The sequence below is a fragment of the Pedobacter sp. KLB.chiD genome (genome assembly GCF_047040275.1).
Classification (GTDB): domain Bacteria; phylum Bacteroidota; class Bacteroidia; order Sphingobacteriales; family Sphingobacteriaceae; genus Pedobacter.
The window spans coordinates 57,672-519,044 of sequence record NZ_CP178207.1; the positions used below are offsets into that span (position 1 = coordinate 57,672).

Here is a 461,373-nt window from a genome sequence, read left to right on the forward strand (position 1 = left end):
GTGTTTCACAAGATTTCAAGCTTACTGATAGCGTTGCGACAGGATCATTGCCACATGGCGTCTGGACTTCGGCAGATGGTAAATTTGCATATGTCGGATTAGAAAATGATGACCAGGTACAAGTGGTTGATCTGGTAAAAATGGCCGTTGTAAAAACCATTGCTATTGGACAATGTCCGCAAGCATTGTTGTACGCCGCTAATGCCAGCCCTGCAAATGCCTCAAAAGAAAATTTAACCCCGCTTAATCTTGCAGACAAAAGTCAGGTGATTAAATTGATGAATAAGGATAATTCAATGTCATCAGGCATGCTAAACGTAAGAAGCGTAGGCTTGACTGATCTTGTCCAACAGGACTTTAAAAAACTCGAGCCAAATACTTCGTATACTTTAGCGTTAACCAACTCCTCAAATGATACGTTTAACGCAGATTATGTCATCAATTCTTTTAAGACCGATGAAAAAGGAGCTTTTAGCGGTCAATCCTCGGGGATAATTAAGAGTGTAGGAACAGGTGGCGCCGATTATAAACATGTGGTTCTTATTGATGATCTTTCAAAAAAGCTGGTGATGATCAGTAACTAATGTATTTTAAACCAAAGATATAACTGCCCATAATGCAGCACTTGAAATTACTATCCATAAAATTACGCCTTGTAACAGTGGCATTATCCCCACTGCTTTCAAGATAGTAAATGAGAGTCCGCTTCCTATCAGGAACAAGGTTAAAGTTAAGCCTGCTTTTGCTAATGCTACAAAGTAGGGCGCAAAAGGCTTAATAAAAGGTAAGTAGGTGTTGGCGATCATTGCCAGGATAAATAGCCCTATAAAATAGGGTATACTAACTTTGCTATTGTTGCTTTTGAACAGGAAAGATGTACCAAACGCTACGGGAACAATCCATAGTGCTCTGGCTAACTTAACAGTTGTGGCTATCTGTAGTGCTTGTTCACCATATTTACTGGCTGCCCCAACAACAGAACTGGTATCGTGAATAGCAATGGCACACCACATACCAAATTGTGACTGTGACAAGTTAAGCGCATGTCCGATAGCGGGGAAAAGAAATAAGGCCACCGAGTTGAGTATAAAAACAGTACCCATTGCAACGGAGATCTGTTTTTCTTCTGCGTTCATTACAGGCGACAATGCAGCAATAGCACTTCCACCACAGATCGCCGTTCCAGCTGATATCAAAAAAGATGTTTTACGTTCTATTTTAAATACTTTTCCCAGGATAAAACCAATGATAAGCACTCCGAAAATAGAAACTACGGTAAACAGTACGCCTTCTTTTCCTGCTTTCATTGCACTGAATACATTCATTCCAAATCCTAGCCCGACAACAGAAATTTTTAGCAGCAGGTTTGTGGCCTTGTGATTTAAATGCAGATAGGGATGTTCCATTAGTTGCGCCAATACTAATCCTAGCAATAAGGCTAAAGGAGGCGACATAAATGGAAAGAGGCACAGCAAAACTGCCAGGATGAAGATAATTTTACGGGTGTTTAAATTTAAGTTTAGCAGGTTACCCGCCTTTATTTTAGAAGAATTTGAATTGTCTTTGATTTGTGTCATAATTTTGATTGTCTTTATTTTCTAATTCAAAGATCCATAACTAATAAACCCCGATCAAATCATTAAAACTTATCTTCCATAACTTCATGTTATAGAAGATAAGTTTTTAGACATTATTTATTCCCAACCCCATTTTTTGAAAATGAGATGTCCTTTATCGGATTGCATAAACTTGATAAAATCCTCAGTTTCCGACTTATGCGTACCAGTGCTACCCCTCACTACAGGTGTACCTCTATAGACTGTTTGTGTAACAGGAATCCTAACCATTGAGGTGAGGTCTGGTAAACGGTTATGCCAGGAGCCAAATGTTATCCAGGCATCATATTGAGGATCATTTTTCCATGCAGCAATACCCAATGCCGAATTTGCAAATGTACCTGCTATACGCTGCTGTATGTTTGCAATCAGATCTTGTCGACCTGCCAAATCTTCCCAAAGCCCCATTTGCCCAGCCCCATTCACATCAAGAATTTTCACACCTGGTTTACAGAGATCGCCCAGATTTTTGATGTTTTTAGGATTGCCGGGCCGTACCAGGATCGCTGCCGCACGTTTATATAACTCTGTCCGAGAGTTCGCCACTATCATGTTTGGGTGGTCAGACATGAATTTTGAAAGCATGTATTCTGCTCCTCCAAAGAACAGATCTGCATGTTTCATTGCATCCGGCATCCATTCATTATCTGGCCCGGCAGTGACTTTAATTACGATATCATGCTGCTTTCCAAAAACCTTCGCACATTCATTGATCGGTCCGAGCGGCCCACCGGGACCATAGACATATAAAGTATCGTTTGGGATTTGTGCATTCCCAATGGTCACTACAGCAACGACTGACAATATGGTTAAAAATATATTTTTCATTGTGTTTATGTTTAAGGTAAATCAAAACCAAACTTTTTGTAGATGGCAGCAGCCTGCGGACTGATCAAAAAATCCATAAAATCTTTTGCAGCGGCCGGATGTGGCGCATCTTTTAACTGTCCCGCTATATATTGCGCATGGATATTCTCTTTTTCAGGAATTTCAATGAGCTCAACAGGATGGCCAATCATTTTCTGATAGTAGGCCTCAGTATACCATACTGGAGCGGCGTCACTTTCGTTGTATAGGATCCTCATTGGTGATTGGCGATGATGGATCATGGTAAGATAAGTAGTCTTATCTTTAACTTTATCTTCCATGATGGTAGATTTTAATGTTTCCCCTCCAGCTTTCACATAGGCTTCTTCAATACGTTTACCGATCCCTTCATTCTCTGGATTGGGCATACTGATCCTCAGCTCTTTATTTGCTAAATCTTTGAGTGACTTCAATGCCTTCGGATTTCCCTTTTGGACCATGATTGCCAACCTGTTTCTAGCATATAAAGTCGTTTTGCTAAACCATTCAGGGGTCATGTCTATCCGGTTCTTACCAGCTGTATAAACATCCGGCTTTAAGGTAATTCTCATGTTGCCCACCACAATGCTACCGGTTTTTATTTGTTGGGCTAAAATGCCTGGGGGAAGCGTTTCGGCAAATACCCGCTGATAATGTGGATATGACTTTTTAAAGGCTGCAATTAATTCGTCAATGCACATAAACTGGTTACCGGCAAAGAAAACCACCAGTTGGGGATCATTAATGTCTCCAAAAAGATCAGGCACATTGTCTACTCCAGGTACTGTGAACTGAACTTTACTTTCAGGTGGAGTATTCCAGGGCGGATCAAAGCGATGATCCTGGGCCTTAACATTTCCACAAAGCAATAAAAATGCAACTGTGGCTAAAAAGGTGTGATTTATATATTTCATGATTTTCTAATTATTTGGTTTAAGGATGTACAACTGCCCATCCCTGATATTGACGGATGATGATTTCACCATTGCCGCTGGGTACATAACTGATAAAATCAAATAAGGTATTTTTTTCGATTTTCCTTTCTCTGACGGTATTTTCACATTGTGCAAGAATTACTCCTCTGGATTGCAGTTCTAACAATGTTTTTTCAAAAGATCCGTTCTTCTGGTAAACAGCTACGCCATCTCCAAAGGCAATAAGTTCTGCATTGATTTTCCCTTTTAACCTGGGATCGTCGAGTGCATTTTTTAGGTTTCGAAGTGTTCCTGCAATCTTTTTCTCATCACCGTTATTGATTACATACAGTGCCTTATAATTTTTCAGGGTGGCTTTTGCCCCTGTAAAATTAGCAGGTGTAGCTTGGGCAAAAGTGGCCGAGGTTGCTGCGATCAGCAAAAATAATGTACAGATTAAGGTTATTTTTTTCATGATTTTAGATTTTGATGATTTATTTAGTTGTTAGTTTTACTTGTTTTTCGGAGGTTACAATTGGTGCAAATGGACCATACTTATGTTGATTTTCAGAAAATTTGTCGGCATATGGTCCGTATGGCGCATCAAAAGGTTTTTTTAACAAATCAGGGTAATCTTTTCCCTGATCTTTATGTGGTCTTGGCTGTGAGTTCACAAAAGCAGCGAGATCCCAGGCCTCCTCATCACTTAACTGCGCATCTCCATATCTGGCACCATATGGCATATTGTTCTTTACGAACCCCGCAAAGTTACTGAGTCTATACATCCCTGCGCCATCATTGTAGCTGTGTTTGCCCCATAATGGCGGATAAACATAAGTTAGTTTGTCTTCATCGAGTATTCCCTCACCATTTGCACCATGACAACTTTGACATTTACTGGTATATAAAATCGCTCCATGTTTGACATTCGCTGCCCTATCCAGGAATTTTAATTTTTCGGTTCCCGTTCCAAACACTTTCTCCCCTTTTTTTACACCTGTTCCAAGCCATTTCATATAAGCCAGCATTGCCTGTATCTCTTTACTAGATTCGTCTGGTACTTTGCCTGCAAGACTTCGATTGAAGCACTCTGCAATACGTGCCGATGCAGGTTCAACCTTTCCTGATCTGCCACTCATTTTAGGAAAACTGGAAATAAAACCAGCATAATTATTTCCGAACAGTTTGGTTCCACCCTCGAGGTGACAATTCTGACAATTCATACCATTTGTAATACGGGCTATGGATCCATTTGGCCCAAAATATTTGCTCGTATGTGCTATTAATTCTTTGCCATACCTGATCATCTGGCCGTACTTGGTGTCCGCCGGAATCGTATTTTCATCAGGCGCTTTCCAGGCATCAGCAGGTACAACCTGGCTTTTGACGTTAACAGCAGCTATACCGGTTTCCACATCCTGTTTGGTTTTTGCTGTCACTACATCTGGCTGCCCATTAAAAAATAAAGTGCAGATGAAAATGGTTCCACAAGCAACAAATAGAAACGCAATGATAGCCGTTGTCCTGGCTGTATATATAAGTGCTTGTCTGATTTCTTTTTCTGTTGATTCCTTATTCATAACCAATATTTTTCTGTTACAAATGTGCATTTATTCTACTCATCAGAAAAAGCATAAAAAGTTATTGATGATAACGTAAGGTTATGATGTCAGTACCCGTTGAAACAAATTGTTTGTATCTTAGGTTATCTACTAAAACCGTGTATGATAGATTTCCGTTTGCAAGTATTTTATGCTGTCGCTAAAAGGCTGAATTTTACAAAGGCCTCGGCAGAGTTATTTATCAGTCAGCCTGCTGTAACCAAACACATTAAAGAATTAGAGCAGGAGTTCAAAATGTCATTATTTGAACGCAGTGGAAACAAAAAAATCAGCCTCACCCCAGCCGGCGAATTATTGTTGCATTACGCAGAACAGATTTTTGGAACTTACCGGGAACTGGAATATGATATGAATCTACTTACTAAACAGCATAAAGGAATATTGAGGATTGGTGCCAGCAGTACTGTGGCACAATATATCATTCCACCTGTATTGGCACAGTTTCACAATAAGTTTAAGGATATACAAATTCAACTGGTTACCGGAAACACAGAAGATGTAGAGCAGCGTTTGATTGCTAAGGAAATAGATTTTGGAATCATTGAAGGCATCTCCCGGAACCCACAGATTAAATACGAACAATATCTAAAAGACGAGCTGGTGCTGGTGTGTTCTGGTCACAATTATGCCATGAAAAAGGAAATGATCAAACCGAATGAGTTGAAGGATTATGATTTATTACTTCGTGAACCTGGTTCTGGTACACTAGATGTTATTGCATATGCTTTAAAAGCACACCAGATAAAGGTGGGGGACTTAAATATAGAAATGCAGTTAGGTAGTACCGAAAGCATTAAATCCTATTTGATTCACAGCAAATGCCTGGCTTTTTTATCTATCCACTCCATATTGAAAGAGCTCAAGAATAATGAATGCCGCATCATAGATATCAAGGATATGGTTATCGAAAGGCCGTTTCATTTCATTCAGCTTCATGGTCAGCAGGACGCTCTGGCGGAACTATTTATGCGCTTCGCTAAAAGCTACAACTATAATGTATAGTGTTACCGAAATTTCGAGGCAATATCAGCCAGCTAAAGTGCTGCTGCTCTTTGTTTCTGAAGCTCCTGGAGGTGACGATAAACATTTTTACCTGGGAAATACTAATCTGTTTCGAACAATTTATCTTGCATTTAGTGAGGTATTTGGCGATTTTAAATCTGTAGAAGATTTTTTGCAGTTCTTTAAAGGCACGGGATGCTTTTTGGAACATCTAACTTGTACACCTATTGATAAATCGTCAGTTAAAATCAGAAAAAACCAGAGGCAGGGGGGAATAGAGCAATTAGCTCATAAAATCAGAACATATCAACCCCGATTAATCATGATCCTAATGAAAAGCATTGAACAAGAGGTTAAAGAATCTATTGACCTATCAGGCTTATCGTTTATCGAAGAAATTGCAGTTACCTGCTATCCTGCCGGCACTGAATCAAACAGGCTTACTTGCATCCGGGATACCAGGGTTATCATCTCCAAACTGGCATCGATATTGACATAACATGCAAATATATTGCTGTAATATACCGATACAGAACAAGATGAAAATTCAAGATCAGGAAAACACCAAACAGCATGCAGGAGACCATTTGGCTAATGAAAGAACATTTTTGGCCTGGATCAGAACCAGTATTGGTATCATGGGATTTGGCTTCGTGGTGATGAAATTCTCGCTATTTATCAAGCAGATCAGTGCCGCACTGGGGAGTAAAGTGCCCCTGCACCAAACCGGAGATTCCCGCATTATCGGGATTTTTCTAGTTGCCCTGGGAGCAATTACTATCATTTGTTCTTACTTAAGATATAATTCAACGAAAGAACAACTGAATCAGGGGGTGTATTACCATTCAACACTTTTTGTTAAAGTTTTAACCGCTTTAGTTTTCATAGCCAGTATACTTTTACTGCTCTACCTTATTAAAACAACATAGGCAGTTAAATCATCTGTACTTGATGCTTTAGAAAAGAGAGGAAGGAAAGCGGTCGATATAGCGTTGTTTTTTGATATAAATTGCTGATTGCATTGGTCAAGGATCTTATAAAAATTTCACCTCTTTATGATAATCCACAGGAACAGGATAAGTCAATATTTTATGTTCCCGTAAATATTTTGGGTACCGCAATACGCTGTGAAGAATATATACCTGAATGGCCACTGAAAAAATAGGCTGTAAAACAGGCTACCGCAAAAAACATGGTGTATTCACTACCAAAAAGTTCTATACCCATAATCGTACAGGCAAGGGGTGTATTCGTTGCACCAGCAAAAACAGCAATAAATCCAAGGGCAGCAAACAAACTAACTGGAGCATTTAATAAGGTCGAAAGTGCATTGCCTAATGTTGCGCCAATATAAAACAAAGGCGTTACCTCACCACCTTTAAATCCAGTTCCTAATGTTAAAGTTGTGTAAATGGTCTTCCATAACCAGCTCCAAGTATCTGCTCCACCAGGCTGAAAAGCAGAGGGAATTGTAACGGCTCCTTGGTATTCGCTATCCACGCCCAAACTTAAGTAATCCGGTTTCCCGATGGCGTAAGTCAAGCCTATAATAATCAGACCACCGATAACAGGAATAAGCCACTGGATCTTACATACTTTAGAAAAAAAGGCCTTGATCTCATGCACCATTACAGCAAACAGGTAGCTGGCCAGACCAAACAATGTGGATGCTAGAATAACCTTACTAAGCAGGAGTAGGTTTACCGGCAGGTATTCAGATAGAAAGTAGGCACTTTTCTCTATGAGATCGATGTGATAAGCGGTATGATGGATGCCCCAGGCAGAGACAGTAAGATCACCAAGCACGCTGGCAATTAATGCGGGAAGTAAAGCCTTGTACTCTATTCTTCCAATGGCCAGAACTTCCATTGCAAATATGGCACCGGTGAGCGGTGTTCCGAACACCGCCCCAAACCCGGCTGCAATTCCCGCGGTAAGGAGCATCTTGGTGTCTACCTCATTTAGCTTAAACCAGCGGCTAAACATTCCTGCGATGCTTCCTCCGATTTGTACCGCGGTTCCCTCTCTTCCAGCCGATCCGCCAAACAAATGGGTAATCACTGTAGTTATTAAGATTACTGGCGCCATCTGCCTGGGCACTCCACCACCCGGCCTATGGATTTCATCCATGATCAGGTTATTTCCTTTTTCTGAGGACCTACCAACCGACTGATAAATCAGGTGGATCACAATACCTGCTAAAGGTAGCAGAAAAATGAGACAGGTATGCTGAAAGCGAAAGTGAATGGCCCAGCCTAGCAGCCAAAGGAACAAGGCAACCATACTTCCTATTGCAATGGCAACAGGAAGTATAAGCAGCGTCCATCGAACCGCATATTTAAAAACCGAAAGGTGTTCAAATAAAAATTTATTATGTTTCATTGTAGGTTAGCGGCTGATTTATAATTTTTTATAAAAAGTATTGATTCCTGCAAATGATGCCCTATCACCAAGTTCTTCTTCTATCCGAAGCAACTGGTTAAATTTAGATACCCTTTCAGAGCGGCAGCCACTTCCTGTTTTGATGTGCCCCGCACCGGTAGCGACAACCAGATCCGCAATTGTCGTGTCTTCAGTTTCACCACTGCGGTGAGAAATAAAGCAATTGTAACCGTTTTTTTGGGCTAGTTCTACGGCCTTTAGCGTTTCGGAAACTGTACCGATCTGGTTCAATTTAATCAGTACGCTGTTTGCAATGCCCTGGTCGATTCCCTGCTGGATAATACTCGGGTTGGTGCAGAATATATCATCTCCAACCAATTCCACTTTGTCTCCCAAAAGGCTGGTCAGCTTTTTCCATCCCTCCCAATCGTTTTCGCCCAACCCGTCTTCCAACAGGATAATTGGGTACTCTTTTAACCATCCTTCCCAAAAGCCAATCATTTCATCTGTTGTGATCCGTTCTTTAGAACTTTTATAAAATTCATATTTTCCATTATTCCACATTTCGCTGGTCGCTGGGTCAAGACAAAGGGAAATATCCTTGCCTGGAGCAAAACCGGCAATATGTATCGCTTCCATGATGATTTGGACGGCTTCCTCATTAGAACTCAGATTTGGCGCAAACCCACCTTCGTCACCAACTCCGGTATAATAGCCTTTCGCTTTTAGCAGACTTCTCAGGGAATGAAAAACAGCTTCGCCCATACGGATACTTTCCTTAAACGAGGGGGCGTTATGAGGGGCAATCATAAATTCCTGAAAATCGATGTTGTTATCAGAATGCCTTCCCCCATTAATGACATTCATGCACGGTACGGGCATTACGTAACCTTCCCTTTCCACTAGCTGCCTATACAAGGGAATCCCTTTTGCAACGGCCGAAGCCCGGGCGAAGGCGATTGAGGCCGCAAGCATCGCATTTGCGCCGAGCCTTGATTTATTCTCGGTTCCATCCAGACCAATTATATGATCATCGAAGGCCTGCTGACCCTCAAAGGATAAGCCGGTGACTGATTTGCCGACTTCGACGTTAATCCCTTTTACTGCTTTTTCCACGCCTTTACCATTATAGCGCTCTGGATCACCATCTCTAAGCTCTACGGCTTCTTTTTCACCCGTACTTGCCCCGGATGGAGAAATACCCCTTGCTGTTGTTCCGTTAAGAGTGACTTCTACTTCTACTGTCGGATTGCCCCTGGAATCCAAAATTTCACGGGCATGAATTTTAGTTAATTTCATAGTTTTTTGTTTTATATTGATTTTTAGTATTTCGGTTGCTTACAAATAATTGAGTTTCTCAAAAGATCAAAACCAGTGTTCCCCCAATGATCAGCAGGGCACCAAAGAATACTTTCAGGGTAAGAGCTTCTTTCAGGAACACCATTGCAAGTATAATAGTTAGGGCAACACTCAACTTATCAACAGGGGCGACCTGGGACACTTTCCCGATCTGCAAAGCCTTGTAGTAGAATATCCAGGACAAGCCGGTGGCAAGGCCAGATAAAAAAAGAAATAGCAGGTTATGCTTTGACAGTTCCGTAATTCCTTTAAGTTCGCCTCTGGCCATTACGATCCCCCAGGCTACAATCAGTATTACCACCGTTCGTATGGCAGTAGCCAAATCAGAATTGACATTGGTTACGCCGACTTTTGCAAAGATGGCCGTAAGGGAAGCAAAGAAAGCTGATAATAGCGCGTAGATCCACCACATAGTTTTATGTTAATTTTCCGTTATTGAATAATTCCAAAGTAAATGAGTACAAGAACCGTTGCTCCGGCAATGATCCGGTAAATGCCGAACCAGCGGAAAGAATGCTTTTGAAGATAGGTGATGAAAGAGCGGATGGCCATCCATACATCCCACCCGCACCTGCTTTACTTAAATGAATGATCGTAGTTAGATTCGGTTCATGGGAAGGGCGTAGACGCTTAACGGTGTTTTTAATCAGTCCTGAAGCAATCTGATCTGCACTAGCAACTAGTAGCGCAATGGTAATAAGAACCTGCCAAATTTTTTTGCAGAAATTCTGGAAGAGGCAATAAATAATGAAGGCATAAAAAGGAAGCCAAAAACGCTTATCACTGGCCCAGTACATGATCGTATCCCAGAATGCATTATGGTGCTGATTTATCCACAAGAACCATTCAGTTTCAACCGGCAGGACCATTGCTAACACTGATCTCACTTTGGCAGACAGACAAAGTAAGACAAGCGCAATTAAGATAGCTGCCAGCAATAAGAGTTGAGAATTTATTTTTAATTTTTTCACCTACAATACTTTGACCGGCAGATTTTATTACCTGCTGGAATTTCTATTGTAGGCGCCATCAGCTTTTGAAAAAAGCGGTTGAATCGGAAGGACACCATTTCCGTATTGCAAATATAATACTAATAAAATGATGTGCAAAATCTTAAAGTAGGTGTTGAGAATTTAATTTATCACTATTCCTCCTTATTTGAATACGAGAACCAGTTTCTTATTCTTCTACCGTTTAAACAAGCATCATATCACGGGATTAAAGCTTTTCTTAAACAAAATGAAACCGCCTGGAAATAACCATGTTATCTATATAGGAATTTTTTTTATAACCCTAAAAAATTAAAGTTATGGGATACCATGAATGGAAAAACTGTATTGATGCATGCTTAAAGTGTGCTTCAATTTGCAATCATTGTGCAAGTTCATGCACTCAGGAAGAAGACGTGAAAATGATGGCGCGGTGTATTGAGCTTGATATGCAATGTGCAGCCATCTGCTACTCTGCCGCTCAATTGATGAGTATGGGTAGCTCTTTTGCTCAAGACATTTGCCGTATTTGCGCAGATATTTGCCAGCAATGCGGAGATGAGTGTAGTAATCATCATACCCAGCATTGTCAGGAATGTGCAGATGCTTGTAAGGCTTGTGCGGAAGAATGCAGAAGAATGACAGGAGTAGCTGCTTAAGATGCCAATCACCGTGAGCATTAATTGATTAAGGGCAGCATTCTAGTTGCCCTTTCATTTTTATAAATAGGCAAATTTATTCCATTCATTTTATTTTCATTATTCCCTCATTATTTGATATTTACCAAGGTTTGAGGTTGTTCTTGGTATGTCCTTTCTCTAGCCTTAAAAAAATGGGTTTTTTAGGATATGATTCTCATAAACTCATTCCATTATTCAAATAAGAATTTCAGTTTTTGATGATGAGTACTTGATAATTCGAATTCTATGAAAATGAAGGCTAGATGCGAGTTGAGGAATGCATTAAATAATGCATGAACTTTCAATTCCCGCTTCATCAAATTATTTCAAAAAACAAAAAATACAAATTTCATTTCAATGGCGGTGTTAAATCAATCACGTTGTTAAACCGAGGGTATGTACCTTCTAAATTAAATGCAAGCTACATGGCATTTGCGCATAATTGTAAAAAAATTTAGACCAAACGGATTTCCCCCCGTTTATCCTATAATTGAATAATATTCAAGCTGATCGATGTTCGCAATTGAAACTAATCCACATGCTTATTTGGCTAATTAGATAGCAGTTTATGGAGTTCAACACTGATGTCTAGACAATTGGTGTTTTATAAATAGTTGCGGTATATCTTAATTTTAGGGAAAATTCTAAAAAGTTCGAACCGAAAAATTCAATTTAATCTATTGTAAGTGACTTATTTTCAAGTTCTTAATGTTTAAAAAATAAGAGGCATACTTTTTAGATGCCTCATATTGCCACTTAGTAGGGTCAACCCGCGGAAGTTCGACCCTTTTTGAGCATTGTGAAGCTGTGGTTAATTTTGATAAAGTTTTGAACAACAAGATGGAGGGACAGTATAGGAAAAAGAAATTATTCGATGACAATCGAAAGTAGGGTGAGAAATATCGTAACCTAATATTTGTTGATATTTTGTAACGGTTTTGTTGCGGTTTATCCTCTCATCTTTTTAGATTAATGCAGATTTTAGCGCCTATATATTTAGGTTGTTAAATTTGAAGGGTTTGAAAGTTAAGCAGGTACCAAATTGCTCTATAATTGGAGTCGTCTTGCTGTACCTGATTATCTCTTTGGGCAATATCTTTTTTTTATCCAACCTCTCCCTTTTAGAGTCCGCCCGGGGAATAAAATCAGCTGCGCAGTACAAAGGTAGCTTTTCTCCGCTTGGAAAGGATTCAAAAATTACCAGACAATTTAAGTGTATCCTTGATGAACGCAAGAAAACCGTGCTTCCTGTTTTGGAAGCTTTTCTTATCGGCGTCATCTTATTTTTGGGGCTTTCGCTTTTAGCCTCTAACCTAAACAGGTATTTTCTTGAGATCAGATACAGGATTGCCGGATCAGTCCCAATTTATATTTCCAACCAGGTCTTTCGGATCTGAGATTTATCTCAATTTTCTTTTATTGACAGGTCCTTCAAATGATGAAGTGACGACGGCCGGTTAATCACCGTGTTTCCTGTCCAAGACGTCCGTCAAATCTTTTTCCTTAAATTTTAATTTAAAGACATGATCCGTATTAAACAGATTTTCTGTTTGTTCCCACTTTTATATATGGGGCTGGAAAGCCATGCCCAAACCTCCCCAAAGCCCATCGGGATCGTTGATCTGATCGATCACGTGACCGCTTTTTCACCTTCACTGGCCGCTGATTCAGCAACAGTTGATATACGTGCCGCCCAGTTAAGAGAGACCGCGGCGAATGCCCTTCCAAATCTGAAGCTTAATTATCAGGCAGATCTGGGCTCAAACAATAACGTGGCAGGACCTTATATGGCCTTTGGTATAGTTCCCTCCAATTCCAGAGGTGTTAGGACTGAAAGCACTACCAAGGCTACACTTACTAATCTTGGTATTGTCTCCCTTGATTGGGAGGTCTATAATTTTGGTGCCTATAAAGCTCAGAATGCAGTCGCCAAATCAGAACTTGTCGTTGAACGATCCAAGTTTGCCCAGCGCCGATACCAGACAAGGGCCATCGCTATTGATGATTACCTGAGTCTACTAAAGCTTCAGGACATGCTATCCATTCAAGCAAGCAATATCAGTCGCAATGAGCAGATCAACCGTTCGATTTTATCCCTTGCCAGAAGCGGTGTGCGTCCGGGTGTGGATACCAGTATCGCAGGGGCCGAACTCTCCAAATCAAGATTGAACTATATTGAAATGGACAATACCTACAGACAGGTTCAGCTCGACATTGCAGCAATCAGCGGGCTAAATCCGGAAAGTATTGTCGCTGACAGTACGATCCTGGATCGGCTAAAATCGCTTGAGGTAAACCTATCGGTAAAGTTGACCGACAGTTCAAGCCATCCGCTGCTTGATTTCTACAAAAGCAATTATCTAAGCAGCGTTGAGAAGGAAAACCTGGTCAAAAAAGCCTATAATCCAAAGGTAAGCCTGCAAGCTGCTGCCTGGTCAAGGGGATCAAGCATTGATGCCAATGATAATTTCAACAGTCTCTCGAATGGCTTGGAATGGCAACGGGAAAATTACCTCGTGGGCGTAGGGATCAGTTATAACTTATTTGATCTGCGCAGGCGTCAGTTGAAGCTTAGGACCCAAAAGGCCAGTAGCAATTTTTACTTAAAGGAACTACAGCAGGAAAGGTTAATGTTATCAAATGCCGCCCTTCAAGCAGGACTTGAGATCAGTACCGCGCATAAAAGACTCGATGAAATACCAAACCAGCTAAAGGCAGCGGCCGCAGGGTATCGCCAGAAGCTCTCGCTTTATAAGAACGGGCTGACCGACATCATTGAGCTCAATGCAGCCCTGACCATCCTTTACCGTGCAGAAACCGATTTTGTCAACGCAAAATATCTGTACATCCGGGCGCTTTTTCAAAAGGCTATCGCCACCAACCAAGTAGATTCACTGTTAAACACATTAAAATAATAAAGATATGTCAATGGTTACCTCGGCCCTGAAAAAGCCGATTACAACAGTGGTGATCACCGCGAGTTTACTGCTCTTTGCAGTTCTCAGTGCGCTGAAGATCCCAATAGATATTTTCCCCCAGCTTAATTCGCCGACAATATATGTTATTGAATCCTACGGAGGTATGTCTCCACAACAGATGGAGGGCTTCTTCTCCACTCGTCTACAGGATCAGTTTCTTTATGTTAATGGCGTTAAGAATATTACCGCCAAAAACATTCAGGGTTTGACGATGCTAAAGCTGAGTTTTTATGAAAGCACCAATATGGCAGAGGCTTCTGCCCAAGTTGCCTTGCAGGTTAACCGGGCCATGAAGTTCTTCCCTCCAGGCGCTTTGCCTCCGCAGGTGGTCCGCTTTGATGCCTCTTCACTGCCAGTAGGCCAGCTTGTACTCTCGGCCAAATCCCGCAGTCTGAAAGAAATCTATGATATGGCGGCAACGCGTATCAGGCCCATGTTTTCCTCTGTCGCAGGGCTTTCAGCGCCACCGCCATTCGGTGCCAATTCCCGCTCGATTACCATTAGTGTAGATCCGAGCAAATTAAGGAGTTATAATCTGACTCCGGACGAGGTGGTAGGGGCTTTATCCAAGTTCAATGTCATGTCTCCTTCGGGAAATCTAAGGTTGGACAATACCATGATGGTGACCTCTATGAACTCCCTGGTTAAAACGGTCGATGAATTCAACAACATTCCAATAGCTACAAAAAACGGCGTTTCAATATTGGTAAGGGATGTGGCAAGGGTTGCCGATGCAGCGGATGTTACCGTGGATTATGCATTGATCAACGGGAAACGGTCTGTGTATATTCCTGTGGTCAAAACAGCAGACGCCTCGACTTGGTCAGTGGTAAAGTCCTTAAAGGCCAAAATCCCCGAAATGCAGAGCCTCTTGCCGGACGATGTCCACATCTCTTATGAATTTGACCAGTCTGTTGCCGTTATCAACTCGGTAAAAAGCCTGATCACTGAAGGTGGTCTTGGTGCACTATTAACGGGCCTAATGGTGTTGCTATTCCTGCGTGATCTGCGAAGCAGTCTTATCGTGGTGATCACCATTCCGGTATCGATTTTAATTGGGGTGCTTTTACTAGGCATGTTCGGTCAGACCATAAATATCATGACCTTGAGCGGTCTGGCACTTGCAATAGGGATCCTGGTCGATCAGGCAACGGTGACGATCGAAAATATCCATCAGCACCTGGAAATGGGCAAGCCCAAACGCGAAGCCATTTACGATGCCTGTGAAGAAATCGCATTCCCGCTGCTGCTCATCCTGCTGTGTATTCTGGCCGTATTTGCACCATCTTTTATGATGAACGGTATACCAAAGGCGATGTTTTTGCCACTATCCCTTTCGATTGGCTTCACCATGGTTGTCTCTTTCATCGTGGCCCAGACCTTAGTTCCCATTCTATCCAACTGGATGATAAACGAAGAACGTTACCAGCACTATGACCATGGTAAGATCCATGCTCATGCAGGAGAGGCCCTGGACGAGAGGCAAGGAGAGCAGGTAGAAAAGCATCTGCAAAATGAAAAGGATGAACCGGAAAAAAATGATTTCTTTGAAAGGGTGAAGGTGCGGTTTATGGCAATCATCCAGCGGTGGATGCCGATGAAAAAAGGTATTGTCGGGATTTATTTAGTTCTGGTCATTTCTCTTGCAGGACTGGGATTTGTTTTTATTGGAAAGGATATGATGCCAAAGCTCAACAACGGACAGTTCCAGATACGCATCAAAGCGCCGGACGGTACCAGATTAGAGCGCACCGAGGAGAAATTTAAGCAGGTACTTTCCATTATCAATCAGACAGTAGATAACCATATCGCAGTTAGTTCGGGATACGTTGGGCTTATTCCGAGTAGTTACGGAACAAGTAACTTATATATCTTCAATACCGGTACCCATGAGGCTGTGCTTCAGGTGAACCTTGATGAAGATTATAAGGTAAATATGGATGAGCTGAAAGATGCGCTGAGAAAGAACATCGCTTATAAACTTCCTGACCTACGTATCACCTTTGAGCCGATTGACATGACCGAAAAGATTATGAGCCAAGGCGCTGCAACTCCTATTGAGATCAGAGTAGCAGGAAAAGATATGGACCAGATCGAGTCTTACGCTAATAAGGTGCTCTCTAAACTTAAAAAAATAGATTACCTCCGTGATATCCAGATTGCTCAACCCCTGCACATTCCCGTGGTTTCTATTACCCTTGATAGATTAAAGGCGGCGCAGTTTGGGCTGAACGTGGTTGATATCGCAAGGTCAGTTACTGCAAGTACCTCATCCAGCCGATTTACTGAGAAGAACCAATGGCTCGATGAAAAAACCGCCTATACCTACCAGGTACAGGTACAGGTTCCAGAGTATGTCATGAATACAATGGATGAGCTCAAAGAAATTCCTTTGGTTAAAGGGCAGAGCAGTCCGGTACTGGGCGACATCGCTACTTTCAATACCAGTTACCTTCCAGGAGAATATGACCGCTCCGGGCCAAGACGCTTTCTGACCGTGAGCGCAAACATTTATAAAAAGGATCTTGGAACGGCAACTGCTGATGTAGAAAAGGCACTAAAGTCCGTAGGCACGCCTCCTAAGGGACTAACTGCTGAAGTGAAAGGTATGTCGAGCCTGTTGACTGAAACACTATCTTCTCTTCAGGGCGGACTTGCTTTTGCGATATTGGTGATCTTCCTGCTGCTTGCGGCCAATTACCAGTCTTTCAAGCTTTCGCTGACGGTTCTTTCGACCGTTCCTGCTGTAATCCTTGGGTCGCTTACCGCATTATTGCTTACAGGTTCTACGCTTAACCTGCAGAGCTACATGGGGATGATCATGTCCACCGGGGTGTCAGTGGCCAATGCGATACTTATCGTGACCAACGCCGAAAAACTCAGGCTGGATTACAAGGATTCTACCCGGGCGGCAGTGGTGAGTGCCGGGATTCGTTTAAGGCCGATCCTGATGACCAGTTTTGCGATGATAGCCGGGATGATCCCGATGGCCTCTGGGTTGGGCGAATCCGGTGAACAGACCGCGCCGCTCGGCAGGGCTGTTATTGGTGGGCTATTCTTTTCAACCCTTGCCGCGCTCTTCATCCTTCCGCAGGTTTTCGCTTGGGTACAGAAAAAAAGCAGCTTAAAAGAACCAAACCTAATGCCTAGAAAAACAAGAATTTAAAAGATAAACAACATGAAAACCAGATTCATTCCCATCATAATAATTATAAGTACTCTGGCCGCGTGTGGCGGAAACCAGAAGCCCGTGAACATCAGTCCCGAAAAAAACGGCAAGGAAGCCAAATATGAAACCACAAAGGTCGAAGAAGAGGCCCTTTCCAGTTTTACCCGCATTCCCGGGGTGCTCAAGCCTTTCAACCAGGTGAACATTTTTCCCAAGGCCAATGGTTTTGTGAAAGCAATACTGGTCGATTTGGGTTCTAAGGTGACCAAAGGCCAGCTGCTGATGACCCTGGAAGCACCGGAACTCGAATCACAATTGCAATCGGCAAATTCCCGTTACCTGCAGGCACGGGAGACCGCATCGGCGAGCAGTGAGAAATACAGACGTCTGAAAGAAGCAGCAAAAGAGGAAGGTTCGGTATCTCCGCTAGAACTTGATAATGCGCTTTCCAGGATGAAAGGAGATAAGGCCATAGCTGAGGCTGAGCGGTCAAATGTATCCTCCGTACGTACCATGCAGGACTACTTGAAAGTATATGCGCCTTTTGACGGGGTGATCGTTGACAGGAATGTATCACCGGGAGCACTGGTGTCGGCGGGCAAATCTTCGGACCTACCCATGCTGGTATTGCAGGACCTGACCCACATGAGGCTTGAAGTTTCTATACCTGAGGATTATGTAGACAAAGTGGACCTAAGCCAGATGGTCAAGTTCCGCTTCAATGCGCTGCCGGGGGAACAGCGCCAGGCCAAGATCAGCCGGTCTGCAAATTCACTGGGCAACATGCGCCAGGAAATCGTCGAGGTTGACGTGGCCAATAAAGATAACAGGTTGAAGGCCGGCATGTATGCCGAGGTTGAAATCCCGCTTAAATCCGGTGCGACTTCGCTTCTTGTGCCTAATTCTGCTATCGTGCGTTCTACAGAACGGAAGTACGTAGTGGAAATTGCAAATGGTAAAGCCAAGCTCGTTGACATTAAGGAAGGGATGAAGGGAACAGAGATGACCGAGATTTTTGGTTCCATCAAAGCCGGGACAGAGATTATTTCGCCCGCGAACGATGAGATCAAAAGCGGTCAGACGCTATAAAACATTGCCGGGCGGATATTAGCCGCCCGGCAAATCTTTTTATTAGTCAGATAAGAAAAAAGGAAAATATGAAAGATTTAGAATTTAACCATGAGTTTGAAATCGGGGGAAAACACATTTGCATAGATGTCCCAAAGAAAAGATGCAACCAGGTCTACATCGAGGGAGAGCTGGTTGGGACGGTTTGGGAATGTAAAAAACAAGGGGTAATATCCTTTGTATCAAGAGATTTTAAGCTTGCCCCTTACCTGGAAAGCATTGCGGCCGAGTTAAACATTTTTTACAGGACCTCCCTATGAGTGCCTATGCCGGATGGACATTTCAACCTTTTCTGATCTGTTTCCTGTTATTAATGACTGTAAAGGTAAAGGCGCAAGATCAAACTGCCGTCCCCAAGATATCGGTAGGCTTTGTCATGGGCTTTCCGACCGGTAAGACGGCTAAAACTTATGTCAACGGATATGGGGCATCAACAAAGGTGGAATTCAAGGTTTCGGAGCACCTCAACCTAACCGGATCTGCGGGCTATATGACTTTCCGCTACAGGGATGAGGTAAAAAAACGTCTCGATTATTTAGGAGAGCCAACAAGCATGAATGGTGTTGTTCCAATTAAAGTCGGAGCAAAATATTACTTTGAAGGTATCTATTACGCTGCCCTTGAGCTTGGTGCAGCAAATACTCTTGGAGACCGACTCAATACCTCTTTTGCCTACGGACCGACTTTGGGTGCCAGCATTCCAATTTCGAAGCATTATAGTGCAGATCTCGGCCTTCGTTATGAGGGTTGGAAAAGCAGCGGAGGGCAGGTTTCCTTTTTTGGACTTCGTTTGGCTCTGGCAATTTCAGGAACTAAAAAATAATAGGCAAAATATTTAACCTAAAATTTAAATTATGACAGAGAAAAATATTTCACAACCATTTGAAACTTTTGACCATAATAAATCCTCAGCAAAGGGTGGAGATAACGCATATCACCCCGCAAACCAAGATAGAGAGGTTTTATTGCGTTACCTGCTGGAGCGGTTGAACCTGGAAACCGGCCATCTCAATGAGAAGCGAAAATTGAGGAAGTAGGGGCCTTTTTAGACCTTTAAAAAACATTCGTAGGAATGGCAAATCAGATTTATTATAACCAGGGGCAACCCACAATATGCATGACAAATGGAAAAGATGATATATCTTTTGGAAAATGATGAGGGTATAACCGAAGTATTACAGCTTCTTTTTAACAGTGAGGGGTACGGGGTTTCCGCGTTTTCTTCGGTAAGCTCGTTTATGGCAGGGCTAAGTGATCATGTTGCAGATCTTTTTCTGCTGGATGTTATGCTCCCCGATGGAAACGGCATTGAAGTCTGCAGTTACCTGAAGTCCTTAGAGAAAACCCGGAATGTTCCGATTATCATGATGAGTGCTCATGCGGACCGTTATGACATTAGAAGGGGCTGCGCTGCAGAGAATTTTATTAAAAAGCCTTTCGATATTCACGACCTGCTGCGTTTGGTAGCGAAACATATTTGACCGGTGATAAAGTACGGGTTCTCTCAAGTTTGGTATTCGTGCTCACAATCAGTGTTTCCATGTCAGAGATCCGCTAAGTCGTTCTTACAAGATATATCAACAAAAGCATGCTTGAAATGAAAATAACCACGGTAAGGACTTTGATGAGTGTAGAGGAATGGTAATAACTGCCTTGATTAATAAGTGTATGAGTTTTTTGATAGCGCATAAATGCCAGGATGATGGTCAGTGCGCCTACCCCGACAAGAAGTATTCCTATCCTCTGTGAGTTGCCGGTTTGGTGTACGACGGCTTTGGCCCCAAGAGCGAGAGTGATCTGCTTGATAAAAAGTGAAAACTTTACCACCACAAAACCAAAGCCCATAATTCCTATGCTAGTTCTTATCCAGGCAAGAAAAGTCCGTTCGTTGGCCAGATGGTCACCAGTGTTTGATTTAGGAATGGCTTGTTCTTCTTTTTCCATTATTGATAATATTGGTTGACGGATCACCGCATGCCTGATTAACAAAATTTTATCAATGCTGTTTGGGCGAGTACTGTTTTAATTATGTAGCTTTTCGATAAATTCCCTAGCATTTTTAAATGCGTTACTCCGCACAGCACATACGATGATAGACAATTTTGTCGAACCTTTTGAATTTTAGTGTTGCCGGCATAAGCCATTGATATTTAAACATGACAATAATTTTCGGCGTTTGCGGCCCCGGGTGAAATGGATCCGGCACAACTGATCCTAATCTTTGCATCGTATCGAAATACCAATTTGCACCTTTTAAAGATTCACTGCCGTTTTGGTTTTTACATTAGGGATGAACGATTACCCATCCTTCCGCCGAACGGATGATGATCTCTCCGTTGCCGCTTGGCACATAGCTGATGAAATCGAAGAGATCTGACTTATCGATTTTCCGCTCGCGAACGGTATTCTCGCACTGCGCAAGAATTACGCCCTTTGACTTTAGCAAATTAAGCTGCTCAAGGAACTTTCCATCCTTGCGATAAACCGCCACGCCATCCCCGAAGGCGATAAGCTCAACCTCCAGTTTTCCCTTCAATCTTGGATCCTCCAAAGCATTGTTGATGTTCCTGAGTGTTCCCGAAATATGTTTTTCCTCGGCACTGTTAAGTACATATAGCGCTTTATATGATTTCTTTTTTGCAACAGCACCCGTAAACGGTTTTTTTGTCTCCTGTGCAGATACATTGGTGGTGATGACCATCATGATGACAAGCTGGAGTAAGATCAGTAATTTTTTCATGTTTCTATTTTTTCTGTTTTATAGGTGCGTGCTGTTCAGCCATGTCAATAAAGGGACCATATTTATGCTGCTTTTCGCTAAAGTGATCTGCATATGGCCCGAAGGGATAATCTATTGGCTTTGTGTACAGGTTTTTATAGTCGTTTTTGGAATCCAGGTGCGGTCTGGGCTGCGCATTCACAAATGCAGCTACGTCCCAGGCTTCCGCATCCGTTAAGTTCGGATCTTTGTAGGTGGCGCCATAAGGCATGTTGTTTTTGACAAATCCTGCAAAATTTCCAAGCCTGAACATTCCTGCACCATCGTTATAGCTGTCCCTGCCCCAAAGGGGAGGGTACATATATCCTTTTCCATCAGGTGAGGCAACGCCTTTGCCCGTTTCTCCATGACAGCTGCTGCATTTGGAGGCATATACCATTTTCCCCTTCAGGGGATCTGCAGGCACATCCAGATATGGGATTTTTTTTACCGAATTATCCGCAATGGAATGTGCGGCATCCTGTTTTTTTCCAACCCATTTTAAATAGGCCAACATGGCGACCATTTCCCTGGAATTTCTTCCCGGAGCTTTGCCGTTCATGCTTCGCTCGAAGCACTCATTAATCCGTTCAAAGGCTTCTTCCTTTCTACCGCTTCTTGCGCTCATTTTTGGAAAACCTGCATAAAAGATGGAGAAATTATTCGCAAAGGGCCTGGTTCCTGCATCCAAGTGGCAGTTCTGACAATTCATACCATTAGTCAGCTTTCCTACGATACCCTGCGGCCCTAAATAGTATGCCGTACGGACAATCAAATCCCGGCCATACCTGATCAGATCCGCATCAGCTTTGCCCTGAAGCTGCATCGTATCAGGCGCCTTCCAATATTCGGGTTTAGCAACACGGCGCTCTAAAGGTTTTATTTGATTCTTTTGAATGGATGGATTAGGCTTATCCGCATAGAAACTTTTTGGAAGATGAAATCCGCTGAGTGCTAAAACAAGAGAAAACATGATCACAACGAATAGAAATGACGTCCATACGAGATATTTTCCAAACCGGGCAAATACCTGCAGTTTATCCTCGTTGTTTCTTTCTGTTTTCACACTTTTAAAATATTAATTCTGAAAATCCTTAATGGCCTCACCAATATCAAGCACCTTTTGCTTGCCATCAATAACGGATGCAATCAGTGAGCTTGCAGCCGCACTTCTGTATCCACCGGCGCAGTGTACTGCTACGGGTTGCTCCAGCGGAATTTCGTTTACCCTTTCCCTTAAATTTCCCAGTGGAATATTTATGCTGTTCTCAAAAATACTGTTTTCCATACGCTCTGTCTTGTTCCTCACATCCACAATGGTATATCCATTTTGGTTCTCTTTAAAATTTTGGATATCGATAATCTCATCCGGGACAGTTTCTACTGCGTTTATAAAACCGCCGGCAAGCTGCGTTTCATACCCGATGGATGCGGTCCTCGCGATAAGACTATGCAATGTAGCAAGATTTTCTGCCATAAGATAATAAGGCTCTTCAGGCTTCACAATGCTGCCCAGCCAGGTTTCAAATTTGTTTCCATCCATGATATTTACAGCGCCTTCTATATGTCCCTTCTTAAAAACATCTTCCCTTCGCGTATCGATAATTAGGGCATTTGGTTTTAAGTTTTCACCGGATTCCATGATCTGAACCGCACTTACCGAATCTTCAAACGGTGCTGCGCCTTTCTTGTTCAAGGCCACATCAAAAGGGAAGTAAAATGGAATGAATGGCTGGTTTTCATTTAATGCGCTCACAAAATCGGCCTCAGTCATTTCCTGCAGTGACCAGTTACTTCTTTTTTCAGCACCAATGGTACTGCTATTGGCCTCGCTCAACGCTTTTCCGCAGAGCGTACCTGCCCCGTGTGCCGGATACAGAATCACTTCATCTGAGAGTTTCATCAGTTTGTCCCTTAATGAATGGTACATTTGGGCGGCAAGGAAATTGCGTTCCGCCATTGAATCACCTCCGCTTTCCCTTAAATCCGGCCTTCCGCAGTCACCGATAAAAAGGGTATCTCCGGAAAATAGCGCTTTTTGTTTCCCATCGTGTTCGAGCAAAATACTGATACTATCCGGAGAGTGCCCCGGGGTGTTGATTGCCCTTAAGGTGATCTTTCCCAGGGTTATCGTCTGGTCTTCATCAAATGGGGAAAACAGGTAGGACGGCGTATTGAGTTTGCTGCAATATATTGTTGCGCCGGTCTTATGATGGATTTCAAGATGAGCACTCACAAAATCCGCATGCGGGTGCGTCTCGATAACACCAACTATTTTGGCCTGGTGTTTTTCGGCAAAATGGTAATATGCAGACGGATCCCTGGAGGGATCGATCAATATGATTTCATTCCGGCATTCGCTCAGTACCGCATAGCTGTAATGGGAGAGGTGCTTGTCTTCAAATTGTTCTATTTTCATGTGTTTTTATTTTTGATTAATGTGTTTAACGGTATGATTCCTGCCTTTGCCAGGTTTACATCAAATTTACCCTTTAGCGGTTCTTCGCACTGTAACTTTTGTCACAGCGCCCCAAAATCTTCTCAGCAGTTTCTGCCTGCACTTTCATCATATTTGATCGGAGAGAGGACATGGAGCAAAAGGGTTCTGGCATAGCGGTAGTTGAAGGTGAACAGTAGGATGACCGGCGAAATAGTGGTTGCGATGATTGCCCACTGCTCTTCTTCGCCAAAGATCATGAATGCCGGAATGCCCGCATTGACAAGTTCTGCGACAATGAAAACATAGCTCACATACATCGCTCCGATAAAGAAGCCCGGCTCTATCTCATAGTTCAGGTTGCAGCAGGCAAATTTTTTATTCATCTGATCATATTTCCAATGGAACATGGAATGGGTATATAATTTTCCCTTTCGGCACCTGGGACATCTATGGTCTATTATAGCCCTTAGTTTGCTCATCAGATTCTATTTTATTAATGAGGGAGCTTGCTTTTCATCGCTCCGTATAGATAGGTGCCCAGGAGCGCACCAAGGATGACCACCGCCATACCGGCATATCCGCTCCCAAGGTTGACGAACATGGGGCCGGGACAGGCGCCGGTGAGTGCCCAGCCCAGGCCGAAAATGGTGCCGCCTAGTAGGTATTTTATATAGGCCTTGTCCTTATCGTGGAAGACAATCGGATTTCCGGCCAGATCCTTGGCTTTGAATTTTTTGATCAGCCATACTGCAATTACGCCAAGTACAACGGCCGTACCAATAATTCCATACATATGGAAAGACTGGAAACGGAACATTTCCTGGATCCTGTACCAGGAAACAGCCTCAGACTTGGTCATGATGATTCCGAAAAGTGTTCCTGCAAGAATATATTTTATGAATTTCATTTTTTTTAGATTTAAAAGATAAAAGGCATGATGAGGAAAGTCATGATCAGGCCACCAACAAAGAAACCGATTACGGCTACTAGTGATGGTACTTGCAGATTCGAAAGCCCGGATATGGCGTGACCAGAAGTACAACCGCCTGCATAACGAGATCCAAAACCGACTAATAAACCACCGATGAGTAAAATAGCCAGCGTTTTTAAATCTTTCATTGCTTCCAGTGAAAACAGGCCGGTTGGATTTAACCCACCATCGAACTTAATGCCCAATTGATTTAAATCGGAGATTGTGGCGGATGATAATTTTACGGGAGATGGACTGCTAAGGTAATTTGTAGCAACAAATCCACCTATTACCGAGCCGATAAGGAACATGAGGTTCCAGGTCTGGTCTTTCCATTTAAAATCAAAAAATTTTACTTTCCTGCCTGCTCCGGCTATGCTGCACATCGTTCGCAGGTTTGATGAAAAGCCAAAGGACTTTCCGAAAAAAAGTAGGATGAGCATAATGAGTACGATCATGCTGCCCGAGAAATACCAAGGCCAGGGTTGTTTAATAAAATCAATCATGTTTTTTTAAATGAAATGTTAATATGGGTGTTTTTGTTGTTGTTAAAAGGTAATGCCTGTGGCGGTTTGAGCAAGTAAGTGCTGAATCATTTTAGCAAACTGCCATCCCGAAGAAATCCGGCCGGCAGCGTTGAATAGATCAATATTTCTTGAATATATTTCTTCATTTTGGCCAGGTACCGATACCTCCAACCAGGTTGAATGCTTCCACCCCAAGTTTTCTCATCTCCGATACCGCTGAGGAGGAACGCTTTCCACTTCTGCAATAGAGGAAATACCGCTTGGCCTTATCCAGCTTTGCAAGTTCTAAAGAAAAGGCAGAACCCAGGAAATCGATATATATGGCTGAAGGAAGCGCGCCTGGGGCATATTCAGGCTTTGTCCTTACATCTAAGAGGACTGCGTCACTGCTTTTTGTAAATTCGTTTTTGAAGTGGTAGCCATCGAGGTTGTACGCACCTTTTGAAAAAAAACTGCTGATCATTTGAAGTAGTTTATTCATTGTATTTATTCGTTTCTTATTGCTCTGTATTTTTTTTAAAGCTGCAGAACAGAAAATCCTGCGTGCTTTGCATTGGGGTAGTGTGCTCTTGCGGCCTGCACTCTATTTCGGTAAACCCTTCTCTAAATATCTCGCGCAGCGTTCTTTCACTGTATCTTGAAACGGGCAGGCCACTGCATTTTTCTGGTCCGGTGAGCGAAAAAGTCGCCATGACCAAGTATTCTCCGGTAAACTGACCTGCCGTGTTTGCATAACTATGGATTTCCTCTGATGAATGAAGGAAATGAAAAGTGGCCCGGTCATGCCAGACTGCATAACTTCTTTGCGGCACAAAATCCCTGATGTCTGTCTCGATCCAGTGTATCCTGCCAGACAGTTCTCCAAGCCTTGCCTTTGCCTTTTCCAATGCCCGGGAAGATATATCCACTACGGTAATATCGCTGTAGCCTTCCTGAAGCAAAAAATCCACAAGCAGACTGTCTCCCCCGCCAATATCGATTATCGGAGCAGATTTATCCAGATTGAACCCCGTTATCATCTCCATTGAAACTGTGGGGTAGACCTGCGTCCAGCTGACCTGGTCAGGACTTTTTTCTAAATACACCTTTTCCCAGTGCGATTTTTTCTCATTTTTCATATCCCTTTTATATTAAGGTACTTGGACATACAAATGCTGTAGTCGGAATACATCCGTTTTCCTGTATGGCCTTAAAACCACCAGCCACATCGATGAGGTTGTGGTACCCGCGTGAGCGCATGATGGAATTGAAAATAACAGAACGGTAACCACCTGCACAGTGAACAAAGTAGGTCTTGGTTTTATCGACGGTGCCGAGGTTTTCGTTGATATAATCCAGTGGAAGGTTGACAGCACCCTCGACATGCTCGCTTAAGTATTCCTTTGTTTTTCTGACGTCCAGAATATTTACCTCCGCTTTTTTGCCGATTTCGGCCAGCCGGGCTACACAAACCGATTTTATCTCGTCGGTTTCCTGACCAGCTTTTTTCCAGGCAACGACGCCGCCATCTAGGTAACCTACTGCACCATCAAATCCTACTCTTGATAAACGGGTGAGCACTTCTTCAATTCTACCCTCATCTGTAATAAGTAAAATAGGATGTTTAATGTCCGGGATTAAAGTTCCTACCCAGGGGGCGAAATTTCCATCGATGCCAATATTTACCGAGTTTGGGAGAAAGCCTTTTATAAAATCCTCTGGAGCTCTTGTGTCGAGAATTACCGCTCCTGTTTCATTTGCAACCCGCTCAAAAGCATCGGGGTTAAGGGCTTGCATGCCTCGTTCTATCACTTTGTTAAAACTATCATATCCATGGATGTTCATCATGACGTTTTCAGGAAAATATGCAGGAGGCGGTAAAAGACCATCAGTAACCTCTTTAATGAATTCGTCTTTGGACATGCCTGCCCTTAGCGCATAATTGGTCTTCTTTTGATTTCCCAAAAGATCGGTGGTCTCTTTGCTCATATTTTTTCCGCATGCGCTACCCGCACCATGTGCAGGATAAACCATAATATCATCGCTTAAAGGCATGATCTTATTGCGTAAAGAATCAAAGAGATAACCTGCTAGCATCTCACTTGTAAGCTCACTGACCGGTTTCTGTGCCAGATCGGGTCTTCCCACATCGCCTATAAAAAGCGTATCGCCGGAGAACAGTGCTATTTCCTTTCCTTGCTCATCGCTAACCAGGAAACAGGTGCTTTCCATGGTATGTCCTGGGGTGTGCAACACTTTAATCTTTGCCCCACCAAGTCGCAACACTTCTCCGTCTTTCGCACCGTAAAAATCAAAGTCGGGTTTTGCATTCGGCCCGTAAACGATTTCTGCGCCGCTTTCTTTAGCCAGATCAATGTGTCCGGATACAAAATCGGCATGGAAATGTGTTTCGAGCACGTATTTTATTTTTGCGTTGTTCTTCCGTGCACGTTCCATATACGGACTAACCTCTCGAAGCGGATCGATAATGGCCGCCTCTCCGTTGCTTTCTATATAATAGGCACCTTGTGCCAGACATCCGGTGTAAATTTGTTCTATAATCATGATGATTAAATTAGTATGTCAAAATTAATCCTTAACGATATGGTCGTTGGTGACTTTTGTCACACAAGGAGTTTGTTTCTGAAGGTTACTTAAATATTACCTCTTTTAGAATGATGTAGCAACCCATAACCAGTACAAACCACCCGAAACCTTTCTTCAGTTTTCCTCCATCTATTTTTTTGTTTATCATTCCACCTACCACGATACCGGCAATGGCAACGGTAGTAATTTTGGCGAGAAAGATCCAGTCGATATGGAAATGTCCAAGATCGCCGGTGAAACCGATGAGCGAATTAAGCGCTATGATGAAAAGTGAAGTACCTACGGCCTCTTTCATGGGTAAGCCCACTAAAATAACAAGTGTAGGAATAAGTAGAAAGCCACCACCAGCACCCAAAAAACCAGTAGCGAGGCCGATGGCAATGCCGTATAAAAACAGTTTACCGATGTGAAGTGGGGGTTTTTCTATTCGGGTGCTGCTTTCTGCTCTTGCACCTTTAATCATCGCTGTTGCAGCCGCTACCATCAAAACTGCAAAGAGTACCATCATGAGCATGTTTTCTGTTAACTCAAAATCGCCGATTTTTATTATTATCTTGGGTATAAGGGGGATAATGAATTTGCGGGTTAAGAATACAGTTGAGATGGATGCACTACCAAACAGCAAAGCTGTTTTAATATTCACCAGCCCACGCTTAAAATTCCCGACTGTACCTGCTAAACTTGTAGAGCCAACGATGAACAATGAATAAGAAGTAGCCAATAGCGGATTAACCCCAAATAGGTAAACCAGTACCGGCATGGTGAGGATAGAACCGCCACCGCCGATCAATCCAAGCGAAATTCCAATTAAGGCAGATGCAACGTATGCAATGATTTCCATTTCTGTTATTTTTTAACAAAAATCGAGTTATCATCTACCAATGTTGGTGACTTTTGTCACACTCATTATATTTTCAAGAAGTGATGCCTTTCGCAGTAAAAATAACTTTATTCTTTTTATGGGCTTAGGCTAAATATTCGATGTAATTACGGTACATCTTAATTTCTCCTGCCTGCTCCATTTTCTTAAGCAGCCTTGAAATTACTTCCCGGGAGGTGTTCAAATCAGATGCAATTTCACTGTGGGTAAGGTGCAGTTCTTTTGTGTTTAAATCTCCAGCTTGCTTTTTCAGGTAAAAGGCCAGCCGCTCATCCATTGCCTTAAAGGCGATATTATCGATGACAAAGAGGAGTTCTTCAAAGCGCATACGGTATGTTTCAATGACAAAGTAATACCATGTTCTGTAATCCCGCATCAGCTTATCCATCAGGGCAATCGGAATCATGAGTACCTTGGTCTGTTCAATGGCCTTTGCCATTACCTGACTGGTTTCCTGTTTGGTTGCGCATATCATGGAAAGTGCACACGCATTTCCTGGCTGGAGATAATACATAAAGAATTCCTGTCCATCTTCTCCCTCCCTGTAGAGCTTTACCATGCCTTCTACGATAAGCACCGTGGAGCGCATATTCTGCCCAGTTTGCATGAGCATATCACCTCCCTGAAAATCCCTAAGCGTCGCATTCTCGATAAGGATGGTCTTAAGGGCAGGTTCAAACTGGGGAAAAAGTCTTTCGATGTATTCCGCAATGGTCATATCTTTCATTTTAGCTGTTTTGGATTTTAAAGATAACTATACTGCAGGCCTGCGCCAAAATTCTTTAAAATATTGGAATACATTTTTTGGATATAGAATAAAGGGTATAATAAATTTACAAAGAAACTCTCTATGGTTCCCTAATTAAAACATGCAGCGCGTTTTTTCCAAAGTAAACCTAACACTTCGTCCAGGGATAAAGCTGACAAAAATCACATATTGTTTTTTATTTTTTATCCCTTGTTAATCTTTATGTTTTTTGATCGACCCGGAAAGAAATAGCCCGATCAGTGCGACTTTTTAAAGGTACCACCATAACTATGAATCGTAACAATGAGGTCATAATCAGCTTCTGAGGCGTGGCTTACTAGTCTTTGGGCATTTAATTTTATATATTGAATTAAAGTGGCTCAAACGCTTGCTGGCTTAAGACTTATTGTTATCCAAATAGGATCAGTGGGGATCTGCTTTTTAAAGGGTCCCCACTTTATGGACTACTTGGGGCAATTTCCTGATGGCGGCTAATATATTTTTTTACGTTGCGGTTTTTCAGTTTCTGCCTATGTTCCCAACCCTGACCCATCTTATTGAATACCTATTTGGAATATATATTCCGCTTCCCGTTCAGACTTTCGGTTTCTTTGTGGCCCTGGCATTTATTTCTGGTTACCTGCTGTTTTCTGCTGAGCTTAAAAGAAAGGAGGCTGCAGGACATATAGCACCTGTTGAGATTATTATACAGCCTAAGAAGGAGATTTTGTTATGGGAATGGATAACCAATGGATTTTTAGGTTTTCTTATCGGGTATAAACTGGTTTATGCTGCAGGGAACTATGCTGCTTTTGCTGCTGAACCCGGACAAATCATCCTCTCTCCAAGGGGAAGCTTACCGGGAGGGTTGCTGCTTTGCGCAATTCTTCTTTTTACCGTCTACCTTAAAAAACGCAGGCTTTCTCTGTCGGACCATAGGCCGGTTCATATTTTAAGGCACCCTTACCAGATTATGCCTGAGCTGATCACCTGGGCTGCCCTGTTCCAGGCCATTATCAAGATCGACAGAAATTCACTGGCCAGCTTAGAGTTAAATCAACCGGTTAAGATTACCCTGCCGGATCTGCCAGGTAAAACGTTATATGGGAAAGTAGATTTTATTGAACCTACCCTTCAGCAAGGTGACAAAACGGTTAGCGCAAGGGTTTATCTGGACAATATGGAACATCAGCTGAAGGTAAACAGTCTAATCAATGCCTCAATAGAGACGGGAAAATCCAAAGGGCTTTGGATACCGAGGTCTGCTCTGCAGGATCTTGGGCAGACAAAAATAATCTGGCTAAAAAAAGGCAGCTTATACTATGCACATAGTGTAAATATTGGGACTTTCAAAGGGAACGAAATACAGATAACAAGAGGCCTTTCCGCAACCGATACCCTGGCAGTAGATGCAGGGTATTTAACAGACAGTGAGAGTTTCATCAAAACAAAGGGTCATGAATAACATAAAAAGAATTAACCTGAAAAGGATCTGTGCCTTACTGATTATTGTGCTTTCAGTAAGTATATTTAACAGCTGCAAACAAAAAGCAGAGCCGGCGGCAAAAGCAAAAAGCAAATTTTACTATACCTGTTCCATGCATCCACAGATACATGAAGACCATCCCGGCAACTGTCCGATCTGTGGCATGAAACTGATCAAGGTCGAACTTACTGGATCAGGAAATTCTGCCACGGAAAAAATAACATTGACAGCAAGCCAGATTCAGTTGGCAGGCATAACAGTTGATACGGTAAGGGAAGAAAATACAGGGGGCGAAAAACTTCTGACCGGAACAGTTGCCACGGACGAAAGTAAGGCGGAAGAGATCAGTGCAAGAGTGGCCGGACGCATACAGCGTTTATTTGTTAGGTCCGTTGGAGAAAAAATAACAATAGGTCAGGCAGTGTATTCCATTTATAGCGAAGACCTGTTATCAGCCGAAAAAGAATACCTTTTGGCCAGGCAGCAGCAGAAGGTATTAAATAATCCTGACGTCGATTATGAGGCCATGATCAAGACAGTAGAGCACAAGTTATTGTTATGGGGCCTGAACTCCGCCCAGATCAGAAATCTTTCTTCTTTGTCCAAAACTTCGGCCACTGTTACCATATACAGCAAGGTTAACGGAACGGTAAGCGATATCGCCATCCACGAAGGTGATTACGTAACTGAGGGGATGGCTATATTAAAAACGCAAGGGTTGAACAGTCTATGGATAGAGGCGCAGTTATATGCCGGCGAAAGCGGAAACTATAAGGAAAATGACATGGTGAACGTTTCTTTTCCGGACCTGAACGGACAGGTTATTAAAGGTAAGGTCGGATTTTTAAATCCTGAACTATCAGATGACTCGAAGGTTGCGCTAATCAGGATTGTGGTTCCAAATACGCAGGGGCTGATCAGGCCGGGGATGTTGGCATACGTTTCTATTGATAATGGAAGACAGAATGCTGTTGCTGTGCCCACTTCTTCAATACTCGCAGGAGGTAAAGGCAATAAGGTATGGATCAAAAATAGTGATGGAAGTTTTTCTGGAAGAAAGGTCAGTACCGGAGCAGGGAACGGGGGGTATGTGCAGGTAGTGTCCGGCATTTCACCAGGTGAAATGGTGGTCACCAGTGGAGCCTACCTGTTGGAGAGTGAATCGATATTTAAAAATGGAGGGTAAGGTTATGATTTGGTGCGTCATATCCTTATGGATAAATACCCATGGGAAGTAAAATTTGGCATAGTATGTAACTTGATTGCGGTAAATACTGTCTGGAATTTGGTGAAAAGCAAATTCAGCATTTGACAGCTCGGAGTCGGCGAAACAAAATTACTTTTCGAGGGGCCAGAAAATATTGAAACAAGTTCAATGTCAGAAATTTGAGATGATTTTCTAATATAATTATATAAAAGATATGGAAAATTATATAAATTTAATTTCGCATCTTTATATAGATTTGTAGTCTGATGAAAACCAAAGCCATCTTTCTTTTAGTGATTTTTCTGCTCAACACTGTTGTTGGCTTTGCCTGTGCAGTTGGAATGGAAAGAGATAATCATGGAGAAAGTGATGTACATGTTTCCTCTAAAAAGAATAATCACAAACATGATCATCAGCATAAAGGGGCACATGTGCATAAACACAGCGCTTCAAATGGACCGAATCTTTCAAAAGAAGAACCCTGTTGCAAGACTCTGGTCAACGACCTTGTGGTTCAGGGGAAGCTTGTTCCCCAAAGCGTTAAAAACCAGGTTATCCTACCTGTTCTATTGCTTCCAGATTATCATTACAATTTTTTAATTCCTTCTGTCAAACTGGTTCTCAAAAAGAGTGTTTACGCCGGACAGCGGGAGCGGCCACCCAATAGGGACATCCGGATTTCCATCAATAGCTTTCAGATATAAGATTTCACCAAGAATTACCAATAGAGCCCGTGTTACATTGACATGGTGCCTGGCTTTCGCGCGGACAAAACTCCTGCGGAAATAGCGTAAACATTTAATCTTAAAATCATGAAAAAAATATTTCTTCTGGTTGTCCTATTGGCAATCGTTTTCACTGGCCGCGTCCTTGCGCAAAATAGCCAGACACAGTCACTTTTAACTTCTTATTACGATATCAAAAATGCATTGATAAATGCAGATGCGACAGTCGCCGCCTCAAAAGCCACTGAGTTTTCCAGAGCGCTGGGCAGCATGGACATGAAGTCAATGCCAGAAGCCGATATGAATATATTTATAGGTTTACAGGATAAGCTTGCCTTTGATGCCAAGCACATATCGGAGAGTAAGGATATTGCCCATCAGAGAGAATATTTCGCAACTTTTTCTGCCAATCTTTTTAAACTGGCAAAAGCCGTTAAACTCACCAAAGCGCCTGTTTATTATGCCTACTGTCCAATGAAAAAGAGCTATTGGCTTTCTGATAACGCTGGCATCAAAAACCCTTATTTCGGTAAGCAGATGCTGACCTGTGGTGCAGTAAAAGAGACTATCAAATAATTCATATTGTTATTGAACGGACATTTAGCATTGAGATGTTTTGGTCCGTTCAATATAGCTGTGCAAATATTCTACATACAGCTCGAAATAATTTATTCAAAATATATCAATAACAATGAAAACATTAATATATAGCCTTCTGGGCCCACTATTTTTCCTTGCCGCCTGTACAAATGGCAAAAATGAAAAGCAAGATTCTGCTGTAGCGGATTCCACGACCAAAAATGTTTCTAGGGAAACCAATAAGGTAAAAAAAAACCAAACGGCTGCGCTTTTATCCGGCTATCTGAAACTGAAAAATGCCCTTACCACGGACGATGATAAACAAGCTGCTGCCGCAGGCAGTGAAATGGTCGCAGGGTTCGCCAGTTTTGATGAAAAATCATTGACCTCGGAGCAGGCCAGGGCATATAGCGATATTCGGGATGATGCCAAGGAGCACGCAGAGCATATCGGTTCCAATGCAGGCAATATTGCCCATCAACGTGAGCATTTCGATATGCTGAGCAAAGACATGTACGATATGATCAAGCTCCTTGGCACTGACAAGCCCCTGTATGTTGACCGTTGTCCCATGTACAACAACAACAAGGGTGCGATTTGGGTGAGTGAGGTAAAGGAGATCAAAAACCCTTACCTTGGAAAAACGATGCCGACCTGTGGTACTGTTAAGGAAGAACTGAAATAGCACAAAAATGACGGGCATAAAGAAAATCTTTCTTGGGCTATTAGTTATCTTCCTGCTTATGCAGATCTTACAGCCTGCACGCAATAAAAGCGCGCAGGTTATGCCTCAGGATATATCCACACTTGTTCCTGTGCCTGATGATGTACAGGGTATACTTAAAAAATCATGTTATGACTGTCATAGCAACAACACAGAATATCCATGGTATGCCTATGTTCAGCCGCTTCACTGGTACCTTAACAGTCACATACGATCGGGAAAAGAGGAGCTAAACTTTAATGAATTCGCCGGCTATACCTTGCGAAGGCGTCAGAACAAACTTCGGGCCATAGAAAATAGCTTAAAAGATGGTACAATGCCGCTTTCTTCTTATATCATGATCCACAGAAATGCAATATTAGATCCGAGGGAAAAGTCGATACTCATAAAGTGGGTACAGGATTCAAGGGATAGTTTGACCAGAAAGAATCTCACTGCTCTTTAAATTAACAAAGAAATGAAAAATATATTAACAGTCTTTTTATTGATACTCTATTCTGTGGTTTCCGCCCAGGATATGAAGGGAATGAAAACGGACAAGAACGGCAGTGCTGGTCAGTCCAGGGTGATCTATACCTGTGTGATGCACCCGGAAATACAATCGGAAAAACCCGGGAACTGTCCAAAGTGCGGAATGAAGCTTATCCTGCAGAAAGGTAAAGCGGATAAGGCAAAGACAGCTGATCTACTCAATAAGAAACAGGAAGCAAAAAAGGGGGCTATGGAAGTCATGAAAATGCCGGCAGAAAAATTGGAAAGTAAGCCGAAACCAGAATCAGTAACCTATACCTGCCCAATGCACCCCGAGATCCATGATTCCAAACCTGGCAACTGTCCCAAATGTGGGATGAAGCTTGTTAAGGAAAAGCCCAAGGCTAACCCTGAGAAGAATGGGGAAATAAAGGAAAGTTCCAAAAAGAGTGAGGATATGGGTGATATGGCGGGCATGGCAATGGATGATAACGGTTCTGACATGGAAAATATCAAAACTGCAAAGGCTAATTTGGGCCCGATTAGAACCGTTTCGAATAAATTTCCGCCACGCACCGTGCGTTATGATCTTTACATAGCCGATACAACGGTAACTTATGGAAAAAAATCAAAGCGGGCAATTGCGGTAAACGGACAGATTCCTATGCCGACACTGACCTTTACGCAAGGCGATACCGCACTGATCTACGTGCATAATAATCTTGACGAGGAAACCGCACTGCACTGGCACGGACTTTTTCTTCCGAACAAGATGGACGGTGTTCCTTTTCTGACCCAAATGCCGATCAAACCGCACGCTACTTACATCTATAAGTTCCCCATCGTCCAGCATGGAACGCACTGGTACCACAGCCATAGCGGCCTTCAGGAACAGATAGGTATGTATGGGGCATTTATCATGAACAAACGTACGGAGTGGGATATTCCAACCCTTCCAGTAGTCATTAGCGAATGGACAGATATGAAGCCCGAGGAGGTTCATAGAAGCCTGAAAAATGCCAACGACTGGTTTGCAATCAAAAAAGGGACTACCCAGAGTTATGCAGAAGCGATCAGGACCGGACATTTTAAAACAAAGGTAGCCAATGAATGGAAGCGCATGAATGCCATGGATGTGAGCGATGTGTATTATGAAGCCTTTCTCATCAATGGGAAAAATCAGAACGAACAGCCGCAGTTCAAGGCTGGGGACAAGGTAAGATTGCGTATTGCAAATGGGGGTGCCTCAGATTATTTCTGGCTTAAATATGCAGGGGGCAAGATTACCGTTGTGGCGACTGATGGAAATGATGTGGAGCCTGTAGAGGTCGACAGGCTGATTATAGCGGTTTCCGAAACCTATGATGTAGTGGTCACGATTCCGGAAAATAAGAGCTATGAATTTTTGGTCACTCCTGAAGACCGTACGGGATCAGCATCGCTATGGCTGGGCAAGGGAGAAAAGGTGCATGCAGAGAAAATGCCCAAACTGAAATATTTTGCCGGAATGAAGATGATGAACGATATGATGGATATGAGCGGCAATATGGTACAGATGGAAGGCATGAAGATGCAGAACCAGCTTATGGATATGAATACGGTGATGTACCCGGAGGTAACCGGTGAAGAAAATCCGAAAACAGAGAAAAAAATGAAAGGGATGCCGGGTATGCAGATGTCTGTTGACAAGACCATGGCAGGGATGAATATGGAGGCAGAAACCGCCGATATCGTTACTCTGAACTATAATATGCTTCGAGATCCAAAGAAAACAACCCTGCCGAAAGGCCCATGGAAGGAACTCAAGTTTGACCTTACGGGAAATATGAACCGTTACGTCTGGACGCTGGATAACAAAACTGTTTCTGAAAGCGATAAGATACTGATAAAAAAGGGCGAAAATGTTAGGATAATCCTTTACAACAACAGTATGATGCGCCATCCTATGCACCTTCACGGCCATGACTTCAGGGTAATTAACCGGCAGGGAGAATATGCCCCAATGAAGAACATTATCGACATCATGCCCATGGAGCGGGATACCCTTGAATTTGCAGCAACAGAGCCAGGAGGCGACTGGTTCTTCCACTGCCATATTCTCTACCATATGATGAGCGGTATGGGAAGGGTATTCAGTTATGAGAATTCTCCGCCTAATCCCGAAATTCCGGACCCCAAGCTGGCACAGCGAAAACTTTTCAGTGATGACAGGGCATTTCATCCAATGGCACGGGTTGGGATTGAAACAAACGGAAGTGATGGTGAGTTTATGCTCGCCAATACCCGTTACCGCTTTACCACTGAATGGCGGATTGGGTTTGACAAGGAAATGGGCTATGAAAGTGAAAGTCATTTTGGAAGATATATCGGGCGAAACCAATGGCTATTGCCCTATGTCGGATGGGATTTTAGAAAAAGAACGGTTGATCCCTTGGACAAGAATGTTTTCGGGCAATCACTTTCGCCGGGAAACAATCTTTTCGGGCAGGGAAATACCAAAAATTTCAGGCAGGTATTTCATTTGGGAGTTCAATATACCCTACCGCTGTTGATCGTTGCAGATGCTTCCCTCGATCACAAGGGGAATGTCAGGTTTCAGCTGATGAGGGAAGATATCCCTGTTTCCAAAAGACTGCGCTTCCAGTTTATGGTCAATACCGATAAGGAATATATGGCCGGATTCAGGTACATCGTTACGAAGTACTTTGGGCTTTCAACACATTACGACAGTGATATGGGCTATGGCGCCGGATTGACATTAAGCTACTAACAAATCAAAAACATGGAACACACCTATAAAATAACCGGAATGAGCTGTCAGGGCTGTCGGAGCAAAGTTGAAAATGTGCTGAATGCGATTGATGGCGTTTCTGCACAGGTAACCCTTGAACCTGCTGAAGCCGTCATAACTATGCAAGAACATATCCCCATAGAAAAGCTGCAGGAGGCTCTTTTTGCCGCCGGACATTACGGTATTGAAATGGCAGTTCAGAGAAAACATGTTCTAAATTCGTCAGAACATCATAATCAGGATCATTCAGCCAATGAGCAAAGTCCCGCGGCTCAAAATGATGATAAAAATGAAGAGGGAGGCCTGTTTTATTGTCCTATGCACTGTGAAAGTCAGAAGACTTATGATAAGCCAGGTCATTGCCCTGTATGCGGGATGGACCTGGTAAAACAGCCTGCCAAGAAACAGGCATCTCAATTTACCTGCCCCATGCATCCCGAGATTATCAGGGACAAACCAGGATCATGTCCGCTCTGCGGCATGGACCTGGTACCTACAGGTACAAACCTTGAAGAAGAAGATAAAACTTATGAAACCCTGCTCAAAAAATTCCAGATAGCAGCAGTTTTTACCATACCCATTTTTGTTATAGCCATGACTGAAATGATTCCAAATAATCCTTTGTTTGATCTATTGGAACTTAAATACTGGAATTGGGTTCAGTTTTTTCTTTCTATTCCGGTGGTCTTTTATGCAACCTGGATGTTCTTTCAGCGGGCATGGCAATCTATAATAACCTGGAAACTGAACATGTTTACACTGATTGGGATTGGTGCCGGGGTTGCCTGGGGCTTCAGTATTGTTGCCCTTCTATTCCCCGGAGTTTTTCCTGATCAGTTTAAAACACATCATGGCACCGTTTTCGTTTATTTTGAGGCGGCAACCGTGATTCTTACGCTGGTACTGCTCGGTCAGCTTTTGGAAGCCCGGGCGCATGGCAAAACCAACAGCGCCATTAAGGAGCTGTTGAAGCTGGCCCCTAATTCAGCAACAAAAGTGGTTGGGGACAAGGAAATATCAGTATCTATTGATGATATTCAGAAAGGAGATCTGCTGAGGGTCAAGCCTGGTGACAAAATTGCGGTGGATGGTAGTATTAAGACCGGGGAAGCTATAATTGATGAATCAATGATCACAGGAGAACCCGTTCCTGTTGAGAAAAAAATAGGCGACAAGGTAAGTTCAGGCACCATCAACGGCAATAAGACTTTTGTGATGCTTGCCGAAAAAGTGGGCTCAGAAACACTGCTGTCACAGATCATCGAAATGGTCAATTCCGCCAGCCGCTCAAAAGCGCCCATCCAAAAGATGGCGGATAAAATCTCAGGTTATTTCGTGCCTGTTGTGGTATTGATTTCCATCGCAACGTTCGTGGTGTGGGCAGTATACGGCCCCGATCCAGCCTACGTTTATGCTTTTGTAAATGCAATCGCGGTATTGATTATTGCATGTCCATGTGCGCTGGGCCTGGCTACCCCAATGTCCGTAATGGTGGGAGTAGGGAAGGGCGCCCAGTCTGGGATACTGATCAAGAATGCGGAATCCCTTGAGAAAATGAATGCGATTGATGTAGTGGTCATCGACAAGACGGGTACGGTTACAGAAGGTAAACCTTCGGTAGAAAAGGTGGTCAGTGTAAATCCAGATTTTTCTCAGAAGAATATACTCGAAAAAATTGTGGCTTTGAACAGCAGCAGCGAACATCCATTGGCTCAGGCAACTTTGCGTTATGGGGAGGAAAACGAAATATCCGTTAAGGCTATATCTGACTTTGAGGCCGTTACCGGGAAGGGAGTAACAGGCAGTCTGAATGGGGAAAGACTGGCTTTGGGGAACCAAAAACTGATGGAGCATGTTAAAGCGGTGATTGATCCAAGTCTGGCCGAGCAGGTTAGTGCCGCTCAAAGGCAGGGTAAAACAGTTTCTTATTTGGCGGTTGAAAATCAGGCAGTGGGGTTTGTCGTGATTTCGGATAAGATCAAGCCTTCCAGCGCAGCTGCGATCCTAAAGCTCCAGCAGGAAGGCATCAAGGTGATTATGTTTACCGGAGACAATGAGGATACAGCAAGGGCAGTAAGCGCAACTTTAAATCTGGATGGTTTCAAGGCTCAGATGTTACCGGAAGATAAGCTGAATGAAATAAAAAAACTACAGGCCGAAGGCAAAAAGGTAGCCATGGCAGGTGACGGCATCAATGATGCCCCTGCACTTTCCCAGGCTGATATCGGGATTGCGATGGGCACGGGAACAGACGTGGCCATCCAGAGCGCCGCGATCACATTGGTGAAGGGAGATTTAAACGGGATCGCAAAAGCAAGGTTGTTGAGCCATAAAGTAATGGGAAATATCAAAGGAAACCTGTTTTTTGCCCTGGGATACAATATATTGGGCATTCCGATAGCGGCAGGTATTTTATATCCGTTTTTTGGGATTTTACTCTCTCCAATGATCGCTGCACTCGCGATGAGCTTTAGCTCGGTTTCGGTTATATTAAATTCCCTGAGATTGAGAAATGCCAAAATCGACTGATATTTTTAATTAAGAAATAAGGTAGATGCTGTTACCGATGGACGTTATTGAAGTATCTAATAGATCGCAGGCTTTGGTTTTTTCAAGCGGATGAAAACGTAAAATGCAGCTTTTTGATTTTCTGGTCACCACAAATAAAAATCAAATTTATTTTGGGTTATTGATTTTATATCGTAATATTGCGATATAAAATTATGGGACTTACAAGATCAGAAATATTCTCCGACGAGCAGAACCAGCTTTCCACATTGCTGAAAGCCATTGCGCATCCTGCCCGCATTGCCATCCTGCAAAGGATCCTTATATCCAACACCTGTATCTGCGGGGATCTGGTAGAGGAACTGGGCTTAGCCCAGGCAACCATTTCGCAACACCTTAAAGAACTTAAAACAGCCGGGATCATTCAGGGAACGATCGAAGGCGTGAGTGTCTGCTATTGTATCAACCCTAAAACCTGGAAATTATTGGAAGAACAGTTGGGTACATTCTTTGGCTCGTACAAAGGCGAAACCAGCTGCTGCTAACCTTTTTTTATTTATATCAATCGTTAAATTGCAATATTATGAACAATGCAGAATTGACCAACTGGCAAACATTTAAAGCCACATTAGAACAACATCCAGATTTGACCTTACAGTTCCAGTATGCGGAAGGTAAGTGGGTAGATGCTTCATACCATATTACCGAAATCAAACAGGCACCGATTGTATCTGTGGATTGCGGAGGAAAAATGAATACCTGGACAGAAATTATCGTACAGCTTTGGGAGCCATCCGTACAGGACAGCGAAAGGGCCATGCAGGTTAGCAAAGCGTTGTCAATTGTAAGTCTGGTAGAAAAATCATTACCGCTCAATCCCCTGGGAACTGTTAAGATAGAGTTTGGAAACTCACAGTTTGATACCAGACAGATGTATCCCGGCGAATTTTTGATCGATGGCGATAACCTGATCGTTAACCTGATCCCTGATTTTACGCAGTGTAAAGCAATCGGACGTGGGGGAAGTTGTGGAACAACAGAAACAGGTGAAGAATGCTGTGCACCAGCGGTGAAAGAAGAAAAACCAAAATTACAGATGGTAAACCTTGCTGGGGCGGGACAGACCTGTGAACCCGGTTCGGGCTGCTGCTAATCAGCGTATGGAAATTATAGAATTACTCCCCTTGCACTGGGAAGAGGTTAGAATTATTTATCTACAAGGTATCGCCACTAAGCAGGCTACCTTTCAGACCGACGCTCCGGCATGGGAAGAATGGGACAAAGGCCATTTGGCCGGTCTCCGCTATGTCGCTATCATTGATGGCAACGTGGCAGGCTGGGCAGCTTTAACCCCTGTTTCAGGCAGATGTGTCTATGCAGGGGTAACAGAAGTTAGCGTCTATATACAAGAAGGCTATCGTAGTAAAGGGATAGGTAGGGCGCTATTGCAAAAGCTGGTCACCGAAAGTGAGGCCAGTAACATCTGGACGCTGCAATCAGGCATCTTTCCGGAAAATACGGCAAGTATCGCCCTGCACGAAAAGCTCGGTTTTAGAAAAATTGGTTATCGCGAAAAGATCGGCAAGATGGACGGGGTATGGCGGGATACAGTGCTGATGGAACGAAGAAGTAAAATAACAGGAAAAGAATAAAAACATGAAAAAAATATTAGTACTCTGCACAGGAAACAGCTGTAGAAGCCAGCTGGCAGAAGGTTGTCTGAGGTATTTTGCCGGAGACAATGCAGAGATCTACAGCGCAGGGATTGAAACACATGGCGTAAATCCGAAAGCTATCGCAGTGATGGCTGAAGATCATATCGATATTTCGGGACATAGCTCGAACCATGTGGATGAATATGCCGGAATTGATTTTGATGCAGTGATCACCGTTTGCGATAATGCCAATGAAGCCTGTCCTTTCTTTCCGGGCAAGGTAGACCGCTTCCACCAGAATTTCCCTGACCCTGCAAAGGCGACAGGAACCCCCGAAGAAGTGATGGACGAATTCAGAAGGGTACGTGAGCTGATCAAAGCCTATTCAGCAGATTTTGTAAACCAGTACATAAACAGATAAACCATGAGTGCAAACAATTGTGCCCCCGTTGCAGAACGAAAAAAGCTAGGATTCCTTGACCGTTACCTGACCCTATGGATCTTTATCGCGATGGCGATCGGGGTTGGCATCGGCTATTTTATCCCCTCATCTTCCGGTTTTATCAATTCCTTTTCCAGTGGTACAACCAACATCCCGCTGGCCATCGGCCTGATCCTGATGATGTACCCGCCACTTGCCAAGGTAAAATACGAAAATATGGGTGAAGTATTTAAGGATACCAAAGTGTTGAGCGTTTCCCTGGTGCTGAACTGGGTGATCGGCCCTTTGTTGATGTTCTTTCTGGCCATTACTTTTTTAAGGGATTACCCCGAATATATGGTTGGGCTGATACTGATCGGGCTTGCGAGGTGTATCGCCATGGTGGTGGTATGGAACGAACTGGCAGAAGGTAACCGCGAATATGCCGCTGGCCTGATCGCATTGAACAGCATTTTCCAGGTATTGTTATACAGCGTGTTTGCCTATATATTCATTACCGTACTGCCACCTTTCTTTGGCCTAAAAAGCCTTGAGGTAAATATAACCATCGGTGAGATCGCAAAAAGCGTAGGCATTTATTTAGGATTGCCATTTGCAATGGGTGTTATCAGCAGATATGCACTAATCAAACTCAAAGGCGAAAACTGGTTCCAGAACAAGTTTATACCATTTATATCTCCTATAACCCTGATCGCTTTGCTGTTTACCATTGTCATTATGTTCAGCCTGAAAGGTAAGCTGATCGTACAGATACCAATGGACGTGGTCCGTATTGCCATACCGCTGGTGATCTATTTCTCTATCATGTTCATCGTCAGCTTTTTTGCAGGCAGGTATTTTGGGGCAGATTATTCTAGAAGTACTTCCATTGCTTTTACAGCTACTGGGAACAATTTTGAACTGGCGATTGCTGTGGCCATCGGTGTATTTGGCATCAACTCCGGACAGGCCTTTGCAGGGGTAATCGGACCTTTGGTGGAAGTTCCTGCATTGATAGCCCTGGTGAACCTGGCCTTCTGGTTCAGGAAAAAATATTATGCCACAACAGAGGCTACTAACTAACAAACAATTCTAAACACCTTTTCAGATATGAAAATTGCATTATTTTCTGACGTCCATGCCAATTTCCCCGCTTTTGAAGCCATGCTGCAAGATATGGACAGCCAAAAGCCCGATGCCGTATATTGTCTGGGGGATCTTGTAGGCTACCATATCTATCCCAATGAAGTCATTGATGAAATCCGCAGACGAGGGATTGCAACCTTAAAAGGCAACCATGACGAAAAAGTTGAAAATATCATTACCACTCCTGAAAGTTTAAATGAACCGGGCAAAAAATATGCTTATCACCTGATTCGTGAGGATAACAGGGAATATCTGACAACGCTTCCAGCACATATCAGGTTAGAATATAAACTGAACGGTGAAAAACTAAACCTTGTTTTTGCGCACGGCAGTACCAGGAGCATAGATGAATATATCCTGATAGACACAGATGCAGACTATGTTTTGGAAATGCTTAAAGAAGCTGAGGCAGATCTGCTTTTCGTCGGGCACTCCCATAAACCGTATCACCGAATCTTAGAGACACGAGCTGGACGGTTCAAACATGTGATCAACCTGGGGTCCGTCGGAAAGCCTAAAGACGGTGACCCAAAGGGTTGTTACGTTATAGTTCACTTAAATGAAGGCAGTTCCACAACCGATAAAAATAATATTGAAATTGAATTCAGACGTGTTGAATACGATGTTGAAGCATCTGCTAAAGCTATAATAGAAAGTCCATTGCCCGATGAGTTTGCTGATGCCTTGAGGCTTGCAAAATAATCTCAATCAATTGGACAATCAAATTCGAGGGTACCATGCTCTTATTCTTTATATACATGCTTTGCAACCGGTAATATCAGATAATAACGGCGCGGGTATCAGTAAATTTTATACTTTTACACCGTGAAATTCATTGCCCTGGTTTTATCTCTCATCGTATTTACGCTAACCGCGGTACCATGCTGTGCTTTAGCGCGAGAAGATAGCCATGTACTGAAAACCGATAAATCGGAAAAACATGCTTGCAGTGAACATAATGATAATTGCTGCAAAGGCTGTTCACCGTTTTATGTCTGCGGTACCTGTATCGGCTTTACCATCACTACACGTACAATGATCGTTTTTGCGGTCCAGCTTTTACCTGTTCAGCACAATACGGCTTATATTCCACTTGAACTCCAGGCTATTTCTATTTCCATCTGGCAGCCGCCCAAACTTTCGTAGTTTATTTTCCTATCGTCCTAAACGGACATATTTATCGAAATCATTATTTTAAGATCATTATGAAAAGAACGATTGTGGTTTTGGCTATACTGTTGTTTACAGTTACCGCCTTTGCCCAAAATACATATAAAGCCGTCATCAAAGACGCAAAGACAAACCAGGTACTTCCAGGAGCTACATTAAAAGTGATTGGGACGAACATTGGCACTAAATCAGATAGTGCAGGTATTGCAAGTATCGGTGGCATAGCTTCAGGTAAACAGATCATTCAGTTTAGTTATATAGGCTACCAGACCAAAACCGATACGCTGACCTTTCCCCTTGCTGAAACTAACCTTTTGACTGTTTTACTTACTGCAGCTGAAGAAAACCAGGAACTGGAGGATGTAGTAATCTCAGCTACAAGGAGCAGCCGTACCATAGATAATATTCCTACACGGGTCGAGGTTATCGCGGGGGAAGAACTGGATGAAAAGGGAAATATGAAACCTGGCGACATCCGCATGATGCTGGCAGAAAGTACGGGCATCCAGACCCAGCAGACTTCTGCGACCAGCGGAAACTCCAGTATCCGCATACAGGGACTGGACGGAAAATATACCCAGATCATTAGGGACGGTTTTCCGTTATACTCTGGTTTCTCGGGTGGATTGGGCCTGCTTCAGATTGCCCCATTGGATCTGCAGCAGGTAGAGGTGATCAAAGGTTCATCCTCCACCCTTTACGGTGGTGGAGCAATTGCTGGACTGGTAAACCTGGTTTCTAAAAAACCGACGGAAGCGCGTCAGCTTAATTTTCTTTTGAACGGTACTTCTGCTTTAGGGTTGGATGCCAGTGGTTTTTATGGGCAGAAATTTGATAAAATAGGTATCACGGTTTACGGTGCATATAACAAAGGGACGGCCTATGATCCTTCTGATATTGGCTTAACGGCTATCCCCAAGTTTGACCGTTTCACCCTGAACCCCAAATTATATTTTTATTTCAATGATGCGACTACGCTTTCGGCAGGAATCAACGCTACAACTGAAAAACGGATTGGCGGCGACCTGGAATACGTGAAGGGAAATGGCAGTGCTGCCCATTCTTATTTCGAACAGAATAAAACCGGGCGTTACAGTTCTCAGGTTGAGTTGGATCATAAACTGAGTGAAAAGGAAAAGCTGGTTATCCGCAATTCGGTGAGCTATTATGACCGGAGTATCGGATTGCCAAACTACCTGTTTTCAGGCGTTCAGGTATCTACTTATAGCGAGGCCAATTATAGCCGTAATGGCGAAAAAGCTGACTGGGTGTTGGGGATGAACTTTTTGACCGACAATTTTAATGAAGACCGCAACAGTAGCAATGCAGTAAGAAGTTACAATTATAACACGGTCGGGGCATTTGCGCAGAACACCTGGAACCTATCTGAAAAAATTAGTCTTGAATCAGGAGTAAGGGGAGATTACCACAATGAATATGGATTTTTCTTCTTACCAAGAATTTCCGGATTGTGGAAGATCAATGAACATTTTTCTACCCGCTTGGGCGGTGGTTTAGGTTATAAGGCGCCAACTGTATTTACCGAAGATGCCGAGCGGATCCAGTTCAGAAATGTAGCGCCTTTAGATGTGGCAAATACAAAAGCGGAACGCTCATATGGCGCCAACTATGATGTTAACTATCGCACCTCCTTGTTTGACGGAGCGGTTGGATTCAGCATCAACCAGATGTTTTTTTATACCCGTATCAATAACCCGATATTGTTGATGGCCTCTAGTGGTGGCAATCTCACCTATGTACAGCCGAAAGGCAATTTGGATACAAGGGGAATGGAAACTAATGCCAAAGTAACCTATGGTGATTTTAAACTTTTCATAGGTTATACATTGGCGGATGTAAACCAGCATACAGCAAGTGCCAGCACGGGTTATCCGCTGGTTTCAAAACACAGGTTAAATAATGTACTGATGTATGAGATTGAAGATAAGTGGAAGATCGGTGCCGAGGCGTACTATTTCAGCAAACAGTTGCTAAATGATGGTGCCACTGGTAAAAGCTATTGGACCGCCGGTCTGATGGCAGAAAAGCTTTGGGAACGGTTTTCAATTTTTGTGAATTTTGAGAATTTAACGGACACCAGGCAGACCAGCTTTGATTCGATATATACAGGAAGCATTACAAGTCCTGTTTTCAGGGACATCTATGCTCCTGTCGATGGGTTTGTGATAAACGGAGGGATAAAATTCAAACTTTAAACCTGGGGTAATTGACCTTTCTGTGTAGTTAATTCACATTTTAGCCGGGCCAGGGATTTGATATTTAAAAAATCCCTGGCCGGCTGATTTGAAACTTTCATCGCGGTTAAAAGCCATGTTCCATCAGAAGAGTCTATGTTGGCCGATAAGGTCAGTTCTGAAAGGTTGAAGGTTACCCCCTGTACTTGTCTCATCAATAAATGAAAACTTCCTTTCCTTTTTACCCAGATTATATGAAGTTTTTTGGTTTGGGCAAAGGAGGTTTCCGGTTGATTGTTCAAGTGGTGGAACTTTTGAATGATGGGTGAAAACCTGTAGGCTATAATTATTTAATTACAAAGTATTAAATTTTTTCAAACCAGGACTAAAAAAAATTGTTCTTAAATAAATTTATATATTTGGTAAAATTTTGAAAGTGAAAATATCCAGTTTGTTTCTCTGCTTCATTATCGTAATACTCAGCTGCATTCCATGCGCTGATGTATTGGCTATGGGCAAGTTGCATGGTGGACCTTTAACTGAAAAAAGCATAACAACACATTCTACAGAAAAAGAACGCAGTGATTTCTGTTCACCGTTCTGCGTTTGCTCGTGCTGTAACACCACTTCTGAAGTTATTTCTTCAACATCTCTTGTGGTAATCTCAAAACCAATAAGCTCAGAATATAATGAAGCTTACATGGGTGAGGTTATCTCTTTACCATTATCTGTTTGGCAGCCGCCTAAATTAAGTTAAAAATCGATCTTCATTTCGATGCTATGTTTTTGCCCGTAATCCATACGAGGCTACGCTGTGCATTGATCTGGCTTTTTTATTTTTTACTTAATTAAACAAATAATGCTGAAAAAAATTATTCAGTTTTCAATAGCGAACAAGCTTGTAATAGCCCTGTTCACTTTGGGGCTGATCGCATGGGGCGTATATTCCCTGAGACAACTTCCCATTGATGCCGTTCCCGATATCACCAATAATCAGGTTCAGGTCATAACCCTTAGCCCATCCCTTGCTACCCAGGAGGTAGAAAGGCTTATTTCCTATCCTGTAGAACAGACCATGTCCACCATACCTGAAATAGAGCAGGTACGCTCCATTTCAAGGTTCGGACTATCGGTTGTAACCATCGTATTCCATGATGATGTTGACATCTACTGGGCGCGGCAACAGGTAAACGAAAAGCTTGCCGAGGCCAAGAATAACATCCCATCAGGACTTGGTAATCCGGAAATATCCCCCATATCAACAGGTCTTGGGGAGATATACCAGTATGTAATCCATGCAAAGCCCGGATTCGAAAAGAAATTCAATGCACGCGAGCTGCGCAGCATCCAGGACTGGATCGTAAGGAGACAGCTCCTTGGTACGCCGGGCATTGCAGAGGTCAACAGTTTCGGTGGCCTTTTAAAGCAGTATGAGATTGCGCTTGATCCCGATAAACTGCGGAGCCTGAACCTGAGCATCAGCGATGTTTTCGCTGCCCTGGAACAGAATAACCAGAACACGGGGGGCGCCTATATAGACAAAAAGCCCAATGCCTATTTTATCAGGAGTGAAGGCCTAGTCGGCAATCTTGATGATATCAATAAGATCGTTGTCAAAAACAATGCGAACGGAATCCCGGTGCTTATCCACGATATCGCCACCGTACAGATTGGTAGTTCAATCCGTTATGGTGCTCTTACACGTGCAACAAAGGATGGAGAAGGTGAGGCTGTTGGCGGTATAGTAATGATGCTGAAAGGCGCAAATGCCAATAACGTGGTAAAACAGGTGAAGGCTAAGATAGACAGAATCAGTAAAACTCTACCGAAGGGGGTAACCATTGAGCCGTTCTTAGATAGAAGTGCGCTTGTTGATCGTGCCATGGGCACAGTAGCCAAAAACCTGATCGAGGGCGCCCTGATTGTTATTTTTGTCCTGGTTCTCTTTCTTGGGAATTTTAGGGCCGGGCTGGTTGTTGCCTCAGTGATTCCGCTAGCTATGCTTTTTGCGATTTCCCTGATGAACCTTTTTGGTGTATCGGGAAACCTGATGAGTCTTGGCGCGATAGATTTCGGACTTATCGTCGACGGGGCGGTAATTATTGTGGAAGCCACAATGCACATCCTCTCTGGGAATAAGCTTGGCCGCGCCTACTCGCAGGCCGAAATGGATGAGCAGGTTGAAAAATCTGCCGTCCGCATGATGAGTGCCGCTGCATTTGGACAGATCATCATTCTGATCGTTTATCTTCCCATCCTTGCCCTTGTAGGTATTGAAGGCAAGATGTTCGGTCCTATGGCACAAACCGTTTCCTTTGCCATATTGGGAGCCTTTATTTTGTCCCTTACCTATGTTCCTATGGTTTCCTCGCTGTTCTTAAGCAAAAAAGTTGCGCACAAAAAGAATTTTTCAGATCGGATGATGGATTTTTTCCAGCGCCGTTACACTCCAATGATCAAGGCTGCACTTAATAAAAGAATAATTGTTGTGACATCATCGGTTGTTCTTCTGGGCATCAGTATTTTTATCTTTACCCGGATGGGGGGAGAATTCATTCCCACCTTGGAGGAAGGTGATTTTGCGGTAGAAACCAGGCTACTTACCGGCAGTTCCCTTTCCCAGACTATTGATAAGGTAAATCAGGCTTCAAAAATCCTTGTGGAAAAGTTTCCTGAGGTGAAAGAAGTAATTGGTAAGGTTGGTGCTGCCGAGATTCCTACCGATCCCATGCCAATGGAAGCATGTGATCTGACCATCATACTCAAAGATAAAAAAGACTGGACCACTACCCATGATAGGGAAGAACTGGCCGAGTTGATGAGTAATGCACTTGAAGAAGTTCCCGGAGTTAGTTTTGGTTTTTCACAACCAATCCAATTACGCTCAAATGAACTTATCTCGGGAGTTAGACAGGATATTGGGATCAAAGTTTTCGGAGATGACCTCGAATCCCTCACTAGTATCTCCCAAAAGATCGGGAAAATTGTTTCGGGTGTAGAGGGCGCAAAAGATCTCTATCTGGAACAGGCAACCGGTCTGCCACAGATTGTGGTAAAGATCAACCGTGACCGGATTGCACAATATGGATTGAGCATAGGGACGGTTAACCAGGCACTCAACACTGCATTTGCAGGACAGTCTGCGGGGCTGGTATATGAGGGAGAGCAGCGTTACGATATTATTGTGCGCCTGTCCCAACAGAACCGCCAGGGTATTGATGATGTTAAAAATGTCTATGTGACTGCCCCGAACGGCAATCAGGTTCCACTTGACCAACTTGCTGACATAGAGTTTAAGATAGGTCCTAATCAGATTCAACGTGAGGATACCAAACGGCGCATCATAGTGGGGCTAAATGTCCGTGGGCGTGATATCCAGAGTGTGGTAACAGAGATCGAGCAGAAAATAAACGAACAGATCAAAATGCCCGCAGGATATTACATTACCTATGGAGGGCAGTTCGAAAACTTAAAAGAGGCGACACAAAGGCTCTCTATTGCTGTTCCGGTTGCACTTTTACTGATATTGCTATTGCTGTATTTCTCATTTGGATCTGTAAAACAGTCGATACTGATTTTTTCTGCTATTCCGATGGCCGCAATCGGCGGAATATTTGCGTTAATCTTAAGGGGAATGCCTTTCAGCATTTCCGCCGGTGTTGGATTTATTGCATTATTCGGGGTAGCCGTGCTCAACGGAATCGTACTGATTACCGAATTCAACAGATTGAAAAAAATGGATAAATATAGTATTAGGGACATTGTCCTCAAGGGAACTGCTATCCGTCTGAGACCTGTCCTGATGACCGCAACTGTAGCCTCTCTTGGGTTCCTTCCAATGGCAATATCCAGTGCAGCAGGCGCTGAGGTGCAGAAACCACTAGCAACCGTAGTAATCGGGGGACTGATTACTTCCACCATATTAACCTTAATCGTACTTCCAGTGCTATATACTTATTTTGAAGGTTGGAAAAGCAAAAAAACTGCCCTTCCAACAACTGTAGTTTCCCTAGCGGTGTTTTTTGGACTTTTCATTTTATCGGGACAGACCCAGGCGCAGACCGTTCCCGCCAAGGGTATGAGCCTTGAGCAGGCTTTGAGCACAGCATTGAGTAATAACCAGGCTGTGAAATCCTCCACCCTGCAGATTGGCAGGCAACAGGCGCTAAGGGGATCCTCAACAGATCTTGGAAAGACCAGCTTTGAGGTGCAGTACGGACAGATGAATACCATCAAACGCGACAATAACTTTTCGGCTTCTCAGAACATACCCTATCCGGGGCTGTTCAAAAGTCAGCGCAACTTGTATGATGCGCAGATCAGGGGAGCGGAAATCGGCCTTCAGGTAACACAGAGAGAACTTTCCTATCAGGTGAAAAGCGTTTACGCCCAGTTGGGCTATTTCATTGCCCTTCAAAAGCTTTACAAAAGCCAGGACAGTGTTTACAGTAACTTTCTGAAGGCCGCCTCATTGAGGTACCAGGCAGGAGAGACCAATCTACTTGAAAAAACTACTGCTGAAACTCAGTATAATGAGGTTCGCAACCAGATGAGCAAGAATGAAGCTGATATCCTTGCCTATACCGCCGAACTTAAGCGCTTGCTGAATACCAGGGAACAGATCAGTATCATGAACGCGGAATTTGGCCAGGTAGTCTGGAATGTTAGCCAGGCTGATACCGTTACATCAGAAAATCCAATTCTTGCGCTGCAGGCCCAGCAGATAGATATTGCCGACAAGACGGTAAGGCTCGAGCGCTCACGCTCCGGCCCCGATTTCAGTATCGGCTATTTCAACCAGTCCATTATCGGAGCACAGAATGTTGGCGGTCAGGATCTTTATTTTAATGGAGGCAAACGTTTTCAGGGGGTTTCTGCAGGGATCTCCATACCGCTTTTCTTTAAGCCTTTCTCCTCAAGGATAAAAGCGGCAAAGATAGATAAGCAGGTAGCCGAAAGCGATTTTATCCTTTCCCAGACAGATCTTCGTGGAAGGTATGAGCAGGCCTTCCAGGACCTTCAGAAAAATTCCAGAAGTATCGCCTATTATAAGAACAGTGCCCTGCCGAATGCCAACCTGATCCTAAAGCAGTCCCAGATTGCATTTCAGGCAGGGGAGATCGGCTATGTAGAATATCTGCAGGCCCTGCGTACCTACTCTGATATCCGCTTCAGCTATCTGGAGGCCATCAACCAATACAATCAATCAGTATACACATTACAGTACCTAAAAGGTCAATAACAATATAAAAATGAAAAAAATATTTAAAGCCCTCAGCCGATTATCTTACATAGGGGCACTGGCAGTAGTGCTTTCTTCTTGCGGCAGCAAGGAAAAAGATGGCGCTGGAACAGAAGCCTCTGGAGACAGCACGGCCACCGAGGAAAGCAACTCAGTAGAGCTCAGCCAGTCACAGTTCAAGTCTGTAGGGATAGAGCTGGGAAGTCCCGAGCTCCGTGCACTCAGCGGTATGCTGAAAGTAAACGGCTTTATTGACGTGCCACCACAGAACCTGGTGAGCATTACCACTCAGATGGGTGGTATTGTAAAATCCACCCCGCTGTTACAGGGGACAAAGGTGAGCAAAGGTCAGGTTATTGCCATACTCCAGAATCAGGAATATGTGCAGATGCAACAGGATTACTTGGAGAGCAAAAGCCAGCTTGAACTTTCGGATTCTGAATACAAAAGACAACAAACCCTTGCCCAGCAGAACGTTAATGCTCAAAAAACACTCCAACAGGCCAAAGCAGCTTATCTGGGAAATCTTGCAAGGGAAAATGCATTAAAGCAACGTCTTCAACTGATCAATATCAATCCATCCTCGTTAAACGCCGGCAATATCCGTAGTCAGATAAATATTTACTCGCCGATCAATGGTTATGTAACCAAGGTTAACGTAAATACTGGCAAATTCGTGGCCCCCAATGATGCAATGTTCGAAATCGTAAACAGTTCGAATCTCCACGTTGAGCTCAACGTTTTCGAAAAAGATGCACAGAAGGTAAAAAAAGGACAGAAGGTGCTTTTTTCACTCACCAATGATTCAACCCAGCGTACTGCTGTCGTACAGCTGGTAGGCGGTGAGATCAATGCCGATAAGACCGTGACCGTTCATGCTATTGCCCAGGGAAGCGCCGGGTTTATCCCCGGTACCTACCTTAAGGCTTTCATCGAAACAGGTGCCGTGCAGGTAATGGCTTTGCCTTCTGCAGCGGTTGTAGACTTTGAGGGCAAAAAATACATTTTCGTCCAGAACTCGGCGGACAAAAAGGCAAAGGAACCAGCAAAAAACGAATCCGGAAACAAAGAGGGCGCCACTGAGGCCGGCCATCATTTTGAAATGGTAGAGGTTACAACGGGTATATCCGACGGCGGTTATATAGAGGTAACCATGCCTTCGGGACGGGATTTTACAGGCAAGGTTGTACTTAAAGGTACATATGATCTGCTGTCAAAAATGAAGAACAGCGAAGAAGAGTAAAGTCCCCACAAAGGATTTTTAGTACACACATTGAATAAAGGTGCCTCGTTAGGGAGGCATCTTTTTAAAAAAAGTGAACTCACACGGGCAGAGAATACAGATAAAGCGGTTGCCCTGAATATTCAACAAAAATCAATTTACCCCGATATGGAAAACAAGAAGAAAAAATCCGACACCAAATCATCTGCCAAAAAGCCTGTAGTCCGGAAGGAAGGCTCAGATTCCAAAGAAACAAAAGCGAAGCCGGTAAAGGAAGAAATCAAAACTTCTTCACAGCCTATTTCTGAAAAACCATCCAAGAAGGGAAAAGAAGCTGAAAAGGAGAAAGAGGCTCATCTTGACCATGCTGAAGAGGAAGGTCATGATCATGAACATGGCGGGATTTTCGGGAAGAACACGGAAATGATCTTCGCCTTTATCTGTGGCGCGGCGCTGGGGATAGGATTTGGAATTTCTTTCATAGACGGTGTTCCCGAATGGGCAAGCCTTGCACTCTACATAACAGCCTATTTCTTTGGCGGTTTCTTTACGGCCAAGGAAGCAGTTGAAACTATACTGAAAGGTGGCTTTGAGATCGATTTTCTGATGCTGGTCGCCGCAATCGGCGCAGCAATCCTGGGTTCCTGGGCCGAAGGCGCATTATTGCTCTTCCTGTTCAGTCTGGGACATGCGATGGAACACTATGCGATGGGCAAGGCAAGAAAATCTATAGCGGCCCTTACCAGTCTGGCTCCCCCGACAGCCCTGGTTGTCCGGGATGGCAAGGAATCTGAGGTGCGCATCGAAGATCTTCAGCTTGGAGATGTCATTATCATCAAGCCCAACAGCAAGATTCCGGCAGACGGAGTGGTTGTAAAGGGTGAGGGCAGTGTCAACCAGGCTCCTATTACGGGTGAGAGTGTGCCAGTGGACAAATCACCCGTACCGGACGCATCAAAGGACTATTCTGCCGAAAAAACCATCAAGCCCCAGTTCCGTGTATTTGCCGGAACAATCAACGGAGCCTCGGTTCTGGAGGTTAAGGTAATCAGGGAAGCCAAGGATTCTACCATCTCACGCCTGATCAAAATGGTAAATGAGGCGGAAAAACAAAAATCCCCAACGCAGCTATTTACCGACAGGTTCGAAAAGTATTTCGTTCCGGTTGTACTGGTTCTGGTGACCGCACTATGTTTTGCATTCCTGGTTATTGATGAGCCGTTTAGCAAAAGTTTTTACCGCGCGATGTCCGTACTGGTTGCTGCAAGCCCGTGCGCTTTGGCGATTTCTACCCCAAGCGCAGTACTTAGCGGTATTGCAAGGGCTGCACGTGGCGGAGTCCTTATAAAGGGAGGGCGGCCACTGGAAGATCTGGGCGAACTCAACGCAATCGCGTTCGACAAGACCGGAACACTTACCGAAGGCAAGCCCCAGCTCACAAACGTGATTCCACTGAATGACATATCAGAAGAGGAACTAATGGGTATTGCTGTTGCAGTTGAAAAACTCAGCGATCACCCGCTGGCCGAGGCAATTGTAAAAGGCGCACTCGAAAAAATGAAGAAAAAATCCGTTCCGGAGGCACATAACGTCAAGGGCATTACCGGGAGAGGTGTTCAGGCGGAGGTCAACGGTAAAAAAGTATTCATTGGAAACAAGGCCCTTTTTGAAAAGGATGGAATACCCGAAGATATTCTCAAACAGGTTGAAGAGCTGGAAAAGGGCGGACATACTTCGATGCTTGTCAGGGTCGATAACGATTTCATCGGCATTCTTTCCCTTATGGATGTTCCCCGTGAAGAGGCAAAACATGTGCTTAAAGAACTAGAAGAGCTGGGGATCAAAAAAATGATTATGCTCACCGGGGACAACCAACAGGTTGCAGAAGCGGTAGCTAAACAGATCGGTGTAACCGAGGCATGGGGCAACCTTATGCCGGAAGACAAAGTCAAGGCAGTACAGAAACTCGCCAAATCAGAAAAAATGGTTGCGATGGTGGGAGACGGCGTGAATGATGCCCCGGCCATGGCCAAGAGTACCGTAGGTATCGCTATGGGCGCTGCGGGATCTGATGTTGCTTTGGAAACAGCAGATATTGCCCTGATGGGCGATAAGCTGGAAAGCCTTCCCTTTGCCATCGGGCTTAGCCGTAAAGCCAGGGGCATCATCAAACAGAACCTCTGGATATCTCTCGGTGTTGTCGGAGCGCTTATTCCGCTGACCATTCTTGGAATCGCATCTATTGGCCCGGCTGTGATCGCCCATGAAGGCTCTACGCTGGTTGTAGTATTCAATGCGCTGCGCTTACTTGCTTACGACAACGGACATAATAAAAAAGCACCGAAAAAGAGGAAAAAATAAGACATGTTCAAAAAGGTTAAAAAATTCTTGAAGGCCCTGGGGCCGGGCATCGTTACCGGTGCGAGTGACGATGACCCATCAGGTATTGCCACCTATTCACAGGCCGGCGCAAAATATGGGCTTGCTACGCTCTGGACAGTGATCATTACGTTCCCCCTGATGACAGCAATCCAGGAGATCTGCGCCCGCATCGGGCTGATCACGACTGTCGGGCTGACCACAACGCTTAAGAAACACTATCCAAAATGGGTACTGTACCTGATGATTATATTCAGTGTGCCGGCTATTGTCCTGAACATTGGTGCCGATATCGCTGGTATGGGCGCTGTGGCGCACCTCATATTTCCTGCCGTTCATGCCATTGTTTTTAGTGTACTATTCACCGGAATATTGCTGTTCTTTATCATTTATCTGCCTTATTCTACATTCGTCTCGGTGCTGAAATATCTTTGTTTGACCCTGATGCTTTATATTGTTGTTCCTTTTTTTACAAGGCCCGACTGGACAGCGGTGATGAAGGCTACCTTTATCCCAACCATCAAATGGAACAAGGAATTTATAGGTATGCTGGTTGCAATTCTTGGTACGACGATATCGCCCTACCTTTTCTTCTGGCAGACCGCAATGGAGGCCGAAGATGTAAAATCCCTAAAGCGGCAAATGATGGTCAATAAAAGGCTTGTCAGTATAAATGGGGGAAAACTCACCGGCAAAGACCACAAAAAGAAAGAAAACAGACTTCTTGGACTGCTCATCAGCAAAATGTCGCTGGACGTAAATCTGGGTATGCTGCTTTCCAATATGATTATGTTCTTTACGATCCTGGCTACCGGCACAGCTTTGTATAATCAGGGAATCCATCAGATAGATACTGTTGAGCAGGCTGCCAAGGCACTTGAGCCTGTTGCAGGAAAGGCATCATACCTACTTTTTGCACTCGGGGTAATAGGAACAGGATTTCTCGCTATTCCCGTACTAAGCGGAAGCCTGTCCTACATCATATCCGAGACATTCGGTTGGAAGGGAAATTTGGACAGAAAATTCAATCAGGCAAAGCCTTTTTATGCTGTGATTATTATTTCGGTTATCCTAGGTCTATTGATGAACTATATCGGGATCAGCCCCGTAGACGCTCTGCTATATACCGCTATACTTTACGGGGTGACCTCCCCTGTGATCATTGCAATACTGTTGCATATTTCAAACAACCGCAAGGTTATGGGAGAGTATACCAATGGCAGGGTTTCCAATATTCTTGGCCTGTTAACTTTTCTCCTGATGGCCGTTTCGGCAATATTCCTGATCTATCTACAGTTTACCTCATAAAATATAGGCAGCCAAAACACCCCATAAAAAATCATGAGAGATAAGATTCCATTTCCGGTTTTAATTACGACCCTAGTATTTTTAGGTCTTATGGGCAGGTTTATGGTTGCTGAGTCGCATATTTCAAGCTATTTTGAAAGAGCCGATAAAAGTCTTCTTCTCTTTGCCAATCAGAATCATTCCGGTTTTTGGGACGCTGTAATGAAGGAGTCGGCCAGCTTTTGGTTCTGGATACCCTTCTACTGTTTTCTCTTATTAAGGCTGGTTACCTATGACCCTGTCAGATTTTCAAGGATGGCCATTTTTATCATTGTTTATCTGATGGTTTCTCTGGGAGGCCTGTTGAGTTTCAATGCATTTTTTGGTCATTTACGTCCGCTATATGACCATGAGTTCCGAAGTTCTCTTAGAATCGGTGTCGGCGGTGCTGGCGCCGTTTATGGCTGTCTTCCGGTCTGCTCGGCTGCGGCAGGTCTTGCATTTCTGCTTGCACTGTTTTTTGGCAGGCGATATGTAAGTCTAAATGTTCTAACAGGTCTATGGGCCTTGCTTTACATTTACAGCAGAGCCTATAACAGCTGGAACTACCCCCGGGAAATCCTTATCGGCACAGGTCTTAGCCTTACCCTTGGGTACCTTTCCTTTCGTGCCTATAGATTTTATTTAAGAAAGAATTATGCAGGTTAAACAACTTATTTCCTTAAACATACTGCTGTTTGCGGCGGTTCCGGTCATCTTACTTATAATCGGTGGCATGATCGTAACCTGGAAAAAGCCCACGGCTGCTGTGCAGAGTACGATCCTACACTTTGCTGCAGGGGTAGTTTTTTCAGTCGTGGCAGTCGAGCTTTTGCCAGATATGATCAGGATCCATGATACAACCGCAATAATTATAGGTTTTACCCTGGGTATTTCTGCCATGCTTTTGATCAAATGGTATACCGCCAGACTTGAGCTCAAAATGGGCGGAACAAACGACGGCAGGCTTTTGCCTTGGGGAATGCTTATCGCGGTAGGCATTGACCTGCTGCTGGACGGCCTTCTTCTAGGGATAGGTTTTGCGGCGGGATCAAAAGAAGGAACCCTGCTTGCACTGGCCCTTGCGATGGAATGCCTTTCGCTGGGACTCGCAGTAGGTACCAGGCTAACCAAGCTTGGAAGTTCAAAAAGGAGGCTGATCAAAGTGCTCTTGCTATTTGGCCTGGTTTTTCTATTGGGAACAGGGGGAGGTTTTTTCATGCTGCATTTTACAGGAGAAAAAATGCTAGAACTTGTACTCTCATTTGGTAGCGCAGCCTTACTGTTTTTAGTTACCGAGGAACTTCTTGTCGAAGCCCATGAAGAAAAGGATTCTCCATTTTTTACCGCGGCTTTTTTCTTAGGATTTCTTGTGTTTATGATTCTGGGACTCATTATTTAATCTAAAACAATGCACATTATCACTAAAATCAGCCAGCTCGATGCGCACCATAAACTTTATTTCTCACTGGGTGTTGCTCTTGCCGTCCTTGGTATTTGCTATGTTATGGAACTGCAAACCTCGGTCAGGTGGATGGTGGCGTGGCTAACCTATGCAACCACCAGCATAGCACTTGCGTGGATAACCATTAACTCCTCGCATCCCAGTCAGATAAAACACGATGCCCATGCGCAGGATTCAAGCAGGACGCTCATTTTTCTTTTTGCCATCACCGCTGCATTTGCCAGTCTTTTTTCCATTATTATCCTTTTGCGCGAGAATTCGGAAAAGACCGATCAAAGCCTTTTTATGACCATCGTGATTCCGTTGCTCTGCGTGGTTAGCTCATGGTGGCTGGTTCATACCGTCTTTACCATGCGGTATGCACATTTCTATTATTGTGACATTGAGCATGAGAAGAAAGGAAAAATAGAAAAGCCCGGAGGACTGATCTTTCCGGGAGAGGAAGATCCGGATTATATGGATTTTGTCTATTTCGCTTTCGTTATAGGAATGACTTTTCAGGTATCTGACGTAGAAATCTCCTCCAAACGGATCCGAAGGCTTGCATGGATGCACGGTGTGCTTTCATTTGCTTTTAATACCGTAATAGTTGCCCTGACAATCAATGTGCTCTCGGGAATGATCCAAAAATAATCTAACATAAAACTAAAAACCTATGGACTGGACAACAGAACATTTTCCACTTGAGATGAAGGACCTTGACCCAAGGGTGAGGGAAAAAGCGATCGAGATCTCGAACGAACTTAGAATTACCAGAGAGGTAAGCGAACTCAATATTGTAGAGGTTGCAATCAACAGGGCCCAGCAATGGTTTATTAACCTGGAGGGGTAATGGCAGAGCAGAGATTATCCCCCGGTCACACAAAATATAATGCAAACCGCGGAAAGGTATCCACAAGGCTCCTCACCGATCTTAAAACATTGAATAAAATGCAGACAAAGAAAAAAAACAACGCCCGGCCCACTGCTGCCAGGGCAGGTGGGCCAACCACAAAAAAGAAGAAGGCAAAGGGGCCACAGAAGTCGGTCTTCCTGATGGTATTTTATTGGATACTGGCGCTGCTCCTGGCACTCGCCATTTATTTTAAAGCCAAACATTTCTATAATTCACATTGGAACAAGGATACCAAGGAAAAAAGCAACGATTCTGATATCAATACCCCCGGATCTAAAAAATAAACCATGAAACAGATTTTTATGAAAAGCCGATATAGTGTACTATATTCCTTTATCTTTTTCTTCATCTGTGTCTCGACCATACTGAGAATCAGTTTTACTGCGATTTCGCTCGGAAAGGCGGGGCTGGGATTTGGAGAAATTCTCACGGCTTTTGCTAAAGGATTTGTCTTCGATCTTGGGGTGGCCACATATTTCAGTGTATTTTATGCACTTTATCTGCTCATCCTTCCCCAAAAATGGAACAGAACTGGATTTAATAAGGTTTTTACCCATATCCTTCTTTTTCTAATGGTCTTGATTTCGGTATTTTCTTTTTTCGCAGAATTTACTTTTTGGCGGGAATTTGAGAGCCGTTTTAACTTTATAGCAGTAGACTATCTCGTTTATACTTATGAGGTTGTGCACAACATCAACGAATCCTATCCGCTCCCTCTTTTAATCTCCGGCGTTGTCATCATCTCCCTTTTATGGAACTATCTTATGAAGGGGGCATTCAAAAAGAGCTTTGAATCTGCTACACCTTTTGCCCATCGCTCGGTAAACACAGCTCTGGTAATTTTAACAGCAATATTTTATACTCTCCAGGTAAATAATTCTTGGGGGGATAAAAGCGGTAACCGATATGCAGGCGAAATTTCCAAGGCCGGCATATATTCCTTCATCGCAGCTTTCCGAGCTAATGAGCTTAGCTACGATCAGTTTTATCCGATGATCGCAAATGAACTTGCTTTTAGTACCGTAAGAAAAGAACTCTCTTCTCCCTCTAGTAGGTTTATCCTCAATGGACCTTCGGTACGTAGATCGGTTCTAGCCGGTAATGGACAGGGGGAACCCAATGTCATTATGGTAGTCATGGAGAGTTTCAGCGCCGATTATATGGGCACTTTTGGCAATACGCAAAAACTGACACCCGTTCTGGATTCGCTGGCCAAAGCGAGCATCCTTTTTGAGCGCATGTATGCAACAGGCACCCGTACCGTGCGAGGGATGGAGGCGCTTTCCCTCGCCGTTCCGCCAACACCGGGGAATAGTATTGTAAGGCGGGGTAATAATGCAAACCTGAGTACAATAGGCAGTATTTTTTCCAACCGGGGGTATTCCACAGGCTTTTTTTATGGCGGGGACGGTTACTTTGACAATATGAACCAATTCTTCGGAAGCAATGGCTATGACATAACAGATAGGGGAAGGAAACTTACAATGGGCGATGCCTATCTGGGAAAACGGACCATACTGACCGATAGCGAAGTGAGCTTTGAAAATGCCTGGGGCGTTTCGGACGGGGATCTTTTCGCTGCGGTAATCCGTGATGCGGATAAAAGGCACTCCTTAAAGAAGCCTTTCTACGATTTTGTCATGACCACTTCCAACCATCGGCCCTTTACCTATCCCAAGGGAAAAATAGATATTCCACCAGGCACAGGAAGAGAGGGCGCGGTAAAATATACCGATTATGCCATTGGGGAATTTTTAAGAAATGCCCGGAAAAAACCGTGGTTCAGCAATACCGTGTTTATATTCATTGCCGATCACTGTGCGGAAAGCGCAGGAAAGAATGAGATTGATATCTCCCGTTACCATATCCCGGCGATGATCTATAATCTAAAGGGGCAGTCCCCTTTCAAAGTCCCTGCGCTATGTTCGCAGATAGATCTCTATCCGACCTTGTTCGGCCTGTTGAAATGGGATTTTCAGAGCAATAACTATGGAATGGATGTACGCTCAGCTGGTTACCGCCCAAGGATATTACTTGGGACCTATCAAAAGCTAGGTTATCTCCGTAGCGACACCCTTGTGGTACTCAGTCCAAGGAAAGCCCCGCAGAGCTATCTTTATGATTTCAAAACCAATACACAGACCTCAGCGAAATCTTCTGAAACACTTGGAAGGGAAGCCATTTCTTATTATCAGAGTGCCTATTATCTCTTTAGGACAGGCGGATTAAAAAAATAAGAATATTATGAATTATTATCAGTTATTATTGATCTGTGTGCTAGCGGGGTATGTGATCCTGCTAACAGGTAAATACTTTTTTAAGCGCAGGCGCAAAAACATCTTCAGCATGCTTATCGGAGATGTTCAAGCTTATGTAAGCTATCTTTTTGATGAGCACTGGCAGACTGACCTGGCATACCACGATCTGGATCATACCAGACTTGTGGTCAAAAGGACCCGGGAAATCGCTTCCAATTTTCGCCTGGATGACCTTCAGGAATTTATACTTTTCTCTGCCGCATGGTTTCATGACACCGGGCAGCTAACTGGGCCTCCTGCCGGCCATGAGCAGAGAAGCGTGAAGCTTATGGAGGAGTTTCTTAGTGAAAAGGGGGTTGACCAAGAGATCATTTCAGCTATTGGCCACTGTATCTTTTCCACCTCCATTCCGCATAGCCCTAAGAATATCCTTGAAGAAATTATCTGTGATGCGGATACCTATAACCTGGGCAATGAGGAATTTCTCATCACCGATGCAAAGGTTGCGAGCGAAATGCACAAAAGGGGAAATGAAGACCTAAGCAACTGGGATAAAAAAACACTTGCATTTCTATCTGCACACCGTTTTTTTACCCCTTATTGCAAGTCTAAGCTCTCTCAGGGAAAGCAAAATAATATCGATTTGGTGAGGGAACGCATAAAAAATAAATCAGACTAAAAAGAAGAAATGGATATGCAAAATGAATGCAATATACTTCTTAGGCTCTTATCGCATTTATCCTAGGAGGCATCATAGGGGGCTGACCGGGAAAGGTGTGGAAGAAATGCTGAAATAACTACTTATGCTGCGGTGTGGGTGCCGCCCTCTTTACCGCAATCGGTGAACATATGGGGGATACCTCCTCCTCATAATGGAATAGCAAACATTCTCGTTGGGACTGGTTTTCTCTGCGCAGGGATTGACCAATGCCGCCGCGATCTGGCGCACTGCAGGAATCGGCGTAGCCGCCAAGTTCAAATGTTTGTGATCGCCGTAGTCGCTGCCTGTGGAATTTATTTTCTGCTAAGCCACCACAAAAAAAATAGTATGTAAAATGGAAAAACAAAATGAAAAATGATAACGATCCCCATCTAATGGATGGCTAAACAGAAAAAAATGAAAATATTTAGCAACTTTTTATTAATGATAACTCTCCTGGTTCCCATATTATCCCTTGCCCAGGTTTCAGCCGATAGCCTAAAATCAGATACCGGTATGTCTGCAGAATACAAGAGTGAACACCGAAGTCAATTTAAGATCAGAATGTCCCCTTTTGCCGCGATTGCCTCCTCAGCGGGTATTGCTTACGGATTTGTAAAACTTGGCAACCATGGGCTGAGTGATCTGGACATCGCTGCACGTCACGAATTTGCCCTTGAACATCCTCACCGTAAATTCCGTGTGGATGACTATCTCCAATTTGCCCCCGGAGCGCTGGTTCTGGGTCTTAGTGCTGCAGGTCTGAAGGGACGAAACCGGACAATTGACCAGGCGGGGATTTACCTGTTGAGCAATATCATTCTTACCGTATCCTGTCAATCCCTGAAAAGGATTACCAAAGTACCAAGGCCAGATGGCTCGAGCAATGCCTTTCCCTCCGGACATACCGCGGAAGCGTTTGCTTCCGCTGAGTTTCTAAGCCAGGAATACGGAGCCAGGTCTTTGGCCTATCCCATCTCGGGTTATGCTGCCGCAGTTGCAACAGCCTATTACCGCATGTACAATAACAAACATTGGCTGAGTGATGTTGTTGCAGGGGCAGGTATAGGGTTCCTTTCAACGCGTGCATCATATTGGTTATATCCGAAAATAAAGAAACTCTTGAGCGCAAACGAAAATGGACGTTCTGTTTTGCTGCCCAGCTATGGTCATAATGCTGTTGGGGCAGCAATGATCTGTTACTTTTAAGTTTGGTGATAAATGCTGTTTGCTGTGGCCTCTCAGATATACATCGGGAAATCCTCTTTGGATTCCATCTAAAATAAGTGACAGAATTAAAAATAGGTTGATATACCGAACTGCACCGCTCCGGTTCTGGCAGGCGGGTTTCCAAGGATATCCTTCTGCCACTGTTTTCGGTAGGAAAACCTCAGCACGGTTTGTTGCCTTGGCCTGAAACTGATGCCGGGCATTACGCTGAAAAGCTCATCACCAATATTCCCGCCGGTCTCCCTAAACTTCCCTACATTCCAGTCCACATACTCTACCCTGCAGGCTAAACTTACAACAGAATGCTGCCAGCCCAGAATCGTTTTTTTGATCACAGGTTGGACAATATCTATATATCCCCCCATCTGACGGCTCCCGAACTGCTGGGAATAGGTGTCGGGAACATCGACTTTGATCCATGCCCACTCCGCGGTGATGAAGGTCTTAAGTTTGGGAAGTGTGGTGTTAAAGTCTATAGCAAAAACATTTAGCCTACGTTTGTCATCAATCACGATCCCGTCAGACTGCCATTTATTGTAAACACCTCCCATATAGGATAGGCCGAGTTCGCCTATATTGTTCTTTCGTACTGCAACCTTTCCCGTTAGAAGCGGCTGCCCGCTTGCAATTTCTTCAAACCTTTCCGGATTCCTTTTTGAGGCAGCCAGGGAGGTCCTGTTTTCAGGGTTTGCAATAATGGAATCGTCAAAGCTGCTTGTGGCATATAACTCGTAGCCCAGCATCCAGTCACCACTATAGTTCTTGCCATAAATCCCGAATCCTGCACTGCTCCAGGTTGCAGGCAGCATCTGTGTCATGGCGATCGGACGGTCGGTGAATTCCCATTTAGGACCGTCATGGTTCTGGTTGAATGCACCAATGGGATTTAATATCATTCCACCCCTTAAATTAAGCAAGGGGTGCAGTTCCAGATCCAGCGCAGCAAATTCAACCGCTATTTCTTTTTCAGCAGGTTCAAATTCAATCTCGGAAAGAAACTTGATGCGCTTGGAAATGGTTGAGGCTACAAATAGCGTCATCCTTCGGAACTGAAACTGCTGTCCTTCAGAGACGCCGTCGGTACCCTGATACTGCCAGTTGGCTTCCATATACCCGCCCACCGACACCGGAAGTTTTCCCACGGCAATAAAAGGCCGTTCATAAACTGCATCCATGTTGAGTGAGTTTTTTGCGGTATCACTGGGTTTGGCCCTTAAAAGTTTCGGGTCGATCTGGGCAAAAGCCATCTGACCGATACCAATAGATATGATTAGCGTAAAGAGTTTTTTCATACGGCCTTCAGTGAAATTTTGATCCTAGTTTTTTCTATGGTGATGGGGAAGGTTCTTAAGTTTGCTTCTGCCGGGCCATTGGTCATTCTGCCCTTATTGTCAAACTCGCTTCCGTGCGCCGGACATTGAAGCCTGTCTCCGAAAGCCTGGAGCTCAGTTCCCTGGTGTGTACACTGCATCCACAGTGCAGAATAATTCAGTTCGTCATGCCTATAGATACAGATGGGATATCGGAGCAGGTCATTGCTGACTACAATGTATCTTTTGAACTGGACATTTTTTCCCTGTCTGAGCTCAAAGTCCTTCATTTCTACTACAAGGTTATCCCCTGCAATCTCGCCCGTTGCCGGCACCAGGCTGCTGCATCCACTGATCAACGTGGTGATCCCAAGGCCTCCAAGGCAGGCCATTCCACAGCCTTTTATAAAATCTTTTCTTTTCATTTCTATAGTGATTCTAAAAATCTGAGCATCGCATTTTTTTCTGCCCCTGACAGCTGGTTGAACCTGTTGCGGCTTGCAGATGCCTCTCCTCCATGAAGGGTTACCGCCTCTTCGATGCTTTTTGCCCTTCCATCATGCAGCAGATGATAAGATCCCCCCTGTGAATTCATCGAAAGTCCCAGTCCCCATAGGGGCGGGGTCCTCCATTCGAAGGTCTTAGCCGATCCTTCCGTATAACCATCGTCCAGCCCAGGTCCCATATCATGGAGCAACAGGTCGGTATAGGGATGGAATTCTTTGTTGGACAGAGCGGCTACTGGAGAAAAACCTGTTTTTAGGGTAGGCTTGTGACAGCCTGAACAGTTAATCTTTTCGAACAGTTTCCTGCCAGTTTCAACTTCCGCATTCCCCGCATCGCGCTGCATGGGTGCTTTTAGCGTCTGTAGATAAAACACCACGTTATTCACTGTAAGTGTGGGGATTTCAGGGTCAATCACCATCCGCGTATAGGCATCCACAGGATCAAAGCTTGAAGTGATCCCGATATCCTGGTTGTAGGCATTCACAGTCTGGTGGAGCAGGTTATATGCTGCCGCCTTTTTTCCAAAACGATGGATATATTTTCCCTTCAGTACAATAGCATTGTTAATCGCCTGAACATATGTGGGAAGTATTGCGTAATTCGGGATACCAGAAATGCCGTCATTATCCAGATCCTGGGGGTCAGCCATAGCTAGTATATCTGCATCAGCTACCAGTTCGAGAAAGCCAAGGCCGGTATTGGCAGGCGGTGTAAATTTTGAAAAGCTGGCGCCTGCTGGGATTTGCTCAGGTTTGTACCCGGGAATAGCCCTGTTCTGCAGTTGTGGGCCTCCCTGGTCCAAAAATTTATTGCCTGTCTCATCGGTCTGCCCGAAACGGACCAGCGTAGTAAAGGGATGGCCTTTGCCGTCTCCAGCATGGCAGCTTCCGCAGCTGGTTGCAACAAAGCCAGGACCAAGGCCATTCGCAGGAGTAAATATCTCATTGTTAAAGGCCGCATCTCCCAAAGCGAACCGTCTTAGCTGTTCATAGCTGAGTCCCTCTACCGGCCCATCAAGAATTTCGTCCTCTTTTGGAGAAGAAGGGATTATCTTCTCACAGGCCACCATGAGAATAATCAGCCCAAAAAGTGAAAACAGGACAATGGGTGTTTTTTTCGACATGCTTATCTGATTTTTTTGTAAATCTAATAATAAAAATAGAAAAGGCTAAAAATAAATTTAGATTTATCTAAATTTATTTTTTGATTGATTTTAATGGGTGTCGAAATTATAATGCACGGCTCCCAAAAATTAGCTGCTTTTTTAACAAGAGCACGGACTGCAGTATTATAAACCGAAATAGTAATCATCTGTCGCTTTCAAATCAGGAACTTGACCGGATAGGATATTTTGTTGGCGGATGCTACGGTCTATCCTTCGTAAGCAGATGTAATAAGGGCAGGCAATTCAAACAGGTGCAGGAAGTTATTGCTTCGGTAGAAGCCGTTGTAACAAAATTTTATGATGGTGGAAACGCAGCGGCTGGTACGCGGGTACGTAAGACAATGCAGGACCTCAAGGTTTTAGCTCAGGAAATCAGGGCTGAAGTTACAGAGAAAAAGAACAGCGCAAAATAAACACGGGACTGTTTTGGGAAATAAGGCCACTGGTATGAATCAGTGGCTTTTTACGTTTATAGGGTTCGGCGTGCTCTGTTGTTTGGGCAACAGCCGGGCTATCCGCTCATACGCCTTCGGGCTTTAGGCGCTGGGCAGGTATCCGCTACTATCCCTGTTGCAAAGGAGGAATTTTAAATGATGTGTTGGATTGAGGCGAAAGGGTGTTGAACCTAGTAGTGTAATTAGTTGTGAATTAGTTTTTTGAGGTGTATTCAATTGGCCTTTGCCAAAACTGCCATTTGTTTCTTAGTGTATGCAGTTATTTATAATTTTGGTGAATTTTAATGTAAATCTAATTTAAACGAAATCAATTTATAATCTGATGAATAGTTTCTAGAACTTTTCTACTGGGGATTAGTCCGTGGAAATTCGACCCCTTCCAGCATTGTAAAGTTATAATTCTTCTTGTCGAAGCTTTAAAAAGTAGAGTTGAAGATGTAGATAGAAAAAATCACTTAGTTATGATTTTATCGCCTGTCAAAATAGGTGCTAGCTAGATAGTAATAGCTAATTTACTATCCAACAAAAACATTACTGCTTAAGAAAAGCCTGCTGATATTTAAGTGGTGTTTTATCGGTAATCTCCCTAAATTTGATTCTAATGTACGTTAATCACTTTCTTTTCGACTTTGCAAAGCGATCTATTTTATATAAGATTGCTTTGATTCTAACATATTTAGTGTTAAAAAATTCCATGAGGATTAGTTTTTTCGGAAAAACAGGTATATTAGTCTAAAACCAAATTACGCTTGAATCTCGAAACACCGAAAAAACATTACAGAATCCCGGATGAAAACCTCCGTTTTGAAAAAGTTATACCACCAAAGGGGGGGAAATCTTACAAAAGAAATGATCACGCTGATCATGCAAACTTTTTATTGCAAAGAAGCTCCGTGGTTAGAACATCTCTTGCTCAAAAGGAAGATTACCATTGGAGTAAACACTTATTTTTGAATATTAGATCGCCACAATCTACTGTTATTAAGAGTGAAAAAACTAAACTCAAAGCTTTGGGTTTTGAGATATTAAGCTTAAATAAGCTCCATAAAAATGTTTGTCTTGCAAAAATTTCGAAAGATAATTTTGACATCCTACAGGATAAGATAAAAAGATATGCAACTGATTTTGGCAACCCCGGGAAGACTAATCTAGCAATTTTAGATGATATAGAAGAGGTTGAGGCGGAGGATAAGCTATCTGGTTTAAAGAAATTACAAGATGATTTGACAGTTATTATATATCTGTATAATTCGTTAAGCCAAAAAGAAAGATTTGTTATTTTAAACCGTCTAGAGTCTGAATTTCAAAAATTATCGATAGAGACGGAAAGCCAAGTTTTTGCGAACGGCACCACTGCGTTGTCTTGCAAAGCAGATTATTCCGTTCTTGAGAATATTGCTAAATCTTATTCAACTGTAAATAAGGTTGAGCTAAACTCTTCATTTTTCATAAAGAGATCTTTACCTGCCTCCAAATTGCCAGGGATGCTGACAGTTAATCCTCCCATTTCTAATTCGATAGTCGCAATTATAGATTCAGGCATTGAATCTTCTTCTATTCCTTTTCGTAGTTTAGTTACTACTAATTTAAGGTATCTTCCGAAATCAGCAGTTGATGTTGACCAAGACCATGGAACTTTCGTAGCGAGTCGATGTCTGTATGGAGATGAAATTGATAGCTGCCTAAGCTCAAATGTACTTACGCCATATTGTAAAGTTATGGATGTGACAGTGTTTGGTAAAGATAAACTAGGAAGAAGCGTTGGCCCAGATGACTTTTCGCTTATGAACATAATTGGAGAAGTAGTTAAAAAGCATCATGCAGAAATCAAAGTTTATAATTTGTCCTTAGGTAAGCCAGAACCTATAAAAGATTTTGATTATTCGGAAGTTGCCAAGCAAATCGACTACTTATCAAAAATGTATGGGGTAATTTTTATTGTAGCATCGGGGAATATCGATGTACCATTAGGTGTATACCCCCATGATCACTTTGGTAACAATGGATCAAGGCTTGGTTCACCGGCGGAATCATTATTAGCAATTACTGTAGGGTCTATTGCCAAATATGACAACTTAAATTGTTTAGCAGTCAAAAATGAAATATCGCCATTTTCAAGGATCGGACCAGGTGCTGATGGTGGGCTAAAACCTGAAATTGTAACACATGGGGGGAATTTAGATAAGGGATACAAGGCGACTGCTCGAACCTCAAGCTATGGGATTAATAACACAGGTCATGAACTAGCAATTGACGTTGGAACCAGTTTTTCTGCACCACTTGTTTCGCAGTATGTTGTTCGTTTAATAGATGCGTTCCCTGAGGCGACTACGAATTTGATAAAGGCGTTGCTATATCATTTCGCTCAGAAACGTTCGATACCTAGTACGCTTATAAATCCTCACAATTTCTATACGGGTTTCGGTGAACCTGATATTGAACATTCTCTGATATCGGCACCAAATGCTTTTAGTTATTTTTTTGAAGGTGCAATTGATCAAACCAAATATCAGTATATCGGATTTCATATTCCTACAATTTTTAAAACTGACATTTCCACTAAACTGAAGGTTAAGGTGACAGTTGTGTTTGATCCTTCAGTAAATCCAATAAATGATTTAGAATATAGTATGGCTAGAATTAGTGCCACACTATTTAAGGCTCAAGGTACAGAGTTTAAGGAAATAAACGTAGATGCCGATCAAAAATATAATTTACCTTGGAATCCCATTCTTCAATTCGAAAAAGAATTCACTCGAGGTTTTTCATGTGGATATTGGGAACTTAGATTGCGGTTGTTCACTCGCGGTACATTAACCAATAAATATGTGCAGTATTTTGCCGTAATAATTGAAGTAATAGATTCAAATAATAAGGTTGATGTATATAAAGAAACTCTTAAGGAATTTGGTAATAAATACCAAATTGTGAGAAGCAAGGGTAATGCCGCTTAGACGATCTAGCTAGTCAGAACAAAACTAGTGCGTGATTTTATCATCTCGCCTTTCGGAAACATGAAAACAAATACATTGTAGCTGTTATCAAAGTAATGATAATCACAAGTAATATCTCCATCTCCCGATTCGATTACCAACTCACTTTTGGTCATTCTTCGATTTGATAGATAGTTCTGGACGAAGGGGACATCGTAATCAAAATTTGATTCCCATTCAATTTGACCTAGTTCTCTAGTAAATGACGGCGACTGAAAATAGTTTCTAAGTGAAAGATTTGCGGTTGAAAATGGGGATTTTGACTCTTTGTTTAATACAAGTAAGGCACATCTTTTCTTCGAGTGTTCAACATATCTCCTAATTGTCGCATGAAATGAACCACCAAATAATTTTTGCAATTGAAGGCAAGTTGCAAGTTCAAGCGGATATTCCCCAACCTTTTCATTAAATATCTGCACTTGAAATAACGCCGAAGAAGCAAAGTAATTGGCCTCAGATTCAAACATATCACTAATATCAGGATCTAAGGTTTCATCATCGTCCAAATATTTTAACATATTTCCTTGCCATCCACAAAGCTCATGTCCTGCTTCGTGCAATTTTACAAATTTTTGCTTTGAAACATGTTGATTCAAATCTAGGTAAATCACTTTTTCAGTACGATCTAAGACCCCTCTTACTTTAGCCAAACCTCTTTTGAGGGCTAGACCTTGCCTAAGGAAAAAATTGGACGGTGCTTTACTTAAATCAACAGAAGAGTCGACCCTTAATTCCGCATATTTAAGAATTTTATCAACGGGTGTAGGAAAAACCCCGAGTGATTTACTTTTATACAAAGCATCTAAAGCAATATTTTCAATGTCCGATTTTTTCTTATCACTTATCATTTTTTGTTTGATGTCGTAAAAATTTCAGGTATTCAATAATTTTGTCTCGTTCTTCGTCTGTTAAATCTCCCATAGCAGAAGAAAACGCAAAACTTCCTGTTTGAACAGTTGAATCTTTTTTCTTTTCCACTATTCCTGCAGTAACCATTAGATCATCAAAATTCATATTGAACAGCTCAGACAATCTATATAGTGTATTTGCAGAAGGCTTCTTTATTTTGTCGTTTTCTAACTGACTTAAATAGGCATTAGATATGCCTGACTGAATTTCGAGCTCTCTAAGTGAAATTTGTTTTAGCTCTCGTGCATCTTTCAGGATTTTTCCCAACGATTTGTTTACAGTTTCCATAGCAGTACAAAGTTAAGTAGACTTATTCTAATTAGCAAATGCTAATTTTAGTTATCATATGTATAGCAATATAAAAAATATCAAGCACATTATCAAGCAATTGATAAATAAATTTAATTATTATCAAGCATTGCTTGTTGTGTCAAGCAATTTTATTTATGTTTGTATCATTAAATCATATAGTTATGAAAGATACAGAAAAGGGGGCAGACCTTACAACTGCCAACAAAAGTTTATCTCTGATCATCGAAGACAAAAAATTTGAATGGAGTAAACAATACATTTCGGGCAGACAAGTAAGAGATCTTGTTAATGCCTCCGAGGAAGTTGAACTTTTCTTAGCTATTAAAAAGCCATGGGAAAACGAGTTGATCGGTGATGATGACGAAGTTGACTTGGCAAGACCGGGAATTGAAAATTTCTTTTTCAGGAATATACTTCTACTTACCATTAATGATAAGAAGTACAAGTGGTATGAACAGTATATAACTGGTAAACAGTTGAAGGATCTTGCAAAAATTCCATTAGAAGATGTGCTTTATTTGAGTATTAAAAAACCATGGGAAGATGAATTAATTGAAAATGAGGCAAATGTCGATCTTGCTAGACCTGGAATTGAGCATTTTTTTTCAAAGGAAATTGATAGGGAAGTCATAATCATCGTAAATGGTAAGCCAAAAACTTGGAACAAAAGAAAAATCTCTTTTGAGGAAGTTGTCTCACTTGCGGAAGGTAATGCCAATAGCGAGCAGAAAGCCTATACCGTTACTTATCTTAAGGGCCCAAAACAGAATCCCGAGGGTGAAATGGCTAAAGGTGATATTGTTTTTGTTACTGATAAAATGATCTTCAATGCAACACCAACTGATAAATCATAGTCCCGATCTGAAACGCCTCAGGGATGAGGGGTACGATCTAGAGGTTAAAGGTGGATACGTTTGTATCCACCATATCCCCTATGTAAATGCAGGAATGCAAGTGAAATACGGTAAGCTGATAAGTGCCCTTAGCCTTACTTCGCCTACTTCAATTTCAAAGCCTGCTGACCATACCGCATATTTTATGGGGGAAATGCCGTGCCATAAAAATGGTGTACCGTATACATCTATTGTGAATCATAGCCGAACCATCGTCTTAGTGGATGAGTATGTAGGTAATCACTATTTGTCTAGCAAGCCTGCTTGTGGTTTCTACAATGATTTTTATGATAAATTGACTAGGTACGCGGACCTAATTTCTGCACCAGCAAAATCAATTAATGAGAGCGCAACTGCAAGACCGTTTAATCCTTTTAGGGATGACATAGAAGATAGTACTTTCAATTATTTTGATACCAACGCAAGCAGGGCCAACATAGCTCAGGTGAATGCCAAGCTTATTGGACAGAAAATAGTGATTATTGGCATGGGTGGCACAGGCTCTTATATTCTTGACCAAGTTGCTAAAACCCCAGTAGCGGAGATACATATATATGATGCGGATGTTTTCTCGCAGCACAATGCCTTTCGTTCACCTGGTGCTCCATCTATAGAAGAATTGGACTTGAAAAAAAGCAAAGCAGAATATTTCGCAGAGATATACTTAAAGATGCATAAGGGTGTAACTCCTCATGTTGAATATATTACAGCGGAAAATGTTCAGCTATTAAAAGGTGCATCTTATGTTTTCATTTGCATAGATAACAACTCCGCGAGGAAATGCATTATCGATGAGCTCCTTAAGTTAAAGGTTTCTTTTATTGATGTAGGGCTTGGGGTTACCTTGGTAGATGACCAGCTAATAGGCATCGTAAGAACTACGACAGGAACTGAATTCAAAAATGATCATTTAGCCAGAAGAATTCCTGTAGAAGAAACTGAAGAGAATGAGTATGCTACAAACATTCAAATTGCAGACCTAAATGCACTTAATGCAATTCTGGCCGTGATTAAATGGAAAAAGATGAGTCAATTTTACCAAGATCTAGTGGAAGAACATCAAACAACTTATTCTGTTAACGTATCACAACTTTTAAATGGAGACACTGCAGCATATGTTTGTTGAATTTATCCCAGAGGAGGTTGAGGAAGGGATCTTATATATTACAATGGAGTATAGAACTGCTGTTCATAAATGTATCTGTGGCTGCGGGAACGAAGTAATTACACCTTTTTCTCCAACTGATTGGCATTTAAGGTTCTACGGTGATAGTGTTTCCATATTTCCATCAATAGGAAGTTGGAGCTTTCTATGTAGGTCGCATTATTGGATTACCAAAAATCGAATTGAACATGCCGGCAGTTGGGATGATAAGGAAATTCTGCAAGGAAGAAAAGTAGACAAAGAAAATAAACAGAAATTCTACAGTAATAAGCAAACAGGTACAACTGTTGAAAAGCTTGACACAAGAGTGATTGAGAAAAAGAAAAAATGGAATTTGAAAGATTTTTTTTCATTTCTCAGATTTAAGTAGAGGCTAAAAAAACGAAAGGAGGTATTTTAAAATGAGTAAGATAACAGTTAGAGTAAATAAAAGTGCCGTTACTGGCAGATTTGTGTCTAATGCACAAGTTAAACGTAGCCCAAAAACAACATATGTTCAAGCAGTTAAAAAATCAAAATAAAATGAGTAAAAATCAACATGTAGTACCTCACAACGGAAGTTGGGCGGTACGCGGTGCTGGAAATGAAAGAGTCACCAGAGTAGTTCCAACGCAATCTCAAGCACAGCAAATAGCTCGGGAGATTGCAATTAATCAAAGGTCTGAAGTAATTATACATCGACCAAACGGACAGATTAGAGACCGTAATTCGTACGGTAATGATCCTTATCCACCAAAAGGATAATCTATGGTTTTGATTATTTAAAGCCATAACAATTTATTTTGTTATGGCTTTTGTTTATAATATATAACTTTAATGTATGCAGGATCCAAATACGGAAGCGCAAAAAGGAGATATTCTTTGGAGCGACAATAATTTGAACAAGAGTGGTAGAAGAGCGCATTATATGGTATTCATCAAACCTTATGACTCGCATTATTTTGTTGGGGCAATGATAACACATTCAAAGCGATTTAATAATGTTCAATTAGAGGAAAAGCATTTTCAAAAAACAGATGCCAAAGGTTGTGCGTTCAAAGTGTATTTTGATAATAGCTTAGTTGTAGGAAATCCTCTTTTTAAAAATCTTGACTGGAAGCCATTTGAAAAAGTTGGTCAATTAACGGAGATTGGAATAGCATTTATAGAAAATGAAATTTTGAAATTTGCACCAGAATTTTATGCGGATAATTCAAGGTAATGTTAAATATTCAATAATGGCTAGCTCTATGCAGCTTCGTTGAATATTAGATGATTTTGAAATAAAATAACAGACTAATCATCAGTTCATGATTTTTGTAGGTTTTATGAGAGTGTTATAGTCCCTTAACGTTTGGTATTTGTCAAGGTATTTAAATGTTTGGGGTGGTGTAAATTTGGGATGGATGCTTTTGATGGCACTAAGCAATATCTCCGCATCCAGACGGATAACATCGCCTATCTCAATTCCTATTGCAAACTCACTACTTTTATAGTAATCGTCGAATTCAGTTTTGGAAATTCCTAAGGCACCTTTGTGGTCTGCCCACATTGCTTTAGGCGACGTTTTTAGGATTTTTTTTACCGTGGCAATGGCAGTTACTGCCTTTTTTGGCTGTGTTGTATAAATGATAACTATATCGCCTGCTTTTACCTTAGGCATTGACTTTCGCAGTTCAATCGTCTTATGACCAGAGAGGATTTCTGTGACATATTTTTCTTTAATTGAAATTAAAAGCAGTTTATTCATGATTATAATCGATCCCTTTTCCCAAGGCGTAAATTTCCATAAAGGTACTGTTTTTTATCCTTAACGGCGATTGGAAGTTGTTGTCAGACTCATTTGCCTGGAAAAGTATTTGTTTTAGCTGGGTTAAAGCAATTGGTTGATCGAAAGCTTCTGAGTCAGAAAAACGCAGGATTTTAATAGGTTTATTCGCATCATTTTTAGCTAATGGCAAAATATGCTTCTCCCAGGAATAAATTCCATATCGTTCATGCTTTTTGAAAAGCTGTTTAGCCGGGCCTACGATTACCTCGTCAAGATAAGATGAACAAACAACAGCCTTCTGTCGGGAGGAAAATTTGCTGGCACTGGAATACCATAATATCCTTGCCGGAAATTTCTCGACATCAGGCGCAATGTTCCGGTAATAAACATTTTCCTTACTCCAGATAAGTTTCGGTTCTACTCCCCAAAGCTCACCTTTTGCAGCTTTTGTATCAAAAAGTTCCCTGGCAAAATGGGGTTTAATAGGCACGATAAAACAAGGAATATCAGCTTCTTTAATTTTCAGTGGCCATAACAATTTCTCTAGTGAAAACATGTTAAGATAGTAATCAAGTGCATTTGCAGATCCTATCTTTTTTATTAATTCACTAAGTGGTGGGATTGTATTGCTAATATCAGATAGCTCATTCCCGATTTTGTCCAATGAATAAATACCCTGGCCCATGGCCCTGATCCATTTTGAATCCACTTCAAAAAAACTGAAATTAAGGAGGATCTGTTTTTCATTTGGGGTCAAATGTTCATCTGTTATAGCCAGAAACTGTTTATTTTTAGCTAGGGTTAATTTTAACAGGTCAGTAATGTTCTGCATGAAAATAGTCTGCCGAAGTCTATACTGTTTTGTTCTCAATAGCGATACCTCCAAAAATTTATCTCCATCAGTATAAGCGAAGAAAGCCACGTTTTCGTTTTTTTCTTTTATCACGGTAACGCCGCCATTTTGGTGTGCAAGTGCGTTAGTTACTCGCTGATTAAAAATGGTTTTCTTTTCGCCGGTTTGGTTACTTAAAAATACATTTTCAAGAGATTCCCTTTCAGAAGGGACAAGTTTTCCTATAGTGAAATTATTGCCTGAAAGCTTGTCCGGGTAATAATCAATAGAATTTAGGGTTAAGTCTATTTCTGACACGAAATCTATTGGACGGACAATGCTGATGCCAAATTGTTCCAGTACATCTTTGCGATGCATCAGTATACCTTCATCTAAGGTAACAAAATATGGAAAGCCAGATAGGATAGCCTCGGTAATCTGTCTCCTATCAGATTGGTCATTATCCGTTCTGCCCTTGTATATTTTTAACAGCTCGCTTTCAAATTCCGGCATTATGCTTTTATCTATATTAAGCTCCTGGAAGTGCTTTAAAAAAGCCTTGCTGCGATTACGACGCTCTGTATTTTGGTCACGGAAGATTTCGTTTGTCGTCTCGCTGGTTCTAAAGTATTCTACTTCCGAGGCCAACCAATCACTTTGAAGCGCCAGTATTTCCTGCTTGGTGCGTTCATCAAGATCCGGTTCCATCATTTTTGCTATGATGTTGAAGTCTAAAACAGCATTAACCTTGTCGGTTGTAATGGCCGAAAATAGATCTAAGGTGCCGAAACTATACCACCATGTAATTAAATGGACACTTTGGTCACTGCCCCTACTAGGTAGCTGGCCCTTTGGTGTAAAACCGTAACGTGTCCAGAATGCAATAGCGTTTTTATAATCTGTACGGCAGTTAAGGCGTATCCCCCTGGACTGATTCCGAAAATTTTCCACAAGTTTATTGATCAGAAGATCTGATATTCCCTTGCCCCGGTGTTTTCTGTCGATGCATAAATGAACAATGCTAAGGCATTGGGTTTTCTGGGTAAACCTGAACTGTAAATAACCTTCGACCTTATTCTGAGATATAGATACCAGTATCCACCTTTTTTTTATGGCCTGAATAAAAGCTCCCCTTGACATAAACCCAAGCGTTGCTCTATCAAGACCCCATAATTTGTCGATCTCGTCTAGGTGATCGAGCGTTGCAATTTTAATTTCTGAAAGCATAACTTAGATTGGCAATTGGCTAATTTAATAAAAAATGGGAAGATGCAACTTCTGTGTGCTTTGATCTTTAAAATAATACGTATTTATCATATCCGTCTGGTCCTCGCCACACAGCGGGTAAAATTTAGACTAGCTAATGAATCTTTAGCAGAAAGAGATGAGGTTTTTCAGAATGATCCGCTAAATACTCCATTTTGCTCTTATAACTTTTTTAAGATCAAAAGTTATCAGCAATTTAATTTTTAAGTAAATACTTAAAAAAAATGCTTTAATATCAGTTTCTTCTGCGAAACATCGCTTATAATTACTGATTTTTTTAGTATTTCGAAATATATTATTTTAAATCATACAACTACTAAACTTATATTCTTAAAAGGTTCAGGTTCAATAAAAGTTCCTGTTGTGATTTAATGAGCAAAAAATTATAATCTGATCCTGGCCTGAATCGGGTCAGTTTTAAAATCTAACAGGAGATCTGTTTCAACGAAACGGATAAAAAGGCCGTGAATTTCGGGCGCTCCATTCTCTGCGAGCGCATAATGTTTTGGCTATGCCAAAACACCCTTCGGGACTTATAGCTCTTCGTTCTCTTTACACCCGTTTTTCCGGACTTTCTTTTTTTCCGTTTTTTCTTTTGAAAAGATTTTTTGGAAAAGGGAAAGAAATAGGAAAATGTAAAACTTAAATTTTTGATCATGGAAATTACAGGAAGATTAACAGCAGATGCAAGGGTAAAGACTGTTAGCGGAGAAAGAAAAGTAGTGAACTTTTCGATTGCAATCAATGACAGCTACCGCAGCGGTGGGGAACAGAAAAAAGTGGTCACTTTTTTTGACTGTGCTTATTGGCTTAACACAGGTATTGCCGAATATCTCAAAAAGGGAGGATGGGTGCAGTTGTATGGCAGGGCAGGTGCAAATGCTTACATAGGGAGTAACGGAGAAGCCAAAGCATCACTAACGTTTCACACATCAGAAGTAAAACTATTAGGTAGTACTATAGGAAACACAATTGATCGAGGGGAAAATGCACGGACTGATTTTAATAAAGGAAAATCAAATGGTTCTGCTAGCAGTAGAGGGCAACAGGAGAAATCAGCAGCTAACAAAGTTGACACATTCAATGGCCTTGACGGTGACTTACCCTTTTAATCTTCGATCAAAAATCAATCACTTTTTTTAATTAAAATTTTTAATCATGGCACATAACCTAAATTACAACAGCAGAACAGGAAACCACAGTTTTTTTTCGGTAAAGGAAAAGGCATGGCATGGGTTGGGTAAAATAGTGGAATCTTATCCCACCTCTGCCGAGGCGCTGAAATTTGCAGGGCTTGATTACTCGGTGGAGAAGCGCCCATTGTTTACCGTGGATTCAAAAAATCTCATTTCCTATCAGAACTCGGATTCAGATATAAGTCTCAATGGCTTTATGCCCGAAATCTTAGTGCCGAATTTTTATTCTACAGTACGGACAGATACAGAGGAAGTCCTCGGAGTGGTGGGCAGGGATTATAAAGTAGTTCAGAATACCGAGGCATTTTCTTTCTTCGATAGCATTGTTGGGGGAGGCGAGGGTATCCTTTATGAAACCGCAGGGGCTTTGGGAAAAGGTGAGCGAATTTTTATCACCGCCAAACTGCCCTCCTATATCAAAGTGGGCAAAGATGATCTTATTGAACAATATTTATTTCTCACCACCTCTCACGATGGGTTCGGAAGCATTACAGCTGCCTTTACCCCTGTAAGAATTGTATGCAATAACACGCTTAATGCTGCCATAAAAAACTCAAGCAGTTCAATCCGAATCCGTCATTCTTCGGGTGCAAACGACCGTTTAAAACAGGCACACACGCTTATGGGTATTTCGGGCAGAATAGGTGATGAAATGGAGCAGATTTTCAACCATTGGGCAAAGGTGCGTATCACCGATACAGACCTTAAAAAACTGGTACAGGTTGCAATGGCTCCAAATAGAGAGGTTTTGGACAAACTGCAAAGGGGATTACTGGATGAAGCTTCGAGTGTTTATAAAAATATTGTGGATGACGTTTACAGCTATGCGATGAGCGCACCATCACAGCTGATCGATACCGCCAAAGGCACCCTTTTCGGGGCATATAATGCCGTGACGGGCTATTATCAGAATGCCCGAAAATTCAAGGACAGCGAGGCGAAATTTAAATCCATCATTGAGGGAACAGCAAAGCAGAGGGGACAGTCAGCCTTTGACCTTTGCCTTGACCTTGGGAAAAACGGCAATGTAGACTTTCAGTTAAATTAAATCATCGGGAGCGGTTCTTCCGCTCCCATAAAAAACACTTATCATGAGCATATTGACAGAAAAAACAGAACGAAGGGTGCTTGCGGAAATCGCACAGACTTTAAAGCATTTTGAAAATCTTACCCTTATGGGTATTTCAGCAGGGGATGCAGTACGTATCCGTCATGCAGAAAATATTATCAGGGATGTAATCGGGCAGAACGGTTACCATACTATTTCACGGAGCAGGGGCATAGCCCTGCGTAAAGACAAGGGGGGCAGATCATGAGGACTAATTTTTTTCAGGCCATACAACGCCTGCATGGTACAGGAGTATGGATATTCAACGTAAGCTTTTCAACAGAAAACGAAGTGGTGGTTTCGGTTGTGGTAAAAGATGGGGGAAATAGAGACGATAAAAACCCACTCCCGCCGATGGTCTACAGGGGAACTCCGCAGGAGATTGATGAGGGGATTTTCGATGCCCTTGTTCACCCAATTGAAGAAACAAAGAACCTCTTCGCCAACCTTACTGCCTACAATAAAGGGCTTGAGGATGCAAAGGCCAAGATTATGGTAAAACCGAAGATCGAAAAATCTGCCGATAAAAAGGGGGCAACTGAAAGTATACACGAGTCAACCGAAGATAGGCCAAAATTTGAGGACATCCTGTCGGAAATCAACAAACTCAATGCAGGCTGTAAGTATTCGGAAGCCCTCGCCCTGCTCCCTGCTGTAGAAAGTTTCCCCGAAAAAAAGGCGGAGATCGAGAAATTGAGGAAAGAATTGGAATGGAAAAGCAAACAGCTGACCTTATTGTAAACGCATAAAAATAATGTTATGATGACAGCAACGATATTGCCAAGGGTATTTGTTCTTAAAGCTAGGGAACAGGACATCCGTTTATCCGACCCCTCGGGAGCATTCAGCCCCGAGCAGGTCATGGATTTTTACTCGGGAACTTACCCGATCTTGACAACTGCAAAAATTGAAGGCCCCGAAATAACTGGTGACGAAATGCAATATAGATTTATCACCACACTCGGCACCAAGGGATAATTATGAAAAGGAGGATAAAATGTTTCAGAACTACACCACACTCCAAAGCTTACTACCTGCACCAACAGCTAGCAGGCTTTGCGCAGAACCTAGACCGCACGCCCGATCTATCGGATATAAAAAACAATCCGAAAAAGCCTGCACCCCCGAGTTTAACGGAAATGGTTTTTTAAACCACCATTTCTTACCTGTACTTAAAAGCTACCCCCATGAACTGAAAAATTGGAGGAAATTTGAAAAGGATTTTTTTCAGTCCGCTAAAAATCTGTGTGCCTTATATGGCATTGCAATAGATTACCATAATCAAAGTCCATATCCGCAAAATATAGCATTGGCATTCGCTGAACTGAACAAAAAAATAGCCTTATTGGATGATAGCCTTTTCCTTAAGATTATATCCATCGAGGAAAGCCTTGCATGTTTAACTACAGTTAAGCAGTTTGATACAGGGATGACCCTTTTTTATCTGCCAGTTGAACCGCTCAATACTCTACTGGCAAATAAAGCCCGAAAGGAAACGGCTGAACTGCTGTTATCGGTCTGCGCATATCTTTATCAGATAGGAGGAGTTCCCTATCATGAAGAAGATAGCAGCTATCTATATTATATCTACGATAATGTAACAGAGTGGAGCAGCGAACCAGAGTATTTCGAAGAATTAGGTCAACAGGAAGTCTATCTTAATGAGATTTTGCAGAGCCGTAAAAACGGGTTAAAGTTGTTGGAAAGGCTCAAAAATCCGGTGAATTTAAAAACCTTGAAAAAAAGGCAAGAGCAGTTCATTCCCAAAACCAATGCAGAAATCACACTTCACCGCATTGCCCAAAGGGTATGTACACTGATGAATGATTACCCTAACCGCTCAATAATGGACAGTATTTATGGTGATCAGTTTTGTAAGGGTAATGATGGGGAAAACATAATCATGGCCGACCAGTATATCTCCTTTATGTGGAGTAATTCTGATCATTTATACGATCAAATTATTGAATGTGTCAATGCAGAACTTAACGAGTTTGATTCTATCGATGAACCGTTAAGCGTTCAGTTTTTCGATTTGCAGCAGGATCGGCCTGTTCACGACCTTTCTTTTGAAAAGGAGTTCTTTGATCTTTTAAATGAAATATCCGATAATCTAAATGACTTTCACAATGAAAAATATAACACCACTTCTTGATCAGATTTTTATGCCTTATAAAGCGTTGCTGTTCTACTCGTCACAGGCCGAAGGCAGTCATTATGTAGAGAGTTATGATATGGACAGCTTAGGCAGACCAATAAATGCCCATCCGTTGTCAATAAAGGAGAGTAGGCAACTATCGGAATCACTTAAAAAAAGTGATAAAGAAAAACATACTGCTTTTTTACAGCCCGAGGGGCTTATTCCCCAGAACATTCTTTACTTCAGTTCCGCAGGAGACGGTTGTGCAGTTTGGTTTACTCCAAGGTGCAGTCAGCATCTACTTTTTAAAAAGGAACTTGGCATCGGTGACGGAGAAGCCATGTTGCCGCCCCTTTTGTGGAGGGCTACCAAAAATCATTTGTGGGTTTGGGCGTTGGGCAAAGAAAACAGACCTGATTTATCTGCACCGTTATACTTCGCCCCCTTTTTCAATTGTTACATAGATGGAAGGGTATGTATGGGCAATGTGGACATCAATGTGCCAAAGGACTGTAGATTGGAGCGGTTTATGGCGGAGTGGGAAAAGTATTTTTTCGGATCTGCTTTTAGCCATCTATTAGAGCAGGTTTCACCGGTAAAAGGTAACATCGTGCAGCTATGGAAAAGGCAGGTTGGCAAAGTCACAGATTTTCCTGTTTCAATACTCAAAAAAAATGGCAGAAAACTTAAAGATATCCTATCATGAATGGCATAAAAAAACGGGTACACATTGTTTACCCTTACCTCTTAAATCCTACCAATCCTATTTCAGTTAACCTGATCGGTGCAGGAGGAAGTGGCAGTCAGATGCTTACCGCCCTTGCAAGGATCAACCATGCTCTAAATATGCTTGGGCATGCAGGGCTGAATGTTTATGTATTTGACCATGATACAGTTCAGCGAGCCAATCTCGCAAGACAGCTTTTTACCGAAAATGAGATAGGATTGAATAAAGGAGTTGCACTCATCAACCGTGTTAACCGTTTTTTTGGGACGGATTGGAAGGCTATGCCCTACAGGTATAATACCAGCACGGCGAAAAAACGTTTGGCTAATATTACCGTTTCTTGCGTTGATACTATTGGGGCCAGGATTGAAATAGAAGAAAGTCTCCATTCGGGGAAAGAACACCACATTGATCGTGATTCCGCTATTTATCTGCTTGATCTTGGTAATGGCAGGGATTCGGGACAGGCTGTGCTATCCACCGTTGGAGAAATTAAGCAAGCTAAATCTTTAACTTTCGAGACAGTTGAAATGCTACCTTCTATGGTAAATGAGTATAAAGCAATGTTAGAGAATGGAGAAGAACTGGATAATCAACCAAGCTGCTCTTTAGCCGAAGCCCTTGGAAAGCAGGATCTTTTTATAAATTCTGCACTCGTGAATATGGCCGCATCTCTTCTGTGGCAGATGCTAAGGGTGGGCATCATAGAAAACAGAGGGTTTTTTCTCAGTTTGGGAGGTTTCAGATCACAGCCTATAGCGGTATAAACTCATTCCAAATCGTCCGGCGGCGGGCTACGCCCGCCCGTTTTTCGGCAGCTGTTTTTGCCCCCGCACATTTCAAGGCTAAACAGACTGCCGCGTCAAAAAAATCAGTTTACCTGTGATACACATAATAGTGACATTTGTTGGCCGTTGGTTTTTTGGATGAAATGTTTAGTTTTGGTCCTGGAATCAATTCCGAAAGATAAAACAATTAACAGTGAGGTCTTTGACCGCAAAAAAAGAAAAGTAATGGATAAATTCAAAAAAGTACAGGAAGTGATCGCTTCAGTTGAGGCTGATGTTGCGAAATTTTATGACAATGGAAATGCAGCTGCCGGTACACGGGTACGCAAAGCAATGCAGGACTTAAAGGTTTTAGCTCAGGATATCAGAGCTGAAGTAACAGAAAAGAAAAATAGCGAAAAATAAACAATAACTGTTTTGGGATAAAAACTACTGATCAGCATCAGTGGTTTTTTTGTTTAGTTAATAAAATCCTTCTTTGTGATATTTAAAATATTGCCAATTTTAGATCATAACCCAGCACGATAATTTGTGAAAATTAGAAATGCAATAGAATGTGGGAAAGCATAATATCATAAAGGATAATTGTAACCCACTTTCTTCTTGGAATATTCGTAGGCATGGTTCTTGTCAGCCATGGCAAGCTCATCATAATATTTATTCGCAGCTAACTTATATGTGTTGAACAGCTTTTTTCTTGATGCAATTTGTGTGGCACTGAACATCCAGCTTTCATCCCCACTAAACCTGAAACAAAGTTCGCTATAAATCTGTGCACGTAAGAGTTTCGCACGTGAATCAAGTATTTTTTCTTTGATTGCCAGCTCAATCATATCTTTTGCTATTGTCAGATTCTCTAAAGTTCCCTTAGTCCTTTGCGCGGGTGCAGCAAGCATCTGGTTATAACTATAATATAACAGTGATCGGTAGAGGAGGGCGGTTGTGTCTTTTGGTGATTTTTTCAGAACCTTATCAAGACTATCGGTAACAGGATTATATTTTCCTTTTGGTGGTGCCAGGATAAGCCCATCTTCGACCGTCCGCAAGGTAAAGTTAATTACCCGGGTTGCGGGCAATTGCGCACTTGCAAAAAATGGAAGCAAAAATAAAACGGTGGGTATGATATATTTTTTCATGGTGTGGTGTTTTTAAATGTATTATTGACTGATGGCGGTTCCTGATAAATCAATCTAATAGGGGAGCGATAATCCGTACATCAAATATCCCTTCAGAAGTGCTGTATTCCATTGATGCCTTACTACCATAGATCAGTTTAAGCCGCTGTCTGATATTATCCAGTCCCTTATTCATACTTTGTGACGTCTTTTTTCTATTGAGAAGATTTCTAGAAGTAATTACGATCTGGTCATTTATCAGGCCGATATCAAGATTGGCCGGATTTTCAGGGTCCTGAAAAATACCATGTTTAAAGATATTTTCTACCAGCGTGACGAGCACCAGTGGAATAAAATTCTTGGATACCAACTCCGCAGGATAAGTCACATTTATACATATATCATTTTCAAACCGGGTTTGGTGCAATATAATCAGCCTGTCTATCTGTTCCAGTTCATCCTTTAAAGGGACGGTCTGCTCACTGAACTCACAATTAATGCTGTAACGCATAATATCGGAAAGCTGCATAACCGCTTCTGCCGATTTCGGCAATTTACCATAAACGTCCTGATAGATAAAATTTAAGACATTGAACAGTAGATGGGGATTGATCTGCGCTTTAAGGTATGCGTTTTTCGCGTTTGCCAGTTCTATCTGAAGTTCGCGTTCGGAAAGAATGCTCTGGTAGTATTCCGTTTCCGTTTTCTTACGAGCCTCTATCTCTTTTAGATGTACAAGAAAGAGGTAATAAAATCCTGCTGCTCCCATAAAGATCAGCGATCTCCATAGCTGGCTGAAAATATACGGTTTACCTATGCTTATTTCGTGATAACTGTACCAAGTGGTTTCTTTCAGAAGATACGTGTCTATGCCATAGCTCGTAAATAGGTAGAAAAAATAGACGGCCCCCAAAAAAGTTGGCAGCTTCCATATCCAATTATTTCTAACCTGAAAAATCCGGGGATACAGCCATAGCGCACATAGATAGAATAAGCCTATGTTCTGTATATAATGATAGATATAACTCTTGGCATCCCCGAATATTCCAGTAGCCAACCCGATTATACCTGTCTCGGCACTGATGAAAAGTGCCCAGATCAGAAAGTGGATTTTATACCTGGATAGTAAAATCGTAAAGTGCTTCATCACGGCCATAATATAATTTGGTAAAACCTCTAATACTGCTGGTGTAATAACTTCTTTCAAGCTTTAAAACACGGCTAGTTTCATAAAAAAAAAGCTATGAAACGCACCGAAAAGCGGCTGAAGAAAAAAACAGTTTTTGTCTTTAGCTCGGCAGGGAACCGAAATTCCCATGGTACTGATCCGACTACATCAAGTATCCTCATTACTATTACTGGAGGCATCGCAGATGCAAACCGTTAATTGATCAATCTTGCTAAATCCGGCCGGTAAGCAAAGTTTTTTCTTCAAGAAATTTTATGAGACCTTTTTTATAGGTTTCGCCCATTTGAACCTGATGGCCCTGTCCAAGGTTTATCGTATTTCCAACAATTTTCTGGATCTTTCTTGCATTGATTATATGTGATCGGTGGACCCTATAAAACAGATCTTTGCTGAATATTTTTTCAACATCCTTCAATGTCAGATAAACCAGTTGTTCGGTTTTAGAAGTTACCATTGTGACATAATTTTTAGCACCTTCAAAATACAGGATATCCTGCTTTTTCAGCCGTGTCAATTTTCCTTTTTCGCCAGTTTTATAAAATTTGATGTTCTTTCCTGGGAGATTCTTAGCGGAAAGTTCGTTTTCCATCACTCCAACAACTATTTGGGTGAATTTGGCTAGTTTGATAGGTTTCAATAAATAGTGTGTAGCCCTAACTTCGAAAGCTTCAAGAGATCGGTCAAATGCACTGGTGAAAATTATCGACCTGACCTTAGGTTTTAGCTCGAGAGCCAGTTCCAGTCCAGTAAGATAGGGCATTTCAATATCTAGAAATATGATGTCGATCTCATCTTCGGCACTAATACCTGATAATGCTTCTAGAGGGTTGTTGAATGTTTTGACCAGTTCAAGATTGGGAATAGAACTGATATAAGTGGTGAGTAGCAAAATGGCATGGCGTTCATCATCAATGATGACGCATCTGATTTTGTTTTTCATAAGCGGTAGTTTGGGATGGTTTAGTATTTATTTCATTTTTCTATTTTCTTTTAGAAGTTAGTAATAAGGATAGTTCTAGAGCTTAGGTGATGACTATTTTATTGTGTTAAATTTTTTAAACTTATCTAAAATTTTATCTTCGATTTGCTGTTGAATAATATTTTGGATAATATTTGGATCTATTTGAATTGCGTATGCTAATACGTTTAGATGAAGTATTGAAAACTGTTCCGGATTAACCAATTTTGTATGGTAGGCACTATAGTTTAATCCTAAAAGTTTTGAAACTTTAGTTGGGCTATAATTTACAAGCTGGTACATAGTGGAAATTGAACCAGAAATGAACATTGACCTGATTGATATAAAATCGGGATCCATTTTATCTAATTCAATACTTTCTTTCCAAATAGTCATTCAAACGCCTTTTGTACTAAAATCATAAAACATTATATGATGATCATCTAATAAGTATGTTTCGTAAGTAAAAATTTGCTTTTCGTAAATTTTATTCCTATTTTTATAGTTAATTACTAATAGGTATTTATTAGAGTCTTGCAACTTCATATCTCAAGCCGTTGACGCAAGACAGCAGATATATACCCATAACTTTTTTAGAAATGCTATATTCGCAAATCTGAATAAGTATGGGTTCTGCTGTAATTCCGTGTCAACATAAGGCTTGAGAACTGAATGAAGTTACGGTTTGCAGAATCCATACATATTCCAATGCTGCATTTCCACCAAGACTCGTATAACCAATACGAGGATGAAAAAATACAATCACAATGCAGAACTAACTAACCATTGTTTTAAGAATGGATTGTATGGTTTTGTCCTCTATTTTCTAAAATTTTTATTAAATTTTTCAATTGTCTTATGCTACTGTCCTTTTGATAGGATGTATGCATTAAAGCCTAAAAACCCTGAGTGATCCCCCTGTGCCTACAGGAGGCAATGCTTAATTTAATATAGGTTTAGTATTGGTTCTTAGCCTCCTGTGAGCATTTAATTTTTTCCGGATTCACCGGAAAAGTTTCATTTAATCAACTAACTAACAAATCATGAAAAAAACGATATTATTTATCGCTATGGCCACGCTATGCTTATTTTTTAAAGCTAATGCTCAGCTTAAATACCGGCAAACTATTAAAAATGAAGCCTTTGTAATCGGAGATAAGGTTCCTGATCTTATGTTCGACTCAGTTTACAACCATATTTCGAAAACATTAAAATTATCGGATTATAAGGGTAAGGCTATTATTCTTGATTTCTGGGGGACATGGTGTAGTACATGCCTTAAATATACTCCCCACATGCAAGAATTTCAAAAGAAATATGGGGATAGGCTAGCCATTATCTTAGTGGATGATGCCAGAAGGGATACTGAGAAAATCCTGATGGACTTTCTGGAAAAAAGAAAAAGTGAGGGCCGGGAAATAACATTACCTATTCTTCTAAAACCAAAAAACACAAGGATATGGTTTCCTCATAATGTATTTCCTCATTATGTATGGATCGGTGCAGATCAACGAATAAAAGCAATTACTGGCCCAGACGAACTGAAGGAAGAAAACATTTCAAGATTAATCGCTGGGTTGAATCTTCATTTACCGGTAAAGGAGAGATAATATGGTAAAGATGAATTTTAGTAATTACAGACTAAGTAATAAAGCACTATGGATCATGGCATTTTTGATGACCCTGCTTTCAGTTTCCTCTGTATTTGCTCAGAATCCCCTGACTCAGGATGGACGCAACATAATAAAAGGCCAGGTGTTTCTTCCAGATGGGAAAGGCGTTAATGTCATTTTGCGCTCTGGTTCAGGCGGTACACGTACTGCAGATTCAACTGGACGTTTTATTGTTGAGTTGAGAAGATTGCCAGATACGTTAAGATTTAATGCAGTCGGATATATTACAGTTAGTAGAATAATCCGAAATCATGAAGAAAGTAAAAGATATCTCTCAGTTAAAATGGTGCCTGAAATCCGTGATCTTGGTGATGTGCAGATTAGTACAGGTTATCAACAGGTAAGACCTAATGAGGTAAATGGCAGTGTTTCTGTAATCGATGAGAAAAGGTTAAATGCAAGAACGGGAACCAATATTCTGGACAGAATTATAGGTCAGACTTCAGGTGTAATACTGAATGTTGGGAAAGCTAATGGGAACCCACAAAATACAACCGGAATATCCATCCGTGGTCTGGGCACCATCAATGGTCCTCTTGATCCTCTGATCGTGGTTGATGGATTTATATATGAGGGTAATATCAATAACATTAATCCTTTTGATGTTCAGGATATTTCCATTCTTAAAGATGCATCAGCGGCTTCTATTTGGGGTGCAAGAGCAGGAAATGGCGTTATAGTTATCACTACCAAAAAAGGTCGGTATAATCAGGATATCGTAGTTTCATTTAATGCAAACACGACAGTTAACGAAAAACCCAATTTAGGTTCGTTTAGGACGATGAGCTCGAGTGATTATATAGACGTCGAAAAAATGTTATTTGAAAAAGGGTTTTTTGACAATCGTATTAATGCTGGATATCAGGCTTTGACTCCTGTTGTAGAAATATTATTGGCTTTGAGATCTAATAAGTTAACAAATGTAGAGGCTACTAAGCAACTTGATTTATTAAAAAGCAAAGATGTTAGGGATAGCTATCTGAAATCATTTTACAGACACGCCGTAACCCAACAGTATGCATTATCAATAAAGGGGGGAGCTATTAATAATTCTTACTCACTTTCTGCAGGTCATGATCAGGCAGTTGATGAAAGCTATTCCTCCACTCAGCCAACCAACTTACGTTTTGCGCATAGTTATAAGGTTAGCTCAAAGCTTACCTTATCAACCAATATCTTACTCACAGCCGCTTCTTTCCAAAATGGAAGACCTGTTTATGGCAGCTTAAGTTCTGCAGGTAGGCAACCGACATATCTGGAATTTGAAGATGAATTGGGTAATGCTATTCCGTTGACTCAGGTTTATCGGCAAATATATACTGATACTGCTGGCGGCGGTAAATTGTTGGATTGGAAATATTATCCTGCTGATGAATATGAAAATACAATATTTAAACAGAAGCGGAGGGAAATCTATGGATCAATATCATTGAACTATAAAATTCTATCCTTCCTTTCGGCCGATCTTACATACCAGCAGCAGTTTCAGCAGGAAATCTCAACAGATGACTATTCAATAAACAGTTATTACGCAAGAAATCTTGTTAACAGTTATTCCCAATTAAACAGATCAACAGGTATCGTGAAGTATAATATTCCCAAGGGAGGTATATCACGGGTTGCACAGAATAACATTAACTCTGCGACCTACCGATTCCAATTGAATGGAATTAAAAATTTTGGTGTCCATTCTGTTAATATTATTGCCGGAGCAGAGGCGAGAAACAGTGGAACCGATGGTAATACTAATTTATTTTACGGGTATAAGGGCGATCCTTTGACATACGGGAATGTAGATTACATCAATAGTTTTCCCAATTTTATTACTGGAAGTACCAATCAGATTAGCTCAGGTGACGTACTCACGAAACTTGATTATCGTTTTATCAGTCTGTATGGAAATGCTGTATATTCTCTGAAAGGAAAATATACAGTATCTGCAAGTGTTAGAAAAGATGGCTCAAATATTTTTGGGGCAAATACCAACGATAAATGGAAACCTTTGTGGTCAGCTGGATTAGGATGGACTATTTCTGACGAGAATTTTTATAATTTAAGAGAGCTTCCCATACTAAGGCTAACATCAACATTTGGGTATAGTGGCAATGTAGACCTTTCAAGAACGGCATCACCTGTGGGGCTTTATGGGTCTAATGCGATTACTGGACTACCATACGTCAGGATTAGAACGATCAATAATCCCGATCTCAAATGGGAACAGCTTTCCCAGTTAAATATAAAAATTGATTTTGCAACCAGAAAGGATCGAATTAAAGGTTCAATTGCTTATTACATAAAAAGGGGATCTGATCTATATGGACTCACTCCATTCGATTATACGGCATGGGGCGGAGCCGCTGATGTTACCAGAAATGTGGCTGATATGAAAGGCTATGGCGTAGATGCAGAATTTCATTCCCTCAATGTTCAATCGGGAAATGTCAAATGGGGTACCGACCTATATTTTAATTACTCTGAAAATAAAACTGTTAAATATTACAGGCAGAGTGTGACAGGAATATTTGGGCTTTTGGGTACTGGACAATCTATTACACCCATTGAGGGGAAACCCTTGTATGCAATAGCAGCATATAAGTGGGCAGGACTCAATTCCAGCGGCCTGCCACAGGGTTACTTAAAGGGAGCCGTAAGTACAGATTATGCTGCAATTTCTGCGGAAGGAAATCTAAATGGCGACAATATCAGGTACATAGGCCCAGCAAGTCCAGTTTACTTTGGCTCTTTGATTAATTCGTTTAATTTCAAGAACATAACTTTATCTTTTAACCTAAGTTATAGGTTTGGGTATTTCGCCCGAAAAGAGACTATTTCCTATAATTCTCTAGTGAATTCTGGAATTGGAAATGCTGATTATGAGAAGCGCTGGCAGAAGCCGGGGGATGAATCCTTTACAAATGTTCCCGCATTTATTTATCCAATAAACGGTCTAAGTGATTCTTTTTACCAAAATTCAGAGGTCAACATAATTCGCGGTGATAATATCCGGTTGGATTATGTCAATCTTGGATATAGGTTTGATGCTGGTAAATGGAGATTTCCGTTTCGAACTTTTGATCTTTTTTTTAATGCCACATCCCTTGGGATAATCTGGAGGGCAAACAAAGATGGTATCGATCCTGATTATGCTGGGCGCATCAACCCATTTAAGGGTTACACTTTTGGGATCAAGGGAAGTTTTTAATGATAAAATTTTAAAATAAACGTTATGTACAGATTCAGCATATTATTGATACTAGTGGGCATGAACATTTTATCAGGCTGTGATAAATACCTCGAGAAAAAATCTGATGCGAAACTCATCGTTCCAAAAACTGTAGACGACCTACAGGGAATGCTTGACGATGGTGCGACTATGAACCTGATGAGAACTCCATCTTATGGAGAAAGCGAAGCAGATGATTTTTTTCTACTCCCAACAACACTTAATGGATTTAACCAGACACTTAGAGACGTATATCTTTGGAAATCTATAGACTATAGATTTGGGAATGACTGGTCGGATGCCTATCTACCAGTGTATAATTCCAATTTATGTCTTGAGATACTACCCACCATTCCTAGAGATGACCTAAACTCAAAACAGTGGGATAATATCAAAGGATCAGCACTTTTTTTTAGAAGCTATTATTTTTATTGCTTGACTACAACATTCGGTTTAGCATATAACCCGGCAACTTCAGAAAGGGATTTGGGCATTGTTTTAAGACTGTCTTCCGATTTTAATATTAAATCGGAGCGGGCTACAGTAAAAAAATGCTTAGATAAGGTTATTTCGGATGCTGAAGAATCGCTATTGTTATTGCCAAATGTAGGAGAGAATACCTTAAGGCCTTCCAGAGCAGCTGCATTCGCCCTATTGAGCAGAGTAAAGCTTTACATGGGCGATTATGCTGCCGCATTTAAATATGCTGATGAATGCCTAAAAATAAAGTCAAGTTTGATAGATTATAATTCAGATACTGATTTATTGGGGATTGATCTAAATGTCCCGTTTAAGCGGTTTAACAAGGAAACTATTTTCTACACAGAACTTAACTTCGGATTTTCAATTCATTCAACTTCAAGAGGGAAAATTGACACGCTGTTATACAACTCCTATAGTGCAGATGATCTGCGCAAAAAAGCGTTTTTTAGGCCGAATGGTCAGTATCAGCAATTCAAGGGCAGTTATGCCTCAAGTTCAACAACTTTTTTTAGTGGTTTGGCAACCGATGAGACGATCCTAAATAGAGCAGAGGCGAATGCCTACCTTGGAAATATAGAAGCAGCTTTGACAGATCTGAATTTATTAAGAAAAAAAAGATGGAAGAACTCAGTTCCTTTTATACCTACCACAGCGATAGGGAAAGTTGATGCGCTTTCTAAAGTCAGGGAAGAGCGGCGGAAGGAATTACTTATGAGGAATATTAGATGGGCTGACATCAAAAGATATAACGTGGAAGGTGCTGGGATTACACTTAAGCGGGCATTAAATGGAGTTATATATTCTCTTGAGCCAAATTCCAAGTTTTATGCTTTGCCATTGCCGACTGACATCATTGAGCAGGGATTGCAACAAAATTAGATTAGTTAATTGATAGTGGAAACAGGGCGGGACTGGATAGTCCTGCCCTAGTTTCATTTACTGCTGATTATTGGCGTAAGTCATTGACCCGTCCGAAGACCCGGTTACACGGGCAAGACTGGCTGAACTTAAACCCGCAGTCAGGTTCAAAGTGGATTTTACTGTTGGCGCAGTGTCTGGATTATTCACATAACTACGATCAATAGTGATCTCACAAGCTTTATCATTACCACTGCATTCGTCTTCTGGAGGAGTTGTGCTCCAATTGTTTTCATCCTCAACCTCACTGATAGTGTAAGTTGCTGGACCATGATAATAAAAGGTAAAAGCTTCAAATTTTGAAATTTTACCATTCGCAGCCTTAAATGCAGACTGCGTGAACAAAACTGTTAAACCTAACAGTAATGCGTAGGCTCCAAAGCCTATTTTGCGTAATGTATTCATATTTTAGCAGGTATTTTTTGCTTGAAAAAATATCCAAAAAAGTTTAGTTGACTTATGGTTCAAATTATTGTAATCGATAACAGAAAGGCTTCCAGACTGTAATCATTTCAAATTGCAAATCCTTTTCCTGGCCTCCTTTCTTTAGAATGTATAAAGTAGACTGTCACAATATTTAGCAGGAGAAAGAAAATATTAAATGCCAAATGTGTACGCCAGCCCATTGATTTTAAAACGCCACCACAGCTACATGGTGTTTTTATGTAAAATCCACTTAGTATTAATGTTATATATCCTGTAAATGCAATTAATAGAATCGTAGAAAGGTAAAGACCAATTCTTCGCGTTTGCAAGAAGGTCAATAAGGCTGCAGTTATTATCTCTATAAATGGGATTGACCACTGCAGTATACTGATCATTGTTGATGAAAAATGTTGGAGTCTCAACTGGTGCTTAAAATCTTGGTAATCTATAAGCTTAGATCCTGCGGTGTAAATCCAGAGAATTATTAACAAGCTGGTTGCGATCTTTATATATTGATCTTTCATGATTTGCTTCTTTTTGTAAAGCAAATCTCATAAGTTAAAGTTGGTAGGGCAGCTAACGATAATTAGAAAAAAGCTATCTTTTTAAATAAATAACCTAATCTGCATTAGAAAAATACCTGAAATGCACGTAATTAATTTAGCTTTTATTTTTTAACCCGCTGAGCGTATTGGCATGCATCCCAATAAATGCTGCAATATCATTGACCGGGGCCAATTGAAAAATGTCGGGATGTTTTCTTAACAGGTGCTCTAGCCTTTCCTCGCCTTTCAGATGATGTGTGTCAAATGTCTGATGAAAATGTTCCAATATTACTTCATCTAATAAGTTTGTAATTAACTGATTGAATTCAGGAAAGAGTTTAAACAAGTTCTGTGTATGACCTTTAGAAATTACCATAATTGTGGTGTCGTCCAGACCAGAGGTTTCAAGATTGAAATCATTAAAATTTTTTTCAATCAAATTCGGGACGATTGACCCTTCGAAATGAAATCTGAGCATTTTTTTTCCTGGATCTAATTTGCTTTCAAGCTCAGTCTTTAATAATCCTCGTCTCACAAATATAATTGGAAAACTATTGCGTAAATTTCCATCTAGCAGCTCGTTGTTTTTGAGTTTATGGTCTTTTAAAGCAATTCTAAGATAGGCCTTTAGGGCAGAGGAAACATGGCCATAACCTTCAAGATACTTGCAAAATGTTGTAAAATTCATACATGTAAAATTAGACAACATAAAGCCTGCCGGTCAAGTGGTAGAATTTACCACCCCCACCACCTGCCTGTTAATTCGTACTAGAACGCAATAAAATTTATTTCTACAGGCATAATTTTTTATCAAGCTGGAGCAGTTTTTAATAAGTTTAGTATTTTTCTTGAGCGATCGCAAGCATTCTTGCCAATTTTTCGGATACTCTACGGATATCTTCAGGATTATGTACGTAATACCCATTGCTAAAACTTTTTTCTGAAATTTCAGGCTTTTCAGCAGTGCTTACATGTGATATGACATACTGATGTATACGTGTCGCCTTTTGCTCTATAATAATTCCAGCCTCAACATTCAGAAAGATATAAAAGGCCAATTGCTTTACTGATAGTGATACTTTGTATGTTGAATCCAAGAGTCCTGAATTTACCAGTTCAGTATTTATAAAATCTAATTCTTTTAGAAACTCAAGCTCAGAATCAAACAATTTTAAGAGCGAATCTTTTATTGCTTCAGAGAAAGGCGAATATAGGGAAACAGCAATCTCAGGGATCTGAATTAGGGATTTACGCATGTAAACTAGTTCCCGATAGTGATCAGATATTGCTGATAGGCTATTGAGTTTTTCGATAACAACTGTGTGGCAGAATTCGTAGAAACGGGGATGGTTGAACTGTCTTGAAATAAGCCTTCCAATGATAGCTTCTTCTGAAAGCTGGGTATCATTGTTATCGTAAAGATAATCTATAAGCTCTAAATTAAATGAAATCCACTTATAAGTCGTAGTGCCTGATAGCTTAAGATAAAGAGTATCTTTAATAATTCCTTTTAGTTCCTGACTGATTTCAAGATAATTTATATAATGTATAGCAGCATCAATTTTTTGCTGATTTTCCTGCTGATACTTTTCTATAGCTGACGTTGATGGCTGAATCGAAAGATCAAATTCTAAAGGATAGTATTTCCATAGATAATTTAACAGTCCTTCAAGTGAAGTCAGCATAACTTCTAAGAGCTTGCGATGATCTTCACTTTCAATCCCTTGTTTCAAAACATCCTCAATCTGGTTTATCATTCTGCCAATGGATGTTAACTGTAGATGAATAAAATCTTGTAAACCGCATTTGCTCTCCGGTACATAGGAATGAATTTTTTGTTTTAAACTGTTTACCTCATTCAAAATATCTGATTCACTATTGTCTTCTGGTGCAAACGCTATTGATTTATTCGTTATTGAATCAATTATCTGATAGAGGTAGCTGAGTTCGATATTCATGGATGAGAGTGCATTTAGGTTATAAAAACCTAAAATTATCTGATACTTCTAATAATTGAAATTGTTTTACACCAGGGATAACGCTAGAAGTTTAGAAGGTAATTATTGCCGTGACGAACAGACTTTTCAAGCTCTACAATTAACTTTCAAGATTTCTGTTTTAGACCAAAATTAGTGGGGGGTGGTAATTTCTGCCACCTTTCTAGAACTTGACGTGGTAGACATAGTTTCTTCTTTTTGTAACAAAAATTTGGTTATAAAAATAAAGGTTTTTATCTGAAACTAACGGAACACTATATGGAAAAATTAAACGCAATCCTCGACGTCTTACTGAAAATTTATGAAATTATGCAACTTATCTATTCCAAGTCCTATGGCAACCTAAAATTGCCCGAGGATCAAATGCTAACGCGGCTTGAAGTGATGGAGTATCTTGGGATAAGTGATAGTACCTACAAGAGAAAGGTTAGAAAAGGAATTTTAAAACCTAGTAGGCTTCCCGGTGGAGATAGATTCTACAAAAGTGAACTGCAAGAGGAGTTTCTGGAAAGTAAAAGAAGGGGGAGGGTATGATCAACGATATAGCAGGTGTGGAGCTCGGCAAAATTTGAGGTAGGGCAATCCCAAAATTATTGATCCTTTAGCAATTTTGCCAACGCGTCCCTGAGTTCGGGCTCTTTATCAAATTCCCTTTTCACCAAAGCTAGCAGACCGGTAGAATAGTCTAGGTAATACGCTTCAAACTCCTGTAAGTTTTTGAAGCGGTCAGTGCAGCCACGGACGAGTAAAAATAACTTTGAGTACAGAGGTTCCTCCATTGAAACAAGTATTTTTGAGATATGATCGGTCGCCTGGATAAAATAAAGGGTCTGTCTGTAATTTAAGGTTGCCTCACCATTATAAAGCTGCTCGTTAAGTTCGTCCTGCTTATCTAGGATTTCATAGGTGGTAACGATTACAACACCTTGTTTAGATCCGGAAATAATATTGGTGTTTTGCAGAACCTTAAGGGTGATATAGCCGTATTCCCAATCATCCCTTCCTTTTTCAAAACGTAGTCTGAATGTACCCATAACATTTAATTATAGATTAAATAATTTTCCCTTCGTATTAAAGTAGAAAAGCCATATTGTTATATAGTAACCTTCAGATGCAATATAAAAAAAATATAGATCAAATGCGCGCGTTTGTTAGCATCAAGCTTTGTCTTTTTCACTTTCCATCCATGGTTTTTATTAGCCTAATTCTTCCAGAATAATCAGTTTGAATAGATCCTTGGCATCCGTGAATAGCGGATCAAAATGAATATATCTGACATTCTAAAGAGCTAATTTTATTAGCTGTCGCTAAGGTTTGAAAAATTTATAAGCTTATGATATCAATCAATTTGTGCACTTAGCACTGCGATTTAAAAAGGTCCACTTACCGAATTCTTGATGATCTATTCCCAGTTTACCTCGGCCACAATGTTAATTACAGGTTATGGCACGACGGGGAAAAAGAACTTTTAGGTCACTTTAGGTTCATTTAGCGGCCAATTTAGGCCAATTCAGGTCAAAAATTTTATCACTCTAAATTACTGGATACGTTTGGTCAATGAAACGGAATAACCCGTTTTGCCACTAACGAAATAACTAGAGAGCAAATGCCCTGCTTAGTGAGATTCGTCAGAATCGATCAAGTTGAGCATTGCTTTTATGGAAGCTGTTTTTATAGCTGCTTTCGATATTAGTTCTATCTGCCGTTGGCAGATAGATAGGTGCATAGCATCGGTTCTTTGAAATTGTGGGATGAAGCATTTTTCCGTGAGGAACGGAAAATTCTTGCGAAGTTGAGATTGTATCAATAATACGAAAGCGCAGAGGCAGGCGACGGCCAGGTCCGTATGGACTTACGTGAGTAATCCCGGTATACCGTTTTTAAAAACTTTGTTTTTTGTTTTAGTTTTTAGTTTAGGTAGGAGGGGCCATCTGGCCCCTTTTTTTGTGTCTTGATTTTAAGAATCATTCGCTGGTCCCGGAATTTGGACGCCTCAAGTATGTTTGGGCTTCAAATTCATGCAATACGGATTTATGTTAAAGTAAGACCTATCAATCTAGGAAATGATGATGTCAAATCAGATCAGCTAAAGTTGTGCGCCATCTTAGTGATCACCTAATACTGCTGGTTTGGTTTGCCATTAAAATCTTAGTTTTTTTATACCCGCAAGATGTCTTTTTGTCTGACAATAATCCTGTGGATTATTCCCACAAAAAGAATCTTGCCCCATAGCGGAGCTATTGGGGGCTGAGAAAACTCGCAACTCATTTTCTCTTTTAGATGATATCAGGATGGAAAGAAAGAACAAACAGGTTGGTCGGCCTTTTCTCAAAGACGGTAAGAGAAACAAAAGGTTGAGCGTGCGGTTTTCGGAGGAAGAATTTATCTTCATTTTATCCCTTGAAAAACTTCTTGGGCTAAAGAGGACTGATATAATCAGAAAACGAGTGCTTGAAGTTAACGTAGCCCTAATTTTTGACGGGCGTTCAGTTTTAGCCAGCATTGATCAGATAGGACTTGAACTTTCCAGAACTGGGAATAACATTAATCAGCTTGCCAGGTATGCAAATATATTAAACAAGCAGCGGGTGCTCTCCCCGGTAATTTTTACACGGTACAGTAAAGAACTTGATAAGCATTCTCTTCTTTTAAAAAATCTTAACCTGGAAATAAAAAAAATATTAAAGTTGATGGGGAGCTAAACTGATGTAAAGTTACCGGACTACTTCTATAACTCGTTAGCCTATTACCTAGTTATGCTGTTAGCAAGTTCAACAGTAGCTGTATAGCTATTTCGTCGCATACTTTGATCTCTGGTTATGACTGTAGCTCAAAAGCTTGCGATACTGCTAACAGGTTTCAACCAGAACTGGATAACTATGATGCCAGTTACAGTGATTTGTAGTAATTCTGTGATCTGGTGAGCAGGTTACCTAGTTCCTAAATTTTATGATCGTAAAGATACTTGGCTCTTCTGCTACTTTCGCCGGGGTAAGATATAACCATGAGAAGATGCGTTCCGGAAAGGGGGAACTTTTAAAGGTCAGAAATTTCGGAAGCCTAATGGGGCTGGACAAAATTGGTCCACAGGATTATATCAACTATCTCAAAGCTGTATCATCTGTTAACAAAAGGGTGAGTAAGCCCCAGTTTCATGCGGTAATCTCTGCTAAGGGCAAAACGGTTTCGAAAGAAGAACTTTTGGATACAGCAGGAAAGTGGCTTGCGGAAATGGGTTATGGACAGAATCCATATCTCATCATTTTTCACAATGATACAGAGAATAATCATGTTCACATTGTATCTACCCGAATTGATAAGTGTGGTAAAAAGATTTCCTCGGCGTTTGAGAAAATCCGTTCAGTACGAGCGCTATCCACCGTCTGCAAAAAACAAAAGTCCAATATTAAAAATTTAGAAAATTTTTTTCACTACCGATATTCTACCGTTGCCCAGATGAGGACATTACTTGAAAAAGTGGGGTTTGAAGTCCGGATAGAAAAAGATCTTTTCCAGATACTAAATTATGGGAAGAGCGTCCGTGAATTTAAGCTGGCAGATATTGAAAATAACTGTGATCAGTATTGTACTGATAAAAAAAGAGCACAACAATTAAAAGCTATTTTCAAAAAAGTACTTTCAGTGGATATACAGGGGAATTATGAAGTCTCGCAAACGGATGATCTCAGCTCAAAATTGGAGCTCCTTTCAAAAATGATGCGCAAGAGATCTGGAATTGAGCTGGAGTTTCATTCTAAAGATGCGAAGCATCCATACGGATATACCATAATTGATCATACCAACAGATCAGTAATGAAAGGATCTGAAGTAATGCCCATTAGGGAGATACTGAATGGCCTGTCTACGAATAATCAGATTCAATCTGAACCTGTCGAATATAGAATATCCTTTTCAGATCCCAGGATTGAGGTTGATTATATTCTTTCCGAGTTGGAGGGTGGAGGCTTAATAGAAGAGGCTGTAAGGGAGATTGAACTTAAAGATGATGTTGATGACGAGGCTATCCATGGTCGTAACCGTCAGCGGAAGGGCAAAGCCCGAACGAATACACGTTAAACTTAAAATATTATTTTATGCTGATTATTATTGGAAACCAAAAGGGTGGAGCGGGGAAAAGTACGCTCACTCTATTACTGGCTAACTTTCTAACGCTAGTTAAAAAGCGGAAGGTAACCGTTATCGATATGGACTACCAGCAGTCGCTGGCCCAAAAATATGAAAAGACCAAGGCTGCTGAAAACCCGGAAAACTATGAAATTATTGCGGCAGGTCTGGAACATTTTCCTTCTATGTACACAGTTCTCAGCAAAAGCAGAGAGCATATCGTAATTATCGATCTACCCGGGAAGCTTGATGATGATGGGCTGATCCCTGTATTCAGCGCCGCAGATCTGATCCTTTGTCCTTTTGCCTACGATGAGTTCAGTTTTGATTCAACTGTGTTGTTCTCCGTCGTGCTTAAGAAGATCAATCCAAGCGGACAACTGGTATTTATCCCGAATAGGATCAAGGGAAATGTAAGGTATGATACTGCCTCTGATGTAGAAACCCAGCTTTCCAAATTCGGAAAAATCACCCCGGTGATTTCTGACCGCGTAGATTTCCAACGGACGGACACGTTTCAGACACCGTTATCCCTTTACCCCGTCATTCTTCCGGTATTTGATCAGATCTATTCGGATCATATTGAAGAGACTGCATCCAAAATATAAAAAATAGCAGATATGAAAGTAGAGATAACAACAATGGCTGATGCGCTGAGAAAAACCATCAGCCCCCAGAATGTAAATCTATCAAATAAAGACCCTGTAATAAAAGCAAAAAAGCCCGATGTTGAGAAAAAAGCTACAAATAAAGAGACACTAATTATTGAGCTTATCCGGGAATTTGATTGTACCGGTAATACGCACATGTTACACCCAAGGCTAAACCGCCACACCGTGCAGTTGCTCAACCGGCTCAAGCTGGCCTCTGGTATTGATATGAACAAAGTGATAGCATTTGCGCTTCATAGACTCTTCGATCAGCATCCGGAAATTAAAAAGTTTATTAAAACATCGTTAGAAAATTTTGAACTATGACTTGGATACAATTTCTTTCCTGGCTATTATGCATCTATGCATTTTATTATTCCGGGCTTATCGCTTTCGATCTTTCGAGAAACAGGAAGCTGGCAGATACAGAGAACCGAAGTGAAACAACTGTCATAATTGATCTTCCTATTGCTGAAAAGGTATCGCTCAAGGAAATCGAAGATGAAGAAATCGATTATTTCCTAGGTGATGGAGAAATGGAAGAGCCTCCCATTGTTTTTTCTGGAGGGGTATCGATAAAGGAGCTTTTTGCCCTGGCGCGTTCCGAGTCTATCGAGTACACTTCTTCAGTATCCTTCTGATCATGAGATATATAGTTTTTTTGACCGTGGTCGTTTGCATATTGATTTTGACAAGGGCTATGGCGCAACCTGGTATTGCAGAGATGGGAGAGGCAAGGAGTTTCATCAGGGAGTCGTTTTTTTCCATGTCCGATCTATCCTACGTACTGGCTGCTCTTATTTCCATAATAGGCGCAGTACATGTTTACCATAAAATGCAGATGGGAAAGGATGTAAGTGCTGACATTCCTGCTTGGTTCTTTTCCGCACTCTTTATTATAGTAATCAATATTGTTCTGGTCCATGTTTTCGGACTCTGATCCACATTCTTGTAACCGCTAACGGCGGTTTTTTTATTTCCCAATAATTCACAATTAAAATCCAATCAAATGAGAAAGATCAAAAATCTAAGGTTCATCATTTTTCTGTACCTGTGCACAATCAATGGGTATGTTATGGCACAGAGTGGGGTTAACGGTTTGAATACTGCAACCAGCACGCTTAAGACCTATGTAGATCCGGCGACTAATATTGCCCTTGTGATCGGTGGACTGGTCGGTATTGTAGGTGGCATCCGCGTATATTCCAAGTGGAACAGCGGTGATCAGGACATTAACAAGGAGCTGATGGGTTGGGGAGGCTCCTGTCTCTTTCTAGTTCTATCCTCCCTTATCGTGAAGGCGTTTTTCGGGCTGTAACAATGGAAAGGCTTTTTCCGGTCTACAGGGGACTACAGCGGCCCTTGACCTACAAAGGTTTTAAGGGGCGTTTTATTTATTGGGGCGTAGGCATCCTATTACTCTCGTTAGTTATTGGTGCGCTAAGTATGGCACTTATCAATATGTATGTGGGGGCGGTAATTATGCTCACGCTAATCTTAGGTGGTTTTTTTTACATCGGTATCCAGCAGAAAAAGGGACTTCACAACAAAACCCGATCTATTGGGATCTATCTCCAGACCAACCATCTTTCAAAAATCAATCTTTATGGTAAGACAAAAAGAATTTAGGGTACCCTATTTAGGGATCGATATCGGTGCAGAGCTGGATATTTTATATGGACTCAACGGAGAATTTTCCGTGTTGATCGATATTACCAATCCAGTGCTCAGGTTTGGTGGAGACCCCCGGGCTTATGATAATTTTCATGAGATTTTCACCAATCTTGCCCGGGTGATCGGTGAAGGCCATGTCCTCCAGAAGCAGGATATTATTTATAGGGCCGAATATGAATATAAAGTTGCAAAAGAATATCTTCAGGACAGTTACAACCGGCACTTTGAAGGAAGGCCATATGTCAAGCTCCAAACGGTGCTCACCATTACCAGACAGGTAAAAAAAGGGGCATTGTTTGTACACGATAAAAAATCGCTTGCTGAGTTTAAGGTAACTGTTGCCAAGGTTATCGGTATGCTTGACAGTTCCGGTATGGTGCCGAGGGCAATGAGGGAAAGAGAGATCAATATGTTTATCATGAAGATCATGGCGATGCAGTTCGGGGAAGAAAGTATTTCGCTGGACAATTATAATCCTACGGATACCGAAGTAAATATCGGAACGCGTTCTTTCCGCTGTGTACCGCTGATCAATATCGACCAGGTTGATCTGCCTGCGATGCTTCCGACATTTGGAAAGCTATCGGATAAAGAAAGCTTAAAGGGATTTCCAACGGATATCCTTTCTTTTCTTTTTAAAGTGCCAAACTGCTCCAATATTCTTTATAACCAGGTCTTCGAAATCCCTTCGCAGACTACAACTGTCCGGCAGATGGAGCTTAAGCGGAAACGGCACAGCGGAATACCAGACCCTGCGAATAATCTTTGCGTAGAAGATATTTCTTTATTGCTGGACGAGGTTGCAAGGGATGGCAGGTTAATCATCAACGCACATTTTAATATTATTGTATGTGCAGAAAAAACACTGCTCAACAGGGCTTATAACTATATCGAAAGCGCGCTGTTCCGGGCCGGGATTATCCCTAGCAGGAATGCATATAACCAGCTTGAGCTGTTCAGGACGGCGCTCCCTGGCAATGCTGCTGAACTCCGGAAGTATGACTGGTTTCTAACCACTGCTGAAGCAGCGATATGTCTTTTTTTGAAGGAAAGCCTACCCAGGGACGAGAAGTCAGGATTTCTGGTCCGTTTTACTGACAGGTCTGGAATCCCGATCGCTATTGATCTTGCGGATCTGCCGATGTCTTCCGGAAGGATCACAAACCGGAATAAATTCGTTCTTGGTCCGTCTGGTACAGGTAAGTCCTTTTTCATGAATTCCCTGATGGAACAGTATCTGTTATATAATATGGATACCGTGGTCATTGATACAGGTCACTCATATTCAGGGCTGTGCCATTATGCCGGTGGCAGGTATATCACCTATAGCGATGATAGTCCAATTACGATGAATCCTTTTGCTATTAGTGAGGAAGAATATAACATCGAAAAGAAGGAATTTATCCTAGTACTGATCCTAGTCTGTTTAAAGGGGCCTGAGGGGGATGCCAGCCAGCTGGAAAGGGATGTGATTTCTGAAGTGATTACTTCCTATTATGCCAAATGGTTTTCGATGGGAGAATCTTCAGGGATCAAAAAGCTCAACTTTGATTCTTTCTATGCTTATGCAATTGAAAAGATCCCGCTGATTATGAAAGAGAATACCGTGCCTTTTGATTTTGAGGCTTTCCGGTTCATCCTGCGAAAGTTCTGCAGTGGTGGCGAATTTGGTACTATACTCAACGAGGATGCGGATAAATCCCTCCTCAAGGAGCGTTTGATTGTCTTCGAAATTGACAGCATTAAGGAAAATGCCTTACTTTTTGCAATTGTCACGCTCAATATAATGGACATTTTCATCCAGAAAATGCGTTACCGGAATTTTCAGCGGAAATCATTGGTCATCGAAGAAGCTTGGAAAGCCATTTCATCACCCCTAATGGTAGGCTTTCTGGTCTATGTAGATAAAACGGTCAGAAAATTTTGGGGGGAACTGATATTGGTTACCCAAGATCTTGCCGATGTTGTAGGTAATGCAATAGTAAAAGATACGATTGTAAGCAGTTCTGATACCGTAATTCTGCTAGACCAAGCCAAATTTCGGGACAATTATGATGAAATTGCAGCAATGCTCTCTATTTCTAAAAGTGAAAGGAACAAGATTTTTAGTGTCAATCAACTGGACAACCGTGAAGGCCGAAGCCCCTTCAAGGAAGTGTATATCAGAAGGGGCGACATTGGAGAGGTTTATGGTGTAGAGGCTTCGCTTCCCCAATACCTGACCTATACCACCGAGAAACCTGAAAAACTAGCGGTGGAAAACTATCTAGCAAGGTTCGGTTCCTATCCTGATGCGCTCGAAGCCTTTATTGGTGATTTTAAAGGTTCCGGACTTTCCCTTGGTGATTTCGTTAAACGGGTCAACTCGGGTGCGTCTGGATTATTAACAAACGCTTAAACAACTTAAAATCATGAAAGTATTTCTAATTATTTTTTGTGCTTTGTTATGCGGTAGCATAAATGCACAGACTCTTTATGTTGATCCGGTTACTTCCGCGGCCATTGCAGGCCATTCAGGCGTAATAAATAGGCAGCTCGACCGTACAAATGATAATCTGAGCCTCATTTCCAGGGGACAGCTGTTGGTAACAGGTCAATTGGTTGTAGTCAATGATATGCAGGACAGGATTTACAGGGGATTGACCGAGGTATCTACAATACTTAACAACCTAATGTCGGTAAAGGAGATTACAGATATTGGACTCGATATCGTTACCGATGTAGAGAAAGCCATGGAACTTGGAAAGTCCAATCCCATATTATTACTCTTTGCCGAGCAAAATGCGCGCGAGTTCAGAACCAGGGCAGTAAGGCTAAGTTCGGAAGTTGGTGCATTTGTGCTCAAAGGTGGCCGTGATAACCTAATGGATGCTGGTGAACGTTCCAAATTGCTAAACCATATTGCATCAGAGATGCGTATTCTTAGGGGCACCTCTTATGGAATGCACCGGGCAATGTATTGGGCAAAGATGAGGGGGATTTTTGCTTCCCTAAACCCGTGGTCTGACTGGGTCAATATGGATGTCCGGATTGCCAATAGTGTTCTGTCGACTGCTAAATACCTGAAAAGATGAGGGCGCTGATTCTATCATTAGCTTCTTTTTTCTGTATACAGATTAGCGAAGCTCAACAAAAAGCACTTAATATTCCCGCAATCCATCAGCTGGTTTCTGATTCCAAAAATGAGCATGAGCGGCAGTCAACGGCAAGGGATAGGCAGGCGGTAAACAGTATTAACGAAGAAGCTAATAGAACGCTTTTAGCGCGGTTCAAAAATAGATACCGGGAATTACAATCACATTTTAATTCCATCGGTACTGCCATTGATCTGCTTGACATCGGAACCCGTGCGGCACCCATGGTCAGTCAGATTGCAAAGGATCAGTATAGTTTATATGAACTGGCTGGAAAAACGCCTGAACTTTTACCATTCGTGCTCCAGACAGAAATTGATCTGCTCGAAAAATCGAGAAATCTGCTTTATTATTTAGCAGGGCTTACGGCCAGTCTTGGTGCAGTAAATCAAATGAAGTCATCGGACAGGAGAATCCTCTTTGACCATATAATTTCGGAACTCTCAAATTTAAGAAATCTGGCAGTCGGACTGGTCCAAACTTTTAATTATGGAAATATATTCGCTTCAATTCGTAAAGCTAATCCCTTTTCTGGTTACGTCGAAATGGATAGGGCAATTGTTAAGGATATTCTCCAAAACGCTAAATACCTCAAAAAATGAAACGAATATTTTATATAGTGCTTTTTGGCCTGAGTTCATTTAGGCTCTCAGCGCAGCGGATAGTTATCGATACACGGCATCTTGCAACAGTAAGCGAAAACGCTGTGGCCAGAAATGCCGCTGAAGTCAGCCATAATGAACTGCTGAACAAGATCAATAAATCCCTGGACAACATTAATACCAATAGTTCAAGCATTGTAATTGCACAGAGCATGATCTATTCTTCTCTTTCCAACGTAAATTCTGCATTGAAAAATGGACTGGCCTTAAGGGATATGTATTCAGTGTGTGAGGAGATCATTGGCTATGGCAGGGAAATGAGTAAGCTAGCCGTAAACGAACCTTATCTTGTACTGTTCAGTGAGCAGATCATCAAAGATGTAGGAACACGCAGTGCCAAAATGATGACAGAAGTTTCAGACTTTGTGCTCAAGGAAGATCAAAATATTCTGATGGATTACAATAGCAGGGATAATCTGCTTACGGGTATCCGAAGCGATCTACAGATTATTCGCGGCTTGGCATACGGTGCATGGAAAGCAATGTACTGGGCAAAGGTTAAGGGAGTGATGAGTATGCTCAATCCATTTCAAGGTTACATTAACCGCGACCGGCAGATTGTAGCCGATATCATCTCAAAGACCAAATATCTCAAAAAATAACACTTAGATATAATGAAGAAGTTATTGGTTTTAACATTGCTGTTGTGTGAAAACATGATAGCATATTCACAGAAACAGATCAAGGATGAAAGTATCGTTAACCAGCAGGAACGTATGGTCTTTAAGCAGTGGGATAGAAAAAAGTTTACACCCACATCTGGTTTTTTAGGGCTAAATCCTTATTACTGGCTAACCTGGGGGTTACATCCCAACTATCCCAAAACGGATCTCAGGCCATTAGGCCCATTTGGGCCACAGACCCAGCGGTTGGGAGCCGTGACCGGTATGCAAGGGATCGATAAAAAATATGAGCTTCATTCTGATACCCTTGCCCAAACTGCCCTATTACAGATTGCGGGGATGTCGGGAATCCTTTCCACAACCGATCCTCTGTGGATACTCTATTATTCCAGGCAGCTGAAAGGGGTAACTGACTTCGATCCAAAAGAACTTTTAGGTAGGGTTCCTCCAAATGCCAGAGAAAAGATCATTGCCAGCGGAAGCCTCAACTGGTATAGCAGGGAGATCGGTATCCTTGCTGAAAGACTGGAAGCGGCACGATCGACAACGCTCGAAAGGGGCGCTAGGATCTTATCTTATCACCGATTGCTCAGTGAATTCCGCAAACTATCGGCGCTCTGGACCGATAAAGTAATTGCCACTGCCCGGGAACCTGCAAAAGTTAAAGTAAGACAGGATCTTATCGGGCAAGATGTAAAGATAGAAAACTGGACACCGGAATCCGATATCAGGATTGCGCGGGAGATCCTTCAGAAAAGAAAGTACTAAATCAAAGGAAAATGAAAAAGATTTTATTGTTTGGAGTGGTCATGATGTTGGCCACTGGTTTTGCAATGGGACAAACTACCGACTACCGCAGATCCTTTGAGTTTCTGCAGGGTAACGGAGTGTATGAAGAAGGAGTGATGGTTATACTCAGAGGGCTTAAGGAATCTATATGGACACATTTCGATATGTTCATTGCCGATGCAAAAGCACTAGCGGCGATATTCATGATCATTTTTTTTGCAATCAAATCTTATGAGATGATCGCTGGAGATAAAAAACTGGAGATTATGCCCTTATTGCGGCCCTTCGGACTGGTGATGATCATACTCTGGTGGGGGGCGTTTGTCAAAATGGTCGCTTTCCCAACTGATCTGGTAGCTGCGAGAACCGAAACTATGTTCAACAGTGAGCAGGCAGAGGTAAACACGCTTAGACTCATTCGGGCCGATTATATGCAGAAGGTTGCCAATTCCCTCTATAGTTTTCAGGCTGAGACAGAAATGGCAGAAAAAGAATCCGATACTTGGATGGGGAGGGCTTGGGATTCCGTGACCAGTACGGTCAAGGAAGGGATGTCGACAGTGGTCAGTCCGGTAATAGAACTGAAAAACCGCTTAAAAATTGGTATGCAGTTGCTGCTTACCCAATTGCTTGAACTGTTAGGGATATGGATACTACGGCTGGCAACCTATGTGATCTTTATGATCCAGATTATTTATTCCACCATTCTTATTATTCTTGGACCATTTGCAGTTGCAGTAAGCATACTTCCCGCTTTTCGGGATTCTTTGAGTACCTGGATCGCTCGTTTCGTGTCTGTTAACCTTTATTTGGGAATTGCATATCTGATTATGTATCTGGTAGCGTTGCTGCAAAAATACGCTATGACCTCTGAGATCAGCAGGTATAAGGAGCTGATCGGAGAAAACGGAGATGCCGCCAATTTAGAAAAAATGGCCTGGTTTGCAGGGAATGGGATTCTATCCTTTGGTACCGTGATCTTAAGTTTTCTGATCGGTGCCATCTGTATGTTTACTGTCCCTAGTATCTCCACCTGGATTATCTCGACATCTGGTATCAGTTCAGCCGCATCAAATTTTGGCCGTGGTTCACAGACCGTTGTCGGTATTGCTAAAAAAGCCACTGGCAAATTCTTTTAAATCTAAATCCACCAACTATGATCATTAAAAATATCGAATCTAAGATCCGGCTGGCAACATTTGTATCTATAGGAAGTCTGGCCTGTGCTTTTCTGATCTGTATTTCCATTGCTTTTTTCGCTTATAAACAGATTGAAGTCGCAAGAAAGAGTATTTACATCTTTGAAAATAATGTACCAGTATTGGCCAGGCAGACTGATGAACAACTGATCAGGCCGGCAATCTATAGGGGACATGTAGAGCTTTTTCATTCACTGTTCTTTTCTCTAACACCAGATGATCGTTATATCGATTACCAGATGAAAAAGGCCATGTATCTAATTGATGAATCGGGAATGCAACAGTACCTAAACCTCAAGGAAAAAGGTTATTTCAGCTCTATACTTTCCAGTAGTTCAGTACTCACTTTACAGACTGATTCTATTTTTATAGATGTCAAAAAGAAATTTTTCCGCTACTATGGGAAGCAGCGTATTGAGCGCAGAAGCTCAATTGTTACCAGATCGCTAATTACCGAAGGGTATCTACGGGACATTCCGAAAAGCGACAATAATCTATATGGAGTGCTTATCCTTTCCTGGAAAACGCTTGAAAATAAAGATGTAGAAAATGTTCAGAAAAATCCGATCTAACAGAGACCCCGGCATAACGGTTTCTGCCGAACTCTATCAAGAATTCAGGCCATACCTGACACTAATCCGCAGAAAAACGGTGCGTTTTTTACGGGCACACCCCAGGCTGGTATTTACTCTGATGGTTGCCCTGATTATCTTTTCATTGCTGTTTTCCTTTGGCCTTTTCAGTTCTGACAATAAGTTGGATGCAAAAGCTAATAATCTCCACAGCCAGCATGGGAGTGGAAAAAATCCGCAGTCTATTGACGACGGATTGTCAAAGATCAGTAGTACGGGTGCAAAACTGAGAAAAACGGTAGAGATCAAAAAACAGGTCGATTCAGTATTGGAGAGGGCTGAGCTGAACAATATGGATACGCTTTTTTTGGAAGCTAAACTAGAGGAGCTAAAGAGGCTTCGTTAATCACAATGTTATGAAAATAAATTTTAAAAAACCACGGTATATAATCCCATTGATTTCCATCCCCTTCTTATGCCTTTTCTTTTATGTATACCAACAGAGTGCATCTAAAAAACAGTCGGGCAACCTGAAGGAGGATATGAATGGTAATCTCACTGAAATATCAGACCAGGTCCGCGAACGGGGCTTATCCGATAAATTAGAGGCTTATAAGAACAGTTACAAAGAGGCAGATGGTTATTCAGCGATTAAAACAGTTAGTGAAGAGCAATTGCCACAGGCAACGTTGGCCAGTTCATATTCTGATCGGGAAAAGCAAAAACTTGATTCAATCGAAGAATCGATCAAAAGACAAGCTTACATGCCCAGGCAACTGGAAAATAAATCATATCCTGTTTATTCTGCAGGTAGGTCAGAATATAGTGTTGGTGGCAAGCCTGAGGATCGGGCAGTAGCACAGGCATTGGCAAGTCTGGCGGAGGCCAGGAGTAGGGAGAAACCATCGCCGAATAATATATCAAAGGAAACAGATCCTATGGATCTTTTCAAAAAACAGATGGCTTATGTGGACAGCCTTCAGAAAGTGAATGATCCTGACCATATTGCCCGGCAAAAAGAGAAAATGATAGCAGTGGCCGGATCGGCTAAAGAAGAAAGAACTCTTCAGGTTTCGAAGATTTCTGCACCTACAACCGAATTCAACACGTTAACAGCTTTCGAAAACCGGCCAATGATCACTGCGATCATCGATGAGGATATAACTGGTTATTCCGGTTCACGGATAAGGCTCAGGTTACTTGACCAGGTTTATGCAGGAAAATCACTTTTACCAAAAGGTACTGATCTATATGCCAGGATCAGCGGTTTCTCTGAACAACGTGTGCAGTTAGAGATCAGTTCTGTGATCTGCTCGGGAAAGATCTTGCCGATAAAACTATTGGTTTATGATACGGATGGTTTACCTGGTCTATATGTTCCTGCATCAGCTTTCAGGGAGTTTTCCAAAGGCCTGGGCTCAAGCCCTGTTCAGGGATTTAACACCATGGGCAGTTCCCAGAATCAAAATGAATTCGTAATGAGTACAGTGGATAAACTGTTCCAGTCTACTTCATCGGCTATTGCCAATCTGGTTAGAAAAAACAGAGCCAAATTAAAATTCAATAATCAGGTATTCCTTGTCGATCCACATGATCTGCAAGAAAAAAATTAAAAAGACATGAAAAACAATATTCTAACTATTGTCCTGTTATTCTTGATGGCAGGGACGCTTTCTGCCCAATCTATGGGCAATACAATTGGAGCATCCATTGAGGTCCCAAAAATTTATATCAAACGAACATTAACGCTACATTTTCTTGCTCCGGAAAAAATAACATATGTGGATATTCCAAAGGGGCTCGTTGGTGATCTTCCTGATAAGAACCTGCTAAGAATTAAGATGCTAGATTCAACCAAGTTTAAAGATGGTTATATGGGTGTCCTAACTATCATGGGAGAAAAAAGGATCAAACAGTATGCAATCATCTTTGATGATCGGCCGGAAACGGCTTTCAGTTCTTTGATTGATATCTCCTTTGGCGAGATGAGGGCAGTTGAAGCGAAAAGTTCAATAATCTCTAGTGCCGAACTTGACAGTATTTCCAAAAAAATGTTCGAGCACAAGCCATTCGATGCGGAAGTAAGAGAAAAGAAAAATGGAATCAGGGCAATACTGAATGGCATCACCACTGTTGGACAGTACCTGCTTTTGGATATTAGCTTTGATAATGCGACGAAAATTCCATACGAGATTGATGTGTTAAGGATGCACATTGAAGACCGAAAACAGCACAAGGCAACAACTGTTCAGTCATTGGATGTTGTTCCGATATCCAGCTTTAGAGATATTCCAATCTTTGAAAAAAGCTACCGGAATATATTTGTCTTGCGCAAATTGACCTTCCCGGATCATAAAATACTTAATATTGAATTATCAGAAAAACAGATCTCGGGTCGATCTATTGCCTTTAATATCCGCTATTCCGACATTCTAAAGGCAAAGAAGATCAGCAGGTAAAAAACGGAGTATGGAAGAGTCGAAGGAAATTCAGAAACTACATGGTTTCCTGCAGTGTCTGATCTATTTTGCAATTGCGTTAGAGATAAGCGTTTTCGTATATCTGGGCGCCCCATTTTGGGGGATATTCAATATGGGTTTAGAGAAGGTGAAATCAATCATTATATACAAAGAACTGATTTACAGCAAACTTTCTGTACTGTCATTGATCTGTCTGGTCAGTATTGGTACGCTATCCAAAAAAGAGTTAGATTTTGATCCTAAAACAAAAGTTGTTTATCCTTTAACCTTGGGACTCCTTTTTTATTTTGGCAGCATATTTTTTTATGGAAGACCTAGCAGCTTAGTATTTTCATATACTACGGTAACCAACCTGACCTATATGTTTCTGTCGTTGATTGGGGCGGTAATGATCAGTGTGTCGATGGATAATATCTCAAAAATCATTAGATCGGGACTTGGTAAGGATAAATGGAATGTTGAAGCTGAAAGTTTCATGCAACAGACCAAAAAGATTGAGAATCCTTACTCGGTAAATATACCGATGCTTTTCTATTACAAAGGAAAAGTAAGAAAGGGGTGGCTAAATCTGGTGAACGTTTTTCGTGCAACGATTTTGATCGGGACACCTGGGTCAGGAAAATCCTTTTCGGTTGTAAACCCTTTTATCAGGCAGCTGATTGCCAAGTCGTTTACGGTCTGTTTATACGATTTTAAGTTTCCAGATCTAGCAAAGATCGCATATTACCACTTTTTGCAGGGAAAGAAAAAAGGCTTGTTGAAGGATTTTAGTTTTCATGTCATCAACCTGACGGATGTCGAAAAAAGCCGGAGGATAAATCCATTCCGGTGCGATTATATTACTATGTTGGCGGACGCTTCAGAGACAGCAGAAGGAACCGTGGAAGCATTAAAAAAAGGCGATAAGGCCAGCGGGAGTGACGCTTTTTTTACCCAATCAGCAATCAATTTTCTTGCATCATGCATTTATTTTATGAGCAGATATGAAAACGGAAAATATTCCAGTCTTCCACATGTGATGGCTTTTTTAAACCGTTCTTATCAAGAGATTTTTTCAGTACTTTTTACCAATCCTGAATTGGTCTCATTACTATCACCTTTTAAGTCTGCATTCGCCGCGAAGGCCTTTGATCAGCTGGAGGGACAGATCGGAACGCTAAAAATATTTATGAGCCGTATGGCTACAAAGGAAACATTTTGGGTGTTTTCCGGGAATGATTTTGATCTAAAAATTTCGAATCCGAAATCTCCGGGAATTTTAGTAATGGCTAACGATCCCAATACACAGAATATCAATTCTGCATGTTATTCGGTGGTAATCAACCGCCTTACACGGCTGATTAATTCGAAAGGCAACCTTCCTTCTGCAATTTTACTAGATGAAGGTCCCACGCTTTTTGTTCACCGGATCGAGAACCTGATTGCAACGGGTAGATCCAATAAAGTAGCCGTATTAATAGGAATGCAGGAATTGCCCCAGTTCAAACAACAGTATGGAAAAGATACCGCAACAACCATCACTTCCGTAGTTGGCAATGTGCTGTCCGGTTCGGCGAGGAACAAAGAAACGCTTGACTGGCTGGAAAGAATTTTCGGTAAATCGAAACAGATCGGAGAAAGCATTTCTATCGATAGGAGCAAAGTGTCGAAATCAATCAGCGAAAAGCTGGAAGTTTTAATCCCAGCTGGCAAAATCACTACCCTTGGCGCAGGAGAGCTTGTGGGGTTACTTGCCACGGATGCGGATGATAAATATACGGGTGAGTATGAAACCTCAGCTGTAAACTGCAAAATAAACCTGGATCTCAAAGAAATTAAAAAGGAGGAAGAAGGATATGTTGAACTGCCGGATTTTTACGATTTTGGAGGAAAGAAGGAAGAAATCCTCACACGGAATTTTTTGCGGATCAATAAAGAAATCGAATTATTGGTCGCTGGTTTTATGTAGTGTTATGTTTATCAGTGCTAATGGATACGGGGCCATTCAGGATACTGTTTCTTCTAAAAATTGTTATGCGACACTTCCGCTTAAAGTGTTTAAGCTAAATTCTGGATTTGGCTTTAGGCTTCATCCCGTTACCGGCGAAAAAAAATCATTTCATAAAGGGATTGACATCGCAGCAAAAAATGAAATTGTCTGTTCTGTTCTAGATGGACAGGTTGTTAAGGTTGGATATACCCCGATAATGGGAAACTTCGTAACAGTGAAATATGGTAACTATACAGTTTACTATGCACACCTTTCAAAATTATATTGTGTGGTAAACCAAAACCTTTATACGGGATTTCCAATCGGTTTAAGCGGATCGACTGGAAGAACAACTGGCGAACACCTGCATTTAACAGTGCAGCATAAAGGTCTGCCGATCAATCCACTTTATTTCTTAGCAGATATACTTTTTAGAAATGATAATGAGCTTGAGCAGTATCTGAATCTGTAGTTCAAAAAATTGCAGCAGTTGCTGCCCACATAATTTAACCCAAACTTTTAAATACACCCATATGCAGTATTCAAATTTGAATGTGCGCGATCTTCCTGTTGAGGATTTGCGCGAACTCGGACTATTTAAGGATGGGGAGATTAATCTTCCCAAGAACGATATCGATGCATTGCTCTCTGGCATGAGGACTAGCTTAATCAAGCTAAATAATGTCATTCACAGTGGTGTCGAAGTGCAGGAGATGAACGTAAAGCTTTCTCTTGCCAAAAATTCAGATGGAAAAGCGGAGCTTTTAGTTCACCCGGTATACAAACAATCAATTGCGCCGAAAATTATTTCATCAACGGAGGCAGATGATCTGATTACCGGACTTAAAGCAAACCTTATCAAAGAAACCGTTGAAAATGGACAGAATAAAAAACTGATGGTGGAATATGACTGGGACACAAGGGAGTTCATTGTGACTGATACTTCAAGATTACGCGTTCCCGAAATGGTGAATGGTATACCACTAACACCTTATCAAAAAGAGCGTTATGCCAATGGCCGCCAGATTGAAATGCCTGATGGGACTACCTTTCAGGCCAGTAGCGCTACTCCGGATGGAATCCGTTCCAATAGGTTGGCGCTTGTCGTCTCTCTTTTGATGGACGGTGGAATATCCTACCTTCTGCTAACAGGTCTAAAAGCCATGGTTGGCGATCGGGGACTGTTGCCGCAGAAAGATGAGCGGAATGAAAATTATCATAAGGCCCTTCAGGCAGCGGCCGCGCAGAAGTCTACGGTTAAGAACCCTGAAGAAACAACCTCAGCCATATCCAATAATAACGAGTATTCACGTGGATACGGCAGATCAGGGGTGTCGAGATAATCCTGTTCAAACAAAATAATTAAATGAATTTTAACCTTAATTTTTTCAATTATGAATGAGAATAATTTGGAGTACTTACAGAATACATTGAAGTACTTAGGCTTTGGAGATTCTCTTAATGCAGATCTAAAGGAGTCAATTGCACATGGCCCCGTGGGCTTTAAAATCCAGTCTCCCACCAAGGAGATGCCAGATCCGGCTAAAAGATATGAGCCGGAGTTTGGTGATAAGATGACATACGTACTTAGTTTTTCAAAAAGTAAGGAAACCGACATGTATTTTTTTAATAGCTATGAGGCAACACTGAAAAAAGCGGACACAAAGGATCTTATTTCGCAGACCTTTTATATCAATAAAGGGAAAGGAGTTACAGCCAAAGAAAGTTATAACCTGCTGTCGGGACGTGCTGTAAATAAAGATGTTGTTTTAAAGAGTGGCGAAAAAGCGAACCTTTGGCTTAAGTTAGATTTTACCGAACATACTCCAGAGAAGGGTTACGCAATAGATCCTTATGGTAAAAATTATGGCTTTAGTCTTAAAGAAACAGTAGAAACTTTTCACATACTTAACATGGAAAAGCTAGGATTTAAAGATCAGTTGCTCAAAAGTCTTGAACGGGGTAATCTTCATGAGGTATCCTTCATGAAAAATGGAAAGGAAGTAACTGGCTTTGTTACAGCTAATCCTAAGTTTAAAACACTTGATTTCTATGATCGTGATTTAGGGGAGATCTACAGTAAAGCTGTAGACCGCAAGGAACCGGTATTAAAAGAGGAAAAGGAAAAAGAATATGCTCTCGAAGGCGCAATAGAGCCAAAAGTCGAAGAAAAAAAGGGTCGGGGTAGGTAATCACTAATTCAGGTTTGTAATAATGCAGGGGGCTTTTAGTCCCCTGTCTTGTTGTATATGATGTTTTTTAATATCATGGTATCCTATCTGTTGAAACAAATATTTTAATGAAGTAGCTAGCTACTATAACTTAATCAGTATGGAAAGTCAATTAACTGTTGAAATGATTCTAAGACACCACGATCTTACGGTTGAAGAAGTTCTGTCACTACCATTATTCGCAAATTTTACTGTTGATGAAGCAGAAGATCTAATATTAACTGTGAAAAAATTTTCGATTATTGTATTTAATGCCCATCAAAAGTTAGAGAGTGATGATGGAAAAAGCGATTGATTATTACTATATTAAGTGATATACATTAAGGTAAAATTATTATATGTCAGATGTTTTATTTTTTGATTCTTTCGCCAAGGGAAAACAACATAAGCAAGTAACCCGGAGTAAAGAATGTGTTATTTATACCAGAGTGAGTGGTAAAGACCAGGTTGATAACCTCAGCCTAGGTACTCAGCTTAAAGCCTGTACGTCGTACGCTGAAAAGTTTGGTTTCGATATCATGGCCCAATTCGGAGGTACCTATGAGAGTGCGGAGAATGATGAAAGAAAACAATTTACAGCAATGTTATCTTTTGTTAAAAAATATAAAGGAAAAATTTCCGCCATATTAGTTTATAGTCTTGAACGTTTTTCTAGAAATGACAATTCTATTTGGTTAAGTGGTGAACTCAGGAGGTTAGGGATTGAAATTATTTCTGTAACGCAGCCAATTGACACTTCAAATGCATCTGGTCAGATGCAACAAAAATTACTTTTTCTTTTTGGGGAATTTGACAACCAGTTACGCAAGCAAAAGTGTACAGCAGGTATAAGGGAAATGCTGCTACGTGGCGATTGGCCAACCAGTCCCCCTCTTGGTTTTGATATTGATAAATCAGGAAATCGAAGAAAGATAGTGGTCAATGCAAAAGGTAGGTTATTACGTCAGGCATTTGAGTGGAAGGCCTATGAAAATGTCTCCAACGAAGTTATTCGTGACCGTTTGGCGCTGAGGGGATTAAAATTGATCCATCAGCGGATATCTGAAATTTTTAGGAATCCATTTTACTGTGGTTTAATGGTTCATAATATGCTGGAAGGTAAAGTAGTTGAGGGAAATCATGAAAAACTCGTTCCTAGAGAATTATTCTTAAAAGTTAATGGTTTGTTAGATACATTGTCACATGGATTCTCAATCAATGAGGAAAATGTAGATATACCACTTAAACGGTTTATGGTCTGTGCTGAATGTGGTAGGCCTTTAAGTGGGTATTTAGCACGTAAAAAAAATATTCATTATTATAAGTGTAAAACCAAAGCATGTTGTAATAATAAAAATGCTAATGATTTAAACAGAAGGTTCGAAAGGGTTTTGGAATTTTTTAAAATAGAAACGGCAAAAGACTATTTAGAATTAATAAAAAATCAAGTGGTGGCAACCTTTAACCAATTAACTAAACATAAGGAGACAGACCTTATACAGTTGGAGAATAGCTATAGAGAAATTAAAAGTAAAGTAGATCGTCTTGAAGAAAGGTATATTGAGGAGGAGGTTAGTAATGAACTTTATACTAAGTATCATGAAAAATATTCTCAAGAAAAATATGAAATTGAGCGTAATTTAATGACGCTATCAAATAAAAGTTCGAACCTAGTAAAATGTGTCGAATTAGCGATCGAATATGCCACTCAACTGCCTTCTAAGTGGGTTTCTGGTGATTATCATACTAAGCAACAATTGCAATCATTACTATTCCCTAAGGGTATAAGTTATGATAAGAAAAATGATAAAGTTCGAACCAAGGAAATCAATTTTGTGTTTTTGTATATAGCTTATTTTCAGCAGGTTGTCCTTAAAAAGCAAAGAGGCATACCAGAATTGGATCTGAATTATGCCTCTTTTGCCGCTTCGGTAGCGGGGAGCAGGATCGAACTGCCGACCTCAGGGTTATGAATCCTGCGCTCTAACCATCTGAGCTACCCCGCCGGGCTAATATTTACAGATAATGTAAATATTGATGTGGTTATTTTTAAGAGTTGCAAATATAGGATAAATATATATTCAATTAAAAAGAAATTTGAAAAATAGTTTAAGGCATTGGTAGTCAACAAAATTGATTAATTTTTGCAGGTTTACTTCCTCATACCATCCTTTATAAGAGCACTTTTATATAATAAGGTTGCGTTGCATAAAGGTTTTTGTGTAGCGGTCGGTTAAAAAACAGTTCTGGCGCTTAGCGATGTCGGGTATATTATGGTATGATCATGCAAAAACCGCTTCGAATATTGCTTACTCCTTGGAGTGATCAGGTTAACTGCTGAGTAGCTTTTACTGTACTCCATATTCACTGATTGTTTACCTTTTAGGTAATAAATTAGGTAACGCCAGGGTAAAGAATAGGTAAGCAAAGGGTAAGCATGGGGTTAACCTGGTGTACAGAAGAGGTAAGCAAAGGGTAAACAATGGGTAAAGGAATTCGAGGTGTCTTATACTGAAGCAAATTAACCCAATTAAAATAGCTATCCTTTGTCATAACTTTATTCGATCTTTAACAAATTTCAACAATTCCCTGCCTTTCCTAACCATATAAGGCATATAAGCGCCATATTGGTTCAATCGAAAAACACTTTCTGATAGGATAATCATCCAGGTTTTTTATGAGTTGATGGTGCTTGTGAAGATGTTATGAGGTTATAAATCAAATACTTGCTATAGTTTATCGTTAACATGGTCTGCGGGCATGAGGTAAAAAAGGTAATGGCAAAACGAACTAATGACGACTGAACCATAACCAGTGAGCAATGACAAATGAACCAACGCACCACCTCAAACCAATAAAAATTATATTGTTGCAGATATAGAATAAATTACCTTTCTTTAGCAAAAGAATATTAAAAAATTGTCCGGAAATTATCCTGGTAGTGTACTAACATGGCAGAAAAGAAAAAATTTACACTAGAGTACGAAGTTAGATCGTCACCAAGAATATTGTATAGTTTTATAAGTGAGCCAAACGGCTTGTCGCAATGGTTTGCGGATGATGTGAATTTTCGCGATCAGATATATACCTTCACCTGGGATGATGAACAGCAAAAAGCAAAGCTGATTGCCGTTAAGGAAAATAAACTGGTTAAATTTAAGTGGCTGGATGATGAACCTCAATGTTATTTTGAGATGGAAATTGTGCAGGATGAATTAACCAATGATGTAGCCCTCTCCATTACCGATTTTACCACCGATGAGCTTTTAGCAGAGAAAAAATTAATCTGGGATAACCAGATCGATTACCTGATTAGCGTTTTGGGTGCGTAATATTACCTTCGTATTGTTTACCTTTGTAAGGTGAAAAAAATACATCTTCTATTGATAAAAGCATTTGTGAAACCATTCATAGCAACATTTTTTGTTATGATGTTTATCCTGTTAATGTTTTTTCTGTTTAAATGGATTGATGATTTGATAGGAAAAGGTTTCGAATGGTATACCATTCTCGAACTGATGTATTATGCCTCGGCAGCCAATGTATCCATGGCGCTTCCACTTTCGGTATTGCTTTCTTCCATCATGACTTTTGGTACATTGGGCGAAAATTATGAGCTGGTGGCCATCAAATCAGCAGGTATTTCGCTGCAGAAAGCCATGCGCCCATTACTTGTGGTGATTTTGATGCTCACTGTTGCCTCTTTCTTTTTTGCCAACTACATGCTGCCCAAAGCTAACCTCAAATTTGGTTCGCTTTTGTATGATATCAGGAACAAAAAGCTTTCATTTTTAATCAAACCAGGAGTATTTAACAACGAAATTCCAGGGTATGCCATCCGTGTTGATTCGAAGGAGGAAGACGGTACGCTGCACAATATCATGATTTACGATCATCGTGAGAATAATGGGATTCCGAAAGTGATCCTGGCCAGGGAGGGCAAAATGAATAAAACCGCTGATGGAAAGTTTTTAGTGCTTAACCTTAAAAATGGGGTACAGTACGAGGAACAGGCGGCAAAAAACGGTATGTATAATCCAAGGCAGATTTTTACACGAAACCGTTTTAAAGAAACATCACCCCGTTTTGATATGTCGTCTTTTGATGCGAGTACCACCGATCCTAATGCATTCGGAAACAGTACCCCCATGTTAAACCTAAAAGGGATTGTGAAAAAGCGCGATTCACTGACCAAACAATTGGATACAATGAAAATGCGTACGGTCGCTAACCTCACCAGTAATTTTAAACAGTTTAATGTAACTAAAGGTTATACCAGCGTAAAAGCGGTTCCGAAAAATATTGACGACGTCATATTAAAAAGCATTCCGAACGGATCGCGTAAAATGGCCCTTGAGAATGCAACCAACACCGTTGCAAACATTATGCAGCATGTACCCAATTGGGGGCCGCGCCAAACAGATTTAACCGGCGAGATCATTTTTACCACAGTTGAGTATCAGCGCAAATTTACGCTGGCAGCATCCTGCATCCTGTTGTTTTTTATTGGTGCGCCATTAGGCGCCATTATTAGAAAAGGTGGAATGGGTTTGCCTGTAGTAGTGGCTATCTGTTTCTTTCTGGTGTATCATATTATCACCACAGTGGCCGAAAAATCAGCACGTGAAGGTAATTTGAATCCAATATTCGGCATGTGGATTGCCGTGATTGTACTATCTCCCTTAGCCGCCTTTTTAACCTATAAAGCTACTGTAGATTCGGCCTTATTCGATATAGATTATTACAAGCAGCTATTTCTGAAGCTTTTTAAAAGGAAAGAAAAATAGGTTGCTTTTCCTTTACTTACAGATGATATTTTAATCCAAAAATTGCTTAATAAGGTTGTACCTTTGTACGGGTTATCGTTTGTAGTATAAAACCATTTTAATACGCTTTATACACCATTGCCCCATAATGCTTATAAAATGCAAACAAAATTAAACACAATAGAAGAGGCCATCGCAGATATAAAAGCCGGTAAAGTAATTATTGTTGTAGATGATGAAAATAGAGAAAACGAAGGTGATTTTTTAACTGCAGCCGAAAATGCAACACCTGAGATTATTAATTTTATGGCTACTTACGGCCGTGGTTTAATTTGCGCGCCCTTAACAGAAGAACGTTGTAAAGAGTTGAACCTTAACCTCATGGTGGGTAAAAATACGGCAGCTTACGAAACTAATTTTACGGTTTCGGTAGATTTGGTTGGTCATGGCTGCACTACCGGAATTTCGGCAAGCGACCGCTCTAAAACGATGTTGGCTTTGGTTAATCCTAAAACCGACCCTGAAGAGTTGGGTAGACCAGGACATATTTTTCCGTTAATAGCCAAAGATGGTGGTGTCATCCGCCGTGCAGGGCACACCGAGGCTGCGGTAGATTTAGCACGTTTGGCCGGTATGAAACCTGCAGGTTTATTGGTTGAAATTTTAAAAGAAGATGGCGAAATGGCCAGACTTCCTGATTTATTCAAAATTGCCGAGCAGCATCAGCTAAAAATCATATCTATTGAGGATTTAATTGCCTACCGTTTAAAGATAGACAGCCTGATTAAACAGGAGGTTAGCATCGATTTGCCTACTGCTTGGGGCAATTTTAAAATGACAGCTTATACACAGTTAGATAATAATGCTACACATTTAGCTATTTCTAAGGGCGAATGGGATGTAAATGAACCTATTTTGGCACGTGTACACAGTTCTTGTGTTACGGGTGATATCTTTGGGTCGTGCCGTTGCGATTGCGGGCCACAGTTGCATAAAGCATTAGAAATGATTGAAAAAGAAGGTAAAGGTATTGTGGTGTATATGAACCAGGAGGGTAGAGGTATAGGGCTGATTAATAAGTTACGTTCTTATAACTTACAGGATGCTGGTTTTGATACTGTTGAAGCCAATATTAAACTGGGTTTTAAAGGAGATGAACGCGATTACGGTGTAGGTGCTCAAATCCTGCGATCGGAAGGGGTAACTAAAATGCGTTTAATGACCAATAACCCAACCAAAAGGGCAGGGTTAATTGGTTATGGCTTGGAAGTAGTAGAAAACATTCCGATCGAAATTGCAAGTAATGTACATAACGAACGTTATTTAGCAACCAAGAGAGATAAAATGGGCCATTCGATCATGAAAGGATAGTTACAGTTGGCAGTTGATAGTTCGCAGTCAACATTAGCAGTTACAATTGGCAGTTCACAGTTTGAATTGCACGAAGTGAAGACTTATACAAGACCGACAGTTGAGCACGACTCGATTGTTGGTCTTTTTGTTTTTAATAACGCTACCTCCGCTGATTGCCCTTACTTTGGTTAATAATGGCCTCTTTATTAATAGATTTATTCGTTTTAACAGGGGGTTGGCCTTGTCGTCTTTTCAGGTTTCGGCGGTAAGCACCAGAAATTTTTTGAATAAACTCCTTAAAGGTATCAAACTGTTGGGTATACACCAAACCGAATGAAGTTACGTTTGCCGTTGGGCTGATCCCGCTGTTTAAGAATATACTCTGTTGAGTAGGTGGTTTATTCGCTGCTTTCACAGTCAAACTTCCATCTTTTTTGATCAGGAAAAGTGCCTCAACCTCTCTACCCACATTATTCCCGTTGGAGAAATCAATCACGGTAAAATCATTCGCACTGGTTCGGTCTACAATACCTGCATTAATAATTAAACGATCATTAAAGAACTTAAACGATGCATTGGCCTCGCTTAACGAACGTACGTTCAGATCGACAAAATTTAGGTTTAATGAAGAAAGTACGTTATTAAACTGATTAAACACTAATTCGGTAGCGGTACTGGTAGCCGTTGAACTTAACTGGTTGCCAATGGACTGTCCACCGTTTCCAGGGGCAAAACTTCTCCTGATGATTAAACTGAATGCCTGCAGGTTCAGGTTATTTTGATCACTGAAATAGGTCTGAAGCTCTTCTTTAATAGAAGGTTGTGAAGGGAAATCGATATCAAGCTTGATATCTGGTTTCAACAGTAAACCTGTTAAGCCCATTTCTACCTCGGTATTTACCCTTTGGTTGGCATTACTACTGGCATCGCGGTTTGCTGCTTTGTAAAGATCATTTAAACTTGCCCTCAGCGCATATACTGCTTTTAGGTTAATCTGCGCGGCGGTGGGATTACCCGTCCACCGGATGGTTCCACCTTGCCTGATCTCGAATTTTTTGTTAATGATCTCCTGTGCGGTAAAATCAAAACTTCCGGTCTCGATAATATAATCGCCAGACATTTCAAAATCGCCAACACTATTGATGTTTAAGCTCAGCTCGGCATTACCCTTGCCACTTAAATTACCCAGGGTAGTATATATGTTTGCTGTGGTGTTGGGGTCGATAGTTAACTTAAAACTCAGGGTTAAACCCTCAAAGTTGGTTTTTTTCTTGACCACAACAGCCGAATCGCGGCTCACAAAATTAATGAAATCTTTATCCGATACGGTTTCAGAACTGTTTAAAGGCAGGTTAAACACGGTTCCCTTTTCCGTTTTTGCCTTAATATCGATCTTCATGTTATCGGTAGGCCCGGTAAATGTAAATACACCTGTGCCATATGCGCGCCCATAGTAAATGGAATTATCTTTCGCCGTGGTGTTTAAGGCCATAAAGCTGTTCGCATTTATCTTTACGTTTAGTGTAGGATTGTCAATGTTATTTAAATCTACACTACCATTTGCGGTGGCCTCGTGGTCTTCCAAATCTTTCAGTACAAAATCTTCGAGCTTAATTACACTGTTGTTTACCTCAACCTTATCGGTAATTACATAAGTGGTTTTAAGATAGTTTACCATGAGTTGTCCCCGGTCCAGGGATAGGGTTCCATTAATTTCTGGCTTGTCTAACTTTCCTTTTATGGTTAAATCAGCGGAGATATTCCCTTTCAGGTTAGATACCAGTTGCTTAACAAAAGGCTCTAATACGGTGAGCTTACTGTCGTCCATTTTTACAGCAAGGTCTATTTCCTTTTCTTTCAGGTCAAGATTTCCGGTCAGCTTAAAGTTTTCGGAATTGTCGGCTACAATACGGGTAAATACATTCAGTTTTTGGCTTTCATTACTGTACGATGAGGTATCTGTTAAGGTACCAAGATAAATATCATTAAAGTTTAAAGAGTCAACTTTTAGATCATCATTTACCTTAAGTGTTTTTAATACACCATATAAGTCGGTCTTACCGTTAACATTTCCGGCCAGTTTAACGCCGAAACCTTTGGTAAATGGATTAAGGGTTTTTAAGCTGAAATCTTTAAATCCAACACTAATCAAATCTTTGGGGTCTTCAGAAATTAATCCATCTATAGTAACCTGTTGTTTTCCATTGGTTAAATCGAAATTACTGATCTCGGTTTTACCATTGTTGAGTACGATGCGCACTTTCTCCTGGATACGCCATTCTTCATTGTTAATTTTTAGGATAGATGGCAACACGCTCAACCTTGCCGTAGTATCCTGGTTTTTGGTAAATTCTACCAATCCGTTTAAATCGAGCTGATTATCTTCATCGGTGTTAGACATTTTAACGTTGAAGGCCAAACTATCATTCCGCAGGATATTGGAAATGTTTACGTCTTTGATAAACAGACTGTCGTTAAGCTGTACCCGATCGGAAGTTACAATCAGTTGAAGTTGTTGTGTGGTGGTATTTTCATCAAGAATGATATTGTTAACGACTATACCATTGTATTTTATTTTCTTAACGAAGCCATTTAGCGTGGCGGTATTATTGCGCGAATCGAAATCTCCTGTTAAGGTAGCGCCCTCCTCCAATTCTAAGCCCGGTGCCAGTATCTGCGCCAGCGGTTCAAATTTTTTAATCTTTAAGTTAAACTGAAAAATCTGCTTATTGTATTTAATGATGTCGGCCTTTAAAGAGGGGACATAAGTTTTGGCGATAGCCTTGTAATAAGAAGCAATAGAATTTAAGTCATATTCACCTTTAATGCTGGCATCAAAAATATCCGAGCGGATATCAAGCACACGGTTAGCACCTGTTCCATTGGCCATTAACTGAACAGAATCTACACTATAAATACCTTTAGGGTTTTGCAGCCTGATCTCCTGAATTAATAATTTGCCCGATATATTGTTCAGGTTGGTACCTGCAAAATTGGTGGTAAATTTGGCATCCACCATTAAAGAATCCTTCAGCAGTTTTAATGCTTTTAAGCGAGCTTTTGAGATGGTTGCATTAAAATTAAATACCGGTAATTTAGGGTTAAGGTTTACACCTCCATCAAACACCAGTTTAACGTTGCGGTCGTTAATGCTTAGCTTGCCATCAAAATATTTTTTATCAAAAGTGCCATCAATCTTTACGTTACGGTACCGGTATTGGTTAAAATCGATGTAAGTTACATCACCATTTATTTTTTCGGTTAAATCTTTCAGTTCTGTTCCACGCCCTTTCACATATAAGGAAGAACTGATCCGGCCCAGGCTCTTTTCATCTAAGAGATTGCCGATATTGAAATCGTAAGTTTTTACGTTTCCGGTATAGGATGGAACATCCTTTTTATCGATTTTCATGTTCAGATCGGAAACAACCCGGCCCAGTTTGGTCTTAAACTCACCATAGGCAATGAAGTCGTTCTGGAAACCCGTAAAACTCCCGTTGAAATTAATGTTACCAAATTTCTTCACAATTACCGGAACAATTTTCTTTTTGCTGTTGGTAATGCCGGCCAGCACTTCATCAAGATCGGTTTTGTTTGTTCCTGCCATTTCAATGTTCAGATCCATAAAGGTTTCTTTCCATTTTGGCAATCCCTTTAAAATAAAATCGCCTTTTATGTGGGTGGCCTTTCCGGTTTTTAAAGATAGTTTTCTGGCTTTAAGGTTATTCACCAAACCCGTAATCTGACCATCAACATCCAGGTCGAGTTTCATGGTATTCATTTCAGGCGCAAAAAATGCAACATCCCTTGAGGTAATGTGGCTATCTTTAAAGATGGCCTTCATCCGCACACGATCTATATAATGGTTAAAATCTTTGAAGCTTTTAAACCGCATCTGGTAGTAGTTGGTTAAGCGGCTCTGATTGGTTTCGAGCAACAGGTTTTTCAGCTCGATGGCATTACTGTCTACCGTGGTTTGGGCGGTTAAATTTTTCAGGTAAAATCCGCTATGCTCTTTAAAAGTTAGGTTTTTGATATTGGTTTTTAGCAAGTGTTTCTTGGTATCCAATCCTTCAAAAATCCCGCTCAGTTCTTTCACGTTTACATTATCGAAGTTAACACTGCTGCCCTGGATGGTATCTTTTGCATTGTAGTTAATGTACCTGAAAGCAAATTTGTTTAAAATAAGACGGCCAAGATTGATGTCATAAGGTTTGCTTTTCTTTTTCTTTACCTTAGGTTTACCAGAATCGAAGTAGTTAATGATGAAATCGAGATTAGAAGACTTATCTTTGAAATCCTTTAGGAAAAATTGTCCATCATTAATTTGAACGGTATTGATATCGATGATCTTTTTATCAATGGATAATCGGTTAATATCGACCATAAATTGTGGCGTGCTTAATAAAGTGTCTTTTTGTAAATCCAAAACCAATAAATCTTCCAGCACGATAGATTTAAATGGTTTGATGTAAAGACTCTTGATTGATATGGTGGTATTAAGCTCTTTAGACAGGTATGCGGCAGCCCGCTGTGCAAAATAGGTTTGAACAGGTTTAAACTGTAGTGAAAAAATAAGAAGCGCAAGCAGCAAGATTATTGATGCAATTACCCAAAGGAGTATTTTAAATAGTTTTTTAATAATTTTGCAGCTTAAATATTAAATAATTTGTCTGTTATACTTGCTATCGAATCCTCTTGCGATGATACATCCGTTGCTATTTGTAACAACGGCAAAATTACTGCCAATGTTATTGCAAACCAAACAATTCATCAAAATTATGGTGGTGTTATACCTGAATTAGCTTCAAGGGTACATCAGCAAAATATTGTACCTGCTGTACAACAAGCCTTAATTAATGCGAAGGTTACAAAACAGGACATAAATGCTGTAGCTTTTACCCGAGGGCCGGGCCTTTTAGGATCGTTACTGGTTGGTGTTTCTTTTGCAAAATCTTTTGCTTTAGCTTTAAATATACCGTTAATTTCTGTTAATCATATGCATGCGCATATCCTGGCACATTTTATTGACGATCCTAAGCCAGAATTTCCTTTTATCTGTTTAACCGTTTCAGGCGGGCATACTCAAATTGTGTTGGTCAAGGATTATTTTGATATGGAAATTATTGGCGAAACATTGGATGATGCTGCCGGTGAAGCTTTTGATAAAACCGCTAAGCTACTGGCTTTGCCTTATCCTGGCGGACCGTTGATCGACAAACATGCGCAGCATGGAAATCCTTTGGCATTTAAGTTTGCCGAACCGCAAATCGCCGATCTTAATTTTAGTTTTAGTGGTTTTAAAACTTCTATTCTGTATTTTATCAGGAAACAGGAACAACAGAACCCTAATTTTATTGCTGAAAATTTAGATGATATTTGTGCATCGGTACAGCATAGTATTGTGCAGATTTTGCTAAATAAACTAAAAAAAGCAGCAAAACAGTACGGAATTAATGAAATTGCTATTGCAGGAGGTGTTTCGGCAAACTCTGGTTTACGGAATGGCCTGCAACAAACTGCCGATGAACTAGGTTGGAAGATTTATATACCTGCGTTTCAATACTGTACGGATAATGCGGGCATGATTGCCATTGCAGGATACTACAAATATCTGAAGCAGGATTTTGTAGGACAGGATGTATCTCCTATGGCACGGATGGAGTTTTAAAGGTGGTTAATTGGTCATGGGTTCCTTAGTGAATGGTTTATGGCTTATTGCATAATGCTTAGTATTATTGACCCATTCCTTAGTTATCCCTTATTGGTCATGGCGGGAAGGCTTTTTCAACCGACAGGCTGTCCGGACTGCTTGGGGAAGCAATCTTAAAACAATAGCTGTTTGCAGGATGTAAAGGACTCCGTGATGATTAATTATATGGATAAATCCTGAAATAAATTCAGGATGACGCCTGCTTTAGGCAATATAGCCTTAAAAGTAAGTAGATTAAAAACTAGATACCGGCAACTTTGAACTGAAAACTGCATACAGAAAACTGAAGTGGATGATAGCTCTTGAAATAGCTTAACAACTTAACTTCCGGCAATAAAAACTAATAAATAAAACACACATATGACTGGAGCATCATTAATATTTTGGATTATCTGCGCGGTACCTTTAATCGGGCTGTTGTATTGGTTAATCAGAAAAGATAAAAATAAACTTAAAGGAAGCTGGGGTGTAATCATCCTTGGGGCACTGGTTATTGCTGCACTTTTGGTCATCGTTTATGTAACCAAAGATTTTAGTGCCATTTTTAGTCAGAATAATTAATACGGTTAATTCTTATTTAGACCTATTCTAATTAACATCTATTTTCTATCTTTGCCGAAAATTAAAGATAGATGAAAAAAATTATACTGATTGTTACCATCCTCTTTTGTAATCTTCTTTTGCTACATGGCCAAAATGTGAAGATTGAAGGGCATATCAAAGATGGAAGAAATGAAATCCCATATGCAAGCATTTCTGTGCCGGGCCAGAAGATCCAGGCCGATAGCAAGGGTTATTATCGATTGTATGTCAAAAGCGGCTTGCCATTCAATATCCAATTGAGTGCGGTTGGATATAAATTATTTACGCAGCAGATTCCTTTGGTACAGGCCGATACGGTTATCAATTTCATACTCGAACCAATACCTAATACGTTAGATGAGGTGTTAATTTCAACTTCGAGGAAGCCGGAAAACCTCAAAAATGTCACCGCGTCGGTAAGTATTGTAAATAAGCAGAAACTGGAAAGAGAAATGGCCGTTACACCTGATTTGAGTACTATTCTGGCCAATCAGGTGCCTGGTTTTGCGCCTACTGCACAAACAGGAAATAACGTTGGACAGAATTTAAGAGGCCGGCCGATGTTGGTGATGATAGATGGTGTTTCACAGTCCTCGCCGTTAAGAAATGCAGAAGTAGATTTAAGGTCGATAGATCCATCAGTGCTTGAACGTATAGAAGTGGTAAAAGGGGCTACTGCCATTTATGGTAATGGAGCTGCAGGTGGTTTGGTGAATTACATCACCATGGTTCCGGATACAGCTGCGAGCTTTGCAGGTAAAACCCAGCTTAATTTAAACGGATCTTTGGTTAAGGTTAAAAATTCTGGAGGAGGTAGAATCAACCAGATGTTTTATGGGAAGCTGGGCAAATTTGATTATGTGTTGAGTGGCCTGTACGAGCAAACCGGTGAATATAAAGATGCAAAAGGCGATGTGGTAGGACCAAACTATAGTTTAGGGGAAACAGACACCTATAATGCTTTTGCCAAGTTTGGTTATATGCCTGCAAAAAACCAGCGCATTCAGCTTACCTATAATACATACAGCAGTTTGCAGAACAGCAATTTTACTTTAGTTAATGGTAACCTGGCAACTGGTCAAAAAGCTACAGGTGTTTTAGGGAAAGCCCTTGGTATCCCGACCGGAGTTGATTATAATCACAATTTAAACCTCTCGTATAAAATTGATAGTACCTTTCTGCATTCCAGTTTGCATGCAGATGTTTATTACGAAACCCGAAAGGATGTGTTTTATGTTTCTTTAGGCCGTTTTGATGGAGGTGATGGCCAGTCGCTTGCCAAAAATGATAAAAGGGGAGCACGTTTATTTTTGGAAACGCCGATACTAAACCTTAACGCTTTGAAAATGAAGCTGGCCTATGGCGCAGATTTGATGAAAGACAAAACGGCACAGCCACTGGTTGATGGTAGGGTATGGGTGCCTACAATGGACATGACCAATATCGCACCTTTTGCGCAGGCAGATTTTAATATTTTGAGCAAGCTCGTATTTAAAACGGGTTTGCGTTACGAAAATGTAAATATAGCCGTTGATGATTACCGGACCTTAAGAACTACAGGCGCAAACAATGCAACTATTACCCCATCTTTTGCTGTGGCCGGAGGAAATTTAAAATACAATACCTATCTTTTTAATGCAGGTTTAAGATATAATCAATTTAATGTGTTCAGTCCTTTTGTAAGTTTCTCTCAGGGGTTTTCTGTAATGGACATTGGCCTGGCTTTACGTGATGCCAAAGTCAATAGCATTGATAAGATTAATACAGATGCAGTAAAAGTTAACAATTATGAACTTGGTTTTGAAAGCAGGGTTGCTGGATTAGTATTTTCGGCATCAGGTTATATCAGTACATCTAAGCTGGGTATTGAAGTGGTTTATGATCCTGCTACAGGCCTTTTCAATACGGCCCGGAATCCTGAAAAAATTTATGGGTTTGAGCTGGCTGCCGATTACCATCTGTTCGATCAGTTAGCATTGTCGGCAAGTTACAGTTATACTGAAGGCAAGCGCGACATTGACAAAAATGGAAAGTTTAACGATGCAGTTGATATGTATCTTAATGGTCGACGTATTTCGGCGCCAAAAGTTACGGCTTCCGTTACCTATAGTCCGTTAAAGGTGTTAGATTTAACCCTAAATTATACCGGTATCAATTCGCGCAATAGATTTGAGAAAAACGGCAATGGGGTATACAATGGCAATGAAGGCGCTGTTAAAGCGTATCATTTGTTCAGCTTTGCAGGAATTTATCAGGTTAAAAAGAATACCAGACTTACTTTGGGTATCGATAACATTTTTAATCAGGATTATTTTCCGGCCAGAGCGCAATGGTTTATGCAACCTGGTTTTTATTCGAAAGGAAGAGGTACTTCGGTAAACTTTGGCATTTCGGTTAGTTATTAGCCAGATGCTAAACTAAAAAAGCGTCCCGATTTAACATCGGGACGCTTTTTTAGTTTCATACTGAAATTGATCAGGCTTATTTTTCTGCGAGATGCTCCCCAGTTACTTCAGTTTTAATCTTAGTTTCCAGTTCTTCTGCAAGTTCAGGATTATCACTCAATAATTGTTTCACAGCATCTCTACCCTGACCAAGTTTGGTATCTCCGTAGGAGAACCATGAACCTGCTTTCTTGATGATGCCAAAATCAACACCTAAGTCGATAATCTCACCATTTTTAGAGATACCTTCCCCAAACATCACATCAAATTCGGCAATACGGAAAGGCGGAGCCACTTTATTTTTAACAATTTTTACTTTAACACGGTTACCGGAAACTTCGTCAGAATCTTTGATTTGAGAAATACGGCGAATATCCAAACGTACTGATGCATAAAATTTCAAGGCATTACCACCGGTTGTAGTTTCAGGGTTGCCGAACATTACCCCAATTTTATCACGTAATTGGTTGATAAAAATACAGCAACATCCGGTTTTTGAAATTGTTCCGGTTAATTTACGTAAGGCCTGGCTCATTAAACGGGCATGTAAGCCCATTTTACTATCGCCCATTTCGCCCTCAATTTCACTTTTTGGAACCAATGCCGCAACAGAGTCGATTACAATCACATCTATAGCACCAGAACGGATTAAATTATCGGCAATTTCCAATGCCTGCTCACCATTGTCAGGTTGAGAGATCAACAGGTTATCGGTATCTACACCCAGTTTCTTCGCATAAAACTGATCGAAAGCATGCTCTGCATCGATAAAAGCAGCAATACCACCTTTTTTCTGTGCTTCGGCGATAATGTGTGTAGCTAAAGTTGTTTTACCAGAAGATTCTGGGCCATAAATTTCGATAATACGGCCTTTTGGAATACCGCCAATGCCTAAAGCAATATCTAAACTGATTGATCCGGTAGAAATAAAATCTATCGGTTCAACAGCAGTATCGCCAAGTTTCATAATGGTACCTTTACCATATGATTTTTCTAATTTATCTAAAGTGAGTTGTAGTGCTTTTAATTTATCTGGATTTGCAGTGCTCATTTCTTTTTTCATTGATTACGTAAATATAATTGATTATCGGCTAATATGCTAAAGGTTTGGTATTTTTAATACTAAAATATTTAGCTAATGTAAGGCTTTTTTAGCTAATGTCAATAGTAAATTAAAAATATTTCTAAGTTTTTAGTTTATCTCTTTCGTTTTGGGCGGTTAAACGTTCGAAATACCTGCACATGTAGGTGATTTCACAAACATCACATTTGGGGTTCCGGGCCACACAAACGTAGCGTCCGTGCAAAATAAGCCAGTGATGTGCAATATGAATGTCGTGTTCCGGAAGGTTTTTCACCAGATCCTTTTCAACTGCCAAAGGAGTTTTGCCATTGGTTAAGCCCAGGCGGTTGGCCACACGGAAAACATGGGTATCAACTGCCATTGCCGGTGCATTGTAAATTACCGATGCAATCACATTGGCTGTTTTGCGCCCAACTCCCGGCATTTTTTGAAGCTCGTTTACCTCCGATGGCACCACATCATTAAATTCGTTCAGTAGCATGTTGGCCATGCCCACCAGGTGTTTTGCCTTATTGTTGGGGTAACTGATGCTCCTGATATAATCAAAAACAATATCGGGTGTAGCTTCAGCGAGTGACTTTGCATTTGGAAAACGTTGAAAAAGAGCAGGAGTTACCATGTTCACCCTTTTGTCGGTACATTGTGCCGAGAGGATTACCGCTACTAAAAGCTGATAAGGATTATTATAATGTAACTCGGTTTCTGCATCAGGCTGCTTGGCCGAAAAATGTTCTACAAAAAGTTTGTAGCGTTCTTTTTTAAGCATGTGCAAATATAGGTTAAAGATGGAAAATGTAACTGCCAAATTGGAAGAAGAGCATATAGAACGGAAGAACCAGAAGATAAATTGTAATTTGTCGCTATGAATGATATAGGAACCTTTCAGCCCTGACCAGATTTGACGGGCAAGGTAAAAACATTGATCAGTTCAGGATTGGGAGCGCAATTTGGTGCTAAGATTAAGGTTTTTTCCTGTTTTCCGCTTTTACGCTTCGCTACCTCGTACCTCGTTGCTGCAGGGTAACGCTGCAACCAGGGCTAGGTGGGCAATACTGTATTTCATTTTTAGGGTTTGCAGGCGGTATAATCCATTGTTTCTGCAGCCGATCAGATAGATATTGGCTAGCGCGGGATATTACTAAAGGGTTGGCTGTTTTTACACTAACCTTTGTATAATAAACCCGGTAGGAGCTGGCATCCCTGCTTTTTCTGTCGGGATAAAGCGGATAACGGGACTGCGGCATCCAAAGAATTACTGAACTTCCGTTTCCAAAGCACCAAAAGAAATACTGAACTACCTGTTAGCGTAGCCGAAAGATCTTAATTTGTTTAAATATAGTTAATTGCTTAAGGTCAAACGTCCGGCATACCGTAGCGCCATAATTATGTAAACATTTCCGCTAAAAGTATAAGATTATAAAAAGTTATACCGGTAGTTTTGCTTAAAATTTAAACGCAAAATGAAAACTTTTATTAGATTATTGACCATCCATCTCCTTGCATTGATTGTGGCTGGCAGTGTTTCATCACAGGAAAAAGCAGCATCAGTTGATCCTTTACAAGCCTATTACGATATTAAAGAGGCTTTAATCAGCAGTAATGCAAGTTTGGCCGGAGCAAAGGCAACTCAATTGATTAATGCAATAAAAGCCAATGAAAAAACCGGTGCTTCGAAAGTATTGCGGGAGAAAATATTATCGGAAGCTGAGCATATTGCCGGGAGCAAAGATATCGAACATCAAAGAGATCGTTTTACTTCCTTATCAACCGATTTTTATGCCTTTGCAAAAGCGATAAAACTGAATGATAAGCCTGTTTATTATGCCTATTGTCCGATGAAAAAAAGCTATTGGCTAAGCGATAGTGAGGCGATCAGAAATCCATATTATGGTGATAAAATGTTAACTTGTGGCAAGATAGCCGAAGTGTTTAAATAAAATATGCAATAAAATGAAGTTTATTTTAGTTTGTTGCCTTGGTATTTTGCTTTATAGTTCTGCTTTTGCCCAACATCAGCATAACGAGGTAAAAGCAGCCAGCCCCGGAAAAGCTTTCCGGCAAGCAAGCACTGATGCAGCTTTAGGCAGCAGCGGGTCGCCCAGCGTGGTACGTTATGATCTGTACGTTGCCGATACAATGGTTACTTTTGGCGGAAAACCTAAGCGAGCCATTGCAGTTAACGGACAGATACCTATGCCAACGCTAACCTTTACCGAAGGAGATACTGCAGAAATACATGTGCACAATAAACTAAAAGAATCAACCTCCTTACATTGGCACGGACTATTTTTGCCTAACCGCTATGATGGCGTTCCTTACCTTACACAAATGCCCATCAAACCAAATGAAACCCATGTTTACCGTTTTCCTATTATACAGAACGGTACCCATTGGTACCATAGTCACTCGGGTTTGCAGGAGCAGATTGGCATGTATGGCGCGATGATTTTAAATAAAAGAAAAGAGCCGGTTATACCTACTGTACCTGTTGTTTTAAGTGAGTGGACCAATATGAAACCTCATGAAGTGGATAGGCGGTTGCACAATGCGAACGACTGGTTCGCCATCAAAAAAGGTACAACACAAAGTTATGCTGAAGCCATAAAAAATGGGCACTTTAAAACCAAACTCACTAACGAACTGAAACGGATGACTGCTATGGATGTGAGTGATGTGTATTATGAAGCGTTTTTAGTAAACGGAAAAAATCAGTACCAGGCGCCAAACAAACTGAAGGCAGGAGATAAGGTCAGGTTGCGCATAGCTAACGGAGGGGCATCCAGCTATTTTTGGCTTACTTATGCCGGTGGTAAAATAACAGTAGTGGCCAGTGATGGTAACGATGTGACGCCTGTAGCGGTAGACCGGATGATGATTGCTGTATCTGAAACTTATGATGTAATAGTAACCATTCCTGAAAATAAAAGTTACGAATTTTTGGTCACACCTGAAGACCGCACCGGATCGGCATCTCTGTGGCTGGGCAGCGGACAGCAGGTAGCTGCTCAGAAACTGCCCGGATTGAAATATTTCGAAGGCATGAAAATGATGAACGAAATGATGGACATGAATGGTAATATGGTGCAGATGGATGGCATGAAAATGCAGAATCAGGTAATGGACATGAATAAGGTAATGTATCCTGAACTTGATGGTAAGGGTGCAGATACCAACGTTTCTGGTGAACATAAAGACCATAATATGGGGAATGACCATGCCTCGAAAACACCCATCAAAACATTAAATTACAATATGCTGCGCGCACCCGAGAAAACGGTTCTGCCTAAAGCACCCACCCGGCAGATGGAGTTTCAGTTAACGGGCAATATGAACCGTTATGTTTGGACCTTAGACGATAAGACCATCTCGGAAGCAGATAAAATCCTCATCAGAAAAGGTGAGAACCTACGCATTATTTTATACAATAACAGTATGATGCGCCATCCGATGCACCTGCATGGGCATGATTTCAGGGTGATTAATGGTCAGGGCGATTACGCTCCTTTAAAAAATGTACTCGATATCATGCCAATGGAACGCGATACCATTGAGTTTAGGGCTTCAGAAAGTGGTGACTGGTTTTTTCACTGCCATATTTTGTACCATATGATGAGCGGTATGGGTAGAATTTTCAGCTATGAAAATTCGCCCTTGAACCCTGAAATTCCAAACCCTAAACTGGCACAGCGAAAACTTTTTGCCGATGACAGGATGTTCCATTTTATGGCCGAAAATGATTTTGCGAGCAATGGAAATGATGGGATGGCGATGTTGGCCAATACACGTTGGCGTATTGGAACCGAGTGGCGCCTGGGTTATACTAAAATGCATGGCTTTGAAACCGAAACCCATATTGGCCGGTACATCGATCGGATGCAATGGTTAATGCCTTTTGTAGGTTTCGACTGGCGGTACAGGAAAATGGAAGTTGGCGAACAGGAGAAAAATATTTTTGGTCAGAAAAATACGAAAGATAACAGAAGCATGTTTAGCTTCGGGTTGGCTTACACGCTGCCCATGTTGTTGATAGCCCAGGCGGAGGTTTACCACAATGGCAATGTGCGTTTGCAGTTAATGCGTGAAGACATACCCGTTTCCAGGCGTTTAAGGGCAAGTTTTATGGTAAACAGTGATAAAGAATTTATGGGCGGACTTAGATTTATAGCCACTAAATACATGGGAATTTCTGCACACTATGATAGCGATATGGGCTTTGGTGCAGGTTTAACGCTTAATTATTAATCTAACCATTCGTAATCTCCCGCAACAATTTATCGCATTTGGCAAAAGCGTTGTACAGATACTTATTGCGGTGTTTTTCTCCCTGGCCACTGAAAGAAACAGATTTCATAATCAGGCCCTGCATCCATAGTTTGGTTTGTTTACAATAGGCCTGGTCTTCGGTTTTAATCAATAGTCTAGTGAAAAGAAGTAGCTGGTGCTTTAATCTTTTCTGTTGCCCCCTGATTGCTTTTGATCAGCCAGAAGGCAAATAATGCACCTATTAAAGCCATAGCGGCACCCACATAAGCAGGTGAGGTATAATCGAACCCATAAACCAACGGAAGCCCGCCAAAGAAAGCACCTAATGCATTACCGATATTAAAACTCGCCTGACTGGCAGAGGCTGCCAGCATTTCGGAGCCTTTGGCACTTTGAATCATCAACATCTGGATGGGTGCTGCCAGTGAGAAAGCCACAGCACCGGTAACAAACGTCATCATCAAAGCTAAGGGCTGGCTTGCAGATACAAAGTGTACAATGGTTAAGGTAACCACCATAGTGAGCAATAAAGCTGCTGATGCTTTGGCTGGGGAAAATTTATCGGCCAGACGTCCGCCAATGTAATTGCCGAACATCATACCCAAACCCGCGAGCATTAATATATAAGTTACCGCATTTGGAGAAAAGCCTGCAACATCTGTCATTAATGGAGCAATGTAACTGTACCAGGTAAATAACCCACCCGTACCGATAGAGATCATAAAAATAATGATCCATGCTTCTCTTTTTTTGAAGAAACTTAATTCAGCTTTTAAATCTCTGTTTTTTGTTGCTTCTAAAGCAGGTAACCATAATTTTAAACTTAATAAGGTTACCAAACCCACAAATACCACCACAGCAAAAGATATACGCCAGGAGAAATTGTGACCGATAAAGGTGCCTAATGGTACGCCTACTATGTTGGCAACGGTTAAGCCCATAAACATGAGCGATACGGCCTGTGCGGCTTTCCCCTTTTCGGCTATTCTGCTGGCTACTACCGATCCTACGCCGAAAAATGCCCCATGAGGTAAGCCTGAAAGCAGTCGGGCAACAAATAAGGTATTGAATGACGGGGCAAAAGCAGAAAAGGCGTTAAAAACAGTAAACATGACCATCAATGCAATCAATATCATTTTTGGCGGATATTTACCTGCAATCATAATCAGCAAAGGGGCACCGATTACCACACCTAATGCATAAGCAGAGATTAAATGCCCGGCCTGCGGAATAGTTACTGTTAGGTCTTTAGCGATATCGGGCAATAGGCCCATCATTACAAATTCAGTGATCCCAATGCCTAAACCGCCTAAAGTAAGTGGAAGTAAGTTCTTGTTCATAGTGCCCTTAGTGTTAAAATTACACTATGCAAAGGTAGAGCTTTTTATGGTAGAGATTGTAAAAATTAGGACATTTATGAGGGGATGGATGATGGGTAAGGGAAGATATTTTTTACAAGTTCTTTTGTCAGGTCCTGAAACAAGTTCAGGATAACGAATGGCAAGGTCGATTTAAAGTTGAAAGATTCAAACCACTAACCATAGTTCAATTTCGATGGGCAGTTATTAATTGACCGTTGGCAATTCTACTAATGAACCAATGGCTAATGAAGAACTGAACTATAAAAAAGGTTACCCCACCCTGTGGAATAACCTTTTTACAAGTGAAAAATTTATAACGACCTGCTGTAAGCTAGAATCTTGTTGATGGTTTCATCTTGAGGATTTTTAGCAAGTCTATCTAACTTACCTTTTATTTGATCATAAAATAAGTCGATTTCTGCGTCCGATTCGATGTCAGTTCTAGGCTGAAACATGTTGGGTGTAGGTAAATTTACATTGTTTTTTGATGTAGAGGTTTTTGTCATAAGCAGCTAAATGTGATAAGTTTTATAAACTTAACGATAGTTCAGATGCTTTATTTCAAACCCGCAAAAAAATTATGTAACATTTTTACTACCCTTTATAGGTCATCTCTTTTGTTTTGAGCATTTTACGCAAATTACTCAATGCATAACGCATACGCCCCAAGGCTGTATTGATGCTTACATCGGTTAAATCTGCGATCTCTTTAAAGCTCAAATCGGCATAATGGCGCATCAGGAGTACTTCTTTCTGTTCATCAGGCAGTAAATGGATCAAGGCTTTCAGATCTTTATGGGTTTGATCGCGAAGCATTTTATCTTCTGCACTTTCATCATAAAAGTGTAGCATATTGAATACATCCATTCCATCAGCACTGGTGATGATCGGTGTTCTCTTTTCTCTTCTGAAATAATCGATAACCAGGTTATGTGCAATACGCATTACCCAGGGTAAAAATTTACCTTCTTCGTTATATCTTCCCGATCGCAGGGTATTGATCACCTTTATAAAAGCATCCTGGAATATATCCTCAGCCAGATATTGGTCTTTTACCAATAAGTATATAGAGGTATAAATTTTACTTTTATGTCTTCTCAGAAGCTCCTGCAATCCATTCTCGTTCCCGGCAATATATAACTTTACCAGGTCCTGATCATTATATGATTGTAAATTCATAGGTTTACCTACACTAAATCCCGTACTATTTGCTAAAAATTAATTTGTAGATGTTTAATTTCTATAGCTTGTCTCCTATGTTTTTTGAAATGTGTTAGTTTGGTTTTGAGGTTGTTAATGTTCAAAGAAAGTTATTTTTTTATCAAAAAACAAAAAATAAAATGATAAAAAATAAATTAACCGTCTGAGTACCCTATTTTTGTATCTTCTAAAAACCCTAACCACATTCTGGGGTTATATATTTTATATTCGTTACCATACATGAGCAAAAAAGAGGCCGAAAAAGATCCGCATAAAAATATTATCATAAAAGGTGCAAGAGTGCACAACCTAAAAAACATCGATGTTGCTATTCCAAAAAATAAACTTGTGGTGGTAACGGGCATGTCTGGTTCGGGTAAATCTTCGCTTGCATTTGATACTTTATATGCCGAAGGACAACGCCGATATGTAGAAAGTTTATCATCATACGCCCGCCAGTTTATGGGCCGGATGAATAAACCTGATGTTGATTACATTAAAGGTATTGCTCCAGCTATTGCCATCGAACAAAAGGTGATTACTTCCAACCCGCGTTCTACTGTTGGTACCTCAACTGAAATTTATGATTACCTGAAACTGCTTTTCTCGCGCATTGGGAAAACCATTTCGCCTGTTTCGGGCAAAGAAGTGAGAAAAGATTCGGTAAGCACTGTAGTAGATTATGTAAATGCCATGCCTGAGGATACAACGGTAACCATTTTTTGTCCCTTATATCCGCATAACAACCGCACCATCAAAGAAGAGTTGGCTATTTTATTACAGAAAGGATTTTTACGCGTTCTGATTAACGATAAAATAGAAAAGATTGAATCTATTTTAGACGACACAGATTTTAAAGATGCGGAACTTACTGATGACAAGACCGTTCAGATTCTGATCGATCGGATTGTAACCAACCAGGAAGAGGAAACGTTAAGCAGATTGGCCGATTCGGCGCAGACCGCTTTTTTTGAAGGTAAAGGCGATTGTTATGTAGAAGCCCAGGCTACAACGAAACATTTCAGCGATCGTTTTGAGCTGGATGGAATAAAATTTGAAGAACCTACGCCAAACTTTTTTTCTTTCAACAACCCTTATGGTGCCTGTAAACGTTGTGAAGGTTATGGTAATGTTATCGGCATTGATGAAGATTTGGTGATTCCTGATAAGAGCAAAAGTATTTATGATAATGCCATTGCCCCCTGGCGCGGAGAAAAAATGAACGTTTGGTTGCAAAACTTTATCAAAGCCGCACCCAAGTTCGACTTTCCTATCCATCGTCCTTACAGTGCGCTTACTGAAAAAGAACAGCAATTACTCTGGACTGGTAATAAATATTTTGCGGGTTTGGATGCTTTTTTCAAGGAATTGGAAGAGCAGACTTATAAAATCCAGTACCGGGTAATGTTATCGCGCTATCGTGGTAAAACGACCTGTCCTGATTGTAAGGGTTCCCGTTTGCGGAAAGATGCATCATACGTTAAAATTGCCGAAAAATCGATTATTGATGTAGTACTGATGCCGCTATCGAAAGCACTGGATTTCTTTAACGATCTCAAATTGAGTGTAAACGACGCTAAAATTGCCAAACGTTTGCTGGCAGAGATCAATAACCGTTTCCTGTATTTAAACAATGTTGGTTTGGGTTACCTTACCTTAAACCGTTTATCGAATACTTTGTCGGGAGGAGAATCGCAAAGAATCAACCTGGCAACATCTTTAGGCAGTAGCCTTGTGGGATCGGTTTATGTATTGGATGAGCCCAGTATCGGTTTACATCCACGCGATACCAATAAACTGATTGAAGTGTTGATTTCACTCCGCAATGTAGGCAATACCGTTTTAGTAGTGGAGCATGAAGAAGAAATGATGCGTGCTGCTGATCACATTATCGATATTGGTCCGGAAGCAGGTACCCATGGTGGTAACCTGGTTTTTAGCGGCGACTATGAGGAGATTTTAAAAGATAAGAATAGCTTAACAGGTCGTTATCTTTCTGGAATAGAGAAAATTGCTGTTCCGGCCAAACGCCGTAAATGGAAAGATCATATCCTGATTAAAGGAGCAAGGGAAAACAACCTGAAAAATATAGATGTGAAGTTTCCTTTAGGGGTATTTACCGCTGTAAGTGGTGTTTCCGGATCAGGTAAAACCAGTTTGGTCAAAAAGATTTTATATCCCGCGCTGCAAAAAGCGATCGGAAACTATGCGGGTGAACAAACTGGGGCTTACGATGGTATTTTTGGTAATTACGACCTGGTAAGTGCGGTAGAACTGGTAGATCAGAACCCAATTGGTCGTTCCAGTCGTTCAAATCCGGTTACTTATGTTAAAGCCTGGGATGACATCCGCGCACTTTTTTCGGGCTTGCCTGCTGCAAAGGCCGCTGGATTGAAACCGGCAGCGTTCTCATTTAACGTAGAGGGTGGCCGTTGCGATGTATGCCAGGGTGAGGGCGAAGTGAAGATCGAAATGCAGTTTATGGCCGATATTTACCTGCCTTGCGAGGCTTGCAATGGCAAACGGTTTAAACAGCAGGTATTAGACGTAACTTACAAGGAAAAGAATGTCTCTGAAATTTTAGACATGACCATTGATGAAGCGGTTGTTTTCTTTACGGATGAACAAAAAATCCTGAATAAATTAAATCCATTGGTTGATGTGGGATTAGGTTACGTACATCTCGGACAATCATCAAATACCTTATCTGGTGGTGAGGCACAGCGGATCAAGTTGGCTTCTTTTCTGATTAAAGGAAACAATGCCAATAAAACGGTATTTATTTTTGACGAACCAACAACTGGTCTGCATTTCCATGATATTAAAAAACTCTTGAAAGCTTTAAATACACTTATTGAGCAAGGCAATACCATTTTGGTTATCGAACACAATATGGATATGATCAAATGTGCCGATTGGGTTATCGATATCGGTCCTGAGGGAGGAGATGGTGGCGGCAATCTCGTATTTGAAGGAGTGCCTGAAGAACTGATTAAAGTAGAAAACTCGTATACCGGAAAATATTTGGCTGCGCATTTAAATTTAAATCCATAATTTCGGAAATGCTTTTTCTAACGTTTTTAATCGGCATCCTTCTCAATGCCATGGGATATATTCCTCCTGGCAACATTAATCTTACCGTAGCGCAGCTTGCCATTAATAAAGGTATGCGGCAGGTTTGGTATTTCATTTTATCCTTCTCGTGCGTAGAAGTGTTTTTTACTTTTGGGATGATGCGCTTTGCCCGGTGGGCGATGAGCGATATCAACCCCAATGAGGCCATTAGTGAAGTACGACTAAGCACTTTGGTAGATTGTTTTATGATTGTGATGTTTCTGGTAATGGGAACCATTACCTGGAAAAACAGAAAAAAAACACCAAAAACCAGTAGCAAAAAAGATGACAAGCGTAGCGGAAGCGTTTTGTATGGATTGATTTTGGGTGTGTTAAACCCGGTCCAGATTCCATTCTGGCTGTTTTTTGGTAATTATGTAATTTTACACCAATGGATTCAAACCGATTACCTTTCACTGGTCATATTTAGTTTAGGCTCGGGGGTAGGCTCCTCTCTGGCACTTTATGTGTATGCCCATTTTGCAACCTATATTCAGGAGAAATTTGCACTCAGCAGTCTGATTATCAATAAATCCATTGCCATATTTTTATATGCACTGGCCGCTTACCTGATTGTGAAACAGTTGATTGTTATTTTATAATCCAGCCGGTTTCTGCATCACTGCCAATGAGTTGATAATTACCGAAACTACCTAAAAGGTTTACAGTCTGTCCTTCTTTTAAGGTTGTTTTAAGTGCTGCTAAACTATCCGGTCGGTCATAAACTTTTTGCTGGCGTACATTTATCTTAAATTTTTTAAGGGGTTCACTTACCTGTACAAGGCTGTTGCTTTGAATAAAACCCGTGCTTCCATCTGGCAGTTCTGCCTTATAATAATTTGCTGTTGCTGCATTTGCCTCTACAATAGTGCCGGTATTAAGTGTAGCCAGAACAGTTGCTTTACTTTGTGGAGAGGACAACATTTTGGTGGCAGATATGGTTCTTAAAGTTTTATTGAACTTATTGCTCGGAGCGGTAACGGCACCGGGTGTTTTGGTTATGGGATCTATAAAAGGCAATGGGTTTACGGCCCCATTAAAGGTGTAAATTCCAAAATGTAAGTGGGGAGGTGTGGTTCGGGCGTTGCCGGTATTGCCCATAAGGCCTAAAGTATCGCCTGTTTTTACGTCCTGTCCTTCTACTGCTAGCTGTTCGTCCAAATGGGCATAGTATAGCGTATAATCTTTACCCTTCGGACGCATCCAAACCACTTTTCCACCCAGGTTATTTTCGTTTACCCGTGTTACCGTTCCTTCCGAAATGGCCAGAACAGGTGTTCTGAAATTGCCGAAAATATCTACACCTTCATGTTTTCTTGCGTTATTATCTCTGCCATCTCCCCAATAACTTTTGATGCTGTTGGTATTTTTTGATTTTATTGGGAAACCAAGAGACGGACCAGCGGTGATTTCCAATTCGTAAGCTACATTCTGCAATAGTTCTGGCTGTAACCTGATCAGATAAGGACCTGTTTCTTCGATATCAAAGCTAAGAGGATTGTTTAAGGTATCGGCTGAGGCAATAAGTTTTTGGGTTTGATCTGCATTATACCAAACATCAATATAAACCAAAGCGCCGGCCGAAGGTTTTTTGCTCAGCTTTATGTTTAATTTTTGCCCTTTGGTCGCATTGAATTTATAAGCAGTTGCCGGAACCTTATCTGCAGCAAAATAACCGTTCTCTTTATAAGGGATGTTAATATTTAGTGCTTTTTGGGTACTCATATTAGCCGCATTCAACCATGCAGATCCCATGGCCGTTTTATCCAGGCCAACATTTACTAACTTTTTCTGGTATTGCTCATGCGGACTGGCGGCCTTAAATAGATTAACGGATCCTGTTTTGCAGGAAAGTAAACCTATTGCCATAGCAACGGAAGAGCGCCAAAGTGTTGATCTGGAAATCTTCATTAAACTAAGTCTTTTTTAAGCGGTTAAAAACGGCTGCCGTCACCAGTCCACCGATTACGTACCAGGCTACTGTTAATATTTTTGTTTTATCTGTTTTAGTAACCGGAGTATCATCCAATCCAACTTTATCTGGGATGTTTATTGCGCCCAGGCCAGCGGTAAGGCCTGCAATTACACCTTTCAGATAAATATTTTTTTTATCTCCTAAACCAATGGCGCTATAATACAAACTATTGCTTATCATATCACCAGCAAGAGTGGCCAGATAAAGATTGTCGCCGCTGGGGCTATCCAGGTTGAAATGGTCCATTGATTTGGCGAGGGCCTCCCTGCCGAGCAGATCAATCCTTGGTGCGTTAGGGTCAAGTCGCCTAACACTTTCATGTAATATATTCAAGGCTGCAGCACCTGCAAAGCCAGCAAGTAACGATTTAAGTAGTTTCATAATAGAATAATCCCGGCAAGTGGTAAATTGTTTTATAGGGATCAACATTATGCCTTGCATAAAGGTTAATGATCTTTTCTGTTATAAGATTGATACACAGGGAAGGTGCTTTTAACTTAATCATAACATTAAATTTATGTTAAAGAAGTTTGATCAACCTAATTTGGACTTTGATACAAAACATATCTGATCCTTATGTCTAACAGACGGTTTTTTCTGAAAAATAGTCTTGCCGCTGCGGTTGTGGCCGGTATTTCGCCGGTTTTATCTTCATTTGCCGATGAACAGCATCCCGTTTCCGCTAAAGCCGGTAAAACCCCAAAATTGCGTTTTGCCATTGCTTCTGATGGTCACTATGGGCAGGCCGGCACAGCGTATAAACAAAACCATGAGAATATTATAAAGTGGCTGAATGAGGCGCATGATAAAAATCCGCTGGACTTTGTCATCATTAATGGCGATCTGGTTCATGACCGTCCTGATTTACTGCCAGAGGTTAAAAAAGACTATTATGATAAGCTTGCAATGCCTTTTTATGCCATTCCAGGTAACCATGATCATGCAGATGCCAAAATCTGGAAATCGGTTTTTGGTTACGAGGATAATTTTTCCTTCGAAAAAAATGGAGTGGGTTTTGTTCTGGCCAATACTTCCGATACCAAAGGCGCTTATTTATGCCCCGACAATGCTTTTTTAAAACAGGCATTGGACAAGTTTAAAAACCTGAAAACTGTTTTTGTGATATTGCATATTCCACCACATTTTTGGGTGCCTGAAAGCCCTTTTGTTGATTGTCCGGATACGATTAAGCTCCTGCATAGCTATGCAAATGTAAAAGCCGTTTTTCATGGCCACGACCATAGTTTAGATGCCGTGTTTTATACTGGTAAATTACCTCATTTTTTTGATGCACACATTGGTGGAAACTGGGGTACGGCTTATAAAGGCTACCGGATTGTAGAGGTTGATGAAAACAATAAAATCCAGACTTATCAGGTAAATGCAAGCGGATCACCATTATTAAATGAAACCAAGTTTTAACCAATAAACAATATTGATGAAAAAGATTTTTTTAATGGTTGTTTTTGTTGGTGCCATTTTAAATTGTGCCGCACAGAAAATAAGCGAAACGAAGCCCGATATTAAAACAGGAACCGATGCCGCGCAGCCCTTTCTGTTTTCGCTGAATACCTTAACGGCAGAAAATCCACGCTGGAATATCCACTATTCAGGAAGTTATGGAGAAAGGACAAACGGACAGTTTGGTTACGATGGCTTAGGGCAACAGTTCGGGGTTAAAGGATATCTAGGCAGTAGATTTACCCTTTACGCCACAGCGGCAATCGGTTTTGCCAATTCGGGAGGCGTAACATCTGCTCAACAGGCTGAAGTAATCAGAGATTTGGTAGGCGGCAAAGGCATAACCGGTTTTAGATTAGGCGCAGGTTTAGGTCTAAGCAGAGATTGGTCAGGCATTGGTGCGGCCATTAGCAGGATTACGACCTCATTCGATCAGATAAATTGGAGAGTGGCGGGCAACCTTCGTTTCGAAAAAGCTTTCGATAAAAACAGAGATAAGCTTGATTTTATCAGCAGCTTTGGATATCAACATCGTGTTTCTCCTATTTTATATGTTGGCTTTGAAACCTTAGGGCAAGATTTAGAAGGCTTTTGGGAAAAGGACGAGGCAGAAGGTGGTGCAAAGTTAATGATTGGGCCATCAATCAACCTGGAGCCGAACCATTCGAAAATGTCTTTCTCTATTTCCGGAGGACCTGTTTTTTATGCAACCCGTAGTAATGCGGTCCCATCAGAGGCTATCCGGGAAATCGGTTCTGTTGCCTCGGGCAATGGCTACACCATCAGGGCCCTGGTTAATTTTAATCTTCATCGCTAGTCTGCATTCTTCAAATTAATAAAATGAAAAAGTCATACCTGTTTATATTATTCGGTTTCCTGTTCGTCCAGAAAGGCTTTGCACAATGGCCTGGTAAAAATGAAACTACACAGCAAATTTTGTTGCCCAATGGCTGGAGGCTGAGCCCGGCAGGACATTCGCTGCAACTGGGCGATTTGCCCTTGAATATGCAAATTAGCACATCGGGTAAATACCTGGCCATAACCAACAATGGTCAGAGTAAGCAGTCGCTGCAACTTATAGATCCGAAAACAGAACAGATTTTAGACGAAAAGGTGCTGGGCAAATCGTGGTACGGAATTGCTTTTGGTAAAGATGAAAAACACCTCTATGCATCAGGCGGCAACGATAATTGGATTCTGGACTTTAACATCGTAAACAATAAACTGGGCAAGAGCGATACCATTAGCCTGGGCCCGGTTTGGCCGAAGGGTAAAATATGTCCTGCCGGCATTGTTGTCAATAGAAATAACAGTAAATTATTTACTGTTACAAAAGAAGACAGCGCCTTGTATATCATCGATCCGGTAGCGAAAAAGGTCTCAAAACGGGTTCAGCTTCCCGCTATTGCCTATAGCTGCGCGCTGGCTGCCGATGAGCGTAAACTGTATATTTCGCTTTGGGGCGGAAAAGCAGTGGCAGTTGTAGATCTGCAATCAGAAAGCATTATTCAGCAGATTCCTGTTGGCGACCATCCTAATGAGCTTTTACTTAATAAAAAAGGCAATATCCTGTATGTGGCCAATGCAAACGATAATACGGTTTCGGTTATCAATACGGTAAATAATAGGGTAATTGAAACCATTGCCACCACGCTTTATGCCACACAATTAACAGGTTCTACCACCAATGGCCTGGCCCTAAGTGTCAATGAGAAAACTTTGTACATTGCCAATGCTGACAATAATTGTTTAGCGGTGTTTGATGTAAGTAAACCTGGAGTAAGCTTGAGTCAGGGTTTTATTCCGGTAGGTTGGTATCCAACAAGTGTTAAGGTATTGGGTAATAAAATTTTGGTTACCAATGGTAAGGGAAATACCTCAATGGCGAATCCTAAAGGGCCTCAACCCGTTTCGAAAGTGGATAACAGCGATTACCATATGGGCAGTACGGCTAACAGCAGACTGCAATATATTGCCGGTTTGTTTAAAGGTACACTGTCTTTTATTGATGCGCCAAAACCCGGGCAATTAAAAGTGTATACTAAACAAGTGTATGCCAATACGCCATTTAGTGACAAAAGAGCGATTACTGCCAATGGTGAAGCCGGAAATCCGATTCCAAGAAAACAGGGAGAAAAGTCGCCAATCAAACATGTTTTTTATATTATTAAAGAAAACCGCACTTATGATCAGGTATTGGGCGACATTAAAAAAGGCAATGGCGATTCCACATTAACCCTTTTCGGTCGCAAAGTGACGCCGAATCAACATGCTTTGGCTGAGCATTTTGTATTGCTTGATAATTTTTATGTAGATGCCGAAGTGAGTGCCGATGGACATAACTGGAGCATGGCAGCTTATGCAACAGATGTGGTAGAAAAAACATGGCCAACCAGCTATGGCGCACGTGGTGGCAGTACCAGTTTTGAAGGTGGCAGGCCTGTAACCTATCCGAAAGGAGGCTTTATCTGGGATTACTGCGAGCGGGCAGGAATAAGTTACCGCAGTTATGGCGAGTTTGGTTCTTACGCTAAAGCGAATATCAAATCACTGCAGGGGCATATGTGTCCGGCTTCACCAGGTTTTGATATGGATATTAAAGACCAGGTGCGTGTAGATGCCTGGCAGCACGATTTCGATTCTTTACTGCTAGCTGGTGCGGTGCCGCAGTTTAATACTTTACGCATTTCTAACGATCATACCAGTGGCCAGAAGAAAGGAAAATATTCGCCACAGGCGGCCGTTGCTGATAATGATTTGGCAGTAGGCCGGATTATTGAGCACCTATCGCACAGTAAGATTTGGAACGAATCGGTTGTATTTATTTTGGAGGATGATGCACAAAACGGGCCAGACCATGTAGATGCGCACCGTTCTCCGGCTTATGTAATTGGCCCGTATGTGAAAAGAAATGCAGTGGTGCACACCATGTATTCGACTTCAGGCTTTTTGCGCACCATGGAACTGATTTTAGGCTTACCACCGATGAGCCAGTACGATGCAGGAGCAATGCCTTTGTATGAGTGCTTTACCGCTAAGCCAGATTTCAGGCCATATAATGTGTTACAGCCCCTTATTGATTTAGATACCCGGAACGTAGCGGTTAACGAGAGTAGCAGACGATCTGAACTGTTCAATTTTGCGAAAGAAGATTCGGCACCAGATTTAGATTTAAATGAAGTGGTATGGAAATCAGTTAAGGGCGAGCAGTCGGTAATGCCTGCGCCCAAACGAAGCGCTTTTGTGATTCTTGAAAAGAAGAAAAAAGATGATGATTAAAACTTCAATTATCATCTGATTTTAAACAAAAAAGGCAATTTCCGATCGGGAAAATTACCTTTTTTGTCTATGTTTTTTCCATTCGCTACACGCCAGACCCCCAGCGCCAAACTGATTTATAATTTCCAATCAGGCCTTTCAAAATGGCAGGTATAACCGTAAGGGTTTTTCTGTAAATAATCCTGGTGTTCTTCCTCTGCATTCCAAAAATCGGTTTCGGGTACCACTTCGGTTACAATTTTGCCTGGCCATTTTCCAGAAGCATCCAGTTCAGCAATTAAGGCATCGGCCACATTTTTTTGCTCTTCACTATTGTAAAATATAGCTGATCGGTAAGATGTACCTACATCATTTCCCTGTCTGTTGCGTGTGCTCGGATCGTGGATCTGGAAAAAATATTCCAGTAATTTGCGATAGGTTAAAACAGTCGGATCAAAGGTCACTTCAATGGCTTCAGCATGTGTGCCATGGTTCCGGTAAGTAGCATTGGGAACATCACCACCAGTGTATCCGACAACCGTAGAAACTACCCCCGGGTAATGACGGATTAGTTCTTCTACTCCCCAAAAGCAGCCGCCTGCAAGAATGGCTTTTTCAGTATTCATATATCTCTCTCTTTTTGATTACCTAAAGATACGTTGAAGATGTGTAAAAGGAAAGTAAAGATGGGTATGGATTTTCTACAGCATTCGTCCTTGAAAGAAGAGTTTTATTTCTGTCGCTGAGACACCAACCGATAGAATAAAGCGTCATCCCAAGAAATAATTTATTGTATAGAATCAATAGGAATGATAGATAGTAAAGAAGCTGATGGTCTCTAAGTATCGTCATTTCGACCGCAGTGCCCGCCTGTGCGGACAGGCCTGCCGGTACAGGCGGGGAGAAATCTTTTAAACCTACAGGGTAACGCTTCAACCCCGCCTGTAACGGGCAGGGGGGCTAAGTGGCTTTTGCAGCTTTCATATTAACGGTTGCAGGCTGCATAGCCCATTGTTCCTAAACGCGATTGAGCGGAATAGCCCGGAGCGCAGCGAGGACTATAAGCGAAAGCGGGACTACGAGCCGCCACGAACCAAAGGTCGCTCATTTCCTGGATAATCAATTTATTTCAGTAGGTGAGACCATAACCGATAGAATAAACTCTAATTACCAAAAGCGAAATCCATGAAGCTCACATTGTTTTTGCGCGAAGAACTTACGGCAATGCCGCTATTCGCTTGATCGGTAAAAGTGAAACCCTCCAGCTCGTCTGCTTTATCAGTATTGATTACAGCTAAAACAACTTCTTGACCTTTGGCTAACGATTTTTCGAGATCGATAAAGGTAATTCTCCATTTATGTCCTTCGATCTGATTTTGGATTAAAACGAGTATGTCCTTATCTGCAATCCAATGTAAGTTTTGTACCCAGGGCGAACAGGTGAATTTTTTGAAAAGCACGCCCTTTTCGCTGGTTTTATTGGCCTTCGATAAGGCTTGGGGATTGTACAATCGCACTTCATTAGCTTTATTGCCATAATCGGCAGTGGCCACATACCACTTGCCTTGGTATTTTACATATTCTGGCCGCGTACCCTGAATGCAGGCATCATCTTCAATAGTTTTAATCAGGTTGCCATCTAATTTTTTACTTTTTAAAAAACCCGGCCAATTGATGCAGCTAATTTCTGCTTTCCAGGGTGTGCCTGCTGGGTCTTGCTTAACCGAGTTGCCCACAAATGTTGGAAGTCCCTTTTGGTAGGCAATACCGGTAGGGTGTTTAATGATATTTTTGCCATCAATGGTAAACCTGTATTCCTTATGTTCGTAAATAAGCGAATCTTTCTGAAGCCTGTATTCGCGCATTACACCCACTTCTCTATCGCCATACAGAAAATAATGTCCGTTTTGCTTTGAAATTCCCTGGCAGGCACCTAGGGAGTCGATGGTGATTGTTTTCGTAATTTTCCCATCCGTTTTGCTGTATTGGGCTACAAAAAACATTATCACCAGCACTAAAATTGGGTTTAATACTTTCATAAACTTAAGGGTCTAAAGGTTCGTCGAAATCAATTTGCAAGGATGTGGTATTTAGGTAGAATTCTGATTCAGTATCGCTTAAACGTTTTCCATTTTTGTAAGGATAGTAACCCAGTTCTTTTTTGCAGCGTTCGGGCAAGATATTGGTAATGTAATAGCTCTGCGATTTTACGGTACAGGCTAACCCTGGTTTGTCTATAGGCATCCCATATCTAAACATGAGTCTGGCGCAGTTACGAAGATTAGTGGTGGTGTGGCGGGCGTGGGGTTCCATTATAATGACGCTTTCGGGTATCTCGAGTACTTGCATTAAAAACTTCTTCATCTCATAAGCTTCACTGAACTTGGTTTTATAGGGATGTACCCTTCCGCCAGATACCACAATGAATGGCGCTACACCTTTTTTATACTGTAAGGCCGCTAAACGGCAGCGGATCATTCCACCAGCGCTTAGTGCAACATCTTTTTCTTCAGGGCCAGCGCCCGGAACCAGGATTACGCTGTAGGGATATTTCTTCCAATCTGTTTTTTTGATCTGTTTATGAGCAGCGAAGTTTACACCTTTGTCCATGGGTTCATCATCGGCAGCCTCATTACGTTCATTTAGTTCTAATGCCTGAAGCGCAAATTGCATAGCGGGTTCAAAAAACAATTGATGATCGCTTTGTAGGGCTAACCAGGCATTGGTTGCCGTAAGTTCTGCATATTCTTTATCTTTTGAGCTGAAGCTGATGGAATCTATTTTCGGATAGTTGGGTTTATTACCCTCTACATATACGCCAATAGCATAATTAATGGCATTGGCATCTTGCTCCCATGCTTTCAACAGCAGGTTTTTGGGATTTTCGTTAGCATATAAAGCATAACAACCGGAAGGAATCAGGTGATTGCTTACCAGTTTTCCTAATTCGTTATTTTCATGATAGCTGTTGCTCAACTGCTGGCTGATCGCTGTAATTTCTTCAGGACTAAACTTCAAAGCACGGGCATAACAACTGATATCTGCCTTACAATTTTTTAATGCCTCGTTTATCTTTTCGCTTTTCGAACGTGAAATCTTTTCCAGCATGCTGTTTTCTTTCAGCATCTTGTTAAGCCCGGGCAATTGTTTAAAAAGTGTAAGCAGGTAATAATTTTTGTATTGTACTGCATTTCTGGTTTTGATTAATTGATAAGACTGCGAGGGGACATTTTGTGCAGTTAAGCTTTGGCATAACAGCCAAAATACCAGAAAGAGATAACAGGATTTCATCGAAAAGTTTTGGATGTAAATTTAAGCTGCAGCCATTAAACCAACATTAAGGTGATGTTATCCTTTAAATTCTGATAAACCGATTTAGGGGTGTTTTAATTTGAGTTAATATTAAGTTAAAGAAGCTACTCCTATTCGTGTAAAGAGTTAACACAGAAGACACATCGTGTTAAAGATACACCTTTACTTTTGCGGCGGTAGAACGCTCTAAAAATTGCTCATTAATTTTAAAAGGATAAGCCTATGTAAATGTTAAAATCTACGCTTCTACTTAAAAACACAAGTTTCCAATTATTTCAAAAAAACCATTACAAAGAACAAAAAGATGACATCATTTTTTTTAACCGCAAGTATAAAGCGTACTTGCAGGAAATTGCTTTTGCCCTTAGGTTTACTGGCCATCTGCAATGCTAATGCAATAGTAATAAACCATGCTGAAGCGGTTCCGACCTTACGCCATAAAAAATTTGCCACGGTTAGCGGAACGGTTACCGATCAGAATAACCAACCTCTGCCCGGTGTTAGTGTTTTTGAAAAGAAAACAAAAAAAACGACCGTTACAGATTCTAACGGTAAGTATTCCATTAATGTAGAGGAAGGGGCTGTTCTGGTATTTTCTTACATCGGTTACGATAATCAGGAGGTTGTGGTTAATGGCCGTCAAAATATTAATGTTGTTTTAAAAGAAAGCAGCAATACTTTAAATGAAGTGGTGGCTATTGGTTACCAGAAAATCAGAAAATCGGATGTGACAGGTGCGATTAGTAGCGTTAAAGCCAGCGAAATGAACTTAACTTCTCCTACGGTTGGGCAGGCATTGGTTGGTAAAGTTGCCGGTGTGCAGGTGTCGCAAACCAGTGGTGCGCCATATTCGGGTACCAAAATCAGGGTTCGGGGTATTGGGTCCATTAACGCCAGTTCAGATCCCTTATATGTAATTGACGGTTATCCGGCGGGGAACAATGTATCCATCAATCCAGAGGATATCGAGACTATCGACATTTTAAAGGATGCGGCCTCCGCAGCCATTTATGGTTCAAGGGCATCTGGCGGTGTGGTTTTAATTACAACAAAAAGGGGCCAGGATGGGAAAGGCCGTTTTGAATACGACGTTCAGGGTGGAATTTCGCAACTAGCCAAAAAAGTTAAGTTATTAGATGCCGATCAATTTATCCAATTGTTAATTGATGGACGCAACAATGCCTATAAAGATTTATGGGTAAATGCGGGCAAAACCTGGAACGATGCCATGTTTGGCGATAGTAACGCAACCCGAATTGCTAACGTTGGTAATGGAAGTAGTGTGAGCATACCTGCTGATCTTTATAATTTTAGTACACAACAGGCCATCCCTGCAACTTACAACACCGACTGGCAGGATGAACTCTACCGCAATGCAGCATTTCAACGCCATAACCTTTCTTTTTCTGGCGGTACAAAAGATGTAAAATACTTTTTAAGCGGTGGTTATCAGAACAATGATGGTATTGTAACCAACACCAACCAAAAGGTAACCAACTTTAGGGGGAATATTGATGGCAAGGTGAGCGAGCGTTTACACGTAGGTGCCAATATTTCGTATACGCAGAACGATAACCGTGAGGTACAGGAAGGACGTTATAATTTAAGCCCAATGATGTCGGCTTTGATTTACCTGCCTTATTTACCGGCAAGAGATGCCAATGGAAATCCGATCCAGTTTGGCATGGGGGCTTTATCTTCACAATATGGTATTCAAAATCCGGAAAATCCACTTGCAACCGTAGGGCAATTGAAAATTACCAGAAAGGGAGCCAGAAGTACTTATAATGCCAATGCCACTTATAAAATAGTGGATGGCTTGGATTTTAAAGCCAATTTAGGTACACAGACTTACAATGAAAAATATGATTTTTATTTGCCGACAAGTTTAAGCAACGGTAATAATCCACCTTATTCTACTGCTGCGATAACGGCGGCGAATGCTATTGCACAAACCCTTAGCCAGGTAGATCAGCTTGGTGAGTTTACGCTAAACTATAATAAAACTTTTGGTAAGCATAAAATTGATGTGCTTGGAGGATATTCTGCGCAAAAGACCTCCAGCGATTTACTGCGTGTTTCTGCCAAAGGTTTTCAGAATGATAATATTGGTGAAATTACCGATAAAGGTGCCGACGCCAGTTTCTTCACTTTGGATAATGCAGCAAAATCCACCAATACATTACTATCTTATTTTGGCCGTTTCAGTTATAATTATGCCGGCAAATACTTTTTAACCGGTTCATTCCGTCGCGATGGATCATCAAGGTTTGGTCCGTTAAATAAATATGGTAACTTCCCTTCGGTAGCGGCAGGATGGAACCTTTCGGATGAAAGTTTTTACAGGGATTTTCTTGGTGAGCAATCTACAGTGAAGCTGAGGGCAAGCTGGGGACTGAGTGGTAACAACAACATTCCAAATTACAGAACACAGCAGGAAATGAGTGCGCCAAATGGTGTTGTATTCGGTAGTGCGATAGCTACCGCCATCTGGCCTAATGCGATCCAGGATCCAAAATTAGGCTGGGAATCTACATCCCAATACAACTTTGGTACCGATATCATCTTGTTCCGCAACCGTGTATCCATTATCGCTAATTATTACCTGAGTTATTCTTACAACCTGTTGTTCAATCAGCCGGTTTCCGGAATTTCAGGTACCTCCTCTATCCTGACTAATCTGAATGATAGCAAAATCAGGAATAAAGGCTTCGATTTACAGGTGGACGGCAGAATTATCCAAAATCAGGATTTTACATTAGGCCTAAGCGGAAATATTGCAGCTAACAGGAATAAAGTTTTGAATATGGGGGGTGCAAGTAGCATCTTCACCAATGGTGCAGAGCGCTCATATATTACACATACCACTCAGGAAGGATATCCGGTAGGCATGTTTTACGGATTTAAGGTTTTAGGTCGTTTAACGGCAAATAATGTCGGGAAGGTTGCGCCTTCTGCTTCAGCAACCAATCCCGCAAAAATCGGCGATTTATATTTCCAGGACACGGATGGCAATGGCATTGTGAATGATGCAGACAAAACGATTATCGGTACACCATATCCTAAATTTACCTATGGTTTTGCCTTAAACACTACTTACAAAACATTCGATTTAAGGGTGTCATTCAACGGATCATACGGGAACCAGGTTTTAGATGGGCAAGATTATTATCTGTATAACTTTGAAGGTTCCGGAAACCAATATGTGGAGGTTGCCAACCGTTATAGAAACGAAGCTAACCCCGGCAGTGGTTTAAACTACCGTGCATCGCGTGCAGGTACGCAAAGTAACAGTACCCGTTTATCATCTTTCTACATCCAGGATGGATCTTATTTCAGGTGTACCAACATTACTATGGGTTATACTTTCCCGAAATCGCTTGCCAGTACCCTTAAAGTGAGTAATGTCCGTGTGTTTGGCAGTGTAGATAATGCATTTACCATTACTAAATACAAAGGTTATAACCCTGAGGTGGATTATAGCGGAGGTTCTAACTTAACACCTGGTGTTGATTATGGTAACTATCCGCTAGCAAGAACTTACAATCTTGGCATTAAGTTGACTTTTTAAAATTCAGAACATGAGAAAAAATATTTATATCGTTTTAGTCCTGGCCCTTGTGGTTGGTCTTGGTGCTTGTAAAAAGGATTTTCTGGACCAAAAGAATCCAAATGCAGTAGCGCCTGAAAATTATTTTAAAACAGAAAATGATGTTTTACTGGCCGTAAATGGTGCTTATCAATCGTTGAGAAGCAATAACACTATGGGTGAGAACAGTGGTTTATTTACTGATGAACGTTCTGACGATACCGGAAGAAATGATAACCAGAGTAATGCGGGTGAACCTTTTCAGTTTAACGATTTTTCCCTGTTGCCAAGTAACTCCTATCTGAAAGCGCATTGGTTAGCCCTTTACAACGCGATTACCAGAACCAATTTTATTTTATCCAACATTGATAAAGCGAATTTTACCACTCCGGCCAATAAGGTAAATTACGCTGCAGAAGCTAAATTTATCAGGGCCATTATGTATTTCGAGCTGGTACGGAAGTGGGGGGCTGTACCGTTGGTGACAACACAGTTATCAACCAATGAGGAGGTGAAGCCTTTTGTTTTCCGTGCGCCCGAAGCAGATGTTTATAATCAGATTGTAGCCGATTTAAAAGACGGATTAAACAGCACGTTACCCAACTTCCCCGCGGCAGCGAATATCGGAAGAACATCTAAAGCCGCCATTAATGCGTACCTGGGCAAAGTATATTTAACTATGGCCGCTACTTTAGATGCAAATAAAGCAGAGAACCTGGCTAATGCCAATACTTACCTAATGGCCGCTTACAATATGAGGGCATTTGGTAATTTATCCGAAATACCTTATGCCGATGTTTTTGATGTAACTAAGAAAACCAGTTGTAAGGAATTGATTTTCCAGATTTCATACAAACAAGGCGACATTACTTACAGCTCAAGTATTGCGGCCAATAATCAGGCGAAGGGAGAAACCATCAATTCGCAAAAAACTGCTACTGGTGTTGGTGGTAATGTTACGCTCGATTTGATTAATGAGTATGAAGGAAATGATCTGAGGAAAAATTTCTCAGTGAAATATGCAAATGATGCTACGGTAAAAGACTGGTTTATCACCAAATTCCGTGATGCCAGCGATTTGGCTACAAAAAACGGGTATGGGGGCAACGACTGGATTTTAATGCGCTATGCTGATGTGATATTGATGCTTGCTGAAGTGAATATGCTGCAGGGAAATAATGCGGTTGCCATTCAATATTTAGATATGGTAAGAACAAGGGCAGGTATGCCAGTTTACGCGGTTGCCAAAACTGACGCTACTTACGCCGCTAAATTTCCTACATTAAAATTGGCTATTTTACATGAGCGTAGGGTAGAACTTGCCTTTGAACACCATAGGTGGTTCGATTTAATCCGAAACTTTACGCCAACCGAATTGGTTAGCTATTTAAAGGCAAAGCCACAATCTTCATTTGGTATTGCTAACCTGAATAATGTAAGCACAAAAGACAGGTATTATCCTATTCCTTTTGATGAGGTGAAATTAGATCCGGTTAAGATGTATCAGAATCCCGGATATTAGTTAAATCCTAAGGAAGTCAAGTTTTTGAAAACTTGACTTCCTTTTTATAAGGCGTTTTTAGTTAGCAGTTGGCAATTTTCAGTTTTCAAGCAATTGAATCAGAAAATAATCACTCTTGTAGATCCTGAAACACCCGTCTGACCGACCGGGCGGAAGTTACCATTGACAGAATCTATTAGTGCGGTCGTCATCCGATAACTATCGGATCTCGCGCATGCGGAATCTTAAAGCAACATAAAAAACCTGCGAAGGTATTACGATTATTCATAAGACTTTGGTTTTATTAAGTGGCATTCATGAGCACTGCGTGGTTCCCGCTCAAGTTGGGAATGACGATATCTCCAGCCCTTTTCTCTTCAATACGATTGTTTTTCAGTTAACTCTAAACCATTAACTGAGAACGGTTAACCGCTTCTCTAAATCACATTCCTCGTAATTTTTCCTTTGATGATGTAAAGCGACAGGATATTCTTTTTGCTGATCACTGTATCGCCACTAAAATTTGGGTTTGAAGAACGAAGGATAAGTTTGGTATCATCAGCATGCTGAAAAATGAGTTTGATGGTGCGTAAACTGTTACTGTCTTCATCGGTCATCACCACGTAAGCTTCTCCCCACTGCAGGATTTCGTAATTGGTGATTTCTTTTATGGCTATAATTTCGCCTGCGGCATATTGTGGAGACATGCTATCACCATAAACTGGTAAATAGGCCGTACAATCGTTAAAAGGCAAATAGTTGACCAGGTATTCTGCGCGTTGTTCTTCCACTATGTGTTCCTTGGCATCAGATAAGCTCATATCGAAATAAGGTACTCCTTCTTTGCTTTCGCCAACGGCTGGCCTCTTTTTGAAGAATGGCTCGCCAATTCCATTTTCCAGCCAGGTTAAATTAACGTCGAATCTCATCTCTAACCGATCTTTGATAGCATTAGATACGTTGACCCTTTCTCGTAAAATATCTGATAAGGAACCTTGTTGAATATTCAATGCAGCAGCAAAATCCTTTTGAGTTTTAAAATGCAGTAATTCCATTAACCTTTTTAAGCGCTGATTTTCATTCATAGGAAATGTTAATAAGTTTTTTGAATTAATTATAGTTTAACTATATTATTTTGCTAAATTCGTTAGCTAATATAATCATTTAAAAATATACGCTATGAAAGAGCACCTGAATTTTAAAAAAGAAACGATGGCATTAATAGATGCGATTGAAAGTTTTTTTGCTACAAATGGGGTAGATTATCACTTAAATTTTTTAAAAAACTGGTTAAATCCACCCGGTAACGAGTTCGATTTTTCACCCCAAAAGCATCCTGCACAGCTGTTGGTGTTTTATGAAAAACTGGTACCGCTTTTCGATTATTCGGATTTGGTTTTTAATCATATTGAAACTGATACTGAATTTGTAGAGGCGATTTCGGCGGATGATTGTGGTGTAGAACGCGAAATGGTATTACTAGAGTATTGTCCGAAATTATTGAGCAGCGGAGAAGTCAAAAATCCGAAACTTACTTTTCTTGATATTTTCTTGTTCTTCCAGTCAGATACCTATAAAGTGATGTACAAAGAATGGTTGTTGGCCGCCTTAGAAAACAAGCTCGATCTGGATTGGGACCAATATATTTTTCCGTTTTATGAGAACACAAAAAAAATGCTGGAGGCTTGCTGGCTCATACACGAAAGGATCATCACCAGAAATAGTTTTAAAAGTATCGATCGTTATTACCATATGGCCATATTCGAAAGTACATCGCCCTTAGCCTTTGAACAGGAATTATTTAATGATCCATTTAAGGTAATAGAATTTTTCTTTAGCCTTGATAACCTTAGCGGGCATAAAGCCTATTTAAAGAACTGGTATCGGGCTGCCCTGGCTGAAGAGAAGTGTTTGAGCGATGTAGCCGATTATTTTTTCCTATATAATCAGTTTATCAAACTGCTTAATGCCGGTTTTTTGATTACGGCTAAAAACTTAACTTATCAGGGTACACCACCAAAAAACTTGTTTGCTACAGATCAGTCAAAAAATGGTGATAGTTACCAGAAAAGCCTCTGCGAGGTAAATACACTGTCTGCCGTGCATATCGAAAATCCTTATCTGTTTGTATCGTCTTTCTTTATTCCCAAAAAAATTAAGCGGTTGCGTTTAGGGCTTTTGGAATGGTTGTATGCCGCTTTCAGTACCAAAAGCAGCATTAAACTGCTAGATAAGGAATTTTTGTTTGAACAGTATGAATCCATGCTGATGATTGTGGAAGCTTTTTTTGTGATGATCACCCATCCTCCATTGGACGAAATTGATGAAAGGAACTATTATTATGCGGAGTAAGTTTTTGAATCCAGAACATGTTGCGATAAAAGACGAACGAATATGGCGTTTGTTGAAGGAGATTATGGCTGCAGTACCTGTTCAATATATTTACCTCCATCACCACTTTTTTGATGGTGAAGCTGTTCAGGAAATGTTGATTATGGTTTCGTTTAAGCACGTACGTGTTTTAAATGAATTAACACCAGTGTTAAATATGGTATTTAACGGGCAAATGGAATGGAGTTACCGGGTTTTTCATGTGCATGAGGTGGAGCAGGCACTATTGGAGGGGAGTTTATTTTTTCATTATGCCACCGCTGCAGCAAATTGTTTATTTAGTAGGTCTGGTGTTTTTCTTGATCGTGGCATGCCTGATGTGATTGCAGATCAGGTGAGCATTGCTTACCAGCAGGGAATTAACAAGGCCAATAAATTTTTAACAGGGGCGGCCTTCTATTTTAAAGGGCAAGATTTCGAATACTGCGCTTTTATGCTGCACCAGGTTTTCGATCTGATGTACAGGGCTATCGAAGTGCTGGTGATGGGGAAGGATAAAAAAACGCACCGCATCAGGGTTCATCAATTGTATATCAAGCCTTTTGTAAAACCGCTTTCAACGCTGTTTAATGATCGTGAGGAAGAGGCAGGCCTGTTGCATTTGCTCGATGAGGCCTATCTGGCCGTAAGGTATGAAAACAATTACGCAATCAGTGAATCAGCGGTAATCAGTCTGTTCGGGAAAGTAGATTTGCTATATGTGATTGCTGAACAGGTTTATCAGGGTATCATGAATAATCATTTTGATAGACAGGTTAGTAGGATAGGTATTAGGTAAGCGTTGCTGAGAAAATTAGTCGGTAAAAACTACTAGGTTTGCAGTTTGTTTTCATACCAGCTTATCCCAAAGCTTAAGTTAAGTTTATTGATTTATTTGGAAACGAGTGTTCAGCATTTCTTCGGGAACAACAGTCCCGTTATTCGCTTTATCCCGATGGAAAAATCGGGATGTACGCTACTACCGGGTTTATGCACAGCAGTTCGTTAAAAAAAACAAACGCTAAGAGGAATGCTTGCTGATTACGTACTCAGCCGATGATATTCATGCGTGCCGTGCCAGTTAGACCCGATTGGAGTGGGCACGAGCCCGATATTTCATCGGGTGAAGTAAAACGAAAAGCGGGACGATACCTGAATAATTGCACAGGAACCTGCTCTCTAAATAATTGAACAAACTCGCTTTAGCTAGTAAACGTGCATATTAGAAAGAATAAAATATAAACTGATTTTTCCACTTTTTGGCCTTAGTACTGCCTGTCGATAAATAGATTTTGAACATATCCGCCTACACCCTGGACCAGTTTAGCAGCCTGGATTGAAAAAACCATAAAAAAAGGTTTATAAAATTGCGTATTCATACCGATTATCATGATCGTATAAATATATTTGCGGATAAGATCTGGTATCAGTTTATATCTTATCGCCAAACTCAATTTTTAACCAATGAATAAATTCGAAAGCCGTTACGCCCAAAGCCCTAAAGAAGTTAAACAAATGGATACCGCAGCTTTGCGGGATAACTTTTTGATTGAAAACGTATTTGAAGCCAACCAGGTAAACCTTACCTTATCTCATTTTGACAGATATATAGTTGGTGGCGCAATGCCTGTTGATCAGAAAATCGCATTGCCAAATCCTGATGATTTAAAAGCGAATTACTTTTTGGAGCGGAGGGAGCTGGGGATAATCAATGTTGGTGGAAAAGCGATTGTGACTGCTGATGGGGAAAGATATGAACTGGATTATAAAGAAGCTTTATATATTGGAAAAGGCACGAAAGAGGTATTTTTCGAATCTGCTACCCCTGGAGAAGCTGCTAAATTATACATCAATTCTGCTCCTGCACACCATAGCTACCCTACTAAAAAGGTAAGCAAGGCAGAAGCAGAGGTTGTAGAGCTGGGTACGCCCGAAACCGCGAACCATAGAATAATTAATAAGTTATTGGTGAACAGCGTTTTGCCAACCTGCCAGTTGCAAATGGGGATGACGGAACTAAAATCGGGCAGTGTTTGGAATACCATGCCGGCACATACACACGATAGAAGGATGGAAGCCTATTTCTATTTCGAGGTTCCAGCGGGACAGAGTGTTTGCCACTTTATGGGACAGCCGCAAGAAACCCGACATATTTGGATGCAGAACGATCAGGCAGTAATTTCGCCAAACTGGTCTATCCATTCAGGAGCAGGTACAAGTAACTATACTTTTATTTGGGGTATGGCCGGCGAAAACCTGGATTATGGCGATATGGACCATTGTGCCATTACCGAACTAAAATAAACTATTATTTTATTCAATCGGGTATATCAGAGGAGCGTTACTTAAAATAGAACTTTAGAAAAAAAAATGTCTGACATATTTAATTTAGCAGGTAAAACTGCACTGGTTACTGGCTGTAAAAGAGGAATAGGCAAAGCGATGGCTTTGGCTTTGGCCGAAGCAGGTGCCGATATTATCGGTGTTTCTGCAAGTCTCGAACTTCAGGGCAGTGCTATTGAAAAAGAAATTTTAGCGCTGGGTAGAAAATTCTATGCCTACCAGTGCGATTTTGGTAAACGAGAAAATACTTTAGCTTTTGCGGCTCAGGTAAAATCAGATCATCCTGTGATCGATATTTTGGTGAATAACGCAGGGACCATCCTGCGCCAGCCCATTGCGGAGCATTCAGACGAGTATTGGGATGAGGTTATTGCTGTAAACCAATCGGCACCATTTATTTTAACGCGCGAAATTGGTAGGGCAATGATTGCAAGGGGAAGCGGAAAGGTCATTTTCACGGCATCATTACTCTCCTTTCAGGGTGGTATTACCGTGCCTGGTTATGCAGCAAGTAAAGGCGCGATCGCATCTTTAACTAAAGCTTTCGCAAATGAGTGGGCGTCAAAAGGGGTAAATGTTAATGCGATTGCGCCCGGATATATCGCAACCGATAATACCTCTGCCTTACGTGAAGATCAGGACAGGAGTACCTCGATATTATCACGTATCCCTGCAGGAAGATGGGGAACACCAGAAGATTTTAAAGGGCCAACCATTTTCCTGGCTTCAGCAGCCAGCAATTATGTGCACGGAACGATTTTGACCGTTGATGGCGGTTGGATGGGAAGGTAGGTTAGTGATGAGTTTGGAGTGATGAGTTTGGAGTTTGGAGTTGGGAGTTGAGAGTCGATCACTCCAGGTTTTCGTATTAAAGAAGTCAAGTTTTTGAAAACTTGACTTCTTTTTGTTTAGCAAACTTGATGATGTGTGTAGGACGCCAAACACCCGGCTTTACACCTGAATTAATAAAGATTATAGATTTCCTTAATATCCTTCAGGATACTTTCGAAATCGATTTTAAGGTCGATTAATTTACCGGTGTGGATATCGAAAACCCATCCGTGAACGGTTATTCCACGTTCAGTAATGGCTTCCTGCACTGCTGCGGTTTTTAACAGGTTAACGCATTGTTCCTGAACATTCAATTCTACCAGCCTGTTGTAGCGTGCGCCTTCATCCTCAATGGCATTCAATTCCTCTTTGTGGATACGGTAAACATCGCGAATATTCCTTAACCATGGATTTAAGATACCCATATCAGCAGGTTGCATAGCAGCTTTAACACCTCCACAATTGTAATGACCGCAAACTACAATATGGTTTACCTTTAAGTGGCGCACAGCATAATTTAAAACCGTCATGACGTTTAAATCTACGTTGTTTACCAGGTTGGCTACATTCCGGTGCACAAAAGCCTGCCCAGGTTGTATCCCCATCAAATCTTCTGCCGTAACACGGCTATCTGAACATCCGATATACAGAAACTCCGGACTTTGTCCTTTAGATAATTCAGTAAAGTAGTTGGGATCAATTGACAGTTTTTCTGCGATCCATTTTTCGTTGTTCTTAAAAACGTCTGCTACATTCATACTTGTGCTTTAATAGCTTTATCGGATAAATTAATTATTTTATGTTGTTATTACACAGCAATAATATTAAAAAAGATCTATTAAGGCTTGCTGGTTCTGTTTCTGTAATTTTGCATACAGGCTATAATAAAACGCGCTCGCCGATTTCTTTTTAATAGATTTATTAACAAGTTTTATCCGGAAATGTTTACTGATTTGACAGGTATTTTATGGTGCCGAAATTACAGTCGACAGCATATTGAGTTTTTGTTGTCAGGCCTGATTATGTGAGCTTTTGGGTGGGAAATCGTCATCCCGATCGGATAGCTTTCGGATGGAATGAAATCGAGAGATTTATTTTTATGGGTTTCCCGAATTCGCTGTACTCCGCTCGAAATGACGACTAATTGTAGTATGCTGATATTTTAGCTTGCAACTGCTACCGAATTTTTGTTGATATGGTTAGGCAATTCTTCCAGTGTATATAAGTTAACCAACGATTCTCTCAGTACATCTTGAGCATTATACCACACGTTTTCTTGAGTAAAATGACAAATACCATTGGTTAATTCGGTGATAATTGCGCCAATTAATGTTGCAAAATGATTTTCGAATACATCTCCGGAGTGATATTTCAGAGAAAATACTTTATTGTAGTTTTGTAATTGGGCTTCAACTGTTGCGCTTAGTTTTACAGGTTTTGCAACTTTCCTTTTTTTCTTTTTAAATAAACCAATGATTTTCTGGACAATACTCTGTTTAATGATTTTTTCTTTAAAAAGCTTTTTCTTGTACTCTTTCAAATCAAACGATTTATGAGAAACACTAAAATTTAATTTTAAGCTATTTTCATTAAATATTGCCAGGGTAGGTTTGTCCCATTTAAAAACGATTGGTAAACTTCCGTTCGGATTCCGGAATGAAAAAGAGGAATGAATATCCAGAACGTTCTCATGTTCATTTAAACGTTTTAAAATTGTTGGGATAAGATCATCTGTTAATGAATTGGTGTAGATGTTAATATAAGCGCTCATGTTATTAAGATTGGTTGAATCAATGTAATGGCGTAGGCTGTTTGCACTATGCTTTATTTCAATGATAATTAAGGATATCATTTTATTGAAGTGTAGCTATGTATGATAGCTGTACTTCAATATATCGATTAACTCGGAAATCTTAAGGTGTATTGACAGTAGTTATTTTTCATTTGTATGTGGTTTGTTGTGTGTATTATTGTCCGAAAAAGGGCCGCTTCTTAAATTTCAAGTACTTAAACGGACCGAAACGGGAAAACGTTACAATTAACTTAAAAAAAATTATCTGTGAGCAATAATTATACCACAAATGCTGTTGGCTTTTTAATTTTCCAGTAGCTTTTTCATATTGGTTAGCTGCAGGGTATTTTGAAAGTCAGGTGTAACAGAACCTCCTTTAGCTATTATTTGTTTTAAGCTTCGGTTAAAGCTCCTTACAGAAATACCCAGATAGGCGGCCATGTCTTCTTTGGAGATGGAGATATGTTCATCAGCCTGCAACTTCAGTAATTTCAAAAGTGCAGATTCTAAGGTGTATAGCTGTTGAAAGGATGCGCGTGTACTGGTTTGGATAATCCTGGTAGATAATTCCTGTAATAAGATTGTAGTAAACTCGCTATTCTTATTAATTAATGAAAGGAAAAGCTGATGAGGGATAACATAGGCCGTAACGTCACTAATTGCAGCTACACTGCACAGGCAATTGATCTTTTTTAGCGCTTCCAGTTCTCCAACCACTTCGCCCTTGCCTAAAAATTCGATAATAAAATCTTTACCATTTTCCTCAGAAATAAAACATTTGCTGATTCCATCTTTAATGATGTAAATGTTGCTGATTTTTTCGCCCTGTTCGATAAATCTATATCCTGCTTTAAAGTTTTTGAGTGTAACCACCGCATCTTTATTTTCGGTGCAAAAGCGTTCAATAAAGGATAAGAATGTAAGATTGGTGCGTAGCATATTTATTTAGTCGAGACAAATGTCCTTTTTTAAAGGAAGTTGTTGCTTTACTTTTGTGATGCTAAAATAAGCATAACCATGAAAAATCAAATTACTGTAATTGCTTTTGACGCAGATGATACCCTTTGGGTAAATGAGCCTTATTTCAGGGAAACCGAAAACCAGTTTGCAGGACTTTTAGAAGATTTTATGCCGCATCATCAGGTCCTGGCAGAACTTTATAAAACAGAAATAGCCAATCTGCCACTTTATGGTTATGGAATTAAAGGTTTTGTATTAAGTATGATCGAAACTCTTTTGAGGATAACAGGAGGTAAAATAGATCCGATTGTGATCAACAGGGCAATAGAGCTGGGGCAGGAAATGCTCCAAAAACCGGTAGAACTGCTTGATGGCGTTGAAGAAGTATTGAAAGCCTTACACGGAAAATATAAACTGGTAGTGGCTACCAAAGGCGATTTATTGGATCAGCAACGAAAATTGACCAAATCAGGACTGGACCACTATTTTCACCATATCGAAATTATGAGTGATAAACAGGAAAGAGATTATCAAAAACTGATCAAACACCTGGATTGTAAGCCTGAAGCGTTTTTAATGTTGGGAAATTCCTTAAAATCGGATGTTTTACCTGTGCTGAATATTGGCGGACATGCCGTTCACATCCCTTTCCATACTACCTGGGCGCATGAGCATATTGATCATACCATTGAACATGCAAATTTTTACCAGATGGAAAGTCTGTCTGAAGTTTTATCAAAATTAATGGAATGAAAGAAAAAATAGATATTAATACCTGGATCAGAAAAGATCATTTTAAATTTTTCAATGCCTTTCAAGAGCCCTTCTTCGGTGTAACTGTGGAATTAGATTGTACTGTTACCTACCAAGAAGCAAAAGAAAAAAACGTTTCCTTTTTCCTGCTTTATCTGCACAAATCGCTGGTAGCCGCCAATCAGGTAGAATCTTTTAAGTTTCGCATTATTGATGGTGAAGTTTGGAAATACGACACGTTAAATGCTGCGGCCACGATTAACCGCCCGAATGGAACGTTTGGGTTTGGTTATCTGGATTTTTATGAGGATTTTGAAGATTTTAGAATGGCCGCCAATCAGGAAATTAAAAAAGTACAGGCCAGCACCGGTTTAATTCCGTCCGCATCAGGCGAAAACGTGATCCATTATTCGGCATTGCCATGGCTAAATTTTACGGCTTTATCACATGCCCGGAACTACGCTTTTCAGGATAGCTGCCCTAAAATATCTTTTGGTAAGCTAAGAGATGAAAATGAAAGAAAAATAATGTCCGTATCGATACATGTAAACCATGCTTTGATGGATGGGTTTAACGTTTCCCAATTTGTAGATGGCTATCAGGTGCTGTTAAATAACAAAGAAGTAACACATATGGCTACTCTAAACCTTTAGGAAACTAAACCTAAACGATAATTAATACCCAGTTAACATTAGGCGTTTATTTGTTTATCACTTCCATGATTGTTCCTTTTTATCTTTTGGCTTTTGTAGCCATGTTCCATAATGGATACTGCTTTCAAGGCTATGATGTTTTTTGTGATGTGAGTAACAGTCACATTTGTACTTTTTCTGTTCATCAATTATCCTTTGCAATCGGTTCCTGGGGTAGTCTGTTTGATGGCGATTTTGCTTTAAAATTTAAAGATTAATAAAATTTAAATTATCATTTGTATTCGAGAAAGTATTTGCTATTTTTGCTGCCCAAGCAGGAAGCTTGTTATTCAATATGTAATTGATTTACTATTGGATATTAAAACCGGGGGATTAGCTCATTTGGCTAGAGCGCTTGCCTGGCAGGCAAGAGGTGACCGGTTCGAATCCGGTATTCTCCACCAACCGTTAAAAAACCTTTCAGGAAACTGAAAGGTTTTTTTATTTATTCTCTCTATTGTCTAAATGAAAGCAGCTGGCATCGTTTTAAATCTTGATAAGTGATATCTTAAGATTCAGCTTAATTCAACTTTTTTAGCATCATACAGGCGCCACCACCTGGTGCAAGTTTTACACGAATTGTAGTGCCGGATGTAACCTTCATTTCTTTCGAGGTATAACCTTCTTTATGTGTACGATAATCAGAATCTTTACTGTCCTGAATAACAGTTGCATGGTAGTTGCCTTTGCCTAAGAAAGATAACGGAATTTCCAGATCGCGTGGTTCTTCGTTAGTGGCCGCACCAACCAGCCATGTTCCATCGGCTGATTGCCGGGCCATCGAAATATACTCTCCGATAATGCCCCTAATGGTTTTACTTTCCCGCCATGGCATCTTTTCTGAGGCGTAAAATTTCAGTATTTCCGGATGTTTTTTGTAATTCTCAGGAATATCCGGAATTACTGTAACACCCGAAAACATGATCAATGTCCGCGCTGCTTCACCAACCAAAGTAGAGGGTACAGGTGAAGGTTCGTCAATGCGGCCAGCCTGGGTTAGGTCTGCCAATCCATTGTTCATATCTATCGGGCCTGCGAGCATGTTAACAAATACTTCTGTTACAAATGTTTTAGGGGCAACTACGCGATGCGCATCCAGTTGAGCAGGACCATACTCGCGGGTTAGCGCATTTGGCCAGGTACGCATCTGTCCATATGGATGAACAGGACCATCATGAAAATCGCATAACAAACGGTATTTGGCACACAGTTCGGTAATGAGCTTGGTCCGGATATTTTTTTCTTCCGGATCGCCAATCATAAAACCATATTTTATCCCTGCTGCACCCCAGTCACTGTATTGTTTCAAAGTTTGCTCAATCGGATACTTACGACCGCCCACATCATTGATATATAGCCAGATACCAATACCTTTTGTTTTGGCGTAGGTTATGATTTCATGCACTTGTGCCACCTTGCCACCTTTAACCGGATCAGAGCCTTCTGCAAATTCTGGCCCGTACCAATCAGCATCCAGCATCAGGTAACGCATGCTGCTTTGCGCCGCGAAATCAACCATACGTTTCCATGACGGTAGCGACATTTTATACTCGAAATTATCTACTTTGGCGCCGTTAATTCGCCAATCCCATACGGCAACTCCGGGCTTTACCCATGAAAAGTCAGTATTTTTTGCTGGCGGTGGGTTTAATAGTTCTATCAAATGTGAGTCAACCAATTCGCCTGGCGTGCGTCCATACATTATAACCCGCCAGGCAGAATTAGACTTTGAAGCAATGGTAAAGTTTTTTGAACCTTTTTTAGATTCCAGTATAAGTGGCTCACCCTCCTCTAAATCAGCTTCATGCACGGCCATATAATCATGATCACCTGCCTTTACCGTCATCACTGGCAAACGCTTTCCATCCACATCGGTTAATTTTTCCGGACCGATATTATGAAGTTCTCCGTTGTAAAACCATGCGGTGTAATCTCCTTGAAAATTAAACCGGGTCAGATCTTTTGTTCTGAGACTTCCGGAAGGCAACAGGTATTTAATCGCAAAACCATTATTATACGCACGTGCAACGATTTTATAGGCTTTTAAATCAATGGTCATTTCATTGAATTGATCTGGCACGATGGTTCGTTTTCCCCAAACAGGTTTCCAAATAGTATTCACTGATCGACGGCTTGCCCGGATAAATCGGGTTTGGTTTAAACTATCCAGGCCTAATACTGATGGTCCGATCAATGCTTTTCCGTATGCTGTAAATGCATAGGTGACTTGTTTTAAGTCTGGAAAATTAAAAGAAATGAGGAGTTTGCCATTAGGTGATTTAAGTGTTTCGGCTTTGCGGGCTATTTGTGCAAAAGCAGCGTTTACAGTAAGTGTGAGAAACACAATTGCTAAGCAATTTAACTTTATATATTTAATTTTATTCATCATGCTAATAATCATCAGGGTTAATTTATGTCTCGGCGATTTGGTAAATATACCTGCCAAAGGGTATGCGATGCCAGCCAATGTCTATTTGAATTGAATGACTAAGGATATTCCTCATATTTAGTTAGTTGTCCGGTTAATCCTAATCATTTAAAATTGATCACACGGGATGAACGCTGATACAAAACTACTTTTTGCTGAGCTTAAAATTTTGCTGTAAAAAGACTTTTTTTTGCACAAATCCGATATGTCTGAATTATTAAAAAAAGGAAAATATTTACATTTAATCAGATAATGGCAATTTATTCAATCATCACTAAAAACGCATAAGCAGTAGATTTAGGCAAGCTTTTTTCTGCTATACAAGCGCACATCATCCAAGACAAGTTTAGTATTGGAACGTTGTAATGTTATATTACCGGCATGCTATATAAATTTTGAAAAGAGAAGAATATGAAAACCCATAGCATCGTAGCTAAGGTAACTCTATTTAATCCAATCCATATTTTATATAGTTTTAATACAATGTTAACCAAAAGAATCTGAAAACGTCAGATAAATCATACGATTATCTTGGTTTTTGTTACATTATAAAAAGGCGCTAATTAGCTGTTTCAAGGCACTTTGTTGATAAATGTCAAGGATTTATTTTTGTTAGGTAAACTTTAAGAAATAATTAAGAGTAATTTTGTTTTATGAACAACGCTCTTAAAATCATAGTGTTATCATTGTTAGTGACTAGCACTAAAGCCCAAATCGTTAAGCCATTGTCTACCGACGTGTTATCGGCTACCCGTGTAAATTTCAATAAAAATTTGCTGAAACTGGATTCGTTTGATATTGATCATCTGCCTCCTTCAGTTTATTTGTTTTCCAGAGAGGGTAAGCACGAAATAAACATTGGTGGTGTTACGGTCTTAACTGATGAAAAAGAGATTATTGGTATTAAAGACATGGAGCTATCGGAAGAGTCGTTGAAAAACATCAGCGACAGGTTAAAAGTTCTTGATAAACTTCAGAAAGCGTATAGCGAAGCAGCCAATGAAGAATATAGGTCTGGCAAAAGAAATAAGAATAATATCGTTTTATATGATCGCAGATTTTTTGCAATTCTCCGCGGAATGAGAGCGACCTTGAGAGATTTTAAAAAAATGTATGTTGCAAATCAGAATGATAAAACGAAAACGATCTCAGTTGCTGCAATGAGAAATCCCAATATCGACTGGAAGTTCTACAGTCAGTTGATAGAAGCTGAACACGAAAAGATACTAGCGCTAACCAAATAAAAATTTATTTTAATTAAACCAGCCATCTGTAGCGAAAGTTGTAGATGGTTTTTTCTTTATAAGAATCACAGATTGAAATAAACGGTTAAAATATAATTAAACAAAAAAGGGTTTGCATGTAGATGTTATTTTATATACATCAAACAAAGCCAGCATTTTATTATCTGATATCAAAAATGTACCTGCCGGCAGGCATATCAAGCCGGTTGTTAACTGCTTTTCCATTTAAATAAACTTTCTTTCCAGCTATTTCCGGAATGGTTATACTGGCACTTGAATTGGCTGGAATTTTTACCTCGTATTTAACACCCTTTGTATTTCTTTTCCACGAGGATAAAATGGTGCCGTACGGACTTTCGTGGGTCGCTGTAAAATGCGTTAAGCCCTCAACAAAGTGTGGTTGTAATAAAATATTTTTAAAACCAGGTTGTTGCTCATCAATTTTTATTCCACCTATACCTTTAAAAAACCATCCGCCAATTTCGCCAAACATCATATGGTTATCAGAAATATCCCTGGTAGCCTGCATATCCCAGTTTTCATGAAGTGTTGTTGCGCCATTGGCGATCCACCATCCCCAACCCGGATAAGTATCTTGTGCAGCCAGTTTGTAGGCTGTTTCCGCCTGTCCATTATCGCTCAAGGCATTCAAAATTGCTTTTGCACCCAAAACACCAACGTCGATATGCATACCATCTGCGGCAACACGTTTGGCCAGATTTTCGGCCAACTTCAAACGATATTGATCTTCCACAATATTCCATTGCAAAGCCATGCTCAATTCTGTCTGTACACCTGAACCATAGCTAACTGTCTCTGCACTGAAATACTTGTTGTTAATGGCTTTTTTAATTTTGCTGGCCAGGGCGCTATAAACCAGATAATCATTTTGCTTATTGAATAATTTAGCGGTTTTAGCTAAAATATCAGCGTCAACATAAAAGTAAACAGAAGAGGTATATTCTAAGTTTGATGTAGATTTAACAGGGACCCAATCTCCCCGGCCAAAAGTGGTTAAACCATCTTTACTGATGCTGTTTACATAATCAACATACTGTTTGATGTGGGTATAATTATCGGCCAAGGCTTTTGTATCGCCGTAAAACCTATAAATATTCCACGGAATAATGGCAATTGTACTGGTCCAGTCGGTTCCATTAGCTGTACCGTAACCCCAGCCACCGGTAGGGATAATATCTGGCAAAACGCCATTTGCCTGTTGTTCATCGCGATGATCGCCTAACCATTTCTCGTAAACAGTTAAAGCATCAAAATTATACAAGCCGGTTTCTACCGCAAAATGTCCATCTCCGGTCCAGCCATTTTTTTCTCTTTGAGGACAATCAGTTGGGAGGCCAAATAGATTCGATAAATAAGAATTATTTGTTGCCCACCAGATTTTATCAATCAGTGGATTTGAAGAAGCTATTTTTCCGATAGCGGGTACATCGCTATGCATAAAATAGGCTACCAAACTCTTTTCTTCTAATCTGATCGGTTCATTTGATGTAACTTCTATATATTGAAACCCTTTATAATTAAACAAGGGCATAAATTCTTCTCTGCCATCTCCATTTAGTATAAAAATATCGGTTTGAAAAGGGTCGGTATTATCTTTCGGGCGATAGTAAACGTCAATATTGGATAAATCTGCCCGGCCGCTGGCAGATAAGCGTTCTGCATGTTTTATTTTAAGCACAGTTCCTTTTTTTCCTGAAACTGTTATTTTACTTACACCGGCAATGTTCCTTCCCAAATCGTACAGGTAAAGGGTATCATTAAATTTACGCATGCTTTTTGCTTTTATTTCCTCCACATTACGGATAGGGTGCATGGTTTGGGCAGCAGTATTTTTTGATGGTGCTGCCCTTAGGTTTATTTCATGCCACTTTGCATCATCAAATTCAATTTTATTCCATCCTTTTTGCTCCAATCTGGCGTCATAATGTTCTGCAGTGTAAATATTATTAGAAATGATTGGCCCAAAACTGGTTTTCCAGGTACTTCCAGAACTTATGGTCTCGGTTGTACCATCCGTATAGGTAATTCTTAAATCTAAACAAAATGCGGGTCTGGCTCTCCAGGGCGCTTTATCAAAATTCCAAACGGCCATCGCCTGGTGGTTATACCAACCATTTCCCAAAATAACGCCAATAGCGTTTTTACCTTGGCGGATGCTGGCCGTTACATCGTAGGTAACATATAGATTTCTTCTGTCGAAACGCGTGTACATGGGGTCTAAACGGTGATTGCCAACCTTTTTACCGTTCAAATAGAGCTCATATAAACCTGCTGCTGCAATATATGCCCGTGCAGATTTTATCTGCCTTGCAGATTCAAAAACATTTCTAAAATAGGGCGCCTGGCGGGTATTGATATCCTTTCCATCGCTAATCCAGTCTCCTTTCCAATTTTCAGCGCCCATCATACCCGTTTCAAAACTCGAAATTCCAGATGCAATTAACTTATTGTCCTGATCCAAAACATCGACCTTCCAGAAGTATTTGGTAAAGGGCATTAATGCCCTGCCTTTGTAGGTAACCAAACTGTTGCCTGAATTTACCTGATCCGTATCCCACTGTATGTTGATTTTATGCTTAAGCTGTAAAGAATCTGTACCAACAATAATTCGGTAAGCCTTTTGTAAGGCACCTTTACGGTCATCATCCATCATCCAAGACAATCGGGGGCTGGGGTTATCAATGCCAATCGGATTAATCAGATGTTCGCACTTTAACCTGATAATTCCAGTTGCGTTTACCGATTGAGCGCCTGAAAAAAGCAGTATGAAAAGTAAAATGTGGTTTAATAAATTGGATGTGGTTACGTACATATTGAATATTAAAAATAAAGCATAGCAGGGAAACAAAATGTTCGCTGTTTACCGGAGCCAATTATAATTACAATTAGTGATTCAACTATCCTTTATGGTTTGCTGATATTTTTTACTTACCAATATCGGTAATTATAGTTCAAACCAAGGTCTGTTTAAGGTTTTGCTCCGTGTAAAATTTTGATTATTAAGTCTGAGATGGTGCTGCTTTTATAAGTAGACCAACTAAAATTAAACCATTTATTGGCTTATTTTAACCGGTTCTTTCCCTAAGTTGTTGAAGGCTGTTTTAACATTTAGATTTGAGAATGAATGCAATTAAAATATCGTTATATCGGGGTTTATTCATTTTATTATCGGCTGCACTATTTTGTGGCACAGTGCAAGGGCAGGGCAGGACAGAGTACCTGCTTGAAAAAAACTGGAAGTTTAGCAAGGGTGATTTTCCTGAATCTAAAAATCCTGCTTTTGATGACAGCAAATGGGAGACGGTACGTATACCGCATGATTGGGCGATAAAAGGTCCATTTGATGGGAATAATGATAGCCAAAATGTGCAAATTGTACAAAATGGCGAGCAAACAGCATCATTAAAAACAGGAAGAACAGGCGGTTTGCCTTTTGTCGGCAAAGCCTGGTACCGCAATACTTTTGTTGCACCTGCTTTTGCAAAAGGTAAAAAAGCAGTGATATTAATTGATGGCGCCATGAGCTATCCCAAAGTGTTTTTAAATGGAGAGGCTGTTGGGCATTGGGCGTACGGCTACAATTCTTTTTCAATGGATGTAACCGACAAAATGAAAGTCGGCAAAAATACACTCGCCATCAGTCTTGAAAATTTACCGGAAGCCTCACGCTGGTATCCAGGCGCTGGTTTGTACCGGAATGTACATGTCATTATTACGGATGAGGTAAATATCCCGGTTTGGGGCACTTATATCACCACGCCGGTAATCAACAAAGATTTTGCACGGGTGAAGATAAGAACGCAGGTTAATTCGCTTAGTGGAAACTATACTGCTTTGAGCCTGCAAACCACCATCATAAATGCAAAAGGCGAAACGGTAGCTTCCGCAACCAAAAATTTAACTGAAAGTGATCTGAATGAGTTTGAGCAGGATTTAGTGGTTAGAAAACCTGAATTGTGGTCGCCGGAAACACCTAATTTATATTCAGCAGTAACAAAACTATATGCCGGAAACAGTTTAAAAGATGAATATACCACTACTTTTGGCATTCGCTCTATCAAATACGAAGCAGATAAAGGGTTTTCGCTAAATGGTGTTTACCGCAAGTTCAAGGGGGTTTGCAACCACCACGATCTGGGGCCGCTTGGGGCCGCCATCACTGTTGCGGCCTTGCGCAGGCAACTTGTATTGTTGAAAGATATGGGTTGCGATGCCATCAGAACCTCGCATAATATGCCAGCGCCAGAACTGGTAAAGTTATGCGATGAAATGGGATTTATGCTCATGGTCGAATCTTTTGATGAATGGAAAGCACCTAAGGTTTCAAACGGATACAGTCACCTTTTTGATGAGTGGGCTGAAAAAGATATCGTAAATATGATCCATGCGAATAGAAACAATCCTTCTGTGGTGATGTGGAGTATCGGAAACGAAGTGCCTGATCAATCGACCAAAGAAGGGGGCAAGATTCTAAAGTTTTTACAGGATATATGCCACCGTGAAGATCCAACCAGGCCGGTAACCGCGGGCATGGACCGGATCAAAGATGCGCTAGACAATAACTTTGCCTCGGTGTTGGATATCCCGGGCTTTAATTATAAGCCATTTTGGTATGGAGAAGCGTATAAACGCTTGCCACAAGGCATGATTTTAGGCTCTGAAACGGCCTCTACCGTTAGCTCCAGAGGAGTATATAAATTCCCTGTTGTACCGCAGAAAATGAAAATGTACGATGACAATCAAAGTTCATCATATGATCTGGAATATTGTAACTGGTCGCAGATTCCGGATGATGAATTTATGATGCAGGATTCATTGCAATACGTAATCGGTGAATTTGTTTGGACAGGTTTTGATTATCTGGGCGAACCTACGCCTTATGATGAAAAATGGCCTTCGCACAGTTCTTATTTTGGGATTATTGATCTGGCAGGTATCCCTAAAGATCGTTTTTACCTTTACAGGAGCAAATGGAATCCTGAAAAAACGACGCTGCATATTGTGCCACACTGGACTTTTCCCGGACGTGAAGGGCAGGTTACACCTGTGTTTGTGTATACCAATTATCCGTCAGCAGAATTGTTTATTAACAACAAAAGCCAGGGCAGGCAAAGCAAAAATAAAGCGACCAGTACCAGCAGGTACCGCTTAATGTGGAATACTGTAAAATACGAACCTGGAGAAATAAAGGTAGTTGCTTATGATGAGAATAGTAAGCCTGTTGCTGAACAAAGCGTTAAAACTGCAGGTAAACCACACCATATTGTTTTAGCGTCAGATCGTAATACTTTAACAGCAGATGGAAAGGATCTTGCCTACATTACGGCAAGTGTGGTAGATGCCAATGGTACCCTATGCCCTGATGCAGATAATAGCTTAGCTTTTAAAGTTACCGGAAACGGAACATATAAAGTTGTGGCCAATGGCGATCCGACCAGTTTGGAATTGTTTCACCTGCCAAAAATGAAGGCCTTTAAAGGTAAACTGGTGATTACCGTTCAATCAACAGAGCAAGCTGGAAAATTAAAGCTGAGTGTTTCTGGTAAAGGTTTAAAAACTGCACAGCTCCCGATTGAGACCAGATAAGAACTAAACTTAGAGATGTTGGTAAGCATACATCAACGGCTTAACGCTTAATCGGCGACCAAAAAGATTGACCATAATAATCAGCTACAAGCATTACCTTTGTAAAGTGATGAAAAAAAATAGAGGTCCTGGCTAATTGCCGGGACTTTTAGGTTAAACCCCATAAGTATTAAAAAAATTAATCATCAACTTTCTCGTACTTTGCAGCCAAAACGTTTTTAGCCATATCTTTTTTTGTCATTAAAATGAGGAGAAAAAAACGTTTTGCGAAATTTTTAGGGCACATTTAGCAAAAAATGACAGATTTTAGAAAATCATGTTATCTACCACTCTTGCAATTAGTTATGTTAAAGAGTATTGGAAACCATTGTTTTATCATCAGATTTTTTTATCGGAATACAGTAGGTCAGAGTTGCAAATCCCTGTTAGGCCAGGAAAACTTAATTTTTAAGGAATATTAAACACAGTACCAACTTCAGCATGGTTTTCGATTCCTATTTTACCACCTGAATTATTAACAATCGTATGAACAAGATATAATCCTACACCAGAACCCTCTACGCCGTTTAATTTTTGGAAAATAATAGCTTTGGCTTCGTCTGCAAGTCAGATTCTGTTTTCTGATACCTTCCAATTAATGATTGAATTCAGGTAATAATATCTAGTGCAATACCGCGTAAGGGAGAAATTTCTAACAAAGGTTAAAAATTTCTCCCCGCCTGTATGAGCAGGCCTGTCCGCAAAGGCGGGCATCGCGGTAAAAAAGACAATGCTCAGCGGCTATTTCTATATTAACGATACAGCTCGCTGTTCCTTACTGGATAAGTTTGGTATCCAGGGCAGAATATAAGGTATCGATAACTGTTGGGACAGGCAAATACATTGTTTTGTAACTAAAGGTTGTGTTTGGTTTGTAGTTTGGTAATGTTAAAGAACTTTCACCAATTGCTGAAAATACTGTTGTCCGTTTTTCGGCTGTAGTGGTATACGTAATCCATGTTCCTTTTGCGCCTGTTGATGTATCAAAAGTATCCCAATCGATCTTTGCACTGCCATTATCCAGCAGTTCGGCATTGAGAATAGGGCGGTTGAAGAGATTGCTTTCATATTTTGGCCCATATACAATCCCTGTCGCAGTTACAATTAGGGAAGCGTTACCACTGGCATCAAAAGTTTGCACGTTAAAATTCTTCACCCCTTCATCTACACTAAAAATTTTCTCAATAGCTTCAGGTCTTCCGGTTTTTGCTATGCCAAAAATCAAGGAGTCTTTTTTGTCATTCCAGGTGATTTTAATCTTTTCAATTTTAGCATCGGCTGACAGCAGGCCTTTTAGCTGAACGCGAAGTCTTCCGGGCAGTATTTTTAAAGAATCAACCTTGCCACTATAAATTGTTTCTCCATCGGCGTTATATTTTTTAAAATCATCCCATTTGGAGCAGGAAACCATAGCAAGCATTAGGATGGCTATGGTTGTGAACATTATTAATTTTCTTTTTTCCATTTTATCATATTTTTATTCCCTTTTTACATTCTGCACATGTTCTGAACATCAGGGGCCTTTGTTGTTGATTTTTATCTCGTATCACCATATACGGTCAACTCGTCAATATTCAAACCTGTACCGCCTACCCAATTCTCAAGACAACGTACACGGAGATATCTTACTTTTGGTGCCGAAAGGTCACACGGTAAATCAAAGCCTGCTTCAGCAGTTCGTGTATCGAGGTCATTTTCAACACCATAAGGCAAGCCTGATGGCTTCGTAATGGTGTAAGAACCTAAAAGAGTCCAACTTCTGTCCAATGCACCATTTGGGTTGGGATTATCTGAGCCGTAAATTTCAAAACGGCGCATGGCTTGCAGGTAGTAATACCTTGTTGGATTAACCTCGGCATAAGGACGCATCCAGATCCGGCTCAGTTTTGCCGATATGCCCAAACTAAACGTTACCGTATGTGGCCCGTTACCACCGGCTATCTGTTGTGTAAAACAGGCTTCCCACCCATATCTGCCATCCCAGGCTTTACTTACCGCTCCCCACATCGGTGGATCACCGGGAAGCCTATATTCCTGAAATTTAGATTTTTGTAGCTGTACTTCGAAGATTGGTTTAATGTCTTGATAAATCGTATCAGTTTTATTTCCCCATCTGTCCTGAACAAAAAAGCCAAAACGATGAACATTAGTGTCTAAACCCCTTACTTTAGAAAAGATACTATCTATATTGGTGAAAACACTTTTATCATAATCTGCAACAAGTTCGTTGTACATGTTTTTACCGATCACCATGATATTTACATCGCCTTTGGAGGGGTTAGATGCAGTTAGATTGTAACCGCCGAAAGCATTTTGCACTTTTAAACTTTTAAAAGTTTGCCAGATTGGTGCAATTAACGGTTTTACCTTTACGATGATGGGTGCTGATAATATGCCTGAACGGCTAACGGAATACACTTTTACTTCATGTTCATCCGTATCGGCAAAGCCCATAACCTCAAGTGAGTTGTTATAATAGGACGTTTGCGCTTCATATTGCTTGCCGGACGACAAATTATATATGGCTTTTACAATCAGCAACCTGGGATCTTTAGGTACGGTATAAGTAATTATCGCTTTTCCATTTTGGTTAACTACGCTTACATTACTCACCTGAGCAGGAGGTGTTGGGTCATTGTTGACCGGTTCGTTGGTATTTAGCTCTTCTCCTTTTTTACATGAAGCTAAAAGGATGATGGAACAAGCTATTATCGCGAGGATTTTTAGTTTACTTTTCATATAAAATATATTTACCTGTTCATTTTTTATATTACCAGCCTGGATTCTCCACCAGGTTGGTGTTCCTTCGGGTATCATAGTTACCAATCGGCCAGAAATAATCTCTCGGAGCGATAAAACGCTGACTGAAGATAAAACGTTCCTGATAATACGTTGCATCGGTTTTGCCGATTATATTCCAGCCGGTAATGTCTTTTTGAAGTTCTTCTGATGCTTCTTTCCAGCGACGCAGATCCCAGAAACGTTGTCCTTCGAACATCATCTCAATCGCGCGTTCCCTGTGAATGATGGCGCGAAGGCCTTCTTTAGTAGTATATTTTCTGGGATTATTTGAATATGCCGTCCAGGATTCCACAATACCTTTAAGTCCGGCACGTGTTCTTATCCTGTCCAGATATTGTATGGCCAGGGTTGAACCGCCATTGACTTCATTTTCGGCTTCAGCATAAAGTAAATAAAGGTCTGCCATCCTAACTTCCGGCCAGGGATATTGACGCCAGGCAACCGAATTGTTGTTGGTTGTAGATTCCCAGTTCACCAGTTTTTTGATAAAATAACCGGTTTCGCTCCAATTCCTGAAATCGTTACCGAAGCCTGCTTTGTCTCCATTTTTAGCTTTTACATAAAAGTTATCCTCATCACTGCCTCTGCTGTTACCGTCTTTCATGTACCATATGGATCCGTCAAATCCCAGATCCGCATAGAAACGTGGTTCCCTGTCGAAATTAAGACGGGCAGTTACAAAGCCATTTTTAATGTAAAAACGTTCTTTGTCTGTGGCAGTTCTCAACTGACTATATTTGCTAAAATCTAAGGTTTTGTCTTCTTCTATTGGTACTCCATTTGATGTGTAAAATAGTTTTACGATCTTGATTGGCGGTGCCCAGACACCTGCACCAGGTCCTCTGCCGTTTACGCCATTATCTTCTGTGGGAGGCATGCATAACCATTCGTTGATAAAATAAGATTGCGCATTTCCCCAGATACATTCTACACCGTATTTTTTGGTAATGGCATTGCGTATGCTCAGTTGTGTTCTCGTGGTATCACTTAGCCCCAGTCCATCATTGGTATAATTGTAAAGCCCAAAGCCATTACTGGTGGCGGCATCAATAGCTGCTTTCACCGCATCGCGTGCTATAATCCATTTCTGTGGATCATTGCTTGGATTAAATAAACTATTGCCCTCTTTGTCTCTGAAGTTTGCAAAGTCGCTGTTGCCATTAAATAACGGACTCGCGGCCATGATCAATAGTTTTGCTTTCATTGCCAATGCAATAGGCCTGGTAACCCTTCCCATTTGCGTGTTTTCATCCTGTATACGATCTGGCAGTAACTTTGCCGCCTCATCAAACCAGTTGGATATGGTACTTACGCATTCATCTATAGGTTTGCGCTTCACGTAAGCTCCGGCAAGGTCAGCATCTACAGGCACATTGGTGTTGATGAGCGGTATAGGCCCATACATGCGCAACATGTAATAATGATAAAAGGCTTTGAGGAAAAGTGCTTCCCCAATCCAACGGGAACGTTCGGCAGGCGTAATGTCTGGCACTTTGGTTTGGTCTGCCATGTTCTCCAGAAAAACATTGCAATTTCTTATTCCTCCCCATATGGGCTTTGTTGTTACATTCTGGCCTTTGTTGGCGCCTGTCCAGTCATTAAAATAAGGATCTGCCTTATTTTGTTGTCCTTCTGCAATTCTAAAAGCAGCGTGCCAATGTGCCTGGTCATCCTGAGGGTACCAGATTTCATCTGCAGCCGTCATGCCCGGATTATACCAGCCGTCGCCGTTTTTAGGCAGATAGGAATAAAGTGTAAATAAATATTTCTCTGCTTCTAATCTCAATTTAAAAGCATTATCAATAGTAGAAACGTTATCAGGTACTACATCAAGGTACTTCTTGCATGATGTAATGGCAATTATAATGCTCATGAGCATCGTAGCCCGGTAGATTATACCGATATGCCTATTTTGGTTTAATGGTTTTTTCATTTTATACATATGAAAGTGTCTTGTTGTTAAAGGTTGAATTGTGCGCCAATGCTGTAGACCGACTGAACCGGATAGCCTAGTCCGTTGCCACCCATTTCCACATCCCACATTTTAAATTTGCTGAAGACGAACAGGTTGGTTGCAGAAAAATATATTCTTGTACTTCTTAACCTCAGTGCCTTTATTTCAGGTATATTGTATCCCAGATCAACACTTTTCAAGCGTAGAAAATTACCGTTGCGCATCCACCATGTTGAAGGTCTGTTGTTGGAATAAATCCGATTGGTACTTAGCCTTGGCCAGAAAGCATACATATTCTGCTTATCTTCAGACCAATGGTTATCTGCTATAGCCTGCAGTAGATTGTTTTGGAAACCCCCGTTCATGAAAAATGGCTGCGTATTGTCAGGATTGATAAAAAATGAGGACCTGGCAGAACCCTGAAAAAAGAAACTCAGATCGAAGCGCTTGAATCCGCTGGATACCCCAAACCCATAGATGATTTCAGGCTGTAGCGGATAGCCAATAGGCACCATGTCATCGTCGTTGATAATCCCATCTTTATTCACATCCTTATATTTTATATCTCCTCCACGAAGTGTATTGTCTCCATATTGAAGCGGGGAATTGGCTACCTCTTTCTCATCTGCAAACAATCTTTCCGCTATTAGACCCCAGCTTTGCGAAAGCGAGTGGTTAACCCTTGATAAGTAAGCGATATCAGGCGTATACTGGATTTCATCACTTACTTTTAATTTACTGGTCGCATACGTAAAGTTTCCACGTACGTTTACCCAGGCACCGCTACTAAAAGACCGTTGGTAGGCCAGTGTGAAATCTACTCCCTGGGTTTCAGCTTTTCCAAAGTTGGCGAAAGGTGTGGCCTCGAAGCCGGCGGCTGATTCTACGCTGGATTTTGGTTGCAATATTTGTGAACGAAACTGTTTGTACACTTCCACGGTAAGGTTGAGATCTTTAAATGCGGTTAAATCCATGCCAATATTTAAGGATCTGCTTACCTCCCAGGTAATGTTGTTATTGGCATATCTGGAAATGGAAACACCAGGACGGCTATAAAATGGAATTCCGTCTCCGGTTCCGAATGATGCACCATAGCCGCCATCATTTAGATTAACATTAGACAGGTAGAAAAAACGGTCGCCGATGTTACCGATCTGATCATTTCCGACTAATCCGTAGGTGGCCCTGAACTTAAGCTGATCGATCACACTTCTTAACGGTTTGAAAAACTTTTCGTTAGAAATGCGGTAACCAATACCTGCGGAAGGAAAAAATCCAAACCGGTTATTCTGTGCAAAACGTTCTGAACCGTTATAACCGAAGTTAAACTCTGCCAGATACCGATCATCAAAGCCATAAGAGAAACGGCCAGAAACACCCTGGTTTCGCTGCGGTAAAGATGCAGTCAGATCATTGGCGTCGGCTGATTCATAGTTTGACATAAACGATATTAAAGAGCCACTTACCGCATGTTTTTTAAAGGTATGATTGTACGTTAGCGCGCCTTCAAGCCAAAAACGCGAATCGAGCTTTTTACCGGTCTGCTGAAAGCCAAGATACTCTGTACCCGGCGTTCCGGCAGTTACGCCGGTTCCACTGTTCAATACATTTAAACTATAATCAAGCGTTGCCGGGTCTACAATGGCTTCATAGTAAAAGGGATTGTAACTCCGGTCTGCCGAATAGAATGAAGCTCTTCTTAAATAAGCCATCGTCCGGAAATTTAACCCTGGAATGATGGCATTTAAGTTTTGCTGAAGCTCAAGCTGTGGCTGTATATTGGATGTTTTGTATACGGTATAGCCCTTCACCATCTCCGCATAAGGATTTACGTAAAGCGTTGAGGTTGGACTGCCTGCCTCTACAATACGGCCCGAGCCAAATAAGGGGTGATCGGCATAAGGTAGCTTTGATTTGGGATAAACGGCAGGGAACATTACCGGATTGGCCCAAAGTACATTGTTAAATGATAATTGACCTCCGCCAATTGGCCCGTTATAGTCATCAAATTGACCATACATACGAATATTAAATTGTGTGGTGCTGGTGAGGTTAAGGCTGATGTTGGAACGGATAGAATAGTTTGCCAGCTTGATATTGCTGTTAAAGTTATTGATAGGATCTACCTTTAAAACTCCGTTATCCTGGTTGTAAGTACCCGAGATATAATACTTATTACGCGCATTACCCCCGGTGATATTTAGGTTGTAACTTTGGTTTAGCGTTCTCTTTTTGATCATCTGGCCCATCCAGTCGTTATTTGGGTAGAGGTAAGGGTCGTCTCCAGCAATGGTATGATTAATTTTACTTTCACTATAAGTAGGTTTGGCCAATGGCGATCGGGTGAGCAATGCCTCGTTAGCTAAGCGCATATAAGTGATATTGTCTGCCAACTTGAAATTTTCTGTATTGCTCGACATGCGGTTTTCGGCGCGGAAAAAAAACTGCGTTGCACCTTCTTTACCCATTTTGGTGTTCACCAGCACAACCCCGTTTGCTCCCCTGGCGCCATATACTGCTGCCGCTGCGGCATCTTTCAGTACGGAAAAGTCTGAAATGTCATCAGGCTGCAGGCGGGCAAGATCGGTAGTGGATGATTCAACCCCATCAATTAAAATCAAAGGATCTTGTTTACCTGAACCAAATGTGGAAAGGCCACGTATAAAAAATGCAGAGTTATCTGTACCTAAACCGGGTTCACCGCTTCGCTGGAAAGAAATCATCCCAGGTATTCTACCGGCCAGGGTATTGGTAAGGTTTCCGGTTGGCCCTTTTAATTCTTTTACGTTTACTGTTGTAATTGAACTGATGGCACTTGCCTTTTTTTGCGAACCGCCAAAACCGGTTATCACGACCTGGTTCAGCGTATTTTCACTTGATTTTAGCATCACATTAACCACGGGACGACCGTTGATGGGAACTTCCTGCTTTTCGAAACCAGTATAAGTGAAAACGAGAATACCATCTGAAGGTACTTTTATGGAGTATTTTCCTTCGGCATTTGTAGAAACTGTTTTCTTGGAGTTTTTTAATTGTACGGTTACGCCAACAATTGTTGTGGTATCAGAACTGACCTTTCCGGTAACAACAATCTCGTTGTTTTGCGCAAAGCTGATGCAGGGTACAATCAGTAGAAACAGTAAAAGGATTTTGGGAATAATTTTTTTTTGTAAAGTTTGGTTATTCATATAGTTCTATTTGGAGTTAATAATTAATGATCGGAATCATTTAGGACTAAGGATATTTTACTAATGTCTTTTCGTGCATAGGCTTTTATTGTTTATAATTGGTTTATAGAATTCAAACCGATATCTCGAGATAACTGATTTGTTTGGTTAGCAATGGTTAAATTTTTAATCTGGTTCTAAGGCTGGTATGCACAAATATTTTATCTATACAGTATACCGCCTTTTGATACAACAATAGGTTATTACATTTCCTGTTGTTGATATCTGCTAATAAAAGGATTCAGTTAAGTTTGGTTGATGGATCATTTTATAAGCCCTAATCTAACACGAGATGGCGTTTGTCTAGGGAATAAATTGGTCAGATTAGCGGGGGTAAATCACCAATTTTCGCTTCTGTACCTATTTAAAGCGGTTTTTATTGCTATTGTTATGATTAACTAGATTTTCAGCACTGATTTCAGGTTTTTCTGGTATTTAAAGCTGCCCAAAGGGTATTAAATTGTCATCGCGAATACAGCTGTAATTGGATGCGGTTTAAAGCATGCTGATCCATAAACGACATCTGAATTGGATCATTTTTTAAGATGTAAGTGTTTTGTTTTTATTGTTTATGAAAACTGGAGATAGAACCGTTGCTAAACCATCTTCTGAACAGATTCGTTATTTGAAGGTAGTCTGGTTGTTAAACGGCTTTTATGGTAAGGTTGCTAACAGAAAGATTTTCTTATCATGCGAGTAGAAGTGAGGATATTTCCTGCGTACCGACAGAAAACCATATGTTTTCAGCTCTGATGAGGGAGTCTTCCATATCGTTAAAAATCTCTCTCTGCTAGTCGTTGCGCCGTTAGCGACGATTTTTGTTATCAATCTTCTTGATAGCTTTACTAATCCTAAAAGCAAAATTATTTGCGTGCAGTATTTCGATATGTTTTCATATAGTCGGAAGGATTCATTCCGAATAATGCGCTAAATTGTTTACGGAAATACTTGATGTCATTGATCCCCACTTCCCAGGCGATTTCTTTAATGGTATAGTTGGACTCAACCATAAGTTCAGCAGACTTTCTAAGGCGGATGAATCGAATGAAACCGGCTATTGATTGGCCGGAAATAGATTTTACCTTTCGATACAGGCCGGAATGGCTCATGCCAATTTCCTGCGAAAACTTTTTAATGTTAAAAGATTCATCTCCGATATTCCGCTCAATAATATTGATGCAGGTTGATAAAAACTCCCGGTATTCGGGTGAGATTTTGAAGTTTTGTTTTTTGAAAGTGATCTCGTTATAAAAATATTGCTGAAGTTTGGTCCGGTTTTCAAGCAACGTTTTAACCCTTGCCATTAACAATTCCTTTGCGAAAGGTTTGGTAATGTAATCATCCGCGCCGCATTGGGTGCCTTTTAACCGGTTTTCGGCATCAGACAACGCGGTTAATAAAATCACGGGTATATGTCCAAGTGTGGGATTATTTTTAATGGCGCTGCATAGTTCCAGCCCCGTGCCATCTTCCATCATGATGTCACTGATAATGATATCGGGCAAGTGTTTAATGGCCTGTTCAAGTCCTTCTTTTCCACTGGAAGCAGTAATAACAAGGTGATCATGCTTAAATATGCCCTGAATATATTCGCGGATATTTTCATTATCTTCTACGATCAGGATGAGATCTTGTGTGCTTAGCAGCAGATTCGGATCTGTTTTTAATATTGGTGGAGTGAGTTTGACCTTATCTTCAGTTTGATAGGTTTCCGGAAGAATATCTTCGTAAACGATAAGATTACCAAAATGGCTTTTACCTTTTTTGAAAGATAGAAAGAATGTGGTTCCGCTTCCCGTCATGCTTTCATAAGAAATCTGTGCGCCATGCTGATCCATAAATTGCTTTACGAGATATAGTCCGATACCGAATCCCGATGCAGAACTGTTTTCCTTAACCTGATAAAACCGATCGAATAATTTTTCTTTAACATTAGGATCAATACCGATCCCATTATCTTTTATGCTCAGCTCTACTGTATTTTCCGTTTCCCATAACTGCATATTTATTTCACCATAAGGCCTGGTGAATTTTATTGCGTTTGAAATCAGGTTGTAAAGGATTGCCTGTATCTTTTCCCTATCAGCATATAGCTCAATAGATGTATCGGTGCATGCAAATTTACAGGTTAAGTTTTTTAATGCGGCCTGGCCAGAAAAACTGGTATGGACCTCTTTACAGATTTCGGAAAAAGGTAGTTTAGAGATTCTTAAATCTTCACTCTCCCCTCCAACTTTTCGAAATAGCAATAACTGGTCTACCAGTTTAAGCAACCGTTTTGCATTTTGATAAACTAGATCAAGGCCTCCTTTACTGCCAGAACCTGGATGATGCTGTATATAATCTTTCAGCGGATTGATGATCAGCGTTAAGGGTGTTCGAAACTCGTGCGAAACATTGGTAAAGAAAGCAAATTTTTTCTCGTTCAGTTCTTTTTCCTTTTGTGCATTCATCTGGGCTGTTTTGATTTCATAATTCAGATTTGCCTGTCGCACCCTGTACGCATTATAGGCATATATTAACCCAGAACCAAAAAGCGCGTAGCAAAGGTAAGCCAGCCAGCTACGGTACCATGGAGGGAGTACATTTATGATTAGCAGGCGATAATCAGGGCCCCATCCGCCAATATAATTATTGCGTTTAACATGCAATATGTATTTACCATCTGTTAACCGAAGAAAAGTAATGGGAGTAGCGGCTGTGGTTTCCATCCATCCATTATTACCTCCTTCTAAATGGTACGAAAATTTAATTCTGCCTCTATCTGCAAAATCTATAGCCGAAAAAGTGAGTGATAAAACTGCATCATGATAGGGGACGGTTAATTCGTAAATCCGCTCTTGTTGGGTTTGATTTACTGATTCATCAGTTGCACTTATAAACCGGTTGTTCACATACACCGATGACAGATAAGGGGCGGGGAGGTTTATGGAGCTTGCCTGAAAATTTCCAGGGTTAAAAAGTGTAAAACCTTTGATGCTCCCAAATGCCATTTCGCCAGATTTCAGACGCAAAGCCGCACTGTAGGAAAATTGATTGCTTGAGAGGCCATTTTCACTATAATAATTGTTGAAGGTTTTATGCACCGGGTCGAACCGTGATAAACCATTAAAAGTACTCAGCCAGAGATATCCCTGATTGTCTTCTAATATGCTAAGCACCGAATTATTGCACAAACCATCAGCATCAGAAAACTGTGCCTTTATTTTTCCCTTTATCCTGTCGAAAAGGATCAAACCACCGCCTTCGGTGCCGAGCCAAAGGTTTTTATTCCGATCTTCGAATATGGCTCTAACCGGTTTACCCATTGGATAATAGACGTGTTTTTTTACCTGGGTATCTATCTTTACCAAATCATTTGAAGTACCGGCCCAGAGCTGATGGAAAGAATCTTCTTTAAATACGTTGAGATTGCAGAGGCTGGAATCAAAGAGTTCGAACCGATCATTTTGAGTATTTAATCTGTATATGCCTCCGTCAACAACTGTGGTTGCCCAAATCATATCTTTATGATCCTGGTAAATGAGCCAGATATAATTGCTTTCCTTACCTTGATTATCAATGCAACGATATCTGTTAAAGGAATGGGCCTGTTCGTTGTACCTGTTAATACCACCACCAAAAGTGCTTACCCAGGTGTTGCCTTTTCGATCTGTTAATATGCTCGTAACGATGTTGCTGCTTAAAGAATTTGATTTAGCTGGATCGTGCCTGAAATGGGTAAAGCTATTTGTTTTTGTGGAGTACAGGCTTAGACCTCCTCCATCTGTGCCAATCCAAATGTCGCCATTAACTTTTTCATCCAGATAGGATACATAATTATGCGCCAGGCTGTTTTGGGTAAGTGGGTTGTTGCAGAATATTTGAAAATGCTTTTTTGTACCGTCAATGATTACGACACCTCCATTTAATCTGGCAATCCATTTGCGGTTATCTTTATCACTGTACATGGCTGGTATGGTTTCACCACTGGTAGAAGCAGATTGATGCTGTGTGAGTTTAGCTTGATTAACGCGTAATGTTTTTAAATCCAAAATGGACATGCCACTGCCTTCAGTTCCTATCCAGAGTTTATTTCCTGGATTTAACATGAGTGACAATATGTTTCCGTTAGACAATTTCTTCCTGGAGGACACCTTTGGTATTTTGTTATCGTAGATAACCGAAAATTGATAGAGGCCCTCTCTGGTTCCGACCCATAAATGATTTTCCTTTGCCAGTATGCAGTTGGTGAGCATCATTTCAGTACTAACCAGAACCAGTTCTTTTTGTCGGACATCAAAACGATATAATCCCACTCCACTTACTGTAATCCAAATACGGTTCTCATTCCCTTCTGTTATACTGGTTATATTGGCATTGGTAAGTGGCCGGTTTTTATCGCTATTGAATATCTGATAAGGGTATTTGTCTTGTTTACCTTTGTAAAACATTCCCGTTCCGTTTGTGCCAATAAATAAATTACCCTTTGAGTCGCGGAAGATCGTGTTTACTGCAACGGTTAATTTGAAAGATTTACCCCTTCGTCGAGAGGAGTAGTACGCTGGCATAAATTTTCCACTTAGTGCATCATATATGGCCACACCTTGCCCCGTGCCCACCCAGATGTTGTTTTCAGCATCTTCGGCAATACAATAAATATAGTTATGCGGAAGAGAATAATCATCTTTAAGCCGGTTACGAAACACTTTAACAGCACTTCCATCGTAGCGGTTCAGGCCATCGTAAGTACCAAACCACATATAACCATAATGGTCCTGAAACATGCACCTTACCGAGTTATTGGAAAGTCCTTCATTTATACTAAACAGGCGCTCATCGTGTTGTTCGGCCGTTATACGTCCAGTGATAAATAACAAACAAAATAATAACGGCAGGTATTTTGGCATAATTTGTCAGTTTTTTCGAAAAATAATCTGCCTTTTGGTATTCAGTGAGATTTCATGCATATTAATATAGTTGATTTATTAAACTTAAATTCCATGAAGAATCCATGATCCTCTCCTGGCTGGACGTGTAAATTTGGTTAGCAACAATGATTAGCCTTAAGCCACACATTGTTTACTCCTAAGTTAGTTATTTTAAATTAAATGTTATGATAACGTTTAATTTTTTTAGCAATTAATTTTGAAGGGTTTATTTACCTCGATTTCAGATTATCTTTCTCCAGAAATGTATTGCGGGTATTTTAATATAAGCTTTTTAGTTAAATATTATCTCTTAACATTTAACTAAGCAATAGACAGGGGAGTGAAGCCGGGCTTAAACCGATAGGAAAGCTAATAAGCGTACGGAAAGGCCGATTATGCTAATGGCACATTACAAATATCAGCAAACCTAAGATATTAAAGGGGCATCTATTGTATTTCAATTTCTCCAAACCTGACGGTAGGGTTGAAAACCATTTATGCCATTAATTTCATTAGCAGCATATCGAAAAAGTGAGCTGATGATTTGGTTATATAAGATCATAAGGCAAAAGAAAATGAGGACAAATTATATGATAGTAGTCCTTCCGCGGGCTATCATTGACACATATCAAAATAAGATTCCTCATTGTGAGGCGGAAAGACGAAGGCTGCAGGCAACAGTCAGGCAAACTTTCTTCTGAAAATCCTTGATAGGGAGATTATTTTCAGAAATTCAGTACATGCCAACAGCTGAAAAAAAGCCTTCTCGTAGTCGATGGCTTACGGGGATGAAGATGCTATAAAAGACAGAATTCCCGGAGAAAATAGCTCATTGGGAGTATCAACCGATAAACCAAATTATCAATTAACGCTCCCGTAAGCTATCCAATCTAACTAACTAACTAACTAATAAACACCGTCTAAATCCATGGCACGTACAATTTTGACGTGTCTGAATGCATTGGTTTCTGACCATTCCGAATCATAATTCAGTCCGTAAGGCCAAAAGTGGCCCCCTCCGGCACTAATATTACTGGTAGGTGTTTCGAACGCTCTGATCGTCGCAATACCATTTGTACCAGAGTATGTTCCTCCATTGGTTAGATTATACCAACCCCCGGTTTGTCCTACGCCATAGCAATGCCCCATTTCGTGCATGGCCGTACGCACATTTTGATAACTTGTATTTTCACCGAAACGGATGTCGCCGTTTACATTTGCTTCTGCGGTAGGCACTCCGGTATTGTAACTTACGTTAAGTGTTCTTGAGTCCCAATCTGCTCCAGCATTGTAACGGGCACATGCATCATTCATGGCGTTTGTTATTCTGGTAATCACATCTGCGGGCACGCCATCGGTTGATGTCCATGCCCAGCCAACCTGTCCGTTATATTTTGTTTTCACCAAAACCCATTGCTGGTTATCGCCACCATGAGAATCATATTGGTTAATGTCGCCACCGTCTTCCAATGAAGAATCCCATAAATCCAGTGCCTTTCCGCTTGCCCTGTTTACAATACGGTAATAATTGCTCCCTAATGCTACAAACTGCCACTGTTGGTTATCGGCACCAGTATAGTCGTTGATCTGAATATTACCACCGTTTGTATTATCAGCGGCAGTTAACGCTCGGTTGCTTTCTACGCCAATTATACTATAGTATCCACCTGATAAAGCCGTCAGTTTCCATTGTTGGTTAGTCCCACCTGTTCCACCCCACTGGAATACACTTGTATTGTTTCCATTTTGGCCTCCGGGTACATCTATTACCTTACTGCTGGTTTTACTCATGATATAAAAGGTTCCATTTGCAATTGCCTGTGGGATTTCAATAGCCTGGATGGCCTGGATTTTCTTTTTCGTTATTGCCGAATTGAACGTTTCAGTTTCGTTGGGATTTACCTCGGCTACCTTCTTACAGCTGGTGGTACAAATAGCAGCTACTAAAATCGTGGCCGCGTACTTTAAGCAAAGCATTTTGTTTTTCATATTGATGTTTAGGTTTTAAATGATAGTTTACGCTACTACCAAGGTTTTATATCTCCCAAAGGCGTAAAATCTTTGATTCGAAAAATCTCTGGGTTTGTTAGCCATAAATTCCGGTTTGGTTGAGGATTAATCAGGTTCAGCCTGGTTTAAACAAATTGGAATACCCGGTTTGATTGATGCCAGGCTTTTTTGGCTTACTGCTGTTAATAGTAAACATTTGCGATTCATATCATATTTGGTTAGGTAATTACAGAATAGTATTAATAATTACTTATGTAGTTCAAATATAATATACAAAAAGCCGTAACAGGGGTTGTAAATCAATCGATTTTGGGGGGTAAATCAATCAATTTATATTTCGCTAATGAACAAACTGCAGAAAGTAGCTACATTCACATCGCGATTTGACTTGGTCTGAGTTAAAAATATGAGTTAATTTGCTTGAAAGTCGTGTTTGCATTAATGCTTAACTTAATGCGCAAAGACCAGCGATATCAACATATTTCATTGTGCTTCTTTACAGTTGAAAATTAATGTTATTTGCAAGTTTATTTATGTTCATGGTAAGCATCTATTATACAGTCGAATAGTTGTAAACATCGCTAACTAACAATGATCAATCAAGTCAATCAGATTATAATCTAAGGCTAATTTTTTAATTTCTGATCAATAGTATCCCAAATAATTTGAATTTATGAAGTTTTATACGAAATGTACGATGGTAATTGTCGCATTGGCAATTGTTTTTTTTAGCGGTTTCGCGCAGGAAATAAAATATTCCAAAAAATTTGATGGGTATCTTTTTGCCTATTTTGAAGGATCGGGCCCGGGGGATGGACAGGAGCAACTTCGGTTTGCAGCCAGTGCTGACGGGGTAAACTGGTCTGCACTTAACCAAAATAATCCGGTGATAAAATCTGATACCATTTCTAATTCTGGTGGCATCCGCGATCCGCACATCCTCAGAAAGGAAGGTGCAAGTGGATTTTTGATTACGGCAACAGATATGAATACCCATAAAAACGGCTGGGCTAAGAATACCGGAATTGTGATGTTAAAATCTTCCGATTTGGGCCACTGGACCCACAGTGCCATAGATTTGGCAAAAGAATATCCTGCAACATTTGCGAAGGTAAAGTGGGTATGGGCCCCACAAACGATTTATGACCCGATAGCCAGGAAATACCTGGTATATTTTACCATCAGGTTTGAAGATAATGAGAAGCTCGATTTTTATTGTGCCTACGCCAACCAAGATTTTACAGGTTTTGAAAAGGAGCCGACTTTAATGTTTAGCCCAAAATTTGGGGGCATTGATGGTGATATTATTTTTAAAGATGGCATATACCACTTTTTTTATAAAGGAAATACCAAGGTAGAGGGAAAGGAAGTAAAAAATGGTATACAGCAGGCCACTTCCAGATCATTAAAAGGCCCATGGGTAGAAGATTTTAAATACCTGGATGTTTACGCCGGAACAGATACTCCGGTGGAAGGATCGAGTATTTTTAAACTGAACGATTCTCCGGATTATGTACTGATGTATGATCTTTATACAAAAGGCAGATATGAATACCAAAAGAGCACCGATCTGTTTAACTTTAGCGATGCTCCATTGTCATTTACCAAAAATTTCTTTCCAAGGCATGGAAGTGTGATCGGGATAACCACCCATGAAGCCCGCCATCTGAATAGTATCTGGAAAGGTATGCCTGGTGAATTGCTTATTCCAAAACTTCCCGGCGATCAGTTTTCATTCGTTGCTGATGGAAACCCGATTATCACGCATCAATATACCGCAGATCCGGCAGCGATTGTGGACCAGGAAAAACTATGGTTATTTACAGGGCATGATGCAGGTGGGAAGCAAAAGACCTTTAAAATGGAAGATTGGTCGGTTTTCTCCACAACTGATATGAAGAACTGGACCCAATATCCGGTTCCACTTAAGCTCTCTGACTTTTCATGGGCAAAGGGTGGTGATGCTTATGCAGGCCAGGTAATTAAGCGCAATGGCAAATACTATTGGTATATCAGCACCAATGCATTGGGCATAGGTGTTGCAGTTGCCGATCAACCTGAGGGGCCGTATAAGGATGCACTTGGGAAACCTCTGCTCACCAATAAAGATTGTTATGACTCCAAAAATTATTGGGCGTGTATTGATCCGACAGTTTTTGTGGATAAAAAAGGGCAGGGATGGATATTTTGGGGGAATAGTGAGTGTTACTATGCAAAATTAAAGGAAAATATGATCGAAATTGATGGCGCGGTAAAAAGAGTCAATTTTGAAGGCTTTAACTTTACCGAAGCGCCATGGATACATGAGAAAAATGGAATCTATTATCTGTCTTATGCTACGGGTTTCCCGGAAAAAATAGCCTATGCGACGAGTAAATCCCTTGACGGTCCGTGGAAATATCAGGGTATTTTAAACGAAATTCCCGGGAATAGTGATACCAACCATCAGGCTATTGTTGAATTTAAAAACAAATGGTATTTCTTCTATCATAATGGCGCTATGCAGCCTGGTGGGGGAAGCAATAACAGATCGGTATGTATAGATGAAATTTTTTACAACAACGATAGAACGCTTAAAAGAGTAGTGATGACAAGCGAGGGTGTAGGGAAGAGATAGACAGAAAATACGGAGATCTTAATTTAGTGATGCTGGTGGCTGGAGCCCACATGGCTTTGCGAAATCATGAAGGCCGTAAAGAATCTTTTTCGGAACTATATTGTTATAAATGTAATCGTCACGATAACGTTAAGTAACATCTGCGAGCGGATGTTTAAATGATTTAAAGCGTATTGTTCGAAATGAAGATCCGTTAATGGTATTTACTTTTTTGGAAAGCAGTTCCAGAAGCATTTGGTCTTTTTAGTCCCGCCTTCGCTTCAAGTCCTCACTCGTGCCTCGCTCCGGGCTTTATGCTCCAGTCGGGTTTAGGTGGCGAGGATAGTGGCTTCTGTTTTTGTTTTATGGCAAATTGCAGAGAGATGAAGTTTTCCTGCACAGGCCTTTATATTTAAACGGGATGGGAGCGGCATACTTTTGCTGTAAAGGCCGGGGGCATAGAAGCTCAACAAAAGATATAGCGGACAGCCCGGCAGAACCCAACCGATGATGAGCTACAGCACCTTTCCCAAATAACAGGCCTCACCAATCTTATTTTAACTTGCGTTACGGATGTTTTTGATTGTATAGCAAAGCATGTTAACACGATAAAAAAGCCCCCAATTAGTGCTTAACTTTTTGGGGGCTGGCTTCTAGCTGGTAGCAATGTAGATAATTGAACTCAGGTTAAGTCGGAACCATTATTTTATGGTTAAATTGACAATAAAGGTGGCAGTTGCCTTACTGCCGGAAGCTGACGTATATACCAATGCTTGTTTCATGGTATATTTATCACCGGTATTCACACGGTTGGGATACTGACCAGCGCTCAGCTTAAAATTTTGCACATCAAACTCGCAAAACACACGTGAATTAGCCGAACTGTAGCTGATTACATAACCATTGGCATCGAACCACTGTCCGTAGCCATTAGCTGTCAGGGTAGCGTTTAGGTTGTTATTAGGTTCAATTGCATAAAATTTAATATCGGTGCCTATTTTGCTGGTAATATCTTGTTTAGGTAGTTGAAAGGCAGATGCCAGTTTAGCAACATCAATTTCGGCTGTGGCATAATCATAAGAAGTGGTGCTTCGTTTTACTTCAAGATCGTAAGTAAAGGCCACATCTTTAGGTGCCTGATTATTGTAACCAGGTAAATTGGTGTTCTGAAATTTTACTTTATATGGCCACTGTTCATCATTGGCATTATTATCATCCCAGGCATGCGGATTGTATTTTGTAGGCGCACCGGTTACCACAAACCAGAGGCGGCTGCAATTGGCTGGAACAGTAAAGCTTGCATTTCCGGAGGCACTGGTGAACATGGTGCTGTAGCTTCGGCTACCATTTGTTGATAAAGCAACAAAACCATACCTCCATCCGGCAATGCTGGCATCTACCTGGTTATAGCCCGATGCGTTTGGTAAGCCTTGAAATGCAGCTGTAACAACGGTGCCTGCAGCAGGCACCTCTAAAGGCATCACATTGTAACCCGTTGTTTGCGGGCAAAAGCTTGGAGCAGGCTGGAAAGCGCCATCGTTCATCAGGTTCATTTTATAATGATGAGCACCAATTTTGCTTGCACCCAGCGTGCGGATGTTATTAATATCCCAGGTTACAAATTTAGATGCAGCATCGTATAATTCATCGTTTAGCTGGCTCACTGAAAGTCCGTATAAACGTTGATAAACCTGAATTGGATCTTCATAGCTCTGTGACGCCTGCCATATTTTGCCAATAACATCAACGCCTCTTTTTTGTGCCCAGTACTGGTGAATCATATAATTAGCATAACGGTAATCCTCGTGGATGAGGTGTTTCTGGTAATTATCCAGGTAAGGATCAAACCAGCTGCTAAAAAGTTCATCGGGGTAAGAGGTAAAAGCCTGCCATTGTGCCGTTTGTTCCCAAAAAGCATTTCCACCTGCTCCATTGCCTCCGAAACCCCACCTGAAGCCATGAGATGTTCCTAAATCGCAGGATACCTGGTATTGAAAACTATGGCCAATCTCATGCGCGATGGTTGAGCCAACGGGCTTGCAGGTTTGCGGACTTACCCATAATGCACCTATGGTATCGTCGTACCCTGAACCAGTTGCACGCCAACCATCTTCATAATATAAAAAAATCATTAATTTATATTTGTCTAATTTTGAAGTCCCATTTCCAACAGTGACAAATTTTAATGTGTTCACATTCAGGTTATAAAATGATTCGGCCTTTGCCAGCAGGTCGTCGATATCTACACGGTATTTAGAATCTACATTTGTAGAGGAAGGATTGCTACTGCCATATCCTTTTCCCCAGAACAGTATAAAGTGATCGGATTGCTTCGAACGGGCATAACACCATTCGCTTTCGGTAGCATTCCAATCCATATTCTGCATGGATTTTGGTTTGTAAATCTGCAGCGTGGTAGCCGCCTGCGTACCGGTTTCATTTGCAGGAGCATCAGGTACTACCTTAGTTTTCTTACAGGCAGTAAAGTTTAATAAGAAAATTAAGGGAAGTGCAGCACCGATTCGCCGGTGTAGCATTAATTTTGATAAGTGGTTCATGGTTTAGGGGTTAATTGATGTATTCAGCAAATTAACGAGAACCCCAAAACTATCTCTACAGGTTTTTACCTAGATATAACTCATTTTTAACCTGATGATATTTAAATGGTCTATTCTTGTTTTTTTAGCTTGAAATTGATAAATCAGCAAAAGGGTTTCAAAATCAGTCAGTTTGCCCCTTTCCATCAAAAGCACTTCTTCTTTTTTTAAACAACTGATTTGCTATCAGTGCAGCTGATTTTTTTTTCGAATTGGAGTGTTTCTGCCCCTTCGGCATATTTATTTTAACGTTACATCAAGGTAAACTGAATGGCGACCATAGGTTTCATAAAATGGTTTAAAAGCAACATCACCAATCGTGAACCTTAACTGCTTCGGATCACCCTTAATGGTTTTACTGATATCCTGTGCATTTAAGGTAATTTTGCGCCAATCTTTTCTGGCTTCAGACTCTTGGGCCGCAAGCAATATGGGGCCGTAAAACAGGCTGGCAATATTCTGTTGATCCATAACCGGATCAAGGTGAAATGTGAATGGCATTTTTAATTCTATAGTATCTCCATCTTTCCAGTTACGGCTAATTTTCAGGTAACTGCCCGGGCTGGCCGGAAGATGCTGTACTTTGCCATTGATTTTTACAAAAAAGCCTTTAGTCGCCCATCCTGGTACACGCACATGGATGTCGAATTTTCCACTTCCATGAATCGTCAGTTTGGTGTGGTCTTCTTTCGGAAAATCTGTGGTTTGTTCTATCCTTACGTTTCGCGCTTTCCAATCCAGTGTAGATGGGATATAGAGGTTTACATAAAGTGCCCCGTTATCTTTGCCTTTAAAATAAATCGAATTTTGTAATTTGGTGCTGCTCTCTATTGCAGTTCCGTTACAGCAGGTAAAGCCTTTCATATCCGGATTGCCAAATTGCTTAACAGAACCTGGCCGAAGCGGTACATGATAAGTATTGGCAGGGCTTTTTTCGGCTACTGATGCCAGGATATGGTTGTACAGGCCGCGTTCGTAATAATCCATCAACGCTGCTTTTTGATCGAAAAGAAACAGGTCGCCGGTTAACTTTAACATATTATAAGTGGCACAGGTTTCATTTTGGCCCCCTTCAGAGAAACCATTTTCGTATAATGTTGACGGCTGGGCGGTAAAACATTCTGCATTGGCCGGATTTCTTGCCCCTGCAACGCCTCCTATGCTATACATATAATCGTTCACCATCTTGTACCAGAAATTATCTGCCACTTTGTAATACTCCGGATTTTTGGATACACGATACATCTCTATACTTCCCACCACCTGTGGGATATGTTGGTTGGCATGCAGGCCACGGAAAATGTCGACATTTTTCGCCAGGCCGTTCGAATGTGCAGTGTCGCCAAAAAATACTTTAATATTATCAAATAACTGTGCGGTTTTAAGGTAACGCTGTTCGCCGGTGATGCTATACATACGCGCCATAGATTCGTTCATGCCGCCAAACTCGCCGGCAATATAGGTGTTCCACATCTTAATAAGTGTTTCCTGGGGTAGTTGGCTCAAACGGGCATATACCCAGTCGCTCATGTTTTTTGCAATATCGAGGGCCTTTTTATTACCGGTTACTTCGTATACATCGATTAAGCCAGCCAGGATTTTATGCAACGTATAATACGGTGCCCATATCTGATTGTTCTGTCCGCCATATTTAGCCCCCTTTTCCAGCATGATAAATTGATCTGGCGGATAAGCACTGATAAAACCCTTTCCCCAGTTCCAGTAATCGGTGCGGATACCCTTATCGCTCAGGTCTGAATCAAAACCTGTTTTGCCCGGGCCATATGGAACAGCTGTAGGATCGGATACATATGGGCCATCTGGTTTTTGTGGCTTTCCTGATAACATCGATAAATCGTAGAGCGTATTCACCATGTAATCTATTTTTTTGGCAAAATTGGCCTGGAGTGCCTTATCATAGCCTGTTCCGGCATAGGCCTGTGCAATGGCAGAAAGGTAATGGCCGGTAGCGTGTCCTCTTAATTTCGTATCCTGGCTATCCCATACGCCTAAAGGTTCTGCACCCTGAGGTTGTTTTTGACCAAAAGCGTGGCGAAACATATAAAGAAAGGAATTCGGATCGGTTTTAGCCAGTGTGCTGATAAATTTATCGCGGTTTTCAATAAATTTAGTCTGGTGGCCATGTGCATCCGTTTTAAGCGAAACCTCATTGAGGTGAAAAGCCTCCAGATTTGAAACCGGTGCATCCTCGTTTTTGGAAGCAATGATGGTGACAAATGCTTTAGGTTTGAAATCTGTCCCCGGAACCCGGCCGGTTATAGTATATTTTCCAGGTTTAAGAACGGCCGTATTATCGATATCAGAAGGCCAGAGCACCCGTACTTTTGGGCCTTTTACCCCATTTTTGTAAGTTCCTGTAAGGTGACTTGGTAATCGGGGCAAATTCCCAACAGCAGTTTCTATTTTAATATCTGTAACCTGTGTGAGGTACTTGTTATACAGCTGAGCCTGGTTTTTGGTAAAGTGTGGAAGATCATCTTCGCTTTTACCCACATTCACTACGTTTTGCTGCATACCTTTCTGCGAATTGTTGTAAATCCCGGTAATCTGTTTTATGGTTAGGGGAATACGGTAGATGCGGAAATCGTGCAATAGGGCATTTAAATAGGGGGCGCCCGGTAACATCGATTTTCCGATATAGAGCTGTATTTTGTCTTTTGACTGCTGATCAAATACGGCCGTCAGTTGCTGTGAGATCGCTTTAGCTTCGGCTACGGGCCTGCCGTTAACATATGTACTCATCAACTTTGAAGGTGCATCGATTACTACCGTAAGATAAATCCATTTGTTTGTTTCGATGGGAGCAGAAATCGCGCTTTTGCTGTGATCTTCATCTGCTTTTAACTGTACCAGGAAACCTTTCTGATTTTTTGTGCCTGATGGTGCTGCAAAAAAGTGTTTAGTGGCATCTTTTCCAAAATCAAAAAACGACTGTCCAACCCCGGCAGACTGTAAGTATATCCAGCCAGATATGCTGATTGATTCTACATCAGCAAGTGCTTCCGAAGGAATGGTAATGAAAGAATGATCGTTTCCACTAAGCGATAAAACCTTTCCAAAGCGGTTATCGTTAACGAACATCGGGTTAGCACCCTGAAATTTGGCATGCAGATTATTTCTTGACCAGTCTTTTAAGTCACCATTAAAAACATACCTGGCACTCATTCCAGTTTCGCCGATGCCATCCAGTATCTGATCGCCATTTTGTGCCAGGGCCGTGTGTCCTGCCAATATTAAAATAGCAAAGTATGAAATAGCGTAACGGAGTAATTTATGAATTTTAATATTTAGAAGACTTCTCATAACAGATAAAATTAGGCAAAAAGTATAGGAAACAAAGCCTTATAAATTGCAGGTATTGGGCATATTTTAACCTTATTTAAAGGTTAAGTAAGTCAAATAACAATATCAGCTTTTCGATTTAACGCCCTCCTCACCCTGATCCGATAATGATCGGATTTATTTAAGGGGCTTCTCAATAATAAGATGCTGACCACGAAGTAGCGACAAGGCAATTGAAAATATCATATCTACTTGTAAAATAAATTCAGCATGACGAATTGGTTATCAAGAGATATTTATAAAACAGTTTGTTTGTCAATAATTATCGAGTTTAATTGATAGCGTCGTAAATTTAATCTTTTTGAATGATTGCTGTTTTTACATTAAGATAATGTTTTAAAATCTGCATTCAGAGAATGAATAGTTAAAATACTGATACTATACATTAATATACAACGGAAATTTGGTCCGTACATCTTTTATATTTACAGGCTAACCTGTGCCAGCAAGGTTTCCATATCCTTCATATAACGTTTAACCATGAAGAAAAAATATCTAAAGCCATTTATGGTATGGCTGCTTTGTTTTATCTGTCAAGCTGTATTGGCGCAATCTTCAAAGGAAGCTGCGGTACACAGAAATCCAATTATACCGGGTTATTTTGCAGATCCAACGGTAAAGAAGTTTGGAGATACCTATTACATTTATGCTACAACAGATGGTAACGGCGGTGGTTTCGGTCCTTCTCAGGTATGGACATCTAAAGACTTTGTGAATTGGACCATGCAGGATATGAACTGGCCAACCACACACTATTATTGGGCGCCGGATGTAACCCAGGGTGCCGATGGTAAATATTACCTGTATTACTGCCAGCCCGTTGAAATTTTCGGTGCCTCATCTTCTACCCCTGTTGGTCCCTGGACTTCGCTTCTGCCTAAAGGCAATCCGATTGTCTCCAATTTTATGGTGCCAAATGTAATTACGCTTGACGGACAGACTTTTAAGGATGATGATGGCCAGTATTATATGTATTGGGGCACCTGGGGGATTTACCCCAACCATGGCTGTGGTGTTGGCCTCTTAAATGCAGACATGAAATCCTTTTCCAAGCTGGCCCAGATTCCCAATACGGATGCAAAAGAGTTTTTCGAAGCCCCTTTTGTGTTTAAAAGAAAAGGAATCTATTATTTGACTTATTCATCAGGTTATTGTGAAGATGGTACATACAGGGTTCAATATGCCACAGCAACAAGCCCGATGGGTCCTTTTAAATATGGTACTAACAACCCTATTTTGTCTACAAATCAAGATGGAACGGTGCATGGGCCAGGCCACCAATCTGTATTACAGCAAGGTGATGATTTTTACCTGGTGTATCATCGTCATAATAATCCGCATAATGATGGCGGTTACCACAGACAGGTAGCTGCAGATAAAATGCAGTTTGACGATGAAGGGAATATACTGAAGATTGTGCCTACCCACAGCGGAATCGGGTATCTGGCGAAAGATGTCAACCCACATCCAAATTTAGCACGAGGTAAAAAAGCATCAGCATCTTCCAGCTATGATGAAAATTTTAAAGCGGAATTTGCCTTTGATGATGACAATGGAACTTTATGGAAAGGTAAAAGCAATGTGGGGCCTGCCTGGGTGCAGGTGGATTTGGGGAAAATATCCCTGGTTAAAAGCGTCCATACGCAGTTTGAATACGCTACCTGGTATTATCAATATAAAATCATGTATTCAGCTGACGGAAAAATCTGGAAAACATATGCCGACCGAAGCAAAAATACCCGGCATGGAAGTCCGATGATTGATTTCGGGAATGTTAAGGCGAGGTATATCCGGACAATAGTTTTACAGACGGAATATCCGGGCTTAAATAAAGCCATATGGAATATTAAGGTTTTTGATGATGCAGAATACCGACCTGTAGTGCATACCAAAATTAAAAAATGGCAACCGTTAAATGTATTTGAGCCAAAAGGTTTATTAGTAGACCTGGAATTAGATCATCTCCGAACCGGTAATGTTGTCACCAACGTTTCAAACAAAGGCAAGTTGGGTGGGTACTTTTTGGCCAGGGGGACCACTAAACCCACTATTTCAATGATCGGTGGCAAAAAAGCATTGCTTTTTACGGGGCAGGAGCACTTGGTTTCATCCGTTTCTGCACCCGAATCTCTGCTTGGAAACAGCAGTTTTAGCGTAAGTATTTGGGTTCGAAATCCGGAGATTGATAAAGAAGAAACCATTGTATCGTGGACAGGACAGGGAGGTGTTAATTTAAGTAATGCTGCTATTGGTTATGGAAGTAGTAAAACTGCCGGCGCTGTAAGTCATTTGGGATGGGCAGATTTAGGATACAAACACTTGCCAAAAGCTAATGAATGGCATTTAATCAACATTGTTTTTGATGGCACAATGGAAAGTATCTATGTGGATGGAGAATTGGACAGGACCGAAAGAAGAATGCTTTTCATCAATAACCTTAAACATTTTCTTATCGGCAGAAATGAAGATGGAAGCGCAGGATTTTCCGGTGCATTGGCTTCCTTAAAAATTTATGATATCCCGCTAAGCCATGAAGAAATTAAAGCTGCGTATAAAAAAGGACTGCCAAATCATACACTGCTACATGTTGAGGCGAAAAATCTTGATTATGGCAAGTTAGATCAGTGGACCAATAACGGAGCTGCTTTGGGGGAACTCGTAATTAGAGGTAAGGCAGAAGTAGCAGACGTAAACGGAAAGATAGCGGTGAGATTAGACAGCAGGGGACAACTGCTGATCGGAAATAAATTGGCCAAAAAATTAAAATTTTCAAAACCCTTTACCGCCATTTTTTCGCTGTATGCGCCCGCTGGTGCTAAAACAGATTTATTTTTTGGGCGTAAAACCGCAAGGATAGCAGGTACCGGAAAGTGGCAGCAGGTAATATGCACTTATAATCAAGGGAAATTTAAGGTAATGGCAGATGGTAAAATGACTGAAAATGTAAATGCCCCCAGCCCGCAAAAAGATCAGCGTATTTTAACCGGATCAGCAAACGCGACTACTCCGATAGCGATATCTTTTATTACTGTATTTAATTACGGTTTTGATGATGATAGGGGTAAGCAGGAGTTTAATTTTTGGAAACAAACACTCAATAATAATCTTATCCATGCATCTTTCGCCTCTAAACCAGCAGCAGTTACCCCAAATATGGTATATATGGCCGCAAATAAACCAGCGTTACCAGGTACCAGTTTTGAATATCTTTTTAGATACGATCAAGGTAAAAGCTCACAAAAATGGCAAACGTTTTCAGCTTATACTGATTTTTCTGTTGCACCTCAAATGCGCTATACTTATTCTGTAAAGGTGAGAGATAACTTTGGCAATGTTACGCTGAACTCCCTGCCTGTTATGGTTACAACAGATTCTACACTTTTTATCATCAGAAAACAAAATGGATCTGCCATATCAGTTCCGGCAGAAGCTGACGGGTTAAAGGGTACTTCCTGGGATGGTTTTACGGGGAATGCAGACACTGTTGCACAACAAGCTGGCGTGTTAAAACTAGTGTCGCACAATACCTTTTGGGATGGATCAATGCCTGCCGGACCTTTTGCTTACCACCAGGTGGAAGGCGATTTTGTTGCCGAGGTGATGCTATCTGATCTGTTAGGCTTTAAACAGAAAAAAGCCAATGGCGCAAACGAAGCCGGTATAATGGTTAAAGAACCTTCTAATTCGAAAAAGCTTTTACAAAATGGTGTGATGCCAGGCTGGGGTGTTGGAAACATTGTTACCAATTTAAACGCCGGGGAACGCAAACAGTTCAACAACCTGTCGGGATGGAATTTTTATCGTCATTTACAAATACAACGCCAGGGAAGTTTATTTTTTATGCGTGGCAGCCATGATGGAAAATCCTGGGTAAATCTTCCCGGCAGTCCGATAAAAAGAGATGATATGAGCAGCGCTTTAGAAATTGGTGTTTATCATGCTACCTACGGCGATATTTCCGGTTATGCGTCGTTTAGTGATTTTAAAATTATCCAAAAGAAAATAACACGATAAAAAAGCGGGTGTTTATATCATAAAACAGGCCCCTGGATCATATTAGGAGCCTTTAGTTTTTTACAAAGATTTTAACCAATCTACAACCTGTTCACGGGTTTTACCTGTTTTTTGTTGCAGTTTGCCATAAAGTTCGTCATCTTTTCCCTCTTCATACTTTAAATCGTCTTCAGTTAAATCTGCGTAAGCCTGTTTAACTTTTCCTTTCAGTTCGTTCCAGGCACCTTTTAATTCTAATTTGTCCATTTTTTTTTATTTATGATGAATATTTCTGTTAATTTTCATTTGAAAAAACATCCGGTTATATTTTATCTGTTCGGAATATCTTTAGCTGCATATATGCTATCTACTACATATCTGCTAAATCCCCTCCATGGCAGGCTTTTTTTATATTCTCTGTAATGCAGTTCGTAAAATTTACCACTGTTTCCCATCATCTGTTTCGCTATACTTTCATCAGTTACAGAAAATTCGAATTCATTGTTCTCCAGCGTACCGGTTTGTCTGGATCGAATCCCGCTTTGGATGAGTTTACCCTCATTGGTTTTAAAAATATATCCTTTTTTTACAATATAATTCAGCTCTCCGGCTTTTACTCCTTCGCCAAAAACAAAAAAGTAATGATAATAGATAAAGCCGATAAGCAGCAAAATGCCAATTACTGCTGCAATGGTCCCTATTTTTTTTCCTGTAGTCATTGCCTGGTAGATTTTATTATTTTGTTGTAAGCGTGTATAGTAAATTTAAAAAATGCTAAAGCCAATAAATTGTTCATTTAAAAAAGAAGCTGCTTTCTAATGGAAGCAGCTTCTGGATTTTTTGTTTTAATTAGCAACGTCTCTTTTTACTTTGTTCGCCGTTCTCTGTCCTGGCAAATAAATCTGAAATCCGAATGATAGGTTCAGGTTATTTTGGGTTGTTGCGCTTCCAAAACCAACCAGTCCATTGTATTTCAATAATGTTTCCAAACCAATATTTGGTGTAATGAAATAGGCAAAACCTGGCCCAACGCTTAAGTTCAATCCGTTTGTATTACCACCGCCATTGCTCACATTAACTCCGCCGATACCAACAGTAGCTTCTGCAAATAAACGGCCATGGCGTAACACTTCAACATCTTTACCGGTATAGTATCGACCCAATGCACCAACACCATAACTGGTAGTGGTACTTGAATTTTTAGCCGTTTTTAAACCGAAATTTACATAACCACCCACCGCAACATTGTCCTGTACAAACCAGGCTGCTTTTGGGGTAATGTCTACGCTGAATATTTTTGGGTCATCCAAACCAAGGTTGATGTTGGTTAAATTTCCACCAACCATTACGTTGCCTTTTTGGATCTGGGCATTTGCCGCAAAAATGGTAGATGCTGAAATGATTACTGTTGCTAGAAAATTTTTCATGATTGATAGATAGTTTATAAAAATTAATATAAGGTGAATTCTACTCGACGGTTTTCCTGACGACCTGCGGCAGTTTTATTGGATGCTATAGGTTGATCAGGACCATAACCTGTTGCCTCGATTCTGGAAGCATTTGCGCCTTGTGAAACCAGATAAGCTTTCACCGACTCAGCTCTTTCTTTAGATAAACGCAGATTTAATTCCCTTCCACCGGTGTTATCGGTATGCCCGGCTAATTTTAAGCTGAAGTTTTTCTCGATTAACAAAGCTGCAACCCGGTTTAAGGTAGCATAAGATTTGGCACGGATGGTTGATTTGCCTAAATCAAATTCAAGATTTGAAATGGCATCTCTCACAATTTTGCGGTCTGCTTCGGTTACTACAGTTGTTTCTTTAATAACGGTTTGCGTAACCGCTATCGGGCATCCTGATCCGTCTACCACGGTTGCGGCTGCAGTTCCAGGACATTTGTCAAATTTATTTGCTACGCCATCATTATCATCATCACCTAAATCTTTGGCATATTGCTCACGGTCTCTAGCAGCATTTTGCTCGGCTGTAGCTAATGCCCGTCTTAATTCTGCGCTTTCTTCAGCACTTTGTTTTCTCAGGTCTGCAACCGCGCTGTAGTTTTGTAATTGAGAATTTTCTTTGTTTCCAAGTGCAAATTCCAATCCTGCATGCGCATAAGAAAACCTGCTTTCATTGTATGCACTTTTAACAGTAGGAGAAGATTTAATGAAATTAATGTCGTAACCTAAATCAATATTGATTCCTTTGGCTACGCCAATTTTAAATCCAACGCCTGTTGGGATATACCATCCTTCTCTATCAGTAAACACATCAACGTTGGCTACTTTTGAATCTGAAGACATATATCCGGCACCCGCTTTAACGTATGGAATCAGTACCGCATTTTGGGTGTTCAGGCTGAAGTTGGCAATATTCAATACTGCCGTAAGGGAACCTGACCAGTTAATGCTGTTCACTTGTTCAATTGTGCTGGTGCTGTTTAAAGTTTTGATCTCTCCACGAAGAAAATCGGCCTGTAAGCCAAGCGCTGGTAAAATCTGCTTTTTGATAAAGGCACCATAACCAATGCTTTTAAATTCTCTGGCTTTAACACTTCCTCTACCTAAAAAAGTATTTTGGCTAAGGATACCTCCATGTGCGCCTACACTCCAGGTTCGTAAAGATTGTTTCCCAAATCTTTCGGAAGTTGTCGGTGTTTCCTGCGCAAACAGTTGAGTTGACAAACTTACCAAAGCGATCAACATGGTAGATTTTGTAAAATTTTTATTCATATTGTTTATTTTAATCGGAGGGATAACATGGGCAGGGCGCAAATGTTTCAATTCTGTTACATAAACACACTCCTAAAAGGAGTATGTTTATGGCGTCCGGATAGGAAGAGATTGTGTATCTAAGAAGTTTTGGCCGAAATAGTTTTTAAATCATCTTTAGATAATTGCTACCCGTTCTGGTATTTTATATAGCCAGATTAATTTGGCTAAAGGTCTTTCGACTAAGCTACCATTCACAGACGCTAATAGCAGGATCGTCATTCCCGCGCAGGCGGGAATCTTAATACGCACGCAAGTAGCGATCGTTGTAAGATTGCTTCCCTGGCTAAAAAAGCTCTTAGCATCAGATAGCTTTGGATGAAGATCCCTGCAACTGTGTTGGTTTAGTTCATGTGATGATCCAATAATAAATCTATTTGGCCACAATTACATTTGCCCCGCCCGGTAAAAGTTTCACTTTTAGTTGTTTTGCCTTGTTTAATTTCAGCTGTTTGATTTGAGGCGAACGGTCGTCGGCATCAGCGTATAAGGTAGCTTCGGTACCTGATAGCATGGGAAGTGAAATGTCTATCGTTTTCTCCGTCGTTTCGGCGTTTATGGCGGCGATATACCAGGTATCACCATGACGGCGTGCCAGTACACAATATTTTCCGGGATAGCCATCAAGAAAAACCGTATTATCCCATGTAGTAGGCACTTTTTTCATAAAATCGATCACATGGGGTGCAACATCGGTGAGGTTATTGGGGGTGACGCCAAAATTTTGTATAGGATTCTGGAAAAGGATAGCGGTTGCCACCTGGAAAGTTTCTGTTGTTTTCCTAATTGTCCCGCCATCATTTTTCCGGTTATGGCGTTTGTTTAAAAGCACCGGACCAAAATCCATTGCCCCTACAGCATTGCGGATAAAAGGGTGCAGGCTGGCATTGAAGGCTTCGTTATCATCTGCATGTTGTGCGAATATCAGATTCTCTGATGCCAGTACCGCCTCACTTCCGGCATAATTGGGATACATCCTTTCCCAGCCTCTGGGTATGGTGCAGCCATGAAAAATCACCGTTAAACCAAAAGCATTGGCATCAGCTAAAATATCTTCATAAAGTTTCATGGTTTCCTGTTTGTCGCCACCAAAAAAATCTACTTTAATCCCTTTTATGCCAATTTTCTGCATCCATGCCATCTCCTGTTTTCTTGCAGAAGCCGTATTCATTTTATATTTAGGAGTTTGTGGCGCATCGTTCCAAAATCCATTGGAGTTATACCATAAGGCAATGCCAACCTTTTTCGCTTTGCCGTAGGCCACCAGTTCCTCTATTTTTTTTCGCCCGATCCGGCTGTCCCACCAGTTATCGATCAGTACCAGCTCGTAGCCCATGGTTGCTGAAAGATCAATAAACTTTTTCTGATCTTCGAAATTGATGCTTTCATCTTGCCATAACAGCCAGCTCCAGGTAGACCGGCCAAAAGTGTAGTTTTTTGACGCCGGATATTGTGGTTCTACCACATCGAATGGCACAGTAGTCTCAACAATGGGTTTAAGTGTATGCCCTACGGTAATGGTACGCCAGGGGGTATTGCCTGGTAAGGATATGGTTGGATTAGCACTACCGATGCCATTATTTTCACCTTTCTCCGGAAAAGCAATTTTGTAATGGCCGTCTTTTGTCCCTTCACTCAATTTTGATCCGCAGTAGAGGGAATTTACGCCCGTTTCTGAAAGCAATACCCAGCCGTCATTCCCTAAATGGAACAGGGCCGGAAAAGTATAACCTATACCATATTTTGATGGGACGCCCATGGCCTGATCGGGATGGTATTCTTCTTCATAGCTTGGCTTGCTTTTCATCCAGCCAATCATAGGGGTAGCCTGTGGGGTTAAAAATGTAGTGGTATTTTCCGGAAATTTATATCCGCTCAGTTCTTCTTCAATAATAAAGGTTGCAGGTTCGCCGGTCTGGGGAACCCGATACCTGAAGGCAATATCATTGTTGCTCACGCGGAAGATGACTTCAAGCTGATTTTTTGTGGCATTTTCAAATTTGCAGATGAGTTCATTTGCCTGGTAGTTTACAGTACTGATCTTAATTTTGGGTTCACTGTAGCGCTCATTGATTTTTCGTAACTGCTTACCAGTTAGTTTGAGACCTGATGATAAATCCATTTGGCTACCGCGAAGTCCCAAAGGAGATCGTTCGATCATTTCTTTTCCCTGTAAGGTTACATTATAGTAAAGTTTACCCTCATTTAAATAAAGATTAACCATCAATTTCTGATCCGGACTGGTAACGTTCATGTCCTGGGCAAAAGATAAAAAGTGGCTGGCAACCATTGCCATTGCCAATAAAATGCCTTTGCAATAATTCATAGTTAACGATTTGGGAATATTCATCACAACAGAATAAGTTTGTTGGTTTAGATTGATCGGATTAGTATTTCAAAGCTGAAAATTAGGAAATATTTTTAAATGTTATGGTAACGTTTATTGTTTTTTCCTCAATCTTATTGCTTTGGCTGAATCAACATAATATATCCCAATATTAAGGCAATTATTGAAAAAGCTATTATCGGATCAAATGCCAGGAGTCCAAAATTAAAGAGGTAATTACCCTCACCTTTAAATATCAGAAACAGGTCGTGTACGCCAGCGAGTTGTATACTATTTTAACAGGTGCAACATCATTTTAGCATAACGCTCACCAAGCATACGATAGCCTTGCGCATTAAAATGTAAGTGATCTGCCGCTGCGGTACAGCCAGCTGATGAAATGATATGTGCATTAGGAATTGTTTTTGGCAAGGTTGCGATAATTTTATTCATGGATGCGCAGGTTCCGCCCTGGTCTGCGTTAACCACCTCGCCGGCGAGAAGGGGGGTAGTCAACGGATTTAAATTTAAGTCCCTGATGAGGTGCTCATAAACCGCCTTAACTTTTTTTGGCCATTCCTGGTCCCCGGTGTTAGATTCACCCTGGTGCATCAAAATTCCCTTTATTACCCCTGATTGCTGTGCGATTTTGGCCAGTTCTACTAAACGACCGTAAGGATTTCCGTCGTAGGCATTTAAGGCTGATTTCATCCAATCTGGAGCAGTAGCAGTATAGGTTTGATAAGCATCTTTATCAAATAACTCAATTTTGCAACCACCAACGGCTACATTAATCACTCCTATGCGCACCTTTTCAGGCAATGAATCCAGAAGGGTTCTGCCAAAATAATCCATTGGTGTGAAGCCGGTTTTGCATCGGCACAAAGGTGGTTTAGCCGTGTACCAGTTTCCTTTTTTCCTGCCTAATTCCGGGCAATCGACTGCCTGAAGTACCCTGAATCTATTGTTTAATGTGGTATCCTGAGGTTCAAAAGGTGCATTACCTTCCATGTTAGATTGACCAAAGCTCAGGAAAACATATAATTTAGGGTCCTGACCATAGGATTTTTCATTATTGCAGAATATTAACGCAAGTAAGACGATAACTCCTAATCTAAATCCTATCGTTTGGTTTGAATATGTTATGGCACGTTTAAGCCTGTTGGCGATTATTCTTTTCATATTGATTCGTCGTTTAACCTGAGGCTAAAGTATTAAATGCCGCAGATTAGCAGTAGCATTTTTCAACATAAACAATGCTCATATGATTAAAATTGAAACCATTATCCTAATGCCTGTTGTTAACCGGCCTAATCACGCTGGATTAAGGTTTGTATTAGCGGCGTATTAAAAAAGTAAACTGATAGGGGGATTTTAAGCCATTAATCAACATTTCTGCTATCATATTATTCAAAGTTTGCATCCAAAATTCTTCATTTAATATAGTTTTATCTTTTGCCCCTCCCATGATTTTCGAATCCATTTTATCCGAAAATTTTGGGATTGTGTTGCCTGTGGATGACGGTACTTCGATAGGTTTTTAATTTCTGTGTAAATGATGTTGAACGATCTGAACAGGGTAAAGTTTTTTATGTAACTGTATTTAACCAAAAATAAATAAAAATGAGTCTAAACATTAAGTGCCAATCTGCTATGGCCATTGCCCTAATGGTTGCTTTAGGGAGTTCTTGCCAGGAACAAAACAAGCGTTCAGCGGGAAGTGAAACTTTAAAAACGGAGAAGAAACACTATCTTTCTGAGCCTTTGGTGAAGGAAATTTTCACTGCAGATCCCTCTGCACATGTATTTAACGGTAAAATTTATATTTACCCGTCGCACGATATCGAATCAGGTGTGAAAGAAAATGACAATGGCGATCATTTTTACATGAAAGATTACCGGGTGCTGAGTATGGATAGCATTGGCGGCAAGGTTACTATTCATGAACCTGCACTGTCTGTAAGTGATATTCCATGGGCGGGCAGGCAATTATGGGCGCCGGATGCGGCCTATAAAAATGGTACTTATTATCTTTATTTTCCTGTTAAAGATAAAAATGATGTCTTCAGGATAGGAGTAGCAACATCGAAAGATCCGGCCGGACCATTTAAAGCCGCTAAAGAACCGATTGAAGGCAGTTTCAGTATCGATCCTGCGGTTTTTACCGATACCGATGGCAGCAGCTATATGTATTTTGGCGGAATCTGGGGTGGACAGCTTCAACGCTGGAAAGACGGGAAATATGATCCCAATGGCTCTAAAACCGATTCTCAAAAAGAAACTGAGCCTGCTTTAACTGCAAAAGTTGTCAAACTAAGTATGGATATGACGGCTTTTGACGGTAAAGTGAAAGATGTGGTCATTTTAGATCAGCAAGGTAAACCGCTGCTTACAAAGGATCACGATCGCAGGTTTTTTGAAGGTGCCTGGATGCATAAATACAATGGTAAGTATTATTTTACGTATTCAACAGGCGATACACATTACCTTGCATCGGCCATATCTGAGAGTCCGTGGGGACCTTTTAAATATCAGGGCACTTTCATGACACCTGTAGAGGGCTGGACTACCCATCATTCTATTGTTGAAATTAAAGGTAAATGGTATATCTTTTATCATGATACCCAGCTTTCGGGGAAAACGCATTTAAGAAATGTGAAAGTAACCGAGCTGAAACACCTTGAAGATGGCACCATTGGGCTTATAAAACCGAATAAGGGTTAACTGCCTGCGGTGCGATCAATGATTCGACCCATCCATCCGTCATTCCCGCGCAGGCGGGAATGTTCTGAAATTTCGTAGACTACATCAATTTTTGTATAAAAGATCCTGAAAAACCCGTCCGACCGGCCGGGCGAAAGTTCAGGATGACGAAGCACAAAAGCAATCTAATTCAACAGAAAAGATTGCTTTGCCGTTCCTTCGCGTAAACTAAACTCTTAAAGAAATGTGTCAATATGAAGGAAATCCTCATGCTCATAAAAATGTGAATCGCAGCTCCATAGAAGGTTGATTATGATCTCCCGTTAAAGGCATTAAGATGCCCAGTCAAGCTGAGCATGACGAATCTCACCCAATGTAATTCTCTTTAATCTTTGAAAGTTAATTCTGATACCGTCAAAACCTGCGCTCGTTTTTAACGAATGCGCAGATCTCCTGACGATTTTATCGTTTTGTGTGTAAACCCATTATCAGCAAGCCTCCTTTGGAAACCCGCTCGAGTTTATTTATTTCGAATGATAAATTTTATCATTTCCGCTGTAATCAAGCCATTTAAAGCTGGCTTTATTATCACTCGGTTGGCCAGATGAGGTAGCATACAGTGCGAAAAGCGAACCGATAAATCCACCGGCAGCCTGTGTACTTAAATACTTGCCATCAACATCTTTTTTAAGAACCTTCCATTCGCTGCCTCCCTGACGATATTTAAAGTCGTAAAGACCGCCTTTGGCCTCAATCTCCAGCTGAATATCGGCTGATGGATCAGGCAAAGGCATTTCCGTAAGTAATACCATTTGGTTTGTTGCTTTATCGCCTTTAAAAAGCTGAATAACAGCTGCCTTTTCTTTAAGGGATTTACACATGAAGTAAAAATTAAATTCACCCTGAAAAATCATTAATCCTGCTTTCTCATTTTCAGATTTTGGTGAAAAATGGAGTGCTGTACTGGCCGAACAGAACATATGTTGCTGTCTTTTTCCGAGGAAAGCCGGATTGGTCTTTTCCATGCAGGTTTCTGGCTTAAGTTTCATCGTCAGCCCATTTTTTTTATCCAGTTGATACCATGAGCTGTCGTTTTTTCTTAAAAATAATAGCGATGGATCTAAACCCTTATCAAATGTGGTGCGATACGAAAAATTGCCGCTTTGTGGAGGGATTCCTTTTTGTTTAACCTCTTTAAAATTTGCCTCATATTGATATTGTACTTCTTTGAAGTCTGGATTAATGATAGGCCATCCATCGGTCCACCTAACCGGCGCGATGAAAGTTTCCCTTCCGGTGTTGTAAAAATTTCCTTCATACGGGCGCACAGCAAGAAAAATGGCATAAGTTTTTCCATCAGGCCCTTCAATCAATTCTGCATGGCCGGTAGAGGTTATCGGGTTTGCACGGTTCGGATCTAAATCCCGTTGCGTCAGAATCGGATTTTTTTCATAAGGAACATATGGGCCGGTAGCGGAGCGACTTCTAAGGATCACCTGCGAATGGTTTACACTGGTGCCACCTTCAGCAGCGCATATGTAATACCAGCCTTCACGTTTAAAAATGTGTGGCCCTTCAATCCACACTGGTTTCTTTGTAATGTCCACGCCACCATTTACCAGCAAATGTTCGGTACCAACAACTTCGAGTGTTGCAGGATCGAATTCATAAGTGCGTATGGTGCGGTGACCGCTGTAAAGCGGCTTATTGTCTGGCGCGTCGCTATTATAAACAATATAGGCCTTATCGTCATCAAAAAATAAAGATGGATCTATTCCCCTTACCTCGCGTAGCCACACCGGATCGCTCCACGGGCCCGCAGGATTTTTAGCCGTCATCACAAAATTTCCGCCCTTGTCGATGTTAGTACAGGTCATGTAAAAGGTCCCCTTATGGTAATTGATAGAAGGTGCGAACAAACCACGTGAGGTGCCATCGCCCAAAAAAGTCATCTGCGTATTGCGTTCGATTACATTTCCGATCTGTTTCCAGTTTTTTAAATCCTTACTGTGAAAAACGGGGATGCCGGGAAAGTAAGAAAAGGTAGAATTAACCAGGTAGTAGTCAGCACCTACTTTAGTGATGCTTGGATCCGGATAAAAACCGGCAAGAATGGGATTCGTAAATTTTATCTGTGCAAATGCTTGTGAGGTAAAGCATAACAACAATAAATAAAGGATTTTTTTCATAATTGTATTTGGTTATAAAGAAATTTGCTTGGTTTGCAGCTGGCCAGGTTTTTCCAGCCTAATTTTATAATTTTCAATCCATCGCTGATAATTGCCTTGCCTTTTTTATGTCTTCATGTACCGGCAAACTTTCTACTACTTCCCAAACCAACCCATAGGATTTTAGGAGTGATTTTCGGGCCAACATTTCTGCTCCGGTCCAGATTTTCCCAAAGGCGATGTGATGTAAAGCGGTTACTACTCCTGTACAGCCTGCCTGCAGGATATGGGCGAGTGTAACAATATCATCAGGACCATACCAACGCACGGTTTGGATCATTTTCATAGCAAAACGGTATTATTTTCAAAGATTTTCTGATCGTAGATCGTCATATTTCCAATTTGCTTTTTATTTGAACAAGAATATATTGCCGCTCTTTAATGGTGTGTTTCATATTTGGTTTTTTTGCCTTTGACCTATACATATCAAGCCCGCATCACTGGTTTTTCTGCAATCGATTGCCAAAATGCTTAATCATGCCAATTTTTTGTTAGCTTAGTTGATGTTTAGGTCAATTATTTTTGAAATATTTCCGGTCAGGAACTAGTATCTATTACCGAATTTCATTAAAGATTTTTAAATAAATGATGATTTGTTCTACTCAACGGCATTTTTGAACATTTTTACACTCAAAATAATCAATGGTTCCATCAGCCTGCGACATGATGCACTTAAGTTTGTATTAATCATTAATTTCTGGCAGGTTATCAATTATTGCTGCCAATCATCGCTAACCAATTCAAATGAAACGATTAATCTCCATTTTAGCCACACTGATTTTTATTCAGACTACAGTTTTCGCACAAAAGCAGATTCCGACGGCGCCTGCTGGTTTTGATGTCAACCAGGAAACCATCCCTCATGGAAAAGTTGATACGATACAATATGCATCAAAAACTGTCGGGACAAACAGAAAAGCCACTATTTATTTCCCCCCAGGTTATCAGAAAACCAAAAAATACCCGGTTTTATATCTGCTCCACGGCATCGGCGGAGATGAAAAGGAATGGCTGAATGGCGGTAAACCTCAGGTAATTTTCGATAACCTATATGCCGCAGGAAAACTTGAACCTATGTTAGTGGTGATGCCAAATGGCAGAGCGATGATAGATGACCGCGCTACCGGAAATATCATGGCTCCTGATAAAGTTGCGGCCTTTGCAAATTTTGAAAAGGATTTGTTGCTGGATCTGATCCCATATGTAGAAAAATATTATCCTGTTTTTAAAGACAGGAACCACCGTGCCCTTGCCGGATTGTCTATGGGGGGCGGGCAATCCTTAAATTTTGGTTTGGGTAATTTAGATACCTTTGCCTGGGTTGGCGGTTTTTCTTCTGCGCCAAATACCAAAGTGCCGGCAGAATTATTGCCAGATCCGGCCAAAGCGAAAACCATGCTTAAGTTGCTTTGGATTTCCTGCGGGGATAACGATAGGTTACTTAATTTCTCTCAACGTACTCACGAATACCTGGTAGAAAAAAATGTTCCCCATATTTATTACGTTGAACCAGGTGTACATGATTTTAAAGTTTGGAAGAATGATCTCTACCTGTTTAGTCAGTTGTTGTTTAAACCGGTTGATCAGGCCGCCTTTCAAAAGTATAGTTTAAATCCTTAACGACTGAGTATTCTTTTCTATGAAAAAATTAGCGTCCCTACTGCTATTCATTACTGTAGTTTTATCAAGCCTTGCGCAGCAAAAACCAAAGTTAAAGCTATGGTATAACAGCCCGTCTGGCCAAATTTGGGAGAATGCATTACCTGTGGGTAACGGTAGGCTTGGCGCAATGGTTTATGGAAATGTGGTTAATGAAATTATTCAGTTAAACGAGCATAGCCTTTGGAGCGGCAGCCCCAACCGAAATGATAATCCTTTGGCATTAGATTCATTGGCCCGCATTAGAACGCTTATTTTTGAAGGCAAACAAAAACAGGCAGAACAGCTTGCCAATAAAGCGATCATCAGCAAAAAGTCGCAGGGACAGATTTTTCAACCCGTTGCAGATTTGCACCTTGATTTTGCTGGTCATGAAACCTATACCAACTTCTACCGCGAATTAGACATCAGTAATGCGGTAAGCACCACCACTTACCAAGTTAAAGATGTGGTTTACAGCCGGCGTGTTCTGGCCTCACTGGCTGATGGTGTGATTGCCGTTGAGCTTCGCTCGAGTAAACCAGGTGCATTAAGTTTTACAGCTTCATTATCTTCTCTGCAGCCCGGTGCGAAAATGAATACACAAGTGCCCGGGCAAATTGAAATTACCGGAACCTCTACCTCACATGAGGGCGTACCAGGGCTCGTCCGTTTTGATGGGATTGCGGCATTTCAGAATACTGGCGGCAAAATTTCCAACACGGAACGTACAATTGTTGTTGAAAATGCCAATGCGGTAACCATTTATTTAGCTATTGCCACCAATTTTATCAATTACAAAGATATCAGCGGGGATGAAAAGTTAAAGGCCAGGGAAATGTTAAACCGTGCCTTGCCGAAAAAATTTGAGAGCATTTTAAAAGCACATCAATTACAATATCATAAATATTTTAACCGGGTAGATTTATCGTTAGGGACAAGCGATTTTGAACAGGTACCTACAGATATCAGACTCAAGAATTTCAATTCGGTTAACGATCCGCAATTTGCTGCCCTGTATTTTCAATATGGACGTTATCTGCTTATTTCGAGCTCCCAGCCCGGGGGACAGCCTGCCAATCTGCAGGGCATCTGGAATAATAAATTATATCCACCCTGGGACAGTAAGTATACCATTAATATTAATGCAGAGATGAACTACTGGCCTGCCGAGAAAACCAATCTGGCCGAACTGCATGAACCTTTTTTAAAAATGGTTCAGGAACTGGGAGAAACAGGAAAGCAAACTGCCCACGATATGTACGGAGCCAGGGGATGGATGGCACATCACAATACGGACATCTGGAGAACGACCGGTGCTGTTGATGGCGCATTCTGGGGCGCCTGGACGCATGGCGGTGGCTGGGCCAGTCAGCACCTTTGGGAACACTATCTTTACAGTGGAGACCGGTCATTTCTTAAATCAGTCTATCCAACTTTAAAGGGGGCAGCGATGTTTTATGTTGATTTTCTGGTTAAAGATCCTGAAAGAGGATTTTTGGTCATTAATCCAGATATGTCTCCTGAAAATGCTCCACCGGCACATCAGGGTTCCTCGCTTGATGCCGGAACAACGATGAGTAATCAGATTATATACGATGTTTTTAGCACTGTGATCCGTGCGGGAGCGATTCTCGGTGAAGATAAAGCCCTGGTGGATACGTTGAAAAAAATGCGCAGCCAGCTCCCGCCAATGCAGGTTGGAAAATATGGCCAGTTGCAGGAATGGATCGATGATATCGACGATCCAAATGATCATCACCGGCATGTATCTCATTTATATGGCTTATTTCCATCCGCTCAGATATCGCCATATCAAATACCGGAGTTGTATGCTGCAGCTAAAAAAACACTTATCCAGCGCGGTGATGTTTCTACAGGATGGAGCATGGGATGGAAAGTGAACTGGTGGGCAAGACTGCTGGATGGAAACCACGCCTATAAACTTATTCAGAACCAGCTAACACCCGTTGGAGGCAACCAGGCGGGTGGTGGTACCTACAATAATCTTTTTGATGCGCACCCGCCTTTTCAGATTGATGGTAATTTTGGATGTACTTCCGGTATCGCGGAAATGCTGATGCAATCGGACAACGGTGCCATTCAACTATTGCCGGCACTGCCCGATGTATGGAAAGCAAATGGATATGTTAACGGTTTAAGGGCTAAGGGAGGATTTGAAATTGTTAAACTGGAATGGCTAAATGGCAGGATTACGAAATTGGTGATTAAATCGCATTTGGGCGGAAATTTACGGATCAGGGTGCCAAATGAGTTAAATTTAGCTAATCTTGAAGCCAAAAATGCCATTGGTGAGAACCAAAATCCCTTTTTCTTCATGACAAAAGTGCCAAAACCAACTATTTCTAAACTGGCACCTGCTGTAACGGTTGATTTGCCCGAAACGCAACTGTATGATATTAAAACAGCTATGGGGAAAACCTATACGCTGTTTAAAAAATAAAAGTACTCTCTTTTTAACCGCAAAGTTCGCAAAGTTTAGCGCGAAGGAAGGAAAGAAGCGGGGATGTTAATGGCATTGATAATTACAATAAACTAATCGTTATCCCGACTGAAAGACCCTGAAACGAGTTCAGGGTGACGATATCTCGGAGACGTTACGGAATGGATTTTGCTTTTCAAAGCTCGCGCTCGTTTTTAACGAGTGCAGAAGTAGCTTAACGATTTTATCGTTTTGTGTTTAAAACACATTTTATTTAACGGTCGTTTGGAAACGAGTGTGAGCTTAAATAGAGGGATTTATCCAGGAAATTTTTCAACCGCGTTGCACTGCATTTGATTGATCCCAAAAGCTAGTCATCATCTCAACTGAAAGACCCTGAAACGAGTTCAGGGTGACGATATCTCGGAGACGTTACGGAATGGATTCAAAGGCCGCGCTCGTTTTTAACGAGTGCGGAAGTAGTTTAACGATTTTATCGTTTTGTGTTTAAAACACATTTTATTTAACGGTCGTTTGGAAACGAGCGTGAGCTTAAACAGAGGGATCTATCCAGGAAATTTTTCAACCGCGTTACACTGCATTTGATTGATCCCAAAAGCTAGTCATTCATCTCAACTGAAAGACCCTGAAACGAGTTCAGGGTGACGGTTTGGACGGATTTTGTATCGCTGAGCTTTCCGGTTCGTGAATCCATCGAAATAGATTTAGCTTCGCTGAGCACTTACGTGGCTCCCGACTGCGTTGCACTCCGCTCGAAATGACGGTCTGAAGGTGTAAAATAAATCTTTAGGGACACAATTCTATATTGATCATACTCTTACTGATAATCCCGGCTTTTGGTCAGTTCCTTTAGCGATTGAAGGTCATGTACAGGGCGCTCAATTTCAAATGAAATTTCCCTTCTGCTAAACTGCTGGAAGTAAAGCAAACAGGCATCTTTCCAGATTTGGGCATCTCTGCTTTGCGTTCTGAGCTTGGATTGCACTTCTGCAAAGCGTTCATTGTCTATCGATCCCTTTAGTTTGTCCCAGTCTTTTTGAAAAGATCTCACTTTTTGAACACCATGGTCATAACGGATGCACAGTTCCGTCCATAAATCCTTACCGTTTTTTAAACGGAAAGACCATGGCACGTGGTGAAACCAGAGCAGGTACATTTCCGGACAGCTGGAGAGGTTATTAAAGGTGGAGCTTAATGGCTCATGATATTGATCAACCGCATCACTTCCGCTTCTGGTCCTGTCAAAACCTATCCCTACGGTGTCTGCCTTGTGGTAATAAACCGAGGTCCAGTCCGGACGGATTTTATCATTGGAAAACCAAGGTGCCGGCCCATAATGATGGCCTTCGGCAAAAATATGATGCAGTCCCAGTGGCATCATATAATCAACAGCGGCTTCTCTGCTCTCCAGCATCATCTCTTGAGTGGTTTTAAGAAAGTTGGCATCGGTTTTCTTTTCTTTATCATCCAGAAAAGTCTGTTTTATCCATTCTTCGGCAATTGTTTTGCTTTCAAGTTTGTTATTCCAGGCCAGGCGTCCGAAAGCATACCAGTTTGCCTGGGCAAAAGTATGTCCGGTCCAGTTTACATCGTTGCCAATATTAGCTACGCCTGCAATGGCGGTAAAATCTGTTTTGCTTAATGAGCCATCGGTGCAGGCGGCAACGGTACTGCCCTTCCCATTTTTATAAGTATCGCTGTTTAAACATTCTTCCCATAAGGCAGAGAGGAAAACCAATTGCCTGGAGCCGCCCAAATACTCCTGAGTGATCTGGAATTCAGGCATCACTGGTGTTTTCTTCATCGCGCCAAATAAGGGGCTAAAAGGTTCCCTGGGCTGAAAATCAAGCGGGCCGTTTTTTACCTGTAAAATTACATTTTTTTTAAAGGCGCCATCCAGCGGTAAAAATTCTTTATAAGCCTGTTTGGTTCTGTCTTCCGGAGATGGATTATAAACGAAGGCACGCCACATCACGATTCCATCAAAAGGGGCCAGGGCATCAGCCAACATGTTTGCGCCATCCACGTGGGTTCTTCCGTAATCCTGTGGGCCAGGTTGTCCTTCGCTGTTGGCTTTAACCAGAAATCCTCCAAAATCGGGAATGAGTTTGTAAATTTCTGTTGCTTTATCTTTCCACCATTGTTTGACCTGAGGATCCAAAGGATCAGCTTTTTTTAATTTGCCGATAAGAACAGGCGATGAAAAATTAACGGATAAATAAGTTTTTATCCCGTAAGGACGCAGGCTTTCTGCAATTGTCTTTACTTTTTCCAGATAAGCCCGGGACAGGACTTTGGCTGAGGCATTTACATTGTTTAAAACCGCGCCGTTAATCCCAATTGATGCATTTGCCCGGGCGTAGGCTTTCCATTTTTCCCGGTCCTTAACAGTAATATCCAATCCATTGGCAGTATTGCCCCAAAAGATCGAACTTCCGGCATAACCTCTTTCAATGCTGCCATCCAAATTATCCCAATGGTTTAGAATTCGCCTGGAGTAGGATGGATTTGAAATAAAATGGCGTTGCGGAAGGTTAAGGTATTGGCGCCTCAACAATTCGTAGGCACCATATAACAAACCCAGTTCTGTGCGGGCGTTGATTGCACTTTCTTCCAGCTGAAAGCCATCTCCCTTGATCGCCGGATTTTTACTTAGGTTAAGTTTGATGGCCATATTCTCCTTACCCAACCAGCCATTTCTGAGTTCAGCTATAGCCAGATTTACAGTAGCGGATTGGATTGCACTGGAAATATCAACTTTTACGGCCGAATGGTTTCGAAGCCACAGGGCGTGGCCATCGTCGGCTTTTAATATGGCGGCCTGGCTTAGCATCAGCAATGCAACAATAATCGCCCTTTTAATATATGCCTTTTTCCCTTTTATAATCATGCTACAGTCTATTTGATCCGATTCTGCTACTGTGGCCAAATCTTTTTGCTCCTATTGAGATTAATGACCGAATGTTTAACGCTGCTGAAAACGCCACCAGTCTATATCAATTCCTTTTGCCGTATCATCGCCCGATACCACAAGGTACAGATCTTGTTTCTCCTTAATGGGCTCCGCTTTTGCGGTATAGAGTTGTAAGCCAGCTGCCTGTTTGCCAGTTGAAACCAGTTTTGCAATTTGTTTCCCATCTAAACTGCCTGCGCGTACTTCCAGAATCGTACCTGGTGACAGGCCGCTTACCTGAGCGCTAAAACGCTTTGGCCCTCTTTTACCAAAGTCTACTCCTTGAATTTTGATCCAGTTGTTATTTTTCATGTCCGAAACCAGCATCCCGCCGTCAGCCGTATTTTTGGTCATGATCCCATCTTGGTCTTGCAGGGTTTCGGCCTCGTTGCGTTGATAAGGATTTACAGCACCAATTTGCGTTACACCATTTGCGGTATAAGTGATTTGAACAATCGAACCATCAGGCTGGTAATTTAACTCTTCAATAGCCAAATTCCTTTTGTAAACCGGAGGAATACCCTTTTTTATTGCTACAACCCTGTTATGATAGGCATGGTACCATTTCCCTTTAAATTCAAATATGCCGTGGTGATTATTGTTGTTATTATGGGGTGGCTGTGCGCCTATAATACCTTTGTAAACAAATCCGGTGGTTGGATTTTTACTCATCATATAATCAATCCGCATTTCAGCCTTAGGATTAGAAGAATATGAAAAATAGTATTTGCCATTTCTTTTATGCATCCATGAAGCTTCAAAAAAAGCGGGTACATGAAATGAACTTGCCCGACCGTTTACGCTGATCATATCTTCATTTAATTTAATTACCCGCATATTGTCTTCACCATTTCCCCCAAAATATAGATAGGCCTGTCCATCATCGTCTAAAAAAGCCATTGGATCAAACAACCACATGTTTTTTGCAGGCTGTACACCGGGAGTTTCATTATCAATTAACTTTTTGCCCAAAGGGTCTTTAAATGGGCCGATTGGGGAGGAAGCTGTAGCGACGCCAATCCCTGAGCCACCATTGCCAAAATACAGATAAATTTTGCCGTTTCTGGCAATAACCGAAGGCGCCCAGGTTCTGGCGGCCCAGGTTACATCACGCGGCGCCTCAAACACTACACCATGGTCGGTCCAGTTTTTCATGTCGCTACTGGAAATGCAAACGATCGATTTCATTCTGTATCCGCTATCCTTATCATCCGAGTTGTCATCATCGTTTGAGGCATAAAGATAAACCCTCCCGTTATAGACCAGTGTGGCCGGGTCTGCCAGATGCCGGTGGCCGGCAATATGATCATCAGCTTGCGCATGTTTAGTCAGGATTAAAAGAAAGACAAATAGAATACAGGGTATAAATGATATTTTAATTCGTTTTTTCATGTTGAGTTAACTTATAGACTTTTATCTATCAGGGAAATTTTTGCTTCCGTGGTGAAAGTAATGGTATTTGGTAATAAGAAAGCCGTTTTTAACTGATAATTAGGGTTGAATTGATGTTTTTCTGCTTATTAGTTAAAATTTCGTGACCTCGAAATAGGCCTTTTTCGGCTTAAGTTCCTGATCAAACAGTAATGGATAGTTTTTGCGGCCCCGGTTATCCAGCCAGCTATATTGGTCTGATAAGTTCCAGAAAGTTACACCGGTAATATGGTCTTTATGTTTACGCAGGACATCAAAGATCATTTTATATTGTTGCAACTGCTTTTCTTCCATTTCAGGGGTAAATGCTGCAACTGCCTGTTGCGCATTGTCCTTAATCAATTGTCCACCCTGGTGGCCATCATATACTGATACATCCAGCTCTGTGACCTGGATTTTAAGCCCCAGGGAAGAAAAAAGGGCTATGGATTTTTCCAATTCAGAACGGCTCGGATTATTGACGGACCAATGTCCCTGGAGTCCGACGCCATGGATCGGAACGCCTTTAGCCAGCAGGCCTTTAAGCATCCGGTAAATTTTTTCACGTTTTAGTGGCTGTTCTGTATTATAATCGTTGTAAAACAGCTGGGCATTGGGATCTGCCTGGTGGGCATACCTAAAAGCCATTTCAACAAAATCTTCGCCTGCAATCTGGTATAACGGCGATTTGCGGAAATAGGCAGAATCATCTGCGATAACCTCGTTAACTACATCCCACGCATATATATCTTTTTTATACCTGCTTACCACAGTATTAATGTGGGCTTGAATTCTTTTCAACAAAGTTTCTTTGGAGGCCACGCTTCCATCTTCATTTTTGAATAGCCAGCGGGGTGCTTGATTATGCCATACCAGGCAATGGCCGCGTAGCTTCAAGCCATTTATCCTGGCGAAAGAAGCTATAGAATCTGCAATTTTCCAGTTATAGGTATTTTCCATGGGATGTATTGGCCCCATTTTCATTGCATTTTCAGAGGTGATGCTGTTAAACTGGCTAAGAATCAGATTCCGTTTATCGCCGCTAAGGTCTCGTGGTGCAACGGCCACGCCGATAGGAAAATATTTCCGGTAGTAGTCTTTCAATCCTTTGGCGTCAAGATCCTTGTTTTTATATGCACTGAACATTGGGCCAGTGATAAGGAGCAGGACAGCCAGATAGGAGATGATGTGTGGTTTTCTCATATTCGATCAGGTAAAGCGATAAAGGGGCAAATTCGTATGTTTTTTATCCTCATGTAGCTTCTTATCGTCAATTTTCGGAAACAAATGTCGTGTAATGAATTTATGACATGCTGACCCGGTTGCTTATGTGTTTATTGATTCCTCTAATTTTTAGCCATTTGGTGCATTTTTAAACATCTGTTCTTATTGTTTTGACAAATATGACTGCTGGTATGCTTACTTAGGTCTAAATTTAACGGATTTTATCCTAAAGTGTTAATGGGACGAAACCGACTTTGCTATTCAACCAAATATATATGCGTACCAGTAAATTTTACATTATAACCGTTACCATCTCTGTTTTTGCAGTTTTTCTCCTGATCGCGCTAAAAAAATATACGGTACAACGCCGGTATTGTTCTGAACTAAATTAATTTTTTATCTTACCGTCACTAAACCAAATAGATCATGTATCCAGATAATTTTGAATCTTCCTTAGCTTTTAGCGCATTGTTCAGCTCTTGTACGCCTTTGAAGTTGAAATTTTATTAATACTGAAAAATCATTAAATTATGCTCAAAAGGTCTGCATATCTATCAATAATCTTATGGATCTATTTGCTTTTTAGCGCTGGAAAAGCTGCTGCACAGCCTAAAACGCAACAGCCTGAATTGCGCTTCACCTCCCTTACCTCGAAAAACGGATTATCTTCAAACAATGTAACCGTAATTTTTAAAGATCGGTACGGATTGATGTGGTTTGGTACAGAAGACGGATTAAATAAATTTGACGGCACCAACTTTACCACCTATAAATATCAGGCAAACGATTCTACGAGCATTCAGGCTAACGAGGTCAAGGCCATTCATGAAGACCGTAAGGGAAACCTTTGGTTTGGGACGAGTGGAGGTTCATTAGCCCTTTTTGACAGAAGAAAAAATTCTTTTATCAATTATCATGCTTCAAACAGCCCAACTGGCTTTAGTCACAGCCTGATCAGGTATATCACCAGCGATTATTTAGGTAAAATTTGGGTGGCCACCTTTACAGGACTTGATGTTTTTGATCCAGACACCAAAAAAGTTTCTAAGTTTCCTATCGCTGCCGCCCAGTTTGGCAAACTTCCGCCAACTATGATCAACATCCTGATGGAAGATAGCAAACACCGGATGTGGGTAGGAACAGAGGAGGGATTATATCTTTTTAACCGAAAAAATTCTACTTTTATCCGGATCGGGTCTGCAGCAGATAAACCCGTGCAACTGGCAGGCACTATCGTGAAGTCTTTAGCTGAAGATGGCAACGGTAATATCTGGGTTGGTACTACTTCCGGCTTAAGTATGCTTAAATCGGATGGTATGGGGTTTGAAAACTATCAGCACCTTCCCGAAGATCCCAATTCACTGAGCGATAATAATGTTCAAAGTATAGCGGTATCGCCAACCGGTCAGTTATGGCTGGGTACGGAGGATGGCCTTAATGTTTTTGATCCACGCACCAAAAAAGTTAGGGTATATCGCCCAAACCCCAGGAACCCTTATAGTTTGAGGGGAACCAGTGTAAAATGTGTGTATATTGATAAGGAGGGCATCTATTGGTTGGGTTTATACCGCGAGGGGATCAATAAGTTTGATAGCAACCTCAACCTTTTTAACCTTATACGGAGCAATGCATTCGATGTATATGGTTTAAATGCACCGGTGGTCACTTCATTTGCGTCTAAAAACAACACAGAGTTGTATGTAGCTACAGAAGGAGGCGGACTGAGTATTTTCAACCGGAATACTTCCCTGTTCCACAAAGTAAACCTCGATAAATTGGGTTTACCCCCGCGTTTAACCCTGATGTCGCTCTTTGTCAGTTCTTCCAAGAAACTCTATGTAGGTACCTTTGGCTATGGGCTGACCGTGCTGGATTCAACGCTGACCAAAGCGGCATCTTACCGGAAAACAAATACAGATGCCGGCCTTAATTCTGACGATGTATTTTGTATTACCCAGGATAAAAACGGACTGATATGGGTGGGGACCAATGGAGGTGGAATTAATGTGATGGATGCTAACCACAAAGTTGTTTTTAGATATATCAGCAAAGTGCAATCGCCCAAAGACCGTGAATTTCCGCTTAATAATTACATCCGTTTTATTAAAGAAGACCGGTTTGCAAACATATGGATAGGTTCTCATGGTTCAGGCGTAGCCATGATTAGTGCAGATAAGACAATTATTAAACATTATAACGAGGTTAACTCAGGCCTTAAGGGCGATATTGCCCAGGCTTTTCTGGAAGATTCGAAAGGACGGATTTGGGTCGGGACTGCGGGAGGTGGCTTAAATTTATTGGATCAAAAGTCGAACAAGTTTATCAATTTTACCGAACGCAACGGTTTGGCAAATGATGTGATCAATGCGATTGTAGAAGATGATAATCATAATCTCTGGTTGAGTACCAACAAAGGAATTAGCCGTTTTGACCCGAAAACGCAAAAATTTAGCAACTACGGTATATATAATGGGGTGCAGAACAATAACTTTATCAGGGGAGCAGCCTTAAAATGCAAAGACGGTGAAATATTTTTTGGTGGCGCAGAAGGGATGAATTACTTCAACCCGGCCGGATTCAGAAAAAACAAAAATGTTCCTGCTGTACTTTTTACCGAGTTAAAAATTTCCAATAATGTGATCGAGGCGAGTGAGGACGGACCGATAACCGATCATATTTCTGTGGCAAAAGAAATAGACCTGGATTATAAGCAAAATTTTTCACTGAGTTTCGTGAGTGTAAATTACACTGCTCCGGAACAAAACCGTTATAGTTATAAGCTTGAAGGTTTTAATAAAGAATGGATTGATGCGGGCACGGCTAAAACGGTTTCTTATACCAATCTCGATCCGGGAGAGTATATTTTCCATGTGCGGGCGAGCAACAATGATGGCGTTTGGAATACGACCGAATCTTCCATCAGGATAATTGTTCATCCACCATGGTGGAGAACCATCTACGCATATGCCTTTTACCTGCTTTCTATTGCCGGTACGTTGCTTTACATCCGTCACCGGGGCATCAAAAATCTGGAAAGAAAGTTTGCGCTGATGCAGGAAAAAACAAAAATTGAACAGCAGATTTTGCAGGATAAAAAAGAGGCCGAGCGTTTGCATGAGCTTGATTCACTAAAAATTAAATTTCTCACCAACCTGAGCCACGAGTTTCGTACGCCGCTGTCACTTATCTTGGGGCCGGTTGAGAAACTGCTTTCGCAACAGGGAGATGAGGCCAAAAATGCATCGCTTAAAATAGTGAAACGGAATGCCCGTCGCCTGCTCAACCTGGTAAATCAAATTCTCGATTTTCGTAAAATTGAAGAAAATGAGCTCAAAATCAATAAAACCCCGGGCGAGCTGGTTTCTTTTGTTGCTGATGTAATCGAATCTTTTAATGATTTAAGCGAACGTAAATCGATCAGTCTCACTTTTCAGACACAGTTTGATAGCTATCCAACGGAGTTTGACCATGATAAGCTCGAACGTATTTTATTCAATCTGCTTTCTAATGCCTTTAAATTTACGCCATCAGGCGGTACGATCACGGTTGACTTAAAAAGAACACCGCGGGATGGGCAGGAGGAAACTGTTCTGATTACCGTAAGCGATACCGGAATTGGCATCAGTGAGGAAGAGCAACAGAAGGTATTTGAGCGGTTTTTTCAGGCCGATACCGAGGTATCTATTCTTAACCAGGGAAGCGGGATCGGGCTTTCCATCATTAAAGAATTTGTCAAAATCCAGGGTGGTACCATCGATTTACAAAGCGAAGTTGGAAAAGGTACACGTTTTATGATTGCCCTGCCATTGCCGCTGCTAGATCATATTGAAAAGCTTAACCTTAATTTTTCGGGTACCGAAGCCCCGTTAACGGTTGGAGAAGAAGTTTCAGAAAAAAACCTGAGCGAAACTGATGCAGAAATCCACACCATTCTCCTCGTAGAAGATAATCAGGACCTCAGGGAATACCTGAGAGATAATCTGAAGGCGAATTACCGTATTGTAGAAGCGGCCGATGGTAAAGAAGGCTGGCAAAAAACACTGGCAAACCATCCTGAGCTTATTGTAAGTGATATTAGTATGCCAAATATGACAGGTATTGAGCTATGTAAAAAAATAAAAGAAGATAAAAGAACAAAACATATTCCGGTTATTCTGTTAACCGCACTTACCGCAGAGCAGGAACAGCTAACGGGGCTTGAAATTGGCGCGAATGACTACCTCACCAAGCCTTTTAATATCGATATCCTCAATATTAAGATCAAAAACCTTTTACTTCTTAACCGTACCCTTAAAAATACTTATACCAAACAGATCAAAATGGAAACGGCTGAGATTTTGGTTGAATCGCACGGTGATAAATTACTTAAGAATATTTTAAAGTACATTGAAGATAATATCAATAACTCGCAGCTATCGGTAGAAGATTTAAGCAAAAATGTAGGGATGAGCCGGGGCTCGCTCTACCACAAAGTGCTGGAATTAACAGGACTTTCGCCTGTGGAATATATCCGATCAGTAAAGCTTGATAAAGCTGCGGCATTATTAATAAAAAGCGACCTGAATATTTCCCAGATTGCCTATCTGGCAGGCTTTGCCACCCCAAACTATTTTGCCAAATCTTTTAAATCAAAATTCGGCATGCAACCTTCAGAATATTTAAACCTGTACCGTAAGCCAGATAGTGCTGCTGGCATAGAAATTAAGTAGTATTAGCATTATGCAATCGATTGCTATTAGCTGGTAAAAACGTTTTACTAAATGTAATATCCAGATAGTTTATATCATTATTTGCTTTTTTTAAGAGCTAATTATCTGTATTTCAGTTATTTATTATGAAGAAACATTTGTACCACATTTATGCACAAATATTCTAACCTCCAAATTCGTTTTTGAGCTATGTTTGGATTAACCAAATAAATCTTAAAAACTATGACTCATCAATTGATCAACTTCTATGAGGAAGGCCAAAGCAATTTTACCCCGCTAACCGGGGCAAACCCGCCGGCAATGTCAAATCAATACCAATCCAAAACTTCAGTTTGCCCATCTTCAATTCCATTGAGCGATAGGTAAAACAGATGCTGAAATGGCTAAGCAATGGCTTGCTGATAAATAGAAAATAAGGCTCTTTTTAAATTTCCTCAGGTAGCGAAGATGAAGCAAATCCCCTTTTTACAATTCATTTATCTGCAAGTATTGAGGTACAAGGGTTCAACCCGAAATCCATTAAAGCATAATTGTGCAATTGCTTTGCCTAAAATTATCGGGTAGGAAGATTCGAATGCCAATGGCATCTACTGATAAAAGCAAATAACGATACGGTAGTGAATTACGCAGACCGGAACTGCTGATGATAAAAATAAGACCTTAAAATGAAATGGGATGAAACCACCAACATAATAGCTGTTTTTAAGGATTTATATGATCAAAAGATACCATACTGTCTGCAAATCACTTAATTGAAGGGGAGAGCTAATCATTATTGAAGAAAAGAATGATGATTAAATTTCTTCTATTAAAACACACTAACCAAATAGATAATGCTAAGAGATTTACTTAAAATTCCGTTTAGGAGAATTGCTTTCTTTCGAAACGTCTTACTGGAAATGAATGTTCCAAATCCCATATCGAACAGACGTCATCAATTTTACCCAACATCCCTCAATAAATGATTTCGAAAAATGAAAAGAATTATACTATTGTATTTTGCTGGGGATAACCCGGTTTTGAAAAGGCAACTCTTTAACAGATGTTGTTTAACCATGCTAACCTTAATGCTGATGATTAAAGTCACTTTTGCACAGCAGACAAAGGTAACCGGAACAATCTCCGATAATAAGCAAACCCCGATAATAGGTGCTACAGTTACTGTTAAAGGTACCAATATCCGTACCCAAACAGATATTGACGGTCGGTTTGTGATCAACGTTCCTAACGATCAATCCATTCTGGTTATTGGTTACGTGGGTATGGTAACCAAGGAGGTATCTACAAAGGGGAAGAACAACCTTAAAATTGTGCTTTCAGAAGATCAATCGGCCCTTAACGATGTGGTGGTTATTGGTTACGGTACACAGAAAAAGGCCAGTGTGGTAGCTGCCATTGCACAAACTACGGGTAAAGTATTGGAACGTGCGGGTGGCGTATCGAGCATAGGTGCTGCATTAACGGGTAATGTACCAGGTGTGATTACCACTGCCAGTACAGGAATGCCAGGGGAGGAAGATCCTCAAATACTGATCCGTGGCCGAAGTACCTGGAACAATACCGGTCCGCTCATTTTGGTGGATGGAATTGAACGCCCGATGAACAGTGTCGATATCGGTTCAGTAGAAACGGTATCAGTTTTGAAAGATGCATCTGCAACTGCTGTATTTGGGGTAAGAGGAGCCAATGGCGTAATCCTGATTACCACCAAACGTGGACGCGAGGGGCAGGCATCTATCAGAGGTACCATCAATAATGTAATTAAATCTCCATCGCGTTTACCGGGAAAATATGATTCTTATGATGCCTTGACCATCAAGAACCAGGCTATAGAAAATGAACTTTCCCTCAAACCCGAAAGCTGGGCCGATTATCTGCCACAGGCGACGATTTATAAATACCGTTACCCGGCAAATTTAGCCGAATCAGAACGCTATCCGAATGTAAACTGGGACCAGGTATTATTTAAGGATTATGCCCTTTCGAACAATCTAAACCTTAACATTTCGGGTGGAACTTCCAAAGTAAAATATTTTGCCAATGCCGATTACCTTTATGAAGGCGATTTGTTCCGCACGTTTAAAAACGATCGCGGTTATGAGCCGGGTTACGGTTTTAACAGGTTAAATGTAAGAAGTAACCTCGATTTCCAATTGAGCAAATCCACGCTGTTTAAAGTAAATTTATCAGGTTCTCGAGGGGTGAAGAAAAGCCCGTGGGGCAATTCAAACAGCGATTATTCTTACTGGATTTCCGCTTATTCTACTGCTCCGGATGTATTTATGCCGCAATATTCGGATGGTACATGGGGTTATTATGCACCTAATGTGCAAAAAGGTTTAAACTCTGCACGGAACCTGGCCGTTAGTGGAGTAGGCTATACCACTACAAGCAGGATTACCACCGACTTTACGCTTGACCAGGACCTGGGATCGCTGATTAAGGGTTTGAACTTCAAAGGTACCATAGCGCTTGATAATTCATTTATCGAAGGAAACAGAGGTATTAATGATTTGTATAATGGTATCCAAAGCAAGTGGATTGATCCAAAAACCGGATTGACCACTTATGAGCAGGCATTTGACGGAACCAACCGCTTTGATTTTCAAAATGGGATCAACTGGACTACCAGCGGTGGTGTTGTACAGGATTGGTCTACCCAGCGCCGATTATTCTATCAGGGCCAACTCAATTACGCTGTAAAATTGGGTGCCAACCACAACATTACGGCCATGGGCCTTTTCAACCGGAATGAAGTAGCAACAGGAAGTGAGATTCCAAACTACCGTGAAGATTGGGTTTTCCGTACTACCTACAATTATGCCAACAAATACATGATCGAATATAACGGTGCATACAATGGCTCCGAAAAATTCAGTGCTAAAAATCGTTTCGCATTCTTTTCATCAGGAGGATTGGGCTGGATGCTGAGTGAGGAAAAATTTATGAAACCACTGAAATTTATCGATATGCTTAAGTTGCGTGCTTCATATGGAGCCATTGGTGATGATAATGTAAGTGGTCGCTGGCTTTACCTTACGCAGTGGGCCTATGGTGGTCAGACCAAACTCGGTGTAACTGGTGAGGGTTCTGAATTAAGCCCGTACAACTGGTATAAGATATCAGCCCTTGGCAATCCGGATGTACACTGGGAAAAAGTAAAGAAAACCAATTTTGGTGTTGATTATAGTTTCTTTAGAGGTATGGTTACCGGAAAGGCTGACTTTTTCCGCGATCGCCGTACTGACATCCTGATTCTCGGTGCTAACCGCGCCATCCCATCTTATTTCGGTGTTGATGCGCCGGTGGCTAACCTCGGTATTGTAGAAAATAAGGGTTATGAGCTTGAGCTGGCCTTTAATAAAAGATTAGGACAGAACTGGAGACTCTGGGCCAACCTGAATTATACACATGCAAAGGATAAGGTAATCGAAGCTGATGACGCACAATTGTTGCCAGAATATCAGAAAAGGGCCAACAAACAAATCAGCCAGAGTTATTCCTATGTAAGTGCAGGAAATTACAATACCTGGGATGAACTTTATGGCAGCACCATTCACGATAATAACGACGGGCAAAAATTACCGGGCAATTATTACATCATCGATTATAACGGCGATGGTATTATCGATTCAAAAGATAATATTCCTTATGGCTTTCCATCAAACCCTCAGAATACCTACAATGCTACATTTGGTGTAGATTGGAAAGGTTTTAGTTTGTTTGTTCAGCTTTATGGCGTAAACAATGTAACCCGTCAGGTGGTATTTAGCAGTTTAGCCGGCCAGAACCATCTGGTGTACAATGAGGGATCTTACTGGAGCAAAGATAACCCCAATGCTGATGTACCACTACCCAGGTGGCTGTCTACCGCCAGTGGTTATACTTCTGGTAACCGCTACATGTACGACGGATCTTATATCCGGTTAAAAAATGCCGAACTGGCCTACACTTTCGAAAAAAGTAAAAGCTTCATCAAACGTATCGGCATGGAATCGCTGCGGGTATATGTAAACGGAAACAATTTATATGTATGGACTAAAATGCCTGATGACCGGGAATCCAATTTTGCAGGAACTGGCTGGGCATCGCAAGGTGCTTATCCAACTGTAAAGCGATTTAACATTGGGGCCAACATTACTTTTTAATGCTACAATCATGAAAAAATATATCAAAACCTTAGTATGTTGTACCATTATCTGGTCGACAGTATCCCTTTCTTCGTGTGAAAAATACCTTGATAAAGCCGATGAAACCGTGATTTCGGAAAAAGAAGCTTTTAAGAATTTTAACAATTTCCAGGGCTACACTGAAGAGCTTTACAACTGTATAGTAAATTTTACCACAAACTATTGGACCAACTCCTGGAATTGGGGTGAAGATGAGATCACGTCAACCGCCGGAAACTTTCATTTCATCCATAAAATAGACGATGGGAATTTCTGGGGGTGGCAATCTGAATTTGATGGCTGGGGATCGGGATGGATGAACCGTAATAATTTTAGCACCAATAACGACCGTTTTAACAAGGATCTTTGGAAAGCGGCCTGGTATGGTATCAGTAAAGTAAATATGGGACTGGCCAATATGGATAAGATGACAGATGCCACGGATGAGGAAAGAAACCTCATTAAAGGGCAACTGCTGTTTTTCCGTGGTTGGTTTCACCACAGGCTGATGGAATATTTTGGTGGCTTACCTTACATAGATACGGTTTTACCAACAGATTCAAAACTGACGCTTCCACGTTTAAGCTATAAAGCCTGTGCAGACAAGGCTGCTGCAGATTTTAGGGCTGCTGCAGATATTTTACCGGTTAACTGGGACAATACCACAGCGGGTAAACGTACCCTGGGAAAAAACGCCTTGCGGATCAATAAAATTATGGCTTTGGGTTACCTCGGTAAAAACTACCTGTGGGCCGGAAGTCCGTTGATGAATTTCGAATCGACAGGTAGCAAGACCTATGATGCGGAATACTGTAAAAAAGCAGCAGCTGCATTTGCCGAGCTGCTTACCCTTACCGAAAGTGGTACCACACAATACGCACTGGTAGAATTTAAGAATTATTATCGTAATTTTTACACCAGCGGGCAAAACTGGGATTTACCAGGAAGCACCGAAGCCATATTCCGGGGTCCGTTTTTCAGTGCCAATAATTCCAACTGGGGAACCAGTAAGCAATATACACCGGTAGTGATTTCAGAAGGCGACCTAAAGTTTACCCCTACCGCTAATTATGTGGATTATTATGGTATGGCCAATGGCTTGCCGATCCCTGATGTGACCAGGGCCGACAGTGAATCGGGTTACAATCCGGAATATCCATGGAAAGGAAGAGACCCGAGATTTTACAATGATATCGTTTTTGACGGTGTAAAATTTGTACAAGGGGCCATGGGTGCCAGTGATGAAAAAAACAGGTATGCCAATTTATACACCAACGGAAGTTACCGTGATGTAAGTACGGGAAGCAGAACGGGTTATGTTTTGCGCAAATTTATTCCGATCACGGCTAATAAATACGATAATGGTTATTCGTATGGCAATAGCCTTCATATTTATGTTCCTTATATGCGTTTGGCCGATATATACCTGATGTATGCTGAAGCTGCGCTGATGGGATACAACTCGCCTACAGGTAAAGATCCCGGTTTTTCCAAAACAGCTGTTGATGCCATCAACGTAATCCGCACCAGGGCCGGAGTAGCTAATGTGGCAGCTAAGTTCCTGACTTCGGTAGATGGGTTTTTGGGTGAGGTAAGAAGAGAGCGTGCCGTAGAATTATCGTTTGAGGGCCACCGCTTTAACGATCTTCGCCGCTGGTTACTGTTGATCGAGAAACCTTACACCTTAAAAACATCAGTTGAGTTTGACCGTAGCGGAACTTTCAGCACTACCGATCCTACTGCCAACCGGGTGGTAAACCTAAAAGAAGTGGTTATCCTGGAGCGGAAGTTTAGTCAGAAACATTACTGGCTGCCACTCAAAAATGCTGATGTGAACATGTATGCAGATTTTAAACAAAATCCGGGCTGGTAAGGGCGTAAACTAATTCAAACGAATGAAATGAAACAGATCAAGATAATATCAGCCTTATGCCTCGCTGTTGCCTTTTTACTGCCGGCGGCAGGATCAGCGCAAACCAATAGGCAGATCAGAAAAAATAATAAATCCGTTAACACAAACGCAGAAAGCCTGGCACAAGATACCATATTTGTAATGCCGCAGGTAGATTCTGTGCAGGTAGCATTCAGGAAGGTGGCTAAACGGGACCTTTTAGGTGATGTTTCCGCAATAAATCTTTCTCAAATGCTGGAAAAAAACTATACCACCTCCAGCCTTGAAGGCCTGGATGCACTTTTGCCAGGTTTTAACGGTAACATTTGGGGAATGGGTGGCTACCTCGTATTGGTAGATGGGATTCCGAGAGACATCAATAACATTATGCCAACGGAAATTGACCAGATTACCATACTCAAAGGCGTTAATGCAGTAGCGCTATATGGCAGCCGTGCAGCCAAGGGTGTATTGTATATTACCACTAAAAGAGGAGGTAATTATCAACAAAAGGTAAATGTTAGGGCCAATGCAGGTTTGCATGTTCCTAAAAGCTATCCACAATTTTTGGGTTCTGCCGAATATATGACCTTATATAATGAAGCGCGCCGCAATGACGGATTACCAGATCTTTATACACAGCAAACCATATACAACTATGCCTCAGGAACAAATCCTTACCGCTACCCTAACGTAGATTACTATTCTTCAGATTACCTGAGAAACAGCTACGGACGAAATGATGTGACCGCAGAAATTTCAGGCGGTAACAACCGAACGCGTTATTATACCAACCTCGGTTACTGGTCAATAGGTTCGCTATTGAATTTTGGTGAAGCCGTTAAAAACAGCGGTGCCAACCGTTTTAATGTACGTGGAAATATTGATGTAAAACTGAATAAGATCATTTCCTTAAATGTAGATGCTACTGCCAGTTTTTATACCGGAAAAGGCGTAAATACCGATTATTGGGGAAGCGCAGCTACGGTTCGCCCGTACCGTTTTGCACCACTTATTCCCATCAGCATGATCGAACCCGGTGATGCGGCGTCGCTGGCACAGGCCAATAACAGCAGCAACATCATCAATGGTAGCTACCTTTTGGGTGGCAGCCAGTTGGATCAGACGAATAGCTTCGCCAGTATTTATGCAGGAGGCTATAACCGCAATGTTTCGCGTCAGTTCCAGTTTAATACCGGAATAAATTTCGACCTTAACAGCCTGATGCAGGGATTGAGCTTTAAAACCATGCTTGCCGTTGATTATTCCAGCAGTTTTAACCAATCATATAATAATACTTATTCGGTTTACGAAGCAGCCTGGAATAATTACGCAGGCTTTGACCAGATTTCGGGTTTAACAAAGTATGGCATTGATGCCAGATCGGGCGTACAGAATGTAAGCGGAAGTGCCTACCGCCAAACCATCTCATTTTCAGGGCAGTTTAATTATGCACGTACTTTTAAACAAAAGCATAATGTTACCGGATCACTGTTGGGTTATGGTTTTAACATCAGCGAATCTTCGGTTTACCATGCTACCAATAACGCCAATCTGGGTTTACAGTTGGGTTATAACTATGATCACCGCTACTATGCCGATTTCAGCGGTGCGTATGTGTATTCAGCAAAATTACCAACAGCTAACCGTGGTGCATTTTCGCCGACAATCTCTTTAGGGTGGCGCCTTAGTGAAGAAGCCTTTCTTAAAAATTCTGAAACCGTTGATCAGTTGAAGGTTACGGCTTCTGCAGGAATCCTCAATACTGACCTCGACATTAACAATTACAACCTTTACCAGGGCTACTTTACCTATAATGATGCGGCATGGTACAGCTGGCGTGATGGAGGATTGGTACATACTTTTGACCGTAGAAGAGGAGATAACCCTAATTTAAAGTTTCCGCAGAGAAGAGAGATTAATATCGGTCTGGAAGGATCGTTCTATAAAAACCTGATCAACTTTACGGCTTCTGCATTTTTCAATCAAACGCGTGGCAATGTGGTACAACCAGGTGTACTTTACCCTTCCTATCTGACTACAGGATTTCCGGTATATTCGGATATCCCTTATGTCAATTATGATAACGATCAGCGCCGAGGATTCGATTTTGGCATCAGGATGAATAAAAAAATCGGAGAGATAGATTGGACTCTGGGAGTAACCGGTACCTATTACGATACCAAAGCCACCAAACGTGCCGAATCTTACCAGTTTGATTACCTGAACCGTGCGGGAAAACCACTTGATGCACTTTGGGGACTACAAAGTATGGGCTTCTTTACCAGCACAGCTGATATAGCTGCTTCGCCTGCCCAGTCTTTTGGTCAGGTTAAACCCGGAGATTTAAAATACAAAGATCAGAATGGTGATGGCATTATTGATACCAGGGATGAAGTTTACCTGGGTAAAGGCGGATGGCTAGGCGCACCAATGACTCTGGGCGTAAACCTGACTGCGAAATGGAAAAATTTAACCCTTTTTGTTTTGGGTACCGGCCGTTATGGGGCAAAAGCGATGAAAAACAGTAATTATTTCTGGGTTGATGGCGAAGATAAATACTCCATAGCGGTTAGAGACCGCTGGACGCCTGAAACACAAGCTACAGCAACCTATCCACGGTTGACGACAGCAAGCAGCGATAATAATTTCCGCTCATCAGATTTCTGGCTATATAGTACGAACCGTTTTGATTTGTCGAAAGTGCAGTTATCTTACCAGTTTCCTGCAAACTTGTTCCGTAACGGATTCGTAAGGGAATTAGGTATTTATGCCAGCGGTATGAACCTCCTTACCATTGCGCCAGAACGAGAAATACTGGAACTTAACGTCAATACCTCACCTCAAACCCGGTTTTATAACCTTGGTGTAAAGGCTTTGTTTTAACCCTGATAACAAATAGATATGAAAAAAATACAACTTCTGATCGGTTTGGCAGTATTGCTTTTCGCTGTTGGCTGCAAGGATATGTTAAAACCTGAAATCGAGAATAATCTTGATCTGGAAAGTACTTACAATAATGCAACCTATGCCCAGGGTTTGCTCCTGAATGGTTATGCCCGTATACCCACCAATAGCTGGTCGTTTAATGATGTAGCTACCGATGATGCCGTGAGCAACGACCGCAATAATGCTTACCTGAAAATTGCTACCGGGCAATGGACGGCAATAAACAACCCACTTTCTCAGTGGACCAATTCGCGTGCTGCTATACAATACCTCAACCTGTTTTTCTCGGTAACCGACCAGGTGAAATGGGCCGTTGAACCCAATATTAACCGAATGTTTAACGACCGGATGAAAGGAGAGGGTTATGCACTACGTGCCCTGTTTAATTATTACCTTTTGCAGGCGCATGCTGGTAAGGGCAATAACGGGCAACTGCTTGGTATTCCTGTTGTATTGCAACCAGAAGGCCAGGATGCCGATTTCAATAAACCCAGAACCACATTTGATGCGGCTATGGAGCAAATTTATCGCGATCTGGATATGGCTGAACAACTATTGCCTGTTGATTTTGAGGATGTTGCCAGTGATGCGCAGGTGCCTGCTAAATATTCAGGAGTAGGAAAAGATAACTATAACCGTGCTTTTGGCTACTATTTCAGGGGGCGTGTAACGGCACGTATTGCGAAAGCCATCCGGGCGAAAGCGTCGTTGCTGGCCGCAAGTCCGGCATTTAACCCCTCAACAGTTGCCAAATGGGAAAAAGCAGCAAATGATGCGGCCGCTGTAATTAATTTGAGGGGTGGATTGGTGAACCTGACTGCGAACGACATTAAATGGTATGACCGGGATGCCGGTATAGATGGATTGGCATCGGGCGTAAACCCTTCCGAAATTTTATGGCGAACCGATGTGGGCAGTAGTAATGATCTGGAAAGAAATAACTTTCCGCCAACACTTTTTGGCAGCGGCCGGATCAATCCGACGCAAAATCTGGTGAATGCATTCCCAATGGCGAACGGCTATCCTATCGGAAATGCCAACAGTGGCTTTTCTGCATCCAGTCCTTATGATAACCGCGATCCAAGGTTGAAGTTATACATCCTGGTGAATGGGGGTACGGCAGGAACTGCTGGTAGCGCTATTAATACCACGCTTAACGGACCTACCAATGATGCATTGAATAAAGTAGAAACTTCTACCCGTACCGGATATTACATGCGTAAACTGCTTAGGCAGGATGTAAACCTTAACCCTTCATCAACCACCAACCAGAAACATTATAATCCACGCATTCGGTATACAGAAATCTATCTCTCGTATGCTGAAGCTGCGAATGAAGCCTGGGGGCCTTTAAATGGCGGTAATAATGCCTATTCAGCTTATGATGTGATCAAAGCGATCCGCCGGAGAGCAGGGGTAGGTACAACCAATAACGATCCTTACCTGGAATCAATCAAATCAGATCAGGTAAAAATGAGAGAACTGATCCGCAACGAACGTCGCCTGGAACTGTGTTTTGAAGGTTTTCGTTTCTGGGATCTGCGCAGATGGAATGCCAGCCTGAACGAGGTGGCTCAGGGCGTAAGCATTACCGGGACAACATTTACCCCGATTAATGTAGAAAACCGGGTTTATCAGCCCTTTATGATTTATGGGCCGATACCTTACAGTGAAATTTTAAAGTACAATAATCTTATCCAGAACGCAGGCTGGTAAATTCATCGATACCAGGATTAAAATTTAAAGAAAATGAAAAAGAAAATCCAATTGTTGCTGGCAGTGGCCGTGTTTTTAGGGGCATGCAAAAATCAGGAATGGGAATTTCCCGATTACGGAACCCAAACTGTGTATTTTGCATACCAAAGTCCTGTTCGTACCATTACCCTTGGCGAGGATTTATATGATACCGCTCTGGACAACCAGTACCGTTGCGAAATCATGGCTACAACGGGTGGTGTATATGAAGTTAAAAATGATGTAAGTATTGGAGTGGCGGTAGATAATACCCTGGCCAGCAATCTTACTTTTGGTGGTGCCGGAAATGTGGTAGCCATGCCCGCAAACTACTATAGCCTTCAGGGTGGTTCTATTACTATCCCGAAAGGTAAAATTACGGGTGGGGTTCAGGTACAGCTTACTGATGCTTTTTTTGCCGATCCGCTTGCGCTGAAAAATACATACGTTATTCCGCTGCGGATGACTTCGGTACAAAATGCAGATAAGATTCTGGAAGCCAAGAACTATACGCTATATGCCATCAAATACATCAATCCATGGCATGGTTATTACCTGCGCCGCGGTAAAGATGTAATCACCGGTAAAAACGGCAACACCAGTTTGAATAAAACCGTTAGCAGACACATGACCTATGTGGAAAGTGATGAGGTTAATCAGGTGGTAACTACCTCTTTAAAGTCTAATACATTTAATGCGGTATTCAAAGATAAAGACAACCGGAATATTACCTGCAAATTGCTGCTTACTTTCGATAATTCAGGTAACTGTACGGTATCTGCTGCCGATAATACATTTACGGCTACCGGAAATGGCAAATTTATCAAACGTGGAGAAAAGAACAGCTGGGGAAATACCGACAGAGATGCGCTTTACCTGAATTACAACATCGACCTTACCGACATGTCTGTAGCCACTACTGATACACTTGTGATGCGCAACCGTGGCGTAACCATGGAAACCTTTAATCCGGTTAAAAAATAAAATGTTAATCAAGATGAAAAATATTTATAAAATTGCCTTAATCATCGGTCTTCCGGTTTTATCGGTATCATGCAAAAAGCACGAAACACTTGATTTTTCTGTTGAAAAACCTGCATCAATAGCGGCACAGGAACAAATTGATGCTTACAAAGCACTGAAATCTTATTTTAACTGGTCGGCCAATCCGAATTTTAAACTGGGGGTAGCCACATCCCTATCCGAATACAATAACAAAGGGGTGTTGTATCGCCTGGCGAACAGCAATTTCAACCAGATTGTAATCGGTTATGAAATGAAGCACGGCGCCATTGTGAAAGATGATGGCAGTATGGATTTTGATAATGTGAAGAAATTACTCGAAAATGCTAAAAATTCGGGCATGGATGTTTATGGACATACCCTTTGCTGGCACGCCAACCAAAATGCCAGGTACCTTAATAGTTTAATCGCGCCAACTATCATTAAAGGAACCAACGGACCCGCACTTGAAGATAACCTGATTAGCAATGGTGATTTTGAGTCGGGAAATATTTCAGGCTGGTTTGGCTGGGGAAACAGTTCTGTCAGGGAGGTCTCCGCAAAAGGTGATGGATATGGTGGTACCGGCTATGCGCTCAATATGTCTAATCCTAAGGTTGTTAATTCCTGGGAAGCACAGACTGCCATGGATTTCACCACTCCGTTTAAAAGTGCTTCAACATATAAACTTAGCTTTTACGTTAAGGGGAGTGTTGCGGGGGCAGCCTCGGTAGCAGCACAGGAAACCAAAAGTTATGGAGCAGATGATTTTGGCTCTTTTAATATTTCAACGGATTGGAAACTTGTACAACTGGAAAAAACCATTACTGCAGGTGATCGAACCCGTCTGGTTTTTAGCTTTGGAGCTTATGCCGGTAAAATTTCTATGGATAAAATATCACTCAACCGGGTAAATCCAAATGGTGGCGATAAAATAATCGAAAAAACGGCCGATGAGAAAAAAACGCTTTTAACAAATGCACTTGACAAGTGGATTGCCGGAATGCTTGCTGTGAGCAAAGCCAATGTAAAAGCATGGGATGTGGTAAATGAGCCAATGTCTGACTGGCCAGATCCATCACAGTTGAAAACAGGCGTGGGTAAAACCAATATAGCTACCGATGAATTTTACTGGCAGGATTATTTAGGTAAAGATTATGCCGTGGCCGCCTTTAAGTTGGCGCGCCAGTACGGGAATGCCTCTGATATTCATTTTATAAATGATTATGGTTTAGAAAGCAGCCTTGATAAATGCAGGGGACTAATTGAGTATGTAAAATATATTGAGAGTAAAGGTGCCAAAGTGGATGGCATTGGTACACAAATGCACATGGGTACAGAAAATGATAAAACGAAAATCGTTGAAATGTTCAAATTGTTGGCGGCTACAGGCAAATTGATCAAGATATCGGAACTTGATCTCGGCGTTTCGAATAAAAAAACAGCTGCAGTAACACCAGAAGAATACAAAGCACAGGCAGATATGTACAAATATGTAATTGATAAGTATTTTGAGATTATTCCGCCGGCTCAACGTTATGGCATTACCATCTGGAGTCCGTTGGATAGCCCGGCCAGTTCGTTTTGGAGACCTGATGAACCCATTGGATTATGGACAGGAGGTTTCGTGCGTAAACCTGCTTATGTGGGGGTTGCAGAAGCACTCAGGGGCAAGTAAGCTTTGTTTGTAGTTATAGTTGATGTAAAAGCATTCAAGATATAGCTCTCCTCAAAGAATCGTCATTCCAAACTTGATGGGGAATGACGATGTCTTTTGAGATCTATCACTCAAAAGTTAAATCTTCATCTCGACTGGAGTGCAACGGAATGGAGAGATCTATACAAGTAAATATCAATGAAGAGAGAATTACGCCACGGCTCTCTTGGAAAAATCGTCATTCCCGCGCATGCGGAAATCTTACTCAGCGAAACTATAACAGGCTCAAAAGATCTCTCCACTCCGCGTTGCTTCGGTCGAGATGACGACCATTTTTTTTCAATAGCTTGAGGAAAGACTTATTTGAGCATACTTTTATATATTCAAATACTTCATCGAGTTCAGCCCCAAAAAAACAACTTGTTTTATATGATCCAGCCTCATCAATAAATTCAATTTACCCATTATGAAAAACCTCGTATTTTATCTTTGTACCGTGCTTTTAAATGGATTGTTTCATTTTACAGCTCATGCTCAGCCCGCTGCAAATCCCATTATTTTTGCTGATGTACCTGATCCATCGATCATTCGGGTAGGAAAAACCTATTACATGAGCAGTACAACCATGCACATGAGTCCAGGTCTTCCGATTATGAAATCTACAGATCTGGTAAACTGGAAAATGGTAACTTATGTGTATGATACCCTGGCCAATAATGATCAGTTAAATTTAAACAATGGTAAAAATGATTATGGAAGAGGATCATGGGCAAGTAGTTTACGCTATCATGAAGGACTGTTTTATGTGAGTACTTTTTTAGGTACAACCAACAAAACCTACATCTATTCTACTAAAGATATCGAAAAAGGCCCCTGGAAAAGGTATGCCTTTAGTCCTGCCCTTCATGATCATTCCCTGTTTTTTGAAAAAGGCAGGGTATTTATGGTTTACGGCGCTGGCAAAATTATGCTTGCAGAATTAAATACCGATTTATCTGGCATAAAAACAGGTACAAGCCCTCAGGTATTGATAGAAAATGCCACGCAGGTGGCTGGCGATAATCCAGGTTTGCCTGCCGAAGGTTCGCAACTTTTCAAGGTAAAAGACAAATATTATCTGTTTAACATTACCTGGCCAAGAAACAGCATGCGTACAGTCATTATTCACAAAGCTGATAACCTGATGGGACCATACACCGGGAAAATAGGGCTACAGGATAAAGGTGTTGCACAGGGCGGATTGATCAGTACCCCTGAAGGGCAGTGGTTTTCATACCTTTTTCGCGATTATGGCGCCGTTGGCCGGATTCCTTATCTCGTTCCGGTAAAATGGGAACAAGGTTGGCCGGTTCTGGGGGTAAATTCAAAAGTTCAGGATACACTTCTCCTGGCTAAAAATCAAAGCCCGATTCCCGGCATTGTCGATTCTGATGATTTTGATGGAAAAGGAGAAGAAAACGGCCTTAAAAAAGTATGGCAATGGAACCATAATCCCGATCATGCCAATTGGTCGCTCACCAAAAGAAAAGGTTTTCTAACAATCCAAACCTCCAGGATGGATACCTCGGTACTCTCGGCCAGAAATACGCTTACCCAAAGAACGGTAGGACCGGCAAGTTCAGCCGAAACCAGCATCAATCTGGAAAATATGAAGATTGGGGATTGCACCGGCATGCTATTGCTGCAGAAAAAGTACGGCTGGATTGGCGTTAAATCTTTAAAAGAAGGCTTGTTTATTGTAGTGAACACAGTAAACGATAATCAGCCCATAGAAAGCATCAAAATTCCACTGAAACAGCAAAAAATTTATTTAAGGGCGAGTTGTGATTTTACGGATCGCCATGACCTGGCTTCTTTTGCTTACAGCTTAGACGGTAAATCGTGGAATATGGTTGGCGAAAAACTAAAGATGTCGTACACCTTACCACACTTTATGGGCTACCGTTTTGGTCTTTTCAATTATGCAACGGAGCAGGTTGGCGGGCATGCAGACTTTGATTATTTCCATATCAAAGTTAATTAAACCAGGTCGTTTTAAAATATGATATTGATCTACTTCTATTAAGGCAGGCAGTTTTGAACATTAATGGCCGTATTATACTCAAATGGCAAAAAAAAGCCCGGCACGGTTAAATAGTTTTGGGCATTGATTAAGATATGAGAACAAAATTTATTTTATGCAGCCTGGTCTGGCTAGTGCTTTTGAGCTTTTCAGTCTCTGCTAAAGTTGTTTTGCCCCAATTGGTATCCAGCCACATGGTGCTCCAGCGCGAAAGTCCATTAACGATCTGGGGCTGGGCAGCGGCAAAAGAAAAAATAATCGTCAGTTTTAAGGGGAGAACCTATAAGGCTATTACCGATGATCAGGGATCATGGTCGGTGAAAATGGGTAAAATGAAAGCCGGGGGTCCTTTTAAGATGATGATTAAAGGAGAAAATACAATTACACTGGATGATATTCTGGTGGGAGAGGTATGGTTTTGTTCAGGGCAGTCAAATATGGCCCTACCAATGGAAAGGTTAAAAGAAGCCTATCCGCAAGTGATTGAAAAGGATCATTTTCCACTGATCAGGAACTTTTTTGTTCCGACCAAAGCAAATTTATCTGCAGAAGCTACCGATCTCCCCGCCGGAAAATGGGTTCCCGCTACCGGAGCAGGTATCCTAAGTTTCGGAGGAACCAGTTATTTTTTTGCGAAAACGCTCTTTCAAAGATATAACATTCCCATAGGTATTATCAATTCGAGCGTTGGGGGTACTCCTATTGAGGCCTGGATGAGCCGCGATGCATTTTTGACGAATCCCGAACAACTCAGAAAAATAGATCATTTCAGGGATTCAGCTTTTATGGCCAATGATCAGAAAAAACTTAAAGAGAAGAACTTAGCCAGGCCATCAACATTAGCCCCTATAATTGATGAGGGGCTTTCAGGTCCGGTAAAATGGACCGATCCTGATTTTGATGCCAGCGGCTGGCGGAAATTTTGGATGCCGGGCTACTGGGCAGATCAGGGAATCCGCAATATCAACGGGATTTTTTATTTCAGAAAAGAACTGCAAATCCCTGCTGAAATGAGCGGGCAGCAGGCTAAACTTTATATCGGGCGAATTATCGATGCAGATTCGGTATTCCTCAATGGCAAATTTATCGGCAATACTACCTATCAATACCCACCGCGCAGGTATGTTGTCCCGTCCGGATTGTTGAAAACTGGAAAAAATATTCTTATTGTTAAAGTGATCAGCAGCAGTGGAAAAGGCGGTTTTGTACCTGATAAAAATTATTCTTTAATCACGCCCGATAAAAAAATAGACTTACGCGGAGAATGGACTTTTGAAGTGGGTTATGCGCAACCAAAGCAAAACCAGGGTTTTCGCACCGGGACCGAAATGCCTTTAGTGGCACAGAATGAGCCGACCGGATTATTTAATACCATGGTTGCACCCGCTGTAAAATTTGCTATAAAGGGTTTTGTTTGGTACCAGGGAGAATCCAATACCGGAGATCCGAAAATTTACGCGCAATTGTTGCCAGCGCTGATAAAAGACTGGCGCAATAAATGGAAGCAAGGCGATCTGCCTTTTATTTATGCGCAGCTGCCTAATTTTATGGAAGCCAACTATCTGCCCGAAGAAAGTAATTGGGCGCAGTTTAGGCAAAGCCAGCTGCAGGCACTTTCTGTACCCAATACCGGGATGGCAGTAACCATAGATGCCGGCGAATGGAATGATATTCATCCGCTGAATAAAAAAGACGTGGGTGAACGTTTGGCGCTTTGGGCCGGGCATTTAGCTTACCACGATCAGCAGGTTACCTATTCTGGGCCTATTTATAGATCAAATCGGTTAAAAGGATCTGAATTGACCATAAATTTTGATCATAGTTCGCCTGGGCTGATGATTAAAGGATCTGATCAATTGAACGGTTTCGCCCTTGCGGGTGAGGATAGGGTGTTCTATTGGGCCCAGGCCAGGTTGCTAGGTGATACCGTTGTACTTTCGAGTCCAATGGTTTTAAAGCCAGCCTTTGTCCGTTATGCATGGGCAGATAATCCCGATCGGGCTAATTTATACAACAAAGCAGGTTTACCGGCTTCCCCTTTCGAAGCGGAAGGAAATAAATAGCGATAGCGAAGCATAACCAAAAAATTAGGAATGCTAGAGGTGTTTAACAAAGGTTTTATTTCTTATCGTCGAGGCTGTATCATAAGGTGTAAAATGTCACCTCTAATTGTCACGTCGGGCTTAGCCTTTATTGAGCTTTATGAAGTATCGAAACGCCTTTGAAATATTCAAAAGAGGTTTTCAACTATTTTATCTTAAAGCTTCCGGAAGCTAACATTGAATCTACCAAGCAACGCAAAAAATGAACTACAAAATTAGCCAATTAGCCCCGGCTGAAGCGTTACCCTGCAGCAACGAGGTACGAGGCAGCGAAGCGTAAAAGCAAAAGACGGGAACACGCTACTCTATTAGCACAAACCCTGCGCTCCAAATAAAAATTAAAATTTATCTGTTTTCTTTGCTGAAATCGGCAAGGTTAAGATTGATTTGGTGGTGGAACCGACGGTCAATTTTTCATCGGAAGGGTTAAAGGTTGGAATCTCCATAGATGACGCCATTCCTCAAACCCTCAACATAATAGCCAAGCCCAGTGCCTCAGGAGCGGATGCCAGTTGGGCGAACGCGGTAAAGGATAATGCCAGCGCTTACCTCGTCACATTCCTTCAAAACCGCTGGCAGGCACACCGTAAAAATATGGATGGTTGATCCGGAAGTGGTTTTGGAAAAATCATCTACGAAGATAAATTACCACCCAGTTAGCTCGGGCCAATAAAAATTGAGATGATCAGATAGTTGATGAACATCATCTGATCGGCTGCGAAAATTCCAATCCTATAACGATCGGACGAATATTTTTCATGGGCTATTGATTGGTTAAAATCTCCTGTTGTTCCTAATGCTTTTTATACAGTTTGCCAGATTAATCTATTTAAACAATAGCGGAGCAAGCTCACGGAGGCTGCGGCGCCAGGTCTGGAATTCGTGACCGGTATTTTCGGAAACATAAGAAACGGCATGATAACCAGCCTCTTTTAATGCTGCCACAGCATTCTTCACGCCTTCAGGACGTTCTTTGCTTCCGCAGCTGATGAAAATTAATTTCGGTTTTGGCTTACCATTCAGTTCAGCAGGGTTAAACGTTCCGCCACTCAGTAGTGCATAATAACCAAAAAGCCCTGGTTTATTAAGTGTAATGGCATGTGTCTCCATACCACCCATCGATAGTCCTGCCATAGCACGGCCATTTGAGGTTTTGATCGTTAAAAAGTTATTGTCTATGTACGGAATCAGCTCTTCAGTTAACAAGGTTTGAAAACCATCAATCTTAAAGTCTTTCATACGTCCCCATTTGGTTTCATTGGTCATTCCATACGTCATCACAATGATAAAGGGCTTAATTTTTCCTGCTGCAATGAGGTTGTCCATAATCAGGTTTGCCCGGCCCTGATTAGTCCAGGCCGTTTCATCTTCGCCCCATCCATGTTGTAAGTACAATACCGGAAAACGTTGTTTGTCTTTTCCATAACCTGGGGGAGTGTAAACAAATGCCCTGCGAGATGAACGGGTACTCTCTGAAGGAAAAAGTATTTGCTGCACATTTCCATGGGCTACATTTTTATTGGCGTAAAAATCTTCGTCCCTGGCCGGGATTTCAATCCCGCTTTCCCAGCGTGAGGAGCCAAAATAGTTCATCGCGCCCGGATCATTAAATACGCCACCATCAATGGTCAGATGATAATAGTGGAAACCTTCATCCATTTCGCCGGCAGTGGTACCTATAAAAAATCCGTCGGCCGTTTTACTGAGTTTGGTTCCGCCCTGTCCACCCAAACCAAGGCTTACCCTGATGCTGTCTGCCTGTGGTGCCTTAATGCGGAATCGGGCGTAGCCTTGCGAATTAACCTGTGGAAATTCCTGGACGGGTTGATTGGTTACAGCTGGTTTAAAGTCTTCTTTAATGTTCTCCGGCTTGTTTTGTGCCTGGCACATGCCATAACTGAGGCCCGTGCTTAGTGCAATGATCATAAATTTGAGTTTCATCATATTTGGTTAATTAAGTTGTTTAGTACGCCCTAACCTCCAGATGAAGCGTTAAGCAGATTGCTTAAAGATAATTGATGCATGCATTTTGGATTGCGCAGATTGTTTAGTTTTATAGCAGAAATGTTTAACAATCTTACAATTTGGCGGTGTCGTCATGCTCAGCTTGACTGGGGCATCTTAATGACTTGGTAGGGACTTACTTATTTGCCATTCAATCTTGTTAAGGTTCCCGTTTTCACGGGAATGACGACCTTTCAAAATATTATTCTGCCAAAAATCTCCAAAATCATTTCTGATACAGGGTTGACGACTTCTTTAAGGAGCAGATACTCTTCCATTATGTCAAGTGTCTGAATTGCTTAACCAACAAAAAAGCGGCCCATAACAGACCGCCTGAATCAAAATATGAGCCTTTTTTTTATTTGCTGATTAAGGCTATTGCAATGTCAGTGTTTAAGCTGGTTTTGGTATTCGCGGCAACAAATTTGTCCATCGTAAGCTTTTGTCCCTGGCCCATTACCAGCATGTGGTCTTTAGTTGAGCCGCTTAAGGTTAAATCAGCCTGATCTTCAATCACGGTATATAATCCTTCAGTTTGTGAATTCAGTTCTAACGATGCATTTCCGCTTAGAAATACCTGCAGGTATTGCGTATTGATTTTACCCTGTGTTTTCACTTTAGCATGATCCATGGCATGGATACGATAAAGATCATTTACATAAATGGTCAGTTTTGCACTGCTATTATCCAGAGCGGTAATTTCTAAACCATCTCCGCTTTGCATCACCTTAACTTCCCCGCTGTTTTCATCTGTATAGCTAATGCCTGTACGTTTTCCCTGTATAATGGTCAGTTCTACGTTCCCGCTAACTTTAATACGTTTAAAGTTCAATGGTTTTGAAGCGTGAACTGGTTTAATGGTTTCAGTTGCATGAACTGATACTACTGCTGAAGTTGATAATACCAATGCTAAAGATGATGCGAATAATGTTTTAAGTAAAGTTTTCATATGCTTTAAGTTTTAATTTTTTATAATGTTTTTATTGATTGTTCTGATAATAAGACGTGCAGACACGGCAAACGTTTCAGCGTAAACCACAGCATTATACCAGCCTGGGAAGCTAATCGACCAACGCCCAAAATTTGAAGACAAAAAGCGGGTTGTCGCTGTGTATTTTCAGAGGTTTGATGATGGGAATTGTGATTTAACACAGTTTTTCGTATATTTGTGGTCTGGTATTTGTACCATAAAAACTTTCTCTGGGGCCGTTCTTGGATTTGACGGGGTGGCGAAAGTTATGTTAGCATGCAGTGCGTTGTTCGGAGAGCACTTAAAGTGAACGATCAAATTTTAGTTGGCGAAAATACTTACGCCTTAGCTGCCTAGTTTAGAACTAGCTTAGCTTTTGTCCCTCTAACTGCTGCATTGTTGGGTTAGAACCTGGGGCATCGAAACAACAAAGCTGGCTTTAAGGAGATACGACTTAAAGTGAGACAAAGTATCTAAGGATATAAATAAGGTCGGTTTTCAGCCCGTTTATTTCCCGAAAATCAACTGAAAAATAAGCATGTAGAAGGTATAATTTATCTCACAACTGGACAAGGGTTCGACTCCCTTCGGCTCCACTTCAATCATTATCAAAAATTACTGAAAAAGGCCTGCAAATCATTGATTGCAGGCCTTTGTTGTATCTGATCGATTTTGCTCAACAAATAACTGATGTACCAGTAATTCGAGAGATGAGTAGACTAAAATTCTAACCCGCCGGTTTTTGTTTTATACCATGATATGGGTTACGTTGCCAACTTGGTTCTGGCACAATAATAGCTTTGTGAATCAGATAAGAAACCAGATACTTTATTTTGGCAATATTGATTATTATTTTAACCTGTTCGTGTTTTAAACCGGAGGCGGCCGGTAACAATGGAAATTTGCTCTCGCCAGGCAAAAGAGGAAAGGCTTTATAAGCCCTGATCACATGAAAAATATTATTTGGCAACAAAAAAATGCTATAATTGTTATTAGGAGAAATATGAGTAAAGTATTTACAATTACAGAAGGGCTGGAGAATTTAGGCGCGCTGCGAACGGGCGGACAGGGATCGGTATATAAAGGGAAACGCATCGGTGCAATTTACTCTGCGGTGAAATTAATACCTACCCCGATATATACCGAGGACCGCACAGATAAAAACTACCGCAATTTTGAAAATGAAGTTGCAAAGTTGCTTAAGGTAAATGAAAATCCTAGTCCGAATGTTGTAAAAATGCTCAGTTTCGGCATAACCGAAAGCGGATCCTTTCCGTTTATCGAAATGGAATACATCGAGGGGCCTGATCTTTGCGAGCTGCTTCAACCTCCTCATCAAAAGATATTTACGCTAAGCGAAGTCATAAAAGTTGCTCAACACCTCGCTGCTGCCCTTGAGCATTGCCATAAACTTGGCGTAAAACATGGCGATGTTAAGAGCAATAACGTTAAATATAATTTGCACACAGCGAACTATGTACTGCTCGATTTTGGACTTGCTATTATGAGTGAGGAGCAGCGTAGAAGTAGCATCCGGCATGCAGGCGCGGTGGAGTTTATGGCGCCCGAACAAAATGAAGGCAAAATGCTTCCACAAACTGATATTTACAGTTATGGCATTATCTTATACGAATTACTCGGTGGCCAGGTTCCTTTTCCCCTAAGTGGAAATAGCGATACAGCACGTAATTCGGTAATGATCAGTCATATGGAAAGTGAAATACCTGACGTGATTGCCCAACGCAAGGCAAACTTACCCCAAAGCTGGACCGAGGAACAGAAGACCCGGGAAATGCAGGTTCCGGATTGGCTCCTCAAACTGATCGAAAAATGCCTGCAGAAAGATCCTATGCTTAGGTACAGCGATGGCATGGCCTTGCATGAAGCGGTACTCAACGGAAGTTTATCAGGCAATGCACTTCCCATAGACCATGAAGCTATCAATTTGCTCAAAAAGGAAAACGAAGCACTCCGTAAACAGGTATTGGCACTGGAAAGTAGCGCCCTGGTTCCCGAAAAAAACGGTATACTATTACCTTATTTTGCTTTCATCCTGATGATCATCTCAATTATTGGATTGATCGCTTTTCTGGGATATTCCCGGTTTGGAAGCAAATCAGCGACACAGCAAACTGTTCAAACCATAGATTCGATCCCATCGGTAGTTGATACCGCAGCGCAAGAGAGAAAGAGATTGGCAAACCAGCGTAAACTGGCTGAAGCTGCAGCAACAAAGCGGATGGTAGATAGTGCAATCAACGCGGAGATCAAAAAAGCCAGAGATAAAGCCGCCGATAGTATAGAAAACCTTGACCCCGATACTTCATCTAGTCCTATAGAATTTTAATTTTTAAGAACAATTGGCCCCTAACATATGGAAACAAAATCAAATTTCTGGCAGCGTATCGGTATTCAGGATTGGTTTCTAACCGATGAAAACAAGAACAGCGGCCAAAAATCCCCGCAACTTACTCCGGAAACCATTTACAGTTTTATTGTGGATAAGTTCAAGGAGTCCATCAGGGAATTATCTTTTGCAGACCGCATTGTTTTTTATCATGAATTCATCATCACCTTTAACGCCGAAGATTACCGGGAATTTATAGATAACAAACAGGGGATTTTGGGCTTAATTGTACAGGAAACTGTTAAAAAATTCTATGAGATTTTAAGAGAACACCAGCAATCAGGAAAGAATGTTGAACCATCTGGCTCAAAATGGGTATTTCGGTTGGTGTCACATCCTGATTATGCAAGGGGCGATAAGGGTTTTATCGGAAAACTGTTGCCAGACAATCATCAGAAATCGGAAAATCTCCGGGTCACTTTTATTCCCCGGCAAACTGGTATTGCGCAAACATTCGATATCAATAATGATATTTTAAAAGGTTTTACCTATTACAGCGAAGGCTACATGGAAATCCCATATGATGCGCAATTGGAATATACCGAGGGCAACACTGTCCCTTCCGGGGACCAGGCCGTTATCGGCCGACTGGAAGCCATTGTACCCGATAAACAGTTTTCGGGCAAAAAAATCGAGTTCCTGATCAAAACTGAAGATACTATCGTTTCGGGAAATGATGATGGACGTCAAGATTCCAATATTTTCAAGATTTCCTCAGAATGGGTTAATTCACCACATTTACATATCCGCTACAATAAAACAGATGGTAATTTCTACTTAGCTTCTTTTGGCGAACTTACCACTTTGAACGAGGTTTTGGTGCAACGCAGCGAAATTAATTCACCACATTGGGTTTCCTTGCCGCTTAACTCCAGGATGTTACTTAACGGTATAATTGGTGTAAACCTCTTTAAATCCTAGCTTATGTCGCAACTGCTATCAATTTTATTGTTATCACTGGTCGTTGCGCTGATGATCGTTCACTTCAAAGACATTAAAAATTCCCGTAATAAAAATGGATAAACACTTTTTTGGCCTCACAGACACGGGCAAATCCAGAGACAATAACGAGGACAGCTTTATTGTTAAGCCCCTTACCAGCGATCAGTTGATTTTGGCAGCTGTAATAGACGGCGTGGGTGGCTATCATGGCGGAGAGGTAGCAGCCGCTATTGCAACCGAACAGATTTCGATGCAATTTTCAGGTCGTCCGGGCGATCCAATCTCCCAGATGATCAGCGCATTCAGGAATGCAAATGAGGTGATTGTTGCCAAAAAGCAAACCGAAACAACCCTTTCTGAAATGGCCTGTGTGGCCACTATAGTAGTTGCGGATATTGAACACAATCAATTTTATTACGCGCACGTTGGCGATACCAGATTATACCTGTTAAGGGATGGATCCTTGATCAAAATTTCTAAAGACCATTCATTTGTAGGCTTTCTGGAAGATTCGGGAAGATTGGATGAGACGGCCGCCATGCAGCACCCAAAACGCAATGAAATTAATAAGGCGATCGGTTTCAGTGAGCAGATTGCTACCGATGAGCATTATATTGAAACCGGTCAATCTCCTTTCCTGCCGGGCGATCTCCTCTTATTATGCAGTGATGGACTGACTGATATGGTAAACAGGCAGGATATGACCACCCTGCTTTTACAGGGAGATACACTGGCAAAAAAAGCAGGCAATCTCATCGCTCTTGCCAATGAAAATGGCGGCCGCGACAATATCACCGTTGTGTTGCTGCAGAACAATAAAACGCCTCAGCAGGCAAAGCCCACCAGGCCAGACCATACACAACAGGCCCAAACGGGAGCAGGAGCGGAAAGAAATGAAGCCCTACGGCCTCTTGAAAATCCGGAAACATCAACTCTTGCAGCACCTAAAAGAAATTATTGGTTTACTGCGCTGCTTATTTTATGTCTCATTCTTCTTGGTACTACCGTATTTTTGTACCTGCAGCGCCAACAGTCAGCCACTCCTGTTTCAACAGTAAATCAGTCGCCAAAACAAAAAGTAAGAAACAGCCAGGAGAAGTTGCTACAGGATGCGTTTGACCATGCCCCGGGAGACACGCTGGTATTATCCGATTCGGTTTTTAAAAGTCCGGTTCTGATCAGCGATACGTTACGCCTGCGGAAAGACACGCTCTATGTTATCGCAAATGGCATTGTGCTGCAAGCAGATAGTGGATACAAAGGTGCGGCCATAACGATGCTGCCTCAATCGAAGCTCATGAAGCTAGACAGTCTGCAGTTTAAAGGCTTCGCTACCGCTATCACCATTTCAGACCAGGCCCTGTTACTCAAAAATGTCACTTTTACCAATTGTTTGCTTCCCATACAAAACAGCATCCACTTCCCTGACCGGACACTGGTAAATGCAGCACTAATGAAGGTTAGTACACCAAAAGGTAACACCATTAAAACCGCACACTCAAAAAATGGAGCAGAATAAAGGAGCAGATAAAGTAAGCCGGGTTCAGGAACGGATTTTTATATTAGCAACTGCAGCCGTTCTGGCACTCTTCTTCTATCAGTTATACACAATCATTCAGCCTAGGTTTGCAGAAGTTGAGCCGCGTTTAAAAGCTGGTACGATGGTGAACCTGAATGCCGAAAAACCTGCTGAACATATCGGGAATTTACTTAAAAAAGGCTACTATTTTGAAGACCAGCGCGATATTGATCTGATAGAAAAAATCATTGCTTTTGCGACGCCAAATGCAGAGAAATTAGACAATATTGGCGAGGTGAACAAACGCAGGTACTTTTTACCCGCAGATGAAGCCTATGCAAAAGGAGGCAAATCATTTAAAGCAAGGGTGCTGGCATCACGGGCATTGCTCGGTTATACGGGTGATGATTCACTTAAATTCGACCAGGAGCAAAGTAAACCCCGCCCTTACCCTTCCGAGGTAAATCTCGGCATGGGGGAGTATGGTATCAGTGGGAAAATCGTAGCAAATAAAGTAGCTGTAAAAGGAGTTTTGGTCCGTTTGGAAATGATTTTGCCGCAGGACAGTATTTACAATGACGAGCCGACAGCATCCATCAAAAATATAACTGAAAAAGCAAATGGCATTACAAAGGTTTATACTTTGGATACAGCTGGCAAACGGAAATTACAACAGCTCACCGCCTACGCCCGCACCGGTACTGCAGGAGAATTCACTTTTGCCAACTTGCCTGGCAACCATGCATTCAAGGTATTACCTTTAAAACCGGGCTTTCAGTTTGGTGCCTCAAAGGGCGTACAAGACCTTGATGAAAATACCGCCTTCACATTTGAACAGCGTCCACATACGATAAAGCTTTTTTCTACCAGGGACTTCAATATCCTGAAAAAGGAAAAATCGCTGATCATCAGAACACCTGAAGAATTCAACATGTGGTTTATGATCATTTGCGGAAGCCTGATTGGTGGATTCTTACTTGTCCACTTAATCCTTTCATGGAAATTCAGTACTGCCGATCAGGTCATATTACCGGTAGTGATGATGCTTACGGGCATCTCATTCCTGATGTTACTGAGTTTGCAGGATCCGCTGCGCGACCGTTTTTTAGCTAAAGATTCGCTCTTGTACCTGCTTATGGGTTTTGGGGGAATCTTATTGATGCTGTGCATCAAACTGCGTCGTTTCAATACCGATACCTGGATTTATCGCCTGCTTTTATTTAAGCACATCAGGTCAGCTGCAAACGGCTGGCCATGGGCCCTGGCCGCCATTGGATTGCTGGCACTCACGATCTTATTCGGAACCGGGCCAGAAGGAAGTGGTGTAAAGGTAAACCTGTTCGGCTTTCAGCCCAGTGAAGTGGTAAAGTATCTGATCATCTTTTTTCTTGCAGGATTTTTCGCCATAAACGAGAAACTGATCAGTGAATATATGAGCTGGAAAAAAAGATGGTCATTCTTCTCCTTTGCCTTATTGGCGATACTGTTAACCCTTATGTTATTTTTGATATTGGGAGATCTGGGGCCGGCGATGGTGGTCTGTTTCACTTTTATTATACTTTTTTCATTCTCCCGGGGCGATTTTATGTTCATGGCAGGCGCTATCCTATTATACGTTCTGGCTTCATGGGTTTTTGAAAACATATGGATATCCACCGGGGTAACCTTGCTTTTGGTTGGTGTGCTGATGTTTTTCGGGCGAAGGCAGCTTAGTGAGTCTGCCATCATGGTGCTGGTAATTATGTCGGCTTTTTTAACCATTGACCAGATTCCGTATTTGGACCGTGTTTTCCCGGGGCCGGTACAGCGCCTGGGAGACCGGAAAGCAATTTGGCAGGATGCCTGGAACAATGATGTTTATGGCGGCGACCAGGTGGCCAATGGTTTGTGGGCCATGTCTACCGGCGGCGCAACCGGCCAGGGTGTGGGTCAGGGTTTTGCCAAAACCATCCCTGAAGCACATACTGATATGATCTTACCTTCAATAGGTGAAGAATTTGGATTAACCGGTATGTTGTGCATCTTCCTGCTGTTTCTGTTGTACCTGCACCGATCTGTTATTATCGGGCGGCGGACAGGCTCTCCGTTTCTATTTTATTTAAGTGCGGGTATTGGCGTATCCACCTTTGTACAGTTTCTGCTCATAGCAGGTGGTTCTACCGGAGCGTTACCGTTATCAGGGGTATCCCTGCCTTTTCAAAGTTATGGGGGATCATCACTTGTACTCAATTTTTTAGCTGCCGGATTTTTATTATCAGTATCTGCTGTCAGGGGCAGCGAAGTTCAGATGCAATACATCGCTAAAACGCAAGACAAAAACCTGGTGCCGGCCTTAATCGCTGCCTGTTTAGGCATCCTGCTATTGGGCGCTAATGTAGCAGGCTATGTGCTCAACAACCGGAAATGGGTTGTACAGCCGGCCTTGGTTGCAGACCGTAGCGGCGCGAGAATGTTCAGCTACAATCCTCGTATCGCAATATTGATGAGCCGTTTAAAAGCCGGAACCATACACGACCGCAAGGGTGTTTTAATGGCAACCAGCAATGTCGACAGTGTGAGGGCGCAACACTTTAAGCTCATCGGTGCAGGTATCCCAAATTATAATCTCGACTCTGCAGTACATCAGCGATTAGACCGGTATTATCCTTTCGAAGAACAATTGTTTTTTTGGACGGGTGATGCAAATTCAGGTGTATTTAACGGAAGTGTTAACGGCTATTTTGCAGAGTATGAACATGCGGCCGAACTCCGCGGTTTTAAATTACCCGTAAAAAGCTTTACCGTACTTGCGAAGAGATACAGCGAAAACCGTTTCCTGGCGCGGGGAGTAAAGGAAATGACGGTTGTGAAAAAAGATTATGCTGCACTTTCTCCATTACTTCTGGCCGGAATCAGTAGCAAAGAGGTGGAAGAATTTAAAAATAAAAATCGCGATATACAGTTAACCATGGATGCCGGCCTGCAGACCAGGATCCAAAAGTCAATTGCCCGGGACACTTCGCTTTCGGATAACCGGGTTTCTGTGGTGATCATGGAAGCAAGTTCTGGTGATGTCCTCACTTCAGCAGTATATCCACTGCCACCCATACATGATTGGGAACGGTTAACCATGACCAATGCAGAACAGAACCAGCTTTCGGGGTGGACAACGACCGCTGATCTTGGCTTTACCAATTTTACACAGCCAGGCTCAACTGCTAAGCTGATTACCGCCATGGCATCCTTCAATAAACTGGGCATGGCCGCTGCCGAAAAAAAATACCAGGTGGCCTCCTGGGAGCGTATCCGAACAAAAGGTATTGAGCCGGACGAAACGGGATGGATTGATCTGGAACGGGCAGTGGTCAAATCCAACAACGTCTATTTCATCAAACTGGCAAACCAGGAGCAGTTGCAGGAAAACATGGGCGAGCTGTACTTAAAAACAGGCATGTTTCTGCATGGAGCCGGAGGTTATTATTACAACAAACCTGGCGAAAACGCAGCACAGGAAGAAAAATGGAAAAAGCTTTGGCGGAGGACCGAGTTTAATACCAAACCGAAGTATGATCCAAACAATATCCGTAAAACCAGGGCAAAGGGAATTTCCGGAATGGCCTGGGGGCAGGGCGCACTTATTGCAACCCCGGCGGCGATGGCGAGAATGGCTGCGGGGATTGCAAATAACGGAAACATGATCGCAAACAGGTTTGTTCTTAAAGTAAACGGTCAGCCACAGGCGATAAAAACTGGTACGAAATTGGTAAACAATCCGGCATACGCCAGGCTGATGCAGGAGTATATGATCAAACAGAGCAGTCCAAAAGTGCAAACGCTTGGACTGGCCGTAGCCGGTAAAACAGGTACGCCAGAGCGGATCTGGAAGAAAAAACAGATTAATGATGGCTGGTATGTATTTTTTGCACCAACCGCAACCGGCAATGGCCACATTGTAGTCTGTATACGCATTGAAGCTACCAAAGGATCATCAGACGCTGTACGGTTGGCCGGCAGGCATGTAATCCCATTTTTAAAAGAGGGCGGTTATATCAAAAGCATTTTACCTTCGGTGAAGGATAATAACAGGGCACCTGTGACAGCACTTAACTGAAGCGCTGAGCATTTTAACACAAACTATAAATCCATGGATTGTGGAGCTTCACCCGATTGGGAACAGCGCAGGTGTTAAACCGGATATTTTTATAACACATTAGCAAAACACTAATAAATAGACAAATGAAAATGATATTCGACCTCTTCAAAAGCTCAAGTGGGGAACATCCCGATGATGTGAAGGGAATCAGGCACGCCTTATTACAGTTTGTAAAGCAGGAGTTACAAAAAGCGGAAGGCGGAGAAGGCGCAAATATCAAAGGTCTGGGGATCTTCATCCACTGCAGCCCTGCAGAGCGCCATGTGTATGATGCTGCCGTATTCAGCGAGGATCCCGATCAATTAAAAAATGAAATACAACGGATCAGTGATGATTATTCCCTGGATCTGCCCTCAGGCTGGTCACTCACAGTGGCTTTCGATGAAGCTTTTCCAGACGATGCGGTAGAAATGCAGCAGCTGCCGGTTGCCTTGTTAGTCAAAACCAAAATCCATTTTGTTAAGCAACAGGCTAAAGCCTATCTGAAAGCACTTAGCGGTAAAACTTTACAGCCAAGCTATGAAATAACTTCCACGGGTGGAAAATACAATATCGGCAGAGATGAAAAGGCACAGTCTGATGAAGGTTATTTTCGCACCAACCATATTGCATTTCCATCGGAAAGTGATGATGAACGAAATAAGTACATCAGCAGACAGCATGCGCATATCGAATGGGATACTAACCTCGCCAAATTTCTAATCTTTGCAGATGAAGGTGGAATACCACCCCGAAATAAGGTAAAACTGCGTTCAGCACTTACCGAAAAGACCGTAAAGCTCCACGCAACTCAGATTGGGCAGGAATTAGCAGAGGGAGATCAGATTATCTTAGGCGAATCAGTTGTATTGGAGTTTAGTTTTAACCCATAGCACCATGAGTAAAATTTTTACAATCGCAGAAGGGCTGCAAAACCTTGGCGCATTAAAAACCGGTGGGCAGGGATCTGTTTACAAAGGGATGCGCATGGGACCGGTTTATTCGGCCATCAAACTTATTCCTACGCCAATTTATGTGGAAGATGAAAGCGATAAAAACTACCGGAATTTTATCAATGAAGTGAATAAGCTGCAACAGGTAAACACCCATCCCAGCCCGAACGTGGTTAAGATGCTCAGTTCAGGGATTACCGATAGCGGAGCTTTTCCTTACATAGAAATGGAATACATCGAAGGTCCCGAACTTAGCGAACTGCTATTGCCTCCGCATCAAAAAGTTTTCTCCGTTAAAGAACTGTTGAAAGTAGCTGAACAACTGGCTGCGGCACTAGCTCACTGTCATCAGTTTGGGGTCAAACATGGTGATGTTAAAAGCAATAATGTGAAGTACAATACGCAGACCGCCAATTACGTGTTGCTGGATTTTGGTCTGGCCATTATGAGTGAAGAGCAGCGCAGAACAAGCATTCGTCATGCAGGGGCAGTAGAATTTATGGCGCCGGAACAGCATGAAGGAAAAATGCTGGTACAAACGGATATCTATAGTTACGGTATCATCCTGTACGAACTTCTGGCCGGGCAGGTGCCTTTTCCACTCGAAGGGGGAGGCGATACCGCCCGCAATACCGTTATGGTATCACATCTGGAAAAGGAAATCCCCGATCCCATGTTATTGCGCAAAAGAAATCTGGAAAATAACTTTCAGGACGATATCCTGAATTCCGAAATGCAGGTACCTCAGTGGTTGATTGAGCTGATCGGGCGATGCCTGCAAAAAAATCCAGCTGACCGGTATGCCAATGGAATGGAACTGCAGAAGGCAGTTACTGCGGGCCTATTGTCAGCGCCACAAGGCATTGCGCGTACAGAAAACACCGTGCCCAATGAAACCCTGCGTTATGCCGCCCTGTATGGTGAGATACAGCAAAAGAACGAAAAGCTTGAAAAAGAAGTGGCCACCTTAAAACCCCTGGCCCTGAAGGCCGGAATAAAATACAATAGTTTAACCGGCCAGTATCATCAGGAAAATTACATTCATGCACCAAGGAAGGCTTTTTTAGGCTACGCTGCCGCATGTACCGTAGTTGTTGCCTTTATAGTTTACAGCTTAACCAAGACAGAAAACAACAATATGGTAAGCCCGCCGGCAACCCCATATCGGTCACCATTTGAAATCGCAAATCAACAATACCGGCAAGCCTTGCAAACAGCGAGAGAAGACAGCATCAGAAATGCCAAAAGACGATGGGCACAGCAAGTAAAAGCATCAGAAAAAGCCAAAAAACAGAATGGTAAAAAGAGAAAGAAATTTCTGGGGATATTCTGATCAGGCCACTTCCATCATATCTGCCGAATTTTAATACTTAATGTGGCATTTTTTGTTTTAAGGAAGGATGAATATGATGTTAAGTTTCATTGATTAATTCCTTTGATATGATCATAAATTGCTGATTTCCCGTAGTAATAGATTCTAACTATTTCCTTATAGAATTAAATGATTGTGATTAGTTGTTTCTATTCTCTAATTTTAATCATTGGATAATTTTTAACAACAGATCAGATTTCACTAACAAAACATTATACATAATGGAAAAAGAATCGAACGATATCAGCAAATGCCCGTTCCATAACGGCAGCATGAAGAGCAATGTAGCAGGTGGTGGCACCAGAAATGTCGATTGGTGGCCAAAACAATTAAAGTTGAGTATTTTACGTCAGCATTCCGGTTTATCTAACCCAATGGATGACGGATTTAATTATGCTGAGGCTTTTAAAAGTTTAGATCTGGCTGCAGTAAAAGCAGACCTTCATGCACTGATGACCGATTCGCAGGATTGGTGGCCGGCAGATTTCGGTCATTATGGAGGTTTGTTTATCCGTATGGCCTGGCACAGTGCCGGAACCTATAGGGTAGGCGATGGCCGCGGTGGTGCTGGTGCCGGGTTACAGCGTTTTGCGCCGCTAAACAGCTGGCCGGATAATGTGAGCCTTGATAAAGCGCGTAGGCTGCTTTGGCCGATTAAACAAAAATACGGTCGCAAAATTTCCTGGGCAGATTTAATGATCCTGACCGGTAATGTCGCCTTAGAATCGATGGGTTTTAAAACCTTTGGCTTCGCCGGTGGACGCGAAGATGTTTGGGAAGCGGATGAATCGGTTTACTGGGGTTCCGAAACCACCTGGTTAGGTGGCGATCTTCGCTATGCACACGGCTCTGATGGAGCAGGGAAGGCACATGGCGTGTTGGTGAGTGATGATGATGCCGATGGCGACGTACATACCCGTAATTTAGAAAAACCACTTGCGGCTGTGCAGATGGGTTTGATATATGTAAATCCTGAGGGACCGGATGGAAATCCAGACCCCATTCTTGCCGCTAAAGATATCCGCGATACCTTCGGTCGCATGGCGATGGATGATGAAGAAACAGTGGCCTTAATTGCCGGTGGACATACTTTTGGTAAAACCCATGGGGCTGCTTCTGCAGATCATGTAGGCAAAGAGCCTGAAGCTGCTGATATTGAAAGTCAGGGTTTTGGATGGAACAACAGTTATGGTTCCGGTAAAGGTGCTGATACCATTACGAGCGGATTGGAAGTAACCTGGACCAAAACACCTACGCAATGGAGCAACAATTTTTTCGAAAACCTTTTTGCATTTGAATGGGAGTTAACAAAAAGTCCGGCTGGTGCACACCAGTGGAAAGCAGTAAATGCAGATGCCATTATTCCTGATGCCTTCGATGCCTCAAAAAAACACCTGCCAACCATGCTAACCACCGATCTCGCTTTACGGTTCGACCCGGCATATGAAAAAATCTCCAGACGTTTCTTAGAAAACCCTGATCAGTTTGCGGATGCATTTGCAAAGGCCTGGTTTAAATTAACCCACCGCGATATGGGCCCGGTATCACGTTACCTGGGGCCTGAAGTACCACAGGAAGAGTTGTTATGGCAAGATCCGATACCTGCTGTTGACCACACATTAATCAATGAAAACGATGTGGCTGCATTAAAAGCAAAGGTGTTGGCTGCTGGATTGAGTGTTTCAGAACTGGTTTCTACGGCATGGGCTTCAGCCTCTACCTTCCGTGGTTCTGATAAACGCGGCGGGGCCAATGGCGCACGGATCCGTTTGGCACCGCAAAAAGACTGGGCGGTTAACAATCCACCACAGTTGCAAAAAGTATTGAGTGTATTAGAAAAGATTCAAAATGGATTTAATGCAGCGCAGTTTGATGGCAAAAAAGTTTCATTAGCTGATTTAATTGTATTGGCAGGTACCGCTGCAGTAGAAAAAGCTGCCGCTGATGCCGGACATTCCGTTACAGTACCATTCACCCCCGGCCGGATGGATGCTTCGCAAGCACAAACCGACATCGAATCATTTGGTTATTTAGAGCCAGTTGCTGATGGTTTCCGTAACTACCGTAAAGCTAAATCTCCTGTTCCTACAGAAGAATTCCTGATTGATAAAGCCCAGTTGCTTACTTTAACCGCACCTGAATTGACAGTTTTGATAGGCGGTCTGCGTGCACTGGATACTAACTTCGATGGTTCTAAAAATGGCGTCCTGACTACAAAACCAGGTCAGCTGACCAACGATTTTTTTGTCAATTTATTAGATATGGAAACCGCATGGAAAGCCATTGCAGAGGATAAGGAACTCTATATCGGAAGCAGCCGCTCCACTGGCCAGCCAAAATGGACGGCTACCCGGGCCGATCTGGTATTTGGTTCGAATTCAGAATTAAGAGCCATTGCAGAGGTGTATGCAAGCGCTGATGCACAAGGTAAATTTGTAAAAGACTTTGTGGCCACCTGGAATAAAGTAATGAACTTAGATCGTTTTGATTTGAAGTAATCCTTAAGAACTAATTAGATAAGAGGCTGTTTAAGGCCAGTTTTTATGGATTTTGTTAAGTCAAGCTCAGCTTATGCTGGGCTTGACTATTTATAGAAAGGCCTTGTAAGATATTTAAAACAGGTTCTTTACGGAGTTACAGACAAGTTACGGTTTAAACGACTCCAATAGGAAATCGTCATTGCGAGGAACGAAGCAATCTTAATGCGCATGCTGGTAGCGATCATTGTAAGATTGCTTCGTCGGCTGAAAAGGCCTTCTCGCAATGACGACGCTATAGCGGATTTTTACTTTAAATTGTTCTGTCACTCACATTGTCTGAATAGCATTTATTCATGCTCATCAATTGAATAATAAAAAATATTAAAATATTTTTTATTTCTTAAAACAATTCCCAAACTCATTTGTCTTATAGTCTCATTAGTTTGTTTGGTTTAGTTTTATTCTGTGGATGCAAATAAAACAAAATAATTGGCCTCATAGAAATATGAGGCTTTCTATTTTATATACCATGCTGATTCAGACACTAGTCTGGCGACGGTAGTGCTAATTAAGGCCACTTAAAAGATACCTGGCACTTCCGCTTTAAACCAGAGTTTTTATAAAATTTTCATAATACACCTAAATATTTTGACTATGAATTTTTTAGGTTGAATCTGTTTTTGATTCGGTTTAATTATTATTCAAAAATTTCAGCGCCTGTAAAGGTAATCATACTACATTTTTATTAATACGGTATTGTCATCCTAGACATCAAAATAAAATTCTTGATTTTGTAATAAAATATTTATTATTGACTACATAAAACGATTTATTAATAACCGATATTAAGTAAAAGCTTAGAAATATTCGCCACTTGAGTGCCGGATATGTCTGTTTGGTTTTGTTGTGTGTAGGTTTAATCTATCCTAATAGAAGATCCCATTACACCATTATTTAACTCAAAAGCTACTGATTAGAAAGATTTGATAAAGCGTTTTAGCTGCTGTCAGCAGAATTATATAACTAACCATTTACTAAACCTAAACCTATGAAAATCAATCTACTCAAGATTTCAGGGCTTTCTGTGCTTTTTTTGCTCAATAGTCCTGCTTTTTCGATGAATCCGGCTATGGAAAGCCTGGGGGAGTTTTCCGGCCTGAAAATGCCTCTGGTGCATGACCATAACCGAAAAGTAATTACCGGAACCGTATTGGACGAAAAAAACATGCCTATTCCCGGAGTTGGCATCAAAAACATTTCTTCGGGTAAAACTGCTGTAACTGATGATACTGGTAAGTTCAGCATTGAAGCCAACCCAAACGAGGTACTTCGTTTTTCTTATGTAGGCTATCAAAATAAAGATGTTACAGTTAGCGGTGAAGCCAATATTAGTGTTAAAATGATACCTGCCGAAGCCAACAGGTTAGACGAGGTGGTCGTGATTGGTTATGGTTCGGTGAAAAAAACAGACCTGACGGGATCTGTTGGTGTGGTTAAAGCCAGTGAACTTCAGGAACGCCCGTCCTCATCGCTAAACCAGGCATTAGCAGGCCGTATCTCTGGCGTTCAGGTAAACACCAACTCAGGCAGGCCCGGTGGACAAACCAATATCAAAATTCGCGGATTCAGTTCCATTAACACAAGTAACAATCCACTTTATGTAGTAGATGGTGTAGCTTTGCCGGTAGGGTCGCAAACGCAGAATAGTAATGCCATCGATTACATTAATCCGAGCGATATTGCTTCAGTAGAGGTGCTAAAAGATGCTTCTTCAACAGCGATATACGGGGCAAGGGGTGCAAATGGGGTCATTTTAATCACCACTAAAAAGGGAACAGCAAATGCGCAACGCATTACCTATGATGCAGATTTTGGTATCAACACGCTGGCGGCTCACCATGTTAAGATGCTGGATGCTTTTGAGTATGTGAAAGTACAGGACCTGGCTTATGAAAATATTAAAGTTTACGATCCGGTAGGTTGGGCAGCGGGAAGTTATGCATCCACACCTGTTCCTAAAGCTGCCAGAATTGCCTTACCTCAGTTTTTTGATGGCAATGGAGATCCACTATATAATACCGATTGGTTGAAAGAATCTATTCAGCATAAACTTTCTCAAAATCACCAGCTGGGTTTTACCGGGGGGAACGAAAACAGCACTTACGGTGTTTTTGCAGGTTATCGCGATGACCAGGGACTTTTATTAAACTCTTATTTAAAACGTTATTCGGGCCGGTTTAATTTTGACAGCAAAATTAAAGCCTGGTTAAAAGTAGGCGGTAATCTGAGCTATAATAACCAAAATGAAAACATTGTTGATCAGGGAACGGGCGGCTTAAATTCAGTGCGGATGATTACAGAAGCATTTCCTTTTCTTCCGATAAAACTTGCAGATGGCAAATGGGGCGATAACAAACTGATTCCATGGGCAGAAGGAGGCTCTAATCCGGTGCACATCTTAACCGATCAAAAATATGGTATGGTTACCCAAACTGCTTTAGGGAGTATTTATTCAACCATTAGTTTCAGCAAAGATTTAGAGTTCCGTACCCAGTTAGGTGCCAATATTGTGAGCCGTAACATCAACGAATACAATGCCAAACAATTGTACGGTATCTCTGACGGGCAGAATGGAACGGCGAATGTAACCAACGATCGGGAAACCTTTTGGTCATTGGAAAACTATTTAACCTATAACAAACGTTTTGCCGAATCGCATGCCATTAATGCATTGTTAGGGATCTCGTGGCAGGCCACCAACTTCTTTAGTAATACCAGCCATGCCGAAAATTTTGTAACCGATTTTTACGGAAACAATAATATGGGGTCTGGAAGTAAATCGATTACAGTTGGTTCCAGCCGGAACAGATCGGCTTTTAACTCTTATTTCGGAAGATTAAACTATGCCTTTAAAGATAAATACCTGGTTACTTTCACCGGTAGGGTAGATGGGTCATCCAAATTCGGTGATAACCATAAGTTCGCCTTTTTCCCTTCCGCAGCATTGGCCTGGAAAGCCTCAGATGAAGATTTTCTTAAAGGAAACAAAACCATCTCTAACTTAAAACTGAGAACCAGTTATGGTTTAAGTGGTAACTCAGAACTTCCTGCCTATCAGTCGCTGGCTACGTTGGTTAATAACGCCGCAATTATTAACGATAGCAGGGTAACCGGTATTGGTATCGGCAGGTTGGCTAATCCAGATCTGGTTTGGGAAAAAACAGCACAGGTAGATGCCGGTTTGGAATTAGGCTTGTTCAACAATCGGATTAATTTAGAAGCCGATCTTTACTACAGAAAAACAACCGATATGTTATTGGATGCCCCTGTTCCGCGTACCACGGGATACTCGGTAATCAGAAAAAATATTGGGTCAATGCAGAACAAAGGGTTAGATTTAGGCATTAATACGGTAAACGTACAAACAGACAATTTTACCTGGAAAACCAGCTTTAACATTTCCCTTAACCGTAACAAGGTACTTTCTTTAGCTACTCCTGATGATATTTTTGGTGTGGGTAACCCTAATTTCACCAATCAAACCGGTATTATCAGAGTAGGTGAGCCGGTAGGGTCATTCTGGGGGCTTGTACGTTTGGGAACCTGGAGCGAGGCGGAAAGAGATGAAGCCGCTAAATATGTAAGTTACCGCGGCGGTAAGACCCTCCTTCCGGGCGATATCAAATACCTGGATGTAAACGGAGACCATGCCATTACAGATGCAGACCGTCAGATTATTGGGAATGGAACACCAAAAGGCTGGGGATCGCTGGGTAATTCCTTTCGCTATAAGAATTTGGAACTGATTGTAGAATTGCAATACTCTTATGGTAATGATGTCTTAAATATGACCCATCACTCAGGTGAAGACAGACAGGTACAGGCCAATAGTTTTGCCAGCGTATTAAATGCCTGGACGCCTCAAAATCAAAATACACCCATTGCCGCAATCAGGGATCAGGCTGCCGGATATGTGACCAATGTGGATACCCATTGGTTAGAGGATGGTTCTTTCATCCGTGGAAAAAACCTTCTATTGGGCTATACTTTTGATAAAACGCTTGTCGAAAAGTTACGCTTGAGCAGACTTCGTGTGTATGCGTCAGTTCAGAATTTCTTCCTGGCAACCAGGTACACCGGAAATGATCCTGAGGTAACTACTTATGGAAATGCATTTGCACAAGGTCAAACATTTTTCGATTATCCAAAGCCAACCACTTTCATGGTAGGTTTAAACATTGGATTATAAACATTAACTAAAGAAAGGATATCAACATGAAAATAAACATAAAAAATATCGCTGTTTTATTGTTGCTAAGCGGCACTATAATCGGAAATTCGGGATGTAAGAAGTTTTTAGATGAAACCGATCCCACCAATCTTTCACCCGATAATTTTTATACTTTACCAGAACATGCAGAAGCAGGTATTGCTGCTGTTTATGCAGAGCTTCGGTTTATTGGAAACGGCGCCGGTATCTATTCCAGCAACTGGCAGATGCTTGATGCGCCAACAGGAATACAGTCTACCGAAACCGCGCAGAATTCCGATCTGAACAATTTGTATTCACTAATTTATGATGGTACAAACCTGCACGTTAACCAAAACTGGAACGGGTTTTATAAGGTAATTGCACAAGCCAACCTGGTGTTGGATAAAGTTCCGGGTATTAACCCGATGGACAACGCACAGAAAAAAAGAATTTTAGGAGAGGCGGCTTTCGTCAGGGCCTGGGCCTATTTCTATCTGGTGCGCTTATGGGGCGACGTGCCTTTAATTACCAAACCGATTACCAGCCCTAACGATCCCAATTTTTCTCCTTCACGTACGCCACAGGAACAGGTTTACAAATTGATTGTTGATGATCTGGTTGCTGCAGAAGCAGCTGGTTTGCCATTTATGGATGCAAGTGGGCGTGTTTCAACAGCCGCAATTAAATCTGAACTGGCTAAAGTATATCTAACCATGGCCGGGCAACCCCTTAACAAGGGAACAGCTTATTATAAACTAGCTGCAGATAAAGCCAAAGAGGTAATTGACTATTCGACAGCGAATCCATCATCACTTGGTTTGTTCTCCAATTACGGAGCGCTGCATGATGCAAAAAATGACAATAAGGTAGAGCATTTGTTCGGAATCCAGTACAACGATGCTGCCGGATCCGGTAATCCCTTACAGTCATCTTATTTACCTTTACACCAGCCATTGGTTTCTAAAATTGATGGTATTGGAACTGCTATTCCAACTACAAATTTTTACGGTTCGTATGAGCCGGGAGATTTAAGAGCTAAAAACAGAGACGGTTATTTCTTTACTGATTATTATACAGATGGATTTAAGATGCCCCTGGTTAACCGGGGTAAACCTTATATTTTTAAACACTTCGACCTGATCGCCAATGGTACACTAGGTGTAGAAGGTACCAGCAGAAGCGATCTGAATATTCCACAGATTCGTTATGCCGAAACCTTATTAATTTATGCAGAAGCACAAAACAGGGCAGACGGTACTCCGAATGTTGCTGCCTATGCAGCGTTAAATGCCGTACGCAAAAGAGCACAATTGGCTGATCTTGCAGGCCTGAGCCAAACGCAGTTCGAAGAGGCGGTTTGGAGAGAGCGCTGGCACGAGCTATGTTACGAAGGCATTATATGGTTTGATATGGTTCGCTTGCGTAAAGTATACAATGAAACCACCAATGGGTTTGACAATTTTGTTGGCCATATCAATAAAAATGTAAACCAACCTTTGCAAACCAAACATTTGCTGTTTCCGATTCCCACTCCAGAAATCAAAAATAACCCTAATCTGACTCCTAACCCAGGTTATTAGAGAGCAGTGTTTAATAATTCATGCTAATGGTTGGTGTTTCACCAACCATCAATAAATTTTAGCAAAAACGGGTATCCGTACATCGGGCACCCGTTTTTTATTAGAAGGGTAGACTATTCACCAGGTCGTGGTCGTGATATTCACATATGACTAGTAAGTTGCTTTATGGCAGTTTATAAATTGAGTTTAAAAAAATAAAAGGCCTTAAATGCCTTTTTTAATTTATTAGGCTTATTTTTGCAGCAAATTAAAGAACCATACAGGAGATTATGAATCTCTGTGCACCTCGACAATCATTACAGAACTAATATTTTATCAATGACAAACGACAAAAAAGAAATATTCGAAAGCGTAGCGCAACGTTTAAAAATTGAAGGTTTTAATGTAGTAAACCGTGATGAAACCCGCCCCTGGGGTGGTTTCTTTGTAATAGATGAAGCGCAGGCACAACAATTTGCCGATACTTATTTTGATGGATTAAATGTTGAAGACCTTAAAATTGGTGGTAAATTAAGTCCGAAAATTCTAATCGTTGCCCCAAATACCCGTCTATCTTGGCAATATCACCACCGCAGGGCGGAAATCTGGCAGGTGGTTACCGGTACGGTTGGCATTAAAACCAGCCAGACTGATGAAGAGGGTGAAGTGAAAAAATACGCACCAAAAGACCAGATCAAATTACAACAGGGCGAACGCCACCGTTTAATCGGTTTAGAAGATTGGGGAGTAGTTGCTGAGATCTGGCAACATACCGATGCTTCAAACCCATCAGACGAAAGCGATATCGTACGCGTACAAGACGATTTCGGTAGATAATAAAATAATAAAAACAGCATCCTGTTCTATATTTGGAACGGGATACTGTTTCTCTAAACGTTTAGGCCAGTATAGTTTTTATGCAGAATGAAAACTAAAGATCTCGAAGCTACGTTTATAAAGTATACACACCATACATGATCATCTTCATTTTTTTTCTTTGTCATTGGTTTTTATCCCTGTTTAGCCAAACCTTTTTCCTTCACCGTTACTCATCGCACAAGATGTTCAAAATGGAGGTTTTTTGGGAAAGGTTTTTTTATTTGATACTACTGATCTCCCAAGGTTCATCATTTTTAAACCCAAGGGCTTATGCCATCTTGCATAGGATGCACCATGCCTACAGCGATACCGAAAAAGATCCGCATTCTCCACATTTTTTTAAGGATGTTTTCGGGATGATGATTGCAACGAAAAACATGTACATGAATTATCTGAAATTTAAAATACAGCCTGAACCGGCTTTCCGTGGGAATTATCCTGAATGGCCTCTAATTGACCGGATTGGTGATTCGTGGATATGGAGAATAAGCTGTGGTTTATTTTATATTGGCTTTTATGTTGCTTTTGCCAATTACTGGTGGATGTACTTATTATTGCCGGTCCACTTTTTAATGGGTCCGTTACACGGGGCTATAGTAAACTGGTGTGGACATAAATATGGTTATGCTAACCACGATAATGATGACCATAGCAAAAACTCTTTACCATGGGATTTTTTGTTGATGGGCGAGCTTTTTCAGAACAACCACCACAAAAAACCCAATAGCCCGAATTTTGCAACCAAATGGTGGGAGTTTGATCCAACCTATCCGGTAATGAAGGTATTGCACTGGATGAAAATCATTAAAATCAGAAAGGTTTAAAGGCCTCCATGGTCCGTGTCTCACAGACCATTACAAATTTTCCATCATTCAAGATCTCCCATGGTCTGTTTCCCCACAGACCACTGAACTTCCCTTCCTTCCAACATTCTCTGTTAACTAAACCTGACAGCAGCAAAATCCCTTCTTGTTGGCAGAAGCCTAACCCTACTCGGTCATGCTGAGATATAAAGCATCTGCAACCGACAAAGCGTACACCTGCGGAGCAGTATAGGCATAAATGGCAGGACTATGTCAACCGAAACGAACAGAATCTTGTTTTCCACAAAGCTCATCAATATTTAGTTACTAAATCACTTAAATACATGGCGTTTTGTAGCCCCATGCGCCAGGTTTTTTACAATCAAATCTCTTTTGCCTATCTTAACGTATATATTCCAGTCTGTTTTAAAAAATAAAATCACCTGATGATCAACACCCTCAAAATTGTTTTCTCAGCATTGCTGATTTTTATGTGTTATAAAGTAATCAGCACGTCGTTAGAAAGTAACCTGTTCGAGCAATGGAATTTCCTGGGCAGCATTCCCTGGATGCGCGCTACGCTATGGGATTTTTATGCTAACATCTTCATCATCACCCTGTGGATGTTCTATAAAGAAAAAAGCATTATTCTTAAAATCTCTATTACGGTTTTGTTCGTATGTTTAGGTAGCATAGCAACCTTGGCCTATGTTTTGGTGCATTTATTTAAACTAAAAGATGGCGAAGGTGTTAAAGAATTACTTTTAAGGCATGAGGTGTAGGGTTTGAAGTGTAAAGGTCTTATAAGGAGTTTATTATAGCAAAGCTGATTTGGCTTTTAGGCCTTAAACCTTTTACCTTAAACCTTATGCCGCTCCAAACAGGACATCTACTAATCATCGCACTTATTTCGCTTATTGTATGTTGCTTTACTATGGCCATAGTTTGGCTTTGGGCAAAGAAAATCAAAAACGCAGGCGTGGTTGATGTTTTTTGGGCGCTGAATTTCCCTGTAATTACCATTATCATATTTTTTTTGGCTGATGGTTACGATCCCCGAAAAATTTTAATCTGTGGTATGTTTTTACTGGCCGAGTTGCGCTTAGGTATCCATCTTTGGCAGCGTGTTATTGGTCATTTAGATGAAGAAGAAGGTAGATATGAGCAGTTGCGTAAAGAATGGGGTGATAAGGCTGAGCGCAATTTCTTTGTATTTTTTCAGTTTCAAGCCATTTCTAATGTGATTTTGGCCATCCCATTTTTTATCATTACGGCCAATCAATCGCAAGGCATCTCGTTTTTAGAATATGCAGGCGCACTGGTTTGGGTAATTGCTTTTTTTGGAGAAATGATTGCCGACAGACAGCTTGCGGCTTTTAAAAAGGATCCTCTTAATAAAGGCAAGGTATGCGATACCGGGCTTTGGTATTACAGCCGGCACCCAAACTATTTTTTCGAGTGGTTAACCTGGATGGGTTATTTCATTTTTGCGCTGGCCTCTCCATGGGGAATTTTGGCCATTATTAGCCCCGTGCTGATGTTATATTTACTGACCAGGGTTACCGGTGTTCCGAACAATGAAGAGCAGAATCTCAGAAGCAAACCCTTGGCGTATAAAAGATACCAGGAAACAACAAGTGCCTTTTTCCCGTGGTGGAAAAAGGACGGGAGAAGTAAAATGTGATGGCGTTGAAGGGAACGCAACCTTGTAAATCCATCGACCTTTTCATATCGTACATTAACCTAAACTTTACATCATATTTCTATTATACGTAAACCTTCAACTTTACAAACTTTAACCTTCCAACCTCAAAATGTGGTACGATAAACTTCTAGAAAACGATAAACTTCCGGATACCGCCTTGCGTATCGGCATCAGAAAACTATGCAAACAGCGCCTGGATGACGAAACGCTGGGCAATGAAGAGCTGCAGCAGGAAAAATTTATGGACCTGGTTGCCGAGCTAAAGCAATCGCCCATTGCCGTACATACAGCCGACGCCAATGAACAGCATTACGAACTGCCGACCGAATTTTTTCAATACTGTTTAGGCAAAAATTTAAAATACAGCAGCGGTTACTGGAAACCTGGCGTTAAGGATATTGATACTTCGGAAGATGATATGCTGGCTTTAACCTGTAAACGAGCCGATTTACAGAACAGACAAAATGTATTGGAGCTGGGCTGTGGCTGGGGGTCGCTTTCGCTGTATATGGCAGCTAAATATCCGGAAAGCACTTTTACCGTGGTGTCTAACTCGGCTACCCAAAAAATCTTTATCGATGAAACCGCAAAGCAACGCGGAATCCAGAATCTGACGGTTTTAACTGCTGATATGAATACCTTTACCATCGCCGATACATTTGATCGGGTAGTGTCGGTAGAGATGTTTGAACACATGCGCAACTATAAATTTTTGCTCAACAAGGTGGCCTCTTTTATGAAACCTGATGGGAAGTTATTCGTACACATATTTACGCATAAAACCCTGGCGTACAAATTTGAAGTGATTGATGAAACCGACTGGATGAGCAAATACTTCTTTACCGGAGGGATTATGCCATCTAACCACTTGTTTTTCTACTTTAACGACGACCTTAAAATTGATAAACATTGGGTGGTAAACGGGACGAACTATGGCAAAACATCTGAAGCCTGGCTAAGCAATATGGATAAGCATAAAAAGGAAATCATGCCTATTTTAGCATCTACTTATGGTGAAGACCAGGCAGTGAAATGGTGGGTATACTGGAGGTTGTTTTATATGTCGTGTGCAGAACTTTTTAATTACAATAAAGGAAACGAATGGATGGTATGCCACTATTTGTTTGAAAAGAATAAATAATGTAAGAAGTAAGGATGTAAGATGGATAATGGAGGTAGCGATATGCCCGTCATCTGTCTTACATCATCCATTTTCCATATCACATATTACATTTTCCCTCATGAAAACACTCGCCATTATTGGCTCAGGAATAGCAGGCATGGGTTGCGCCCATAAACTGCAGCATCAATATGATATTACGCTTTTTGAAGAAGCAGATTATATCGGTGGACATACCAATACGATAACGCTCGAGGAGGATGGTAATCCCATTTATCTGGATAGTGGTTTTATGGTTTTTAACTATCAAACTTATCCAAATCTGACAGCAATGTTTGCGGAGATTGATGCACCGGTAATGAAGACCGATATGTCTTTCAGTGTGCAGTTTTTGCCCAAAAAGTTAGAATATAGTGGTTCGAGCTTGAACCATCTTTTTGCCCAGCGGAAAAATCTGTTTAATATTTCCTATATAAAAATGTTGATGCAGATTAACCGTTTCAACAAACAAAGTATAGAGATTTTGGACAAACCCGAATACGAGGACTATTCGATCGGCCAATTCTTCAAAGCGTTCGGCTACAGTGACGATATGCTTTGGCAATACCTCATCCCGATGAGCGCTGCCGTATGGAGTGCGCCGATGGAACAGATTCTGGATTTTCCGGCAATTACCTTGATCCGTTTTTTTAAAAATCACGGCTTTTTAGGTTTAAATACCCAACATCAGTGGTATACACTGCAAAATGGCAGTCAGGCTTACCGTGAAAAACTGATTGCTCCTTTTCGTGACAGCATTAAGATCAATACTAAAATTGTTTCAGTAAAACGGCTGGATAACGGTAAAGTTGAAGTAGAAAACCAATACGGTGAGAAATTCGAATTCGACAAAGTAATTATGGCCAGCCATGCCGACCAGACTTTTGGGATCGTAAAAGACAAAACAGCACTCGAATCCGAACTGCTTTCCAAATTTAAATACCAGTTAAATAAAGCTGTTGTGCATACCGATGAAAAGCAGATGCCCGAAACCAAACTGGCCTGGAGCAGCTGGAATTACCGCGTAGAAAAGCAGGGTGATAAATTACTGCCGAGTACTATTTATTGGATGAACAGTTTACAGGGCGTTTCTAAAAAACAGAATTACTTTGTTTCCATTAATCCCACTGAAACCTTAAATCCAGATAAGATTATTAAAGAAATTGATTACCATCATCCATTGTTTGATGTTCCGGCTATGCAGGCGCAGGCACATTTGCACAAGCTAAACGAAACCGGACCGATATACTATTGCGGAAGTTATTTCAAATATGGTTTTCATGAGGATGCGTATACAAGTGCGTTGGATTTGTGCTCCATGATGGAAAATGGAAGAGGTAAGGGGGATGACGTATCTTAATGGGAATTGGAAGAGGTGAGATTGATGATGCGGGTTGATGTAATATGGAAGATGTGAAATGGGCTATCTCATGACTATTTGCTTGATCCCACTATCCACCTTATATTTTTACATCTTACATTTTTTTATTAGCTTTAGGTAAATCATCCTTAGAAGTTTTACTATTTAAACTTTTTAAGATGAACGAAAAAACAACCCACTTATTAGAGAGAACATTTCGTTTCGGCGTTGATGTTTTAAAGTTTTTAGGCACGTTACCTTACAATTTTGTCTATAAGGTACCTATGTTACAGTTAAGTAGATGTTCAACCTCGATTGGTGCAAATTACGAAGAAGCACAAGGAGCTGTAAGTAGAAGAGACTTTAGTCACAAAATAGGAATTTCATATAGAGAAGCTAGAGAAAGTGTATATTGGTTACGCACCCTTAATGAACTATATCAAGATAAAAAATATCAGGCAGATTTCGAGCGACTTAAAGCTGAAGCTGTAGAATTGAAAAAGATATTTACCTCGATCAAAATCTCTTCCAATAAGTAATTCGTAAGCAATAAACGAATTGAGGTTACTCCATCACATTTAGCATTGAACATGAATATTCCATCATCCATTTCACATCTTACATCAAGCATTTACACCGCAAAAGTCATGCACCATCGCCTGGCACCCAAAACACATGCTTTTTGGTACAGGGTGTATATGTTCTACATTGATCTTGATGAGTTGGATCAGCTGGACAAAAAGCTGCGCTGGTTCAGCAGGAATAAATTTAACCTTTTTTCATTTCGCGATGCCGAACACCTGCAATTGCCAAAAGAAAATCCCGATCAAACCAAAAACACACGTCAGCATATAGAAGATTATTTAAAAGAGAATGGAGTTGAGGGTAGCAGGCTTAAAATAAAACTGCTTACCAACCTCAATGTGCTAGGTTACAATTTTAATCCTGTTTCCTTTTATTATTGTTTTGATGAGCAGGAAAATCCGGTGTGTTGTGTGGCCGAAATCAGCAATACTTACCGCGAAATGAAACTGTTTTTCTTTGGAAAGGATGAATTGCACGGAGATACCTTTAAAAAAATCACTACCAAATATTTTTATGTTTCGCCATTTATAGATCACGATGATGCATTCGATTTTAAATTAAAAGTACCTGCTGATACACTGAATATTAAAATTGATGATATTGATAAGCAGGGCAAGCACTTTTTTATCAGTACTTTAATGGGAACAAAGAAGCCGTTAAACAATGCAGCTTTACTGCGGTATTTTTTTTCTATGCCTTTAATCCCGTTACAGATCATGGGCATGATCCACTGGGAGGCCTTTAAACTCTGGATAAAAAAAATACCCTTTCATCCAAAAGCTGAAAACCCTGAGCTGCAACGCAACGTATATAAACCTTACAAACCACAAATTAAATAGATCAGACACTATGAATACGCTTACCGCTGTCAGAACATCAAAGGGGTTTTTTGAAAGAGCAGTACTGAATGCACTTTCTAAAATGACATTAGGCAAACTGGAACTCTCCTTGCCAAATGGCGAAATACTGGTATTTGGAAATGGTGATCATCAGATCGAAGCACATATACAGGTAAATCATCCCGATTTCTTTAAATCTATTGCACTTTATGGAGATATCGGTTTCGGCGAAGGCTATACTTCTGGCCTTTGGGATACCACAAATATTACCAACGTGATTAAGTGGGTCATCCTGAATATTGAAAACGCACCCTCGGTAACCGGGAGTAAGGTAAATTCCATCACCCTGAATATTTTCAAATGGGTGAACAAAATCTATCACGTGCGCAGGGCAAATACTGTGGCCGGATCACAGAAAAACATTGCGGAGCACTACGATTTGAACAATGATTTTTTTGCTACTTTTTTGGATAAAACCATGACTTATTCCAGTGGTTACTTTAATCCGGATGATTTGAGTTTAGAAGAATCGCAATATGCCAAATACGATCGCCTGGCCAGACAGTTAAAAATCAAGTCGACCGATCATGTATTGGAAATTGGAAGTGGCTGGGGAGGTAATGCCATTTTTTTAGCTAAAAATTATGGCTGTAAAGTTACTTCGGTTACCATTTCTAAAGAACAGCAAAAATTGGCGATGGAGCGTGTGCATGCTGAAAAACTTGCCGATAAAGTTTCGATTATTATCCAGGATTACCGCAAAATTGAGGGTGCTTTTGATAAAATCGTATCCATTGAAATGCTAGAGGCCGTGGGGCATCAATATCTGGAAACCTATTTCGAAAAATGCCAGCAGTTGTTAAAACCCAATGGAATTTTAGCCTTTCAGGTAATTACTTCTCCAGATTGCAGATACGACAAATTAAGAAACGGTGTAGATTGGATTCAGAAGCATATTTTTCCAGGCTCGCTTTTACCTTCGGTAGCTGCCATAAACAAAGCAATAAATGAAACCGGCGAATTAACCCTGGTCGATTTAAAAGATATGGGTTTGGATTACGCCCGTACACTTCACTTATGGTTTATGGCATTCAATAAAAATCTCCATCAAGTAAAAGCCTTAGGTTTTGATGAACCTTTTATCCGCAAGTGGAATTATTACCTGAATTATTGTGAAGCCGCTTTCGCCATGCGGAATATTAATGTAATGCAAATGGTTTATTCAAGACCGAACAATATTTCGAGGTAAAGATAATGTGAAAGGGAAGATGTAAGAGGAGAAAGTAAAATGGAGCATCTGAAGTCCCATCTTCCATTATACATTTTACTTCTTCCATGTTTTTTACCGGTAAAAGTGTAGTGTTTGCCGACTCATCCATAGAGTTGGTGTAAAAAGTATAGCGTATCATTGTAACAAAATGCAATTTGCGCAGACTAATAACAAAAGACTAACTTTTAACATGAAAAAACTTTTACTATTAAACTTTTTCCTTGCCATATTTTTTACCGCACATGCCCAGTTTCCCAGTGGTGGATTTGGTGGGGCGACCAAAAAATCGACCGTAACCGGAAGAATTACTGCTACTATACTTGATTCATTAACTAAAAAACCAATTGATTATGCTACGGTTTCTCTAATTAATGTAAAAGACAATAAATCAGTAAATGGTGGCGTAACCGACGAAAAAGGAAAACTAACTTTACAAAATGTTTCACCTGATTCCTATAAACTGATGATCGGTTTTATGGGCTATAAAACAAAATCTGTTCTGGTTACCACCACGCCATCGAAACCCGACAATAATATAGGTACAATTTATATTGCATCAAGTGAAAATACTTTGGCCGATGTTCAGGTTCAGGGTACTAAAGCAGTTATAGAAAATAAAATCGACAGGATGGTTTACAATGCGGAGGCTGACGGAACAAATGCCGGTGGTGATGCAACAGATGTAATGCGTAAAGTACCGATGTTATCAGTTGATGTTGATGGAAATGTTCAGCTCCGCGGTGGTGCAGTGCGCGTTTTAATTAACGGTAAACCTTCTGGAACAATGGCTAGCAGTGTTTCTGATGCCTTAAAAATGATTCCTGCTGAACAGATTAAAAGTGTAGAGGTAATTACCAGTCCATCTGCTAAATACGATGCCGAAGGTTCAGGAGGTATCATTAACATCATCACTAAAAAATCGAATGCGCAAGGGGTAAGTGGTACCGTAAATGCTTCTGCAGGAACACGCCAAAATAACGGTGCATTTAATCTAACGGCTAAAACCGGCCGATTGAGTATTAATACCAGCTTGGGTACAAATTTAGCTTATGCACAAAAATCGAGGGTACAGTTTGAAAACAATACCCGGATTGATAGTTTGGGAAATATAAAATATAATACGATTTCGCAGGATGGTTATTCAAAATGGAGCCGCAATGGTTATAATGGTAGTGTTGGTGTAGATTATGATTTTAATGCATACAACAACTTAAGCTCTAACCTAAAATACAACAGCTTTTCTAACGGAGGTCCGGGAAGCGCAGACTATATCCTTAATGGCGTGCCATTGGTTAATAAAAGCGATATGGATATGGGTTTCAGTAATTTAGACTGGAACGTGGATTATAAGCATACCACCCAAAAAGAAGGTGAAGAGTTTACCATTTCAGGTCAGTTATCAACAGGTAGAAACACTACGGATTTTGAGAATGAGATCGTTGGTTCTGCATTTAAACCGATTAGTAACAGCAATACGGGTAAAAACAAAGAGTATACGGCACAAACTGATTATACCTATCCTTTTACCAAATCCACTATTCTGGAAGTAGGTGTAAAAGGTATTTTTAGAGATATCAGCAGTGAATTCAGCAACAATAGTGCAGGCGATTTTAATTACGACCAAAATGTAGCGTCTGCATATGGGGTAATCAGTTTTAAATTAAGTAAAAAGTTAAATTTTAAAGGTGGTTTAAGGTCTGAATATACCGGCATTAGTTTTAACACCCAAAGCGCCGGAATACAGAAAAACGATTATTTCAACCTGTTTCCAAGTGCCATTATTTCGCAAACACTTAAAGGTAATGCAACTTTGAAATTGAGTTATAACCGCAGGGTGCAAAGACCAAGTTTATCTTATTTAAATCCATTCCGTAACGAAAGTGACCAATTTAATGTTAGAGAGGGGCAACCTGGTTTAAGTCCTGAGTTAAGTGATAACCTGGAGTTGGGATACTCTACCTTTATTAAAGGTTCGGTAATTAATGCATCGGTATTTTACCGTCGTACAGGTGGCGTAATTGAGAGCTCGCTTCAACCTTTCAAAGAAAATGGTATTGATAAAACCTTAACTACTTATATCAATGTGGGCGTAGCCCAAACATATGGTGCTAATGTTTTTGCCTCGTACAACCCGAAACCAAAATGGACTTTAATGACCAATCTTGGGGTAAACACCTATGAAGTGAGCAATAAGGTTACAGGTGTAAGTACAGGAACATTCTTAAATTATAACATATTTGCCCGTTCAGCATATGGATTTGGTAAAGGTTACAATTTTGAATTATTTGGTGTGGTAAACTCGCCCAGAAGAACTTATCAGGGTAAAACAGATGCAATGGTATTTTACGGTGCATCGTTTAAAAAAGATATCCTGAATAAAAAAGGATCAATCGGTATCAATACCTTGAATCCATTTACAAGAGATTTACACATTAAAACAGTTAACAACTCTGTTACTGCCAACGGCAATAAAATAAGCACCTTGTATCAGAGCACTAATATTTACTATCCACTACGTTCTTTTGGCATCAACTTTAGTTATTCTTTCGGTAAACTTAAATTCACAGAGAAGAAAAAAATCAAAAACGACGATATCAAGCAAGATCAGCAACAAGGTGGAATGGGCGGTGGCGTTCAGCAGTAAAAAAACAATCAGATGTATATTAAGAGTCTTTCCGTTAACTCGGAAAGACTTTTTTGTTTTTAAAAGAAAACCAACCCAATAGCGCTATTGGCATATGCCTTAAACAGTCTTAGGTAACTCAAGTGATGAAGAAAGCTAATGCGGTGTTTAATTATGCCATAAAAATTTGAACACCTAATCCACCTGAGCGCACCTCATTTATCTTTGAATTCCATCAGTTTAGTGGAGCGATTGCTAAAATTGTTCCTTTAGTGCGATATTGTCAATTTTTAAGATGCTATTTAAGTGTTTTTTAACGTATTCGTAATTTTCGTCCGAGTTTTTGCGGTTTTTTGGGTGTGCAGTCTGCTTGTTAGTGCGGGATATCTCAATTTGTAATGTAAAAAATACTTTAAATTGGATGTTACTGTGTGTTTTATGCGTTTTTATGTCGTTAAAAACTTATCTTGCAATTAACAAACCAATCATTATCCTTAATCATCCAGATATGAGAAAAATCTTTACCTCACTTCTTTTTCTATGCATTTTACTCACCGGCCTTACCACTTTGGCCCAGGTAAAAACCATCACAGGCAAAATAATTTCTTCTGATGATGGTGGTCCGTTACCCGGAGTAAGTATAAAAATCAAAGGCACTTCAACGGGTGCCTCAACAGATAGTAATGGCAATTTCACTATTCAGGCCCCATCGCCCGGTGCGGTTCTTGTGATCAGCCTTATTGGTTATAAAACGCAGGAAATTAATGTTGGCAGTAAAACTACTATTAATGCGGTTTTAGCTTCAGACGCTCAGGAATTACAGGAAGTAACCATTTCAACAGCTCTGGGTATCACCCGGCAGGCTAAATCTTTAGGTTATGCCGCACAAACGGTTAACGATAAAGACCTTAATTTTAATCACCAGCCAAATTTGATCAATGCTTTACAGGGTAAAGTGGCAGGAGCAACAATCTCGAGTACAGGTGGTGGCCCTGGTCAGGGAGCAAACATTAAAATCAGGGGAGTTAACTCCATCGATCCGAACATTTCAGGCGATCCTTTATATGTAATTGATGGAGTGCAGATTGATAACACCACCTCAACGTTGGGTGCCAACCCGGGAGGAACAGCCTATGGTGCAAGAGGTGTAAGCAACAGGGCTTCGGATGTGAATCCTGAAGATATTGAAACCATCAATATTTTAAAAGGTGGGGCAGCAACCGCATTATATGGTTTAAGGGGAGCTAATGGTGTTGTTGTAATTACCACAAAAAAAGGCAAGGCCGGCGGATTTAATATTAACCTCAACAGTACTTATGGTTTTGATAATGTATTGATCAGCCCTGATGTTCAGACAGAATATACACAGGGTGTCAGAGGTGTTTATACTAATCCGCCTGCCGGTATCGGACCGGCGTGGGGACCAACTATTGCCGAGGCAAAATTGATTGATCCGACACATCCCGACCAGCTATTCAATAATTATAAACAGGCATTTGGAACAGGGCAACAAATTAAAAATTCGGTTTCGGTTGCAGGTGGAAGCGAGGCCGTTAAATTCTTTTCGTCAGTTTCTCAACTTTACCAGAAAGGTATGATGCCCAATACTGATTATAAAAACTTTTCTGCAAGGTTGAATACGGATTTTACCATCAGCCCTAAACTTAAAGCTTCGGTAAATATGAATTTTAACAATTCTGGCGGTTATACCTATAGTGCCGACAGATTTGGTGAAGGTTTGGCCTATTGGTCGCCACGCTATGATGTAGCTAATGCTGAAAATCCTGATGGGACACAGGTTTACCTTGGAACTAACAACCCGATATGGGGAACTGCAAACAATAAATTGAAAGGTGATGTAAACCGTTTCATTGGTGGAGCGAGTGTAGTATATGAACCTGTTAAATGGTTAAATTTTGCATATCGTTTTGGCGTAGATACTTATAATGATAACAGGGTAAGGACAGCCCGGGGGCCTATGTTTACCGGTGAAAATGTTTACGATAACGAATTTGGATTTTATGGCGAATACAATACGAAATTCAGGACTTTGAACAGTACATTGGTAGCAACATTAAGCACGAAAATAGCTGAGGGCCTAAATGGTACGTTAAGGGTTGGACAAGAAGTGTACGATAAGCGGGTTAAGGATGTAGGCGTGCTGGGAAGTCAATTGAGTATTTATAATTTCTTCAATTTGGGGAATGCAAAAGTGTTAACGCCATCTCAAACTATAACAGAGAAAAGATTGGTTGGTTATTTCGGAGAGGCCACTTTCGACTATAATAATTATCTTTTCTTAACCCTTACCGGTAGAAATGATATCACTTCAACTTTACCAAAAGATAACAGATCTTTCTTTTATCCGTCAGCAAGTCTGAGTTATGTATTTTCGGATCATTTTAAACTTCCGACAGCAATTAGCCAGGCTAAATTAAGATTGTCTTATGCTCAGATCGGAAAAGATGCGTTAGAATACGCAACTTCCTCCGGTTTTACCAATTATGTCAATCTGCCAACAGGTACAACCGGCCTAACCATTTCTCCAAATCTTGGAAACACTACGCTGCGGCCTGAATTTACAAACTCTTTCGAGGCTGGTTTAGAAATGTCGTTCCTTAAAAGTCGTTTAGGATTCGACTTTACTTATTATTATTCCTTAAGTAAAGACCAGATTGTACGTGCACAGGTTTCTTCTGCTACAGGTTATGTTTCATCTTTTATTAATGCAGGCGATATTCGAAACAGAGGAGTAGAACTTGTAATTAATGGAAAACCAATTGTTAATCAACAGTTTAGATGGGATGTGAACCTCAACCTTTCGGCTAATCGGAATAAAGTATTAACAATGCCAAATGGTATAAAAGAACTGGTTTACGGTGCTGCCAGGGGATATGGAAATGCAGGGGTAACGATGAAGTTAATCGAAGGTCAGCCCTATGGAAATATTTACGGAAGTTATTTTACCAGATATTCTCCTGAAGCACAGGATCCGGTATTCTTAGATAAAAATCTTCCTCTATTGATTGGGGCGAACGGCTTTCCGGTAATTTCTGGTGGACAACAGCGCTTATTGGGTAACTCACAGCCCGATTATGTTATCGGTTTAGGTAACACCTTCAGGTATAAACAATTCAGTTTAAATGTACTTTTTGATGCCCGCTTAGGTTTTGAAAAATATAATTGGCTCGAAGATTTTTATGCCGCTTTCGGATTACCTGACTATACTGCAGATAGAAGATCGTATAAGGTATTTGATGGTGTGTTGGCCAATGGAACACCAAATACTAAACCCGTATGGTTAGGCCAAAATACGGTGGACGGTGTAGATTATGGAGAAGGTTATTACCGGGTATACTATAGAAACGTTTCTGAGCCATTTGTTTCCGATGCTTCGTGGGTGCGTTTACGTTCTGCAAGTTTAAGTTATGCACTTCCGGCAAAATGGCTTCCCGCTAAAACAATAAAATCGGCAAGTTTATCCGTAACAGGAAATAACCTTTGGTTATGGACAAAATACTATGGTGTAGATCCAGAATCCAGTTCTTTTGATTCAGGAAGTAATAATGATGGTTCTGCAGGTTTTACTTATCCAAGTGCAAGAACTATTCTTTTCTCTATTAATGTTGGTTTTTAAAAAGGAAATAAGATGCAAAAAAATATAAAATACACATTATTTTCAGCTTTAATAGCAATACTAGGTTTGCAAAGCTGTAAAGACAGCTATTTTGATAAATTGGCTGCTAACCCTAACCAAGTCACCGTACCAACACTACCGTCTTTATTGGCTACCTCAACTGCAAAGGCAGGCATCAATAATTATAATGTTGCCAGCGTAATCGTACCTTATGTACAGTACACTGCAAACCCCGCAGCAAGTGGAGCAGGTGATACCTATCAATCTATTGATTTCAGCTCCACCTGGGATGCACTTTATTTTGCCATGGCCGATGCCAATGAAATGAAAAAACTGGCTATATCGCAAGGATCGAGTGAATACAAGGGAGTTGCAGATATACTTATTGCCTATAACCTGATCATGGTTAACGACCTATGGGGTAATGCTCCCTTTTCCCAAGCTTTTGACGTAACTAACTTTACACCTAAATATGACAGTGGACAAGAGGTTTACAATCAAAGCATGGCTCTTGTAGATGAAGCTATTGTAGAACTTTCAAAAACAAATTCAACAGTTAAATTAACCCCTGCAAACGACCTCATTTATGGCGCAGCTGCCGCAAACGAACGTGCCAACTGGTTAAAATTTGCATATGCACTTAAAGCGAGGCTGTTAAATAAAGTAAGTAAAACATCAGCTTATAACCCAACAGCCGTACTTAATGCCGTAAGTAACTCTTTTACTTCAAATGCCGATGATGCAGCAATGGGAAGTTTTGTGATCAGAAATTTTTGGGCAAGCGTAGCCATTGCAAATGCATCACAATCGTTAGGTGGATGGCTTTCTGAACAGTTGATAGATCATCTTAACGGAACCACGTATGGTTTATTTGATCCCAGAATTGCTAAAATAACCGATAAAACCATTAACAACGTTTATATAGGTACCGTAAACGGTGCAGGTAACCGGGGTACAGCCGGAAATACGACTAAAGACGAATGTTATATCTCTGTCAACTCTCCATGGACAAGCGCAACATCTCCGATATTTATTGCAACCTATGCTGAATTGAAGTTTATTGAGGCGGAGGCCGCATTAACCATTAATAGAACAAGGGCTTATGCCGCTTATTTAGCTGCAATTAGTGCTAATATGGACAAATTTCAGGTAGCTGCTGCTGATAAAGCAATTTACCTGGCCGATCCGCGCGTAGCAGTTGGCGAAGCTGCATTAACCAAAGATTTGATCTTCAAAGAAAAGTATGTTGCAACTTATCTGAATCCGGAAGCTTGGAACGATGCCCGCAGATATGATTATAAATACAAAGATTTTACGCTCCCGGTGAATGCTGTGCTACCGGATTTTATACGCCGTTTAGATTATCCACAGGGCGAAAGAAGTAAAAACGGTGCAAATGTGCCTGCTGATGTTCCAAGAACGACTAAACTCTGGTGGGATCAGTAATTTAGAGCATATGGTCTCTGGCGGATAACACCTGTCCCCTTTTTCGCCAACAGCTTAACCCTTGAAATGCGTTTGGCAGAAAGCAGTTGATCTGACTTCTGCCAAACGTTATTCGCAATGCGCTAAATGCCAAATCCTTTACGAAATGAAGAAACTATCGCTTATCCTGTTCGTTCTACTTTCTGCCTCCGATATATTCGCGCAGTCTTTCACTTTAAAATCTGTTTTATCGTATCCTTTTCCAACTCAATTGGTAGCTGCGCCTTTAGGTGCTAAAATTGCCTAGGCAGCAAACGAAAAGGGGAAAAGAAATATTTACGTGGCACAGGCACCAGGTTATAACGCGGTAAAAATCACCGGTTATACCGAGGATGATGGGCAGGAACTAACCAGCTTATCTGTTTCTGCTGATGGTAAATGGATTGTATTTGTGCGTGGTGGAGATCATGGAGGGCGAGATGGCGGGCCGGTTAACGCAAGTTCATCGCCAATTGCACCAAAAGTCCAGGTATTTAGCGTTCCGTTTGAGGGAGGTAAAGTAATAACTTTGGGTGAAGGCGATCATCCGGTAATTTCGCCCACTGGCAACCAGGTTATTTTCGCAAAAAATGGTCAGGTAATGATCAGTCCTGTTGACGGAACATCATCGGCTAAAAACCTGTTTTATGCCAAAGGAATAAACGGATCCTATAGGTGGTCGCCGGATGGGAAGAAGATTGCTTTTATTTCAAACCGGAACGATCATTCCTTTTTAGGGATTTACACGGACCAGCAAAGCCCAATAAAATGGTTATTGCCTTCGTTTTCTAAAGATAATACACCGGTATGGTCGCCAGATGGAAACGATATTGCGTTTATCAGAACGCCCGGTGCCGGGGGTGAAACCGACTCTATTCTAACTAAAAAACATCAGCCCTGGGCCATATGGAGGGTAAATGTTAATACAGGTGCAGGAAAAATGATCTGGAAGGCACCTGAAACTTTGCGCGGTTCTTTTCCTTCAATAGATGGTGGCGCAAACCTGTTATGGGCCGATGGGAAAATTGTTTTTACCTCCTATGAGGACGGCTGGCCTCATCTATATGCCATCAACCCGGACGGATCAAAACGTTTGTTGCTCACGCCCGGTAATTTTGCCGTGGAGAATATTAAATTAAGTGCCGATAAAAAAACATTGGTTTTTGCTGCCAACAAGCGCAAAGATGTTGATGATACGGACAGAAGGCATATTTATAAAGTTTCGGTCAATCAGGCCAATATGCAGCCCTTAACTTTTGGCAAAGGCATAGAAGCCTATCCTGTTATTGCTGCCGATAACCAAACCATTTTTTGCCTGAGTTCTACTGCCGAAAGGCCGCTGTTACCTGCGCTGATCAAGATAGGAAAAGCACTGGAGCTTATTGGAGAATCACTCATTCCAAATGATTTTCCGCTGAAAGATATGGTGGTTCCTAAACAGGTGAGCTTTAAAGCTGCCGATGGCAATATTGTTTATGGCCAGTTGTTTTCTCCAAAAAAAGTGGTTAAAAATCAGCCGGCAATTGTTTATGTGCACGGCGGGCCGCAAAGGCAGATGTTTTTAGGCTGGAACCCGATGGATTATTATTCGATAGATTATGCCTTAAATCAATATCTCGTGAATCTGGGTTTTACTGTGCTGTCTGTAAACTACCGTTTAGGCATCGGATATGGTTATGATTTTCATAAACCCTTAAATGCAGGAGCGCAGGGTGCATCAGAATATCAGGATATTAAAGCTGCTGGCGAATGGCTCGCCGCACAGCCTGATATCAACAAGGATAAAATCGGGATTTATGGCGGTTCATATGGCGGATACCTCACCGCGCTTGCCCTTGGTAAAGATTCTAAATTGTTTGCCGCTGGTGTAGATATTCATGGTGTAAATAACCGGTTTACGACTTCAGATCAGGAAGGAAGAAAGCCTGCTCCTGATGCCGCACTTGCAGCAAAGATAGCCGAACAATCATCACCGGTAAGCTATGTAAGTACCTGGACTTCGCCCACATTGATTATCCATGCTGATGATGACCGGAATGTTGCTTTTAGCCAAAGTGTTGATCTCGTTAAACGTTTTGAAGATAAAAAGTTCGATTTTGAATTTTTGGCCATCCCGGATGATACCCACCACTGGATGAAATTTTCAAATGGTTTAAAGGTAAGCGAAGCAACGGCTGATTTTCTTAAAAGGAAGTTAATGGGTAAACAGTAGGCTTTTGTATCCGCCCGAGTCTAACGGAGGTTTTGTCAATCCTTGTTTGAATGGGAATCGTATGCAATAAGCTTTCTCTAGGTAAGGGAATTACGCATTGCTTTTAGGCGACCTTATCAGTAAAAATGTAATCTATTTTCCCTTGTTAATCCGCTTTAAAATCATCAGACTTAACGGATTAAAAGAATAGCCGCTAATATTATTCTGCAACATCACGACCGATTGATCGTAGAATAAAGGTACCACTGGAGCATAATCCATAACAATCTGATCCATTTTGCGGTACAGCTCAAAGCGCTTTTCATTATCGCTTTCGTAATAGCTTTTTTCAAAAAGCTGGTCAAATTCCTTGTTGTAAAAAGCGGTATAATTTGGACCGTAAGGGACTTTGTTTTTTGAGTAGAACATGGAAAGAAAATTCTCCCCATCACCATAATCGGCCAGCCAGGAGCCACGGAAAAAATTGACGCTATTTTTCGACATCAGGTCTCTGAGGCTGGCACTTGGACTTACATCGATTTTAGTTTTAATCCCTATTGCAGTAAGTTCTCCCTGAATAAATTCGATCAGATCTTTATAGGTTGTGGTGGTATTTAGGGTTACTTCACCCATCCCTTTCCCTTCCGGAAAACCCGCCTCTGTTAAAAGTCTGGCTGCGAGTTTTGGATTGTAGGCATATCCCCGAACCGCCAGGCTATCGAAACCAGGCATACCTTTAGGGATAAAGCCTGATGTTGCTGCAATACCAATCCCATTTCTCAAGTATTTAATCAAACGGTCACGGTCTATGGCATAATTAATCGCCTGTCTGATCTTTTTAAAGCGTAACGGCGATTTCTTTACAATCGCAAGATTGGTATCAACCAAAATACCAACATATTCCGTACACAAATAAGGACTTTTGGTCAACGTAAATTTTCCTTTGTATTTTGAGGTCATCTTTCCGCTTTTCGTCAGGATATCATCGCGGTAACTGCCATCTACATTATAGTAAAAATCAAGGTCCTTTTTCAGGAAACTCATAAATCCGCTTTGTTTATCGGTAATGAAACTGGCTTTTACGGCATCAAGATAGGGCAGTGTCACGCCATTGGCATCTTTTTCAAAATAATGTTCGTTTTTTAGCAGCACCAGTATTTCGCCTTCCTTCCAGTACTTAAACCTGAAAGGTCCGGTACCCACCGGGTGGCTCCTGAAATCTTTGCCATAATGTTCTACCACTTCTCTGGGTACAACAGAGCAGTATTGTGTAGTGAGCAAGCTCATAAAGGGTGGAAAAGGGCGCACCAGTTTAACCTGGAAGGTAGAATCGTTCAGTGCAATAAAATTGTTTTTGTCCTTTACCTTATCACTAAAAATCCACCCGCCGGAAGAGGCCACTTTGGGGTCGATCAACCGGTAAAAACTGTATACAAAATCGCTTGCAACTACTTTTCGTCCTTTTCCGCTTTTAAAAATCGGATCATCGTGAAAATAAACATCATTGCGAAGATTAAAGGTATAGGTTAGTGCATCTTCCGAAACCTGCCAGCTTTTGGCAATGCAGGGAAGGGTTGCCAAAGATGAATCGATCTGTACCAGTCCGTTGAAAATTTGGTTAGTCATCCAGATCGCGTTCTGGTTGCGGGCAAAAGCGGGATCAATAGAGGTTAAACCCTGATCGAGGTTGATATTGAATACTTTTTTGTCTTTGTGATCATTATTTTCCTTACAGGAAAAGAGTAACATGATACAAAAAATCCAAAATATATAGTTAAATGAGCCTCGCATGCGATCAGGAATGTTATTTTTGCACAAATTAATAAATTTAATGCAGATGTCTTTTTTAAACGATTTATTTATTGGCCTTGACGAAGCTAAACAGGAAGAATTACAGGAGCGTTTAGATCTGGTGGAGCACAAGATTAAATTTATGGATAAAATGCCTGTAGCCTGTTTAGATACTGGTAATTATCCGGTTTACCAGTTATCAGAAGAAATTGCCTTAGCAGGAGGGATGTTCGAAGCAGATATTTTAAGCGCTGTTTTCATTATCTATTACCAGCCGGGCAAAACGCTTACCGATTTGATGCGGGAAGTACCTTCGGTATTGGATGCGAACTGGCCTGCCGTAAAAAACAACCGCATTATTCTGTTAAATGATGACGTAGAACGGGAACGGACGGCCGAAAATGCTGTTTCTCTTATTGAAGATATTGCTGAAATGTTGCATCCAGGTTCATTTATCTTCGGCCATGAAGGCGATAAGTGGATCAGGTTTGGCGCTTAAGCTGATGTAAAATGGATGATGGAAGATTGATAATGGGCACCACCATTCGCGCCCAAATCTTTCAACTTTCCAAATTTCGATGCTTGTGCTAACTTAAAAATGATTCTAATTGAATTTTAGCGGATGGATTTTTAACCTTCCAACTTTTAAACCTTTCAACTCGCTAACTAAAGCTTCGTAATTCCCATCAGATGGTAACTCTGACAGCACCAGAAAAAATTACAACCCTCTAACCTACAACCTTCCTGCCTTCAAAACTCCCTAATCTGATATTCCTCTATCTTCCGGTAAAGTGTGGTTAAACCGATGCCCAATAATCTGGAAGTTTCCGTTTTGTTGCCTTTGGTATGGATAAGTACTTTTTGAATATGCTGTTTTTCGATTTGTTGCAGGTTATAATCATTTTCTATTGGTGTAAATTCAAAGAATTCAGGCGGGAGGGCTGTGGCGCTCAATTGATCACCATCTGATAAAATAACCAAACGCTCGATGACATTTTTTAACTCACGGATGTTTCCTTTCCAGCTATGGCCGTTCAATAGGGATAAGATTTTATTATCCATTTTTGGCGCAGACCGATTTACCTTATTGGCAAATTCTTTCAGATAAAATGCTGCCAGTGCCGGGATATCGGCTTTGCGCTCTCGGAGCGGAGGCAAGGTGATGGTAAAAACAGAAAGGCGATAATATAGATCCGATCGGAATTTTCCTGATAAGGCATCAGCTCTTAAATCTTTATTGGTGGCCGCTAAAATCCGAACGTTAACCTGTTGTGTTTGCGTATCACCTACTTTGATAAAAGTCTGGCTTTCCAGAACCCGTAATAATTTGGCCTGCAAATCCAGGTTCATTTCTCCTATTTCATCCAGTAATAACGTACCGCCGTTGGCTTCTTCCAACAGCCCTTTCTTATCCTTATTGGCACCTGTAAAAGCTCCGGCTTTATATCCGAATAATTCGCTTTCCAATAAATCCGGACTAAAGCCGCTACAGTTTAAAGCAACAAAGGGTTTTGCCGCCCGAAGACTTTCATAGTGAATAGACTGTGCAAAAACTTCTTTTCCTGTTCCGGTTTCACCCAGCAATAAAACGGTAGTATCGGTTTTACTTACTTTTTTTGCCAGATCAATAGCTTCCTTTAGTGTTTTAGATTGACCGATAATGGTATCGAAGCTATGTTTCCTGGTAATTTTGCTTTCGAGATCAGAAACCCTGCGTTGCAGATTAGATTTATCCATCGCTTTGTATAAAAGTGGAATAATCTTCTCATTATCGTCGCCTTTTACAAGATAATCAAATGCCCCGTTTTTAATAGCCAAAACACCATCAGCAATGGTGCCATAAGCCGTTAGGTTAATGATTTCTACATAGGATTTTATAGCCTTGATATCTTTAACCAGTGCAACACCATTTACATCGGGAAGTTTCACATCGCTGATAACAATGCTGACATCATTGTTTTTCAAAAGTTTGAGTCCTTCTTTACCTGTATTGGCCTGGAGAGTTTTAAAGCCCTCCAATTCTATAATTCTGGAAAGTAAACTGCAGATTTTCTTTTCATCATCAATGATGAGGACCATCCCATTCATAGGTTAAATTTATGCTGCAATATTAACAATAAAAATAACGAAAGATGATGAGGTGATAAAATAAGCTACTCTGGTTTTCATGTTCTCTGTGCTTTTCTGGCAAAAAGAAAATAGTTAGTGGAAATATAGGTTAAGAGGTTTTGGACTTCAAAGCTTTGGACCAGGGCTTCCGGCTCTGGACTAATTTGTACCTTTTTCGTTTCGGAGGCATTAAAATAAAAGCTTTTTGAGCATATTTGAATTTTGCAAAACAAATAGTATGTTCAAAAGATTAACTGCCATATTCACCCTATGCTTACCGGTAATGTGCTGTGTGGCGCAACAAGTTCGACCGGCAAAATCGGCAGAGATTTACAGGGAACTCAAAACCTTGAAACACCTGCCTAAGGTTTTATATCTAGCGGCTCATCCTGATGATGAAAATACAGGTTTATTATCATGGTTAATTAACGATCAAAATGTAGAAACTGCTTATTTATCGCTAACGAGAGGAGATGGTGGACAAAATCTTCTGGGGACTGAACAAGGTGCGGCATTAGGACTGATCAGAACGCACGAACTCTTGGAAGCCCGCAGATTGGATGGCGCGCAACAATTTTTTACCAGGGCTATTGATTTCGGTTTCTCTAAAAATACCAATGACACTTTTAAGCAGTGGGATGCCGATAGCATTACCGCTGATGTGGTTTGGGTAATCAGAAAATTCAGGCCTGATGTGATTATCTGCCGTTTCCCACCAACTGCCGCCGCTGGTCATGGGCAGCATGCCGCCTCTGCAGTTGTTGCCGAGAAAGCATTTAAAGCTGCTGCCGATAAAAACATGTTTCCTGAACAGCTGAAATATGTGAACATTTGGCAGCCAAAAAGATTGTTATGGAATACCTTTAGGTTCGGTAATGTTAATACCATAGCTGAAAATCAGTTAAAGGTTACCGTTGGTCAATATGATGCGCAATTAGGTATGGGTTATGGAGAGTTGGCCGGGTTGAGCAGAAGTTTACATAAAAGCCAGGGGGCAGGAACACAGTCTGTTGCTGGTGTACGTTCGGAGTATTTCGTTAACGTTTTGGGCGATCCAGCCAGGAGAACGCTTTTTGATGGCATAAGCATGAACTGGTCTGATAAAGGCATAGGCGATATTGATGAACTCATTGACATTGTACTATTATCTTTTAATTACAACCAGCCTGATAAAAGCCTGCACGGGCTGTTGATGCTAAGAAGAAAAATTGCAGAATTGCAGGATGTAGCCTTAAGAAAAGATAAACTGGCGGCTATTGATAACATTATTTTAAGCAGTGCAGGTTTTATGGGTGAGGTGGTGACCAACCAACCCGAAGCACTTGCCGGCAATAGTTATAATTTCCGTTTAAACTTAATCTCGAGATCGGCTACACCAGTAAAAATAGAAAGTATAAACTGGTTAAACCAGACTGATCATTTAAACAGAACGCTGGCCAACGATTCGCTGATTACCATTGAACGTAAAATCCAGATTCCGGCAGATGCTGCACCTACTGAACCTTATTGGTTAGCTAAGCCTGCAAAAAATGCGGCAACATTTAGCGTGGCAAATGATACACTGATCGGACTTCCGGAAATGCAATCGCCCATTAATGTGTCGTTAACACTGAAAATAGAATCTGAAAAATTCGCGGTCAGTTTGCCCTTATCCTATAAAAAGTTGGATCCGGTTAAAGGTGATGTGGTAGAATCGCTGAGAATTATCCCCACATTGGATTTAAGTTTTAGCGAACCTGTTTATTTCGCTAAAGAAAAAGAAGCCTTAAACGTCAGCCTGCGCTTAAAGGCCAATAAGAATATTAATTATGGTAAAATTACCTTTAAAATTGGTAACCAGGTGCTGAAAACCTTCCAGGGCATTAACCTGCCCGAGAATACGGTTAATACCATGAATTTCATTATCCCAATTGAAGATTTGGCTAAAATTAAAACCAGTCAGAATAAATTGGAAGCCGTTTTTTCATCAGAAACAAATGAGTATTCAAAAGGGCAGGTATTAATTCAATATCCGCATTTGCCAACCCTTCAATATTTTGTTCCGGCCACTACCTGGTTAATTAAGGGAGACATCAAAGTATTGGCGAAAAAAATTGGCTATATTGAAGGGGCAGGAGACCTCATTCCGGAGTTTTTAAGGCAGGCCGGTTTACAGGTTGACGTGCTGACGGAGGCAGATATCCTGAACCCGGCAAAACTGGCAGGCTACGATGCCGTGGTAACGGGTGTAAGGGTAATCAATACCGAAAAGAGAATTAAAAACTGGCAAACCGCTTTACGCAGTTATGTAGAAAACGGCGGAACTATTGTGATGCAGTACAATACTACACAGGATATGGCACTTCAGGATTTTGGTATTTATCCGTTTAGCATTAGTGGTAAAAGGGTAACCGAGGAAAATGCAGAGGTTAAATTTTTAAAACCGGAACATAAATTGTTAAACTATCCAAATAAAATCACTGCTGAAGATTTTAAAGGCTGGGTGCAAGAAAGGGGCGCTTACTTCCCCGATCAATGGGATTCCAGATACGAAACGCTTTTTGAAATGCACGATACGGGCGAGGAGCCACTTCAGGGTTCAACCCTGTATGCTAAATACGGCAAAGGGAATTTCATTTATACGCCTTTAGCATTTTTCAGGCAGTTGCCAGCAGGTAATGTTGGCGCAGCCAGGCTGTTCTTTAACTTTTTATCAGCCGGAAAGTGATGAAACTGTAAATAGTGGCAAGGAAAATTGGTTTCTTTTCTTTAAATTTGATTTATGGATACCATTAGAATTAACATATTAAATCCCAAAGCAACAAAACTATTGAAAGATTTGGCAGCTTTAAATCTTATTGCTATTCAAGATGTTTCCAAAAATGGATTTGCAGAAGTGTTAAAAAAACTACGTTCTAAATCGAAAACCGTCCCAACATTTGAAGAGATAACAAATGAAGTGGAGTTGGTTAGATCTAAGCGTTATGCCAAGGTCGAAAAGTAGGATAATCCTCGACACAAATATTCGGATTAGTTTTCTGATCACCAAAGACTTTTCTAAACTTGATGAGATCATTTTTTCCAAAAGAAGTATTATAATTTTCAGTCAAGAACTGCTAGAAGAATTTCTTGAGGTTGTTAAGCGGCCAAAATTCAGGCGTTAATTTGCTCAAAAAGATATAGAAGAACTGTTAGAAACGATAGAAGAATATGGGGAATTTATCCCTGTAATTTCTAAAGTTGATCTTTAGAGATGCCAAGGATAATTTTTTACTTTCGCTATGTGTTGATGGGAATGCAGATTTTTTATTAACAGGGGATCAGGATTTATTATCACTAGAAAAGATCGGGACAACAAATATTAAAACAATAGCATCATTTTTTGAAGATGGAATTGCTAAAGCGAAATAATCGTTTGTAATCCTGATATCTAAAAATGTAATCTCTGAAAATGAAAAACCAACTTAAAAACTGGAATACCTGGTATGTATTACTCGCTTTGGCGCTGGTATTTCAGCTTGTGTTTTATTATTTGTTTACTAAATTCTGGGCATGAGTAATATCGATTGGGCCGTACTGATATTTACTTTGCTCGCTGTGGTAACCTATGGTGTTTTTATTGGCCGCGGGCAAAAAAGCAATGCTTCCTATTTAAAGGCCGATAATAAAATGCCCTGGTACATTGTGTTACTGGGTATCATGGCCACACAGGCCAGTGCCATTACTTTTTTGTCAGCGCCCGGTCAGGCTTATACCGATGGTATGCGCTTTGTGCAGTATTATTTCGGTCTGCCGTTGGCCATGATTGTCATCTGCATTACTTTCATCCCCATTTTTCAACGGTTAAATGTATATACGGCCTACGAATATTTAGAAAATCGTTTTGATAAAAAAACAAGGGTTTTAACCTCATTGCTTTTTCTGTTTTCGCGTGGATTATCAACCGGAATCAGTATTTATGCGCCCAGTATTATCCTTTCCAGTGTTTTAAACTGGAATATTTATTTAACCAATATCCTTACCGGTGGTATTTTATTAATTTACACTTACCTGGGTGGTGCGAAGGCAATTGCGCATACACAGAAATTGCAGTTTTTGATTATTCTGGGTACGATGGCCTTCGCCGGATATCTTCTGGTGCAGCATATGCCTGATGGGATGGGGTTTAAAGATGCGCTTTATCTGGCAGGAAAATCGGGTAAATTAAATGTGATTACCACGAGTTTCGATTGGAAAGATAAATATAATATCTGGAGCGGTTTAATCGGTGGGTTTTTCCTGGCGCTTTCTTACTTCGGCACAGATCAGAGCCAGGTTGGAAGATATATTACTGCAAAAGATAGTACCAACGCTAAAATGGGATTATTATTAAACGGTTTGGTTAAAATCCCGATGCAGTTTGCGATCCTTTTAATAGGCGCGTTATTATTTGCTTTTTTTTCTCTAAAACCGGCCCCGATTTACTTCAATGAGCGGTCCTATCAGCATTTAAAAGACGCACAGCCTTTGCAGGCCGCAGCTTTCGAAAAAGAACATCAAGCACTAGCACATAAATTTAACCAGCAATCGAAGAACATCCTGAAAGAAAGGGAAAGGCAATCGCCCACGCTAAATGCTTCTCTGGAGGATTTTAAATCGACCCAGAAAGAGGTAAAGGAGCTGCACAGCAGGGTAGAACAGGCCATCAATAAATCAAATTATAATGCAGAGAAAACCGATACCAATTATATTTTTCTATATTTTGTAAAAAATACCCTTCCGGTGGGAATGATTGGTCTGCTTTTCGCCGTCATATTTCTGGCCAGTTGGGGGTCTATTTCAGCGGCATTAAATTCGCTGGCAGCATGTTCCTTAAAAGATATCCACCTCATTTTTGGTAAAAAAGAAGTAGATGACAAGACGGAATTAAAATACAGCCGTTTGCATACTTTGGCCTGGGGCATCTTTTCAATTGCAGTGGCCATGTTTGCTACACAAATGGGTTCGCTAATCGAAGCCGTTAATGTGTTGGGTTCACTTTTTTATGGGCCGATTTTAGGTATCTTTCTGGTCGCTTTTTATTTAAAAAAGATAAGAGGCCCCTTGGTTTTTATCGCCGCAATCCTTGCCGAAATTGTGGTGATTGCTATCTATGAGTTCGATATTGTTTCCTTTTTGTGGCTTAATGTAGTTGGTGCTTCCGCTGTGGTTGTTTTTGCAGTTATAGGCTTATTGTTCCAAAAACCGAAGATAATTTCCAACTGTCTGTAGCGTTCCGCGCGGTGCTACAGATTATAGAATTTACAGCCGTCTCTATGGATAAAATCTGGTAAGATACTGTCCACAATCGTCATTCCCATATCAATTTATTCAAGGTTATTGTTTTATCGCGCCAAAGCCATAAATTCGTAAAATTAAAAACAACAAAAACAGATAAATAAATACTATGAAAACGTTGATTAAATCAATCACATTGCTGTTTACGGCAATTACCATTTCTGTAAGTGCAATGGCACAAGATGCGCAACCTAAACCGAGCCCGGCAGCAACTGCAACAGGGAAAGTTAAAGGTGCAACCATTACGATCAACTACAGTAGTCCGGCAGTAAAAGGACGCAAAATCTGGGGTGGTTTAGAAGCCTTCGATAAAGTATGGCGCGCTGGAGCAAATGAGGCTACTACTTTCGAAACCGATAAAGATATCCTGGTAGAAGGTAAACCTTTGGCAGCAGGAAAATACAGCTTCTTTTTAATCCCTAGAGAAAGCGGAACCTGGACAGCTATTTTTAATAAAGAACCAAAACAATGGGGCGCTTACAAATACGAGGAATCGAAAGATGCTTTGCGTGTTGATGTTAAAACCAAAGCATTAAAAGCCACACAAGAGCGTTTGGTTTATAAAATTACCAAAAGCGGTTTTGCTTTAGAATGGGATAAAATTTCTGTTCCAGTGACTATTAAATAATGAGGTTAAATTCTTTAGAGCCGTCCCGGTTTAATATCTGGGCGGCTTTTTTTATGCCCTTTTTTTTGAAATTGCTGTGTAATAATTCTTGCCAGCTTTAGTAACCCGCTTATTTTATTCGTTGGTGTCTCAGCGAACGGGATAGAACCGGGAAATGAGCAGACAGTAGTTCTTAGCGGTGTGCGGTCCCGCTATTCATTTCAAGTCCTCGCTGCACTCCGGGCTTTACATTTCTATCGGGTTTAGGAACAAAGGTTTGTACCCTGAAACCCAACAAATGGAACCTTCATTCTATCGGCTGGTGTTTCAACGAATGAGATAGGACTGGGAAATGAGCGGGTAGTGGTTCTTAGCGGTGTGCAGCCCCGCTACTCATTTCAAGTCCTCGCTGCGCTCCGGGCTTTACATTTCTATCGGGTTTAGGAACAAAGGTTTGTGCCTTGAAACCCAACAAATGGAACCTTCATTCTATCGGTTGGTGTCTCAGCGAACGGGATAGAACCGGGAAATGAGCAGACAGTAGTTCTTAGCGGTGTGCGGTCCCGCTATTCATTTCAAGTCCTCGCTGCGCTCCGGGCTTTATATTCCTATCGGGTTTAGGAACAAAGGTTTGTGCCCTGAAACCTAACAAATGGAACCTTCATTCTATCTGTTGGTGTCTCAGCGAACGGGATAGAACCGGGAAATGAGCAGACAGTGGTTCTTAGCGGTGTGCGGTCCCGCTATTCATTTCAAGTCCTCGCTGCGCTCCGGGCTTTACATTTCTATCGGGTTTACGAACGAAGGTTTGTACCTATTGCAACGTAAGGAATGAAATGCTGTTATAGCCATGTAAAGAACCTAAAACATAATATCTACTTCATATTAAAACATTATTTTAGGGCGATTTAAAAATAAACACAAATAATGAAGCTTTCCTTTAAACTACTGGCCTTAATACCGCTTCTTTCGTTAAACGTTTTAGCACAACAAAAAGCACAACTTTTTTCCGTAAAAACTGCAAAACCTGTTGATCAGGTGAATGTTTTTCTAGGGTCTTCTGCCGATCACGGACAGATGTCGCCAGCCGCCTCCGCACCTTTTAGTATGTTGAGTATAGGCCCACAAACTTACCCTAAAACACATACCGGTTACGAATACCTGGCTAAGAAATTTGAAGGTTTTACCCACAACCGTTTCGAAGGCGTGGGTTGTCAGGGTTCGGGTGGTAATATTTTTATCAAACCCTTTTTAGGTAGTGATCCGGCAATGTCTGAACTGATCAAAGTTTCTGAGAACGCAAATCCGGGTTTTTATGAAGTGGGTTTTGAAAATAAAATTAAAGCCAGTTTTACCGTACTGGGTAAAGCGGGTAAACATGCCTATCAATTTCCGAAAGGGCCTAAAGGTTTTTATCTCGACCTGAGTTATGCTTTTAACGGTGCTTTCGTAGCCGAATCGCATGAGGTTAAAGGGAATACCTTAAGCGGATGGATTAGCTCGAAAACAACTTGCGGAGCAGGTAAATACAAGTTGTTTTACTATATGGAGATCGGTGATAACGTATCGTGGAAAGTAATCGATGAACATAAAATGATTGCCATGCTTAAAGAAGAGTCGACTTCGGTGGGAATCAATATCGCCCTTTCTGCCGTAGGTGTAGAGGCGGCAAAAGCTTCAATCAATAAAAATCCGTTCGATACTGTAAAAGAACAAAGTAAAGCCGATTGGAATACCAATCTCTCTAAAATCGCTGTAAATGGCGATCCGGAAAGTGCAAAGCTTTTCTATTCGCTTTTATACCGTACCATGCAATCGCCATATGTGATATCTGAGGCTGATGGAACATACCGCAATACAAAGGGTGAAATTCAGAAAGATAAGGAAATCCGCTACAACGGCTGGGCCATTTGGGACAATTACCGCACACAGTTGCCTTTGCTGTCGTTAATTGAACAGGATAGGTATGCCGGGATGATAAGTTCAATTGCCGACTTGTATCATTCGGGTAAAAAAGATTATGCCGGACAAAATGAGCCATCTAATACCGTTCGGTCTGAACATGCTATTGTAGTTTTGCTTGATGCTTACCGGAAAGGATATCCGGTTGACTTCAGCAAAATATCCGATTCACTGGTGAAGGAGGTAAATGGCCTGGATTATAAATCGCCAGATAAAGCTCTAGAATCAAGTTATGATAATTGGGCGCTGGCAGAGATTTTTAAAATTTTAAAGAATAAAGAAAAATCAGATTTTTATCTTAACAAGGCACTAGAATACAAAAAATATTGGAATAAGGATTTCAAAGATATGACCAAAAATGATGTAGACCGGATGCAGGCGCGTGGTTTATACCAGGGTACGATCTGGCAATACAGGTGGTTTGTACCTTATGATGTTAAAGGATTGATTGAACTGGATGGAGGAGAGGAATCTTATCTGGCAAAACTGGATGAATTTTTTGCACGTGATTTGTACAACCATGCCAATGAACCCGATTTACAGGTTCCTTTGATGTACAATGTCACCAGGTCGGGTTATAAATCGCAATACTGGATGCACCAACTGGCGGCTGATACCGTTATTCAGAATTACTTTAATGATAATAGCCGTGGAATTGGAAGTTACATCGGTAAAATCTACAGAAACCAGCCAAAAGCTTATCTACGTACCATGGACGACGACGCCGGAGCGATGAGTGCCTGGTATGTGTTTGCAGCGAGCGGTTTTTCTCCTGCCTGTGTAGGCTGGCCGGTGTATTATTTAAATGTGCCTTTATTTCCTTTACTCACTTACAACCTGCCAAAAGGAAAAACATTTACGATCGAAACAGAAAATTTTGGCGCAAAAAACAAATATATCAAAGCCGTTTTCCTTAATGGAAAGCCTTTCAAAAAGAACTATATCACGCAGGAAGATATTAATACCGGAGGGCGGTTAAAAATTGTGGCGTCAGCCGTTCCGGTTAAAATTTCAGATACCGAAAACTGGATTTCGGACCTCAAAAAATAATTTCAGAAATTAACAAAAAGTGGCAAACTAAATTCCTTTATTGCTGTTGTTGTAGTATAAATTCAAGATCATGGCACCTTTAAAATTAAGCGAAGAACAGCATGCTACGTTAAGCAATAGAAACACATTAGAACAAGTTAACGAACAACCTTTAGAACTTCATCCGGAAGCTTATAAAGTAAAAGGCCCCTCTCCGGATAAAATGAAGTCGGTATCATCCACTTTGAGAAATTATGCGCATGGCCTTTACGGATTGTTGTAAAACGTTTCCAATAAAATCTTCCTAACAGAGATATAGAGCAGCAGACTACAAACAGTCGGCTGCTTTTTTATTAGATTTATAGAGGAAGCTATCGTCATCCTGAATTTATTTCAGGATCTTTTGTGAAAAATTTGATAGCCATTTATCCCCCATTTTTAATTCCAAATTTCTGATTAAATTGATGAAACAAAGCGCAGGAATATTGCTCTTCAGAAAAAAAGACGGGCAACTGGAATTTTTTCTGGTTCATCCCGGTGGACCATTCTTTGCTAAAAAAGATCTTGGCTTTTGGACGGTACCCAAAGGAGAATTAAATGAAGGTGAGGAGGCTTTAAATGCAGCCATCCGCGAATTTAAAGAAGAAACCGGTCAAAGCTTAGCTGGCGATTTCATCGAATTAACACCGGTTTTGCAAAAGGGTGGTAAAAAAGTATTGTGCTGGGCATTTGAAGGAGATCTTGACCCCTCAATAATCGTTAGTAACACCTTCGAAATAGAATGGCCGCCAAGATCAGGTAAAAAACAAAGTTTTGCTGAAATAGACAAAGCAGGTTGGTTCGGTTATAGCGAAGCCATTGCGCATATCAATGAAAAGCAGATTGCTTTGCTTGATGAATTAAAATCAAAGTTAAGCCATTAATTCAAAGTGTAAAATATCCTTTTCTGCACCATTAATAATGATCGAGATCTGATGATCGCCCGGATGAAATTTACGTGTGGTAATCAGCACAAATTTTTGTTTTCTGATGATGTTTATTGAGGTACCTGCGGGATAGATCCTTTCTGAAATTTTGTATACCTTTTTAGTATTCTGCCCGTTTTGCTTTTTATAGTAAATAGCATATTCCATTCTCACTTTTTGTTCAGAATCGTTGCTGTTAAAAATGGAAAACGAAAATTGCAGGCTTTCGCCAATTTTGATCAGAGGTGTTAGGATTTTGAAGTCTTTTAATAAAATCCCTTCATCATTTAAACCGTAATGTTTAAGGATGTCAGCATGGCCTTGTTTTAATAATGTACGGCTGCCATGTTTAATAATAGCCTCCGTTTCGGCACCTAAACCCGACCAGTTTTTAGCCATATTTAAAACCACATGGGGATGATCTTTTGCAATATCGTTTAAGCTATTGGCAACACTCCGCCTTACATACGCTGAAGGATCTGTCTTAAGGTTTTCCAGTATCGGTAAAATGGATGTCGGGTCTTTTTTGAGGAAAGGAATAGCCATGGCCCAGGGTAATCGCGGGCGACTGCCTTCGCTGGCAAGCCTTCTTACTTTATGGCTTTCGTGCAGCGACCATTTTTGCATGCTTAAAATCATTTCATTTCCGTATTTTAAGATAAAAGGACGAACGGCAAATTCACAACTCACAAATTGTGTTACAAATTCGAGTGCTTCAACAGAATTTTCGAAATCATCAATACCATAGGTTTCAATATAATCAGGTAAAAACATATAAGCCAGTCCATCCTCTCCAATCCCCTTTACCCTTAAGTGTTCAATTATTTTTTTGATGATCGTAATCGTTTGAGGATAACTTTCAGGTAAAAAATCATGTAATACCTTCGAGGTATGTTTCATTCGCTCTTTTAGTTCCTTAGATTCGAATTCGGGTGTAAAAATATTTTTAATAAATAAACTTTTATCAAAGCCTGGTATAGCAATTATCAGTACATCGCTTAATTTATTGTAAAAAGCAGGAGAATATAAATCTTTAAGCAGGCTGGCCATGGTTCAATAATTTTAGATATGGAAATTTTAATATCCGGCTAATTTACTAAAAACGTTAGTATTTCCTGAATAATTGTTCAACAGGATTTCCTGTTATCCCCAGTCTGATTAAATAGCTAGTGGAAGAGAATTTTAATGCCGTAACGAGATCCGCTTTAATATTTCTGTTCTCCGGGCGATGATCGATCAGCGTTTGTGGATCCACTTAGATAAAAGTCATCATATTTAGGTATGTTTAAGAATATCAGCTTTTTCTTTGGCAAATTTGTTTATCATAAAAAAATAGCAAAATGAATACAATAAAAATAGGTTGGATTGGCTTGGGTAACATGGGAATCCCGATGGCCGGACAGTTGATAAAAGCAGGTTATGCTGTAGTAGTTTACAACAGAAGCAAGGGTAGAGAGGCTGCATTAACAGAAATTGGTGCAATAGTAGCTGAAAACCCTAAAGAGTTGATGAACCGCACAGATGTAGTGTTGCTGATGGTATCTGACGATACTGCAATCGATCAGGTTTTTAATGAGAAAGATGGTCTCTTTGATGCTGATATTTCAAATAAAGTGATTATCAACATGAGCACGGTTTCGCCTGCCATTTCAAAAAAGATGGGTGCATTGTGCAAGGAAAAAGGCGGACAATATTTAGACGCGCCTGTTTCAGGAAGTGTAAAGCAGGCCGAAACCGGTCAGCTGGTGATTATGGTTGGTGGTAATGAAACTACATTTGAACAGGTAAAGCCAATCCTCGAAAAAATCGGTAAAATGGCTGTATACTTAGGTGATACAGGAGCTGGGAATGTTTCAAAATTAGCCATCAACTCGCTATTGGCTTTATACACACAGGGCTTAGCCGAAACAGTACTGTTTGCTCATCAACAGGGAATTAAAACTGAGGATCTGCTTCATTTACTCAATAATGGCGCGATAGCGAATGTTTTCACCAAAATCAAGGGCGATGCCATTATCGCCGATAACTACAAGCCTGCTTTTGCCCTTAAACATATCGTGAAAGATTTAAATCTGGCAAAGGCAATCGGGCTTGATTCACCCCTGGCCAAAACCGCATTGAATACTTTTGAGGCAGCAACCGCCAAATACGGAGAGGAAGATTTGATTGCCGTAATTAAACATATTAAAGCGTAAAGAGATCCTTTTAATGCTAAGGGGATAACCATAGGGGGCATGCTTCCTATGGTTGTTGTATCTGAATAATTTAATTTACATATTTATTATATATAAAAATGGAAATGCTATATTTTCAAACCTAAAAATGTGCGTCCCATTATGAATGCCCATTAGAATTAATTAATGTAATCCTCTTGAAATCAGTTTCTTGTATTGATTTATTAAAAATAAATAACCTAATACTTGCATCGTACGAAATTTGTCGTACCTTTAGGGTATGAAAAGTAATCAAACTGAAAATCATCTGCCCGAACCAACCAAAGCTGAACTGGAAATTCTCCAGGTGTTATGGGAATTCGGGCCATCAACCGTTCGGTTTGTAAATGATAAGCTGAACGAGATCAGAGAAGTTAATTATACATCTACTTTAAAACAGATGCAGATTTTAGCTGAAAAAGGAATTTTAAAACGTGATGAAAGCCAAATGAAACACATTTATATTCCGGTAGAAGCTGAAGAAAAAACCAAAGATCAGTTGCTAGATCGTTTCGTAAACACCTTATATAAGGGCTCCGCATCGAAATTGATGATGCAGCTTTTAGGGAACGAAAAAACATCAAAAAAGGAAATTGAAGAGATTAAGCGGCTATTGGATAGCATGGACTAATTAACCAGAACAGAAGATACAGAACCACCCTCATGGAATTTAAATTAACCGATCTTTTGCCCGAAAACTGGCTTCATGCCTTAGGTGCTACCTTATTTCACTCTTTGTGGCTTGGTGTAATTTTAGCTTTGCTGGCTGGTTTGGTCATGTTTACCTCCCGTAAGGCAAGCGCTACATGGCGTTATAACTTGCTTACCTTATGTTTAGGTTTATTTATTGTGGCCATAGGTTTTACTTTTTATCAGGAGCTTCGGCAATCGGATCACCATACACAATCACAGGTAACTCATCAAACAGGGATTAATTTGCCAAAGGCAATTGCAGATCAAAAAGCAGTTACAAATGTACAACATGATATGTACGCCGGACTTAATCGCATCCTATCGTTGTGGAATGCTTATGCCTATCAGATCGTGTTGGTTTGGTTCCTGATCATCTGCGGAAAAAGTATCCAGTTAATGGTGGGGCTAAACGGGGTGTATCACCTGCGTCATGATAAAACTTACGCTGCGGGTAAAAAGTGGGATGAAAAATTGAACGAACTTGCACAAAAACTGGGTTTAACGCAACAGGTTAAGCTAATGCAATCGGGTATTGCGCAGGTACCTTTGGTAGTGGGGCATTTTAAACCTTTAATCCTCATTCCGCTGGGTTTGCTCAATGGTTTATCCGATGCCGAAGTTGAAGCCATTCTGTCTCATGAACTGGCCCACATTAAACGGAAAGATTACCTGGTAAATATATTGCAGAGTTTCATTGAAATTGTATTCTTCTTTAACCCGGCGGTACTTTGGGTATCGCAATTAATCAAAACAGAACGAGAGCATTGCTGCGATGATTTGGCCATCGCCTGTGTAAACGATCGCAAAAACTACGTTCAGGCCCTCATTGTATGTCAGGAGTTTAAGCAGCGTGCACCTGCTTATGCCATGGCGATGAGCGGGACTAAAGGTAGCCTGCTGCACAGAGCAAGCAGGATGTTATTCAATACCAATTCAACTTTAAACAAAATGGAAAAAACGATATTAACCATCGCCCTAGTATCGGTGGTGTTTTGCAGTGCTGCATTTAAAAGTGTTGGCCATTCAAAAACAATTACCAGAAAAGAAACACTTACTACAATTGTAACCTTGCAGGATACAACTAAGAAAAAAGCTAAGTCCGCAGAAGGAAAATCTGCAGACCAGATGGAAAAAGAGATCAATGCAAAGGTAGACAGCGAGCTGAAAAGGATCAATGAAAGACAACAGCTGCCGGAAACAAAAGAAGATAGAAAGGCCAGGCTTACTGATGAAGAAACCAGGCAAGCGGATGAAAAGACATGGGAGCATGATGTACAGCAGGCCCTGGAAGATGCTAAGCAAACCGTTATTGATGCTAGAGTAGCCGAAAATGATAGGAAACAAGCCATTGCGGATGCTAAACAAGCTGCTGAAGACGCAAAAGTATATCGGGGATTAGCAAGGGAAGATAAATCAATAGGTTATGCAATATCTACAAGGGTACCTCGCCCGCCAAAAGCACCAAAAGCCCCTCATGCTGCATATGCTGTACCAACAGTTCCAGCTGCATCTGATGTTCCTGCTATGCCTCCGGCACCATCTGTTTATGGGAAAAGTGGGAATACCAGAACCAGTTCTCAGCGTACGGTTACTTCGAAAACGGTAACCAATGGCGATGGCCATGATTATACCAATGCAATCAACCAGGAGTTGCTAAAGGATGGCATTATCAGCAATACCAATAAACTTTCTTACAAACTCAATAAAGATGAGCTGATTGTAAATGGGGTGAAACAAAATACCGAAGTTCAGCAAAAGTATAAAAAGCGGTTTTTGAAGAATGATAGGCACTCGCTAATGTATAATTTCCTGATAGAAAACAACAAAAACTAAGTTCTAAAAGCGCTAATCCAATTTACATCATGAAATTTAAGATCATGGCTTTTTTAAGCCTATGGATGAATATTGCCTTTACTTTTGCCCAGATCCAAAGCCTTCAGCCAAAAATTTACGGTCGAGTATTGGATGCCGAGGGAAAGAATATTGAATTTGCTACAGTTGCCCTCCTTAAAGATTCAGTGCTTTTTAAAACTACCTTTACCGAGAAAGATGGACTATTCAGTTTTGATCAGCTTGGATATGGAAAATATCTGATTAAAATATCGGTAGTCGGATCGCCTATATACCAAACCGATACATTGGTACTAACTGCAGACCATAGCATTATTGCCTTACCAGATATTAAAATCAAAACCGGGGCAACCGATTTAAAAGAGGTGACTATTTCAGGACAAAAAGCTTTTGTAGAACGGAAAATAGACCGTACTGTTGTGAATGTGGATGCATTGATTTCGAATGCGGGCAGCACTGCGTTAGATGTGCTGAGCAAATCGCCCGGCGTAAATGTAGATCAGAACGGAGTTATTTCTTTAAAAGGTAAAAACGGGGTAACTATTTTTATTGATGATAAACCAACTTATTTATCGGGTTCTGATCTGGAGAATTATTTGCGTTCCTTGCCTTCTTCTGCTCTTGATCAGATTGAACTGATGACCAATCCACCGGCCAAGTACGACGCTGCCGGCAATGGAGGCGTAATTAACATCAAAACCAGGAAAACTAAAAGCGCAGGCTTTAACGGAGGGATTAATCTGAGTTTAAACCAGGGCGAGCTAAGCCGTTCGAACAACAGTTTCAACTTTAATTACCGAAAAGATAAGGTTAATGTTTTTGGAAACCTGAGTTATAACCTCAATAACAGTTTTACCGATCTTGATCTGAACCGGAAATATAAAAATGCTGATGGTAGTGCCAAATCCTACTTTAATCAGAATTCTTATTTCCGCAGGCACGGTAATACTTTAAACCTGAAAACCGGGCTTGATTATTATGCGTCAGAGCAAACTACATGGGGTGTGGTACTTACAGGCATGAACAGGATTTCCAAACAGGTAAATAACAATACCAGTAATCTTTCTAATGCCTCCATGCAGTTAGATTCGGTCATCAGGGCCGAAAATATTGATCAGATCAAATACCAAAATGCAGGTGTCAATTTAAATTACAGGCATAAATTTAAGCAGGCAGGTCGGGAATTAACCTTTGATGCGGATTACCTGCTTTATCGGGATCAAACCGATCAGACCTATTATAACTTCAGTTACCTGCCCGGCGGAGCTTTAAAATACCAGGATATTTTAACGGGTAACCTGCCATCGGATATTGATATTTATACTGCCAAAATGGATTATTCGCATCCTTTAAAAAACAAGTGGAAGCTGGATGCGGGCGTTAAAACCGCCTATACCAAAACAGATAATATTGCTGAGTATGCTAATACCGCAAATGGAAAAACGAGTGCAGATGATGAAAAGAGCAATCACTTTTTGTATAAGGAGAATATTAATGCGGTTTACCTGAACATGAGCAGGGAAGGAAAGCGGTTTTCGCTTCAGGCAGGTTTGAGGTATGAAAATACAGTTTCTAACGGGCATCAGTTGGGCAATCCGATCAAACCTGATTCTACTTTTAAAAGAACCTATAACAGTTTGTTTCCAACGCTTTATTTTTCTTACAAGCTTGATACGGTAGGAAATAACGAACTCGGACTGAATTACGGGAGAAGGATCGATCGTCCGTATTATCAGGACCTTAATCCGTTCTTTTCACCATTGGATAAGTTTACCTATTATGTGGGTAATCCGTTCTTAAAACCTTCTTTTACCCAAAGTATCGAACTTTCTCATACTTATAAAGGTAAGATTACCACGGCGTTGAGTTATAGCTGGGTGAGGGACGAAGTGAATGAAACCATCGAGATTTTAAATGGTACCTACTACAGCAGACCAGCAAATGTGGGCAAAACAAGGATAGCTAATATTTCAGTAAATGCAGAAATCGACCTTGCTAAATGGCTCAAACTGAATGCATATGTCGAGTACGCAAAAATAGTTTCAAAAACAGCTTTTTACACGGGCTTTCTGGTAACCAACGGGAGTTATTTAAGGGCAAACCCGAATTTGCAATTTAAAATCAGTCCGACGTGGAATGCGGAAATGAACATGAATTATCAGAGTAAACTTTCCAATGTGCAGTTTTTACTGGGCGCTGTGCATGAGTTTGGTGCAGCAGTGCAGAAAAAACTTTCAGCAAAAAGTACCCTGAAATTAACTGCAAACGACATTTTCAGAACCCGCATATACAATGGGATAATTAATAACCTTGCGGCTACCGAAGCGGGTTGGAGAAACAGACAAGATTCCAGAAATTTTGTTTTAAGTTTTAGCTATCGTTTTGGAAAGACCTTTTCTTCGCCAGCCAAACATGAATCTTCTGGTGCCGATGCTGAAAAGAACAGGGTGAAGAATTAAGGTTATAGATAGTTGAGATTTTCGTGCTTTTTCCGGCGGAAATCTGCGAGGCCGGTAGCAGGGTGCAGATCGCATGGAGCATAAACGATATCCATGGATTGATTCCTGGAAACTATGAGGGGAACTCCCCTCCTGATTTAGGAGGGGCGGGGGTGGTTAACAAATGAAATTTATTTTTACCCTTCGCTCAGTCTTCCCTCGGCTACCGATGAAAAATCGGTACAGGTCCGCCGCCGCCGATAGGCTCTTACCTTTTTTCAGTGTCTGTATATGTTTTTATCGGTCTTCAAGCTTGCTTCGCAGGTTTCTTGATAAAAAGGTAACAAAACCTGAGCGCAGCGAAAGCATGCCTGCCTATGAAAAAACAACTAAGAAGGCATAAATCAAGGCTTGCACCGTTTTTTATGAGGTAATGTTGTTTTTATCGGTATAAAAGATTGCTGCGCAATTCCTTGTAAAAAGCTACGGAAATCTTTATTGCGGCAGCATCGAGGCTCTTACCCTGGCTTTGTCCCACCGCGTCCGCTTTGATCCTGCCTTGGGCTGTGGGCTATGAAGCGGGAGTGCAAAGATTTCCGTGCTTTTTCCGGCGGAAATCTGCGAGGCCGGGTAGCAGGGTGCAGATAGCGTGGAGCATAAACGATATCCATGGATTGATTCTTGGAAACTATGAGGGGAACTCCCCTCCTGATTTAGGAGGGGCGGGGGTGGTTAACAAATGAAATTTATTTTTGCCCTTCGCTCAGTCTTCCCTCGGCTACCGATGAAAAATCGGTACAGGTCCACCGCCGCCGAAGGGCTCTTTCTTTTGGCTTGGCCCAAAAGAAACAAAAACCCAAGGCTAGCAGCCCTCCTTGTAAAAACCTACGGAAATCTTTATTGCGGCAGCATCGAGGCTCTTAGCCCTTGCCTTATTCCTCCGCGCCCGCTTTGATCCTGCCTTGGGCTGTGGGCTATGAAGCGGGAGTGCAAAGATTTCCGTGCTTTTTCTGGCGGAAATCTGCGAGGCCGGATAGCGTGGTGCAGATCGCATGGAGCATAAACGATATCCATGGATTGATTCTTGGAAACTATGAGGGGAACTCCCCCCTGATTTAGGAGGGGCGGGGGTGGTTAATAAATGAAATTTATTTTTGCCCTTCGCTCAGTCTTGCCTCGGCTACCGATGAAAAATCGGTACAGGTCCACCGCCGCCGATAGGCTCTTACCTTTTTTCAGTGTCTGTATATGTTTTTATCGGTCTTCAAGCTTGCTTCGCAGGTTTCTTGATAAAAAGGTAACAAAACCTGAGCGCAGTGAAAGCATGCCTGCCTATGAAAAAACAACTAAGAAGGCATAAATCAAGGCTAGCACCGTTTTTTATGGGCTAATGTTGTTTTTATCTGTATAAAAGATTGCTGCGCAATTCCTTGTAAAAAGCTACGGAAATCTTGATAGCGGCAGCATCGAGGCTCTTAGCCCTTGCCTTATTCCACCGCTCCCGCTTTGATCCTGCCTTGGGCTGTGAGGTAATGAGGGGGAGTGCAAAGATTTCCATGCTTTTTCCGGCGGAAATCTGCAAGGCCGGTAGCAGGGTGCAGATAGCGTGGAGCATAAACGATATCCATGGATTGATTCCTGGAAACTATGAGGGGAACTCCCCTCCTGATTTAGGAGGGGCGGGGGTGGTTAGTAAATGATATTTTCGGGCTTCCGTTATTATTCTCTGTCATCCTGAGGTACGAAGGATCTTTTGATTGAAAGATTTGCTTCGCATAGCCTAGGGGTTCTTCACTGCGTTCAGAATGACAATGAAACTTTTTCACTTCAGGGGAAAGCTGCCATCGGGAATAGATATGCTTAAAAGTAAGGGAAAGCACAGTTTAAAGATTTCTCCATTCCACTGCGTTACAGTCGAAATGACGACCGATTCTTAATAGGAAAATCTGCGAGGAAGCGGGAGCGGGGCTGTTTTAACCTAAACGCTTCTGCAAGTGCTTTTCAAAAAAAAATGATCTTTATCTTAACTGAAACACTATATCAGATAAATCTATGGCCTGTTGAAGAGTTGTCAACTTAATAGCGCTATGGTTATTAAAAGTTGACAACGCTCTTCCCTACAAAATTTGGTTCAAAACCAGCACCCCAGCAAGCCCCAAAACCGAAACCAAACTTTCCATCATGGTCCAGGTGCTAAAAGTTTCTTTAAGGCTGAGGTTAAAATATTCCTTAAACATCCAGAAACCGGTGTCGTTTACATGAGAAAACATTAAACTTCCTGCACCAACGGATAATACCATTAGCTCTGGCGGTGCGCCGGGGCCAATTAGAGTAAGTACCATACCTGAAGCCGTTAGTGCGGCCACCGTTGCCGAACCCAGGGTTACCCTGAGCGATGCGGTAATGAGCCAGGCGAGCAGTAAGGGCGATAAATTCAGGTGGCCGGTAAGTTGTTTTACCGTTTCGCCCATACCGCTATCAATCAAGATCTGTTTAAAGGCGCCACCTGCTGCAATAATCAGGATAATCATGGCGATACTTTTAACGCCTTCAGTACAGGATTCCATCGCTTTTGTAATGGAGGTTTTTTGAAGAGCCAGCGCAATAATAACCGAAATTAACAAGGCAGCAGTAGGATCAGCTAAGAATATAAACAGCGGTTTGCCTGTATAATCTATCTTGATACTGCTCCCTATGGTTCCGGCGATGATTAAAAATACCGGCAACAATGCGGTAACAAAACTCCTTGCAGCAGAGGGAAGATTTTCTTCTTCACTAAGATTAAAGTTGTGCAGTGCGACCGATTGATTTTGTTTGAGGATCAATCGTGGAAAATAGATTCCGGCGATAATTGCAATAGGAACGCTCAAAATTAACCCATAAATTAATGTTTTACCAATATCGGCATGGAAAATTCCGGCTAAAGCAACAGGCCCCGGGTGAGGGGGTAAAAACCCATGTGTTACCGAAAGGGCAGTGGCCATTGGGATGCCGACGTATAATTTTGATAACCCGGTTGTGGCTGAAATGGCAAAAACCAGAGGAATTAAAACCACAAAACCAGCATTGTAAAATAATGGAATGCCCACTAAAAGGCCCGTCAACAGCACGGCCCACTGGATGTTTTTTTTACCGAAAGCCCGGATTAAAATGAAAACGAGTTTTTTTGCTGATCCGCTGTCTTCAATTAATTTGCCCATCATGGCGCCAAGCGCCAAAACCATAACCATGCTGCCCAGCGTACTACCAATTCCATTGCTAATGGACGTCATCATCTTTGTGGCGGGCATCCCCAGCAAAAGACCTGTGATAATGGCCACCGCAATCAACGCAATCATAGGGTTAATCTTTTTCAAGATTAACACAAAAAGCGATAAAATACCGAAAAGCAGGATCAATAATGACATTTGGCTAGAAATATGAGGTAAATGTGATTAAATATAGGTTTTTAACCTCAACTATTTTTTAATCGTAATGGTTCTTCCGGTAACGAGGTTAAATTCGTAAATCCGGTATAGGCCATCGTCTTTTACTGCTATGCTTTCTACCAGGCCGGTTTTACTGAACGTATCGGTAACCATATCTCCTATTTTTACCTCCTGAAGAATATCGTTGGGCGTATCGCTGTTTAATCTGATCATAAAAGTAAAAGTATCGATTATTAATAAGAACTCTATTGTAGTTTAAATGGATTTTAAAAGCGGATAACTTTTGGCGTTTCTAAAAAGGCATCGTCACCCTGAATTTATTTCAGGGTCTTCTGATGATAAGGAAACAGTAGCTATGTTTATGTTAAATTAATTTAGAGATGCTACTTTGACTGCGAGAGAGATGCTGAAATAAATTCAGCATGACGACTTTTAAAAAAATAACTCCTGAAAACTTTTAATTGAACACGCTTACCCTTCCGTTCTCAAAATCTTTAACGGTGGTTGGTTTAAAATACTTCTTGTACTTAACACGCCCGTAACCACTACAAGCAACACAATTGAACCAAACAATAGTAAAGTTGGCACCAACGGAGGTATGAAGGCTGCATCAAAAGTAAATTTAGCCAATGCCCAGCTTCCACTGATGGCTAAAATTAATCCGGCACCTGCGGCAAATGCGCCTAAAAAGAAATACTCGATGGCGTTGATCGCAAAAATCTGTTTTCTGCTGGCACCCATGGTACGCAGTAAAATGCTCTCTTTTATCCGCTGGTTTTTACTGGTTAATACCGAAGAAATAAGCACAATCCAGCCGGTAACCATACTAAAACCTGCCATAAACTGGATGACGAAACCTATCTTACTTAATAATTCGTCTAATAATTTTAACACCAGGTCTAAATCAATCACCGAAACATTCGGGAATTTTTGTACCACTTCGCCCTGAAAACGTGCGGAAACTTCACCAGATGGTACCCTGGTCATCAACACATGAAACTGAGGTGCCTCTTCGAGTACCCCGGCAGGGAAAACTACTCTGAAATTGGTTTGCATCCTGCTCCAGTTTACTTCCCTTAAACTTCCAACAACCGTCGGGATCATCATACCCTGAACATTAAAAAGAATTTTATCGTTCAGCCCGACATGAATCTGTTGGGCATAACGCTGATCCAATGAAATATAGACGGTTTCGTTGGGTTTTATTTTTCCGATCCATTCCCCTGCTGTAATTTTTTCTGCTGCGGTTAAAGTATCCTGGTAAGTAGCCCTGATTTCGTTGCGGTAAGCTCTCCTGTTGTTGGTATCAGCACTGGCTTTCTTCCCGTTAATCTCTTCAATGCGCATGGTAATTACCGGCACTTGGTTCATTAAAGGCAGTTTGAAAGCTCTGGTTAAACTGTCTAATCCTTCTTTTTGCGCATTTTGGATATCAAACATCACCATATTGGGCTGGTTGTTGCCAGCTGAAAGTGTAACACGGCTCATTAATATGCCCTGAACAAAAAATAGGGTGCAGATAAATGCGGTTGATAAGCCTATGGAAACCGTAAGCATTAAGGTTTGGTTATTTGGGCGGTAAAGGTTAGCAAATCCCTGTCGCCATAAATAACTGGATGAGTTTGGCAAGAGTTTACGAACCAGGAACATCAATAACTGAGACAGGATAATGAGCAGCACAAAAGCAATGGCGATACTCAAGCTAAAGGCCAGGGTTTGTACCCAGGTTTTCATTTGCAAATGGGTAAAGCCGATAATAAAGGCGGCCATCAATACATACACCAGCCAGGTTAAAGGATCCCTTTTACCTCCGGTTTTTTCGAAAGAGATCCGGATGGCGTTTAATGGCGAAATTTTTCTAACGGATAAAAGGGAGGGAAGGGCGAAGAGGACCGAGATGATCAACCCTAATAAAATTCCCTGACCAACAGCCGGCCACGAAACCTGCATGGTAATTTCGACCGGTAGAAAATCTTTTAACACCAACGGAAGCAGGAACTGTATGCCTGTGCCTAAAGCTGCACCTAAAACAGCAGCAATTAAACCAATAAAAAAGACCTGTATCAGGTAGATCAAAAAAGCATGACGGGATTTTAATCCCAAACACCTCAGCGTGGCAATGGCACTTAATTTTTCCTGGATATACACGTGGATGGCACTACCCACGCCAACACAGCCCAGTAACAATGCGATGAAACCGGATAAAGCCAGAAAACGGTTCACATCTTTAAAAGATCTTCCGGTTTGTTCTTTTCTCGATTCTACTGTATCGGCATCAAAGCCTTCCTGTTCCAGTTTACTATCGTTCTTTTTCACCCACTCATCTATTCCGGATGGATCATTGTACCTGAAATAAAATTTATTGTTGATCCGGCTTCCTGTTTTAATCAGGTTGGTTTTATCGAGCAGTTGTAACGGGATATAAACCGTGGGGGCAATGCTGGCCCCAATCCCGGTTTGTCCGGGTGCTTTGGTTAACGTACCCAATATATTAAAATTGAGGTCACCTATTTTCACCGAATCGCCAACTTTTGCGTTGAACTGCATCATCAGGGTTTGATCCACCAGGGCATTTCTTCCGGTTTGAAAGTTTTTTGCAGCGGCCAGCGGAATGGTTTCTATCTCTCCGAAGTATGGATAATTTCCCTCCAGCGCCTTCATTTGTACCAAGCGGCTGCCACCTCCCTTTTGGAAATAGATCATCGAAGCAAAAGTTTTCTCCTGCGATCGTTCATCGCCAAGTGTATCGAGCATTTTTTGCATGGCTTTGCTTACACCCTTGCGGCTATCCAACACCAGATCGGCACCCGTAAGTTCTTTTGCCTGTGCATCAATATCTTTTTGCAGGTTATCTTTAAACGAATAAACGGCAACAAGAGCCGCAATGCCCAAAATGATCGATGAGATAAAGAGCAGCAAACGGGTACGGTTTTTTCGGCTGTCGCGCCAGGCCATTTTAAACAGCCAGGAAAACGGAACAGATTGTTTTGGAAGGCTATTGGACATAAGCAGGATTTTCGTCTGAAATGATGATGCCGCCTTTAATTTTAATATTCCTTTCCGTTCTGGCCGCCAGTTCAAGGTCGTGGGTTACAATGATCAGGGTAGTTCCTGCATCTTTATTTAAATCAAAAAGCAATTTGATTACCTTTTCGCTGGTTTCGGCATCAAGGTTTCCTGTAGGTTCATCCGCAAAGAGTATGGCCGGTTGGTTCGAAAAAGCCCTTGCTAAAGAGATGCGCTGTTGTTCTCCACCCGATAATTGAATGGGATAGTGGTGCGATCGGTCGGCCAGACCAACTTTATCCAATAGTTCTAAGGCATGTTTACGGATGTTTTTGGCACCTCTTAGTTCTAAAGGTACCATTACATTTTCCAATGCAGTTAAGGTAGGTAGCAGCTGGAAATTCTGAAAAATAAAACCTACATATTGGTTTCTCACCGCAGCGCGCTCATCTTCATTCAGTTTTTCAAGCGCAATTCCGTTAAGTTCAACTGTTCCGCTGCTCGCCCGGTCTAAACCGGCGCATAAACCGAGTAAGGTGGTTTTTCCGCTTCCCGAAGGCCCTGTAATGGCTACCGTTGAGCGGGCAGTTATAGCGAAATTAATGTTATCCAGAACGGGGAGTTCCCGTCCGGCACTTTGGTAAATTTTGCTTACATTTCGGATGTTTAATATGCTTTCCAATAGCTGAATTTTTAGGGTTTGCGTATAGATGAAGCCAAACATAACAGGGCATTTCCTGTTAAGATAATGGTTTGATAATTAGATACAGATTAATTAGATATGTTACGAAAACGATTAATGGGGCTATTTGTTTTGAGCCTGATCCTCTTTAGCTGCGGAAACCGGCAAAGTAAAAATGATAATGATAAAACTTTAGATTCAACTGACCAAAAGAAGACTGCTGTAGTAACCGAACGAAAAAATATCCTTTTTTTTGGTACCAGTTTAACTGCAGGTTACGGACTAGACCCGACAGAAGCTTACCCGGCATTGATCCAAAACCGGATTGATTCTTTGAAAATGCCTTATAACGTAATAAACGGTGGTTTGAGTGGAGAAACTTCTGCCGGAGGTAAATCGCGTATTGACTGGCTGCTCAAACAGCGTGTAGATATTTTTGTACTCGAACTGGGGGCTAACGACGGGCTCAGAGGATTGCCAGTTGCACAGACGGTTAAAAATCTGCAGGCAATTATTGATCGCGTAAAAGCTAAATATCCAGATGCTAAAATGGTATTGGCAGGCATGCAGGTTCCACCGAATATGGGCGCAAAATATGCTGCCGATTTTAAAAACATGTTTCCTGAACTGGCAAAGAAAAACAACATGGCCCTGATTCCTTTTTTATTGGATAAAGTTGGCGGTGTTCCAAAATTAAACCAGGCCGATGGCATTCACCCTACAGCAGAAGGGGATAAGATTTTAGCAGAGAATGTTTGGGTGGTATTGAAGGATTTATTGTAGTTTTTATCCCGGAAGGACACCAGGGTTAGGCATTATGTTTAAAAATAAGGTTCCGTGGTTTCCATGTCTCCCTGGCCAAAAATATTTAACCACAGACGGAGAAAAGAGAAAGCACGGAGGTTATTTTATCGGTGTGGCGATATCATTTTATTTTTTAACCACCTCATGTATTGGTTATGAGTAAAAGTTAAATCTGGTTATAGTGAATCCTCAAGTGTTCCTAAAAAAGCAATAATCTGTTTAATCTCGGTTTTCGTTAAATTTCGCTTATCACCAGACAGCGTTTGGTTATCAACCTTAATACCCATACCAGCTCCTCCACCCCTGTTGTAAAAATCGATTACCTCTTCCAGGGTTTTATAAACACCGTTGTGCATATATGGGCCGGTTTTGGTAATGTTTCTTACGGTTGAAGTTTTAAAAGCGTGTTTATATTGTGGATAAGTGTAAAGTGCATACCGCCCCAAATCGGGATCTATTTTTGGCTTTAGGGTATCTGTTGTAGCCGGTACGCCTAAAACTTCTGCCTCACTCTTCATAAATAAGGGTGCCTGCGTACCGTTAAACAGGGGGGCAAAATGACAGCTTCCACATTTGGCTTTTCCCATAAAAAGATTAAATCCGGCTTTCTCTTGCTGATTTAACTGTTTTTTATCTCCCTGCATATAGCGGTCAAACCGGGAGTTGAACGGGTTTAATGAGCGGATGTAGGAAGCCAGCGCATGTTGAATTTTCCATGGATCTGCTTTTGTGCTTTTGTCTGGATAGGCCTTTCGGAAAAGGGCAGCATAATTTTTTGATGAGTTGATGCGCATCGCCGCTTCTTTGAGCGATCCGTTCATTTCCTGTTTGTGATGGACTACATCAAGTGCCTGGTCTTCTAAGGTGCCTGCCTTTAAATCATAAAAAAACCCACGTTGTAAACCTGCATAGGCTAGGGTTGGGGTATTTCTTAATAATACTTCCCCTTTTGCTATTCCTGCTGCTTTGGTTAAACCATCAGTAAACGCGAGTGACTGTTGATGACAGCTGGCACAGCTTCTTTTATTTCCGTTAGAAAGTACGGCATCATTAAACAGTACTTTTCCAAGCGCAATTTTATCGTCATTGATAAATAAAGTGCTGTTGCCTACAAATTTGTTTACATCAAAGGCATTTACCTGGAACATGCTTGTTGCATCATCACGAAGCGCAGAGCCGCTGGCGGCGACAGGTATTTTCTTTCCTAAACGAAGTTGGTTGATGTGTTTACTGATCGGATCAAGATATGATGTGATAAAGGTTAAGCGATCGAAATGATTAAAATTGTTGTGGCTATTCAGGTAACTGATTGCTGAAGCTATCAATTTAGCTGATCCATTATTTTTATACCGGGCAAGTACGTTAGCTATTCCCTTTAGTGCCGAAGCTGCTTCGGGGATCGACTGTAAAGCATTTGGGGTATCAAAGCCCGTAATGCCTAAACTGGTGATCCTGAAAATTTCTAACCGGATGGCATCAAATAATTGCGCATCGGTAATCTGGTACTGTTCATTAAAGCGTTTAACCCGTTGCAGGTTGAGCTGCATTTTTTTTACCTCATTCTCTAATTCCTTTCGGTTTTCTATAGTTGGATTTTGGTAGATAATTTCTTCCATCACCTGAAAACCTGTAGGATTTTCAATCAGATTTTCGCCCAGTTCGATTTCATCAATTGGTGCACCATTAAGCAAAACAGAAGTTGAAGGGAAAAAATATTCGATATAATACTCTAACTGTTTATATTTTATTCTCGCCTGTAGAAAAGATTGTTTAATGGCTTTTTCATCCTTTTTTTGAATGGCCTGAAATAAATTTTTGTCAATAATCTCTTGAAGTTCACTAAGCTCCCGGTCAAAATCTGCTTTCACCAGTTCTGCATTTGATTTGTTGTTCATTTTGCAGAAAATGGATAGCAGGGTAGTAAGGGTGATGAGTACAATGAAAAAAACAATTTTTTTAAGGCTAAACATACTCGGATAGGGGGTGAAATAAAATATAAAAATCCCTTCCGGCATTTGCCAAAAGGGATAAAAAGGTAAAACAGCTTACTTCGAAACGCCGCGAACAATTACCACTTGTCCGCCTTCGCTATTATTTGCCAGTCTGGTGGTACCACCATCGGCATTTTTGTATTTATCACTCGTCCACGTGTGTGGGTGTAAATTAACTATAAATGTTTCCGGGATGCCGGTTAGTGCAGAGATGTCGTACATGGCCCCATATTCCCAGCTGCTTAACTGTACATTATTTGATGGGTTATATTTAGCGTTAAAGGTTGCATCTGTTCGGCGGTGGTTCATTTGCAACATCGGTTTTAACGATTTTGAAGCTATTGCAAATTGCCATATCGTTCCGTCGTGGTCGTTGTTTTTGTAAAATGAATCTCCGTCTTCCTGGATGTAAACATAGTTTTCGGTTACACAAAGGTTATCCGGGTTTACAATGCTTTTTCCAGGATTGTCATTTCCGTCAACAGCAACTTCCAGTTTGCCTTTTAATGGGTTACCCGCATCCAATACCAGTTTGTATACGCGGCCCCACATGGTTTTTCCGCTTACTGGTGTAATTTTATCGCCCTGGCTTACTCCAGTTGCCGTAAAATATACCTCACGTCCGTTTGCAGCGCTGCCTTTTCTGTAATCGATATCCTCTACACGGGCTAACATTAACGCTTTTTTATCAATCGTTTGTTGCTGTAACTGTGCACCAGTACTGCTTTTTACATTATCAAGTTCCACAAATTCCACATCGTAGCTTTGTCCTTTTTCCATATTGGTTTCTATCGGGTCGTTATTGCTGCGTTTCATTACATACAACTTCCCGTTTTCCAGATCACCTTGTGTATTGGATACATACATGGCCAATTGTCCGTCACCCTCATCTTCACCGATCATAATTACGGTTTTGCCTGCAAATGCCCCTTTAGGGAGAGGCACAGCATTTTCAGCACTCCATCTGCCCAATGCGCTAACTGTTCTTTGTTTGTTCTTTTTATCAGCTGCACCAAGCGGGTCGATGGCGTGGATCATCGATTCTGCACCGCTTTCTCCGGCTGTTAAAAAAACGGGCTTAGAAAAGCCATGTTCTTCCGGAGTTACCATGGTAGCAGAACATAAACGGGTCATACCGCCATCCGAATCAACAATGTATTCTCCTTTTAACGGTTTAAAGTTTTTATCCAGATATACACGTGATACCGATTGAAGAATTTCATGATTGTTAATCATAATAAAACCTTCGCCTGCAGGGTTTTTGATTATTCCTGCTCCATCAGGTTGCGCACCAAAAATAAAATTCGGCGATTCAGGCAGTACATCATCCGAGCTGATTAAAGTCGTAATGTTCAGGTTTTCGAAACCGGGCATTGCTTTTACCAAAGCGGGGTTTACTGAATAATCTTTTAGTGTTGCCGGTGTAGTGATTTCTGGGTTTTCTGCCTCATTATTCTTTTTGCAGGCACTGATTACAACTGCCGAAGTAACGAATGCAGCAATAGCAAGGGTTAAAGCTTTTTGCTTTACTAAAGTTTTGTTCATCATTTTGTTTTCCGTTTCGGCAAAATTAAACGGGCTATGTTTCCAGAAATTAAAGTATGTGTTAAGCTAAAATGCATCGCTTAATTTAGAATGGTTCTGTGTAGGGCCTGGCTATTCGGGTTTTACAGCACTTTTTTAACCGACGACCTTAAGTAAAAGCCAGAAATTTTATGCTTATATCTGTTAAACCACCTGATTTTAAGCACTTTTGTTTATATTGATATTTTTTATCTTCAGCCAAAACTATGTCTTTCAACTACATTTTGGCTGCTGATAATTTTTCTATTACTCCAGAATAAAAAGAAAAGCTGTAATTTCTTCGACGAATTCCCCTGGCTAAGCCCGCATAAATCGGGTTTTCTTTCTGCATTTGAATGTTTCCGGAGCCAATGGGCATCCAAAATAGCACAGATATGGCCAGTATCGAAAGGGAATACCATGGATGATCGCCCATCAGGTTATGCATGCTGTTGTGATAAATCAACATGGGAAACGGAATTGCAAAAAAACAACATGTCAAGTATCCAGAAGATCGATAATCCTTTGCTCATATTTGTGGGTTAGCCAGATCAATATAGGTAATGGTGTTTAATGGGGCTTAACCGGTCATATGCTGTGGTGGATGATTTTTTTAATCTCAGTTAAAATTTCTGTTTCAAAAGTTGCCTGGCGGATCTGGCTTTTGCGGTTGCTGCCAAAGGTATGGCTAATGGCAAAGCTTTTGCCAAACTTATTCTGTTTATGTGATAAGGCATAATACAATAGCCCATCTTCCTGTATATGAAGGATATATACATCTTCAAATGCCATTATTTTTCGGGTAAATAACCCAGGGATCTTTTTATAGACATAGCCAGTGTATGGATCAAAAATGTAAGTGACATTAAAATGGAAGATAAAATCGTAAAGTGCTGTTAGTGCAGATACAAAACCAATTGCCATAATGCCCCAGTGTGTATCGCGGTAGAGATGAAGCATGGGTGTTACCACAAATATTCCTGCGGCAAGTAATGTAAAACATAAAATCTTGCCTTTGTAATCTCGTTCAGGCTGAAAACTTAGACGTCCACTTTCTGTTTTTAAATTATAACCTGTCATACCTTGGTTTTGCGTTTTTAATATTGCGGCAAGCCCATTATCGTACTTATTTCATCACTAAGTCTTTGCAAGGGTTTAGCGGTAAATAACGTTTGCGCCAATAAAATATGCCGGGTTTTATTATCCTTTCTCATGACCATAAGGGCCTGAACAAGTATGGTGATAAAATAGCTCTTTTGTTTTGCGATGAGAAAATGGTCAAAATCATCAAAGCTGTAGTTTACCGGTTTACTGAAGAAAAAACGCTTACGCTGTATTTCCCGGTTTAGGCTATCGAAAATAATAATACCTGTTGTGCGCAGGATGCACAATAGGCCCACAATAGCCAAAATAGCAACATATAAAAATGTCGCTTTGCTCGTACTGTATATCAATATGGCTACTATGGACGCAACACAGCCAAATGTAAGGCTATATAGAAGTCCCTTTTGTGCTTTTAGATAATAAGTATTTCCTTCTTGTTCCAAGTATTTAAATGATTCCATTTTTATGATTATGGAGATTATAATATGTACTTCATTTTGATAATATCTGTTTCAGGTATAACTTCAGGTTAATCCCGGGCTACCGCAAAAAGGATGCGGTGATGGTAAACCATCACCATAAGCATCACATGTTGATGTTGAGGCGCATAAGCTTCTTTATTAATATTTACCAACAAATGAAGATTTGTCTTCGAACCATTTACCAATAAATGGTACAGGTTTTAACGCACCATTTGCTGCATTGATGATTCCAATGATCCAAAGAATGATGAATGCGTAACCTACAAATCCCAGGAAGGATAAACCAGGTGCTATCCCGGCAATAATGCTAAAGGCTACATTGAAAATAATGCTTACGATGGCAAGACCTAACGACTGTCTTAAGTGATATTTAAGCAAAGTGTCAGCTTTATCTTTTCCGGCAAAATAAGCAACTAACCAACCAATAAGGGTGATGTAAGAAACGATTGAAAGGGTTTTGTTGTCCATGATTTCTGTTTTTAAGGTTGAAAATTATTTAGATCAAATTTGGCATTAACCATCATCATCTAAAAAAAACTGGTGGCTACAGAGCATCTACAACGTTTTTGTAAAGCGTCTACAATACATCTACAGTTTAATGTAATTGTTTGTATGTCAGATTTTTATGTTGTCTTATGTTTTTATCGTTTTGTCTACAATAATCACCTAACTCCAATCTTTATGCTAATTTTACCCTATGAAACATCAACATTTTAAAAGGATATTTCTCTTAATTGGCATTTGCATCAGTTATTTTGTAACCAATGCGCAAACTTTATTGGAGAGTATTTCACTTAACAGGTTGAGCGATAAAGATAAACCGGCATTGTTAACACAGCTTGCTGAAAGAAATAGAATTAACGGCGATTATAAAGGAGCGATTCAAAAGGCTCAGCAAAGCGCAGCATTAGCTTTAAAATTTAAAAATTTAACGGAGGCTACGAAAGCCTATACCATACAGTCGAGCATATATGCTACAACCAAAGAGTTTGTTTTATCAAAAAAAGCGGGCGACAGTGCATTTTTGATTGCACAACAATCACGGCAGCCTGTTGCAATGGCCTATGCTTATTATGCACAGGCTTTATTTTATAATGCAATAGACAATTCAGAGCAGATTACGAAATATTGCGGGCTTGCGTTAAAGCTGTTGGAAAAAGTAGCTGACCCTTACCTTAGTGCTAAAATATATTACCTGCTCTACATGGTTAATACCCATTGGGACGATGTTAAAAATGTAAATAAATACGCACGTGCTGCTACCGAAAATGCACTAAAAACCACCGATTATAACCTGCTGAGCAATTGTTATATTGCTTTATCTGTTGCCGCTGATTATAATTACGCCAGTAATAAAAATGAAGCGTTACGTGATAGTATCATTTACTATTTAAATAAAGCTCAAAGCCTCTACCAGCAATACCCTAAATACGTTGCCCGCAAAACTTATGGCATTGCCTGTGTCAATAGCGCTGATTATTACCTGCGCTACTTTTCTGATACCGATCAGGCTGCAAAAGCCAATGCCATTCGCTATGCAGAAATGGCTAATGAAGTCATGAAAGGGGCGATTAATGGTGAAGAAATCAGGGCAAGCAGTTTGGGGATTTTGAGTGAATATGCCAGGAGAGATAAAAATTTTGTAATGACTGAAGCTTATCTGCAAGAAGCCTATAGCGTATTAAAAACTCAAAAAGTTCCATACTATTACACTTTAATCAATGTTTCAACCGCTTTGGCTACTTTTTATGAGCAACAGGGTGAATACAAAAAAGCGTTAGAATTGCAGAAACGGGTAACCGAATACAATAGTAAATATTTTGATGAGAAACGGACTTTAAATGCCCAGAAACTCGAGGTACAGTATGAGGCTGAAAAGAAAAGTAATGAGGTTAAACTATTAAAGCAGCGCGAAAAATACGCCAGGCAGCAAAAGTACCTCTACATTGGTATTGCCATTGCCTCTATACTGGGCCTTATATTTATGTTTCGCTCTTACCACTTCAGGTTAAGGTACTCTTTACAGCGTGAAAGGCAATTGCATTTAGAAAAACAGGATGCCGAACTACAAATGAAGTTTGAAAAAGAGGAACAGGCGAGGTTGAAGGCGGAGCAGCTTTTGTTGGAAAGCCAGCAGCAACAATTACAGAAAGAAATGATGGCCAGTCAATTGCAGCTTGAGCATAAAAAGGAAATGCTGTTTCAACTTAAGGAAAAACTTATTGATAACCAGCGGCTGAATATCAAAAAAATCTGGAATGAAGAATTGCTGTTGGATAATGATTTTGAAGAAGCTAAATTTCAGATCCAGGAGGTACACCCGGAGTTTTTTTCACTGATAAATCAACGGGCACAACAAAAACTCACCCCACTCGATTTAAAACTTTGTGCCTACCTTCATCTAAAAATGGATACCAAAAAAATTGCCCGGTTGATGAATATCGAAGCCAAAAGTGTACGAATGAGTTGTTATCGGATAAAGCAGAAGTTGGGTTTGGGTAGGGATGAAGACCTAAAACTGTTTTTACAGGATATTGGATAGTGTGCTTCTTTTTATCAATTAAGGTGGTTAACCGAATTAAACCGTCTTTTTACCTCTGAAAGCTTATTTTCTTTTTGATTGATGAGCTTACGCATTTCCAGTTTTTGGTTCAATAACTCCCTTTGGTTAGTGGTAACACGATCACGCACCTGTATTGTACTGTTTTTATCCTGGCTTAGCTGCTGTAGGGCAATTTCCCGGCGATCTGACATTTCCAATTGTTTTAGGGCGTCATAATAGCTGATTGCGGCTTTCTTCAGGTCATTTCCGTATTCTACATCTTTTATTTCCAGCGCATTTATCTCGTTAATTACCTTATTAAAAGCCTGTTCCTTATCATCAATCGCCTGTAGGGCACATTTAAAATCGCAATCAATAATGCATTTAAGCTTTCTTTCGTTGGGTCCGTTTTTACCCACCATGATATTAAATACAGTTCTTTCTGAGTTTGCAAGGACTGTATTTAGCTGAACTGCCTTTTTCGATTGGCAAGCAATTAAACAAAAGATCAGCAGCGTAAAAAAGATATTTCTCTGTACCATAAAACTTAAAATAATTTAGCGCTTAAAGAATATAGATATTACTTAAGTCAATCCTAATGGAATGTTAATTCCGGTTTAAATCGGTAATTAATAATGGATTATCTTTTTTTAGGTTTTCGAGCAGTTCTTCAACGGCTCCTGTAGAGGGATTTTTTTTCAATTCTTCTACTTCAGTATTGGTAATTCCTACTAACTGCAGAAAGCTTATTTCGCCGTGAGGAGTGTCAATTTTTCCCAGTTCAGGATCCAATGCCAAAACAAAACCTGTGATCTGGGTATCAGTATTTAGCCTTACAGGCCCATTAGCCGGGATAAAATGGTTTTCCTCAAACCATTTACCACTTGAAAATACATACCTGGCTAAATTATTCATCACCTGTATGGCCCAGATGGGATCTTTTTCATCATCTTTAAATGGGGCTAAGCGAAAGGTGAATTCAAACCCCCACTTGCTAAATTCCCCACCTGCTTTTTCTTCATTGTAATAAAGTTCGCTCATGCCATAGCTGATGAGGTGTTGGTGAAAGCTTTGGTGGTTGCTATCATAAATACTGACACCATCTATCGGATCGGTTCCGCCTGCAACATAATGGATTCCGCAAAGCGGTGGATAATGCCGGGCTTCGGTAGTACCATAAATTTTTTTCAGTTGGTCATCTATCGCCTGCCATCCGGGGCTATCATCTGATGTAAACTGCTGCTTATATCGTTCAGAGGTCATGATAATTTTGGTTAAGTTTAAAATGTTTCCAAAGATTTTACCGTTTTAATCTCGTATGGGTTGTTGGCGTAAGTTTAGGTAATGAAATTGAATTTCCTTTCAAATATGCTGCCGATTAATGGAACAGGCTTTTCCAAACCATTATTTGCAGTAACCATACCCAGTAGCATCAATATAAATGGAATTAATAAAATGAGATAAAAAATGAAGCCTAATGATGGAATGATGGCCAGGATAATACCACTTAAGATACTGAATAGGATAGTGGTAATGATAATACCAAGTGACTGCCCCAAATGGTAATTGGCCAATGCACTTTTATCTTTCGATTTTTTAAATTCCAGGTAGGAAACAATCCAGCCGATGAGCGTGATATAGGCAACCAGTGCAATTGTTTTCTGTTTCATGAGATTAAAATTTGGTGAACTAAACAATACAAAATTATGGTTGCCTTTATGTCCAACCAAGAAAAAGGGAGCTACACTCCGACTACGAATTTTTTAAATGCCGTCTACAAGGAGACTACAAAAGCCTTTAAAACGGCTAAATTTCAATTATTTATTGTAATTCTATTTTTGTAAAGTGTTTGTTTTTTATTTTTGATGATGCAGCTACCACTGAAAAAAATATCAGGTATTTTAATTTGTCTTTTACTTTTTCTAAAAAATGCCGAAGCGCAAAAGATCTATATCGACTCGTTAAATCGTTTGCTGGCACAGAGCAGCATGTCGAAGGAAGAAAAGGCGAATGTATACTGCAGACTGGCCAAGGCTAATTTTGAAAAAAATCTTCCGCTTTCTTTTCAACAAGCCAATGAGGCCCTTAAAATTGCAGAAGGATTAAGGGATGGAAAAAGTAAAGCAATGACCTATGCTACACTCGTACATTTATATGTATGGAAAAAAGACCTTAAAAGCGCTTATGCCAGTTTAGATAGCGCCAGGCATTATGCACAAAAAACAAAAGACCCTATTGCATTAGGCTTTGTATGGTTTAGAAGTGGCTGGTTAGACCTCGTGAACGATGAAAATGATAAATCGTCGGCCAAGCTGCTTAAAGCCCTCGATTTTTTTAAAGGCCAGCATGCTGATGATTACGAAAGTACCATTTACCACTATATGGCCAGTTTTTATGGTTATGGCAATGATCCATCAAAACAGCAGAAATATGCCAGATTATGCTATGCGAGTGCGATAAAAAGTAAACAGGTTGACGTGTTAAACAATGCTTATTTTACTATTGGACAAAGTTATTTTGACCGCTATAAGCAAGATACGCTAAAACGCAACCTGCTTGATTCGGCTTTGTTTACCTATAAAAAATCACTTCGGCTTTCAAAAGAACAGGAAGGCCGCATGCTCACTTACAGCAATACGGCAGCTGCCGCGTTAAATACCGCCAATGCCTATTTTCAATATTTTCCAGCCTCATATCGCGATAGCGCCGAAAAATATGTTGATATTGCAATGGAAATAGCTGCAAAAACAAATTTACTGGAGGTTTTACTAAACTGTTATGGATTAAGGAGCGAATATGCATTACGCGATGGAAATTACGATGAGGCAGAAAGGCTACTCCTTGCCGGATTGAATAAAATTTCAGGTGCGGTCGTAAAAATGCCACTCACGCAGGCCAGAATATACCAGGGACTGGCAAATATTGCCGAGAAAAAAGGTAATCAGCAGGCCGCTTTAAACTATTTTAAGCAATATTTCGATTATTATAAAAAAGCTTTTGATGAAGAAAAAATAAATAGCACCGCCAGGATAGAAGCACAGTATCAATCAGCAAAAAAAGAGCAGGAGATTGCCTATTTACAACAGCAAGCCAGGTATACCAAAAAACTAAATGTGGTTTATGTTATTTCAGGATTAACGGGAATTGCCGCATTGCTTTTATTGCTGATGTCTTACAATTATAAGCTTAAAGCATCGATCAGAAAACAAGAACTGATTGATCAGGAAAAAAAGGCCGTCGAATTAAGGGCACAGTTAAAAGAGGCAGAAGCGATACAGCTTCAAACCGAGCAGGTATTGCTCAAAGAGCGTCAGGAGCGCCTGGAAAAAGAAGTATTGGCTGGGAATTTACAGATCGAAGAAAAGAATGAATTGCTGGAGCTTATACCCGAAAAGTTAAATCCTGAAAGTCACCTTTCGGTTGATGAACAGATCAAACGAATTGTGAACCAGCAGAAAAAGATGGATAAAGTATTTGAAGAACATAAGATAGATTTTTTTGAAACCAATCCTGCTTTTTTTGAACGGCTGCAAGGGAAAGCCAACCACGCACTTACCCGGCTCGATTTAAAATACTGCTCTTATATGCTGATGGGCTTGACCAATAAAGAGGTTTCAGCTCGCTTAGGTATCGAACCTAAAAGTGTGCGTATGAGCCGTTACCGGATTAAACAAAAATTGGGTCTGGGCAAAGATGAAGATTTAAATTTGTTTCTGCAGCAGTTAAAGTAATTGCAGTTATCTTCATTAAATGAAATTCATCTTAGATCTGACTTGATTATAAAAACAAATTGTTGCAGATGATTACATCTTTTGTTGTTTGAAAACAACTGCACTTATTATTATTTGACAATAGGAGGTCATTACTTTGATAGGGTGATACTGTAAACTATAGCCTGTATAGTTTTACATTCGGAAACAGTCAATAACCTAAACAAAATATAAGAATTTACCTAAATTAAGATATGCAGAATAGGCTATTCGATATTCTTGAAACTGGGTGCTGATGAAGAGATTCTTACATTTTTGTGTTCCTGTGGAGAGGAGAACTTATAAAACAAAAGCCAATAAGTGACGGCCATAATCAACATACCTAAGAGCGCACTGATTACATCATTCCTTTTCATACCACCTTTGTAACAAAAACAATGCCGACCAAAAGAATCCTGTGTAAAAAAATCATTTTTTATAGTCGTAAAGGGCATTTTATCAGTATCATGGTATTGTTTCCCTCCTTAGTTAACGCCATACCAATTGTAAATAAGGGTGATTATACGGTATTTTAATCTACAGAAATTTAGTTACTTAGAGCAGTACATGTCCTATTCTTTAGCGGGCATAATTAACCATCTACAAACATAAATTGCTCTAAAAATGATTACACTTAAACTGGAAGAAAGATTAGATGAAGTATGGAAACACTGTCAGCGCGGATTGGTTTATCCCTCGCCATTTGCCATTTTTACTACATTCTGGACTAAAACACGCGTTAATCGTCAGCAATTAGCTGATCTGATGGCTTTCCTGAGGAAAGAAATCAATACCCATCCCAGTCTTAAAGACCGCAACACTTCTGTAATACTTGGTGTTTCCTTTAAAAACTGGGCTGCTATCTGCAATAATGATAACTTGCCTCTACCTAAAGGTATGCGACTTAATTTCCCAACAGCGTCTGATCCTTATACTTCTGATGTTTTTGATGCATCAAAAGGTGTGTTTGATGATACCGCAGGCGACCTTTGGTTACACCTAAAGAGCGATAGCAAAACCGCCTGCGAATTGCTGTTGGATCTGATCATAAATTCGCTTAAAGCGGTAACTCAACATTATTTCGCGCAGGATGCGGCTTCGAAATCAAACAGTAAGGATGGCAACAGAGGCAAAGTGCTGGGCTGTCGTTTCTCCGAAAACCTCAACAATCCTTCCGATCCGATTACCATTGCCAAACATACCCTCATCGGCGGCGAAGATATGGATCATTTTGGTGGTTCATTTGTATTGGCACAACGTTTTGTGATTAACTGGAACCAGATTAATATGATGACTGAAGATCAGATTGAAGACCTGATTGGACGTAAAACAGATGATACGATTATCCCCGACCGCGATTCGAGAAGTCACATTAAATCGGCCAGGTTACAGGATGAGTATGGCAATACCACACCAATATTGCGTTTAGGTTTACCGTTTGGCCGTGCAAAACAATCATCCATTGGTTTCAGGGCGCCCAAATCGGTTACTGTTTCTGATGAAGAAGGCATTTATTTTGCCGGTTTTGCCAAAGAAGCTTCTATTCTCGAAAACATTATGAGCAACCAAGTTGGTGGCGATAAGGGTTTTATGAACGACCGTTTGTTTAACCATCTTAAATCTGATCTGGGTGGCTTTTTCTATATTCCGAGCATCGAAGATCTGGAGCTGGAGAAACATCCGGATTACAGTAATAATTTTACTTATGTTGACAAGGGTGATTGGTCGAGATTTCCGGGCGTAGATTGGTCGCGTTTAGACCGCCATTACCAGGTTGCTTCCGAAAACGGACTGATGTATTACAACCATCAGAATTACCTTTTTACCATGGCCACCGGTATCAACAGGCGCAACGTATATTTTAAGGTACCCAGCAACCGGATACTGAGCTTAATGGAAAATATCTTTTCGTTATGGCAGGATAACTGGTACTTTAACCGTAAACAGGAAGAGATTAAAGAAGATCTACAATACTATATTAACGCTTACCAAGGGAGCGACAAACCTGCTGATATCATGAAAGAATCGGTCATGGTCAGAAAAGGCTGGGCGGTGCGCATGAGTCTGCAATTGTTCAGCTCTCCAGAATATGGTTTCCGTGGGCGTAAAATCCGTTTTCCTGACGGCAGTTTGCACGCCTATTCGTCATTTATCGAAGCTAAGGGCGAATGTGTATATGGATCTGACACTTATCGGATTTCACCGGAGGAAATTATCGTGGGTGCCATGCCGAACCTATCGCTTGGTGAAGGCCGTTATGTAATGAAATACCTTTCTGAAACCGAACGTATGGATGGTTTTTTAAGCAATTTAAGCGAAGCTTCGGGCGTTGGCCACGTCATCCCGAATTACGAAAAAGCCATACAGAAAGGTTTGAAGCAGATGAAAGATGAGGTATTGGCTTACGAGCAAAAGGCCGCTACCAAAGAACTCCGGGATTTTTACCGTTCTTCTTATCTTTCTTTGCAAGGAATTACCGAATACATTCTCAACTACGAAAAATTAGCGAGTGAAACTGCCGAAAAAATGGCAGAAGGACAGGCTTGGGAAAAAGCCAATCTGCTGGCCATTGCTGCGCGTATGAAAAAATTATCTGCCGATAAGCCCGAAACTTTTGTGGAAGCGGTACAGTTTATATTCACATTGCATTCGTGCCTGCACTTAAATGGTGAACCAACCGCCATTGGTCGCATGGATCAGCTATTAGATCCTTTTTATAAAAAAGGCGATGTTACAGAAGATGAAGCCCAGGAAATTATCGATGCTTTTTATATCAAACTCGATGAAAAAGTACAACAGAACAGGATTTTTATGGAAGATCATCAGCCTTTTGGTAACCTGGCCATGGGTGGAGCCTCGGGGCCATACCCTCAAGGTGCATCATTAGGGCAATGGATTCAGCAGATTACTGTTGGTGGAACTGTGGCCGATGGAACAGCAGATTTTGCGCAATCAAAACCGGCTTATAACGATGTCACAAAACTTTTTATCCGCGCTTCAGGCAGGCTGCCTTTAAATGCGCCATGTTTATCGTTGCGTACCCGTAAAGATATCCCTAAAGATGTTTTGGAAGAAGCGGCGCATGCCATCCTTTCGGGTGGTGCGCATCCAATCCTGCTTAACGACGAAAAAATTATCGAAGGATTGTACCGCAGTGGTGATGGCGTAGGTGGAAGCCTTGCTGAAGACAATAAGAAATGGAATTCGACCGTAACCTTGCAATCTGCACAAAATTATGCCTGCGACGGCTGTTATGAACCGCAGTTTCCGGGAGAGAATTGGTTCTCCTTAGGTGGCTTTTCTACCTTACAGCCATTAGAGTGTGCTTTAAATCAGGGCAGAACTTATTCTTCAGCCGGACAATCTTATCTTTTCGGGCAAAATGTTTCGCTTAATTCGAAACCGGCTGATCAGATTAAAAGTTTCGACGAACTGGTTAAAATCTATTTCCAGCATTTCGAACTGTTAAACCGCAAAGCTTTTAACGGACAGCTGATGGGCTTTGGCGCCAATACCAAATTCTGTCCCTCACCAATATTAAACGTATTAATGGACGATTGTTTAGGTCGTGGTCTCGATTTTTACAGCGGTGGTACCAAATACAATATTTACGGGCCGTGTTATATTTCCCTAAGTTCGGCCATCAACTCATTGTATGCTATTAAAACCATGGTTTTTGACGATAAAAATGCCGTAACCACATTGCCGGAACTATTGGAATGTTTATGCTGTGACTGGGGATATAAAATGACCGAACCTTTTATTAGCACTTTAGCGGGCGAATCGAGAATTGCCAGTCGTTCCGATCGCTTTAAACGTTTAAGGGATATTGCCTTGAGTTTGCCACGTTACGGCCGCGGTCATCACGAAATCGATACCTTTGGAAATACCATTATAGAGGGCATCGCAAGGATTTCGGTTGAAACCTTTACCAAACCGCTACCACAGATGTACAGTGCTTTACAAAACCTCGCCACACGTTACGGTACTGAAGAATTTCCTTTCGGAATCCAGATTCAGCCGGGTGTAGGTACTTTTGAAAACCATGTAGAGATGGGTGCCTGGAACGGTGCCAGTGCCGATGGACGCCGGTTGGGTACCGCTGTAGCATCAGATTTGAGTTCAGCACCAAGTCCGATGGATTTACCGATCGACCACCAATATGCGGGTTTCGAAACCTCGCTTGCCGGTTTTGAAGGTAAAGGTACCGATATGATGACCGATGGTGCGCCAACAGATTATAATATCAATGAGAATTATCCTGCCGAAAAAATTGTAGCGGTTATGCAACAATTTGCAGAAGGTCATTCATCAAATATATTGACCATTACCGTAGCCAGCGCAGATACCTATACCCAGGCCGTAAGTTCACCCGAACAGTTCGATCTGTTGCGCGTGCGTACCGGAGGGTGGTCTAACTTCTTTACCTCGGTGTTTCCCCTTACGCAGGATCAGCACCGCAGAAGGCCAGTTTCTACGCCTGTAGTTGCAGCGCCCGCCGTAGCCGAAAAGAACGTTGGAGATATCAGTAAATGCCCGTTCCATCAGCAAATGGCTGTTAAATAGATTTATCCTTATCGGTTGAGGTTAATCGCGAAGATGCCGTAGAGAGATCAATTTAAGCAGATCTCTCTACGTTAATTTGTTTAAGAAGATCACGTTATGAACAAGCTATCTGATCATCTTCCCCCAGCAAACCTAAAATTTTTAAGATTTATTGAAAAGTCTATTAGCATTAAAGTATAAGAATAATTTGCTTTCGGTATGATCGCTAGTTTTTACTCACATCATATTGGCAAGATTTACATTTTTGCTTTAGCTCCAGAATATTAAAAAGCTTTAATTACGGTCAACAGCGTCAATAATTCGACTTAAGCGTTCCGATACAGTGGTATCTCCTTCAATTTTGATAACCGGGCAGTTTATACCTGCCAGCCAGCTTTCGTGGATACCGATATTGCGGCCTGTAAAAGTGCGGTCATCATATTTTGATGCCCAATCTATAAACTCCAGAAACAATTTGTGCCGCAGAGGATCATCGTAAATGTTATTTCCGTATCGTTCTGCTTCCCTTTTTATCAGGCGTTCCATCCTGATTTCTTTTGGTAGGTAAAGGAAAACTGCAAGGTCGAACATTTGTTTCCACTCCTCTCCCCAGCTTACCAGCGATCCACCTACAATATAACTTTCTATTTGGCTTAATTCCTCCTTAAGCATCTGGTTCCGTAATATCGGATCTCTTTTTACGGTATATGGCACCGAAGATTTTTCCCAGAAGAAATGATCAGTATCAAAATAAGGGATATTTAATCTGGCAGACAAAGCTTCTCCCAGTGTTGTAGTACCTGCACAGGATGCCCCAAGGATATGGATTTTCATGATGCAAAGATATCGCAAAATGTTTCATTGAAATTAAAATTGATAGCCGATAAATTTTTTATCTATCTATAGTCTAAATGTCTTTACCTATCTGGCGCAAGGTGTATGCTCAGCCCGGACATTTCCTGGTTTGCGCTTTCGTTAAGTTTATTGATTGTTCAGTATTGGACAAAATTAAAATGCCTAAAGTTCTTTTCATTAGGGAAATAACGATGCAATTGTAGATTCCGTTATAAATTTCTTTTTATTGAAACCGGTCTGCAGGAAGCATACCCTTACTGCATTTCGTTGAAAATCATTTAAATAGCTGATGCTGCTCACATTTTTAACATGATTTTTTTTCAAAATTTATGCTTAATAAACAGCGCATTGTATGAAAAAGATCCTGGTACCTGTTGATTTCTCTCCAACAGCAGAGAATGCAGCAAATTATGCAATTGATTTGGCCTTCCATATTGGGGCAAGGTTAGAACTATTTCATGTTTTTCAATTTCCTGTGGTACCACCCTTAGCAGCATCGATGGTGTGGCCTTCTGGAGAATACAATCAGATGGAAGACGACGCTAAAAAAGCATTGGAGAAATTGCTTTATAGGATCGAAAAGAAATACGAAGCTGCCTACAAAGATTACAGCATTAAACCACAAGTATATTCGAAACTGGTTTATGGCGAAGTAGATGATGAGGTTTGTAAGTATTTTACTGAAGGTAAGATGAATCTCGTTGTAATCGGCTTGAACAATGCAAGTAAGCTCTCCAAAATTTTGGTCGGTAGTAATGCCAGAAAAATGATTGAGCGCGAAATACCGCTTTTGCTCATACCTGGTGGTTATCAATTTAAGAAACCCAAAAAAATTGCCTTCGCTACCGATTTCAGTCATACCGATATCCCCGTTTTATGTACGCTTGCCGAATTTGCAAAACCTTTTAATGCTGATATACTCATCATGCATACCGCGCATCCAGCATCAGAGCCGGCAGGTTACAAACAGAAAACCGAAAATTTTTTAAATCGGGTAGCTGATAGGGTCAACTATAAAAATATCTACCACAGGCATGTAAACAGCCATAGGGTTAAAGATGGCTTAGACTGGATCGTAGAAAATGGTCAGATCGATATGCTGGTGATGGTACATCGGAAACAAGGATTTTTTTATCGTTTGTTCAATGGTAGCTATACACTAACCATGTCAGATCATATTCAGATCCCGCTTCTGGTTTTACCACCTGAACACCGCATTCCGATGTAAAGCCTGTTGATTTTCTGAGACTTAATTGCGAATCTATTCTAAACAAAAAAATATGTATCCTAAAACAATGAAAGCCGCTGTTGTTCATCAGTATGGAGCACCGCTGGCCATGGAAGAACTGCCGGTCAGACCGCTCAATCAATATGAGATCCTGGTACAAGTAATTTCAAGCGGTGTATGCCATACCGACCTGCACGCCTGTAACGGTGACTGGCCGGTAAAATCAAAAATGCCATTGGTACCTGGTCACGAAGCCATTGGTTTGGTAGCCGCAATGGGGCGTGATGTTAAAAGTGTTAAAGAAGGCGATGTGGTTGGCGTTCCGTGGTTGTACAGTGCCTGTGGTTGTTGCGAATTTTGCCTAACAGGTTGGGAAACATTATGCTACGAACAACAAAATGGCGGTTATAGTGTTGATGGTGGTTTTGCAGAATATGTAATTGCCGATTCCAGGTACGTTGCCCATTTTCCTTCGCACGTAAATTTTGCAGAAATGGCACCGATTATTTGTGCAGGGGTTACCGTTTACAAGGGGTTGAAAGAAACCGAGGTGAAAGCAGGTGAATGGGTTGCCATATCAGGCATTGGCGGATTAGGCCATCTGGGGGTTCAGTATGCAAAAGCCATGGGATTGCAGGTTGCTGCGATTGATGTTTCTACCGATAAATTGGAGATGGCCAGAAAGTTGGGTGCCGACATTGTAGTTAATGCACTTGAACAGGATCCAGGGGAGTTTCTTAAAAAACAAACCGGAGGAATGCACGGCGTATTGGTTACCGCAGTATCGCCTGTTGCCTTTAGTCAGGGGCTTTCCGCATTGCGTAGAAAAGGTACTTTGTCGCTAAATGGATTACCACCAGGCAGTTTCGATCTCCCCATATTTGATACTGTATTAAACAGGATTACGATCAGGGGTTCCATTGTGGGTACCAGAAAAGATATGCAGGAGGCTATCGAATTTGCTGTAGATGGCAAGGTAAGGGCCCGGATTAATCCTGCAAAACTGGAAGACATCAACGAAGTATTTGAACAGATGAAAAGGGGAGAGATCGAGGGCAGGGTTGTTTTAGATATTTGAGGTAAGCAGCAGCAATAACTATTCAAGATTAATTTTTAAAAAATGTTAGGGACATTAAAAGAGGAGGATATTGAAAAACTCCTTACAGAACAATATATCGGTCGTTTAGGCTGCCACGTCCAGGGGACGACTTATATCGTACCCATTAATTATGTGTATAGCAATGGTAAAGTTTATGCCCATTCTGCTCCCGGACAAAAAATCAGGATGATGAGAAGCAACCCACAGGTATGTTTCCAGGTTGACCAGATCCGTAACACCTTTAACTGGAAAAGCGTAGTGTGCTGGGGCAGATTTGAAGAAATAGCCGACAGTTCAGAAAAACAAAATGTTTTGCAGGGCATTATCCATCGGATGATGCCTTTAACCAATACACCATCTGAGCAGCCGTCGCATGGAACAGGCAAAACGGATGCCTATGATGAAGAAATTATCGTGTTCAAAATTGTACTGTACCTGAAAACAGGCAGATTTGAGCTTAATGAAAGATACAATTAACAAGTGGATTGAATATGATCAGTATGAGAATTTGAGACAGGATGTTTTAAATAAAAAAAAGCCTGAAATCATGCGATTTCAGGCTTTTTTTTATTCTGCGGAGAGCGAGGGATTCGAACCCCCGGACCTGTTACAGTCAACAGTTTTCAAGACTGCCGCATTCGACCACTCTGCCAGCTCTCCGCTGCAAAAGTAGGAATTTGGCGTTAATCTGCAAACCTTTTCCGTTCAAATATTTTAATTAATATTTTAAGCCTTGCTAATCATTTAGTTAGGATAGATAAAAAAATAAAAAAGCATCAATATGCGGCTATTTTAGGCTGTTAATAGTCATAATAGGTTGCCGTTAACCCTTATTAAACTGCTTCTTTTGGGCGGATTTTATGCCGTTCAACGGATAAATATCCATTTCCTTCAATCGCAAAACAGACTAATCCCGCCAGTACAGCAATTGAAAACCAGAATTCGGAATAAGGTTTAAAAATGCCCCCTGAACTATTGATGAAGAATACGGCACCGATCAGTATCGGTAAGTTAATCAGGCAGAATGTACGGGTATACGTACCCAGTGTTATGGCCAAACCACCGATAATATGTAAAACGATAATAAAGTGTGCCAGCAGGCTGATGCTGATTGCCGTACCCAGGAAAGCGCCCCTCATTAAATTACTAAAAGCTTGCATATTGATATAAAAATCAATGCCTTTCCACATTAACACGAGGCCTAATAAGATTCTGAAAAAATCAAGCCATTTTGGGTGGTGGTGATCGCCCCAGTTTTCGATTTTCTTAAGCATTTTCATAGCTTCTATATTTTGGTTATTACAATTTACATATAATAAATATTAATAACAATATGTAGCTAATGATTTGAAATTGAGGAGACTTTTGCTCATACCGGGCCGGCGAATTAACAAATTGGTGTTTATCGTTAACTGTAATATAAATTTAGACCAGAACGCGATGTGGTAGCAGATTTCTACGTTTCGCGTTGCTCCAATCAAATTGATGTTATCCCCTTTTCTTCTGCGCTATTTTACTGTTTACATATTCAGTAGGCGACATGCCAAACTGCTTGGCAAAATTCCGTCCGAAATGCGATTGTGAACTATAACCCACCAATTCTGAAATTTCATAAATTTTCATTAATCCCTCATTTAAAAGTTCAGCAGCTTTTTTTAACCTCGCTAAATTGATCAGCTCATTCGGGCTCAGATTAGAAATAGATTTAATTTTACGGTAAAGTGTTGGCCGGCTCATGTTCATCTTTTCTGCCAGATGTTCTACATCCAGATCCTGATTGCTGATGTTTTGGTTAATGGTATCCTGTAATTTTTCTAAAAATAACTCGTCGGCCTTGGAATAGGCCATGCTTTTCAGGTGAAGGAGGGGTGAGCTGGAAAAATATTCTTTGATCTTATTTCTGTTTTTGAGCAGACTGGAAATCTGTACCTGTAAAAACTCGGGCGAAAAGGGTTTTTCTACATAGGCATCGGCCCCTAGTTCTAAACCTTCGATTTTAGATTGCAGCGAATTTTTTGCAGTAAGCAAGATCACCGGAACATGACTAAACTCCAGGGTGGATTTTATTTTGGCACAAAACTCAAAACCGTCCATTTCTGGCATCATCACATCACTAATGATAAGTTGAACGGTTTCACATTGCAATATCGAGAGGGCTTCTATACCGTTTCTGGCCTGCAAAACATGGTATTTTTCTTCCAGATCATCTGAAATGAAATCCAGAATATCCTCATTATCATCAACCAATAATACTACAGGTCTTTCCAAATCAGTATCTTTTATGGTAAACGTATCTACAATTTCTTCCATTTTCCGTTCAGATTAAATTCAATTCGCTGATGGATCGGCAGCTCTAATACAAAGATATTAAAATCACCATCATCGAAATTTAAATAGAGTTCCCCTTGATGCAGTTGTGCAAGCGATTTTGAAATCGAAAGGCCTATGCCGGTTCCTGCCTTTATGTCTGTTTCCTTGCCCCTGAAGAAAGGCTCAAATATCTTGTCCTTAATTTCCATAGAGATCTTATTCCCATCATTTTTAACCATTACCATAAATTTATCGCCTTCCTTTAGTGATAAGTTAAGCTCCACATGTGCTCTCCCATATTTAAGGGCATTATCTGTCAGATTGCTGATTATTTTATAAAAAGCTTCAATATCGATATAAGCATGAAGGTTTTTTTCAGGTAGATGAAGGTTATAGGTGATGTTTTGCTGTTCTGCTGCTGGTTGAAACTGTATAAATATATCTTTTAACAGTTCGGAAATATCGGCTTTTACAAAGTTTAACGAAAATTCGCTGGTTTCTGTTTTTCTGAAATCCAATAATTGATTCGTCAATTTGAGCAATCTATCGGTATTTCGACCCATAATCCGTAAATTCTTTTCTATTGCTGGTATAGCGCTTGCCTGTTTAATCAGTTTCTCCATCGGTCCGACAATCAAGGTGAGCGGGGTTCTGATTTCGTGGGCAACATTGGTGAAAAATTCGATTTTGGCCTGATAAACTTCTTTCTGTTTCTCATGCTCAAAAACTTCCATACGCCTGCTGTTTTTTGCCGCTATTTTTAAGTGGTAACTTCGTATCAGGAAAAAGATAATCCCAACTATGGCGATCAGGTAAAGTAAATAGGCCTGAGGACTGAAATAAAAAGGAGGGTGAATTTTAATCAGCAGTCTGGCATTTTTAGAACTCCAGTTGCTACTCCTTTCAACCAAGGCTTTTACCTCGAAAATGTAATTGCCCGGTGCAAGTTTGGTAAAATAAACTTTCCGGTTGGTTTTTAAATATTCCCAGTCTTTATAAATCCCCGTCATTTTATAAGCATACTCGGTCATTTCGGGTGATAGATAGCTTAAAGCCGCAAAATCGATGCTGAAGGAGCTTTGGTTATAGTTAAGTTCTATGGTGTCGACATAAACGATCGATTTATTGGCAAGCGGATCTTTTCCGTTTAAACCTGTTTCCGAACCGTTGATTTGAAAGCCGGTCAAAAATACCGGCGGCGCATATGTTGTGGTCTTTAAATTGGCCGGATTAAAGCTTACCAGTCCTTTTACGCTCCCAAAATAGATTTTGCCATCTTGATCCTGGTAGGCAGAGCTGTAATTGAATTGGTCAGTAAGCAGTCCATTAGCTTTTGAATAGGTTTTACTTAAACCAGTAACGGGATCGAAATGGATAAGTCCCCGGGTACTGCTAATCCAGAACTTATGTAATGCGTCTTCCTCAATGCGGAACAGGTAATTGCTGGGAAAGCCATTTTTTATTCCATAGCGCTTAAATTGATGCGTTTGCTGGTCAAAGCTGCAAAGTCCCCCACCATCAGTGGTTACCCAAATGTGTTTTTGGCTATCCTCAAAAATGCTGTTTACGGAGTTATGGCTTAAACTCTTTGCATCCTTCGGGATGTTCCGGTAGTTTACATAACCCGGTTTGGAGAGGTTAAACTGAAATACACCATCGTTAAAACTACCTGCCCAAATGTTGCCCTTGCTATCTTCCATAACCGAATAATAAAAAATAAAAGGAAGGCCTGCAATAGCGTCAAAATCATCTCTTTTACGGTTGTATCGGTAAATGCCATTAATGGTTCCGACCAGAATTTCACCTGATCGCGTTTTGCAAAAAGTAACGATAAAATTGGTGCGTAATGAGTTTCCTACACCAGCCTGGTAATGTTTGATGACCCTTTCTGTCTTCAGATCTAAAACATCCAACCCATGTTCAAAAGTGCCTATCCAGAGTTTGTCGCCATCAACCAATAAACCGTGGATATTGGAGTAGGCAATGCTTCCGGGTTTTCCATCGGGTAAAAAATGTTTAAATAAACCTGTTTTGATCTGGAGTTTATTCAACCCGGCATCTTCCGTACCGATCCATAAATTTCCAGCCTGATCTTTCGTAATTTCCCTTACATCGCTTCCGCTGATTGAATTGGTGCCATTTTGTGGGAAGTATTTGGTGAACAATGAAGTATGGCTCGAATAATAGTTTACACCTCCAAAGTACGTCCCGGCCCAAACTCCGCCTTCACGATCCACACAGATGGTATAAACAGCATTATCACTTAAAGAATAATCATTATTGTATTGCTTTTTGAGGTGAATGATTGCTCCACTTTCGTCATTATAAATGTAAATGCCCGATTCTGTAGCTATCCAGAATTCGTGGGATCCTGTCTTTTTTATGTCGCGGACAAAAATTGGCGTTTGGTCGTCGTTTAATTTCAGTATATTTTTTGATGTTAAGGTAATGGGGTTAAAGAGTTTAACACCTTGATTGGTTGTACCCACCAACAAATTTCCATCTTCAGTTTCTGCAATTCTGGATACCCAACCATATTCAGTCTTGGCATTTTTTCCATTAATATTAAACGGCTCAAAATTATCCGTTTTGGGGTTGTATTTTTCCAGCGTTCCCTTTCCGGTACTGATCCATACACTACCATCTTTTAAAACGGTTACCAATGAGGCATCAAATGGTGCGTTATGCGCAAAAGCACGTATTTTCTTGCTACGCTTTTGATATAGATATATTTTGAATGAAGACAGGATCCATAAATTTCCCTGTTGATCGCTCGCCAAATCGATAATCCGCATTCCTTTGGTCGCTGCAATCATGGCAAAGCTTTCCTTTGCCGGATTGTATTGGTATACACCATTATTGGTACCTACCCAAAGGGTTTGCTCCTGATCGTAGTGGAGGGCATAAATCAGATCGTTGCCTAAACTGCCTGCCTGATCCGGATCGTGGCGATAAGTTTTAAAAGCATAACCGTCAAATCGGTTCAGTCCATCTTTTGTGCCAAACCACATAAAACCGTTTCCATCCTGTACGCTGCAAAAGGCAGTATTGTTGGAAAGCCCGTTTTCTACCTGGTAATGCCTGAAATAATAAGGCTGTGCCAAAAGTAGCTTTGCCGAAAACAACAGGCATAAAAGTATGATGAGTTTTTTCAAGAGATTGTGGTCAGTAGCTTCAAATATATTAAAGAAAAGTTTTGCTTTCAGGCTAATTTACATTTGAGACGATATGTAGCAAGATTGAGACGAATCGGTTTGTACCGGATGAAACTTTCAATTAAATAACTTGTAAGTTATGAATTGATAGCTACCAACTGATAACTGCAAATTGCAAACTGACAAAGGCGTTACCCCTAAAATAGCCTAAAGACTACTGACCGATGTTAACTAATCCCCGCCGCCTGTAACGGAACAATCGATAGGGCGGATAGCCCGGAACGAAGAATGAGTGGGGACTAGGAGGGATGGCAGGACCGAGTGACCGAAAGGCAACCAAGCCCAACATTTCCAAAAAAAAGTTGATAAAGACCCTGAGCTGAACTGGGGAAGACGCATTGAACGGCTTTTCTGTATTTCCGAGGCTCCGTGGCTAAACAGGTTCCATCACTACAAATCGAGACAAAATGAAGAAAGATTGATACAAATGTATATCCCTCTGAAAAACTAAAAACTGAATCTTTGAGAAGAATTAAATGCAACTAAAACCATTTACTTCAGTCATAACCAAATCTAACCAAATATGAAAAGAAGTTTATTCTCCTATGAAGGCTTTGTAAGCCCGGATCGGTACTTGCTTCAAAAGATGTTTCTGAAAAGCAAAATCCGCTCTGCTATTTTAACCGCACTTACCTTATTCTTATTTTCATTGCAGCTGATTGCACAGGAACAAAATACTGTTACTGGCACCGTGACCGACGAGAAGGGCGAAACAGTTGTAGGTGCCAGCATTAAAATTAAAGGTACCAGCACCGGGGCGACAACGGATGCAGACGGAAAATTTAAAATTCAGGTAGCCGATAAAAATGCAACGCTGATTTTTATTTACGTAGGTTATGCCAATCAGGAAATTGCACTCGCAGGACGTTCGCAGGTTAATGTTAAACTTAAACCTTCCAATAACGATCTTTCTGAGGTGGTGGTGGTGGGTTATAACACTCAGAAAAAGGAAGCCATAACAGGGGCTATCTCTTCCATCAGCAGTAAAGACCTCGAGAAAGTACATGGTGGCTCAACCGTGAGTACGGGCCTTGCGGGTAAACTTCCCGGTGTATCGTTCAGGATGCCTGATGGCAGACCGGGATCGAGTGCCAACATCCAGATCCGTAACATGGGCAATCCATTATATGTGATAGACGGGATTCAGCAGGATGCCGGTCAGTTTAATAACATTTCTCCCAATGATATTGAAACCATTAGTGTACTTAAAGATGCTTCGGCCGCTATTTATGGTAGCAGGGCCGCTAACGGGGTAATTCTGGTAACCACTAAAAGAGGTAAAAACAGTACCCGCAATACTTTCAGTGTTGATGCTTATACCGGATGGCAGAACTGGGTGCGTTTCCCGGAAACAACCGATGCTTACCAATGGATGTTGGGAAAGGCTACCGCAGAATTGAATCAAAACGGTAAAACTGATATTACCCAGGCCGAACTGGATAAATGGAAAGCAGGAACAGAATATGGTTACCAGAGCCAGAACTGGAAAGATATCATCATTGCGCCTAACGCACCACAGTCTTCTATTAATTTAAGTGCTTCAGGGGGCAGTGATAAGGTAAATTATTACTTTTCTGGCACGCACTTAGATCAGAAAGGGGTATACGGAAAGGCAAGGGAGTTTGATTTTAAACGAACCAATATCCAGAGTAATATAGAGGCTAAAATAACCGATCGTTTTAAGGTGGGCATGCTTATCAATGGCCGTATAGAAAGCCGCGATCAGCCGGGCGTTCCTGGTGGTGATGATTACTGGGCTGCCCGTTTTGCACTATTGCGAAACAGACCTACCGAACAGGCTTATGCCAATGGCAATCCTGATTACCCGAACGATATTGGGCATAATACGGAGCAGTTTGCTGTGCAGAGCAAAGCCTTGAGCGGCTACTGGAAATCAGACTGGAGGGTTTTACAGACCAATTTATCCGCAAGTTATGATACGCCTATCAAAGGGTTGGAAATTAAAGGCCTGTATTCTTATTATATCGCCGATAACGTAATCAACGGTCACGAGTATACCTACAATGTATATACTTACCATCCTGAAACAGGTGTTTATGAAGAAAAAGTAGGAAGCTCTAATCCTTACAGGGAACGTAGAAACGAAAAGATATACACCAATACCTATCAGTTACAGGCCAACTATAACCGTACTTTTGGCAAACATACCATTGGTGGCGTTTTAGTTGCAGAACGTTTAGATCGTTTTAGAACCTATACTTTCCAGCATGCGGTACCACAAACCAATATTTTGCCTGTTTTGCAATTTGCCGACATGGATGGTCAGGATTTTGCCGACATCCAGGAAGAAGAAGCCCGTATTGGTTACGTGGCCAGGCTAAACTATAATTATGATAATAAATACTATTTAGAGCTTTCTGGTCGTAGGGATGCCTCCTGGAAGTTTGCTCCCGACAGACGTGTAGGTTATTTCCCTTCCGCATCCATTGGTTGGAGAATTACCCAGGAGAAATTTATGAAATCGCTTTTAGGTGAAAGCACGATCTTAAATGATTTGAAACTCCGTGCCTCATACGGTGTGCTGGGTGATGATGATCTGGGCATCGATCCTTTTGCCTACATCCCCGGATACCGCTACAACCAGGGTTCTGTGATTTTGGATGGAAAAAATATCACCACTTCGAGGGATAAGGGGCCAGTGATCAATAACCTCACCTGGTTTAAGAGCAAAATTACAGATATAGGTCTGGATTTTTCATTGTTCAACAGCAAACTGAGTGGAACTGCAGATTATTTCTACAGAAAACGCACCGGTTTAAAACAGGTTAAAAACGATGTATTGGTACCAATCGAACTGGGGTATCCATTGGCGGCAGAAAATCTGGAAAGCGATGCGCAGTTCGGTGCCGAATTTGCTTTAAATTACAGGGATAAGATCGGAGAATTCAATTACAACGTTGGGGGAAATATCTCCATCAGCAGGAGAAAATTTTTAGATCAGTACAAGCCGCGTTATGGCAATTCATGGGACAATTACAGAAACAGCTACAACCAGCGTTATACCGATATTTTTTGGGGATATGAAGTCACCGGCCAGTTCCAGAACATTGACGAGATCAACAATTATAAGGTAAACATCGATGGACAGGGAAACCGCTCTTTATTACCCGGCGATTTAATTTATAAGGATCAGAATGGCGACGGTGTCATCAACGATCTGGATCAAAGACCTATCGGATATACCACAACAGGTCAGCCAAATATCGGCTTCGGTTTCACCATTGGTGGTTCTTATAAGAACTTTGATTTTACAGCAGATTTTTCAGGCGGTGCGATGTATTCCTGGAACCAGAACTGGGAACAGCGCTGGGCATTCCAGAATACTGGTGCTTTATTACAGAATTTTGCTGATGACAGCTGGCACCGCACCAATCCATACGATCTTAACAGCGCATGGATCCCTGGGAAATACCCCGCATTGCGCTTTAATGATGGCGGACACAGCAATTACAACAAAAACTCCACTTTCTGGCTGCATAATGTAAGGTATTTACGTGCCCGTACGCTTGAGATCGGTTATACCATACCAAAAAGATGGGCCGAAAAAATCAAGATCCAGAATGCCAGGGTTTATGTAAACGGATATAATCTGTTTTCTATCGATAACCTGAGCGATTACGGTGTGGATCCGGAAATTGCAGACGATAACGGTTTACAGTATCCACAGAACAAGTTTTTTAACATCGGACTTAAATTAACGCTGTAACATGAAAAAGACTAATCAGATGAAAAAAATTATATATGTATTCGCTGCCATCGCCTTTTTAAGTTTTGCGCAGTCGTGTAAAAAAGATTCAGCATTTTTGGATAAACAACCTACCAGTACCCTGCCTATTGATGCGGTATGGAAAGATCCAAACCTGGTGCTCACCGTTGTTGGCGACCTTTACGACCGTTATCCGGATTACCAGACCATTGAAGCCTGGTGGACTTTTACAGATTTTGACGAAGGTTTTGCTTCCGCCAGTGGCGATTATTTTCGCCACCAGAATTTAGAGTACGGTTACGATGCCTGGAGGTATTGGGATATGGGTACTTATGGTTATATCCGCGACTTGAACATGTTTATTAAACGTGGTCAGGAATCTACCGCTTTAAAAGCAGAAGACCGGGATCGTTTTCTGGCTGAAGCACGTTTTATCAGGGCGGGAGTATATTTTGAAATGGTAAAAAGAATGGGCGGCGTACCATTGATTACAACCGTTTTAGATTACGATTATAGCGGCGATCCAAGCTACCTTCAGTTTCCGAGAGCAAAAGAAACCGAAATTTATGATTTTGTGATTGCTGAACTGGAAGCCGTAAAGAACACACTGCCCGATAATCCGACTGTACAGAGCAGGGCTACAAAAGCTGCGGCATTGGCCATGGAATCGCGAGCAGCATTATATGCCGGTTCAATTGCGAAATACAGCAATTCGCAGTTAACTTTGCCTGGTGGGGAGGTTGGCATTTCTTCAAGCCTGGCCAACGGTTATTTTACCAAATCTTTAGCTGCAGCAAAAGAGATTATCGACGGTGGGAAATATTCACTATACAAAAAGAATCCTAATTTGTCTGAAAATTTTGCCGCACTTTTTACGGATAAAGGCAGCAATCCGGAAGTAATTTTTGCCAAAGATTTTAAATTGAAAACCAATAAGGTTCATGGTTTTACCATTGATAATCAACCACGTTCTTCTGCTGAAGAAGCACAGGGTGGGCGTTTAAACCCGTCATTAAACCTCGTACAATCTTTCGAAAAACTGGATAATACCTTTGCATCCATGGCTTCGGTTGATGCAAGTGGTAACCCGATATATTATACTAATATTACTGATATTTTTGCTGACCGCGATGCGCGCCTGGCAGGTACGGTAATCCTCCCCGGAACACAGTTTAAGGGTAAAACGGTTGATATCTGGGCGGGTTATCAACTGGCTAATGGTACGATCATTACCGGCGATAATTTCGGGCAGAGCAAAAATAATGTACTACCGGATAATCCGGCATCGGTACAGGTAGTAGGAAGAGATGGCCCTGTTGATGGTCTGGAATTCAGCGCACAATCAGGTTTTTATGTCCGCAAGTATTTAGATCCGGCAACAGGATCAGGCCAGATTGGTACCCGGAGCGATGTTTGGTGGATCCGCTACCGTTATGCCGAAGTATTGTTAAATGCAGCAGAAGCAGCGTTCGAATTAGGTGATCCGGCCACAGCAGCCAACTACATCAAACAGGTAAGAGATCGTGCCGGATTAACTGTAGCATTAACGCCGGCGCAGATCACTTTCGATCGTATTGTACATGAGCGTAAAGTAGAATTTGCTTTTGAAGGACATGAACTTTGGGATATGAAACGCTGGAGGCTGGCCGATAAAGTTTGGAATGGCAGTAACATGTCGCCAGCCGATTTTATTAATGCAAACAATATTGGCAGCGCAACACGCACCAGTACGCAGGTATTTGGCTTGTGGCCCTACAAATATTATAATCCTGGCAATGCCAATCATTTGAAATATATTTTTAAAGTGATTAAGCCAAGCCGCGTAACCGCTGCACACCGTTTCCGTATCGGTAATTATTACTCTTCAATCGGGCAGGATGTGCTTAACGGAAACCCTAAAATTGTAAGAAACCCTAACCAATAAGCAGATATAGATATGAAAATTAGATTTTATTTCATGATTGGGGCACTTGTTTCCATACTTTTAGCTTCATGTAAAAAAGATAATTATGATGCACCTGAAGCTGATTTTACCGGTCGCATCGTGTATAAGGGCGAACCCATCAGTGTTCAATATGGTCAGGTAAATTTCGAACTCTGGCAGTCAGGTTTTGGAAACTATTCGGCGCTGAATGTTAATGTAAGCCAGGACGGGACCTATTCTGCCAAATTATTTAATGGAGACTATAAACTGGTTTTTTCACCGAATCAGGGGCCTTTTTTATGGAAAAAGAATGCAGCAGGTAAACAGGATACCATTTCGGTAAACATCAGTGGCAACAAAGTGATGGATATTGAAGTGACGCCTTATTATATGATCCGTGGAGCCACACTTACAGCTACGGCAGGCAAAGTGAATGCTTTTTGCAAACTTGAAAAAATCATCACCAATGCCGATGCTAAGGATATTGAAAATGTATCGCTTTACATTAACAAAACACAGTTTGTAGATGGCAGCAATAACATTGCTACCCAGCAGATTAGTGGCGCAGCCATCGCCGACCTCAATAACCTGAACATGAGCGTAACGATTCCAGGCATTACACCTGCGCAAAATTATGTTTTTGCCAGGATAGGCGTTAAAATTGCCGGCGTTGACGATTTGATTTTTACGCCTGTAACTAAAATAAGTTTTTAATTTTTTAATAGTTTCCCCATTCCCAGGCAAGCGGGAATCTTAATGCTGACGTCGTGAATGATCATGTTTTAAGATTTTCAAATCGTTTGGGAATGGCAATAGCTTTCTAATCAATATCTTTAGTTAATCATCGCTAATGAAATATATTTCCGCCCTTTTTTTCTGTTTTTCACTATGTTTCATAAGTAAACAAATAGTTGCCAAACAGTTAAATGATACCCTATATCTTGCAGACCCAACTGTTTTCGTTGATAAAGGCAGCTATTATTTATATGGCACCAGTGGCGATCAGGGGTTTTTGGTTTATGTTTCAAAAGACCTTAAAAGCTGGAAGAGAAAGTCTGAAAACTATGGTTTTGCCTTAAAAAAGGGCGATGCTTTTGGGAACAAGGGCTTTTGGGCGCCACAGGTTTTTAAAAGGGGAAATACTTATTATATGGCTTATACCGCTGATGAGCAGATTGCCATTGCTCAAAGTAAAAGTCCTTTGGGTCCATTTAAACAGGAAACATTAAAAGCCATTTCAGGCGCAGGGAAACAGATCGATCCATTTGTATTTACCGATATGGATGGAAAAAATTACCTCTATCATGTTAAACTTGATCAGGGCAACCGGATTTTTGTAGCAGAACTGAAGGCTGATTTTTCGGATATCATCCCGGAAACAACACAGGCCTGTTTATCAGGAACTGAACCCTGGGAAAATACAGCTAAAACAGATTGGCCGGTAACCGAAGGACCAACAGTTCTTAAAAAGGACAATCTTTACTATCTCTTTTATTCGGCAAACGATTTCCGGAATCCTGATTATGCGGTGGGTTATGCCACCTCAAGCTCAGCCAAAGGGCCGTGGATAAAATATGCAGGCAACCCGATCATCAGTAGAAAATTATTGGAAATAAATGGTACCGGTCATGGCGATTTTTTTACCGGTAAAAATGGTGGGTTAGCATATGTATTTCATACACACCATAACAATCAAAAAGTATCGCCAAGGGCTACAGCTATTATAAAAGCTGCTTTTGTGAAAGATAAAAACGGTATTGAACAGATGCAGGTAAATCCGGAAAGTTTCCGCTTTTTAACGCAGGACGGAAATTGATTGTTTTTGTAGAAATATTGAAACAAAAGAAGGCGGGTTTGAAAAAGGAAATCACTTTTTTTGAGGCTGGAAAAAATGCAGCAGCCTGGAAATAAAATTGCGGTTGCAAAACTTTAACAATGAATAAATTGAAACTTAAACTGCTTTTTGTTTTTTGCTTGTTGGCGATGGGTGAATTAAATGCACAAACATTCAGCAACCCCTTATTGCCATCCGGTGCCGATCCTTATAGTTATTATAAAGATGGTTATTACTATTATACCCACACCACAGGAAATCGTGTAGATCTCTGGAAAACGAAAACCTTAGATGGTTTAAAAAATGCCGAGCGCAAAACCATTTGGAAAGCACCAGCCGGAACCATGTACAGTAAAGAAATCTGGGCGCCTGAGGTGATGTTTTTAAGAGGAAAATGGTATGCCTATTTTGCCGCGGATGATGGTAGGAACGAAAACCACCGCATGTATGTTTTAGAAAATGCTTCGGCTGATCCGATGAAAGGCGAGTGGGTATTTAAAGGCAAAATTACCGACCCTACCGATAAATGGGCCATTGATGGCGATGTAATTGATTTTAAAGGCCAGTTGTATATGATCTGGTCGGGATGGGAGGGAGATCAAAACGGTAAACAGGAAATTTTTATTGCCAGGCTGAAAAATCCCTGGACGGTAGAGGGTAACCGCGTAAAAATTTCTACCCCAAAATTCGACTGGGAAAGAAATGGCGATTTAGGCGGTGGAGAACATGTTGATGTAAACGAAGGTCCGCAGTTTTTGGTACATGGAGGTAAAATCTTCATCATTTATTCGGCCAGTGGTTGCTGGACCGATTTTTATGCGCTGGGCATGCTCTCTGCCTCTGCAAAAAGTAACCTGCTCGATCCTGCCTCTTGGACAAAATTTAATGAGCCTGTTTTTCGGCAATCGCCAGAAGATGGCGTTTATGCGCCAGGGCATAATTCATTTTTTAAATCGCCTGATGGTAAAGAAGATTGGATCCTATATCACGCCAATGATAAACCGGGCCAGGGCTGCGGAGGTTTCCGCTCGCCCCGGGCCCAAAAATTTTCCTGGAATAAGGATGGTACACCAAATTTTGGCACCCCGGTAAAAACAGGGTCGGGCTTAACATCTCCATCAAACCAAAACAAAAAATAACCAGATAAATACCGATATGAATTTAAAAAACTATTTGCTGCTTGCTGTATTGAGCTTTAACATCAGCATGGGCTTTGCACAAAAAACAAAAAAAAGCACCGAACCTGCAAAGGTTTGGTCAGTAGAAAAGGCCAATGCCTGGTATAAGGAACATAAATGGTTGACAGGTGCAAATTATATTCCCTCCAATGCCATTAACCAGTTAGAAATGTGGCAGGCTGATACTTTCTCACCCGATCTCATCGATAAAGAACTGGGATGGGCTGAAGGTATTGGCTTTAACACCTTACGTGTTTTCCTGTTCAGTAAAGCCTGGAGCCAGGATCCTGAGGGTTTTAAAAAAAGAATGGATCAGTTTTTAACCATTACTCAAAAACATGGTATTAAACCGATGTTTGTTTTTTTTGATGATTGCTGGAATAAAACTTCAGCTATTGGCAAACAGCCGGCGCCCAAAACAGGCATTCACAATTCAGGATGGTTACAGGATCCCGGTGATCCGGCATTCAAGGAAGAGGCCAATTTTCCGGGGTTGGAAAAATATGTTAAGGATGTGCTGAACCACTTTGCTCATGATAAAAGAATTTTGCTCTGGGATTTATATAATGAACCTGGAAATAGCGGAAAGTTAGAGGCTTCAATCCCCTTATTAACCAAGACTATCGGTTGGGCCCGTTCCGTTAATCCAGATCAACCGATTTCAATTGGATTATGGAGCTGGGGTTTCGAAAAGTTAAACGAAATACAGCTGGCCAATTCGGATATTGTAACCTACCATAACTACGAGGCACCAGAATGGCACCAAAGAACCATTGATCTGTTAAAAGCCAGCGGCAGGCCACTGATCTGTACCGAATATATGGCGAGATCGCGGAACAGCCGTTTCGCTAACATTTTACCGATGCTAAAAGAAGAAAATGTTGGTGCTATAAACTGGGGTTTTGCTGCCGGTAAAACCAATACCAAATATGCCTGGGATACCCCGCTTGCAGATGGATCTGAACCGATTGAATGGTTTCACGAAATTTTCCAGCCTGATGGTACCCCTTATCGTCAGGATGAGGTTAACCTGATTAAAAAACTTAACAATAAATAAATTATGGTCAGTCTGAGCAGAGTCGAAGACCTTTAATTGACCAAATTATCCGCTAATGCTAATACTGACACACCCCATAAAATAGTTGTCATTGATGTAGTACAGTTCCGAACGTTCGGGAGAGAGATTTCTCTAAAAAGATTTCTCGACTGCGTTGCACTCCGCTCGAAATGACGGTAATTTATGGGGCCTGTTATAGGTATTGGCAACCAAATCTCAACACACAAATTTTAAAGAAATGAATAAAAAAGTATTTATTATTTTATCACTGCTGGGGCTTTCGCTATCCCTTTCTGCCCAGCAGCAAAACAAATCATGGTCGATGGTAAAAGGGAAAATCTCATCACCATGGGCACAGGAGGTTAATCCTAAAAATGTATTGCCAGAATATCCACGCCCTCAGCTCGAGCGCACGGGTAACTGGAAAAACCTAAACGGACTTTGGGATTATGCCATTTCGGAAAAATCGCAACGCCCAGCCATTAACCAGGGTAAAATTTTAGTCCCTTTTGCGGTAGAATCTGCACTTTCTGGTGTAGGCAAAACGGTTGGTAAAGATAGCCTGTTATGGTATAAAACCGTGTTCACGGTTCCGGCGAACATGAAAGGAAAAGAAATTCTGCTTCACTTTGGAGCGGTTGATTGGAGAAGTACCGTGAGTATTAATGGCAAGGAGGTAGGTAAACACGAAGGTGGTTTCGATCCTTTCAGCTTTAATATTACACCGTTTTTGAATAAAGGCGGTAACCAGACCTTAACCGTAGAAGTTTGGGACCCTGCTGATGATGGCCCTCAACCAAGGGGAAAACAGGTAAAAAAACCAGAAGGGATCTGGTATACGTCCGTAACCGGGATCTGGCAAACCGTGTGGATCGAGGCAGTTAACACATCACATATCGATCATATTAAAATAACACCGGATATCGATCAGCAAACAGTATCGGTTACTCCATCACTAACAGGTACAGGGACAGTTAAGGTTTCGGCATGGGATGGCGCAACCAAGGTGGCAGAGCAGATTGCTGACGGTACAGGCGCAATTACCTTAAAAATAGCCAACCCAAAATTATGGAGTCCAAAAAGTCCGTTTTTATACGATTTAAGAGTGGAACTGATGGCTAAAAATAAAAAGGTAGATGAGGTAAAAAGTTACTTCGCCATGCGCAAAAGTTCAATGGGCAAAGATCAGAACGGTATTCAGCGCATGCTTTTAAACAATGAATTTGTTTTTCAGTACGGTCCGCTAGATCAGGGCTGGTGGCCAGACGGTTTATATACAGCACCTACAGATGCCGCCTTGAAATTCGATATCGATAAAACCAGGGAAATGGGTTTTAATATGATCCGAAAACACATCAAAGTAGAACCGGCTCGCTGGTATTACTACTGCGATAAAGCAGGCATGTTGGTTTGGCAGGATATGCCAAGTGGCGATTTGGGTAACGGCTGGGAAAACCGACCAGGAGTTTTAGATCATGGCACAGATCAAAACAGAACAGCCGAATCAGAAGGCTATTATAAAAAAGAATGGAATGCCATTATCGAAGCACTTTACAATGTACCTTCCATTGTGGTATGGACACCTTTCAACGAGGCTTGGGGCCAGTTTAAAACCGTAGAAATTGCCAAGTGGACTAAAGAAAAAGATCCTTCAAGGTTGGTCAATACGGCCAGTGGCGGTAATTTCCATCCGGTTGGCGATATTATCGATCTGCACAATTATCCGCACCCTGCTATGCCTAGTCCCGATTATTTTGGAAAAGACTATGCTTTGGTATTAGGCGAGTTTGGTGGACTCGGTCTGCCTATTGATGGCCACGTATGGCAACAGAAAAATAACTGGGGTTACCAGAGTTTTAAAAACAAAACAGATCTGTTTAATAAATATGCCCAGTTTGCGAAACGTTTGCAAGAATTAATCCCCCTAGGGCTTTCTGCCGGAGTATATACGCAAACTACCGATGTTGAAGTAGAAACCAATGGACTGATGACCTATGATAGAAAAGACATTAAGTTTTCAGAAACGCAGATGAAAGCTTTACACAATAAACTATACCAGATTAATGTACCGGTACAGAAATAACCTTCATAAAAGTATCATTTCAGCTGTGTTGCGCTTGCTATAGCTTGAAAGAATTTACTACTACGTTCGTCATTCTCTCGCATTCGGGAACCACGAAGTGCTCAGCGAAGCTAATCCTGAAGCCCTGGCATTACGATTATTCATAAGCCTTCCTTTTTTCATCGGCATTCATGAGCACTCCGTGGTTCCCAATCAAGTTGGGAATGACGATCTCTGGTAGTCTAAAATTTTGATAAAGAAGCTGTCACTTATATTGACTTTATATCATAAATTACCTCTCGAAATGAAGATTCTCACTAGCATAGATCGATAAATGAGAAAGAAAAATTTCGAGGTACGCTGTCTTAGCGGTAATCGCTAAGCTGCTCCTGGTTACAAATTTACGCCTTTAATTCCATAGAAAGTACTGGAAAAGGTTTCCCGGCTCCATCTACCTCACTCCGTTCAATGGTCACGAAACCAAGTTTTTGATAAAAACCTACTGCTTGCTTATTCTGCTCATTTACATCAACTATGTTTACATCATGTTCTTGTTTCGCAAAATCAATCAGTCTTTTGCCCAGTCCTTTTCCCCTTGCATCTGGGTGGATAAAAAGCATCTGGATCGATTTACCGTTAATGCCTATAAAACCCATAATTTCTCCTTCAACCTTAATGTTATATAGTTTTACCTGATCAAAATACTCATATAAAATCAACCAGCGGTAACCAACAATATCTTGTTCAGAAAGAAAATGGTGTGTGGCCCTCACCGAACCTTCCCAAACTTCAATCAGTTTTTCATAATCTTTTTTACCGGCGGCTACAATTATTGCTTTTTTCATTTAATGAGGCTTAAATCATTAGTTTTTAATCTTCAAGTCAGAAGTTGTTTTAAACGTTAAATGTGTTGAAAAGTTTGTACAGGAAGATAAGATCGTTTGGTTCATGACCAGGGTTTAGCTGATTTTAGCTGTTTAAGGCGATCAGAAAATATTGAATGGAAACAGCCTTAAGATTTTTATGGTTAAGAGGTTAATTACTGAATAGATTTTATTTTGATCTCAACTCCATATTCCTTTTACGTATTCCATCTTACATCCTCCATCTCACTACCTTGAGTTCGTCACCCACATAGATGGTCCCAGTTTGTTGATACAGTAAATTCTGTCCAAACATAATTTTTTTATCTACGGTACGATAGCTGGCCAGCGTTCTCAAGGGTTCTTGTCCTTTTTCACCCGTTTGCTGGTCGATCGTGATGAGTACGCACCTTGAGCATGGTTTAACGGCAGAAAATAAAACCTCACCAATGTAAAAGTCCTTAAAACGGTCCTCCACATGAGCTTCGCCCCCGGTAAAAACAAAGTTTGGGCGAAAACGGTCCATTAGAATGGGTTCTGAAAGTTTTTCATTCAGTCCATCAAGCGTTGATTGGCTGATTAGCAGGCAAGGGTAACCATCAGCAAAACTCACTATTTCATTATTTCGGGCATAATCCTGATCAACCAGTCTCTTTTCAGCTAAAGGCATCTTTACCAATCGAACCTTAAACTTTAGGAAATCAGAAAACCAATCGCTTATGTTTCGATTTACTTCAAGGGCGGTAACCATATCGTTCCAAATCACAACTGAAATCTGCTCCCCGGTATCTTCATCCAAAGAAAAAGATACACTTAATCCGGGCGATGTTTTATGGGAAACGATTAATTGATCATCTGAAATACTTACCTGTAGCAATGCAAGCTCAAAATGCTTTCTTTGCGTAACAAACACGCCATCCTCATCAACAAGCATCCATCTTCTGTCGTATTGTAAACCGCTCGCTTCAAGCTTTGCCTGTTGTAAACTGATGCCGCCCAGTGATTTAATGGGGTAAATGTACAACCCGGAAAGGAAAAATGGATTCATGCCATAAAGATAAAAAACACATGTGGGATTTCAGCTTAAACTGGAGAATTTGGATTTTGTACCTGATTAAGCGGGGCAGCATTAGCTAAATAAAACGGGAGCTTCCTGATTGAAAGCTCCCGTTTCTTCTGATGATATGTTCACTGGTGATGCATTTGCATCGTTTCCAATCCAACTGTGTGTTAAATCAATGGATCAGCGTCCTGATTGCGGGGATTTTGATCAGGAAAACTATTCCTGTCAAAATGGTGATGGCGATAAAAGTTCGCACGATCAATCTCTACGATTTCATCTTCCATCCGCAGCGCAGCCGGACTGCCAATCACGTTACGGATCTGATTTTCCATTTGAGGGGTAACCTCACCGATGATATACCTTGGCATAGCCCTAAACTGGTCGTAGTGGATATCCGGTAAAACAACTTCTTTTTTATCTTCACCCAAATTTGCAAGGCCAATTGGGATCAGTATGGCTTTTTCCTCCAAATCTTCACCCATGTTGGCAAGTTCCACAATAATGTACCGAATTGCATTTTGCTCGGGATCAAATAGAAGATCTCGAACCTTTCCAACTGAATCGCCGGCTTCATTTCTTACAGGCCATCCTTGAATATTGGTCTCACCATCACTTAATTCATAATTACTTTTTGAGAGTTCCTCTAAATTACTGTATACAATAGTTCCTGAATCCATAATTGCTTTTTTTAAGGGGGCTGTTCATGAAGTACCCGTTTTTACAACAGGTTTCATCAGCTTATGGTTTTGTTAAACTCAAAAGCCCACTCACAAAAACTGAACATTAAACGAATCTTGTTAAGTAAATATTTTATGTTAAGTATTTGTTGTTCAGTACTTTGTGTTAGTGTTGCGATTTGAGAATACCCATGAGATATTAATTGGTAAAAACAGTCGACTATTATAAAGTTTTACGCTTATTTTGTATAAGACCAGAAAATAGAATCAGAAATTAATGGAGAATATCGCTGAATTTAAAAAGTTGTTAGAAAAAGACAGACCGGATGAACACTTATCAGTTCAGCTGCGGGCCCTCTGGTACGATGCAAAAGGAGATTGGCAGATGGCCCATGATCAGGTTGATCATTTAGGCGATACGGCCTCGGCCCGTATCCACGCATACCTGCATCGCAAAGAAGGCGATAGCTGGAATGCCAATTATTGGTATGCCAGAGCTGGCGAAAAACGGCCCGAGATATCATTAGATCAGGAATGGGAAGCGCTGGTTCAGCGTTTTTTATCAGTATAACTATAAAATAGCTCGCCTAATGGCAAACGACATTGGGTGAGCTTAGCCGATTTACCTAAATGATATTGATCTTATCAAAATATTTTTCTTTTATTTCCCCGGCATTTTAAATGAAGGTGGCGTTGAACTTTCATCCGCTGCCCAAAGCTTATTTGGGTGTTTGCCCATTACCAGCTCTAATTTGCCCCCTTTCATTAAATCATCGTGTGTAAACCACGATTTATTCCACACCTGACCATTCAGTTTAGCCGATTGGATGTATTTATTTTCAGGGGAATAGTTAATACAGTTCAGCTCAAATTTTTTGTTGTTTCCCAGGTCTAGCTTAACATTGGCGAAAGTGGGGCTGCCAATTACGTACATGGGCAGGCCCGGGGTGATCGGGTAAAAACCCATCTGCGAAAATACCACAAAAGAAGTAAGCCCACCTCCATCTTCATCACCAGGGATCCCCATTAAATCATTACGGAACCATTGGCTTAACAAATTTCTTACTCTTTTTTGTGTTCGCCAGGGCTGTCCTGCATAATTATACAGATAAGGAATATGCATGGCCGGTTCATTACCCATAGAAAATTGCCCAACATTACCTGTATGATCGGGTAACTGTGAATAAAAATCAAACCTGCTTTTCCCAAGCGGGGTATTATACATTTTCTCCAGTTCATCAACAAAGGCCTGTTTGCCACCTATCATATTCACCAGATCACCGAGGTTATGCAAAACGTCCCATCGGTAGAGCCAGCCATTATTTTCGTCGTAAGTTTCTCTGGCACCGAGTCCGCCCGAGAAACGGTAATCCAGCGGTTTAATAAATTTGCCTTCTGCATCCTTCGGATGAAAAAATCTGGTCTCCGGATTAAAAACCGTATGGTAGCTGGTACTTTTATCTAAAAAGTTTTTTGCCTCTTCGGTTTTACCCAGCTGCTGCGCGATGTTGCCCAGGCACCATTCATCATAAACCGTACCGAGCGTTACCGCTATAGGTTGGCGTTTTTCGAAACCATGAACTTCTGCAGCGGTTTCCTTTTCCCCTTCAGGTAGAGCAGGAAAATAGCCCTTGTCTTTAAAAAACTGGTCTAAAACACCTGCTTTTTTTGACGACCATGGCGCAAGGGTTTTTTCGGTAATGGCTGCTTTACAATACTGGTAGGCCTCTTTAAGGTTAAAACTTCTCAAACCCTTGTTATAAGCGTCAATTATAGTTGCAACGCCATGATTGCTGTTCATCCTCCGGCTATCGCCGGTTACTTCCGGAAAAGTTGGCATCCAATGGTCGTTCATCTGTTGAGCCATTCGCAGATAAGAATTAATCATATTGCCCTCCATTTCTGGCTCAATAATCACACGGAGCGGGTGTGTTGCCCGGTAGGTATCCCAGATCCAGTCGTCGGTAAAAAATGGCACACCATTATCTTTATGCACTTTTCCATCGAAGGCGCTAAAATAATTTCCATCTTCAGATAAGCTGATCATCCTTTCATAGGTACGGTAAAGTGAAGTGTAAAATATGGTTTTGGCTGTTTCATCAGTACCCGTCACCAGAATCTTTCCAAGCGTGGCATTCCAAACATTTCTTCCCGTCTGCGCTACCTGGTTCAGGTTGTAATCCTTGATTTCACGACGGAGATTGTGCTTTGCCTGTTCTACACTAATAAATGATATACCATAGCGTGTCCTGATCTGACGCGTTTGAGCAGGAAATTTTAAAATAAGATAAGCATCCCGACCGGATGCAGACTGTTCCGTTAAGTTAGGGCTGTTTCCACTTTGCGTACCCGATTCAACAGGTTTTAAATCAGTCTCCAGATAAAGGTAAACCTTGGTGTTATTGTTCAGTTTCTGAAAACCACTTACCACATTTTGGCTTACTTTCAGTTCACCGTTTTTGGTATTCAAAATCAGATAAGCCGGAACATTTGTCTGCGCAAACTCGAGTGAATATATCCCTGACTGATGAGATGGGGCAAATTGTACATTGATTCCATAATCATCAAGATCAACCTGATAGTAATAAGGCTTAACGATCTCATTATCGTAGCCATAAGAAATGACGTGACCTGCATTTTTAAGATCGCCCTGAAAAGGGCTTAAATTAAAGGCAGAGCTGCCGCGGTGACTGGTAACTACAACTGGCAAACCGTGTATGGTATTACTGGTAAAATTATCACGCTCCGGATAAACCCTTAATAAACTGTTGGGTAAATGAACGGTGGGGTATGTGGGTACAAGTAAGTGGCTGATGTTGCCAATGTAGGGATTAACATAATCTACAGGCTGTTTTTTAGGTTGCGCATGCGCAGGGTGGATACAGGCTATTAATAAAAATATTGAGCTTAATACAGTATAGGTATATTTCTTCATGTCGGGACTTTTAAATAGATGCTGCAAACAGAATACCTTTCAAAATTATACCAGCCATTGATGTTGGCCATTTGTATTATGAATAATGTAATCTTTTCAACATGCACAAAGTAGTAAAACGATTTATGAAATCGAATGTAAAGGATTAATTTATCAAAAAAAATACATAGAAAGTCCGTTGTTATTTAGTCCTGTAGCTATTCTATTCAGACGGAATTTTGTTGTTTTTTGCAGATGAGGCCGCATAATGGACAAAATGTTGCTTCTGACTATACATAAGTTCCCACCTTAACATTTGCTATAGTGACTAAAATTTAATCGATAGTTTTTCAGCAACCAGAACATCGTTTTTGTAATATTCAAAAAACCAATTGCCATTTTTTTTGATAACGATGCCGTTTGCATTGCCTTTGTTCGAGATGTAACAATCCTCCATAGATGTCTTTAGTAAGGTCATCACAATTTTCGGGGTTGCATCAATCAGCTGATAGCCATTGTTGATGGCTTGTGCATATAATAGTGTTTCATGCCCGGTTTTAGTGGCTGTAGTTTGATCAACAATTACAGGTACGGTTTTGGTCTCCGTGTTTGTATTGGCTGGCACTGTACTGGTTGCCACTGTTGGTTGATCAGCTGCATAATTAAAATCATTAAAGGATGTAAAAGCATCTCGCAAGGCCATATTATAAGATGTATTATATTCTTTCTCTCTGCTTTTACCTTCTTTGCTCTTTACAACTATAGTGCCTTTACAATCTTTAAGTAAAAGGGTAAGGTTAGTTACAAACATGCTGTTTTTTTCCTGCAGTTCTACAGTAAGTGTTTTGCATCTATCAGTCGCAATCTCTTGTGGTAATTCGGTATTGTCAAAGTAAACCGTAAATCCTTTTTCCTCAAATAAAGCTTTAACGAGGGTATTTAAGCCATATTGATTAACTTGTTTCAGGAAACTAAATTTCTCGGGGACAATGATATATTTATAATTTGCTGTATTGGATTGCGCCTGAACAGCAGAAGAAATGGCTAAAAGGATAATAAAAAGATATCTTTTCATAATGTTTATCAGGATCTGGATAAGATTCCGCCTCAATTTATAGATTAACAGAGAGAATATCAAATTTATCGTTCCGTAGTACCATCGTATCCATTAATCAGGTCCCGCTAACGAACGAACAAAATTTATCTTCAATCATTGCATTAATCGATACAATTGGTTATTATTATGGCATTTAACGATCATTAACCAATCATAACACTGCTTCATGCGTGTGTTGCTAACCAAATATTTTAAAAGATGAAGGAGTGCCAACTCATTAAATTAGCGAGCCGGGCTAAAACCTGGCAAATTTCCTTCCTAAAGGTTTTGGCCAAAGCGTTAGCGTATTTACCTGATCGGATTCCTGTCAAAAGCAAAATTTACCTTGCTTAGCAGAGGAAACACTCATCATTCCTAAATCTTTATTTGTTCTGAAATTAAAAACCAATTATAAACTAAATCTGAGCTTATGCTTAACATTAAAACCACAAAACTATTCTGGGCAAGTTGCCTGGCCTTACTCGTCACCTCTCTTTCCTTCGGTATCCGCGCGGGGATCATGAACCAGCTGGGGGTCGATTTTCAACTCAGTACTGCCCAATTGGGCACTATTACGGCTGCTGCCTTTTGGGGGTTTCCACTCGCCATCGTAGTTGGAGGATTTGTAGTGGATATGATCGGCATGAAACGTTTGCTGGTGATGGCCTTTGTTTTTCACCTGGCCGGTATTATCCTTACTATTTTTGCACAGGGTTATTGGAGCCTGTTTTTATCTACTTTGCTCATCGGCATTGCCAATGGGACTGTAGAGGCTGCTTGTAATCCATTGGTTGCCGCTTTATATCCGGAGAATAAAACCACTAAATTAAATCACTTTCACTTATGGTTTCCAGGGGGTATCGTAATCGGTACATTGCTGGTTACGCTATTTGTTCAGCTGGGATTGGGCTGGAAAGTACAGGTGGCCATGATGATTATCCCTACCTTGATTTATGGATACCTTTTTTCAAAATTGGATTTCCCGGTTACCGAAAGGGTATCATCTGGTTATTCCAGTTCAGATATGTATAAAGCTGTACTTTCTCCATTGTTTATCTTTATGTTCATCTGCATGTTTGGTACGGCCATTACGGAGTTGTTTACCGGTCAATGGATAGGTTTGCTTTTGAAAAACGTAACAGACAATGCCATTCTATTGCTTACGCTTACAACGGGTATCATGGTAATCGGGCGGGGTTTTGCCGAGCCTGTGGTACACCGTCTTGCCCCTCAGGGCGTTTTGCTTTTTTCTGCCATATTTGCCGCAGCCGGGCTCTACATGTTAAGCACCTTCACCGGAAATTCGGTTTTCTTTGCGGCAATCGTTTTTGGTATAGGTGTTTGTTATTTCTGGCCAACCATGATCGGTTTTGTTGCTGAAAACGTTCCTAAATCTGGCGCACTTGGCTTAAACTTAATGGGAGGGGCCGGGATGTTTGCGGTTTCTGTTTACACCATGTTCATGGGTAGTTTTTACGATAGCCTGATTGTTAAATATTTACCTGAAGGTGCTTCATTCGATGCTTATTTAAAAGCACCTGAAAATTCTGAATATGCGCTGGCGCTGGCCAATGCCAAAAATCTGGCAGGCCCCGAAATTCTACGTGCTACTTTGATTATCCCTATTATATTGATCGTGGCTTTTGGCGGATTGGTGGTCTACCTGCGTTCACGAAAAAAGAACAACGCTGCAGTAGCATAACGAAGTATTGCCTCGCAGGCTATCTTTCTTTGAATAATCGGATAAGAATAAGAGCTGCAAGTTTATGATGCTGGCTTGATCATGAACTTGTAGCTACTTAAATTTTTATTTAGATGCCCGTATCTTTAGTTAATAAATTATAATAATGAACTACCAGGCTGGCATTCATACGGCGCTTTTCCCGCTTCAAAAATCCTGGTATTTTCACTGCCTTCAGTTGTGATTTTATCACCAGATATCCTGATCCAATTGCCCTCGCGTAAGCCTATTACTTTGATGTTGTTCTGTGTTAAGAATTCCATAATCCTCGTTTCCCTTGTCTCTCCGTTATGTTTCAATTCCGGAATGGGGTCGAGGTAATGCGGATTGAGGTTAAAAGGAACCAAGCCCATACATTCAAAAGAAGAAGGATATACAATAGGCATGTCATTAGTGGTTTTCATATTCAGGCCACCGATGTTACTGCCGGCACTACAGCCCAAATAAGGTTTGCCCAGTTTGATATTTTCACTTAAGTGCGTCATTAATCCCATTTCATGGAGCGTTTTTACCAGGAGGAAGGTGTTTCCCCCGCCCGTAAAAAATCCTTTGCCTGCCTGGATTGCGCTGATGGGATCATTAAATTCATGCAAACCTTTAACGCTGATATTTAACGTGGAGAAAAAATCGCGTGCTTTGCTGGTATATTCGTCATGTGAAATACCTCCTGGCCTTGCAAAAGGGATAAATATAATTTCATCTAATCCGGCAAACAGTATAATCAGCTCATCTTTCAGGTATTCGAGGTAATTGCCGCTATATAATGTAGAGGTAGAAGCGAGGATAACGTTCATTTTGTTTTAAGTTTGCTAATAATATTATTTTGGCGGCTTAAACGAAGGTAATTTATTTCGGGGTCTTTCCTGCTAAAAGATGCTGACCGCGCAGTAGCTATAAGATAATTGAAAACACTGACTCTACTTTTGAAATAAATCCGATAGATTCTGTGTTAATTTGCAAATAAAATATTTTTGTTTTTGTTTCATGGGCGGTCAAGAACTAGCCAGTGTAGCGTGCTGATCCTTTAGGTTTAGTACGCCACTTTCTTCTAAAACTGAGTATTCTTTTTGATAGCCATCGGATCAGCTTGATAAATTTGTCTAGTCAGATCCTTCTGTAAAACAGTTCTTTCAATAAAAATCATCAAGTTTCATATTCTATCCATTACCTGATTAAAGATAAATCAATAATAATTTATCAACTTAATCTCTCGCTGGAAAGTTTTTTTGATAAAATACAATAAATTAGTGCTGCGGATGGGTTGCAGGACGAAAATACGCCCTTCTATCATTTGCCCACTCTTTCATTTTTGGAAAGATAAATAGCACAGCAAAGGCCATTACCGACATCAGTAATTGCAATATCAGGTTTATTTTAGTTACCGGTACGGCATCTATATCTGCAAACACCACACACAAACGATAGATACTTCTTGCAATAATGATTACCAAAAGGTATTTGCTCCATTCAAACCGCCGTTTAATAAGGACAAATATCGCATAGCGCAAAATCAGGATAAAGATGAGGACTGCCAATTCATACGTACTCTCGTAGTCATAGAAAAACAGGTTTACTATCCCGATTAAAAATGTAATTAAAATAAGATTAGAAGATAAGGAGTACTTATTTTTCATTAGTTTGAAATTTACCAACTCAAAAAGGATTGAGGCGACTAATCATGCAAATATCCTGATAATTTTTTTAATTGAAGTATTTTTTTTGTTAAAGCAATCTTTAGCTATTGATATTTATCAACCAGTGACAATTGACCATAAAAAAACGGATTGCTGTTCGGCAATCCGCATAAATGTTTTCTTCTGAATCTGGTATTAAGCTTTCATTATACGGTCTTTAATCATGATTGCAGGGTTACCCTGGTAAATGGCGTAAGGCATCAGGTTTTTCGTCGCAACACTTCCCATCGTTAAAACGGCATGGCTATGTATGGTTATACCCGGGCCAACTGTGGCTCTTGCGCCAATCCAGGCGCCATCTTCAAGCACAATTGGTCCAGTAATGAGGTTAAACTTAGTATCCGTATAATTGTGATTTCCTGTGATAAGAACCGCCTGTTGTGAAATGCAGCAATTTTTTCCGATTTTAATCTCATCCAGATTATCCAGGTAACAATCTGCCAACCAGCTGAAGTCATCAATTTCCAGTTTCCATGGGTACTTAATGTAAATGCCTGGCTTTATGCGGACCTCTTTACCTACTTTTGCGCCGAACAACCGTAGCAATGCAACCAGTATCGAACTGATTGGCATTATCCCACTTTTAAAGAACAAAACATTGGTAAAATACCAAAGCAATTGCTTTAGTCTGCTGGCACCAATCTTAAAATCGCCCGTATCAAAATTTTTATGAAGTTGTGTTTTTAGCAAAATAATTTTTTAGTAGTACAATTATGGCTTAATTGTTTTCGGTCTATTGTTTCTTCTGATCCAGAAATATAGCATAGTAAACACACAGATATACACAATGATGTTAAAAACTTCATGGTGATAAGTGAAATTTTTACGTTGAGATTTAAAAACTCCCAATAAAATACCTAATCCTGCAATGCGTAATATATTAAGTACATAAATGGCTAAAATGCCAATAAAAAGCATTTTAAACCTGGACTTCCATGAGGCAGGAAATGCCAGTACAAAAGCAGCCAGAAAACTCATTACACCAAGGCCCAGGCAAGAGTAGTTGATCCTGAGGTAAGGCCCGGCAACCACCATCACATCCATTTTATTATAAATGGCATAAAGACCAAATGCTTTAATCATCCATACCGCGGGTACAATCAATGCCGTTTTTAAGCCCTGGATATAGTCGAAGTGATCGGCAATATAGGCATTGTGAAATCTTGAGCCAGGTGTCATTACGCTGTTCATAAACAGATTGCCCTGGTTAAACAGGATGTACAATATGAACAGCACAATCAAAAATTTGATGGCCTTTTTATTTGCTTCTTTTTTCGCTTCTTCCGGAGTCATATATATTATTCTGCTTTTTTATTGCCATAATTTTTCGATCTACCAGTTTTCTAAACCAAAAACCCTGGAGATAATGGAATTTAATTCCGGTACGGCCTTCAAATATACCGAGTTTAAAAAACATACGGTAGCCAAAGTAAAGATAAGGACGAAATCCGAGTGGAAGTTTCCACCATAATTGTTTTAACCATGCTCGCTTTTCATCAGGACTGCCAAATAAGTTAGGCCTTAAACTTTGCATACGCAGCTTTAACATCCTTTCTACCTCTTCCTGGGCTACCAGGTCACTATATCGTTCATGTTTGGCCTTCCAAAAAGCAATATCGTTTTCTTTAAGGTTTTCTTCCAAAATCCAGCCTTTTTTCCAGATTTCGGTTTTACCGGGAATAATAAAACGGTGGTCCATGTTCTCGTTCAGATCAGAGAAACCGATTCCTGTTCTGAACATTTTTAAAATATAAAAAGGATAATAGGTGCCAAACCTGATCCAGCTTCCCTGAAAAAAGTTTTTGCGGTTAAAGTAAATGCCGTTAATATCACGGTGTTCATCATCATGAAAGTTAGCAAGCATTTCAAAAAGTTCAGGGGTAACAATCTGATCGGCATCAAGGCCAATCGTCCAGGGGGTTTCTACCTTAAAGTTTTTTAAAGCGAAATCCCATTGTTTAGGGTGGTTTATAAACGGATTCTGTTTTACTTCAGCGCCATAAACACCCGCAATTTTTAAGGTTTCGTCAGTACTTCCGCTATCCAGAATATATATATGTGCATTTAGCGCTTTAATGGACGCCAACAATCTGGGCAGATGTATCTGCTCATTAAAAGTTAGAATAATAAAACTAAAATTAGGATTCATTTAAGTTAAAGCAATTGGGTAGCCAAAACTTTTTTATAGTATGCTACATATTGTTTAGCCAATGCATCATCTTTAAAATCAGTGTTTACCAGTAAAGGAGCCAGGGCCCTGATTTCTTTTCTTTGTTTAATATTCTCATATGCAGAAAGTATCCCGGTTTTAATTTCTTCCACTTTTAGCCCGGTAATCCAGCCCAGTTTTTTAGCTGCAACATATTCAGCCAGGCCAACAAATTTACTGATCAATACAGGTGTGCCTACACTTAAACTTTCTACGACCACATTGGCAAAATTCTCATTATAAGAGGTTAGGGCTGTTAAATCATGCCTGGCCAATAAATTGAATTTATCCTCATCAGCTACCTGGCCAATCCAGGTTATCTGCTGATGAATTCCCAATTCTTCTGCTTTAAACTTCAGGCTTTGCACATATTCTTCTTTTCCTGAACCTGCAATGGTTAATAGCCAAGGGATATTAACTAATGCCAAAGCTTCAAAAAGAAGTTCAAGTCCTTTTTTCTCTTCAATACGGGAAAGAAAAAGCAGGCGAAACATTTCGTTTGTTGACTCATGAACGCTCAGGATGGAAGTTTGGTAGCTGACCAGATTAGGAATCACGGTGATGCTTTTGGGGGTAATTATTTTAACGATATCTTTCTTTTCCTGTTCGCTGGTGGCATGTATGTGGCAATATTTTAATAACCGTTTTCCGAGCATTGCATGTATGATTTTTTTTGAGCGGGAGTTCCGGTTACCAAGGGTATAGGCAGTAAGCATGCCGCGGGGAGAAAGCACGACAGGAATACGATACCACTTTGCAACAAAGCAACTCAATATCGACACCAGGTTCCACCAGGCATGGATGTGAACAATGAGTTTAGCGTTTGGAGGCTGGAGCTTGGATATTCCATTATTGCTGTCATCCCGGTTGTAACTCAGGATTTTTTTTCTTAATTCCAATAACAACCCAAGCGAGAAATGACTGTGATCTTTTGTCTGGCGCTTAAAATAGGTAACGCTTACACCATCGATCAAAATTGGAATGCCGATTTTTACATTTAGCTCCTTTGTACCATTAGCTGTTGTCGTTAATACCTGCACGTTATTAACCACTAACCCCTCATCGCCAACCGCTCCCTTCCCTAAGGCCTCACACAACTTTGCCACACTCTGTATCGGTCCACCGTAAATATAAGCTGGTTTATAAGAAGCTGTAATGTGTATTACTTTCAATTTTTCTAATACTTTAATTTGCTAAGCATCCAGGCTCAAAAGATAAATCTTTTAACCACCTAATCAAATACAGGCTTTAGTACTTTTATTGTCCTTAGCAAAGCAAATAGAACCCACATAATTACATAACCCCAAAAGATGTTATTGAACATAAATTCGAAGTTATTGCCCCTCCAAAGCCCCTGAAAAATGCTATTAAACATAATGACGCAGCCCAATTCATAACCACCGAATATTTCCTCAGCCTTATCAGATAAGTGTTGCACCAGCATGCCATACAACACCATAAAAAAAAATATCCCCGGAATGCCCCAGCTTAAATAAGCATCAACAACAGGGCGGGTTTTGGCCGAAACTATCGATAGTTGATTAGCAACCCCAGCATCATAAACCCTTTGCATGGAAACGGTTTCCATATTGGGCTTTCCTGCCCAAAAAAATCTGGGTATTAAGCCTTCCAAAGAATTTTCAACTATTTCCCAGCCATAATATGGATGGTGTTCAGGCACATAATCTACAAATTGGGTAAACATTTCTATCTCACTTAACCTTCTGGTTAAAAAACTCCAATTCGTTTCTTCGATTTGTTCCTCATTTTTTGAATTTAGATTTTCAAAGGCTTGATGCTGCGCTTCCTGAGCACTTACTTCGCCATTCCAGCTTTGCCGAACGGTATTGTTGTAGGTAGGTAAAAAATAAAGTAATACATAAGCAGTTGGAATGGCTAAATAAAGAATCAGCTTTTTATAATATGGAAAAAATACGCAGGCAATAACAATCACGTTGATAATAATCGGTTCTTTATAACCTGATAGGGAGGCATGTAGAAAGTTGATGACAAAAATGCTGGCACCAATGCCCAGGTATCTAATATTTTTGGCGTTAACACCTTTAACAAATAATACTGCGGCACATGATATGCCAACTATAGTGAGCGGGATGGCAATTTGGTTAAGGCTAGGGAAACGTTGTGTTAATGAGCCAATGCCAAATACGATGATACTGAGCCAGATGAGGAAATCGTCACTTTCGAAAGTTTTCGCACTTTTAGGCCTAATGTTGTGTTTCTGAACCAACAGCATACCCGTAACCAATGCAGCATGTGCTAATAAACTCATGCGCTGGCAGCTGGCAATCAACATCGTTTGTTCATTTTCTTTAAATTGGGAACCATAATTAATTTCGGTTAAATACCGGTAGCCCAAATGATCCATGAAGTAAAATACAGACGTGACACACATAAATCCAGCAAAAATGAGTTGCAGCAGAAATATGGGCCGCATAATCTGCTTATGGATAGGCAAATCCTGATTGATAATGGCAGCGGGTGATAATATGGTAGTATAAAAAATAAAAAGCGAACCAAACCAGGCAGTAAAATACGATATGATCGGGCTATTGATCAATACATAAGAGATCAAGACCGGCAAGTATAACGTTAAGATTAGTTTAGTAGGATTGTTATTTTGCATGTTTATTTTGAATGGCATCCACAATAGCGTTCACTTGATTTTCGAAAGACCAATCTTGGATAATTTTTTGTGAAGCCAGTCCCATTTGGGTTAATTTAGTTTTATTTTCAGTTAGTATTTTAAGATTTTGTTTCAGATCAGTTAAATCACCTGATTTAAATACTGCTCCATTAACTCCCGGATTGACCAGATCAGCCGCGCAGCCAACCTTATCCGATACCAGGATTGCTTTTCCAGCAGCCATCGCTTCGTTAACTGCCAACCCCCAAGTTTCCTTTTTTGAAGGTAAGCAAAATAGATCACATGCCTGATAAATAGCCGGCATCTGGCTTTGATTTTGAAAATTTAGGAAATGGATTTTTTGGGAAGTTTTATCTAAACTTTCCCTCAAACTATTTTCCAAATGCCCGTTCCCTACAAAAAGCAAATGTACCTGTCTTAAATTGAGGGCTTGAAAAGCAGTAAGCAAAAGGAGGATGTTTTTAACAGATTCGAGTTTCCCGGCAAATAAAACCAGGATTTCATCTTCAGCAACCTTAAATCTGTTCCTTAAATTTGCTGCTTCAGCAGACCGATCTACACCAAAACGGTTATTATCTATTGCATGAGGCGCAAAAACTAATTGTTTTTCTTTAAGTCCAAAAGCCTTGAAATATGCCCAGTTAGCCGAGCCTACATAGAAAGCAAGATCAACATGGTGGTATACCCATTTAAGGAACATGCCTCTTAAAAAGCCTTTTATTCCGGCTAGTTTATGGAGCAAATTAGAATCTCCCCTAAAATAAACCGGAATTTTTCCTTTAAAAAACCTGATTGCCTTTAAGTGGCTATACCATGCCCATCCGTACACTAAAATGGCATCGGGCTTATAATTTTGTATAGTATTGATCAGGTATGGGTTTACGATTCCGTTGAAATGATGGGTGCCCTGATCTTTTGCCGAGTTTTTTAAAAATACATGATCATAGCCTTTCAGCAGTGGGATATCCCATTCAATATGCTGGTTAAAGCCTTTATCGTATTTAGATAAAGACTTTTCACCCCAGGTGTAAAAAACCTTTATTTCCAATTGTTTCGCCAGTAACTGGAAAACAGGTGCGTAATACTGGATCGGGTGGGTAATAATGATAGCCAGTTTTTTAGGCATATCGGGAGGATAAAATATTCACCAATCTAAGGTTTTTGAAACTGATCATTTAAAGTAAAACCATTATTCTATTACGCTGTTAAACAACGCAACCTGTTTTTTCGTCATTGAAGAAGCGGTATAAACTTCAAATTTGCTCCAATCGGTTGCCGAAGGCGTGTGCTGCGTTACGGCAGCTAAATAGCCGGTCAATGTTTGCTCTGCAATTGTAGCCGCCTGGTTGATAGGAATTAAAAAACCTGCATTACAATCACTGATGATTCTTAACACACTGCTTTCGGGGTGCACAATCGCGAGCAAGGGCTTTTTTGCCAAAATGTAAGGATAAAGTTTAGATGCTGTGTAGGCTGCCTGATTAGAGCCTATGATGATCAAGCCATCAGCATGTTGCAGGTTTTTAATGCTTTCATAAAAGCCAATCCTGTCGGTATATTCAGTTACCTGTTCAGCAATGCCAAGTTCGGCAGCTATTGGAGAAATAGTTGGTATTCCTTTACTTTTTGGTGCGTAACTGGTGCCAATAAAATGCAGATGTATGCTACTAAAAAGAGCCGGCTGGGAAACCAGACCTTCCTTAAAAGCACTAAAAAGGGTATGAACGGCCTGTTTCATATCATGGCCGCCACGCCCAATATAAACCAGGTTGATTTTTTTTCGTAGAGCATAAGCTATCGGAAGTTGTGCGCTATTTGCCTTGGCAATTTTGAAATCTATATCAAAAGCACCGAATGTAATCACTTTAAAAGGCTTTGTTTTGAGTATTGGATACCGTTCATGCAGCGTTTTGATGTAAGTGGCGGATACGCTGATCAGTCCATCCGCTTTTTTCATAGCCTTAGGCTCCAGAAATTTGTGTAAACGATAGGAAAACCAATACTTTTTTGGCCTTTCAGCTTTGGGTTTATTCTGGTAATAATCGGTATGCCAGGGGTCTTGCATGTCAATTACATAAGGTATGCCGAATTTCTTTTTCCAATAAGCGCCGAGAATGCATATTGGAAATTCTGTCGTTGAAAAATAGATCAGATCAAATTTTTGTTGTTTTAATAAGTGAGCTCCTTTTTTTCTGAAATGCCATAATGATCTTAAAGCTAAACTTCCCAAACCTAACTTACTAGTCCATTCTTTCGGTAAGGCTTTAATCTTATGAATTTTAATCGACGGAGGAACAGAATTTAATAGAAGTTTATCTTCAACTACATCATAGTAGCGTTCGTCAACCGTGATCACTTCAGCTTCCCAACCGAATTTCTCGAAATAAGGTAAACTCATCCTGATCCGCTGCATGTCGGCGGTATTAGCCGGTGGAAAGTAAGGAGAGATGATGAGTACGCGTTTCAATGTATTTTTCGTTTATAGTTTATGACCAGTCTCTCTGTAAAATAATATAATAACCGCTTCGTGGCCAAACTTAAAAGCGCTAAAAAAGTAAACCATTAACTTATCATACCATGCATAGTTTTTTGGGTGTGAAGCCAAGCTATTTTGATAGGATTGTGTAAGTGCCAATCGGACATGGTAAATCATAACATATAATGCAGTGAATCCTGATACCATCTAAAGCTTTAAAATTTTCTTTTAACATCGAAGTGTCTGCTCAACAATATTTAAAAATTTCTTGCTTTCTACCTCCCAATTCAAAACTTCATTAACATATTTTAGCGCCTGTTCTTGGTGGTTGCTCAATAAAACATTATCATTAATGTAAATTTTAAGAAGATTGGCCAAAGATGCTGCATTATTTTTGTCATAAACCATCCCCATATTTGGGAATTCCTGCATGAATTGTTTTTGAGCAGAGGTATCTGATGCGATAACAGCCAATCCAGATTGGATATAAGTGAAGATTTTGTTAGTCAGGCATATATCTCTATTGTGGGGTACATCAGTTTCTGTAGCTAAACCAATATCAAATGTTAATCCTAAATTAAAAATGTCAGGTTCAGGGACAGGGTTATAATAAAATATGGCGTGATCACCTAATCCGTTTGTTTCCGCCAACTTATTAAAGGAAGTTTTGATTTCATCAGTGCAAGATCCTAATAAGTGTAGTTCTAATTTTGGATTATTCAACATACCCATCGCTTTTATAACTGTTTCGATACCACGATGTAGACCAACTGTTTGCGAAAACCAAAAGAGCCTTAGATGTTTATGCACAGTAGTTTTAATGCCTAAATTTTGTCTGGGAAATACATTGAGTATAGTTATTGGATTAGTTTTTGGATAAAGCTTTTTATACGCTTTACTTATTGAAGGACTTGAAGTTGAAATATAATTTAGCTCCCGAATGTATTTATCTTCGACGTATGTCTTCAATCGTACATCGAAATTTTTAATTTCATTAGACTGTTCATTTCTATGGAAATCCTCAGCATCAAAACCACATTTAGCATTATTTTTTTTGGCAGCTTTGATCACGGCAGGTAGTGCCGCTAAATTATGTCCAATATAAAGATCTGCCTTAATGGTTTGTGCTTTTCTGGTTAACAAATAAGTACTACGTCCGATAGCTGCTTCCGCCAGTAAATTTCTTGGATCTGTTAGCTTCAAAATAGAAGTGGCCAGTTTATGTTGAATTCTAGTATACCAATAAATTAGCTTTTGTTTATGAGTACTACCGCCAACACGAATGGCTTTCCAATACTTGTTTTTTAATAATTCGATGTCAAGTTCGGTGCCCCAATCATTCCAATATTGATAAATGACTTTAACCTCGTATCCTGCTTCAACTAAGGCATCAGCTTCTTTAACCAGCCTAGGGTTTAATGAAGGTTGACCAGATGTAATGAGTACGATTCTTTTCAACTATTCTTAAAAAAATTAATCCAAGATTTCAATTTAATATTTTCATAGCCTAACTGTTCTGTAGGAACGATTCCATCTTTAACAGAATCATTTATTTGAGGTAGAATATTTAAATAATCTTTAGGCTTATCAAGCGGATGTAATGACCAGCAATCATTAGCATTCATTATAAACCTGTATTTTCCAGCATATTTAAATCTTTTAAAGAACATGTTTTCTACTGCTCTAGGATAGCCTCTATCCAAATATTTAACTAATAAAGTCTCAATTAACGCAGGGCCTTTTAATATAGGGAGTAATTTTTCCAATCTTTTTTTATCAATTAAAAAATGTCTTGCAGAAAAAAACTCATCCTTGAATCCATCGGATACTGATTTAAATTTTGACCAATGATCATAGCTTGGTTTCGAAATTTTAAGATCATTCAAAGGGGCTGAGCCAGCGCAAATAGAAATACAATCATCGTTTTTTTCTAATAATCGTATAGCTTTTTCGTACCATATAAAATTTCTTTTTTGGTAAAAAATCATATCTCCATCAAAATGTAGTACATACCTAGTTTTGCTTAATTCTAAGCCAGCTAAATAGGAAGTAATGCCTATTCCACCATATTCATGTGTATCTTTTACAATATTCCTTAAATATTTTTTTGATGTAATTGCTATGATGGGATCATCTTTTTCTAAAAAATGAACTTCAGAAACCGTTCCATTTGACAATAGTGTATTGGCAATTTGCTTAATTTTAATTACCCTTTCGCTGTAAGCAGGTTCGGGGTATTTCTTAGATGGATCGACAAGTTTAGTCCGCTGTGGTTTACAACAATCAACTATTAATAGTCTGTTTTTTATAGCTAAATGCTGATTTACTAATGCTGGTATAGTTATAAGTGCATAATTTATATCTCCGGGAGATAGATTAAATTGCAAAGTAATATTATCATTCACCTAATTATTCTTTTGTGATAATAAACTGTTCACGCCATCTAAATCATATGTTGCAAAATAATTTTCTTTAGATGGTTGGTAATTTGTGTAGCATAATTGGTTATTTAAAACATCATATCTGCACAATTTGTAATCTTTAGATAACAAATAGTTAATCAGATCTTTAGGTTCAATATTTGATGTTTTTAGGCCAGCATTGATTTCTAGCTGGATTACCTTAATTTTTTTTTGATCTAACAATTTTTTGGCACCCATTAAAACAGATAGCTCGAAGCCTTCTGTATCAATCTTTACAAATTTGAATGTCGTTATCTGCTTATCTTCTGAATAAGTATCTAGTTGAACTGAGTCTTTTTGTACTCCTTTACTATCTAAATTATTAGTAATATGATTTTCTCCATCTAATTGCTCAGTAAAATTTAATTTGCCATTTGTTTCACTAACAATCAATTTGTTTAAAGAAACTATATTATTTAATGCATTAAGTTTCACGTTATTTTCAAGCCTATTAAAATTGATATCGTCAGGCTCAAATGAGTGAATTTTTCCATATTTGATGAATTTAGACATCCAAATCGTGTAGAATCCAATATTTGTTCCGATGTCACAAACATGATCGTCTTGTTTTAAAAACTTACTTATAAATATAAATTCTTCCCAATCTACAATGTAATTATACATTAGCCACATGGAATGGAAAGAATCGTAATTTAAATGAATTTTTCTATTCGTCCAAAATGGATAAATTACATCCTTTAACTTCAGTATGCGAATAATTTTCCAGTACAAAAAACGCTTAAAGGCATTTATCTTATTCTCTTTATTGAACTCTGATTTAAACAAGTTTTTAAAAGAATAAAGCATAACTAATTCATAGGGTATTCGAACTAATCATGTAACCATGATTCTTGTTAAAAGCCAAGAGATTTAATTCAAGGTTTTGATGCTCCACGTCAAAAATGTTTAGATTTAATTTTGCTCCGTTAATAGTTAGCAACTATATTGAAAAGTGAAGTGATTTTAAAAGATTTATAATCTCAATAGGATGGTAATTATACTTGTTAATAACAGAGTATTCAAAATAAATAGATGAACAAATTTTAAGATTTTTTAAAGCTCCTTTTACAACAAATAATTCACATCCTTCTACATCTTTTTTCAAAGGAGAGATCGTAAGAAGAACAAATAAGTGATCTAATTTTCTCATTTGTAGGTGTATGCTTTTATTTGTTCCAATCTTATCATCAATGACTTTATTTGGTCATCAGATCCAATATTTGAAAATACAGTTTCTTTGTCATCTTCTCAAATGCAAATTGATATAAAATATTTGTATCTAAATTATTTAATTTAAAATTTCCTTCAAGTGATTTAAAAGTATTGGGGTGAGCCTCTTTTTCAAATCCTGATTAGATTATCTATGTAAAATAGCATCGTATAACTTTATGTAATTTTCCACTATTTTTTTACTAGAAAATTTATTTTCAGCACTTAAATATGCTTTCTTTCTAGATATTAAAGCAGATTGTTCTATATATTGGCACAGCTCATCAAAATCGTTAGCTAAGTAACCATTAACTCCGTGTTCTACTATCTCCGTCACAGCTCCTTTGCGATAACCAATTATGGGTGTTCCACAAGCCAAAGATTCGGCCATTACAATCCCAAAAGGTTCATTCCACTCTATTGGCATTAAAAGGGCGCTCGCAATTCCTAAGAGTTTGTTTTTTTCATCGTCATTAACTTGCCCAACATAAACTATTTTATCGTTTAAATACGGTTTAATTTCGCTGTCAAAATAATTTTGATGCTCAGTTGGAATATTGCCTGCAATGATGAGTTTTCTATTTGTTTTGAGTGCTGCTTTTACTGCATTATGGGTTCCTTTTATTGGCTCGATTCGGCCTAAAGACATCAATGGTGCATCATCTTCAACTCTATTGCGATAATCATAAATATTTTGGTCTACACCATTATATATTGTTTCTGCGGGAGCGAATGGTGCGATTTGATTGGTAATATAGTTGCTACAACCAGTAAATGTTAATGTTTCTTTGCGTGAAATTCTTAGAGCTTTTTTTATTTGTCCGATTGTAGGCTTTCTTTGATATGACATAATTTTCTGTACATCTGTCATAAAAAAAGGCGCTAAATATGCTAGGCGACTAAAACTATGAATAATATCTGGGCGCCATTTTTTTAGTTGGTTAATAGTAGCTATATTTTTCAATTGATCTATCAAACCATTGGATGTAGAAGTATACTTTATTAAGTCAACATTAACATTAGAATCTTTATGTGCGACTAATATTACATCGTGACCATTTTTTTTCAAGCCATCTAATAAAAAATGAATTATTCTTTCAATGCCACCATAGTTAACAGGCGGAACGGGTATAAATGGATCAGCGGTTACGGCAATTCTCATTCTAATTATCCATTAAAATAATTGTTGATTTTACGAAGTGAATTTGGAATGCTATGCTGATTTAAAGATCTATTTTGCCCTTCGACTCTTAGGTGGTCTCTTTTATTTTTATCTTTTTTTAAGAGCTCTATTTTTTCTGATAGTTCTTCAACACTCTTATAAGTTTCAATTTCAGTGCCTAATTCATAGAGAAATTCTAAACCTTCTGTATATTCCGTAAGATAACACGCACCAAGCATTGGGGCTTCAATATCTCTTAATCTTGAGTAAGTATTTGGCTTTTTTAAAGGATAATTGAAGCTAGGATAGCGATTAATGCCTAGTGTGATAAGACTTTGTTTCGTAATTTTAATATAGTCTTCAAATTCAATTTTTCCGTTGAGTTGAGGCTGTAATTTCAATGAAATTTCAAAAGAATGATGATTGCGTTTTAGTTTTTCAAAATAACTACTAAACCCAAATCTTTTGATAAAATCAATTTGATTGTTAGCTGTTTGTAAGATACTCGGTTTTTTTAGCGGCTTAGTTAAATCTTTTGTTTCATCATTTATCCAGCCAGCGCCGTAAATTTTAAGGTTTATATTTTGCTTGATTACTTCTTCTAAAAACATGATTCTTTGTATATCCTTTGAGCCAATAAAGGATATTTCATTAGCTTCCTTTAATTTAAGATTTCTATTTTTATAATTTACCCACATCGGCATTGGCAAGTTTAGAAAGTTATAGCTATGTTTTTGATACATTTTTAATGCATTGTATTCAGGCACCCAGTTAAGATCAAATACTGCAAACTCTTTAGGCACGTTTTTAAATTCACGCACATTATCACAAAAGAAATTTACACATGGAATTCCTAGTGATTGTATTTCTTTAATTGCCTGCTCATCAATTTGCTGTGGATAAAAATAACTTAAAAAATAGGTGATTGGCTTATTACCATGTTGTTTTTTAATCTCTTTAACTGTAAGCTCCCAAGTATCAGATTTCCATTTTTTAAACTTATCTGTCCCTTGTTGATGTACCAATCCTTCTGCCCAATCTACTGTAGCTTCGCACCAATTAAATCCCGCTTCTTCAATTCCATTTTTAATATAATATTCCCAGAATGAATAAGCGGATATATTATGGTTTACTTTGGATTGTAAGAAAGCTAGAAAGATATTCATGACTGATGATTGACGAATAAAATGTCAACTTGGGTTAGGTTTTTACCATTTCGCAGATTTTCACCAAAGGCTTTAACCTTAAAATAGTTTGAATTCATAAATAGGATTACTTCTTCAAATAATGGTTGATTCTTATAATATTCTATAAAACTTACTTCCATAATAATATACTTAACAGAACTTAAGAGCATTACAGCTCCTTTCAAGGCCTCAAGTTCATACCCTTGGATATCTAACTTAATAAGATCAGGTTGCAATAATCCTTCTTGTTTAAAAAAATCATCGAGCTTAACAATTTGTATCACTAATTTATCAAGTTCTTTAATTTGGAATGAACTGTGAAGTAAAGGCGTAGCATTTAGGATGCTCGATGCGTCTGCAAAAGAATTGAGATTGATCTTTGAAGTAATATTTTCATTGCCAACAGCCTTGAGATATAAATTAATATTATCCAAAACTTTGGTGTTTTTTTCAAATTCTAACCTGCAGAATTCTAAAGGTTCAAATGCATAAATTTGTGCATTTGAAAAAATGCTTTTTGCCAGTAAAGTCCAAGTACCAGTATTTGCTCCAATATCAACAATAACATTAATTTGAGCCTCAGATTGAATAAGTTCCAATAACTCCAAAGAATCTATATGTCCTGAATGTAAATCCTTAGCTGGTGTATGTTTTAATTTATTTAACCTCTTTTTCTTTTGGAGGAAATTATTAAGCCTAAGAATTATTTTATTAAAAAGGCCCACTAGTTAAAAAGATTTTGTTCTACAAAAATGGTATTGATATAAGTATCAGCAAAAATCTTATAGCCATTCCTTAACATTAGCTGTATAATTTCATCAGATTTAACACCTGTTAGGTTGGTTGAATAAGAAATAGTTTCGATACAAAAAAATTTAGGTCGATAGATCTTGAAGTTGAATTCATTTAATATGTCAACATCAATTCCTTCCACATCTAAAGAGATAATATCAGGACAGGTTTTAAAATTCAAACTAATCAGCTCATTAACATTAATTAAATCCATTGGAATTGCCTTTAAAATTTTTCCTTCACCATTCTTTTCAATTTTATTAGCTTCCTCAGCAGAAAAAGTACTGAGTAACGAATTATCCATTAGGTAATAGATACCACTTTTTGCACCACCAATTCCAACACCAACATTTAAACATTTATCCTCTTTCCTATGTAACCTAATTTTATTGTAAAGTGTAGGATTTGGCTCTACACAAACACCTCTAAAGCCAGACAGGTAAAGCAAATATGTATTGTTCATATTATAGGGATGATTTGCTCCGATATCCAAATAAGTTATATTTTTCAACTTTAGGGAATCTATTATAAACTTGAGGATCAAGTCTTCTCCTACTTGGGAAAAACTGAATTTTATGTACGTGCCGAAAAATTTGGACAGTATCTTTTTAACTGGAAAAAATAATCTATGTATCAAGGATTTTTTTTAATCGTTTTATAAATTTCCAACCAAAAATTTTAAATAGCAAACGTTTATTATTTGAATATTTAAGTGTTGGTTTTGGTAAAAACTTTAATTTATTATTTGCTTGTTTCAGTAAATCTGGATAATCAGGATAACACATATAAATGAATGACTGCCATACATTTGCTACGCATTGTTTTGCTTTATCGCTTTGATCCTTTTCGAGCAAATATCCGGTGCTTAAATTAATAGATTTAAAACATGATTCTACCGCTTTTTGTCCATATTCACCAGACAAAGTTCCCAAGTTACCTGATCTATAATATACAATACTTTGGTCTGAAAATTTAACTTCTGAGGAATTTAAAATTAATCTAGTGAAAAACTCTAAATCATTGATAACAGTTAAACTTTCATCCCATAATCCGACTTTCTCTAGAGTAGTCCTGGGAATTAACCATAAACCACATTGCAACATGGATTTTCCACTTTCCCAACTGCTAAGAACCCACTCAACTGGCTTTAAATCTTTCCAGCATTCTTCCCAACTTAATTTAAAAGTAGATATATCATTATAATAAAAACGACCCCACTTTGCTGATATAATTGATGTTGGGTTTTTAGCTAATAACTTCGCTTGCTCCTCCAGCATATTTAAGGAGATTAAATCATCAGAATCAAAAAATTTAATGTAGTCGCCTTTGGATTGTTTAAAGCCATAGTTATTCGCAACACATTGACCCTGATTTTCTTGAGAGTATATTTTTATTTTTGGAGATTCGAACTTTTTTGCCAAACTAAGGCTGTTGTCAGTGCTTCCATCATTAACAATAATAAGTTCCCAATTTGAATACGTTTGATTTATAATACACTCAATTGAATCTGAAACATACATTTCAACATTATAAAGTGGCATAATAATTGAAATTAAAGGCTCATTAGTCATTTTCTCAAACTCGGCTTAAAAAATCTAATTAGTTTCTCTCTCATCCAGTATCCAAACAGAGGATTAATTAATGATAAGAGCTTAAATGAGTTACTCCCTTTAAATTTTATTTTGGAATAGGTCTGTTTACTTAAGTTCAATGCCTTCTTCACATATTTCCAATCATTTTCTGCAGCTAGTATTGTTGCAACATCTAATAGCGCACTTGCTAGTTCGATTGGATATTTTTTACCGCTATTTTTTACCGCTTTTTCTAAAACATAATAGTTGGCTTTTGCACAATTTAATCTGTTTGATGCAGACATACTTTCCTCGTACTGGTAATTAATGCAAGTAATTTTTGGCAAATAGTCGAATTTCAATCCATTTGTAGCTAATCTAATATGAAATGCATTATCTTCATTATAAAGCACTTTTTTGTCAAGATCAAATCCTCCAGCTTTAATCAAATCTTCTTTTTTATATACCCCGAAATTCACAATTTTATGTTCGATCGCATATTTAAGGCTATCAGCATGCATCGCATCAACATTATGATTAGCTTCACCTAATACAAGATTACTTTTGAAATTGACGTATCGAAAATTCAGAAGCAAAACTTGGTATTGATTGCCATTTTTTTCAATCCACTGATGTATTTCTTGTGTGAAATTGGGAAGAAGGTCGTCGTCGGCATCATGAAAGTGTAGCCAATCAGATTTTGCATAAGCGGCTAACTCGTTTTTTCCAAAAGAACAGCCTTCGTTGATCTTTCCTTTGATCACCTTAGCACCGTAACTTTCGGCAACGTCTTTCGTATTGTCGTTGCTACAATCATCGTAAACAAGGATTTCATCAAATGGGATTTCCTGATTTTTCGCAGACATTAAAATCCTTGGCAAATGCTGTGCGGCATTGTACGCTGGAATACATAAAGCAAGTGAGGGTTTCAAAATCATCTGCTTATTTTTTGCTTTATTCTTTGCAATACATGTTTGAAAATTACCTTTAGCGGGAAAGTTCTCAAAATTTCTGAAGTTGTGTTTTTGTTATAAACAGGTTTAAAGAGTTGGTCCAAATAAATGTTACTTGGCAAAGCTTTAAATGTTTTTAAGGTTTGTCGATATAATGAAAAATTTTGTTCCGCCAATGCATCTTCATAAAGCGTTGTGCGCATAGTTTTAAACCCCTCATTTATCATATTTTGATAGGCTTGTTGGTCCAAGTTTGAAATGAGAGCTAGGCAATTTGCCAATTCTTTGGGATTAGTTGCCTTATATTTAAAACCATTAACTCCGTGCTTAATTAAGGATGATGATCCTGCACCGTCAGCACACACCACTGGAGTACCGACACTTAAATATTCTAAAAGTGTAAAATTGAACATATCCCAAGTTGAAGGAATAACCGCGAATTTTGCTTTGGCTTGTTCTACCTTAATTTCTTGATTTGGCAATGCATTTTGAGGTGCGATTGTTTTTTCCCACACTGTAGGATATTTCTTTTTTAGATATGCTGAGGTACTTAATTCAGAAGAATAGGCTGTATCTCGTCCATACCATTTAATCAAAATAGAAGGGTCGGACAACGATTCAACGGCTTCACACAGTTGTTCAGGACCCTTCCATCGCTGAATGCGGGCACAAACGATCCCAAAATTTTCTTTTGTTACTTGTCGTGGCTTTGATGGTTCCTTATAAATCGGTAATACAACAGTAATTTGTTTGTTGGGAAAAATATTTTGCCAAAACTTACAGTTTTGTTCGCTATGCGTAACCAATTGATCGCAACGATTGAGCAAAAGCAATTCTGTTTTCCTATTAATGTCCCCATTAAATTTGTCGTTTAGCTGGGGTTCATGTCGTTCTATTTGTCCGTAACTTCCATGTAATCTGGTTATTATTGGTTTGCTGTGATGGATTGTCCAAGGGACATACCCTAAGGCAAAATCAGTACATTCTATGATATCATATCCTTCGCCAGCGTTACTCTGTTCCCACATTGCCCAGGCCGCTGCCAAATTTCGTTGATAATCTGGAGTCAGCCTCAGATGAGAAAACTGTTGCAGATACTTGGAAAACAGGTAGGGCTTCAAATCTTCGGTTTTGATGTTATTATCTTCAAAACCTGAGCTGCCCTGAAAATAACCACTGCCTATCACTACTTTTACTTCTTCGCATTGAGCTGCGATTTTTTTGACATAATGGATGTAATAAGTTGAAATACCACCTCCCGAGTGCGGATAATATTCTGGAAGTATAAATAAAACTTTCATTTAGCTTGTCTTAACTGATCTAAAAATGATTGGTGAAGCACTGCTTGGTTACGGCTATTTCTTAAAAAATCTCTGTATTTTTCAACCACCTCAATGTGATTTCTTTCTTCCCAATTTGCTATTACTTTCAAAGCAGAAAAGAAAATAGTGATTGGACTTATTTTTTTAAAAAGGGACTTAATTTCATTTGGATAACAGGTAGGAGCCTCTCCGATTGGCATGCAGCCTGCATAGGCACATTCGTGAAATTTTAAGAACTCTATATTGCATCTCGAACCACATAATAACATAAATTTATAACCAGAAAGATAGGAGATAAACTTGTCGGCAACAAACTTATGAGCTGGGGGCAAATCTTGCATTTCCTGATACCCTGGATGTTTTAAAACGGTAAAGAAAATTCTTGATAAGCTACGTCGGCTCTTTAACCAGAGTTTGGAACGGTAAGGGTAAATAATTTTATTAATCGAACCCGATATGATCACTTTGCTTTTTCTTTGAAGTAAATTATCCAATCGTTGTTCTTTTGCTTCATCGTAAACATAAGGAATGTAAATTATGGGCTTGTTAGTCAATACTGCGAATTCTGCAGTTAGTTCTTTTGGTTCATAAACAGTCAACAACCTGATGTTTTCGTGTTTTAAGATGCTGATGATCCACTTATAATAGAAACTATTTTGGTGCTCAAGATAAGGATCAACAATTTTGACAATAAAAGTAATCTCTGGATTTTCTGTTATACATGAGGCTAAATAATCACACTCACTTTTGTCAATCCTGTTGTCGATCACATAAATTTCGTTGTAAGAAAATTTCTTTAAACTACTCAATCGCACAACATCCCAGGACATAGATTTCGCATAGCCGGGGCCCGCATCATTGCAAATCAATTTCGAATAGTCAAGTTTGTCTGAGACAATATAGTTAACCCGATCCATTAAAGGTTTGAAGCATCAAATGTTTTAAAAAAAATAGATTGATTCGTTGAAACGGTCTCCTCAAGAAGGCTAACGAACAAAACTGGTAAGCCAGTTTCAAACTGTACCTAGATCGCAACAACGAAATTGCGAATTGGTTCAAATCATCAATCTCCCTTTCACGGAGCGTTTTGTGATCGGCTTCTATTTGAACCGGTAAAGAAGCCGACCATTTTTTTGTTATTTTTAATTGGCTTTCGATCCAGGCAACGGTATTTCCGCCGCTGCTTGCATGTTCAATTAGCATATCATAGACCACGACAACCTTTCCTAATTGTGCCATTGCTAAACTAAAATCAATATCATAGCCGTGAAAATCCATTAATGTCAAGTCGTCGAAATTATATTTTTGCCAAAAAATTTTTTTGGTGCCCAGCAGCATGCCATCTAAAGTGGCGACTTCGCTATGCATTTCGTATTTTGGGTTATGGTAATAATGAATTGGCTTTTCATTTAAAACCGCTTGTAACTGATTCATGCGATTGGTATGTTGCACGATGGAATAGACACCAGATGGGAAAGCAGTTTTTACAGTATTTCCAACTACCCCAATTAATGAAATGTTTGCATTTTTCTCGAAATGATTAATAAAATTAATATCCCAGTTTTGTGTTTTAAAGATGATATCTTCATGCACAAAACAAAGGTATTCAAATTTGCTCTTTGAAGCTCCAAAATTGTAGGCACTGCAAATGCTGTATTTGTGCTCGGTGTTGTCAATAACAATCAGTTCGTAAGGATGAAACGTAGTTTCGACAAGGCTTTGTTGCAACAAAGCTAATTTTTTCGGATTGATTGAGCAGGTCACGATTGAAATCATGAAACCAAAGGATACCTAACGATCATCAAAATTTTTAATTTTAGACAGATATTTTTGCTCATCTATCGTGCTGAAAAATTTGTATAGCTTTTGAACATAAATCACTTCCCTGGGATAAAACCATGATTGGATATATTTGAAAAATGAAATATTTTTGTCAAACCGGTGCAACTGAGCGATTAAGGTATTATCGGCTTTCCATTTTTCCACGAATGAGCTGTTTTGAGTTTTAGCATCAGGTTGTATTCTTACAATACCTAAAGGAAACTTAACGTGTTTTAACTTTCTTTTAGGAACGAGTCTGAACCATAATTCCGAATCGACCGCGCAATGGAGTTGTTCTAAAATCGGCTCATGTATTTCTGCCTTCCAAAAACACGAATGTTGCATCAGTATTCCTCCCGAAAACAAATATTTAGCAATCACATAGTTGGCTTTTTCGTAAAAGATTTTCTTTTTTTTCTCATCTATCACTAAGCAATCACCGTAGAGGAAATCCGGTTTTCCTTTGGAATAGGCTTCTGCCAGTTTAAAAAATGAATCCTCCATGTAAAAATCATCACTATTTATCCAGCCATAAATTTCGCCGGAAGCTAAGCTGAATCCCAAATTGATCGCATTCCCTTGTCCATTATCTTTTTTACTTTGCCAGTAACTAATCCAGGGAGAGTAGTTTTCCAGAATTTGTTGGGTTTCATCTGTACTCCCGCCATCCATAACAATATATTCTAAGTTAGGATAATTTTGAAGCAGCACAGCCCTAATCGTTTCTTCAATATATTTCCCTTGATTATAAGATGGGGTAACGATTGTGATTTTGGGCCATTTGATATCTTTTTGATACCGACTTGGCTTGGTTTGTCTATCCCAAGGCCAACCTTTTTTTATGCTTTTGGGTAATTCTGCCAACAAGCCATTTTCAGAAAAATTTATAGTCGGTACCGGATAGCTAATGCCTCCGTTGATAAACTGTTCTTTATAACTCGCTAAGTTTGGAAGTAATTCGTTAATATTCAATTTATGACGTATGATGATGTTGTTAATGTCCCCAGGTAGATCTTATGGACCTGATTTTTAACAGAGATTTCTGTAAAGCTAACATTGCAGCATGAATGTTAAAATTACTAGAATCAAATTTCTTTGCTGTTTTGTTCATAATGCTCGACTGCATCTTTTCAATTAGATCGTCAACATTTGTGGGGTCGAAATAGGTGGCGTAATCTTTCATTAATTCTCTGTGCCCCGCCAAATCGCTAATTAATACTGGGCAAGCTAAAGTTGCAGCTTCCAATGGTGGCATGTTCGAAGGACCTAAAAACGTAGGCATAACTAAAGCAATTGCATTCTTATAAAATGTAAATAACTCTTCATTACTCACAAAACCCAGTATTTTTATGGTATCTTTCAGGTTAGAGGCCTTAATGCGATCTTCGATGTATGGAAGATTTCCTTTGTTACTACCGGTTAAAATCAATTTGATTCGAGGATACAACTTGTTGATTTGCTGCATTGCTTCAATTAATAAATTATGATTTTTATGCGCCCAAAACTGAGCTGGATATATAAAAAATTCATATTTAGTTATTTCAGCCTTTTTTAGTATCTCATTTTGAGTTTCATCAGATACATTTTCATTAACGACGGCGCCGGGAAAAATAGGCATCACCCCAATTTTATTTTCACTGATTGATGTAAAATTAATCAGCTCGTCTTTGCCAGTTTGAGTTTCAGTTAATATATATAGTGCACGGTTTAGAGTTTGGCAATAATATGATTCTCGGCTTTCAAAAGATTCTCCAAATTCTGGAAACATATAGGTCGATCGGTGCCCAATATCCCAATGTATAGTAACGAAAGGAAAGTTGAAGTCGATACCGTCAGGTTTTACATACAATATAAGGTGTATGTTGATTTCTATCAGAGCCTTTTTTATATTTATACTTCTTTTTTCGGCATGTTTGCGCTCTAAGAAGTTGTAAAAACTACCAAAAAAATTCTTTCCGAGTTTTTTTAACAATTCGATGGTTATTTTTCTGATACGATCCGAAAGACTATGTTTTTGAAACGGATGAAAACTAACCACCTTTTTTTTACTCTTGATTTCTGCCTTTCCGGTGTAATCTAAAAATATGACCTCAATCCCTTCTGGAAAAGTATGATTGTCAATACCTGCAATTAATTGCGTTACATAAGAAAATGATCCGCCTGCATGCATGTCATAACTAGAATAATCAATCGGAATACCCACGCGTAATTTAAATTCTGACATTTTCTTAAAAATCAAGGGAGTTTAAATCAAATCTGATTTTATACATGAAATCACCTCAAGTTGCTGGTTTTGCTTTAGCCCAAGTCCACTAGGCAGATAAAATCCATTTCTGGCCAGTTTTTCAGCTATTGGATATCTCTCATCTTTAAATAACCCCATTTTTTGAAATACAGGTTGCTCATGCATACACCAGAAGAAGGGACGTGTACCAATCTTACTTTCGCTTAAATGGGATACCATTTTTTCTTTTTCTTCTATTGTTGGTGCTATAATTCCAAAAACCCAATAAATATTTTCGCTGAAACTCGTTTTTTCAATGGGTAACTGGTAACCTTTATCTTTTAAAAATGAAAGGCCTGTCTGATAAGCTATACCCATGTCTCTTTTCTTTTCAATAAAGCCGTCTATTTGCTCCAGTTGTGCAAGGCCTAGTGCCGCCTGTAGGTTGGTCATTCGGTAATTCCATCCAATTTCGTGGTGAATGAAACGTGGACCATTAGGCTCGAAACATAAATTTCTTAGCTTTTTGCAACGTTGGGCAAGTGCTTCATCATTGGTCATAATCATCCCACCTTCTCCCGTAGTAATGTGCTTATTCGGGTAAAAACTAAAAATGCTGATGTCGCCAAAACTACCGCACATTTTACCTTTATAGGTTTGGCCATGCATTTCTGCGGCATCTTCAATTATTTTGAGGTTATGTTTTTTAGCGATTTCAATTACCGGATCCATATCTACTGGTAATCCATAGATATGTACCACTAAAATCGCTCTGGTTCTGGAAGTTATTTTAGCGTCGATCTGTGTTACATCCATATTCCAGGTTAAGGGGTCGCTATCTACCAATACGGGCAACGCACCAGCAGTAACCACAGATTGGACTGGAGAGATAATTGTGAAAGTAGGCATAATAACTTCGTCGCCAGGACCGATGTTCAAAGCTTTAATTGCAATATCCAATGCGGCAGAACCGTTACTCACGGCTATGCCATGATCACGACCGATGTAAGCGCTGAATTGCTTTTCGAATTTACTGATAAAGGGTCCTTCACTACTAATCCAGCCCGTTTCAATACATTCGGTTAAATATTTTAATTCATTGCCGTTAAGTAGGGGCGTATTAACAGGGATTGGATTCATGATAGCTTTCTTAAAATGTAACATACGCCCCAGGTTTCTGCAGAAGGTATGGCTTTGCCTAAGAACTCCTCGTTATGAATTACTTCAAATCCGGTGGCATAAGCTAATAATTCGACTTCTGGTTTAGAAAAATGGCGCATAGGATGTGATTCTTTAATATGAAACGTTGTGCCATCTTTTAATTCCTTCACCTCTATTGTGTAATTTACCTCCACTATATTCTGTTCGGTATTAATAATAGGATTTGCATGCCTGGTAATCTGAATAACTTCGTTTTGAAGTGTTTTGGTACGCTGTTCCGGTACCAGAAAATTTACTGCTGTACTATGCCAAACATCAAAAATGAAAAGCCCGTTTTCATTTAAATGATGATGAACGTTCTTAAATGTATTAATTAAGCTTTGGTTATCGGTAAGATAGCTGATCACATGGAAAAGCGATAAAGCTACATCAAAAGATTGATCTATCTGAAATTCAGTAATATCTGCTACTTTAAAATCGACGTTTTTCAACTTGTTTTTATTGGCAATTGCAACCATTTCGGCACTGCGCTCCAAACCCAGGATATCATAGTTTTTCTCAGCCAGCAAATTAGCATGTTTGCCTGTTCCAGATCCTAGTTCCAATATGCGCTTACTTTCAGGGCGATACTGATTAATTAATTGCTCGATGTAGCGAACTTCGGCGGGATAATCTTTATCACTGTATAAAAGATCATAATATTGACTATACAACTTAAAATTCTGGTTCATTTTTTTTTGAAATAAGGTTTATTTTTTCAGGTGCGTGGTCAAATCTAACCTTATCCTCATCGCCACAATAGGGGCCTTGTTTAATTTCGATCATCTCGGTATTCTCCAGCATTTCGAAACCATGTCCGCCTGAGGCCAATAAGATTACATCGCCGGTTTCTACAATCCGGCTTTCTAAATAATCTTGCTCATCATTATAAAAATCTACTCTTACTTTTCCCGATTTGATGTATAGAACCTCTTGAGTTAAGGTAACTTTTCTTTCGACCAAATTGTGAACATGTGGATCAATAATATATCCCTGGGGCCTGTTCATATAGCCTAATTGTTGAGAAAAATCACCTGGTGTAAAGAAAGAAATTCCTTCTTTTTTATAGTTGGCTCGAATAATAATTGCCAACTGTTTTTGTTGATACACTACCTCTTCGATCATAAACTATTCACTGGTAATTAATTTCGATTCTGCCACCATATAGCCGGTTCTTGGGCTATATGGAAAAGTTCTATCGGGCATAGGGGCATCCATAATTTCAAAATGGAGCACGTCATCCACCCAATCATAACCTTCGGCCTCACTCGCGCCAAGCCATGCATAAATTGAGTAGTGGCCGGGGATAAAGCCGTTTAATATGATTTCGCAGCTGTGCGAAGTTTCGTTTCCACTAAATGTGATAAATGGAGTCAGGTTAGGAATAGCTTCCATGAGTGTTCCTCCCATACTTCCTTTAATACCAAATACTGCAAATGCGTTTGGATGTTTGATGACTGAATTGGTCTTAAATTCAATGACCAGTTTTAGATTGGGCTGGTTTCCGGAGACCTTGCATTTCAGGAAAGTAAAATGTGGGCTGTTAAGTTTTCGCGTATTTTCCCAACTTTCTATAGTATTTAGGTTATTGCTTTGATAGTGTCTGACGGCTGAGCTCGAGTCACCTACAAAATCAAGTTGCCCATGTTTTAGCATAATTCCATTTTTACAAAGATTGGTAACTGCCTCCATATTATGGCTTACAAACAATACCGTCCTGCCTTCTCCCTTACTCACTTCGCCCATTTTGCCCAAACATTTTTTCTGAAATTCTGCATCGCCAACAGCTAAAACCTCATCTACAATCAGTATTTCGCTTTCCAGATGTGCAGCAACAGCAAATGCTAAACGAACGTACATTCCAGAGCTATATCTTTTTACTGGCGTATCCAGATATCTTTCTATTCCGGCAAAATCTACAATTTCATCCAGTTTGCGCTGGATTTCTTTTTTGCGCATGCCCAAAATGGCTCCATTTAAAAAGATGTTTTCGCGGCCGCTTAACTCGGGATGGAAGCCTGTACCTACTTCTAACAAACTGGCAATGCGGCCACGGCCAGATATCTTACCGGTGGTAGGCGCGGTAACCTTACTGAGTATTTTAAGCAAAGTGCTTTTGCCGGCCCCATTTCTGCCGATAATACCAACCGCATCTCCTTGTTCGATTTCAAAATTGATATCTTTTAAGCTCCATACTACATCGCTTTCACTTTTGGTATTTTGATCATTGCTTTCACCAATGCGCAAGAAAGGATCTTCTTTTCCCCTGATGCGTGCATACCATCGTTCCAGATCGCGACTGATGGTGCCGGTTCCGATTTGCCCAAGTTGATAGGCTTTACTTAAATTTTCTACTTTAATGGCAATGTCTGACATTTAAATATATTCAGATTATATGGGGTGGGAAACAAACATATGCAGTAACTTATACTGTATCTACAAAATTCCGTTCTACTTTGTTAAAAACGACCGTACCGAGCAACAATAATGTCAGGGTAATAATTGTGGCGTAGCCTAAGCTAAACCAGCTAAAACTTCCTTCACCCAGAAAACCATAGCGGAATGTTTCGATAATCGGCGTCATGGGATTATATTGAATAATCCATGCATATGCAGGATATTTTTTAATCGCTTCCGAGAGTGGGTAAATTACCGTCGTTGCATACATCAGTAACTGGACACCAAAACTGATGAGAAAAGCCAGATCCCTGTATTTGGTGGTCATCGCAGAGATGATCATTCCTGCACCTAAGCCCAATAAGGCCATTAATACAACAATAAGAGGGAAGAGGCAAATGGCCCAGCTCATTCCAAAATTAGCACCAGAGAAATAATAATAGGCCATTAAAATCAGAAATAAGGCCATCTGTACGCCAAAACGTACCAAATTGCTTACCACAATACTGAGTGGCATAATTAATCTGGGGAAATATACCTTTCCAAAAATGGCTGCATTATCTTTAAAAACTGATGAGGTTTTAGTTAAACAATCTGCAAAGTAGTTCCAGGCGGTGATGCCAGCCATATAAAATAAAGGCTTCGGTAAACTATCCGTTGAGATGCCCGCCAAATTGCCAAAAATGAAGGTGAAAATGATGGTGGTAAACAAGGGTTGAATAAAAAACCAAAGCGGACCTAAAATGGTCTGTTTGTAGAATGAAACAAAATCTCTTCTGACCAATAGCACCAGCAGGTCGCGGTAGGCCCAAACTTCAGTTAGCTTCAGATCAAATAAAGAGGAATTTGCCTCAATGGTCCACTCGTGCTCTTCTTTAACCATAATATCGCCGTGATGATTTCTTTTTTGTTGTTTTCATGACTTTGTTTCTTTACCTGGTTCTCAAAACGCTAACCACACCATTAGTCAAATTAAATCTGATTGGAACTGATTTGTTCATTAAGCAGCAGGGTTCGGATGGAGTTTAAGTACTGTTTATATCCAAATGCTTGCATACATTCTTCCTGAAGATTTTTTTTCTCTTTATTGGTCTGGTCATGTTTTAGTAACAGAGATATACCATTTAGTATATCTTCCTGATCATCAGGATCAACTAATAAACCAAGCGACCCATTTTTAAGCGCATCTGCACTGCCATCTTTATTCCCCGCGATTACCCTGAGGCCACTGGCCATGGCTTCGATAAATACAATTCCAAATCCTTCTTTTTTACTCGGGAGGATAAAAATGTCAGACAGTAAAAAGTGTTCGGTAAGTTCAGCCTCATCAATAAAACCAATCAGCCTGATGTGTTTCTGAAGGTGGTTTACACCAATTAAATCATCTAAACGTTTCTTTTCTACAGCATCCCATTTGCCACCCAAAAGGTAAACCAGGTTCGGGTATTTCTCCAATAGTTGAGGCAGCAGTTCGATGGTATGGTCGTATCCTTTGTACTTTTCTGAAGAAGACAACCGGGATAGGGAGAATAACACGGTATTATCATGATTTAAATGATAGCGGTCCAATAAAATCTGTGGTTTATCAAAATGCCTGGGCAGATAGTAAAAAGGATCGAGGCAATTATTTAATACCTCAAGCCGAGATGCGGGAATTTGATGCATTTCCATAATCTTATTTGCTGTGAAATGGCTTACACAAATAATTTTATCCAACTGATTTAACATCCTAAGTTTGCTATCTGAAAGCTTTTTCCAGATTTCTATCCCATGGGCCAATAAATAGATTTTTTTATGAGGATGTATTTTTTTAATGAAATAGACAATATTGATCAGATGGATATGGCTTAATAAAATTACATCTGCTTTTAACCCACTTAAAAAAGATTGTATTACGAATCGTTCTCTGTTGCCATTAAAACCATGGAATTGATTTTTGCTCAGATACCTCGAATCGCGGTCTGTATTTTTATCATACATGGAATAGACTGTCGACTGAAGAAGCTCTTCTTCACTCAAATCGTACAGTACACGGCACAAGCTTCTGCAAACCTTCTCGATGCCACCGGTAAGACTAAAAGTTTTAAGCGTTAAAAATAACACCTTAATTGGCATGATATATTCTATATAAGGCTAAGGCTGAACTCCAGTGCAATTTGTTTTGTCCAAAGAGTTGTATGAGCGATTTTGCCCTTTTATTTGCATATTGGGATGGATCGGCAATCTCGCGGCTTTTTCTCATCCATTCCTGAAAGGGAAAGGTAAATCCCATCTTAGATCTTTTCCATGTTTCTACCGGAAGATCCTCTTTATAGGCCTCAACAAGGAGTTTTTTTTTCTGTTCGTAATCAAATTTAATTTCTGTTGAGATGGAGTGAACTAGGTCAACAAAATTACGGTCCAGAAATGGAACCCTTACTTCAACGCCATGGCTCATGCCCATGAAATCGGTATCCTTTAATAACTGATTTTGCATGTACATGTTAAACTCAAACCAGCTTGCCCGGGTTTCATTACTGATTTTTTTGATACCATGGTGGAGGGGGATCTCTTCAAGGCAGTCGATAACTGTTTTCATATCAATGTCCAGTAATTCGGCAATTACATCGGGAGAATAAACCCCTCTCAAGCACAGATATTCGCCAATAGGAGAATTTAAACTGAGGTAGTATAATCGTTTAAACCTGATCTGATTAAAGAAGCGCATACTTCGTAAAACACTTTTACTCAGCCCATTCAGATTTTGTATTTTATATATCCGGTCAAATGAAGGGTAGCCCCCGAAAAGTTCATCGGCACCTAAACCGGAAAGCACTACTTTTATTCCATGTGCTTTTGCTGTTTTACATACAAACCAGGTATTAATCCCATCATTTGTAGGCTGGTCCATGCTGGCTAAAACAGTTTCGAAATTTTGTACAAAATCGCGATAGGTAATCAGCTGTTCAATGTTTTGAATATGGATGTTCTGGAGCAGGTTGTTCCGTTGTTTTTTTTCAGAAAAATCTATTTCGTTAAAATTGGCCGAAATACTTGATAAGCGATTGTGATTATATTGACTGGCCAATATGGTAATGATACTCGAATCAATACCGCCACTGAATAATACACCTATATCAACATCAGCAATCATTTGTTGTTTGATCGAATAACCAAGCTGTTCGCGGATTCTTGCTATAGCCAGGTTTTCATTGGTGATATAAGCTTTGTTTTCAAACTCATGGTAAGATTGAATAAAATGCTCCCTGCTTCTGATATGATATTTCAGAAAACAGCCTTTACCTAAGGTATATACATTTTCAAGGGTGGTGTAAGGTTCCGGAATATGCCCAAAAGCAAGATAATAGATCCGCCAATAATCATTTTCCTGAAAGATGTCAGCCTGCCTGAAAGCTTTTACTTCTGATGCAAAAGTTAATGTTTCATGATTAAAATGATAATAAAGTGGCTTTACTCCGTTTTGATCGCGAACCAGGTAAATACATTGTTCTCTTTTATCAAAAATGCAAAACGCAAAAATACCACCAAATTTTCCGAAGGCTGCTTCTCCCCAGTGCTGGTACGCGTAAAGAATTACTTCTGTATCTGTTTGTGTTTTAAATATATAACCTAAATTGATTAATTCGCTTCTAATCTGCAGATAATTATAAATTTCTCCATTGTAGGTAATCACCAGGTCTTCTTTATGGCTTAACATTGGCTGATGCCCGGCTGAACTCAGATCTAAAATGGCCAATCTGCGGTTACCTAAACATAGGCGCATGTTTTCGACAGCATAAATGCCATAGTCATCAGGTCCCCCGTGTTGCATACTATCGCACATGGCTTTTACCTGTTGATTAACTTCTGCGAACGGTTTTTTACTATTGATGATGCCTGCTATGCGACACATTCTTTTATCTTAAATTTAGGCTGTTTATTCTGCACCGGATACAGCTTCGCCTCCTCAGTCACATTATTTTTTTAAAAATGACCGATTAATTTGTTATTTCTCCATAAGCTGAAGCCTTATACACCAGCATTTATGTGCCGCCAAGGCATTGTTTGCCATCTTCCCTCTTACATTTGCCATCCTAAATAGGCTCTATAAAAGCTATTGACGTATTAATGTTGATCGAATAGCCCATATCTTCTAAACGTAAAATAATACGTTGCTTATTATGTACAGATACCAATTCTGCCTTAATTCCTTTAAAAGGTCCCGCCTTAATTATCACGCTCTCCCCTGGTTTAATATCATAATCTATAACTTCCAGATCGGCATCTGTAGCGAGCAAGAGCTTAAGGTTGAGGATTTGTTGATCGGGAATAGAAGCGACCCGGTTAGAGAAATAAATAAACCTGGCTACACCATTGGTCATCAAAACTTCTGCATACTCTCTCGCCGAAATATACGCAAATAGATAAGATTTAATCAAGGGCTCTTCAACGATTTTTTTACGGTCGCTCCATTGTTTAACTGCCTTTTTAAGGGGTAAATAAGTCTGGATGCCCTTTCTGTTCAGTTCTTCATTAGCCTTTTTTTCTGCCCTTGAGTGTGTATAAACCGGATACCATCTATAATTTTGATCTATCATTTGGCTTAACCTTATCCTGAATCTTTTTGTTTTGTGCTTTTGTAGCTGTAAAATGTTCTACAATATTTGACATCTACTCTTTTTTCTTCCAAAATTCCCACCAATTTTTCTCATCATTATAATAGCCGCTTTTTCCGTATCCAGTATAGTTGGAATAATAGTATGTTCCGCTATTGCTATGTGCATAGTTGGTGGTATAAATATTTGCATGTAATTTTTCATCACCAAATGAATTCAGGATAATGGCAATATTGCTGAGGCCGTATTCTTTTGATAAGCGATCGGGAATGGTGGCTGCCCTGAATTTGGAAACTCCTGAACGGATAATGAAAAGATTGATGTCAGCCTTTCTAATCAGTGGTATAGAATCTGAAACCAGGCCAACTGGTGCAGTATCGATAATAATATACTCGTAACTTTCCCTCAGTGTGGTGATCAGTGTTGTCATAGATTTGTGGTGGAGCAGTTCTGATGGATTTGGAGGTACCGGGCCAGAGGTAATATAATCGATATTGTGCCGTTCATCCTTAAATATAATATCAGATAAATCAGCCTGTCTTGACAGATAATTACTTAAACCTATACGATTGTCGGAACCAAAGGCATGGTGGAGTTTCGATTTCCGCAGATCTGCAGCAATTAAAATCACCTTTTTATCGATAATAGATAATGTACCAGCCAGATTTAAGCTCACAAAAGATTTTCCTTCTCCTGAAACTTCAGAAGTAATGCAAATTACCTTAGTATCCTGATCGCTGGCCATAAAACTCAGGTTTGTCCTTACAGATCTGACCGATTCGGCAAATATAGATTTAGGGCGTTCTATTGATAAAACACTTTCGCCTGGTTGCACTTTTTTAGGATATTTTAAAATTATCCCTATAATAGGTGTTGCTGTTAAGCCTTCTATTGTTTCAATATCATATAGATAAGGATTTAATATTCTGACCAATAGGATTAAACCAAGCCCGGTAAATAAGCCCATAAAGAGGTATGAAGAATAAATTTTCCTTGGCACAGGAGAAATGGGAAAAAACGAAGGCTGTGCAACGCTGATGATGGTAGCACCTGAAACCACGGCTGCGGCGCTAATCTGCGCAGATAGTTTTCTTTCAAACAGCATCGAAAACATGCGTTGGTTGATGTCGAAATTACTCTGTAGTTTGGCAAAATCGTTCTGTTTGGCCGGAATGCTGCTCAAGGCGTTACTGGCTTGTCCAATTTGCCCCCTTAGGTAGCTAATGGTTTTTTGATTTCGCTCATGTAACAAACGGATATTGGTTGCAATGGCCTGTTTTACTTCATTAATCTGGCGGTTAATATCCTGGACGGGCTGGGCATCGGCATTAAAATTCTGTAATTTATTTTCCCTGTTGATAATGAGTCCGTTGAGTTGTGTAATTAAACCGGTGAGCAGTGTATTGTTTGTACCTTCTAAATTTAGGTTAAGTTGTATCCGGTCCTTGTTATTTTTAACCTGGTTTTCTAACTGTTGGATGCCAAGTTCCTGCAGTTGCAATTCCGCAACCTGGTTTTGTAAATTGCTCAGTTTAGAACTTCCCAATTGTTTATCGGTATTGGGATCGATGATTTTATTATCACTTTGAAAACTAGAGAGCTTATTCCCCGCCTTATGCACCTGTGCATCTAAAAAATCAATCTGGCTATCCAGATAATCTATGGTTTGTTTGGCCGATCGTTTTTTTAGTGTAGCGTCATTCTTAACATATTGTTTAATTATTTCGTTGAGTATATTAGCAGAAAAAACCGGATTGCTATCGGTGTGGCTAACGCCCATAATATTGGTGTTTTTCTCCTGTTCAAATACATTTAACCCACCAGCAGCCCTGCCATACAAATCTCTGATCCCATTAAATTTGAAACTGTACTTTGCGTCGGCAGGGATTTCGGTTTTAATGGCAAATACCATATTTCCGGCATTAATTGCTTGCCCATAACGGTATTTTGTTACACTTTTTTTGTTATCATCGCTACTTGATAGCTCGAAGATTGTGCGGTCTACAGGTTTAACAAAATAGGTAGCCCTGCTAAAATTAACAGAATCTTGAGTAAGAATATCAATCTGAAAAGGCTGTTTTGGATAAAGTTCGGTTTCACGTATCCTGCCTTCCAAAAAGTAACTGATTTTATAATCCAGGTTTTTCAACGCATTTAAAATAACATCTTCCGAACGCATGATAATGCCCTCGGTTTGGATCTTGTTTTGATTAAAAGGATTATAATTTACTGGTGAGCCAGGAAGCGAGCTTATTTGTTGCTGTTGGTCGTCATCTAACTTTAGCGAAGCAGAAGTGATATAGATAGGAGTGATACTCCGTATATATAACCATGCTAGTACAAAACTGATCAATACCGTTCCGGCTACCCAATACCACCTGCTTAAAAAAATCAATACGATTTTCCAGTAGTTGATGGTCTGGCTGGCTAACTTTCTGTTTTCGGTTGGTGTTGTTTGATTCATTAGCGGGTTAGTGTAAAGATTAAAACAGCCAGGTTAACTACCACGAGCAAAGGTTGTATGATATTGTTCACACTTGTTAACTTTTCGCTTAATGCCGAACTCTTGGTTTGTTGGAGTACAATAATATCATTGTTCTGAAGAACCAATTTTTTGCTGGCTAAGCTGTTAATGTCGTTTAAATTGACATAAATAATTTCCGGGCGGCTTCTATCACCACGGATAATTTTAAGGGTTTTAGGATCTGCTGTTTTGCTTATTCCGCCGGCTTCGCCAATAATATCAATTAAAGTTGCATTTTCCCGTTCCAGTAAAAAGTTTCCTTGTTTGCTAAATTCTCCCAATAAAGTAACCTTTAAATTTACGACACTGAGTTCTATAATAGGATCGCGGAGTAATTTTTTGGCATATAAATCCTGTATTTTAATGGCAGCTTCCCGTCTGCTAAGGCCCGATACCTCCACTTTTCCGATAGCAGGAAGGTTTACTGTCCCGTCTACGTCTACCAGATAAGAAAGCGTATTATTAATAGATCCACTTGCTGTTTGGTTACCAATTGCATTGCCGTTGGCGGCTGCAGTTGCGCCAAATTCCTTGTTTTGCAGGTTTCGGACAGCCAATTGGTCATTCACTTTTATTTTATAATAGGCATCACTAATGCCCTGGTCATTTACTACATACACCTGTTTAATGGTATCGGTAACGATGTCGCTGGGAGCGTTAAACAGACTATGCTCTTTCCTGGCAGCACAACTGGCAAGTAATATGCATACAGATAATAAACAAAGAAATTTAAAAGTTGTCTTTTTTGGGATCATAGTCTTAATCAGCATGTAGATAGAAGATCGGGGCACAAATACAAAAGTATACGTTAAAGATGCTTAAAAAAAATTAATTTAGAATTCAAGCCTTTTTATTACATATTAAAGCATGAGCAAAATGTCTGATTGGCTTCATTCGGTAGTCTCCCTCATCGACAATATCTTTCCCTTCTTAAATTTTCAATTTTAAAATTGATTAAATAAATGTAATCGAATTTATAGAAGTTTTTTAGATTGATATAGATTAATCAAAAAGTTTTACGCTTTTAGGTGGATTTTTTCTACAGGATAATAGAAATATGCCAATATCATATCAATCAATGCAAATGTTGCAGAAACCTGTCATTATTCCATCAATTGGTTGATATATCCTAACTAAATAATCACCATGAACTTGATAGACAGCGTCTATTCAGATACCTATTGATTTTAACTATGTAAAATCAGAAGCTCCTTATTTGTCTTTTTAAAAGGAAAAGAATTAAAGCAACTGAGGAAAATAACAACAAGCCAATATGATCATCTAACGGACAATTTACGGTAAAATTCTCATAAGATGGGTTATGGACTGAAGATGCATAACTAGTCTTATCTAGATCGCAACCAATTTGAACCGTTCCGGAACCACTTGGGCTGGGACCGGAAAAAACGTTTCCACCACTGATGCACGATTGTGGAACGGAATAGCTAGAACTGAAGATATAGCGATACTCGTTTACATTATTGGCATTATTCGGATCGTATACATAAACATTACGCAAATACTGAGTGTACATTCTCGATCCAACTAAACAGCCTTTCGGGGGAGGAGGCACAGAAGAGACTGGTATAGAAGCAAAAGCATTAGCAGTGCAAAAAAAAGATAAAAATAAGGGTATAACAGCTAGATTGAAAAGTATACGCATCTGAAACTAATAATAGGTGTACGGCTAAATAATATTACAGACAAAGCTAAAATTAAAAATGAAATTTTTTCTCTACACTGATGAAAGATTTTTTGATCCGGATCAATGATATTAGTTATTCCATTCTATTTTATGCTCATCCGACTTATTGATTAAACAGCATTAGCTGATACGATTAATGGAGGGCTGCTTATTTTGTTTATGATATTTGTCAATAGATTGATGATAGCTCTTAAAGCGCTACATTTTTCACAATATCCCCTTTTAAACGCCCACGATCCATATTTTAAAGCAAATTGCGCTCACAAACAAATGGGTGTTTTGTTTTTTTTAATGTCTTTTTTAGAACCAGACTATTTAAGGCTGCATTTATAACTTCTAAATTTACAATATTTGTAAAATATTGTAGTATAAAAAATACTAAATATGTTTTTTATGAAGTTTTTATTATTCGTCTCTATCCTTCTTTCAGGGGCCTTTTTTAATCTAGCATTAGCTCAAATCACCGGAAGAGGCTGCAGCCTGGGAAATTCTGTAGCTACACAATTTTTAGGAACGGCAACTTATAATGGAGATCCGAATCAATCAATAAGGGTTTATAGTTCCAATTCTTCTACCATTGTACCAATAATTAACGGTAATGGTTATGCTGGCTATAGATGTGGTTATATAAATATATATTCAGCGGGTACCCGATATGTTGCTGCTTCCAATTCCAATGTACATTATAATGCAGCTCAGGAGATTACGGCAACTTACAGTGGAAGATGTGGAACAGCAGCTTCCCTTTCTGCCAATTATAATAGCAATAGTGGTGGTAGTGAATCAAATGAGGAGGTAGACTACAGATATAACGATCCCGCATATTACGCTGATGCTGATCCTAATTATCCCTGTAACGCGCCTGCTAACAATCTACCGGTAGATCAGAATATCATATTTATGCTTTTGCCGTTTGGCTGCTTAGGCTTTTGGAAAGTCAGACAGCAGTTTAATCACAAATATTAAACAAAACAAATATAGTTTTTATTTAGCATGGTGGTAAATTTCTGTACCTATAGCCGATAAATATTTTAATAGATTGGCCAACTTAAAATCCAACAGAAGCAGTTTAAATAAATGATGGCATCAAGAGCGTATTTACATGCTACTCATTTATAATTATTTAACACTTTTCATTTTAGGCAGATTACATCCGGACAATGTTATTAGAAAATCAATTGTATTTAGGTTAACGAAACTATGCCCGGCTAAGTTCTGGTATTGGAAAGGTAAGTCATTCTAAAAGGTTTTCTTCGGGCTGAGCGTTTGAATTCAAGGTAGTACTACTGTTACGTGTATGATGTCGATTGGGCATGCATTATTTTCTTATCATTTGCCAATAGTTTCATCATCTTAATCAAACAGAAATATCAGTTACCGGAATGTTGATTTATACATATTAATACCCTGAAAAAATATCATTTTAATAACCTTTATTCACACTGGTTTTTATTTCCGTTCATGTAAGATTGTACATTTCTGACATGATATAAGAGAGATTTTGTGCGACATAGCAGAATTTTGAGAGTAGGTAACAATTTTGTTGTTGACTTTAATCAAGTGTTTACAATAATCATCAACAGACGATTCCTGCCAACTTGTGCCTTTAAACAAAGCAGACCCACTTTTCTCTCGTTTTTCGCATTTTCCCGCTTGTCATTTCAACCTGAATTGACATTTTGTTCATTTTATTCCTTGTCTAAATAGGTTAATTTTGTAGTTGTAATTAGACCGCTTTTTGGTTTTTTTGAAAATTTTGATCTTTTAAATCGACGGTTCATTTAAAATATTTTATTTACTTATTCCATTGAAAAAACTAGTTTTTACATTAATTATTTTTACCTGTTCTCTTCACTTATTTGCTGGAAATCCTGGCTCCAATTATGCATGTTGGTCATATTCGAATAATAAATTCTATACAAGCTATTGGAAAGATGATATCCGCCCCGGTTGGGGTATTTTTTTATATCATTATTATAATGATGCTTCTGGTGTAATTAATGGTACATATAACAATCCTAACTGCGGTGAAATTAACCCTAATAATAGTTATGTATGGTTTCAAACATGGTCACCCTGCTTTATCAATATAAATGGCAGCATATATCAAGGTAATTTAGGGACTATAAATTATAATAATTATAATCAGTGTAATGCACCTTTAGATGACTCGATATCAATATTATTTGTGGCATCAGCAGCATTTACCTTTGTTTTTCTAAGAAAACAACAAAAACTTGCTATTTGGAATTAGTGCATTTTTAATCTTAAAATTAACAGTTATGAGAATACCAAAATTTGTATCCTCGGCTGATGAAATAGGAATACTGATTAATGGTTGAGCGGTTGTTTTTTTACTGATGCAGCTGTTAAGTTTAAAATGTAACTGGTTCAGCTTAAGATAAGACTTGAACAAAAAGAACAACGAATACACAATGGAAGCTGGCTAATTTTATATCGAAATATCGATATGAAATGAAGAGGAGTTTGCTTATCATTATATTAGTTTTTTCTTTAAGTTCTTTAACTGTGTTCGCGCAAGGAACGGCTAGTGGTTGTTTACTTCCTGATAATAAAGTTTATACTACTTACACTTCATTGGCTGGACTGAGACTTTACAGTAATTCTTCATCGGCATCACTTTCTAGTAATTATTGCAACTGGACATCTGCTTCAACTGCACCCTGTAGTGTGTGTTTCGGCACTATAAATGCTGTAGGGCTGTTATGTGTTGGAGGAACAACTGTTAATGGACGAGAAGGAGTATTCACAATGGTAGAATGCGGCCTCGACGGCCAAACCTGGCTTTTTGGTGCAGCTGCCAGTCTCTTTAGCATTTTTATTTTCAGAAAAAATAAAAAACTTTAAACCATTTCGCTAAAGCTTTCTTATAGATTATGCCCTATGTGTGCCCCCTTTATTTTTATATTTACCCTGGTTTTAGGTTTTAGATATTTAAAACGCTGCAAAATCCCGGTTTAATCATGAAAATATCCCTTATCACAGTTGTTTACAATGCAGAAACCTTTTTGCAAGAATGTTTTAATTCTGTAAAGGAACAAACATATAATGATATAGAGTATATTGTAATTGATGGAGGCTCGACAGACGGGACATTGCAGATTATCCAAAAAAACCGATCTGCTATTGATTACTTTGTTTCAGAAAAAGATAAAGGTTTATATGATGCCCTGAATAAAGGGATCCGGAATGCAACAGGAGAGGTGGTTGGGATTTTAAATGCCGATGATCTATTTGCTGACGCCCATGTGCTGGCAGCAGTAGCCAAAACCTTTATCGACCGGCCAGAAATAGATGGACTTTATGGCGACCTTAATTACATTCATCCTACCGCAAATAGCATTATCAGAACGTGGAAATCAAAACAGAATACCTATGCAGATCTTAAAAAAGGCTGGATGCCCGCTCACCCCACACTTTATCTGAAAAGATCGTTGTTTGGGGTAAATGGAGATTATTCCCTGGATTTAGGTACCGCCGCAGATTACGAATTAATCTTAAGATACTTTTTTACCCATAAGATTGTGGCGGTATATTTGCCGCTCTTAATGGTAAGCATGCGTGCAGGTGGTATAAGTAACCATTCTTTAAGGAGCAGGTTAGCTGCCTTTGTTAATGATTATAAGGCCCTTAAAAGAAATAAAATTCCTTATCCGCTTTTCGCTGTGATGAGGAAAAAGTTGAGCAAAATCAGCCAGTTTTAATCTTTATTGAGGACCTCTTCCATGTCGTTGATTTATGTCAAGTTAAAGATCTGGCAACACTGATTTTTATGGGTACATTGTTTATATTTGTTTATCAAGTCATAACGTTTTGCTTAAGAATATTCTGAATACAAACCCACACTACTTCTATACAGCCATATTTATTCTGGCCTTTTCCATTGTGGTTATCAGTATTCCAAGTATAATTTATACTTCGCTGAAATATGGTCTTTTTGATAAAAATGATCTTTACCGTAAAAGCCATAAACGGAATATATCCCGTTTAGGTGGCCTGGCTATTGTAGGTAGCTTTACGGTGAGCATCCTGCTTTTTTCAGCCATAATCAATTTTAAAGAGGCCAATTTTTTAATCGCAAGTTGTATCATCCTTTCGGCGCTTGGGCTAAAAGACGATGTTTATGGAACCAATACCAATACAAAATTTACCTTGCAAATTGTGGTAGCCTTTATTCTGGTATTTTTTGGCGCTTTTCGTTTAACAAGTTTGTACGGTGTGTTGGGCATAGGCGATATGGTGCCGCTGTGGGGAAGTCTTTTTTCGATTGCGTTGATTATTTTCTTAAATAATGCCTTTAATCTGATTGATGGCATAGATGGTTTGGCAGGTGGAATTGGCATATTAACAAGCCTTGTATTCGGTGTTTTGTTTTCATCGATGGGGGAGGTTGCTTATGCATTTATTGCCTTTGCACTTGCAGGCGCTATTGCAGGCTTTTTAAAGTACAATTGGTTTCCTGCTAAAATATTTATGGGCGATACCGGCGCACTTATTATTGGGCTTGTTTCTGCAGCACTGGCCATTAAGTTTATCGAGTCCAATAAATTTACACCAGGAAGTAGACCTGCCTTTTATTCGGCACCTGCAATAGCAGTAGCTATACTCATAGTGCCGATATTCGACTCTTTAAGGGTGTTTACCATTCGTATTTTAAAGGGGCGTTCGCCGTTTAAAGGAGACCGCAACCATATCCATCACCGTTTAGAACGATTGGGACTTAAGCCCAGCTGGATTGTACTTTCTACTGCCGGATTTAACCTTGTTATCATTGCAGCTACCATTATGCTTCAGCATTTTGGAAATTTTATGCTCATTTTTCTCATCATTGGTCTTTGTGTGGTGTTTAATACGTCACTTACCTTGATCCTGCAAAAAAAGAAAAAGCCATTAATTTCGGGTTCTATCCAAAAAGACTATAAATAGTTGCTGCGTGGCTTCTTATTATTATCATCGCATCTCCATCTTCCGGTGTCCCACTTTCATTATGGTAAATTAATACTAATTTTGCGCTCTAATTTTTTATAATCATGAGGCTGGCAATAAATGGTTTTGGTAGAATAGGAAGAACATTTTTACGCTTGGCAATGGCCGAGGGTTTTGAGGTGGTGGCTATCAACGATCTGGCAGATGCCAGAACAATGGCACATTTGTTTAAATACGATAGTGTTCATGGTATTTTTGCAGGCCATGTTTCTGCTAAGCCCGATATGCTGGCGATTGATGACCTGTCGATTCCGGTTTTTGCTATTGCATCGGCTGATGAACTTCCATGGGCGGCATTGCATGTTGATCTGGTCGTTGATTGCACAGGCAGAAACCTTACCAGACCGTCAGCCGAAAAACATATTGCTTCAGGTGCGAAACAGGTACTGATTTCTGCCCCGGCTGCCGATGATATTCCAATGGTGGTATTAGGTGTAAACGACGATCATATTGATTTAACCAGTGCGATACTTTCAAATGCAAGCTGTACAACCAATAATATTGCTCCTATGATTAAGATTTTGAACGATAATTGGGGCGTTGAAGAGGGTTATATCACAACCATCCACTCCATGACCGGCGATCAGAATCTGCATGATGCCAACCACAAAGATCTGCGTAGGGCAAGGGCGGCTTCATCTTCCATTATCCCTACTACAACGGGCGCAGCAAAAGCCATTACCCATATTTTTCCCGAATTGGAGGGCCGTTTGGGTGGCGCAGGAATCAGGGTTCCGGTTTTAAACGGATCTTTAACCGATTTTACCTGTCTGTTAAAGAAGAAAACCACTATCGAAGAAATTAATTCGGCTTTTAAATATGCTGCCGAAAATAAATTGAAAGGCCTTCTTCAGTACACCGAAGATCCCATTGTTTCTATTGATATTATTGATAACCCTCATTCCTGCATATTCGATTCGCTATTAACCTCAATTGTTGGTGATCTGGTTAAAGTAGTGGGTTGGTATGACAATGAATACGGTTACAGCAGTCGTTTAATCGATGTGGTAAAAAAAATCAATGCGCTTTCTGTAAATTAATTTATGGCTTTTGGGTTGATTTTAGTGCCCAATAAACAAGCACAGGCTGAAAAAATAAGCGTAGTAGGCGCTTAGTGTCCGTATTAAGTCCGAATGCGCTGCGTTTGTTTTTGTACTGAGCAATATTTCCGGGGAAAACGCTGACAAACAGGCCTGCGGCAATTTTGCCAATCAAAGCTTTATGTTTTTCAGGTGTTAATATTAAAGCCGTGCCCAGGGCAATTTCAACAAAACCAGAATATACAACGGTATCGTCTTTTTTCAAAGGTACCCAATCTGGTACCTGTGCCTGGAAAGGCTTGCGGGCAAAAGTTAAATGGCCAACGCCCGCAGTAATTAAACCTGCGCCAAGTAATATTCTTGCTGTAGTTTTGATGTTTTCTTTTTTCACTTGTCTATATTAAGTCTGGAATTCAATTGTTATGGGTTAAGTCCGGTAATCTAACTAAAACTCATTTGTAAATACCCCTTAACCAGATAGTTCGCTTTACTTAAAAAGTCCGTTTTAAGCAGTCAAAAATGCAGATTACTCCTTTAACTCTGACCTATTGTAATCAACAATTAAATGGTAGGTCTGTTTGATACAATGTGTGTTTTATGGCTACTTTGGCTGAGATTGTTGATGAAATGGGCTTAATATCGAAATAGTAACACTTTCTGGCATTATTATTAGAGCGTTTCAATTGCTTTATTAACTTTGCAAACGTTTTCGGTGCAAGTAAGGGCGATGTCCTGTTTTGGATGTCTCTGATGATAATTAAAAAATATGGTCAAATTTATCCTTCCTGAAGAAGTTCTGCCTTTAAGAAGTCTGGTTTTACGGAACGGCAAACCATTCGAAGCTTGCGTTTTTGAAGGCGACCTGGCCTATGATACCTTTCACCTGGGTTTTTTAAAAGATGGCGAAATTAAATCTGTTGCCACATTTATGCGCAATGATTTTTTCCCTGAAGAAGGTGAAGGTTATCAGTTAAGGGGAATGGCCACACATCCAAATGCAGAAGGCAGGGGATACGGGGCGGCATTGGTTAACTTTGCTATCGAATATCTGAAAGAATATAAAACCGATTATTTATGGTGTAATGCCCGCTCAACAGCAGCGGCATTTTATAAAAAAATCGGCTTTACCACCGAATCGCCGGAGTTTGATATCCCTGGCATCGGTTTTCATTACGAAATGAAATTAAACTTAAATCAAAAATAATTAAACATGAACACCATTGACCAATTTGACTTTAAAGATAAAAAAGCATTAATCAGGGTAGATTTCAACGTGCCTTTGGATGATGAATTTAAAATTACCGACGATAAAAGAATCAGAGCAGCATTACCTACCATTACCAAAATTTTAAAAGATGGCGGCGCGGTAATTTTAATGTCGCACTTAGGTCGTCCGAAAGATGGTCCTACCGATAAATATTCTTTAAAACACATCTTATCTGATTTATCTGCTCTTGTTGGTGTTGAGGTTAAGTTTGCTGACGATTGCATTGGCGAAAGTGCAGTAAAACAGGCGGCTGATTTAAAATCGGGCGAAGTTTTATTGTTAGAAAACCTTCGTTTTTACAAAGAAGAAGAAAAAGGTGATGTGGCCTTTGCAGAGAAATTATCAAAATTGGGTGATGTTTATGTAAATGATGCCTTTGGTACCGCGCACCGCGCACATGCCTCAACTTCAATTATTGCCCGGTTTTTTCCGGATGCAAAATACTTCGGTTATTTAATGGCTGCTGAAGTAGAAAATGCAGAGAAAATCTTAAATCACGCTGAAAGACCTTTTACAGCCATTATGGGCGGTGCTAAAGTATCTGATAAAATTCTCTTGATCGAGAAATTGTTAGAGAAGGTAGATAACCTGATTATTGGCGGTGGTATGGCTTACACTTTTGCCAAGGCACAGGGTGGAGAAATTGGTACCTCATTGTTGGAGGCTGATAAACAGGAACTTTCTTTAGAACTGATCGAAAAAGCGAAAGCAAAAGGTGTAAACCTGATTTTACCAATTGATACGGTTATTGCAGATAAATTTGCCAACGATGCCGCGAAACAGGATGTGGCAGCAGGTCATATCCCGGCTGATTGGATGGGATTGGATATCGGCCCTAAAACAGCTCAATTATTTCAGGATGTAATCAAAAACTCCAAAACTTTATTGTGGAATGGACCAATGGGTGTTTTTGAAATGGAAAGCTTCCAGGTGGGTACTAAAGCCGTTGCCGATGCGGTAGTGGCTGCAACTAAAGATAACGGAGCTTTTTCTTTAATCGGTGGTGGCGATTCAGCTGCGGCGATAGCCAAATTCGGTATGGAGGATGAAGTGAGTTATGTTTCTACCGGTGGCGGTGCCTTACTTGAATATATGGAAGGCAAGGAATTACCAGGCGTTAAAGCCATTAACGAATAAGCGATAACCATACCTATATTGAAGGCCTTGCAAATGATCTTTGCAGGGCTTTTTTATTTAAATGAATAACAATATGATCAGCTGTGATACTACGCTGTACCTTTAGTTAAAAGTTTAAGACAGGGGTAATACCGACTTCATATTTTACATCGATAAGTTATTAAGATGCTCATTTTTAATAATATTTGACTTTAGACGGAAAAACTGGGCAGACGTGACACTTTTCTCTGATATGTGCTTAAGCTGCTTATTATCAGTTGCTAATGGTTTGTTAACTGTGCGGTGAGGCTTGCTGAGACTACATTAGGCAGCTAATAATGTAACAAAAAAGATGTGGAAAACTTTTTTGTGGTAAAAAGTGGTAAAAAGTGGTAGAACTATTTACTTTTACACTAGATAAAAAGTGTAGATACCACTATGACCCAACTTTTAGGAGAATTTGATTGTAAACTTGACGCGAAGGGCCGCCTTATGGTGCCTGCTGCGCTTAAGAAACAATTGCCTGAATCTGAGAAGGAAGGGTTAATCATCAACCGTGGTTTTGAAAAAAACCTGGTTATCTATCCAAAGAAAGTCTGGGATGCTGTTGTAGCTGATCTTTCTAAACTTAATATTTACGATCAGGAAAACCGGGCCTTTGTAAGGGCTTTTACACGTGGAGCAACCGAGCTTTCGCTTGATGCGGCCGGTCGGGTGCTATTACCAAAATCGCTGGTTGATTATGCGGGTATCGGTAGTGATCTGGTGTTGGCTTGTCAGTTAGATCGTATTGAAGTTTGGGATAAAAAATCTTACGAAGATATTTTTGATGATGTGCCGGCTAATTTTGCCAGCCTCGCTCAAAAGGTGATGGGTGATAAGAAAGGAGGTGCTGATGGAGAATAGTTACCATGTGCCTGTAATGTTGCAGCCTTGTATTGATGGTTTGAATATTAAACCTGATGGGGTTTACGTTGATGTAACCTTTGGTGGTGGCGGTCATTCTAAAGAGATTTTAAAACATCTTGGGCCGAAAGGCAGGCTGATTGCTTTTGATCAGGATCCTGATGCGCAGGCTAACATTCCGGCTGACGAGCGTTTTGTTTTTATCGACCAGAACTTTGGTTTTTTGAAAAATAACCTTCGCTTGAAAGGTTTCAGGCAGGTTGATGGTATTCTGGCTGATTTAGGGGTGTCTTCTCATCAGTTTGATGTGCCTGGACGTGGTTTTTCCATCCGTCACAATGCCGATCTGGATATGCGAATGGATCAGCACCGGGAGTTAACGGCAGCTGAAATCCTGAATACCTATTCTGAAGATAAGCTACATAAAATATTCGGAATTTATGGCGAGGTTAAAAATGCAAAATCTTTAGCGCGTGCTATTGTTACTTCGCGTTTGGAGCGGCCTTTCACTGATATCAATAGTTTGAAATCGGCTATATCGGCCTATATCCCAAAGGGAAAAGAAAATAAATACCTGGCGCAGGTTTTTCAGGCACTTAGGATAGAAGTGAATGCAGAAATCCAGGTGCTTGAAGATTTTTTACAGCAAGCGGCCGAGGTGTTAAAGCCGGGTGGCCATTTGGTGGTCATGTCTTATCATTCATTGGAAGACCGGCCGGTTAAAAACTTTATGGCGAAAGGGAAATTTCAAGGTGAGGTAGAAAAAGATTTTTTCGGAAATCAGCAAAAGCCATTTAATGTAATTACGCGTAAAGCGATTGTTGCCACGGATGAGGAAATTGCGCAGAATAATCGTGCCCGCAGTGCCAAACTTAGAATTGCAGAAAAAATATGAACAGGTTTAGAGAGGAGATAGAAGAAGAGGAAACTGGACCTGAGCCGGAATTAAAAGCTGCGCCCAAAAAGCCGAAAACTGCTGAAGAAAAAATGGATAGCAACTCTTTCATCAGCAAGCTTTTTAATGATGGATTGGTAAGTAAAGAGGCGGCGACCGATGCTTTGCCATATTTGTGCTTTCTGGCTTTTTTGGGCATGATTTATATTGCCAATAGCCATTTTGCGGTGAACAATGTACGTCGTATTGATAAATTAAATAAAGAAGTAAAAGAATTAAGATGGGAGTATAAGTCCCTTAAGGCCGACCTGATGTTCAAAAGTAAATTGACGGAGGTTGCTAAAAAGGTAGATACCCTTGGTATAAAAGAACTGATTGAACCACCAAAAAAAATAATTGTTAAAAGCGATGAATATTAGAGCAAACATCTTGCTTCGTGTATATCTGGCATTTGGCTTAATTGTGCTTTTTGCTTTCGCGGTGTTTTTACGCCTCGGTCAGGTGCAGTTTGTACAGGGGAAAAAATGGAAAGCTATGGCAGATAGTCTTTCTACGCGTTATGTAAATGTGGAAGCTACCCGTGGGAATATTTATTCTAACGACGGCAGTTTGCTGGCTACCTCGATACCGGAATACGAGCTGCGTATGGATATGTTTGCCGGCGGTATTGCTGATGATAAGGTATTTAATGAAAAAGTAGATTCGCTGGGATATAAATTATCACAGATTTTTCAGGATAAAACGGCTAAGGAATATGCCCGTTACCTGCGTAAAGGCAGGCAGGATAGTGCACGTTATTTATTGATTCACCGTAAAGTAGGTTATGCCGATCTCAAAACGATCAGAACCTTTCCGCTTTATAATATCGGTAAATATAGTGGTGGCTTAATTGCCGTGCAGCAGAATAAACGTATTCTTCCTTTTCAGGCCTTAGCTGCCCGTACCATCGGGTATAAAAACGAAAATGTAGCCAATGGTGTGGGTTTGGAAGGTGCATATAAAGAATACATCAATGGCGAGACCGGAAAAAGATTGATGCAGCGCATTGCAGGAGGGGTTTATATCCCGGTAAATGAAGAAGCTGAAGTTGCGCCCAAAGATGGAGCTGATATTATCTCGACTATTGACGTGAATATGCAGGATCTGGCCCAAAGTGCATTAGAGAAGCAGCTGATTAAGTCGCAGGCCGATCACGGTACAGTGATTTTAATGGAGGTGGCAACTGGCGAAATCAGGGCGGTGGCCAATTTCTCTAAAGTAGAAGAAGGGGTATATAAAGAGAAATTTAACTATGCCATAGCGGGTAATCAAGATCCGGGCTCAACTTTTAAACTGGCTTCCTATATGGCGCTTTTAGAAGATAAACTGATTGATACCAATACCATGATCGGAACCGGGTATTACCAGATTCCGGGAAAACTGATCACAGATTCGCACCCTAAAATTGAAACGGTTACCGCAAAAAAAGCCTTTGAAACATCGTCCAATGCTGCAATTGCAAAGCTGATTAACATGCATTATGGTAGCGATCCGATAAAATTTACCGATCACCTATATGATTGGCATCTGAATCAAAAAATGGATCTACAGATTCCTGGTGAAGCGAGGCCTGTAGTTAAAAATCCTAAAACAAACAAAAGCTGGAACAAAAACATGACCCTTCCCCAGATGGCCTATGGTTATGAAATGCAGTTAACCCCATTAAAAATGTTGACTTTGTATAATGCGGTGGCCAATAATGGCAAGATGTTGCAACCGATTTTTGTAAAAGAGATCAGAAGGTTGGGCAATCCGATCGAGCAGTTCAAAGCAAGGGTAATTAATGATAAAATCTGTTCGGATGTTACCTTGAGCAAAATTAAAAAAATGCTTGAAGGGGTGGTAACAGAAGGTAGCGGGAAACAGGTGGTTTACAATCCATTATATCCGATTGCCGGTAAGACGGGTACTGCGCAGGTGGCTGATGCGAATAAGGGATATAAAGCTAATAAGCAATATCAGGCTTCTTTTGTAGGGTATTTTCCGGCTGATAAGCCAAAGTATTCATTAATCGTCGTGATCAATGATCCAAAGGGTGCTTATTATGGTGCTACGGTTTCGGGACCGGTATTCAGGGAAATTGCTGATCGTATTTACGCCAGCGATATGCAGATGTACAATGATGTACCTACCCGCTTGGTGGGCAATACCGGAACACCACCTACAAAGGCTGGGCAGAGTAAAGCGACTCAAAAAGTGTATAAAGCTTTCGGGTTTAAACCTCTTTTTGCTTCTAAATCTGAATATTACAATATTATCGATACCAGTGCAGGGACAATTTTTCAGGAAAATAACGAGCGCAAAGGTGTAATGCCGAACGTGAAAGGGATGGGCCTGAAAGATGCTTTGTATCTGTTAGGAAATGCTGGTTTAAAAACCAGGGTCTTTGGTTCGGGAAAAGTGATCAGTCAGTCGATTGCTGCCGGTACGAAAGTAGGCAAGGGATTAGCTGTGCAGATAGAGTTGAATTAAGGTGTAAGGTTTAAGGTGTAGGGTTTTAAGGTCTTGTTGCTTGACACTCACTACTTAATACTAAAAAATAAAAAAAATGCAATTACAGGATTTACTTTACGGTGTAACGATTAAAGAATTGGTTGGTAAAACCGATAGGCAGATCAATGCCCTGAATTTCGATTCGCGTAAGGTAGGTAAGGACGATATCTTTTTTGCAGTAGTAGGTACGTTAGTTGATGGACACCAGTTTATTGAACAGACTGTTCAGCAGGGCGCAGGGGTAATTATTTGTGAAAATTTACCCGAAATCCAGGATTTTACGATTACTTATATTAAGGTAGACAATACGTCGGTAGCACTGGGGATTATGGCCGGTAATTATTTTGGAAATCCATCAGCAGATTTAAAACTGATCGGTATTACCGGAACCAACGGAAAAACCACCATTGCGACCATTCTTTTTAAATTATTTAAAGATCTGGGTTATAAAACCGGGCTGATATCAACCGTAGAGAATTACATCAATGATATGGTTGTGCCAGCTACGCATACTACACCAAACCCAATTGCCTTAAATCAACTTTTAAGGGATATGGTAAACGCAGGTTGCGATTATTGTTTCATGGAAGTGAGTTCGCATGCCGTAGCCCAGCACCGGATAGAAGGATTAACTTTCTCTGGCGGCGTATTTTCAAATTTAACGCATGATCATTTAGATTTTCACAAAACTTTTGATGCTTATCTGAAAGCGAAAAAGGCATTTTTTGATATGCTGCCTAAAACGGCATTCGCATTGACGAATATCGACGATAAAAATGGTATGGTGATGTTGCAAAATACCAAAGCACATAAAAAAACCTATGCCCTTAAACAACTGGCCGATTTTAAAGCAAAGATTATTGAAAACCAGTTCAGTGGCCTGCATCTAGATATTGATAACGAGGATGTATACTTTAAACTGGTAGGCTCTTTTAATGCCTATAACCTATTGGCCGTTTACGGAACCGCAATTTTATTGGAGCAGGATAGGTTAAAGGTACTGACAATGCTGAGCCGTTTATCCGGTGCCGAAGGAAGGTTTGATTATATAACATCTGTCGACAAAATTATTGGTATTGTTGATTACGCACATACCCCGGATGCTGTTCAGAATGTGTTAAGTACCATTGCCAATATACGCAAAGGAACCGAACAGGTTATCACGGTAATCGGTTGCGGCGGAGATCGTGATAAAACCAAACGCCCAGTAATGGCTCAGGTGGCCTGCGATTGGAGCGATAAGGTGATCCTCACCTCTGATAATCCACGTACGGAAGATGCCCAAACCATTATTAACGATATGGAAGCCGGAGTTTCTCCCACAAATAAACGTAAAACATTATCCATTTTAGATAGAAGGGAAGCCATAAAAACGGCCTGTCATTTAGCGCAGCCAGGAGATATTATTCTTGTTGCGGGTAAAGGACATGAGAAATATCAGGAAATTAATGGTGTAAGGAGCCATTTTGACGATAAAGAAATTTTACTTGAACAATTAAAACCAATCAGCTGATGTTATATTTACTATTCGAATACCTGCATAAGCATTATGATATACCTGGGTTAAGGTTGTTCCAGTACATCACTTTCCGTGCTTCCATTTCTATCATTTTGTCGCTGATCATCACTACGGTATATGGCCGTAGGTTAATTGATTTTTTGCATAAGAAACAGGTGGGCGAAACCGTTCGGAATTTAGGTTTAGAAGGTCAGATGCAGAAACAGGGTACGCCAACTATGGGGGGTATCATCATTTTGCTGGGTATTCTGATACCGACACTGCTTTTTGCCAATATAACCAATATCTACGTCGTTCTGATGGTAATCACCACGATCTGGATGGGCGCAATTGGCTTTCTGGATGATTACATTAAAGTCTTCAAGAAAAATAAGGAAGGTTTAGCGGGTCGCTTTAAAGTTGTTGGCCAGGTGGGCCTGGGGTTAATTGTTGGTACAACCATGTATTTTCATCCTAATATTGTGGTGAGAGAAACTGTTCAGGATAATGTTAAAAATACTTCTACGGTTCCGATGGTACTGCGTCAGAAAGGTGAAACCTTTTACTATACGCAAGATGTAAAATCGACCAAAACCAATATGCCTTTTTATAAGAATAACGAGTTCGATTATGCCAAGGTATTGAAGTTTTTGGGAGGCGATTATCAGAAGTATGCATTTATCATATTCCTCATTTTTACGGTGTTTATTATTACGGCGGTTTCAAATGGAGCCAATATTACCGATGGTATTGATGGGCTTGCCACTGGTACTTCTGCTGTAATTGGCATTACCCTGGGAATTCTGGCTTATGTATCGGGTAATACGATCATGGCTGACTACCTGAATATCATGTATATCCCGAATTCGGCAGAGCTGATGATTTTTGCCGGTGCGTTTGTTGGCGCATGCGTGGGTTTCCTTTGGTACAATTCTTATCCTGCGCAGATTTTCATGGGCGATACCGGAAGTCTGGCCATTGGAGGGATCATTGCCGCATTTGCCCTGATGATCCGTAAGGAACTCTTGATCCCGATTTTATGCGGAATATTCCTGGTAGAACTGGTATCAGTAATTATGCAGGTTTCGTACTTCAAATACACCAAGAGGAAATTTGGAGAAGGCCGTAGGATTTTCCTGATGTCGCCTTTGCATCACCACTACCAGAAAAAAGGATATCACGAAGCCAAGATTGTAACCCGCTTCTGGATTATCGGAATCATGCTGGCGATTATGACCATAGTGACATTGAAATTGAGGTAATTCAAGGTGGAAGGTTTAAAGGTGGAGGGTGTAAGGTTTAAGTAGATCAGTAAATGAAAAATAAATAAAAGTGTAATAGTAGTGTCTCGATACCCGATACTAATCACTTAATACTAAAATATAAAACAATGAACACGAATAACATCACATCAAGCAATACGAAGTCAGCAATGACCGGGCAGGGCCGTGTGGTTATTCTTGGAGCTGGTGAAAGCGGGGTAGGTGCAGCAAGGCTGGCGCAGGCCAAAGGTTTTGAGGTATTTGTTTCTGATTATGGTATAATTACCGATAAATATAAAGCTGTTTTAGAAAAGCTTGGTGTACCCTTCGAATCGGAAAAGCATACTGAAGAATTGATTTTGAATGCAACCGAAGTAATAAAAAGTCCGGGTATTCCGCCAACAGCACCTATCGTTAAAAAACTGGTTGCCCAGGGCATTCCGGTGATTTCTGAAATTGAGTTTGCCAAAAGGTATACCCATGCCAAAACCATCTGCATTACGGGTTCCAATGGTAAATCAACCACAAGTTTGTTAACCTATCACATTTTAAAAAATGCGGGGTTAAATGTAGGTTTGGCCGGTAATATCGGGCAGAGTTTTGCGGCCCAGGTGGCCACAGAAGATTATGAATATTATGTGCTTGAAATCTCAAGTTTTATGCTTGATGATATGTTTCAGTTCAAGGCAGATATTGCAGTTCTATTGAACATCACACCCGATCATTTAGACCGGTACGATTATAAACTGGAGAATTATGCAGCATCAAAAATGCGCATTATTCAAAACCAGACTGCAGATGATATTTTCATCTATTGTGCAGACGACGAAGAAAGCCTGAAAGCCATGGCTATAACCAAGCCTCTTGCCAAAACCTATCCTTTTTCGATTGTTAAAACATTGGAAAAAGGTGCTTATCTAGAAGAAAATACGCTACATATCCTTACAGAACCTAATAACCAACTAACCATGTCTATTTTAGATTTAGCCTTACAGGGCAAGCACAACATTTACAATTCTATGGCCTCTGGCATTGTGGCTAAAGTTTTAGAATTAAGAAATGAGTCCATCCGCGAGAGTATGGGTAATTTCAAGAATATTGAGCACAGGTTAGAGCATGTGGCAAAAATTTCGGGGATTGATTTCATTAACGATAGTAAAGCCACCAATGTGAACTCTACCTGGTATGCTTTAGAAAGTATGACGAGCGATGTAGTGCTGATCATGGGCGGTGTTGATAAAGGTAACGATTATGGCATGCTGAAGGATCTGGTTAAAAGTAAAGTAAAGGCGATTGTATGCCTGGGTAAAGACAATAAACGCATTCATGATGCCTTTGAGGATGATGTAGAGATCATTGTAAATACTTTTTCTGCAGAAGAAGCTACACAGATTGCTTTCCACCTGGCTAAACGCGGCGATGCCGTATTGCTATCGCCTGCATGTGCAAGTTTTGATTTGTTTAAAAATTATGAAGACCGCGGTAACCAGTTTAAGGCGGCAGTTAGAGAATTATAATAGGAGGCTCAATAGATGTTGCAGGCACTACTTAATAAAACAAAAGGAGATAGATGGATCTGGTTGATCATCATCCTGCTTTCGCTTATTTCTGTTATGGCGGTGTACAGCGCAACGGGTACTCTGGCCTATAAAAAAGGAGAAGCTGTAGAAAAATTGTTGCTTACCAAGCACCTTATTTTCGTACTGCTGGGTATAGGTATGATTTATATCGCCCACCTGCTCGATTACCGCTATTATGCCGGTATCTCGAAGGTATTGATGATTGTAACGATTCCTTTGTTGTTTTACACCTTAATATTTGGTACCAACCTAAACGATGCTTCAAGGTGGGTGAAAATACCCGTAATTGGGCTGACCTTTCAAACTTCCGATTTGGCCAAGCTGGCATTAATTACCTTTTTGGCCCGGATGTTAACCAAAAAGCAAGAAAATATTAAGAACGTTAAAGAGTCATTTATACCCATTATGGGTTCGGTTTGTGTGGTATTTGTTTTAATCGCACTGGCCAATTTATCTACAGCATTAATGCTGTTTGGGGTAAGTATATTGCTGTTGATTATCGGGAGAATCAGTATTAAACAGATCGCGATTGTTTGTGCCGGAGGTTTTGTCCTGTTGTTGTTTGTTTTCTTTTTGGGACCGAGGAGAAAAACCTACATGTCGCGTATCAATACGTTTATGCATCCTGAAATGCAGCATTCAGATAAAACTTTCCAGGCAGATCAGGCAAAAATTGCCTTGGCTACTGGTGGTGTTTTTGGTAAAGGACCAGGTAATAGTACACAACGCAATTTCCTACCACATCCGTATTCCGATTTTATTTTCGCCATTATTATTGAAGAATGGGGAACTGTGGGAGGAATTGTTATCATGATACTATACCTGGTGCTTTTATACCGATGTATCAAGATCGTAACCCGGGCGCCCAAGGCTTTCGGGGCACTGCTGGCCGCCGGACTGAGTTTCAGTCTGACCATTCAGGCCTTTGCAAATATGGCAGTAGCCGTTGGTTTAGGTCCGGTAACCGGAGTTCCGTTGCCACTGGTAAGTATGGGGGGTACCTCAATGATTTTTACCAGTGTGGCCTTTGGTATTATTTTGAGCGTAAGCCGTGATGTAGAAGAAAATGCCAATGCAGCAACAAAAGAAGATAAGGAAAAGGTTAAAAATAAAGTAATAATTGGTGAAATACCTGCGATAGCCTAGTCAGGTTGAAGGTGGGAAGGTTGAAGGTGGGAAGGTTGAAGGTTGAAGGTGGGAAGGTTGAAGGTGGGAAGGTTGAAGGTGGGAAGGTTGAAGGTAGGAAGGTTGAAGGCGTAGGATTGAGAGTGGGAATGTTTAAAGAATTGAAAGGTTGGAAAGTCAAACCAAGGCCCTAAAATAGGTTGTGTCTTCGTGCCTTAGTGATAAAATATACTTGGTGTGCTTTGCGAAAACTTTGCGCGCTTTGCGGTTAAAAATTAAGCCCAGTGCCCTCTGTGAGAACTCAGTGCACGCATTAGTAAAAACAGATAAACAATTAAAATGAATAATTCCCCAAAAATTATCATATCAGGTGGTGGTACCGGCGGGCACATTTTTCCCGCCGTAGCCATAGCCAATGCGCTAAAACGCATGGTTCCAACCTGTGAAATCTTATTTGTGGGTGCCCTGGGCCGCATGGAAATGGAAAAAGTTCCTGCAGCAGGGTATAAAATTATAGGATTAAATATTAGCGGCATGCAACGCGGCTCGATTGTTAAAAATTTGGCACTTCCGCTAAAGGTAATCGGTAGTGTGCGTAAAGCCATGCAGATTATTAATGATTTTAAACCCGATGCAGTAGTTGGTGTTGGTGGTTATGCTTCCGGACCACTGTTGTATGCATCCTCATTAAAAGGAATTCCTTACCTCATACAGGAACAGAATTCTTACGCAGGGATCACCAATAAGTGGTTAGGTAAAAAGGCTTCGAAAATCTGTGTCGCTTTTGATGGTATGGAACAGTTTTTTCCAGCTGATCGGATTTTAAAAACAGGAAATCCTGTACGCCAGGAAGTAGTTGATATTAAAGGCAAACACCATGCAGGAGCCGAATTATTAAAGCTAGATCCACTGAAAAAAACCATTATGGTTACCGGTGGAAGTTTAGGTGCAGGAACATTAAATAAGGCAATAGAAAAACACTTAGCTGAAATTGTTGCGGAAGATGTACAGGTGATCTGGCAAACCGGTAAATATTACTACAAAGGGGTTATAGAAAGATTGGGGCTGGATTATCATCCAAACGTTCGGATCCTGGAGTTTTTAAATAAAATGGATCTGGCTTATGCCGCTGCCGATGTCATTATCAGCCGGGCAGGAGCGGGAACCATCGCAGAACTTTGTCTGATCAGAAAGCCGGTGATTTTAGTGCCTTCACCAAATGTAGCCGAAGACCATCAAACCAAAAATGCGATGGCCCTGGTTAAAAATGGAGCAGCCATATTAATTAATGATCGAGCTGCAGAAGATATGCTGGTAAAAGAAGCGTTGGCATTGTTAACAAATAAAGAACAGTGCGAAACATTGGCCTGGAACCTGGCTAAAATGGCATTGCCAAAGGCGGATGAAATTATTGCCGGAGAAGTATTGAAATTGATTAAATAAGCTTAAAGACTAAAGCAGAAACGCCGAAGCAAAGACAGATCGTCATTGCGGGGCAGCAATCTTAAAGCGATAGAAAATAACAAAATAAAACAGGAGAAAGACAGACAGCCTTAAGCTTTGGTCTTTTTGCTTTTAGCTAAAAAAAATGGAATTAAGTAAAATAAATAGGGTTTTCTTTGTAGGTATCGGTGGTATCGGCATGAGTGCGCTTGCCCGTTATTTTGCTAAACGCGGACAGGTGGTTTGTGGTTACGACAAAACGCGGACTAAACTGACTGAAACCTTGGAGCAGGAAGGTATTCTTATTACCTATCTTGATGAAGAATCTTCATTGCCTGATGGGTTTCTGGGTCATCAGGATGATACCCTTGTTGTTTATACACCAGCAATTCCAAAAGATTCGAATATTTTAAACCACTTTATAAACAGAGGTTTTACATTAAAAAAACGTTCAGAAGTTTTAGGCATTATCAGTAGGGGAATGTTCTGCATTGCCATTGCAGGTACGCATGGCAAAACCACCACATCATCTATTGTTGCACATATTTTAAAAGATACCGGCTACGATTGCACTGCTTTTTTAGGTGGCATAACCAGCAATTACAACACTAATGTGCTTTTCGGAAAAAATAATGTGGTTGTGGTAGAGGCTGATGAATACGATCGTTCGTTTCTTACCCTGCACCCTGATGTAGCGGTGGTTACTTCGATGGATGCCGATCATTTGGATATTTACGGAGATAAAAGTCATCTCGAAGAATCTTTCCGTTTATTTGCCGGCCAGCTCAAAGCCAAAGGTATACTTTATGCGCACGAAGGATTGCCGCTGGAGAAAAGCATCGGTTACGCGGCAAGTTCAACAGCAGCAGTTAAAGCAGAAAATTTAAGGGTAGAAGGCTCCAGATTTTTTTTCGATTATAGAGACAGTACCCAAAACATAAAAAATATCAGTTTAATGCTCCCGGGCAAGCACAATGTAGAAAACACAACGGTTGCCATTGCCATTGCCCTGCAATTGGGCATTGATACTGAGAAGGTAAAACTGGCTGTTGCTAATTTCAAGGGCGTTAAACGCCGCTTTGAATATATTGTAAATAATGACAATCAGATTTATATTGATGATTATGCACATCATCCTGAAGAATTGAGGGTTTGTTTTGATGCGGTAAGGCAGTTATATCCGGATAAAAAGTTAACGGTAATTTTTCAGCCGCACTTATTCACACGGACAAGAGATTTTGCAGATGAATTTGCAAAAGTTTTAAGCACGGTAGATGAACTCATGCTATTGGAGATCTATCCGGCAAGAGAATTGCCGATTGATGGCATAAATGCTCAGTTTTTGTTGGATAAAATCACGCTTGCAGATAAAAAAATAGGTGGAAAAGATTTAGTGGTTCAGTATGTTAAAGATACGAAACCTGAATTAATTTTAACAGTTGGCGCGGGAGATATCGACACGATTATCGAACCCCTTAAAAATGCTTTGAACAATGCTTAAACGGATAAACTGGGGCGCAATTTTTACCGGCTTTGCCTGGCTCATCAGCCTTGCAGGGGTGGTGGTGCTTTTGAGTTTTATCAATGTAAAGAAACGGACGGTTAAATGTACAGATGTTAAGATCCTGATCCCCGGGGCAGATAATTTTATAGAACGCGAAGAGATCGACGCGATTTTGAAAGAAGATCAGGGAGTACTTTTAGGTCGTAACCTCGAGAATATCAATATCCATAAAATCGAGAAAAAACTGCAGTCTAACCCTTACATCGGTTTTGCTAAAGTATATGTGGATATGGATGGGGTACTTCATATTGAAGTAAAACAGCGTCAGCCTATCCTTCGCATATTGAACGAAAACGGACAAGATTTTTACATTGATAATGACGGACTGAAAATGCCTATTTCATCAAACTTCACGGCTAATGTGTTGGTGGCAACAGGGCATATTACAGAAGTTTTTGGTAGTAGGGTTGATACCTTACATACACAATTGGCAAGAGATTTATATAAAACTGCACAGTTCATTAAAAAAGATACACTCTGGGATTCTCAGATCGAGCAGGTGGTGGTTGATCAGAAAAATGATATCGAACTGATACCAAGGGTCGGTAATCAGCGCATTATTTTAGGTAATGCCGATTCGCTCGAAAAGAAGATGAAAAACCTGTTGCTGTTTTACAAAAAGGCGATGCCACAGGTAGGATGGGATACTTACAGAACCATCAATATTAAGTATACCAACCAAATTGTTTGCGAAAAAAGAGATTCTACAGAATTAGGAAAAAAAGCTAAAACAATTTCTGCAGCAGATAGTTTGAGGATACAACGAAGTGTAACCGACTCCTTAATCAATAGTACAATTGTTGCGGCAATGGATGATCGCCCGGAGTCTGGTCAACAAAAAAAAGAAGAACCAAAAAAAACTGAAGTTCGAAGGGTTGAAGTTAAAAAAACTGAGCCTAAAAAATTAGAACCCCAAAAAACAACACCAGTTAAAACAGAAGTAAAAAAGCCGGCGGTTACGTCAGCCACAAAACCAAAGGAAACGAAACCTGCGGATAAAAAAGAAAAACCGAAGCAAACGGTAACAACACAGCCAAAGCCGGCAAAATCTGAGGCGCAATTGAAAAAAGAAAAAGAAGCAAGAGAGAAAGAAATCAAAGCCCTGGAAAAACAGTATAAAACTCAGCAAAATTAACAAATATGGACAAGGCAAAATTTACCAGTCAGTCGCCCATTGTAGTAGGATTGGATATCGGTACTACAAAAATTTGTGTTATCGTAGGCCGTAGAACGCAACACGGTAAGATAGAAATCTTAGGAATAGGAAAGGCAGAATCAGCCGGAGTAACGCGTGGGGTGGTTTCTAACATTCAAAAAACAGTACAGGGCATTGCTCAGGCTGTTGAAGTGGCAAGCGGACAATCCAATGTAGAAATACAGGTGGTAAATGTGGGGATCGCTGGTCAGCACATTAAGAGCTTACAGCACAGGGGTATTTTAACAAGAAGAGAATTAAACAACGAAATCGGTAAAAAGGATATTGATAAGTTAATTGATGATATGTTTAAGCTGGTAATGCCACCGGGTGAGGAGATCATCCATGTATTGCCGCAAGAGTTTACCATCGATAATGAGCCGGGAATCAAAGATCCGATCGGTATGGCAGGGGTTCGCCTTGAAGCTAACTTTCATATTATTTCCGGTCAGGTTACTGCCGTAAAAAATATCATCAAATGTGTAAACAATGCAGGCTTACAGACTCAGGATTTAATTCTTGAGCCATTGGCTTCGTCTGAATCGGTGTTGAGCGAGGAAGAAAAAGAAGCGGGTATTGCATTGGTTGATATTGGTGGTGGTACTACAGATATTGCTATTTTCCACGAAGGTATTATTCGTCATACCGCTGTTATTCCATTCGGTGGCAATAGTGTTACCGAAGATATCAGAGAGGGTTGCTCTGTAATGCGTAACCAGGCTGAGTTGTTGAAAACGCGTTTCGGTTCGGCATTGGCTGAAGAAAACAAAGAAAACGAGATTATTTGCGTTCCTGGTTTACGTGGCCGCGAACCAAAAGAAATCTCGGTTAAAAATCTGGCCTACGTTATTCAGGCACGCATGGAAGAAATTATTGAACACGTGTATTACGAGATCAAATCTTCCGGATATGAGAAAAAACTGATCGGTGGTATTGTAATTACCGGTGGCGGTGCTTTATTAAAGCACTTATCTCAGGCGGTTGAGTATGTAACCGGTTTAGATTGCCGTATCGGTTACCCGAACGAGCATTTGTCTAAATATGAAGATATGCCTAAAGCTATCTATGATGATCTGAAAAGCCCAATGTATGCAACCAGTGTGGGTTTGCTAATTAAAGGGATTCAGAAAGCAGAAGAGTTGATTGAGGAAATGAAGCAACCCGGTGTTTTTGTCGAAAAACCAAAAACAGCTAAAGAAAAAGAAAAACGTGGACCAGGTTTGTTTGATAAATTACTGGCAAAAACAAGAACTTTCATTCAGGATGATATGAATGTGAGTGATGAAGATTACCTGAAAAGCTAATTATTTTTCAACAAAGAAAGAGTTTTCCACATTCTTAACACTTGTGGAAAACGTCTGTTGAAAAAGTGTTAATATTACATGGAGTAATGAACAGAATTTAAAATTTTTAAACAACTGATTCATAAAGATATGCAGTTCGAAATGTTAAAAGATAAATCTTCTATCATCAAGGTTATTGGTGTTGGAGGTGGTGGCGGAAACGCAGTGAACCATATGTACCTGTCTGGTATTACTGGTGTAGATTTTATTATTTGTAATACAGATGCCCAGGCTTTGGAATCTAGTCCTATACCTAACAAGGTACAATTAGGCGCTAGTTTAACTGAAGGAATGGGCGCTGGTTCTATTCCTGAAGTTGGTAAAAACTCCGCTATAGAAAATATAGATGATATTAAGGCCATGTTGGGTAATACCACCAAAATGCTTTTTATTACAGCTGGAATGGGCGGTGGTACCGGAACAGGCGCTTCACCAATCATTGCTAAAGCAGCTAAGGAGCTTGACATTTTAACTGTAGCCATCATTACTACGCCATTTTCTTTCGAAGGAAAAAGACGTAGACTGCAGGCCGATGAGGGTTTGGAAGAGTTGAAAAAATATGTAGATTCTTATCTGGTTATCTCCAACGACCGCCTTCGCGAAATATTCGGAAACTTAACCTTAGGTTCTGCCTTTGGCCAGGCCGATGATATTTTAACAACGGCTGCAAAAGGCATTGCAGAAATTATTACGGTTCCGGGGTATATCAACGTGGATTTTAAGGATGTTCGTACCGTAATGAAAGATAGCGGTGTGGCTATTATGGGTAGTTTCGCCGCAGAGGGCGATGACCGTGCATTACAGGCAGTAGAAGGTGCTTTGGCTTCCCCGTTATTAAAAGATAATGAAATTGAAGGGGCCCGTTATATTTTATTGAATATCAGCTCTGGTTTGCGTGAAGTAACCATGGATGAGGTTTCAATCATTACCGATTATATCCAGGAGAAAGCTGGTTTATCAGCTGATTTGATCTGGGGTAACTGTACAGATGAATCTTTGGGTGATAAACTTTCTGTAACCATTATTGCAACAGGTTTCCAAACTTCAGAAGAACGCGTAAAAGAAGAAAAAAATAAAAAGAAAATATCACTTTTAACACCAGAAGAAGCACCGCTTGTTCGTCCGGTTGAACCAGTAAATTCTTTCATTCAGCCTAAAGCAGCACCATCTTATGAGCCTGTTTTAAAAACCAAGGAAGAAGTTTCGCAGGCAGATCTTTTTGGTGGGATGTTCAGTAAATCTGAACCTCAAAAAGTTCAGGAGCCCGAAAATAATGTGGTTCGCCATACTTTAATTGAAGAGGAGCCTCAGGTAGAAGAAGCCAAAGAAACCGGATTTGAGTTCGAAGTTAAATTGGCTGAAACCAATTTTGTATTCGAAACACCAGTTGCCAAAGCGGCTCCTATGCCGCAGCCTGAACCTGAAATCGAGATGCCGGTGGTTGGCTTAGATGATGATAAAAGTGACGAATCAATGGAAGAGCAATTGAAAAAATCTAAAGAACGTATTTTGCGTTTAAAAGATCTGAGCATGAAATTGCGCACAACCAATGGTTTACAGGAACTGGAAAATGAACCCGCTTACAAACGTAAGCAAATGCAGTTGCAACAAGTTCAGCATTCTTCCGAATCGCAGGTAAGTAGGTTTACTTTAAGCAACGATCAGGACGGCGGTACAGAGATTAGACCTAATAATTCTTTTCTGCACGATAACGTTGATTAAACCCAACCAGATATAAATTAAAGCCCCGTTGTAACATCGGGGCTTTTTTGGCATACAATTGGAACACTAAAAAGTCTTAGCTGATACTTAAAAAGATCATTAGGTTGATTTTAAGCTGAATAAAGCTTAAATTCGCAAAATTTAATAATAAAAAAAACAGGTAATACATTGGATATATTCGATAAAATAGCGAAACACATGGGCCCGATCGGTCAACACCAGAAATGGTCTCATGGGTATTTCTCGTTTCCAAAATTAGAGGGAGAAATTGCACCGCATATGCAATTTAAAGGAAAAGAGCATTTGGTTTGGAGTTTAAACAACTACTTAGGTTTAGCCAATCACCCGGAAGTAAGAAAGGCAGATGAAGAAGCTGCAGCTCAATATGGTATGGCTTATCCGATGGGGGCCCGTATGATGAGTGGCAATTCTAAGTTTCACGAGCAGTTGGAACAGGAACTGGCCGCTTTTGTTGGCAAACCTGATGCATTTTTATTAAATTATGGTTACCAGGGGATGGTATCGATTATTGATACCCTGGTTGATCGTAACGATGTAATTGTTTATGATGCCGAATCGCATGCCTGTATTATTGATGGTTTGCGCTTACACATGGGTAAACGTTTCGTATATAAACACAATGATATTGAAAGTGCCCGCAAACAGTTAGAGCGCGCTACGAAATTAACGCAAGAATCTGGCGGCGGTATTTTGTTGATTACCGAAGGTGTTTTTGGTATGAGCGGTGCACAGGGAAAATTAAAGGAAATTGTCGATCTTAAAAAGGAATTCGAATTCCGTATTTTGGTTGATGATGCACACGGTTTCGGTACCATGGGCAAAACAGGAGCGGGTACACATGAAGCCCAGGATTGTATTGACGGGATTGATGTATATTTCGGTACTTTTGCCAAATCAATGGCTGGTATTGGTGCTTTTGTTGCATCTACCGAAGAAATTACTAATTTCCTGAGATACAACATGCGTTCACAAACTTTTGCCAAAGCTTTGCCAATGCCAATGGTAATTGGATTATTAAAACGTTTAGAGTTATTGAAAAGCCGTCCGGAGTTAAAAGATAAACTTTGGGAAATTGCCACAGTTCTTCAAAAAGGATTACGAGAGCGTGGTTTCGATTTAGGTGTTACCGATTCGGTAGTTACACCGGTTTTCTTAAAAGGGGAACTTTCTGATGCTACAGCACTTACATTCGATCTACGTGAGAACTATGGCATCTTCTGCTCAATTGTAGTGTATCCGGTAATTCCTAAAGGTATGATCGAATTGCGTTTAATCCCAACGGCTGTACACACGCTGGAAGATGTACAACGTACTTTGGACGCTTTTAGCGAAGTTGCGGAGAAGTTAGCAAACGGATATTATAAAGAGAATCTTTTCGCTACTGCTTAAGATCAATGAAAATTTTACAAAGCCCTTTAAACACGTTTAAAGGGCTTTTTTTGTGGGTTTTTGTTGTAAATAACTGTGTATCAGTTATTTGTTGATTTTGTTTTTTAAAATTATATGTTTATAAATCTATAGGTGTGGAAAAAAACGGTTTAGCAGGCTGTTTTTTTGTTGTTTCAAAATTTTTTTATTTCGCTAAACCCTTTAAATTAGATAATTAAATCTAAAACTTTAAAGAACCATAAGAGTAATCAAAAATGAAAAAATTCGAAGAAGTAAAAAGTTTAGTGGCAGCTTTGGAAGCTGACGCAGACAAATTTTATAACAAAGGCAACAGCGCGGCAGGAACCCGTGTACGTAAAGGTATGCAGGATCTGAAAAACTTAGCCCAGGCCATCCGTTTAGAAGTTCAGGAAACCAAAAATAAAGCTTAAGCAATTTTAAATAAATATGATATCAGATGGCCTCTTTATACGAAGAGGCCATTGTTTTTATCAGATAAAATTAAATCATCACGATTACCTTATTCTTACCATGAAAAAACTAATTCTACTAATGCTGCTTGGTTGCACCCAATTCATGTATGCCCAGGAAAATTTAAATTTTGGCCGTCAGAAAGAAATCATATCGCCGCAAACGAATCCTGACGGTACTTTTACTTTCAGGCTTAAAGCTCCAAACGCAAGGAAGGTAGAGATACAGGGTGATTTTTTGGTTTCGAAGCCAAATACTCCACCCACGCAGGAAATGAAATTGGGAACTGATAGTATTTGGTCATATACTTCTTCAGTTTTGCACTCGGAACTTTACAGTTACAGTTTTATCGTTGATGGTTTGAGGATCCGGGATCCAAACAACGTTTACCTGATCAGAGATGTATCATCTGTTGTAAATGTGTTTTTAGTGGGAAATGGCAAAGCAGATTTATATATGGTTAAAGATGTACCGCATGGAACGGTGGCAAGACGTTGGTATCAGTCCGATGGGCTTAAAACCAGTCGCAGACTTACTGTTTACACGCCGCCAGGTTATGAAGCATCGAAAGGGAATTATCCTGTTTTATATCTGTTACACGGTGTTGGAGGGGATGAAGAAGCCTGGATGCAACTCGGCAGAGCTTCTCAGATCTTAGATAACCTTATTGCTGCAGGCAAAGCCAGGCCGATGATTGTGGTGATGACTAATGGTCACACCAGTAACACCGCTGCACCGGGAGAATCTTCAAAAGGACTCTATAAGCCGATTATGATGACACCTGATGTTTTTAATGGTGATATGGAATCCTATTTTAAAGAAATTATAGATTTTACAGAGAAAAACTATCGTACCGGTAAAACGCAGAATGACCGGGCCATTGCAGGTTTATCAATGGGAGGATTTCATTCCCTGTACATATCGGCCAATTATGCTAAAACCTTTGGTTATGTCGGTTTATTTTCTCCGGCGATATTGCCACCTGCCAATGCAGTAAGCCCTATATACAAAGATTTGGATGCGAAACTTGAAGCGCAAAAGAAAAATGGCTACAACTTATATTGGATTGCGATAGGTAAAACAGATTTCTTATATAAAAATGTGAGTGATTTTAGAAAAAAGCTTGATGGAATGAACTTCAAATATGATTATAAGGAAAGTGAGGGTGGGCATACCTGGTCGAACTGGCGGGATTACTTATCAGCATTTACGCCGATGTTGTTTAAATAATTCTTTCCAAGCGAAAAAGGCCTCCATATTTTCAATCTGGAAGCCTTTTTATTATTATTCAATCACGCGATTAAGCCGTTTGAATTATTTTATCAAGTTCAGCAATAATTAATTGTTCTAAAGATGATGATGCTTTTACCAGTGGTAATCTCACCGCATCCCCACAAATATTTAAATGTTTCAAAGCAGCTTTAATTCCTGCCGGATTTCCTTCTGCAAAGGCTAAACGCGTAAACTCTACCAAATTTAAGTGGGAAGGATTGGCCGCTTTAAAATCGCCTTGCAAACATAAATTAACCATGTCTGTAAAAGGTTTTGGAACCGCATTTGCAATCACGGAAATTACCCCCGAAGCGCCTAAAGCAATCATGGGTAAGGTAACCGGGTCATCTCCAGAAATTAATAGAAAATCATCTGGTTTATCCCTCATAATCTGGTTAAACTGATCAAAGCTTCCTGATGCTTCTTTCGTTGCGATGATGTTTTTAAAATCGTGCGCCAACCTGCAAGTCGTTTCCGGACTCATATTACTCATCGTACGACCGGGAACATTGTAGAGGATTAAATCCAATGGCGAAATTTCGGCTAAATATTTATAATGCTGATAAATGCCTTCCTGGGTAGGCTTGTTGTAGTAAGGGCTAACGGATAAAATTGCGCTATAACCCGAGGCATTGAACGATTTAATGTCATCAGCTACAGCTAAAGTATTATTCCCTCCAATACCGGCAACCAATGGTAACCTGTTATTGTTAATTTCAGCAGTATAAGCCCACACCTTCTTTTTCTCTTCCTTGGTCATTGTAGCGGTTTCGCCGGTTGTACCTAAAGAAACGAGGTAATCTACTCCTCCTTCTACCAAATGATTAATCAGGTTTTTTAAGCCATTATAATCAACTGATCCATCTGTGTTGAAAGGTGTAACCAATGCTACACCAGTACCCTGAAATTTGTTCATTTTAATTTATAATTGTTGAATTTTTTTGGCGAATCATCGCATACCTGCTGCTGCTATGATTCATCAATCCATCCTTCTCTCAATTTATTTTATCATTTCCAATAGCTCGGCATCGCTGATGATCGGAATGTTGAGTTTATTTGCTTTCTCCAGTTTCGATGGTCCCATATTGTCGCCTGCTACCAGATAATTCAATTTGCCCGAAATGCCGCTTAGCATCTTTCCTCCATTGGCCTCAATCATATCTTTAAGCTCATCGCGGCTAAAGTTTTCAAAAACGCCCGAAATTACGAATGTTTTTCCAATAAGTCGGTCACTATCAAGTGTAATTACTTTTTCTTCAATTTCAAACTGCAATCCTGCCAATTTTAATAATTCTACCTGCCGTAAATGTTCAGATTTTCCGAAATACTCAACAATACTCTCCGCAATGCGCTGTCCAATTTCGTCTATGGCGATTAATTCCTCTACAGTAGCCTTTGCCAGATTGTCGATATTTTTTACTCCGGCAGCAGTTTTTTTTGCAACTGTTTCGCCAACATAACGGATGCCCAAGCCAAAAAGCACTTTTTCAAAAGGCATTTCTTTCGATTTTTCAATGCCTTTAAGCATATTTTCGATTGAACGTTCGCCGAAACGGTCTAAGGTTTTAAGCTGGTCTGATTTTTCGTGTAATGTATATAAATCACTGATGTGCCTTACGAGGCCATGTCTGTAAAAAGTTTCGATCGTTTCGTCTCCAAGCCCATCAATATTCATGGCCTTTCGCGAAATAAAGTGCTGGATTTTTCCGACAATCTGCGGCGGACAGCCTTCATCGTTGGGGCAATAGTGTACCGCTTCACCTTCTTTTCTGATCAGTTCCGTTCCACATTCAGGGCAATGATGAAGATAATGCACCTTTTTTGATCCAGGTAACCGTTTCTCCAGATTTACCTTAATAATTTTCGGGATAATTTCGCCACCCTTTTCAACATAAACCGTATCACCTTCATGTAAATCTAAGCGGTCTATCTCATTAGCATTGTGCAAGGTGGCCCGTTTAACGGTAGTTCCGGCCAATAAAACAGGTTTTAAATTGGCAACTGGTGTAACTGCTCCGGTCCTGCCCACCTGATAGGTTACTTTTTCCAGAACCGTTTCAACCTCTGCTGCTTTATATTTGTATGAAATGGCCCAACGCGGTGATTTGGAGGTGAAACCCAATTCCTGCTGTTGTGCATAACTGTTTACCTTAATTACGATACCGTCAATATCATAACTCAATTTAAAACGTTCGTTTTCCCAGTAATGGATAAATTCCAGGACAGCGTCTATATCCGAAACTAGTTTGGTATGCTCACAAACATGAAAACCCCATTCTTTTACAGCATTTAAGCTTTCCCAATGGGTTTTAAATTCATTTTTATCTGTATACAAAAAGTAGATAAAACCATCCAAAGGTCGTTTGGCTACTTCCTTGCTGTCTTGCATCTTAATGGTTCCTGAAGCAAAGTTCCGTGGATTTGCATAAGGGATTTCGCCAAGTTCTTCCCGGTAAGCATTTAAGCGTAAAAAAGCCGCTTTGTGCATAAAAATCTCCCCACGTATTTCGAAATGATCAGGTGCTACTGCAGATTTGATCTGATGCGGAATGGTATGGATCGTTTTTACATTATTGGTTACGTCATCGCCTTTTGTGCCATCACCGCGCGTAACGGCGCGCATAAGTTTGCCATTTTCGTAAGTGAGACTGATGGATAGGCCATCAAACTTTAACTCACATACATATTGAAAATTGTCGCCAATGGCTTTACGGATGCGTTCGTCAAAGTCGCGGAGATCCTGCTCATTATAAGTATTCCCCAAAGATAACATGGGGTATTTATGTTTTACAGTGACAAAATTTTTGGTGATATCGCCACCTACGCGCTGGGTTGGTGAATTCGGATCAGCGAAATCAGGATTTGCTTTTTCGAGCTCGGCAAGGTGCTTTAATTTTTTATCAAATTCATAATCACCAATGGTAGGCATCGCCAGCACATAGTAGTTATAATTGTGCTGGTTTAATTCGGCCACCAGGGCATCCATTTCTTCTTTTATTGCAGTTAGCGACATAAGACAAATATAGAAAAAGGATAAAGGGGTTTTTAAAATGAGCTGAAATAAATATGTAGAATACTCCGATTTATCTATAGATTTAACTATTTAAATTGATCGAAGAAAGTCTGCGATCTTAATAATTGTTAAACTTAATATGCTACTTTTTGTATAAAGCAAGTGGTTTTTAAAAATTTTCCCGTTTTGATTTGTAGCATTGGATTTGTATTTTACATTAATCAATGTATCTGAATTATGGCGTTGAATAATGTAGACACAGAAGCCAAACAAGAGAAATATCTTAGTGTTTTGCGTAGTCTGGGTGCGAAGAACTTCAGCCGGAACCTGCTTTTCTTATGCTCTCTAAGAAGATTAAACTAATTTTTTCTCAATCTCCTTAAATATAACAATGTAATCCTGCTTCAGCGCATCCTTGAAAATTTCTAACTCAAAGGTAAGCTGCTGTAATTGCTTTTCATCGAGTGTTTTAGACCATAAACGCATACAAATCCGGTTCAGGGCATAACTGATGTTTTCTAGTTTCTGGTAACTCAATAGGTATTTGCTGCTGACAAATTTTTCCAAAAAATTAAAAAATACCTCAGGATTTTTTAGCTTACAGTGTTCAAGAAAATCACTTAACGATTCTTTTTTTACCGCACTCAGTTTTTCGTAAAAATGGTTTACCTGAATTAAATTATGCTCAACCAATAAATGATCTAACAATAGCTCCAGACCGATATGGGCAAGAAATGACGGGCGAACGGCTGTATTTTCTACAATAGGCTTAACAAGTTGTTTAAGTTCAGTGGTTTTTTCTAAGAAGAAATCAGAAGAATGAAAAAGCAGGTCGACAGCCAGATGTCTTTTCCAACCTATTAGCAGATTTTCTTCATCAGGACTTCCTTTAAACAGAAATTCATTTTTATGCGGATATAAATTTGCCTCTTTTACTGCATTTTTAACCAGATCGGGCAAAACCGTTCCCATTACCACGTTGGCATCACTATTTGTCCGGTCGAAATAATAATGGGATAAAAAGTTCATCTTGCAAGGTAATGTTTTCTGGTATGGTTGTAAAGAGCAGATAATAAAATATTGGTAAGTAAGGGAAGTTGTAAAAATCATTGGCGATAACTCGTTTACAAAACCAACTAATTTGCTTTAAACTAAGCTAAAATTTTATCTTTGCACGCACATTATTAAAGTGTTTGTACAATGACGAATTTTGTTGAAGAGTTAAGATGGCGTGGCATGCTGCATGATATTATGCCGGATACTGAAGAAAAGTTAAACGAAGGTATGACCTCTGGTTATATCGGTTTTGACCCTACTGCAGATTCGTTGCACGTTGGTCACTTAACGCAGATCATGACACTGATCCATTTTCAAAATGCCGGTCACAAGCCCTTTGCTTTGGTTGGTGGTGCTACCGGTATGGTGGGCGATCCATCTGGCAAGTCTGATGAACGTAATCTTCAGACCCCTGAAATGATTGAACACAACCTAAAGGGGATGAAAAAGCAATTGGCTAAATTCTTAAAATTTGAAGAAGGTGGAAACGGTGCGGTAATGGTTAACAATGCCGATTGGTTTAAGGATATGAACCTGTTTACCTTTATCAGGGATGTAGGTAAACACATCACCGTAAACTACATGATGGCAAAAGATAGTGTTAAAAGACGTTTGGAAGGTGATTCAGGTCTGTCTTTTACCGAATTCTGTTATCAGTTAATCCAGGGTTATGATTTCTATCATTTGTGGAAAAACGAAAACTGTTTGGTACAGATGGGCGGATCCGATCAATGGGGGAATATTGTTACCGGTACCGAACTGATCAGAAGAAAAGATGCCGGCACAGCTTATGCCATAACAACACAATTGATTAAAAAGGCAGACGGAACTAAATTTGGTAAAACCGAAAGCGGTGCGGTTTGGCTAGATCCGGAGAAAACTTCTCCCTATAAATTCTACCAATTTTGGTTAAATGCATCAGATGATGATGTGAAAAAATGGATCCGTATTTTTACGCTTAAAAATAAAGAAGAAATCGAAGCCCTGGAAAGGGAGCATGATGCTGCACCGCATCTGCGTATCCTGCAAAAAGCTTTAGCAGAAGATATTACGGTTAAAACCCACTCTGTTGAAGCTTTAGAAACGGCTATTAAAACATCTGAGTTTTTATTTGGCAATGGATCGTTGGAATTTTTAAAAACTTTAACCGAAAAGCAGGTATTGGAAATGTTCGAGGGTATTCCCCAATTTAACATCTCGAAATCTGAATTGGCCAACGGGATTGATGCGGCTACCTTACTTGCAGAAAAAGCGACCGTTTTCTCTTCTAAAGGCGAAACGAAAAAACTGATACAAGGCGGTGGTGTTTCCGTAAATAAAGAAAAAATAGTTGATGCAATGCAGGTTTTTAATACTGCAAACCTGATCAATGATCAATTTATTGTGGTACAAAAAGGGAAGAAAAACTATTTTCTTTTAATTGCCGGATAATATTTCGGGCTCAATGAAACAGATCATAGATCTGTTCGCTGGGCTCGAATTTAAAATTCAAAAAGGAAATTGTCTCCCACAACCGCCGCTGTTAAACTCATATTTCTCGTGAATTAAGAAAAGCGGATGATGAGGTGATCTCAACATCACTTCATTGTTTTGGTTGTTATAGTAGTCAGTTATATATCTGTCCGAAAAGGTCCTTCACTGCGTTCACGATGGCAAAGGCAAATCTTAAATAACTGCTATACAAAAAAACACCCTTAACTCACGCTAATTAAATACATAAAACTTGTTAAAGCACTTATAACACTTGTACCGTTTGGCAGAAATCCATGGCATAAGGGTTTTAAAGATAAAACCTCTGGGGATCCGATAAGTTTCAAAATTCTTACACTTCGGACATGACAAGCGAGTTTTAACCAGTGTTAATTCTTCTGAAGATTTCATAATAAGTATAAGTTTGATTGGATAAATCAAATTTATGCAAAATAAAATATTAGAATATCATCAAAAAACTACCATTTTAACTATTTTATCGACTTATTTTTATCTTTTAAGTCAAAATACGCTCAAAAGGGTTCTTAAAGCTGTTTTCTGCTTTATAAATTTTAATTTCTGTATCGGTTAAAAGACAATATTCCAGCGATTTTTTTAATTCTTCATTGTCCATCTCCTGTCCGATAAAAACCAGTTCGTTTTTGCGATCTCCGAAATCATTATCCCATTCCACCTCAATTTCGGTTCTGTTTTCCAGGTAGTCTGTATATTGTTCACGTTCGTGCTGCGGCATACTCGCCCACCAAACCCCAGCCAGATCAATACGCAACGAGCCACCCGCTTGCGAGAAATTAATGGCCTTTTCGGGCATGGCTGCCAAATGGAAAATTCCTTTCGAACGGATAATGTTTTGTGGAAACTCCCTATTAAGATAGAGCCATAATCTTTCAGGATGAAAAGGTTTTTTAGCGCGGAATACGGTCGAACTTATCCCATATTCTTCCGTTTCGGGCAGATGGATTTCTTCCAGTTCTCTTTTCCATCCGGCGCCTTCTGATGCCGATTCAAAATCAAATAAGCCGGTATTTAAGATTAAAGCCGGATCTATTTCTCCAAAAAGGGTCTGATAAATCTTTGCTGCAGGGTTAAGTTTGGCAATTAATGCTTTTAATACTTTAAGATCGGTTTCGCTTACCAGATCTGTTTTGTTCAATAAAATTACATTGGCAAATTCAATCTGGTCGGTAAGCAGGTTAACAATGGTACGACGGTCTGCCACATCATCAACCATATTACGGTCGGCAAGTTTATCGGCCGAGCCAAAATCTTTGTAAAAATTATAAGCATCCACAACAGTTACCATGGTATCTAACCGGCTAAATCTGCTCAGATCAATGCCCGAAGCCTCATCTATAAATGAAAAGGTTTGCGCTACCGGAATAGGTTCGGATATTCCGGTACTCTCTATTAACAGGTAATCGAACCGGTTTTCTTTTGCCAGTTTTTCTACTTCAATCATCAGGTCTTCCCGTAGTGTACAGCAGATGCAGCCATTGCTCATCTCTACCAGTTTTTCATCAGTTTTAGATAAGCTGTTTTGATTTTTAACCATGGCCGCATCAATGTTTACCTCACTCATGTCGTTTACAATAACCGCCACCTTTAAATCTTGCTTGTTTTTTAATATGGCGTTGAGCAGTGTGGTTTTGCCACTGCCAAGAAAACCGCTCAATACGGTTACAGGTAATTTCTTTATCATTTTAATGCAATTATGTTGCAAATATAATGTTGATTATTTTAAATGCAACTAAATTGCTTTTATATTTGAGCATAAATTTATTGGAATGAAACAACGGCTATACAAAATCAACCTCGACCGGATAGGCATTACAGCCTCCACACTTTGTGCTATACATTGTGCTGCATTACCTTTTTTAATTACCGTATTGCCCATGTGGGGTATGGAGTTTCTGGCCAATGAGGCTGTTGAAATTGCAATGGTAGCAGTTTCTCTGGTTATCGGTATATGGAGTCTTAGTTCGGCTTACCGGAAACAACATCGCCGCATTTTACCAATTTTGGTGCTTATTGCCGGCTTTGCCTGTATTGCCATGGGGCATTTTTCGGGGATTGAAATGTTGGAGCCCGTTTTGATCCCGTTGGGTGGCTTAACCATTGCTGTAGCGCATTTTATTAACCTGAAAATGTTAAAATCCTGTCCGATTGATCATCAACACTGAAAATATCCTTATCCTGGTATGTCTAAAAATTATAAAATCATTTTTGTTCCGGCTTTACTGTTTATAGCTATGTTGAACCCCGCCTGCAGGCATGGCACAGATGATGGCATGGCGATTTACAGGCGTTATGCGATCAAAAATATCGTCGTAAAAAAAATGCAAAAAAAGCTGCATCATGATTAACATCAAATCATTGTCTCATGTTTATGAACAGGGAAGACGAATAAAATTTCCGGATTGGGAAATTGCAGATATGGATCAATGGCTTTTACTGGGCGCGTCAGGCAGTGGCAAGAGTACCTTGCTCAACATCATTTCCGGTTTGCTAAAGCCTACAGCTGGTAAAATTCTGATCAATGATACAGACTTATATGCGTTAACAGCTAGAAATATGGATCGCTTCAGAGGGAGACATATTGGCATTATTTTTCAGCGTCCGCACCTCATCCGGTCCCTTCACGTACTGGATAACCTCGAGCTTGCTGCGGTCATGGCTGGCCTCCCTGTTGATCGGGAAAGGAACCTGCAGCTTTTACATGATCTTGGTATTGAAGACCAGGCAAAGCGCTATCCTGATGAGTTGAGCCAGGGGCAACTACAACGTGTTTCGGTAGCAAGGGGTCTGGTAAACAAGCCTGATTTACTGATTGCTGACGAACCCACATCAAGCCTGGATGATGATAATGCGGTACAGGTAGTGAAAATGCTGACCAGCCAGGCTAAAGATAATGGTGCTGCACTGATTATCGCTACGCACGATCAGCGAGTTCGTGACCATATTGGTAAAACTTATCTACTCTAATGAATATTTTAAAAATCAGCGGTAAAAATCTGGTCAGAAATAAACTGACGACCATCCTGAACATTATTTTGGTTGCTTTTGGGGTTGGCATCTTATCTATTCTTTTTCTTGCATCGAACCAGATTGGCCATAAACTCGAAGAAAATGCGAAGGACATTGATCTTGTAGTTGGTGCAAAGGGAAGTCCATTGCAGCTGATATTGAGCAGTATTTACCATATTGACTATCCAACCGGTAATATTCCGGCTAAAGAGGCTGCTCAGCTGGCACGTAACCCCATGGTTAAACGAGCCGTTCCATTGGCATTGGGTGATAATTACAATGGATACCGTATTGTGGGTACCGATACCTCTTTTATTAATCTTTATGGCTTGGCTGTACAGAAGGGAAGTTTTTGGAGAAAGGATTTAGAGGTAACGATTGGCAGTACGGTAGCTTCAGACGCCAAACTGAGGATTGGCGATTCTTTTTTCGGTGCCCATGGGTTAACGGGCAGTGACGATATTCATAAGCAGCATGCCTATGTGGTAAAAGGTATATTAAAACCCCAGGGAAATATTACCGATAATCTCATCCTGACCAATATTGGCAGTGTATACAAAATGCATGAAGAAAAACATGGGGAAAGCCACCACGCGCCGACAACAGAAGCCAAAGAGATTAACGATAAACAGATTACTGCATTGTTGATCCAGTATAAATCACCGATGTCGGTTATTCTTTTTCCCCGTATGGTTAATCAGAGTACCCATATGCAGGCTGCCTCTCCGGCAATGGAAAGTGCAAGATTGTTTTCATTAATTGGTGTCGGTATTGATACCCTGAAATGGTTTGCCATTTTTATTATGGGGGTCGCAGCACTGAGCATTTTTATCAGCCTTTATAATGCGATGAAAGAACGAAAATACGACCTGGCCATTATGCGTTGTTTAGGGGCATCAAAATTTAAGCTATTTTTTCTGGTCATATTTGAAGGGGTTTTGGTAACCTTCATCGGCACCTTTTTGGGATTGTTCATCGGGCATGTAGCCCTGGAGCTAATCGGAATTTATCAGGAAACTTCGCAGGCAAAATTAACAGGACTTACTGCCTTTGCACAAGAAATATATCTGATCTGGATCGGACTGTTTATCGGCGCTTTGGCTTCGCTTATTCCGGCTATGCAGATTTACAAAGTTGATATTGCTGCAACATTAACGAAAGACCGTTAAGTAATGAAGAAATTGGTTTTTTTAGTTTTTTTATGTTTAGGTTTCCGGGAATTGGCTGCGCAGGTGAAGGTACATACCGACATGCGCACGCCAACCTGGAATTTAATCGGGCTAAGGTACGATGCCGAAATTGCGCCACGAAAATGGGGGAGTGTTTTTCCGCCAGCATTAAAAGCGTTAAACAATAAGATAATTGAACTGCCCGGTTACATCATCCCAACAAAGGTGGGTTCGAAATTCAGCGAATTTATGCTCTCTATTGTACCCATTGCCTCCTGCCCATATTGTGGTACGGGCGATATCCCATCAATGGTACAGGTAAAGATGTTAAAAGCGGTCTCCATTACCGAAAAACCAATTAAGCTTAGGGGAATCTTCATCATCAACGATTCTGGCGATGATAGAAGTGAATTTTTTCTTTTAAATGCGAAACAATTATAAGCTCATTCAATCATGAAGAAATGTATGCTGATATTTTTGGTTTTAACTTCCATTAACACCGTTGCACAGGTAGCTGTTCATACCGAATTGCGCACCGCTACCTGGAACCTTATCGGCCTAAAATACGATAAGCAGATCAAGCCCTTGGTTTGGCGGCCCGTTTTCCCACCCTCATTAAAGGCTATTCATAATCAGATAATTGAACTTCCAGGATATATTATTCCTACCAAAGTTGGCAATAGCTTTAACGAATTTATGTTTTCGATGGTACCGATTGCCTCCTGCCCGTATTGTGGTACAGGCGATATCCCATCAATGATAGAAGTGAAGACTTTAAAGCCTATTAAATGGACGGAAGAACCCATTACACTTCGGGGAAAATTTATGATCAATGATTCAGGTGATAACCGGTCTACCTTTTTTCTTTTAGATGCCGTAAAAAAATGAAACATTTATCTGTTATTTTTATTCTATTTTCAGTTTGTACAGCCTCTGCACAAATGCAAAAACATAATCCAAAAGATCAGTTACGGTCTTTAAACTGGGATGTAATTGGCTCAGTAAAGTTTGAACTGACGGATAAGAACGAACTTTTGCCTATTTTTACAGAAACGATCAGGCGTTTTGAAAATAAGGAATTTGGTTTAACGGGTTATCTGATACCTATAAAAAGCGGACAGAAACAGCAGAAATTTCTTTTGGCGACCCTACCCATCAATCAATGTTATTTTTGCGGACAAAATGGTATTCCGGTGATGATTATGGTTGAGATGGAAAATGCAGTGCCATATAGTGAAAAACCCATTCAGGTACGGGGAATTTTAAAATTAGAAGAAAAGGATGCGAGTTATAAGCCCCCAATAACCATCAAAAATGCCAAACTCATATATTAATTGCTTATTTTTGTATTGCTATGGAAGATAATACTGCACGTTTCGAAAAACTTTTGGTTAAGAATGGACTTAAAAGAACTGCTCCGCGCTTGCAGGTGCTGGAAATTTTGAGTGGAAGGGATTCTGCAACGTCTCAACCTTATTTAGAGCAGGTGATGGGAAAGGATGCAGACCGTGTTACCTTGTACCGCGTTTTGCAGGCTTTTGAAGAAAAAGGGATTATCCATAAGGTTTTAGACCAGCAGGGAACAGCCAATTATGCCATTTGTTCGGATGGTTGCAGTGCGCATGAGCATCATGATGAGCATGTACATTTTAACTGCGACAAATGCCATAAGATTTACTGTTTAGATACCGTTAAAATTCCGGCATTGAAAGTTCCGGCTGGATTTAAGGTAGATCGTCTTAATCTGATTGCTACGGGTTTATGTGCCAGTTGCGCTGATAAGATAAATTAAGAATTACTGTACCAAAAGATTACATCCCCTGATATCGGCATGATCAAACCGGCCTAAAACTTCAAAACTTTGATCAGGATTGATTCGGCCCAGATCCTGTGTGGCAATAAATGAACATGAATTGATATTCGCCAGGTCGATCACATTGATGCCGCCCGTCCTGCCGGTTTTAATTAAACTTAAAGGATCATTGGTGTCGCGGATCAAAACCTTCATCCAGCCCGGGCAGTTGAAAATACCTTCACCTAAAGAATAGGCTTGAGAAAGTAGTTCGGTCATTCCGTATTCGCTATGGATGGTTTTTACGCCAAATCCTTTTGTTAACTGCTCATGAAGTTCTTCGCGTACCATTTCTTTACGTTTTCCCTTCATTCCGCCGGTTTCCATTACAATCAGCTCAGGAAAATTGATGTCGTATTGTTCTATAAAATCAAGCAGCGCATAGGTTACGCCAATTAAAACTGTCCGCTGTTTTTTGGTTTTCAGATCGAGCAGCGTCTGCAACAGATCTTCATGGTTATATAAAAAATAACCACTTTGTGGGTGACCGCTCTTTTCGATCAGATCGTTTACCATGTAAATTAATGATGAACCTGATCTTTGTTGATAAGAAGGTAACAATGCCAGAAAGCAATATTCAGATACATCCCCGTAAAACTGCGCAAAAGCCTGCAGGTAACTCTGTTCATATAACTTAACATCGGTTACATGATGACTGCTTTGGATCATACCCGTTGTACCTGAGCTGCTGAAGGTAATTTCTACAGGTTGATTACTGCTAATAACAGCGTGGCTTTTAAAAAAGCTGATGGGTAAGAATGGAATCTTTTCAATTTCGGTTACCTCATCTGCATGAATACCTAAGTGGAAGATATATTCGCGGTAAATATTGCAATTTTGAGCCTGTAACTTAAAAATATTTAAGGCAAGGGTGTTAAATGTATTACTGTCTTTTACAGAAAATATCTCGCTAGTGGTTAAATTCACAGGACAAAAGTACAAAGCATTATGCTATTTTCTCGTCAGTTTTTTTAGCCAGCATCGCCATGCGGAACTGATAGCCGCAATAACCGCTAATTCCGGCCACCAAACCGCTTAAAATACCTGTAATCAATAGCAATACCCACCATATTTTTATACCGGTCATTACCGCCACACGGCCGGCGAGTACATTATCGTTAGGCAGGCTCTTAAATAAAGCATATCCGATCCAAAGCACAAAAACAGCAAAAAAAGATTGCCAAAACGCTATTTTTCCTGTTTTGCCGATAATACCACAGGTGGCAAAAGAAATGACGATGATGACCCACCAGGGGGCAACCATTTGTAAAAGGAAACAGATGATTAATATAACAATGAAAACCATTTCAACCTATTTAGAAATTTTTAAACGAGAAATAACTGTACCCGATTGATCATCAGGACTTTGCATGTAAAACAGATCGTACAATTTGCCATTTGCCCAGGTACCGATCATATTATCATAAAATTTGCTTCCAGGATTACCCGATTGACCACCAGGATAAACACCATGCCCTTTTGGCGTTTTACCCAGCTCAATCACCATTCGCCAGGAAGGTCCGTTGGTTTCGCTCAAAGCATTAATGGTGCTTTTGGCACCGCCAATCTGTAAAACCCTTGAGCCGAATCCAGGTATTTTGGCCAGATGCGGTACATTGGTCTGTTTTACATTTGCCCAGTCCCAATCTTTATTTATTGGTCCGAAGCGCCTTTCCAGGCTATCGCAGCTAAATTTAAAGGCTTCGTTAACCAAGTCAGATAGTGTTTCCTTTTTATTGGTGTTGATATTATCGTACCAGGTTGCATTGGGTTCTTTCAGGATCATCTCTACCGTACGGTCTCTCGAGGGGTAACGCATCGGAACACCTTTGATTTCAAATTCATCTGCCCATATATCATACAATAAACGTTTGGTCCAAATTTCGAACACACTGGCTGCAATTTCGTGTGCATCATAACGTTTATTCCATTTGCGCAGATAAGCCAATGCCTCTTTTTGTGTGGCATTTAATTGTTCATTGTTCAACAAAGGTAGTAATGCAGGCACCAGGTTTTGTGCCAGAATACTATAGTTGTCTGTTTGCATCAATCGGATACTGTCTAAAGTGGCTTTGTTCATCACTGATAAACGATCGTTAATGCGTTTACCCCGCTCATAGGGGGCAAATTCCCAGTTAATGTAGTATGGATAAGTGGTATCGGTAGAAGACTGATTGGCCGAACTCACAAAACCGCGTGGCGGATTTTTAACTGTCGGGTTCTGTGCATTTGGGATCCAGCCTTGCCAATCGTAAGCAGGATCAGTTCCATCCAGTATAAATTTCCCCTGATCTTTCCATTTTAAAGGAAATTTACCATTTGGCGTAATGGCGATATCGTTATCGACACTGGCAAAAACGAAGTTCTGTGCAGGCGCTGTATAAAAAGTTAATGCCTTGCGGTAATCGTTATAGTTTTTACCCCGGTTAAGGTAATAAAAAGTCATGAGTTCATTCGATTCATCATGTGCAATCCACCGGAGTGCATCGCCAACAGGTACATTGTCTGCCCTGCCGTATTTGGGTTTCTGGAAATACACTACCGGGCCATGGTGGGTATAATAAACCGTATCTACTTCATCTTTTCCACCACGTATCTTAATGGTCTCCAGCCGCTTGCTAGTAGCATTCCATTTATGGTTATACCAATATTCGTTATGGGTCGAATCCTTAAATCTGATTTGATAAAAATCGAGTACGTCAGCAGCAACGTTGGTTACTCCCCAGGCTATTTTTTGGTTAAAGCCAATGATTACGCCAGGGGCACCAGGTAAAGAAACACCATAGGTATTTACGCCGGGTGCATGTAGCTGAATCTGGTACCAGATGGATGGAAGTGTTAAATCTAAATGTGGATCGTTGGCCAAGATTGGATATCCTGATGCCGTTTTACTACCGGATAATGCCCAGTTATTACTTCCGATACCTTCAACTTTTTCGGTTGTTCTAACTTCGCCGGTTTGGGCCTGTGTGAAGCTTTCCGGTGTTTTAGGTATGGGTAAGGGAGAAAAATTCCATTTTGTGCCGACAGGAATAATCGGATCTTCGCGGAAAGGATAATCCGGAAAGAGATTTTTAGTTACCTCCGGACCGAATTTTTTCAGGATGTTGGTCATATAAAATTCGTCAGATCCCATGGCCAATACTGCCGACATCTGTTTTAACAGTAATGCACATTTCACAGGTGTCCAATTTTCGGGTTTAAAATCCAGGATTTTATATTCTAAGGGGTAATTGGCTTTAGAAAGTGTTTTGATGTAGGCATTAATCCCTTCGGTATAAGCTAAGATCATTTCTTTTGCTTTAGGATCTGCCATCATCCCTTTTAAAGAATTTTCAGCGCCATAAACCATGCCCATCCGGCGTTGATACCGGTCTACCTCTATCGCTTTACTGCCCACCACTTCACTAATTCTTCCAGCTGCAAAACGGGTCTGAAAATCCATTTGCCAAAGGCGGTGCATAGCGGTAACATAACCTTGTGCCAGATACAGATCGTGATCGTTCTGGGCAAAAATATGCGGAATCATGCGGTCGTCAAAAACGATTTCAATTTTATCAATTGCCCCTTTTATCTTCGCTTTATGGTTAAACATAAAATGATTGTTCTCTGCATTTTGCCAGAAACCCATAAAAGGATTTAGAAATTTTAATAATGGGGGCGTATTGCCTAATTTCGTATTAAATAAAAAAGCTAATGCGATCGGGATGACGATGCAGAACAGGGCTTTAATTTTATTCATAATGGTTAGCTAACAAGTCTTTCGCTAAGATAGGGCAAAATGACGGTTTATGTCTAGCGCAAAATACAACAAACTGTATATCAATCAAAATTATAATTTGTTTTGAAATTATTATGCTTACACCATTTGCTAAATTAAAAAAAAGAGTTTAAGTTTAGATAACTAATAATACAAACAACCAAATTAACAATCGCTTATGAGCAGAATTTTTACAAAGATCTTTTATGTGTTATTGTTTGTGTTTGCTGGTAATATGGCAGCAAGTGCACAGCGTATTACGGTGAGCGGAACCGTAGTAGACAAGCAATCCAAAGAAGGATTGGCTGGGGTTAGTTTAACCATTAAAGGCCAATCTGGTGGTACGGCGTCTACAGCCAATGGAACTTTTAGCTTTAGTACAATGGCAAAAGTACCTTTTACTTTGGTGGCATCTTATGTTGGCTATGGCACAGTAGAACAGCAGATTAACGGAAGTACATCTAGTATTAATCTCGAAATGGAAACTGCAGTTGTATTGGGAGGTGATGTGGTGGTTTCTGCTTCGCGTACGCCCGAACGTATTTTAGAGTCGCCGGTGTCCATCGAGCGGATGAGTGCTGCCGCCATTAGGGAAATTGCTGCTCCATCCTTTTACGATGCCTTAAACAATATGAAAGGCGTAGAAAGCAGCATGCAGAGTTTAACTTTTAAATCGATCAATACACGGGGTTTTAATTCAAATGGAAATACGCGTTTCAACCAATATATCGATGGAATGGATAATCAGGCCCCGGGGCTAAATTTTTCTGTAGGTAATATCGTAGGGATTACCGAGCTTGATGTAGATAATGTGGAACTTTTGCCAGGTGCTTCATCTGCACTTTATGGAGCAGGCGGTATCAGTGGTACATTGTTAATGACTTCGAAAGATCCTTTTAAATATCCCGGAGCCAGCTTTCAATACAAAACAGGCGTAAACCATGTTAACGATAATAACAGTACGGTACAACCTTTTAACCAATTGGATGTTCGTATGGCTAAATCATGGAACAATAAATTTGGGGTAAAAGCCGCATTTTCATTCCTGCAGGCTAAAGACTGGTTTGGGAATAACTATTCAAATTTCGACCGGATTGCCCGAACAGCTAAAGCTGGCGACCGAAACAGCGATACTAATTACGACGGAGTAAATGTTTATGGAGATGAGGTAAGCCAGAATATGAGAAATGTGGCGCTAAGCGTTCAGAATGCAACAATTTCTGGGATTAATGTTGGTTCAGGCGGTTTAATCCCAAACATTAAAACAGCTATGGATGGAGCTTTCGGAGCGGCTATTCCAACTGCGGCGCAACAGGCGGGGTTTCTTGCAAGTTTGCCGGCTGCACTACGACCTGCAGTGCAAAATTATCTACCGTTTTATGTGGGCTTAAAAGCTAATTTGATTCCTGATCAGAATGTATCCAGAACGGGTTATAATGAAGAAAATCTGGTTGATTATAATACCAAGTCATTAAAAGCTTCTGGCGCATTATACTACAATATCAGTAATACAATTCAGGCTGTAGCACAGGCCAATTGGGGTACAGGAACTTCTGTATATACCGGTTCTGATCGTTACTCCTTGCGCAATTTTAACATTGGCCAATATAAACTGGAAGTAAAAGGCGAAGATTTTTTTGTTAAAGCGTACACCACCCAGGAGCGCTCGGGCGATTCCTATATTTCATCTATTTTAGGTAGTTATATCAATGAACTTTCGAAACCATCTACAACCTGGTTTCCACAATATATTGGCAATTATGTTGGTGCCAGGGCTGCCGGGCAGGGCGATGCTGCTGCGCATGCTTTAGCCAGAAATGCTGCTAACCAGGGCCGTTTTGAGCCAGGTTCACCTCAGTTTAATCAGGCAAAAGATCAGATTATGAATACCACTATCAGTGCTTCTGATCCATCGAAAGGTATTTATGGTGCAAAATTCGATGATAAATCAAACCTGTATCATTATGAAGGAATGTACAACTTCACCAATCTTTTTGATAAAGTGGTAGAATTACAGGTTGGTGCCTCTTATCGCCTTTATGATTTAAATTCAGCCGGAACCATTTTTAACGACTTAATTAATTCAATCGACATTAAAGAATACGGTGCATTTGGGCAAATCGGTAAAAAGTTCTTTAATGATAAGGTTAAACTTACCTTTGCTGGTCGTTATGATAAAAGTCAAAACTTTGAAGGCCGTTTTACACCAAGGATCACCGGCGTGTTTACGGTTGCCAAAGATAACAACATCAGGGTTTCATATCAAACCGGCTACCGTAACCCAACTACGCAGAACCAATATATCGATTTATCTGTTGGTGGAGGTTCGCAACGTTTAATTGGCGGTTTGCCAGAAATTATGTTCGGTAAGTACCGTTTAGATGTCAATAAGCCCTATACCGATGTGAGTTACCGTGCATTTTTGGCATCGGCTGCGGCTACGGGGACGCCAAACCCGGCACTTTTGCAACAATATAATTTTGATGCAAAGGGTGTTCGTCCTGAAAGTGTGCAATCTTATGAATTAGGTTACAAAGGTTTGGTATTGCCTAATTTACTCATCGATGCTTATGGTTATTATAATATTTATAAAGATTTTATCACTGCGGTTGATGTTTACCAGAATGTAAACGGAAGTTTTGTTAAATTCGGTGTCCCGGTTAATGCAGAAGGCGAAGTCACTTCTTATGGCGCTGCTTTAGGTTTGGATTACCTGATAGGTAAATGGAACATGAGCGGTAATGTTTCTTACAACCAGATTGGCGATTTGCCGGTTAATTATATTAATGATTTTAATACGCCTAAAATCCGCTATAACTTAGGTTTGGGCAATAAAGAAATCATTAAAAATTTTGGTTTTAACGTTTCTTACCGTTGGCAAGATCAGTTTTACTGGAATTCTTCTTTCGCTTCAGGGCAGGTACCTGCATACAGTTCTTTAGATGCACAGGTGAGTTTAAGAATTCCATCAGTACAATCAGTTGTTAAATTAGGTGGTTCTAATGTGTTGAATAAATATTATATCACGTCTTATGGTAATCCTATGGCTGGCGCAATCTATTATGTTGGATTAACCTTTAATCCATAATTAACTTATTGATTTTTAAGCCCGCTGTATACCAATTCAGCGGGCTTTTTTGTTTAAAGGCAGTCGAATTCAAATCGGATATAAATTCATGAAATGGCCTGCTTTTGATCAGTCTGAATCTAATTTTTATACTTGATGCATGACTAACAAAGATTGTCTTAGTGTAAATAATACACTTTAATCAACAGGCATTGAAAAAAAGCTTGATCCCTTTTAATAAAATATTTGTATTATAGTACCTTCTTAAGCATATTTAGGTTTAAGAGCTAGGAATATAAAATTTGAATAAATAAGGATGGAAGCGCAAAACGATAAACCTAACGAGGCAAGCGATCTGATCGAAAAGGAACAGGAAGTGCAGCATTTAAACAATCCAGTTGATATATCGGTAAAACCAATTGTTAAACAATACCTTGGTGAGGTAAAAAAAATAAAGAAAGAAGGGAACCGTTTTTATTTTTCTGATGGTGATGCGAGAGTAGAAATACGTGTGGTAAGCGACGAAATAATAAGGGTACGTTTGGCTCCACATGGCGTTTTTCTCGATGATTTCTCCTACGCAGTACCAGCAGTAGACCAGAAGGTTTCTGTTTTTAAAATGCAGGAACACGATGATCATTATACGATTTCTACTCATGCTGTAACCTGCAAAATAGAAAAGGCAAATTTCCATATTTCTTTCCACGATAATATTACCAATGTGATGATGGTTGATGAAGCCAATTCTATGCACTGGGAAGAAAATGTGGATTTTGGCGGTTATTACATTTATGCAACTAAAAAATGCCATCCTGAAGAAAATTTCTTTGGTTTGGGTGATAAATCGGGTAATTTCAACCTGCGAGGCAGGCGCTTCGAAAACTGGAATACTGACGCTTATTCCTATGGTTGGAACCAGGATCCCCTATACCGTACCATACCATTTTATATTGGGTTGCATAACCAGGCCGCTTACGGCATTTTTTTCGATAATACCTTTAAATCATACTTCGATTTCGGTTCAGAAGATGTGAATAAAACCAGTTTCTGGGCTGATGGTGGCGAATTGCAGTATTACTACATTCACGGGCCGCATATCATGGATGTGGTTAAGCGTTATGCTACTTTAACGGGTACCCATCCTATGCCGCCAAAATGGACTTTAGGTTATCAGCAATGCCGCTGGAGCTACTATCCGGAAACTAAGGTTAAAGAAATAGCCAGACAGTTTAGGGAACGTAAAATTCCCTGCGATGCCATTTATCTGGATATCGACTATATGGACGGCTATCGCTGTTTTACCTGGAATAAAAAATACTTTCCCGATCCGCAGAGAATGATTAAGGAGCTTTCTGATGATGGTTTTAAAACCGTGGTGATGATCGATCCCGGTATTAAGGTAGACGACGATTACTGGGTATTTAAGGAGGGGAAAGAGAAAAGATTTTTCTGTCGCCGAAGCGACGATTATTATATGGAAGGGCATGTTTGGCCTGGCCGCTGCCAGTTCCCCGATTTTACCAACCCTAAAGTACGTACCTGGTGGGGTAATTTATACAAAGAGCTGGTAGATATGGGGGTAGCCGGTTTCTGGAATGATATGAACGAGCCTGCGGTATTTGGTTCGGGTACCTTCCCCAATGATGTACGCCACAATTATGACGGTTACCGTGGCTCGCACCGCAAAGCACACAACGTTTACGGTATGCAGATGGTTCGTTCTACTTACGAAGGGCTTAAAAAACTCATGCGCAACAAGCGTCCGTTTACCATTACAAGAGCTGGCTATTCGGGTATGCAACGCTACGCCAGCGTATGGACTGGTGACAATATTGCCACCTGGGAACACTTAAAGATTGGAAACATCCAGTGTCAGCGTTTATCGGTTTCTGGTGTACCTTTCTGCGGAACAGATATCGGCGGGTTTAGCGGTGAGCCTGACGGCGAATTGTTTAGCCGCTGGATTCAATTGGGCACGTTCTCGCCCTTTATGCGTGCCCACTCTGCTGGAGATACAGCCGAGCGCGAACCCTGGAGCTTTGGTGAGTTTTTTGAAAACATTAACCGCAAGTTTATTGAACTCAGGTACCGTTTAATGCCTTACCTGTATTCAGTGTTCTGGGAGCATCACCGTTATGGCTTCCCGATTTTGAGGCCGTTGGTCATGCTTGAGCAGGAGAATATCAGCAACAGTTTCCGTCAGGATGAGTTTTGCTATGGTGATAAACTTTTGATCTGTCCGGTACTGGAGCAGGGAGCCATTTCACGTAAAGTTTACCTGCCTAAAGGTACCTGGTATAATTTCTGGACCAATCAGATTTTAGAAGGCGGTAACGAATATACCGTTGATGCCAAGATAGACAGCATGCCGATGTTTGTGCGCGCAGGTGCTGTTTTGCCAGAATATCCGGTAATGCAGTATGTGGATGAAAAATCGATTACGGAAGTGATTTTAAATATCTATCCTAGTGATTACGAGGTGAATTCATACATGTACGAAGACCATGGTGATACCTTTGCTTACGAACAGGATATTTACCTCGAAAAGAAATTTACCGTTAAAGGCGATATGCAGGCACTAAAGATAAACCAGCGTATTGAAGGGTTATATACGCCGAATTATGAGTTTTATGTTTGTAATGTTATTGGTGTGAAATTCCAGGTGAAAAAAATTATTATTGATAATAAAGAAATCACCGATTTTTATACTGACGACCAGCAAATATTGCATTTCAAATGCAACAAAAATTTCTCCGAAATACAGATTTTAAGTCTGTAAATCTTTTAGCCCCAAATGTTGTTTAGCATTCGGGGCTAAATTTATCTAGCCAAGAAACAGCTATGCCATCAACCAAAAAAGTTACTGCAAAAAAAGCAGCTTTAGCCAAAACCAATCATACAAAAGCGGTTTGGGTACACAGTTTATTTACCAATTACGATATTGATCTTTTTCTGGTTGGAAAGCATTTTAGGCTCTACGAGAAAATGGGTTCGCACCTCATCACAGTTGATGGTACAGCTGGGGCTTATTTTTCAGTATGGGCACCTAACGCCATTGCTGTAAGTGTGGTGGGTAACTTTAACGGTTGGACTAATACCTCACACGGCTTGAACAAAAGATGGGATAAATCCGGTATCTGGGAGGGTTTTATTCCAGGGATAAGCAAAGGTGAAGTTTATAAGTATTTTGTAAAAGGCTTTGATGATGCTGAACATTTAAAAGGCGATCCTTATGCACGTAGGTGGGAGCATCCGCCTCAAACCGCCTCTATTGTTTGGGATACCGATTACACCTGGAAAGACAAAACCTGGCTAAACAAAAGAGCGAAGCTAAATGCTTTAGACCAACCAATATCGGTATACGAAGTGCATTTAGGCTCCTGGGAACGCGATCCGGACAATCCAGAACGCGTTTTAACCTGCAGGGAAGTGGCCGGCAGGTTAGTGCCGTATGTGAAGGAAATGGGTTTTACGCACGTAGAACTGATGCCTGTAATGGAGTTTCCATTTTTCCCGAGCTGGGGCTACCAGATAACCGGGTATTTTGCGGCAAGCTCACGCTACGGTTCACCACAGGATTTAATGTATCTTATTGATGCACTGCATAAAGCCAATATTGCGGTAATATTGGATTGGGTACCTTCTCATTTTCCGGGTGATAGACATGGTTTATATGAATTTGACGGAACTCACCTTTACGAGCATGCTGATATGCGTAAAGGATTTCATCCGGACTGGAAATCATATATCTTTAATTACGATAGGAATGAGGTAAGGTCTTTTCTCATCAGTAATGCTATATTTTGGCTGGATCAATACCATGCTGACGGATTAAGGGTAGATGCAGTGGCTTCGATGTTATATTTCAATTTCTCGAGAGAAGATGGAGACGCTGCAACCAATGAGTATGGTGGAAGTGAAAACCTTGGAGCTATACAGTTTTTGCAGGATCTGAACGTTGCTGTTTATGGAAATTTTGAAGGCATACAAACTATTGCAGAAGAAAGCAGTACTTACCCTGGTGTTACCCATCCTGTACACACCGGTGGATTGGGTTTCGGCATGAAATGGATGATGGGCTGGATGAACGATACTTTAAAGTATTTCAAGGTAGACACTTTGGCTAGGAAACACCACCACCACCAGTTAAGTTTTAGCATGACTTATGCTTTTACCGAAAATTTCATGCTACCTTTCTCTCATGATGAGGTAGTACATGGTAAATCGCCGATGCTTTATAAAATGCCCGGCGACGACTGGCAGAAATTCGCCAATTTAAGGGCACTTTATGGTTACATGTTTACCCACCCGGGAGCAAAACTGCTATTTATGGGTAACGAGTTTGGTCAAACCAATGAGTGGAACTTTACGCAGTCATTAGATTGGCATTTACTACAATACGCTCCGCATAAAGGCATGCAGGAAACAGTTAAAGCCTTAAATTTTCTGTATCGCAAAGAACCTGCATTGTATCATTTTAATTTTAGTTACGAAGGTTTTCAATGGATTGATGCCGATAATGCAAATGAATCTATATTTGTGTACATGCGCAAGGGGCCAAAGGCTAAAGATACTTTGGTTATTGCCATAAACTTAACCCCGGTGGTTCGTGAGAATTATAGAATTGGCGTGCCGTTTAAAACCAAATGGAGGGAGATTTTTAATACAGATGATATTGTTTATTATGGTGGCGGTATTAACAACAGAGGAGATATCGTTCCAGATCTAAAAGCGTATAATGGACAAAAATATTCAATCCTTGTCGATTTGCCACCTTTGGCCGTAGTGATTTTTAAAAGCAAATAAAAAACATTACTGATTGTATCTCTTCAAAACCTGAGTATGTTTGGAGAGATGGCCATTACTTTAAATAAGAAAAGCTTCCCATTACTGGAAAGCTTTCTTAAGCACTGGAGTGGAAGCTTCCAGAGCGGGTGCAAATATACAATAACCTTTGTTTTTTGCAAGCATTATTAAGTTATAAATTGTAATGTTTGATAATGAGTATTCCTAATAGTTGTTTAATTGTCTTTCAGTATAGCTCCAATATTACATTAAATTGGATTAATTTATTGCCATCGGCCACAATTCGGCTGTTTTGTGAGGTACGATATTTTGCATCAACAAACTAAGTATCCTTAACCATAGCCTGGAATATTGCAGGTCATATCAATCAATCGGCATGAAAAAGGAAGCTTAATAAAAAGGCCAAATTTTTATTCCCGAAATCAAATCCATAAAATTAGGTTTAAAACAATTTAGGTTATTGATAAATATCAATAAAGATATGCTTTTACGTATCTGTAAAGGTATTAATGGATAATTTGGAACGGATAATGTAGCATTGACTCGTGCTGGATTTATATCACGAGCAAACAAACAGATTTAAGTTAATACGCTATCCCGAATTTACATTGAAAAGGCGCTCTTGTCTATCTTTATTGGTGTTTGTGCTGTTTTTAATACCTACGTATTTGTATGCGCAGTGTGAAAATACAGTACGTACTTATGCAAACTTTCAGGGGTCATATCTTGATGGAATGGGTATTTCAGGTGCAAATTTGTATGGTAATATCATTGATGCACCTAATGCAGTTAACGGAGTAGTTAAAGATGCGTCAACTTTGTCCGTTCCGATCGGGGTTCTTGGGCTTACAGGTTCAGCTACGCAATTTCTGGAATTTACTACTGATGGTACCAATACCGGCAAACGTACCATTGCAGCAAACACCACTGTAACCATTAAACTGGCGTTACCAAAGGAGCTTCTTGGACTTTTGAGCAGCTTTGAGATTGGAAGTTTCACTGATCTACATGCTGTTGCAGAAAATAAGCCCCTGATCGGTTATGGATATGATTCCGGCTATGAGGCAACGAAAAATCCGATTTATAGCGCAGCGAATATTGCCGGAGTGATCAGCGGGGCAGGAGAGATGGAAATAGCGGTAACACCTACGCAGGATTTTAACGGAATATATATCAGGATTGCAGGTGCGGTAACATCCACAGCTTTATCATTAAAGGTTTTCCACGCTTATATTATGGAGCCTGGTACAGGATCAATCAACTGCGATGAAGCGATTGATGTACTTTCAGGTGTAAAACCAACTTCTTTAGGTGGTATTGCAAATCTAACCGGGAGTGTAACGGATCCCTTTAATGCTATTGATCCAGATCTTAATAGCTTCGCGCTGGTTGATCTCGGGGCCTCTGTGGTCAATGAGGTATATCTCACACCTATTTTTAATAAACCTTCACAGCCTGCCGATTCGGTCAGTATCATACTCGAAAATCCAGGTGGCGGAACATTGGATCTTAACCTTTTAACAGGTTTTACCATACAGCCCTATTTAAATGGAGTTAAGGCCGGGCCGGCATTTAAAAACACGAGTACATTTTTGAGCCTTAAATTACTTCCCGGATCAACAAGCAGATATATCTTGACATTTTTGGTAACTGATGTATACGACCGTTTAGAGATCACAATGGGCGGAATTACAGGTGCTTTTAGTCGTTTGAGGATATACGATGTTAAACGTAAGCTGGCAAAACCGCGTACACTGGCTGACCCTTCTGTTACTGATGAAAAAACGGTTTGTCAGGGGCAAATTGCCACTTTTTCTATTCAGAATGCGCAGGCCTGTACTAAATATCAGTGGTACGATGCCGAAACAGGAGGTAATTTAATATATACCGGTTTAACTTTCACACCGTCAAATATGCTTGCAGCAGGAACGTATAATTATTACGTGCAAGCAAGCAGAACATATTGTGCTACCACAGTTTCGGAACGGTTGAAGGTGAAATATAAGGTTAATCCATTGCCTACGCTAACAGTCCCAAATAGTATAATCTGTATCGGCTCTTCAACGGTACTCTCTGTCACTGCTCCTGATGGCGATTATACTTATAACTGGTATTCGTCTCCTTCTGGGGGAACACCTTTTAATACTGGTACTACTTATACCACACCAGTCTTAACAGCAACTACTGTTTATTATGTAGAAGCAGTAAACAAAGTAACCGGATGTAAAAATGCAGGTGGTGTCCAGCCTGTAGAAGTTAAAGTAAAACAATATGCTCCTGTACCGGCAATAAATGGTGAAGCGAGCATGTGTGCAGGAACAAGTGCAACATTTACAAATGTTTATCCAAACGGAACATGGAGTACGGGCAATGTATCCATTGCAACAGTAGATGCGGCAGGTAAAGTTAGTGCAGTGGCTGCTGGTAATACAGTAATTAGTTATACTGTTGCTGATGATGCTACTTATTGTGGCGAAAAAATAGATTTTCCTTTAACTGTAAATCCACAGCCCGATTTAACCTTGGGACCAAATGCAGGTATTTGTGAGGGATTGACCACAGCCACAATTACTTACACCAATCCTGTTTTTAATCCGATAACTTATAGTATTAATTGGGCAGGGAATTCGTTGCCCGCTGTCCTAAATAAGGCTTTATCTCCAAATGAAATTACCATTACGATCCCATCAACTACTCCTGTTTCGGTGTACCACGGCGTTTTGAGCATCAAAAATGCAAATGGCTGCGAACGGCTTATACCTTTTAGCTTTAGGGTAAAGCTTGTGCCACATAAACCAATAGTATCTATTAACTAACAGCAAATAAATCAATTATTCCATACCATTAAAATCATGACAAAAAAAACTACAAAATGTAACCTAAGAATCTTTATATTCTTGATGTGCTTATTACCGCTCGGCGCTTTCGCACAAACGCCAAATGTATACCTTTGTGGAGCTGGTACTGTAAAACTAACGCCAACATTTACAGGTTATACTCCTGTAGCGGGTGATAAAATTGTTTGGACTGTTGATAATGCTGCTCAATCTCCTATAGTTTATGCAACAGCAGCAGATATTGTTTTTAATGTACCGGCAACATTGCCTGCAGGAACACATACTTATTCGGTTCAGGTTATACCGGCTGATGCAAATCTTTGTCCTAGTGACGCTTCAGACAATACTGTTGTTGAAAAGCTGCCGCCTCCTGCAATTACCGTAACCGCTCCGGGAAGTGTTTATTGTACAGATCAGACGGCTACAACAGTAATTACTGCTGCTAAAGACGCAGCGCTTACTTTGCCAACAGGTGTATCGTTGGTATATGCATGGTCTGCAACCAAAGGCGGTGTGGCAGTTACCGATCTTACCACTCTGGGTACTCAATCAGGAACAAATAATGAACTATTTACTTTAAAAGCAGGTGTCTCGCCAGATACTTATGTATTTTCGGCTAATGGTAAATATTCGGTAGGTGCAGCTCTTATTGTGCCATCTACAAGTTGTACAGCAACAGCGGGTAAGGCCATAACGGTTACTGCCAAACCGGGCAAAGCAACGATCTCTGTAGCACCATAGCTATTCCCGAGCTGGTTTAATCATGATAATGTTTAATAGATTTGGAGTATTTGTATTCAGTGTGCTGCTGCTTTCTGCTGTGGCATGTGCTGCACAATCGCCTAATCCGAACATATTTAAGCTTAAGCCAGGTGTCACCGTTAAACTTAGGGCCAATGGTTCAGGTGCTGCATCTTATCAATGGTTTAAAAATGGAGAAGCTATTTTAGGTGCAAACATGCAAGATTATGTGGTAAATACTGCGGGAAAATATACTGTGATTACTTTTAGTTCAGGTGGTTGTAGTTCAGATCTTTCTGAAGAGATGGAAGTGATTACCGAATCACAGATTTCATCGGACGTTTCCATTTTTAAAAGGTCTGAAAGCAGGCGGGTTCTTAATACAGAAGTATTTAAATACAATTTATTGGTTCGTAACAACGGGCCGGATATGGCTACCAATCTACAGGTTAAAGACAATCTTCCAGAAAATTTAACCTTTGTTGGTATAGAACCTGCTGTAGTTGGTACTGCGGGTTATAATGAGGAAACCAAAACGGTTTCCTGGGCTATACCGTCACTTGCCAACGGCAGTTTTGTGGAGCTGATCGTTCATGTAAGGTCAATTAAAACTGGCCACGTGATTAATAGTGCCACGGTTACGATTAATGAACCGGATCCCGATCCATCAAACAATACCTCCATTGATACCAAGGAAATCACCGGACTTAAAATACCAAATGTGTTTACACCAAACGGTGATGGAAAGAATGAAACCTTTTACATTGAACGGTTAGACTTTTATAGCGAAAACCAGCTTACCATTATCAACCGCTGGGGCAGTACAGTTTATGAAAAAAAAGGCTATTTGAACGATTGGACCGCGAATGGGCTGGTAGATGGAACTTATTTCTATGTGATCAGGGTGAAAACTCCAGATGCGCAATGGCAGGAATTTAAAGGTTATGTAACTGTGATGAGATAATGAAAGTTAAAAGGTGAGGATATGAAAAAGATAATGTTAACGATATTGTTAAATCTGCTCTATCTCTGTCTGTTCGCTCAGCAGAATGCTCAGTTTGGGCAATATATGTTCAATGGCTTGTACATCAATCCGGCTTATGCCGGTTATAAGGAGGAACTCTATATGCAGGCTTTTGTACGGGCGCAATGGACGGGTATTCAAGGCGCCCCGCAAACGCTTTCCATATCAGTAGATGAAGCAGTTAAAGAAGAAAGTTTAGGCTTGGGTTTATTGGTATCTAAAGATAAGATCGGTGCACAGAACTCGCTAAATTTATCAGGTAATTTTGCCTACCGGATAAAACTGGACCGCACTGAAACCAATGTACTTGCATTTGGTTTTGGAATCGGCGTGATGCAGTTGGGACTTAACGGTAGCTTGCTGGAGCCTGCAGAAACTGGCGACAAACGGATTCCTACCGGTTATGAAAGCAGAACTGTGCCAGATATCAGGGCAGGTATACATTATTCGAACGAGAAATTATTTATCGGCTTCTCTGCCAATAATCTGTTGACGCAGTATCTTCCTGTGTTCAGAGATAATAATCTACTTAGTATTACTTCAAAGCCGCATTTTTATTTAACGGCCGGCATGGTATTTCCTTTGCAAAATGACTTTATGTTCAAGCCCACTTTTTTAATCAAAGATGATCTGAACGGACCAACCTCATTGGATCTTAACGCTTTTTTAATGATCAGGGAGAAGCTCTGGTTAGGTGCGGCATATAGAACCACTGTAAAACTTTACCCTAAACCGGCATTACAAAATGATCTGAGAGCAAGAAGTGCCATCGGACTCATTATGGAGTTCTTTGTTCGCAACAATCTTCGGATTGGCTATGGTTATGATTATAGTTTAAATAAATTGAGTAACTATGATTATGGTTCTCATGAGCTATCCATAGGCTATTACTTGCAGACCGCAAAAAGCAGAAGACCAAAGTGTTACTTCTGATGCAAAATATCTGATTAATTAGTTTATAGTGCATTTATGTTGTTGAGTGTATATCGTTTGCACTTATTTTTAAAAAAAAACGAATAGGAGAACGTTTAGTTTATTGCGCTATTTAGTTAACGTTTTCAGACTGTATTTTTCTTACTCCATTCGGTTGTTTGATTTTATGAGCTGGCATAAACAAACAGCAAGCCGGGATGTTATTACGAATATCAGATACTCATGCATCCATTATATCAAATGAATACTCATCAGGAACTAAGCATTGGCTGTAAAGCTGAATTATCGGATGATAATTTCTTTTTTACTACCCTACAGGCTTATGATGGTGCGGCATTCAAAGCGTTTTATCACAGATATTCAGCAGCTGTTTATGGAAATATTATACGCCATGTGGATAATGAAGAAAAAGCTAAATTAATTTTAGAACAGACATTTTGCGAAGCTTGGCAATCTTTTCCACAATTTGATAAAACTAAACTTAGGATCTTTACGTGGATAAATCAACTGGCATTTCAAACCATCAAGAAGTCTACATTATAATGCTGTTAGTTTAAAAATCGTTCCAATAATCTATTATATTTTTATATTTCATTCGAAATTGCTATAATTAAGGGTCTAAAGTCTAACCCTATTTGTGTATGCTCGAATCCCGGAAGGCGTTTTTGGTAAACGCTATGTTAAACTATTTCACCCAGTTATGTCCCATAACATCTGGATTTATACAAAAAATAGAGAAAAATGCGGAGCCTCTTCTCATTATGAAGAATAAACACATTTTATCGCCTATTGATAATAATAATTCCATTTTTTTTGTGGTTTCAGGATTGGTAAGAGGTTTTATTAAAGACAGGAGTAAAGAGATTACTACCTGGATCAGCGTGGGCAATGAATTTGTCGGCGCAATCCAATATCCGGGTACTCCGCCGAAACCGTCTATAGAATATTTACAGGCATTGGCGAATTCAGAATTAGTTGCCATTCCATACTTATTAATAGATGAGCTTTACGCCGATTATCAGGAAACAAACATCATATGGCGAAAAATACTGGAAATCCAGTACCATGCAGCTTCAGAGCGATCGATGCTGGCACGCATCCCATCTGCTGAAAGGCGTTATGAAAAGTTTAGGGAGCTGAATTCTTTTGATATATCTATGGTACCCTTACGTTATTTGGCTACTTATCTGGGTATGCGCCTCGAAACGCTAAGCAGAATCCGGAGTAAGGTGGTTAGACGGGTGATTTAGCCCGACGAAAGATTTCGACCTTAATTAAGATGTGTCACCGAGTTTAAAGCGTAAATGTTTGTTTTTAATCGATTAAACAGAAGGAAAATTGATTTATTTGCAATTAATTTAAAAATCTTCATCAAATCTTAATTTTTCTGTCGTAATATTGTAGGCATAAGGGGTGAGAGCCTTATACAACTTCATAAGTTGAGAGCGTTAATTTAGATAAGGGATGTAGCCGGAGGTTACATCCCTTTTTTCTTCTGGCTTTGGATGTTATGTGGCAGGTATTTTCAGTTGCTTATTTTACAGCGATGATCCTTTTCGTGGCTTATCAGATACTTAGTGTTAAAATTCTTTTATTTTTATAAACCTAAGTTTGCTATGATCGCCAATTAATAATCAGTGTCGGTGAAACCTTTGATGCTTATGAAGTAATTTATTTCAAGGTCTTCTGAAATAAGTGATAAACAATTTGCGTTAATCCTTAATCAGTAGGCTTTCTTATTTTGGCAGGGAAATAAAAAATGAGCTGCCTAAATTTTTGCCCGCGCTCTTTGCCCATACTTTACCGCCATGCAGCTGCACTAATGTTTTAACAATATATAGCCCAATGCCATGAGAGCGTTCTTTTGCAGTTGGTACTGATGATAATTTGGCAAACTTGGTAAACAACTTGGTGATATCTTCTTTGTTCAGCCCCAAACCGTTGTCTTTAAATTCGAATATGATATTACCAGCGGTGGCACTGCAGATTATCTCTATGCTTGCACCTTCATGCGAATATTTAATCGCATTACTCAACAGGTTATTGAAAACATCATTTATACGTTCCTGGTCTACCTGGATATAGCCTTCAGTGTGGCAGGTTATCTTGAGCGTTTGTTGTTTTTGTTTTAGTGTAAAATCAAAAGTTGCAGCCGCCGTGTTGATCAGGTCCATTACTTTAACCGTTTCGAATTTGAGATCTATGGCAGCATTCTCATTTTTGGCTTCATTCAGCAGGTTATTCATTGTCTGCTCGATATTGCGGCCGGTTTGCTCAATTTTGTTGCCTAGAGACGCAAGTTTTTCCTTCGAAAGCAAACCTTTGTCCAAGAGCTGGCCATAAGCAATCAGCGATGTAGCCGGGTTTTTCATATCGTGGGCAAGCCGGTGCAAGCGGTCGTCGTAAGCACGTACCGAAATGCGGTTAATTAATCGTGATTCCAGTTTTTCAAGGGTAATCCTGGCCAACCATTTCAATACGCTTAGCTGGTCTTTGTCGATGTCATGCCTGGCTTTATTATCCATTACGCTAACAGCTCCAATTATAAAACCTTCCATTGTGGTAATTGGTGCGGCGGCATAAAACCGGATTCCATGATCCATTTTAACGTAAGCATTATTTTTTAATGCAATACAGGTTTTAGTATCTTCGATCAGGGTAATTTCATCCGATTGTAAAGCCAGGGTACATAAGCTATCTTTTTTCTTCATTACCGAAACCGGTATCAGACTGGTATTGGCTTTAAAATAAACTTGTGTATCATCGATAAACGAAATAAATGATCCGGCAGCTTTGAAGGCGGTCTTTGCTATCTCGGCAATCAGATCGAAAAGAAGTTCCGGGGGTGAATCTATAACGTCATAACGCCTAAGCTTGTTCAAACGCAGAGATTCGTATCTGGTTGTAGCAGTTGAGAGCTTTTTAAACTTACTCATGAAATGGAGGCTGTTTTAAAAATTTAGATAGTTGCGGTTTTTATCAAATATAGAACAAAGAAATTTTATCCGGGAATTTAGCTTAGTCAAATCAGGAATGTTGCAATTTGGTTGACCATAGTTACAAAAACTGATTGTGGGGTGGGAAATTGGGGGCTAACTTATTGTAAAGCAATTGTAACAACGGACGGTTATCTGCTTTTAATTATTAGTTAGATCATCCTACAAATAAAAAACCTGTATAAAAGAAAAGAGATACTCCATCCAGACGTATCTCTTTTTTCTAACCAAATATAAACCTGTTATGAGCCAGGCTTTGTCTTTAACTTTCTTTCTAAACCTTGGTTTATCCAGAAAGTGATTTATCTTTTTTCTTGATAATAAACATCGTTCCGTTTATTATGATACAAATATAGTAAAAAAAATGATAGTGTAAAAAATACACTAAGAAATTTTTAAGTATTTTTTTTGTCATTTTTTATTTCCTGTTCCTTTTTAGATAAAATTTAGGATTTAAAACGATGATCTTGCAAAGATAAGGCAAAAGTGTGTTAATAAAATGTTAAATATCTTTGATTTGTTTGTCTTTCAGCCGAAATTGGATTCGGTTACGGCCTGGAAATGAATTTTACCTCAATTTCTATCTGATTTTTTATTTTCAAATAGTTGCTAGCTAGATCTGTGATGTTAAATTTTGATAAAACAAACATTTTGTTTGTTTTTAGAACAAAATTTTTATTGATGAAGCATGTTTTCAAAATAAAAAGGCAACATTAATTGAATAATGTTGCCCTTAATATGATTCGAAATTGCTTTAAGCAATTTTTAAGTTACAAACTTGCGTAATATTCTACAAATTTGGCTAATGCAGAAGAGTATCCCCATTCGTTATCGTACCAAGATACCACTTTAACGAAGTTATCATTTAATGAAATACCAGCTTTAGCATCAAAAATCGAAGCATGGTCATCACCAATGAAGTCAGAAGAAACAACTTCATCTTCAGTATAAGCTAAAACGCCTTTTAATTCGCCTTCAGAAGCTGCTTTCATAGCGGCTTTAATCTGCTCATAAGTAGCTGGCTTTTCTAAACGTGCAGTTAAATCTACTACCGAAACATCGGCAACAGGAACACGGAAAGACATACCGGTTAATTTACCTTTTAATTCAGGTAATACCATGCCTACTGCTTTAGCAGCACCGGTAGAAGAAGGAATGATGTTAGAGAAACCGCCACGGCCACCTCTCCAGTCTTTAGCAGAAGGACCGTCAACAGTTTTTTGGGTTGCAGTTACGGCGTGGATGGTACTCATTAAACCTTCGATAATACCGAAGTTATCGTTTAAAACTTTAGCAATTGGCGCTAAACAGTTAGTAGTGCAAGATGCGTTAGAAACAATAGTTTGATCTGCAGTTAATTTATCGTGGTTAACACCCATTACATAAGTAGGGATATCGCTATCTTTGGCAGGTGCAGAGAAAACTACCTTTTTGGCACCTGCGGCGATGTGTTTTTCAGCATCAACACGGGTTAAGAACAAACCTGTTGATTCGATTACCACTTCAACACCTACAGCATCCCATTTTAAATCAGCAGGATTTCTTTCTGCAGTTACGCGGATGGTTTTGCCATTAACCACTAAGTTGCCATCAACAACATCAATAGTGCCATCAAATTTTCCATGCGTGGTATCATATTTTAACATGTATGCCATATAATCAGGCTCGATCAAATCGTTGATCGCTACAATATCCAATCCTCTTTTTAATGCAGCTCTGAAAACCAGTCTGCCAATACGGCCAAAGCCGTTTATTCCAATTTTGCTCATTGTTTGTTAATTAATGTAATGTTTTAATAAATTTTGTATTGGTTCTTTAATGATGCTTTTAATTTTTAGATCATACTTACCGGCTACAAACCTTAAGCGGTCTTCGAGTTCGGCAGCCACTTTCCCTACAATATGTAGTTCACTATCTTTATGTTTCAGTGATGTAGGCAGAATATATGTTTCAAAGTATTTTTCAAATCCCTCATCAATCAGCTTACTGATATACTCATGTTTGCTGTTATGGGTAATGAAATCGAAAAACGAAGTTAGAAATATATTAGCCTGTGGCTTATTGTAAATACGTTCCAGTATCTGAGGGCGGTCCAGATTATACGCCAATATAAATTTGGCCTCTATATCCTGTGGCATTTTTTTGCTTAAAAATTCTTTGAGCAGTATTTTCCCGAAATAATTTGATGAGCCTTCATCTCCCAGGATATAGCCTAATCCAAAATTGTTGTTCAGCGGTTTTTTCCCATCAAAATAGGCACAATTCGCCCCGCTGCCCAGCATGCCAACAATACCTGGCTGATTATAACAGGCGGCTTTGGCTGCACCGAATAAATCATTTTCGACTACGATTTTGCTGTATCTGAAAAATGACGCCAGGGTTTTGGCCAGTACTTCTTTTCTATCTGACGATGAAGCGCCGGCTGCAAAAAAATAAATCTTCTTGATATTTTCTGCATGGTTAACCAGGACAACTTTTTTGTTTAAAATCTGTAAAATTGTTTTCGGATCAACAAAGCAGGGATTTAGGCCGGTAGTATTACAATGCGCTACCACCTGTCCATTCCGGGTTATTTTCCAAAATGCCGTTTTCGATCCGCTATAAACAACTGCTACCATATTATATTGAAAGTACTTCTGTCATTTCCATTAAATCGGGTTCGAGTTTAAAAGAATGAGCAGTTAGTGCCTCTCTTATGCTGGTTAATTTTATCTCGTTTCCTTTTAAACCTACCATTTGCTCCGTTTCGCCTGCAATTAACGCATTTACTGCCGCAAAACCTAAACGACTGCCCAAAATTCTGTCAAAACTGCTAGGACTTCCACCTCTTTGCAGGTGACCAAGAATGGTTACCTTGGTGTCGTAATGGTCAAAAGTTTCTTTTACTTTTTTAGCAATATCGTAAGCACCGCCTTGTTTATGGCCTTCGGCCACAATAACGATGCTTGATGATTTTTTAGTTGCTGCACCCAAGGCCAGTTTATCAATCAATTCGTTAACACTGGTTTCTCTTTCTGGTAACAATACCGCTTCTGCACCGCTGGCAATGGAACTTCTTAAGGCAATACAGCCAGAATCACGGCCCATTACCTCTACAAAAAACAAACGGTCGTGTGCATCGGCAGTATCCCTGATTTTATCAATCGCTTCAATTACGGTATTAATAGCGGTGTCATAACCTAAAGTAAAGTCGGATCCGACTAAATCGTTATCAATCGTTCCCGGTATACCAATTACCTTAACCCCGAATGTTTCTGAAAAACGTTTAGCCCCGGTAAATGTTCCGTCGCCTCCAATGACCACCAGTCCATCAATGTCGTTTTTCTTTAGGTTATTGTAGGCAATCTGCTGACCTTCATCTGTTTTGAATTCTAAACAGCGCGCAGTTTTTAAAATGGTACCGCCCAGGTGTAAAATATTACTTACAGAACGGGCGTCCATGGGTTTTATGTTGCCGGTTATTAAACCTTGGTAACCTTGCATTACCCCGAACATGTTAATGCCATGGTAAATTCCGGTACGAACAACAGCTCTGATTGCTGCATTCATTCCAGGGGCATCGCCTCCAGATGTTAATACTGCTATATTTTTTATATTTGGCTTCATCTTTATAACACGAATATAGTGTGTATTTTTTACACTAAGTAATTTATTTTATTTTTTTTACTTAATATTGAAAGTCATACCTTTATCTGCTTAAAATAACTAAATTTTACTTTGGAACAAATTTTACCTCATTTAGATTCCGTATTCTCGATAGATTGCGTTTTGTTTGGATTTGATGGTAAGGAATTAAAAATCCTGCTAATCGAAAGGAATGAAGAACCATTTAAAGATTGGTGGGCATTGCCCGGTAACATTGTTGGTCCTGATGAAAGTTTAGATCAATCGGCCTCTCGGATTTTGTACGAGCTTACCGGTTTGCGCGGCATTTATATGGAACAGTATTATGCTTTTGGTGATCCGAACAGGCACCCGCAGGGTAGGGTAATTACTTTGGCCTATTATGCTTTGATCCGTTTGGGCGGTGATAAGGAATTACGCCCGATCAGTACCTACGCCAAGCGGGCCAATTGGTTGCCGATTACCGATCTGCCAAAACTGGCTTTTGATCATCAGAAAATTTACGATAAAGGTTTAGAAAAAATAAAACGGCGGATTAAACACCAGCCTATCGCCTTCGAACTCCTGCCAGAGAAATTTACCTTAACACAGTTGCAGCATGTTTACGAGCTGGTGCTGGGTAAAAAACTCGATAAAAGGAACTTCAGAAAGAAAATTATCAGTTTTGGCGTGTTGAAGGAGCTTGATGAAAAACAAAAAGGTGTTTCCTATCGTGCAGCTACGTTGTACCGTTTTGATAAGCGTAAATACGCGAAGCTTTTTGGTAAGGAGATTTCGTTTTAGCGGGATGTGATAAGCGGCGGCGCTTTGCAGAGAGCGTTTGGCAGCCATCTAACTGAACCGGTAGTTATTGGGGTTATTTCAGAAACTATTTAAAAGGAAAGATACTGAAACACCCGTCCGGCAGGCAGTTCAGCATGACGATCGGATAAGGAAATGAGGCTAGAAATTGGTAATAAAAAAATCCCGGTTTGAATTTCAAACCGGGATTTTTATTGTTCTCTCCAGTTTCAGCACTGTTAACTCCAAACTGAAAACTCCCAACTCCGAACTAGGCTTTCGGGGCTAATTCTAAGTGGTAATGCACCAGGTCATCTATAGGCGAACGGATAATTTTGCCTACGCCCATTTCGTAACGGTCAGCCACAATACTTAAAATATCGCGGAAACTATAACCCACCGAACCCACACAATTTAATTTGTGGTCTTTATAGTTTGGATAGTGGATAACCAAAGCTTCGAAAAATGCGGTAAATGCATAATCGATAGTGCTGAAAGCATAATCTTCATAATTATCCTTAAAATCATATAAGAATTTACTAAAGCTTGCACAGAAACGGTTGGGCAATGGCTTATTATAAATATTATCAAAAATATCTTCGTTGGTTAAA

General features: G+C 40.4%; 366 protein-coding genes, 3 tRNA genes, 1 other RNA gene, 1 pseudogene and 1 riboswitch (2 of these 372 running past the window's edge). Of the genes and pseudogenes, 220 read left to right on the plus strand and 151 right to left on the minus strand.

What is annotated here, in order from left to right:
• Positions 1-584, plus strand: the end of a protein-coding gene (locus ACK1I8_RS00270; protein ID WP_056095402.1) for a beta-propeller fold lactonase family protein. Its footprint begins 808 nt before the window's first position; 584 of the gene's 1,392 nt are visible here — the last part of the coding sequence; its start codon lies off the left edge, out of view; it ends in the stop codon at positions 582-584.
• A 6-nt stretch (positions 585-590) separates the two neighbouring features.
• Here the strand turns inward: ACK1I8_RS00270 and ACK1I8_RS00275 are convergent, their stop codons facing one another.
• From ACK1I8_RS00275 to ACK1I8_RS00295, 5 genes are all read right to left on the minus strand, one after another.
• A complete protein-coding gene (locus ACK1I8_RS00275; RefSeq protein WP_008245480.1) occupies positions 591-1,577 on the minus strand; it encodes a YeiH family protein in 987 nt (328 codons plus the stop codon).
• Positions 1,578-1,694: 117 nt separating this feature from the next.
• Complete coding sequence (locus ACK1I8_RS00280; protein WP_008245473.1) at positions 1,695-2,444, minus strand: substrate-binding domain-containing protein; 750 nt, start codon at positions 2,442-2,444, stop codon at positions 1,695-1,697.
• An 11-nt stretch (positions 2,445-2,455) separates the two neighbouring features.
• A complete protein-coding gene (locus ACK1I8_RS00285) occupies positions 2,456-3,376 on the minus strand; it encodes a molybdate ABC transporter substrate-binding protein (protein ID WP_056870676.1) in 921 nt (306 codons plus the stop codon).
• Positions 3,377-3,395: 19 nt separating this feature from the next.
• Positions 3,396-3,851 (minus strand): DsrE family protein, encoded by a 456-nt coding sequence (locus ACK1I8_RS00290; RefSeq protein ID WP_008245470.1) that lies wholly within the window; start codon positions 3,849-3,851, stop codon positions 3,396-3,398.
• A 19-nt stretch (positions 3,852-3,870) separates the two neighbouring features.
• The gene (locus ACK1I8_RS00295; protein WP_082491480.1) at positions 3,871-4,956 is read right to left on the minus strand and encodes a c-type cytochrome; all 1,086 of its coding nucleotides are present in this window, start codon (positions 4,954-4,956) and stop codon (positions 3,871-3,873) included.
• A 144-nt stretch (positions 4,957-5,100) separates the two neighbouring features.
• Here ACK1I8_RS00295 and ACK1I8_RS00300 point away from each other — a divergent pair, with 144 nt between their 5' ends.
• The 3 genes from ACK1I8_RS00300 to ACK1I8_RS00310 are packed head-to-tail and all read left to right on the plus strand — an operon-like array spanning position 5,101 to position 6,929.
• Positions 5,101-6,000 (plus strand): LysR family transcriptional regulator, encoded by a 900-nt coding sequence (locus tag ACK1I8_RS00300; protein ID WP_056095397.1) that lies wholly within the window; start codon positions 5,101-5,103, stop codon positions 5,998-6,000.
• Positions 5,993-6,499, plus strand: coding sequence for a hypothetical protein (locus ACK1I8_RS00305; protein ID WP_056095394.1), 507 nt, complete (start codon positions 5,993-5,995; stop codon positions 6,497-6,499). The genes ACK1I8_RS00300 and ACK1I8_RS00305 overlap by 8 nt, the downstream gene beginning before the upstream one ends.
• Positions 6,500-6,539: 40 nt before the next feature.
• A complete protein-coding gene (locus ACK1I8_RS00310) occupies positions 6,540-6,929 on the plus strand; it encodes a YidH family protein (RefSeq protein ID WP_008245456.1) in 390 nt (129 codons plus the stop codon).
• 160 nt (positions 6,930-7,089) lie between these two features.
• Here ACK1I8_RS00310 and ACK1I8_RS00315 read toward each other — a convergent pair whose 3' ends face one another.
• From ACK1I8_RS00315 to ACK1I8_RS00330, 4 genes are read right to left on the minus strand one after another with little or no spacing between them, the layout of a single operon-like run.
• Positions 7,090-8,382 (minus strand): voltage-gated chloride channel family protein, encoded by a 1,293-nt coding sequence (locus tag ACK1I8_RS00315; protein ID WP_008245455.1) that lies wholly within the window; start codon positions 8,380-8,382, stop codon positions 7,090-7,092.
• Between the two features lie 18 nt (positions 8,383-8,400).
• Complete coding sequence (gene eno / locus ACK1I8_RS00320) at positions 8,401-9,681, minus strand: phosphopyruvate hydratase (RefSeq protein ID WP_008245454.1); 1,281 nt, start codon at positions 9,679-9,681, stop codon at positions 8,401-8,403.
• A gap of 58 nt (positions 9,682-9,739) precedes the next feature.
• The gene (locus tag ACK1I8_RS00325) at positions 9,740-10,153 is read right to left on the minus strand and encodes an EamA family transporter (protein WP_008245453.1); all 414 of its coding nucleotides are present in this window, start codon (positions 10,151-10,153) and stop codon (positions 9,740-9,742) included.
• 4 nt (positions 10,154-10,157) lie between these two features.
• Complete coding sequence (locus ACK1I8_RS00330; RefSeq protein ID WP_124910972.1) at positions 10,158-10,712, minus strand: hypothetical protein; 555 nt, start codon at positions 10,710-10,712, stop codon at positions 10,158-10,160.
• A gap of 42 nt (positions 10,713-10,754) precedes the next feature.
• A riboswitch (Fluoride riboswitch) is annotated at positions 10,755-10,823 on the minus strand.
• A gap of 401 nt (positions 10,824-11,224) precedes the next feature.
• Between ACK1I8_RS00330 and ACK1I8_RS00335 the strand changes: the two genes are divergently transcribed.
• The 8 genes from ACK1I8_RS00335 (at position 11,225) to ACK1I8_RS00370 (ending at position 20,166) form a co-directional block, all read left to right on the plus strand.
• Entirely contained in the window at positions 11,225-11,389 is a 165-nt protein-coding gene (locus ACK1I8_RS00335) for a four-helix bundle copper-binding protein (RefSeq protein WP_235526111.1), read from the plus strand.
• A gap of 1,544 nt (positions 11,390-12,933) precedes the next feature.
• Positions 12,934-14,325, plus strand: coding sequence for a TolC family protein (locus tag ACK1I8_RS00340; RefSeq protein WP_056095310.1), 1,392 nt, complete (start codon positions 12,934-12,936; stop codon positions 14,323-14,325).
• Positions 14,326-14,332: 7 nt separating this feature from the next.
• Positions 14,333-17,554, plus strand: a complete 3,222-nt coding sequence (locus ACK1I8_RS00345) for an efflux RND transporter permease subunit (RefSeq protein ID WP_056095306.1) — start codon at positions 14,333-14,335, stop codon at positions 17,552-17,554.
• Positions 17,555-17,566: 12 nt separating this feature from the next.
• On the plus strand, positions 17,567-18,646 hold the full coding sequence (locus tag ACK1I8_RS00350; RefSeq protein ID WP_056095304.1) for an efflux RND transporter periplasmic adaptor subunit: 1,080 nt from the start codon (positions 17,567-17,569) through the stop codon (positions 18,644-18,646).
• Positions 18,647-18,714: 68 nt separating this feature from the next.
• Positions 18,715-18,945, plus strand: a complete 231-nt coding sequence (locus ACK1I8_RS00355; protein ID WP_056095301.1) for a hypothetical protein — start codon at positions 18,715-18,717, stop codon at positions 18,943-18,945.
• Positions 18,942-19,508: a hypothetical protein gene (locus ACK1I8_RS00360; RefSeq protein WP_056095298.1), complete on the plus strand. Its 567-nt coding sequence runs from the start codon at positions 18,942-18,944 to the stop codon at positions 19,506-19,508. Before ACK1I8_RS00355 ends, ACK1I8_RS00360 begins: the two co-directional genes overlap by 4 nt.
• A 31-nt stretch (positions 19,509-19,539) precedes the next feature.
• Positions 19,540-19,722, plus strand: coding sequence for a hypothetical protein (locus ACK1I8_RS00365; protein ID WP_056095295.1), 183 nt, complete (start codon positions 19,540-19,542; stop codon positions 19,720-19,722).
• A gap of 87 nt (positions 19,723-19,809) precedes the next feature.
• Positions 19,810-20,166 carry a response regulator gene (locus ACK1I8_RS00370; protein WP_056095291.1) on the plus strand — a complete coding sequence of 119 codons (357 nt, stop codon included), beginning with the start codon at positions 19,810-19,812 and terminating at the stop codon, positions 20,164-20,166.
• 73 nt (positions 20,167-20,239) lie between these two features.
• Here the strand turns inward: ACK1I8_RS00370 and ACK1I8_RS00375 are convergent, their stop codons facing one another.
• The 12 genes from ACK1I8_RS00375 to ACK1I8_RS00430 all read right to left on the minus strand — a co-directional run bounded on the left by ACK1I8_RS00375 (position 20,240) and on the right by ACK1I8_RS00430 (position 29,573).
• On the minus strand, positions 20,240-20,629 hold the full coding sequence (locus ACK1I8_RS00375) for a YidH family protein (protein ID WP_056095288.1): 390 nt from the start codon (positions 20,627-20,629) through the stop codon (positions 20,240-20,242).
• 340 nt (positions 20,630-20,969) lie between these two features.
• Positions 20,970-21,425 carry a DsrE family protein gene (locus tag ACK1I8_RS00380; protein ID WP_056095285.1) on the minus strand — a complete coding sequence of 152 codons (456 nt, stop codon included), beginning with the start codon at positions 21,423-21,425 and terminating at the stop codon, positions 20,970-20,972.
• Positions 21,426-21,429: 4 nt separating this feature from the next.
• Entirely contained in the window at positions 21,430-22,509 is a 1,080-nt protein-coding gene (locus ACK1I8_RS00385; RefSeq protein WP_199562757.1) for a c-type cytochrome, read from the minus strand.
• A gap of 12 nt (positions 22,510-22,521) precedes the next feature.
• Positions 22,522-23,862, minus strand: a complete 1,341-nt coding sequence (locus ACK1I8_RS00390; protein WP_056095282.1) for an MBL fold metallo-hydrolase — start codon at positions 23,860-23,862, stop codon at positions 22,522-22,524.
• A gap of 122 nt (positions 23,863-23,984) precedes the next feature.
• A complete protein-coding gene (locus ACK1I8_RS00395) occupies positions 23,985-24,362 on the minus strand; it encodes a DUF983 domain-containing protein (protein WP_412467426.1) in 378 nt (125 codons plus the stop codon).
• 14 nt (positions 24,363-24,376) lie between these two features.
• The gene (locus tag ACK1I8_RS00400) at positions 24,377-24,790 is read right to left on the minus strand and encodes a DUF6691 family protein (RefSeq protein ID WP_056095276.1); all 414 of its coding nucleotides are present in this window, start codon (positions 24,788-24,790) and stop codon (positions 24,377-24,379) included.
• A gap of 11 nt (positions 24,791-24,801) precedes the next feature.
• The gene (locus ACK1I8_RS00405) at positions 24,802-25,359 is read right to left on the minus strand and encodes a YeeE/YedE family protein (RefSeq protein WP_056095272.1); all 558 of its coding nucleotides are present in this window, start codon (positions 25,357-25,359) and stop codon (positions 24,802-24,804) included.
• A 163-nt stretch (positions 25,360-25,522) separates the two neighbouring features.
• Complete coding sequence (locus ACK1I8_RS00410) at positions 25,523-25,861, minus strand: rhodanese-like domain-containing protein (protein ID WP_197413310.1); 339 nt, start codon at positions 25,859-25,861, stop codon at positions 25,523-25,525.
• Positions 25,862-25,877: 16 nt separating this feature from the next.
• A complete protein-coding gene (locus ACK1I8_RS00415) occupies positions 25,878-26,498 on the minus strand; it encodes a class I SAM-dependent methyltransferase (protein WP_056095270.1) in 621 nt (206 codons plus the stop codon).
• Positions 26,499-26,505: 7 nt separating this feature from the next.
• Positions 26,506-27,924: an MBL fold metallo-hydrolase gene (locus ACK1I8_RS00420; RefSeq protein WP_056095268.1), complete on the minus strand. Its 1,419-nt coding sequence runs from the start codon at positions 27,922-27,924 to the stop codon at positions 26,506-26,508.
• Between the two features lie 85 nt (positions 27,925-28,009).
• Positions 28,010-28,807 carry a sulfite exporter TauE/SafE family protein gene (locus ACK1I8_RS00425; RefSeq protein ID WP_056095265.1) on the minus strand — a complete coding sequence of 266 codons (798 nt, stop codon included), beginning with the start codon at positions 28,805-28,807 and terminating at the stop codon, positions 28,010-28,012.
• Between the two features lie 124 nt (positions 28,808-28,931).
• Complete coding sequence (locus ACK1I8_RS00430) at positions 28,932-29,573, minus strand: Crp/Fnr family transcriptional regulator (RefSeq protein WP_090985886.1); 642 nt, start codon at positions 29,571-29,573, stop codon at positions 28,932-28,934.
• Positions 29,574-30,126: 553 nt separating this feature from the next.
• Between ACK1I8_RS00430 and ACK1I8_RS00435 the strand changes: the two genes are divergently transcribed.
• From ACK1I8_RS00435 to ACK1I8_RS00510, 16 genes are all read left to right on the plus strand, one after another.
• Positions 30,127-31,059, plus strand: a complete 933-nt coding sequence (locus ACK1I8_RS00435) for an efflux RND transporter periplasmic adaptor subunit (protein ID WP_159435276.1) — start codon at positions 30,127-30,129, stop codon at positions 31,057-31,059.
• Positions 31,052-32,266, plus strand: coding sequence for an efflux RND transporter periplasmic adaptor subunit (locus tag ACK1I8_RS00440; RefSeq protein WP_412467427.1), 1,215 nt, complete (start codon positions 31,052-31,054; stop codon positions 32,264-32,266). Before ACK1I8_RS00435 ends, ACK1I8_RS00440 begins: the two co-directional genes overlap by 8 nt.
• Positions 32,267-32,553: 287 nt before the next feature.
• Positions 32,554-32,991, plus strand: a complete 438-nt coding sequence (locus ACK1I8_RS00445) for a hypothetical protein (protein ID WP_412467428.1) — start codon at positions 32,554-32,556, stop codon at positions 32,989-32,991.
• A 108-nt stretch (positions 32,992-33,099) separates the two neighbouring features.
• Positions 33,100-33,588 (plus strand): DUF3347 domain-containing protein, encoded by a 489-nt coding sequence (locus ACK1I8_RS00450; RefSeq protein WP_412467429.1) that lies wholly within the window; start codon positions 33,100-33,102, stop codon positions 33,586-33,588.
• Between the two features lie 115 nt (positions 33,589-33,703).
• Complete coding sequence (locus ACK1I8_RS00455) at positions 33,704-34,276, plus strand: DUF3347 domain-containing protein (protein ID WP_412467430.1); 573 nt, start codon at positions 33,704-33,706, stop codon at positions 34,274-34,276.
• Between the two features lie 7 nt (positions 34,277-34,283).
• On the plus strand, positions 34,284-34,760 hold the full coding sequence (locus ACK1I8_RS00460; protein WP_039474427.1) for a heme-binding domain-containing protein: 477 nt from the start codon (positions 34,284-34,286) through the stop codon (positions 34,758-34,760).
• Between the two features lie 12 nt (positions 34,761-34,772).
• Positions 34,773-37,556 carry a multicopper oxidase domain-containing protein gene (locus ACK1I8_RS00465; protein WP_082018555.1) on the plus strand — a complete coding sequence of 928 codons (2,784 nt, stop codon included), beginning with the start codon at positions 34,773-34,775 and terminating at the stop codon, positions 37,554-37,556.
• Between the two features lie 12 nt (positions 37,557-37,568).
• Positions 37,569-40,106, plus strand: a complete 2,538-nt coding sequence (locus ACK1I8_RS00470) for a heavy metal translocating P-type ATPase (RefSeq protein WP_412467431.1) — start codon at positions 37,569-37,571, stop codon at positions 40,104-40,106.
• Positions 40,107-40,300: 194 nt separating this feature from the next.
• Entirely contained in the window at positions 40,301-40,630 is a 330-nt protein-coding gene (locus ACK1I8_RS00475) for an ArsR/SmtB family transcription factor (RefSeq protein WP_412467432.1), read from the plus strand.
• Between the two features lie 38 nt (positions 40,631-40,668).
• Positions 40,669-41,238: a DUF6428 family protein gene (locus ACK1I8_RS00480; protein ID WP_412467433.1), complete on the plus strand. Its 570-nt coding sequence runs from the start codon at positions 40,669-40,671 to the stop codon at positions 41,236-41,238.
• Positions 41,239-41,245: 7 nt separating this feature from the next.
• Positions 41,246-41,737, plus strand: a complete 492-nt coding sequence (locus ACK1I8_RS00485) for an N-acetyltransferase family protein (protein WP_412467434.1) — start codon at positions 41,246-41,248, stop codon at positions 41,735-41,737.
• A gap of 4 nt (positions 41,738-41,741) precedes the next feature.
• Entirely contained in the window at positions 41,742-42,161 is a 420-nt protein-coding gene (locus ACK1I8_RS00490) for an arsenate reductase ArsC (protein ID WP_412467435.1), read from the plus strand.
• Between the two features lie 3 nt (positions 42,162-42,164).
• Positions 42,165-43,244: an ACR3 family arsenite efflux transporter gene (gene arsB / locus ACK1I8_RS00495; protein WP_412467436.1), complete on the plus strand. Its 1,080-nt coding sequence runs from the start codon at positions 42,165-42,167 to the stop codon at positions 43,242-43,244.
• 27 nt (positions 43,245-43,271) lie between these two features.
• Positions 43,272-44,009, plus strand: coding sequence for a metallophosphoesterase family protein (locus ACK1I8_RS00500; protein ID WP_412467437.1), 738 nt, complete (start codon positions 43,272-43,274; stop codon positions 44,007-44,009).
• A 123-nt stretch (positions 44,010-44,132) separates the two neighbouring features.
• Complete coding sequence (locus ACK1I8_RS00505; RefSeq protein WP_412467438.1) at positions 44,133-44,453, plus strand: DUF6660 family protein; 321 nt, start codon at positions 44,133-44,135, stop codon at positions 44,451-44,453.
• Positions 44,454-44,512: 59 nt separating this feature from the next.
• Complete coding sequence (locus ACK1I8_RS00510; RefSeq protein ID WP_412467439.1) at positions 44,513-46,693, plus strand: TonB-dependent receptor; 2,181 nt, start codon at positions 44,513-44,515, stop codon at positions 46,691-46,693.
• Here ACK1I8_RS00510 and ACK1I8_RS00515 read toward each other — a convergent pair.
• Positions 46,690-46,887 carry a hypothetical protein gene (locus ACK1I8_RS00515; protein ID WP_412467440.1) on the minus strand — a complete coding sequence of 66 codons (198 nt, stop codon included), beginning with the start codon at positions 46,885-46,887 and terminating at the stop codon, positions 46,690-46,692. The genes ACK1I8_RS00510 and ACK1I8_RS00515 overlap by 4 nt on opposite strands.
• A gap of 221 nt (positions 46,888-47,108) precedes the next feature.
• Between ACK1I8_RS00515 and ACK1I8_RS00520 the strand changes: the two genes are divergently transcribed.
• The 13 genes from ACK1I8_RS00520 (at position 47,109) to ACK1I8_RS00580 (ending at position 63,368) form a co-directional block, all read left to right on the plus strand.
• Positions 47,109-47,429, plus strand: a complete 321-nt coding sequence (locus tag ACK1I8_RS00520) for a DUF6660 family protein (RefSeq protein WP_412469338.1) — start codon at positions 47,109-47,111, stop codon at positions 47,427-47,429.
• A 102-nt stretch (positions 47,430-47,531) separates the two neighbouring features.
• Positions 47,532-51,914: a CusA/CzcA family heavy metal efflux RND transporter gene (locus tag ACK1I8_RS00525; RefSeq protein ID WP_412467441.1), complete on the plus strand. Its 4,383-nt coding sequence runs from the start codon at positions 47,532-47,534 to the stop codon at positions 51,912-51,914.
• 10 nt (positions 51,915-51,924) lie between these two features.
• Positions 51,925-53,157, plus strand: a complete 1,233-nt coding sequence (locus ACK1I8_RS00530) for an efflux RND transporter periplasmic adaptor subunit (RefSeq protein WP_412467442.1) — start codon at positions 51,925-51,927, stop codon at positions 53,155-53,157.
• 30 nt (positions 53,158-53,187) lie between these two features.
• Positions 53,188-55,497: a heavy metal translocating P-type ATPase gene (locus ACK1I8_RS00535; protein ID WP_412467443.1), complete on the plus strand. Its 2,310-nt coding sequence runs from the start codon at positions 53,188-53,190 to the stop codon at positions 55,495-55,497.
• Positions 55,498-55,500: 3 nt separating this feature from the next.
• Positions 55,501-56,823: an NRAMP family divalent metal transporter gene (locus ACK1I8_RS00540; RefSeq protein WP_412467444.1), complete on the plus strand. Its 1,323-nt coding sequence runs from the start codon at positions 55,501-55,503 to the stop codon at positions 56,821-56,823.
• Between the two features lie 33 nt (positions 56,824-56,856).
• Complete coding sequence (locus ACK1I8_RS00545; RefSeq protein ID WP_412467445.1) at positions 56,857-57,510, plus strand: hypothetical protein; 654 nt, start codon at positions 56,857-56,859, stop codon at positions 57,508-57,510.
• A complete protein-coding gene (locus ACK1I8_RS00550; protein ID WP_412467446.1) occupies positions 57,500-58,243 on the plus strand; it encodes a ZIP family metal transporter in 744 nt (247 codons plus the stop codon). Before ACK1I8_RS00545 ends, ACK1I8_RS00550 begins: the two co-directional genes overlap by 11 nt.
• A 9-nt stretch (positions 58,244-58,252) precedes the next feature.
• On the plus strand, positions 58,253-58,939 hold the full coding sequence (locus tag ACK1I8_RS00555; RefSeq protein ID WP_412467447.1) for a DUF1345 domain-containing protein: 687 nt from the start codon (positions 58,253-58,255) through the stop codon (positions 58,937-58,939).
• Between the two features lie 22 nt (positions 58,940-58,961).
• Positions 58,962-59,138 (plus strand): hypothetical protein, encoded by a 177-nt coding sequence (locus ACK1I8_RS00560; protein WP_412467448.1) that lies wholly within the window; start codon positions 58,962-58,964, stop codon positions 59,136-59,138.
• A gap of 98 nt (positions 59,139-59,236) precedes the next feature.
• Entirely contained in the window at positions 59,237-59,485 is a 249-nt protein-coding gene (locus ACK1I8_RS00565; RefSeq protein ID WP_412467449.1) for a hypothetical protein, read from the plus strand.
• 3 nt (positions 59,486-59,488) lie between these two features.
• Positions 59,489-61,438, plus strand: coding sequence for an LTA synthase family protein (locus ACK1I8_RS00570; RefSeq protein WP_412467450.1), 1,950 nt, complete (start codon positions 59,489-59,491; stop codon positions 61,436-61,438).
• 7 nt (positions 61,439-61,445) lie between these two features.
• Positions 61,446-62,138: an HD domain-containing protein gene (locus ACK1I8_RS00575; RefSeq protein WP_412467451.1), complete on the plus strand. Its 693-nt coding sequence runs from the start codon at positions 61,446-61,448 to the stop codon at positions 62,136-62,138.
• Between the two features lie 438 nt (positions 62,139-62,576).
• Positions 62,577-63,368 (plus strand): phosphatase PAP2 family protein, encoded by a 792-nt coding sequence (locus tag ACK1I8_RS00580; protein WP_412467452.1) that lies wholly within the window; start codon positions 62,577-62,579, stop codon positions 63,366-63,368.
• 86 nt (positions 63,369-63,454) lie between these two features.
• Here ACK1I8_RS00580 and ACK1I8_RS00585 read toward each other — a convergent pair whose 3' ends face one another.
• The 3 genes from ACK1I8_RS00585 to ACK1I8_RS00595 are packed head-to-tail and all read right to left on the minus strand — an operon-like array spanning position 63,455 to position 66,329.
• The gene (locus ACK1I8_RS00585; RefSeq protein WP_412467453.1) at positions 63,455-64,681 is read right to left on the minus strand and encodes a hypothetical protein; all 1,227 of its coding nucleotides are present in this window, start codon (positions 64,679-64,681) and stop codon (positions 63,455-63,457) included.
• The gene (locus ACK1I8_RS00590; protein ID WP_090985871.1) at positions 64,678-65,124 is read right to left on the minus strand and encodes a ubiquinol-cytochrome c reductase iron-sulfur subunit; all 447 of its coding nucleotides are present in this window, start codon (positions 65,122-65,124) and stop codon (positions 64,678-64,680) included. The genes ACK1I8_RS00585 and ACK1I8_RS00590 overlap by 4 nt, the downstream gene beginning before the upstream one ends.
• Before the next feature lie 2 nt (positions 65,125-65,126).
• Positions 65,127-66,329, minus strand: coding sequence for a di-heme oxidoredictase family protein (locus tag ACK1I8_RS00595; protein ID WP_412467454.1), 1,203 nt, complete (start codon positions 66,327-66,329; stop codon positions 65,127-65,129).
• A 293-nt stretch (positions 66,330-66,622) separates the two neighbouring features.
• On the opposite strand from ACK1I8_RS00595, the gene ACK1I8_RS00600 reads away from it, so the two are divergent.
• Together ACK1I8_RS00600 and ACK1I8_RS00605 are read left to right on the plus strand one after the other, a co-directional pair.
• On the plus strand, positions 66,623-66,784 hold the full coding sequence (locus ACK1I8_RS00600; protein WP_412467455.1) for a histone H1: 162 nt from the start codon (positions 66,623-66,625) through the stop codon (positions 66,782-66,784).
• A gap of 791 nt (positions 66,785-67,575) precedes the next feature.
• A complete protein-coding gene (locus ACK1I8_RS00605) occupies positions 67,576-69,780 on the plus strand; it encodes a S8 family peptidase (protein WP_412467456.1) in 2,205 nt (734 codons plus the stop codon).
• Between the two features lie 5 nt (positions 69,781-69,785).
• On the opposite strand, the gene ACK1I8_RS00610 is transcribed toward ACK1I8_RS00605, so the two are convergent.
• Both ACK1I8_RS00610 and ACK1I8_RS00615 read right to left on the minus strand, forming a co-directional pair.
• Positions 69,786-70,667 carry an ImmA/IrrE family metallo-endopeptidase gene (locus tag ACK1I8_RS00610; RefSeq protein WP_412467457.1) on the minus strand — a complete coding sequence of 294 codons (882 nt, stop codon included), beginning with the start codon at positions 70,665-70,667 and terminating at the stop codon, positions 69,786-69,788.
• Positions 70,657-71,016: a helix-turn-helix domain-containing protein gene (locus ACK1I8_RS00615; protein ID WP_412467458.1), complete on the minus strand. Its 360-nt coding sequence runs from the start codon at positions 71,014-71,016 to the stop codon at positions 70,657-70,659. The genes ACK1I8_RS00610 and ACK1I8_RS00615 overlap by 11 nt, the downstream gene beginning before the upstream one ends.
• 185 nt (positions 71,017-71,201) lie before the next feature.
• Between ACK1I8_RS00615 and ACK1I8_RS00620 the strand changes: the two genes are divergently transcribed.
• The 5 genes from ACK1I8_RS00620 to ACK1I8_RS00640 all read left to right on the plus strand — a co-directional run bounded on the left by ACK1I8_RS00620 (position 71,202) and on the right by ACK1I8_RS00640 (position 74,299).
• A complete protein-coding gene (locus ACK1I8_RS00620; protein WP_412467459.1) occupies positions 71,202-71,894 on the plus strand; it encodes a multiubiquitin domain-containing protein in 693 nt (230 codons plus the stop codon).
• Positions 71,869-73,059 (plus strand): ThiF family adenylyltransferase, encoded by a 1,191-nt coding sequence (locus ACK1I8_RS00625; RefSeq protein ID WP_412467460.1) that lies wholly within the window; start codon positions 71,869-71,871, stop codon positions 73,057-73,059. The genes ACK1I8_RS00620 and ACK1I8_RS00625 overlap by 26 nt, the downstream gene beginning before the upstream one ends.
• A complete protein-coding gene (locus ACK1I8_RS00630) occupies positions 73,031-73,468 on the plus strand; it encodes a DUF6527 family protein (protein ID WP_412467461.1) in 438 nt (145 codons plus the stop codon). Before ACK1I8_RS00625 ends, ACK1I8_RS00630 begins: the two co-directional genes overlap by 29 nt.
• 152 nt (positions 73,469-73,620) lie before the next feature.
• Positions 73,621-73,842, plus strand: a complete 222-nt coding sequence (locus ACK1I8_RS00635; RefSeq protein ID WP_412469339.1) for a DUF2188 domain-containing protein — start codon at positions 73,621-73,623, stop codon at positions 73,840-73,842.
• Positions 73,843-73,918: 76 nt separating this feature from the next.
• Entirely contained in the window at positions 73,919-74,299 is a 381-nt protein-coding gene (locus tag ACK1I8_RS00640; RefSeq protein ID WP_412467462.1) for a hypothetical protein, read from the plus strand.
• Between the two features lie 81 nt (positions 74,300-74,380).
• Here ACK1I8_RS00640 and ACK1I8_RS00645 read toward each other — a convergent pair whose 3' ends face one another.
• On the minus strand, positions 74,381-74,827 hold the full coding sequence (locus ACK1I8_RS00645; protein ID WP_412467463.1) for an ASCH domain-containing protein: 447 nt from the start codon (positions 74,825-74,827) through the stop codon (positions 74,381-74,383).
• The gene (locus tag ACK1I8_RS00650; RefSeq protein ID WP_412467464.1) at positions 74,820-76,907 is read right to left on the minus strand and encodes a GNAT family N-acetyltransferase; all 2,088 of its coding nucleotides are present in this window, start codon (positions 76,905-76,907) and stop codon (positions 74,820-74,822) included. The genes ACK1I8_RS00645 and ACK1I8_RS00650 overlap by 8 nt, the downstream gene beginning before the upstream one ends.
• A gap of 695 nt (positions 76,908-77,602) precedes the next feature.
• Here ACK1I8_RS00650 and ACK1I8_RS00655 point away from each other — a divergent pair.
• The 9 genes from ACK1I8_RS00655 to ACK1I8_RS00695 all read left to right on the plus strand — a co-directional run bounded on the left by ACK1I8_RS00655 (position 77,603) and on the right by ACK1I8_RS00695 (position 83,310).
• Positions 77,603-78,058: a single-stranded DNA-binding protein gene (locus ACK1I8_RS00655; protein WP_412467465.1), complete on the plus strand. Its 456-nt coding sequence runs from the start codon at positions 77,603-77,605 to the stop codon at positions 78,056-78,058.
• 46 nt (positions 78,059-78,104) lie between these two features.
• A complete protein-coding gene (locus tag ACK1I8_RS00660) occupies positions 78,105-79,190 on the plus strand; it encodes a DUF932 domain-containing protein (RefSeq protein WP_412467466.1) in 1,086 nt (361 codons plus the stop codon).
• 43 nt (positions 79,191-79,233) lie between these two features.
• Positions 79,234-79,458 (plus strand): hypothetical protein, encoded by a 225-nt coding sequence (locus tag ACK1I8_RS00665; protein ID WP_412467467.1) that lies wholly within the window; start codon positions 79,234-79,236, stop codon positions 79,456-79,458.
• Positions 79,455-79,991 (plus strand): PRTRC system protein E, encoded by a 537-nt coding sequence (locus ACK1I8_RS00670; RefSeq protein WP_412467468.1) that lies wholly within the window; start codon positions 79,455-79,457, stop codon positions 79,989-79,991. Before ACK1I8_RS00665 ends, ACK1I8_RS00670 begins: the two co-directional genes overlap by 4 nt.
• A gap of 18 nt (positions 79,992-80,009) precedes the next feature.
• Positions 80,010-80,228, plus strand: coding sequence for a PRTRC system protein C (locus ACK1I8_RS00675; protein ID WP_090985829.1), 219 nt, complete (start codon positions 80,010-80,012; stop codon positions 80,226-80,228).
• A 19-nt stretch (positions 80,229-80,247) separates the two neighbouring features.
• Positions 80,248-81,405 carry a hypothetical protein gene (locus tag ACK1I8_RS00680; protein WP_412467469.1) on the plus strand — a complete coding sequence of 386 codons (1,158 nt, stop codon included), beginning with the start codon at positions 80,248-80,250 and terminating at the stop codon, positions 81,403-81,405.
• Positions 81,380-82,096, plus strand: coding sequence for a PRTRC system protein B (locus tag ACK1I8_RS00685; protein WP_412467470.1), 717 nt, complete (start codon positions 81,380-81,382; stop codon positions 82,094-82,096). Before ACK1I8_RS00680 ends, ACK1I8_RS00685 begins: the two co-directional genes overlap by 26 nt.
• The gene (locus ACK1I8_RS00690; RefSeq protein ID WP_412467471.1) at positions 82,093-82,884 is read left to right on the plus strand and encodes a PRTRC system ThiF family protein; all 792 of its coding nucleotides are present in this window, start codon (positions 82,093-82,095) and stop codon (positions 82,882-82,884) included. The genes ACK1I8_RS00685 and ACK1I8_RS00690 overlap by 4 nt, the downstream gene beginning before the upstream one ends.
• 246 nt (positions 82,885-83,130) lie before the next feature.
• Positions 83,131-83,310 carry a histone H1 gene (locus ACK1I8_RS00695; protein ID WP_412467472.1) on the plus strand — a complete coding sequence of 60 codons (180 nt, stop codon included), beginning with the start codon at positions 83,131-83,133 and terminating at the stop codon, positions 83,308-83,310.
• Between the two features lie 167 nt (positions 83,311-83,477).
• Here ACK1I8_RS00695 and ACK1I8_RS00700 read toward each other — a convergent pair whose 3' ends face one another.
• From ACK1I8_RS00700 to ACK1I8_RS00715, 4 genes are all read right to left on the minus strand, one after another.
• A complete protein-coding gene (locus tag ACK1I8_RS00700) occupies positions 83,478-84,041 on the minus strand; it encodes a hypothetical protein (protein ID WP_412467473.1) in 564 nt (187 codons plus the stop codon).
• 49 nt (positions 84,042-84,090) lie between these two features.
• Positions 84,091-85,227 (minus strand): sensor histidine kinase, encoded by a 1,137-nt coding sequence (locus tag ACK1I8_RS00705; RefSeq protein WP_412467474.1) that lies wholly within the window; start codon positions 85,225-85,227, stop codon positions 84,091-84,093.
• A 193-nt stretch (positions 85,228-85,420) separates the two neighbouring features.
• Entirely contained in the window at positions 85,421-86,149 is a 729-nt protein-coding gene (locus tag ACK1I8_RS00710; protein ID WP_412467475.1) for a LytR/AlgR family response regulator transcription factor, read from the minus strand.
• A 93-nt stretch (positions 86,150-86,242) separates the two neighbouring features.
• Positions 86,243-86,563, minus strand: a complete 321-nt coding sequence (locus ACK1I8_RS00715; RefSeq protein ID WP_412467476.1) for a hypothetical protein — start codon at positions 86,561-86,563, stop codon at positions 86,243-86,245.
• A 647-nt stretch (positions 86,564-87,210) separates the two neighbouring features.
• Here ACK1I8_RS00715 and ACK1I8_RS00720 point away from each other — a divergent pair.
• The 3 genes from ACK1I8_RS00720 to ACK1I8_RS00730 are packed head-to-tail and all read left to right on the plus strand — an operon-like array spanning position 87,211 to position 92,425.
• Complete coding sequence (locus ACK1I8_RS00720) at positions 87,211-87,777, plus strand: TlpA family protein disulfide reductase (RefSeq protein ID WP_412467477.1); 567 nt, start codon at positions 87,211-87,213, stop codon at positions 87,775-87,777.
• Positions 87,778-87,787: 10 nt separating this feature from the next.
• On the plus strand, positions 87,788-91,042 hold the full coding sequence (locus ACK1I8_RS00725) for a SusC/RagA family TonB-linked outer membrane protein (protein WP_412467478.1): 3,255 nt from the start codon (positions 87,788-87,790) through the stop codon (positions 91,040-91,042).
• 60 nt (positions 91,043-91,102) lie between these two features.
• Positions 91,103-92,425 carry a RagB/SusD family nutrient uptake outer membrane protein gene (locus tag ACK1I8_RS00730; RefSeq protein ID WP_412467479.1) on the plus strand — a complete coding sequence of 441 codons (1,323 nt, stop codon included), beginning with the start codon at positions 91,103-91,105 and terminating at the stop codon, positions 92,423-92,425.
• A 57-nt stretch (positions 92,426-92,482) separates the two neighbouring features.
• On the opposite strand, the gene ACK1I8_RS00735 is transcribed toward ACK1I8_RS00730, so the two are convergent.
• The 4 genes from ACK1I8_RS00735 to ACK1I8_RS00750 form a co-directional block, all read right to left on the minus strand.
• Positions 92,483-92,869 carry a hypothetical protein gene (locus ACK1I8_RS00735; protein WP_090985806.1) on the minus strand — a complete coding sequence of 129 codons (387 nt, stop codon included), beginning with the start codon at positions 92,867-92,869 and terminating at the stop codon, positions 92,483-92,485.
• A gap of 107 nt (positions 92,870-92,976) precedes the next feature.
• Positions 92,977-93,414: a MauE/DoxX family redox-associated membrane protein gene (locus ACK1I8_RS00740; RefSeq protein WP_412467480.1), complete on the minus strand. Its 438-nt coding sequence runs from the start codon at positions 93,412-93,414 to the stop codon at positions 92,977-92,979.
• Between the two features lie 136 nt (positions 93,415-93,550).
• Complete coding sequence (locus ACK1I8_RS00745; RefSeq protein WP_412467481.1) at positions 93,551-94,123, minus strand: hypothetical protein; 573 nt, start codon at positions 94,121-94,123, stop codon at positions 93,551-93,553.
• A 148-nt stretch (positions 94,124-94,271) separates the two neighbouring features.
• Positions 94,272-95,393, minus strand: coding sequence for a hypothetical protein (locus ACK1I8_RS00750; protein WP_412467482.1), 1,122 nt, complete (start codon positions 95,391-95,393; stop codon positions 94,272-94,274).
• Positions 95,394-95,690: 297 nt separating this feature from the next.
• Between ACK1I8_RS00750 and ACK1I8_RS00755 the strand changes: the two genes are divergently transcribed.
• Positions 95,691-95,966, plus strand: a complete 276-nt coding sequence (locus ACK1I8_RS00755; RefSeq protein WP_412467483.1) for a helix-turn-helix transcriptional regulator — start codon at positions 95,691-95,693, stop codon at positions 95,964-95,966.
• A 56-nt stretch (positions 95,967-96,022) separates the two neighbouring features.
• Here the strand turns inward: ACK1I8_RS00755 and ACK1I8_RS00760 are convergent, their stop codons facing one another.
• Positions 96,023-96,466, minus strand: a complete 444-nt coding sequence (locus ACK1I8_RS00760) for a hypothetical protein (RefSeq protein WP_412467484.1) — start codon at positions 96,464-96,466, stop codon at positions 96,023-96,025.
• Between the two features lie 1,257 nt (positions 96,467-97,723).
• Between ACK1I8_RS00760 and ACK1I8_RS00765 the strand changes: the two genes are divergently transcribed.
• The 24 genes from ACK1I8_RS00765 to ACK1I8_RS00880 all read left to right on the plus strand — a co-directional run bounded on the left by ACK1I8_RS00765 (position 97,724) and on the right by ACK1I8_RS00880 (position 117,492).
• Positions 97,724-98,134, plus strand: a complete 411-nt coding sequence (locus ACK1I8_RS00765; protein WP_316845006.1) for a plasmid mobilization protein — start codon at positions 97,724-97,726, stop codon at positions 98,132-98,134.
• A 247-nt stretch (positions 98,135-98,381) separates the two neighbouring features.
• Entirely contained in the window at positions 98,382-99,509 is a 1,128-nt protein-coding gene (locus tag ACK1I8_RS00770; RefSeq protein WP_412467485.1) for a relaxase/mobilization nuclease domain-containing protein, read from the plus strand.
• 17 nt (positions 99,510-99,526) lie between these two features.
• Complete coding sequence (locus ACK1I8_RS00775; protein ID WP_090985791.1) at positions 99,527-100,165, plus strand: ParA family protein; 639 nt, start codon at positions 99,527-99,529, stop codon at positions 100,163-100,165.
• A 12-nt stretch (positions 100,166-100,177) separates the two neighbouring features.
• Positions 100,178-100,534: a hypothetical protein gene (locus ACK1I8_RS00780; protein ID WP_090985789.1), complete on the plus strand. Its 357-nt coding sequence runs from the start codon at positions 100,178-100,180 to the stop codon at positions 100,532-100,534.
• Entirely contained in the window at positions 100,531-100,848 is a 318-nt protein-coding gene (locus tag ACK1I8_RS00785) for a hypothetical protein (RefSeq protein WP_090985787.1), read from the plus strand. Before ACK1I8_RS00780 ends, ACK1I8_RS00785 begins: the two co-directional genes overlap by 4 nt.
• Before the next feature lie 2 nt (positions 100,849-100,850).
• Entirely contained in the window at positions 100,851-101,147 is a 297-nt protein-coding gene (locus tag ACK1I8_RS00790) for a DUF4134 family protein (RefSeq protein WP_090985785.1), read from the plus strand.
• Positions 101,148-101,216: 69 nt separating this feature from the next.
• Positions 101,217-101,525 (plus strand): DUF4134 domain-containing protein, encoded by a 309-nt coding sequence (locus ACK1I8_RS00795; protein WP_090985783.1) that lies wholly within the window; start codon positions 101,217-101,219, stop codon positions 101,523-101,525.
• Positions 101,526-101,527: 2 nt separating this feature from the next.
• Positions 101,528-101,836 (plus strand): plasmid transfer protein, encoded by a 309-nt coding sequence (locus tag ACK1I8_RS00800; RefSeq protein WP_090985781.1) that lies wholly within the window; start codon positions 101,528-101,530, stop codon positions 101,834-101,836.
• Complete coding sequence (locus ACK1I8_RS00805; RefSeq protein WP_090985779.1) at positions 101,814-104,279, plus strand: TraG family conjugative transposon ATPase; 2,466 nt, start codon at positions 101,814-101,816, stop codon at positions 104,277-104,279. The genes ACK1I8_RS00800 and ACK1I8_RS00805 overlap by 23 nt, the downstream gene beginning before the upstream one ends.
• Positions 104,280-104,292: 13 nt before the next feature.
• Positions 104,293-104,955, plus strand: a complete 663-nt coding sequence (locus tag ACK1I8_RS00810; protein WP_090985777.1) for a hypothetical protein — start codon at positions 104,293-104,295, stop codon at positions 104,953-104,955.
• Positions 104,952-105,617, plus strand: coding sequence for a hypothetical protein (locus tag ACK1I8_RS00815; RefSeq protein WP_090985775.1), 666 nt, complete (start codon positions 104,952-104,954; stop codon positions 105,615-105,617). The genes ACK1I8_RS00810 and ACK1I8_RS00815 overlap by 4 nt, the downstream gene beginning before the upstream one ends.
• On the plus strand, positions 105,614-106,279 hold the full coding sequence (locus ACK1I8_RS00820) for a hypothetical protein (protein ID WP_090985773.1): 666 nt from the start codon (positions 105,614-105,616) through the stop codon (positions 106,277-106,279). The genes ACK1I8_RS00815 and ACK1I8_RS00820 overlap by 4 nt, the downstream gene beginning before the upstream one ends.
• A 54-nt stretch (positions 106,280-106,333) precedes the next feature.
• Positions 106,334-107,068: a hypothetical protein gene (locus tag ACK1I8_RS00825; protein WP_090985771.1), complete on the plus strand. Its 735-nt coding sequence runs from the start codon at positions 106,334-106,336 to the stop codon at positions 107,066-107,068.
• An 11-nt stretch (positions 107,069-107,079) separates the two neighbouring features.
• Complete coding sequence (locus tag ACK1I8_RS00830) at positions 107,080-108,228, plus strand: plasmid transfer protein (protein ID WP_090985769.1); 1,149 nt, start codon at positions 107,080-107,082, stop codon at positions 108,226-108,228.
• Between the two features lie 17 nt (positions 108,229-108,245).
• Positions 108,246-108,860 (plus strand): conjugative transposon protein TraK, encoded by a 615-nt coding sequence (gene traK / locus ACK1I8_RS00835; RefSeq protein ID WP_090985768.1) that lies wholly within the window; start codon positions 108,246-108,248, stop codon positions 108,858-108,860.
• Positions 108,838-109,266 carry a hypothetical protein gene (locus tag ACK1I8_RS00840; RefSeq protein ID WP_090985766.1) on the plus strand — a complete coding sequence of 143 codons (429 nt, stop codon included), beginning with the start codon at positions 108,838-108,840 and terminating at the stop codon, positions 109,264-109,266. The genes traK and ACK1I8_RS00840 overlap by 23 nt, the downstream gene beginning before the upstream one ends.
• A gap of 10 nt (positions 109,267-109,276) precedes the next feature.
• Positions 109,277-110,473, plus strand: coding sequence for a conjugative transposon protein TraM (gene traM / locus ACK1I8_RS00845; protein WP_412467486.1), 1,197 nt, complete (start codon positions 109,277-109,279; stop codon positions 110,471-110,473).
• A 6-nt stretch (positions 110,474-110,479) separates the two neighbouring features.
• Entirely contained in the window at positions 110,480-111,319 is an 840-nt protein-coding gene (traN, locus tag ACK1I8_RS00850) for a conjugative transposon protein TraN (RefSeq protein ID WP_090985762.1), read from the plus strand.
• A 10-nt stretch (positions 111,320-111,329) separates the two neighbouring features.
• Positions 111,330-113,288, plus strand: coding sequence for a type IV secretory system conjugative DNA transfer family protein (locus ACK1I8_RS00855; protein WP_090985760.1), 1,959 nt, complete (start codon positions 111,330-111,332; stop codon positions 113,286-113,288).
• A gap of 4 nt (positions 113,289-113,292) precedes the next feature.
• Positions 113,293-113,781: a M23 family metallopeptidase gene (locus ACK1I8_RS00860; protein ID WP_159435272.1), complete on the plus strand. Its 489-nt coding sequence runs from the start codon at positions 113,293-113,295 to the stop codon at positions 113,779-113,781.
• A 61-nt stretch (positions 113,782-113,842) separates the two neighbouring features.
• A complete protein-coding gene (locus ACK1I8_RS00865; RefSeq protein WP_090985758.1) occupies positions 113,843-114,652 on the plus strand; it encodes a DUF4099 domain-containing protein in 810 nt (269 codons plus the stop codon).
• A 51-nt stretch (positions 114,653-114,703) separates the two neighbouring features.
• The gene (locus tag ACK1I8_RS00870) at positions 114,704-115,501 is read left to right on the plus strand and encodes a hypothetical protein (protein ID WP_090985756.1); all 798 of its coding nucleotides are present in this window, start codon (positions 114,704-114,706) and stop codon (positions 115,499-115,501) included.
• Between the two features lie 139 nt (positions 115,502-115,640).
• Positions 115,641-115,835 carry a hypothetical protein gene (locus ACK1I8_RS00875; RefSeq protein ID WP_090985754.1) on the plus strand — a complete coding sequence of 65 codons (195 nt, stop codon included), beginning with the start codon at positions 115,641-115,643 and terminating at the stop codon, positions 115,833-115,835.
• A 43-nt stretch (positions 115,836-115,878) separates the two neighbouring features.
• A complete protein-coding gene (locus ACK1I8_RS00880) occupies positions 115,879-117,492 on the plus strand; it encodes a recombinase family protein (protein WP_090985752.1) in 1,614 nt (537 codons plus the stop codon).
• Here ACK1I8_RS00880 and ACK1I8_RS00885 read toward each other — a convergent pair.
• Positions 117,452-117,525: transfer RNA gene (locus tag ACK1I8_RS00885), tRNA-Met, on the minus strand. The two genes, ACK1I8_RS00880 and ACK1I8_RS00885, sit on opposite strands and share 41 nt — an antisense overlap.
• A gap of 945 nt (positions 117,526-118,470) precedes the next feature.
• Between ACK1I8_RS00885 and ACK1I8_RS00890 the strand changes: the two genes are divergently transcribed.
• The 3 genes from ACK1I8_RS00890 to ACK1I8_RS00900 all read left to right on the plus strand — a co-directional run bounded on the left by ACK1I8_RS00890 (position 118,471) and on the right by ACK1I8_RS00900 (position 121,656).
• Positions 118,471-118,851, plus strand: a complete 381-nt coding sequence (locus ACK1I8_RS00890) for an START-like domain-containing protein (RefSeq protein ID WP_412467487.1) — start codon at positions 118,471-118,473, stop codon at positions 118,849-118,851.
• 30 nt (positions 118,852-118,881) lie between these two features.
• Positions 118,882-120,306, plus strand: a complete 1,425-nt coding sequence (locus ACK1I8_RS00895) for an LptF/LptG family permease (protein WP_412467488.1) — start codon at positions 118,882-118,884, stop codon at positions 120,304-120,306.
• A gap of 138 nt (positions 120,307-120,444) precedes the next feature.
• Positions 120,445-121,656, plus strand: a complete 1,212-nt coding sequence (locus ACK1I8_RS00900) for a bifunctional 3,4-dihydroxy-2-butanone-4-phosphate synthase/GTP cyclohydrolase II (RefSeq protein ID WP_412467489.1) — start codon at positions 120,445-120,447, stop codon at positions 121,654-121,656.
• A 142-nt stretch (positions 121,657-121,798) separates the two neighbouring features.
• Here ACK1I8_RS00900 and ACK1I8_RS00905 read toward each other — a convergent pair whose 3' ends face one another.
• The gene (locus ACK1I8_RS00905; RefSeq protein WP_412467490.1) at positions 121,799-126,232 is read right to left on the minus strand and encodes a translocation/assembly module TamB domain-containing protein; all 4,434 of its coding nucleotides are present in this window, start codon (positions 126,230-126,232) and stop codon (positions 121,799-121,801) included.
• A gap of 75 nt (positions 126,233-126,307) precedes the next feature.
• On the opposite strand from ACK1I8_RS00905, the gene tsaD reads away from it, so the two are divergent.
• The 3 genes from tsaD to ACK1I8_RS00920 all read left to right on the plus strand — a co-directional run bounded on the left by tsaD (position 126,308) and on the right by ACK1I8_RS00920 (position 130,338).
• Entirely contained in the window at positions 126,308-127,309 is a 1,002-nt protein-coding gene (gene tsaD, locus ACK1I8_RS00910) for a tRNA (adenosine(37)-N6)-threonylcarbamoyltransferase complex transferase subunit TsaD (RefSeq protein ID WP_412467491.1), read from the plus strand.
• 402 nt (positions 127,310-127,711) lie between these two features.
• The gene (locus tag ACK1I8_RS00915) at positions 127,712-127,912 is read left to right on the plus strand and encodes a hypothetical protein (protein WP_145859857.1); all 201 of its coding nucleotides are present in this window, start codon (positions 127,712-127,714) and stop codon (positions 127,910-127,912) included.
• Between the two features lie 71 nt (positions 127,913-127,983).
• The gene (locus tag ACK1I8_RS00920) at positions 127,984-130,338 is read left to right on the plus strand and encodes a TonB-dependent receptor (RefSeq protein ID WP_412467492.1); all 2,355 of its coding nucleotides are present in this window, start codon (positions 127,984-127,986) and stop codon (positions 130,336-130,338) included.
• A 76-nt stretch (positions 130,339-130,414) separates the two neighbouring features.
• Here ACK1I8_RS00920 and recA read toward each other — a convergent pair whose 3' ends face one another.
• Both recA and nth read right to left on the minus strand, forming a co-directional pair.
• Positions 130,415-131,428, minus strand: a complete 1,014-nt coding sequence (recA, locus tag ACK1I8_RS00925; RefSeq protein ID WP_412467493.1) for a recombinase RecA — start codon at positions 131,426-131,428, stop codon at positions 130,415-130,417.
• A 133-nt stretch (positions 131,429-131,561) separates the two neighbouring features.
• Positions 131,562-132,227: an endonuclease III gene (nth, locus tag ACK1I8_RS00930; RefSeq protein ID WP_412467494.1), complete on the minus strand. Its 666-nt coding sequence runs from the start codon at positions 132,225-132,227 to the stop codon at positions 131,562-131,564.
• 694 nt (positions 132,228-132,921) lie between these two features.
• Between nth and ACK1I8_RS00935 the strand changes: the two genes are divergently transcribed.
• Together ACK1I8_RS00935 and ACK1I8_RS00940 are read left to right on the plus strand one after the other, a co-directional pair.
• The gene (locus ACK1I8_RS00935; protein WP_412467495.1) at positions 132,922-133,398 is read left to right on the plus strand and encodes a DUF3347 domain-containing protein; all 477 of its coding nucleotides are present in this window, start codon (positions 132,922-132,924) and stop codon (positions 133,396-133,398) included.
• Between the two features lie 13 nt (positions 133,399-133,411).
• Positions 133,412-135,703, plus strand: coding sequence for a multicopper oxidase domain-containing protein (locus tag ACK1I8_RS00940; protein ID WP_412467496.1), 2,292 nt, complete (start codon positions 133,412-133,414; stop codon positions 135,701-135,703).
• A gap of 1 nt (position 135,704) precedes the next feature.
• Here the strand turns inward: ACK1I8_RS00940 and ACK1I8_RS00945 are convergent, their stop codons facing one another.
• From ACK1I8_RS00945 to ACK1I8_RS00955, 3 genes are all read right to left on the minus strand, one after another.
• Positions 135,705-135,875: a hypothetical protein gene (locus tag ACK1I8_RS00945; RefSeq protein WP_412467497.1), complete on the minus strand. Its 171-nt coding sequence runs from the start codon at positions 135,873-135,875 to the stop codon at positions 135,705-135,707.
• A gap of 4 nt (positions 135,876-135,879) precedes the next feature.
• Positions 135,880-137,064 carry an MFS transporter gene (locus tag ACK1I8_RS00950; protein ID WP_412467498.1) on the minus strand — a complete coding sequence of 395 codons (1,185 nt, stop codon included), beginning with the start codon at positions 137,062-137,064 and terminating at the stop codon, positions 135,880-135,882.
• Between the two features lie 615 nt (positions 137,065-137,679).
• Entirely contained in the window at positions 137,680-138,264 is a 585-nt protein-coding gene (locus tag ACK1I8_RS00955) for an RNA polymerase sigma factor (RefSeq protein ID WP_412467499.1), read from the minus strand.
• Positions 138,265-138,525: 261 nt separating this feature from the next.
• Here ACK1I8_RS00955 and uvrA point away from each other — a divergent pair, with 261 nt between their 5' ends.
• Together uvrA and ACK1I8_RS00965 are read left to right on the plus strand one after the other, a co-directional pair.
• Positions 138,526-141,339, plus strand: coding sequence for an excinuclease ABC subunit UvrA (uvrA, locus tag ACK1I8_RS00960; RefSeq protein ID WP_412467500.1), 2,814 nt, complete (start codon positions 138,526-138,528; stop codon positions 141,337-141,339).
• Between the two features lie 8 nt (positions 141,340-141,347).
• Positions 141,348-142,001: a LysE family transporter gene (locus tag ACK1I8_RS00965; RefSeq protein ID WP_412467501.1), complete on the plus strand. Its 654-nt coding sequence runs from the start codon at positions 141,348-141,350 to the stop codon at positions 141,999-142,001.
• Here ACK1I8_RS00965 and ACK1I8_RS00970 read toward each other — a convergent pair.
• Both ACK1I8_RS00970 and ACK1I8_RS00975 read right to left on the minus strand, forming a co-directional pair.
• Positions 141,991-143,310 (minus strand): peptidoglycan DD-metalloendopeptidase family protein, encoded by a 1,320-nt coding sequence (locus ACK1I8_RS00970; protein WP_412467502.1) that lies wholly within the window; start codon positions 143,308-143,310, stop codon positions 141,991-141,993. The two genes, ACK1I8_RS00965 and ACK1I8_RS00970, sit on opposite strands and share 11 nt — an antisense overlap.
• Before the next feature lie 4 nt (positions 143,311-143,314).
• On the minus strand, positions 143,315-143,755 hold the full coding sequence (locus ACK1I8_RS00975) for a hypothetical protein (RefSeq protein ID WP_412467503.1): 441 nt from the start codon (positions 143,753-143,755) through the stop codon (positions 143,315-143,317).
• Positions 143,756-143,950: 195 nt separating this feature from the next.
• Here ACK1I8_RS00975 and ACK1I8_RS00980 point away from each other — a divergent pair, with 195 nt between their 5' ends.
• The 3 genes from ACK1I8_RS00980 to ACK1I8_RS00990 are packed head-to-tail and all read left to right on the plus strand — an operon-like array spanning position 143,951 to position 148,114.
• Positions 143,951-144,796 (plus strand): metallophosphoesterase family protein, encoded by an 846-nt coding sequence (locus ACK1I8_RS00980; protein ID WP_412467504.1) that lies wholly within the window; start codon positions 143,951-143,953, stop codon positions 144,794-144,796.
• Positions 144,797-144,812: 16 nt separating this feature from the next.
• Positions 144,813-145,652 carry a hypothetical protein gene (locus ACK1I8_RS00985; RefSeq protein WP_412467505.1) on the plus strand — a complete coding sequence of 280 codons (840 nt, stop codon included), beginning with the start codon at positions 144,813-144,815 and terminating at the stop codon, positions 145,650-145,652.
• A gap of 23 nt (positions 145,653-145,675) precedes the next feature.
• A complete protein-coding gene (locus ACK1I8_RS00990; protein WP_412467506.1) occupies positions 145,676-148,114 on the plus strand; it encodes a bifunctional YncE family protein/alkaline phosphatase family protein in 2,439 nt (812 codons plus the stop codon).
• 116 nt (positions 148,115-148,230) lie between these two features.
• On the opposite strand, the gene msrA is transcribed toward ACK1I8_RS00990, so the two are convergent.
• The 3 genes from msrA to ACK1I8_RS01005 form a co-directional block, all read right to left on the minus strand.
• Positions 148,231-148,719 carry a peptide-methionine (S)-S-oxide reductase MsrA gene (gene msrA, locus ACK1I8_RS00995; RefSeq protein ID WP_412467507.1) on the minus strand — a complete coding sequence of 163 codons (489 nt, stop codon included), beginning with the start codon at positions 148,717-148,719 and terminating at the stop codon, positions 148,231-148,233.
• A gap of 537 nt (positions 148,720-149,256) precedes the next feature.
• Positions 149,257-150,132, minus strand: a complete 876-nt coding sequence (locus tag ACK1I8_RS01000; RefSeq protein WP_412467508.1) for a hypothetical protein — start codon at positions 150,130-150,132, stop codon at positions 149,257-149,259.
• 4 nt (positions 150,133-150,136) lie between these two features.
• Entirely contained in the window at positions 150,137-151,384 is a 1,248-nt protein-coding gene (locus ACK1I8_RS01005; RefSeq protein ID WP_412467509.1) for a YdcF family protein, read from the minus strand.
• 325 nt (positions 151,385-151,709) lie between these two features.
• On the opposite strand from ACK1I8_RS01005, the gene ACK1I8_RS01010 reads away from it, so the two are divergent.
• Together ACK1I8_RS01010 and ACK1I8_RS01015 are read left to right on the plus strand one after the other, a co-directional pair.
• Complete coding sequence (locus ACK1I8_RS01010; protein ID WP_412467510.1) at positions 151,710-154,976, plus strand: SusC/RagA family TonB-linked outer membrane protein; 3,267 nt, start codon at positions 151,710-151,712, stop codon at positions 154,974-154,976.
• Between the two features lie 10 nt (positions 154,977-154,986).
• Positions 154,987-156,516: a RagB/SusD family nutrient uptake outer membrane protein gene (locus tag ACK1I8_RS01015; protein WP_412467511.1), complete on the plus strand. Its 1,530-nt coding sequence runs from the start codon at positions 154,987-154,989 to the stop codon at positions 156,514-156,516.
• 416 nt (positions 156,517-156,932) lie between these two features.
• Here ACK1I8_RS01015 and ACK1I8_RS01020 read toward each other — a convergent pair whose 3' ends face one another.
• The gene (locus ACK1I8_RS01020) at positions 156,933-157,550 is read right to left on the minus strand and encodes a helix-turn-helix transcriptional regulator (protein WP_412467512.1); all 618 of its coding nucleotides are present in this window, start codon (positions 157,548-157,550) and stop codon (positions 156,933-156,935) included.
• 124 nt (positions 157,551-157,674) lie between these two features.
• On the opposite strand from ACK1I8_RS01020, the gene ACK1I8_RS01025 reads away from it, so the two are divergent.
• The 4 genes from ACK1I8_RS01025 (at position 157,675) to ACK1I8_RS01040 (ending at position 162,000) form a co-directional block, all read left to right on the plus strand.
• On the plus strand, positions 157,675-158,847 hold the full coding sequence (locus ACK1I8_RS01025) for a hypothetical protein (RefSeq protein WP_412467513.1): 1,173 nt from the start codon (positions 157,675-157,677) through the stop codon (positions 158,845-158,847).
• Positions 158,819-159,664, plus strand: a complete 846-nt coding sequence (locus tag ACK1I8_RS01030) for a HEPN domain-containing protein (protein ID WP_412467514.1) — start codon at positions 158,819-158,821, stop codon at positions 159,662-159,664. Before ACK1I8_RS01025 ends, ACK1I8_RS01030 begins: the two co-directional genes overlap by 29 nt.
• A 665-nt stretch (positions 159,665-160,329) precedes the next feature.
• A complete protein-coding gene (gene kduI, locus ACK1I8_RS01035; protein WP_412467515.1) occupies positions 160,330-161,169 on the plus strand; it encodes a 5-dehydro-4-deoxy-D-glucuronate isomerase in 840 nt (279 codons plus the stop codon).
• 66 nt (positions 161,170-161,235) lie between these two features.
• Positions 161,236-162,000, plus strand: a complete 765-nt coding sequence (locus tag ACK1I8_RS01040) for an SDR family NAD(P)-dependent oxidoreductase (RefSeq protein ID WP_412467516.1) — start codon at positions 161,236-161,238, stop codon at positions 161,998-162,000.
• Positions 162,001-162,170: 170 nt separating this feature from the next.
• Here the strand turns inward: ACK1I8_RS01040 and ACK1I8_RS01045 are convergent, their stop codons facing one another.
• From ACK1I8_RS01045 to ACK1I8_RS01055, 3 genes are all read right to left on the minus strand, one after another.
• Positions 162,171-162,797 carry a carbonic anhydrase gene (locus ACK1I8_RS01045; protein WP_412467517.1) on the minus strand — a complete coding sequence of 209 codons (627 nt, stop codon included), beginning with the start codon at positions 162,795-162,797 and terminating at the stop codon, positions 162,171-162,173.
• Positions 162,798-163,201: 404 nt separating this feature from the next.
• Positions 163,202-163,810, minus strand: coding sequence for a hypothetical protein (locus tag ACK1I8_RS01050; RefSeq protein ID WP_412467518.1), 609 nt, complete (start codon positions 163,808-163,810; stop codon positions 163,202-163,204).
• Between the two features lie 324 nt (positions 163,811-164,134).
• Positions 164,135-164,770, minus strand: a complete 636-nt coding sequence (locus ACK1I8_RS01055) for a Crp/Fnr family transcriptional regulator (protein ID WP_412467519.1) — start codon at positions 164,768-164,770, stop codon at positions 164,135-164,137.
• 78 nt (positions 164,771-164,848) lie between these two features.
• Here ACK1I8_RS01055 and ACK1I8_RS01060 point away from each other — a divergent pair, with 78 nt between their 5' ends.
• The 3 genes from ACK1I8_RS01060 (at position 164,849) to ACK1I8_RS01070 (ending at position 166,640) form a co-directional block, all read left to right on the plus strand.
• Positions 164,849-165,544: an HAD family hydrolase gene (locus tag ACK1I8_RS01060; protein ID WP_412467520.1), complete on the plus strand. Its 696-nt coding sequence runs from the start codon at positions 164,849-164,851 to the stop codon at positions 165,542-165,544.
• Complete coding sequence (locus ACK1I8_RS01065) at positions 165,541-166,197, plus strand: CatA-like O-acetyltransferase (RefSeq protein WP_412467521.1); 657 nt, start codon at positions 165,541-165,543, stop codon at positions 166,195-166,197. The genes ACK1I8_RS01060 and ACK1I8_RS01065 overlap by 4 nt, the downstream gene beginning before the upstream one ends.
• Positions 166,198-166,563: 366 nt before the next feature.
• Positions 166,564-166,640 (plus strand) — tRNA-Ala (locus ACK1I8_RS01070).
• Positions 166,641-166,756: 116 nt separating this feature from the next.
• On the opposite strand, the gene ACK1I8_RS01075 is transcribed toward ACK1I8_RS01070, so the two are convergent.
• On the minus strand, positions 166,757-168,625 hold the full coding sequence (locus tag ACK1I8_RS01075) for a glycoside hydrolase family 97 catalytic domain-containing protein (protein ID WP_412467522.1): 1,869 nt from the start codon (positions 168,623-168,625) through the stop codon (positions 166,757-166,759).
• Between the two features lie 692 nt (positions 168,626-169,317).
• Here ACK1I8_RS01075 and ACK1I8_RS01080 point away from each other — a divergent pair.
• The gene (locus tag ACK1I8_RS01080; protein WP_412467523.1) at positions 169,318-169,908 is read left to right on the plus strand and encodes a hypothetical protein; all 591 of its coding nucleotides are present in this window, start codon (positions 169,318-169,320) and stop codon (positions 169,906-169,908) included.
• A gap of 160 nt (positions 169,909-170,068) precedes the next feature.
• Here ACK1I8_RS01080 and ACK1I8_RS01085 read toward each other — a convergent pair whose 3' ends face one another.
• Entirely contained in the window at positions 170,069-172,741 is a 2,673-nt protein-coding gene (locus ACK1I8_RS01085; RefSeq protein ID WP_412467524.1) for a family 78 glycoside hydrolase catalytic domain, read from the minus strand.
• Positions 172,742-173,049: 308 nt separating this feature from the next.
• On the opposite strand from ACK1I8_RS01085, the gene galB reads away from it, so the two are divergent.
• Positions 173,050-175,515 carry a beta-galactosidase GalB gene (gene galB / locus ACK1I8_RS01090; RefSeq protein WP_412467525.1) on the plus strand — a complete coding sequence of 822 codons (2,466 nt, stop codon included), beginning with the start codon at positions 173,050-173,052 and terminating at the stop codon, positions 175,513-175,515.
• A gap of 814 nt (positions 175,516-176,329) precedes the next feature.
• On the opposite strand, the gene ACK1I8_RS01095 is transcribed toward galB, so the two are convergent.
• The 6 genes from ACK1I8_RS01095 to ACK1I8_RS01120 all read right to left on the minus strand — a co-directional run bounded on the left by ACK1I8_RS01095 (position 176,330) and on the right by ACK1I8_RS01120 (position 190,436).
• The gene (locus tag ACK1I8_RS01095; RefSeq protein WP_412467526.1) at positions 176,330-177,019 is read right to left on the minus strand and encodes a DUF4998 domain-containing protein; all 690 of its coding nucleotides are present in this window, start codon (positions 177,017-177,019) and stop codon (positions 176,330-176,332) included.
• A gap of 71 nt (positions 177,020-177,090) precedes the next feature.
• Positions 177,091-178,293: a DUF4959 domain-containing protein gene (locus ACK1I8_RS01100; protein WP_412467527.1), complete on the minus strand. Its 1,203-nt coding sequence runs from the start codon at positions 178,291-178,293 to the stop codon at positions 177,091-177,093.
• Between the two features lie 31 nt (positions 178,294-178,324).
• Positions 178,325-180,289 (minus strand): RagB/SusD family nutrient uptake outer membrane protein, encoded by a 1,965-nt coding sequence (locus ACK1I8_RS01105; RefSeq protein WP_412467528.1) that lies wholly within the window; start codon positions 180,287-180,289, stop codon positions 178,325-178,327.
• A 26-nt stretch (positions 180,290-180,315) separates the two neighbouring features.
• Positions 180,316-183,498, minus strand: coding sequence for a SusC/RagA family TonB-linked outer membrane protein (locus ACK1I8_RS01110; protein WP_412467529.1), 3,183 nt, complete (start codon positions 183,496-183,498; stop codon positions 180,316-180,318).
• A gap of 902 nt (positions 183,499-184,400) precedes the next feature.
• Positions 184,401-188,426: a two-component regulator propeller domain-containing protein gene (locus ACK1I8_RS01115; RefSeq protein WP_412467530.1), complete on the minus strand. Its 4,026-nt coding sequence runs from the start codon at positions 188,424-188,426 to the stop codon at positions 184,401-184,403.
• A 927-nt stretch (positions 188,427-189,353) separates the two neighbouring features.
• The gene (locus ACK1I8_RS01120) at positions 189,354-190,436 is read right to left on the minus strand and encodes an RICIN domain-containing protein (protein WP_412467531.1); all 1,083 of its coding nucleotides are present in this window, start codon (positions 190,434-190,436) and stop codon (positions 189,354-189,356) included.
• Positions 190,437-191,130: 694 nt separating this feature from the next.
• On the opposite strand from ACK1I8_RS01120, the gene ACK1I8_RS01125 reads away from it, so the two are divergent.
• The gene (locus ACK1I8_RS01125) at positions 191,131-193,074 is read left to right on the plus strand and encodes a family 43 glycosylhydrolase (RefSeq protein WP_412467532.1); all 1,944 of its coding nucleotides are present in this window, start codon (positions 191,131-191,133) and stop codon (positions 193,072-193,074) included.
• Positions 193,075-193,754: 680 nt separating this feature from the next.
• Here the strand turns inward: ACK1I8_RS01125 and ACK1I8_RS01130 are convergent.
• Both ACK1I8_RS01130 and ACK1I8_RS01135 read right to left on the minus strand, forming a co-directional pair.
• A complete protein-coding gene (locus ACK1I8_RS01130; RefSeq protein WP_412467533.1) occupies positions 193,755-195,611 on the minus strand; it encodes a DUF4859 domain-containing protein in 1,857 nt (618 codons plus the stop codon).
• A 279-nt stretch (positions 195,612-195,890) separates the two neighbouring features.
• Entirely contained in the window at positions 195,891-198,974 is a 3,084-nt protein-coding gene (locus ACK1I8_RS01135; RefSeq protein ID WP_412467534.1) for a beta-L-arabinofuranosidase domain-containing protein, read from the minus strand.
• A 519-nt stretch (positions 198,975-199,493) separates the two neighbouring features.
• Here ACK1I8_RS01135 and ACK1I8_RS01140 point away from each other — a divergent pair.
• A complete protein-coding gene (locus ACK1I8_RS01140; protein WP_412467535.1) occupies positions 199,494-203,027 on the plus strand; it encodes a family 43 glycosylhydrolase in 3,534 nt (1,177 codons plus the stop codon).
• Between the two features lie 60 nt (positions 203,028-203,087).
• Here ACK1I8_RS01140 and ACK1I8_RS01145 read toward each other — a convergent pair whose 3' ends face one another.
• The 7 genes from ACK1I8_RS01145 to ACK1I8_RS01175 all read right to left on the minus strand — a co-directional run bounded on the left by ACK1I8_RS01145 (position 203,088) and on the right by ACK1I8_RS01175 (position 209,585).
• A complete protein-coding gene (locus ACK1I8_RS01145) occupies positions 203,088-203,273 on the minus strand; it encodes a CsbD family protein (protein WP_055909662.1) in 186 nt (61 codons plus the stop codon).
• A 62-nt stretch (positions 203,274-203,335) separates the two neighbouring features.
• Positions 203,336-203,725: a hypothetical protein gene (locus ACK1I8_RS01150; RefSeq protein WP_412467536.1), complete on the minus strand. Its 390-nt coding sequence runs from the start codon at positions 203,723-203,725 to the stop codon at positions 203,336-203,338.
• A 126-nt stretch (positions 203,726-203,851) separates the two neighbouring features.
• Complete coding sequence (locus ACK1I8_RS01155) at positions 203,852-204,433, minus strand: hypothetical protein (protein ID WP_412467537.1); 582 nt, start codon at positions 204,431-204,433, stop codon at positions 203,852-203,854.
• 23 nt (positions 204,434-204,456) lie between these two features.
• On the minus strand, positions 204,457-205,737 hold the full coding sequence (locus ACK1I8_RS01160) for an OmpA family protein (protein ID WP_412467538.1): 1,281 nt from the start codon (positions 205,735-205,737) through the stop codon (positions 204,457-204,459).
• 412 nt (positions 205,738-206,149) lie between these two features.
• Positions 206,150-208,102: a glycoside hydrolase family 97 catalytic domain-containing protein gene (locus tag ACK1I8_RS01165; RefSeq protein ID WP_412467539.1), complete on the minus strand. Its 1,953-nt coding sequence runs from the start codon at positions 208,100-208,102 to the stop codon at positions 206,150-206,152.
• A 291-nt stretch (positions 208,103-208,393) separates the two neighbouring features.
• On the minus strand, positions 208,394-209,284 hold the full coding sequence (locus ACK1I8_RS01170; RefSeq protein WP_412467540.1) for a sialate O-acetylesterase: 891 nt from the start codon (positions 209,282-209,284) through the stop codon (positions 208,394-208,396).
• 154 nt (positions 209,285-209,438) lie between these two features.
• Positions 209,439-209,585 (minus strand): hypothetical protein, encoded by a 147-nt coding sequence (locus tag ACK1I8_RS01175; protein ID WP_412467541.1) that lies wholly within the window; start codon positions 209,583-209,585, stop codon positions 209,439-209,441.
• A 140-nt stretch (positions 209,586-209,725) separates the two neighbouring features.
• Here ACK1I8_RS01175 and ACK1I8_RS01180 point away from each other — a divergent pair, with 140 nt between their 5' ends.
• The gene (locus ACK1I8_RS01180; protein ID WP_412467542.1) at positions 209,726-210,826 is read left to right on the plus strand and encodes a glycoside hydrolase family 43 protein; all 1,101 of its coding nucleotides are present in this window, start codon (positions 209,726-209,728) and stop codon (positions 210,824-210,826) included.
• A 503-nt stretch (positions 210,827-211,329) separates the two neighbouring features.
• Here ACK1I8_RS01180 and ACK1I8_RS01185 read toward each other — a convergent pair.
• Both ACK1I8_RS01185 and ACK1I8_RS01190 read right to left on the minus strand, forming a co-directional pair.
• Positions 211,330-212,994: a glycoside hydrolase family 43 protein gene (locus ACK1I8_RS01185; protein ID WP_412467543.1), complete on the minus strand. Its 1,665-nt coding sequence runs from the start codon at positions 212,992-212,994 to the stop codon at positions 211,330-211,332.
• Positions 212,995-213,067: 73 nt separating this feature from the next.
• Positions 213,068-213,319: a mannonate dehydratase gene (locus ACK1I8_RS01190; protein WP_412467544.1), complete on the minus strand. Its 252-nt coding sequence runs from the start codon at positions 213,317-213,319 to the stop codon at positions 213,068-213,070.
• A 458-nt stretch (positions 213,320-213,777) separates the two neighbouring features.
• On the opposite strand from ACK1I8_RS01190, the gene ACK1I8_RS01195 reads away from it, so the two are divergent.
• Complete coding sequence (locus tag ACK1I8_RS01195) at positions 213,778-214,653, plus strand: alpha/beta hydrolase (RefSeq protein ID WP_412467545.1); 876 nt, start codon at positions 213,778-213,780, stop codon at positions 214,651-214,653.
• Positions 214,654-214,672: 19 nt separating this feature from the next.
• Complete coding sequence (locus ACK1I8_RS01200) at positions 214,673-217,135, plus strand: glycosyl hydrolase family 95 catalytic domain-containing protein (protein ID WP_412467546.1); 2,463 nt, start codon at positions 214,673-214,675, stop codon at positions 217,133-217,135.
• Positions 217,136-217,952: 817 nt separating this feature from the next.
• Here the strand turns inward: ACK1I8_RS01200 and ACK1I8_RS01205 are convergent.
• The 3 genes from ACK1I8_RS01205 to ACK1I8_RS01215 form a co-directional block, all read right to left on the minus strand.
• A complete protein-coding gene (locus tag ACK1I8_RS01205) occupies positions 217,953-220,025 on the minus strand; it encodes an alpha-glucuronidase (protein ID WP_412467547.1) in 2,073 nt (690 codons plus the stop codon).
• A 75-nt stretch (positions 220,026-220,100) separates the two neighbouring features.
• A complete protein-coding gene (locus tag ACK1I8_RS01210) occupies positions 220,101-221,480 on the minus strand; it encodes a glycoside hydrolase family 43 protein (protein WP_412467548.1) in 1,380 nt (459 codons plus the stop codon).
• A gap of 132 nt (positions 221,481-221,612) precedes the next feature.
• Entirely contained in the window at positions 221,613-222,701 is a 1,089-nt protein-coding gene (locus tag ACK1I8_RS01215; RefSeq protein ID WP_412467549.1) for an endo-1,4-beta-xylanase, read from the minus strand.
• A 596-nt stretch (positions 222,702-223,297) separates the two neighbouring features.
• Here ACK1I8_RS01215 and ACK1I8_RS01220 point away from each other — a divergent pair.
• The 10 genes and pseudogenes from ACK1I8_RS01220 (at position 223,298) to ACK1I8_RS01265 (ending at position 245,670) form a co-directional block, all read left to right on the plus strand.
• Entirely contained in the window at positions 223,298-227,431 is a 4,134-nt protein-coding gene (locus ACK1I8_RS01220; RefSeq protein WP_412467550.1) for a two-component regulator propeller domain-containing protein, read from the plus strand.
• A gap of 1,073 nt (positions 227,432-228,504) precedes the next feature.
• A complete protein-coding gene (locus ACK1I8_RS01225) occupies positions 228,505-231,579 on the plus strand; it encodes a SusC/RagA family TonB-linked outer membrane protein (RefSeq protein WP_412467551.1) in 3,075 nt (1,024 codons plus the stop codon).
• 10 nt (positions 231,580-231,589) lie between these two features.
• Positions 231,590-233,473: a RagB/SusD family nutrient uptake outer membrane protein gene (locus ACK1I8_RS01230; protein WP_412467552.1), complete on the plus strand. Its 1,884-nt coding sequence runs from the start codon at positions 231,590-231,592 to the stop codon at positions 233,471-233,473.
• A gap of 27 nt (positions 233,474-233,500) precedes the next feature.
• Positions 233,501-236,377: a SusC/RagA family TonB-linked outer membrane protein gene (locus ACK1I8_RS01235; protein WP_412467553.1), complete on the plus strand. Its 2,877-nt coding sequence runs from the start codon at positions 233,501-233,503 to the stop codon at positions 236,375-236,377.
• 18 nt (positions 236,378-236,395) lie between these two features.
• On the plus strand, positions 236,396-238,156 hold the full coding sequence (locus ACK1I8_RS01240) for a RagB/SusD family nutrient uptake outer membrane protein (protein ID WP_412467554.1): 1,761 nt from the start codon (positions 236,396-236,398) through the stop codon (positions 238,154-238,156).
• Between the two features lie 33 nt (positions 238,157-238,189).
• The gene (locus ACK1I8_RS01245) at positions 238,190-239,158 is read left to right on the plus strand and encodes a DUF5627 domain-containing protein (protein ID WP_412467555.1); all 969 of its coding nucleotides are present in this window, start codon (positions 238,190-238,192) and stop codon (positions 239,156-239,158) included.
• A gap of 13 nt (positions 239,159-239,171) precedes the next feature.
• Complete coding sequence (locus tag ACK1I8_RS01250; RefSeq protein ID WP_412467556.1) at positions 239,172-240,854, plus strand: endo-1,4-beta-xylanase; 1,683 nt, start codon at positions 239,172-239,174, stop codon at positions 240,852-240,854.
• A 445-nt stretch (positions 240,855-241,299) separates the two neighbouring features.
• A complete protein-coding gene (locus ACK1I8_RS01255; RefSeq protein WP_412467557.1) occupies positions 241,300-242,856 on the plus strand; it encodes a glycoside hydrolase 43 family protein in 1,557 nt (518 codons plus the stop codon).
• A 134-nt stretch (positions 242,857-242,990) separates the two neighbouring features.
• Positions 242,991-244,958, plus strand: a complete 1,968-nt coding sequence (locus ACK1I8_RS01260) for a sialate O-acetylesterase (protein WP_412467558.1) — start codon at positions 242,991-242,993, stop codon at positions 244,956-244,958.
• A 432-nt stretch (positions 244,959-245,390) separates the two neighbouring features.
• Positions 245,391-245,670: pseudogene (locus ACK1I8_RS01265) on the plus strand (hypothetical protein).
• 152 nt (positions 245,671-245,822) lie between these two features.
• Here ACK1I8_RS01265 and ACK1I8_RS01270 read toward each other — a convergent pair.
• On the minus strand, positions 245,823-246,941 hold the full coding sequence (locus ACK1I8_RS01270; RefSeq protein WP_412467559.1) for an alpha/beta hydrolase-fold protein: 1,119 nt from the start codon (positions 246,939-246,941) through the stop codon (positions 245,823-245,825).
• Positions 246,942-247,359: 418 nt separating this feature from the next.
• Positions 247,360-247,950: a GIN domain-containing protein gene (locus ACK1I8_RS01275; protein WP_412467560.1), complete on the minus strand. Its 591-nt coding sequence runs from the start codon at positions 247,948-247,950 to the stop codon at positions 247,360-247,362.
• Positions 247,951-248,203: 253 nt separating this feature from the next.
• Here ACK1I8_RS01275 and ssrA point away from each other — a divergent pair.
• The 24 genes from ssrA to ACK1I8_RS01395 all read left to right on the plus strand — a co-directional run bounded on the left by ssrA (position 248,204) and on the right by ACK1I8_RS01395 (position 286,102).
• Positions 248,204-248,570, plus strand: a transfer-messenger RNA (tmRNA) gene (gene ssrA / locus ACK1I8_RS01280).
• A 404-nt stretch (positions 248,571-248,974) separates the two neighbouring features.
• On the plus strand, positions 248,975-250,318 hold the full coding sequence (locus ACK1I8_RS01285; RefSeq protein ID WP_412467561.1) for a serine/threonine protein kinase: 1,344 nt from the start codon (positions 248,975-248,977) through the stop codon (positions 250,316-250,318).
• A gap of 27 nt (positions 250,319-250,345) precedes the next feature.
• Positions 250,346-251,299, plus strand: coding sequence for a hypothetical protein (locus ACK1I8_RS01290; protein ID WP_412467562.1), 954 nt, complete (start codon positions 250,346-250,348; stop codon positions 251,297-251,299).
• Positions 251,300-251,393: 94 nt separating this feature from the next.
• On the plus strand, positions 251,394-252,839 hold the full coding sequence (locus ACK1I8_RS01295; protein ID WP_412467563.1) for a PP2C family protein-serine/threonine phosphatase: 1,446 nt from the start codon (positions 251,394-251,396) through the stop codon (positions 252,837-252,839).
• Positions 252,826-256,929, plus strand: coding sequence for an FtsW/RodA/SpoVE family cell cycle protein (locus ACK1I8_RS01300; protein ID WP_412467564.1), 4,104 nt, complete (start codon positions 252,826-252,828; stop codon positions 256,927-256,929). Before ACK1I8_RS01295 ends, ACK1I8_RS01300 begins: the two co-directional genes overlap by 14 nt.
• A gap of 125 nt (positions 256,930-257,054) precedes the next feature.
• Positions 257,055-257,843, plus strand: a complete 789-nt coding sequence (locus ACK1I8_RS01305) for an FHA domain-containing protein (RefSeq protein ID WP_412467565.1) — start codon at positions 257,055-257,057, stop codon at positions 257,841-257,843.
• Positions 257,844-257,847: 4 nt separating this feature from the next.
• Positions 257,848-259,236 (plus strand): serine/threonine protein kinase, encoded by a 1,389-nt coding sequence (locus ACK1I8_RS01310; RefSeq protein WP_412467566.1) that lies wholly within the window; start codon positions 257,848-257,850, stop codon positions 259,234-259,236.
• Between the two features lie 260 nt (positions 259,237-259,496).
• The gene (gene katG / locus ACK1I8_RS01315; RefSeq protein WP_412467567.1) at positions 259,497-261,773 is read left to right on the plus strand and encodes a catalase/peroxidase HPI; all 2,277 of its coding nucleotides are present in this window, start codon (positions 259,497-259,499) and stop codon (positions 261,771-261,773) included.
• A gap of 1,030 nt (positions 261,774-262,803) precedes the next feature.
• A complete protein-coding gene (locus tag ACK1I8_RS01320; protein WP_412467568.1) occupies positions 262,804-266,004 on the plus strand; it encodes a SusC/RagA family TonB-linked outer membrane protein in 3,201 nt (1,066 codons plus the stop codon).
• 26 nt (positions 266,005-266,030) lie between these two features.
• Complete coding sequence (locus ACK1I8_RS01325) at positions 266,031-267,587, plus strand: RagB/SusD family nutrient uptake outer membrane protein (RefSeq protein ID WP_412467569.1); 1,557 nt, start codon at positions 266,031-266,033, stop codon at positions 267,585-267,587.
• 318 nt (positions 267,588-267,905) lie between these two features.
• Positions 267,906-268,403, plus strand: a complete 498-nt coding sequence (locus ACK1I8_RS01330; RefSeq protein WP_025142534.1) for a phosphoheptose isomerase — start codon at positions 267,906-267,908, stop codon at positions 268,401-268,403.
• Positions 268,404-268,540: 137 nt separating this feature from the next.
• On the plus strand, positions 268,541-269,269 hold the full coding sequence (locus ACK1I8_RS01335; protein WP_412467570.1) for an acyl-CoA desaturase: 729 nt from the start codon (positions 268,541-268,543) through the stop codon (positions 269,267-269,269).
• A gap of 425 nt (positions 269,270-269,694) precedes the next feature.
• A complete protein-coding gene (locus ACK1I8_RS01340; protein WP_412467571.1) occupies positions 269,695-270,030 on the plus strand; it encodes a DUF1475 family protein in 336 nt (111 codons plus the stop codon).
• 152 nt (positions 270,031-270,182) lie between these two features.
• Positions 270,183-270,932 carry a DUF1295 domain-containing protein gene (locus tag ACK1I8_RS01345; protein ID WP_412467572.1) on the plus strand — a complete coding sequence of 250 codons (750 nt, stop codon included), beginning with the start codon at positions 270,183-270,185 and terminating at the stop codon, positions 270,930-270,932.
• A 130-nt stretch (positions 270,933-271,062) separates the two neighbouring features.
• Positions 271,063-272,094, plus strand: a complete 1,032-nt coding sequence (locus tag ACK1I8_RS01350) for an SAM-dependent methyltransferase (RefSeq protein ID WP_412467573.1) — start codon at positions 271,063-271,065, stop codon at positions 272,092-272,094.
• Positions 272,095-272,194: 100 nt separating this feature from the next.
• A complete protein-coding gene (locus tag ACK1I8_RS01355) occupies positions 272,195-273,472 on the plus strand; it encodes an NAD(P)/FAD-dependent oxidoreductase (RefSeq protein ID WP_412467574.1) in 1,278 nt (425 codons plus the stop codon).
• A gap of 179 nt (positions 273,473-273,651) precedes the next feature.
• A complete protein-coding gene (locus tag ACK1I8_RS01360; RefSeq protein ID WP_412467575.1) occupies positions 273,652-274,011 on the plus strand; it encodes a four helix bundle protein in 360 nt (119 codons plus the stop codon).
• Between the two features lie 51 nt (positions 274,012-274,062).
• On the plus strand, positions 274,063-274,896 hold the full coding sequence (locus ACK1I8_RS01365) for a DUF1365 domain-containing protein (protein WP_412467576.1): 834 nt from the start codon (positions 274,063-274,065) through the stop codon (positions 274,894-274,896).
• 10 nt (positions 274,897-274,906) lie between these two features.
• Positions 274,907-276,145, plus strand: coding sequence for a class I SAM-dependent methyltransferase (locus ACK1I8_RS01370; RefSeq protein ID WP_412467577.1), 1,239 nt, complete (start codon positions 274,907-274,909; stop codon positions 276,143-276,145).
• A gap of 211 nt (positions 276,146-276,356) precedes the next feature.
• On the plus strand, positions 276,357-278,810 hold the full coding sequence (locus ACK1I8_RS01375) for a TonB-dependent receptor domain-containing protein (protein WP_412467578.1): 2,454 nt from the start codon (positions 276,357-276,359) through the stop codon (positions 278,808-278,810).
• A 487-nt stretch (positions 278,811-279,297) separates the two neighbouring features.
• A complete protein-coding gene (locus ACK1I8_RS01380) occupies positions 279,298-282,426 on the plus strand; it encodes a SusC/RagA family TonB-linked outer membrane protein (protein ID WP_412467579.1) in 3,129 nt (1,042 codons plus the stop codon).
• Between the two features lie 12 nt (positions 282,427-282,438).
• The gene (locus tag ACK1I8_RS01385; RefSeq protein WP_412467580.1) at positions 282,439-283,872 is read left to right on the plus strand and encodes a SusD/RagB family nutrient-binding outer membrane lipoprotein; all 1,434 of its coding nucleotides are present in this window, start codon (positions 282,439-282,441) and stop codon (positions 283,870-283,872) included.
• 145 nt (positions 283,873-284,017) lie between these two features.
• Complete coding sequence (locus tag ACK1I8_RS01390; RefSeq protein WP_412467581.1) at positions 284,018-284,158, plus strand: hypothetical protein; 141 nt, start codon at positions 284,018-284,020, stop codon at positions 284,156-284,158.
• 33 nt (positions 284,159-284,191) lie between these two features.
• Positions 284,192-286,102 (plus strand): prolyl oligopeptidase family serine peptidase, encoded by a 1,911-nt coding sequence (locus ACK1I8_RS01395; RefSeq protein WP_412467582.1) that lies wholly within the window; start codon positions 284,192-284,194, stop codon positions 286,100-286,102.
• Between the two features lie 132 nt (positions 286,103-286,234).
• Here the strand turns inward: ACK1I8_RS01395 and ACK1I8_RS01400 are convergent, their stop codons facing one another.
• Positions 286,235-287,830 carry an ABC transporter substrate-binding protein gene (locus ACK1I8_RS01400; protein WP_412467583.1) on the minus strand — a complete coding sequence of 532 codons (1,596 nt, stop codon included), beginning with the start codon at positions 287,828-287,830 and terminating at the stop codon, positions 286,235-286,237.
• An 88-nt stretch (positions 287,831-287,918) separates the two neighbouring features.
• On the opposite strand from ACK1I8_RS01400, the gene ACK1I8_RS01405 reads away from it, so the two are divergent.
• Positions 287,919-288,371, plus strand: coding sequence for a hypothetical protein (locus ACK1I8_RS01405; protein WP_412467584.1), 453 nt, complete (start codon positions 287,919-287,921; stop codon positions 288,369-288,371).
• 251 nt (positions 288,372-288,622) lie between these two features.
• On the opposite strand, the gene ACK1I8_RS01410 is transcribed toward ACK1I8_RS01405, so the two are convergent.
• On the minus strand, positions 288,623-289,960 hold the full coding sequence (locus tag ACK1I8_RS01410) for a sigma-54-dependent transcriptional regulator (RefSeq protein ID WP_412467585.1): 1,338 nt from the start codon (positions 289,958-289,960) through the stop codon (positions 288,623-288,625).
• 259 nt (positions 289,961-290,219) lie between these two features.
• Between ACK1I8_RS01410 and ACK1I8_RS01415 the strand changes: the two genes are divergently transcribed.
• The 9 genes from ACK1I8_RS01415 to ACK1I8_RS01455 all read left to right on the plus strand — a co-directional run bounded on the left by ACK1I8_RS01415 (position 290,220) and on the right by ACK1I8_RS01455 (position 299,797).
• Positions 290,220-292,688: a PIG-L family deacetylase gene (locus ACK1I8_RS01415; protein WP_412467586.1), complete on the plus strand. Its 2,469-nt coding sequence runs from the start codon at positions 290,220-290,222 to the stop codon at positions 292,686-292,688.
• Between the two features lie 54 nt (positions 292,689-292,742).
• On the plus strand, positions 292,743-292,964 hold the full coding sequence (locus ACK1I8_RS01420) for a hypothetical protein (RefSeq protein ID WP_412467587.1): 222 nt from the start codon (positions 292,743-292,745) through the stop codon (positions 292,962-292,964).
• Positions 292,945-293,124, plus strand: a complete 180-nt coding sequence (locus ACK1I8_RS01425) for a putative toxin-antitoxin system toxin component, PIN family (RefSeq protein ID WP_412467588.1) — start codon at positions 292,945-292,947, stop codon at positions 293,122-293,124. Before ACK1I8_RS01420 ends, ACK1I8_RS01425 begins: the two co-directional genes overlap by 20 nt.
• Before the next feature lie 76 nt (positions 293,125-293,200).
• Positions 293,201-293,371 (plus strand): putative toxin-antitoxin system toxin component, PIN family, encoded by a 171-nt coding sequence (locus ACK1I8_RS01430; RefSeq protein WP_412467589.1) that lies wholly within the window; start codon positions 293,201-293,203, stop codon positions 293,369-293,371.
• Between the two features lie 141 nt (positions 293,372-293,512).
• Positions 293,513-295,210 carry a sodium:solute symporter gene (locus tag ACK1I8_RS01435; RefSeq protein ID WP_412467590.1) on the plus strand — a complete coding sequence of 566 codons (1,698 nt, stop codon included), beginning with the start codon at positions 293,513-293,515 and terminating at the stop codon, positions 295,208-295,210.
• Positions 295,211-295,385: 175 nt separating this feature from the next.
• Positions 295,386-295,904 (plus strand): DUF2911 domain-containing protein, encoded by a 519-nt coding sequence (locus ACK1I8_RS01440; protein ID WP_412467591.1) that lies wholly within the window; start codon positions 295,386-295,388, stop codon positions 295,902-295,904.
• Between the two features lie 906 nt (positions 295,905-296,810).
• Entirely contained in the window at positions 296,811-298,895 is a 2,085-nt protein-coding gene (locus ACK1I8_RS01445) for a glycoside hydrolase domain-containing protein (RefSeq protein ID WP_412467592.1), read from the plus strand.
• Positions 298,896-298,965: 70 nt separating this feature from the next.
• On the plus strand, positions 298,966-299,157 hold the full coding sequence (locus tag ACK1I8_RS01450) for a hypothetical protein (protein WP_412467593.1): 192 nt from the start codon (positions 298,966-298,968) through the stop codon (positions 299,155-299,157).
• A 181-nt stretch (positions 299,158-299,338) separates the two neighbouring features.
• Entirely contained in the window at positions 299,339-299,797 is a 459-nt protein-coding gene (locus tag ACK1I8_RS01455) for an NUDIX domain-containing protein (protein WP_412467594.1), read from the plus strand.
• Here ACK1I8_RS01455 and ACK1I8_RS01460 read toward each other — a convergent pair.
• Positions 299,786-300,889, minus strand: coding sequence for a DNA alkylation repair protein (locus tag ACK1I8_RS01460; RefSeq protein WP_412467595.1), 1,104 nt, complete (start codon positions 300,887-300,889; stop codon positions 299,786-299,788). The two genes, ACK1I8_RS01455 and ACK1I8_RS01460, sit on opposite strands and share 12 nt — an antisense overlap.
• Positions 300,890-301,179: 290 nt before the next feature.
• Between ACK1I8_RS01460 and ACK1I8_RS01465 the strand changes: the two genes are divergently transcribed.
• From ACK1I8_RS01465 to ACK1I8_RS01480, 4 genes are all read left to right on the plus strand, one after another.
• Positions 301,180-302,034 carry an NAD(P)-dependent oxidoreductase gene (locus ACK1I8_RS01465; RefSeq protein ID WP_412467596.1) on the plus strand — a complete coding sequence of 285 codons (855 nt, stop codon included), beginning with the start codon at positions 301,180-301,182 and terminating at the stop codon, positions 302,032-302,034.
• Positions 302,035-302,293: 259 nt separating this feature from the next.
• Positions 302,294-302,683, plus strand: a complete 390-nt coding sequence (locus tag ACK1I8_RS01470) for a BlaI/MecI/CopY family transcriptional regulator (RefSeq protein WP_412467597.1) — start codon at positions 302,294-302,296, stop codon at positions 302,681-302,683.
• A 32-nt stretch (positions 302,684-302,715) separates the two neighbouring features.
• The gene (locus ACK1I8_RS01475; RefSeq protein WP_412467598.1) at positions 302,716-304,578 is read left to right on the plus strand and encodes a M56 family metallopeptidase; all 1,863 of its coding nucleotides are present in this window, start codon (positions 302,716-302,718) and stop codon (positions 304,576-304,578) included.
• A gap of 29 nt (positions 304,579-304,607) precedes the next feature.
• A complete protein-coding gene (locus ACK1I8_RS01480) occupies positions 304,608-307,055 on the plus strand; it encodes an outer membrane beta-barrel protein (protein WP_412467599.1) in 2,448 nt (815 codons plus the stop codon).
• A gap of 2,096 nt (positions 307,056-309,151) precedes the next feature.
• Here ACK1I8_RS01480 and ACK1I8_RS01485 read toward each other — a convergent pair.
• The 4 genes from ACK1I8_RS01485 to ACK1I8_RS01500 all read right to left on the minus strand — a co-directional run bounded on the left by ACK1I8_RS01485 (position 309,152) and on the right by ACK1I8_RS01500 (position 314,192).
• On the minus strand, positions 309,152-310,441 hold the full coding sequence (locus ACK1I8_RS01485; protein WP_412467600.1) for a gluconate:H+ symporter: 1,290 nt from the start codon (positions 310,439-310,441) through the stop codon (positions 309,152-309,154).
• Between the two features lie 51 nt (positions 310,442-310,492).
• Complete coding sequence (locus tag ACK1I8_RS01490; RefSeq protein WP_412467601.1) at positions 310,493-310,675, minus strand: hypothetical protein; 183 nt, start codon at positions 310,673-310,675, stop codon at positions 310,493-310,495.
• A gap of 258 nt (positions 310,676-310,933) precedes the next feature.
• Positions 310,934-313,468: an ABC transporter permease gene (locus ACK1I8_RS01495; RefSeq protein WP_412467602.1), complete on the minus strand. Its 2,535-nt coding sequence runs from the start codon at positions 313,466-313,468 to the stop codon at positions 310,934-310,936.
• A complete protein-coding gene (locus tag ACK1I8_RS01500; RefSeq protein WP_412467603.1) occupies positions 313,458-314,192 on the minus strand; it encodes an ABC transporter ATP-binding protein in 735 nt (244 codons plus the stop codon). Before ACK1I8_RS01500 ends, ACK1I8_RS01495 begins: the two co-directional genes overlap by 11 nt.
• Positions 314,193-314,249: 57 nt before the next feature.
• Between ACK1I8_RS01500 and ACK1I8_RS01505 the strand changes: the two genes are divergently transcribed.
• Complete coding sequence (locus tag ACK1I8_RS01505; protein WP_412467604.1) at positions 314,250-314,933, plus strand: arylesterase; 684 nt, start codon at positions 314,250-314,252, stop codon at positions 314,931-314,933.
• 197 nt (positions 314,934-315,130) lie between these two features.
• On the opposite strand, the gene ACK1I8_RS01510 is transcribed toward ACK1I8_RS01505, so the two are convergent.
• From ACK1I8_RS01510 to ACK1I8_RS01535, 6 genes are all read right to left on the minus strand, one after another.
• Positions 315,131-316,849, minus strand: a complete 1,719-nt coding sequence (locus ACK1I8_RS01510; RefSeq protein WP_412467605.1) for a cytochrome-c peroxidase — start codon at positions 316,847-316,849, stop codon at positions 315,131-315,133.
• A gap of 150 nt (positions 316,850-316,999) precedes the next feature.
• The gene (locus ACK1I8_RS01515) at positions 317,000-318,493 is read right to left on the minus strand and encodes a hypothetical protein (protein ID WP_412467606.1); all 1,494 of its coding nucleotides are present in this window, start codon (positions 318,491-318,493) and stop codon (positions 317,000-317,002) included.
• A 253-nt stretch (positions 318,494-318,746) separates the two neighbouring features.
• Positions 318,747-318,977 (minus strand): hypothetical protein, encoded by a 231-nt coding sequence (locus tag ACK1I8_RS01520; protein ID WP_412467607.1) that lies wholly within the window; start codon positions 318,975-318,977, stop codon positions 318,747-318,749.
• A 119-nt stretch (positions 318,978-319,096) separates the two neighbouring features.
• A complete protein-coding gene (locus ACK1I8_RS01525; protein ID WP_412467608.1) occupies positions 319,097-319,588 on the minus strand; it encodes a hypothetical protein in 492 nt (163 codons plus the stop codon).
• Between the two features lie 17 nt (positions 319,589-319,605).
• Positions 319,606-320,073: a hypothetical protein gene (locus tag ACK1I8_RS01530; RefSeq protein ID WP_412467609.1), complete on the minus strand. Its 468-nt coding sequence runs from the start codon at positions 320,071-320,073 to the stop codon at positions 319,606-319,608.
• Between the two features lie 159 nt (positions 320,074-320,232).
• A complete protein-coding gene (locus ACK1I8_RS01535; protein WP_412467610.1) occupies positions 320,233-320,562 on the minus strand; it encodes a DUF4870 domain-containing protein in 330 nt (109 codons plus the stop codon).
• A gap of 229 nt (positions 320,563-320,791) precedes the next feature.
• On the opposite strand from ACK1I8_RS01535, the gene ACK1I8_RS01540 reads away from it, so the two are divergent.
• On the plus strand, positions 320,792-322,636 hold the full coding sequence (locus ACK1I8_RS01540; protein WP_412467611.1) for a helix-turn-helix transcriptional regulator: 1,845 nt from the start codon (positions 320,792-320,794) through the stop codon (positions 322,634-322,636).
• A gap of 14 nt (positions 322,637-322,650) precedes the next feature.
• On the opposite strand, the gene ACK1I8_RS01545 is transcribed toward ACK1I8_RS01540, so the two are convergent.
• From ACK1I8_RS01545 to ACK1I8_RS01555, 3 genes are all read right to left on the minus strand, one after another.
• Positions 322,651-323,178, minus strand: a complete 528-nt coding sequence (locus tag ACK1I8_RS01545; protein WP_412467612.1) for a hypothetical protein — start codon at positions 323,176-323,178, stop codon at positions 322,651-322,653.
• Positions 323,179-323,242: 64 nt separating this feature from the next.
• Positions 323,243-323,899: a suppressor of fused domain protein gene (locus tag ACK1I8_RS01550; RefSeq protein WP_412467613.1), complete on the minus strand. Its 657-nt coding sequence runs from the start codon at positions 323,897-323,899 to the stop codon at positions 323,243-323,245.
• 74 nt (positions 323,900-323,973) lie between these two features.
• Positions 323,974-324,306 carry a DUF4870 domain-containing protein gene (locus ACK1I8_RS01555; RefSeq protein WP_412467614.1) on the minus strand — a complete coding sequence of 111 codons (333 nt, stop codon included), beginning with the start codon at positions 324,304-324,306 and terminating at the stop codon, positions 323,974-323,976.
• 195 nt (positions 324,307-324,501) lie between these two features.
• Between ACK1I8_RS01555 and ACK1I8_RS01560 the strand changes: the two genes are divergently transcribed.
• Together ACK1I8_RS01560 and ACK1I8_RS01565 are read left to right on the plus strand one after the other, a co-directional pair.
• A complete protein-coding gene (locus tag ACK1I8_RS01560; RefSeq protein ID WP_412467615.1) occupies positions 324,502-326,367 on the plus strand; it encodes a helix-turn-helix transcriptional regulator in 1,866 nt (621 codons plus the stop codon).
• Between the two features lie 642 nt (positions 326,368-327,009).
• Positions 327,010-330,951 (plus strand): Dyp-type peroxidase, encoded by a 3,942-nt coding sequence (locus ACK1I8_RS01565; protein ID WP_412467616.1) that lies wholly within the window; start codon positions 327,010-327,012, stop codon positions 330,949-330,951.
• Positions 330,952-331,224: 273 nt separating this feature from the next.
• Here ACK1I8_RS01565 and ACK1I8_RS01570 read toward each other — a convergent pair whose 3' ends face one another.
• Complete coding sequence (locus ACK1I8_RS01570) at positions 331,225-331,764, minus strand: AAA family ATPase (RefSeq protein ID WP_412467617.1); 540 nt, start codon at positions 331,762-331,764, stop codon at positions 331,225-331,227.
• 373 nt (positions 331,765-332,137) lie between these two features.
• Here ACK1I8_RS01570 and ACK1I8_RS01575 point away from each other — a divergent pair, with 373 nt between their 5' ends.
• Genes ACK1I8_RS01575 through ACK1I8_RS01585 form a run of 3 tightly spaced genes read left to right on the plus strand, consistent with a single transcriptional unit; the run spans position 332,138 to position 334,589 of the window.
• Positions 332,138-333,013 carry a universal stress protein gene (locus ACK1I8_RS01575; RefSeq protein ID WP_412467618.1) on the plus strand — a complete coding sequence of 292 codons (876 nt, stop codon included), beginning with the start codon at positions 332,138-332,140 and terminating at the stop codon, positions 333,011-333,013.
• A gap of 52 nt (positions 333,014-333,065) precedes the next feature.
• The gene (gene adhP, locus ACK1I8_RS01580; RefSeq protein WP_412467619.1) at positions 333,066-334,091 is read left to right on the plus strand and encodes an alcohol dehydrogenase AdhP; all 1,026 of its coding nucleotides are present in this window, start codon (positions 333,066-333,068) and stop codon (positions 334,089-334,091) included.
• Positions 334,092-334,133: 42 nt separating this feature from the next.
• On the plus strand, positions 334,134-334,589 hold the full coding sequence (locus ACK1I8_RS01585) for a pyridoxamine 5'-phosphate oxidase family protein (protein ID WP_412467620.1): 456 nt from the start codon (positions 334,134-334,136) through the stop codon (positions 334,587-334,589).
• Between the two features lie 98 nt (positions 334,590-334,687).
• Here the strand turns inward: ACK1I8_RS01585 and ACK1I8_RS01590 are convergent.
• From ACK1I8_RS01590 to ACK1I8_RS01605, 4 genes are all read right to left on the minus strand, one after another.
• Positions 334,688-334,772, minus strand: a tRNA-Ser gene (locus ACK1I8_RS01590).
• A gap of 173 nt (positions 334,773-334,945) precedes the next feature.
• Positions 334,946-335,392, minus strand: a complete 447-nt coding sequence (locus ACK1I8_RS01595) for a DoxX family protein (RefSeq protein ID WP_412467621.1) — start codon at positions 335,390-335,392, stop codon at positions 334,946-334,948.
• 208 nt (positions 335,393-335,600) lie between these two features.
• Complete coding sequence (locus ACK1I8_RS01600) at positions 335,601-336,422, minus strand: response regulator (protein ID WP_412467622.1); 822 nt, start codon at positions 336,420-336,422, stop codon at positions 335,601-335,603.
• On the minus strand, positions 336,407-339,577 hold the full coding sequence (locus ACK1I8_RS01605) for a two-component regulator propeller domain-containing protein (protein ID WP_412467623.1): 3,171 nt from the start codon (positions 339,575-339,577) through the stop codon (positions 336,407-336,409). The genes ACK1I8_RS01600 and ACK1I8_RS01605 overlap by 16 nt, the downstream gene beginning before the upstream one ends.
• A gap of 583 nt (positions 339,578-340,160) precedes the next feature.
• Between ACK1I8_RS01605 and ACK1I8_RS01610 the strand changes: the two genes are divergently transcribed.
• From ACK1I8_RS01610 to ACK1I8_RS01640, 7 genes are all read left to right on the plus strand, one after another.
• On the plus strand, positions 340,161-343,364 hold the full coding sequence (locus ACK1I8_RS01610; RefSeq protein WP_412467624.1) for a SusC/RagA family TonB-linked outer membrane protein: 3,204 nt from the start codon (positions 340,161-340,163) through the stop codon (positions 343,362-343,364).
• A 1-nt stretch (position 343,365) separates the two neighbouring features.
• Positions 343,366-345,288 (plus strand): RagB/SusD family nutrient uptake outer membrane protein, encoded by a 1,923-nt coding sequence (locus tag ACK1I8_RS01615; RefSeq protein ID WP_412467625.1) that lies wholly within the window; start codon positions 343,366-343,368, stop codon positions 345,286-345,288.
• A 12-nt stretch (positions 345,289-345,300) separates the two neighbouring features.
• Positions 345,301-346,002 carry a DUF3823 domain-containing protein gene (locus ACK1I8_RS01620; protein WP_412467626.1) on the plus strand — a complete coding sequence of 234 codons (702 nt, stop codon included), beginning with the start codon at positions 345,301-345,303 and terminating at the stop codon, positions 346,000-346,002.
• Between the two features lie 136 nt (positions 346,003-346,138).
• Positions 346,139-347,104, plus strand: a complete 966-nt coding sequence (locus tag ACK1I8_RS01625) for a glycoside hydrolase family 43 protein (RefSeq protein ID WP_412467627.1) — start codon at positions 346,139-346,141, stop codon at positions 347,102-347,104.
• A gap of 119 nt (positions 347,105-347,223) precedes the next feature.
• Positions 347,224-348,261: a family 43 glycosylhydrolase gene (locus tag ACK1I8_RS01630; protein ID WP_412467628.1), complete on the plus strand. Its 1,038-nt coding sequence runs from the start codon at positions 347,224-347,226 to the stop codon at positions 348,259-348,261.
• Between the two features lie 16 nt (positions 348,262-348,277).
• The gene (locus tag ACK1I8_RS01635; protein ID WP_412467629.1) at positions 348,278-349,357 is read left to right on the plus strand and encodes a 1,4-beta-xylanase; all 1,080 of its coding nucleotides are present in this window, start codon (positions 348,278-348,280) and stop codon (positions 349,355-349,357) included.
• 238 nt (positions 349,358-349,595) lie between these two features.
• A complete protein-coding gene (locus ACK1I8_RS01640; protein WP_412467630.1) occupies positions 349,596-351,440 on the plus strand; it encodes a glycoside hydrolase family 2 protein in 1,845 nt (614 codons plus the stop codon).
• Positions 351,441-351,820: 380 nt separating this feature from the next.
• Here ACK1I8_RS01640 and ACK1I8_RS01645 read toward each other — a convergent pair whose 3' ends face one another.
• The 3 genes from ACK1I8_RS01645 to ACK1I8_RS01655 form a co-directional block, all read right to left on the minus strand.
• The gene (locus ACK1I8_RS01645; protein WP_412467631.1) at positions 351,821-352,264 is read right to left on the minus strand and encodes a GNAT family N-acetyltransferase; all 444 of its coding nucleotides are present in this window, start codon (positions 352,262-352,264) and stop codon (positions 351,821-351,823) included.
• A gap of 250 nt (positions 352,265-352,514) precedes the next feature.
• A complete protein-coding gene (locus tag ACK1I8_RS01650) occupies positions 352,515-353,330 on the minus strand; it encodes an MOSC domain-containing protein (protein ID WP_412467632.1) in 816 nt (271 codons plus the stop codon).
• A gap of 182 nt (positions 353,331-353,512) precedes the next feature.
• A complete protein-coding gene (locus ACK1I8_RS01655; RefSeq protein WP_412467633.1) occupies positions 353,513-354,022 on the minus strand; it encodes a PRC-barrel domain-containing protein in 510 nt (169 codons plus the stop codon).
• Between the two features lie 277 nt (positions 354,023-354,299).
• Between ACK1I8_RS01655 and ACK1I8_RS01660 the strand changes: the two genes are divergently transcribed.
• Positions 354,300-354,593: a hypothetical protein gene (locus ACK1I8_RS01660; protein ID WP_412467634.1), complete on the plus strand. Its 294-nt coding sequence runs from the start codon at positions 354,300-354,302 to the stop codon at positions 354,591-354,593.
• Positions 354,594-354,683: 90 nt separating this feature from the next.
• On the opposite strand, the gene ACK1I8_RS01665 is transcribed toward ACK1I8_RS01660, so the two are convergent.
• Together ACK1I8_RS01665 and ACK1I8_RS01670 are read right to left on the minus strand one after the other, a co-directional pair.
• A complete protein-coding gene (locus ACK1I8_RS01665; protein ID WP_412467635.1) occupies positions 354,684-356,957 on the minus strand; it encodes a GH92 family glycosyl hydrolase in 2,274 nt (757 codons plus the stop codon).
• A 307-nt stretch (positions 356,958-357,264) separates the two neighbouring features.
• The gene (locus ACK1I8_RS01670) at positions 357,265-358,011 is read right to left on the minus strand and encodes a hypothetical protein (RefSeq protein WP_412467636.1); all 747 of its coding nucleotides are present in this window, start codon (positions 358,009-358,011) and stop codon (positions 357,265-357,267) included.
• 451 nt (positions 358,012-358,462) lie between these two features.
• On the opposite strand from ACK1I8_RS01670, the gene ACK1I8_RS01675 reads away from it, so the two are divergent.
• Complete coding sequence (locus ACK1I8_RS01675) at positions 358,463-359,734, plus strand: MFS transporter (RefSeq protein ID WP_412467637.1); 1,272 nt, start codon at positions 358,463-358,465, stop codon at positions 359,732-359,734.
• A gap of 137 nt (positions 359,735-359,871) precedes the next feature.
• On the opposite strand, the gene pepE is transcribed toward ACK1I8_RS01675, so the two are convergent.
• The 34 genes from pepE to ACK1I8_RS01845 form a co-directional block, all read right to left on the minus strand.
• Positions 359,872-360,567, minus strand: coding sequence for a dipeptidase PepE (pepE, locus tag ACK1I8_RS01680; RefSeq protein ID WP_412467638.1), 696 nt, complete (start codon positions 360,565-360,567; stop codon positions 359,872-359,874).
• A gap of 450 nt (positions 360,568-361,017) precedes the next feature.
• A complete protein-coding gene (locus tag ACK1I8_RS01685; protein WP_412467639.1) occupies positions 361,018-361,407 on the minus strand; it encodes a hypothetical protein in 390 nt (129 codons plus the stop codon).
• 195 nt (positions 361,408-361,602) lie between these two features.
• A complete protein-coding gene (locus ACK1I8_RS01690; protein ID WP_412467640.1) occupies positions 361,603-362,157 on the minus strand; it encodes a WcaF family extracellular polysaccharide biosynthesis acetyltransferase in 555 nt (184 codons plus the stop codon).
• Between the two features lie 21 nt (positions 362,158-362,178).
• Positions 362,179-362,760: an exosortase Y gene (xrtY, locus tag ACK1I8_RS01695; protein ID WP_412467641.1), complete on the minus strand. Its 582-nt coding sequence runs from the start codon at positions 362,758-362,760 to the stop codon at positions 362,179-362,181.
• Positions 362,726-363,616: a glycosyltransferase family 2 protein gene (locus ACK1I8_RS01700; RefSeq protein WP_412467642.1), complete on the minus strand. Its 891-nt coding sequence runs from the start codon at positions 363,614-363,616 to the stop codon at positions 362,726-362,728. The genes xrtY and ACK1I8_RS01700 overlap by 35 nt, the downstream gene beginning before the upstream one ends.
• Before the next feature lie 5 nt (positions 363,617-363,621).
• Entirely contained in the window at positions 363,622-364,848 is a 1,227-nt protein-coding gene (locus ACK1I8_RS01705) for an XrtY-associated glycosyltransferase XYAG1 (protein WP_412467643.1), read from the minus strand.
• Positions 364,849-364,907: 59 nt separating this feature from the next.
• Entirely contained in the window at positions 364,908-366,320 is a 1,413-nt protein-coding gene (locus tag ACK1I8_RS01710; protein WP_412467644.1) for an exosortase Y-associated Wzy-like protein, read from the minus strand.
• Positions 366,310-367,467 carry a glycosyltransferase family 4 protein gene (locus tag ACK1I8_RS01715; protein ID WP_412467645.1) on the minus strand — a complete coding sequence of 386 codons (1,158 nt, stop codon included), beginning with the start codon at positions 367,465-367,467 and terminating at the stop codon, positions 366,310-366,312. The genes ACK1I8_RS01710 and ACK1I8_RS01715 overlap by 11 nt, the downstream gene beginning before the upstream one ends.
• Before the next feature lie 63 nt (positions 367,468-367,530).
• Complete coding sequence (locus tag ACK1I8_RS01720) at positions 367,531-368,808, minus strand: glycosyltransferase (protein ID WP_412467646.1); 1,278 nt, start codon at positions 368,806-368,808, stop codon at positions 367,531-367,533.
• A 237-nt stretch (positions 368,809-369,045) separates the two neighbouring features.
• Positions 369,046-370,275, minus strand: a complete 1,230-nt coding sequence (locus ACK1I8_RS01725; protein ID WP_412467647.1) for a hypothetical protein — start codon at positions 370,273-370,275, stop codon at positions 369,046-369,048.
• A complete protein-coding gene (locus ACK1I8_RS01730; RefSeq protein WP_412467648.1) occupies positions 370,272-371,222 on the minus strand; it encodes a hypothetical protein in 951 nt (316 codons plus the stop codon). The genes ACK1I8_RS01725 and ACK1I8_RS01730 overlap by 4 nt, the downstream gene beginning before the upstream one ends.
• A complete protein-coding gene (locus ACK1I8_RS01735) occupies positions 371,223-371,903 on the minus strand; it encodes an FkbM family methyltransferase (protein WP_412467649.1) in 681 nt (226 codons plus the stop codon).
• A gap of 316 nt (positions 371,904-372,219) precedes the next feature.
• Positions 372,220-372,471, minus strand: coding sequence for an FkbM family methyltransferase (locus ACK1I8_RS01740; protein ID WP_412469340.1), 252 nt, complete (start codon positions 372,469-372,471; stop codon positions 372,220-372,222).
• A gap of 165 nt (positions 372,472-372,636) precedes the next feature.
• Entirely contained in the window at positions 372,637-373,650 is a 1,014-nt protein-coding gene (locus ACK1I8_RS01745) for a glycosyltransferase (protein ID WP_412467650.1), read from the minus strand.
• Positions 373,651-373,655: 5 nt separating this feature from the next.
• The gene (locus tag ACK1I8_RS01750; RefSeq protein WP_412467651.1) at positions 373,656-374,816 is read right to left on the minus strand and encodes a glycosyltransferase; all 1,161 of its coding nucleotides are present in this window, start codon (positions 374,814-374,816) and stop codon (positions 373,656-373,658) included.
• Positions 374,813-375,562 carry an FkbM family methyltransferase gene (locus ACK1I8_RS01755; RefSeq protein ID WP_412467652.1) on the minus strand — a complete coding sequence of 250 codons (750 nt, stop codon included), beginning with the start codon at positions 375,560-375,562 and terminating at the stop codon, positions 374,813-374,815. Before ACK1I8_RS01755 ends, ACK1I8_RS01750 begins: the two co-directional genes overlap by 4 nt.
• Positions 375,562-376,266, minus strand: a complete 705-nt coding sequence (locus ACK1I8_RS01760; protein WP_412467653.1) for an FkbM family methyltransferase — start codon at positions 376,264-376,266, stop codon at positions 375,562-375,564. The genes ACK1I8_RS01755 and ACK1I8_RS01760 overlap by 1 nt, the downstream gene beginning before the upstream one ends.
• Positions 376,256-377,200: a glycosyltransferase family 2 protein gene (locus ACK1I8_RS01765; protein ID WP_412467654.1), complete on the minus strand. Its 945-nt coding sequence runs from the start codon at positions 377,198-377,200 to the stop codon at positions 376,256-376,258. Before ACK1I8_RS01765 ends, ACK1I8_RS01760 begins: the two co-directional genes overlap by 11 nt.
• Positions 377,197-378,138, minus strand: a complete 942-nt coding sequence (locus ACK1I8_RS01770; RefSeq protein ID WP_412467655.1) for a glycosyltransferase family 2 protein — start codon at positions 378,136-378,138, stop codon at positions 377,197-377,199. Before ACK1I8_RS01770 ends, ACK1I8_RS01765 begins: the two co-directional genes overlap by 4 nt.
• Positions 378,135-379,454 carry a glycosyltransferase family 4 protein gene (locus ACK1I8_RS01775; protein WP_412467656.1) on the minus strand — a complete coding sequence of 440 codons (1,320 nt, stop codon included), beginning with the start codon at positions 379,452-379,454 and terminating at the stop codon, positions 378,135-378,137. Before ACK1I8_RS01775 ends, ACK1I8_RS01770 begins: the two co-directional genes overlap by 4 nt.
• Positions 379,451-380,392, minus strand: a complete 942-nt coding sequence (locus tag ACK1I8_RS01780) for a hypothetical protein (protein WP_412467657.1) — start codon at positions 380,390-380,392, stop codon at positions 379,451-379,453. Before ACK1I8_RS01780 ends, ACK1I8_RS01775 begins: the two co-directional genes overlap by 4 nt.
• Complete coding sequence (locus tag ACK1I8_RS01785; protein WP_412467658.1) at positions 380,379-381,251, minus strand: glycosyltransferase; 873 nt, start codon at positions 381,249-381,251, stop codon at positions 380,379-380,381. Before ACK1I8_RS01785 ends, ACK1I8_RS01780 begins: the two co-directional genes overlap by 14 nt.
• A 15-nt stretch (positions 381,252-381,266) precedes the next feature.
• Complete coding sequence (locus ACK1I8_RS01790; RefSeq protein WP_412467659.1) at positions 381,267-382,268, minus strand: glycosyltransferase family 2 protein; 1,002 nt, start codon at positions 382,266-382,268, stop codon at positions 381,267-381,269.
• Between the two features lie 22 nt (positions 382,269-382,290).
• Positions 382,291-383,520, minus strand: coding sequence for a glycosyltransferase family 4 protein (locus ACK1I8_RS01795; protein WP_412467660.1), 1,230 nt, complete (start codon positions 383,518-383,520; stop codon positions 382,291-382,293).
• Positions 383,521-383,541: 21 nt separating this feature from the next.
• Positions 383,542-384,660, minus strand: a complete 1,119-nt coding sequence (locus ACK1I8_RS01800; protein ID WP_412467661.1) for a DegT/DnrJ/EryC1/StrS family aminotransferase — start codon at positions 384,658-384,660, stop codon at positions 383,542-383,544.
• Positions 384,657-385,412, minus strand: coding sequence for a class I SAM-dependent DNA methyltransferase (locus ACK1I8_RS01805; protein WP_412467662.1), 756 nt, complete (start codon positions 385,410-385,412; stop codon positions 384,657-384,659). The genes ACK1I8_RS01800 and ACK1I8_RS01805 overlap by 4 nt, the downstream gene beginning before the upstream one ends.
• Positions 385,396-385,845: a hypothetical protein gene (locus ACK1I8_RS01810; protein WP_412467663.1), complete on the minus strand. Its 450-nt coding sequence runs from the start codon at positions 385,843-385,845 to the stop codon at positions 385,396-385,398. The genes ACK1I8_RS01805 and ACK1I8_RS01810 overlap by 17 nt, the downstream gene beginning before the upstream one ends.
• 3 nt (positions 385,846-385,848) lie before the next feature.
• A complete protein-coding gene (locus ACK1I8_RS01815) occupies positions 385,849-387,096 on the minus strand; it encodes a polysaccharide ABC transporter ATP-binding protein (protein ID WP_412467664.1) in 1,248 nt (415 codons plus the stop codon).
• Between the two features lie 49 nt (positions 387,097-387,145).
• Positions 387,146-388,000 carry an ABC transporter permease gene (locus ACK1I8_RS01820; RefSeq protein ID WP_412467665.1) on the minus strand — a complete coding sequence of 285 codons (855 nt, stop codon included), beginning with the start codon at positions 387,998-388,000 and terminating at the stop codon, positions 387,146-387,148.
• 89 nt (positions 388,001-388,089) lie between these two features.
• On the minus strand, positions 388,090-389,232 hold the full coding sequence (locus ACK1I8_RS01825; RefSeq protein ID WP_412467666.1) for a glycosyltransferase family 4 protein: 1,143 nt from the start codon (positions 389,230-389,232) through the stop codon (positions 388,090-388,092).
• A complete protein-coding gene (gene asnB, locus ACK1I8_RS01830; protein ID WP_412467667.1) occupies positions 389,222-391,009 on the minus strand; it encodes an asparagine synthase (glutamine-hydrolyzing) in 1,788 nt (595 codons plus the stop codon). Before asnB ends, ACK1I8_RS01825 begins: the two co-directional genes overlap by 11 nt.
• Before the next feature lie 181 nt (positions 391,010-391,190).
• Positions 391,191-391,694 carry a UpxY family transcription antiterminator gene (locus ACK1I8_RS01835; RefSeq protein ID WP_412467668.1) on the minus strand — a complete coding sequence of 168 codons (504 nt, stop codon included), beginning with the start codon at positions 391,692-391,694 and terminating at the stop codon, positions 391,191-391,193.
• 73 nt (positions 391,695-391,767) lie between these two features.
• Positions 391,768-394,176, minus strand: a complete 2,409-nt coding sequence (locus ACK1I8_RS01840; protein WP_412467669.1) for a GumC family protein — start codon at positions 394,174-394,176, stop codon at positions 391,768-391,770.
• Positions 394,176-394,991: a polysaccharide biosynthesis/export family protein gene (locus tag ACK1I8_RS01845; protein WP_412467670.1), complete on the minus strand. Its 816-nt coding sequence runs from the start codon at positions 394,989-394,991 to the stop codon at positions 394,176-394,178. The genes ACK1I8_RS01840 and ACK1I8_RS01845 overlap by 1 nt, the downstream gene beginning before the upstream one ends.
• A 1,343-nt stretch (positions 394,992-396,334) precedes the next feature.
• Here ACK1I8_RS01845 and ACK1I8_RS01850 point away from each other — a divergent pair.
• The 6 genes from ACK1I8_RS01850 to gap (ACK1I8_RS01875) all read left to right on the plus strand — a co-directional run bounded on the left by ACK1I8_RS01850 (position 396,335) and on the right by gap (ACK1I8_RS01875) (position 401,988).
• Positions 396,335-396,907, plus strand: coding sequence for a hypothetical protein (locus ACK1I8_RS01850; RefSeq protein WP_412467671.1), 573 nt, complete (start codon positions 396,335-396,337; stop codon positions 396,905-396,907).
• Positions 396,908-397,748: 841 nt separating this feature from the next.
• Positions 397,749-398,195, plus strand: coding sequence for a hypothetical protein (locus tag ACK1I8_RS01855; RefSeq protein WP_412467672.1), 447 nt, complete (start codon positions 397,749-397,751; stop codon positions 398,193-398,195).
• 275 nt (positions 398,196-398,470) lie between these two features.
• A complete protein-coding gene (locus tag ACK1I8_RS01860) occupies positions 398,471-398,809 on the plus strand; it encodes a hypothetical protein (protein ID WP_412467673.1) in 339 nt (112 codons plus the stop codon).
• Between the two features lie 116 nt (positions 398,810-398,925).
• Positions 398,926-399,666: a glycosyltransferase family 2 protein gene (locus ACK1I8_RS01865; RefSeq protein WP_412467674.1), complete on the plus strand. Its 741-nt coding sequence runs from the start codon at positions 398,926-398,928 to the stop codon at positions 399,664-399,666.
• Positions 399,667-399,775: 109 nt separating this feature from the next.
• Positions 399,776-400,888, plus strand: a complete 1,113-nt coding sequence (locus ACK1I8_RS01870; RefSeq protein WP_412467675.1) for an MraY family glycosyltransferase — start codon at positions 399,776-399,778, stop codon at positions 400,886-400,888.
• Between the two features lie 104 nt (positions 400,889-400,992).
• Positions 400,993-401,988: a type I glyceraldehyde-3-phosphate dehydrogenase gene (gene gap, locus ACK1I8_RS01875; protein WP_412467676.1), complete on the plus strand. Its 996-nt coding sequence runs from the start codon at positions 400,993-400,995 to the stop codon at positions 401,986-401,988.
• 1 nt (position 401,989) lies between these two features.
• Here the strand turns inward: gap (ACK1I8_RS01875) and ACK1I8_RS01880 are convergent, their stop codons facing one another.
• Entirely contained in the window at positions 401,990-402,379 is a 390-nt protein-coding gene (locus tag ACK1I8_RS01880; RefSeq protein ID WP_412467677.1) for a hypothetical protein, read from the minus strand.
• Positions 402,380-402,754: 375 nt separating this feature from the next.
• On the opposite strand from ACK1I8_RS01880, the gene ACK1I8_RS01885 reads away from it, so the two are divergent.
• The 18 genes from ACK1I8_RS01885 to ACK1I8_RS01970 all read left to right on the plus strand — a co-directional run bounded on the left by ACK1I8_RS01885 (position 402,755) and on the right by ACK1I8_RS01970 (position 424,547).
• Positions 402,755-403,192 (plus strand): GNAT family N-acetyltransferase, encoded by a 438-nt coding sequence (locus ACK1I8_RS01885; RefSeq protein WP_412467678.1) that lies wholly within the window; start codon positions 402,755-402,757, stop codon positions 403,190-403,192.
• A 6-nt stretch (positions 403,193-403,198) separates the two neighbouring features.
• Complete coding sequence (locus tag ACK1I8_RS01890) at positions 403,199-404,392, plus strand: phosphoglycerate kinase (RefSeq protein ID WP_412467679.1); 1,194 nt, start codon at positions 403,199-403,201, stop codon at positions 404,390-404,392.
• 417 nt (positions 404,393-404,809) lie between these two features.
• A complete protein-coding gene (gene mraZ / locus ACK1I8_RS01895; RefSeq protein ID WP_412467680.1) occupies positions 404,810-405,277 on the plus strand; it encodes a division/cell wall cluster transcriptional repressor MraZ in 468 nt (155 codons plus the stop codon).
• Positions 405,267-406,172 carry a 16S rRNA (cytosine(1402)-N(4))-methyltransferase RsmH gene (gene rsmH / locus ACK1I8_RS01900; protein ID WP_412469341.1) on the plus strand — a complete coding sequence of 302 codons (906 nt, stop codon included), beginning with the start codon at positions 405,267-405,269 and terminating at the stop codon, positions 406,170-406,172. The genes mraZ and rsmH overlap by 11 nt, the downstream gene beginning before the upstream one ends.
• Entirely contained in the window at positions 406,169-406,591 is a 423-nt protein-coding gene (locus tag ACK1I8_RS01905; protein ID WP_412467681.1) for an FtsL-like putative cell division protein, read from the plus strand. The genes rsmH and ACK1I8_RS01905 overlap by 4 nt, the downstream gene beginning before the upstream one ends.
• Positions 406,581-408,683 carry a penicillin-binding protein gene (locus ACK1I8_RS01910; RefSeq protein ID WP_412467682.1) on the plus strand — a complete coding sequence of 701 codons (2,103 nt, stop codon included), beginning with the start codon at positions 406,581-406,583 and terminating at the stop codon, positions 408,681-408,683. The genes ACK1I8_RS01905 and ACK1I8_RS01910 overlap by 11 nt, the downstream gene beginning before the upstream one ends.
• A 76-nt stretch (positions 408,684-408,759) precedes the next feature.
• Positions 408,760-410,217, plus strand: a complete 1,458-nt coding sequence (locus ACK1I8_RS01915; protein ID WP_412467683.1) for a UDP-N-acetylmuramoyl-L-alanyl-D-glutamate--2,6-diaminopimelate ligase — start codon at positions 408,760-408,762, stop codon at positions 410,215-410,217.
• Complete coding sequence (mraY, locus tag ACK1I8_RS01920; protein WP_412467684.1) at positions 410,217-411,464, plus strand: phospho-N-acetylmuramoyl-pentapeptide-transferase; 1,248 nt, start codon at positions 410,217-410,219, stop codon at positions 411,462-411,464. The genes ACK1I8_RS01915 and mraY overlap by 1 nt, the downstream gene beginning before the upstream one ends.
• 128 nt (positions 411,465-411,592) lie before the next feature.
• Complete coding sequence (gene murD, locus ACK1I8_RS01925; protein WP_412467685.1) at positions 411,593-412,981, plus strand: UDP-N-acetylmuramoyl-L-alanine--D-glutamate ligase; 1,389 nt, start codon at positions 411,593-411,595, stop codon at positions 412,979-412,981.
• A gap of 15 nt (positions 412,982-412,996) precedes the next feature.
• Positions 412,997-414,190, plus strand: coding sequence for an FtsW/RodA/SpoVE family cell cycle protein (locus tag ACK1I8_RS01930; RefSeq protein ID WP_205056697.1), 1,194 nt, complete (start codon positions 412,997-412,999; stop codon positions 414,188-414,190).
• A 318-nt stretch (positions 414,191-414,508) separates the two neighbouring features.
• On the plus strand, positions 414,509-415,612 hold the full coding sequence (gene murG, locus ACK1I8_RS01935) for an undecaprenyldiphospho-muramoylpentapeptide beta-N-acetylglucosaminyltransferase (RefSeq protein ID WP_412467686.1): 1,104 nt from the start codon (positions 414,509-414,511) through the stop codon (positions 415,610-415,612).
• Between the two features lie 145 nt (positions 415,613-415,757).
• Complete coding sequence (murC, locus tag ACK1I8_RS01940) at positions 415,758-417,113, plus strand: UDP-N-acetylmuramate--L-alanine ligase (protein ID WP_412467687.1); 1,356 nt, start codon at positions 415,758-415,760, stop codon at positions 417,111-417,113.
• Positions 417,106-418,311: a cell division protein FtsQ gene (locus ACK1I8_RS01945; RefSeq protein ID WP_412467688.1), complete on the plus strand. Its 1,206-nt coding sequence runs from the start codon at positions 417,106-417,108 to the stop codon at positions 418,309-418,311. Before murC ends, ACK1I8_RS01945 begins: the two co-directional genes overlap by 8 nt.
• Positions 418,312-418,316: 5 nt before the next feature.
• On the plus strand, positions 418,317-419,675 hold the full coding sequence (gene ftsA, locus ACK1I8_RS01950) for a cell division protein FtsA (RefSeq protein ID WP_086545007.1): 1,359 nt from the start codon (positions 418,317-418,319) through the stop codon (positions 419,673-419,675).
• 129 nt (positions 419,676-419,804) lie between these two features.
• Positions 419,805-421,436, plus strand: coding sequence for a cell division protein FtsZ (gene ftsZ / locus ACK1I8_RS01955; RefSeq protein ID WP_412467689.1), 1,632 nt, complete (start codon positions 419,805-419,807; stop codon positions 421,434-421,436).
• Positions 421,437-421,604: 168 nt separating this feature from the next.
• Positions 421,605-422,846: an aminotransferase class I/II-fold pyridoxal phosphate-dependent enzyme gene (locus ACK1I8_RS01960; RefSeq protein WP_412467690.1), complete on the plus strand. Its 1,242-nt coding sequence runs from the start codon at positions 421,605-421,607 to the stop codon at positions 422,844-422,846.
• Between the two features lie 254 nt (positions 422,847-423,100).
• Positions 423,101-423,277: a histone H1 gene (locus ACK1I8_RS01965; RefSeq protein ID WP_090982499.1), complete on the plus strand. Its 177-nt coding sequence runs from the start codon at positions 423,101-423,103 to the stop codon at positions 423,275-423,277.
• A gap of 100 nt (positions 423,278-423,377) precedes the next feature.
• Positions 423,378-424,547: an esterase gene (locus tag ACK1I8_RS01970; protein WP_412467691.1), complete on the plus strand. Its 1,170-nt coding sequence runs from the start codon at positions 423,378-423,380 to the stop codon at positions 424,545-424,547.
• A gap of 70 nt (positions 424,548-424,617) precedes the next feature.
• On the opposite strand, the gene dapA is transcribed toward ACK1I8_RS01970, so the two are convergent.
• From dapA to ACK1I8_RS01985, 3 genes are all read right to left on the minus strand, one after another.
• Positions 424,618-425,505 (minus strand): 4-hydroxy-tetrahydrodipicolinate synthase, encoded by an 888-nt coding sequence (dapA, locus tag ACK1I8_RS01975; RefSeq protein WP_412467692.1) that lies wholly within the window; start codon positions 425,503-425,505, stop codon positions 424,618-424,620.
• A gap of 84 nt (positions 425,506-425,589) precedes the next feature.
• On the minus strand, positions 425,590-427,602 hold the full coding sequence (gene ligA, locus ACK1I8_RS01980; protein WP_412467693.1) for an NAD-dependent DNA ligase LigA: 2,013 nt from the start codon (positions 427,600-427,602) through the stop codon (positions 425,590-425,592).
• A gap of 354 nt (positions 427,603-427,956) precedes the next feature.
• Positions 427,957-428,631: a hypothetical protein gene (locus ACK1I8_RS01985; protein WP_412467694.1), complete on the minus strand. Its 675-nt coding sequence runs from the start codon at positions 428,629-428,631 to the stop codon at positions 427,957-427,959.
• 171 nt (positions 428,632-428,802) lie between these two features.
• Here ACK1I8_RS01985 and tyrS point away from each other — a divergent pair, with 171 nt between their 5' ends.
• The gene (gene tyrS / locus ACK1I8_RS01990; protein WP_412467695.1) at positions 428,803-430,089 is read left to right on the plus strand and encodes a tyrosine--tRNA ligase; all 1,287 of its coding nucleotides are present in this window, start codon (positions 428,803-428,805) and stop codon (positions 430,087-430,089) included.
• A gap of 556 nt (positions 430,090-430,645) precedes the next feature.
• Here tyrS and ACK1I8_RS01995 read toward each other — a convergent pair.
• Positions 430,646-431,848, minus strand: coding sequence for a GTP-binding protein (locus ACK1I8_RS01995; protein WP_412467696.1), 1,203 nt, complete (start codon positions 431,846-431,848; stop codon positions 430,646-430,648).
• A gap of 85 nt (positions 431,849-431,933) precedes the next feature.
• Here ACK1I8_RS01995 and ACK1I8_RS02000 point away from each other — a divergent pair, with 85 nt between their 5' ends.
• The 7 genes from ACK1I8_RS02000 (at position 431,934) to ACK1I8_RS02030 (ending at position 436,134) form a co-directional block, all read left to right on the plus strand.
• Positions 431,934-432,329 (plus strand): MerC domain-containing protein, encoded by a 396-nt coding sequence (locus ACK1I8_RS02000; protein ID WP_412467697.1) that lies wholly within the window; start codon positions 431,934-431,936, stop codon positions 432,327-432,329.
• A 175-nt stretch (positions 432,330-432,504) separates the two neighbouring features.
• Positions 432,505-433,131: an ABC transporter ATP-binding protein gene (locus ACK1I8_RS02005; RefSeq protein ID WP_412467698.1), complete on the plus strand. Its 627-nt coding sequence runs from the start codon at positions 432,505-432,507 to the stop codon at positions 433,129-433,131.
• Complete coding sequence (locus ACK1I8_RS02010; protein WP_412467699.1) at positions 433,131-434,342, plus strand: ABC transporter permease; 1,212 nt, start codon at positions 433,131-433,133, stop codon at positions 434,340-434,342. The genes ACK1I8_RS02005 and ACK1I8_RS02010 overlap by 1 nt, the downstream gene beginning before the upstream one ends.
• A 3-nt stretch (positions 434,343-434,345) precedes the next feature.
• Positions 434,346-434,783: a hypothetical protein gene (locus tag ACK1I8_RS02015; RefSeq protein ID WP_412467700.1), complete on the plus strand. Its 438-nt coding sequence runs from the start codon at positions 434,346-434,348 to the stop codon at positions 434,781-434,783.
• Positions 434,784-434,795: 12 nt separating this feature from the next.
• Positions 434,796-435,230 (plus strand): hypothetical protein, encoded by a 435-nt coding sequence (locus tag ACK1I8_RS02020; protein WP_412467701.1) that lies wholly within the window; start codon positions 434,796-434,798, stop codon positions 435,228-435,230.
• Positions 435,227-435,676, plus strand: coding sequence for a hypothetical protein (locus ACK1I8_RS02025; protein WP_412467702.1), 450 nt, complete (start codon positions 435,227-435,229; stop codon positions 435,674-435,676). Before ACK1I8_RS02020 ends, ACK1I8_RS02025 begins: the two co-directional genes overlap by 4 nt.
• Before the next feature lie 20 nt (positions 435,677-435,696).
• Positions 435,697-436,134, plus strand: a complete 438-nt coding sequence (locus tag ACK1I8_RS02030; protein WP_412467703.1) for a Fur family transcriptional regulator — start codon at positions 435,697-435,699, stop codon at positions 436,132-436,134.
• A gap of 3 nt (positions 436,135-436,137) precedes the next feature.
• On the opposite strand, the gene ACK1I8_RS02035 is transcribed toward ACK1I8_RS02030, so the two are convergent.
• From ACK1I8_RS02035 to ACK1I8_RS02045, 3 genes are read right to left on the minus strand one after another with little or no spacing between them, the layout of a single operon-like run.
• Positions 436,138-437,121 carry an acyl transferase gene (locus ACK1I8_RS02035; RefSeq protein WP_412467704.1) on the minus strand — a complete coding sequence of 328 codons (984 nt, stop codon included), beginning with the start codon at positions 437,119-437,121 and terminating at the stop codon, positions 436,138-436,140.
• 19 nt (positions 437,122-437,140) lie between these two features.
• Positions 437,141-437,500, minus strand: a complete 360-nt coding sequence (locus ACK1I8_RS02040) for a hypothetical protein (protein WP_412467705.1) — start codon at positions 437,498-437,500, stop codon at positions 437,141-437,143.
• A 6-nt stretch (positions 437,501-437,506) separates the two neighbouring features.
• On the minus strand, positions 437,507-439,936 hold the full coding sequence (locus tag ACK1I8_RS02045; RefSeq protein WP_412467706.1) for a penicillin acylase family protein: 2,430 nt from the start codon (positions 439,934-439,936) through the stop codon (positions 437,507-437,509).
• 196 nt (positions 439,937-440,132) lie between these two features.
• Between ACK1I8_RS02045 and ACK1I8_RS02050 the strand changes: the two genes are divergently transcribed.
• The 9 genes from ACK1I8_RS02050 (at position 440,133) to ACK1I8_RS02090 (ending at position 454,612) form a co-directional block, all read left to right on the plus strand.
• Complete coding sequence (locus ACK1I8_RS02050; RefSeq protein ID WP_412467707.1) at positions 440,133-443,042, plus strand: TonB-dependent receptor domain-containing protein; 2,910 nt, start codon at positions 440,133-440,135, stop codon at positions 443,040-443,042.
• Between the two features lie 295 nt (positions 443,043-443,337).
• Complete coding sequence (locus tag ACK1I8_RS02055; RefSeq protein ID WP_412467708.1) at positions 443,338-445,800, plus strand: glycoside hydrolase family 31 protein; 2,463 nt, start codon at positions 443,338-443,340, stop codon at positions 445,798-445,800.
• 62 nt (positions 445,801-445,862) lie between these two features.
• Entirely contained in the window at positions 445,863-447,827 is a 1,965-nt protein-coding gene (gene glgB / locus ACK1I8_RS02060) for a 1,4-alpha-glucan branching protein GlgB (RefSeq protein ID WP_412467709.1), read from the plus strand.
• Positions 447,828-448,495: 668 nt separating this feature from the next.
• Positions 448,496-450,643 carry an Ig-like domain-containing protein gene (locus ACK1I8_RS02065; RefSeq protein WP_412467710.1) on the plus strand — a complete coding sequence of 716 codons (2,148 nt, stop codon included), beginning with the start codon at positions 448,496-448,498 and terminating at the stop codon, positions 450,641-450,643.
• A gap of 36 nt (positions 450,644-450,679) precedes the next feature.
• Positions 450,680-451,405 carry a hypothetical protein gene (locus tag ACK1I8_RS02070; protein WP_412467711.1) on the plus strand — a complete coding sequence of 242 codons (726 nt, stop codon included), beginning with the start codon at positions 450,680-450,682 and terminating at the stop codon, positions 451,403-451,405.
• Between the two features lie 28 nt (positions 451,406-451,433).
• Entirely contained in the window at positions 451,434-452,369 is a 936-nt protein-coding gene (locus ACK1I8_RS02075; RefSeq protein WP_412467712.1) for a gliding motility-associated C-terminal domain-containing protein, read from the plus strand.
• Positions 452,370-452,390: 21 nt separating this feature from the next.
• On the plus strand, positions 452,391-453,362 hold the full coding sequence (locus ACK1I8_RS02080; protein ID WP_412467713.1) for a type IX secretion system membrane protein PorP/SprF: 972 nt from the start codon (positions 452,391-452,393) through the stop codon (positions 453,360-453,362).
• 222 nt (positions 453,363-453,584) lie between these two features.
• On the plus strand, positions 453,585-453,905 hold the full coding sequence (locus ACK1I8_RS02085) for a hypothetical protein (protein ID WP_412467714.1): 321 nt from the start codon (positions 453,585-453,587) through the stop codon (positions 453,903-453,905).
• A 218-nt stretch (positions 453,906-454,123) separates the two neighbouring features.
• Positions 454,124-454,612: a Crp/Fnr family transcriptional regulator gene (locus tag ACK1I8_RS02090; RefSeq protein WP_412467715.1), complete on the plus strand. Its 489-nt coding sequence runs from the start codon at positions 454,124-454,126 to the stop codon at positions 454,610-454,612.
• A 486-nt stretch (positions 454,613-455,098) separates the two neighbouring features.
• Here the strand turns inward: ACK1I8_RS02090 and ACK1I8_RS02095 are convergent, their stop codons facing one another.
• The 4 genes from ACK1I8_RS02095 to pfkA form a co-directional block, all read right to left on the minus strand.
• On the minus strand, positions 455,099-456,298 hold the full coding sequence (locus ACK1I8_RS02095) for an ATP-binding protein (protein WP_412467716.1): 1,200 nt from the start codon (positions 456,296-456,298) through the stop codon (positions 455,099-455,101).
• Positions 456,299-457,128: 830 nt separating this feature from the next.
• A complete protein-coding gene (gene gap, locus ACK1I8_RS02100) occupies positions 457,129-458,127 on the minus strand; it encodes a type I glyceraldehyde-3-phosphate dehydrogenase (protein ID WP_412467717.1) in 999 nt (332 codons plus the stop codon).
• 6 nt (positions 458,128-458,133) lie between these two features.
• On the minus strand, positions 458,134-458,976 hold the full coding sequence (locus ACK1I8_RS02105) for a hypothetical protein (protein ID WP_412467718.1): 843 nt from the start codon (positions 458,974-458,976) through the stop codon (positions 458,134-458,136).
• A 1-nt stretch (position 458,977) separates the two neighbouring features.
• Positions 458,978-459,964 carry a 6-phosphofructokinase gene (gene pfkA, locus ACK1I8_RS02110; RefSeq protein ID WP_412467719.1) on the minus strand — a complete coding sequence of 329 codons (987 nt, stop codon included), beginning with the start codon at positions 459,962-459,964 and terminating at the stop codon, positions 458,978-458,980.
• Between the two features lie 111 nt (positions 459,965-460,075).
• Between pfkA and ACK1I8_RS02115 the strand changes: the two genes are divergently transcribed.
• Positions 460,076-460,765 (plus strand): NUDIX hydrolase, encoded by a 690-nt coding sequence (locus tag ACK1I8_RS02115; protein ID WP_335321305.1) that lies wholly within the window; start codon positions 460,076-460,078, stop codon positions 460,763-460,765.
• 268 nt (positions 460,766-461,033) lie between these two features.
• Here ACK1I8_RS02115 and ACK1I8_RS02120 read toward each other — a convergent pair whose 3' ends face one another.
• A protein-coding gene (locus tag ACK1I8_RS02120) for an N-acetylglucosamine kinase (protein ID WP_412467720.1) crosses the window boundary here: on the minus strand, positions 461,034-461,373 show its 3' portion. 521 nt of this gene lie beyond the right edge of the window; the window shows 340 of its 861 coding nt (coding positions 522-861); its start codon lies off the right edge, out of view — the gene reads right to left on this strand; it ends in the stop codon at positions 461,034-461,036.

Excerpts from the sequence above, each read along its gene's own strand:
- ACK1I8_RS00275 (WP_008245480.1), bottom strand. The coding sequence starts at position 1,577 with ATGACACAAATCAAAGACAATTCAAATTCTTCTAAAATAAAGGCGGGT.
- ACK1I8_RS00280 (WP_008245473.1), bottom strand. The coding sequence starts at position 2,444 with ATGAAAAATATATTTTTAACCATATTGTCAGTCGTTGCTGTAGTGACC.
- ACK1I8_RS00285 (WP_056870676.1), bottom strand. The coding sequence starts at position 3,376 with ATGAAATATATAAATCACACCTTTTTAGCCACAGTTGCATTTTTATTG.
- ACK1I8_RS00290 (WP_008245470.1), bottom strand. The coding sequence starts at position 3,851 with ATGAAAAAAATAACCTTAATCTGTACATTATTTTTGCTGATCGCAGCA.
- ACK1I8_RS00295 (WP_082491480.1), bottom strand. The coding sequence starts at position 4,956 with ATGAATAAGGAATCAACAGAAAAAGAAATCAGACAAGCACTTATATAT.
- ACK1I8_RS00300 (WP_056095397.1), top strand. The coding sequence starts at position 5,101 with ATGATAGATTTCCGTTTGCAAGTATTTTATGCTGTCGCTAAAAGGCTG.
- ACK1I8_RS00305 (WP_056095394.1), top strand. The coding sequence starts at position 5,993 with ATGTATAGTGTTACCGAAATTTCGAGGCAATATCAGCCAGCTAAAGTG.
- ACK1I8_RS00310 (WP_008245456.1), top strand. The coding sequence starts at position 6,540 with ATGAAAATTCAAGATCAGGAAAACACCAAACAGCATGCAGGAGACCAT.
- ACK1I8_RS00315 (WP_008245455.1), bottom strand. The coding sequence starts at position 8,382 with ATGAAACATAATAAATTTTTATTTGAACACCTTTCGGTTTTTAAATAT.
- eno (WP_008245454.1), bottom strand. The coding sequence starts at position 9,681 with ATGAAATTAACTAAAATTCATGCCCGTGAAATTTTGGATTCCAGGGGC.
- ACK1I8_RS00325 (WP_008245453.1), bottom strand. The coding sequence starts at position 10,153 with ATGTGGTGGATCTACGCGCTATTATCAGCTTTCTTTGCTTCCCTTACG.
- ACK1I8_RS00335 (WP_235526111.1), top strand. The coding sequence starts at position 11,225 with ATGGGTAGCTCTTTTGCTCAAGACATTTGCCGTATTTGCGCAGATATT.
- ACK1I8_RS00340 (WP_056095310.1), top strand. The coding sequence starts at position 12,934 with ATGATCCGTATTAAACAGATTTTCTGTTTGTTCCCACTTTTATATATG.
- ACK1I8_RS00345 (WP_056095306.1), top strand. The coding sequence starts at position 14,333 with ATGTCAATGGTTACCTCGGCCCTGAAAAAGCCGATTACAACAGTGGTG.
- ACK1I8_RS00350 (WP_056095304.1), top strand. The coding sequence starts at position 17,567 with ATGAAAACCAGATTCATTCCCATCATAATAATTATAAGTACTCTGGCC.
- ACK1I8_RS00355 (WP_056095301.1), top strand. The coding sequence starts at position 18,715 with ATGAAAGATTTAGAATTTAACCATGAGTTTGAAATCGGGGGAAAACAC.
- ACK1I8_RS00360 (WP_056095298.1), top strand. The coding sequence starts at position 18,942 with ATGAGTGCCTATGCCGGATGGACATTTCAACCTTTTCTGATCTGTTTC.
- ACK1I8_RS00365 (WP_056095295.1), top strand. The coding sequence starts at position 19,540 with ATGACAGAGAAAAATATTTCACAACCATTTGAAACTTTTGACCATAAT.
- ACK1I8_RS00370 (WP_056095291.1), top strand. The coding sequence starts at position 19,810 with ATGGAAAAGATGATATATCTTTTGGAAAATGATGAGGGTATAACCGAA.
- ACK1I8_RS00375 (WP_056095288.1), bottom strand. The coding sequence starts at position 20,629 with ATGGAAAAAGAAGAACAAGCCATTCCTAAATCAAACACTGGTGACCAT.
- ACK1I8_RS00380 (WP_056095285.1), bottom strand. The coding sequence starts at position 21,425 with ATGAAAAAATTACTGATCTTACTCCAGCTTGTCATCATGATGGTCATC.
- ACK1I8_RS00390 (WP_056095282.1), bottom strand. The coding sequence starts at position 23,862 with ATGAAAATAGAACAATTTGAAGACAAGCACCTCTCCCATTACAGCTAT.
- ACK1I8_RS00395 (WP_412467426.1), bottom strand. The coding sequence starts at position 24,362 with ATGAGCAAACTAAGGGCTATAATAGACCATAGATGTCCCAGGTGCCGA.
- ACK1I8_RS00400 (WP_056095276.1), bottom strand. The coding sequence starts at position 24,790 with ATGAAATTCATAAAATATATTCTTGCAGGAACACTTTTCGGAATCATC.
- ACK1I8_RS00405 (WP_056095272.1), bottom strand. The coding sequence starts at position 25,359 with ATGATTGATTTTATTAAACAACCCTGGCCTTGGTATTTCTCGGGCAGC.
- ACK1I8_RS00410 (WP_197413310.1), bottom strand. The coding sequence starts at position 25,861 with ATGAATAAACTACTTCAAATGATCAGCAGTTTTTTTTCAAAAGGTGCG.
- ACK1I8_RS00415 (WP_056095270.1), bottom strand. The coding sequence starts at position 26,498 with ATGAAAAATGAGAAAAAATCGCACTGGGAAAAGGTGTATTTAGAAAAA.
- ACK1I8_RS00420 (WP_056095268.1), bottom strand. The coding sequence starts at position 27,924 with ATGATTATAGAACAAATTTACACCGGATGTCTGGCACAAGGTGCCTAT.
- ACK1I8_RS00425 (WP_056095265.1), bottom strand. The coding sequence starts at position 28,807 with ATGGAAATCATTGCATACGTTGCATCTGCCTTAATTGGAATTTCGCTT.
- ACK1I8_RS00430 (WP_090985886.1), bottom strand. The coding sequence starts at position 29,573 with ATGAAAGATATGACCATTGCGGAATACATCGAAAGACTTTTTCCCCAG.
- ACK1I8_RS00435 (WP_159435276.1), top strand. The coding sequence starts at position 30,127 with ATGTTCCCAACCCTGACCCATCTTATTGAATACCTATTTGGAATATAT.
- ACK1I8_RS00440 (WP_412467427.1), top strand. The coding sequence starts at position 31,052 with ATGAATAACATAAAAAGAATTAACCTGAAAAGGATCTGTGCCTTACTG.
- ACK1I8_RS00445 (WP_412467428.1), top strand. The coding sequence starts at position 32,554 with ATGAAAACCAAAGCCATCTTTCTTTTAGTGATTTTTCTGCTCAACACT.
- ACK1I8_RS00450 (WP_412467429.1), top strand. The coding sequence starts at position 33,100 with ATGAAAAAAATATTTCTTCTGGTTGTCCTATTGGCAATCGTTTTCACT.
- ACK1I8_RS00455 (WP_412467430.1), top strand. The coding sequence starts at position 33,704 with ATGAAAACATTAATATATAGCCTTCTGGGCCCACTATTTTTCCTTGCC.
- ACK1I8_RS00460 (WP_039474427.1), top strand. The coding sequence starts at position 34,284 with ATGACGGGCATAAAGAAAATCTTTCTTGGGCTATTAGTTATCTTCCTG.
- ACK1I8_RS00465 (WP_082018555.1), top strand. The coding sequence starts at position 34,773 with ATGAAAAATATATTAACAGTCTTTTTATTGATACTCTATTCTGTGGTT.
- ACK1I8_RS00470 (WP_412467431.1), top strand. The coding sequence starts at position 37,569 with ATGGAACACACCTATAAAATAACCGGAATGAGCTGTCAGGGCTGTCGG.
- ACK1I8_RS00475 (WP_412467432.1), top strand. The coding sequence starts at position 40,301 with ATGGGACTTACAAGATCAGAAATATTCTCCGACGAGCAGAACCAGCTT.
- ACK1I8_RS00480 (WP_412467433.1), top strand. The coding sequence starts at position 40,669 with ATGAACAATGCAGAATTGACCAACTGGCAAACATTTAAAGCCACATTA.
- ACK1I8_RS00485 (WP_412467434.1), top strand. The coding sequence starts at position 41,246 with ATGGAAATTATAGAATTACTCCCCTTGCACTGGGAAGAGGTTAGAATT.
- ACK1I8_RS00490 (WP_412467435.1), top strand. The coding sequence starts at position 41,742 with ATGAAAAAAATATTAGTACTCTGCACAGGAAACAGCTGTAGAAGCCAG.
- arsB (WP_412467436.1), top strand. The coding sequence starts at position 42,165 with ATGAGTGCAAACAATTGTGCCCCCGTTGCAGAACGAAAAAAGCTAGGA.
- ACK1I8_RS00500 (WP_412467437.1), top strand. The coding sequence starts at position 43,272 with ATGAAAATTGCATTATTTTCTGACGTCCATGCCAATTTCCCCGCTTTT.
- ACK1I8_RS00510 (WP_412467439.1), top strand. The coding sequence starts at position 44,513 with ATGAAAAGAACGATTGTGGTTTTGGCTATACTGTTGTTTACAGTTACC.
- ACK1I8_RS00515 (WP_412467440.1), bottom strand. The coding sequence starts at position 46,887 with ATGAGACAAGTACAGGGGGTAACCTTCAACCTTTCAGAACTGACCTTA.
- ACK1I8_RS00525 (WP_412467441.1), top strand. The coding sequence starts at position 47,532 with ATGCTGAAAAAAATTATTCAGTTTTCAATAGCGAACAAGCTTGTAATA.
- ACK1I8_RS00530 (WP_412467442.1), top strand. The coding sequence starts at position 51,925 with ATGAAAAAAATATTTAAAGCCCTCAGCCGATTATCTTACATAGGGGCA.
- ACK1I8_RS00540 (WP_412467444.1), top strand. The coding sequence starts at position 55,501 with ATGTTCAAAAAGGTTAAAAAATTCTTGAAGGCCCTGGGGCCGGGCATC.
- ACK1I8_RS00545 (WP_412467445.1), top strand. The coding sequence starts at position 56,857 with ATGAGAGATAAGATTCCATTTCCGGTTTTAATTACGACCCTAGTATTT.
- ACK1I8_RS00550 (WP_412467446.1), top strand. The coding sequence starts at position 57,500 with ATGCAGGTTAAACAACTTATTTCCTTAAACATACTGCTGTTTGCGGCG.
- ACK1I8_RS00555 (WP_412467447.1), top strand. The coding sequence starts at position 58,253 with ATGCACATTATCACTAAAATCAGCCAGCTCGATGCGCACCATAAACTT.
- ACK1I8_RS00560 (WP_412467448.1), top strand. The coding sequence starts at position 58,962 with ATGGACTGGACAACAGAACATTTTCCACTTGAGATGAAGGACCTTGAC.
- ACK1I8_RS00565 (WP_412467449.1), top strand. The coding sequence starts at position 59,237 with ATGCAGACAAAGAAAAAAAACAACGCCCGGCCCACTGCTGCCAGGGCA.
- ACK1I8_RS00570 (WP_412467450.1), top strand. The coding sequence starts at position 59,489 with ATGAAACAGATTTTTATGAAAAGCCGATATAGTGTACTATATTCCTTT.
- ACK1I8_RS00575 (WP_412467451.1), top strand. The coding sequence starts at position 61,446 with ATGAATTATTATCAGTTATTATTGATCTGTGTGCTAGCGGGGTATGTG.
- ACK1I8_RS00580 (WP_412467452.1), top strand. The coding sequence starts at position 62,577 with ATGAAAATATTTAGCAACTTTTTATTAATGATAACTCTCCTGGTTCCC.
- ACK1I8_RS00585 (WP_412467453.1), bottom strand. The coding sequence starts at position 64,681 with ATGAAAAAACTCTTTACGCTAATCATATCTATTGGTATCGGTCAGATG.
- ACK1I8_RS00590 (WP_090985871.1), bottom strand. The coding sequence starts at position 65,124 with ATGAAAAGAAAAGATTTTATAAAAGGCTGTGGAATGGCCTGCCTTGGA.
- ACK1I8_RS00595 (WP_412467454.1), bottom strand. The coding sequence starts at position 66,329 with ATGTCGAAAAAAACACCCATTGTCCTGTTTTCACTTTTTGGGCTGATT.
- ACK1I8_RS00610 (WP_412467457.1), bottom strand. The coding sequence starts at position 70,667 with ATGATAAGTGATAAGAAAAAATCGGACATTGAAAATATTGCTTTAGAT.
- ACK1I8_RS00615 (WP_412467458.1), bottom strand. The coding sequence starts at position 71,016 with ATGGAAACTGTAAACAAATCGTTGGGAAAAATCCTGAAAGATGCACGA.
- ACK1I8_RS00620 (WP_412467459.1), top strand. The coding sequence starts at position 71,202 with ATGAAAGATACAGAAAAGGGGGCAGACCTTACAACTGCCAACAAAAGT.
- ACK1I8_RS00625 (WP_412467460.1), top strand. The coding sequence starts at position 71,869 with ATGCAACACCAACTGATAAATCATAGTCCCGATCTGAAACGCCTCAGG.
- ACK1I8_RS00630 (WP_412467461.1), top strand. The coding sequence starts at position 73,031 with ATGGAGACACTGCAGCATATGTTTGTTGAATTTATCCCAGAGGAGGTT.
- ACK1I8_RS00635 (WP_412469339.1), top strand. The coding sequence starts at position 73,621 with ATGAGTAAAAATCAACATGTAGTACCTCACAACGGAAGTTGGGCGGTA.
- ACK1I8_RS00640 (WP_412467462.1), top strand. The coding sequence starts at position 73,919 with ATGCAGGATCCAAATACGGAAGCGCAAAAAGGAGATATTCTTTGGAGC.
- ACK1I8_RS00645 (WP_412467463.1), bottom strand. The coding sequence starts at position 74,827 with ATGAATAAACTGCTTTTAATTTCAATTAAAGAAAAATATGTCACAGAA.
- ACK1I8_RS00650 (WP_412467464.1), bottom strand. The coding sequence starts at position 76,907 with ATGCTTTCAGAAATTAAAATTGCAACGCTCGATCACCTAGACGAGATC.
- ACK1I8_RS00655 (WP_412467465.1), top strand. The coding sequence starts at position 77,603 with ATGGAAATTACAGGAAGATTAACAGCAGATGCAAGGGTAAAGACTGTT.
- ACK1I8_RS00660 (WP_412467466.1), top strand. The coding sequence starts at position 78,105 with ATGGCACATAACCTAAATTACAACAGCAGAACAGGAAACCACAGTTTT.
- ACK1I8_RS00665 (WP_412467467.1), top strand. The coding sequence starts at position 79,234 with ATGAGCATATTGACAGAAAAAACAGAACGAAGGGTGCTTGCGGAAATC.
- ACK1I8_RS00670 (WP_412467468.1), top strand. The coding sequence starts at position 79,455 with ATGAGGACTAATTTTTTTCAGGCCATACAACGCCTGCATGGTACAGGA.
- ACK1I8_RS00675 (WP_090985829.1), top strand. The coding sequence starts at position 80,010 with ATGATGACAGCAACGATATTGCCAAGGGTATTTGTTCTTAAAGCTAGG.
- ACK1I8_RS00680 (WP_412467469.1), top strand. The coding sequence starts at position 80,248 with ATGTTTCAGAACTACACCACACTCCAAAGCTTACTACCTGCACCAACA.
- ACK1I8_RS00685 (WP_412467470.1), top strand. The coding sequence starts at position 81,380 with ATGAAAAATATAACACCACTTCTTGATCAGATTTTTATGCCTTATAAA.
- ACK1I8_RS00690 (WP_412467471.1), top strand. The coding sequence starts at position 82,093 with ATGAATGGCATAAAAAAACGGGTACACATTGTTTACCCTTACCTCTTA.
- ACK1I8_RS00695 (WP_412467472.1), top strand. The coding sequence starts at position 83,131 with ATGGATAAATTCAAAAAAGTACAGGAAGTGATCGCTTCAGTTGAGGCT.
- ACK1I8_RS00700 (WP_412467473.1), bottom strand. The coding sequence starts at position 84,041 with ATGAAAAAATATATCATACCCACCGTTTTATTTTTGCTTCCATTTTTT.
- ACK1I8_RS00710 (WP_412467475.1), bottom strand. The coding sequence starts at position 86,149 with ATGAAAAACAAAATCAGATGCGTCATCATTGATGATGAACGCCATGCC.
- ACK1I8_RS00715 (WP_412467476.1), bottom strand. The coding sequence starts at position 86,563 with ATGACTATTTGGAAAGAAAGTATTGAATTAGATAAAATGGATCCCGAT.
- ACK1I8_RS00720 (WP_412467477.1), top strand. The coding sequence starts at position 87,211 with ATGAAAAAAACGATATTATTTATCGCTATGGCCACGCTATGCTTATTT.
- ACK1I8_RS00725 (WP_412467478.1), top strand. The coding sequence starts at position 87,788 with ATGAATTTTAGTAATTACAGACTAAGTAATAAAGCACTATGGATCATG.
- ACK1I8_RS00730 (WP_412467479.1), top strand. The coding sequence starts at position 91,103 with ATGAACATTTTATCAGGCTGTGATAAATACCTCGAGAAAAAATCTGAT.
- ACK1I8_RS00735 (WP_090985806.1), bottom strand. The coding sequence starts at position 92,869 with ATGAATACATTACGCAAAATAGGCTTTGGAGCCTACGCATTACTGTTA.
- ACK1I8_RS00740 (WP_412467480.1), bottom strand. The coding sequence starts at position 93,414 with ATGAAAGATCAATATATAAAGATCGCAACCAGCTTGTTAATAATTCTC.
- ACK1I8_RS00745 (WP_412467481.1), bottom strand. The coding sequence starts at position 94,123 with ATGAATTTTACAACATTTTGCAAGTATCTTGAAGGTTATGGCCATGTT.
- ACK1I8_RS00750 (WP_412467482.1), bottom strand. The coding sequence starts at position 95,393 with ATGAATATCGAACTCAGCTACCTCTATCAGATAATTGATTCAATAACG.
- ACK1I8_RS00755 (WP_412467483.1), top strand. The coding sequence starts at position 95,691 with ATGGAAAAATTAAACGCAATCCTCGACGTCTTACTGAAAATTTATGAA.
- ACK1I8_RS00760 (WP_412467484.1), bottom strand. The coding sequence starts at position 96,466 with ATGGGTACATTCAGACTACGTTTTGAAAAAGGAAGGGATGATTGGGAA.
- ACK1I8_RS00765 (WP_316845006.1), top strand. The coding sequence starts at position 97,724 with ATGGAAAGAAAGAACAAACAGGTTGGTCGGCCTTTTCTCAAAGACGGT.
- ACK1I8_RS00770 (WP_412467485.1), top strand. The coding sequence starts at position 98,382 with ATGATCGTAAAGATACTTGGCTCTTCTGCTACTTTCGCCGGGGTAAGA.
- ACK1I8_RS00775 (WP_090985791.1), top strand. The coding sequence starts at position 99,527 with ATGCTGATTATTATTGGAAACCAAAAGGGTGGAGCGGGGAAAAGTACG.
- ACK1I8_RS00780 (WP_090985789.1), top strand. The coding sequence starts at position 100,178 with ATGAAAGTAGAGATAACAACAATGGCTGATGCGCTGAGAAAAACCATC.
- ACK1I8_RS00785 (WP_090985787.1), top strand. The coding sequence starts at position 100,531 with ATGACTTGGATACAATTTCTTTCCTGGCTATTATGCATCTATGCATTT.
- ACK1I8_RS00790 (WP_090985785.1), top strand. The coding sequence starts at position 100,851 with ATGAGATATATAGTTTTTTTGACCGTGGTCGTTTGCATATTGATTTTG.
- ACK1I8_RS00795 (WP_090985783.1), top strand. The coding sequence starts at position 101,217 with ATGAGAAAGATCAAAAATCTAAGGTTCATCATTTTTCTGTACCTGTGC.
- ACK1I8_RS00800 (WP_090985781.1), top strand. The coding sequence starts at position 101,528 with ATGGAAAGGCTTTTTCCGGTCTACAGGGGACTACAGCGGCCCTTGACC.
- ACK1I8_RS00805 (WP_090985779.1), top strand. The coding sequence starts at position 101,814 with ATGGTAAGACAAAAAGAATTTAGGGTACCCTATTTAGGGATCGATATC.
- ACK1I8_RS00810 (WP_090985777.1), top strand. The coding sequence starts at position 104,293 with ATGAAAGTATTTCTAATTATTTTTTGTGCTTTGTTATGCGGTAGCATA.
- ACK1I8_RS00815 (WP_090985775.1), top strand. The coding sequence starts at position 104,952 with ATGAGGGCGCTGATTCTATCATTAGCTTCTTTTTTCTGTATACAGATT.
- ACK1I8_RS00820 (WP_090985773.1), top strand. The coding sequence starts at position 105,614 with ATGAAACGAATATTTTATATAGTGCTTTTTGGCCTGAGTTCATTTAGG.
- ACK1I8_RS00825 (WP_090985771.1), top strand. The coding sequence starts at position 106,334 with ATGATAGCATATTCACAGAAACAGATCAAGGATGAAAGTATCGTTAAC.
- ACK1I8_RS00830 (WP_090985769.1), top strand. The coding sequence starts at position 107,080 with ATGAAAAAGATTTTATTGTTTGGAGTGGTCATGATGTTGGCCACTGGT.
- traK (WP_090985768.1), top strand. The coding sequence starts at position 108,246 with ATGATCATTAAAAATATCGAATCTAAGATCCGGCTGGCAACATTTGTA.
- ACK1I8_RS00840 (WP_090985766.1), top strand. The coding sequence starts at position 108,838 with ATGTTCAGAAAAATCCGATCTAACAGAGACCCCGGCATAACGGTTTCT.
- traM (WP_412467486.1), top strand. The coding sequence starts at position 109,277 with ATGAAAATAAATTTTAAAAAACCACGGTATATAATCCCATTGATTTCC.
- traN (WP_090985762.1), top strand. The coding sequence starts at position 110,480 with ATGAAAAACAATATTCTAACTATTGTCCTGTTATTCTTGATGGCAGGG.
- ACK1I8_RS00855 (WP_090985760.1), top strand. The coding sequence starts at position 111,330 with ATGGAAGAGTCGAAGGAAATTCAGAAACTACATGGTTTCCTGCAGTGT.
- ACK1I8_RS00860 (WP_159435272.1), top strand. The coding sequence starts at position 113,293 with ATGTTTATCAGTGCTAATGGATACGGGGCCATTCAGGATACTGTTTCT.
- ACK1I8_RS00865 (WP_090985758.1), top strand. The coding sequence starts at position 113,843 with ATGCAGTATTCAAATTTGAATGTGCGCGATCTTCCTGTTGAGGATTTG.
- ACK1I8_RS00870 (WP_090985756.1), top strand. The coding sequence starts at position 114,704 with ATGAATGAGAATAATTTGGAGTACTTACAGAATACATTGAAGTACTTA.
- ACK1I8_RS00875 (WP_090985754.1), top strand. The coding sequence starts at position 115,641 with ATGGAAAGTCAATTAACTGTTGAAATGATTCTAAGACACCACGATCTT.
- ACK1I8_RS00880 (WP_090985752.1), top strand. The coding sequence starts at position 115,879 with ATGTCAGATGTTTTATTTTTTGATTCTTTCGCCAAGGGAAAACAACAT.
- ACK1I8_RS00890 (WP_412467487.1), top strand. The coding sequence starts at position 118,471 with ATGGCAGAAAAGAAAAAATTTACACTAGAGTACGAAGTTAGATCGTCA.
- ACK1I8_RS00900 (WP_412467489.1), top strand. The coding sequence starts at position 120,445 with ATGCAAACAAAATTAAACACAATAGAAGAGGCCATCGCAGATATAAAA.
- ACK1I8_RS00915 (WP_145859857.1), top strand. The coding sequence starts at position 127,712 with ATGACTGGAGCATCATTAATATTTTGGATTATCTGCGCGGTACCTTTA.
- ACK1I8_RS00920 (WP_412467492.1), top strand. The coding sequence starts at position 127,984 with ATGAAAAAAATTATACTGATTGTTACCATCCTCTTTTGTAATCTTCTT.
- recA (WP_412467493.1), bottom strand. The coding sequence starts at position 131,428 with ATGAGCACTGCAAATCCAGATAAATTAAAAGCACTACAACTCACTTTA.
- nth (WP_412467494.1), bottom strand. The coding sequence starts at position 132,227 with ATGCTTAAAAAAGAACGCTACAAACTTTTTGTAGAACATTTTTCGGCC.
- ACK1I8_RS00935 (WP_412467495.1), top strand. The coding sequence starts at position 132,922 with ATGAAAACTTTTATTAGATTATTGACCATCCATCTCCTTGCATTGATT.
- ACK1I8_RS00940 (WP_412467496.1), top strand. The coding sequence starts at position 133,412 with ATGAAGTTTATTTTAGTTTGTTGCCTTGGTATTTTGCTTTATAGTTCT.
- ACK1I8_RS00950 (WP_412467498.1), bottom strand. The coding sequence starts at position 137,064 with ATGAACAAGAACTTACTTCCACTTACTTTAGGCGGTTTAGGCATTGGG.
- ACK1I8_RS00955 (WP_412467499.1), bottom strand. The coding sequence starts at position 138,264 with ATGAATTTACAATCATATAATGATCAGGACCTGGTAAAGTTATATATT.
- uvrA (WP_412467500.1), top strand. The coding sequence starts at position 138,526 with ATGAGCAAAAAAGAGGCCGAAAAAGATCCGCATAAAAATATTATCATA.
- ACK1I8_RS00965 (WP_412467501.1), top strand. The coding sequence starts at position 141,348 with ATGCTTTTTCTAACGTTTTTAATCGGCATCCTTCTCAATGCCATGGGA.
- ACK1I8_RS00970 (WP_412467502.1), bottom strand. The coding sequence starts at position 143,310 with ATGAAGATTTCCAGATCAACACTTTGGCGCTCTTCCGTTGCTATGGCA.
- ACK1I8_RS00975 (WP_412467503.1), bottom strand. The coding sequence starts at position 143,755 with ATGAAACTACTTAAATCGTTACTTGCTGGCTTTGCAGGTGCTGCAGCC.
- ACK1I8_RS00980 (WP_412467504.1), top strand. The coding sequence starts at position 143,951 with ATGTCTAACAGACGGTTTTTTCTGAAAAATAGTCTTGCCGCTGCGGTT.
- ACK1I8_RS00985 (WP_412467505.1), top strand. The coding sequence starts at position 144,813 with ATGAAAAAGATTTTTTTAATGGTTGTTTTTGTTGGTGCCATTTTAAAT.
- ACK1I8_RS00990 (WP_412467506.1), top strand. The coding sequence starts at position 145,676 with ATGAAAAAGTCATACCTGTTTATATTATTCGGTTTCCTGTTCGTCCAG.
- msrA (WP_412467507.1), bottom strand. The coding sequence starts at position 148,719 with ATGAATACTGAAAAAGCCATTCTTGCAGGCGGCTGCTTTTGGGGAGTA.
- ACK1I8_RS01000 (WP_412467508.1), bottom strand. The coding sequence starts at position 150,132 with ATGAAAGTATTAAACCCAATTTTAGTGCTGGTGATAATGTTTTTTGTA.
- ACK1I8_RS01005 (WP_412467509.1), bottom strand. The coding sequence starts at position 151,384 with ATGAAATCCTGTTATCTCTTTCTGGTATTTTGGCTGTTATGCCAAAGC.
- ACK1I8_RS01010 (WP_412467510.1), top strand. The coding sequence starts at position 151,710 with ATGACATCATTTTTTTTAACCGCAAGTATAAAGCGTACTTGCAGGAAA.
- ACK1I8_RS01015 (WP_412467511.1), top strand. The coding sequence starts at position 154,987 with ATGAGAAAAAATATTTATATCGTTTTAGTCCTGGCCCTTGTGGTTGGT.
- ACK1I8_RS01020 (WP_412467512.1), bottom strand. The coding sequence starts at position 157,550 with ATGGAATTACTGCATTTTAAAACTCAAAAGGATTTTGCTGCTGCATTG.
- ACK1I8_RS01025 (WP_412467513.1), top strand. The coding sequence starts at position 157,675 with ATGAAAGAGCACCTGAATTTTAAAAAAGAAACGATGGCATTAATAGAT.
- ACK1I8_RS01030 (WP_412467514.1), top strand. The coding sequence starts at position 158,819 with ATGAAAGGAACTATTATTATGCGGAGTAAGTTTTTGAATCCAGAACAT.
- kduI (WP_412467515.1), top strand. The coding sequence starts at position 160,330 with ATGAATAAATTCGAAAGCCGTTACGCCCAAAGCCCTAAAGAAGTTAAA.
- ACK1I8_RS01040 (WP_412467516.1), top strand. The coding sequence starts at position 161,236 with ATGTCTGACATATTTAATTTAGCAGGTAAAACTGCACTGGTTACTGGC.
- ACK1I8_RS01045 (WP_412467517.1), bottom strand. The coding sequence starts at position 162,797 with ATGAATGTAGCAGACGTTTTTAAGAACAACGAAAAATGGATCGCAGAA.
- ACK1I8_RS01050 (WP_412467518.1), bottom strand. The coding sequence starts at position 163,810 with ATGAGCGCTTATATTAACATCTACACCAATTCATTAACAGATGATCTT.
- ACK1I8_RS01055 (WP_412467519.1), bottom strand. The coding sequence starts at position 164,770 with ATGCTACGCACCAATCTTACATTCTTATCCTTTATTGAACGCTTTTGC.
- ACK1I8_RS01060 (WP_412467520.1), top strand. The coding sequence starts at position 164,849 with ATGAAAAATCAAATTACTGTAATTGCTTTTGACGCAGATGATACCCTT.
- ACK1I8_RS01065 (WP_412467521.1), top strand. The coding sequence starts at position 165,541 with ATGAAAGAAAAAATAGATATTAATACCTGGATCAGAAAAGATCATTTT.
- ACK1I8_RS01075 (WP_412467522.1), bottom strand. The coding sequence starts at position 168,625 with ATGATGAATAAAATTAAATATATAAAGTTAAATTGCTTAGCAATTGTG.
- ACK1I8_RS01080 (WP_412467523.1), top strand. The coding sequence starts at position 169,318 with ATGAACAACGCTCTTAAAATCATAGTGTTATCATTGTTAGTGACTAGC.
- ACK1I8_RS01085 (WP_412467524.1), bottom strand. The coding sequence starts at position 172,741 with ATGTACGTAACCACATCCAATTTATTAAACCACATTTTACTTTTCATA.
- galB (WP_412467525.1), top strand. The coding sequence starts at position 173,050 with ATGAATGCAATTAAAATATCGTTATATCGGGGTTTATTCATTTTATTA.
- ACK1I8_RS01095 (WP_412467526.1), bottom strand. The coding sequence starts at position 177,019 with ATGGAAAAAAGAAAATTAATAATGTTCACAACCATAGCCATCCTAATG.
- ACK1I8_RS01100 (WP_412467527.1), bottom strand. The coding sequence starts at position 178,293 with ATGAAAAGTAAACTAAAAATCCTCGCGATAATAGCTTGTTCCATCATC.
- ACK1I8_RS01105 (WP_412467528.1), bottom strand. The coding sequence starts at position 180,289 with ATGAAAAAACCATTAAACCAAAATAGGCATATCGGTATAATCTACCGG.
- ACK1I8_RS01110 (WP_412467529.1), bottom strand. The coding sequence starts at position 183,498 with ATGAATAACCAAACTTTACAAAAAAAAATTATTCCCAAAATCCTTTTA.
- ACK1I8_RS01115 (WP_412467530.1), bottom strand. The coding sequence starts at position 188,426 with ATGCCAAAATACCTGCCGTTATTATTTTGTTTGTTATTTATCACTGGA.
- ACK1I8_RS01120 (WP_412467531.1), bottom strand. The coding sequence starts at position 190,436 with ATGAAAAACAAAATGCTTTGCTTAAAGTACGCGGCCACGATTTTAGTA.
- ACK1I8_RS01125 (WP_412467532.1), top strand. The coding sequence starts at position 191,131 with ATGAAGTTTTATACGAAATGTACGATGGTAATTGTCGCATTGGCAATT.
- ACK1I8_RS01130 (WP_412467533.1), bottom strand. The coding sequence starts at position 195,611 with ATGAACCACTTATCAAAATTAATGCTACACCGGCGAATCGGTGCTGCA.
- ACK1I8_RS01135 (WP_412467534.1), bottom strand. The coding sequence starts at position 198,974 with ATGAGAAGTCTTCTAAATATTAAAATTCATAAATTACTCCGTTACGCT.
- ACK1I8_RS01140 (WP_412467535.1), top strand. The coding sequence starts at position 199,494 with ATGAAGAAAAAATATCTAAAGCCATTTATGGTATGGCTGCTTTGTTTT.
- ACK1I8_RS01145 (WP_055909662.1), bottom strand. The coding sequence starts at position 203,273 with ATGGACAAATTAGAATTAAAAGGTGCCTGGAACGAACTGAAAGGAAAA.
- ACK1I8_RS01150 (WP_412467536.1), bottom strand. The coding sequence starts at position 203,725 with ATGACTACAGGAAAAAAAATAGGGACCATTGCAGCAGTAATTGGCATT.
- ACK1I8_RS01155 (WP_412467537.1), bottom strand. The coding sequence starts at position 204,433 with ATGAAAAATTTTCTAGCAACAGTAATCATTTCAGCATCTACCATTTTT.
- ACK1I8_RS01160 (WP_412467538.1), bottom strand. The coding sequence starts at position 205,737 with ATGAATAAAAATTTTACAAAATCTACCATGTTGATCGCTTTGGTAAGT.
- ACK1I8_RS01165 (WP_412467539.1), bottom strand. The coding sequence starts at position 208,102 with ATGAATTATTGCAAAGGCATTTTATTGGCAATGGCAATGGTTGCCAGC.
- ACK1I8_RS01170 (WP_412467540.1), bottom strand. The coding sequence starts at position 209,284 with ATGAAAAGAATAATCGCCAACAGGCTTAAACGTGCCATAACATATTCA.
- ACK1I8_RS01175 (WP_412467541.1), bottom strand. The coding sequence starts at position 209,585 with ATGGATTCGAAAATCATGGGAGGGGCAAAAGATAAAACTATATTAAAT.
- ACK1I8_RS01180 (WP_412467542.1), top strand. The coding sequence starts at position 209,726 with ATGAGTCTAAACATTAAGTGCCAATCTGCTATGGCCATTGCCCTAATG.
- ACK1I8_RS01185 (WP_412467543.1), bottom strand. The coding sequence starts at position 212,994 with ATGAAAAAAATCCTTTATTTATTGTTGTTATGCTTTACCTCACAAGCA.
- ACK1I8_RS01190 (WP_412467544.1), bottom strand. The coding sequence starts at position 213,319 with ATGAAAATGATCCAAACCGTGCGTTGGTATGGTCCTGATGATATTGTT.
- ACK1I8_RS01195 (WP_412467545.1), top strand. The coding sequence starts at position 213,778 with ATGAAACGATTAATCTCCATTTTAGCCACACTGATTTTTATTCAGACT.
- ACK1I8_RS01200 (WP_412467546.1), top strand. The coding sequence starts at position 214,673 with ATGAAAAAATTAGCGTCCCTACTGCTATTCATTACTGTAGTTTTATCA.
- ACK1I8_RS01205 (WP_412467547.1), bottom strand. The coding sequence starts at position 220,025 with ATGATTATAAAAGGGAAAAAGGCATATATTAAAAGGGCGATTATTGTT.
- ACK1I8_RS01210 (WP_412467548.1), bottom strand. The coding sequence starts at position 221,480 with ATGAAAAAACGAATTAAAATATCATTTATACCCTGTATTCTATTTGTC.
- ACK1I8_RS01215 (WP_412467549.1), bottom strand. The coding sequence starts at position 222,701 with ATGAGAAAACCACACATCATCTCCTATCTGGCTGTCCTGCTCCTTATC.
- ACK1I8_RS01225 (WP_412467551.1), top strand. The coding sequence starts at position 228,505 with ATGATTAAAGTCACTTTTGCACAGCAGACAAAGGTAACCGGAACAATC.
- ACK1I8_RS01230 (WP_412467552.1), top strand. The coding sequence starts at position 231,590 with ATGAAAAAATATATCAAAACCTTAGTATGTTGTACCATTATCTGGTCG.
- ACK1I8_RS01235 (WP_412467553.1), top strand. The coding sequence starts at position 233,501 with ATGAAACAGATCAAGATAATATCAGCCTTATGCCTCGCTGTTGCCTTT.
- ACK1I8_RS01240 (WP_412467554.1), top strand. The coding sequence starts at position 236,396 with ATGAAAAAAATACAACTTCTGATCGGTTTGGCAGTATTGCTTTTCGCT.
- ACK1I8_RS01245 (WP_412467555.1), top strand. The coding sequence starts at position 238,190 with ATGAAAAAGAAAATCCAATTGTTGCTGGCAGTGGCCGTGTTTTTAGGG.
- ACK1I8_RS01250 (WP_412467556.1), top strand. The coding sequence starts at position 239,172 with ATGAAAAATATTTATAAAATTGCCTTAATCATCGGTCTTCCGGTTTTA.
- ACK1I8_RS01255 (WP_412467557.1), top strand. The coding sequence starts at position 241,300 with ATGAAAAACCTCGTATTTTATCTTTGTACCGTGCTTTTAAATGGATTG.
- ACK1I8_RS01260 (WP_412467558.1), top strand. The coding sequence starts at position 242,991 with ATGAGAACAAAATTTATTTTATGCAGCCTGGTCTGGCTAGTGCTTTTG.
- ACK1I8_RS01270 (WP_412467559.1), bottom strand. The coding sequence starts at position 246,941 with ATGATGAAACTCAAATTTATGATCATTGCACTAAGCACGGGCCTCAGT.
- ACK1I8_RS01275 (WP_412467560.1), bottom strand. The coding sequence starts at position 247,950 with ATGAAAACTTTACTTAAAACATTATTCGCATCATCTTTAGCATTGGTA.
- ACK1I8_RS01285 (WP_412467561.1), top strand. The coding sequence starts at position 248,975 with ATGAGTAAAGTATTTACAATTACAGAAGGGCTGGAGAATTTAGGCGCG.
- ACK1I8_RS01290 (WP_412467562.1), top strand. The coding sequence starts at position 250,346 with ATGGAAACAAAATCAAATTTCTGGCAGCGTATCGGTATTCAGGATTGG.
- ACK1I8_RS01295 (WP_412467563.1), top strand. The coding sequence starts at position 251,394 with ATGGATAAACACTTTTTTGGCCTCACAGACACGGGCAAATCCAGAGAC.
- ACK1I8_RS01300 (WP_412467564.1), top strand. The coding sequence starts at position 252,826 with ATGGAGCAGAATAAAGGAGCAGATAAAGTAAGCCGGGTTCAGGAACGG.
- ACK1I8_RS01305 (WP_412467565.1), top strand. The coding sequence starts at position 257,055 with ATGAAAATGATATTCGACCTCTTCAAAAGCTCAAGTGGGGAACATCCC.
- ACK1I8_RS01310 (WP_412467566.1), top strand. The coding sequence starts at position 257,848 with ATGAGTAAAATTTTTACAATCGCAGAAGGGCTGCAAAACCTTGGCGCA.
- katG (WP_412467567.1), top strand. The coding sequence starts at position 259,497 with ATGGAAAAAGAATCGAACGATATCAGCAAATGCCCGTTCCATAACGGC.
- ACK1I8_RS01320 (WP_412467568.1), top strand. The coding sequence starts at position 262,804 with ATGAAAATCAATCTACTCAAGATTTCAGGGCTTTCTGTGCTTTTTTTG.
- ACK1I8_RS01325 (WP_412467569.1), top strand. The coding sequence starts at position 266,031 with ATGAAAATAAACATAAAAAATATCGCTGTTTTATTGTTGCTAAGCGGC.
- ACK1I8_RS01330 (WP_025142534.1), top strand. The coding sequence starts at position 267,906 with ATGACAAACGACAAAAAAGAAATATTCGAAAGCGTAGCGCAACGTTTA.
- ACK1I8_RS01335 (WP_412467570.1), top strand. The coding sequence starts at position 268,541 with ATGATCATCTTCATTTTTTTTCTTTGTCATTGGTTTTTATCCCTGTTT.
- ACK1I8_RS01340 (WP_412467571.1), top strand. The coding sequence starts at position 269,695 with ATGATCAACACCCTCAAAATTGTTTTCTCAGCATTGCTGATTTTTATG.
- ACK1I8_RS01345 (WP_412467572.1), top strand. The coding sequence starts at position 270,183 with ATGGCCATAGTTTGGCTTTGGGCAAAGAAAATCAAAAACGCAGGCGTG.
- ACK1I8_RS01350 (WP_412467573.1), top strand. The coding sequence starts at position 271,063 with ATGTGGTACGATAAACTTCTAGAAAACGATAAACTTCCGGATACCGCC.
- ACK1I8_RS01355 (WP_412467574.1), top strand. The coding sequence starts at position 272,195 with ATGAAAACACTCGCCATTATTGGCTCAGGAATAGCAGGCATGGGTTGC.
- ACK1I8_RS01360 (WP_412467575.1), top strand. The coding sequence starts at position 273,652 with ATGAACGAAAAAACAACCCACTTATTAGAGAGAACATTTCGTTTCGGC.
- ACK1I8_RS01365 (WP_412467576.1), top strand. The coding sequence starts at position 274,063 with ATGAATATTCCATCATCCATTTCACATCTTACATCAAGCATTTACACC.
- ACK1I8_RS01370 (WP_412467577.1), top strand. The coding sequence starts at position 274,907 with ATGAATACGCTTACCGCTGTCAGAACATCAAAGGGGTTTTTTGAAAGA.
- ACK1I8_RS01375 (WP_412467578.1), top strand. The coding sequence starts at position 276,357 with ATGAAAAAACTTTTACTATTAAACTTTTTCCTTGCCATATTTTTTACC.
- ACK1I8_RS01380 (WP_412467579.1), top strand. The coding sequence starts at position 279,298 with ATGAGAAAAATCTTTACCTCACTTCTTTTTCTATGCATTTTACTCACC.
- ACK1I8_RS01385 (WP_412467580.1), top strand. The coding sequence starts at position 282,439 with ATGCAAAAAAATATAAAATACACATTATTTTCAGCTTTAATAGCAATA.
- ACK1I8_RS01390 (WP_412467581.1), top strand. The coding sequence starts at position 284,018 with ATGAAGAAACTATCGCTTATCCTGTTCGTTCTACTTTCTGCCTCCGAT.
- ACK1I8_RS01400 (WP_412467583.1), bottom strand. The coding sequence starts at position 287,830 with ATGTTACTCTTTTCCTGTAAGGAAAATAATGATCACAAAGACAAAAAA.
- ACK1I8_RS01405 (WP_412467584.1), top strand. The coding sequence starts at position 287,919 with ATGTCTTTTTTAAACGATTTATTTATTGGCCTTGACGAAGCTAAACAG.
- ACK1I8_RS01410 (WP_412467585.1), bottom strand. The coding sequence starts at position 289,960 with ATGAATGGGATGGTCCTCATCATTGATGATGAAAAGAAAATCTGCAGT.
- ACK1I8_RS01415 (WP_412467586.1), top strand. The coding sequence starts at position 290,220 with ATGTTCAAAAGATTAACTGCCATATTCACCCTATGCTTACCGGTAATG.
- ACK1I8_RS01420 (WP_412467587.1), top strand. The coding sequence starts at position 292,743 with ATGGATACCATTAGAATTAACATATTAAATCCCAAAGCAACAAAACTA.
- ACK1I8_RS01425 (WP_412467588.1), top strand. The coding sequence starts at position 292,945 with ATGCCAAGGTCGAAAAGTAGGATAATCCTCGACACAAATATTCGGATT.
- ACK1I8_RS01435 (WP_412467590.1), top strand. The coding sequence starts at position 293,513 with ATGAGTAATATCGATTGGGCCGTACTGATATTTACTTTGCTCGCTGTG.
- ACK1I8_RS01440 (WP_412467591.1), top strand. The coding sequence starts at position 295,386 with ATGAAAACGTTGATTAAATCAATCACATTGCTGTTTACGGCAATTACC.
- ACK1I8_RS01445 (WP_412467592.1), top strand. The coding sequence starts at position 296,811 with ATGAAGCTTTCCTTTAAACTACTGGCCTTAATACCGCTTCTTTCGTTA.
- ACK1I8_RS01450 (WP_412467593.1), top strand. The coding sequence starts at position 298,966 with ATGGCACCTTTAAAATTAAGCGAAGAACAGCATGCTACGTTAAGCAAT.
- ACK1I8_RS01455 (WP_412467594.1), top strand. The coding sequence starts at position 299,339 with ATGAAACAAAGCGCAGGAATATTGCTCTTCAGAAAAAAAGACGGGCAA.
- ACK1I8_RS01460 (WP_412467595.1), bottom strand. The coding sequence starts at position 300,889 with ATGGCCAGCCTGCTTAAAGATTTATATTCTCCTGCTTTTTACAATAAA.
- ACK1I8_RS01465 (WP_412467596.1), top strand. The coding sequence starts at position 301,180 with ATGAATACAATAAAAATAGGTTGGATTGGCTTGGGTAACATGGGAATC.
- ACK1I8_RS01470 (WP_412467597.1), top strand. The coding sequence starts at position 302,294 with ATGAAAAGTAATCAAACTGAAAATCATCTGCCCGAACCAACCAAAGCT.
- ACK1I8_RS01475 (WP_412467598.1), top strand. The coding sequence starts at position 302,716 with ATGGAATTTAAATTAACCGATCTTTTGCCCGAAAACTGGCTTCATGCC.
- ACK1I8_RS01480 (WP_412467599.1), top strand. The coding sequence starts at position 304,608 with ATGAAATTTAAGATCATGGCTTTTTTAAGCCTATGGATGAATATTGCC.
- ACK1I8_RS01485 (WP_412467600.1), bottom strand. The coding sequence starts at position 310,441 with ATGTCATTATTGATCCTGCTTTTCGGTATTTTATCGCTTTTTGTGTTA.
- ACK1I8_RS01490 (WP_412467601.1), bottom strand. The coding sequence starts at position 310,675 with ATGATCAGATTAAACAGCGATACGCCCAACGATATTCTTCAGGAGGTA.
- ACK1I8_RS01495 (WP_412467602.1), bottom strand. The coding sequence starts at position 313,468 with ATGTCCAATAGCCTTCCAAAACAATCTGTTCCGTTTTCCTGGCTGTTT.
- ACK1I8_RS01500 (WP_412467603.1), bottom strand. The coding sequence starts at position 314,192 with ATGTTTGGCTTCATCTATACGCAAACCCTAAAAATTCAGCTATTGGAA.
- ACK1I8_RS01505 (WP_412467604.1), top strand. The coding sequence starts at position 314,250 with ATGTTACGAAAACGATTAATGGGGCTATTTGTTTTGAGCCTGATCCTC.
- ACK1I8_RS01510 (WP_412467605.1), bottom strand. The coding sequence starts at position 316,849 with ATGAACAACAAATCAAATGCAGAACTGGTGAAAGCAGATTTTGACCGG.
- ACK1I8_RS01515 (WP_412467606.1), bottom strand. The coding sequence starts at position 318,493 with ATGATGAACAAAACTTTAGTAAAGCAAAAAGCTTTAACCCTTGCTATT.
- ACK1I8_RS01520 (WP_412467607.1), bottom strand. The coding sequence starts at position 318,977 with ATGTTGATTTATCACAACAGCATGCATAACCTGATGGGCGATCATCCA.
- ACK1I8_RS01525 (WP_412467608.1), bottom strand. The coding sequence starts at position 319,588 with ATGACAGGTTATAATTTAAAAACAGAAAGTGGACGTCTAAGTTTTCAG.
- ACK1I8_RS01530 (WP_412467609.1), bottom strand. The coding sequence starts at position 320,073 with ATGGAATCATTTAAATACTTGGAACAAGAAGGAAATACTTATTATCTA.
- ACK1I8_RS01535 (WP_412467610.1), bottom strand. The coding sequence starts at position 320,562 with ATGGACAACAAAACCCTTTCAATCGTTTCTTACATCACCCTTATTGGT.
- ACK1I8_RS01540 (WP_412467611.1), top strand. The coding sequence starts at position 320,792 with ATGAAACATCAACATTTTAAAAGGATATTTCTCTTAATTGGCATTTGC.
- ACK1I8_RS01545 (WP_412467612.1), bottom strand. The coding sequence starts at position 323,178 with ATGGTACAGAGAAATATCTTTTTTACGCTGCTGATCTTTTGTTTAATT.
- ACK1I8_RS01550 (WP_412467613.1), bottom strand. The coding sequence starts at position 323,899 with ATGACCTCTGAACGATATAAGCAGCAGTTTACATCAGATGATAGCCCC.
- ACK1I8_RS01555 (WP_412467614.1), bottom strand. The coding sequence starts at position 324,306 with ATGAAACAGAAAACAATTGCACTGGTTGCCTATATCACGCTCATCGGC.
- ACK1I8_RS01560 (WP_412467615.1), top strand. The coding sequence starts at position 324,502 with ATGATGCAGCTACCACTGAAAAAAATATCAGGTATTTTAATTTGTCTT.
- ACK1I8_RS01565 (WP_412467616.1), top strand. The coding sequence starts at position 327,010 with ATGATTACACTTAAACTGGAAGAAAGATTAGATGAAGTATGGAAACAC.
- ACK1I8_RS01570 (WP_412467617.1), bottom strand. The coding sequence starts at position 331,764 with ATGAAAATCCATATCCTTGGGGCATCCTGTGCAGGTACTACAACACTG.
- ACK1I8_RS01575 (WP_412467618.1), top strand. The coding sequence starts at position 332,138 with ATGAAAAAGATCCTGGTACCTGTTGATTTCTCTCCAACAGCAGAGAAT.
- adhP (WP_412467619.1), top strand. The coding sequence starts at position 333,066 with ATGTATCCTAAAACAATGAAAGCCGCTGTTGTTCATCAGTATGGAGCA.
- ACK1I8_RS01585 (WP_412467620.1), top strand. The coding sequence starts at position 334,134 with ATGTTAGGGACATTAAAAGAGGAGGATATTGAAAAACTCCTTACAGAA.
- ACK1I8_RS01595 (WP_412467621.1), bottom strand. The coding sequence starts at position 335,392 with ATGAAAATGCTTAAGAAAATCGAAAACTGGGGCGATCACCACCACCCA.
- ACK1I8_RS01600 (WP_412467622.1), bottom strand. The coding sequence starts at position 336,422 with ATGGAAGAAATTGTAGATACGTTTACCATAAAAGATACTGATTTGGAA.
- ACK1I8_RS01610 (WP_412467624.1), top strand. The coding sequence starts at position 340,161 with ATGAAAAGAAGTTTATTCTCCTATGAAGGCTTTGTAAGCCCGGATCGG.
- ACK1I8_RS01615 (WP_412467625.1), top strand. The coding sequence starts at position 343,366 with ATGAAAAAGACTAATCAGATGAAAAAAATTATATATGTATTCGCTGCC.
- ACK1I8_RS01620 (WP_412467626.1), top strand. The coding sequence starts at position 345,301 with ATGAAAATTAGATTTTATTTCATGATTGGGGCACTTGTTTCCATACTT.
- ACK1I8_RS01625 (WP_412467627.1), top strand. The coding sequence starts at position 346,139 with ATGAAATATATTTCCGCCCTTTTTTTCTGTTTTTCACTATGTTTCATA.
- ACK1I8_RS01630 (WP_412467628.1), top strand. The coding sequence starts at position 347,224 with ATGAATAAATTGAAACTTAAACTGCTTTTTGTTTTTTGCTTGTTGGCG.
- ACK1I8_RS01635 (WP_412467629.1), top strand. The coding sequence starts at position 348,278 with ATGAATTTAAAAAACTATTTGCTGCTTGCTGTATTGAGCTTTAACATC.
- ACK1I8_RS01640 (WP_412467630.1), top strand. The coding sequence starts at position 349,596 with ATGAATAAAAAAGTATTTATTATTTTATCACTGCTGGGGCTTTCGCTA.
- ACK1I8_RS01645 (WP_412467631.1), bottom strand. The coding sequence starts at position 352,264 with ATGAAAAAAGCAATAATTGTAGCCGCCGGTAAAAAAGATTATGAAAAA.
- ACK1I8_RS01650 (WP_412467632.1), bottom strand. The coding sequence starts at position 353,330 with ATGAATCCATTTTTCCTTTCCGGGTTGTACATTTACCCCATTAAATCA.
- ACK1I8_RS01655 (WP_412467633.1), bottom strand. The coding sequence starts at position 354,022 with ATGGATTCAGGAACTATTGTATACAGTAATTTAGAGGAACTCTCAAAA.
- ACK1I8_RS01660 (WP_412467634.1), top strand. The coding sequence starts at position 354,300 with ATGGAGAATATCGCTGAATTTAAAAAGTTGTTAGAAAAAGACAGACCG.
- ACK1I8_RS01665 (WP_412467635.1), bottom strand. The coding sequence starts at position 356,957 with ATGAAGAAATATACCTATACTGTATTAAGCTCAATATTTTTATTAATA.
- ACK1I8_RS01670 (WP_412467636.1), bottom strand. The coding sequence starts at position 358,011 with ATGAAAAGATATCTTTTTATTATCCTTTTAGCCATTTCTTCTGCTGTT.
- ACK1I8_RS01675 (WP_412467637.1), top strand. The coding sequence starts at position 358,463 with ATGCTTAACATTAAAACCACAAAACTATTCTGGGCAAGTTGCCTGGCC.
- pepE (WP_412467638.1), bottom strand. The coding sequence starts at position 360,567 with ATGAACGTTATCCTCGCTTCTACCTCTACATTATATAGCGGCAATTAC.
- ACK1I8_RS01685 (WP_412467639.1), bottom strand. The coding sequence starts at position 361,407 with ATGAAAAATAAGTACTCCTTATCTTCTAATCTTATTTTAATTACATTT.
- xrtY (WP_412467641.1), bottom strand. The coding sequence starts at position 362,760 with ATGACTCCGGAAGAAGCGAAAAAAGAAGCAAATAAAAAGGCCATCAAA.
- ACK1I8_RS01700 (WP_412467642.1), bottom strand. The coding sequence starts at position 363,616 with ATGAATCCTAATTTTAGTTTTATTATTCTAACTTTTAATGAGCAGATA.
- ACK1I8_RS01710 (WP_412467644.1), bottom strand. The coding sequence starts at position 366,320 with ATGCAAAATAACAATCCTACTAAACTAATCTTAACGTTATACTTGCCG.
- ACK1I8_RS01715 (WP_412467645.1), bottom strand. The coding sequence starts at position 367,467 with ATGCCTAAAAAACTGGCTATCATTATTACCCACCCGATCCAGTATTAC.
- ACK1I8_RS01735 (WP_412467649.1), bottom strand. The coding sequence starts at position 371,903 with ATGTATAATTACATTGTAGATTGGGAAGAATTTATATTTATAAGTAAG.
- ACK1I8_RS01745 (WP_412467650.1), bottom strand. The coding sequence starts at position 373,650 with ATGAGAATTGCCGTAACCGCTGATCCATTTATACCCGTTCCGCCTGTT.
- ACK1I8_RS01750 (WP_412467651.1), bottom strand. The coding sequence starts at position 374,816 with ATGAATATCTTTCTAGCTTTCTTACAATCCAAAGTAAACCATAATATA.
- ACK1I8_RS01765 (WP_412467654.1), bottom strand. The coding sequence starts at position 377,200 with ATGACTAATGAGCCTTTAATTTCAATTATTATGCCACTTTATAATGTT.
- ACK1I8_RS01770 (WP_412467655.1), bottom strand. The coding sequence starts at position 378,138 with ATGATTTTGAAACCCTCACTTGCTTTATGTATTCCAGCGTACAATGCC.
- ACK1I8_RS01775 (WP_412467656.1), bottom strand. The coding sequence starts at position 379,454 with ATGAAAGTTTTATTTATACTTCCAGAATATTATCCGCACTCGGGAGGT.
- ACK1I8_RS01780 (WP_412467657.1), bottom strand. The coding sequence starts at position 380,392 with ATGGATCGGGTTAACTATATTGTCTCAGACAAACTTGACTATTCGAAA.
- ACK1I8_RS01785 (WP_412467658.1), bottom strand. The coding sequence starts at position 381,251 with ATGATTTCAATCGTGACCTGCTCAATCAATCCGAAAAAATTAGCTTTG.
- ACK1I8_RS01795 (WP_412467660.1), bottom strand. The coding sequence starts at position 383,520 with ATGTCAGAATTTAAATTACGCGTGGGTATTCCGATTGATTATTCTAGT.
- ACK1I8_RS01800 (WP_412467661.1), bottom strand. The coding sequence starts at position 384,660 with ATGAATCCAATCCCTGTTAATACGCCCCTACTTAACGGCAATGAATTA.
- ACK1I8_RS01805 (WP_412467662.1), bottom strand. The coding sequence starts at position 385,412 with ATGAACCAGAATTTTAAGTTGTATAGTCAATATTATGATCTTTTATAC.
- ACK1I8_RS01810 (WP_412467663.1), bottom strand. The coding sequence starts at position 385,845 with ATGATCGAAGAGGTAGTGTATCAACAAAAACAGTTGGCAATTATTATT.
- ACK1I8_RS01815 (WP_412467664.1), bottom strand. The coding sequence starts at position 387,096 with ATGTCAGACATTGCCATTAAAGTAGAAAATTTAAGTAAAGCCTATCAA.
- ACK1I8_RS01820 (WP_412467665.1), bottom strand. The coding sequence starts at position 388,000 with ATGGTTAAAGAAGAGCACGAGTGGACCATTGAGGCAAATTCCTCTTTA.
- ACK1I8_RS01825 (WP_412467666.1), bottom strand. The coding sequence starts at position 389,232 with ATGCCAATTAAGGTGTTATTTTTAACGCTTAAAACTTTTAGTCTTACC.
- asnB (WP_412467667.1), bottom strand. The coding sequence starts at position 391,009 with ATGTGTCGCATAGCAGGCATCATCAATAGTAAAAAACCGTTCGCAGAA.
- ACK1I8_RS01835 (WP_412467668.1), bottom strand. The coding sequence starts at position 391,694 with ATGATAGATCAAAATTATAGATGGTATCCGGTTTATACACACTCAAGG.
- ACK1I8_RS01840 (WP_412467669.1), bottom strand. The coding sequence starts at position 394,176 with ATGAATCAAACAACACCAACCGAAAACAGAAAGTTAGCCAGCCAGACC.
- ACK1I8_RS01845 (WP_412467670.1), bottom strand. The coding sequence starts at position 394,991 with ATGATCCCAAAAAAGACAACTTTTAAATTTCTTTGTTTATTATCTGTA.
- ACK1I8_RS01850 (WP_412467671.1), top strand. The coding sequence starts at position 396,335 with ATGAAGTTTTTATTATTCGTCTCTATCCTTCTTTCAGGGGCCTTTTTT.
- ACK1I8_RS01865 (WP_412467674.1), top strand. The coding sequence starts at position 398,926 with ATGAAAATATCCCTTATCACAGTTGTTTACAATGCAGAAACCTTTTTG.
- gap (WP_412467676.1), top strand. The coding sequence starts at position 400,993 with ATGAGGCTGGCAATAAATGGTTTTGGTAGAATAGGAAGAACATTTTTA.
- ACK1I8_RS01885 (WP_412467678.1), top strand. The coding sequence starts at position 402,755 with ATGGTCAAATTTATCCTTCCTGAAGAAGTTCTGCCTTTAAGAAGTCTG.
- ACK1I8_RS01890 (WP_412467679.1), top strand. The coding sequence starts at position 403,199 with ATGAACACCATTGACCAATTTGACTTTAAAGATAAAAAAGCATTAATC.
- mraZ (WP_412467680.1), top strand. The coding sequence starts at position 404,810 with ATGACCCAACTTTTAGGAGAATTTGATTGTAAACTTGACGCGAAGGGC.
- rsmH (WP_412469341.1), top strand. The coding sequence starts at position 405,267 with ATGGAGAATAGTTACCATGTGCCTGTAATGTTGCAGCCTTGTATTGAT.
- ACK1I8_RS01905 (WP_412467681.1), top strand. The coding sequence starts at position 406,169 with ATGAACAGGTTTAGAGAGGAGATAGAAGAAGAGGAAACTGGACCTGAG.
- ACK1I8_RS01910 (WP_412467682.1), top strand. The coding sequence starts at position 406,581 with ATGAATATTAGAGCAAACATCTTGCTTCGTGTATATCTGGCATTTGGC.
- ACK1I8_RS01915 (WP_412467683.1), top strand. The coding sequence starts at position 408,760 with ATGCAATTACAGGATTTACTTTACGGTGTAACGATTAAAGAATTGGTT.
- mraY (WP_412467684.1), top strand. The coding sequence starts at position 410,217 with ATGTTATATTTACTATTCGAATACCTGCATAAGCATTATGATATACCT.
- murD (WP_412467685.1), top strand. The coding sequence starts at position 411,593 with ATGAACACGAATAACATCACATCAAGCAATACGAAGTCAGCAATGACC.
- ACK1I8_RS01930 (WP_205056697.1), top strand. The coding sequence starts at position 412,997 with ATGTTGCAGGCACTACTTAATAAAACAAAAGGAGATAGATGGATCTGG.
- murG (WP_412467686.1), top strand. The coding sequence starts at position 414,509 with ATGAATAATTCCCCAAAAATTATCATATCAGGTGGTGGTACCGGCGGG.
- murC (WP_412467687.1), top strand. The coding sequence starts at position 415,758 with ATGGAATTAAGTAAAATAAATAGGGTTTTCTTTGTAGGTATCGGTGGT.
- ACK1I8_RS01945 (WP_412467688.1), top strand. The coding sequence starts at position 417,106 with ATGCTTAAACGGATAAACTGGGGCGCAATTTTTACCGGCTTTGCCTGG.
- ftsA (WP_086545007.1), top strand. The coding sequence starts at position 418,317 with ATGGACAAGGCAAAATTTACCAGTCAGTCGCCCATTGTAGTAGGATTG.
- ftsZ (WP_412467689.1), top strand. The coding sequence starts at position 419,805 with ATGCAGTTCGAAATGTTAAAAGATAAATCTTCTATCATCAAGGTTATT.
- ACK1I8_RS01965 (WP_090982499.1), top strand. The coding sequence starts at position 423,101 with ATGAAAAAATTCGAAGAAGTAAAAAGTTTAGTGGCAGCTTTGGAAGCT.
- ACK1I8_RS01970 (WP_412467691.1), top strand. The coding sequence starts at position 423,378 with ATGAAAAAACTAATTCTACTAATGCTGCTTGGTTGCACCCAATTCATG.
- dapA (WP_412467692.1), bottom strand. The coding sequence starts at position 425,505 with ATGAACAAATTTCAGGGTACTGGTGTAGCATTGGTTACACCTTTCAAC.
- ligA (WP_412467693.1), bottom strand. The coding sequence starts at position 427,602 with ATGTCGCTAACTGCAATAAAAGAAGAAATGGATGCCCTGGTGGCCGAA.
- ACK1I8_RS01985 (WP_412467694.1), bottom strand. The coding sequence starts at position 428,631 with ATGAACTTTTTATCCCATTATTATTTCGACCGGACAAATAGTGATGCC.
- tyrS (WP_412467695.1), top strand. The coding sequence starts at position 428,803 with ATGACGAATTTTGTTGAAGAGTTAAGATGGCGTGGCATGCTGCATGAT.
- ACK1I8_RS01995 (WP_412467696.1), bottom strand. The coding sequence starts at position 431,848 with ATGATAAAGAAATTACCTGTAACCGTATTGAGCGGTTTTCTTGGCAGT.
- ACK1I8_RS02000 (WP_412467697.1), top strand. The coding sequence starts at position 431,934 with ATGAAACAACGGCTATACAAAATCAACCTCGACCGGATAGGCATTACA.
- ACK1I8_RS02005 (WP_412467698.1), top strand. The coding sequence starts at position 432,505 with ATGATTAACATCAAATCATTGTCTCATGTTTATGAACAGGGAAGACGA.
- ACK1I8_RS02010 (WP_412467699.1), top strand. The coding sequence starts at position 433,131 with ATGAATATTTTAAAAATCAGCGGTAAAAATCTGGTCAGAAATAAACTG.
- ACK1I8_RS02015 (WP_412467700.1), top strand. The coding sequence starts at position 434,346 with ATGAAGAAATTGGTTTTTTTAGTTTTTTTATGTTTAGGTTTCCGGGAA.
- ACK1I8_RS02020 (WP_412467701.1), top strand. The coding sequence starts at position 434,796 with ATGAAGAAATGTATGCTGATATTTTTGGTTTTAACTTCCATTAACACC.
- ACK1I8_RS02025 (WP_412467702.1), top strand. The coding sequence starts at position 435,227 with ATGAAACATTTATCTGTTATTTTTATTCTATTTTCAGTTTGTACAGCC.
- ACK1I8_RS02030 (WP_412467703.1), top strand. The coding sequence starts at position 435,697 with ATGGAAGATAATACTGCACGTTTCGAAAAACTTTTGGTTAAGAATGGA.
- ACK1I8_RS02040 (WP_412467705.1), bottom strand. The coding sequence starts at position 437,500 with ATGGTTTTCATTGTTATATTAATCATCTGTTTCCTTTTACAAATGGTT.
- ACK1I8_RS02045 (WP_412467706.1), bottom strand. The coding sequence starts at position 439,936 with ATGAATAAAATTAAAGCCCTGTTCTGCATCGTCATCCCGATCGCATTA.
- ACK1I8_RS02050 (WP_412467707.1), top strand. The coding sequence starts at position 440,133 with ATGAGCAGAATTTTTACAAAGATCTTTTATGTGTTATTGTTTGTGTTT.
- ACK1I8_RS02055 (WP_412467708.1), top strand. The coding sequence starts at position 443,338 with ATGGAAGCGCAAAACGATAAACCTAACGAGGCAAGCGATCTGATCGAA.
- glgB (WP_412467709.1), top strand. The coding sequence starts at position 445,863 with ATGCCATCAACCAAAAAAGTTACTGCAAAAAAAGCAGCTTTAGCCAAA.
- ACK1I8_RS02070 (WP_412467711.1), top strand. The coding sequence starts at position 450,680 with ATGACAAAAAAAACTACAAAATGTAACCTAAGAATCTTTATATTCTTG.
- ACK1I8_RS02075 (WP_412467712.1), top strand. The coding sequence starts at position 451,434 with ATGTTTAATAGATTTGGAGTATTTGTATTCAGTGTGCTGCTGCTTTCT.
- ACK1I8_RS02080 (WP_412467713.1), top strand. The coding sequence starts at position 452,391 with ATGAAAAAGATAATGTTAACGATATTGTTAAATCTGCTCTATCTCTGT.
- ACK1I8_RS02085 (WP_412467714.1), top strand. The coding sequence starts at position 453,585 with ATGCATCCATTATATCAAATGAATACTCATCAGGAACTAAGCATTGGC.
- ACK1I8_RS02090 (WP_412467715.1), top strand. The coding sequence starts at position 454,124 with ATGAAGAATAAACACATTTTATCGCCTATTGATAATAATAATTCCATT.
- ACK1I8_RS02095 (WP_412467716.1), bottom strand. The coding sequence starts at position 456,298 with ATGAGTAAGTTTAAAAAGCTCTCAACTGCTACAACCAGATACGAATCT.
- gap (WP_412467717.1), bottom strand. The coding sequence starts at position 458,127 with ATGAGCAAAATTGGAATAAACGGCTTTGGCCGTATTGGCAGACTGGTT.
- ACK1I8_RS02105 (WP_412467718.1), bottom strand. The coding sequence starts at position 458,976 with ATGGTAGCAGTTGTTTATAGCGGATCGAAAACGGCATTTTGGAAAATA.
- pfkA (WP_412467719.1), bottom strand. The coding sequence starts at position 459,964 with ATGAAGCCAAATATAAAAAATATAGCAGTATTAACATCTGGAGGCGAT.